The following is a 461,373-nucleotide window of genomic DNA, read 5'->3' on the forward strand; positions in this document are numbered from 1 at the left end:
TTGTAGCATTGTGACCTCCAAATCCAAAGGTATTCGACATCGCAATATCCACATTTTTTTCGCGGGCTTGATTGGGTACATAGTCCAAATCGCAATGAGGATCAACTTCCCCATAGTTTATCGTAGGTGGAATAACCCCATTTTGAATCGTTAACACACAAGCGATTGCTTCGATTGCTCCCGCCGCGCCCATCAAGTGGCCTGTCATTGATTTTGTCGAACTAATCGCCACTTTATCGGCACAATCCCCAAAGACGATTTTAATCGCTGCCGTTTCGGTCGAATCATTTGCACCAGTACCCGTTCCATGGGCATTGATATAATCTATCTCTTCAGGCATAACTCCAGCACTCTCTAAAGCTTTGCCCATCGCACGAGCCGCACCAGCACCCCCTGGAACGGGAGTTGTAATATGATAGGCGTCCGAAGTACTCCCATACCCTATCAATTCAGCATAGATCTTCGCATTGCGTGCTTTGGCATGTTCCAGAGATTCAAGAATTAAGATACCTGCACCTTCACCCATAACGAAGCCGGTCCGACGCGCATCAAAGGGACGAGATGATGCTTTAGGATCTTCCTTTTCCGTCGACATGGCTTTCATCGAACAGAAGCCTGCAAAGGCTAAGGGAGTTAGCGGAGCTTCAGTTCCTCCTGCGACAACGATATCCACTTCGCCTCTTTCAATCAGACGCATCGCTTCGCCGATCGCATTGGTTGCAGAAGCGCACGCGGTAACAACAGTGGAACTCGGTCCCTGTAATCCAAACTCGATCGACACATGTCCTGCTGCCATGTTACTGATCAGCATCGGAACGAAAAAGGGACTGACCCGGCCTGGGCCCTTGGCCATTAGAACTTCCTTCTGTTCCTCAAAAGTTGTCACTCCGCCAATTCCACAGCCGAGTATTGTACCTGCTCGTTCCTTATCGATTTCATCTAAATCAAGTCCTGAATCACGAATGGCCATTTTCGCCGCAGCAACCGCAAATTGGGCGAAACGATCCATGTGACGGCTCTCTTTTTTATCAAGCCAATCCGTAGGTTCAAAATCTTTAACTTCACCTGCTACTTTTGTTGGCATATTGCTGACATCAAAACGGGTCACAAAATCAAGGCCAGACTCACCCTGACTTAAACTTTTCCAAAAATCTTCGATCGTATTTCCAACGGGAGAAATAACTCCCATACCTGTAATCACTGTACGATGTTGCAACGAAACAACCTCCTTACTTCGATTTAATCGATCACTCAGCACGCAGTATTTCAGTCTTAATATCTTCAAAAATTTGGGACACTGATAAAACTTTTTGGGCTTTGGTATATTTGGCCCCCGAAAAAACTAAGCCTTCTTGAACATTTCCTTGCTGAGCCTTATTCAAGCGATCCATAATACAAAAATTTGCTCCACAATCTTTTAAGCAACGGTCACATTTTTTAGGACGAACATCTCCATCATTCTCAAGCTCATCCGTAAAGGGATTACGAATAGCCCGTCCAGGTAAACCCACTGGGCTGTGAATAATCCTCATATCTTCTTCACGAGCGTTGAGTAAATGGGCTTTCCATTCTGGCGCTGCACTACTTTCTTCACTTAGGGCAAAACGTGTTCCCATTTGGACTCCGTCAGCTCCAAGCCGCAATATCTCGACCACATCCTGCCCATTCATCACGCCACCAGCCCCTATAACAGGGATTTTCACGGCTTCTCTGACTTCAGGAAGAATTTCACGCATGGATCGATCCGTACCTAAGTGTCCACCCGCTTCAGTCCCCTCAACAATAACTGCGGCTGCCCCAAGCTTTTCGGAAATTCGGGCAAGCTTAGCGGTCGAAACGATCGGTACAACTGGAATTCCAGCTTCTTTACCCCATCCAAACATATCCCGTGAAAATCCAGCACCCGATACTAAGACGTCAATTCTTTCATCAAATGCGGCTTTCACAAGTTGAGCAAATTCTCGGACCGCAAACATAATGTTTACCCCGATGATGCCCTGCGTTCTTTTCCGAGCTTCTCGGATTTCCTGACGCAATTCTTCGACTGTAAGACCACTCCCGGCAATTAAACCAATTCCCCCTTCTTCTGCGACAGCAGCCGCTAAAGGAGCCATAGAAATTCGTACCGCCATGCCTCCCTGAATAACGGGAACCTTGGCGACTAAGTTTGCAATATGGAGTTCAGGTATTTTCACTGATTTTCCTCCTGTTCAACCTTCAATTTGTAATCATCTTATGCTCAAGTCTTTCCATCTTTATATGAAACCCTTCAGGTCACCTGAAGGGAGAATCTCAGTTAGTTTTAGGTTAAAGAAAGTCCCGCAGTGCTCTACGGGACTTTCTAGGCACTATTGGTTTTCTTTGATGTAGTTTACTGCATCTCCAACAGTACGAATCTTTTCCGCATCCTCGTCCGGAATATCCAGATCGAATTCTTCTTCAAGAGCCATAATAAGTTCAACAATATCCAAAGAATCTGCATTTAACTCTGTGAAGGAAGTTTCTAAGGAAATTTCTTCCTCATCTACCCCAAGTTGATCCACGACGATAGATTTTACTTTATCATAAATTGCCATGTTGCCCAATCACCTCCTCTCACAGATATACATTAACACATTTACATCAACATTCCACCATCTACAGCAAGCACCTGTCCTGTAATGTAGGACGCAGCTGGAGATGCGAGGAATAAAACGGTCTGAGCAACTTCTTCTGGAGATCCAATCCGTCCCAAAGGAATTCCGTGTTGAATCTGTTCTTTAACTTCTTCAGGTAAGCTTTCCGTCATGTCTGTAGAAATATACCCAGGAGCAACCGCATTAACGCGCACTCCGCGCGAAGCAAGCTCCTTAGCCATCGACTTACTAAAACCGATAATTCCTGCTTTCGCTGCGGCATAGTTGGCTTGCCCAGCATTACCTGAAACCCCTACTACAGATGAAATATTGACAATCACCCCTGAACGTTGCTTCATCATGCTTTTGCTTACAGCTTTACTGCTCAGGAACACGCCTTTAAGGTTTGTATTAAGAACCGCATCCCAATCGGCCTCTTTCATCCTTAATAATACATTATCCCGAGTGATACCCGCATTATTCACGAGAATATCTATTTTTCCATAGGTATCTACAGTTTTCTTGACCAGGCGATCGACATCCGAGGCTTGGCTGACGTCCGCTTGCACGGCAATTGCCTGTCCGCCCAAGTCCTCAATCATTGTTACGGTTTTCTCGGCCTGATCGGCATGACCTGCGTAATTCACAACGACTTGAGCTCCAGCTCGAGCCAATTCGAGGGCTATGGCTCGACCAATTCCGCGCCCAGCTCCTGTTACAATGGCCACGCTGTTTTTCAGAAACATTTTATCTACTCTCCTTTAAATATGCAAGTGACTTTTCTAAACTTGCTAAATTATTGACATTGAGGAGGGTGGCCTCAGGTACTATTTTTTTAACGAGGCCCGCCAGAACTCTACCCGATCCTAATTCAAGGAAGGTATCCACACCTTGTTCCTGAAGATACCGAATGGATTGCTCCCAGAGAACTGGGGCACTCACTTGATTGACTAAGCTTTCGATAATCTGATCCGATTCTTGGATCACTTGAGCATTAATATTAGCAATCACGGGATGAGCGGGAGTTTTCCAGTCAACCTGGTCTAAGACCGTCCTTAAATTCTCCCCTACATTTTTCATATAGGGAGAATGAAAAGCACCACTCACGGCGAGAAGAATTCCACGCTTGGCTCCCAAAGCCTTTGCTTTCTCGATAGCCCGTAGAACAGCCGTAGCCTCTCCAGAAATGACAACTTGACCAGGGCAGTTATAGTTAGCCGGCCCCACCCATTCCTCGCCTTCACAGGCTTCACGGCATGCTTCTTTAACTTTAGTTTTATCGAGTCCTAGGATTGCCGCCATACTGCCTTTTCCTGCAGGCATCGCGGCCTGCATCAGTTCTCCACGCTGACGAACCACCTTAAGGGCCTCTTCGAGCGTTAAACTGCTCGCTGCCAGATGTGCTGAATATTCTCCCAAACTATGCCCTGCCACAAAATCAGGCTCAATTCCTGCACTTTGAACTGCTTTCCAAGCTGCAGCACTAACTAAGAGTAAAGCGGGTTGTGTATTTTCCGTCTGCCGCAAAACCTCTTCCGGACCTTCAGACATCACGCGTGCCCATTCTTCGCCTAAAACGCGATGGCACGTCTCAAGAATATCACGTCCTTCAGGAAGATTGAAAAGTTCTTGCCCCATGCCTACAGCCTGTGAACCTTGACCAGGAAATAGGAATGCCAATTTTCCCATCTTTTTTCTCCTTCTTAAAACGTAAAACGTTCCTTCAATTTTTGAATTTCCTGTTCTGCTCCATCAATGACGTCTCGAACAATTGCTGCCGCAGGCTCGATCCGGGTAACCGCCCCAGCAACTTGACCTGACATCACTGAGCCATTTTGAATGTCTCCCTCGACCATAGCGATCCGTAATCTTCCTGCCCCCAATTTTTCAAGTTCAGCTACAGGGGTTCCGACCTTCTCCAATTCGGTCAATTCACGCGTAAAGTGGTTAACCAAACAACGGACAGGATGCCCTGTCGATTGTCCAGTAACAACGGTGCTCCGATCTTTCGCTTTAAGAATAGCTTCTTTGACCTTAAACGGAATTGTACATTCCTCAGCACACATAAAACGGGTTCCCATTTGAACCCCTTCTGCTCCAAGGGCAAGAGCTGCCAACAAGCCTCGACCATCAACAATTCCACCCGCCGCGATGACTGGAATCTGGACCGCATCAACGACCTGCGGGACTAAAGGTAATGTCGTCGTTTCGCCAACATGTCCCCCTGATTCCATCCCCTCAGCGATGAGGGCATCCACTCCAGCTCTCTCCAAGCGTTTTGCTAAAGCTACTGAAGCCACCACGGGAATAATCTTGGTCCCTACTTCTTTTAAGGCTTGAACATATTTTCCAGGATTCCCTGCGCCTGTGGTGATGACAGGTACCCTTTCTTCTAAAACGACTTGCATCACCTCTTCAACAAAAGGAGACATGAGCATCACATTGATTCCATAAGGTTTCGAGGTTCTGGCTTTCACCTTCTTGATTTCTGCTCTTACCCAATCCGCTGGTGCATTACCCGAACCAATTATTCCAAGTCCCCCCGCCTCTGATACAGCGGCTGCCAGTTCACCTGTTGCTACCCAAGCCATTCCCCCTTGAAAAATGGGGTATTCAATATTTAATAAATCACAAATTCGGCTTTTGATCATCCCTAAGCACCCTTTCTCATCCTATCACTCTAGAGCTATATCTTTTGGCTATCCTAATATTCTCTTCGCTGCACTTATCGTTTTGCCCACTTAAGTACTGTACCACCCCAGGTTAATCCTGCGCCAAAGCCAACCATCAAAAGATTGTCACCATATTTTATTCGTCCGCCCCGAGCTGCTTCATCTAAGGCGACCGGGATTGAAGCACCCGACATATTACCATACCGATCCAGATTAACAAAGACCTTCTTAGAATCAATACCGAGTCGTTTAATTGAAGCATCGATGATCCGCAAGTTGGCTTGATGCGGAATAAAGAGGTCGATATCCTCCTTCTGCAGCCCTGCTTTGTCAATCACTTTGTGCGCAGTTTCTCCCATGATTCGTACCGCAAATTTAAACACTTCACTGCCAGCCATACTGAGCGTATGCATTTTGTTCTGTACGGTTTCAACGGTCGCCGGGTTTTTAGAACCCCCTCCCAGCATCGCTAAGAGATGACCGCCAGCCCCATCTGCCCCAAGCTCAAAGCTCTTAAAACCATACCCTTCCTCCACAGGCTGGATCACTGCCGCTCCAGCACCATCTCCAAAGAGTACACAGGTTGAGCGATCTTCCCAGTTGAGTATTTTACTTAAGGTTTCTGCTCCAATAACTAAAACTGTACGATACAGCCCGGTTGCCACAAATTGAGCTCCCGTGGTAATCCCATACAAAAAGCCTGTACAAGCCGCTGATAAATCAAAAGCAGCCGCATTTTTAGCACCCAATCGATCTGCCACAAGACCTGCCGTCGCCGGAAAAGCATAGTCTGGAGTCACTGTGGCAACGATGACAAGGTCAATCTCCTCTGGAGCCACCTTGGCATCTTCTAACGCCCGTAGAGCCGCCTCATAGCAAAGGTCTGATACGGAGGAATCCGGATCAGCGATATGCCGTTCTTTAATCCCTGTCCGGCTCACAATCCACTCATCATTCGTATCTACAATCTTCTCCAAATCACCATTCGTTAAAACCTTTTCAGGGAGATATGATCCAGTACCGACAATTCCTACACTATTTAACATGGTGCTCCTTCTTTCCTCACTTTTTAACCAAGGGTAACTCCTCACGAATCTTTTCGATAAATTGGCTTTCCACACATTCACGTGCCACCCGAACCGCATTAAAGATTGCTTTTTGTTTAGAACTTCCATGACAGATCACGCTAATCCCATTCACTCCCAACAAGGGAGCGCCACCATATTCGGCATAGTCCATCATTTGAGCAATTTCTTTTAAGCCAGGTTTAATCGCGAGTGCTCCTAATTTGCGAACCGGTGTCGCAGTAATTTTCTCTTTTATGAGTTGAAAGATAGCTCCAGATAACCCTTCTGTTGTCTTTAAAACAATGTTTCCTACAAAACCCTCGCAAACGACAACATCAGCTCGGCCATAAGGAAAATCTCGTCCCTCAATATTGCCGATAAAATTAATGGGGGCTTCTTTCAAAAGGGGATAGGTTGTCTGGGCTAATTCATTACCCTTCGTCTCTTCCGTTCCAATGTTTAAAAGCGCCACCCGCGGATGGGTAAACCCTAAAATTTTCTCAGCATAAATGCTTCCCATGATGGCATACTGAACCAGATGTTCCGGTTTAGCATCAGGATTAGCTCCCACATCTAAGAGGAGCTTACCCCCTTCTAAGGTCGGTAGCACAGTCCCAATCGCGGGGCGTTCAATCCCTTTGATACGACCTAAGCCTAACAAACCAGCGGCCATTTGTGCGCCAGTACTACCAGCGCTGACCACCGCATCCGCTTCTCCTTCTTTAACCATTCGGGTAGCCACAACAATTGAAGCATCCTTTTTTTTACGGACCGCATTAGCGGGATGCTCGTCCATGCTAATAACCTCAGTTGCTTCTCTCAGAGATAAATTTCGTGGTCGATCAGAGGTAGGCAGGAACTCATTTATACGCTCAGACTGCCCCACCAAAATAATTTCAGTTTCTGGATAAGCTTGTGCTGCCTGAACGGCTCCTTTGACAATTTCTTCAGGAGCATAATCCCCTCCCATAGCATCGATGGCAATTTTCATCTCAATTACCCTCCAAATCTTTATAGATTAATCTCTGCATCGAAACCAAAAAGTATCCAATGCCCAGTTAAAACATCTTCTTGTTCTACCTGCGCCACGATATCAACCCAATATTTGTTCCCTTTTCGTTTCAGCACTCGCCCTTGTGTAATCACCGTTTGGCCAAGATGGGCTGGACGAAGGAATTTCAGTTCAACGCTACCTGTTACCGCCATTTCCGCGTCTACAAGTGCTATTGCTAAGGAGTTTGCTTGAGCGAATAAATGATGTCCGCGCGCGACTCTCGCTTTATCAAGAACCATGTTCTCCTCAATAAGCATCTCAGAACGGCCAAAATCTCCGACCTTAAGTTCCATGAGCCGGCCAATGACTTCCTGCTCTTCAAGAGACTTTAAGGTGCCATATGCTTCATGCGCGACAGCCCTCGTCCGTTCACGCAGTTCTGGAATCCCTAAATCGGTTCGATCCAGACGAATCGTTGACACGCTTACACTAAAGTGTTTCGCTAGCTCTTCATCCGTTGAAAAGGGATTCTTTTCAATTTCCTCTAGGAGCGCTTGATGCCTCTCCTGTTTATGATGTCGAGTCAATTTTCTCACCGCATTCTCATTTTGTGACCTGGTACTAATTATAGCTCAGTTAAAATCTCTTTTCAACCAAAGATCAATTGAAATAAAGCAGAAATATGTATAAAAAAAGGAGCCCATAATGGACTCCTTTTTACTGAACTTATTCTCCCATGGAGATAACTTCTTTTGCCTTATAATAACCGCAGCTTGGGCAAACGTGATGCGCTAATTTCGGTTTATGGCATTGGGGGCATTCGATGTGGTTTGGTGCAGTTAACTTCCACATAGCCCGACGTTTACGTACTCTCGATTTGGATTGGCGATGTTGACCGACACCCATAATTACACCCCCTTTAAGCTTTCAAAAGCCTTAATCTCTCTTCGACCACTGGGCCAGCGCCGCTAAACGCGGGTCAGTCTGCTCAAGCACACACTCACAAGAGGTATGATTCCGATTAACTCCACAGACTGGGCAAAGCCCTTGGCACTCTGGAGAGCAGATAAATCTCATCGGTAGAGCCAACACGATCTGTTCAAAAATCCGTTCATTGATTTCTATTTCATCTTTCTCAAAGATGAAAGCAGATTCACTCTGTTCTTCTTCAGCCATAGCCATACCGCCATAAACCCATTCATCCTCATACGATAATTCGAGCGGATAAATAATGTCGTCTAAGCAGCAACCGCACTGCGTTTTGAACTTTGTTTGAACCTTGCCTAGAACAAGAAGGGATTTTCCCAGGTTGGTCACCTGAAGTTGAACGCGTACAGGAGCTGCAAAAGACAGCCCATTAAGTTCCGATTCATAAGCAGAAAAATCTTCTTCTAAATCAAAATGAGCTATTCCGTTCTCATTACGGCGAACTTGAGCAACATTAACCTTCACGCTTAACACTCCAATACACAACCATTATTATAGTTGGCACAATTTTCTTTGTCAAGGAAAACTCCTTAACCTTTCACGACCTCATACGTATCCATTGCAATCATCAGTTCTTCATTCGTTGGGATAACAAGGACACGACAACGGGCATCTTCAGTCGAGATATCAATTTCTTGACCTCTGATTTTATTCTTTTCAGGATCGATTTCAACCCCAAGATAAGAGAGGTTTCCAGCTATGCTTTCACGCATTGTTGCGGAATTTTCTCCCAATCCTGCTGTAAAGATGATTGCATCTGCTCCATTGAGCACTGCAGCATATGAACCAATATATTTCTTGACGTCATGAGCAAAGACATTAAGGGCTAATTGAGCACGATAATTACCTTCCTCAGCTGCGCCTTCAATATCACGGAAATCACTGCTCACTCCAGATACTCCGAGAACGCCGCACTTCTTATTTAAGAAATCATTGACTCTCTTCGAGGTAAGATCTTCCTTCTGCATGATATAAGATACGATCGCAGGGTCGAGATCGCCTGAACGAGTTCCCATCATCAATCCTTCCAAAGGAGTAAAGCCCATAGAAGTTTCAACCGATTTTCCACCATCGATTGCGGTAATGGAGGAACCATTTCCTAGATGGCAGCTAATCAGCTTCAGATCTTCGAGAGGGCGACCTAACAGAGCAGCTGCACGTTGACTGACATATTTGTGGGAAGTTCCGTGGAAACCATATTTCCGAATTTTATATTGTTCATAAAGTTCATAAGGAAGACCATAGATAAACGCTTCAGGCGGCATTGTTTGATGAAAAGCGGTATCAAAGACTGCAACTTGAGGAACACCAGGCATTAAGTCTTTGCAGGCTTCAATTCCGGCGATATTCGGCGGATTGTGGAGAGGCGCAAGCTCGACACATTCTTCGATTGCTTTGATGACTTCATCATCAATTAAAACCGATTGAGCAAATTTTTCTCCGCCGTGTACAACGCGGTGACCCACAGCTTCAATTTCTTTAAGATCCTTAACAACCCCATATTCCGGATTAACCAAAGCATCTAAAACCAGTTTGATGGCTATCGTATGGTTGGTGATCTCTGCTGTAATAATTTCTTTTTCGCCACCTGCTTTGCGATGCGTTAACACCGATCCAGGCATACCAATCCTTTCAACTAATCCTTTAGCTGAAGGTTGTTTTGTTTCTGTGTCTAAGAGCTGATACTTTAGAGATGAGCTCCCGCAGTTAATAACAAGAATGTTCACGTTTGTACCTCCTAAATTCCTTTTCCACCCATTTTCTCTCTTTAGTTTGCCCCAAAAAAACTACTTCTTATCAAAGAAGTAGATTTGTCGAGACATCTTTTTCATTTCAAAACACTTTTAGTTTATCACACTCCGTCCCATTTTCAACCCCTCACAAGAAAATCCGACGAATTTCCGAAGATTTCGCCGCAGCGGCTTGATACCCTAAGTCAATAGCTTCATTTGCAATTTCAAATTGCAAGCTGCCAATATGCCCCACTTCTGGTTGGATGAGCAAGTCAGCTCCGCTTGATCCTAACCGAAAAACTTCTTCCTCTAATATTTCCACCGATTGAAGCAAAACATCCATTGCATTATTAATTTTTGTTGAAAGTCCTTTTTTAACATCAACTGCTAAAATCTTGTCCGCTCCCATTTCCCGGCCCACATGGATGGGTAAGCGATTTTTAACCGCGCCATCCACTAACAGATGGCCCTGATATCGAAACGGTTGAAACACGCCAGGTATCGAAATGCTCGCCCTGACTGCCTGGGCGACGCTTCCCTCTTTAAATACCACTAATTCACCTGTTTCAATATCCGTTGCAACAATAGCTAATGGAATTTTGAGTTCCTCGAAACTGAGATTTTTCGTTAAAAGCCGCATCGCTTCGAGCACTTTATCGCCTTTAATGAAACCTCCTCGCGAGACAGAAATATCAAATAATTGGCGACTAAAACCCGGATGACTAAGGAGTCGTTCCAAACGATAGAGATCAATTCCTGCTGCATAGAGCGCTCCAAAGATCGCACCGATGCTGCACCCAACGACTAAATCTATTGTTATTTCTTCTTCTGCCAGTGCCTGAAGGAAGCCAAGATGAGCAAATCCTCGCGCGCCTCCCGCTCCCAAGATCAACCCATTTTTACTCATTTAACTCCTCCTCATCCCCATAATCTTGAAAATCTTACTTCTATGACTTAGTAAGCTTCCATATAAATTATGTATGATGAAAGGCGGGTGAATTATGGCAGCAGCAATCCGCACTCTTCCTTTTTTTCTTTTAGCTCTTGCCATGTTTTTATACCCTCAGGAAGTCGTCTCTTCAGCGGCAACCGGGTTAACCCTTTGGTGGACATTTGTTTTGCCAGCCTTACTCCCTTTTTTTATTCTCTCGGAACTCTTAATGGGAGCAGGCTTCATTCATTTTCTGGGCATACTCCTCGAGCCTTTAATGCGGCCTTTCTTTCACCTTCCCGGAAAGGCTTCTTTTGTCATGGCTATGGGCTATACCTCCGGAATCCCCATTGGCGCCGTTCTCACTTGTAAGTTACGTCAGCAGAACCAATTAACTCAAATCGAAGGAGAACGTCTCTTGGCCTTCACCAGTAACCCCAGCCCTGGATTTATGTTTGGAGCAGTCGCCTCGGGAATGCTGGGCAGACCGGAGCTCGGTCTTGTCTTAGCTGGAGCCGTCTATTTATCAAACCTTATCATTGGTATTCTCTTTCGATTTTATCGGTATCAACCTGTCGAGGGACACATAAGTGCTTCGATTTCTTTAAAAAGAGCCTGGCAGGAGCTACTCACAGCTCAAGATCAGGATGGACGCCCGTTTGGGCAACTTTTAGGTGACGCTGTGAGGCAAAGTGTCCAGACTGTTTTACTCGTTGGAGGGTTTATTACCTTTTTCTCTGTCCTTATTAACTTATTGAACGCTACGCATCTTACAACAGGTTTGGCCCTTATTCTCGAGTCGTTAACGGGTGGTCATTTTACATTACCCAGGGTGACGGCAGGGGTGAATGCACTCTTTGAAACGACCTTAGGTTGTCGTACCAGCCTCCAAGCTTTCTCTGGGCTTAACGTTCAGGTGGCGGTCCTGAGTGCGGTTCTGGCCTGGGGTGGACTTTCGGTATTTGCACAGGTTGCAAGTTTTACGAGTTTAACTGATCTCCGCTTCTCAGCCTTTTTACTTGGGCGCGTTCTGCAAAGTATCTTAGCCCCAATTTTGAGTCAAATTTTACTCCTTTTTATCAAGGTTCCCGCATCTTCTCCCCTATTTCCAATCTCCTCTTTGAAAACGGCGACTGGCTTTTTATTGACTTGGCGGCTCAGCGTTTGGGTCTTCTGCGGTGTTATGATTTTTTTCCTCATTTCGGCCCTTGGGGTTCGTTTTCTGACTCAAAAATAATGAACAAAACGCCATATTGAAAAAGAGGCGACCATTTTGGTTGCCTCTTCGTCCCATAGCTCATTCCCTTTATTCTGCTGATTCAACTTTCTTTTCACGTTGATCCTGTTTAGCTAATGTTCTCAGCTCTTCTCTGTTCTTACGCAGTGCCTGCAAGGTCTCACCGACACTCTTTTCAACCCGTTGTAAAAGCTCATCTGTATATTGGACCGCTCCCAGCTTAACTTCTTTCGCATAGTTTTGGGCTTGGCGAGCAAGGTCTTCTGCATAACTTTGGGCTTGTTTGGAGACTTCATTTTCACCGGCTAATTTTTCAACATAAGATTTACCGCGTTCTAAAATATGGTCAGCCTCAGCTTTTGCTTCATCAAGGATTTTTTGACGTTCATAGAGCACTCTTTGCGCCTCCCGAATTTCATCCGGCAAAGAGGTTCTCATTCGATCAATGAGTTCAAAAATCTGCGAATCATCTACCAATACTTTTCCAGTCATCGGAATTTTTGTCCCGCGGTCAACGATTTCCTCTAATTCCTCTAAAATTTCAAAAACATCGTGTTCCAAAGCCATCCTCCCCTATTCTATACATCTCTGAATGTACCAGATTTTCGTATCTCCATATTCACTGGTTTTACGAATTTCAAACGGTTCACTAAGCTGAAGTTCTTCTTCAGACGCCGTTTCGGCAATAATCACTCCAAATTCAGTGAGGCGGCAAGGTTCACTAAGCGAACTTAGCGCTTTGCTTACCAACTCCTGTCGGTAAGGAGGATCAAGAAAGATTAAATCAAATCTTGCTTCTGGATATTGCTTCAGAAACTCAAAAGCATCCATGCTATAAAGTTTGGCTTGAGCCTCCCCTATAAGCGTTAAATTCTCTTGGATAACTTTTTGAGCTGTATACGCTTTTTCAACAAGGACCACTTCTTGTGCTCCTTGGGAAAGCGCTTCTAGAGCCAAATTTCCTGTTCCTGCAAAAAGATCAAGGACTCGTGCGTCTTGCACTTTCTCCCTTAGGACATTAAAAATTGCACCTTTTACTTTATCCGCCGTAGGACGAGTATCCATTCCCGATACCGTTTTTAGTTTGCGTCCTCGCATCTCCCCGGCAATAATTCGCATAGATGTTCTCCTCGATATTGAGATAGAAATAACCATCACTCTAAAATATAATAATTGCACAATAATTGACGTTAAAAGACAAGTTATTATAAGTATACCACAGCCTGTTATTTTCTTAACAAATTTTTTGTATATTTTCCCTTAATCCACAAATACTATTTTTCGGTAGGATAAATTTCTACCTTTCCCCCACCAGTTCTTCCTTCGTTTCTCCTCTTGATCACTGGTCGTGAGGGCCAGTGATTTTTTTGTACGTATCAGAAAGTATAAGTTTTTATCGGTAGATAGTATAAGTGCAACTAAGGCTTCCGCCTGCGCTAAGGCTTGGCGCAAGCCAAGTTTTCTTTATTTCCTTTACGCAAAAGTTTGAAAATTAACTGTGGGAGGTTAAATTTGTATGAAAAAATCAGATTTCATCCGAGAATTTAATGTCAATATTGATATGGCTGTTGAAGCTCATGAAATTCTTCGTGGAGAAAGCGAGGATGAGATTCCAGGCGTACGAATGAGCAAAGCCGAATTTGATCACGCCGTTATTACCACAATTGATATCGAAACAGAACAAGGGGTTCAAGAAATGGGACGCCCTCAAGGAACCTACATCACCATTGATGCTCCAGACATTCGCCAAAATAATTATTTAGTTCATAATGAAATTAGTGAAATTCTTGCAAAAGAACTCGTTAATTTGATGAACCTCAACGATAACTCAAGTGTTCTAATTGTTGGCTTAGGAAATTGGAATGCAACTCCCGATGCTTTAGGCCCTCAAGTGATTGATAAAACTTTGGTTACTCGCCATCTTTTTCAACTTTCTCCAGACGAACTCAAGGGAAAATTAAGAAATGTAAGTGCCATCGCCCCTGGAGTACTTGGCATCACTGGAATCGAAACGGCAGAGATTATTCGTGGTCTTGTCGAGCATGTTAAACCGGATTGGGTCATTGCCATTGATGCTTTGGCCGCGGGTTCCCTCGAACGGATCGGCACTAGCATTCAAATTTGTGATACAGGGATCTCACCCGGCTCAGGCGTAGGAAATCGACGCGTCGGCATTAACGAAGAAACTTTAGGTTGCAAAGTGGTCGCTATTGGTCTACCCACCGTTGTCAATGCGGCAATTATCGCTCACAGCTGTCTGGACGGGTTACTTGATGAGCTGAAAACCAGTCCCAGTCTTTACAAGCTCTATAAGGGATTTAATTCAGATACATTGGAACATATATTAACTCAAGCTTTATCCCCATACACAAATAATCTAATGGTGACTCCAAAGGAAATTGATACTCTAATTAAAAGTGCGGCTCGAATTATTGCCGGTGCTTTAGGGATGTGTCTGCACCCGGGAATTACGCGTGAAGAATATCAGACGTATCTACAATAAGAGTCATTGATTTTTCTTGCAAGCAAAGTTACGTTACAGACACTCGGACGGACGCTCGCAGACCAAGCTAAGGGCATAACTGCTAGATGCAAGTTACGGGATTTCCTCCCAATTCGCCGTGCAGATCTGCTATGCCGTCCATGGTGCAGTCTGCACTAGGTACGTCCTGTGACCCTCAACATATTTCTATTTACTAGTCATCGAACAGAAAAGAGCGGGAAAATTCCCGCTCTTTCTGTATCCCTATTCTTAAACGTCTTAAGTATTCGGGAACTTCTTATGCTTACGATTCGCAATCCCAATCTCTTGAGCAACCTCATACTTAAATTTCTCAAGCTCTGCTGTTAAAGGAATTCCCGGATTTTTTTGATCAGCCATGCTTAGCCCTCCTCTTATTATGTTCTTTAGGAGCAGACCTACATCGCTGCTACTTCACTTTTTTGCTCTTGATTTTCTACTGTTATTATTTTTCATAAGAATGCAAGTGATACCCGGGAATTATAGAGAAAACAAATTTTAAAAACCAAGAACACAAAAATATACCAATCATAATTTTCAAATTCTTAATGCAATCCCACGTTATCTAAAGAGTAGTACTTATCGACTTCTCGCCATAATTCCTCATAGTCCTGCGGATGAGCCAAGATCTTTTGTGCCACCTGATAGGCTTGTTCAACAATTCGGGCATCTTGGGAAAGATTAGCTAACCTTAGTTCCATTACCCCATGTTGCCGAGTTCCAAGGATCTCGCCAGCTCCCCGCAATTTCAGATCCTCCTCCGCAATTTTGAACCCATCCTGAGTCTCACAAAGGACCTCTAATCTCCGACTATCTTTAACCGAAGACATGAGGATGCAAAACGACTGTTCACTTCCCCTGCCGACCCGACCGCGGAGTTGATGAAGTTGAGCCAAGCCGAAACGTTCAGCATTTTCAATAACCATTACGGACGCGTTAGGGACATTAACACCGACCTCGACCACCGTGGTCGAGACCAAGATATCGGTCTCTCCCGCCTGAAAGTTCTGCATCACCGCTTCCTTTTCAGGACCTTTCATCCGACCATGCAGAAGAGCCACGTTCCGATGGGGGAATCGTTGACAAAGCGATTCATAGCGTTCCGTTGCAGAAATAAAGTCCATATGCTCAGATTCATCAACAAGGGGGCAGACGACGTAAATCTGATGACCTTTTTCCATTTCCTCTTCCAAAAATTTCTCCAGATTAGAACGTCCTCGCTCTGAGAGTTTACGCGTGATAATCGGCTTCCGGCCTTTGGGCATTTCGTCCAAAGCCGATAGTTGTAAATCCCCATAAAGCGTTAAGGCTAAGGTTCTGGGAATTGGCGTAGCTGTCATTACCAGAACATGGGGATTTTGTCCTTTTGATTGGAGCATGGTTCGTTGCTTTACTCCAAAACGATGTTGCTCATCCGTCACAGCCAATCCTAAAGCCTTAAACACCACCGTTTCCTGAATAATCGCATGCGTACCTACCACAATCTGAGCGGTACCCTCGGCTATTTCCTCAAGGACTTTCTCTCGCTCGCTCCGAGTCTGACCGCCGAGCAAGCAAACAACTCGAATCCCCAGTGGCCTAAAAGCCTCTCGCAAGGATTGAACATGCTGAAGCGCTAATATTTCAGTTGGAGCCATCATCGCACCCTGATAACCCGAACCTACTGCTTTGAGAAGAGCCGCCATCGCAACGGCCGTTTTTCCGGAGCCAACATCTCCCTGAACAAGTCGTGTCATTCCCTTTGAACTCTCCATATCTCGAAAAATCTCGTGAATGACACGTTTCTGGGCAGTAGTGAGTTCGAACGGAAGTCCCTTCACGAAATCTTCAACTAAGGTTTGCCCCCCTGTCAGAATAGGACTTTCTTCCCTCTCTACCCCTTGGCGTAACCGAGCGACGGCTAATTGCAGAAAGAGAACTTCTTCAAACACAATCCTTTCACGAGCCTGCCCCAAGCGTTGAAATGAACTTGGAAAATGGATTTCACGATAGGCTTGAGGACGGTCTAACCCTATTTGAAATTCTTGGGGGAAAACTTCCGGAAAATACGTCGGGACTTGGGAAATAACACCTCTAACTAGATTACGAATAACCTTTGAGGAAAGGCGAGCCGTTTCCGAATAGATCGGGATAATCTCTGGCGGTGTACCTGTGCCTGTTTTAATAATATCTGTAGCTTGTAGTTCTGGGACTCTTTTCTGCCACCGCACTTTTCCGGTAACCGTTACTAGTGTCCCCACCGGAAACTGTTTCAATATAAAAGTTTGATTAAACCATACCGCAGTAAATAGATGTCCATCTTGCTCGATCGAGAGTTTCACGATCTTCATACGAGCTTTGGTTATTTGACCAGAAACTACCTTGCCACTGACCGTCGCTAATTCGCCGTCTTTAAGCTCTTCAATCCGCAACAAACGACGATTCTCATAGCGCCTCGGAAAATAAAGCAACAAATCCTTGTCCGTTTGAACCCCCAAGTGTTCTAACTGTTTCGCCCGTTCTGGTCCTACCCCTTTGAGATATTGGAGAGAATGCTCTTTAGGTTCCGATTTTGGTTTTATCGAAATGGGTTTCTCCAAAACATCCTTGACGGGAACACCTTCTACCGGATTCAGTTTTTCTGGAGCTAATTCTTTTTGAGGAGATGCTTCTCGATTAGATTCTTCTGACGTCATGGGATTTCGTTTTAATTCACTCGAATCAGAAGAGCTCAAATTCACATTGTCAATAAAACGCCGCAAATGAGCTAGAGCTTCTCTGCGTTGCAACGGACTCAACGCTGCATAATTTTGAGCAATTGTTGTGAGTATTTGCCGATCATTGTTCGGTGCCAATTGTTCCAAGCGTCGCAAGATACCCGTCAGGAAGAAGTGAAAGCCGCCAACGACTCCCGTATCACTGCATCCCTGCTTTTCTTCTGCCACGATAGCCCTCTTTAGATTTTGAAGAACAAGTTTTTCTTGACTCGATATCATATAAAATCAACCTTGATTCTCTGACCTGTTTTCGTTACGGCTAATCCACCCTGAGCCGTTTCTCGAAGGCTGCAAGGCATCTGTTTACCGATCTCATTCATAGCATCAATCACTTCATCAAGAGGGATCTTACTCTCCACACCCGCTAAAGCCATTTCTGCTGCAGTAAGTGCTATCGTTGCAGCCGTAGCATTTCGTTTAACACAGGGAACTTCAACAAGCCCCGCAACGGGGTCACAGACCAACCCTAACAGGGATTTCATCGCTATCGCGGCTGCATTTCCTGTCTGAGTCGGCGTTCCCCCAGCAAGTTCAACAGCAGCAGCTGCTGCCATCCCCGCCGCTGACCCGATTTCAGCCTGACAACCCCCCTCGGCCCCTGAAACATTAGCTCGATCTGCAACGACCATTCCAACCCCAGCTGCCGTAAAAAGTGCGGTTTCCAAGTCCGCTTCAGAACAACTCAGAGACTCCTCCACCGTTAGAAGCACAGCGGGTAAAACCCCACAGGAACCTGCTGTAGGCGCTGCGACAATTTTCCCCATTGTCGCATTGACTTCAGCTACAGCTAACGCTCTGGCGATGGCTCCGCCTATTCTTTCCCCAGTAAGGCTCTTCCCACTCTTCCAACGATCATAAACTTTAGACGCATCGCCTCCGACAAGTCCTGAAAGTGAGTGACGCTCCTCCAGTAATCCTGTTTGGACAGCTGCTCGCATGACATTCAAGTTTACTCGCATTCGCTCCCGTAATTCGGATTCTGTCTTCTCAGACTCTTCGGCTTGCTCCGCAATGACAATCTCACCAATTTTTAATCCTTTTTCTTCAGCAAGCTGAACATAATCTTGATAAGCACGCATAAACGCTCCTCCTTACTCCAGTGGTTCAATTGCCAGGGCTTGATAAACAGCGGGAAGTTTAATCATTAAAGCTAGAGCAGCCGGCTCGATCGTTTGATCAGCTTCAACAATGGTCAACGCCTGAGCGCCTTTCTTTTCTCGGGAAACATGCATTTGAGCAATATTGATCTGAGCTGTGGCTAAAAGTGAAGTGACTTGTGCCACCACTCCAGGTAAGTCCTGATGTAAAAGAACCAACGTATAATAATCTCCCATAACCTCAACCTGAAATTCATTGATCCTCGTTATAATAATTCGTCCACCACCAATTGACGATCCAATCACTTCGACGACCTTTCCATCCCTTCCCGTCAATCGAAACTTTACCGTGTTCGGATGGACTTCGCCTAAGTTTTGGGTCTTAAAACGAATATTAACCCCTTTTTCCTCCGCTATCTGAATAGCTTTGGGAATCCGTTCATCGTCGGTATGCATACCGAGAATTCCCGCAACCAATGCCAAATTCGTACCATGTCCTTTTCCGGTTTCTGCGAAGGAACCATGCAAGGTAATCTCCGCCTCCGTTGGTTCAACCCCTAAAATTTTTAATGCCATAGCACCAAGACGAACTGCTCCTGCCGTATGGGAACTCGAAGGTCCCACCATCACAGGTCCAATTAAATCAAAGACAGTACTCTTACTCAAACTTTCAACCTCCAAATGAGTATACCGACTTTGGAAAATGCTTAGCTATTGTAAATCCCCCCGGAATCTACCGGAGGGATTGATCTCATCATTTTATTATTCTACCCCTAAAATATAATAATAAAGGGGTTGGTTACCGGGATAAAGTTCGACTTCAATAGAGGGTATTTCACTTTCCAACCACTCTCTGAGCTTCTCTGCCTCTTCTTGCGGAGTTTCTTCTCCATAGAAGATCGTAACTAGGTCATGCTCTCGCCATTCCATTTTTTCAAGGATAGCTTGAGCCACCTGTAACGCTTCCTGACCTGTAATTTGAATGACATCTTCAACCAGTCCAAGAATGTCTCCTTCGTTGATCTCTAAACTTCCAAATTGAGAGTCTCGAACAGCGTATGTGACTTCTCCTGATTGAATCTGAGTTAATCCCATTTCCATGTTCTGCGCGTTTTCCTCCGGATTCCCTTCCGGATCGTAATTGACCAGAGCTGAAATTCCTTGCGGTATGGATTTAGTAGGGATGATAAAAACATTTTTATCCGTAATAATGTCCTTAACTTGATTGGCGGCCATTACAATATTTCCATTATTGGGGAGAATATATACATTTTTAGCGGGTACTTTTTGGACAGCTTCTACTAAATCCTCAGTGCTGGGATTCATCGTTTGGCCTCCAAATATCACTTCATCTACCCCTAAACTCTTCAGGACCTCCGCAATACCTTGTCCCATCGCTACAGCGACAATTCCATGCTCTTTCAGCGTTTGCTCTCCCATTGCTAGAGGAGTCTGTTCAGTGCTTTCCAAAGGGGCTTCTTTTTCTTTATTTTTCAGCGCATGGGCCATCGCTTCATTTTGTGAGAGCATATTATGAATTCCAACTTCATGCAATGAGCCAAACTGAATAGCGTAATCAAGAATGTTTCCTGGATTTTTAACATGAATATGAATCTTGACCACTTCGTCCGTACCAACAACCAACATTGAATCTCCTCGATCGCTTAAATCCTGACGGATCTGATCAACATTCAAGTTTTTTCCCTTGACTAAAAACTCGGTACAGTAAGGAAACTCGAGATTCTCCACGACAAGGAATCCTGCTGGAGCTCCTTGTGATTGAATCTCCTGCTGGATAGGAGAAGCGGAAATCTCCTCTTGATCATGACCCTCGAGAGCTGAAATCCAGCCTCCTATAATATAGAGGAATCCTTGTCCTCCAGCATCGACTACTCCAGCTTGCTTGAGCGTCGGCAACATATCAGGTGTCTTCGCAAGGGTTTGCTGTCCCTTCAGATAAGCTTCTTTAAGCGTTTCTACGGAGTCACCGCCCTGTTTTGCTCGCGCTAATGCACCTTTAGCCATTTCTCGCGAGACCGTAAGGATCGTCCCTTCAACAGGTTTCATAACCGCTTTGTAAGCTGTATCAACTCCAGTTTGTAAGGCTTGCGCAATCTGCAAAGCCGAAACTGTTTTTTGCCCTTCTACGCCCTTAGCAACTCCACGAAGAAGTTGAGAGAGAATCACTCCTGAATTTCCACGTGCTCCCATGAGCGAGCCCATCGATACCGCTGCAGCAACTTCTGCCACAGATCCACCCGAAGTTTTCTCTGCATCCGTCACTGCGGACTGAATGGTTAAATTCATATTCGTGCCCGTATCTCCATCTGGAACGGGGAAAACGTTTAGTGCATCCACTTCGCTTTTTTTAAGTTCTAACGCTTTGGCTCCCGCCCGCATCATCGATTTCCATTGCTGTCCATTGATGCGTTCTCCTGTTTCCGTAGCTGGTTTCAATCTAGATCCTCCTAATCTTTCACCGGATTACTCAAGCACACGAACGCCTTGAACATTCACGTTCACTTCAGCAACATGAAGCCCGGTCAGGTTTTCTGTCGTATATCGTACTCGTTCCATGACATTCGTTGCGACTTCGGAAATATTCACTCCATAGCCAACAACAATGTATAGATCGATAACCACTTGGTTATCATCAATTTTAACCATTACCCCTCGGGCCAAATTTTCACGACCCAGCAATTCGGTAAACCCATCGGTTATCTTACGAGAAGACATTCCCACCAAACCATAACATTCTACAGCAGCCGCTCCGGCAATTGTCGCGATAACTTCTTCCGAAATATCAATTTTCCCTAAATTGTTGTTAATTTCTTTACCCATCTTACGGATCTCTCCTTCCGGCATCGTCCATATCGTCACTATTCTATCAATTATAAACGAAATGTTCAATAATTTATATCTTCTTAGAATAAAACTGGCAAAAACCTTGCCAATCCTTAAAACATTTGATAAACTGTTATAGTGTCATTTCCGGTGTAAAGGAGGTAAGATCAATGGCGAATGTTTGTGCTATTTGCGGAAAAGGGATTTCTACGGGTATTCAGGTCAGTCACTCCCATATCCGGACCAAACGGACTTGGAAACCGAACCTGCAAAAGGTTCATGCCATCGTTGACGGCACTCCGACCCGGATCAGAGTTTGCACTAGATGCCTACGTTCCGGCAAAGTTCAACGCGCTGTTTAATTCTTGTGCGTTTTGTCCAGTAAAGCTCGGCTGATGTCGGGCTTTTTTCATTGAATTGAATTGAATTGATTTAATTTACACTAGATTGCGAAGCGGTCTGGAGCATCTCACGTTATGAGACGCTCTTTTTTTTATCCATCAAAGACTTTACGAGCAATTACTTTGCTTGTTCGTAAAGCTCCATTAACTCTTTTTCATCAAATTGATAATGCTCATTGCAGAAGTGGCATACCAATTCAGCTTGCTTATCTTGGAGAATTTCCTTAAAACCTTCCCGGCCTAAGCTAATTAAAGTTGCTCCAACTCGCTCTTTTGAGCATGAACACTGAAATCCTGCCGGCCGTTTTTCTAAAACCTGATATGATAGCCCCCCTAATAAAGTCTGAACCATCTCTTCCATTGAACGGCTTTCAGAAGCAATTTTACTAATTCCTTCAGGCAACTTATTAATTTGCTCCTCAATTTTTTCTATACATTCTTCTGATGCTCCAGGTAAAAGCTGTATTAACATTCCGCCAGCACCCATAACCTGATAATCGCGTTCAACAAGAACTCCTAATAGAGTTGCTGAAGGAATTTGCTCTGAATTCAAGAGATAGTGGGCAAGATCCTCGGCAATTTCTCCACTGATCAAAGGTACCATACTCGTAAAATTCTCGCCGTTTTCTAAACTTTTACTGACAGCGAATTCCCCTTGCCCGACGGCTTGTGCTACATCAAGTTTTCCATTCTCATTGAGAGGCAAATCTGTAAAGGGTTCATGGACATAGCCACGGACTTCCCCTTGGGCATTGCCAACAGCTACAACTCCACCTAATGGACCATTCCCCAAAAGACGAATCGTTATACTTTCGTTACCTTTAAGTGAACTCGCTAGAAGTAGAGATGCTGTCATCAGTCGGCCTAAAGCAGCTGTTGCCACTGGAGACGTTTGGTGCCGACTACGGGCCTCTTCCACAAGATCAGTAGTCTTAGCCACAACCCAGCGTGCTTGGCCCTCTAGAAGGGTTCCTAGCCATATCTCATCATGTATATCGTTTGACATTAACTTCATCATCCTTTGCTTATGTAAATGGTTTTGCAAGCAGAGTTGCGTTACAGACGCTCGGACGTACACTCGCAGACCAAGTTAGGGGCTTAACTGCTGTATGCAAGCTGTGGAATACCCTCCCAATTCGCCGTCCATGGCTCACGGTCAGCGAGTCACGTCCTGTGACTCGTCCCACTATATGAAGAGCCGTTCTGCCCAAGCTTGGTGCCTGCTCGCCTTGAGTCCTTACTTACTGTAATCGCAACTCGCTTCGAAGAATACTCGGGTACAGCTTCGCAAAATACTAGGGCAGGAAACTCAAAAAGCTTACCTAAAAATTCAAATTTGACCTTGTAAGCGTAGCTTCTCACACAGGAGTGAACGATTTCGCGGAGGGGCGGTAGGGGACACGACGCTTCCGTGGGATAGCGTGCCACTTGGTTCACTTGCAGAAGGCAGAAGGGTTTGGCTAAGCTCCCATGGAAGCGAGTGTGCCAGCCCTGGAGCGCTAAGTGAACGGATGTGTGAGAAGCTACACGACCCAAGATTTCTTAATAAACAATAGCACTGCTGATCAGGGATACCTATGCGAGCACCACCAGCAAAACGATGCCTTCTTCGACCTCAACCACAGCCTCTTCGCCGAGGAAGACATTACTAATCCCACGCGGAGAATCCTGTAATATAACATCCCCTTGCAAAGGGTAATATAGTCCTTCAGTGGTGACACGAGCTTTTTCAGATACTGGAATAAGCGAAAGTTCTTGTCCTGCTCGACCCTTAAGTTCTTCTCTGCCTTGAAGCAGATAAATTTCATGAAGTGGATCTTTAATATGAATACAGTAACCTCTTTTATGAAAATTGAGCAGGAGCGCCAGATTTCCCAAGAGATGATCGACACGTCCCCCTGTTGCACCATAAAGCCACAGTGTTTGCGGGTTCAGCTGACTTACCGCATACTCCAACGCAAGCTCAAGATCGGTCTCATCCTTTTCCCGAGGAAATTGCTCAATATGCACTTTCTTTTGGCGGCATAATTCTAAATTTCCCGGAGTAATTGAATCTAAATCTCCAATCAAAACCTTGGGTACACGTCCAGATTGGAGGGCATAGTTTCCTCCCCCATCTGCACAGATCAACATATCGTATTGAGCCAGTTCTCGGCTTCCCCAGTCCACATCCCATTCTCCATTGGCTACAACTGCAACTCTCACTTTACTTTGCTCCGTCCTTAGGGTTTCCAGCCGCTTTACGAATATCTTGAATGGCTTTACATGGATCAGTCTGACCAAATACTGCTGCACCTGCTACTAAAATTTCAGCACCTGCTTTAACTGCCGCTGGCGCCGTCTCAGCGTTAATTCCTCCATCAACTTCAATTTGGCAGGAAGAATGCCTCTGCTGCAAATACGTCCTTAAGACTTCAATTTTAGGAAGAACTCCCGGAATAAATTTTTGACCTCCAAAGCCAGGATTAACGCTCATAATAAGAACCATATCGAGCTCTGGTAATATGTATTTCAAACCATCCAAGGGGGTCGCTGGATTTACAGCTACACCTGCTGATAAACCTAGCGCTTTAATCTGTTGAACTGCCCTATGAATGTGCGGAGTTGCTTCGAGATGAACAGTAATATGATCCGCTCCAGCATCAGCAAAATCTTGAATATAGCGTTCCGGCTGTTCAATCATCAAATGCACATCAAAAAACATCTTTGATTGAGGGCGCAAGGCTTTGACAACAAGCGAACCAATCGTCAGATTCGGGACAAAATGACCATCCATTACATCGATATGTAGGAATTCAGCCCCTGCTTCTTCAACCGTACGAACCTGCTCGCCCAATCGGGAAAAATCGGCGGAAAGAATTGAAGGTGCAATCTTTAACATTTCTAATATCTCCTCTCGGCAGCAATAACTTCTTCTAAAAACAAGCAATAATGTTCATATCTCGATTTCTCAATTTGCCCCGATTCGACTGCTGCCTTAATGGCGCAATCCGGTTCCTTATGGTGCACACAGCTCGTAAACCGACATTTTCCCGGTACATCTGCAAATTCAGGAAAAAACAAAGTCAGTTCTTCTCGTTTCATCTTGGGCAAATAAAGAGATGAAAATCCTGGAGTATCGGCAAGCAATCCTTCCCCGCATACCATTAACTCAACATGCCGAGTCGTATGGCGACCACGCTTTAATTTACGACTAATTTCTCCTGTCTTTAATTCAAAACCGGGTTCCAAGGCATTAACCAAGCTCGATTTACCCACTCCCGATGGGCCGGCAAGTACAGTAACCTTATCTTTGAGATGTTCCCGAACTTCAGCAATTCCTTGCCCTGTTCGCGTCGAAACTTTAATAAGATCATAATGCAAGTTTTGATAAAAATCTAAGCTTGAAATTGAATTCTCTGCTGTTGCATCTTCACTGTTTACTTCAGCTTGATCCACTTTATTTAGGATAATCACGGGTTTAATGCCAACCTCTGAGACCTGAATCAGTAGACGATCGAGCAAGTTGAGATCAGGACGAGGGGAAACGAGAGCAAAGACGAGAAAGGCCTGATCCACATTGGCTATTGTCGGGCGAACCAGAGAATTCCGCCGTTCTTCGACTTTTTCAATCGTTGCCTTATTCCCATTACTCGGGAGAATTTGGACACGATCCCCGGTTAGAAACTCCTGTCCTTGAATGCGAAAGCGACCGCGTAGGGAACATTCCCATACTCGGCCCTCCGCATAGACATAATAAAATCCGCTATACCCTTTGAGCAAAATACCTGCTATCATTTTTTCCCTTTCATCTTGCGATTAAGCCAATGGCCCGGGGCCATCCGACACCGTGATGGTTATAACCGTACCGGGCGGGATTGGATCCCCTGGTTTGGGATTTGTCGCCATAACCGCCTCTTTCGGATATTCAGTTGAACTCTCTTTGACAATCACAACTTTTAAATTCATTTGATTAACTAAAATATTCTGTGCTTCTGTTACGGATTTACCCACCAAATTGGGCATCACTTGGTTATTATTGAATGTTCCTGCGCTCACTTGCAGATCAATCTTTCCATTCTTAGCCCAAAGAATATCTGCAGGAGGATTTTGTCCTACGACAATCCCTGCTGGTAAATTTGAGGTCGTATCTTGAGTAACGTTAACATCCCCTGTAAAGCGAGCAGTCTTAAGTGCATTTTTGGCGTCTTCCTCAGTCATCTTACCGGTCTTCAGATTAGGCATCTTAAGCATTTCCGGTCCTTTACTCACCCAAATTTTAATGGTTCGTCCATCTTTGACTAGTGTATCGGCAACTGGATCTTGACTACTGATTTTCCCTTTCTCTACCGTATCGCTATACTCTTCCGCCGGCGGATTCGAATCGAGTTTCAAATTTGATTTTTCCGCCATGAACCCTGCCTCGATAACCGTATGACCGACAAAATTCGGAACTTTCGTTGTTCCTCCACCAATATAATTTCTAAACCCAAACCCGATTACGCCGATTAGAAGCAGGATGACGGCTGCCGTAACCCAAATCCATCTTTTACGTTTTTTCTGAGGCTGATTTGGCTTCGGTTCCTCATCTTTTGAATAAGCTGATAAGGCTGCATTCACTCCATTACTTAAGGACTTATGAATACGAGTGCTGTCTAGATCTTCCTCGAGTGGTCTTTCTATCTTACGAATCGGTTCTCCATTTTGGATATGGTTTAAATCCTCAACAAATTCTACAGCGGTTTGATAGCGCCGCTCTGGGGCTTTAGCAATTGCCTTGAGGATTACATTTTCGATTCCTTGGCTAATCCTTGGATTCAGCTGACTCGGAGGAACTGGATTTTCTTGAAGATGTTTAAGCGCAATAGCGACCGGAGTTTCTCCATCATAAGGAACTTTCCCCGTTAATAACTCATAGAGTATAATTCCCAGAGAGTATAGATCCGATTGCTCATTGGTCTGAACTCCTTTAGCCTGTTCAGGTGATAGATAATGAACAGAGCCAATTATATCTCCAGTATGAGTCATCGTCGCTGCAGAAACTGCTCTTGCGATTCCGAAGTCCGTTACTTTTGCTCGTCCATCTGCAGTCACAAGAATATTATGAGGTTTAATATCCCGATGAATAATGTGGTGCTCATGAGCATGACGGATCGCTTCGGCGATTTGTCTCGCCAAATTAATACTCTGTTCAGACGACAAGGGCGCATAATTACGGATGAGTTCCTTAAGATTTTGCCCTTCAACATACTCCATCACAATATATTCTGTATCCCCGTCTTTGCCCACGTCATAAATCGAGACTATATTCGGGTGAGAAAGACTAGCAGCCGACTGAGCCTCTCTCCGAAAACGACGTACAAAATCATCATCTGATGCAAATTGCTCGCGAAGAACTTTAATCGTCACAACACGATTAAGCAGGAGGTCCTTGGCCTTATAGACAATAGCCATTCCCCCGACTCCGATCTTTTCAATAATTTCGTAGCGATCGCTTAATACTTTGCTCATTTGGATTCACCTGCTTTCTGACTTAATGCCATTTCGATCATATCGCGGGCAATTGGTGCTGCTGCGCCCCCGCCTGTTCCCCCGTGCTCCACCATCACAGCAACTGCTATCCGAGGAGATTCGGCTGGTGCAAAAGCAATATACCACGCATGTGTTTTAGCATTCCCACCAGGCTCAGCTGAGCCTGTTTTGGCGGCCACTTGAATTCCTACAATTCCACCTGGTGCCGCAGTCCCATCATTTACAGCGGCGATCATCGCACTTTTAATTTTATCTGCTTCCTCGCTTGATAAAGCGGTTAACCAAGATTTTGGGCTCGTTTTATAGAGAATATTTTGCTGATCATCCAATACCTGATCCACAATATAGGGGGTCATAATAACCCCATGGTTAGCAATTCCTGCGGCGACCAAGGCCATATGGAAAGGACTCACCAACACCTCACCTTGACCAAACGTACTTGCCGCAAGCAGATTGGTATTCAATTGCTTAGGGATAGATGACTGATTCGTAATTTGGCTCGGTGAAATGGGTAATTCAAAGGGAATCGTTTGGCCAAAGCCAAACCCTCTAACCGCGTTAAGAAATTGTTTATCACCACTCCGCACTCCGAAGGTCGCAAAATAGGTGTTGCAGGAATCAGCAAGGGCTGTATCATAGTTCACCCAACCATGGGCTTTATCATTCTGTTCCGGAATAACCTGTCCGTTAATGATCGTCGATCCAGTACAATTATACAGATCCCCCGTATTAACCCCTGAACGCAAGATCGCAGCCGAAGTAATGACCTTCATTGTTGAACCCGGCGGATATAGAGCAAATGCCCTATTCACAAAAGGGCTTCCAGGTCTACTACTCAATTCTGCCCAGTTTTGATCAAGAGAATTGGGATCAAATCCGGGTTGACTGACTAGCGCCAAAACTTCCCCAGATCTAGGATCAAGCGCAACTGCTGTTCCTTGCTTACCTTTGAGTCCCTCATAAGCGACCTTCTGCAACTGATAATCCAAGGTCAAAACAACGTCATTTCCCTTTCGAGGAAGCTGAAAGGTTTGTTTTATTTCCTGTGTAGCCGTAGCGTCTTTTATTCCTAACAGCCAATCTCCGAACGCAGCTTCCATCCCTGCCGAACCATGCTGCAGGGTAGCATATCCTATCAAAGGTTCAAGCGCTTCCCCTTTTGGGTAGATTCGCTTTTTCTGGTTGTCCGTTGTTTGTGTCTGGGCCAAGATTTCGCCATTTCGATCAAAAATTCCTCCTCTAACGACACGCTCTTCCATGAGGATAAGACGGCGGTTTGCTGGATTTTCTAGCAATGCATCAGAGCGTACGACCTGCCAATAAACCAACCCAAAACTCAGAAAGATAAAGCTGATCGAAAAGCCTAAAGCGATGTAGCGTAATCCTTTCTTCATACAGCATACCCCCTCTCCTTGCTCTTTAAAGTAAAGGGGCCATCCGCTGCTACTTGGGAAATATTAGCCAAGATTCCTAAGAGCAGAAAGTGAACCAGCATGGAACTTCCCCCATAGCTCACCCAAGGTAAAGGGATTCCTGTCAAAGGTAATAGTTTTGTCACTCCTGCCAAGATAATCAACGTCTCTGTGCCAATGAGAATTCCAATTCCAGCCGCTAAGATCTGCCCAAAACGATCAATAGCTCTCATACTCACGCGGAAGGCACGTAAGACGACAATCAAGAAAAGCAATAGAACTGCCATGGCACCTGCAAATCCGATTTCTTCAGAAATGACAGCAAAGATGAAGTCTGTACTCGCAGCAGGAACCTGAAACGATCCAATTCCATTTCCTAACCCTGTTCCAAGAATTCCTCCTCCTGCGATCGCAAAGAGGGATTGGGCGATTTGATACCCATCTCCTGCGGAATCAATCCACGGATTGAGCCAAGTTGCAATTCGCACCTGGACATGATGAAACAAGAAATAGCCGATTGTCCCTGTTCCAGCAAGCATAGGTAAGGAGATACCTAAGTAGAGGGGGCGCTCAGTCACTGCATAGAGCAGAAGCACAAAGAGAGAATAGAACACCAAAGCTGTTCCTAAACTTTTTTGCGCCGCCAACAAACCCAGAGAAAACCCACTCATAATCAAAAAGGGTCCTAATGTGCGCCAGTCGGGTAAAGAAAATCTCCAGACTTGAACCGTACCCACTCGGAGGAGCTCTTCATGCTCGCCCAAATAGGAAGCGAGGAAAAGGAGTAAGGCAATTTTGACCAATTCCTCGGGTTCAAAACTAAAACCTCCAATAGTTAGCCAACTGGTTGCCCCACCTGAAGTTACACCAAATACTAAGGTTAATAAAAGCATGGCAACAGCAGCTAAGCCCCAGAGATATTGATAACGACCCAACTTACGATAATCTCTGAGTACAAAAATAACCAAATAAAAGGCCAAAAGGCCAATATTTGCCCACCGAAACTGACGAATAGCCAATTCTGGACGTATCCGAGTCAAAAACACCAAACCAATGACCACAATGGTCTGAACTGTGGCTAAAAGCAACGGATCTCCCTTGTAATCCGTTATCTTTTCCACCAGTAAACCCAGCAAAAGTAGAGCGGAAAACACCCCCGCTTGCCAGAGAATCTGTTGATTTGCCCGCTCCTCTAAAAGCAAGACGATCAGGCCAACCCACAAGACCATTAAATTAAGAAGGCGAAGCATTCCGTATCCCTTCATTTTGTCACTCCATAATACAGCCTAAGGCTGTAAAATTATCCGGAGCTCCTCGGTCAAGAATGAGCTGCCGCATCCGTTCAAAATGCTCTTCCCAAGAGCCTGTCTGAGATAACTCTTGAATCAACTCCTGCTCCGTTATCACATTAGAAAAGCCATCCGTGCAGAGCAAGAAAAAATCTCCCGGTTGGCAATCGAAACATCCTGAATCCACTTTGACCTCTTGAGATGTGCCGACGGCTCGAACGAGAACATGGCGTTGGGGATGTTTTTCAGCCTCTTCGGGGGAAATTTGCCCCATCCGAACTAATTCCTCGACAAGTGAATGATCCACGGTCAAGGGGATCAAGTTTCCTTTACGCCACAAATACCCTCGACTATCGCCAACATGGGCGATTACAACCTGATCTGCCTTAAAAACTAAAACGGTTAAGGTTGTCCCCATACCTTCATTTTCCGGATTTACGGTAGAAGCCTCAAACACTCTGCGGTTGGCTTGAATCAAGGCTTGCTTAACCCAGTCTAATACCGCATCTTCCCCCAATCCTTCAAGTTCTGGAGATGCCTCAGACAACACTTCCAGTGCTGTACGCGATGCAACTTCTCCTGCAAGATGCCCCCCCATGCCATCGGCTACAGCATAGAGACCATACTGGGAAAGAACAAGCAGAGAATCTTCATTATTTTTCCGGACACACCCAGTTTCACTAAAGCTTACTACTTTCATTTTGCCACCTCGAATACTGGAAGGTAATACTTCCAATTTTCACATAATCACCAGCGACTAATTGGACTGAAGAATGAATTCGCTCTCCGTTAACCCAGGTTCCATTCGTGCTTCCGAGGTCTTCGATGGTGGTTACACCTTTTTTATAACGAATCAATGCGTGGTCGATCGACGCAAAATGATCCGCTAAAACCACGTCATTATGCTTTCCGCGTCCCAATTTTAGTCCTTTGCCCTCTATGCGGAAAGCTCTTCCTTTAGGTAAGAGTTCCCCACCAGAGAGCACTTCCAAACGTCCATACTCCTGCTCTCCGTTACGGATCCCCTTAAATTGGAGATCTCCCATAAGAGCAGTAAGAACCCTAAATAAGTATAAATAAATAAGAACGATAAAGAGGAGACGCCCCAAAACCACAATGAATTGCATAGATACCTCCGAGCCTATTCCCGACGAAGAGCCATTACGGTTTGCCCGATTTCAATTCGGTCTCCCGGGACAAGAATTTGCTTTGTAACACGTTGACTATTAAGACAAGTTCCATTCGTACTCCCTAAATCATCGACTTCCCAGCCAGTCCCCATGCGACTTATTCTAAGATGTCTTCGGGATACTTCCACATCCTTAAGAACGATCTCACATTGACCATGCCTCCCGACATAAATAACGTCTTCTTTAAGTGGAAACTTTTTCCCTTGATCTGAACCTTCTAAGACTTCGAGAAAATACTGCGATTTCCTTCCTTGTTCTAAAGGATCAGCAAGACTTAAAGGTCCCGTACTCTGCAAAATATTGGTCTGATCTCGCCAAGATTCCGGTGCAGAACTGTCTTCGCTATACTTTTCCTCGTAATCCTCATCCGCTTCCCAATTGATCTCGATGGAATCATCAAAATCGACTTCAACAAACATTTCACACGGTTTAACCGTATCATCAGAATGAAGTTCGATCGAAGGTTTACTCAAAAAGGTAAAACCACTGCGTTGCCCTTCTGCATAAATGTATTTAGAAAGTTCGAGTAGAAACGCATCACCGAAGCTCGCTAAAGGACTCCAATCGCTGGAATGAAGGAAGACCCGATAAACATTAGGAACATAGACCTGTGAGATGCTCACTTGCTTGTTTTTATGCATGGCTTTAACAAGTTCTTTGGCAATTTCAACAGGCTGAAGGCGGGTCGCGTTTTTCTTAAAAACCCCAGTAAATAGATGTTCAGCTACTTCTTCAAAACGGGCTAGAAGGCTCATTTCTCGTCACTCTCCCACTGGCGTCGCAGTTGTCCACAGGCTGCATCAATATCTGTTCCTTTTTCTTCACGAAGGGAAACCGGGATACCTCGTTGTTCGAGGACTCGCGCAAAGCCCTGAATTTCAGCGCCATCCGGCCGAGCCATTCCCGTCTCCACAACGGGGTTTACAGGGATCAAATTGACATGCGCGAGTTGCCCTTGCAAAAGCTGAGCAACTTCCTCTGCTGCTTTATGCGTCGCCTGACCTGCAATTAAAGCAACTTCAAACGTAATTCTTCGGTTCGTTCTTTCCGTATACTCCTGGCAAGCTTTCATTAGCTCTTCCAGAGGATAACGGCGATTAATCGGGATTAAGTCATTGCGAATCTCATTATTGGCACTATGTAAGGAAACAGCTAACCCAACTTGAGGATTATCCTGCGCCAATTGCCGGATTTTCGGAGCAACACCGCTCGTTGAAATGGTCATCCGCCTCATCCCAATATTTTGACCCGCCTCCTGATTAAGAATTTGAATCCCCTTCAAGACCTCGTCATAATTGAGCAACGGTTCTCCCATACCCATAAAAACGACATTTGTCACTTGAAAATCAGGATCCTCTTGGCGCATCGCATGGGTAATATCGAGAATTTGTCCCACGATTTCCCCTGAGGAAAGATTTCTTTGCCATCCCCCTAAACCTGTGGCACAAAAAGCACACCCGACTGGACAACCTACCTGAGTAGAAACACAGACCGTTCGACGATTTCGACTTTTCACACGGTCATAATCCATTAACACACATTCGATGCTCTGTCCATCGGCCAGTTCGAATAAAAATTTCCGGGTTTCATCCTGAGAAACCTGCTCCTTGAGTTGAAGAAGCGGTACTAGTATCAAACGCTCCTGAATTTTTATGAGATCCGCTTTTCCGATATTTTTGATCTCATCCCAATTTTGAACCGCTTTCTGTTGAATCCAATGAAAGAGCTGACGTCCTCTGAATTTCGGTACACCTATTTCCTGGCAAGCTAAAATAAGTTCAGCCTCAGTCAACCCTCTTATATCACTTCTCACCATAGTATTCACCTAATTCCTTCCAGCTAAACTTCCACCCGCTGAAATTTAGCTAAGAAAAACCCATCCATCCCGTGACGATGAGGCAAAATTTGCAGCATTCCTTTTTCTGCTTGTCGAATATCTTTTTCTTCGTCTAAGGAAAACGGCAGAGTATCTAATAGATTAACCGGTTTAAATTCGGGGTGAACCTTGCGAAACGCTTTGACCACCTCAAAATTTTCTTCGGGTTCAACCGTACACGTCGAATAAACCAGTTCTCCGCCAAGAGCCACACATTGGGCCGCTCTCTCTAAGATTTCGAGTTGCAAAGACGGAAGCTTCCCAATTTCCTCTTCTTCTTTGTTCCATCTGAGGTCAGCCCGCCGACGAATGACTCCTAGCCCTGAACACGGCGCATCCACCAAAACCTTTTGACAAGTGCCATTTTCGATACCTGGCAATTCTCGTGCATCTCCCGCTTGAGCTTGAATATTGGTAATCCCCAAGCGTTCTGCCAGCTGAGCAATCAACTCGACTTTATGAGGATGGATGTCAAAGGCCAGAATTTTCCCTTGATTTTTCATTTTCTGAGCAAGATGAGTTGTTTTTCCTCCAGGTGCCGCACAAGCATCCAAGACAATATCACCGGGTTGAGGATTTAAAATATGAGCCACGAGTTGTGAGCTCTCATCCTGGACTGCAAAAAGGCCCTCTTGAAAGCTTGCGAGTTTATCGAGTGCTCCGGAATTTTCGAGAACTAAACTTTCGGGTACCCGCTCTCCTAAGCTGACCTCAACATTTTCCTTCTGAAGCCTGTCGACTAGCTCTTCACGGGTAATCCTCAGGATGTTTGTCCGAATCCACAACGGTGCAATCTCATTGTTCGTTTGACAGAGCGCTTCGGTCTCTTCAAAACCATAGCGTTTGAGCCAACGTTTGACCATCCATTCCGGATGAGAATAACGAGCCGATAAATAGCGCACTGCCTCTCTTTGCGGATTTGGCCAGCGAATATTCCAACCCTGGTCAAGGACCTTGTGAAGAACGCTGTTAACTAAACCCGCATACTTTACCTGGCGTCGTTTGGTCATCTCCACTCCTTCATTAACCGCCGCAGAAGCAGGGATTTTCGATAAATAGAGGAGTTGAAAAGCGCTAATCCGTAAAATCCAGCGTACTTCATGGGGTAAACCAGAAAGAGGAGTACGCAAATGCCGCCTCAACGCATAATCCAAAGTCAGTCGATTTTTTAAAGTCCCATTAACCAACTGGGTAATGAGCTGTCGGTCTCTTCCATCCTCAACCTCTCTTAATTCTCTTTGCAAAAGGAGGTTTGCGTAAGCTTCCTCTTCATCGACTCGGCGAAGAATACGAACGGCTCGTTCCCGTGGTGTCAACTTAATCATCCCCATCTCTTCCTTGCGCAATCATCACAAAACGCAAAAGTTGTAAGAGAGCTGATAAAGCTGCTGCAACATACGTCAGTGCAGCTGCACTTAGAACTTTGCGGGCTCCCCTTGCCTCATCCTGGGCAAGCATCCCATTGCTTTGGAGTAAAGCCATTGCTCGATTACTCGCATTGTACTCGACAGGTAAAGTGATCAATTGAAAGAGAACAGCGAGCGAAAACGCGAGAATTCCTACCTGTAAAAGCCAATCAAAAGCAGGAATAAACAATCCTGCTATGATCAAAATCGGTCCTAAGCTACTCCCAAAATTGGCAGCAGGTACAAAAGTCGAACGAAGTTGCAACGGAAAATAACCTGTTGCGTGTTGAATCGCATGACCTGACTCATGCGCGGCAACCGCTAAGGAAGCTAAAGAGTTTCCTTGATAAACTCCTTCACTGAGACGAACTGTACGATCCCGTGGATCATAGTGATCCGACAGCCTACCCGCAACCGGCTCAATTCGAACATCATAAAGGCCATTGGCTTGTAGAATTGCCCTAGCTGCTTGCGCTCCGGTATATCCTGCACGAGAATAGACTTTCGAATACTTACCATAGGTTGACGAAATTTTTCCTTGCGCATAAATGGATAAAATAATCGCCGGAATCAGTAATATATCCCAAAAACCAAAAAACATAGTTTATTTCCCCCTTATTGGCCTAATATTTCTCCAACCTGCGCCCGCCGTCCGAGGAAAAAATCTCGAGCAGGCATCGATTTCTTACCTGCAGGTTGAACTTCCTGAACAAGGATTTGCCCTAAACCCGTCTGTAGGACAATCCCCTCTTTGATAACTCGCACTACTTCTCCTGGTACTCCAACTCTTTCTTCAGAATCAACTAACGAAGGGTCTGAAGCACTATTCAAGCCACTTCTCCAGATTTTCAAATTCTCCTGATGAAAGGTTGTAAACGAGCCAGGATGCGGATTTAAAGCTCGAATCTGATTATGAATCTCCCGTGCACTACGCGTCCAGTCGATTTCCTCATGTTCCCGTTTCAGCAAAGAAGCATAACTTGTCTCTCCTACTTGCGGTTCAGGAACCAAAATCCCCCGTTCCAGATGGTCAAGCGTTTTTAGCAAAAGCTCCGCCCCTAAATGCGCAAGTGATGGTTCAATTTCACCTGTAGTCGCCTCTTCAGATATCGGATAAACTGCTTTAAGCAACATATCTCCAGTATCTAATCCTTTATCCATTAGCATCGTTGTTACACCGGTTTCAGTTTCCCCATTCATAATTACCCAATGGATAGGGGCTGCACCGCGATATTTAGGGAGAAGGGATGCATGAACATTGATACACCCTTTGGGCGGAAGTTTAAGAATATCTGAAGACAGAATTTGCCCGTAGGCAACAACGATTATCACTTCAGGAACAAGTTCCCGAAGTTGCTCAATAGCTTCAGGGATCTTAATCCGTTCAGGTTGAAAGACGGGGAGTTCTAGTTGTTCAGCCGCCACTTTCACTGCACTTGGCTTCAGTTTTTTTCCTCGCCCTGCCGGTCGATCCGGCTGAGTGTATACCCCACAGACCTGATGACCCTGAGCGACTAAAGCGCGCAAGGTAGGTACTGCAAACTCTGGCGTCCCCATAAAAACTAAACGCATACTTGTAATCCTTTCTCTTTACCGTGCCCGATGAGTCTTATGTGCTTTATCAACGAAGAGAATCCCTTCCAAGTGGTCAATTTCATGTTGGCAAGCCCGCGCAAAAAATCCCGTAGCTTCCACCCTTTGAAGTTCTCCCTGACGATTCAAGCCTTCTACAGTAACCTTAGCTGCACGCACAACTTCGCCGGTTACGCCTGGAATGCTCAAACATCCTTCACTGTCATCATCTTCGCCTTCTTGAGCAACAATGACCGGATTGATAAATTCAACCGGGCCCTCCCCTACATCGATGACAACCACCCTTTTGGAGATCCCGATTTGCGGAGCGGCTAGACCTACCCCATCCGCTTCATACATCGTATCCAACATATTGTCCAAAAGCTTAACTATATTAGGCGTAACCTCTTTTACATCCTTTGCCTTTTCACGAAGAACATCAGCACCTATTTCAACGATTTGATAAACTGCCATAATTGTCTTCCCCTTTCATCCTTCTATTATAATCTATTTTTTTCTGAATAAAAAATGGAGCTAGCCCATGGAAAGCGGATCCACTTCTATATTGAGTTGAACGCCTTGGCTTGACGAATCCTGCGCGTATTTTTGTACTCCCTGATGCAAAAATGCTCTTAAAGGTTCTAAACGTTTACCTTTAACCAAAACCTGCCATCGAAATTTATTTTTAAGCCGCGCTAAAACTGCTGGTGCGGGTCCAAGGATAACTAAATCATTATACCCACCTTCGTTATTCAATATTCCCAGCCTAAGAAATTCAGTGAGACTATGTGCGGCCTTAATCACTCGATCTTCTTTTTCATGGAGTAAAATAACCCGGATGACATGAGTAAACGGAGGATATCGTCGATCCTTCCGATACTTAATTTCTTCCCAAAAGAAATGCAGATAATCATGTTGCGAAGCCAATACTATCGCCCGATCCTTGGGAGAATACGTTTGAAAAACGACTTCACCAGGTTTATTGCTCCGACCCGTTCTCCCCGCGACTTGGGTTAAGAGTTGGAATGCTCTTTCTTTCGCTCGAAAATCGGGCATATTGAGCAATTGATCAGCGGCAATAACTCCCACTAATGTAACATTAGGAAAGTCTAACCCCTTGGCCAACATCTGGGTACCGACCAAAATATCTGCTTCCTGCTTTCTAAAGGTCGAAAGGATTCGATTATAATTCTCGGGAGCACGCGTTGTATCCCAATCTAAACGAAGAATCCGCGACTTCGGAAATAGCCCCTGTAATTCTTCTTCCACGCGCTGTGTTCCCTGACCAAAAAAGCGAATATAGCGGCTTCCACATTCTGGGCAGACATGAGGTGGAACCTCTTCATGGTTACAATAATGACAGCGCATCACCTGTCCATTGCTATGATAAGTCAACGCAACATCACAGTCAGGACAGCGTACAACATAACCACATTCCCGACAATTCACAAACGTAGAATACCCTCGTCGATTTAAGAAAATCATACTTTGTTCCTGTGTCTCAAGTCGAGAACGTATTTTACTCTGTAAAGCCACAGAAAACATACTCCGGTTGCCCTTCATCAGTTCCTCCCGCATATCCACGATCTCCACAGGAGGAAGAGGACGATCAGCAACTCGATGTTCCATCTTTGTGAATCCTATCTGACCAGTTTGAGCCGCCGCATAAGCTTCAAGCGAGGGCGTCGCACTTCCGAGAACCACAACTCCTTGATGTTGTTCCATTCGTTTTCGTGCAACATCGCGAGCATGATATTTAGGATTTTCATCCTGCTTATAAGCTCCCTCATGTTCTTCATCTAAAATGATCAGCCGCAAATTCGTCAAGGGGGCAAAAACTGCGGAGCGTGCACCTATGACGAGTTTGACCTGACCCTTTAAAATCTCTTGCCAGGCTTTAACCTTTTCCCCGGATTTCAACCCCGAGTGCATAACAATGACCTGGTGCCCAAACTGTTTTTGAAAATAATAAGCGACCTGTGAGGTTAAAGAAATCTCCGGAACAAGAAGAATGGCTGTCCCCCCTTGAGCAATCACTTTGGTGATAACCTCCCGGTAGACTTCCGTTTTTCCACTTCCCGTTACACCGTGTAAAAGTATCGTTTGATAGGCTTTACCATCCAGCGCTTTCTCAATCCCCTGACAAGCTTCTGCTTGTTCAGGTGTTAACTTCCAACCTTCTGTAATGAGTTTAGCTTCAAGCAACTGCGTCTCACCCGGAGGTTGTTTCCGCGCACCCGCTGGAATTCCTGATGTGAACCGAGACTCTATTCTCAGCCAACCTTGATTCAGTAATTCGTCCATTTTTCCTTGACTAAAGCCAGAGCGTTTTAGAAATACACTCAGAGGCAGAGCCTTTTGCTTTGCACGAAAAAGTACTGTAAACCCCTTATAAACTTCAGGGTCTAAGAACTTTAGCGTCTGAACATCCTCATCTTCTTTCGAGGCTAGAGGAACAACCCACTCTTCCACTTTTCCCTTCATCAGCGGCCAAACAGTATGCAGACTTTGAGCGATTGGACAAAGGGTTCTTTCTGCCATCCATAGGGCAAGATTCAGTAAATCCTCAGGAATCGCTAAAGCATCGTCAACCACTGCTAGAACATCTTTTAAAACATGTTCCTTCGCCTCTTCAGGTAAAACGTCAGCCCTTCTTAAGACAATTCCTTGAACCTGCCGATGCCCAAGAGGAACGATAACACGCATCCCCACCTTAAGTGTTAACAATTGAGGTACTCGGTAATGAAATATTTGATCGAGGCGACGATTCGCGACATCGACAAGAATTTCTGCATACTGCAAACGAACGCCTCCTTCAAAATCCTTCACCTATTAAAAATATATTTTATCATAATTAACATAAAAAATAAGGAGTAGGGCAAAATGAAATGGGGAAATTTCTCCCTTAAGCGAAATCGCAGAAAAGCGAAAACAATGCAGGAAAAGCCGGTGACTGACTCAGAAGTTTGAGAACTTCCTGACATTAGTCCCGGCCTTCCTGTAGTTAGGCAATAGTACATGCCAATAGTATGACTATGGATCTAGCCTATCGTTACCGCTGTTCCAGAGACACTGACCATTAACATACTGCCACTTTGCCCAATGACTTCATAATCGATATCAATCCCGACGACTGCATTCGCCCCAAGCTGCATTGCCTTCTGTTCGAGTTCATGCATTGCAACTTGCCGAGCGTCCTGAAGTTTTTCTTCATAAGCCCCAGATCGTCCCCCAATAATATCAGTTATACTTGCAAAAATATCACGAACAACATTTGCTCCCATAATGGCTTCCCCAGCAATTACTCCATGATAGGTTAAAATTTGCTTACCCTCAATACTTGGTGTCGTTGTTAAGAGCATGACTAAATCCTCCTCACATAAACAACCTTGTTCATTATAAAAATTTTACCATAAACTGAAGCATGAGTAAAATCGTAGTTTTATCCCCAAATAAAAAAAGTCTTGCTAAACTCTTTTTATCTATGGTATGCTCTATGCAAGGAAAATAACCGTGACCTTTAAATTAGTCCCGTGAGACTAAGAAGGGAATGGCGGCCATGAATAAAATGGATCATGGGCACCTCTTTCTTGCTTGCGGGCAGGGAAGAGGTTTTTTGTTTAAAGAAGGAGGCAACATAATGCAAAAAGAAGTTCAGATCCACGAAAGACTCACCCTTGCCCAGACGATTCCCCTTGGTTTACAGCATGTATTTGCGATGTTTGGTGCAACCGTCCTCGTACCGTTCCTAACAGGGCTCAGCCCATCCGTAGCGCTCCTTTCCTCAGGGATTGGGACCATCATCTTTTTACTTCTAACCAAAAGTAAAGTTCCTGCTTATCTTGGTTCCTCGTTTGCCTACATTGGTGCCCTAACCTACTTCGTCAAAGATCAGAACAATATGGCATCCGCTATGGGCGGCGTCTTAATCATCGGCCTTATCTACCTTGTTATGTTTTTACTCATGTCTGTCTTTGGTACAGCTTGGATTCATAAAGTCGTTCCACCCGTTGTTGCCGGACCGGTTGTTGCGATTATTGGTTTTAGCCTAACTCCAACCGCTGTGGGCATGGCCGCTTCGAACTGGTATATTGCCGGATTCACCTTAGCCTTAGCTATGATCTTGTCGGTTTATGCCAGAGGATTTTTGAAACTCATCCCCATTTTGATTGCAATCATCATCGGTTATATCGCAGCTGCAATCACAGGAATAGTTGACTTCAGTCCAGTCGCAGCATCCTTTCAACAATTGATCGTTTTCCCCGTTAATTTTACGACCTGGCAGTTCCCCAGCATGGATAAAACCGCAATCCTTATGATGGCTCCGCTCGCCTTTGTTACCATCATTGAAGACCTCGGTCATATGATTGTACTCGGCAATATTACCCACTCTGACCCCATCGAGGATCCTGGATTCCATCGTGTCCTTGCTGGAAATGGTTTAGCTACGATTGCAGCCAGCTTTTTCGGTGGTCCTCCAGTAACCACTTACGGAGAAAATATTGGGGTTCTCGCAGTCACCCGTGTCTATAGTACGTTCAATCTCTGGGTCGCCGCTGTTATCGCAATTATTCTCAGTTGCTTTAATCCCCTTCAAGCTTTAATCATGTCCATCCCGACAGCTGTCATGGGTGGAGTATCCGTCCTCCTCTTTGGAATGATCGGAGTAGCAGGGATTCGAACTTTGATCGAATCGAAAGTGGATCTGTCGGATTCCAAGAACCTCATGATTGCCTCAGTCATCTTCGCTCTGGGAATTGGCGTCACGAATCATGGTGTAGCCTGGGCAACCATCGTTGGTATTATCCTAAACCTTGTTCTCAGTGGGGCAAAAGCAGAAAATGATAAAGCTTCTGCCGACAAAGCTGCCTAAATTATAAAACGCAGGTAAACAGGGGACTGTTACATTGAACAATTCGTTCAAACGTAACAGTCCCCTGTCTTTGTTGACTATTATACTAATTTACTGTGCCTCAATCTCTTGCGAAACCGCCTTAGATATCTTAGACATTTTCTTCATTTCTAAAAAGAGAACGGTTCCAGTCAACGTCACCGATAATAGATCAGCAATCGGCGCGGTTCTCCAAACTCCTTCAATTCCCCAGAAGTGTGGCAGAATGAGTAGGAGAGGAATGAATATAAGCACCTGCCTCGATAAGCTCAAGATCGTGGATTGAACGGGTTTGCCGACGGCTTGGAAATAATTTGAGCCTACAATCTGAAAACCAACGAACGGAATCATGGCAAAAAACGTGACCAGAGCATGTGCCGCCAATTGTGTCAGGACAGCATCTCCATTACTGAAAAGTTCTACAATTTGGGTATCATAGGTTCGAATGAAAATGTAACCCACAATAGCAAGAATCGTACTCCCTATAATTCCTTTTTTCAAAGTTTCTTTCACGCGCTCATACTGCTTAGCTCCATAGTTAAAACCGATCAAAGGTTGAGCACCCTGACTAATCCCGACAATCGGCATAAAAAGCATCATAGCCACACTCATGATAATACCCGCTGCTGAAAGCGCTATATCTCCACCATAGGCCATTAACGTTTTATTTAAAATCGTTTGTTGCACACTGTTAGCAATTTGCATGGCAAAAGGAGCAAAACCTATCGAAACAATACTCATTACGATAGGGATTTGAGGCTTCAGATTTTTAAGTCTAATTTTAATCTTACTTCGGCCTTGAAGAAAATAACTAAGCACCCAAATTGCTGAGATCGTTTGACCTGATATGGACGCTAATGCTGATCCTTTGATACCCAACCCTAGTTTAAAAATAAAGATATAGTTCAAAATCGTGTTCACCACCGTACCGATGATTTGGGTTAACATTGCAACCCGAGGATTTCCTTCCGCACGGATAAAGTTATTCATCCCAAAAGAAATCGCTCCCGGTACTGCTCCTAACATAATAATATGTGTAAAATCACGAGCATAGGGTAAAACCTCTTGACTGGCACCAAACAGCTTTAAGATCGGGTCAGAAAAGAACAAATAGATTCCTGAAATTATTAAAGGTAATAGGACTAACAAAAGGGTAGCATTACCCGCTATTTTTTCTGCCTCTTCTTTTTTCTGTTCCCCAAGACGGATTGAAATCAATGCCGTTGCCCCTACTCCGATGAGCATGGCAACAGCCATTAATATAATCATAATTGGAAAAGCCACAGTGGTTGCAGCGATTCCGATAGAACCTACACCTCGACCCACAAATATTCGGTCAATCACATTATAAAGTGAATTCACCAACATACCGATGATTGCTGGAAGCGAAAATTCCAGGAGTAACTTGCCAATATTCCCATTTCGGATATCTAAATTTTTTGCCATAAAGACACTTTCACTTCTTTCTTTGATTCTAGAACTGCTATATCTTTTTCATAAACTTAACCACGAACTGTAAGCTCTCTAGAAATTGTTGGGTTTCTTTCGAATCAACATCACGCAATAGTTCAGTAACTTTTTGCGAATAAAATTTTATAACTTTATCCGTTACTTCTATTCCACTAGGACTTAAAGAAATTAAAGACTTTCTGCGATCATTGAGATCATTTGAGCGAATCACGAAGTTATTTTCAACTAACCCGTCAACCAGTGTGGTCAAACTGCCCTTTTCAATATTAAGCATTTTCCCAATCTCAGTTAAAGTGATGTGCTCATGCTGGTACAAGATACTCAAGATTTTCATTTGGTTCTTTTTTAAGCAGGGCAAATTACAAGAGTCATGTCGAGAGCGGAGAAAAATTTTTTCGTAAAATAATCCCATAAAATTAAGCAATAGATCATAGATTTCTTTAGCGTTCTCAGAATTCATATTTATCACCCCCAAGAGGTAGAATTACTTCCGTTGTCTTCTTTGTCAGAATATTAGAATTCAGACAATTAGAATTCTAATAGTAAGAATACTTATCTAGTATAAGAGAAACGATCTTATAAATCAATCTTAATATAGCTTATCTTTTGTTAATTTAGCATTTAAAAAAACACGTTGAGCAAAATCACTTTTACACAACGTGTTTTCCTGATCTAATTAACTTTCAATTTTTGAATCGTTTCCTGTCTTCCTTGATGTATTTTGAGGATTTGATCTCCTAGAATTTCAGCTTCATGACTATCATGAGTCACTATGATAAAGGGTATTTGCCACTGTTTTTGAACCTTGAGCAACTCCTGTTGAAGTTGATCCCGCGTATCCTGGTCTAAAGCGGATAAGGGTTCATCCAAAAGCATAAGTTCGGGTTCAGTCATCAAAGCACGTGCCAGGGCAACCCGTTGTTTTTCTCCACCAGAAATCTGCGTAGGATAACGCCCTTTGAGGTGCCCAATCTTTAACGTTTCAAGAACATCTGCAACCGCAAAGTTACGCCCTGTAGAATGTTCTTTTTTCTGCTTACCATATAATATATTTTGTTCAACGGTCATGTGAGGAAACAGAGCATAATCTTGAAAGACATACCCGATACGACGTTGTCTAGGGAAAAGGTTAATCCTTTGTTCAGACGAAAAAACAAGCTTTTCACCGATTACGATTTCTCCCTGCGTCGGATTTTGAAGTCCGGCAACACACTGTAAAAGGGTCGTCTTCCCCGCTCCAGAAGGTCCAACAATAGCCAGTATTTGATTTTCCAGTGTGATATCGATTTTGAGTTCAAATGAGGGGAGTTTTTTCTTAAAATTCATCTTAATCATTTATTACCCCTCTTTTCAATTGGCGCCTAGACCCTTTTCCCCAACGATTCAGTCCATAAATAACAAGGAAACTAAATACCGTCATAATTAAGACAAGAATTGTCGCTTCTTGTGTCATCCCTGATTCACTATAGAAATAAATGGCCAATGGCATCGTTTGTGTTTTCCCCGGAATATTTCCGGCGATCATTAATGTCGCACCAAATTCTCCTAAAGAACGAGCAAAAGCCAATACAAATCCTGCGAGAACTCCATTCCAGGCTAAGGGAAGAGTTATTGTAAAGAATACTCTCACTTCTCCCGCACCCAGAGTACGCGCCGCATTTTCAAGATTGGGGTCGACGCTTTCAATAGCCGCCTTTACGGATTGATACATTAATGGGAATGACACGACCACTGCCGCTATAATAGCTCCCCATAAGCTAAACACAACTTGGATGTGAAAGACAGACTCCAGCAGTTTACCCAGAGGTCCATTCTTCCCGAAAAGATAGAGCAGCATAAAGCCCACGACTGAGGGCGGCAGCACCAACGGCAAAGTGAGAATTGACTCCACTACGTCTTTGCCGAAAAAATCGCGTTTTGCCATATGCCCTGCAATAGGAATTACAAGACAGCTAACGATAAATACTGAGGAAACAGCTACTTTTAAAGATAACAGAATGGGTATAAAGCTAAACTCCATCGAACTCTCCTATAACTCCACTATTTATTTCTTTATTTAAGAATTGAAAATCCATACTTTTCAAAAACGTGTTGTGCTTCAGCGCTTTGCAGGTATTTAAGAAAATCCGCAGCGACTTGCTGATTCTTCGTCGCGGCTACAATCCCTGCCGGATAAACAATGGCCTTATGACTGTCCGCAGGGACTGTCAGCGCAATTTTAGCTTGGGTTGATCCTTGAGCATCGGATTTATAGACAAATCCTGCTTCCACGTTCCCCGTTTCAACATAGCTCAACACTTGAGTAACATCTTTTGCTAATACCAACTTCGGTTGCAATTTATCCCATAAGTTGAGCTTTGTCAAGGATTCCTGAGCATATTTTCCAGCCGGGACAGACTCTGGCGTTCCAATACTTATTTCTTCTACGCTGGACTTCGTAAGATCTTGAAGAGACTTGACATCGGTATTATCTTTACCCACCACAAGGACTAAGTCATTTCCGACCAGATTAATGACGCTATCTTTAATCAAGAGATTTTTCTGATTAAGGGCATCAACTTGGGATGTTCCTGCGGAAATAAAAAGATCAGCCGGGGCCCCCTGTTCAATTTGCTTTTGGAGAGTGCCAGAACCGCCAAAATTGAACGTAAGCTTGACTCCCGGTTCTTTCTGAGTATACATCTTTTCCAACTCTGTGAGGGAATCCTTTAAACTTGCTGCGGCGGAAACCAAAATTTCCTGAGATTGAACCTGTGTATTGCTTTTAGAAAGTTCGTTTGGGGTCCCTATTCCACACCCCAATAAAGTAAAGGATAGACTCAACATCACTAACCCCAAAAAAACGACTGACTTTTTCACTTAAAATCCTCCTTATAATATTATGTAATCAACCCGTTCAGTCAGTTTCAGTTTGTTTTTATTCATTTATGTAGATTTGCATCAATCGTAAGCCAATCACCAGCTAACATAAACTAACATAACTGAATTCGACTTCATTATACAATATGTTATAATAAAAAGGAATAATAATTTGTGAGAAAGTCAGGTGAACTTAGTTTTGCCAAATGATATATCCTATACGCCCGAAGAAGTCGCCAAGATCCTTAAGATTTCGAAATTCACAGTTTATGAGCTCATAAAACGAGGTGAGCTAACCGCTTACCACATTGGTCGCAAGGTACGGGTCGAAGGGGCTGACCTGGAAAACTATATTCAAAAAGCAAAATCCGTGGATACACCCTTCGCTGCAGCACCTACCTCTGCTTCGGGAAATCAAGGTAACCCTCAAGCTGTTGCGGAAGAAGGCTTAGTGATCTGCGGACAAGATATGATCTTAGATATCTTGACACGCCACTTAGAAAAGCAGTTTCCACATATTCGCTTTCTGCGTCAGTATATTGGGAGCATTGATGGACTGACTGCACTCTATCGAGGTCTAGCGAACGTCGTCACTGCTCACTTATGGGATAGTGATACCGATGAATATAACATTCCTTATGTTCGAAGGATGTTACCTGGCCACTCTGCAACGATTATTAACTTAATTTATCGATTCGAGGGGTTCTATGTGGCTAAAGGAAATCCCAAGGGAATCTTCTTCTGGGAAGACCTGGTAAGACCAAATGTCCACTTTATTAATCGTGAGCGCGGATCAGGTGCCCGTGTCTTACTTGATGAAAAATTAAGGGTACTTAATATAAACCATACCTCTATCCAAGGATATACCGAAGAGGAAATGAGCCACGTTGCTGTGGCGAGCAAAGTCGCCAGAGGTGAAGCGGACGTAGGCTTGGGGATTGAGAAAGCGGCTCTCCAAGTGAACAATCTTGACTTTATCCCGTTGCAAAAAGAGCGCTACGATCTGGTTGTACGTCAAGAGGATTTAAAAAAGCCACATTTTCAAGCTTTATTAAGCATCCTTAATTCTACTGCTTTTCGCAATGAAGTTCTCGGAATTGGCGGGTATGATATATCGCAAATGGGACAGGTCATCGCAACGGTTTAAACGAATTGCCTGTGCCATGAAGGCAAAAAACAGGGCAGTTCACTGTGTAACTGAAAGTTAACAGTGAACTGCCCTGTTATAATTAAAGTTTAGAAACCGGCTTGTTGACGAAGAGCATCTGCTTTATCCGTTCTTTCCCATGGAAGATCCAGATCGATACGACCAAAGTGGCCATAGGCAGCGGTTTGACGATAGATTGGACGACGAAGATCCAGGGATTTAATAATCCCAGCCGGACGAAGATCAAAATTCTTTTGAACCAACTCACCAATCTTGTCTTCAGAAATCTTGCCGGTACCAAAAGTCTCCACCAAAACTGAAACAGGATGAGCAACCCCGATCGCATAGGCTAATTGAATTTCACAGCGATCAGCTAAACCTGCTGCAACAACATTTTTAGCCACATAGCGCGCAGCATATGCCCCAGAACGGTCAACTTTTGTGGGATCTTTACCGGAGAAAGCACCGCCACCGTGACGAGCCATACCACCGTAAGTATCAACAATGATTTTCCGACCCGTTAAACCGGCATCCCCTTGTGGACCACCGATGACAAAACGTCCAGTTGGATTGATAAAATAACGTGTTTTTTCGTCGAGAAGTTCATTTGGAACAACCGGGAGTACAACATGTTCTAAAAGATCGCGACGAATCTGCTCCTGCGAAACTTCAGGATGATGTTGAGTAGAGATAACAATCGTATCAATTCGTACTGGGCGATTGTCTTCATACTCAACCGTGACTTGGGTCTTCCCGTCTGGTCGAAGATAGTCTAAAAGATCCGATTTGCGAACTTCACTAAGACGGCGCGATAACTGATGTGCCAAATCGATCGGGAGTGGCATATAGCTTACCGTTTCATTAGTGGCATAACCAAACATCATGCCCTGATCGCCCGCACCGATGGATTCAATTTCATCATCGGTCATTTCCCCAGTTTTAGCTTCTAAAGCCTTGTCCACACCGAGGGCAATATCTGCAGACTGTTCTCCGATTGAAGTAAGCACTGCGCAAGTATCGGCGTCAAAACCATATTTAGCACGCGTATATCCGATTTCACGAATCGTTTGACGAACGACACGTGGAATATCAACGTAGCAATTCGTCGTTATCTCACCACTCACTAAGACTAGACCGGTGGTGACCGAAGTTTCACATGCTACCCGAGCATTTGGATCTTGTGCAAAAATTGCATCAAGAATCGCATCAGAAATCTGATCACAGATTTTATCAGGATGTCCTTCGGTCACAGATTCTGAGGTAAATAATTTTTTGACCACTATACGTCCTCCTTTGTTACACCGAGCAACTCAGCAATCTTATCTCGAAGATGCCGAGCGACCTCCAGCTTATTCATTTGGGGCAAATCTATTCTTCTCCCATCTGGGAAGAGAAAGCTAACAATATTGGTAAGGCTTCCAAAGCCTGAACCCTGGCGAGTTACGTCATTGGCAACAAGCATATCCACATTCTTCCGCCGCATTTTTTCCTGGGCATAATCAATTAAGTTCTCGGTTTCGGCGGCAAAACCCACAAGAATTTGCTTTGATTTAATTTTCCCCAGCTCAGCTAGAATATCTGGATTGGGCACGAGTTCTACCCAGAGGCTAGTTCCCTGCTTTTTGATTTTCTGAGACGCATTCTCTTTAGGACGATAGTCGGCTACCGCTGCCGCCTTAACAATGACATCCATCTTCGGAAATTCCTCCAACACGACATCATGCATTTCTTGGGCAGTCATCACCGAAATCCGCTTAACCCCCTTGGGAATTGGCAAATCAGTAGGTGCACTGACTAGAATGGTTTCTGCTCCAGCCTCCTGGCAGGCTTGTGCTATAGCATAACCCATCCGGCCCGACGAGCGGTTTCCTAGATAGCGTACCGGATCGAGGGGTTCTTGTGTCCCTCCAGCTGTTATTAACACTTTTTTGCCGGAAAGCAAAGTAGATGAAGTGAAAAACTGAATCAATTCTTCAACTATCTCAGCAGGTTCACTCATCCGGCCATCTCCATTCGTTCCACAGGCTTGAAAGCCCTTGGCTGGCCCGATGAATTTGACTGAACGCATGCATAGCGTCTCTAAATTCTGTTGAGTCGCAGGATGATGAAACATGGCATGATTCATAGCAGGAGCCACAAAAATTGGAACCTGAGCAGCCAAAAGAACCGTTGTTAGAAAATCATCGGCAATTCCAACTGCCATTTTAGCCAGTAAATTAGCCGTAGCCGGGGCCACCAGTACGGCATCAACATGCTCTGCTAACGCAATATGCTCGACATTCCAACGCTTAGGTTCATCAAACATTTCGACATAAACAGGATTCGCGGACAAGGTTCGCAAAGTCAAGGGAGCAATAAATTCCGTTGCTCCCTTTGTCATAGCAACATGAACCTCTGCACCTAACTTGCGAAGTCGGCTCACAATTTCAGCGGCTTTATATGCTGCTATCCCGCCTGATACACCCACTAAGATTTTCTTCCCGCGAAGCATTACTTTAGGCCCTCGTGCGTGAGTTCAAATCGAAGTTTACCTTTCGCAATATCTTCCAATGCCTGGCTCACGGGTTTAACCCCATGGGCGTTTGCTTCATACTCCGGATCTTCCATAAGCGCCCGAGCACGCTTTGCTGTAGCAAGAACAAGCGTATATTTACTATCCACCTTGCTCATCAATAAATCAAGTGAAGGTTGTTTCAAAATTACACCCCCTGGAAATCATAAGGTTTTCTTTTTACACGACACTTTTCGGCGACAAGTATGTTTTTGAGCTTATCAACCGCTTTGTCTAGCTCATCATTAACAATCACATAATCATACTCTGTCACATAGCTAAGTTCACGCGTTGCTGTTTCTAAACGTTTGCGAATCACATCTTCTGATTCCGTCCCCCGTTTATGAATTCGCTCCGAAAGCACGCTCAAGGACGGTGGAACCACAAAGACAAAAACGCCATGAGGAAATCGTTTTTTAATCTGTAAAGCCCCTTGAATTTCAATTTCCAAAATAACATCGATACCCGCTTGCAGGGACTGTTCTACGGCAAACTGAGGAGTTCCATAATAGTTCTCGCAAAATTCAGCCCATTCGAGAAGTTCATCGTTTTGAATCATCGATTGAAACTCTTCCCGTGTACGAAAGAAATAATCTACTCCATCTACTTCACTCGGGCGAGGATTTCGAGTCGTTGCCGAAACCGAATATTTAACATCCGGCAATTGCCTTAAAAGCTCGTGACAAATCGTCCCTTTTCCAGCACCCGATGGCCCTGAGAGAACAATCAATAATCCATTACTCTTTTCCACTCTGGTCCCCCTTAATCTGCCGGATCCTCTTGGGAATTCGTATCCTTACTGGACAAACGATGGGCGACAGTCTCGGGTTGTACTGCTGAAAGAATGACATGATGACTATCACAGATAATCACAGCACGCGTGCGGCGACCATAGGTAGCATCAATAAGCATACCTGCATCCCGCGCTTCTTGGATAATCCGCTTAATCGGAGCAGATTCCGGGCTTACAATAGAAATAATTCGATTAGCAGAGACAATATTACCAAACCCTATGTTGATCAGCTTGATATCCAAAATAAACCCTCCGTTACTCAAGATTTTGGACTTGTTCCCTAATTTTCTCCAGCTCGCTTTTCACTTCAACCACATGTTGAGCAATTCTTACATTATTCGCTTTTGAGCCTATTGTATTGATTTCTCGGTTCATCTCTTGTACCAGAAAGTCGAGCTTACGTCCTACCGGTTCTGAACTTCGTAAAGTTTGACGAGCTTGATCTAAATGACTTTGTAAGCGAACCAACTCTTCGGTAATCGAAACCCGATCTGCAAAGATCGCCACTTCATTGGCAAGCCGAGCTTCATCCACAACAGAATTTTCCCCCAACAAGAGTTGAATTCTTTCCCGTAGACGATTTTGGTAATCAGGCACCATACTTTCCGATAAGCTAGAAATCTGATCTTTCTCATTTGAGATGGTATCTAATCGTTTGAGAAGATCTTCTGCAAGCTTTTCTCCCTCAATTTTCCGCATCTCCATAAAACCAAGCAGTGCTTGACTGACTGCACCGTTCAAGGTCTCCCATAGAAGGTCTAAATTCATTTCCTCATCTTCTACAGCAAGAACTTCCGGTAAAGCGGTCAAACGATAGATATCGGTCTCATACGCTGTTTCAAGGGCTAAAGCAAGTTCCTTCAAGGTTTTATCATACGACAGGGCTAAATCTTTGTCAACCTTCACCAATCTCTTTTTTTCTTCCGTTTCCTTAACATTGATAAAGACATCAATCCGGCCCCGTTGGATCTTTTCCTGAAGAAACTTGCGGATTCGTTCTTCAAAACTCACCATATTCCGTGGTAACCGAACTGAAGCCTCAAAAAAACGATGATTGACTGATTTTAACTCTACCGTAAAATGATACCCATAGCCTGAATCTTCTCCCCTACCAAAACCGGTCATACTATTCGCCATTTCTAAAGCCCAGCTTTCTTCCTTCATATATTATGTACTATTATATATACCCGTTTTTAGGAAAAGCAAATAATTTGAGTTGACCCTACAAAGGATGGAATAAAGACTGTCCCTGACAATAGAGACAGTCTCAAAATCTCTATTGAGTTATCTTGTCATCAAGAATTATCCCTCTAAACACATAGGTCGCCGGTCCTGTCATATAGACGCGATTATCTTCACCCCACTCAATGAAAAGATCTCCACCCGGTAAATGAACGGTTACTTTTCGTTCTATCTTACCATTGAGAATGGCCGCAACCGTTGAGGCACAGGCCCCTGTTCCACACGCTAAAGTTGGCCCAGCTCCACGTTCCCAAACCTTCATTGTAATTTCCCCTCGGGAGTCCACCCGGATGAACTCAACATTGGTCTTTCTAGGAAATAGCGGATGCTTTTCAATCGCAGGTCCAAGATGCTCAAAATCCAAATTTTTATAATCATCGACAAAGATGACACAGTGAGGGTTTCCCATCGACACCGCCGTATACTCGAATTCCTGTCCCTCCACCTCAAGTTTAGCACCAACAACTGGCTCACCTTGTGCCAAGACGGGAATCAAACCGGGTTTAAGAATGGGTTCGCCCATATCTACCCGAACCCCTGTTACTTTCTCTCCCTCAAGGGTGAGTTGTAACGTAAGAATTCCAGCTAAGGTTTCGACTTGGATTGTATTCTTCTTAATATATCCCTGATCAAAAATATACCGAGCAAAACAACGAATTCCGTTACCACACATTTCCGGCTCTGAGCCATCTAGATTAAAAATCCGCATTCTGGCATCGGCTACTTGTGAAGGAAGCACAGCAATTAAACCATCACTACCCACTCCAAATTGACGGTGACAAAGTCGACGGGCAAGTTCGGGATAGTCTCCTTCACTCTCCCCTTCTGCGGGTTGCTTATTAAAATGGTCTATAAAAACAAAATCATTACCGAGACCATGCATTTTTACAAATTCCATCCATCTTGACCTCCTTCATGAATTAGAAACATGTCAGCTTAAAGATACTATGGTTAATCACTCAGGTCAACTCAGTAGGGATTTCTTACTATATTAACAGTAATTCTACAAAACCCTCTCAATTCCTTTTCACTTTAGCCCATATATTTCCAACAAATTTAAAAATGGTCGTGTAGTTTCGGGTCTTTTGCAATAGTCCATAATTATTTTGAACACCAAAAAAGAGGCTGTTTTGCGACAGCCCCTAGTACTATTACTGATTCATTGAGTATGAACTTCACTTTCCTCCGACCACTGAGGTGCGTCTATTTCCTGCATTCTTGACCAAACGCCAAAGCCCAATAAGGATCGATGGGCCACCGGCAACCCCTAAAATGATTCCCCACTGCCAGAGTTGCAACGGAGCTGTTTTAAAAATAGCTTGGAGCGGGGGCAGATAGATTACACTCAGTTGCATTAGAGTTGAAGTTGTAACTGCGGCTACTAGGTAGGGATTAGAGAACAACCCCACTTCAAAAATACCACGCGACTCTGACTTACAATCAAAAACATGGAATAATTGGGAGAAGACCAAGGTGCTAAAAGCCATCGTCCTGGCGGTTAACATATTCCCTCCTAAGAACATACCTGTAACAAACACGATTAACGTCCCAAGTCCAATCATTGTACCGCGAATGACGATTTTTCGCGCCAACCCACGGGAGAAGATGCTTTCTCCCGGCGCTCGTGGTGGGCGGCTCATGATATCTTTATCCACCCCATCAACCCCTAAAGCCATTGCCGGTAAACCGTCCGTAACAAGATTAACCCAAAGTATCTGGATTGCTAATAACGGGAGCGGGAGTCCAACCAGCGTTGCTAAGAACATTGTCAAGACTTCTCCCAAGTTACACGAAAGCAAATAACGGATAAACTTACGGATATTGTCATAAATTCCCCGACCTTCTTCAACTGCTGCAACGATCGTCGCAAAGTTATCATCGGCTAGAACCATAGCAGAAGCCTCTTTTGTCACATCTGTTCCCGTTTTTCCCATCGCTATTCCAATATCTGCTTCCTTAACTGCAGGAGCATCATTAACCCCATCACCTGTCATCGCTACCACTTGCTTTTTTTTCTTCAATGCCCGAACGATGCGTAGTTTATCTTTCGGGGTAACCCGGGCATAAACCGAGATATTCATAACTCTCTTCTCTAGTTCCTCATCGGATATTTGTTCCATCTCCGCCCCTGTCATTATTCCATGGGAATTTCCCCTTAAGATTCCAAGCTCCTGTGCCACCGCTTCCGCAGTCAGTCGATGGTCCCCCGTGATCATAACGGGTTTGATCCCCGCACGACGGCAGACTTGAATCGCTTTACCCGCACTTGCTCGAGGAGGGTCAATCATCCCCATCAAACCCACAAAGACTAAGTTTTCTTCAATCCGCTCGTCTTGTTTCTCTCCTTCACGCAGAGAACGTTCGGCGATGGCTAATACCCGTAACGCTTTGCGCGCCATTTCATCATTGGCTCGCATGATTGTACGGCGTCGAATATCCGAGATTTCTACGATTCCCTCAGAAGTAAGCTCATTTTTACAAAGTCTGAGGATGACATCGGGTGCTCCCTTAACATACGCTTTTCGTTCATGTTTTCCTTTATAGACAACACTCATCCGTTTACGATCTGAGTCAAAGGGAATTTCCCCAATTCGTTCTTCTTTCCGTTCTAAGGTCTCCCTCCAAATCCCAGCCTTGGCTGCTGCAACGAGTAAAGCACCCTCTGTCGGGTCTCCCTCAATTCCCCAAGGAGATTCTTTGTTTGAAGAGCGGAAAAGTCCGGCAACCTGTACCCCTTTTTTAGTTAAAGTCGAGTTATTGCATAACGCCGCAACTTTTAAAGCTTCATTCAAAGGATCTTTTGTCTTCATCGGATCTCCGCCATGAAATTCTCCTTTCGGATCATATCCCTGTCCTGTCACTGCAATCATTCGCCGATCTGAATAAATCTGGCGTACGGTCATTTCATTTTGCGTCAGCGTCCCGGTCTTATCCGAGCAAATCACGGTGGCGCAACCTAAGGTTTCCACTGCCGGAAGCTTACGAACGATTGCTTTTCTTTTGACCATCCGTTGAACTCCAATCGCTAAAGCGACGGTTACAATCGCTGGAAGTCCTTCAGGAATCGCAGCAACAGCTAAGGAAACTCCGGCAAGAAACATTTTATAGAAACCTTCTCCCCGCCAAACGCCTGTTGCCACAACCAACCCACACACAATTAAACTAATAAGAACGAGATATTTACCCAGCTGATCAAGACGTTTCTGAAGGGGAGTCTCCTCATCTTCAACACTCTGAATCATCCCCGCGATAATCCCCATTTCCGTATCCATACCGGTTGCAACAATCACTCCTGCTCCACGACCGTTAACTACGACTGTCCCCATATACCCCATATTAGACCGATCCGCCATCGGCGTTAATTCATCGGCTAAGGCTGAGACCATTTTATTGACAGGATGAGATTCGCCCGTGAGTGCTGATTCTTCCACTTCGATATTTACCGCTTGGATCCAGCGTATATCTGCAGGTATTCGATCTCCCGCCTCCAGTAAGACGATGTCGCCTGGCACAAGATCCGCAGCTGGGATTCGACTTTCTATCCCGTCCCGGAGTACTCTAGCTTCTGGAGCAGTTAAAGATTTAAGGGAATCAATCGATTTTTCCGCCCGATATTCCTGAATAAATCCAAGAACGGCATTCACAATCAGAATAGCCATAATCGTGATAGCATCCGCTATTTCACCCAACAGCCCCGATACAATCGTCGCCGCTAATAGGACCAAAACCATAAAATCCTTAAATTGCCCTAAGAATACGAAAACAGGATGGGTTCCCTTTTTCGTCTCAAGCCTGTTTTTCCCGAACTCGATTAAGCGATGATTCACCTCTTTCAAGCCTAATCCCTTACCTGGATGAACTTCAAAGGCCTTTACTACGTCGAGCCAAGGTAAAACATGCCACGCTTGTTGCCGCATTCCTTTCTTCCTCCTTTAAATCCTGTCCACTCTTTTTGTACATGCTTATTCAGGAGGGGAAAGAAAAATGACCAAGAATTGTGGTATACTATATCAACGATTGAAAGCATCATTAGAAGATAATGCAGTTTCGGGTCGTGTAGCTTCTCACCCATCCGTTCACTTAGCGCTTCTGGGCTGGCACACTTGATTCCGTGGGAGCTTCGCCAAACCTCAGGGTAATACCTTATGTGAACCATGGGCTACGCTAACCCACAGAACCAACGTGCGCCTTAGCGCCCTTCCGCGAAAGCGTTCACTCCTGTGCGAGAAGCTACGCTATCGGGTTTCTTTTAACCGTAATTAAATGTTTCAGTATAAAAGATTAAAAAGGAGTCTCCATATGGCCTTAGATGGTGTAACCCTAAATCATCTTGTTAAAGAACTCGCTCCTCAACTCATTGGAGCGCGCATTGATAAAGTCGTTCAACCTGAGAAGGAAGAAATTCATCTTTATCTCCGCAATCAGGGCAAGTCGTTGCGCTTGCTTTTAAACATAAGCGCCACCGCTGCTCGATTGCATCTCACTCAAGAAAACAAAAAGAATCCAACATCCCCGCCCATGTTTTGCATGATTCTGCGCAAACACCTTGAAGGCGGGAAAATACTCAACCTTGAGCAAATTGGACTCGAGCGGATCGTTCTCATCACCGTGCAAAACTACAATGAATATGGAGACCTTGCCACACTCCAGCTTTATCTGGAAATCATGGGCAAACACAGCAATCTAATCCTTGTTGATCCTGTAAAGCAAGTTATACTTGATGGGATAAAACGCTATTCTCATGCCGTTAGCCGCCATCGCGAAGTCCTACCCGGCCGCACCTATATCATCCCCCCTTCGCAAGGAAAATGGGATCCCATTTCCGAATCAGAAGAAGAAACGTTTCGCTCTGTGCTTTTAAAAGATGAAATCTCCGGTAAGTTAATCGACCTGCTTGTCAAACACTTCAATGGTATCAGCCCAGAACTTGCACGGGAAGTCGTGGTCCGCGCAGGACTCAGTCTAACAATCCGGCTTGAACAATGCGGAGATATTGACCTTTCCCGAGTTTTCCAAGGATATCTTACACTAGCTAACCCTGATACCCTGCCTCAAATCGAGCCTTGTCTTTATTATCAAAGTGATGCCCCCTCAAAAAAAGGACTTCCCACAGCCTTTACGTTTGTCCCCTTCCAGCAATATCAGGGCTTAACGGCTGAAACTTTTTTCTCTCTCGATGCAGCCATTGAACGCTTCTATCACTCTAAAGCTTCAAACAATAATCTCGAGGCCAAACGCGGCTCACTCCGTAAAATCGTGCAGGAAAATCTACACCATATGAATAAAAAGCTTAGCATTTATGAAGAAACGATGGAAAACGCTGAGAAATCGTTTAAATATTCCAGATGGGGTGAGTTAATCACCGCGAATCTTTACCGAATAACCCCGGGAATGACTGAAATCACCGTTGAGGATTATAATGAAGAAACACTCCCCCAAATTACGATTCAACTAGATCCTCAACTAAGCGGGATCGATAATTCGCAACGTTACTACCGACTCTATAACAAGGCTAAGGTCACCTTACAAAAGACCGAACCACTTAAAGCAGCGAGTTTAAATGAAGTGAACTACTTGGAGTCTGTTCTTCTCAGTCTCGAACAAGCCTCCACTCCTTCGGAAATTGAGGAAGTCCACAAAGAGTTAATCGATCAAGAATACCTTGCCGGCAAGCATATCAACAAAAGCAACCCTAAAAAGGCGAGCAAATATCCGAACAAAGCAAATGCGAAGAAAAAACAAGGAAATAAGCCGGAAGCCCCTCAACCTAAGACCTATCTTTCGAGCGAAGGTCGGATGATTTTAGTAGGAAAAAACAATCGACAAAACGATTGGCTCACTCTAAAAAAAGGTCGTCCTCAAGACCTTTGGCTCCACGTTAAGAACATTCCCGGTTCTCATGTCCTCATTCCGCTCGAGGATGGAGAGGAATTTCCCGATGACACCACCCTCGAAGAGGCAGCAGCACTGGCTATTCACTTCAGCCAAGCCAAAGGATCAAGCCAAGTGCCTGTGGACTATACGCATGTTAAGAATATTAAAAAGCCGAATGCCGCAAAACCAGGTATGGTCATTTATGAAACGAACTGGAGTTTGTATCTTACACCAAAGCCGGAGGTAATTGAGCGGTTGTTGTCCACGGAAAATGCAGATGAGTAATCTAGCGAACTTTAAAAGAAAAGATTAGGGACAGGCAAATGCCTGTCCCTTTAAGTCTTTCAATCGTAAACTTAAGCTTTCTTAACTTTCTTGTGCCCACACACCAGGCAATTTTGATACAGCTCCTTGGTTTTAGTCTCATCTTTAAAGTTGATGATAATAAAGCTTTTATCGGGTAGTAAGAAACACATACGGACCTTTGTTTGTTTGTTTCCATAAATAGTTAAAAGAGGGACACCTTCAAGATCTTTAACTCCATATTAAAAATATACCTGGCTCGATGTTTTAATTCCCCTTGAGGATGGAGAGGAATTTCCCGATGATGCGACCCTCGAGGAGGCAGCAGCACTGGTCACTCACTTCAGCCAAATATTTTATTCTTAGATTTTGCTTAAGACATTTCTTAAAAGTGTTGATGAAGTATTCTGGGTATAGGGAACATAAATGACAGTGACACCTTTTTTAGCTAATTTCTCTTCTATTGTTATATAATGATTACTGCCTTTCCAATCATCACCGACAATGAGAACGTCAAATCTATATTTTTCATAAGCCATAATCTTGTTTCTACTTGTCACCGGCACAACCTTATCTACATACCGTATGCTCTCAACAATTGCAATACGCTCAGTCGTGGGAATGACTGGCGTTTTTTTCTTATATTCTTGGACAAGCTCATCTGTATTAACACCGACAATAAGAATCTCGCATATCTCTTTTGCACGCCGCAATATATTTAAGTGCCCGACATGGAATAAATCAAAAACGCCTGCTGTATATCCGATTAGATATTTCTTTTTTTGTGAATTCATAAAAGGCGCACCTACTTCCCATTCCTTAGTACTCTTTTTAAAAATCCTTTGATTAGATTTTTAATAACCTAGCTATTCTTATACAATTCGAGATAAAGGATATATATTACTATTATTTGAGTAAAGAAAAGCCCAACCCCAAGGTTGGACATGAATTTTCTATTTTTGAGTTTTGTAGTAGCTAGTCAATTCGAAATATTAAGACTCCCTATCTCTAAATTTTAGACAAAAAAACGATGATATGTATTTCTGATTGTAAAAAACATTTAACACCAAAATGCTGAGAAATATAATAATCTGAAATAATATAACATTTTTCTCTACAAAAGACCTTATAATAGCTTGCACTGTCAAAAGAAAAATGCTAAAAAATAAGTAAAAGTATTTTACATCAATTTGCGAATATTGTTTTGTGTTAAACATTCTTACTATGACAATAATAAAGTAACTCACTATGTTTGAATATACAGCACCATATACGCCGATTTTCGGTATCAAAACAAAACACCCAACTACGTTCACAACAGCCCCGATTACGGTACTGACCATACTCATTAAGTTCTTCTTGACAGCCAGATAAAAAGTTCCGAAATATATAGAGTAGCAACCTAAAACTGCAGATACCAGTAACAATGGCACATAATGCCAGGCCTCATAGAAGTCACCTCTCAACACAATACGAGAGATAAGTGGCGTGAAGAAAATAACCGCAGAACCTGCCAACACAATAAAGGCCGAGTAGAATTCAAACACCATAGTGAAAAATTGTTTACTATCTTGGCTCTTGCTTTCCTTTGATGCTGAAAACTGCCAGGCTTGCTGAAAGATTGTCGCCAACAAGTTTATCATGGATGGTAATTTGCAAGCGGCAGAAAACATTCCGGCAATTCCGATGCCGCAAACAGCGCTGACAATGTATCTGCTGAATACATTATTAAACCACCACGAAACCATATTGGGCACATTGGGCAGTGAAAAAATAAGCATTTCTTTCTGCATCTCTTTACTTGTTCTCTTTATGTTGCAGTATTGTCCGATATGTACACTAAAGAACAAATATACTGCCGCCATGACATTGGATAATATAATGGCAAGCAGATATCCGGAGGTTTCAAGCTTCAGCGCTAACAAAAACAACATATTAAAGCCGAGAAGAGATAATGTATTTATAATGCCACTAATAACAAATTTTTTAATATGTCCCATACCGCGTGCAAAATTTGCAAATAACGAGCGAGTTGCATTTGCCATATACAAGGCCAAAAAGAAACATGTATATTCGTACTTAATAAATATATTTCCAACTAGAATAATTACAGACACAATCGCAAAGCTTATTAGCAATACATTTAAACCAATATTAAATATTTGCTGTTTGTCACTATCTTCATCAATGACAAATCGATAAACCGCATCTGAAATACACAATGTAGCAACCGGTAAAAACAGCTCTATGGAATTATTTAGTAAATCCGCAACGCCATACTGCTCAGTTGTTAATGTAGTAGTATACAAAGGCATTAAAAAGAATAGTATTACTTTCGAAAATACGTTCCCTATTGCAAAAACAAACGTATCTGATAGTAATCGCATAAATTTACCGTTCATCTAGTCTTCTCCAATATTTGAAGTAACTATCAATAATGATACTTAGTGCTGCCAAAAAAATTCATAGGGATAAATATAGTTCCAATCCGGCCGATATAACTGTATAGTCGTGAAATATATTGTGAACGCAACAATAACCACAGCTGTCAACAAAACTGATAAATTTTTATTTTTAAAATTTCTCAGTATATTTGGCAGATATACTATTGAAAATACACTAAAATATTCACTCATACGATCCAGCAGATTGAATTTAAATGAAATAACTGTAACTGATAAACTAAACATCAAAAATATAGTCATGATTTGATTCTCGTTATTTTCTTTTATTGTCGCAATCCCATTCTCATTTACCAATTTTGATTCCCTTTTATATGCTCCAGAACATAATCCAACCAGAAAAATACAAAGTGTTATTCCGAAACTCACCACGCTTGCAGTTCTTATTCCTCCTTCCATATATTTTCCCCCTAGATAATACTGATATATAGGTAAATATGAGAACAGTACATTTAAAGCACGAGTAAAAACAATATAGACTACAATTGTTCCAGCCGTAAACGCTCCAATAGTCTTATAATTAATTCTCATTTTCGAAATGGGATATGCCAGTACAAATACAATCGCTGTTTTGTGAAAGGTTGTCGCCAATATTACACAAATAAGAAACGGCAGTATTTTTTTTCGCTTAATAAAACTATAGGAATAAAGCAAAACAATCATTGCTATGCATTGTCTAAGTATATTCACGGCACTTCCGAAATATCCCATAACCAAAAATAAGTAAACGCTCAGCCATACATTCATCGAATATTTTCGTATAAAACGTGCATATCCAACAATTAGTATTAAACTCGTTATTGCTAATAAGACCTGTGGATTCCCATTGATTATGCTTACTGCCTTGTTATAGTACAGATAGCCCAACTCATAACGGCTATTCGTATTCAAGTCTTGAATGGACATGCGTGATATATTTTCAAAAAGCCAAACATAAGTCTGCGTGTCATTTCCTATAGTATGTGCTCTCAAAGCAGCCAAAACAAACAGTACACTCATCGTACAAAACAAATATATACTATCTTTTTTACCATGCTGTTTTCCATAGTACAGTATCAAAGCCGCTATCAAGAAATATCCCATAAGGCCGTAATACAATGACATTATCTTTCGTCTCCAGACATTTCAACATATATTTTTTCTAATTTTTTGGCTTCTTCGTTGATGTCAAGTCCTGCTAATTTAATTTGCTCTGTTGTGTCATTTCGATTATGAACCATTGCCTTTTTAATTATCAGTTCACTCCAATTTGAAAGCGAAGCAGATAATTTTAGATGATCCACATTGGTAATATCAATTTCTTTTGTGACCTTATCACTCATGACACACGGCAGTCCTGTCGACTGTGCTTCTATGCCGATTACCGGCAATCCTTCATATAGAGATGGAAGTACAAACACATCCATCGCCTGCAACAAATCTGGTATATCACTACGTTGACCCAAAAAGAAAACAAAACCGTTCAATCCTAGATTCTCAACCTTTTGTTTGATCTTCTTTTCTAGCGGTCCTCTGCCAACAAGCATTAATACTGTGTTATTGTTCTTTTTGTGAATTTCATTAAAAATATCAATTAAGAACACATGGTTTTTTTGCTCAGTAAATCTTCCCACGTGACCAACTACCACTTTTCCTGTGAGCCCTAGTCCATTACGTACATCATCACGAACGGTTTCATTATATTGAAACCTCTTGCAATTAATCGCATTATTGATAACCATCACTTTTCCAGCACGTATTCTCTTTTCCCCGTACAAAAATGTACCTGCAGCTTTTGAACAGGTAAAGTAGTGATTAGCTTGACGTTTTAGTGGAAAGCAAAGGATACGATTGCGCAATGCCTTAATTTTATTGTCAGAAAACATAGTAGCATGGCTATGTGTGATAATATGTTTTATACCATTTTTCTTTGCAATTGGAGCAAGGAAAAAGGTGAGATATACCTCATGATTATGTAATGCAACATATTCGTTCGCATGCCTTGAGAAAAAGTGATTATACTGCATACATGTCGCTAGCCTGAAACCAGGCTTGACCAAACAGAATGTATGGCCACCTAAAAACTCTATTTCTTCTTTGTACGTTCCCTCTATTTCTTTAAAATACAGAAAGTCAAATTGAATTTTTTCACTATTTATATTGCGAAAGTAATTCATGATGAATCCCATGACACCGCTGCCTGTGCTTAGGCTAGACACTACATGCAAGATTTTAATCTTTTCCATTCATTAAAACTCCAAACTGTAAGGTCTATGTCCTACCCTTTTCTCTGATGGAGGCAACATCATATAGTCACCGTAGTGATGTTTTAAATACGAATTCACATGTCCTGGGCAATTTACTTCAACACCTTCAAAACTGATTCTATCTACCTTCTCAAGATCTATGCTCGGTATTTGTAAATACGAATATTTAACAAAAGCTTTTACTTTGCTAGGTGTCTGATTGTATTCTTGACACTCTAAATCAAGTTTTCTATATAAGATCTTTTTAGGAACAAGAATCAAAACAATATGAAGTAATTTCCTGACCGCAATTTTTAATCCGCCTATCACCCCATGTTGTGGTTTGCTTGACCCTGTTAAACATTTAGCTATGAAGAAATTGGAAATAATGTTCACTTTTAGATGATGCTTTTTTCTCTGTTTCAGGTTATCAGGAATATTATCAAAAGGAAAAATATCAACAAAAACACCATGATTAATATTTAAGTTTGCACAATATTCTTCAATAAATTTCGTTCCGTTTTTTCTAACTTTTGCACAATAAAAGGGCGAATTGGGCTCTGTTTCTACCGTCTGTAAAAACAAATCTTGTGGCAATTTTTCCTGCGCTATTGATAAAAAATGATCATAATTTTCTCTAGTCATTCCAATGTCAATATCATCGTCCCATGGAATAAACCCGCCATGACGAACGGCCCCCAGTGCCGTTCCATTAATTATGAAATAGATAATATCATTTTCATCACAAATACGAACTATCTCTTTAAATATACTCAATATTATTGATTGAACTTTATTTAGTTCCGTGCCGTATTCCCCTCTATTTCCCATTTTTATTTTTCCTCCGACGTATTGCTCGCAGCTTAATGTAAATTTCTAAACAACTATTGAGTTTTTCCTCCAGCTCGGCATTTTAAATAAGCCTACCAAAGTTCCGACACCATAACTGACATGCAATAAAAGGAACAAGGTCGGTAACGCCGATGACGATACATTAAAATTTTTCTTTTCAACCGATAATACCGCCATCAAAATTGCAACTATCCAGTAAGCTCCCCACATCAGCATGCCCAATTGTGGCAATCCAAAGGTCGCCAATAGACTTGTAATGATGATTCCCAGTACAAACGCAAACGGCACGAAATGGTAGAGTGAAAAGCATTTGGGTGAAATACCTATTGTTAAACCTATCCAATACCCATTAAGGAATTTTTGCTTTATCATCTTCACTAGACTATTTCTTGAGAAATGGTACGATTTGATTTTTGGCGAAAAAAAGAACTTATACCCTGCCTCCCTCATTCGGTAGTGAATCTCGTTATCCTCAGTTCGGACTAATCTTTCATCATATCCCCCAACACGCTCAAAAACCTCTCTGCTATAGGCTGCATGTGCAAGTGTATTTACATATTGCGGAGAATTAGCATTACGGTATTTAGCAATACCACTGCCAAACATTGATTTTTCAGCCATCAACAATGTACACTGCCAATTGCTACTCTCATCAATAATACTTATCCTAGGACCTCCTGCAATTTTCTCGCCACTTTCCATACAAATTACATTCTGACGAATGAAGTCAGCAGGTATTTTAGAGTGTGCATCAACTCTTAAGATTACATCGCCTTGTGCCTCCGATAAGGCAACGTTCCAGCCACAAGGTAATATCTTTTGTGGGTTATCTAGCACACATACTCTTCTGAATAAACCTTTATATGCTTCGCGGAAATTCTCCATTACATTTTTTGTTTTATCGCTTGAGTTGCTGTCGACCAAAATAGTCTCTATTTTCTTATGTTCGTAGTCTTGCTGTAAAAGATTATTCAGAACATTAGCTATTCTATCTTCTGCATTGTATGCAACGATAATAAATGATACAAGCATATGATACCTCCCCGCAAGCCTCATATCCCCTTTTAAAACAACGGGTACAATATTACTCAACTAAAAAAAGTTTAAGCGCCAACGTTTTTTTCCTGAATTTCCTTTACCTCGTGATTTTGTCCGTATGAATTCCCCTTGAAATTCAGTTCTCTGAATAGCCCCTTGCGTAAGAACCGCTCGAGGGTTTCTTTGCATGAGGATATCCTTTCCGTCCTCACCTAACGAATCTCCTAACAAAGCCAACTCCCTCAAAAAGGGTTCATTTTCTAAACTCGGGTGATGGGTATCCGTACCTACCAAAGAAATCATATGATGTTTAAGTAGCCATAACGCAACTTCTTTAGGTCCCGATCCATAACGTCCGCTTAAGCTCCTCAAATTGAGCTGATACAACACTCCCGATCCAGCCCAATGTTCAAGAAGTGCCCGGTCATTCATGATATAGCTGTAGCGTTCGGGATGAGCTAAAACCGGATGATAACCTGCTACTTGAAGTTCAAAGAAGACCTTCTCAACATAATGAGGAAGTGAGAGTACGGGGAGTTCTACCAGCAGGTATTTCCCCTGCCCTCCAAGCGTTAGAATCCTTCCTTCTTTGACATAACGAGGCAGTTGCGGAAAGAGGTAAATTTCTGCACCAGGAAGTACTTCCAACGGAATCTCCTGTTCCCGTAAAATTTTATTTAGTTGTTCTACAGACTTGCGAATTATTTCCGGGGAAAGAAATGACTTCCCCCCAAGGACGTGAGGGGTAGCGATCACCTGAGTATAGCCCACCTGAACTAGCTGTCGTGCAAGAGTGATGGCCTCTTCAAAATCCCTGACCCCGTCATCGAGACTGGGTAGTATATGGAGGTGGGTATCAATCAAAAAGTTCACCCCTCTTTGAACCTGTAAGCTTGAGCATTTTTTCATTTATGCTTTTTGGCTTGATCGCTGATCATAAGAATAGTAATAGTAATATTCTTTAGTCTTCATTTCCATTTTGTTCAGTACGATACCCAAGATTTTAGCTCCGACTTTTTCCAACTGTTCCTTGGCTTGCACAGCATAGTCACGGCTGACTTCCCCAGATGCCAAAACTAAAACAACTCCATCCACGGATTGAGCCAATATGGATGAATCCGTCACGGCAATCGTTGGTGGAGAATCGATAAGCACAATATCATAGGCCTCAGCCGCTTCGCTTAAGAGTTGTTTCATTCGCTTTGAACCAAGTAGCTCGGCAGGATTCGGCGGAATTGGGCCTGATGTCAAGAGCTCTAAACCTTCTTGGTCCGTCTTTTTAATATAATTCAGAATTGGGAGTCCCTCATCCACGAGTAATGTTGTCAATCCTTCACAGTTATCTTGACTCAATATTTTGTGTTGGGTTGGATTGCGAAGATCTGCATCGATAATAAGCACCTTCTTATCCGTTTGTACCATCATCGATGCAAGATTAGCAATTGTTGAAGATTTTCCTTCTCTTGGGCCAGTACTGGTAAATAGAATTCGTTTAACAACCCGATCAACATTGGAAAATTCGATATTCGTTCTCAGCGTGCGAAAAGCCTCAGAAATCGGCGACTTCGGGCTAAGCATGCTGAACAACTTATATTCGCTCAAAATCATCTTTCCCTTCTAGAGATCATCCGTCTCATAATGCGGGATCATTCCCAATACAGGAAGGCCCAGGAGATTCTCTGCATCGTGAGTCGTTTTGATGGTGTTATCCAAATATTCACGAAGAAAAGCCAAACCTATTGAGACCATTAACCCAATAACAAAGGCAATAAAAACATTAAGGATCTTGTTCGGTTTAACCGGTTTTAGCGGCGCGATGGCCTTATCCACAATACTGATACTATCTACTTTTTTAATATCCATAACTGCTTGAGAAAACTGATTAGCCATCTCATTGGCTATTTGTGCTGCCTGCTCTGGGTTTATATCTTCAACAGTTATAGCCAGAATTTCCGTGTCTTTAACTGGAACGACGGAGATTTTACGATCTAAAGTTTCAATAGCAAAAGGAAGATTCAGCTCCTTTATCACGTCATCTTCCACCGTCCGACTTTTAGCAATCGCACTATACGTTTTAACTAATTGCTGATTTGCCATTAGAACGTCATAGTCGAGAATTTGGCCTGCTTGCTGAACTGGCAAATCAGATGTTTTTTTCCCAACGATCAGCGTCGTAGACGCTTGATAAACGGGTTTAATCACAAAAAAACTGACAAGTCCACTCATTAAAGTGGCAATTAAAGGGATGGCTATAATCATACGCCAGTGCTTCTTAAGCATTTGCCAATACTGTTGGAGGTCGAGTTCTTCTTCCATTTAGTCCTCCCCTCTTACTTTTATATCAGTAATAACTGAACTGCAAAAACAATCATTTACTAAACTATATTATTTAACAGGTTGAAAATATTACCATCTTATCCCAGATCCAATTATTTTTTAAATTACCTTTCAAACGCTTCTTGTATGACTTTCTTAACGCCGTCTTTATTCGGTTCATAATAATAAACCACTGCTCCTACTAACGGATCAAGAGCCGAAATTCCTTTTCCTGGTAACTGATAATATTTCATTGCTTCTTTATCTATCCCTTTGAATTCAACCCCCAGTGTTACCATCTCATAAATTGACATATTCGTATCGAGTAAATCCTGACGAATAGTGGTTATCAATTTGGGCAATTCAGGAATATTTGAAGGAGCAAGCATTTGATTTGCTAAAGACTGAACGACATAAAACTGATTCTGCTGGCGGCCAAAATCTCCGTCTGGTAAATCATAACGAGCCTGCACTAAGACAAGAGCCTCTTCCCCAGAAAGGTGATGTTCCCCCGCTGACAAATGAAGGTTTGACCTTCTGTCATTTACTGAACTGGGAAGACTCACGTCAATTCCCCCAATGGCATCGACTACTTTTTCAAAACCTTTGAAATTTATCTTTAAATAATAATTGATGTCGACTTCTAACAAATTACTAACCGCTTTTACTGTTTCCAGCGTTCCCTCGTCGATACCCCCTTTTAACTCACCAACGACATTAGCGTGAGTAATTTTGGTCAGCCCCACCTCAGGAAGACTAACTCGGGTATCCCGTGGAATGGAAATGGCCGAAATCTGATGCGTATCACTATTGGCTGAAACAAGAATTATCGAGTCTGCTCTTCCTGGTTCATCACCTTTGTTATCAATACCAAGGAGAAGAATATTTACCCTTCCTTTTTCCTTTGGCACCGGCGATTCAGATTTACCTTTTTCCTCTTCTTCATTTCCTAGAGCAACCTCTGAGGGCTGATAAACTACCATTGCCTGATCATGCGTTTGCCCTTTCCAGTAGAAAGCTCCGAGAGAAATTCCCAACATTCCAAAACTCAAAAGAATGCCTAGCCCCAATTTATTCAATTTCAATATATGTTCACCCCATCCAATATCAGAAGTCTTTAATTTTGCCAAGCATATACTGAAATTTATGTGATTATGTACCAAACAGAACCTCTCGTTATGGAGCTAATTTAACAAAAAAATAGTCAGCCAATTGATAAAATTTCAACTGGCTGACTATTTATTTAGTCTTTTTTAATTAGTCATTTAAGAAAGATACGATTTCTTCGAACGAGATATTGTTTCTACTCTTTTTCGGATTCTCCTATGTAGCCACTTTCGTTAAATTATTTATATTGCCCTACTTCCAGGCTTAATCGCAGGAATACCTTCTGCACAAAGAGGACAGTTTTCAGGTTCAAAGGTCTCAATCTGAATCTTTAGCAAGGAGACATGAGGAAGACCAAAATCTGCTTTTCCCCCACTGCGATCGACTATAACCCCAACACCAACTGGCTCAGCCCCAAGTTTGCGAACGACTTCTAAAACCTCTTTCACCGATCCACCCGTCGTAATAACGTCCTCTACAACTAAGACTTTTTGTCCAGGAGTAAGTTCAAAACCACGACGCAAGGTCATAACTCCATTTTCACGCTCTGTAAAAAGAACCTTAGTTCCTAACGCTCTTCCTACCTCATGTGCCACAAGAATTCCTCCCATGGCTGGCCCTATAACAACATCAATTCCTTGGTCTTTCCAAGCCTGAGCTAATTCTTCCCCTAAGCGAGCTGCATGATGAGGATACTGCAAAACCTTTGCACATTGCATGTATCGATTGCTATGTTTACCTGAGGTTAAGCGAAAATGGCCTTTGAGAAGTGCCCCGCTTTCCTCAAAAATATTTAAAACTTCTTCTGATGTAATCATACTTATTTGCCCCTTTCTAGCTATGTATCTTTTCTTAAATAATTCTTCGAAGCGAGTTACGATTACAGTAAGTGAGGACTCGACGCGAGCAGACACCAAGCTTAGGCATAACTGCTCCTACTTTAGTGGAACGAGTCACACGACGTGACTCGCCGACTGTGAGCCAAGGATGGCGAATTGGGAGGGAATTCCACTGCTTAAATCAAGCAGTTATTCCGGTAGCTTGGTCTGCGAGCGTACGTCAGAGTGTATGTAACGTAACTCTGCTTGCAAATTTCTAAGATAAAACTTCCTAATCCCAAAGATGCTCCAAAGCCTCTCTAGGATTTGCCGCGCGTGTAATCGGCCGTCCTACAACAATATAAGAACTGCCCGACTCAATCGCCTCTCGCGGAGTCATCGTCCGCGCTTGATCCTGAGTCTCGCTTCCTGCAGGCCGAATGCCTGGTGTAATGAGTAAGAAGTCAGGGCCACTCTGCGCTCGCAGATCCCGTGCTTCTTGCGGAGAAGCTACAACTCCTGCAAGGCCCGCTTTTTTTCCGAGTTCTGCAAGCATAAGGACTTGTTCCTTAAGATTCCGCTCCACCCCAAGTTCTTCATGGAGCCTTTTTTCATCTAAGCTCGTCAAGACCGTAATTCCAACGAGTTTAAGACCATTTTCAGAGGTTGAAGACGCTTTAGCTACTTCAACCGACTCAGCCATCATCTGAAAGCCACCGCTGCAATGAATCGTCAACAAATCCGCCCCACAGTTTGCTAATACTGCAACCGTCCGTTTGACAGTATTCGGAATATCATGAAGCTTCAGATCAAGGAATACCCTAAAGCCCATCGCTTTTAGTTCCCTAATAATTTCTGTCCCACAAATGCTATAAAGCTCTAACCCAACTTTAACCCAACATCCACTTCTTTGTAATTGCTGAGCAATCTCTAGGGCTTTAGCTCGATCTTCAACATCAAGTGCAACCATAACGCGCTCGTTTAATTCCGAACTCATATCTCACACACCTTTCTTTATATATTTCCCTTCCATGCTAATCCCGTGAGTTCGCTAACATTAGAAACCCCATGACGCTGGCAGTATTCTTCGATTCCCTCTAAAACGCTAAGCGGAGCCTGAGGATCCACAAAGTTCCCTGTTCCAATACTAACAGCACTTGCGCCAGCCAGGAGAAACTCCACCGCATCCTGCCAGGTGAGAATTCCACCCATCCCTATGATAGGTATTTCAACGGCCTGTGAAACTTCCCAAACCATCCGCACTGCGACAGGGCGCACGGCTGGACCTGAGAGGCCCCCCATAGTATTTGCTAATACAGGACGTTGTTTTTCGATATCAATACTCATGCCTAGAAGGGTGTTAATTAAGGATATGATGTCCGCCCCGCCTCGAGCTACTGCTTGGGCCATGGCGACAATACTGGTTACATTCGGTGAAAGTTTCGCGATCACGGGTAAATCCGTTTCTGCTTTAACCGCAGCAATCACTTGCTCCGCACTGGCTGGATCCGTGCCAAAATGCATGCCTCCATGTTTAACGTTCGGACAGGATATATTGACTTCAATGGCCGCTAATCCAGATTCCTTTTGTAAGGCCCGAGCCATGTGTGTATAATCTTCGACGGAAAAACCTGAGATATTAGCAATCGCTGCCGTCGGCAATTCTCGAACCTTAGGAAGATAAGAAGCGATAAATTCATCCAACCCGGGATTTTCTAGTCCTACAGAATTGAGAAGTCCTGCTGGCGTTTCTGCAAGTCTTGGAACAGGGTTCCCCATCCGAGGTTCAGGAGTAATTCCTTTGAGTGTTATCCCACCTAATCTTTCAACTGGGCAAAGCGGAGCATATTCTTCCCCAAAGCCATACGTTCCCGAAGCTGTAATAACTGGATTTCTCAAAGCAAGGGGACCTAACTTTACTTCGGTGTTGATCGTTTTCACGGATGCCTTAGACTGTTGCATTCCAAACGACCTCCTTTGCCTTGAAGACCGGTCCGTCTTTGCAGACTTTCCCGCGTCTAAGCTTTCCTTGTTCATCTTGTAGCGTGCAAACACAACCCAGGCAAGCCCCTACACCACAACCCATTCTCTCTTCGAGTGAAGCCTCTACTTCAAAATCCGTTTCTTTAAAAAACTCATTCACACTTGCCATCATCATCATCGGGCCACAAACTGCGACTTGACCGGATTCTGTCAATTCATGGTTACGAAGAAGGTCTAGAACGGTTCCTTGAATACCCATACTTCCATCCATAGTGCTAACTTCGATGGTTATACCCAAATCCTCCCAAAGATGCATGCCAGCGCTTTCCAGAAACCTTTGGTTTTCTCCGCCCCAGAATAAACAAACCTTTACTCCCTGCTCCAAGGCTTTTTGAGCCAGCGGAAGCAGCGGGAAGGCCCCAATTCCACCAGCTACCAGATATAAGGTTCCACTTTGAGGGATTGTAAAACCTTGCCCTAAAGGTCCGAGAAGATTGAGCTCGTCTCCGGGTTTCGCTTGGGCTAATACTTTTGTTCCTTTACCTTTCAGGCGATAAAGCAAGGTGATTTCATTTTTATCTGTATCGACTCCCGCAATACTGATCGGTCGTCTCAGCAGCGGATCTAATCCCGAAGAAACCTTGAGTTGAACAAACTGCCCAGGATGTGCTTCTTTGGCTATTTCTGTCTTGAAAACCAATCGCATCATCCCCAATTGAGGATCCCCCATTATTTCATGTTCCACAATTTTAGCATCTTCTAAACGCACCCTGCTATCTCCCCTCTTTACTGACTAAAGGCATAAGGCTGGGAGCAATCGTTTCCAGTACCTGCAACCATGCCGATGCTGTGTCTAGGCTGGTAAAGCAGGGAATTCCGTGTTCAACGGCTGACCGGCGAATAACGAAACCATCACTGGCCTGTCTTTTATTATGCGTTGTCGTATTGATTACCCCTTTAATCTGTCCGTCACGAATTCCATCCGTAATTTCCGTTGAACCTTGGTGAAGCTTAGAAACCCGCTCAACCTCAATTCCTGCTTCCTTCAGGACTTGAGTTGTTCCTTCTGTGGCCAAAATCCTAAATCCTAGATCCTGAAAGCGCTTAACAAGGGGTAGCCCTTCTGCTTTATCACGATCCGCTAAAGTGACCAACATGGTTCCATGAGCAGCCATACTCAGTCCGGAAGCCAGTAGCGCTTTATACAGTGCTTTCTCATAGGTCTTATCCGCTCCCATAACTTCACCCGTCGACTTCATCTCAGGTCCCAAGGAAGGCTCGACATTGTGTAGTTTGGAGAAAGAAAACACCGGTACCTTAACCGCAAAAAATTCGGGTTTCGGCCATAAGCCGGTCTGACTTCCCAGTTCACTTAACGTGGAACCGAGGATGATCTGTGTTGCCAAGTCCACGATGGGTACTCCGGTTACCTTACTCAAGAAGGGCACCGTCCGGCTGGAGCGTGGATTGACTTCAATCACATAAACTTCGTCCTGATAAATAACGTACTGAATATTGAGTAAGCCACGGATATTTAAAGCTCGAGCAATTCCAGTTGTTAATTTTGCGATCTGTTGCTGAGTTTCTGAAGTCAGCGTAAGAGGTGGACAAACGGCGATGGAATCACCGGAATGCACCCCAGCTCGCTCCAAATGTTCCATAATCCCAGGGATACTGACATTTTCGCCATCGGATACAGCATCCACTTCCAACTCTGTACCCACAAGATATTGATCCATCCAGATTTCCTGTCCAGGGAACTCCGCAAGTGCTCTTTGAATCACCTTTTCTAACTCAGAGGGAGAAAAAACAATCTCCATCGCACGTCCGCCCAAGACATAAGAAGGGCGAATCATGAGAGGTAAGCCAATATTATCCGCAACCTTGAGTGCCTCCTCAAGTGATGCCGCTTGTCCACCGCGAGGCCTTTTCGCTCCAATCTCTTGTAAGACCTCATCAAAAAGTCCACGTTCTTCAGCACGATCAATATCCTCGAGACTTGTACCGAGAATCTTGTAGCCCCGCTGAACCAGAGGTTTAGCTAAACCAATCGCTGTTTGCCCCCCGAATTGTACAACGACACCCTCAGGTTTTTCCCGTTCCAGGACGGCTGTCACATCTTCCAGCGTCAGCGGTTCAAAATAGAGCCGATCCGCAGTATCAAAATCGGTAGAGACCGTTTCTGGGTTATTGTTGATGATGATCGTCTCCACTCCTGCCTTGCGCAAGGCTAGAACCGAATGGACAGAGCAATAATCAAACTCAATCCCTTGTCCAATTCGAATGGGTCCTGAACCTAAAACAACCACTTTGCGGCGTGCTGTAGGCTCACCCTCTTGTTCTTGGTCATAACTAGAGTAGAAGTAAGGGGTTACTGCTTCAAATTCGCCAGCACAGGTATCGACCATTTTGAAAACGGGTTCGATGCCTTGCCTTAGCCGGAATTGATAAACTGCTTCTTCATCACTCTGCCAGCAGTCTGCGATAACCACATCGGAAATTCCTAACCGTTTAGCCTTAAGCAGCGTTGTTTTATCCCACGGAGCTTGACGAAGGGTCGCCGACATTTGGACGACATTTTCGAGAGCCCGTAAAAAGTAGGGATTCCACTGAGTGAGTTCTTGAAGTTTAGCTACCGTCCAGCCCCGTCTTAACCCTTCCGCCATGAAGAAAAGCAATTGATCATTCGGTTTTTGGCATCCGCTGATCAACTCTTCTTCAGTTAGTTTCTCGAATTCAGGTAAAAGCACCCCGAACGTTTTGATTTCCAAAGATCGAACAGCTTTCATCAGAGCCGTTTCTAAATTTCGGCCAAGGCCCATCACTTCACCGGTAGCTTTCATCTGGGTTCCCAAACTCCGATCAGCATCAGAGAATTTATCAAAAGGCCAACGTGGAATTTTCACAACCACATAATCAAGTGCTGGTTCAAAGCAGGCTGAGGTTTTACCCGTCACAGCATTCGGAATCTCAGGTAAAGTTTGTCCAAGGGCAATTTTAGCTGCAACCTTGGCAATCGGATAACCGGTTGCCTTTGAGGCCAATGCGCTCGAGCGGCTGAGTCGAGGGTTAACTTCGATAACCACATATTCTAAACGTTCAGGATGGAGAGCATATTGAACATTACATCCGCCTTCAATCCCCAAAGCATCGACGATCCGGCGAGCCGATGTTCTTAGCGTTTGGACTTCCCGATCCGTTAACGTTTGGCAAGGTGCAACTACAATACTATCACCTGTGTGCACTCCGACGGGATCCATATTTTCCATATTACAAACCGTGATACAGTTTCCCGCGCCATCTCGTAATACTTCGTATTCAATTTCTTTCCAACCGGCTACACTGCGTTCCACGAGGATCTGACCGATCATGCTTGCTTGAAGACCACCTTGAGCAATCTCCTCTAAAGATTCGCGATCTGTAGCGATTCCTCCTCCCGTTCCGCCTAACGTATAAGCGGGGCGTACGATCACAGGATAGCCGATTGAATCCGCAAATTCTAGGGCGGCTTGAACCTCCTCAACGATGACACTAGGCGGTACTGGCTCATCCAGTTCTTGCATCAGAGAGCGAAACCCATCCCGATCCTCCGCCCGCTCAATGCTTTGCAGGGAAGTTCCCATCAATTTAACCCCGCAACGTTCTAGGATCCCTTTTTGAGCCAGCTGAAACGCAAGATTTAAGCCGGTTTGACCTCCCATTGTAGCAAGAAGTCCATCTGGTCTTTCGCGTTCGATAATCCGCTCGACCACATCTACAGTTAACGGTTCAATATACACCTTGTCCGCAACTTCCGGGTCAGTCATAATCGTTGCAGGATTCGAGTTGACGAGAACCACTTCGACACCTTCTTCTTGCAACGCCCGGCAAGCCTGGGTTCCGGCATAGTCGAATTCTGCAGCTTGTCCGATCACAATGGGTCCTGAGCCCAGAACCAATACTTTCTTCCATATTTGTTTCTCCATGTCTTCCCCTGCTTTCCTCATTATACTTAACCGATTAAGCCTATCTTCAAAAAAAAGTCTTCAAATATCGTATGGTTTTCTTCTGGCCCCGGAGCACTTTCTGGATGATATTGAACGGAGAACACCGGATAAGAAGTATGTTCCATTCCTTCAACAGTCCCATCATGAACATTGCGCAAGAAAACCTCAAAACCGGATTGAGCAAGAGAATCTTCCCGAACCGCATATCCATGGTTTTGAGCCGTCATTGTTGCTTTCTTTGTTCGACTATCCTGAACAGGATGGTTTCCCCCTCTATGCCCAAAGGGGAGTTTATATGTTTCTCCACCTGCAGCTAACGCAAGAAGCTGATGTCCTAAACAAATCCCGAGAATCGATAGCTTCGGCAGTAGTTCTCGCACCGTTGCCACAACCTCTGGCAATTCGCTCGGATCTCCCGGTCCATTACTGATCACTAAAGCCTTGGGTCGTGAACGCAAAATTTCATCAGCCGACGTTGTCGCAGGAAAAACACGGATCCGGAACCCATATTCCTGTAAGGATCGCAGAATATTACGTTTTGCCCCGCAATCGAGAACCGCCACATAGGGACCTTTCCCCGGTATTTCATAACTTTCCGCTGTTGTAGTCTGGTAAACCCAATGCTTTTGAGGGTGCCAGTCAGCCTTTCCTTCTTCGACATTGTCCCAATATCGTAGTCCATCTTCTTCATTGACGACGAGAACACCCGGAATCGTCCCTTGTTGGCGAATATGCCGAGTTAAAGCTCTTGTATCGACTCCTTTAAGACCCCAAATCCCCTGTTCTTGACAGAATTCTTCTAGTGATACGTCAGCATGTAAACTTCCTTCGCCTGAGGAAAGTTCGCGAACAACCAAGCCCTTTAATAAGATTTTATCGGCTTCACTTTCCTCATCATGCCAACCGTAATTACCAATCTGAGGATGAGTTAAAACCAAAATCTGACCTGAATAGGACAAATCCGTAATAATCTCCTGATACCCACTCATTGAGGTGTTGAACACAACTTCACCCACTTGTTCCCCACGCTCTGCTGGCCAAGCCCCAAAAGCTTCTCCTTCATATACTGTTCTATCTTGTAATACCAAAAATGGCATCTTTCATTCCTCCTCGCTTTAGCCTTGATGATTTCATTATTCTCGCAAGATACAAAAGTTATTTACCCAAACGAAGCTGGCCGTTCACCCAAACCATGCATGCAAATCCTTGCAGCTCTTGTCCTAAAAACGGTGTATTTTGAGCTTTTGAAGTGAACCATTTGGATTCAATCTTTTCTTTTTGCTCAGGATCAAAAAGAACCAAATCAGCAATCTCCCCCGGCTGCACCTTACCCCCTAGCAGGTTAAAGCGTTGAGCAGGGTTAAGACTCCAGGCTCTAAGTAATACCTCTACCGGTAACTTTCCGGGTTTAACCAGATAAGTCCAAACCGCAGCCAGTGATGTTTCGAAGCCGGCAATCCCAAAAGGAGCCTCTGCGAAAGGTTTCATTTTTTCCTCCCACGTATGTGGAGCATGATCCGTTGCCAACATATCTAACGTTCCATCCAAGATTCCTTCAAGAAGAGCTTCCCTATCCTGAGCTGAACCGAGGGGCGGGTTAACTTTATAGGATGTATTATAATTCGATTCTGCAACTGCTTCATCCGTAAAGATAAGGTGGTGGGGATTAACCTCGGCTGTTACATCCACACCCCGTAGTTTAGCTGCCCGAATCAGTTCGACACTCTCTTTAGCTGAAATATGAGCGAGGTGAAGTTTGCTGCCTGTCTCTTCTGCTAAGAGAATATCCCGAGCAACCATCACCGACTCGGCACTTGAGGGAATTCCTCTGAGTCCCAGTCTGGCACTGACCTCTCCTTTATGCATCGACCCGCCCCGCGCTAAATTATCATCTTCGCAGTGACTGATTAAGGGAAGACCGGTTAACTTCACATATTCCATTGCTAAACGCAAGAGTTCCGCATTTTGAACTTCTCTGCCATCATCGGAAAACGCTTTAGCTCCACCTGCAGCTAAGTCTACCATTTCCGTGAGCTCTTTGCCCTCTTCTCCTTTGGTAATCGCACCGATCGGATACACTTTGGCTCCGGCGGCTCGTTCTCCTTGGTTACTAACGAATTCAACCAAAGCTCGCTGATCGAGAACTGGTTTAGTATTCGGCATCGCGAGGATCGTCGTAAATCCGCCTTTGAGCGCTGCACGAGCCCCAGTCGCAATTTCCTCTTTTTCTTCTTGTCCCGGTTCCCGTAAATGCGTATGCACATCGATAAGCCCTGGGAAGAGGTATTTTCCCGTACCGTCGATGACTTGAATCTCCGACTGTGACTTATTTTGAACCTCTTTCTCCGTCAAAGATTCTGTGATTTCAAGAATCCGTTCCCCTTCAATTAAAACATCCCGAACTTGAGTCGACCCGCTCTCAAGATCGACAATCTTAACGTTTTTAAGCCACCACATTGCTTGTCCCTCCCATCAACAAATACATTATAGCCATGCGGATTGCGACCCCATTTGTGACCTGTTCCTCGATGACCGCATTAGGGGAATTCGCAACTTCACTCGTGATCTCCACCCCGCGATTCATAGGACCAGGATGCATGACTAAAGTATCCTTACCCGTTTGCTCAATCCGTTCCCGATTTAAGCCGTAAAGCAAGCTGTATTCCCTCAGACTCGGTAATAGTCCTGCTTGTTGACGCTCAAGTTGTAAACGTAAGGCCATTACGACATCTGCTCCCGGTAATTCGGTATCCAGTTGATAGCTCATCTTGACACCTAATATTTTCATCTCCGGTGGAAGCAGTGTCGGTGGGCCAACAAGAACCACCTCAGCACCCATTTTCGTCAAAGAATAAACATTACTCCGTGCCACCCGGGAATGAAGCACATCGCCCACAATTAAGACTTTTTTTCCGCTCAGATCAGTGATATGTTCCCGCATTGTGAAAAGATCGAGTAGGGCTTGAGTCGGATGCTCATGCTGTCCATCTCCAGCATTGATGACTCCTGCCTTTAAAGTCTGGGATAAAAACTGGGCAGCTCCAGAGCTTGCATGACGAACGACCACGATATCTGGATTCATCGCTTGCAGGGTACGAGCCGTATCATATAACGTTTCCCCTTTATTGACACTGCTTTGCGCAACCGCCAAGCTAGTGGTATCCGCCCCTAATACTTTGGCTGCTGTTTCAAAGGAACTTTTCGTCCGGGTACTTGACTCATAAAAAAGATTGATCACCGATTTTCCACGAAACGTCGGAAGCTTTTTGATTGGACGAAATAGAATCTCTTTCATGGGTTTAGCCGTTTGTATGATCAACTCAATTTCGTCGCGTGTTAAACTTTCGATGTGCAAAAGATCTTTGCGATTCCACTTCATTAGATTTCCTCCTTTATTCTTACATCTTAATAGTGCAAAAAATCCTCCTACCCAATGGTAAGAGGATATAAGGATACACTCATCCTAATCTCTACCCTTGGGTAACTCACGGGAAAACCTCTTAAAGGGTTACGTTATGCTGCTTAAATAATTCTATTCAATAATTTCTATTCCAAAAAAGCTTATTCTTTTGGTCTTTCTTGAAGTAGAACCTGTTCTTCTTCATCAATTTCCTGTAAACAAACAGAGACGATTTCACGGCTAGATGTTGGCAGATTTTTACCAACATAGTCCGCGCGAATAGGTAGCTCACGGTGTCCGCGATCGACAAGAACAGCCAGTTGAATTTTCTCCGGGCGCCCCAAATCCATCGTTGCATCAAGTGCCGCCCGAGCCGTCCGCCCCGTATAAAGTACATCATCCACTAAAATAACCGTTTTTCCCTGAACACTAAACGGAACTTGTGATTCATGTACTACAGGCTGAACATCGATTGTCGTTAGGTCATCCCGATAAAGCGTAATGTCGAGAATTCCAAGCGGAACTTTGACGTCTTCAAATTCCTCAATGCGCTTTTGAATCCGTTCAGCCAGTGGTACACCTCTTCGGCGAATTCCAATCAAAACAACGTTTTCTGTTCCTTTGTTTTTCTCGACAATCTCATGGGCAATCCGCGTGATTGCGCGCCGAATCCCGTCAGCATCCATGATTTGACTTTTGGTGATACCCTCCATGCTGCTCCACTTCCTTTCCTCAGGCCGAAATCATCGAATGAGTTACTGGTAGTGCAAAAAAACTGCCTGCACTAGCAGACAGTTCACTCTCCAATGTCGTCTGCCTTTGCGTCTCTCAGGACACATTTTAAAGGCTTTGAATTTAATTAAGTCTAACTTAGAAAGAAGTAAAAGTCAATTAAATTTCTTCTATAATTCTTCATTCTTCTTTTCTAATCTGCTCTAAAATCGATATGAAAACTTCGGGTGGCTTTACCGTGAATTCTAACCATTCTCCGCTCCGAGGATGTACAAAACCGAGATGCTCCGCATGCAGCATTTGTCCTTCAAGTCCAAAGGGATTTCTCTTCGGACCATACAACGGATCTCCTAAAACGGGATGCTTTAGATAGGCCATATGGACCCGAATTTGGTGAGTCCTTCCCGTTTCCAACTTTGCTCGAAGATAAGTAAAATCGTGGAATCGCTCGAGAACGTGATAATTCGTCACGGCTTCCTTCGAATTATGGAAGGTAACAGCCATTTTCTTCCGATCTAACGTATCCCGACCAATCGGTGCGTCTACAGTTCCAGTCGATTCTAAAACTACACCATGGACAATCGCAATATACTTACGTGCCATGCTATGTTCTTTGACCTGCGCGGCCAAACCTTGATGAGCTTGATCATTCTTGGCAACGACCAAAAGTCCAGACGTATCCTTATCAATGCGATGAACAATCCCTGGACGCAGTACGCCATTAATACCCGAAAGATTGAGGCAATGATAAAGAAGTGCGTTGACTAAGGTCCCCGTCCAGGATCCTGGAGCAGGATGCACAACCATTCCTTGCGCTTTATTTACAACAAGAACGTCTTCATCTTCATAAACGATATCCAAGGGAATATTCTCAGCCTCAACGGAAAGTTCCTTAGGCGGGGGGATGACTACCTTCACCTTATCCCCCTGCCTAATCTTATAATTAGCCTTCTTAACTTCCCCGTTAACCTCCACCAATCCCTCACTTATTAGGGTTTGGACATAGGACCGGGTTTTACCAATGGCCTCAGTCGCCCCAACATCAAGCCGGACTCCTTCTGACAATTCAAACTCATGAATTTCTTGATTCACAGGATCACTAGAATAGGTCTCCTGAGACTCTAGCCCTTCTAGCTCTTCATCTTCTAGTTCAAAATGGTTTTCCGTCATTCCGTTCTCCTACTCTTACGATCCTTGAGATACATGATGAGCATCAACAGCCCAACTCCGATCACGATCATACTATCTGCAAAATTAAATACAAAAGGCCAGATCTGAAAGTCCAAATAATCCACAACTTTTCCAATAACGACCCGATCATAAAAATTACCTAAAGCGCCGCCACCAATCATCCCTAACGCAAACCGTAGAACTTTCTCCTCCCTGGGAATCTTAAATTGGGCATAAATTATGCCAACTACAACCAATAACGCGGTAATAATAAAAATCCAAGTCTGGCCTGCCATTAATCCAAATGCCGCTCCTGGATTTAAGACATAAGTTATATGAAAGAAATTAGGGATAACTGCTAACGTTTCATTAGGATGTAAATTCCCTTGAATAAAGATTTTCAACACCCGATCGATTATCCAAATTCCAATAATGGTAAGCCAAATGAGCAATCCTTTACCCTCCCCACAGTTCTTTGAATTCATCTTAACACAATGCAACCCTGCGGGGCAATCCTTAAGTAGGTTAGCAGCTTTCATATCGTAGCTTGCATTAAGCAGTTATGTCCTTAGCTTAGTCTGCGAGCGTTCGTCCGAGCGTCTGTAACGTAACTCTGCTAGCAAATCACTCACGTTCTGCCATGCTGTTTATCGTAGTACACCGTATTTCCAAACCCCGGCTCCACCTCAACTTCGAGGCTTTCGATATCATCTACTGCACCGATCACTTCATCAGCATCTTCATACATTTCATTAGGATCACTAATGTCTCGATTCGTGCCTAGATCCTGAGGAGAATCTGCTGTTCCATAACGAGCGACCGCTTGCCAAGAATCTTCGCTATCAAACTCGACGCGATCTGTTGCATCATTAAAGGTCCGCGAAAACGGACGATTGAGGATTTCATCTTCCACAGGTTCCCGATGCAGTGAGTGTTGTTCTTCTTTTTCTTCTAAACGACTGCAATCTTTACAAACTGTGGTATAGGGAAGAGCTTCAAGTCGCTCCAGCGGAATCGTTTTCCCACAGTGTTCACAGATTCCGTAGCTTCCCTCTTCCCACCGTTGCAAGGCTGAATCAATGGCATGAACTTGATGCATATAGCGATCATGAATGGCTACGTCCCGTGAACGTTCGTATACCTCTGTCGCAATATCTGCTGGATGATTATCGATTAAAGAAAGTTCTCCTATCGATTCGCGCATATCTCCAGTGATTAGTTCTGTTGCATTTTTAAGCGTTTCCTTTTTATCCTGTTTTAGTTGTTCAATCAGTTTCGCATATTTTTGATTTTCCATTTGCTCTTCACTCTCCCTAATATCCATTATGGGCATTCACGACTTTTACGAGTTCAGCGATGAACCCCCCAATCACAGGCAGATTTAAAAAGACGAGACGTCGCAAGACAATAAGGGCTATACCTGCGAGAATTGATGCCCCGATGGCTATTCCTAAGCCCCGCACTAAACCAGAAGCGAAGTTAATCAAGAGCATACGTCGAGGATTATTTAAGTAAGAAATGTATTCTGAGAGGTTCATTTTCTCGAGAACCTGGGCTAATTCAGTGACTTGATTTTTAAATAGCGGCCAATCTGCGGGTTTCGTGCTTTCTGTCTTTTTTTCTTGATCCTCAGAATTTGGCAAGCAGGATCACCTCTAATTTACACTTGACTCATTTGATATCATTGTTTCCAAACCGTTTCAAATTTACACCCATAAAAAAGAGTACCTCAACGCAAGTTGAGATACCCATTCAAATTTACTTAAATACTTTAATTCGTCCCTCTAAAGGTAAAGATTGTTTTTCTCCTGCCGGAGCAGTCGGTTTACCAAAAGGCATTTGTCCCAAAAGTTTCCAATCGTTTGGAATATCCCACGTCTTTTGAACTTCAGCATCAATCAGTGGATTATAATGTTGCAAAGAAGCACCCAAACCCTCTTCCTCTAAGGCTGTCCAAACAATATATTGAAGGAGTCCCGCAGATTCAAGAGACCAGATTGGGAAATTATCTGCATAAAGAGCGAACTTTTCTTGGAGTCCTTTAACAACACTTTGATCCTCAAAGAATAAAACAGTTCCATAGCCATCACGGAAGGACTTTATTTTATTTTCTGTGGATTCAAAATTTCCAACGGGAGCGATCTTTCTCAAGGTCTCCATCGTGATATCCCATAGTTTATCATGTTGCTCACCCAGTAATAACACCATTCGTCCACCTTGAGAATTAAAAGCTGTCGGTGCATATTCTGCAGCCTGCTCAATGATCTCTTGGATTCGAGCATCAGAAATAGGCGATTCTTTACTGAGTGCATAATACGTTCTTCTATCTTTCACAGCAGTCATAAATTCTTTAGACATTCTAAACTCCCCTTTTATTTTTATCGAACATAACTCTATATCTTTATTTAATTTAAAATTACCTTTAACTTATAATAATTCTTTTGGTATCATTTTGTCAAGTAGTTACTTAATGTAATCATAAATTTAAGAAAAGCCGCTCGAGAGCTATACAGCCCTAAAGCGGCTAAGCGAACTGATGAGCAACTATCTCCTCTGAATTTAACCTGATACACTCGCTGGATTAGCACCGTCAGCTAACGAAATTTCCTTTGTCTGGATTTCTCGCTTCTCCATTGTCTCTTTTCCCAAATTTTCTTGAGCAACAGACAGCATCAACTTAATCCGATTGAGCTGATTTACCTCGCTCGCTCCGGGATCATAGTCGATCGGAGCAATATTAGAAAGCGGGTAAGAACGCCTTAACTCGCGGATCATCCCTTTCCCCGTGATATGATTGGGCAGACAGGCAAAGGGTTGCAAGCAGACAATATTGTTTACTCCGCTTTGAATGAGTTCAACCATTTCCCCGGTTAGGAACCACCCCTCTCCTGTTTGATTAGCCAGTGAAAGATGCTTTTCCGCCCCATTTGCAATATGGCGAATCGATTGAGGAGCACTGAAGCGTTTACTCGCCTTCAAGGCTTTTTTCATATCCCGACGATAGTACTCTATTACTCCAATAGAGATATTTCCATTGATCATACTCTTAAAACTGCCAGAAAGAAGCTGATACTTTATTTGATTATCAAAGGCACTATAGAGTAAGAAATCCATAAGATCAGGCATAACCGCTTCTGCCCCTTCTGCCTCAAGAAGCTCGACAATATTGTTATTGGCCGTGGGGTGGAATTTAACCAAGATCTCGCCGACAATACCCACTTTCGGTTTGACGAGATATTCATCGATTGGCAAGTTGTCAAAGTCTTTAACTATCCCGTAAATATTTTCGCGGATCTCCTTGCGGTTCCCCTTACGAAGCGACTCTTGACATTTCTCTACCCAGTGTTCATATAAAGCATTCGCTGATCCTGCAACCTTTTCATAAGGTCGAATGCGATAAAGGACACGCATCAAGAGATCGCCATAAATTAATCCTTGCATGAGATCATTAAGCAGGGCTCCCGTAATTTGAAAACCCGGATTTTTCTCTAACCCGGAGGCACTAAGGGATAGCACAGGAATATGATCAAGTTTAGCGTCACGAAGGGCTTTGCGAATGAACGCAATATAATTGGTAGCCCGACAACCGCCACCGGTCTGGCTGATAATCACTGCAGTTCGATTCAAATCATACTTTCCAGAACGCAAGGCTTCCATAAGCTGTCCGACAACAATGATTGCTGGATAGCAGGCATCATTGTGAACCGTACGGAGACCCTCATCCACAGCCGATTTATCCACTGAGGGGAGAATTTCGATTGTATACCCCGCCTTTTCAAACCCTGTCTTTAGAAATTGGAAGTGGATCGGTGACATTTGCGGTGAAAGAATCGTATAATTCTTTTTCATCTCTTCCGTAAAGACAACTCTTTCTTGGAGATCATAAAGTTTCTTTGGAACAAAGTTACGTTTGTCACGCTCGTTAATAGCCGCTATCAAGGAACGAATCCGAATGCGAGCCGCTCCGAGGTTATTGATTTCATCAATTTTTAAAACGGTAGAGATTTTACCATAACGCTCGAGTATCTCTTTAACTTGGTCTGTGGTCACTGCATCAAGACCGCATCCAAACGAGTTTAACTGGACAAGCTCCAGATCCGCCTGCTGAGCGACATAGCTTGCGGCCGAATATAAACGAGAATGATACACCCACTGGTCAACAACACGAATGGGTCTTTCAACCGGCATTAAATGATGGATTGCATCCTCAGTAAGAATGGCAAATCCATAGGAACTCATCATTTCAGGAATTCCATGATTAATTTCCGGATCAATATGATAAGGCCGTCCTGCCAGAACAATCCCTTTGATCTGATGCTGGCGTATATACTCAATCGTTTTTTCGCCCTGTACTTGAACTTCTTTTTTATAAGCAGCCAACTCTTCATAGGCTTTGCGCATGGCCTCAACCAGTTCATGCTTCGGAATTCCCTCTGGAGCTAACTCTTTAATAAGCCGTTTAGCCATCCGCTTTGGCATATCTAAAGGCAAGAAGGGATGATAGAACGTGATATCATCATGACGGATAATATCCATGTTCGCCCAGATAGTTTCCGGATAAGAGGTTACCACGGGACAGTTATAGTGATTATTTGCACCCGAATCTTCCTCAATATTATAAGGAATACTGGGATAAAAGACTTTTTTAATTCCCTTGTTCACTAAATCAATAATATGACCATGTACTAGCTTGGCCGGATAACATGCGGATTCTGAAGGAATCGTATCCATACCTTGCTCATATATTTTTTTCGAGGAACGACCCGATAAAACAACCCGATATCCAAGTTCCGTAAAGAAAGTATACCAAAAGGGATAGTCCTCATACATATTAAGAACTCTCGGCAGGCCAATTTCACCCCGTTTGGCTTCGGTTACTTTTAACGGTTTATAGTTAAAGACCCGTTTATATTTATAGTCATAGAGGTTAGGAATATCGTTCTTACAAATCTCTTTACCTGCTCCTCGTTCACAACGGTTACCCGAGTAAAACTCGCTTCCATTGGAAAAATGCTTCACTGTGACCATACAGTTATTTCCGCAGAGTCCGCAACGCTTCAGGGTTGTCTCGGTTGAAAAACTATCCAGCTCCTCACCCTGAAGGAGGCTGGATTCATAGTCTTCCTCATAACGTTCGCGGGCCACTAAAGCCGACCCGAAAGCCCCCATAATTCCTGCAATATCCGGACGGACTACATCTCGACCCAGGATCTTTTCGATGGAGCGCAGAACAGCATCATTGTAGAAGGTCCCGCCTTGTACAACCACTTTTTCCCCTAACTCCTCAACGCTACGCAAACGAATGACTTTAAAAAGGGCATTTTTAATAACCGAAAGCGAAATCCCTGCGGAAATATCACTCACATCGGCGCCTTCTTTTTGAGCTTGTTTCACTTTAGAGTTCATGAAAACAGTGCAGCGCGTTCCCAAATCAACTGGTTTTTTCGACATTACACCAAGCTTCGCAAATTCCTTCACTTCAACATTTAAGCCATTGGCAAAAGTCTCAATAAACGAACCGCAACCCGATGAACAGGCTTCATTAAGGCTGATTGAATCAATGACCCCCTCTTTGATGACTAAGCTCTTCATATCTTGTCCACCAACATCGAGTACAAAATCCACACCAGGCAAGAAAAAGTCTGCCGCTTTAAAGTGAGCGACCGTCTCAATTTCCCCGATATCCACTTTCAAGGCCGCCTTAATCAGATGTTCCCCATATCCGGTTACAGCCGAATGAACAATCTCTGTCTGGGGATTCAGCTTACCCAAAAGTTCCTTAAGCGCTTTAATCGTTGACTCAAGAGGACTTCCCATGTTGCTTCCATAATACGAATAAAGGAGACTTCCATCCTCTCCAATTAAGGCAATTTTCGTAGTCGTTGACCCTGCATCAATTCCTAAATAAGCCTTTCCCGAGTAGCTTTCAAGGCTTTCACGTTTGACTTTATATTTTTCATGACGGGCCTTAAAGGCTTGATATTCGACTTCATTGGCAAAGAGGGGATCCATGGCGCCACTGTCGTCTTCTCTCATCTTATAAATGGCCGGCGTCCGCTCATATAAACATTCAAAAGAAATGGGTTGTTCGCCTCGAGAAGAGATTGCCGCCCCAATCGCGACAAAGAATTGGGAATCATCTGGGAAAACAACATCTTGATCCGTGAGCTTTAACGTCTCGATAAAACGTTCACGAAGCTCAGACATAAAGTGCAAAGGTCCCCCGAGAAAGGCCACGTTTCCTTGAATAGGCCGACCTTGGGCTAAGCCACTGATAGTTTGATTCACAACCGCTTGTAGTACAGAAGCCGCAATATCCTCTTTAGCTGCTCCCTCATTAAGAAGGGGCTGGATATCGGTTTTTGCAAACACACCGCAACGTGAAGCGATCGGATAGATATTTTGATAATTTTTAGCCAGTTCATTAAGCCCTGTTGCATCAGTTTGCAAAAGAGATGCCATCTGATCAATAAACGCGCCAGTACCTCCGGCACAAGTTCCATTCATCCGTTGCTCCATTGAGTCGCCCAAGAATGTAATCTTCGCATCTTCACCGCCAAGCTCAATCGCTGCATCAGTCCTTGGAATGATCGACTTAATCGCGTTCGTGCAGGCAATAACTTCTTGAATAAAGGGGACATCGAGTTTTTGGGAAATGTTGAATCCCCCTGACCCGGTGATCATCAAAGTCAACCCGTGTCCTTTTATGACATTTTTTGCATCTTCCAGCATACCAATAACCGTATTCTTGATATTCGAAAAGTGTCGGAGATATTTCTTATAAACAATCTGATTCTCATCATTGATTACAACCATTTTCACTGTTGTTGAGCCTACATCTAATCCTACATTTAATACGCTCATTAATTCTCCTCCATAGTAGTTCTCGAGCCACTCGCTATCGGACATTGGCTACGGACAGACAGTTGTTGGGCATAATCGGCAATATAATTGTCGATCTCTGTTCCAGACAGCAATTGCTTATTGACTAAACAGAGCATAAATAGACCAAAATTATAAGCGAGAATATTCACAGCCCATTTTTCCGCATCAGCTATAAAGTATCCTTTCTCCTTCATCTTGGACAAGTAGTCCAGTAACAGCCTTTTTAATTCACTAGGAAATCTTAATAATGGCGCATCAGATATGGACATAAAATCTTGATTGCGAAATTGCATCATGATAATTTTCTGGTTCTTCCATAGATTTTCCTGGTAACAATGACATATTTTAATTAAATCTCTTTCTAAGTTTTCCTCCATTTGTTGTTCAAAGAGGACTTTGAACTGCGGAGTGAAGATATAGGTTTCAAACATGCTTTCGAAAAGATTGCGTTTACAGGCAAAATGCCGAAAAAGCGTCATTTCACTAACCCCGGCTTGGTGGGCAATTTCCTTTGTCGCTACGGCATCATATCCTCTTTGTGAAAATAGGAGTAAAGCTGCTTCTAAAATTTTCTTTTCCGTTGTGGAGATCATCTATTGTAATTCCTCCTGTAAGCAACCTGTTAACGCAAAGATGTTAGCATCTACTAACATCTTTATTTTATCATTTCCTCCTAGGTCTGTAAACAACATCCACCTTAATACCATCATCACTTCGCTTTTCCTTGTTTGTTTTTCTTATTCTTATGCAATACACTCGTAATTTCTTACGAATATATATGTAGAAAGCTTAACTTTATAAAAATATTCAAAAACGCCGCTAACAATACTGTTAGCGGCGTTTTTGAATATTTATCAAAGAGGCTTTATTTTTTAAGCGTCTGCGCTTGCACAGCGGTTATGGCCACGACATTTACGATGTCTTCTGCGCTGCATCCTCTTGAAAGGTCATTGATCGGTTTGGCAAAGCCCTGGCAGATAGGTCCTATGGCCTCCGCTCCAGCCAACCGCTGTACGAGCTTATAGCCAATGTTTCCCGCTTGGAGGTCCGGGAATACGAGGACATTTGCCTCTCCAGCTACCTTCGAGTTTGGAGCCTTCAGCTTGCCTACTTTTTCAACAAGCGCTGCATCAGCCTGAAGTTCTCCATCAATCGCAAGATCTGGTCTAAGTTCGTTAGCCTTTTTAACAGCATTTTGAACTTTAGTCACGTTTTCATGTTTTGCACTGCCCATCGTAGAGAATGAGAGCATCGCTACCTTGGGATCCATCTTGCAGAGATTCTTTGCTGTCTCTGCCGTGGAAATGGCAATTGCCGCGAGTTCATCTTCATTGGGATTTGGGTTAACAGCGCAGTCAGCAAAAAGCATCGTGCCATCCTCGCCATATTCCTTGTTCTGAAGAAGCATGACGAAGAAAGAGGATACGACGCTGATGCCAGGTGCGGTTTTAATGATCTGAAGTCCCGGTTTAAGCAGATCTCCTGTCGTATGTATAGCTCCTGAAACCATGCCTTGAGCATCGTTCATCTTGACCATCAAAGTACCATAGTACAAGGGATCCTGTAAAGTTTTTGCCGCGCTCTCCTCGGTGACTCCCTTTGATTTTCTGAGCTCATAGAACTCTTTAGCGTAGACACTGGTCTTTTCAGATTTTGCGGGATCCTGAATTTCTATCCCTTCGATATTAATTCCAAGTTTTTTTGCATTTCCCTTGATAACTTCCTCGTTACCAACAAGAATCACTTCAGCAACTTTCTCAGCATGGATGGTTGCTGCTGCAGTAAGGTTTCTTTCTTCCTCACCTTCTGGTAAAACTATTCTTTGAATATCGCTTTTAGCGAGATTCTTCATTGTTGACAAAAAACCCATAAAATCGTCTCCCTTCGCTTATCCTTGATTTCTGCTTAACTATAGTCTGCAATACTTCAACATTATACTCCTTTTTTTGAGGAATAGGAGTTTTTTATAACTTTTAGAAAGGTTTACAAATGATTTCGTGGACCTTAGTTTTGAAAAAAGAATTTGAATGATTAGGGGTTAAAACGATAGCGCTGTCTGCGCCACGTCCTGTTCCTCCAATAGCAATTACTTTTTCACCAAATTCAATCAATCCTGCATCAAGTGCCATCACGGAGCACTCTATCCCGACTTTAACTCCTGGCCCAAAAAGTCTTAAGGTTTGTGCTACAATTTCTGCTGGATAAAGCCCTCCATTTTGAAGTCTTAACGCACGATCAATCCCCGCAAAAAGATGAGTCGTTGTCAGCACCTTTACTCCGCGTTCTTCCAAACTATTCCGGCGTTCTTTATCCATTTCATCTACACCTGGTCCGGCAAAACCAACATGATGTGTAACGCAAACAACCTGAACACCTTGATCCAAGAATAATTCAGCTGTAGCACCTGAATTTGACGCCACGACAAACGTCGAAATCTCTAACTCTCGTGCTCGCTTCAGAGTTAGACGTACCACCTCTGAACTATTCTCAGAACCTGGCTTTTCAAAATAATGGACTTCCATAGCTACGATTACCTCCCTTCCATTTGCCAAACCACTTCTCCATTGACAAGGGCAGGGACAATAGGAAGAATATTAGCCGTCGAACAATAGATAACATCCTTTTCAAACCCTAATTCAAGAAGACTGCGCCCATGATCCGATTGCTCAATGATCTCCAGCAGATTATGCTTTGAAAGCTGATAGAGCATCAGAGCCGCTTCTCCCAAATCATTTAATCGGGTATCGGAGCCTAACGCGTCAATAAGCATCCCTGCACAAAGGGTATCCGGTAAATCAAAGCGGTCTTCCGTTCCAGCGCAAAAAATCACTATACCCTCTAGTAACGTTTTTTGTTTCAGACGATAAATCGCTTCGACAATGCTTTCTAGATTTAGAAATGAAGCCATCCAGACAGCCTTAGCCTCAGCAGCCGCTCGGATCGCACGCGTTCCATTGGTTGTTGTCATGATCACTCGTTTTCCGCCCACCTTTTCTGGGGCATAATCAAAGGGCGAGTTACCCAGATCAAAACCCTCGATCCGCATAGCCCGACGTTCTCCACCCAAGAGTGCACCTGGAATTTCCATGCGTTTTTCCAGAGCGTCCTCCGGAGTCAAGACCGGGATGAGAGCTTGACAACCGTTAGCTAGAGCTGTAACCATGGTACTGGTGGCCCTCAAAACATCAATCACGATGACAAGTTTGTCTTCCAAATAAGGAAGGACAGGCGTTCCTGCACTCGGCAGTACTTCAACTCTCATATAGGGCACCTCTTTGGCTTATTATTCTTACATTATGCTCATGATATATCTAGCGTAACCTGTTTTCTAGCTTATTTCAACAAATTTTTCACAAAGCCTTCAATAATGACATCCTCACGGAATCAACAAGCTACGCTACCGGGTCTTTTTAGGTCTTTCAGAATTATCCCCTTTATCATGATGAGCGCACAAAAAAGAAGGGGCTTTTGCACTATTTGTACAAAAGCCCCTCAGTCTAATTACGCTTTACGCCAACGAAGATCAGGGTGTCGAGCTGCTGCGGTTTCATCCAAACGAGTGATCAGCGTATTATAAGGTGCATTCTTCACCCGCTCTGGATCCGTTTTAGCTTCTTCCGCGATTTGAATTAAAGACTGGGCGAATTTCTCCAAGGTTTCCATACTCTCAGTCTCCGTGGGTTCAATCATCATGGCTTCTTCTACAATAAGAGGGAAATAAATCGTCGGCGGGTGATATCCATAATCCAGCAACCGCTTGGCGATATCAAGGGTGTGAATACCATAGGATTTGAGGTGTTTCGGAGTGATGATAAATTCATGCATACATACCCTGTCATAAGCGACATAATAATGTTCCTTAAGGATGCTCATCAGAAAGTTAGCATTTAAGACTGCATTTTCAGAGGCTTCCTTTAATCCTTCTCCCCCTAGGGCTCGGATATAAGCATACGCTCTGACCAAAACACCAAAGTTAGCCTGGAAGGATCTTACTCTCCCGATGGATAGCGGGCGGTTATAATCAAGAGTGTAAGTCCCATCTTCTTTTTTGACAACGATAGGCTTCGGTAAAAAAGGCTTGAGGAATTCTTTAACCCCAACAGGTCCTGCTCCCGGTCCGCCTCCACCATGCGGCGTAGAAAAGGTTTTATGGAGATTAATGTGTACGACATCAAAGCCCATATCTCCAGGGCGTGCCAAACCCATAATCGCATTAGCATTCGCTCCATCATAGTAGAGCAACCCACCTACATCATGAATAATCTGAGCGATTTCTAGAATATTTTCATCAAAGAGTCCTAAAGTGTTCGGGTTCGTGAGCATTAACGCCGCGATTTCATCATTAGCTACAGCGCGCAAGGCTTCAATATCTACCCCACCCCGTTCATTGGAAGGAACCTGCACAATTTCAAACCCTGCCATTGCAGCCGTCGCAGGATTCGTCCCATGGGCAGAATCTGGGACGATTACTTTCGTCCGTTTCGCATCCTGACGATGGGCATGATAAGCCTTAACAATCAGAATCCCTGTCATTTCCCCGTGGGCACCGGCAGCGGGTTGCATTGTAAAAGCATCCATCCCCGTAATCTCACCCAAATCTTGCTGGAGCTCATACATCAGTTGTAAGGAGCCCTGGGTTAACTCTTCAGGCTGATAGGGATGAAGCATCGTAAAACCCGGTAAACGTGCCAGCATTTCATTGACCTTGGGATTATACTTCATCGTACAGGAACCCAAAGGATAGAAGCCGGTATCAACCCCATGATTAAAGGTCGATAAGCGGGTAAAATGGCGAACTACATCTACTTCTGAGACTTCAGGCAATTCAGGCTCTTGCACCCGTATAAAATCGGAAGGGAGAAGATTGTCGATAGCGACCTCCGGGACATCACATAGGGGCAAGCTGACTCCGGTCCGTCCTTCCCGACTTAGTTCAAAGATTAACGGTTCCAACTCTGTCATTTCACTTCCCCCAATCTGGCCACAAGTTGATCAATATCCGCTTTACTCTTCGTCTCTGTCACACAAATGAGAAGATGATGATCCAATTCTGGATAGAACCGAGAGAGATCCAGTCCGCCAATAATCTTTTCTTTAATCAATTCCTGATTAATTTTAGATGGGCTCACTTCTGTCTCGATTACAAACTCATTAAAGAAAGGTTGAGCATAAGCCAACCGCATTCCAGGGAGTTTAGCAATTTCCTGAGCTGCATAGTGCGCTTTTTGAAGATTTAAGTTAGCCATATCTTTAAGTCCTTTTTTGCCAAGACCTGTCAAATGAATTGTAAAAGCTAAGGCGCATAGAGCTTCATTGGAACAAATATTGGAGGTCGCTTTTTCCCGGCGAATATGCTGTTCGCGGGCTTGTAATGTAAGGACATATCCCTTTTTACCTTTTTTATCTGTGGTCGCCCCAACAATTCGTCCAGGCATCCGGCGAACATACTTATCTCGTGTTGCTAAGTAACCAAGATATGGCCCCCCATAATTAAGCGGATTACCAAAAGGTTGCCCTTCTCCAACAACGATATCAGCCCCTAGTTCCCCTGGCGATTTCAACAGTCCTAAGGAAACGGGATTGACGGACATTATAAATAAAGCGCCTTGGTCATGGGCCAGTTTACCGATCTGCTCGGCTTTCTCAATCGCGCCAAAGAAATTTGGGCTTTGGAGAAGAACACCTGCGACATCCTTTTCTAGATACCTTTCTAGAGCGTCCAGATCGACAACCCCATCTTTTGAGGGAACTTCAACCATTTCAACGCCCCGCGGAGGTAAGTAGGTTTGAAGCACTTCCCTATACTCTGGATGAATAGTTGCAGGAACTAGAACTTTCTTGCGGCGAGTCGCATCGCAGCTCATCAGTGATGCCTCAGCCAAAGCAGAAGCCCCATCATACATTGAGGCATTGGCCGCATCCATCCCTGTCAGCTCACAAACCAGGGTCTGATATTCATAAATCGCCATCAATGTTCCTTGGCTAATTTCCGGTTGGTAAGGTGTATATGCTGTATAAAATTCAGAGCGCATAAGAAGTTGATCAACATAGCTCGGGATATAGTGCTCATAAGCGCCGGCTCCCAAATAAGAAGTATACTCCTCTAAATTCCCATTGCGGTTAGCTATTCCCTTAACCAGTTTCACAAGATCTTGCTCAGCCATTCCTCCAAGAACGTTCAAATTCGTTTTCAGCCGAACAGTTCCCGGGATATCTTTAAATAGATCATCGATCGACTGTACTCCGATCCTAGATAAAAGCTGTTCCCGCTGGTCTGCCGTGTTCGGCACATAATTCATTTTAGTTGCCCTCCTCAAGTAAGGCTTCATATTCGGCTGCAGATAACAAGTCATCAAGAGCTTTGAGGTCGTCTACTTCAACTTTGATTAACCACCCTTCACCGTAGGGATCACTATTTAGTGTATCGGGAGCATCAAGAACAGTCTGGTTAAATTCAAGAACTTTTCCGGTCACTGCCGCAACGATATCGGAAACCGCTTTAACTGACTCAACAGTACCATAAGCCTCTCCTGCGCTTACCGTTACTCCTTCTTCAGGAAGCTCAACAAAAACAACATCCCCTAGACTTTCTTGAGCATGATCTGTAATTCCTAAGGTCACAATATTTCCGTCTACTTTCGCCCACTCGTGTGTTTTGCTGTACTTAAGATTTGTTGGATTCATGATAATTCCTCCCTAAATTTAATTTAATAATAATCCGGGTCGTGTAGCTTCCCGCACATCCATTCACTCAGCGCTCCAGGGCTGACAGCGCCTTTTCCCATCCGTGGAGGCGCTTGCACTAGGCACGTCCATGTGCCGTCGGCGCACTCACTTTTGTGGCAGCTTCGCCAAACCTAAGGGTATTACCTGAAGTGAACCAGAATACAATCCAAATTTAGCGCGCTCTTTTATAAAAGGGGGTAGGGATAATTTGTGCTTTAACCGCTTTGCCTCGAATAATGACGTCTAAAGTGGAACCCATTTCTGCTAAATCAGCACGGACTAAGCCTAACGCGATATTTTTGTTCAAAGTTGGAGAGAAAGAACCCGAGGTGATAAAACCGACTTCTTCTCCATCTTTTTGTATAAGGTAATGTGAACGAGCAATCCCGCGTTCAATCATTTCTAAGCCCACGAGTTTTCGGGAAAGTCCTTTTTCTTTCTGCGCTTCAAGAGCTTCCTTACCCACGAATTTCTCTTTGGCAAGCTTCACAAAGAAACCAATTCCTGCTTCAAGCGGAGAAATCTCTTGACCCAGTTCGTTGCCATAAAGGGGAAGCTTTGCTTCGAAACGCAAGGTATCCCTTGCCCCGAGGCCAATGGGCTGAATACCTTCAGATTTACCTGCTTCAAGAATCTTCCGCCAAAGTTCGGGAGCTTTCTCGGGAGCTGAATAGATCTCAAAACCATCTTCGCCAGTATACCCTGTGCGAGAAATAAGGCAGGGTACCCCGTTTACTTCTCCATGTTTAAACCAATAATATTTAATTTCCGAAAGATCTATTGACGTCAGTCCTTGCAAAATTTTCTCGGATAAGGGGCCTTGCAACGCCAATTGGGCCACTTCAGCTGACTTATTGTTCAACTGTACGTCATACCCTTTAGCCTGTTCAAGCATCCAAGCATAGTCTTTATCCGTATTTGAAGCATTAACCACGATATAGAAATGTTCTATACCATAACGATAAACCAAAAGATCATCAACAATTCCACCCTCCGGATAACACATCGGAGAATACAGAATCTGCCCATCCTGAATTAGGGTAACATCATTGGTAATCAAGTTCTGCACAAAGGAAAGTGCTTCTTTCCCTTTAACATCTACTTCACCCATATGTGATACGTCAAAAAGACCGGCTTTCGTACGAACCGTATTATGTTCTTCAATAACTCCAGCATACTGAACTGGCATTTCCCAACCACCAAAATCAATAAGCTTGGCTTTAGCTGCTTGATGTTCCTCATAAAGAGGAGTACGTTTGAGTTCCGCCACTAAAAAACACCTCCTTAAGTTTTGAGTATTACCAAATTCATGGCTTTCATGAGAAAAGTATAGTGTTACAAGATAAAATGAATATAAAAAGGACAGAGGATAGCGCTTCGCGCTTCCTCTGTCCTTTAACCTGAGAGATTCGCCTTTCGGCTTCCCCTTTGGTGTTCTCGTTCGAGAAACTCTCCAGAGCCCCGTCTTTCAGCAGTACATTTGCCTGAGAGTTTCCCTTCCTAAATGAGCGATCTAAGAAGTTTTCTCCTTCGGCGTCCGGTTTTACCGGATCTCTCCCACTGAAATCATTCGGTCATATGTATTTATCTTGTGTCTCCTACATTATACGCAGACAGTACTTATTCGTCTACTCCTAAAAGCAATTCTTCGAAAATTATTCATATTCATTTTAATTATAATTTAAGAGCTAAACTATTTAAATCATCACCGACGCGTTGAACTTTCTCAATCATCTGGGCAATTTCTTGTGTTGCTTTCGCCTGTTCTTCAGTAATCTCCTTATTTTGAACTACTCCTTGAGTGATTCGCTCGATAATCTCTTGAAATTGATTTAAAATCGTGCCAATCTCATTAGCAGAACGATTGCTTTCCTCCGCTAGTTTCCGTACTTCTTCAGCAACTACCGAAAATCCTTTTCCATGCTCACCTGCACGTGCTGCTTCAATAGCTGCATTCAACCCCAACAAATTGGTTTGAGTCGAGACTCGGCGAATGAATTCCAAAATATTCGTCGTTTCTTTCACTTGTTCTTTACCTTCGTAGGCAACTTCAGATACGGTATGACTGATTCCTGCAACTTCTTCTGCCGAAGCTGCCATTTCCTGAATCGCTCCCGCTGCTTGTTCAATTGCTTGGTGTAACTGGTTGACATGCTTTCGAATTATATCTTTTAATTCCTGATCTTTTAATAAGGAAATAACCATGCCTACAGCGATGCGTGCAACAGGCGTAACCACCTCGATCGGTCCAGCGATTCCAAAGCTTCCTAATTTTGTTCCTTCCGACCTGACCGCTATATTAAGACCCTCACGTTGTCCTCCATTAGATCGCTCTTCATCCTCTTTAGTGACCGCAATTTCATTAACCGAAGTCGTCATGATTTTCTTGCTTCCCTGGTGTATTTTACCTACCCGAGTTCCTGCTGAGTCCGCGATTATTTTTCCTGTTGAATCACATACAATGCCATGAAAGCCACTTTCTGTATAAATCAGTTGAACAATTTGGTCTGCAATTTGCTGAGTAAGAATCACTGAATCCACTTCCCTACTGTTATTGTAACTTATAAATATATTATTTTCCGACAAAATCCTTTGTATATTGTAAACTATCCTGAAGTAAATTGTCTATACAAAAATCCTAAGGGTGAGAGTCTCCTTTTCCACCCTTAGGATTGCTAATCAATCTATTCTATTCCTTTAACAACTGAGGCACACCGTGGGCAGAGCGTGGGATGGGCTTCATCCTTGCCCACTTCAGTATGATACATCCAGCAACGTTCACACTTTTCACCAGCTGCTGAGCTGACCTTAATCCTTAAGCCTTCGATATCTTCGGCTACAGTTGCCTCTACAGGCGTTTCTTCTGTGGGTTGATGTAACTCAACATCAGAAACAATGAAGATTTCCGCAAGGTTAGGAACTCCTTGCAGGAATTCATAGAGATCAGCTGGGGTGTAAAGATCAACTTGAGCGGTAAGCGGATGATTGATGAGCTTATCTTGACGGGCTTTCTCCAAAGCCTTCGTGACCTCAGCACGTAAGGATAAGATTTGATCCCATTTAGCTCCAAGTTGTTCATCCATCCATTCCGGCTTCACTGTAGGCATTTTTTCAACTTGAATATTTACCCCTTCAGCTACACCTGAGACATAAGGCCAAATTTCATCCGCTGTGAAGGTAAGTACCGGAGCAATTAAGCGTACCAGAGCATCCAAGGACTGATAAAGAACTGTTTGCGCAGAACGACGCAGTGTGGATTTCTTCCCTTCGACATAGAGGCGATCTTTGGCAATATCGAGATAAATAGCGCTCATCTCAATCGTACAGAAATTATGGACGGTATGATATACCCAGTGGAACTCATATTTTTCATACCCTTCAAGCACACGGTCGATCACTTTTCCAAGTTGAAGAAGCGCCCAGCGATCAATCTCAGGGAGCTCAGCGTAAGGAACTTGATCCTTTGCTGGGTCAAAGTCATTGAGGTTACTGAGCAGAAAACGTAAAGTATTCCGGATCTTTCGGTAAGCTTCCGACATCTGTTTCATAATGCGTTGAGAAGCTGCTACATCGTTTTTATAATCCGCTGAAGCAACCCAGAGTCTTAAGATATCTGCTCCCATTTGGTTCACGACTTGAAGCGGATCAACCCCATTACCCAAAGACTTTGACTGTTTCCGCCCTTGCTCATCCACGAGGAATCCATGAGTAAGTACGGCTTTATAGGGAGCCTTGCCAAAAGCGGCGACAGATGTCGACAAGGAAGAGTTAAACCAACCTCGATGCTGGTCAGAGCCCTCCAAATAGAGGTCAGCAGGCCAGGTAAGTTCCTCTCTCTGCTTGAGAACTCCAGCATAACTTGTCCCCGAATCAAACCAAACATCCATGATATCCGATTCCTTGCGGAACGCATGGCCCCCACAAGGGCAGGTCGTTCCCTCCGGAAGAAGTTCTTCAGCTGGATGTGCAAACCAAGCATCTGAACCTTCTTGACGGAAGATCTCTTGAAGTTTAGCAATCGTTTCATCGTTAACGAGCTCTTTGCCGCAATCCTCACAGTAAAAAATCGGGATCGGAACACCCCAAGTCCGTTGTCGGGAAATGCACCAGTCTCCTCGATCTCGAACCATATTGTAAATTCGATCTCTACCCCAAGCCGGAATCCATTGAACTTGATCAATCTGCTCTAAGGCTTCTTTACGGAAACCATCGATTGATGCAAACCATTGCTCTGTTGCGCGGAAAATAATCGGATTTTTGCAGCGCCAGCAGTGAGGATAACTATGGGTAATCTTTTCTTCAAGTACTAGAGCATTCGCCTTAGTAAGGTCTTCAATCACGATCGGATTAGCTTTACCAACTTTCAGTCCGACATAAGGTCCGCCTTCTTCAGTAAACTTACCTTGATGGTCGACTGGACAAATGACCGGCAAATCATATTTTTTCCCAACGATAAAGTCATCTTCCCCATGACCAGGAGCCGTATGAACGCAACCCGTTCCTGCTTCAAGTGTAACATGCTCACCGAGGATTAATAGCGATTCTCTATCGAGGAGTGGATGTTGACATGTAATCAACTCTAAATCCTTACCGACGAAGGTTTTCTCAACAGGCAATGCCAAATTCCAAAGGGCACGGAGTCTTTCCAGAAGACCTTCAGCGACAATCCAATGTTCATCCCCAACCTTGACTTGAGCATAAGTAAAGTCTGGATGCAAACTGATGGCTACATTGGCCGGAATGGTCCAGGGCGTCGTAGTCCAAATGACAACGTAGGTATTCGCTTCGTTAAGAATACCTTTACCCTCTTTGACAGCAAATTTTACATAAATTGCGGAAGAGGTCTGATCTGCATATTCAATCTCCGCTTCAGCTAGAGCCGTCTCGCAAGAAGGACACCAATACACAGGTTTTAAGCCTTTGTAGATATAGCCCTTTTTCGCCATTTCGCCGAAAACACCGATTTGCTCAGCTTCATATTCTTTATGGAAAGTTAGATAGGGGTGATCCCAATCCCCACGTACGCCTAGACGTTTAAAACCCTCACGTTGAATACCGACATACTTTTTCGCGTACTCTTTGCAATGCGCGCGAAATTCTAGGGTGGAAACGGCATGTCGATTTAGTCCCACCTTCTTAATAACCTGCTGCTCAATCGGTAGACCATGTGTATCCCAACCAGGAACATAGGGAGCATCGTACCCCATCATCGTTTTATACTTAACAATGATATCTTTAAGCACTTTATTTAACGCATGCCCAAGATGAATATCTCCATTTGCATAAGGAGGCCCATCATGGAGTATAAACTTTTTATGTCCTGCTCGAGCTTTTTGAACGTGCTCATAGAGATTGTTTTCTTCCCACTTTTTTAAGATTTCCGGTTCACGTTGGGGTAAATTGCCCCGCATCGGGAAATCCGTTTCTGGTAAGTTTAAGGTATCCCGGTAATCCATAAATTGATTCCTCCTAAGTATTCTATACATAGTAATGATAAAAACTAAAAAAATCCCTGTCCACATAAAAGGGACGGGATATTCTCGCGGTGCCACCCTTGTTGCTCAATTGAGCCACTCGGAACCCTATAACGGAGGTGATCCGGAGAAGCTTACTCTAACCGTTCAGCTTCTCACTCTAAGGTGATTTCCTTGTCTTACCTCGCGGGCTTGCACCATTTCCCGCTCGCTTGAGAGGATATCTCAAGGACTGTCCTTATCCACGTTTTCCCGAAAATAATTAAGCAAACAATTAAGCTAAAACTTTACGGATTAAACCAACTAATTTGGCTGTTCCTTCAGAATCAACCGGCTCAACTAGAAATAAACAAAGATAGGGAATTTTTCGTTCCTTCCAGTTAATTACCATCTCATAAAGTCCATCTTTAACCAAAGTGACTTGATGTGCATCACGTTCATTAGATAAACCAACAACGACTCCACGTTGCTCCATGACATCAAGTGCTTGAAACGCACGATCAAGCAATTCATCGCTTCCTGCCATGAGGACATCCCCCGCGCGGAAAGGTCCAGGTTCAGCCTTTCCAAGATAAAGGACTTGAATCTCCTCTGGAAACGAAATTAACTCACTGAGGGTTGACACAAGTTCCATATCACTACGACCCACTTTGCCAACAGGGAGACTATTGTCCTGAATATGTAGTCCTAACCCCTCAACCAAGAAATCGGAAGCCAGTTCCGTGTACAATATGCTTTTCATAACCAGCCATCCTTCTAAATAAACTATTGTCTAAGCGATATCGTACATTCTACCATGATTCTAACCTATTCCGCAAGATTCAAACCATTATCTTGACTCTTGATTAGCTTAAGAGAATCAATTGAAAGTTCGGATTCCTTATTAAAAGATTCTGCAAGATTAAGCTGTGCGTGTAGGAATGACTTTAATTGTGTCCGAATCAGCTCTCTTCTTCTGAAAAGATCTTCAATTTCCTCGTTAACCTCAGTTATCTTTTTCTGCGCTTCTATAAAGCGTTGCGCCTTTTCTTGTTCAGCAGTTTTGATCATCAGTTCAGCTTCATGGCGTGCAGATAGCTTCACTTCCTCGGCTGTCTGCTGAGCGAGTACCATTGTCTGCTGCAACGTCCCTTCAAGCTGTTTATATTGTTTAAGTTCTTGCTCAAAGCGTTGCACCTTTTCGCGAAGTTCGAAATTCTCACTATAAACGACTTCAAATTCTTTACTGACCATATCGAGGAACTTCTCCACTTCTTCCGTTTGGTAGCCACGAACCCCTTTACGAAACTCTTTATTCCTGATGTCAATCGGAGTCATCGGCATAGTTCTGTCCCCTTTCTAATGCTTTTGTGTCTGAAAAACAATAATACTCCAGCCAATCCGCCCTTTGCGAGTCTCACTTGCATCACGAAGGCGTAATCGTCCATATCCTCGGCAAGAAATAACATCCCCTGACTTCACTTCCAAATCGGGTTTGCTAATCATTAGATCATTGCGTTTAATCTTTCCTTGTCTAATCCATTCTTGAACAACGCCTCGGGCAACATTAAAACCTGAAGCAACTATGGCGTCAATCCGTGAAGAAGCAACAGTAATTCGGCGCTCTTCTCCAGGATCTTCACGGAGATTGAGTTCTCCTTGAACTCGCTCGACACGAATATTGGCCCGTCCCGCCATTCTCCACTCTTGAAGCAAATAATCTGCAATTTCATCGACAACAGCGACGATCATCCCACGAATTCCAGAATGGATATCCCCAATCAGTTCTCTCTTTAGGCCAAGACCCATCAGAGACCCTAAAATTTGTCGATGTTCTAAAGCGACATGGGGATCTGTTGAAAGCACCTCTAATAGAGTGATCCCATTTTGTACCTGGTCTAGGTCTTGTCCATTTTGACCGAGGAAATAGCATACCCTCTCTGAATCTGAAAATCCACCCTGTGCCTTATAACTTAACGATTCCTTTTGGATAACTCCCTCAAACCATTGCGCTAAACTCAATCCCAAAAAAGGTGTCCTTACGGAAAGCGAATTATCTATTGCTTCATCCGCAAGATCTAAGAGATGCGCCGCTTCAAGACGCATCTCTTTTTCTTGCCAAAAGCCTAATACATTTCGGTCAATCCAATGGTTCATAGACCTAGCTCTTGTAAAAGGCCAAAAATTAGAGGTAAAACAATGACTCGGATGAGATAAATCGAAAAATAAGCGATAATTGGAGAAAGATCAATTCCAAAGCCCGCTCCCCCGATTTGAAACCTTCTAAACGGTCTTAGCAACGGTTCGGTAATATCATAAAGAATACTTCCGAATTTTGAATTAGATAACTGTGGAACCCATGACATAAGAGCTTCAAGGACAATCGCATACCCAAGAAGCATCAAAACTTTATCTATGACAGAATAAACAAACACGAGGATAGAAATAGAGACCACACTCCTTATTTACTGCTCAATGACCATGAGAATCCTTTTTCTTTAATTGTCTCATGCGACTCTCCTGAAATATCTACATTATTAGGAACGAAAAGAAAGATTCCTTGACCCACTTTTTGCATATTACCCCCAAGGGCATAAGTAGCGCCGCTTACAAAATCAACAATTCGTTTCGCAAGATTGTGGTCTGCATTCTCTAAGTTAACAATAACGGGTCGGCGGTTTTTAAGCTGATCCGCGATATTCTGAGATTCATCGAAAGAGGTGGGTTCTATCACAACAACTTTAACTTGTTTCTGAGTATGTATACTCACAACTTGAGCGCTTTTTCGGCTTGAAGATCGAGGCTCATCTTGAGCGTCCTTCTCACTTACTTCCTCTTCTAAAAGTTCTTCATCATCCTCTTCATCAGCAAATCCCATAATTCCAATCACTTTGTCCAATATTTTAGCCATACACGTATCCTCCCTTAAATTTGATTTATCATTAACTTAAATGTTAGCAGGTTTATTCATGGCTTGACGATCTCCAAAAATTTGTCGTCCTACCCGAACTATCGTCGCTCCCTCTGCAATGGCTAATTCAAAATCCCGGCTCATTCCCATCGAAAGCTCATCAAGATTGACATGAGGAATTTTTTTCTTTTGCAACACATCTCTGATTTGGTGCAATTCCCTAAAAAACCCTTGTGTCTCTTCTGGTGTAGCCTCCAACGCCCCAATCGTCATCAAGCCGAAGGCCTGAACGTGTGAACAGTCTGCAATCGCATTCAAAAAATCCTCTAGCTCTTCCCTCATTAGCCCCGCTTTATCCGGATCTCGAGCCGTATTGACCTCAACAAGTACCGGCCAAATAATATCTCGCCTCGTTCCCTGTTCTTCTAGCGTTTTAAGTAAATTCAAGCGATCGAGAGAATGGATTAAGGTAATATTATCATTCAAATATTTAACTTTATTGGTTTGCAGCCGTCCAATCAAATGCCATTCACAATCTTTCGGTAAAGCAGGAGCCTTTTCTAACCATTCTTGGACTCGATTTTCAGCAAAAACACGTTGCCCAGCTTGGTAAGCCTCCCTAACTGCTTCTACCTTCATCGTCTTACTCACGGCCAGAAGTTTAATTTCTTGCAGTCCCCGGCTAGCACCTTCTGCAGCTTTACCCATTCTTTGGTAAATCTGTTTCAAATTATTTTCTATACTCACGGATTACACCACCATGCTGAAAGATTCTACACTTTTTCCATATTTCCTGCCAATTCCAGCTCTATGATGGGATTTTTACATTGGCAGTCAAACCTTCAATCCCTGAACGCGGATTTTGAACGACAGGGATACCCTGAGGAAGGTTTTCCACACAGACAGAAGCATCATTTTCCCCCAGAACTTTTACTTTGTGAAACTGAAATATTCCTTCCTGTACAACATAGACTCCCATTTCCTCTCCCTTCGTGAAAAGGGCATTTTTCGAAATGATAACCCCGTTCTCGGAAGGACGTGCTATCCAATTCACCTCTTGCATTCTCTCGTTTACTGTCCCCTCAAGGTATTGATTAAAACGAACAACGATTCCCTGAGGTGTATTTGACTTACGCATAATCTTTCCACTTAAAATCTGCCCTTCAACGTTAAATTTAATCGTTTTCCCCACACTCAAATCCTCTGTCGTTTGTACTTCGACAAAGGCTTCTGTTGGAATCAAGTTATTGACCACTTTTCCCAGGGGAGCCCCCGCTTGAATTAGATCGGCTTTCGTTTGGGGATTTTCTTGCTGTTCAAGAATTTTCGCTAAGTCCATTTCCATTAAACTTTGAGGAGTAAGCACACTTTCTAAGCCATCCACTTTTTGAAAGAATAATCCACCCTTTGGGATGCTCACTTTAACGGATTGCTGATTAGAATTCGTCCCCGGAGCTGCTCCCTCCGGATAAATTTGAGCAACAATTTCCCCACGCCGGAATCTCTGTCCTTCTTTTCCAAGAAATTCTACTTTTCCTGAGGCGGGAGATGGGATGACATGCTCTTCATTCGCGAAGATCGCTTTAACGCTAACATAATGGTCAATACTCCCCATTTGTGCGGGTTCAATTTCAAGTGAACCTGTCATCCAGTTTGCTCGATACACCCAGCCCAAGGAACAAACGATAAGGGTCATGAGCAGCCCCCCCCAGAGCAACCTTTTAGCCATTGTATGTTTACTTTTCTTTTTCATACAACTCCCCCTGTTCAGCGACTGGCAATTCACAGGTAAACACTGATCCCAAACCCAACCGAGAAGTAATCCCAATTTTTCCGTTCGAACCCTCAACAATATGTTTAACAATGCTTAATCCTAAACCTGTACCCCCTTGTTCTCGAGAACGAGCTTTATCTACCCGATAAAATCGTTCAAAAATCCGAGGGAGATCCTGTTCTGGAATTCCACATCCCGTATCCTTAAACTCTAAATAAACAACAGAGTCTTTTTGAGATGCTGACAACTCAATTTTACCTGTAGTTGTATATTTCACTGCATTCTCTAACAAATTCAGAAGAACCTGGCTAAGTAAATCTGGACCCATAGCAACAGCAGGCAAATCGGAAGGTAACTCCACCACGAGTTCCAGTTCTTTCGCCTTTGCATAAGATGAGATCACGGGTTTTATCTTCTCATAGGCTACCTGAACTCGGCTTGAACTCACAACTAAATCAGTCCGTCGATTTTCAATACGGGAAAGGGTTAAGAGATCATCGATTAAACGTTGCAAGCGTAAGGTTTCTCTTTGGATGATCGTCAAAAAGCGTTCACGAAGTGCTGGATCATCAGCTGCACCATCAAGTAACGTTTCAACAAATCCTTTGATCGAGGTTAAAGGGGTTCGCAGTTCATGAGAAACATTACCCACAAAATCAGTCCGTACTTGCTCCAACCTGCGAAGTTCTGTCACATCATAACCAACAATTACAGCTCCCCGAGGACGTATTTGATCCTGTTCCCCAAGAAAAGGATTAACCTGAACCCGAACAATTCTTTCACCTAAAGTGATTTCTGAAACTCCAGATTTTCCTTCCTCTAAGGCACTTTGAACAAGTTCTTCCAATTCGGAATAACCCTGAACATCGATAAAATATTTGCCCTTCAAATCATCTTGAGTATAATCGAAAATATTTTCCGCTGTTGCATTAACGAGGACCACTCGGCCCACTTGATCAAGCGCAATTACTCCCTCTTGCATTCCAGCTAGGATTGTTTGAACTTTCTCTGCTTCTTGCGTATTTTTTTGTAAGCTGATTTTAAATTCCTGTGCTAGCGTGATCATTTCTTTCCCAATCTTACCAATTTCATCAGCAGAATCGAGAAAATACACTTCACTAAAATCCCCTTTGGAAATTGACCGGGCTGTGGTATAAAGTTTATCCAACCGAAGACATAAGCGATTCGTCAGGTAATAAACGATTCCGCCCGGCAAAATCAGGGCCAGAATAAAAGTCGGCCAGTCAAAAACAATAGCTTCTCTGTTTACAGCCCTCTCTCCTAGCCAGAACAAAAACAAGGTCAGCGACGTTGCTAGCAGATAGGTGCTTAAAATTCTCCACTTTATTTTCATTTTATTTATCCTTTTAAACGGTAGCCTATGCCCCGAAGTGTCTCAATATATTCAGGGTTTGAGGAATCTCTTTCCACCTTTTGCCGCAAATGTCGAACATGGACATCTACCGTTCGGGTATCCCCTGAATATTCATAACCCCATACCTGTTCCAAGAGTTCATCTCTTGAATAGACTTTGCCTGGATGTGTGGCTAGAACCCGCAGAAGTTCAAATTCCTTAGGAGTCAATTCGACCTCCACTCCACGTACAAGCACCTGAAAGCGATTCAAATCCATTTTCAAGTCCCCACGAACCAATTCGTTTTCTTGAATTTGGGGTTTAATCCGGCGAAGTCGAGCACGGATACGGGCTAAAAGCTCCCGCGGACTAAAGGGTTTCGTCAAATAGTCATCTGCTCCCAACTCTAGGCCTAAAACCTTATCGATTTCCTCGACTTTAGCCGTTAACATAATCACAGGAATATCACGTGATTTTGGATTTTGTCGAAGCTGATTACATACTTCCATACCATCCATTCCAGGAAGCATAACATCAAGGATCACTAGGTCAGGACATTTCTCTTCGACAGTCTTCAATGCGGAGGGGCCATCATAGGCCACAAGTACCGTATAGCCTTCCTTTTCAAGATTAAATTTCAAAAGCTCCTGAATGGGCTCTTCATCATCCACGATTAGAATGACAGCCATACATTTCCCTCCTCATCAATCCTTGCGCCGTATCCATCCCGCCATCCGCCCCGTCATCGGTCCTTCCTGGCGATGAGAGAAAAATCGATCTGTATGACAAGCTGTACAAATACCATCACTCCAAATATTTTTTGGCAGAACTCCAGCTTCGAGTAACAATTGACGATTTGCTTCCCAAAGATCAAGCTGAGCATGACCAAGACGAGAGGGCTTTATAAAAGGAGTCTCCTTAAACGTCTCTTGAAAAAGCTTCATGACGCGCTCATCCACTTCATAACAGCAGGGGCCAATACTTGGTCCCAGAGCCACCCAACATTCGCGAATATCCCCTCCCAGGTTTTTAAATTCCCTGAGAACGTTATTCACGATTTTACCCACTGTCCCTTTCCAGCCTGCATGAGCAATACTTATTGCCTCAAGGGTTGGATGATAAAAAAATACAGGCACGCAGTCTGCGAAGAAAGCCATTAACCCCAGAGAGCTTGTTGTTATTAACCCATCTACTCCAGGCAAAACCGTTTTAACATCCTTACTTCCTCGACCCGCATCAGTTGATTCAACGTGTTGAACCTCTACACCATGAACTTGTTCCCCTATTACGAAATCGTTCCACTCCGCATCCCATTCCTGTAGCCAGAGCTCTCGATTTCTCAAGACGATTTCCGGATCGTCCCCCACATGTAACCCTAAATTCAAGGATTCATAGGGAGATTCTCCCACTCCGCCCCAGCGCGTTGAAAAACCAACTTGAATTCCACGTTCTTCCCACTCTGGAAGGGTGAGATAAGTTAGCTTTTCACCTTGATGATAACACCAGTTCATATTCGACTCCTCGTGTTTCGAGATATATAGCACAATTTTATATCTTACTTTTAACTATACCATAATTTTTCCAGTCACAAAACCTACCAAAGTCCTATCTTTTACTAGGAAATCTGACAGTATCTCAGATATATCCCGTTCCATAGCCTAACTTTATCAGAAAAAGACGAAGTCTGGGTTATGTAGAATACGTAAAAAGCTCCCCGAAGGGAGCAAAATAAACAAGCAATATTGATAAACAGTATTTCACGGAGGCTAATTAATGGTGCTCCGGATCCGAATTTAAGTCAGGCAAGCCTTGAGCATCCACTAAGATAACATCCACGCCGATCTTCTTTACTCGATCCCAGGGAATGGTAATATCTTCAGTTCGGTTTCCACCAAAAAAAACCCAACTGCGGGACGCTCCAGGAACAACAATTCCCTTCACAACGCCACGTTCCAAATCCAAATCCAAATCTTTAATTGGTCCTAATCTTCGGCCGTCCTTAATATTGACGATATCCAACATACGAAGTTCAGAGATCCGCATCGATATACCCCCCTCTCTAATCCATATGAGAGGAACTAGGGTTTAAGACTCAGGATTCTCACATTTTTATCTGTTGTTATACGTACTTACGCATGTGACCGAGTGCAGCTTTTTCCAAGCGTGAAACTTGGGCTTGGGATATCCCAATCTCATCCGCAACTTCCATTTGCGTTTTGCCATGAAAAAAGCGCAAAGATAAAATGAGCTTTTCTCGCTCACTTAGTCGCCGAAGAGCCTCACGTACCGCAATACCTTCTAACCAACTTGCATCAGAATGCTTCTCATCACCAATTTGATCCATCACAAAAATGGGATCTCCCCCATCATGGTAAATAGGCTCAAAAAGCGAAATAGGTTCTTGAATTGCATCTAGTGCAAAGATGACTTCTTCTCGAGGTACGGTTAATTTGGATGCGATTTCTGAGACGGTCGGTTCACGTGAACATTCACTCACTAACTGATCCCGAACCTGAAGCGCCTTATAGGCAATATCACGCAAAGAACGACTGACCCGGATCGGATTGTTATCCCGCAGGTACCGCCGGATTTCCCCAATAATCATCGGCACAGCGTACGTTGAGAATTTAACATTTTGCCCTAAATCAAAATTATCAATTGCTTTCATTAGCCCGATGCATCCCACCTGGAAGAGATCATCGACATATTCTCCTCGATTCGTGAATCTCTGAATCACGCTGAGGACCAGTCGCAAATTACCATAGACTAATTTTTCCCTGGCTTCACGCTCCCCACTTTGATAAGCAACAAACAACTCTGTCATTTTCTTACTCTTTAGGACAGGTAACTTTGAGGTGTTCACTCCACAAATTTCAACCTTGTTTAAAGCCATTTGAGCACTCACCTTCCCAGCCGATTTCCTCTTGGTGAGTATGCCCTAACTGACTTTATGTTATTCCAATCGACAAAACTCTTTCCTCAATCTCCTAATTATGCGTTTTTCCAACCTTGAAATATAGGATTGAGAAATTCCTAACCGATCGGCGACCTCTTTCTGCGTTTTTTCCTCTCCGTTGTCTAACCCGAAACGGAGCTCCATGATCAGCTTTTCCCGATCAGAAAGACGTCCCATGGCGAGATGGAGAAGCTGGCGATCCACTTCTTCTTCGATCGGCCGTGAAATAATATCATTTTCTGTCCCAAGAACATCAGATAATAAGAGTTCGTTGCCGTCCCAATCGATATTTAAAGGCTCATCAAAAGAAACTTCTGATCGGGTCTTATTATTTCTCCGCAAATACATAAGGATCTCATTTTCGATACATCTAGAAGCGTATGTAGCTAGTTTAATCTTCTTTTGAGGATCAAATGTATTGACGGCCTTAATTAGTCCTATTGTTCCTATTGAAACCAGATCTTCAATTCCAATACCCGTATTTTCAAATTTGCGTGCAATATACACAACTAACCTAAGATTGCGCGCGATCAAAATATCACGAACCGTTGGATCTCCCATTTCGAGCCGTTCCAGCAGATCAACTTCTTCATCTAAACTTAAGGGAGGAGGTAAAGCCTCGCTGCTGCCAACATAATAAATTCCCTTGCGGCCGCTGAGTCTTTGAAGAAGCATGCCCCATAAAATGTAAAATCTATTCCAAATTTTCTTATACCAGCTCATAGGTCAACCTCCGCTTCCTTGAACTTGTTCCGGATGTAACAAGGCCTGGTATTCACCATCCGGGCTTAAGGATTGTTGTACTAAAGCTAATGTTGCTTTGATTTCCTGGCCTTCAGGGTCTGAATAGAAAAAAACGCGGTGCGGCCGAATTCCCAATAGCCAGCTTTGGTGTCCGACGGATTGATAGGGAATAAACACGAAAGTTCTCATCCAAATAGGATCGGCCTTCCAGAGCCAGGGCCAGGGATCCTCTAGCTCACGCCAAGGAGCTTGAAGTATGGAACGTAAGTTTTCGGGCAAGGCTGTTGCGGCTATATCCTCTTCGACAAGGAGAACGGGAGTCCCCGTAAGAGGATCTCTCAGTTGATTGCCCGTGTCCAACATTGCTCTCACTTTAATTGGCTCGCTATCTTCTTCAAAATCAATTCCAAGATCATAAACTACAGTCTTTAATTGCATCGCTTTTGCTAACCATCTCATCCAAAGCTTCTGCCCGCCCCACCAGAGGAGAACACCTAAGGGTAATACCCAGAAGTTTCGTATACCTAAGTTAAATACAGAGGATCCTAATCCATCAAATTCTACCCAACCCCACAGAGCAAAGACGATGCCTCCCAAACCCGCAGATAAGATCCAGAACAAGGTCAAACGTTTAAGAAAAACTCGCCGACCACCCGGTGCAAAACTGACCCAAACCATTGCTAGAGGGGTAAGGACCTTGCTCAGAAGCAAGAATGTCGAAGCTGGCCAATACGCCGAGAGAATAACTGAAAACTCACCCAGGAACACTCCTCCCAACATGCGATATCCATGCGTTGAGATATTGAGGAGTCGGGCCGTTAAATAAAGAAGAAAGAGATCCATTATTCCATTGATCATCAGATCAAGATCAAGATACCTCACGACCATCTTTAAGGCAGCCCCTTTTGTCCCTGTACGTTTCTGTTCAAATTATACCTTAGATGGTGAATAAAACCTGTCGTATTACGTGGGAATTTTTAGGAAAACGCAGGCGAGTCTTGACGAGATATATAGAAAAGGAGCTAGCCCTTAGGCTAACTCCTTTATAATCGAAACTTAATATTAACTGATTACCGACGACGGCGTAAAAATTCAGGAATATCGAGTTCATCTGATGAAGCCGCTGCTACAGGTCGAATCACCTGTTCTGCTGTCGTTCCAGTTTTACCGAAAGAACTCTGTGTCTGATCAAAACCCGTGGCAATAACTGTAACTCTAACTTCTTCCTTCAACGTTTCATCAATAACTGCTCCAAAAATAATATTTGCCTCTGGATCAGCAGCTTCAGCAATAATTTCAGAAGCTTCATTGACTTCAAACAAGGTCAGATTTTGCCCGCCTGTAATATTGAGAAGCACACCTTTGGCTCCTTCAATCGAGGTTTCCAAGAGTGGGCTAGATATTGCTTTACGTGCCGCATCTGAAGCCCGATTTTCACCACTGGCTTGTCCAATGCCCATTAAGGCTGAGCCAGTATTTCTCATAATCGTTTTCACGTCAGCAAAGTCTAGATTAATCAGACCTGGAACAGCAATTAAATCGGAGATTCCTTGAACACCTTGACGCAGAACATCATCCGCAATCCTGAACGCCTCATGAATCGTCGTATTCTTATCAACCACTTGCAACAAGCGATCATTCGGTATCGTAATTAAGGTATCCACTTTGCTTTTTAATTCAGCAATTCCTTTTTCAGCTTGCATCGCTCGTTTGCGTCCCTCAAAAGTAAAAGGACGGGTGACTACCCCTACAGTGAGTGCCCCTAGCTCTTTTGCCACTTCAGCAACAATTGGAGCAGCTCCGGTTCCAGTACCGCCTCCCATGCCTGCTGTGACAAAAACCATATCAACACCCTTTAAGGTTTCAAGAAGTTCTTCCCGACTTTCCTCAGCCGCTTTTGCTCCAACCTCTGGGTTTGCGCCAGCTCCTAAGCCCTTCGTCAGTTTCAAGCCAATCTGAACTTTTTGTCCTGCCCGCGAAAGGTTTAATGCCTGTGCATCTGTATTTACAGATACAAAATCAACACCCTTAAGCCCTGCTGTAATCATGCGGTTTACCGCATTATTTCCTCCGCCACCAACACCGACGACCTTTATCCCTGCAAACTGATCAAAGTCCATGTCAAATTCAAGCATCTAGCGTTTCTCCCCCTCGTAAATTCAACTATTTATCCATCATCTTCATAATCGAACCTTTTCAGACTTGCATAGAAGTTCTATGTACAAGCCCAATATTCCTTTTTTCACGAACATTTTTTTCTGCTAAAAGGACTAAAAATATAGGATGGATCTTATTTTTTTATTAAATTTCTTCTAATAATTGCCAAGTTGTTAAATAAACGCACCCCAAAGGCGACGACTGCAGCTAGATATAGATCCACGCCAATCCGATCGCCGATATAGGCCAACAAGCCTGCGAGCAGGATATTAGTAAAGAAACCGGTCAGGAAAATTGTTGAGTCAAAATGCTCTTCTTGAGCTGACCTCAATCCTCCTAAAACAGAATCCAAAGCCGCTAAAATCGCAACAGATAAATACTTGGAGTACTCTACCGGAACGGTAAAGGGACTAAACCACCCAATCGATAAACCCAGCAACAAACCTAAAAATGGTAACCACATTATCAATAATCCTCCTCATCATCGGCCAATAACAGGCTTGGCAGCCGTAAAATCAATATACCTCACTCCGTTTTCAACGGTTTTATAGCCCGGGTCATTAAGGAGTTGGTAAAGCCCTGCTAATTTATCTTTCCAGTCTTGAGCTTGTCCTAACCGTACTTCAACTCCACTGGTCAAATAAAGTGTAATTTGCTCAATGGGGTTTACATAAACTTCCCCAATCAAAGGTAAAATTTCTGAAGGGGATTCTTGTAAAAGAAGTAGAGCTGCCTCCAAACCGGGAAGTTTAAGTTCTTGGCCTGGACCCGCCGTATCGGGTATCGTAACACCATTAATTACAGGATAGCTATGATCTGGCCAACCTTCGCTTCTCTGGAGGAAGATCCCTTGATCATCAACTTTAACTACACCGTTAGGAACAACAACCAATGCGACAGGGGTTCGCTCCGTAACCTGAGCGACCAGAGTTTGAGGAAATTGCCGTTTAAATTGAATGCTTTTAACTAGAGGATGTAGAGTCACTTTTTTTCTTAAGCTCTCCTGATCCACAAGAATAATATTCTGTCCTTTAGCACTACTCATCAAGCGATCAATTTCAAGCTGAGGGATCTGATCTAAACCCTCGACTTTGATATTTTGAATTGTGAAGTAACTCGATCGAAGAAAAAGTGTCGAGCCCGCTACCAGTAGGATAACCAATATTGCAACATAAAAAAAGGCTGCATTCGTTTTCATGGGTGCCATGTCTGTTCCCCCTTGACCCAAGTATAACGAATACAGCCTCAACTGTCATGCCTTTTTTGTACTAAGACTTAACCCGAGTTAGCTTGGCTCCAATTTGACGGTATTTCTCCTCGAGATTTTCATAGCCACGATCAATATGACCGACCTTTTCTAGCACCGTCGCATCTTCCGCTGCCAGAGCAGCAAGAAAAAGTGCAGCACCTGCTCTTAAATCAGTCGCTTCAACAAACGCACCCTCTAAGTTTTCAACCCCGCGAATGATTGCTGTCCGACCTTCAATCGTGATTTGTGCTCCCATACGGCGCAATTCATCGACATGCTGAAACCGGTTTTCAAAAATCGTCTCTGTGATTACGCTTGTTTCCTCTGCCATAGCCAGCAACGCCATAAACTGAGGTTGCATATCCGTTGGAAATCCGGGATAAGGCATCGTTTTGCAATCTACGCCTTTGATTCTACCTGTTCTGCGGACACGAACTGCATCATCCCCAATTTGGACCTTAGCCCCGATTTGGCGAAGCTTTGCAATTACAGGTTCTAGATGCTCAGGAATTACATTTTCGACTTCAATATCGCCCTGAGTCATAACAGCAGCAATCATGTGCGTCCCAGCCTCAATTCTATCAGGTATCACCGTATGCTCAGTGGGCTTGAGTTGAGTCACTCCGTCAATCCGGAGAATATCCATACCCGCCCCCCGAACTTTTGCCCCCATCTTATTCAGGAAGTTCTGCAAATCCACGATTTCCGGTTCACGTGCCGCATTATGGATCAGCGTTGTTCCCTTAGCTAATACAGCGGCCATCATGACATTCTCGGTTGCTCCGACACTCGGTACATCGAAATAGACATCTGCACCTCTAAGCTCATCTGCCCAGGCCTCAATGTAGCCATGTCTCTCCTTGACCTTAACGCCTAACTCCTGAAGGCCTTTGATGTGCTGATCCATAGGCCGGGAGCCAATCGCACAACCTCCTGGTCGCGAAATTCTAACCCGACCATTCCGTGCCAGCATCGGTCCTAAAATCAAATTTGAGGCTCGCATTTGGCGCATCAAATTTTCATCGACCTCCCAGCACTTCAGATTTGAGGAGTCGACAATCAGACCTTCCTTGTTAAATGCGACTTCTGCTCCTAAGTATTGCAACACTTCGATCATATGTTCAATATCTGCTAGATGCGGAATTTCTAGCAGGTTCGATCGCCCGGAAGCAAGAAGAGTCGCCGCCAATAAAGGTAATGAGGCATTTTTGGCTCCACTGGTCCGTATCTTTCCTTCCAGCCTTTGTTTTCCTGTGATGACGTAGCGGTCCATCGTCATAGAAATACCTCCTCTATGCGGTTATGCAAATTATGAGGTCATATAATGGACTTCGGTTCGGAGCTCAACTCCGTATTTTTCAAAAACGTCCCTCTGAATGGCTTGGATTAAAGCTAATACATCGGCAGCTGTGGCATTCCCAACATTTACGATGAAGTTACCATGTTTAGATGCGACTTGGGCCCCGCCTATACCTTTGCCTTTCCAACCCGCTTGTTCAATAAGCTTACCAGCAGAATCACCCGGAGGATTACGGAATACACTGCCTGCATTGGGTAGCTCTAAAGGTTGCGCTGCTTTACGTTTCGCCAGATTCTCAGCCATCTGCGCCTTAATCGTTTCTATTTTTCCCGGCTTAAATTTGAGTTCTGCTGCTAATATCCAACCTTTACCTCGCAGTGAACATTCGCGATATCCAAAGGTTAGCTCCTCTTTACTCAAAGTCTCGATCTGACCCTCCTCAGTTAAGACCATAACTTTATAAAGCACATTCTGGATTTCCCCGCCATGCGCACCCGCGTTCATGACGATTGCTCCGCCAAGAGTCCCTGGAATACCCCGAGCAAACTCTAACCCGCTGAAGCCCTTCTCGCCTGCCTCCTGAGCTAAACGAGCTACGGAACATCCCATCTCAGCCTGCAAACTGCATTCTCCCCATACCTCACTAGTTAAGGACGTGGTGACAACCGTAATTCCTTTCAATCCTTCGTCTGGGAAAAGCAGATTTGACCCGCGCCCAATCAGGCGGATTGGGATATTCTCCTGTTGGGAAAAACGCCAAAGCTTCTCCATTTCAGCAACTGATTTTGGCCATACCACCCATTCAGCTGTACCACCGATCCTCCACGTACTCAGGTTCTTCAACGAAACATTCTTCTCTATTCGTCCCTCGATCCCGTTCAATAGCATTCCCATTCCACCTTATGTTCTTCTTCACTTCCCACCAGGATACTCCCATCTGTAAACCCAGCAGGATTGAACGATAAATACTTTCCTCAGCTTCAGGCTCCGGATAACGTTGAAGCCTTCCGAAGTAGCGGAAATTTTCTCGTTCAGCATAGAAATCCACGAAGGCCTCACTGATCACCCAGTCGCCTTCAGGAAACCAGCGTTTGAATTGCCTTCCTATAGGCATATCTTTAACGAGTGCTTTTAACCAATTCTCGGAAACCACCCAATGCAGGCCCCGTCCTTGTTCAGCAACCCAATGACGATCCGCTCCATACCAGAGAAGAGAAGGCTCATAACCTGCTTCCGATAACAGCTCCCAAAGTAAAGGTCGCCCCTCTTGTAGCAGACTTTCAAAAACGGGAAGGATTACCTCTTGCTCCCATAGTCTATGTAAGAAATCCTCAACTGACTCTTGGAGCAAGCCCTGACTTTCTCCCCACTGGCGATAATCATTTTCAAATTCAAACTCCGGCCAATAAACGATCTCTGTTGGGCCAAGATCCGGGAAATCTTCGTCCTTAGCCCCCATCAGGCTCGTTAAATCTAACGGCTCATCAGCCGAAACTTGCCTGAGAATCGTCTGAATCTGTAAGGCCTCGAGCAAAGCTTGAAAGCCTAGCCCTTCTTCTGAACCATGCGGCGTAAGTATGAGAATCTTCCGCGTTGGCCACATGACAATCCACTCCCTTCCTTCTGACTGTCATATGTTATGCCAACCGTCAAGAAGGTGTGAATTGAGAGCCGATTTCTTCTATTTCCACCCTGTTTCAAAGCAAATGTTCACGATCTTGCCTAAGGCATCTGGCTCTCCTAATTCCTTCGCTTTAGCAGCCATTTCTTGGAGCTGGACCGCTTGCCCCATCAAGTCACGAACCGCTTGCCAAAGGGTTTCCCCGTTTAAGTCTTTATCCAAAATAACACGTGCAGCTCCAGTTTGCTCTAACGCCCGCGCATTGTATTCTTGATGATTTTCAGCCGCATAGGGATATGGAATAAGAATTGCAGGCTTTCCTGCCACCATCAATTCCGCGAGAGAAGCTGCTCCAGCTCGCCCAATCCAAAGATCAGTACAGGCTAAAGCTGCGGGCATATCAGCCAGGTACTCGAGCACCTTCCAGTTCTCTCTCTTCCATTGAATTCCTGCCTCTTGTAATGACTTTAGGCTTTCCTGATGAGTCGCTTTTCCCGTAGCCCAAACAACTTGGACCTCTGGGTGCGAAGATAACTCTTTAAGCACCTTAATCATGGCTTGGTTAATACTCCGCGCCCCTCGACTCCCGCCCGTGATGAGCAAAGTCAAGCGTTTAGGGTCTAATCTAAGCCTGCTCGCCCCTTCCTGTCGGCTCATCTGACCTATTTCTGGCCGGACTGGCAAACCTGTCAAGACAAGTTTTTTCTGAATTCCAAAATGAGCAATACTATCCGGGAAGGTAACCATAACCTTACGCACAAACCGAGCTAGTATTTTATTTGTCACACCCGGTAGGGCATTTTGCTCATGAAGCAAGGTCGGAATTCCAAAAAGTGCTGCTGTTAAAACAACCGGCCCAGATACATAGCCTCCTGTCCCCACCACTAAATCAGGCTTAAATTTCTTCAGGATTTGTTTTGTATCCCAAAGTGCTTTTACACTTTTAACTCCAACCTTAAGGGTCTCCACACTAAGCTTGCGTGGTAATCCCTGTCCTGGCACACTGGCAAACTTTAAACCCGCCTCGGGAACAAGCTTTGCTTCCATTCCTGTATCGGTTCCCACGTAAAGGATTTCTGTTTGCGGGTCAGCGGACTGCATTCCCTTAGCGATCGCTAAGGCAGGATAGATATGTCCTCCAGTTCCTCCTCCGGTCACAATCACTCGCACGGAATCTGCCCCTTTCATACGCTTAATTATTCTAAGATCTAGGTTTTTGCCTATCATCTATTTTTCTGAGCAATTTAACTTTTTACAATCCATATTCCTAGTATCTTCAGGATTTTGCTTTACCCCAGTCGCTCTATAAGCTGTGCGGACCAGACTAATGCTCAAGTCCTTCGCTCCGTCGGGTCCCTGTCCAAATCGTCTCCTGACTCACTGTCCAGTTGGAAACGTCCTGTTTCCAACCCGTCTTCGCTGCGGACTCTTCGCGAAGTTGGGTTGCCGCTCGCTTTGAAGTCGCTCCCTTGTGTAAATCAAAATCCTTTGGCTATATCTTAGGTTACTGCTTAAGTAATTCTAAAAAAGATACCCAAGCAATTCTTCGAAGAAGTTATGCTTACGGTTCTTTTCCTTCGCTGACCCCAGGCGCCGCTTTGGCCTAAGGGAGCGTATTAAAGCAAGCAGTTTACCGAACTTAGCGAAGAAGTCGGGCGGAGGTGGAACCGCGCACACGATGTGCGCGGCCGACCGTGAGCCAAGGACGGCGAATTGGGAGGGTATTCCACCGGAGCCCGACTTCCGAGCTCTAGTTCGGTCTGCGAGCGCCACAAGCGACCGTGGCCAAAGCGACGCCGATGTCCTGCACAAGAATAACTATCGTAAGAATAACTTTATCGTGACTCCCGCGAAATATTGAGCAGTACTCCGACCCCAATCATTGTAAAGACGAGCGAGGTTCCTCCATAGCTTAGGAAGGGTAAAGTGATGCCAGTAACCGGCAAAATCCCGCTTACAACCCCCATATTGATCATCGCTTGGATGCTTACCATCGCTGTAAGGCCAACGGCTAAGAGCCCTGCGAAAGCATCAGGAGCCCCCATAGCAACGCGAAAACCACGCCATGCAAACATGAAAAAAAGAATGACCACGAGTGATGCACCCACAAATCCCAATTCTTCCCCGATCATCGCAAAGATAAAGTCGGTATGATTCTCAGGAAGATAGAGGAATTTTTGTTTACTTTGCCCTAGTCCTAACCCAAAAAGTCCTCCGGGGCCTAAGGCCAACAACGCTTGAATCGTTTGGTATCCTTTACCCGACGGATCAGCCCAAGGATCCAAGAAAGCCGTAATCCGGCGCATTCGATAGGGTGCAGCAGCAATTGCGGCAACAACTAAACCTATACCTGTTCCGCCTAAAGCGAGCAAATGGCTAACCCTTGCACCCGCAGCGATCAACATGAAGAACGTTGTTCCAGCAATTGCTAACGTCGTTCCTAAATCGGGTTGAAGCATTATTAACCCTGCGACCAAACCCAGTAATCCTAAAATCGGCAAAAGGCCCTTGCGAAATGATTGAATTTTATACGGATTAAGGGATAAGAGATGCGCCATTACCAAAACCATGGATAATTTAATCACTTCTGAAGGTTGAATCGATAACGGTCCCAGACCAATCCACCGGTCAGCACCATTAACTCGGCGTCCCACGCCTGGTATCTTGACCATAATGAGAAGAACAACCGCCAGAATCAATGCGGGTTTAGCGAAACGCCTTAAAAGCTGCAAATCCAATCGCATGGTTACAGCCATCGCTACCAAACCGAGACCAACCCATATCACCTCCATTTTTAGAAAATGATACGGATCATCATATTGGATATACCCTTTAACAGCGCTTGAACTATACACCATCACCAATCCGATAGTGAGAAGTGCAAGTATCGCACCTAGTAAAATCCAATCTGGTCGGCGGCGTTTTGGCATTTTCAAGTCCCCCCTTAAGAGTTATCAAATGGGTTCCCTATAATGCCTACGCACTAACTCCTTAAAGAATTCCCCTCTTTCTTCATAACTTTTAAACATATCCCAACTCGTACAAGCTGGGGAAAGAAGGACAACATCTCCTGCAACAGCCTCAGCAATTGCAAGGTCGACCCCCTCCGCAAAACCGCCTGCTCGAACAATTCGGGGGACCCCCACATCCTTAGCCGCTTGCTCCATTTCATCGGCTGCCATACCCAAAATAACTACACTTTTCACCCGTTCTTTCACGATTTTCATAAAGTCGTGAAAATCGAGACCTTTATTTTTACCTCCAGCAATCAAAACGATCGGCTGTTCTTCAAAAGCATACAATGCCTTTTCTGCAGCATCAGGATTTGTCCCTTTGGAATCGTTAACAAATAAAATTTCATCGAACGTCCCTACAATCTCTTGACGATGCTCCACTCCTGTAAATTGCCGAAGCCCCTCCGCAATCTCGGGAAAATTTAAACCTAGCTCATGAGCTGCTCCGATAGAAGCCATCACATTTTCTAGATTATGACTACCGCGGATTTGTAATTCTTTCCGACTAAGAATCCGTGTGACCTTTCCATTTTCAGAGTACACGATATCCTCGCCCTGGAGGCTAATCCCCTCCTCTAGATAAGTCGTCGGGCTAATATAGAGAATCTTTGCCTTAAGCCCTGGAGCAAGAGCACGAACTGATGAATCATCCCAGTTCAAAATTGCCAAATCTTCCGCACTCTGATTCTCAAAAATGCGGGCCTTTGCAGCTAAATAATTCTCGACAGTACCATGACGATCTAAATGATCCGGAGTGATATTTAACAAAATCGCAATATTTAATCGTAGCTCATCAATCAGTTCAAGCTGGAAGCTCGAAAGCTCGGCAACAATAATTCCTTCTTCAGATAACTCATCAACATTTCCGCATAAGGCCACACCGATATTCCCAGCAACAAGAGTAGAGCGCCCCGTCTTCTTTGCTAACTCCCCAATCAAGGTCGTCGTCGTTGTCTTCCCGTTCGTTCCAGTAATACCCACTTTTTTTGCGGGGTTATCGCGCAATGCAAGCTCGACTTCACTCCATACGGGTATACCTTGAGTTGTTCCTTCTAAGATGAACGGCAACTTTGGAGAAACTCCTGGAGAGAGTACAACCAGATCTGCTTGAACCTCATTCCATTCGGGAACCCTGCCCAAAATAAGCTGGCTCGACTTAAGCCCCAGCTCAGCAATTCCCTCCAATTTCTCAGGATCTTTGTTATCCGTCAAAATTACATTTGAACCCAAATCCAACAACTTTTTCACAGCACCCAAGCCGCTTCGACCTGCACCTACAACTAAAACCTTTTTATCTTTTAAATTCACACTGATCACCTTCAATAATTTTTAGTATTTATTTATCTACCCCAGCGAAGGCAAATAAGCAATTATTCCTAGCATTCCAAAAACAAACGCTGCTGCCCAAAACGTTAATACAACTTTCCATTCATTCCAACCCGAGAGTTCAAAATGATGGTGGATCGGGCTCATCTTGAAAACCCGTTTTCCCGTCGTCTTAAAGGAGATGACTTGAATAATAACCGAAAAGGCCTCGATGACATAAACTCCTCCCAACAGGAGCAGAATCACCTCTGTTTTTGTTAGCACAGCCAACCCAACTAAGGCTCCCCCCAAAGCGAGTGAACCGGTATCTCCCATGAATACCCGAGCTGGATACTTGTTAAACCTCAAAAAGCCCAGACACCCCCCTGCTAAGGCGACGGCAAACACCGCTAAGTCTGACTCATGTGCTAGAACCGCGACCCCTCCACCTTGGTTTGCCCCGAGCAGAGCAATCAACATATAGCAGAGGGCACTGATCAATGTTGTTCCTGCTGCTAAACCATCTAACCCATCTGTAAGATTCACTGCATTTGTAATTCCCACAATGATGAAAGCTACAAATGGATAGTAAAACCAGCCTAATTCAAAATGAATAGCCGTAAACGGAATAATAAGATCCGTTCCCCGTCCAAGCAACTGCACCGCCACCCAGGTCAAACCAAAGGCTAGTGCAATCTGCCCAATCAGTTTTTGGTAAGCTCTTAACCCTAGTGAGCGATGCATAACGACTTTAATAAAATCATCAATAAATCCAATAAGTCCAAAACCAAGCATCGATCCTACAACCGCAATCATTTCTACTGAAGTTGGCTGTTCAGCGCTCAACAACGAAGCTGCCACAATTCCCACGAGAAAAATAACCCCACCCATAGTTGGGGTTCCCGCTTTTTTCAAGTGTCTCTTTGGTCCATCCTCGCGGATGTTCTGGCCAAACTTGAGGGTATGCAATAGAGGAATAAGAAAAGGGCCCAGAATCAAACTAATGATCAGCGCTAATCCTCCAGCCATGAGTAAACGTTCTAGCATGAATCGATTCCTTCCTTTTTAGGATATTTGTAATGCTTCCGTTACTTTTTCCATTTTCATTCCACGTGAAGCTTTGATTAAAACCCAAGTTTCATTTCCCAGCGAGCTAAGAATCAATTTTGCCTGAGAAATCGCGCTTTCTCGATCTGAGCAAATATGCACTCGATCTGGTGCCATTCCAGACTCCAAAGCCCCTTGAGCAATCTCCTCTGCTAAGGTCCCCACGGTTATAATTTCCGTGATCCCAAGTTGGGCAACCGCTTGACCCACCACATTATGCCCGCTTGCACTCGCTTCCCCAAGTTCGTACATCTCACCTAAAATAGCCAGGGTAGCCTGACTAGATCTTTGACTTAAAACTTTAAGCGAAGCCTGCATCGAGGTTGGATTCGCATTATAAACATCGCTGAGAAGCATACTTCCATGGATTCCTGGATGTAATTCCAGACGCATTTTGGAAAGTTCCAACTCAGCTAAGCCCTGACACCCTTCCTGCAAAGAGATTCCATAAACTTTTCCTACAGCCAGTGCAGATAATGCGTCTAATACATTGTGTTCACCTGGCAGAGGCAGATAAGCCTTGGCATGCTCCGCTTGAGCCGCAATTTCGAACTGAGTTCCCAAAGTCCCAGTCTGTTCAAGATTCGTCCCTTGGATATTCAGCGGATGATACCTGCCCTCTATCCCATAAAAGAACTGTTGATGGGGATCCTTCTCCGCTTTCTTAACACTCCACAAATCCTCACCATTGAGTATTGCCATTCCCCTTATGGGAAGGGCTTCAATCAGTTCCCATTTGGCCTTTGCGATGTTTTCCTGAGAACCCAGGAGTTCCATATGGGTTGTCCCAATATTCGTAATCACACCCGTATCAGGGTGAACAAAATCGCAAAGTGCTTTAATTTGTCCTAGCCCGCGCATGCCCATTTCGATTACCAAAACTTCCGTCTTCTCTGGCGCGTTAAGAAGAGTCATCGGCACCCCAAGTTCATTATTTTGGTTTTCCTTATTCTTATGCACGCGGTATTTCTGGGCAAGAACGGTTGCAATCATGTCTTTGGTTGTTGTTTTCCCATTACTCCCGGTAATCGCTACAACCTTAACCCCTAATTCCATGCGCCAAGCCTTTGCTAATTCCTGCATCGCACTTAATCCGGATTCCACGAGAATGAGTGCCTTTCCTTCAGGCACATTTAATTTCGTCCGATCCTTCATCTTCGTTTTTTCGGCAATCGCTAGATTAGCTCCATTTTTCCAGGCCACTTCAATATAATCATGGCCATCTACTTTTTCACCTACAAGCGCAAAGAAGATTTCTCCCCCTCGCGCTTGCCGGCTGTCAATAACACATCCAAAGACTGGCACATTCGGATCTCCCAAACATTCCGCCCCTAAAATTTCAGCAATACGTTGACTATTCCACATAGCCCCGCCCCCTTAAGGCATCTTTAGCTACCTCCCGATCATCAAAAGGAAACGTCTCCTTACCAATAATCTGATAGTCTTCATGGCCTTTTCCCGCAATCAAAACGGTATCTCCAGGTTTAGCCCTTCGACAAGCCATTTCAATCGCTTCCCGGCGGTTAACCATCGTGGTATATTCCACACCAGATACTCCAACCAGAATATCTTTGATGATCTGTTCTGGTTCTTCTGTCCGCGGGTTATCTGATGTTACGATGACAAAGTCACTCAACCGCGCCGAAATTTCACCCATTTGCGGTCTTTTCCCTTTATCACGATCACCCCCACAGCCAAAGACCGTAATTAACCGACCTTGGGTAAATTCGCGAGCCGTCTTTAATACATTTTCAAGTCCATCCGGAGTATGCGCATAATCAACGATAACCGGGAACGGCTGTCCTCTGCGAACATTTTCAAACCGACCGGGTACTCCGTGAATTTCCGCCAAAGCATCAGCTGCAAGCTGAGGATCGCGACCGCTTTCTACGGCCCAGGCAAAGGCTGCAAGCGCATTATAAACACTAAACATGCCAGGGGTTGAATAATGGATTTCTTGGAATTTGCCATGAAAACTTACAATCATCTGAATTCCATGAGCGGATAATTGAATGTTTTCAGCCCGGTAATCCAAATTTTCAGCATGAACCCCATAGGTTACTGTCGGAGCAACTGACACTTCACATAGGGTTTTCGCGGCTGGATCATCCCCATTAATGACCCCAATTTTCGGTTGTTTTGTGCCTTGCAATTCCTTAAAGAGACGAGCCTTAGCCTGAAGATATCTCTCCATAGTCTTATGATAATCTAAGTGATCCTGTGTAAGATTAGTAAAAATTGCAGCATCATATTCGATTCCCTGAACACGTCCTAAATCCAGAGCATGAGAAGATACTTCCATTACGGCAAGATCAACCTTCTCGTCAACCATGGTCGCTAATAGCTTTTGTAACTCGATTGCTTCCGGCGTAGTCCGGCTACCCGGGATTTCTCTCCCATCAATCCGTGACCCCAACGTCCCCACCAAACCTACTTTTTTCCCTTGTTTTTTCATAATCTGTTCCACAAGATGGGTAATTGTCGTTTTTCCATTTGTCCCCGTTACCCCAACCATTTCCAATTGGCTGCTCGGATGGCTATAGAGATTTGCGGCTATTTTCCCAAGAACATCGCGAACATGTTCAACTTGAATCTGAGGGACATCGATGGGTAATAATCGCTCGACGAGAAGTGCTACAGCTCCTTTTTCAACAACCTGAGTAGCAAAATCATGCCCATCCACGTTCGCTCCAGGAACGCAGGCATAAAGCTCTCCCGTCTCAACGTGACGAGAATCCATCGTCATTCCCTTAATTCCTACTTCCATATCTCCAGAGGAAGCCAGTACTTTAATTCCATCAAGAATGTCCGCAAGTTTCTTATTCACTATTGGCACCCTCATCACACCTTTCAATTGTAGTATAGACGTTTCAAATTCTGGTCAGACCTCTGATCTTTATTTTAACAGTAGCGTAAGCGAACTTCACTTGCATCTACGGCTCTACCAGAGGCGTTCGGCCCTGCAACATTTTGATTGCTTCAACATCCTCATCCTCATCTTCCCACCATTGAGCCATCGTTGGAGCTCCAGCCTCGTTCCCCAAATAGAGAAGCACTGTTGAACCCGCTTCCACCTGTACGTCGGCGGTTGGAATTTGATCGAGAATGTTCTGTCCAGCTCCCTCCGTCATTACATTAAATCCGGCTTGGGTCAGAACTTTTTGTGCATCTGCGAGAGGCAATCCTAAAACGGAAGGAACCGTAGCCGCTTTTTTAATCGGGGCGAACTCAAGACCAGGCATCGGCTTGCTTGGTGTCAGAGGAGCATTCAGGTCTTGTTTGATTCCTAAATACTTCAAAGAATCCAGCATTACCGCTTGTACCGGCGGGCCAGCCACAGCACCTCCATAAAAGGGAACCCCATCGATCACCGTAAGGATGGCCAACTTAGGGTCATTTGCCGGAGCAAAGCTGACAAAGGAGGCCACATATTCTCCTTGTATATACGCACCATTCGCCACTTTTTGAGCGGTCCCTGTCTTTCCAGCAACCCGATAACCCGGCAAAAATGCCCGCCGTCCTGTTCCATTCGTTACGACTGCTTCAAGAATTTCACGTTCCAGTTTGGACGTATCCTCACCAATCACACGTCGAACAGGCTGTTCTTCAAACGGTTCCACGACTTTACCACTGGGGCCGACAATTTCCTTAACCAGTTGCGGCTTCATCAACGTTCCCCCATTGGCAACAGTTGAAACTGCAGTCAAGAGTTGAATTGCTGTAACATTATTCGTTTGCCCAATAGACATTGTGGCTAAATCAAGTGCCGTTGCTTTCTTCTTATTCGCCAAAATTCCAAACGCTTCCCCAGACATCTCAATTCCTGTCTTTTGACCAAAACCAAAAGCCGTTAAATACTGATAGAACTTATCCATACCTAAACGCTGTCCCATTTCAATAAAACCAGGATTACACGAGTTTTCCGCGACTTGCATAAAGGTCTGAGAGCCGTGCCCTCCCGCTTTCCAGCAGCGCACATTCTTACCGAGGACTGTATAAAAACCAGGATCAAAGAAACCTTCTGTCGGGCTTATTTTTTTCTCTTCTAAGGCCGCAGCAAGAGTAATGACTTTAAAGGTTGAACCGGGTTCATAGCCGTTTTGAATCGCAATATTACGCCTTGCACTCGCATCAAATTCCTGATATTTATTTGGGTCAAAAGTCGGAGCAGTGGCCAAGGCCAACATTTCTCCCGTGCTCGGCTTCATTACAAGAATTGAAGCGCTCTTAGGAACCTGACCGTTCATATTTGTACCTTGACCAGACATGAGCTTTTGAAGTTCTCGTTCGGCAAAGGCTTGAATATTTTTATCGATTGTTAATCGAATCGTGTTCCCTTGTTTAGGTTCTAAATACATCTGCTGAGCTTCAGGTAAGGGGATTCCGTTGGCCGCAAATTCAGACAAAACAGCCCCCTGAATTCCTTTCATTTGGGCATCTCTTGTCAACTCTATTCCTTCTAACCCCTGATTGTCAATCCCCGCAAAACCAATAATATGAGCAGCTAGCGGACCATTCGGATAATAGCGCTGACTATCTTCAGTTACCCCAATCCCAGGTAACTCTAAGCTTCTAATTTGAGTGGCCACTTCCGGGGTCACCTTTTTCTTGACATATTCTAAAGCGGACCGTTTAGTGATCTTGGTCTGAACCTCTGTAGCTGGCATTTGGAGAAGCTCGGAAAGCTTTTGAGTTATCTCTGTCACCTTTCCTGAAGCTCTAACTTCGGCAGGCAACGCATAAACGGTCTCTGTACTCACACTCATCGCAAGTATATTCCCGTTACGATCTTCAATATTGCCCCGTTTCGGTGCTACTGGGACACCCCGAAAATGCGTGTCATCCGCTTTTTGTGAAAGTTGCATTCCTTGAGCCAACTGCACATAACCCAAACGGATGATCAGAACGATTAGAAAAACACTAACACACAAAAAAAGAAAGGCGATTCGTTTACGCATGACTACAAAAGGACTCACCGTCCTCACCCCCATTTCTGTCGGGGCGTCACCGTACTCCAAACCGCCTTTATTAGCGTTGAGTAGAAGCAAAAAAACTCGTAAATTTTTGGGAAATTTGCTTCAAGATCGAAGGCTGTTCCGTTGCTGGCTGCGAAGCTGTTTGAGTCGGCACGGTACCCGTTTGGCTCTTGGCGACAGGCAAAGTTCCAGCCACATATACTGTACCCGCAGGTTTTTCCATCCCCATCGCGATGGCCTCACTCTCAATTCGACTTACCGAGCGCAACTTATCGACTTGTACCTGCAATAAATTATTGTCAGCCTCGAGTGAAGTAATCTCTTTCTCCATAGCTCGAATTTGTGCGCCTTTAACGACTGTCAGGTTAATCGTTTCCACGGCAAGTGAAGCTGCCAGAGAAAAAGTCAGGCCCAAGATTAAAACGCTTTTCCAATGAGAGTGTGCCTTTTTTCTTCGGACAGGTTGTTTTTTCGGGCGGGGTAATTCATCTAAGGGCTGCTGCCATTCCAATTTTTCCTGCGCTACTACCAATGGTATTCTTCCTCCTTTCGCTTTAGACCGTTAAAGTTTTTCGGCAATCCTGAGTTTGGCACTTCTCGAACGAGGATTCTCCTCGATTTCTTCAGCTGATGGCAAAATGGGTTTACGTGTGATGACTTTGGCTAAGGGCGTAGCCCCACACAGACAAACCGGGAAACTAGGCGGACAAGTACAACGTCCCCGCCAAGAATTCATCTTTTCTTTAACAATACGGTCTTCCAGGGAGTGAAACGTAATCACCCCGACACGCCCACCTGGACCTAAACAAGCGATAACTTGATCGAGTGCTCGCTCCAATACTCCTAGCTCATCATTCACCGCAATCCGTAAGGCCTGAAAGGTGCGTTTCGCGGGATGAGGTCCTTCTCGCCGAGCCGCGGCTGGAATAGCGCTTTTAATCACCTCGACCAGTTCTCCAGTCGTTAGTATTTCCTTCTGATCTCTGGCCTTGACGATAAACTCAGCGATCCGCTTTGACCACTTTTCTTCTCCATATTTCCAAAGGATCTCCGCAAGCTGTTCCGCACTCCATTCATTCACAAGGCGTCGAGCTGTCCAGGGATTTTCTGGATTCATCCTCATATCAAGCTCGGCATCCTGCATATAGCTAAAACCCCGTTCAGCTTCATCGAGTTGGGGTGATGAAACACCTAAATCGAAATAGATTCCTTGGACCGGCATAAGTTTAAGCGTTTCTAAACTCTCCTCAAGATGTTCGAAATTCTTATTCACTAAAATTAAACGTTCATCCTCGTGAAAGTTTTCTTGCGCATTAGCAATCGCCATAGGATCCTGATCAAAACCAATCAGCTTTCCCTCAGTTGACAGCTTCGATAATAATAAACGCGTATGACCGGCTCCTCCCAAAGTACAATCAACATATACTCCGGAGGGATCTTTAAAAATACCCTCAACCGTTTCTTTAAGTAAAACCGTAATATGATGAAATTCCAAGGCCTTCGTCCCCTTCTTTAAATTCCTAGGTTAACCAAGGACTCTGCCGCAGCAGTATAGGCATCCTCGGCCTGCATGCTATAGTCTGTCCAAAGCGCTTGACTCCAAATCTCAACTCGGGACGAGACTCCAACGAGAACGACATCTTTCTCTAATTGGGCATATTCGCGCAGATTTGCGGGGAGAAGTATTCTTCCCTGCTTGTCCACTTCACATTCAGTGGCCCCAGAAAAAAAGAATCGGACGAAAGCCCTGACATCAGGCTGGGTAAAGGGTAAGGCACGGAGCTTCTGCTCAAGGGCTTGCCACTCGTCTGCGGGATAAATAAACAAACAATGATCTAAGCCTTTGGTGGCGATAAATTTCTCCCCCAAGGCTTCCCGGAACTTAGCCGGAACAATGAGCCGACCTTTTCCATCAATTGTATGGAGGTATTCCCCCATGAACATTGCCGTCACCCCACAACGTTAACTCTTCGCCCCACTTTGCCCCACTTTACCCCACTTATTCTCCATTTCAAAGAGAATTCCTGCTAACTTGTTCTATTTTTTAAAATAAAAATCAAAAATAGGAAGAAGGTCCTATTGGCAAAATGTACAAAAAAAGACATCCTCAACGGATGTCTTTTCCATATTCTTCGATTTTGCGGTAAAGATTTCTAACACTTATTCCGAGTAACCTTGCAGCACGAGTCCTGTTTCCCTTTTCCTTTCGCAGGATTTTCAAAATATACTCGCGCTCAATATCAGCAAGGGTTAGAACCAGCTCCTCTGACCTACCTTCTTGCGCTTGAGAAGCTGTTTCTTGTTTTGCCAATGGTTCACCTTCTCGATGGGGAGCTTGATCCGGCCAAAAATCCTGCAAATGAATCTCATTACCCTCCGCTAAAATCAAGGCCCGTTCCATTAAATGAGCCAGTTCTCGGACATTCCCGGGAAAATCATAATTAAGCAAAGCGCGTTTTCCTTCATCAGAAAGCCAATATCCTTCTTCGCTTAACCCCTTTTTATGGTAAGAGTCCAGGAAGTGCTGTGCTAATGGGATTATGTCCCCTTTGCGCTCTCGTAAGGGAGGCAGACTAAGCGTTAGTCCATTTAATCGATAAAAGAGATCTTGCCGAAATCGGCCCTCCTCTATCTCTTGCTTGAGATCACGATTCGTTGCCGTGACAATTCTCACATCCACCCGACGCAAGCGATTATCGCCAACTCTTCGAAATTCTCCCGTTTCCAAAAAACGAAGGAGCTTGATCTGGAGCGAAAAAGGCATTTCTCCGATCTCATCCAGGAAGAGCGTTCCCCGATCAGCCATCTCGACCAACCCTAATTTCGTCCCACTCGCTCCAGTAAAGGCTCCCTTTTCATACCCAAAAAGTTCACTTTCCATCAAAGCTTCCGGAATTGCTCCTGAGTTCAAAGGAATATAAGCTTGCCCGCTTCGCGGGCTCCAAACGTGCAACGCACGAGCAAAGAGCTCTTTACCCGTTCCGCTCTCTCCCTGGATCAGGACGGGTGCATCAGCCTGGGCTATCTTGCGAGTTATGTTCTTTAACGAATTGAGTGCTTCACTTTCTCCAATAATCTGAAGCTCAGGGTTTTGCCGATTAACTACTTGACGCAGGCCTGTGTTTTCAAGCATCAACTTGCGCTGTTCTAAAGCCTTCTGGAGAGTAATCTCAAGCTCAGACAGATTACAGGGCTTCATAAGGTAGTCAAAAGCCCCTGTTTTCATCGCTTCTATAGCGGATTCTACCGTTCCATGCCCAGTGAGCATCACCACTTGTAAGTCAGGTTGACGCTGTTTCATTTGAGGGAGAAGCATCAGCCCATCACCATCCGGTAACCTTAAATCTAGCAAAACGGCATCAAAGAAACTGTCTTGGAGTAAAGACATCCCTTCCTTCGCTGTTCCTGCTTCCAAAACCTCATAGCCTCTGCGATTCAATCGCTGAGCAATAATCGCGCGCAGCTCTTCTTCATCATCAAGAATCAGGATCTTATGATAATACTTCATCGCTCAACCCCTCCCTTATGCGGTAGCATAATGAAGACCGTAGTCCCTTTACCTTCCTCACTTTCGATGCTCATATGCCCCTGCATTCGCTGAACCATTCCATAACTCACGAAAAGACCTAAACCCGTACCTTGGCCCGCACCTTTTGTCGTAAAAAACGGATTAAATACCCGCGATAAGTTTTCCTTGGAAATTCCCTCGCCATAATCCCGAACCACGACTTTAACCTGATGTCCTTCCCTAAAAGCATGGATTTCGATCGTTTTTCCTTCCCCCGAGGCATCCATGGCATTGGTTAAAATATTAAGGAGGACCTGCTGCCATTCATTTTCATTTCCCACAACCCATAAACCTGGATCAATCTGGTTTTTAAAGGTTAGCTTCTTCTGCTTTGCACGATAAGCTAATAAATCCACCGTCTGCAGAATCGCGATTCCCGCATTCATCACATCATTTCCCCCTTGTCCTTGACGAGCAAAATGGAGGAGTCGTCCCGTGATTTTTTTACAGCGTTCGATTTGCTCTGAAATAATTTTAAGGATTCTCTGGATCTCCTGTTCTCCCGGAGGATCGTCATACTCTTGCATCCGATCGAGTAAATCCTCGCTGTGTGCAGAAACAATGGCTAACGGGTTATTGATCTCATGGGCAACCCCAGATGCGAGAAAACCTACTGCAACCATCTTTTCCGTCTCAATAACCCTTGCTTCCATCTCGACTTGTTGAGTAACATCCTCGAGTATCAAAAGATAAGCTGCCTTCTCAGAATTTCCAGGATTAAGTCCATAATACATATGACGAATATACCGACGTTCTCCTCCGACATCAAGCGGGATTACTTTGCCATTTTCTAGAAATAAACAGTTCTTCCCTTCACCCTGCATAATCGTGTCGCAGGATACGCCATTTAAATCTTCCGTACTGAACCAATCCGCAAAAATTGAATTCCACCATTGAATCTGCTTATCTTCATTGAGCAATACCATTCCTGCCCCAATTCCGTTTACCACAGTCTTAAAGAGTTCCTGATCTTCGAGGAGGGTTTGATTCTTTTCATAAAGTTGGCGTAACATTCGATTGAAAGCCGTGACTAAATTGCCGATTTCATCATTACTTTCCCGTGGGATCTCTGTTAAGAGGTTCTCGGTCGACCCAACTCGGCTTACGCCTTCTTCAAGATGCTCAATCGGCCGAGTCAATTTCAAGCCAAAATAAATACTAATCAAAGTGACGATGAGAATTCCCAATAATATAATACCAAACACCTGAACAGCAAACTGCCGAACTGGAATATAGGCTTCACTCACCGGTTGCTCGATGAAAACACCCCAATCTAAGGTTTCCACTCGATCATAAGTCCCAATGACTTGGACTCCTTCGGGATTTTGATATTCACTCTCTTGGTGATTCGAAGGATTTCCTGTCAAGAAACGTTGTACTGCCAGATTATCTTTTACATTTTCCTGAACTAAGACTCGACTAAAATCCGTATGTCCAATCAGATTCCCTTTTTCATCGGTCAAGTATACATAACCCGCTTTGCCAATCTGTAAATTAGTAAACTGGGTAACAAGACTTTTAAGATCTGTTTTGGCTTGCAGATAGCCTATGTTCTGACGTGTCTGGGGATCTTGAATGCTCACGGTAAGATAAACTTGGGGACGATTATCGGATGAAAAAAATACGCCGCTCAAAGAAAAAGTTTGCTCCGAATTAATTTGAAGATTATTGAGTTTCTTTCCCGCTTCTTCAGGAAAATCAACTTCTCGCCGAGAAATCTGACCAAGGACCCGATAGTCCGAATCGGCGACTTCTATGCTTTCAAAATAAGGTACTTCCCTCAATAAAGTCCCTAAAGTGACATCTCGCGTACTTGATTCTGAACTAACTAAGGCGTACGCATTCGTTGAGGCAACATGAATCAAGCTATCGGCCATTGTGGTCATAAAATCTTCGATGCGACCCGACAAAACCTGGGCCCGTTCATAATTTTGCTCCTGAATGTTGTTTTGCAGATAGAATCTTGCCGCGTTAAAACTAGCCAAGCCAAAAATAGTCAAGGGTAAAATTGACATTAAGATCCCAAAAATAAGGACTCGAGCTTTAATTCTCTTCCACCAAGAAGATCTTTCTTGCTTCATGGTTGAATCACCTGATCCGCAAAACTCAAAACTCGAGAAGAAGGCTGCAGTCCGAGTTCTTGAGCTTTTTTTAAATTTACAGAGAAAACAACACGATCGGGTGTTTCGACTGGAATATCTTCTGGTGAGTATCCGCGCAAAATCTTGCTGACCATATGAGCGGATTGAACCCCTTGGTCCCAATTCGAGGTGCCATAGGATGCTAGACACCCTTCTTCTGTATCGAGAGGATATACCCCGAAAACTGGAAGCTTTTTAAGCGAAGCTTGATTCACGATTTCCTGAGTGCTCGTCTCCAAGAAAAAACCAGGAAGTAAAATAATCGCTTCTGCCCCCTCCTGATCGATGCTTGCGAAAGCTTGCTGAATTTCACTCGAATTCTCGACAGTATAAATGTTCACTGATAGCCCAAAAGTTTGGGCAACCTTATTCAATTCGTTTTGAATTTGCTCGAATATAGGAACTCGTGTATCACCAAGGACCGCTACCCGTTTGACTTTTGGCAACAAACGATGCAACAGTTCCAAACGCTTTGGTGTCAATTCATAGTGTCCGTTATTCAACCCTGTTAAGTTGCCTCCTGGCTGGGATAAGTCTTGAACTAAACCAATATCCACAGGAGATAGTATACCCATGAAAACAACGGGCGTCTGAACCGTACTCTCTGCCGTAAGCTCCTTAAGAACTTGAGCTTCCACCGCCCCAGCTGCCACAAGCACATCTGGTTTTTCTTGCAAGAGCTGATTCCCTAAATCACGCATCTGATTGAGATCATTTTCAGCAATTTCTACGTGATACGTAAGATCCACTCCCTCAGTATATCCTAACTTTTGAAGCTCAGATTTTAACCCTTCAACTTTCGAAAGGCGAAGATCATTCGCCGCCAAAATTCCGATTTTCTGAACAGATTTCTTGTTAGAGGGGATATTTACCGAAAAGACAACAATGACCATAACGAGAATACTGATTAAGACCATAAACCGGGTTCTTTTCATGAATACACCTCCTCCATTTTTCTCTTTTTTCTTCCAGTGTAGCATTAATCTAAACGACGACAAAAGGGGTTGTTCAAAATGAACTCTGTGTTCACCTTGTGCAACCCCTGGTAAGTTATGAGAATATACTGCAACGTATTAGCTCCTGAAGCATAGCGGAGCCCATGGTTCAAGGTGTTGAATTCTTAGGCAACCCATATATCGGCAACAAGCGAAAAGCAAGGTAGAGAATGAATATCTCTGCAAGGGCAAAGATTCCAATCATCAATAAATGCTGTGGCGCCACCGTATAGGGATTCAGCGTATCCGTACTGAGCGGTATTTGTTGACCGCCGATAACAAAGTTAACCCGCATTGCAATGACTCCGAGCAAGGTAAAAATAGACCCCAAGGAAATCCAGCCCAGTGATTTTTTCGTTTTAGATATAACCGTGATCATAAACGGTAACAATAAACCCAAGCCAATTTCGACCCCTAAGAACATCGTTTTGTGACTTCCATATAAGAAGACCTTGGCTGCTGCATATCCTGCTGCATTTGTATAATAAAGAGCGATAAAGTCGATAACCATAAGTGTGGCATCAACCACAATAAACCACTTCATCAGCTGAGCAATGTCCAAAATCAATGCTTTTCGCTCCGGTGTCAATATTTTTTCTGGAGAGAAAAAACGTTGGGTAATGATGAGCACTAAAATTAAGAGACCCGTTCCAGACACCATAGCCGACATCAAGAAAATGAGAGGCATGAGACCAGTATGCCAGAGAGCACGAGCTTGGATATTCGCAAGGATAAAGCCCGTATACCCATGAACGAGAAGCGCTAACGGCACCCCGATCGTTCCCAATCTCTTAATCCATTGATCATCGTTAGCTAAGGCTTGCTCAGAAAGATCCGTTTTCCCAAACGTTAAAAACTGATAAAATCTTTGCCGGAAGCCGGTTAAGGATTCAGCCCCTTTTGCAAAATCCCGTCGCATCATAAACCAAAGATAAACTACCGAATTCAAAGGATATAAGGTGAGCAAGAATGTACCGTAAGAAATCGCCGAATGAGGATTAAGGCGAAAAAACAAAGTATAGAAGCGTTGTGGTTGCTCCAGGTCTCCAATTAAATGGAGTGGGGCAATTGCCAATAAAGCAACGGCCATAACAACGCCGACCTTACCAATTGATTTATATTTTTTAATCCCGAATACGGTTCCCAAACTAGAGAGGACAAAAGCTCCAGCACTTAGACCTGTATAGAAAAAATAGATGGCAATCATTGCTCCCAGTTGGACAGGATGTTCGATGTTGGCAATATACGTCACATTATCCACTCTAATTCTCTCCTTTCTCCAGGTTCGTATAACGGGCACCCATGATATCCCGCTCAGCTCCAATATAGTAAACCATAGGTTCTGTATTCATTTCTGGTTTTAATACTTGAACCGGATTATTGGCTACAAGTTTTGCCACAAGACTCTCTGCGTCATTTAAATCTCCAAACACACGAGCACCGCCTACGCAGGTCGTCACACATGCCGGAAGAAGACCCGCTTGAACCCGATGATAGCAAAATGTACATTTTTCAGCTGTTTTTCGGACAGGATTAACGAAACGAGCATCGTAAGGGCATGCTGCCATACAATACTTACAGCCAATACAATGATCATAATCGATCAGGATCGTCCCATCGTCAGCCCGATAGGTTGCTTTTACCGGACAAGCCGCTAAACAAGGAGCATTATCACAATGGTTGCATAAGCGAGGTAAGCGGTAGCGCGTAACCTCGGGATACGTTCCTTTCTCAATTTCCTTAACCCAAGTCCGATAATTACCCTCCGGAACTTGATTTTCAATCTTGCAGGAAACGGTACATGCATTACAACCTACGCACTTTCGTAAATCAACAACCATTGCATAGCGTATCTTTTTCTCAGCCTCAGCCACTAATGCCACTCCTTTCAAAACGTTTCATTCAAAGATTTGCTCTCTTCCTGGCACAATTCTAAGGCCAGTATAGCGAAGTAAGAATAGAATCCAGAGGTCTCTAATTTCACGAGTTCTCCCGTAAACTGAGGGAGCCAGCCGAGTAAATGGTCGTTAAGCATTCTATTTTGCAATTGGCGAAGGCCCGTAATCTCTTGCCCTGATTTAGCCGCTTTGTCTTCTAACCGACAGAGATAGGCTATAAATAGAAGTTCTAATCCCAGATGATCAGGTATCTTCGTCTCTTTAAGCGGTTCAAAGATCTCAAGGGTCCCCGGATCAAATCCCACTTTCTCATAAAGAGCTGCGAGTTGATGAGCCTGCATTCCCCAATGTGCTCCATATTTTATCCTCTTACCCTTTTCACGCTTCGCTCCACGAATTGTTGATTCGAAGGGGGGAATAAAACGGCCCGATACAGGAACAAAAAAGAGATCATAGTATTCTTGCGTTAAATTCATAAGCTCTGAATCCTCGTTTTGGATCTTCTCGAGAATAGCCTTGAGTTCAAGAAGTTTCTCAGTTGATCCGGAGTCTGTCCAGGCTTTAAGTCCTTCCATCCCTTCAGTTGAGGGCTCTTTCAAAAAGATTTCTGCCAGAACCTCATAACCTCTCGCTCTATCGATCACATTTTCATCCATTTCGAACATTTATTTATCCCCCTCACACTTTTAAAGCTTAACAAGCCGAGCCTTAATCGTATTTCGATCCGCTGAGCCCCCCACAAGATCAACAAGGGGGTGCATATTATTCATACTGGTATCTCGAAGTGCCAAAAGATTCAGCAGAATACCTTTTCCATCCTTCGGATTCACAGGTATCTCTTTCCCATCCACAGTATACGATTTCGCCCCTGCGCCCCAATGTCCATAGCCATATTCCACAGCAATCGAACCTTGACGTACACCGCGACGGACCTTAGCTGTGCCTTCTGCCTCACCTGACGGGGTAACGAGCTTGACTTTGTCTCCACTCTCAATTCCTAACGTTGTGGCATCCTCTAAGTTTAGCTCGATATAGTTCGTGTCTTGCATATCTTTGAGAACAGGGACATTTGACAAATAGCCGCCTGTACGATAACGAGGTTTGTAAGAAATGACTTGGAACGGCCAATCTTGGTCTGGATAGACTTGATCGATCGTTCGTCCATCAGCAAAGGCTGGGGGTTGCCAGGTTGCCGTACCTGGTAGCAGCTCACCCGATATGCTACTCCGGGTTGACGCTAATTTTTCATTATAAATATTGACCACTTTGGCAAATTGATTATGAAGGAAATCCCCATCATAATTCTTATCATAATCCTCAAAGCGCCCGCCCCGAGCGAGTAGGTAATACACCTTTTTCCACTCTACCGGTGTGAGTGAAGACTGATAAGGTTTTAAATCTTCTTCAAGACCCGATAATGCCAATTCCTCTGGATCAATATCTGGCACAGGCGTTTCATCAAATGCAATGTTGGCCATCGCCTTCAAAAAGAAATCCGCAGCAGAATTCATCGGAGTAGCTGCACCTTGAGCATCGGCAATTCCGTTTTCCCCTACTCCAGGCAAGTTGAGTAATTTGCCTACCTCAATGAGATAAGTTTCAAGCGAATAAGGCTGCCCACTTTTCGTCTTAGGAACAAGGGGATCAATGACCGGGCGACGGGCACCACTGACTTTGGTAAGAATCAAGTTCCAAACGGTAGGTACGCCCCAACTTTCATAAAACGTCGTATCCGGAATGATGTAGTCAGAGTATTGAGTCGAATCCCCCATCAAGACATCCACGCCGATAATCAGTGGAATATTTTTAGGGTCCTTGATATAGTCTTCAACATCCTTACGGAAGAGACCAGGAGTCGCATAAAGCGGGTTCGTCATCCAAAGCATCAGGATTTTCGCAGAATAAGGATAACCTGCCATCATTGATGGAATAACATGGCCTTCTAAAGAATCGGCAAGTGGAGTCCAAGGTAAAGTGGCTGGATACGGATTTTCGCCTTTGGCTTTACGTGCTTTGAATTCAGGGGTATCCTCGTAGTTTGACCCTTCTCTGCTTATTTTGAAGCCCTTAGTCTTTCCACCCGGGACAGTCGCAAGATCATACTGTTTCCCTTTATCAACTGCAACATATCCTCCTCCGCTCTTGGTCGAACCGCCTTTACGGTTAATATTTCCGACAAGCGCATTAAGCATAATCACAGCTAGGGAGCTATAAAAACCATTCGTATGCATGGAAACACCACCATGATGATCTGTAGCGGCCTTCGTCCCATGTCTAAAGAATTCTTTAGAAAGTTTGAAAATACGTTCCTTCGTTACCCCACAGGCTTCAGCATATTGATCAAAGGTAAAACGATTGGCTTCATCCAAAAGAATCTGCAGGGAACTCTTCACGAGAACCTCTTGATCGCCAACCCTTAACTTTCCACTATAGAGAATGACGCCTTCATTGCTCTCTGTAGCGTTCATCGGATTCCCCATTGCTTTATCCATCACAACATAATTGATCGCTGCCGGTTGAGGATTGGCCGCTACTTGAGCATTAGCTGCAGCAGGTTGTGTCTTTTCCGGTATCTTTAACCCAATCTGTTCAGCACGGAGAAACATCCCATAATCCGGATGATCCGGCTCTTGGATGACAAGGTAGGTTGCATTCGTCCAAGAGGGATTTCCTTTCTTCGCTGCTGCTGCTTTGGTAGGAGCAGACAGATAGGTCTCATTGATTTTCTTTTGCTCGAATGCCCATCGAACCATGGCCATAGCAATTGCCCCGTCACCACCTGGACGAACAGGTACCCAGGAAGACTCTTCTGCATCAGGTGAATTATACATCCCGTTTTGGAGTACAGGATCGATGATGACGGCTTTCATATTTCCTTCTGCCTGACCGAGCGCTGATTTGCGAGCCATGGGCTGGAAGGGGGCCCCCGCTTGACCGGGTGCGTTGCCAAAGAACATTACAAATTCGGAGCTCATGTAATCCGCTTTCATATGAGGCTTCTTATCCCAAGTATCTAAGAAGGCTAAAAAAGCAATCCGTCGGCTGTTTCCGCAAATCCCACCATGTCCGTAAAAGTTAGGTGTTTTATAACATTGGGTAATGAAACGCTTGGGAAATTCCATTCGTCCATCGTCTCGTCCACCAATAAAGACCAGTTGATTCGCCTTTGGGCCCCAGCCAGCTTGCTCAGGGTTAAGCGGGGTATTTTGATCATGAACTTGCCGAAGGCCTTCAATTATTCCGCTTTCCCCAATTTCATTAAAGAGTTCGCCGCCTTCAACAGTTTCTTGGATGGCCTGTTCCCAAGTAATCGGTTTCCACTTTCCTTCTCCCCGTTTACCTGTACGTTTTAAAGGGGTAAGAATCCGATTCGGATCATAGACCATCTGAAAAGCTGCATTTCCTCTTTGACAAACCGTTGCTTTCTGGGTATGACCTAACTCTTGATATTGACCTAAACTCAGATAGGAATCCTTAAGTGGAGTCTTATAGGGCAGATGCGGCTCTGCATTACTCGGATGGTAAGGGTTACCTAAAACACGTAAAATTTTACCTGTCTTCTTATCAATTTTGACCCGATTACCACAGTTGCTCCAGCAACCTAAGCAGACGCTATTTTTTAAGGCAATATCAGGATTAAGGGTTACGCTTCCCGTCTTTGGGTCAATCTTCATTTCTACCGGCAAAGCCTCATGGTCATAAGGCGTAGGATTGGTAATCATCTCATCCGCAAGCACAGCAGGGATCATTTTTTCCATCCCTAAGCCAGTAGCCGTCAATGAACCCACAACAGCTACAGATTTTAGGAATTCGCGCCTATTCATATCGTAATCTCCTTTCTATTGGGGCATGTTCGAACTTATTCGACTTAGAAGTGATTAATCTTACAAGCTCTTATATTGCAAAATCCATGCCATCTGTGGAGTCCCCTAAAATACGTCTCAACTCATTGAAAATTCTTATTAAATTCGATTTTCCAGCGTGACAATATGTCATGCATACGGACAATAAGACATACCTCTTCTATGACAAAAAGGCACACTAACAAAATGTTAGTGTGCCTCATCGCTTATGATTCAGAACGTACTTATTGTAATCTTCTACTTCTTATCCTGCAGCTAAAGCAATATAACGATAAATAACGAGTGCGGTCAAAATCCACATCATCCAGTGAATTTCTTTGAATTTACCCGTAACGACTTTTAAGAAGGTGTAGAAGACGATACCTGCAGAAACACCGTTAGCAATACTATACGTGAAAGGCATCATGATGATGGTCAAAAAGGCAGGTAGAGCTTCAGTAAAGTCATCAAAATCAATTTCTTTAATTCCGCTCATCATCAACAAGCCAACTGTGATCAAAGCCGGCGCAGTCGCTGCATCAGGAATGATAATAAAGATTGGTGCTAAGACAAGTGCAAGTAAGAAGAGTACACCGGTCGTTACAGAGGTTAATCCCGTCCGTCCTCCTTCACCAACCCCAGCAGCACTTTCAACATAGGACGTTATTGTCGAAGTTCCCATAAGAGCCCCGAAACTAATCCCTAAAGCGTCGACCAGCATTGCTTTTCCAATCGCTGGAGAATTCCCATGTTCATCAATGAGTCCGGCTTTCTTTCCGGTTCCAATTAATGTCCCAAAGGTATCAAATAACTCAACAAAGGTAAATGTTAAAATCAAAGTACCAATTCCTGTGGTCATGGCTCCTTGTAAATCAAGAGCACCTACCGCTAAATGGCTGAAATCAGGTAAAGCCCAATGGAAATTGGCAACATTAGTGGCCTTAAGAGGGATTCCAATTAATGTCGTGAGAATAATTCCGTATAGGATCGATCCTTTTACTTTTTTCGCCATTAAGAAGGAAATAATGGCTAACCCAATTAAAGCAGTCAGCGTATCTGGCGCTAAAATGCTGCCAAATTTTAAATCCCAATCCCAAAAATGCAAACTGCTCACAAAACCATTCTGTGCTGTAAGCGTCTTTATCACATCGGGGCTAGTATGTACTTCCGCAACCAAGATATGGGATAATTTTAAACCAATAATCGTGATGAATAAGCCAATTCCTACAGAAATACCGGACTTAATGCCAGTCGGAACTGCTTCAACTAAAATTTGACGAATCTTAGTTACTGTTAAAATAACAAAAATAATACCGGAGATGAAAACTGCGGCTAAAGCAACCTGCCAAGAGAATTGCCCGCCGTTCGCCGAAGCGACAACTGCAAAATAGGCATTTAACCCCATGCCTGGCGCTAACGCAATCGGGAAATTAACAAACAGTCCCATAGCTATCGTGACAAGACCCGCTGAGACTGCAGTTGCAAAAAATACGGCATTGGGGTCCATCCCCGTTTGGGATAAAATACTTGGATTGACAGCCAAAATGTAGGCCATCGTCATGAAGGTCGTTAAGCCCGCCATGATTTCCGTGCGGACATCTGTACGACGTTCAGAGAGATGAAATAACCGTTCTAACACTCAATGTTCCTCCTTAAATTTTTTTCGAATCCCTTATTTCTCTAGCACGAAGATTCAACGTTAATATATTACACCAAATCCGAATATTTATCTAGATATTTCGTTTAATGTTCGTGCGTTTATTAAAAAATCTCTACCTAGCATACCCAGGTAGGGATTTTTTAATAAACTGAGGTGCAACGTTTTTTAGGCGAGGTGCATAGGTTTACCTAAAATTCCATGAGCAGCCTCCATTACCGCCTCTGGCAAAGTAGGATGAGCATGAATAGTGTGAACTAAATCCTCAGAATTGAGTCTTTTATCTACGGCTAAAACAAGTTCTTCAATCATACTGCTGGCCTGGGGACCCATAATGCTCGCCCCCAACACCGTCCCTTGTTCATCAGCTAAAATTTTGACTAAGCCGACCATCTCTCCTAGAGCGATTGCCTTCCCATTCGCACTAAACGGGAACTTGCTTACTTTATATTTACTTCCTGAAGCCTTCAGCGCTTGCTCAGTTTGACCCACCGTCGCAATTTCCGGATAAGTAAAAATCGCACTGGGGACAGCGGTATAGTTTGCCTCAGAAGGTTGCCCTGCAATATTCTCTGCAGCAACCATTCCCTGCATAGAAGCGACATGGGCCAGCATGATTCCGCCCGTTACATCACCGATTGCATAAACATGAGGAAGAGAGGTTTGCATTTTTTGATTAACGGCAATTGTTCCTCGCTCCGTCTGAAGCCCTAAACGTTCAAGATCGATTCCACGGCAATTCGCCTTACGGCCAGTCGCTATCAGGACCTTATCGGTCAATATTTCCTTTTGACCTTTGGCATCTTCTACAATAACCTGCAGTTGGGACCCATCTTGACGAATTTCTTTAAGCGCTGTTTTCGTCATAATTTCTAAACCTGACTTTTTCAGCAGGGGAGTCATCCTTTTGGGAATTTCCTCATCGATATTCGCCAGTAACGAAGGCAACATTTCAACAACCGTGACTTTAACCCCGAATTCCCGATAAATTGAGGCGAATTCCAGGCCAATAACTCCACCACCAATAATCACCAAACGCTCAGGCAATTCTGTCATCTCGAGGATTTCATCACTCGAAATTACACCTGGCAAATCCACACCTGAGATCGGGAGTCGAGCAGGAACCGATCCAGTCGCTAAGACGAGATTCTCCACATCGTAGATTTCCAGCCCAGATTCTGTTTCGACTTCAATTTTTCCCGGTTCCCGAACTTGCCCCCACCCTTGAACATAGGTTATCTTTGATGCTTTAATCAGACGCTCGACCCCACCAACTAACGTTTCAACAACCTGATCTTTGCGCGCCATTACTTTTGAAAAATCAAAATGAGCACTGTCAACTTTAATTCCAAACGTATCAGCATGTTGAATTTCTCGCCAAAGCTCAGCACTTTTCACGAGCGCTTTCGTAGGGATGCATCCTTTATTAAGGCAGGTTCCGCCAATTCGTTCCCCTTCAACAAGAACCACCGATAAACCCAATTGTGCTGCGCGGAGTGCACAAACATATCCTCCCGGGCCTCCACCTAAAATTCCAATTTGGTATGCCACGAGTTAATTCCTCCCGTTTGGGCTTATTTTTGATCGATCGCTTTATTCAATTGTTCCACCAATTCATCTGGTTTTTTCCCATGAGTTAAAGCAGCCCCTTCAATACTCTCCATTGTGGAAGAAGGGCAACCTAAGCAGTGCATTCCCAATTCCAGAAAAATTTGTACCGTTTGCGGATGGGTTCTGAGAACTTGTCCAACGGTCATTTCTTTGGTAATCAAGCGAATTACCTCCTTCTTTTATCCTTCAAAATCAATTCTAACTAAAACGGTCGGTTTTATTTAATTATAAGGGATAAGCTGTGAATACACAAGCTCAGCATATCTTCATAGCTAGTCCATTAAGCAAGGCATATATTCTTTCTGCTAAAGGAAGTTCAAGGGTACCCGTTCCACAGCTTGGTGTAAGCATACTTTGAGCACGTAACCGCGACTCATTCACTCCTCGTTTGAGAAGTGCATTAATGTTTCCCTCAAGACGTTCCTGTAAACTCGCCACAGTTTCTTCAAAAGCCTTAGCTGAGGTCGGCACAATTCCCCATGAAAGAATCCCACCCCGCTCCAAGAATTCATTTAATGGACCAGCCAAAACAATCATACTCGTCATATACTCATAAGCATCAAAATTGATCACCTGTATCTTTGAATCAAAGAGCAGCGTCCAATCTGTCCCTGCACAAACATGAGCCGCTGGAATGCCTCCTTGTCGAAGGATCCCCTCAGATACTTCATTGAGATGAGCAATGAGGCTCTCGCGTCTTAGCGTCACATGCGTCGAAGATCCATAAGCGTAAAGAGATGGATCATCGATCGACATTAACACCGGATAGCCCAAACGGCGTAAACGCCTAGTTTGCCACTCAGCATGCATCGCCAACGCTTTAACAAGAAGATCTCGCTGAATTTCATCATAATAACTAGCCCGGCGATTTTCATCGGTAATCTGCATACCTACCGTCAACGGGCCACTTAATTGTCCTTTAACGAATAAAACGCCTTGGGTATCTCGATGTTCCAGATCTGCACAGAAGCTTTCAAACCCAACTCCCCCCTCAGCTGTAAAACCGAAAGATTCGAATGCCTCTTCTTCGCCGCTTTCCGCCCGCAAATAGAGCTCATAAAAACGAGCCATTCTCTCCGACCAATCCGGAACTTCCACTTGAAAGCGTGGCGTTACAAATCCCTCAATCACACCTGTCTCAATCAGAGGCCGTAAATATTGACCCACAAAAGAACTTTCCGCTCCTAAGTTTGGAAGCTGAGGCCAGTGAGGAGCAGTGGGTACCGATTTCCAGATCAAATCCAACGCCGCTTTCGATTCTGTGTGAGGTAAGCTCCCGATCCCTGTTGCTAAAAAGTGGGGTTCCCACGTCTGCGTCTTTAGATTTGAATTTGGGCTTTTATTCTCTTCTAAACTCACTTTATCCCATCCTTTACACTCGAATATATGAAAGAGGCCTTTTCTTATCCATTCAGGCAAGTCGTTCGTCGACCAAACTAGGTCTAAATCTCGACTTTGAGGGAGGGCGTCTCGTGTTTTTGCCATCCGTGGCACACTCGACGCTTGACACGTCCTGTGTCATCGCCGCCAAAACGCGAATGGTCATGGACGACCAAGTGTCGCCGTAGCCACGGATGGCGAGAGGCGACCCTCCTTGGCTCTATTGGCGGTGGCGTACGTCCTATGCGCCACCCCGCTAAATCCTGTTCCGAGTTTAAGTCAAGTTTGGTGAGCGACTCTCTTTAATACCTTCATTCCTAACAAAAGGCTCTTTTGCGTCTTGAAGAGTACTACGGAAGGCCTGATGTCGCGAGTACATGGACGCACAGAAGCGACGCGCTTGCAGAATACAGAAGGGTTTGGCAGAGCTCCCATGGAATCATGTGTGCCCGCCCCGGAATAAGGCTACGTAACGGCATAGAATCTATCCTCTTAAAGCCGCAACAAGATGCCAAAGGTAATACCCATCCGTCCATCTCCACGCAACCAATGCTAAGAAAGTTACGAAGAAGATGCCAGACACGACCATTATGGGACGATAATGGCCTTTGACCTTATGCACATCCCGAATTCTGATGGGGAGATACAGCAGAGTTAATCCAATATAGACTGCTAAGGGAAGGTAACTCGGAACTCCCCAGGGTTGAGCTACCCACAGTATGACAGGTATCCAGATCCAGCGATAGCGGCGTTCTAACCACAAAGCTAAACCGAATGGTGCAGGGCCTTCTGGTAAACGCGGTGCCGCAACGCCAACTTGTAATAAGCGTATGAGTACAAACGTAAGCGCCAAAATGAGCCAAATAAGCAATGGCGATTGCTGTTTTAAGGCATCCCTCAAGGGCCATTGTACCGGTATCCAACTTTCCCATGGAACTTCCGTATGAAAGATCAATGACGTCACTAAGCCAGCCAGCGTTCCTTCACGGGTTAAAAGGGCTACCCCCTGCCAATGCCACGCTCGCCGCAGTGCACGTTTAGGTTTCCGTTCCATGATTTCTTTATACCGCCAATTGACGGTCCCAATATTCGCGATAATAACAATAATTACCCAAGCTGCCCATATTCCCACGATCCAATTTTCCTGAGGCCAGGAGAGAGAATCCTTGGTTTGAGCTTCTGTGTTGTACTCAACATTACCCCATGAACCCTCAAAGCCTGCTTGAGTAAGCTGAATATTGTTCATCGAAGCAGGAGCTGAGGCTCCTGCAACGCTCGCTACAAACGTCGGCAACGGCTGAGTTAATAATTGAACATTCTTAATATAGCTTGACGTTGAGAATCGGGGGTCAGTCTCAAGACCAGTCCCAACTGTCCACGCCCACAGAGAAGGATGGAGCATTCCTCTTCGGACAAAATTATCCCAAACTGAAGGATTAGGGAGTCGATTCGCAGGTATCATCTTTGCAGGGAGCTCTGCCCATATTCCCATTCCCTTCTGGTCAGCCGCCTCCAACCATGCTTCATCAGGAAAAGATCCAATAAAATAGATAAGATTATACCCTTCATTTTTTTTATTGATTAACCATTCTTGAACTTGCCCTGTATGGCGTACTTGAGCCTCTTGCTCCGGAGAAAGAGTGAGTCCTTTTATCGTTAAAGATTGTCCATTTTGAAGAAACGTTTTCTCTTGTAACGATACCGAGGATAATCCGAGAGGAATAGATAGGTCATCCTTGTCTCCTTTGGGATTCAACGCCGTCAAATAAAGTTGATAGCTAAATGGATCCTTCGTCGTCCATTTACGAGCCTTAGGAATGTTAAATGTCAGAGTCACATCTTGAACGGGTGATTCCTCAAGTTTGACTTGAGTTGCAGTTGTTGCCACAGCAGCAGAACCGTCAGAAAGAATACCTTGTATGTCCCATGGTCCGTATTCCGAAACCGAATGATGATTAAGCCGCGTTTGCACTGAGACAACAGCATCTTCATTATTCCACTGCACACTGACTTGATGAACAGACAAACTCGTTTCCATAGTTGCAACTAATTGCATGGAGCCCGTGATTTGTCCTTTTGCAGGCCAATCAAAACCAAAGAGCGTATTTCCTTGCGCGGGAGGTGCTGAGGTCTCAATTAAAAGTATATTATCTTCACCATAACGTAACGCATTAGCTGGTAGATAAAGCTCCTCAGCCCCTCCATCATTTGCGAATTTCCCAATCTGATGAGCACTATCCATTCCATTAAGATAGATCGCTCCTTCACCATTGACTCCATTGAGTTGGAGAAGAACATTCCGCGCACTCCATTCAGGTAGAATTTGAAAATGTTTGACCGCAACATGGAACCTTTGAGCTGAAGGAAGATTTAGCGCTTTCCCAGATATTAGTGGGAAATTCTTCTTGTTCTCCTGATTTACGTGTTGCGTTTCCGTAACATAAGCTTGTCTCAAAGTAGGGTAACTATTCCAGCTTCCCTGCAAATCTAACGTTAAACGTTGGGCGCTGACAGAGCCCGTCCCAGCCTCTAAAGATAACCCTGGTGCTTCACTCCAGTACCAAACCAGAAATCCTAATGCGAAAATAAATACACTTATCAATAAAATAATGCGACGTTTAAACATATTTTAGTAATGCCCCTTCTATTCTCTATGGAGTTTAATACATATCTTCGCGAAAATAAAATAAAATCCTTGCTTCTTAGGGCAAAAAAATAAGTCGTTAGTTAAAAAACTAACGACAAATACTCTTTTTTAATGAAGTAACGCTTCTTGGCACTCTGGACAAACGCCGTAAAACTCGATCCGGTGTCCCATCACTTTAAAACCTGTTTTTTCGGAAACCTCATCTTCCATCGTTAATAACGGACGATGATAATCCACGACTTTTCCACAATCCGTACACACAACATGATAATGGTTCTCTGGATTGCCATCAAATCGGCTTGACATATCCCCATAGGATAATTCGAGAATATGGCCATGTTCTTTGAGCATATTCAGCGTATTATAAATTGTCCCCAGACTTACCCCCGGAAATTTTGCTTTCACATGATTATAAATATCTTCAGCAGTCGGATGAGTATCCGTACCTAAAAGATATTCTAGAATGGCTTGGCGCTGTGGTGTAAACCGTACCCCTTTTTCTTTAAGTTGTTTTAAAATATCGATCGCTTGCATCATTCCCACCTCCTTAACTTTTCCCCCCAGGAAGATCGAATTATCGTAACCTTATTTATAATTATTTTAAATTCATTATAAAGGCTCTATATCTCATTGTCAAGAATCACTCTTGATTAAGAGTTATAGATATTAAAAATTAAAAAGGAGAGCACTTCTGCTCTCCCTTTTAATACTTAGAAGTGAATTAGTCTTGAGCTGGAGCGCCAACAGGACAAACTCCTGCACAAGAACCACATTCTGTGCAAGCATCAGCATTGATGACGTATTGATCGTCTCCTGCACTGATTGCACCTACAGGGCACTCAGCTTCACATGCACCACAGCTAATGCAGTCTGAGGAAATTTTGTAAGCCATTTAAAACAACCTCCTTCTCCCCTTATTCAACGTCACTATACCAAAGGGAAAGAAAAAAGGCAAGCCGTAATTTACTATTATACCCAAACATCAAAATATCATTCATTTCAGAAAAATAACAAATATTCATGGTAGTGTGCCCTGATTGTCTAAATCTCTCGATCGGGCCGATAGGGAACCTGATAAAGTCTCCTCATACAATGTGAACAATAGGGTAGCGTACGATTACTGACATGATTTCTCCGAAATAGAACATGTGTTAGATCTTCGTGTTCAAAACCACAAGACCGACATTTTTCCAACACCGGTATTACCTCCTAGATTGTGAGCTTATGTACTATTAACTAACACTTCTAGTATGCTCAATAAAACGCTTTCTTAACCCTAATTGTTTTTCATCATAATGTTTAAATTTATTTAAGGTTATGCCTTGAATCGAGAGCTCAGGATATTTTGCAAATGCCCTAGAGTATAACACTCGACCATCTGGCAGTAGGGTTGAAAATATGCGACTGTCTTAGTTTCTCCCCACCGTTTTTCAGGAAGCGTATTCAACCAAAGAATCTCGCGAACCCTTCCCCGAAAATTCTTCAAAAGGCGGGATGCCCTCTCCCCTTCGAGGGTCTGAGTATCACTAAGGATAATCAAAACTGTACGGGGTGAAAAAGATTTCGCATGCTTCTTCGCGAGTTCCTCTAAAGCCATCGCTAGATTCGTTCCTCCGCCCCATTCTTTACTCGCTTCAGGCAAAGCAGATTGCAGCATTTCCTGAAGCGTTCGACCTGACCGTACTTTTCCAGTCAGCTCAACCAAACGATCGGCAAAAGCATATGTTTCGATCCCGCTTACAACAGAAGATAAACCGTAAATAAACTGCAAAATGAATTCCGTATACTTCGTCATTGAACCGGATAAATCACAGAGCAAAACGAACTTTGGGCGACTTCTTCGCCGAACACGAAAACGTCGTTTCAGCAACACCCCTCCATAACGAAGGTTTTCCCGCAAGGTATGACGCATATCAATCCCGCCTCTTTTACCCCGCGCTTGATACCTACGCGTTGCTTGGGCTGCAAGTCGTTGCGAGAGTTGTTGAATCAGTTTCATGACCTGTGGCCATTCTTCAGGCGAAATATTCTTTAAATCACGCGTAAAAAAATGAATTTGTTGCTCACGCCAAGCGCGTTCGACTTCAGAGATAATTCCCCCTTCCCCAGGTGAGGATAACGAGAAATCAAGCTCTTCTCCGAGTTTATGCTGCCAATACTGGAGCGATCCCCTCATCACCTGTTCAATCATCGGCTGAAAAGAATGATCTACGGGGAGACCATTATGGATTCCTTGCTCAGAACGAGCTAAGAAGTCTTTAAGCCGCTCTCGTTCCTTTTCAGGCAGCTGTATATAGACCCTCAATTGTTCCTCGGTTAAATTCAGCTCTCTCCCCTTAAAACTTAGCTCCTTACGGCTTTGGTTGAGGCCTTTATGAATATGGTCTGCTTTTTCCCGCGCTTCATTTTGCCAGTTCATTTGCTGCTCTGGTGGGGCAAAAAAAGCACGAAAAGCTTCTTGGAACCAGGGAACATTTTGTGGAGATTTGACCAAAGTAGCTTGCAGGATTCCTTCTGTTCGCTCTTTATCTTCTAAGCCAACCCATATCAAAGATTGCAATGCATCTTGGACTTCGCTCATACTGACAGGAATCCCACCTTGTCGGAGCAAGCGAGCAAATTCGAGAAGGTGACGATCCAGTTCACTTCGTTCTTTTAGCTCATGTTTTTCCATCATGATCACCTATCACACTTTAGCTTCCCAAAGTAAGCGTTCAGCACCCATCTCCTCATAGAAAAGTTCTAAATCCTCCTGGCTTTTAAGGAGTAGATTGAGTGTCGCCTCAATCCAAGCGGGGTCTAACTCCGTTTTACCCATCACTAATAGCGCCTTCGCCCAATCTAACGTTTCTGAGACGGAAGGTACCTTTTGGAGCATCAATTTTTCCCGGAGAACACCTACCGCTTTTGCCACCTGATAAGCCAGTTTATCCTGAAGCCCGGGTAGTTTAGTGCGCAAAATCTTGACTTCTTTTTCAACAGAAGGAGAGTCGACATGCAGGAAAACGCAACGTCTTTTTAGCCCATCAGAAAGCTCCCGTTCCCCGTTCGAGGTTAAAACGACCAAGGGCCGTTCCTGAGCTTTGATCGTCCCCATCTCGGGAATCGTCACTTGAAATTCGCCTAAGAGCTCCAATAGAAAGGCCTCAAACTCACTATCGGTCTTATCAATTTCATCAATAAGCAAAACCGAGGCTTCTCGATTCATCAGTCCCTGGAGTAAAGGGCGTGGAAGCAAATATTCTGCGGAAAACAAATCTTCCTCGTGAAGATTCTCCTTTTGCATCTGAATTTTTAAGAGCTGTCTCTGATAATTCCATTCATAAAGCGCCTTATTTTCATCCAAGCCCTCATAACACTGTAAGCGAATAAGAGGAGCAGCCAGAACTTGACTTAAAGCCTTAGCCACCTCAGTCTTTCCCACTCCTGGAGGCCCTACAACTAAAATCGGTTTCTCTAATTGAATGGCAAGATAAGCTGTAAGGGCAATCCGATCTTTTTTCTCTGTGATATACCCTATTAGTGCTAACTCTTCCTCAAAGTCATCCAATGTCATCTCGATTTTGATAGATACCCCTCCTCACACCTCTTGAGTTTACTTTATAGAGGTATCATATCACAAAATAATTCTTATGAAAATTCTGAATTATTGATACATTGTTCCAGCACTTCAAAGGAGACCAATCGACTAAATGATAGCAAATCATTCCATTGTGAGCGGTCCAATTTCCACGGACAGTGGGCTGAAATTCGACTGGCAAAGCCAATAGGTTGGCCTCCTAGCGATCGTTCTGCACGACGTTGTGCTAAACTCACTACCCCTTCGGCTCGAGCATTGCAAAAGATGGGTTCCAAGCAAAGCGCAGGTTTTTGTTTATAAGTCACCTGCAGACTGAATTGATGTAAGAGTTCGACCCCCACTTGTTCACGCTGGATCTCTTCGTCAAGTCGCGTAGGATCTGGGTAAAAATTTGCCCCCATCTGCTTCCAAAACGTCTTTTCCTTCGCGTTAAGGATCGGTACTCGCAACGCAACAGCACCCATCTGCCGCGCAAACCGAGTCACGAAATGGGCCAATTCCTTTTCTATTGAATTTTCATAGGATAAACCCAGAAGAATGACGAGTCGTTCTGCTGAACTAATGACCAACTCACCCAACTCCTCATTTTCTCCCAGGGCAACCATATAATAACCTGGCAAAGCATTCATTTGCGGCTTTATCTTCTTCTCTCCCTTTTCCAGGAGGAATGAGGCCAAAGCCACTGTCCAATCTTCCAAGCTCTCCTCATTCCAATTATCTTGGGGGGCTAAAATCAGTTCCATCCAAGGCATAGGGCTTCCTTCTTTCCAAGCAAAGATTAACACAAAACCTTTCCTAGTGTACCAAGATATTGATTCACCTATGCTTAGAAAAAGATGAGGAAAGTCAAAATTTCTTTAATTCTTCTGTTAACCAATCATCCAAATTGGGAAAGGACTGCGTCTGAGGCAAAAACTCAAGAATTCGTTCTCCCCAGTAAGGATCAAATTCGTACCCCAGCAGCCCTCGAATTTCCTTCATGGCACTCTCCGGTTCCTGTGCCTGCAACCGATAACGCTTCACTTCAATCATTGTCGTGTACCGATCAAAGATACGTAGTCCACGTGCTAACAATGGAATGTCCGTCCCCTTCAACTTATAAGGATAGCCCCCACCCGAATAATTTTCATGGTGGCCAGCTACGCCTTTAGCAATTCTTTCCCAGAATCGGTTCCCCGTTTTTTGGTAAAAATCAAGAATGAATTTTTCAGACTCGAGGGGATGCTCAATTTCGCAGCGCCAGAACTCCAATAAATTATCACTTTCCATGGCACTTAATTGTTCCGTAGAAAAGAGGATTTCTCGCGGCCAACGCATTTTTCCGATGTCATGAAGTAAACCTGCCGCAACCCATTCATTCCGGGTAACCCATGCCTGTTTGATCAGAAGTTTACCCTCAAGGGTATCTGCAAAAACCGACATGAGATAGGCAACCCTTAAACTATGATAATAGGTAACGTCATCAACCCAGGCTAAATCATTTAAAAATTGCTGAATCTCCTTACCATACATCTATGTCTAACCCCTCTCTTGACTCAAGATATAGAAAGCTTGCAATCAAGATAGTGAAAATGCAAGTCTTTTTCTCTGTTCAAAATGGATCAATCGTTTGACCCCACAAGCTTGGAGTATTTGAACTCCTTCTTTAAGGTCACGCCCAACAAACCGAGCCTCATGAGCATCAGAGCCTACCGTAAACTCAATACCTCGATTCACCATTTCCCGAATCAACTTTTCCTCAGGATAAAATTCTGCAACCGGTTTATATCGTCCTGCCGTGTTCAGCTCTGCCACCAAACCATTCTCAGCAATAGCCCGCAACGCATTTTCCGCTAAGTCACGGACATCTGTACGCGGTCTTACCCCAAAAAGTTTGATCAAATCAAAATGGCCAATCGTGGTAAAGAGCTGACTTTGAGCGGCTTTTTCAACTAAATCAAAATAAGTAAGATAGAGACGATCAGGATCCTCTTCACGATGTTTCTGCGCCTGATCAGGATAATCAAATAACCAACTCCCGATTTCATGGACAGAACCAATCACATAATCAAAGGGGAACGTCTGCAAAAGCGCCTGGATTTTCGCTTCATCCTCAACGCGGTAATCAACTTCCAAGCCCACGCGGACTTTTAAGTCGGGGTATCCTTTAGCAACCTCGCGGATTAACGGCAAATCCAAGTCCTCAAAGTACATATCATGATCAGAAAAGCCGATCCCCTGCAATCCCGCTCGCCGAGCAGCCTCCAAATACTCCTGAATGTTTTCGCGATTAGCGGGTCTGTCCTGATGTCCAATTAAATGGGTATGTAAGTCGAACATTATCTATCTCTCCTCAAAAATCTTAGCGATTCTATCTTCAATGTTCAGATGAAGTTGCTTTCCACGAGAAGTGAAAGAGGCCTTTGTTATCCATTCAGGCTAGGCGTTCGTCGACCAAACTAGGACTTAAGCTCGGGATTTATAGAAGGGGATTCCCGCCTAAATCGCCATCCTTGGCTCTGTTGCCGGCGGCGCACGTCCTATGCGCCGTCCCGCTGAAGTTCCTGTCCCGAGCTTAAGTCAAGTTTGGTGAGCGTCTCACTTAAAAGCCTTCGTTTCTAACAAATGGCTCTTTTACGCCTTTAAGTGTTCGTCCCAGCTTATTAGTTACAGCGTTTGCAAGCCCGTTTTTACGAGAATATAAGGTTTCGTGAAGAGCTCAGACTTTGCGAACCGGGTATAAGGGGATTTTAAATCTTTAAAAAAGTTCCCCGACAGTTTCACATCGGTCTTGCCGACAATTTTTCCGTTTTCAATTCTTAAACTTTGCGGAGCACTTAAGGAATATTCCCCGGCAACACTATTTTGTGTATGCATACCAAGCACCGAGAGAATCAAAATTCCATCTTCAATTCCTGCGAGAACCTCCGACCAAGATTCTTCTTGGTTATGTTTGAGATAAAGCCCTGAAGTTCCTTGGGGAAGTGCAGTTGGCTTTACACCCCAACGACGAGCATCCTTAACCCTTAAAAACGGGGTTTTCAAAACACCGTCCTGAACAAGGACAGTGCGTTCGGCAGCTATCCCCTCGGAAGTCACCAGATAAGAGCCTAGTTCAAAAGGACGAAGAGGGTCAACCATAAGAGTTAAACCTTCATTGAAAACCTGCTCTTGTTTTTCAAAATGTTCGACTCGAAAGGCACTTTGTCCTTCTAAAATACTCTGCCCTACGAAATTAGGAACAATAAATTGCTCTAAAAAAGAGTCGAGGACTCCCGGGGAAAAGACCACAGTAGTTTGAGTCCCTACTGGGTCAGCTTCCTGTTGCATTGCTTGATAGTACTCCAGCGTCTGCTGCCACGTTCTTACCCACTCTTCTTCACTGATCAAGCGACGTTTGGCAAACCATCCCCCGACTAAACTATCAAAGGAATACGATAGAGCATATTGAGATTCCTGATAAGTAACCGCTAATCCCTTCGAATTACGGATATGGCGATAACCCCAAGCCGCTTGAATCCCAGCTTGCATTTCGGCCTGTTCCGGTCGATCCTTCAGCAACCGACTCACTTGTTCAAACAGAATCTCATCCTCACCTGCAAGAATTCTCTGAACCGCTCGATCCTCCACTGCAACCAAGGGGATCGCTTCTGGAGCCGGAATTTCTCTTCCATCCGGGTCTTCATAGGCCGCCTGATACCATTCTTGCAGCTGCTCTTCACCGACTTGAGCATTTTTCCCTGAAACAGCCTGAACTCGGGCTTGGCTTAAACGGCCATCCTCCCAAACGATGACGACCTCACCGCTTTCTCCTTGACGATAACTCGGAGGGGTGTAAACACTCCCCGGTTCATTATCCTTAATTCCTAAAGAGATGAGTTGCGCTTCGTGCACTACAATTCGCCAATCACGAATCTTCAGCTTCTGATCGGCTGGGGAAGTTTGTGCTTTATATAAAAGATCCTCCAGATGTGCTATAAGTTTCATCCTTGTTCTCCCCCTAAACTAACCTGCTCATCCTGTTCAAGCAAAAGATAACGGTGGCTTCCCCCACTGGAAGGAACCGATTGTCCTGATTTTCCGCAAGTGCCAATAGCATCATAACACCCTTGCCCCAAACCGCCACGAATCGCTTGCAAAGCGGAGATAATCTTCCCGCTGAAAATACTCGGTTGATAGACCGGTAAGCTCGGATCGGCCAGATCAATCATGCCATCACATTGAAAAACAAAATCTCCCGTTTTAGGATTAACCTGTCCTCCACGATAGCCGAGGAGAAGAAGATGTTTACCCTCTTCACACAGTTCTCCTTTTTCTTTAAGAACCTCACGAACTTTCTTAATTTCTTCTTTCAAACTTGACGTTTGAGGAAGCAGGATCTCTTGATCAACGAGAAGCCGGATATTCGTCATCCGTGGAATAGGAATATAGCCGTAGCTTTCAGCCCGACCCGCTCCCGTCACTTCCATTCCAGCCTCTTCAGCTGAAAAAATATCACCTAGTCCGGCTAAAAGAATGCCATCTTTAACAATTTCGACGGTTTCCCGTTTTAGTCCATTGGCAGAATACGGCTGATACGCCCAGTCACCCACGAGTGGACCATCCATAATATGTACACCAGCGCGAGCCACCTGGAGCCCTTTTCTCAATTTTCCTTTTTCCCCCAGCACTGACTCTTTCATATGATCCGATTCAACCGCATGCCCAAACGCTTCATGGGCTAACCCCTTAGCTAAACCATAATCAATGACTAACGGATAATGCCCTGAAGAAAGCTGAGGAGCCCGACAAACCTCTTTAGAAAATTCAGCGCGCTCAAGGGCTTTATTTTCTAAAGAAGCCTCTTCTTTTTCAAGAAGTAAAATTTCGACATCCACACCACTTCGGCTAATCAGCGTACTTTGGGCACGCCCGTTTTCACGGACAGTTCCCTGGTGCATAAGTACTGCGCGTGGAATCACAAAAGATACTCGAGTGCCATCTGATCGTCCTATATACCATAGATCTTCAACTTGACGATAACTTGTCTGCCAAGCAATTTCAGGATTGCGTTCCCGCAACCGTTGATGCAGACTGAGAACGATTTCTTGGAGTTCAGCCAATGAAAAGTGCTCAAAGGGATATACCCGTGGTTCCTCAGCATCTTCCACGAGACGAGGAGCCTCAAAAATCTTCCGGTTGGCTTCCGCCCCGATCTTGGCGTTGCGTTCTGCCAATGCGGCCGCTCTTTGCATAACCTGTTGCCCCGCCTCAAGGCTTAAAACATCAGAGGAAGCAAAACCTGTTACACCCTCTTTTGTAAAGGCCTGAACGCCAATTCCACTATCCCAACCGCTTGAAACCCGCTCAAACCGCCCATTACTTAAGCGCATACCCCATTCTCGTTTGGATTCTAATCGCACGATACTATATCCGCTTTGGCTTTCCTTAAAAAGCTGATCCATCAGCTCTCGAAGTTCATTTCGATTCACGGTCTTCCCCCATTTTCCGACGTAATTCTGTATTGTATTATACCACGCTTCGCTCCGTAAAATTATTCCTTGGAAAATGAATGTATATTTTAATCCCCGTACGGACACAATTTGAATAGTCTCACGTTTTCCAATTTTTTATCCCCACTCCTCTCTTTTACTTCACTTGCGACGAGAGTATTTACATACCCTGTCGCAAGTCTTTTTTTGTTTATTTTTAAAAGAAGTCAAAGACTCATTCAAATGGTCTTTGACTTCTTAATTTAATCCGAAAATGAAAGGCTTCCTAATTATCAGAATCATTCGCTATTGTGTGGGGTACGACCCCTCACTCCAAAACTTTGACCATTAACTTACGTTCCTCCGCAAAGCCAAGTGTTTCATACAGATGTAGAGCATGAAGATTATGGCTACTCACGGCCAATCCCAAATAATGAATCCCTTTTTCCCGTGTATATTGTTCTGCCGATTCCATGAGCGTTCGTCCAACACCTTGATGTCGATATTTCGGCAAAACTGCTAAATCCATAACCCAAGCTTGCAAAACTCCCGTTAATTCTTCCTGCGAGGAAGGGTAAAGGACCAGAAACCCCATGGCTTCTTCTTTTTCAGTTTCCGCAATAAATACCATCGAGTCTGTCTGCTGAATCCACGTCCAAAACCCTTTTAAGATCTTCTCCCGATATTTGAGCGTATCCTCCATAGGCTGTTTGCGCCATGGTGAGATGCTGGCGGGTATCACATCTTTTCCTAAAGCAAACATAAAGGGCCAGTCTCGAACGTTTCCTTGGCGAACCCTCATAAAATCACCCCTTGGGATAATCTACGCACGAGTTAACCCGATTGCGCCTGTTCTGTAGAGCAAAAATAATCCATATATTGATAACGATTCATTTTAGGTTTAAAGGAGGACTAAAATTATGTCCCTCCTCCTCTCGATGCTTCTCGGGCTCTTTTGCCTACTTTATGGCATGTCAATTCTCCGTCTCGGGCTTGAGCGTTTTGCCGCAGATCGTTTTAAACGCGTGCTTCATCAAATGACCATTACCCCCTGGCGCGGCCTCTGGAGCGGTACAGCAGCAACCGCTTTGCTTCAGTCAAGCACTGCCCTTAGTGTGATGACGATTTCCTTTGTGGATGCTGGATTGATTCCCTTTGAAAACGCACTCGGGCTAATCCTTGGAAGCAATATCGGAACCACGATGACCACTCAACTCCTTGCTTTTTCTCTCGACTCTTTTATTCCCTATATTCTCCTTCTCGGATCTCTAGGCTTCCTCTTCATCCCAAATCGTTATCGTTACCTAGCCCTTTCCATCTTGGGGCTTGGGTTATTGTTTCTTGCTCTACACTTATTAGAAACAGGAATGGCTCCAGTAGCCAAAATTCCAGTTGTTCAACAGTTTTTACAGCAGCTCGGGGATCATCACCTTCAAGGGGTACTTGCCGGAACCCTACTTTCGGCACTATTACACTCCTCTGCAGCAACCACAGGCCTTGTTATGCTTCTTGCTGAAGGAGGATATCTGACCCTGCCGACAGCCCTCGCCTTTATTTTTGGAGCCAATATCGGAACCTGTTTTACGGCAATTCTCGCTTCCCTCGTCACAAACCGAGCTGCCCAGCGCGTAGCCCTCTTCCACGTCTTGCTGAACGTCTTTGGAGTTCTCCTCTTTCTACCCTTCCTTAACCCACTTGCTCATCTTTTAGAAGGATTAGGAGGCAGTCTCAGCCGTCAGGTAGCCAATGCCCATACGATTTTCAACCTGATTTCCTCCTTGATTGCTTTCCCCTTTCTTCCCTTGGCAACGCGATTTTTAACGCGGGTATTAAAGTAATGTGCTAAACATGAAGCGATGAGAGTCGATACACATAATGTAGTATCAATCCTCATCGCTTCGCTAATCGTTTTATGATAACTGGTATTTCTCCGCCAAAAAATCGCAGATCCCGACTGCATCATCGAGGTCAAAGCAAGGTACGCCTACCTCGAACTGAACATCGCTTACGATCGCAATCAGCTCTTCCGGCTTAGAAAAAAGCTCTTGATGCACGGCTGAACGAAAAACCTCAATTTTAGGTTTATTTCCGTGTTTATACCCTTCCGTAAAAATCAAGTCAACATCGTCGGGCAATCGTTCAAGGACTTCATCAAGCGTCCGTTCTAATTCCCTTGTTTCCAAAATGGCCGTCTTATAAGGTGAGGAAATCGCGACTACATCCGCCCCCGCTTGGGTGAAGCGCCAAGAATCCTTCCCCGGCTTATCCATGTCAAACTCATGGGCATCATGTTTTACAACGGCAACCCGCCAACCCCGTTTCTTAATTTCACGCAAGAGTTTTTCGAGTAAGGTTGTTTTTCCCGAATTTGAATGCCGGGCGACAATCGAAACGACCGGAATTTGTGATGAATTCATTGAGTTCATTACTACTCTCCTTCTGATGGGATCCAGCGCGCAAAGAGCATTTCCCCTTCTTTAACCGGTCCATGTCCTCCTGGAACATCGACCAAGAGATTACTTCCGGCCATCGAGCGTAAAATACCTGACCCCTGAGCATAATTCGGATCAGCCCAAATCTCACCCTCGCGTAAAACCGCCCGTGCTCGTAAAAAACGCCTCTGCTTTCCCGATTTCCCAAAACTTCCGGCCATCTTAACCGGAAAAACCTCTTCTTGATCGAGACATCCCGCCATTTTTTTCAGTGCGGGTCGAACAAGCAATTCATAGGTAATCATTGCGGCTGCCGGATTTCCGGAAAGGGAGAAGTAGAGTTGATTTTGTTTAATTCCCACTGCTGCTGGAGTTCCAGGTTTTAAATTCAATTTCCAAAAAAGGAGTTCACAACCCATTCCCACGAACGCCTCACGAACCAGATCATAATCACCTACAGATGCGCCGCCCGTCGTTACCACCGCATCCATATCCTTAAATGATTCTAAAGTTTCAATCGTTTCTGGAAGACGATCCGGAACGAAAGAAGCCACTTTTACTTCGCAACCCGCTTCCATCAGAAGTCCTCGTAGAGTATAGGTGTTACTATTATAGATTTTTCCTGGCAAAAGCGGTTGACCAACTTCCATTAGTTCAGAACCGGTCGAAAGCAGCCCAATGCGTGGCCGACGATAAACTGTCACCTCTTCCACGCCCAAAGCAGCTAATAGACCTATCGATGCTGGATCAAGCACGCTTCCAGGGGTTAAGATAATTTCTCCTTTCTGGATCTCCTCACCTTGATGAACAATATTAGCACCCGGTAACACCGGCTGTCGAATCAGAACCTGATCATCCTGAGACTCGGTATCCTCCATCCGCACCACACAGTTTGCTCCCTGCGGAATAGGTGCTCCTGTAAAAATCTTCGCACATTCACCCTGAACTAAGTCCCGATCAGGGTACACCCCAGCAGGAATTTCACTCACTTGACGAAGCGTAATAGCCATAAGATCAGAAGGACTCGCCACATAAGTATACCCATCTAGCGGAGAACGATCAAAGGGAGGCATATCTATAGAAGAAGTAACGGATTCCGCCAAAATACGATGATATGCCTCGTGCAGATTAACTTTTTCTGTTTTGATCGGCTGTATTTTTTGTGAAACAATTTCCCAAGCCCGTTCTAACGAGATCATAGTCTCCATATATTTATCCCTTTCATCCTTAAATTACTTATTTTTTGACTTAATCTAATTTTAGTTTAATAGTTCTTATGAATAAAGTAAATAAAACAGGAAAAAGTCTAAACGACCTAACCGTTTAAACTTTTTTCATTAACATGCTATGAATTTGTTACCTAGCCATCGCCTTTAGTCGTTCAACCTGAACTTTTCCTCGCTCCCGGTAGACTTCCAGTTGGCGATAACCTTCTTCAATATGAATAATTTCTTTATCCACAACGATCATCACATTGGGATGGCAATACTCAACTTTTAACCGTTTCGTGCCCGGCAATTGAACCGTCGTGATGCTTACCCCTGACCCCCCTAATTCACGGATTTCAACATTTCCACTCGAAATAACCTTGCCTCCACGGCAAACGCCTTCGATTTTAACGTCTCCGCCCGTTTGGATCGTGGAATTATAAGTCCCTTTAAAACAGGTGAAGGATCCCCCACATTCAACCGTCGCCCCTTGAATATAATCAACCTCGCACTCCAACTTTTCGGGGACTTCGAGAGAAATGTTCAAAACTAACTGTTCTAAAGCCTGGTTCACCCGTTGTAAAAGGGGCAAAGCCTGAGGGTCAAGAGGGCCTAAGCCGACCAGAAAACGTTTCGCAGTTCGAATCAAGAGGACAATCTCCTGAGTCAGGAGATCATCTTTCGTCCCTAAAACAAACTTCTCGAGATCCGTCGCTATCTTAGGAAGATCAGGAAACCTGCGTTCCATTATAAGTTTTAAACACTGACCTGGTTTTAACCGCTCTGCCTCGGGAGAACTGAATAGCTCCGTCGTTTGCATCAAACAAGGGGTTAGATCTTCGTGGAACTCCCGCATACGCCGTAACAATTCTGAACGAACAACATAGCGTGCTCCTACGACCAAATGCCCACCTAATACATTATGAAAGACTTTAAGACCCTTTTCAGCACGAATTTCCGCTTTAGAGACCGAACCCTGAATCTCTACCTTTCCCCCTGAATAAACGTGAAGCCCATCCTGGACATTTCCATAGACAAAAACCTCACTTGGAAACTCAATGCTCCCCGTCGCCAAATCCACATCTTGATTGAGCAAATAAATATTCTCGACCAAATAGGTAATCTCATCCACACGAACAGGGATTCCAGCAGAGGTCGCAACAACTTCTAACCCATCTTCCGAAAGTTTAACATTCTTTTTTAATTTGAATTGAATATCCTTTAAGGGCAGCGGAGGAATCGGCCGATCTAAGACATCCTTGCCCTCTACTCCTTCTTTTCCGGGTATTTTCCGTGCTAAAATTGTGCCTTCATTGATAAAGTTCTTCTTCGAAGCAAAAAAATCAATGCGGTCTTCGTTTTCTTCATAGCCCTTCGAACATTCTCCCACAAAATCTTCGAAACGAGCAGGTATAGGAGCCAAAGGCAATGTTGCTTTGGCAACAACAACTTCTCCATTACCTTCAACGCACATTATTTCGGCCCAGGCTTCAGAACGAATTCCATGGACAATTTTCAACCGTTGGATATCCTCCTGTAAGTGTTTTTGATCCCAATACTCGCCCTCTGGAAGAGTCTCTTTCCAAACAACAATATCTTCCCATCTTAACCGAACATCAGCTGTGATCAACTCGGGCAACTCATAGCGTCCTGGTTTTTCCTGGTCTACTTTAGCCACTGCTGTCAACCCATTTTCGCGAATGACGAGCTCCCAAGTCCTTTGACCTAGACTTTCATTCGGAATAAACTCAATCTCATCCTCCTCTGTCACACGGAAGGACTCGAGCTGTACTTCCCCGTTCCAGAGGAGGGCTCCTGCTTCAGGATAAGGTATGATTTGCCGAACCGAAGAGGTCAAGTGGATTGTGTATTTCTTTTCAGCTGCGTTCCAAGCAGTCTGAATTTGAAGATTAGGTCCATCCACTTCGACCACATCACAGACCATACCCGGCGTAGACATCAAGTCTGATTGTTCTGCTTTCAGGCAGACCCGGACTTTCCATTGCCTCGAAAGGAATCCTGGTTTATCCAGAACCTCAATATCTAAATCTTCCGGTTGACAATCCCACTTTTGGGCATATTCACTCCGAATATCATCGATCGATTTCCCCCGCGTTGTCTCTTCTTTCATCTTTCACACCTCGTCAAAAATGATCCAGTTAATTCTGCGACTTGCTACTACAATTTATATTCTATTTAATGACTATTTTAGCAACTTTGGGATGATATTTCCAGATAATTCGATAAATTATATGTTTATCCAACTTTTTCCTTTCTTCTAGGCTCCTCCATCTGGACCTAAAGGCCAATTTATCTCCGCTTCCACTGCTTCGTCTGCTTTTTCAACTTCCTGATATCCTGTCGATTCTTGGCCGTTCGGATCTTGATGATTGCCTGGAACTTTAGGAAGGGGTTTAGATGGCGTTGTAACAATTGGTTTTAGTAAATCAACTTCTTGATCCTCAATAATCTTTGTCGTGGTTATCCCTTGTAATACATCGCTCATCACTTTTTGGGCATCCTTGGGATCAACCTCCCAATAACTTACACCATCTAGGTCCATAAACTTCCCAGGAAGTGTTTGCGAGACTATATCTACATTGTCAAAACCAACAGCTACTTTGGACAATTTAAGCATATCGCCTAGGCTTAAGTTGGTATGAACTGCCTTGTCAAGTTGAGGAATTAACCAAGGAAGTTTCGGAAGAGTCGAGACCTGAAGCATTTCCTTAGCGACTGCTTTCAAGACAACCTGTTGACGCGCTGTCCGTGAAATATCCGCTAGTGCATCATACCTAAAGCGGGCGTACTGAAGCGCTTGTGAGCCATCTAAGCGTTGAACCCCTTTTTTGAGGTTAATATATCCGTCTGTTTCATCTCCGGTTTCATAGTACATGTTTTTTTCAACATCAACCGTGATTCCCCCAAGGGTATCAATGATCTGTTTAAAACCGCTAAAGTTCGTCTGAATATATCCTGCAACCGTTACCCCTGTTAAATCAGCAACTTCTTTTTCAAGGGTTTGCATATCGTCAAGGGAGGCTACAGAGTTGATTTTAATATTGGGATGTCCTGGAATCGAAACCCGCGTATCGCGTGGAATTGAGAGCAAGCTAATTCTCTGGCTTGTAGGATCAATACTGGCCAGGATTAATGAATCCGTATTAAACTCTTCTATCCCCGGTCGTTGGTCGGCTCCCACTAATAAAACACTAACCCGATTCTTCATATCCGCCTCAGAGGCTTCTGTCGGGGGGGTACTATTAGGAGAAAGTGGAGATAATCCCCAATACCAAAAATACCCGCATACTAAAGCCGTAGCAAGTGATATACCTAATATTATAAATGCAAAAGCCTTTTTTCTTCTCACATCATCAACTCCATGCCAATGCTACGAAAACTTTCTATTCCCGTTTTCCATACTTTTCTGAGATGCTCCTTTTCATTGTACCTATTTTCCCTATACAATTCCAGTTTAGCCAAAAAAATTTATTTTTAGAAATAAAGAAGGCTTTGTAGAACATAATCGTTCTGCAAAGCCTTATCCACCTTTTCTCACTTTAATTGTCTTCTTAATTCATAGCGACCTTGATTAACCCCGGTTCACCCAACCCAACTTGCCCGATAACAGCTGATACAAGAGTCTTATGTTTTCTCAGAGATTCCAGTAAAACCTCTAACCGTTCCGCCGGCACAGAGATCAACAACCCGCCCGAGGTTTGGGCATCACATAATACAAGCTGTAGTTCCTCAGATATCTCTTTGTCAAATACCACTTTATCCGCAAGGAACTCTCGATTCGCAAGAGACCCTCCAGGAATCGCTTTTTTCTTCAGGCAATCCCAAGTCGCTTCAAGGATAGGTATTTTCTGCGCTTGAAGCTGAGCTTCGACGCCACTCCCCTTCATCATTTCATGAAGGTGTCCTAACAACCCAAAACCTGTGATATCGGTTACCGAACTCACGTTAGCCTCGATCGCCGCTTCAGAAGCGGATTTATTTAGCTCAGCCATCACGCGAATAACTTCTTGCTCACCTTCAACAGAGACTAAACCCCGTTTGATACCCGTCGTAATAATTCCGATCCCCAAAGGCTTAGTAAGCACAATATAATCACCCACTTGGGCTTTGGCATTGGATAGCACCTGTTGCGGATGGACGATTCCTGTAACTGAAAGCCCGTATTTAGGCTCTTGATCATCGATCGAATGTCCCCCCAGCAGAATGGCACCTGCTTCGCGGATTTTATCGTAACCTCCCTGCAAAATCTGTGCAAGAATCGATTTATCTAATTCCTTGATCGGAAAAGCAACGAGATTCATTGCCGTTAAGGGTTTTGCTCCCATCGCGTAGATATCGCTCAAAGCATTAGCCGCTGCAATCATTCCAAACGAGTATGGGTCATCGACGACTGGAGTAAAGAAATCTGCAGTTTGAACAATCGCCTGTTCCTCATTTAACTTATAAACCCCTGCATCATCATTGGTATCAATTCCAACAATTAGATTAGCATCTTTAACGTTTTTCGGTATATGACGCAAAACTTGCGCCAGGTCCGCAGGACCAATTTTACAGCCTCAACCCGCTTTAGTGGAATATTGGGTCAGGCGAATTTTATCTTGAGCATTTCCCAGCATCATTGTGAATCCCTCCTCCGATAAGCAATACATATATAAACTTATAACTTAATAATTATATATCGTTTCTCCTCTTCTTTCAAGTTTCCATATACACTCCGGTCCACTGGCTGAGAATACTCAGTATTTCCTCCCGATCTCCTTCTAGCAACGTTCTCGGATCAAAGAGGACCCAGTCCTTTTTGATTCGAGCTAAAATCGATACTCCAAACGTGCGCAAATAGGCTTCGAACTCCTGGACACTCCCTTGTCGTGGTCGCACAGCACAAACCCACGTCGATAATTCTTCAGTAGGCCAAGCGCCTCCGCCAACCTGGGAAAAATCAGCTTGCACTTCCACGTGAAAATAGGCAAGTTCTTCAATGCCATTTTTTAAAAGCTCTGCCTCAGCGCGTAGCTCTGTTTCAGGTTTTGAGAGCATTCTCCAGACCGGTATTTTATCTTCTTCGTCTCGTTCGTAAAGATGCAAGGTCCCTTCTAACGCAGCCAGTGTCAATTTATCGATGCGCAAAGCTCGAGTTAATTGATTCTTTTTTAATTTTTCAATAAGCTCACGCTTGCCGATAATGATACCCGCTTGTGGTCCTCCGAGCAATTTATCGCCACTAAACGTGACCAGACTGAGTCCTGATTGTACGGCTTGGGCAATCGTAGGTTCCGGTTGCAACCCCAAAAACAAACCATCTCTGAAGCTTCCACTTCCTAAATCCTCAACCACGGGTAACTTGTATTTTAGCCCCAATTCAACGAGCTCCTGGCTTGAAACAGCATGGGTAAATCCTTCGATACGATAATTGCTGGTATGAGCCTTAAATAGGAGGCCTGTTTCTGGCTGAATCGCCTCTTCATAATCGCATATCCACGTGCGATTCGTCGCGCCAACCTCAACAAGCTCTGCTCCACCGACTTTTAACACCTCGGGAATCCGAAACGAGCCTCCAATCTCCACAAGCTCACCCCGGGAAACAATCACTTTCCGATTTTGAGCAAAAGTATTCACGACCAAAAGAACCGCAGCCGCATTATTGTTCACGACCATTGCTGCTTCTGCTCCCGAAAGCTGGCAAAGCAGTTTTTCTACATGAACATAGCGCGAACCTCGCTCTCCGGTCTCAACATCAAGTTCTAGATTACTATAACGTTGCGCCTGCTCCGCGACAAATTCAGCGACCTCAGGAGCAAGTAAAGCCCTGCCGCAATTGGTATGGAGAATGACTCCTGTTGCATTAATGACCCGCCTTAAACTTGTCGGCTTATTTCGAAGCGCATCTCGCACATCATCTATAAGATAAGGCCAGATTTCACTTTCCTTAAGGCTTTCATCCTGTCCCCTTAGAATTTTATTCCGGATTTTTTGCAAACTCTCCCGAATCACTTGTGTTAAACGGTGTTTATCTCCTTTATTCGTCAAAAATGCAGTGAATTCTTCCATCGCTTCCAAGCGCGCTTGAACCTCATGCACTGCGGGTAAGGCTCTTAGTAAGGAATTTATTTTCTCCACTGCTAAACACTCCTCAACATTTATTTCTTGACTCGACTTATTTTCCCACAACTCGCCCGCACTCTTTTTAAGATTTCGACATCGGGTTTGTCTTATTATAAAGAAAACAATTCTATATCCCAACCCAAGCTAGACAGGAGGCATCACCCCATGTATTCACTTTTCCCAAGCCCTAATCAAAGCAAGCGAAAATCCGGAGTCGTTCTTCCCTTTAAACCTAAATTGGCTAAGAAACAACCCAAACCGTGTATTTTTTGCGGAGACACACTTCATCTCCAAACGTTTAAGGGGCAAATCGTTTGCTCAGCTTGCCTACAAGATATTCCTACCCTTTTCGTCTGCGGTTAAAATTATTATAACGAAGTTCTGTGGGAAAAGAAACTTTTGGAAAAACGAATAAACCGCTTGGTCTAAAATATAAAACGCAAATAAAACAAGGATGCCTAAGCTGAAACAAAATTCTCCAGCTACTAAGGCATCCCCTTTTTTTGATCCCTATTCAGTTAAAACGTCTTTTTCATGATTTGAACGGCGCGTTCGGGCATGATAGCTTTACCATGTTCCTCCAAGAATACCTTTGAGATATCGACAATCTCGCCATATTCATCAAGGAGGGCTTCAGCATATTGTTTTTTCTTGCCTGACCCGAGATGGCTCACAACTAAATAGTATTCCCCTTCATATACATAAAGGCTCGACCACACGCGAGGAAAATCGGGGAACCGTTTGACAGCCGCTAAAACATCCTCAAAATCATCAAACACATAAATCCATTCAAGAACTTTTGAACGCGGGCTACGCTTCTTCTCTTTTTCCTTAACTGGAGTTTCAAGAGTATCTTCTTGCCTCATGACGGTGATTACAAATTCATCGTTTGAAGCTGCGCTTGCCTGAATCCAAAAGGGTTGGTCAAGGTTAAACTCCACTTCTTCCCTTGCCTGCGTAATCAACTCCCAAAATAACTGCTCAGATTTCGCCGAGCGTTGAAATAAATCGGTCATTGAGATATCGCGATCAGCAAGTTCTGTAAAGGAGATGAAGATGCGGATTGTACTCTCATTAACCTTCTGTATACGCATAACCCCCACCTCTCCTTCCCTAATCTATAATTAGTTTATTCCTATGATATCATATTACGACTTGTCTTTGGGGTTAAAAAAATGTTTTTTTATTTTTCTTCTTTGGGGTCCAAAGATATAAGTTTGTAGTCCCTAGTTCCTAACCCGATTTCTTCGCCATAAGCCAATTGAACAGACCAGTCCACCGCGGGATGAAGCGTTCGGAACTTATCCCCTTCACCATGATGCTTCCCTAAGAGCGAATGAGGATTGCCATGGGCCTGATTTACAAGATCTACAGCTGCCTGATCAATGGCAACAGGGTCGGTTGAGGCTAAGATCCCAATATCGTGCACGATCGGAATATCGTTCCAACCGCAGCAGTCACAAAGGGGCGAGACATTATTAACAAAGGTAATAAATCCAACTTTGCCTTCTTTTCCTTTCAGAACCCCAGCTGTATATTCAACAATTTTCTCCTGAATCACATCCGGCTCCGTCTTCCAGTTTACAGTGATGGCTTTGTGAGGACAGGTTACAGCACATTCCCCACAACCGATACACAACTCGTGATTAATATGAGCTTTGCCTTCAATTGTAATCGCCTGGGCAGGGCACCATAGCTTGCATTTTCCACAAGCAATACAAACATCTTCCTTAACCGTTGGCAAAATATCCGAGTGCTGTTGTTGTTTACCAGCACGGCTACCCAGTCCCATCCCTAAATTTTTCAGGGTACCTCCGAAACCGGTTGCTTCGTGCCCTTTAAAGTGAGTTATAGCAATTAAAGCATCCGCGTGCACTGCCGCACTGCCGATTTTCACCTCTTGGAAATGTTTCAGACCTACCGGCACAGATACATAGTCTTTCCCATTTAAGCCATCGGCAATCATCAGAGGTGCTCCAACGACGGAATAATCAAAACCATTCTCGATAGCCGTTTCCAAATGATCCACTGCATTCGAACGGGAGCCTACATAAAGGGTATTGGCATCCGTCAGAAAAGGGCGACCTCCCTTCATCTTGACTTGATCCACAACCCGGCGTACATACTGAGGCCGAATGTAGGCTAAATTTCCTCGCTCCCCAAAATGCAATTTTAAAGCGACGAGATCCTTTGGTGCAATTCCCTCTAAAATCTTCGAACGATTCACAAGCTTCTCGAGCTTAGTCAACAGACTTTGCCCATTCTTAATCTGGAAGTTTGTAAAATAAACCTCAGCGCTCATATATATAGCCTCACTCCTTAACATTTTAACTTAAGGCAAAACTTCACATTGGTACACTTCCAAGCAATTCGGCAGTACCTTTATTTTAACTTGGTCCCCTAGATTAACAGTTTTATAAGTCCGATAATCCACCCAAAGACTTAAAGTCTGTGTTCCCTCTTGCACTTGAAGACTATACGGATTATCTTGGCTATTGCTCAACGATTTCCCTTGAAGCTCACCTTGAATTTCCTTGGGATGTTCAAACCAGTCTGGATTATCCAGACTAAACATTAAAAGATAGGCCCCTAAAATGACTGACCAAAATCCCACTCTGAGAATAATGAACAGACGTCCCCATTTTTTATATTGTTTTAGATCGTGTCTAACCTTTTCGATCAGACGAACGAGTAGAAACACGCTAATGATGCTCGTCATGATAACTTCAGGCCAGCTTATCTTCCACAAGTAGCGATAATAATTAAGCATGTTTCACCCCAGGATACCCTCATCTCTTAGAGACATTATAGGATGTTCTCCTCAAAGGGTCAACGTGGATAATAAGGGCACTCTGTTTTGAGACATTGCTTATTACGCCAAAAATCCTTACAGACAGGGAGTTTATGCGCCTCTTCTGAGAAGTGAACATTGCTATCCCGTTCAAGAATTTTTATTGCCGCAAGTATAGACGAATAAGTACTCCGCTTGCAGCATCTCGGCCCTCCGTAAGCCCCAACACTTTGTAAAACTTCACCTGTATCCCGATTCGTTTGCCCCCAGATTTCCTGGCTAAGCGGAGTCAGCCCACGAATAACACTAAGCGCAATACCTGTCCCAATGGCCGCTCCACACGCTCCCCAACTTCCACAGCTTCCACCCGGGAGTTGTTTGGCACGTAACCACGCATTTTTAATTTGTGAATCGGTAATATTCATCCCCATGTTCTTAAGAGCAGTCAACAACACCATAGGGACCATTAAATGATGCTCTGGGCCATGCATCTGGAAAACAGGCGCAGCCATAATTTCACGGGCTAGTTCAATCGGGTTCGTACTTAAACTCGTTTCGAGAATAATCTTAATGATTTGATTTGAATCCGCGCGGTGGCATTCATCGCAGATATAATGTCCGTGCTTACAGGAAATCGTACTTGTAAACTCTTTCTTGCAAAGGGAACAGTGATACGTTTTAACATTTTCAGAATAGCTTAGCTCCTCCCCACAAATCATACATCCTTCAGTATGCTTATTTTTCACTTCAATCTGCATCGAACAAAAGTCCTCCCTAACCGATAAAATGTATTCATTATCTATTGCCTAATTTTATACCCCATGGGGGTAACGACTTTTCTTCCTTAGTATATCACGATCTAGACGTATTGCCTACTCATAAAAGAAAAACCGCTATTCAATAATGAATAACGATCTATGTCCCTAGTCCCACGCACAAATTTTATTTTTACCATTCCGCTTTGCCTTATATAATCTTCTGTCTGCAATCATAAATATCTCTTTAAAATTTAAGCAAGTGCGATTTAAATTATCGGTAACCCCAATACTGATTGTAACTTGACACTGTTTTCCATTTTGCACAATCACTAAACTTCTTACCTTCTCTAAAATTTGCTTCGCTCTTATTTTCCCCTTTTCCAGCGAGACTCCTCTCAAAATAATTACAAACTCATCACCGCCATAGCGACCCAGTATGTCCGTTTCACGGATCATCGACGAGCATGCCTTACTGATGTGTTTAAGAATTTCATCACCATAAAGGTGACCATATTTATCGTTAATCGATTTGAAGCCATCGATATCAAATACCATGCAACATAGACTTTCCTTGTTTTCAGACGCCTGTTCTAACCAACACGTTGTCGTTGTTTCGATATAATTGCGATTATATAAACCGGTTAAATAATCCGTATTTGCTTTCTTAATTATAGACGCGATATTATGTTTTAGTTGAATCCTGAGCGCCGTCAATGCTAACTCCCTGCGACTAATTTCTTTAAGCAGAGCAATATATTCTTTTTGGACTGAATAACCCAAATTATAATCAGCCAGCTGATCACATAACTTGCATCGCTGTTCTTGAATGCTTTTCAATAAATAAACATCATTATAGCTTTCAACAAGTGTTTTGGCTTGGGTGAATGCTTCAAACGCATCTCTATATATTTTCATATTGCTGTACAAATGACCGAGTAAGTCATAGCACTCCGCTTTTTCTCGGATAAAGGAATCTAATAAAGGATTCTCGATCATTTCATCAATCAGAGATTTTGAATGACCAAAGTCATTCAAACCAATAAGTGCTTTCACCATATTAAGTTTAATTCTAAGCTCGAGTATAGGCTTAGCGGGCTGATGTAGCTTGGCCATAGCAAGCCCTATTTGTGCCATTTCTAAGGCTTTACAATAATCTTCATCAATCATATCAAGATGGCTATAATTAGCGTACGCATTGGCAACAACATTATACTTTTTTAACCTTTTCGCTAATTTAATACTTTCTTCAAGCATTTTCTTCGCTTCTTCATAATCTTTACTGCATTCATAAAGTACGAACCATAAATTATATGAATTGAGTAAGTCTGCTTCATCTCCATGCTGCTGACAAATTTCGTTATATGTGTCAAGACTGCTGAAAGCTAACTCAATTTCGCCGATGCTATAGTACGAAGCCGACTGATTATAATATGCAATCAACATTGACTTATAATCCTTGAAGGGCATTGCCCTTTCAAGAAGTTGATATGATTCCTCAATACATTCTTTATATTTGCCTTCTGCTCTTAATGTAGGAACATTTTGTTGAAGTAGGATTATATCTTCATTTGCCATATCGTTTTCTTCCTTAATCAATGTCGATATATTTCTTCAATGTATTAAAACAATAGTCTTATTATAGGACATTCATTAAATCGAAGTAACGTAAATTTTGTCGTTTTAAGGGAAGTCCAGCACAAAATTATAAGATATATAAGGGGCTATTTCACAATTTGTGGTCGTGTAGCTGCATATCCGCTCACTCAGGCGCTCCGTGGCTGGTTCACTTCTATGCGATAAGCTACGCTATCGAGTCTTTTTAGGACTTTTAGAATCGTAACTTCGTCATAGTGGGCGTAAAAACAAGGGCTGCGCACATATCATTGTGCAACAGCCCCTTAAGCTTCTATGTCGAATTTCCCGATACCATTCATGATCTTTTGTACATAGTTTTGTGTTTCCTGATAAGGCGGAATCCCTTGATATTTATCCACGGCTCCCGGCCCCGCATTATAGGCGGCTACGGCTAATGGAACATTTCCTTTAAAACGGTCGAGCAAATCCCGTAGAAAATGCGTCCCTCCATCCAGGTTTTGTGCTGGATCCATCGGGTTCGTCACCCCATAGGATTGTGCTGTTCCAGGCATCAACTGCATCAGGCCCATCGCACCAGCCTGTGAAACTGCACCCGGATCAAAGCCAGACTCTGCGAGTACAACTTGACGAATCAAGTTCGAATCCACGCCATATTTCTGTCCCACTTGCGCGATTAAGCTTTCAATATCTGAATTTCCCGAACCACCCACAGCGTAAGCTTGTTGGATCGTGTTAAACCCAGGACTGTTTTGTAGGCTAAAGGTTTGATAACTTTGATAACGTGAAGCGGAACCAAGCCCTGAACTGAGAGCACCCAGAATAGCACTAGAATTTGCATTTTGATCCTGTCCGGCAAGAGCTGACTCTAGCAACGTAGCAAAGAGAAGCGCCTGTGACGAATCTGCAGCCGGTGTTGAGGGGGTTCCGGAACTATTTTGCCAAGCTTGATTCATGTTTTGAAGTTGGAAAAGAAGAAGCATATCAGCTACATTCATCATAACTCCCCCTTCCCTTCTATGCTAATTGATGGAGTCCCTGAAGTTCTTCTTTTTCAAGAATCCTTTCCGGAATAAGGCACATAATGATCCGATCGGGTAAATTCACAATCCCCCCGATAAAGGGTGCTGTTACTAACTGGGGTGGCGCAGCAATTTGATCAAGAACGCTAACTTCCCGAACCTGATCCACGGAAAATGCTACAGTGTCTCCGTCAACTTCGGTGATCAAGGCTAATTTATGGTCTACGCCCACTTCTCCTTCAGCAGAAACCAAAACCTTTTCCTTTGCAATTCCAAATCGGGAATGCAGGTCGATAAGAGGAATAGCTGAGCCTCGAATATTAATAAGACCCATGACATAAGCCGGAGCTTGGGGGATCGGACGGACATTATCGAGCCGCGTAATTTCACGAACAACTTCAATCGGCATAGCATATTCTTCTTGCCCTAGTGAAAAAACAACCACTTGCTTCCCCATCGAATCACTTCCTATCTTTGAATTCATAACATCTCAATGTTCTTAACTCAGCTTAAACTTTACCTACTTCATTAACGGCTTTTTCTAGCGTCGAATCGGTAGTCTGAATGACCTTCTGATTTGCTTGATAGGCATTCATCACCGTAATCATCTTCGTCATCTGACCGGAAATATCGACATTGGATCCTTCAATAGCACCCTGCCGAATTTGCACAGTACCCATTTCCGCATTTTGAATTTGTGCGGGTTGAGATGAAGAATACAAGGATTGCCCTTCCCGTATCAACGTTTCTTCGGGAATTCGAACCATTCTTAAACGGTCAATTACTTGTCCTTGATCAGATACTGTCCCATTTGTGCTCACGGTAAATGCGCTGCTAAGTGGACCAATCGGACCCTTTTCACCAAGAACAGGAAATCCATCCGCGTTTTGCAAGGTACCTTCAGCATTGATCTGAAAACGCCCATTTCGAGTATATCGTTCCCCTTCAGGAGTCTGAACTGTGAAAAAACCAGGAGAGGCGAACGCCAAATCAGTAGGCAAATCCGTCGTCTGGAGCGCACCCTGAACATTCATGCGGGCAACGCTATCAACAACAACCCCTGTACCCATACTCCCAATCAAGGTATTTTCCGACATTCCGTTGGTAAGAGCTGTTCGCTCGATGAGCATATCGGGGAAAGCCTTTAAGATACCGTCTTCTTGCTTGTAACCAGGGGTTCTAACGTTTGCGACGTTATCTCCGATAATCTCACTTTGTGTTTGTGTCGCTAACATACCCGCTGTCGCCGTATACAACCCTCGAATCATGCTCTCACGCCTTCCCTATATAGAACTGACCCCCGATTTATTTTCCATCAATTGCCATTCGTAATAAGCCCAATTGATTCGACACGGTTTGAGTCACAGAATTATAGTATAAACTGTTTTCCGCAACATTGGCCATTTCTCGGTCAATATCCACGTTATTTCCATCATTCCTGAACGTTGTCGTCTCATCTTTTACTACACCCGATTGGCCTTTTCCCGAAACGCCTTGAATATGCTGAGGTGAAGTGATTTTTAAAGGGAGATTGGGGCCAGGTTCCCCCAAAGCTTCACCAAGGATTTGCTGAAAATCGACATCAGAGCGTTTGAAGTTAGGTGTATCCACGTTGGCTATATTGTCGGACAGTACTTTCTGCCTCAAGCTTGATGCATCTAACCCTTTTTCCAACACCGTCATGATCGGATTACTTAACCAACCTGACATATTACTACCTCCTTATGGAGTTCGCTACACCCCACATCTGATCTCCATAGGATACCATTCGAGAATTCATCTGATAGGCCCTTTGAACCTGAATCAAATCCGTCATCGAGTTTGCCAGATCGACATTGGACTGTTCAAGAGCTTGGCTACGAATTGTACCCAATCCAACTATAGGCATCCCCTCAGTTCCAGCCCCAGAACGACGAAACAAATTTCCGCCCAGTCTTTCCAATCCTCCCTGATTGGGAAAAGACACAATGGAAACAACACCTAAAGTTTGCATCACATCATTCACTTTCCCCCGGATAATTCCGTTTGAGCTGACACTTAAATCGGATGCCCCAGCAGGCAGGATAATCCCTGTTTGGGCCAGATTACCCTGTACATCGATAAGGCGTCCTTCTTGATCTACTGAATACGGTGCATTAACCTTGTTTAGGACTTGACCTAAGACAACATTTTCACCGTTGAGCACACCCGTAACCTGCCCTGAGGGATCTACTTTACCATTCGGTACCTCAGATGGGATTCTTAATGCTAATACCTGTCCCTCAGAGTTAACTAACATTCCATTAGCATCTGCACTAAAATCCCCGACCCGGGTAAAGGCAGTATCTCCATTGGGGAGTTGAACCGGGAAAAAGCCATCGCCAGCGATAGCAAGATTTAGAGGATTATCTGAAGGAACAACCGTTCCCTGTTTAAAATCCGTACCAATAGCATTATAGAGCACCCCTGCCCCAACATTTACTTTATCGCCCACTGGTGCCCCATTCATAGTCGTACCCTCGGGACGCAGTTCACTCGAGAGTGTTTCCGCAAAACTCGGTTGACTGGCTTTGAAGCCCGGTGTATTCACATTAGCTATATTATCGCCGACGACATCCATAGCGACTTGTTGAGCTCGGATCCCGCCCGCAGCTGTTCCCAGTAAACGCATAAACTTGCCTCCAATTGGGCCATTAAATTAGTTAATTTCGTTTAAGATCGATGAGTTCCTGTAAAAGCGTATCCGAAACGGTGATAACACGAGAGTTCGCTTGGAAACCCCGTTGAGCTACGATCATATCCGTAAATTCTTGAGAAAGGTCAACATTGGACATTTCAATGGCACTAGGAACGATAGAGCCTCGTCCCGCTTGTCCTGCAGAGTAAACATCGGCTTGACCGGAATTATTGGTATCTTTATAAAAGCTCGAGCCAATATTCTCCAAGCCCGAATCATTGGCAAATTGAGCAATGGCAATTTGCGCAATTTTTTTCGTTTCTGAAGTGGTTCCATTATTATAAACCCCTGTTACCACTCCATTTTGGTCAATACTATAAGAAGTTAGGGCCATGTTCCCAGCAGTTGCTAATTTGCCCGTAGCTAACGGATCCGTATCAGACGGTTCCTGCCCTCCCAATAGAAACTGAACATTTCCCATACTACCCGCAGCATTAAAAGCTGCCTTATCCGCAGGGTCTGTTTGAGTTGCCTTATATAAATACCCTTGTACTAAGGCCCCTGTACCTGGATCTACCAAGTTTCCTGCACTATCTAACGTGAACGAACCGTTACGCGTATAAACCGTATTGCCTTGATTCTTTAAAACAAAAAAACCGGAACCCTGAATTAACATATCTGTTGGCTTGCCCGTAGACTGTGTACTCCCCTGAGTCATAATCTGATCGATAGAAGCCAAATTGGAGCCTAGTCCAACCTGCATTGGGTTAGTTCCCCCAAAGGTCACAGGGGCCGTTGTATCTGGACTTGAAGCGCCTTTTAGATTTTGGCTCAACATCGTGGAAAAAGTGACACGACTCCGTTTAAAGCCAGTTGTATTCACATTAGCGATATTGTTGCCGATAACATCCATTTTGGTTTGATGATTTTTCAGCCCAGAAATGGCTGCATAAAGCGAACGCATCATAATGGGTTACCCTCCAATTTTATTTTTTAACTTCTGTGATTTGATTCATCTCTAATGTCTTAAAAGAACCGTCAGCTTGTAACAAATTCAGTTGAGGATTGCCATCAAGCCATTTTACAGAGTCCACAATCCCGCTGATAACAGTTACTCCGTCAGTGTCCATACCGCTGACTTGTTTCCCAATCAATGCAGCTCCCTGAGTAAGAAGACCTTGTTGAAAATAACCTGTCATACTCGCTTTTAAATTTTCCATCGACTGAGCAACATTGTTCATTTGCTCCAATGAACTAAACTGAGCCATCTGAGCAATAAAATCTTTATTATCCATAGGTTGTAAAGGATCTTGGTTTCGAAGTTCAGTCGTCAAAAGTTTAAGAAATTCATCTTTTCCCAACGTCTGATTGACTGCATTAGAAATAGTTTGACTACCTTGGGTTGTATTCTGGGTTCCTGATGAAGGGGTTGAGTTTGTTGCATTTATGGTACTCATATATCCTCCTAAGCCGTGACATTGATCCGATGACTTTGACCTATTTCCTGATTCGAACCATTTAGCGCAGAAACAGTTTCTCGTGCTTCATCCGGATATAAATCATCCGATTCATGTTGATCTTGATTGTTAGGTCTAGAGGTGAATGTTTGATTCCGCCCTTGATTAAAATTAGGATTAGAATCTGCAAACCCCATTTGCATCAGACCGCATTGAACCCCTGACTGTGAAAGAGAGTCACGCAGCACTGGAAAATTATTTTGCAAGATTTGTCCCGTAACTGCTTCAGAAGCATGCATCAGGAGATGAACCTGACCGTTATCTAAGGATACAGAAATCGAAATTTGACCGAGTTCTGCCGGATGAAGTTGAATATTCAATTCGCGAACGACCGGAAGTTGATTGAGGACTTTAGCTTGCAACTCTTGAGCTACCTGCTGCCATATCGGTACGTTCACCGGTGTATCTGCTTTAACTGCTGAATTTGCCACAGAACTCAGATTTAAATTATTAATCATATTTCCTTGATTTAACGAAACAAGGTCACTTTCCGCACTCTTCTGACCTGCTTCAGTCTGAAGTTTGAGGTGTGGACTATTTTCTTTTAGCTGTTGTCCATCCACTAGAAACTCTTTCTGCGTTTGAGCTAACGAAAGGTTTTGGATTTGAACACGCTTTGAATTCAGATTTCCATTCTCATTATTTTGGATTGTCTGACCATCAACGTTCGTTCCAGTTTCTATGAGCTTACTCTTCAAGCGGTTTGGCATTCCCGTCTGTAGATCACTCAAATTCATACTCTGAACTGCATTTATTTCTGCATCAGGACTTATCATCTGATTACGCAGGACCAACTGCAACGCTTTCAAAGCCTGTGCAAAATCATTCTGTTTTACTTGTGTTAGACCAAAATCTGGATTTTCAAGAGAAACACCCAATACCCCATTCGAATTCGGCATCTCAGCCTTCATTCCCTGACTTAATTGGGTAAGCAGTCCTTGGATCTCAGCAGGTTTAACAGACACCTTACTGATTTCCCCTGACATGTCCTGTAATAGCTGTGTAATCAATACTCTATATTGATCCAACTCCGATAACGGTAATTCTCCCGTTTGAAGTTGCCCTGACCCTATCCCTGAATCAGCAACATCTCCGAATAGGTTTCCTTGGGAAAGAAGTGTGCTTTGTTGTTCTTGCCCACGGGTTGATCCCCAGTTAAGTCCCGCAACTGTTCGTAATGAACCAAGCATACCCTCTAATCCCTGAATACCTGTTTGTCCGGAATTGGCCTCCTTGCCTGCCGGATTACTACTCTGTTGTCCAGAGTCTTGTCCTTGTCCCATTACTTGAGCCATCCAACCACCAAAGATCGCTGCAAATTCCATTGCCACAGGATCTGTGCCTGAACTCTCTTCCTTCGGAAGGGTCGCCCCTTTAATTTTAGGCGTCGAATTTCCACTGACAAGGACGTTAATTTCTGACATGGCATCACCTCCAAAATTAGACTCTATTTTCTATATCGTAAAAACCTGTCGGAAACTTAAGGTTTTGATAATCATTTTAAAAGAGATTCTTTTTCTGCCGACTTAAGCGTCCTCGTAAACGTAGGATCGCTTGAGAATGGAGCTGAGAAATGCGAGACTCAGAAAGACTCATCACAGCTGCGATTTCCTTAAGTGTTAAATCTTCCTGGTAGTATAAAGCCACAACTAACTTTTCCTTCTCGGGAAGCTTTTCGATGGCATTCGCCAGAATTTTATGTTGTTCCTCAATTTCAACTTCCTGAAAAGCCTCTTGAGCCTCAGGATCTTTTAACATGCTTAATGGAGACAGATTTTCTCCCTCGTCTCCTGTAGATAACTCATCAAGTGAAGTTAAATTTAACATCTGTCCTTGTTGAATAGCCCCTTCGAGTTCTCGTACATCCATCTGTAAGTATGTTGCGACCTCATCAACTTCGGCTGGTCGCCCCAGTGTTGCTTCAACTTTAGCAAAAGCTTCCTGAATATGTTTTACTTTTTGACGAGCGGAATGGGGCACCCAATCCATTGTCCGCAAACCATCGATCATTGATCCCCGTATTCTTAAATTGGCATAAGTCTCAAACTTAACCCCGCGGGCTAAATCAAAACGCTCCAGCGCGTCGAGCAAACCAAAGACACCATACCCGATCAAATCATCTTCATCCACATGTTGAGGAAGGGCAATCGCAAGTCGGCCCGCAATCCGTTTAACCAAAGGCAAATATTTCTCAATCTGCTCAATTTTCCAATGACCCTGGGAAGTAGCTCCTTCATAAGGATTGGTTATCACGCGAATCGACCTCCTTTGCTCATTACTTATTCACCCCAGCCCATGCGCCGAACCATGTCCGCTTGTTTCGCTTCATCAGGCAACCCTTCGGATAAATCAGCATCCACTTGACCCGCTAGGGGAGGGTCTATTTCATCCTGTCCCACTGCTACATCAAGAAAAGCGCCACGGCCTTCATCCGCTTCACTCTCACTAACGATATTTTCTGGCAAGTCTTCATTGGGGGAAGCTGCTTTTTCAAACCCGTATAAACTTCCATAACTCAGTCCATATATCAATAAAAAAGATAAAATCATTCGAATCATAATCCGTAAGAAACTTGCATTCGTTTGCCAGCTGAGAATTCCCACCAGGATTGCTGTTCCAAGCGCTAATCGCCAAGCCCAAATTCTTAAAGTTTCATGGTTCAATCAAATCACCTTTTCGCCATGGTTAATCGTCCGAACCTTTAATTCTCCAGTACCGACATCGAAATGAATGGTCCGCCCAAAACTTCCGCCTACATCAGCAACAAGCAAAGGAATACCTAAACGTTTCAATTCCGCCTCTACTGCCTCAGCATTGCGATCCCCGATTTTTAGGACAGTCGTTTTTCCCGGAAAGGAAAACATCTGTGCACCACCCGCAATTTTAGCTCTGAGTCGCATTTTCTTAGCTCCAAGACGGAGGATATCTTGAATCATAAGTTCAACCGCCGTATCGGCATATTTCGCCAGATTTACTCCTGCATGTCCGCTCGATGTAGGTAGCATGATATGGGCCATCCCGCCCACTTTTTCCACGGGATCATGAACACAGATCCCAATACACGAACCTAAACCGGCCGTCATTAAAATATCCGGAGTTTTCGAGGTCTTATAATCTGCCATCCCTACTGTGATCACATTGCTCATACTCCTAAAGCTCCCAACAGTTTCTTCATCGAACCATCGTTCGGAAGAAAAATAAATTGTCCCTCAATTTGGGGTATTCCTGTCATCTGAGTGTCAATAAATAAAACACTGTCATCTAGGGTACCGTCTTCTAGCATAATGGCGTCAAAAATTGCACCCACCATATCCACGGCAAGAGCTGGAACAGAGGGCTGCAAAGGAATTCCTGAAAAACTGGTCAGTGCGATTAAAAAAGAGCTGACCATGATATTACCCACTTCCTTAAGTGCGGATTGTGCCATTTCATCCACAAAAAGGTCCAATGGCTGATCTGTGCCAATTAAGGCTTGAACTACAACTTCCGCGCTCTCTAAAGGAAAGAAAAAAACAGCCTTACCTTCAGCCTCTCCTTCAACTTTTACATAGACCACGGCTTGGGGCGAATCCAATTGACCAATAATCGTTTCAATATTTTCATAAGGCACCACCCAGACTTCTGGAACTGACATATCAATGCGCCGTTGCAGAAGAGTCGATAAAGCCGTTGCAGCATGACCAGAGCCTATATTTCCAATCTCTCGTAAGGCATCTAATTGAAGTTGTGTGATTTCCATAGCTAGACCAGTCCTTTCTTGCGCATATCCCTCTGTAAATCAAAAACACAGCGGATGATGCGATCGCGATCACGTTCTGGAATCTGGTAAAAATCAACCGAGATACTGTATTTTTTACTTTCTACCTCTTTTTCCATGCGACAAACTCGAGCTGAAATTTGTATCGGTCCAGTGGGCAAATCAAGAGTCGCGATCAGGATAGCCCCTTTTTCAACGGGTTCATTCGTTTGGAACCGCATTCCGCCTCCGCTCAAATCCAGCATGGTTCCTTTCTGGGTATCACTTAGCCCTTGCCTTGTGACTGCACGAAAGGTTACTAGATAAGTAGCGGGAATCCTAACATAATTGCGACGTTGGACACGACGAATATCATTAGAATATTCCAATATAAAAATAGCAACAGGGACAGCAATCCTCTGCATAATGGTCGTATTTATTTCATACGCTGCCACTTCATCCCAAAAGATAACTTTGAGTGGGGTTCCTTCCCGAAGAGGAACAAGCTGGCCTTGCACCATGGGTGCAAAAACAGAGATAATCTTTTCTCCCACTTCATCAAGATGCGTTTTATACTGTCCGGCTAACTCTCCTTCGGAAATCATAAGATCAACAGCCAGACCGGGTACAAGTTTTTTGCGGTAATCCATACCACCACCTCCTAATTAGAGAATTGATCATCTATACTAACGACGCAAAAGCTGTGTCAAGAATCCCCGTATTCCTGCCGCCTTGCGCGGAGGAGCGAGATAAAGTCCGGAGACTGAACCGGCAATCCATTGGATACAGCGGTAGGCTGAGCTTGTAGGATAAGCTATAGCCAAGGGCTCTTGATTCATGATGGCCTTGCCCACTGAAGGATCTTCATACACCCACCCCAGTAAACTCACTGACCCATGTAAGAATTTATGTACAGCATTTTCTAAGCGTTCAAAGGTTAATCGGGCATCAGTTTCCTGCGCAACACGGTTGACGACCACATTGACTTTTATCTTTTTATCTTCCGGATCTTCCGGATCTTCCGGATCATCCGAGCTCAGCGCTTTCAGCATCCCATAGGCATCAGTAAGCGCCGTTGGCTCTGGTGTCGTGAGCAGGATTATATCATCTGCCGCTTTCAAGAAATTCGTCACTGTATGTCCGAGTCCTGCACCCGTATCGATGATCAGGATATCGGTCAGCCCTTCCAAACGCCCTAAATTGCGAATTACATTTTCAAGATTAGCCCGTTCAATATTGGCCAAATCTTGTACGCCCGAACCACCCGGCAAGATACCTAGTCCTTTGGGCCCATAGACTAATATTTCTTCAATTGTTTTCTCACCACTTAAAAGGTGTTCGAGTGTAAAATGAGGCGTTACGCCGCAAGCAATATCAACATTGGCTAGGCCCAAATCACCATCGAGAATGATGACACGGTAACCCATATCAATCAACGCTAATGCTATATTCACGGTGAAATTCGTTTTACCAACTCCACCCTTACCACTTGTCACAGCAATCACACGGAGCGAGCCCTTATGTGCTGGATTCTTTTGGATAGCCATTTTTCTTAAGGCGGTTGCTTGATCATGCATGTCGATTCTCCTCCCCAAGAATATAACGGGCAAGCCGTTCTGGGGTTGCCGCCTCAATATCGTCGGGGACGTTTTGACCGTTAGTGAGATAGGCAACCGGTAAATTCGTCTGCTCAATAAGATTGAGGATTGAACCCCCATTCACTGTTTCATCCAGTTTTGTGAAAAGAAGGTGCGTACACAAGGGCTCAAAGCGTCGAAAAACTTTGAACTGATCAGCCGAATGCATTGTTGCACTGAGAACCAAGATGGTTAACTCCGGTTGGGCTTTATCCAGAAAAGACTTAAGCTCTGACATGTGAAGTTCATGATGCGGGCTACGACCTGCTGTATCCACAAAGATAAGTTCCTTATCGCTATGACTCGTAATTGCATCTTTTAATCCTGAGGGACTCATCACAACATCCACTGGAACCCCGATAATTTCACCAAAGGTTTTTAACTGCTCAACCGCAGCAACCCGGTAGGTATCTGCCGTAATCAAGGCGACACTCCGTTTATCCACAATGCTAAAACCAGCTGCCAATTTACCGATCGTCGTCGTTTTACCTATGCCTGTAGGCCCAACTAAAGCAATGACCCGCGGCTTTTTAACCCCAGGTTGAATCGTTGCCGTGTTATGGCAAATCGTTTGAATTTCCTCTTTCAGTTTCGCTCTAACTCGAGAATCTGTTGTCCAATCTTCTTCTCTTAAGTTTTGCTGTAAATAGCGCATCAGTCGTTTGACTAATTTAGGCTGTACTCCTCGATCTTGGAGCAAATCCGCCCATTTCTGTAAGGGCACTGGCCAAATGACCTGTTCTCCGCCAAACCCCTCCATTTGCTTGTTCATTCGATCGAGAAGTTTACGCATGGAATATAACTCTTGCTCCAGAGATACCGTTTTTGAAGTTTGTGAATTTTCCCGCGCTAAAGAATTCCCGGAAGAATCTAAATGAGGGACTTGTGCTTCGGTCCGTGTTTGAATTTGAGGCTGAAGTCGGTAAACAGGTTCATTCGTAACACGCGTTTGTACGGTACTTCCTGAACTTATCGGCTTCTTACTCACAGGCTGTTCTTCGATAGCCGCCGTGATTTCCACCTTAGGCTTACCAAAAAAGCCAAATAAGCCGCCTTCGCGGAACTGACGTGTCTGCAGAATGACGGCGTCTGATCCCAAATCCCGCTTCACTTTACCCATAGTTTCTGCAACATTATCTCCTACAAAACGTTTAACTCGCATTTCCAGCCACCACCATTCCTACAGCCTGTACTTGAACTCCATGAACAAGTTCGTTATATGATAAAATGATCAATTGCGGAAGTTGTCTCTCCGTCACACGCTTCAAATTGATTCGCACCACGGGAGCACAAACCAGTACTGGATTATATCCTTTGAGCATCATTTTTTCAATTTCCTTACTCAAAGATTGCATCAAACCCTGGAGGATGCGTGGATCAAGCGTCAGATAACTTCCAAAATCTGAAGGTTGAATACTATCGAGTATTTGTTGCTCGAGTTTCGGTTCGAGCGTAAGCACAGGAAGATTTTTATCAGGCCCTAGCAATTGTTGCAAAATCTGTCGGGATAACCCTTGCCGCACATATTCGCTTAAACGGTCGATATCTTTTGTTCCTGACGCGTAATCCGCCAAGGTTTCGAGAATCGTGACCATATCCCGAATCGTTACTCTCTCTCGTAAGAGATTGCTGAGAATTTTTTGAATCTGACCCAAGTTAAGATGCTCAAGTGCATCATCTACTGCAGCTGGGGCTTGTTCCTTCGCATGATCGAGTAGGATTTTAACATCCTGACGGCTTAAGATCTCCCAAGCATTGCTCTTGATGACTTCAGTCAAATGCGTTGCCAAAACGGTAGGCGCATCAACCACAGTATACCCAGAGAGCTCTGCCTGCTCACGATAAATAGCACTAATCCATTTTGCATCAAGCCCAAAGGAAGGCTCCTTCGTCGGGATACCTGGAATACTTTCATCCTCGATCCCACTGCTCATGCCCAGATAATGGTCAGCTAATAACTCCCCGCTTGCCACCTCAGCCCCTCTAATTTTAATTATATATTGATTAGGCTGAAGGTTCATGTTATCACGGACCCGAATGACCGGTACAATGAACCCTAGCTCACTCGCCACCTGACGGCGGATCAGCACAATTCGATCAAGGAGATCTCCGCCTTGCTGCGCATCGACTAAGGCAATCAAAGCATACCCCAGCTCGAGCTCCATATTATCGACTTGAAGCAGATTAAGCACATTTTCAGGCTTTTTACTTTCTTCAATTTCAGTCTCTCGTGCTGCCGCGCTTTCATCAACCACGATTTGTTTCGTGTTTTTTTGCAAGTATACTCCTGCAGCAACCATGATTGCTGCAACAAGGAATAAGGGAAGCATCGGCAATCCAAAGAATGCCAAGAAAACGAGTACACCTGCTGTAATAAATAAGGCCTTTGGACTTCTCATGAGCTGTTTTGATAAGTCGTGTCCAAGGTTTGTATCCGAAGTAGCACGCGTTACGATCAAACCCGTCGAAGTCGAAATTAAAAGGGCGGGAATCTGAGTGACCAAGCCATCCCCAATAGTCAAGAGCGTATACGTTTGAAGGGCTTGCATCATCGATTCTCCCCGTAAAAAAACCCCCGTGATAAAGCCACCAATAATATTGATAAAAAGGATAATAATACCGGCGATGGCGTCCCCTTTAACGAACTTACTGGCCCCATCCATAGCTCCGTAAAAATCAGCTTCTTGTTGAATCTTTTTTCGGCGATCTCTCGCTTGAAGCTCATTAATAAGACCTGAATTTAAATCAGCATCGATGGCCATTTGTTTACCTGGCATTGCATCCAAGGTAAAACGAGCAGCGACTTCAGATACTCGCTCTGAACCTTTGGTTATAACCAGGAAATTGACGATAACAAGGATAATGAAAACGACTAAACCAACGACAACACTACCCCCGACCACAAACTGTCCAAATTGCAGTACGACCTCTCCTGCATAACCATTTAAAAGAACGAGCCGGGTTGTGGAAACGTTCAAGGAAAGCCTGAACAAGGTCATAATCAGTAACAATGAGGGAAGTGCGGAAAAGTCTAAAGGATCAACAGTAAACATGGAGAGCATTAAGATCAGAACAGACCCCGAAATACTTAGGGTCAGTAAGATGTCAAGGAGAAAGGATGGGAGCGGAATAACCATCATGACGACAACGGATACGATTCCGACCGCGGCGAGGACGTCTGTGTTAGCTGCTAGGCGTTTGCCTCTGCTAATGTTGGTTGTTGCCAAGAATCTGCTCCTCCTTTCTGCAAAGTCGTAGTTGGTAATGAAGGGTGATCTGAGGTCTATTGTCTGGGATGGCGGCGAAGCGCTTTGCTCGCTCATCAAGGCGCCCGGGGCTACTCACTTGGAGACTCCGCTACCTCGCTAAACCTCAGGGTAATACCTGATGTGAACCACAGCTCGGCTTCACGCTCCGCTGCCTTCGTTCACTTACGCCCCTCTGCTTAATTCTTCGCTCCGCAAATCGCTTCGCCTGTCTTCGCATTATCTATAGCTCGGCTCGGCTTTGCTTTAATGCATGTCCACTTATTCTCCTTTGGAGAATATCGTCGTTTAGAAAAGTTACGCTGTTGGGCGCTTTTTCTTTAGGCGGTAGACGAAAGCGAGGACTTCTGCGACGGCTTTATAGAGATCCGCAGGTACGGCTTGTCCGATTTCAACTTGGGCATAGAGCGCACGGGCCAGCGGTTTATTTTCTAAGATAATGATACCATATTCTTTGGCATTTGCCCGGATTCTGAGGGCGACTTGGTCAGCTCCTTTGGCGACGACATAAGGAGCAGGATTTTTTTTAGCATCATAACGAAGGGCGACTGCAAAGTGAGTTGGGTTTGTAACGACAACGTCTGCAGATTTTAGGTCCTGCATCATCCGACTCATTGCCATTTCTCGTTGTTTTCTTCGAATTTCTGATTTGATTTGTGGATTTCCTTCGGATTGTTTAAATTCTTGCTTCATTTCTTCATGGGACATGCGTAAATTTTTCTCATAATCCCACCATTGATAGAGAAAGTCGATGACTGCGATTAAAACAAAGGATATGGAAATCTTCCAGGCAAGGCTCATAAGCGCGTTCCCGATATACATGGCGGCTTGAGCGATACTCAGTTGTTGTAAGGCGGGATAAACTTGGAGATTATCCCGTATGGTGGCATAAAGAAAATATCCAATAAGGATCACTTTAAGTAAGGATTTAAAGAGTTCCACCCAGGCTTTTACCCCAAACATTCTTTTGGCTCCACTGATTAGACTAATTCGAGAAAGTTGAGGTTTAAGGGGTTCAAGGGTAAATAGGGATTTCACCTGCAGATAGTTGCTGGCTGTCGCAATCAGGGCCCCAACAATAAAAATGGGACCGACGACTTGGATCCCTACCCAAAGCAAATTGATCATGAGGGTTGATATAGACTGCACATTCCAGTCAAAAGGAAGGCCATAGACGTATTGGAAGAGTCCACTCATTTTGGTAATCATCGTGGGAAGCCAATATTTCAAAAGAGCCACAAACCCCAGGAGCATAAAAGCGGACACCATTTCCTGGCTCTTAAGGACTTGTCCTTTTTTACGCGCGTCCTGCCGTCGTTTCGGAGTGGCCTGTAACGTCTTTTCACTCATTGTTGCCACCCCTTATACAGATCGAGGATCCACGTCATACTTGTATTAAACAAATGACTCACCGATTGTCCAAAGAAAGGAAGTGCGAAGATCAAGATAACAAACCCAAAAATAATTTTAACAGGAAAAACGACTGTAAAAATATTGAGTTGCGGTACGGCTCGAGATAAAAGCCCAACCCCTATATCAGCAATCAGCAGGGCCCCGAGTATGGGAAGCGCCAGCTGGATAGATAAGGTAAATACGGAGGTGATTAAATGAACCCCATAATCGAGACCCATCGGAAGACCTGCTGGGTTCACTGGTATATAAGCATAACTTTTCACCATTGCGGCAATGAGGTAATGATGAGAATTCGTAGCAAGCAAGAGCATCGTTGCCATAATAATTTGGAAGTTTCCCATCATTGCGCTTTGCACACCATAAACCGGATCGATCGCGCCACCCATCGTAAATCCCATCTGAAGGTCAATCAATTGCCCAGCTCCTTGGACAATTGCGGAAATGCAATAGGTTAAGAAACCAATAACAAGCCCAACTAGGACTTCTTTGACCACTAACGCGGCGTACATCCAAACATCGTCAGGAATCTGTGGGGCAGAGGCTTGAATCAGAGGATACATAATAACCGAAAGTCCACCCGCCAATCCTATCTTCACTATGCTCGGAACTCCTCGAGCTCCAAAAACCGGAGCGAGCATAATCATTCCAGCCCACCGAGATAGGATAAGTAAAAAGAGAGAAACATTCCATTGCAAAAATTGAGCGAGCCCCATGTCATCATCTCCGACTAGTAGTTGCCGAACGTTGCGAGTTGGCTAAACAAATTTGAGGTATAGGTTGTTAAAACAGTCAACATCCACGGTCCGAGAAGGAGCATCAAGGCGATAATCGCCAAGATTTTGGGAATAAACGATAACGTTTGTTCTTGGATGGAAGTCATCGCTTGAAAGATGCTGACCACGAGACCCACTAGCAAGCTCACCCCTAAGATCGGCCCACCCACGAGCATCGCAGTGCCGAGAGCCTCTTTCGCAAGATATAAAACTTCATTCTGGCTCATCAGCATCCCCCCTCTTAAATAAAAGCCTAAAATTTGTCGCAAACTTCAAAAGACCTATTACCGTAGCTTATCGCACAGAAGTGAACGATTTATGTGGAGGAGCGATAAGGCAAACGTCGCTTTCGAGTGGTAGCGACGCCAGTGGTTCACTTCAGGTATTACCCTGAGGTTTGGCAGAGCTCACTTGAAAGCTAGATTGCCAGCTCTGGAGCACTAAGTGAACGGATGTGCGATAAGCTACCTTTAATGAAAACTCGTAACCAGCGACTGAACGACCAAATTCCAACCATCCACCAAGACAAAAAGCAAAAGCTTAAAAGGCAAGGAGATCATCATCGGAGGAAGCATCATCATCCCCATGGACATCAGTGTACTGGACACAATCATATCGATAACCATAAAAGGAATAAAAATAGCAAAACCCATTTGAAAAGCAGTTTTTAATTCACTAATAATAAACGAAGGAATAAGGACGTAGGTCGGGATATCGTTATAGGTTTTAGGGCGCTCTATTTTGGCCATTCCTACAAATAATTCGAGATCCTTTTCACGGGTCTGTTTAAACATAAAGGTCCTTATCGGCGCTTCTGCCTTACTCAAGGCTTCCGTCTGGGTAATCTGACTATTCAAATAGGGTTGTAAGGCCTGAGTATTTACTTCATTCCACGTCGGTTGCATTACAAAAAAAGTAAGAAATAAGGCTAGTCCAACCAAAACCTGGTTTGGAGGCAATTGTTGAGTCCCTAAGGCATTACGAACAAAGGACAAAACGATGATAATCCGAGTAAACGAAGTCATCAGCACAAGAATTGCAGGAGCGATGGAGAGCACGGTTAGAAGCAATAGGATTTGCAGTGATGTACTCGTTTGCTCTGCGGTCGTTGCACCTAAATCTAACGATAATCCTGCAGCAAGCACTGGGCTCGCCTGCTGTAAGATTCCAAACCCCAAAACGCCCCAGCCTAACGCAAATTTCATTAAGCGACTCTTAAGGAGGTTCATTTTTCAACCTCCTTCATAAGGCGTTCGAGTTCCTTGGAGAAGGAATCTTTCTCTGTGCGTTTCTTACCACTGAAAAGCTTCTGCATGAGTTTACTGATTTCACCTTCTGCTCTTTCCACAGGTCGATTTGCAAGCTCATCGAGAATTTCTGTCGCCAACTCTGGATCATCAATTTCCGTAAGTTTCTCAATGTGATGGTCTGTCCCACCCAGGACTTGTAACTTACCGGCAATCTCGACCAGATAGAGCGATTGTTGTCCAAAAAGAATTTGTCGATCTAAGACTCTAGCCCACGGCGCGTTCATCCCCCGCATCGCCGAATTATTCAGACGGCGAATCATTCTTAAGGCGACAAACAAGATAATTAAAAAGATAAGTACCGTTATCACAATGCCCCACCAAGAAGAGCTGGTAGCCTGAGGGGTTACCGTCTCACTAGGAACCCATGGTTGACTTTCAAAATCTGACATACTTTATTTCAGTGCCTTAGCTACTGCCTCAAGTACGCGATCCGCTTGGAACGGCTTCACAATAAAGTCTTTTGCACCCGACTGAATGGCATCAATGACCATCGCTTGCTGACCCATCGCACTACACATAATAATACGAGCTTCAGGGGCGCGTTTACGGATTTCCCTAACAGCCTGTAAGCCATCCATTTCTGGCATGGTGATATCCATAATCACGAGATCTGGAGTTAACTCCGTATACTTATCCACGGCGATTGCACCATTCTCCGCTTCACCTACAACGTTATATCCATTTTTAGACAGAATATCCTTTACCATCATCCTCATAAACGCTGCATCATCAACAATTAACACATTTGCACTCACAAGTGTTCCTCCTCATCGCCTTCGGCGTAATTTTCAAACGTTGTTCTGCTTCTTTATTGAATACTTGTCATCCGTTCACTGGGTTGAACAATATCTGTAATCCGGATGCCGAACGTTTCATTAATGACAACCACTTCGCACTTAGCCACTAATTTACCATTAACAATCATATCAACAGGTTCTCCTGCTAAACGATCGAGTTCAATCACTGAACCTGGACCGAGTTCCAAAATCTCTTTAATTGTCTTTTTGGCCTTCCCAAGCTCGACGCTGACTTGAAGGGGAACATCGAGAATCAACCCGAGATTGTCTTGACTAACGGTAAGATTTGTCGGTCTCAATGGCGCAAATTGGGCCGGTTGAACCGAAGTGGGCGGATAATTCGGTTGGGGCGGAGGACTAGAAGGCATCATCGTTTGAGTCCTCGGTTGAACGGGTTGAGTCTGAACCGGCTGCGGTTGAACAGGTTGTGGCTGCACCTTCGGTTGTGATTGTGCTTTTGCTGGTGCCACAGATGCAGGAGCCTCTATCGTCCCCATCAGCTTAGATACCATCCCTTTAGCCACCGAAACCGGGATCACTTGGATTAAGATACTATCGATAACATCCTCGACAACCATCCGAAAAGAAATTCGAATCAAGGGTTCATTTGGCGGAAAAAATTCATGGTTTTCTTCCCCTAAATCATTAAGAACCAATTGCGGAGGCGTAATATCAACCATGGAATTAAACATTGTGGACATCGATGTAGCCGCGGAGCCCATCATTTGATTCATGGCTTCCGAAATTCCACTAATCTGTAATTCTGAAAGCTCAGGTGAAGGATTTTTACCATCCCCGCCCATCATCATATCAACGATAACCGATCCATCCCGTTGGGACAAGATAAGAAAATTAGAGCCTTCAATTCCTGCCTTATATTTGACATCCACGATGACCGATGGAATTGGGTAATCTTTGCGAACTTGTTCAGCATTTGTGACATCAACCTTAGGTGTCGTAATATCGACTTTCTTACCTAAAAGCTGGGATAAAGTCGTTGCTGCAGTTCCCATGGAGATATTGGCAATCTCGCCAATAGCATCCTTCTCCATTTCCGTAAATTCCACGACCGGTTCCTCTGCAGAAGGCTCTGGCGTCATCGTTCCTCGGAGCAAAGCATCAATTTCTTCTTGGGAAAGCATCCCGTTACCCATCTATATCCCCTCCTTCTTCTTCGACAGTTTCTGTTAATTGAACAGCAAGATGTTCCCCACTTAAGCCAGGAACTCCCCGAAACTTTTTATAGTTCCCGACATAGATCGAGAGGGCATTTTCTACCCCTTGCTGGAGAGGAATCACATCTCCTGGTGCAAGTTCTAAGAGATCTCTGACCGAAATTTCAGTCTGTCCAAGCAGTACAGTCGTATCAATCTTGGCCCATTGAATTTTCTTGCGGATCATTTTGACCTGTTCTGGACTTCTCACCTTGGCCTGTGTCGCGAACAGGAAAAAGGTACTTAGTTTTTCCAGGATGGGTTCAACCACCAAATAGGGTAAACAAAAGTTGATCATCCCGATCGCTTCGCCCACTTTTACTTCAAGCGTGATCAACACAACCATCTCATTGGGTGCCACGATTTGTGTAAATGAAGGGTTCGTCTCTAATGTCCTGAATTTCGGGGTGAGCTCTGCCACATCAGCCCAAGATTCTTCGAGTAGTTCGATCATTTGACTCAATCGATGTTCCATAATCGTACTTTCGATCTCGGTTAGATCCCGATTCTTTTCAGAGGTATTTCCTATCCCCCCTAGTAACAAATCAATAATCACAAAGGCTAACCCTGGACTCATCTCCATGAGCAACGTGCCTTCGAGGGGCTCAAAATTGAAAATCCCGAGAATCGTTGGATTAGGCAGAGACCGGATAAATTCGTCATACGTAATCTGTTCAATAGAAAGCACTTTGGTCTCAATTACTGAATGCAAATGTCCAGATAAATACGTGGTCAGCGATCGGCAATAGTTCTCATGAATATTCTGGAGAGAGTGAATCTGATCTTTGGAGAACTTATTCGGTCGTTTAAAATCATAAACTCGGATTTTCTTTTGCACCTTGGTCGTTTTTATTTCTTCCGCATCCACTTCCCCTTCGGAAAGTGCGCTTAGCAGTGCATCAATTTCCGCCTGGGATAGAACGTCTCCCATAAGATCCCCCCTCTCAACCGTTTACTTTATATTGGCTATACCTACTGATAAATGAAGGTAAGGAAAAGGATGTCCTGAATTTTATTTCCTGTCACTTCATTCAATTGATCAATGAGTTCTTTTTTCAATTGATCCCGATTCTGTGGCTGCATGTCTTTTAGCGATTTACTAGACAACACCGTATTGATGCGATCTTTAATAAAACTGGTTTTCGCTTTAATATCAACATCTGATTTCTTACCGGATCCCACAACAGAAATCTGCGTTTTTAAGAAAGATCCTCCTTGTAAATTGACCGTAAACTCTCCAATTTCAACAACGGGCCCATCTTGAACGACTGCTTGCGTTTGTGTCGTTGTTGCTGTTTTCGGAAAAAAGAGGGTTTGAACCCCAATTGTCCCTCCAACTCCGATGGCAAGCCCTAAGACAGGGGGAAGTATCTTCGCCATTAGACTCTTTAGATTCATTCCTTCGACTCCTCTACTTCTGAATACAAGGGATGGCATTGCTGATGAAACTTCGCAATTCTTGCGATCAGCTCATCCAAACGTTCTGAGACGATATATTTATTTCCACCCGTCAAGGTAATCACCGTGTCCGGGGTTTCTTCCATAGTTTCAATCAGGTCACAGTTCAGAACAAATGTCTTTCCATTGAGACGCGTCACATAAATCATAAATAAGTTCCATCCTCTGTTTCAGACTTCTGTTGTTCCTGTTGTCGGATAAAAATGACCTGACCTGTTTCATCAAGGGCCTTCTGTTCGCGACGTTGTTCCTTCAGCCAAAACGCCGCTTCTTGCTTTTCTTTGAGCTTTTTGAGTTTTTCCTGTTCCTGATGAGCGTTTCTTACCCGTAAACGTTGCACATCCACAACTTTTTCTTGAAGTTCTAATTCCTGCTGTAACTTGCGAAGCTGTTGAAGGAGGCTAACTGCATACTCTTGCCAACTTCCTAAATGCTCGGGTTCTTTGAGTCCTGCTTCTCTCTGACCTTCTAATGCCTTTTGCCATTGTTTTTCCTTATCGATACAGAACGTTTTTTTTTGGTGAAGCTTCTCCAGTTCTTTTGCTAAGCACCGACGTTCATTTTCCAACTCACGTTCGGCCAAACGTAAAGGGGCGTCCAACCGAAACTTAAATTGCGGCATGGCTTAAGCATCCTTTCATCTGCTCTAACATCTCTACAAAGCTCACTTTTTCATTCACACCTTGACAAAGGAAACCTTCAATGCCGTCATTATGAGCGATAGCATCATCAATTCGCGGACTACTTCCCGAAACATAGGCTCCGATGTCAATCAAATCTTTAGCATCCTGGTAAACTGCGAGATATTCTCGAAAGCTCCCCGCCATGTTCTGATGTTCAGGGTTTACAATATCCGACATCACCCGACTGACAGATTGCATAATATCAATTGCCGGATAATGGTTTTGAGCCGCCAAATCCCGCGTGAGCACGATATGTCCATCCAATATCCCCCTTACTGCGTCGGCGATGGGTTCGTTATGATCATCCCCGTCAACTAAAACGGTGTAAATCCCCGTAATACTTCCTTCCTGGGACATTCCCGACCTTTCAAGAAGTTTAGGAAGGAGCGAGAAAACGGAAGGAGGGTAACCCCGAGTTGCTGGCGGTTCCCCCGCCGTTAATCCTACTTCCCGCTGAGCCATCGCAAAACGGGTCACGGAGTCCATCATCAGGAGAACATTTTTTCCGAGATCTCGGAAGTATTCAGCAATCGCAGTCGCCGTGTAGGCCGCTTTTAACCGTACTAAAGCCGGTTGATCGGAAGTCGCTATAACCAGGACAGAACGCTTCATCCCCTCAGGTCCGAGATCCTTTTCAATAAAGTCTCGCAGTTCACGGCCACGTTCTCCCACGAGGGCAATAACGTTAATATCAGCGGTACAATTTCGGGCCATCATTCCCAAAAGTGTACTTTTTCCCACGCCTGAACCCGCGAAGATCCCGATTCTCTGTCCTTTTCCAATCGTTAGCAGGCCATCCACCGCTCGAACCCCAACACTCAAGGGATCACGAATACGCGGACGTAAAAAAGCGTTGGGAGGTGAATTTTGAAGCGGATATTCGCCTCCTTCACAATCCAGAGGACGCCCATCCAAGGGATGTCCTAACCCATCTAAGATGCGGCCCAATAAGCTCGGACCTACCCCCACTGTGAGCTTATGTTGCTGGGGAACAACCCGATCTCCCGGAGCGATCCCCTCTAACTCAGCTAAAGGCATAAGTAACGTCGTCGAATTGCGAAAACCAACCACCTCAGCGGGGATCTCTGCCCCCTCACGGGTGATAATTTTGCAGTACGCACCAACACTTACCCGAGGTCCATCCGATTCAACCATCAAGCCGATGATCTTAGCCACACGACCTTGTGGGATAATGGGTTCCATATTCTGTACTTTATCGGCCAGTCTGTTCCAATCCCTCATGATTTAATTCCTCTCCCAGGAGTTGTTCTAGATGAGACAATTGAAGGTCTAAACGCGAATCGAAAATCCCTTCAGAACATTCTAAAAAGCTATCCCCCGGATGGAGGGTATCATCGGCAACATAGGTAAGATTCAGCTTCGTCTCAGTATTGGTTTTCTGGAGCCAAACAAAATCTTCGGGTGAAACATGTAATCTCCAGCCCTCCCGCTCCTGTGGAAACAACGTAAGCGCTTTGATCTGATTTTTAAGTAATTCAGGATTAATATTCAGGCTTGCGCGGGCGACCCGTTCGGCGATCATCAAACTCAGATGAAGAAGATCGTTATCGACTTTTTTAAATTCCTCTTGTGCCGCGTTTTGGACACGGTGAAGAAGCATCTGGGCCTGTTCCACTTTCTCTGCGACTTCGTGTTCTCCCTGAGTTTTGCCGGCGGCGTATCCTTCAGCCTGCCCCTGAGCAAACCCTTTTTCATACCCTTCAGCTTGAGCTTTAGCCGTTACTTCCTCACTTATCCGCTGCTTTAGTTCATCAGCCTCAACCTGAGCCTGTGCCCGGATGTGTTCAGCCTCAGCTTCCGCCTTTTCTAGAAGGCTCTGGGCTTCAGCTTTTGTCTGGTTCATCAATTCAGAACGATCCGCTTCTTGAATGCTAGCTTGCTTTTGCTCACCCAAGGGTTCAATTGAACTGCCAAAACTGACAACTCCAGTCTCAGATTCCATAACATCTCTCACAACTGCCAGATGCCCACCTAAGAGCTGAAAGCCCTCGAAATTATTCTCAACTAAACGCGGGATCGAAACTTCAACTGCTTGGCTTTTTACTACACGTGATTTAATAAATGAGTTCATCGCCGCCACCTCTCGAAATCACAATAGCACCACTTTCTTCAAGTCGCCGAATAACCTTAACAATTCGCTGTTGGGCGTCTTCAACATCGCGCAAACGGACAGGACCCATGAATTCTATATCTTCTTTCAGCATCTGAGAAGCGCGAGCCGACATGTTCTGCATGATCTTCTCCCCAACTTCCGGATTCGAGCCTTTGATAGCCAAGGCCAAGTCTTTCGAATCCACTTCCCGAAGGACCAGCTGAATTCCCCGGTCATCCAGCATCACGATATCTTCAAAGACAAACATTTGTCGTTTCACTTGTTCTGCAAGTTCTGGATCATCCATTTCTAAGGCATCCATGACCACTTTAAGAGTCCCGGGATCGCTCCGGTTAAGGATATCTACGACGCTTTGGATCCCTCCTGAGGTTGTATAGTCGGTTGGAGCAAGACTCGAAATCTTGCGTTCGAGAATCTTTTCAATTTCCTTGAGTACATCTGGGCTAGTCCTTCCCATCAAGGCGATTCGGCGGGTGATATCCGCTTGCTTTTCATGAGCAAGACTAGAAAGAATTGTGGCCGCCTTATCTGATGGCAGATGCGTCATAATTAAGGCAATGGTTTGCGGATGCTCCCCTTGTATAAAGGATAAGAGTTGCTTAGGATCCGTACGTCGCACAAGATCAAATGGACGCATCTTAAGCGAGGAAGAAAGTCGGGAAATAATATCAAACGCCTTCTGCTCACCTAAGGCTCGTTCCAAAACATCACGAGCATAATCAATCCCGCCTTGAGCGATATAATCATTCGCAATACACATTTGATGGAATTCATCTACAACATTATCTCGCTGCTCAGCCGAGATTTTATGAACATTCGCCATCTCTAACGTTAATTGATCAATTTCCGTCTCAGTGAGATGCTGTACAATCTTTGCAGATTTATCTGGGCCTAGGGCAATCATCAGGATTGCTGCTTTCTGAATTCCATTTATACTCTGGGTCATTCCTATTTTTCCTCCGCTAACCATGTCTTAACGAGTTTCGCCACATCATCCGGATTATTTTCTGCGTAAAGCTCAACCGCTTCCTTAACTTTTTGCTTCTCGATTTCTTCCGCTGATTTCTTCTTTTTCTGAGCAAGTTTCAGATCTGCTTCTCTCTCAGCTTGCTGTTGGGCCTGTTGTTGGGCGAGTAAAAGTTCTTCGGCTGCAGCGAGCGGAACCGGTTGAAGTTCACCACTCAAGTCAAAACCTCCAGCCTCTGCTTTTCGCTTAGAACGCATACGCAAAACTAAGAAGATAAATACCAAGGCGAGAAGAGCTCCTATTCCCAACTCTACATATCTTAAAAGCTGTTGATTACGTGCAGCCGCATCTCTTTGTTGTTGCTCTTGATCTATTCCCGTCTTATCGAAGGGCAAAGCGGCAACTTCGATCTGATCTCCTCGAGTGAGATCAATCCCGCTGGCTGAAGCGACAACCGTTTGAATCTGAGCAAGTTGAGCATTTGTTACTACATCAGAATCGGCCATAATGGAAACCGACAAACGTTTAACTGATCCAGGCGCTACGACACGCTGTTCCTGGGTCGAATCCACTTGGTAATTCCGGGTGGAATCCGTTTTCGCAGAAGTCGAGGTCGACCCATTTGCGGTTGTACCCACATAACCCGGAGCAACATTCGGCGTTACGCCCGGGGTCGCTCCACCTTGTGCATTATTAGCCGTGTTTTCCGTACTGTTCTTTTCACTGACCACAGCACCGGGTCCGTTTTTTGTAGAATTGATCGACACTTGATCAAAATTGAGCACTGCATTAGCTCTGACGACTGTTTTCCCCGTTCCAAAAACACGATCTAACATACTTTGAAGAGACTTCTGAAGGTCGGTTTCCACTTTTTGTTGAAGCTGGAGCTGGGTTACGGTTAATTTTTTAGGATCACTTTCGCTGCTTAGAACATCGGAAAGCGTATTACCCTTTGTATCTACAATCGTCACATTCTCCGGTTGCAGTCCTTCTACAGATCCGCGTAATAGATTAGCAATCGCCTTGACTTGTTCATCTGCGATCTCCGTTCCGGTTGCTACTTTAAGAGTCACTGCAGCCGTCGCCGGTTTTTCCTTGTCTGCAAAAAGAGAAGGATCTGGCATAACAATATGAACTCTTGCATCTTCAACTCCGGCCAAGGTCTTCAAGGTCGTTTCCAATTCAGTCTGCAATCCGAGAACATAACGAATTTTTCGATCAGCATCAGTTTCCCCTAAACGAACTGAGTTCAAATAATCGAAACTAAATTTACTTCCTTGAGGAAGACCAGCATTGGCTAATTCCAAACGCACTTCAGAGGCTTGACTTTGCGGGACCATGATCGTTGTTCCGTTATTTGCCAATTGATAATTCACTTTGAGATCTTTAAGCTTTGTTGTAATTGCCCCAGCATCAGTATCCGCTAAATTCGAAAACAGCGCGACATACTGAGGACGCCCTGCCCATAAGATCAGAGAAACTAAGGCTACCGTTACGATAAGAGGAGCGATAACGGTAATTATTTTTTGTGGACGGGATAATTTACCCCAGAATTCACGTATTGACTGCTGTATTCCTGCCCACGAAAAATTCATCAATTGCTCCTCCTTTTCTAAGATTTGTCCCCTTCAATTCTGCTTTACCTCGCGTATTAATGTTTAAATATAAACGAACTTAGATCTGCATACGCATGATTTCCTGGTAACTCTCGATGACCTTATTTCGAACTTGAACGGTCATATTCAAAGCAAGACTTGCTTTTTGCTCAGCAATCATGACCGTATGAACATCTTGGATTTGACCGGTCGCCAAGCCTAAACTTGCCGCGCCTGCATTTTTTTGCAGAGCATCAACTTGATTTAGGGCATCTGTTAAAAATTGTCCGAAATCCGAACCAGCTTTAGCCGTACCGTTTCCTGCACTACTTACAGGATTAACTTGTGAATTCTGCACCGCATTTACGGGATTGAGCAGATTCATGGGTGGAATTGGAGCGATCGCCATCTATATTACCCCCTTCCAATTTCCAAGGCTTTCGACATCATCGATTTTGACGCATTAAGAGCTGTAACATTGGCTTCATAAGCCCGCGACGCGGAAATCATATCAGCCATCTCGGTTACGATATTGACATTAGGCGTCCGCACATAACCCACGGGTAATCCTGGTTCAGCCACTTTTGCGGCATCCGGTGAATCCGGATTATATTCCACACCAAAAGGTGCCGAATCTTGCGATATCGCTGCGACCTCAACCCCATTTCCCGCCGGATTGATCGCTTGATTGAGCACAGTTGAAAAGGACGTTTCAGCCGAACGGGGAACGAATACCGCGACTTGACGCTGATAAGGAATGGGGTTTCCTGCAGCTGTCGTCTGTGCCGTTCGCGTCGTATTGATATTAGCCACATTATTGGCAATAAGATCCAAACGCAAGCGTTGTGCCGTTAAACCTGAGGCACTCGTATCAATCGCATTAAAAAATCCCATATCTCTTCTCCTTTTCTAGACACATTCCACAATAACATGCCCGATTTCATTAAGGGGTACGACCCGGTCCGCAAGGCCTGCATCGACAATGGCGCGCGGCATTCCATAAACAACACACGTTTCTTCAGCTTCAGCAATGGCGAAACCCTCAAGAGCCTTAATTTCGCGCATCCCCTTAAGCCCATCGTTACCCATGCCGGTCATGACCACACCTAAGGCCCCTTTGCCTACCTCCTTCGCTAAGGAAAGGAACATCACATCTACTGAGGGATGATAGAGTGTCGGAATCGGACTTTCGTCCCCAATATGGAGTAAGAGCTGACCATTTCGTCGCATCACTTGGATCTGTTTACCCGCTGGTGCAACATAAACCGTGCCTGCTTTCAAAGGTTCACCATGAATCCCTTCTCGAACATTCAAGGCACATAATCCATTCAAGCGTTGCGCTAACGGTCCTGTAAACCCTGGAGGCATATGTTGGGCAACAATCACGGGAACAGGAAAATTTGCGGGTAGCTGGGGAAGGACGGATTGCAAGGCCGAGGGACCTCCGGTCGATGTCCCTATGGCAACGATTTCAACGGGATGTTTAGGATGACTCGCTGAGCTTCTACTTCCTCGGTTTTCCCCAGACTGCGCTGACATTCGGTTCGATATAGGTGAAGGATTTACGCCTTTACTTTGCGGTGTTGACATAGTGCTATTCACAGCTGTTCGGCCTATTGCTCCTTTTTTAGAGAGTCGGGCTGGATCAACCTGCGCCGCTCCTTTGACTTTCGCGATTAAATCTCGGGTCAAGACCTGAAGGTCACCCCCTGGGTTACCAGAGGGTTTTGCGACAACATCAAAGGCTCCATAATCCAGAGCTTTGATGGTCGCTTGGGTACCTTCCGTTGTCACCGCGCTTAAGATAATAACAGGAGTCGGCTTCCAACGCATGATTTCATCCAAAGCCTGTAACCCATTCATTACTGGCATCTCGACATCCATCGTGATGACCTGAGGATGTAACGCTTGGAGTTTTTCGATTCCCTCACGGCCATCTCGAGCCGTATCCAGCACCTTAATCTGTGGGTCCTGACTTAAAATCTTTTGTAGCATTCCTGTAACAAGAAAAAATGAGCTTTGAAAAAAAGATGACCTCACGTTAAGCTTTGAGAGGACACACTGTTGGCCAACAGAATCCAATCAAAAAATACCGGAGGTCATCCAGATGAATTTTACACAAAACGAGAAACTAAATCAACTTTCAGAAAGTAGTATTGTCATTGGAGTGGACATCGCAAGCGAACTTCATTATGCCAGAGCTTTCGACTGGCGAGGAGTAGAGCTAGGGAAAGTATTCAAGTTTGCAAACACTGCAGAAGGATTCAAAGACTGCTACGCATGGATTGAACGGCTAAAAAGGCAGACACATAAGGACTCCATAATAGTAGGCGCAGAGCCAACCGGCCATTACTGGTTCAATCTAGCATCATATTTTAAAGAGCAAAGCATTAAGCTAGTCCTGGTCAATCCATTTCACGTAAAACGTAGTAAAGAACTGGATGACAATCATCCGAGCAAAACGGATGCCAAGGATCCTAAAACAATCGCTAAGCTGGTGATCGAGGGCAGATTCAATGAGCCTTACATTCCGGAAGGGATCTATGCGGAATTGCGAATAGCTACGGCTTGCAGAATGCGCATACAAAAGGATATGAATAGCATAAAAAATCGCATCCAGCGGTGGCTAAAAATATACTTTCCCGAGCATGAAACGGTGTTTGCTAAATTTGATGCCACAAGTAGCATGCTGGTGCTGCAAGAAGCCCCTCTACCCAGCGATATTGAAAAACTTGGAGCAGAAGGAATAAACCAAATTTGGAGGGACAACAAACTGAGGGCAGTGGGTATGAAAAGGGCTAAGAGCCTGTATGAAGCTGCTCAAAAGAGCATTGGTTGCACCGAAGGAGAGTTTTGTTCCCGAATGGAAATCAAGCTATTACTCCAAGACTATCATAATAAAACAGCACAATATCAAGCGATCACAGAGGTCATTGATGGTTTGTGCAGTCAAATACCAGAAGTAGCAAAGCTACTTGAAATTAAAGGTGTGGGACTGGTTTCAGTAGCTGGTTTTATCTCTGAGGTTGGAGACATTAGACGCTTTAATTCTCCGAAGCAGATTCAAAAACTTGCCGGATTGGCCTTGCGAGAAAGCAGCTCAGGCAAGCACAAAGGACAGACCACGATCAGCAAACGGGGGCGAGCGCGACTGAGGGCAATTCTATTTCAAGCGGTGATGCCACTAGTCTCTAACAACACAGAGTTTGCAGAGATACATAAGTATTACACGACAAGAAACAAGAATCCTCTCAAAAAGAAACAATCGCTAATCGCCTTAAGCTGTAAACTGATTCGGGTATTCTATGCAATATTAACGAAAGGCATAGACTACGACCCGCAAAAGCTAATTAAAGACATCCATCGTCCCGTTGAGTATTTAGCAGCGTAACAGAAAGTGCAAATAAGCAGTTCTGTTGGTAGGCGTCACCACAGAATGTACCCAAATCATAGTAATCTAACAAGATAAAAGAGCTGGTAGTCAGTCAACATATTATCCATTAGAGCAAAGACTCGGTTTTGTAGCATTACTGACACCCAATCATGGATAGGTGGAACGAAGGAATTTAGGGCAGATGTGTTAATCTTGACCCTGTTAGACATGGGAGGTTTACCACCGTGAGTATAGTGGGTTTACAACGGCCAACATATTAAAAATAGCAGACGTTGGCTTTGCCATACTCAGTTTCTCTGAATTATGCATTCTATGCGAATTTTATCCGTGATGAGCTTTTTAGGTAAGTTAGGAATTCTATGAAAACAAGAGAAAATCAAAGTAAATCCCAAGATATTATAGGGAGGGTTAAACGCATAAAGGGAGAATCATCGACAATAAGAACCGTGATTGGCGCATTAGTTGCCGGACTCATGGCTCATCTCTCCACCCATAATATGTTCGAGGTCAAGCAGAATCAAAAGCCGATCTCCAATCTTTCCTACACCCCGAATATAGTGGGAATCCACGCCCATGGCAACTGACGGTGGCGGTTCAATCGCATCCTCTTCAAGTCGAAGAACTTCGGTCACAGCATCGACCCGGATACCAAAAACCTTATTATTCACTTCTAAGACGATAATACGGCTGAGATCGGTTTCTTCAGCATGTTCCATACCAAAGCGATTTCTTAGAGAAACGACAGTGATAACATTTCCCCGGAGGTTAATAACACCCTCGACAAAACTAGGTGCCTTGGGGACCCGAGTAATGGGAGGAATACGGATAATCTCTTGAACTAGCATAATATCGACCCCAAATTCTTCGGATCCGAGGCCAAAGGTAACGAGTTGCTCTTCTGGCATGGGTAAGCCCTCCTCTTTGCATTCTGAGTTAATATAATCAACTTGGGTCATGTAGCTTCTCGCGCATCCGCTCACTCAGCGCTCCAGGGCTGGCACACATGCTTCCGTGGGAGCTTCGCCAAACCTCAGGGTAGTACCTGAGTGAACCAAGTGGCTCCGCTACCCCGCGAAAGCTTTGTGCGCTTCAGCGCCCCTCCGCGAAATCGTTCGCTACTGCGCGAGAAGCTACGCTTGCGGGTCATATTTAGTCTTTCATTTAGTCATTCATAAAGCTATTGAGCTCATTTTAGCTTTTAGCTTCGCCAAAACTTCTGCTTAGGAGTGGATCAGCTTTTCCGCTTGACGAGGATGTCTTGCAGGAGACTTCCTACATCTAGGATCAAGGTGACTTTTCCATCACCAAGGATGGTTGCTCCGGCGATACCGGGAAGGTTATTGAGCACATCGCCTAAAGATTTGATGACAATTTCTTGCTGGCCGCGGAGACCGTCGACAATCAGGCCTAAGGTTTTATCGCCTAAGCCAACGACAACAACAAAGACTTCAGCACTTGGTGTTTCAGGTGTCGGCAGTTCAAATTTTTCCTGCAACGAAATAAGAGGTAAAGTGTTACCCCGGAGTTGTACCATCGGTAAACCACCAACGGTCTTAATCTCTTTGCGCTCAACGAGCAGAGTTTCTAAGACAGAGGAGAGCGGGACAGCATAAATTTCCGTTCCGACTTCCACCAAGAGGGCTTGAATAATGGCTAACGTTAAGGGCAAGCGAATCGTGAATGTTGTTCCATAACCTTTTCGGGTATCGATATCGACAACACCCCCAAGGTTGTTCAGGGCCTTTTTCACAACATCCATACCGACCCCACGACCGGATATGTCCGTAACTTTATCGGCTGTACTAAAGCCAGGGAGGAAAATCAGATTTGCAATCTCACGGTCGGTTAGTTCTTCTTGAGCACTAATCAGCCCCTTCTCAACCGCTTTTTGACGAATTTTAGGAAGGTCTAAGCCACCGCCATCATCTGCAACGAGAATTGCAATATGGTTTCCATCATGGTAGGCATCCAAGGTGATTTGCCCAACTTCCGGTTTTCCCGCAGCAAGACGTTCTTCCGGATGCTCAATCCCATGATCCACAGAATTTCGGATCAAGTGCATCAAAGGATCGCCAATAACTTCAACTACCGTTTTATCGAGCTCAGTATCTTCCCCTTTGAGAACAAGTTCAATTTCCTTACTGGTTTTACGCGATAAGTCTCTGACAAGACGGGGAAAACGACTGAAAACAGTACCGATAGGTACCATCCTCAGACGCATAGCACTTTCTTGCAAGTCATTCATTAAACGACCCAGATAGACCGTCGTTTCATTCAAATTATTAACTAAGGCATCCATCTTGTGTTGTTCTTTAAGATCGAGCCCAATTTGAACCAGTCGGGTTCGAGTAATCACCATTTCACCCACAAGGTTAATGAGATTATCCATTCGAACGGTATCGACGCGGATCGTGTGGACTTGCTGGTTCCCCTCCCCAGATGTTGCTGGAGCTGAAGGAGCTGCTTTAACTACAGGATGATTTTGGGTTGGAACCGTTTCAGCAGTTTCACCTTGGGTAGCAACCGCATTTGAAGTTGCAGCAGCTTCGTCTTTTGCCTGTTGAACTTGTGCAGATGTTTGCACCAGTTCAAGTTGAGATTCTTCATTTTCTAATCCTGGGTATACATTTACAGAAACATCGTCAATTTCGGATACCTCTAAAATTTCCGAGCGGATTTCTTCTTGAGGCTCATCCGATAAGACGAGAATCGAAAAACTCTCATAGGATCCGTTTTCTAATTCCTCAACACTAGGTAATGCCTTCAACACAGTTCCCAAATTTTCCATCCGCTGAACGGCCATAACCGCACGGACCGCTTTCATCAGGGTGTTAGGTGAAAATTGTACGTCAACCTGATAAATACCATGTCCTAAACTTCGAGCATCCACAATTTTCATTTTTTCTTGTTCTGATAACGAAAAATCAAGAGGGGCAAAATCATTGTTCGTTTTTTCACTAACCTCTTCAATGACTTGTTTAGGTACAGCGCTACCCCCACCATTCAATAGGGCTTTCATTTCATCCACTACATCCTGATACTCAACACTAATCTCTTCATGTTGTTCAACTTGCGCAAGCATCGCCTTAACTCGGTCTGTCATTGAGAGCAACACATCGATTAAATCCATGGAAACTTCGATTTTTCCTTGACGCAATCGGTCCAGTAGATCCTCTGCTGAGTGCGTTAAAGCCACAATGGAAGTATAGCCCATCGTCCCCGAAGCCCCTTTTAAACTATGGGCCGATCGGAACAAGTCATTAATGAGGGCAGAATTATTACCCTCTTTTTCCAACTGCAAAAGCCCTGCGCCTAACTTTTCAATCTGCTCCTGAGAATCCAAAAGATAAAATTCTAGAAATTCTCCTAAATCAACTCCACCATTTTGTTTGTCGTCGTCACTCATATGTTCGTCCCACCCCTATCTTCTCACTTACTAAAAACGTAAATATATCAAATAAAAACTAACTTTAAAAACTAAAATCAAGAGTCACTAATATGTAAAACATCATCGAATTAAGGAGAATGATAGAATCTATAATGTTCTGTAATTCGCCATCTCTTTTTGAATTCCTCTAAATAAGGATAATCTTTGTGCATATTCAATCTTATATTAGCATCCCTATATACCATTCTTTATACTATCATTTCTTTAGAATAGGTGTAAATAGCTATTTTCGACATTCTCTATGACTTTAGTCTGTTAGGGAGTAGGACTTTTGGGCAAAAAATAAGAGTGCCTTATGTGTGGCGCTCTTCATTATCATTATTGATTAAATTCGTTTGTCGACTTGAATCCCCACCGCTTGAGTAATTCCGCTAAGAATATCCAAAAGACGTTTCGATGGAATCTCATCCAGCACTTCATTGGTATTATTGTCCACAATTTTAATCATGAGTCGATGGGATTCCTCATGAATTTGGAATACCCTATGAGTGTCCAATATGTTCATCATCCGATTTAACTTATCAGTCGCTTTCTCGACCTCTTCGCGGGGCACCTCCTCCCGGGCAGAAGAAACACCCTGCCTGCGGTCTACCACCAACATGGGTACATCATTCGCTTTCTCTTGCCTTTGGCCAGGAAAAACATCCGCAGGCAGAGACTGGTTTTGATTACTGTTTAGTTGTATAGGATTCAGCGGATTAATCGCATTTACCATAATACTTTACTCCTTCCTTCTACATTACCCTTTCCAGGTCATCCTACTTGTTTGGTCAGTCCCTAAACCATTGTAGACTTCTGTGACTTGATGAATATGCTTACCCTGATTGATTTGTAATTGCAGATGTTTAGCAATGTATTGATTATCTTGCTGTATTTGGGAGAGTAATGCGTTTCCCTCTGACGTGGCTTTATAATCCTTATCTTGTGTTTCATCAATCAGGGTTTGCATTCGCTCACGTTGATTCATCAATTCATAGAAAAGATTCATGTCAGGTTTATTTAGAAATTTAATCATCTCTTTGGTTAGAAATTGATAATCTTGCCATAAATCTTGTGACGTTTTATTCGTCATCACCTAGCTCCTGCCCGTGCTACGTGGGTTTGTTGCATAGCCCCTGTCCAACCCTCACGCAGATCCTCTAACACATCTTTAGCATGTTTCAATTGTTCTACATCTTTTTTGATATTTCCTTGGATAAGACAATATTCTGTGTATTCATAAAGCCTTGCCAAGTCTTTAGAAATTTCGAATTTCATATCCAATGTGTGCATAAATTCTCGAACGATAGCCTGAGCTCGCATATTGGCGTTATGAGATTTCTGAAAGTCTCCCTGCTCCATGGCCAAAATGCTTTCATTCAAAAATCGCAAGGCTCCATTATAAAGGAGTAGTGTCAATTGTTCTGGGGAAGCAGTCATCACCTGCTGATTTTTATAAGCATTCGCTATCTGCGAATTTACCATAATAAAGCCTCCTAATTGCATCCAGACATTATACACTTATTTATAATAAGGATTATCCACCAATACTACTCAATTGCGAGGATAGCCAACTACTCTGAGAGTTCATCTGCTGTAATGCAACTTCCATTGCATTAAACTTCTTATAGTAGGCACTCTCCATCGTACTAAACCTGTCTGCTTGATTGCTAATTTGCTTTGTATAGTCGGAAATCTTTTTGGCATAGTTACTTTTTGTATCGATTTGAGCTGATGCCCCAGCTATTTCTACTAATTGATCCAGCGAGGTCTTGATTCCATCGTACAACCGCCCAGCGATCCCCTGCTTTTGAGTATCTGTTGTTGTTACACCGCCCGTTGTCGTTTGCCCACTAGCACCAAATAACTGATTTAGCACATTGGGATTAGCTTGCAGAGCCGTTCGTAATTTGTTCGTATCTAAGTATAGTTTGCCGCCCTCAGTATAGTCACCAGTAGTAATTCCAATTGAAGCTGCGCTATTATAAGTTATGAAACTGCCATTAACATTTGTGGCTGGAATGCCCGAAACTGGCCCGCTAAAGGCATTCCGCATGGAGTTCACAAGACTGGTCAAAGTAGTATCATTATGGAGCATCCCACTTTGTGCCTTGGCATTCCATGCCGTGATATCCGAATCCTTCATTGCCGCCTTCTGATCATCTGTAAGAGGTAAGTAATCCTTATACCGAGTTTCATTCAATTTACCATTGACTTCTGCTAAAATTTTGTTATAGGAGTCAACTAAGGATTGGATACTAGCCACTGCTTTATCAACATCACTTGTAACGCTAATGTTGGTCACTTCCCCAACAGTAGTATCCATAACACTGGTTGACAACATCGCTGCGTTAGTTGAAACACCTGTTAAGTTATACGTAACACCAGAGATATTGAATGAATTACTGGCTTCGGTTAGAGACACTCCATCTAATTTGAAAACGGCATCATGACCAGATTGTTGAAGTTTTAATGTATTGACTAAAAAACTAGTTCCCGCTGCATCGCTTCCGGTAAAATTCAGGCTCTTACCGTTTGTAGAACTCAGCATCACCTTTCCCGTAGTCGAATCGTAGGTAGCACTCACATTTGTTACTGAACTTATTTTAGTCAGCATTGAATTTAACGAATCAACAGTTGGATCAATCGTTACCGATGTAGGTGTATCGGTACCGGTAGCAATTTTCAGAGTAAAAGTTTGTCCAGATGTGAATGTTGAAAATTCCCCAAATTGAGTATTTAGTGCCGAACCAGCATTAAAAGCAACAGGAGTATAAACGCCTGTTATGCTCGTTGTAACTTTTCCTGAGTTAAAATTAGCTGGAAGATGCAATTGCGCAAATAAGTCCTTAGCACTTTGATCACTTCCATCAATAGAAAGTGTCCCGCCATTAGTCGGAGTAATAGAAAATTTCCCGGTTGTGGAATCAAAACTTGCAGTTGCATTAGTGCCTGCATTTATAGCTCCCATTAAATCATTTAAACTATTACCCGTTCCAATACTAATGATCTGCGTTGTTCCATTAGAATTAGTAAGTTTTAGCGTAGAATTGGTCAGATTAGTAAATTGACTACCTAATGAAAGTGCAGGATTGATATAGGCTAAAGTCGTTTGAACCTGACTGCTGCTTGATATATTAGATCCAGATAATAAAGGGAGTTTTAATTTATCAAGAAAAGTCATTCCGCTAGCGTTACTACCGGCAAAGCTGATAGCCGCGTTTGAGCCAGAGTTGTTTGTAGTAAGAAAAAAGCGATCTAACGTACTGTCATAATTAGCCGTCACGTTGATACCTGCGTTATTAATTTGACTCACAAAATCATTGAGTGTACCGTTGGGATTAACTGCAATGGTGGTACTTGATGAACCGTTCGTTATGGTAACCGAAATATCATTTATAGCCACTCCAGCGTATAATTGAGTAGCAATTGAAGTTCTATCTATAGTAGTCCCTGCAGGAGACAGGCTCGCTGTACTAGTTAGCTTTATGCCATCAGCTAACTGAGCAACCACTAAGGAATGATTCACATCCGCTGCATCCGCACTAGCCGATACTGTTGCTACCGATGTGTTAGATGGGTTACTTGAAGAAACCTTATTTGGGCTTAAAGTCCCCTGAAGTTTATAATCAAACAAGGTAGTGCGAAAATTATTGATATCAACATACATAGAATTGTATGCAGCCTTCTGCCATTGCGCTATCGTTTTCTTTTGTAGCAAAGCATCAGCTTTTGCTTGCTGCCCCGTCATTAACTTCTTGACGATTGCATCAATATCCATTCCCGAACCAGAAAGTCCATAAGTTCCTCCGATTGATCCAATTGTCATATGCTAACCCTCCTATTTCACTTTGATATTTATTTTTTCAGTAGTGTCAACCGTCACCGCTTTAGAATATAAAAATTTCCAATCAAACACCTCAGTGTGATTGGTGGATTTACTATTTATATCGTAAGAAGCGCCACGAAATATTAGGGGTAAATAGAAATTTTATTACGGTCAGCTTGTTTGGCCCTCTATTAAATCAAGTCTATGTTTGTTGCAAAATAAGCATCTTTTCATTTTACAATTTCTGTGTAAGGACATACTCCGCTATAGAAAAATCAAGTGCGGTATCTATATCAATTGAATTTTCTCTCGGCATTATATAAGCAAAAGAGTTGCCATCATAAATGTTTTGAGATTACTGAAAATAATCTGTTTTGATAGCATATATCGCTCCATTAATCCTATAGTAAGTTGGCAGCTCCTGTCTAGGTTTAGTTAAAATTTCCTTACGCAAAAATCCATTTAACGATTTATTTTCTGGTAAGGTATTATACCACAATGGAGAGTGTTCAGACTCACACACGGACACTACTGAATCGGCACTATTCATTATCATCAATTCAATTGCATTTATAATGTCTTCCGCTTTTCGTAAGGGTGATGTCGGTTGTAAGATAACGAAGATATCATAATCTTTGCCAATGGCATGATATTGTTCGAGAGCTTCCACTACACAATCCCATGTCGAAGCAGTATCTGTAGCCAGCTTTTCCGATCTTAAAAATGGAACGTTTGCTCCATACTCAATTGCTATATTCGCATATTTCTGTGAATCTGTTGAAAGAAATATTTCATCGAATATCCCGGTTTCCTTCGCACCGTCGATACTAAAGGCAATTAAAGGCTTACCATTTAGATTACGAATATTTTTATTGGGCAAACCCTTAGATCCACTTCGTGCAGGAATAATAGCAATTATTCTTTTAGATTTATACATCGATTTATCCTCTCACATCATAAAAGCGTTTCTTAAGATTTATCTTATCATTACCTAAGAAATCCTTTATAACGGCTATAATTTTCTCAGAAGTAATTCCATCACCATAGGGAGTCTCTTGATTTTCTATTTCAAGTAGAAACTGCTGTGACCTTGCCTTCTTAATAGTATCTAATATGGCTTGTCTTTCCGGCTCGCAACTAATAACAGATTTTGCACAGATTCTTCCTTTTTGTCTGTCCCCAATATTAATCGTAGGTTTTCTAAAACTTGGCGTTTCCATGATTCCACTCGAGGAATTGCCAATTACCATTTCGCAATATTTCATCGCTGAAAGATAACGTAAAACTCCCAGTGATGTTAAGGCTGTGGTATTTTCCCTATCCTTACAGTATTCATCTATTCTTTTGTTAATAGCCCGACCATTGGCATCCGCATTCGCTTTTGTAAAGATGAAATTCAAACCATTAATTTCATCTAGTGCCGCTAAAAGCTCTTCCAGTTGTTTAGTCGCTGCATCCATTTCTAGCGTTACTGGGTGAAATGTTACAAGTGCATACGGAACTTCTAAATCAAAGTTAATGCTTTGAGCCAACTTGATTTTAGGCAGTAAAGGCATGCTTAGAATATTCTCCACACCCATAGCACCAACATTAAATACTCGATCTGGTGATTCGCCCATATTTATAACACGCTGCCTATACTTCTCTGTGGATGTAAAATGCAAATAGCTCATTTTCGTAATAGAGTGGCGAAAGAACTCATCAATCGCCCCTTCCGTTGTTTCTCCACCATACAGATGAGCAATAGGTATACAAGCTACTGCAGCAGCTGTTGCTGCCGCAAAAATTTCAAAACGATCACCTAAAACGATAACTAAGTCAGGCCTTCTCTTATCAAAATACTCTGCAAAAGCAATGATACCCGTCCCGATAGCTTTTGACATAGCCTTTTGAGAATCATCATTTTGCAATACATTAAGTTTAGCATCGATTAAAACGTCATCTGCTTCTAACTCCTTATAGGTAAGACCAAAATCCTTAGACAGATGCATGCCCGTTGCCACAACTCTTATATTAAACTCATTATTAGCTTTAATTTTTTTTATAATCGTCCTGAGTAGACCGTATTCAGCTCGTGTACCCGTTACAATGCAGATTGTTTTTTTCATAGCTCTATCAACTCATCCTCACAGAAATCACGATTTGCGGTTGTCCCAAGTACTTCAAACCATTTCATCGGTGAAATACCGTTTCCAGGGCGCTTAACTGTTAGATTATCTTCAGTAAGTAATTCACCTCTGGTTATATTCCGCTTCGCAACGATACTTTTCCGAGCCACTTCTCTATTGGGTAACTCAGAATCCGAGGGTTCTTTTAACCCTGTTCCTAAAGCGACTTCAACATTTCTAATCGCCGTTACCATCGCTTTGAGTTCCTGCGGATCAAGACTTGCCTTGTGATCGGGTCCCTCCATATTTTTGTCCAATGTAAAATGCTTTTCAATTACCGTAGCTCCTAACGCTACTGCTGCAATAGGGGCTTCGATCCCTAAGGTATGATCTGAGTAGCCAACTGTAACTCCAAACCTTTCCTTTAATGCTAGCATTGCCTTAAGGTTAGCATCCTCGAAAAGCGTTGGATACTGAGTATTACAGTGTAATAAGGTTACTGTCCCTGCCCCATTATCCCGGAGTACATTTAATGCCAACCCAACCTCATCCAAATTGCTCATCCCAGTTGACATTATCACAGGCTTATCCAAACAAGCAATTTTCATTAAATAGGGTAGATTTGTTATCTCTCCTGAGGGGACTTTATAAATAGGCAAATCTAGGCTTGCTAGAAAATCTATACTATCAAGATCAAATGGAGTTGATAAAAAAATAATGTCTTTTTGATCACAATAATTCTGTATCAACCTAAAGTTTTCAAATGAGAGTTCCAATTTTTTTACCATTTCTAACTGTGTTTCATCTGTGCCTGTCGTTTTTTCTTGATATGCAGCCTTTGGTGCAAACTTAGATACCACATTATTTGACTTAAATGTCTGAAACTTAATAGCATCCACACCGGCTTCTGCCGCCACATCCACTAATTTCAGAGCAGTATCTAATTGTCCATTATGATTAACACCGGCTTCTGCAATAATTAAAGTCTTATTTTCACCTTTTCCCATAAATTTGTGATTTTTTATAACTTTAGCAGGATTACCTACGGCGGTACAATTACTTAATATATCGCGAACAACGACCGCGCCGGCACCAATAAAGGTATTTCCCCCGATATTTAATCCTTGGATTATTTGAGTTCCTGTTCCGATTTCTGTTGCGGACTTTATATTAACGTTTCCAGAGACATTTACACTTGGATATAACGTAACATAGTCCTCTAAAACTGCATCATGGCCTATTGTGCAATCTAAATTAATAGTAACAAAATCCCCCAGCCTAATATCCACAGTCAGAACACTGTTCGTACAGATTATGCAACCTTTACCCATTTCCACGCTGTTTGATAAAGTTGCACCACGCGATATAATGTTAGGAAATTTAATATTCTCTTTGTCTTTAAACTTCTGTACAATTCTTTTCCGAAGTGATGCGTTCCCTATCCCAATTACCACATATATTTCGTCCTCATAATCTGCCAACCACTCATCATCACCGATAACGGAATATCCAAGAATCGGTTTAGTATTATAAGTATACGATTGGTCTATTAACCCCAGTATATTCCATTCATTCGATATTTTATTATTTTCTTCAAGTAACCATAGTATTTCTTTTGCAAACCCGCTTGTACCAATAACTACAATATCTTTCTTAGCCATCTTATACTCCTTATCAAACAATCGTGGTTATATTAAACCCCAAGTTCTTTCCTCATATTCTCCAATTCTTCAAGCTGCCCCATATCGAGCCAGCTTTTTTCGCTAACCGGAAAAACGCCAATCTTGCCTCCACGTTCTTTTTGCTGCTCAATGATATCAGGGAACCCTATTGCTATGTTCTCCTCTATCCCATTGATTACTTCCGGCTCGACCACATAAAAGCCTGTATTGGTTAGGAAGGAGTATTCAGGTTTTTCGATCATCTCGGCAATCTCACCCTTCCCATCCATATTGATAACTCCATATGGAATGGTCAAATGTTTAAAGGCCGCAACGATCGTTATCATATTATTGTTCTGTTTATGGAAATCGTAGATTTCTCTGTAATTAGCCCTGATTAAAACATCACAATTCGTAAAGAAAAACGTATCATTGACCTTTCCCTTAAGAAGGCTAAGTCCACCCCCAGTTCCTAAGGGTGTATCCTCATCATAAAATTCGATCTTATATTTCCTTTCCACTTCATTAAAATATGCCTTGATCATATTCTTTTTATGGTTAACAATCAGATGAAATTTATCACAATCAAAGTTTAAAAATTGATTGATAATATGCTCTGTAATCGGTATTTCCCCAATAGGAATAAGCGGCTTGGGTAATATTTTGGTATAGGGATAAAGTCGTGTCCCTAGTCCACCGGCCATAATGACGACAGGTACATTTAAAGAATGATTCCGTCCAATTTCATTATCATTCAAAAATAGAACAGACTGTATCTCAAGGTTCTCATTCACAACAGGTAGAGAAAGGATTGACCATTTTTTCATTAATTTTTGCGCTTTAGCCTTATCTTTTTCGTATATATAACGAGGATGATAATTGGCTATTTTACTGACCTTCTCCTCCAGCTTTCCGCCACGCAGCAAATGTCTGCGAATATCTCCATCAGTGATAATTCCTTTTAATTTGCTATCCTCAACTACAAGGAGAGTTTGTCTAGCGGTCGCATCAATCCGTTTCATCGCCTCTAGCACATTTTGCGTTTCATCAATAAACAGTGCCTCTACGCTCACCGCTCATCCCCCTCTTCATTATATGAACTTGATGGCCTCAATAACTTTAAATACATCATCTGTGGATAGGTTACTACTGCAGGGAATATTCACAATTCGATTATAATAGTGAAAAGCCTTCTCGATCTTGTACGATTGCGCCTGTAAATACGGTTTTTGTTCGTGAATCAACCCCCAGAGCGGACGAGTTTGAATGTTTTCGTTCTTCAATCGTTCAATGATTTGATCACGCGAATATTTATCAGTATCCTCTATATATAAAGAATAAAACCAGTAGTTCGGTCTGACATTCTCTCTAAAGTCTAATAGTCTTAAGCCTTGAAATCCATAGTTTATTTCGTTTCTATAGTGAAAATAGTTTTCCTTTTTAATCGTTATGAAATGTTCAAGCTGCTCTAATTGAGCAACGCCTAAAGCGGCTTGTAGATTGGTCATCCGATAATTATAACCCACATCGCCATGAGTAAAGTTAGCCGGATCATCTTTAGCCTGAGTTGATAGATATTTTGCTTGCTTCAATATGTTTAAATCTGAAGAAACAAGCATACCACCTCCACCAGAGGTAATTATTTTATTTCCATTAAAGGAATATGCCCCAATATCCGCAATGGTTCCTGCATATTTACCTTGATACGGGCCATCCGTGTAATATGATCCCAACGCTTCAGTCGCATCCTCAATAACCTTGAGATTATATTGTTCCGCAACATCCATAACTGCAGGCATATCTGCCATGTTTCCGAAAACATGCACCACTACGATTGCCTTAATATGTCTTCCGGTCGATTTATTAATGAGTTTGTGATCTTTAAAATCGCACTCCTTCTGACAAAACTCACTTAACTTATCCATATCCATGCACAGTGAATCATCACAATCCATAAAAATGGGATGAGCCTGTAAATACGTCACAGGATTGACTGCAGCTATAAAGGTTAACGTTGGTACGATTACTTCATCATCGGCTTTTACCCCTGCTAAAATGAGAGCTAAGTGCAAACCAGCGGTCCCGCTCTGACAAGCTACTGCTGTCTCTATGTTTAAATAATGAGCAATTTCTCTTTCATATCTGTCGATATATGCACCTCCAGTGGACACCCATTCTGCTTTAACCGCATCTGCTACATAATTTAGCTCGTTACCCTTAAAGTTTGGCACAGAAAGCGGAATAAATTTATCCATAAAAGCACTTCCTATATTCACTAATTACAGATTATAAATATCTGTTTTATACTTATCTAAATTCTCTTTAAAAAACATGATAGTCTCAGCGAGACCCTTCTGTAAAGTATACTTTGGCTCCCAGTCTGTAAGTTCTTTTATTTTTTGATTAGAACCTAGGAGTCTGTTAACCTCACTTTTTTCTGGTCGTAGTCTTTGCTCATCACAAATTATCTGAGCTTTAGGGTTAATCTGATTGATTAGCTCTTGTGCAAGCTGTCCGATCGAAATCTCATGCTGCGTCGCTATGTTTATCTCCTGTCCTATCGTTGTATTCGACTTTGCTATCTCGATAAAACCTTGAGCCGTATCTTTGACATAATTAAAATCACGGGTTGGCGTAAGAGAGCCTAGCTTTATATCGGTCATTCCCGATAAAAGTTGGGTGATAATTGTTGGAATCACTGCCCTTGCCGATTGACGCGGCCCATAAGTATTAAAGGGACGTACTATGGTAATAGGCATGTTAAAGCTTCGCCAAAAACTCTCCGCTAGTCTGTCAGCTCCTATTTTCGTTGCTGAATAGGGGGATTGCCCTTGGAAGGGATGTTTTTCATCAATGGGGACATATTGTGCAGTGCCATAGACCTCTGACGTAGAGGTCACCAAAACTCTTTTCGTTCCCATATCGCGAGCTGCCTGCAGCACATTGAGGGTGCCTTTAATATTTGTGTCTACGTAGGAATCAGGTGAATGATAGCTAAAGGGGATTGCTATTAAAGCTGCAAGATGGAAAACCTCATCTACATCTTTCATTGCCGTCCTAACCCCGTTAGGATCACGAATATCACCAGTAAATACTTCAATTTCGTTCAACAGTTCTATTGGAAATGAATCGAGCCATCCCCAGCTATTGAACGAATTATAATATACAAAAGCCTTAACTTTTTGACCTGATTTTATAAGTTGTTCTACAAGATGGCTCCCTATGAAGCCATCTGCACCGGTGACTAGAACCTTATTAGGCATTATACATTCCTTCTTTGTTCAAAAAATAGTTAACGAAATCAACCCTTATCCCAAAAGTATTTACTATACTGCCCTCAATGTTATATTACACCCTTTCCAACTTAAGGGGACGGTTTTGAACATATTTCAATTCGCTATTAGATTATAAATAAAGCTTAAATACTCTTTTAATGAAACGGTTTGGCCTAGTAAAGCTTTTATATTCTTTTCCACTATAATTTTCGGATCCTTCCCATTATAGGAATAGTTCATGTATATAGCTTTAAATTTACTAAATAACATAGGTTTTACGGCTACTCTATAAAAATCGATATTTTCCAAATCATTTTCTATGGTTTGAATATAGTTAAGTTCCATCTCTAATTTACTTATTCCTAACCCTTTGTTATAATATCTGCTTAACTTTTTTAATCTTTTGAGTCTATCGTCATTTATCTTAATTAAATCTTTTAAGTTATTAGTCAAAGTTGTATTTAGAGCTTCTATTTTTTCGTTATGATTGCTCTTACTATCTTCACTAAATACTTCATTTAATATAAGTTCAATATCAAAATCATTAATTAAATCTTCTTTAATAACTTCAGTAAAATTCTTATTGATAGTTCCCTCTATATACAAGCCTCTCTCTGTAGCGTTAATATATGTATTTCCACTGTTCATTTTAATTTTTTGTTCTAACAAATCTCTCATACCTAAAAAGGGTTTATCGGTATAAACTGTTTCACCTCTAACGTTAGTTGTCTTCGAATATTTGCTTTCATCAATATTCACTTCATTGTCTTCTCTCCAAGTACCTTTAGCATGAACATTACCCTCTGTATAACATAGGTCTTGCCCCATAAAGATAACTTTTTTGAATCCAAGCTTTAACACAACATCTAGTGCAACATTAACTACTGAAAAACCAGATTGAAAAATATAATTATTGCCATAAACCTCGGATTGAATATACTGACTTATATAGTCGGTGTCTAAAACCATTCTCAGCTTATTGCCCTTATACTCATTTACGATGTTATAGTTTAACATATCTGAAAAAATTAACGCGGACGCCTCTGTGTCAATATTCTTAAATACATTTCTTTCAGCCTCACTACCATCAAATGCTAATCGAAAATGTGGGATTATCCCATTATGATCAAGTATTCTAATGGCAGAACCTAGAGCGATTATTATAGCCTTATCCTTTACTTGCTCTAAATATTGCATGTTATAATTTAAAGATGGACCTGCAGAAACTAATACAACTGGAACATTGTTAAATTTGCCTACAAGTTTACTCAGTAAATAAGCATCTTGTTTATTGTTATTTAGTATATTTTCAGCCCATTTAAACAGGAAAAGATCTTCCGTTGAAATATTTATTTGATAATTTTTAACATTGTTTGCAATCGTTTTATTTATATATTCATAATCATCTAAATATAAGCTTCGATATGCTATATTATAAATTAGATCCACTTTTTCCGTAAGTGAATCTTTCAAACAATCCCATAATATTTCTGTAGCTTCTTCTTTAGATTTATTTACGATAAAGGTAATATTCCCAATTTTATTCATCAGTTTGACCATATCTACATAATTGAGCATAATCTTAAAAATATTTAAATCAGGTTCTATGATCGTAATATTTCTCAAATTTTTGTAATTATTATTAATATAATCAATACATTTGCCAACACCAAAGCCAAAAATAACGAGTTTTTCTACATCTTCATTTATAGAGGAAAACATCCTACTATTTTCTCTATTGATGTCATAGGTGCTATGAATAAAACACTTTTTCCCTTCATTCTCTACACATAAATTCAATGGGTCGCTTATAACATTTATTTTCGAATTATATCTGGACTGTTCAAATATTAAACAGTTATATACAAATTCTAGGTTATCTCTAAAAAATTCAAGGTTCTTTTCATAGATGTTCATACATTACCCTCCGTCTCTAAAAAGGGTTTTAATTCATATTGTAAAATATCATTATATAATAGATAATCCTTACTGCCTAAAGCAATATTGATTAAATTAAGAATACCCATCAATTTATTTAAGCTTGATACATTTAATTTAGTAGAAAGTAAAATTAACTCTTCAATCAGTTTAGACGCCATGTCCATGGCAGGTTTTATATTAAAATCAAATACATAATTTTGAATTTCATCAACCATATTTATAACATTATTCACTTCAACCAACCTTTCGGATACCCTAGTTAAACTTATGCCACCCGAAACCATGCTTTTGACTGGTACAAAAATAGGATCAGAGTTCTAACCTCTGATCCTATTTTTGTTATTATCTGCTCTAAATTATCTCAGCAATTGGAGAACTTGTTGAGGTTGTTGGTTAGCTTGAGCAAGCATCGCTTGAGCAGCTTGGCTAAGAATATTATTTTTAGAGAAAGTAGACATTTCTTTTGCCATATCAACATCTCTAATTCTTGATTCTGCTGAAGTTAAGTTTTCACTAGATGTCCCTAAGTTAGCAATTGTGTGCTCTAATCTATTCTGATAAGCACCAAGTTTAGATCTTTCAGAAGAAACTTTACCGATAGCAGTATCAATTGTAGTAATCGCAGCGGTTGCTTTAGTTGCAGTCGAAATGTCCAATGCATATTCATTAGCAGCGCGACTCTTATCAGTTAATTGATTCGTAGTACCAGTTGTAAAGTTTGTGCCAGCAGTTACAGAAGCTAAACCTAAAGCCTGAGCTCTCATATCTGCAACGTCAACAGTAAACGTTTGACTTTGGTTTGCTCCAATTTGTAAAGTTGCTGAACCATCTCTAACATCTTTAGCAGCTATCCCTGCAGTTACAGTTGTAGCAACAAGTCCACTTGTTACAGCCAATTGAGTATCACTAGCAATTTTTTGAGCAATTTTCACTATTGCGCCAGAAGTAGTCGCTGTATATTTTGCTGCAAGCGTTGTATTTGCATTAATAGCTGTGGCCAAGTTCGACGCTCCGCCATTTACTGTAGTAGCTGAAACTGTAGTAACATTAACTCCATCTATACCTTGGATTAGAACCCCCGTTGTAGCTGCGGCTAATGTATAGTGACCAATTACAGCCGTAACAGCTGTAGCAATAGCTGCACCCGTTTTGTTACCATTTAGTAATTTTTGAGTATTGAATTCGGTCGTGTTTCCGATTCTGTTAATTTCAGAAGTTAATTGGTTCATTTCTTTTTGAATTTCTGTTCTATCTGTGGATGTGTTTGTATCATTACCCGCTTGAACTGCAAGTTCTCTCATTCTTTGAAGAATTGAGTGAGTTTCATTTAACGCACCTTCAGCAGTTTGAATCATGGAAATACCATCCTGAGAATTAGCTGAAGCTTGGTCAAGTCCTCTAATCTGTCCTCTCATCTTTTCGGAAATAGCAAGTCCTGCTGCATCATCGCCAGCTCTGTTGATTCTAAGGCCTGAAGAAAGTTTCTCCATTGATTTGCCAGCATTTGCTTGGTTAATACCCATGTTGCGGTTAGCATTCAAAGCACCTAGGTTGTGGTTAATAATCATAATATATTCCTCCTTGATTTTTATGCCAGGCATCCTTGCCCGTGCATCTTCATTGGCTAAAAGTAGAACTCTTCAGCCTCCGGCCGGTCGGACTAAAGGTTTTCTACTATATCTGCCTATTTATTGTATCGTAGGTTCACAGTCTTTACCTTAGGGCTATTTATGGCCAAATTAACTTGTCTGTATTTAATATATCGCTTAATCTCCTATTTTCTCTTTTTTTCATACCATGTTTCTCAAATCAGATATAGGAGCAATAGTAGAGAAGCCAAAGGGAAAAATCTTCTCTTCGGTTTCTCTGCAAAATAGAAAGTAAGATGTAGCTTTACATCTTACTTTCTATTTTGCAACCCTTTAAGTAAATCTAGCTCTGAAAAATCCAAGGGAACAGTGGCTTGTTGATTCTCCTCTGCAATAGCATCGAAAATCTCGCCACGGTAAATTTTGATTTCCTTGGGGGCCTCAATAGACACGCGGATGCTATCCCCTTTAATGTTGACCACCGTCACCACAATGTTGTCACCGATAACAATCCGCTCGCCAACTTTACGGGTTAATGCCAGCATATTACCTTCCCCCTTCAGTCGCTTCTTTACGCAGACCATTAGGAAACAGTTTGTGGCGAATAGAATACTCTGATTTGTCCAGAATAACCTGCCTACCTGTTTGATTAACCCTATTCATTATTACAGGGGCCATCAGGTTCACTGTCATATCCGCCAATTTTTCTTTTGCCGAAGCAATTAAAAACACTTGAGGTGGATTTTCCGAGGAAAGGCCTAATTCATCTGCAATATCATCCTCTAAGACAAATTCATAGTCATTAAAAAATGCAAAAGGATTGACTAATAAAAACGTTAAATTTACTTCAGTTGTAGACTGGAGAAAAGAAAAAGGACTTTCATCGTCCTGTAAAATATAGGCAAAAGTCTTCTCGTCAGGAAAACCAGGAATTCCATGGGGAAAATTAATGATTTGTTCTTCGGCTACTTCCAGTTCACCAAATCTCGTTGATTCTATTTTCATGTGTTGCCTCCTATCGGGATCTCATTACGCATAGTGCATGGCAGCCTTTAGACCTGAACATCCACTGTTGAAATCGTAATACTGGGATATTGTATAACCCGAATATCGAGACTTCCGGGCTGATATTCTCCTTGGACTGTGCCAGGTTGAAAATTATAGTTTATTTTTCCAGGAATGAGGTTGAATTGAACCGGATTGGCTTGGTAACTAATATGTGGAGCTTCTATAGGGGCCAATGTAATGGCAGGGACTTCCGAAAAGGTTGAATTAGCAGCTATCTTTGCAATTGCATTAGTTTTATTCTCAATCGCAGCCAGTATATGTCCCTCTTGAGCAATTCGAGCGATAGTGTTCATAACAGTTTGCTTTGCAAATTCTGCGTTATCCCGAGAAAAATCAGTATTATTCTTTAGTCCGATGGAGTAACGACTAGGAGTTGAATCAATTATCAGTTCGCCAGGAGGTTGATAAATTTCTAACAGTGGAGGAGTAGTCTGCATTTGTAACGAAGGTTGAGTGATGCGCAAGTTCAACTGGGCGTTTTTAATTGTATACTCCAGTTGAAGAGGCCGAGTTGAGATGTTGAGTTGGAGCATAAAAAATCACTCCTTACTTCAGAAAATCAACTAAGGAAGGCTGGATGATTTGTGCTCCTACTGACAAAGCTGCCTTATAAACATTCTGCTGATTTTGAAAATCGGTAATTGTTTTAGCCATATCCGCATCCTGAATATCCGAAAGATTTTGTACAAGATTTGTTGATGTAGAATCAAGTTGTTCGCTGATTGCAGTCATACGATTCGTACGAGCTCCTAATCCAGCACGCAATGCTAGAACATTATCGATATTTCCATCTATATTCGGAAGCGTATTGCTAATATCTTCCCCAGTTTTCGTTGGATCCTTGAGAAGGTTGCTTAGATTATCCAAAGTAGTAAATAGCCCTGTAGATTTACCATCCATTGGGTTAAATAAAAGCGTATTGCCGTTCACAGAAATCGGCATATTTAGATTTGTACCAACCGGATAGGCAATATCCTGTACATTTCCTTGCCAATTCGTTGTCCCTGTAATTGGATCTATAGTGATAGGAGGTTGATCCGTTTGAGTACCCCCAAAAATATATTTAGTTCCGATCTGAGTTTTCGCTAGCATTTGAAGCTGATTCTTTATCTGATCAACCTCTTGTCCTATAGCTTGACGAGACTCAACCGTATTTGTACCATTGGCAGCTTGTACTGTTAATTCTCGAACCCGCTGCAGCATCGAATTCATATCACCTAAGGTGCTATCCGTTGTGTTCATGATCGATAAGGCTTGACTGGCATTATTCTTCCATTGATCCACACTTGAAATCGTCGTTTTAAGCCGCAAGGCATTTTCAATTCCTACGGGGTCATCTGAAGGTTTGGTAATTCTCTGACCTGATCCGAGCTGGTTTTGTAAATTATCCATGCGCCCCTGAGCTGCTTCAAGATTGCGAAGTAAGTTCTGACTCAACATATTATTTGTAATTCTCACTACTATCACCCTACCTTATCGTGTTATACCCATGCCGTTAACGATCGTATTGAGCATATCATCCATCATGGTCACCATACGCGCAGCAGCTGCATAACTTTTTTGGAATTTAACCAGGTTTGTCATCTCCTCATCAAGAGAAACTCCTGAACTCGATTCACGTTGATTCGTGATTTGCGTGACCAGTACATCCTCTCCTGACTTCATCCGGTTAGCCTGTTGAACATCTACACCGAGCTGAGCAATACTAGCCCCATAAAAGTCTCCGATGGAAGTAGCAGAACTTAAGGAAGCTATCTTGGATGTAATCGTCGACCAGCCATTTGCGAGTGCCGATATTCTTTGTGCTATCGTTCCATCACCTACCGCTACCGGATCAGTAATGACTCCCGTTGCAATTTGAGATAAATTTCCTGAATTTGTAGTTGCATCATAAATTATAGGATTGATGCTTATGTTTGAAGCTTTAACATCGGATATTACGGAAGTAGGTACATCAAAAAAATTAATTCCAGTAGCTGGCGGAGTTATCGCCTTCAAGCCCTGACCCTGACTATGAATCTGATTCACCGCATCGACAACGCCTTGCGCTAGCGTGTCAAACTGAGCTCCCAAGTTTACCAGATAATTATCTCGCAATTCTAGATTTGCTGCCAATTCACCCATCTGATTTCCTAACTTGACATCTGTACCCGGTGCACCCTCCCATTCGATCAGTGACATGCCTGTTGTTAGAGATTGGTTTGGAGGATCAATCAGATGGCGCACTGCACTATCATCGACAAGAGTATTCACTGCGGACGTTTCATCGCCAATCATAAGTTTGTAATTGTTGACTACACGATCCGTAAACTTGGGATCTTTCGTTTCAACTACCCGAACGGTAACAATCTGAGATAATTCATCCACAAGCTGATCTCTTTTATCGCGCAAGTCATTCGGACTATCTCCGTTGACCTCTGCCCTTTTAATTTGTTCATTAAGACTTTTAATCTGATCACCATAATTATTGATCTGATGAACTTGAACCTTTACTTCAGCCTCAATATCGCCCTTTTTGTCTGTTATTTGTTGGGCAATGTGATGGAAGCTATCCGTTAAGGTTAAGGCCCGTTCACGCACGACAGCTCTTGCCCCCATGTTTTCCGGATCTTTAGCAAGATCACTCCATGCAGTCCAAAATTGATTCATATCTGAACTCAAGCTGTTATCAGATGGTTCGTTAAACATGCCTTCCACTTTTTGCAATATATCTTGTTGGGTTGTCCAATACCCTTGCTTTGACGATTCCCAGCGATACTGCCGGTCGACAAAGGCATCTCGAGCACGTCCAATAGTATCAACCTTTACCCCTGTACCCACACTCACATTATGCCCCATCGTATTTAGCGTTTCCGGTGTCGTTGCCGTCAAATTCGCAATCTGTCGGGTATACCCTGCTGTGTTTGCGTTAGAAATATTATGTCCGGTTGTATTTAAAGCGGTTTGTTGCGCTTCAAGTGCGCGCCGCGAGAGTTCAAGTCCAAAAAAAGTGGAGCTCATAATATCCTCCCCTATATACCTTTTATAAGGTAATCAATCCTACTAAACTCAATTTTAGATTTTCTGATCTAGGATTCGCAATGTGCTTGATCCTTGATTATCCGTCATACCCGTCCTCTGATAAGTATTTTTCTCTTGATGCGTAAGCATCCCCACAGTAAAGTTCACGATATTCATGGCTTGTTTGAGTAATTGAGTATTAAGCTCGTTAACATCCATAAGGCCAGTAACGACAGTCTCTAACTCTTCTTTTACGTCTTTAAGTTGCGGGTATTTGACGGCAAGCTCGGCCAAAGTGAGTTCTTCTGCCGATTTTCCAGTCATTTGCGACATTTGATCGGCCCACAGCAAACGCTCTTTTTCTAAGTGAGAGGCTTCCATTAAAAGTTGCTCTTCGCGCACTGTCACTGCTTCAAGCTCTTGAAGATTATTGGCCACGAGTGCTTTTTGCTTATGGTCTGCTAAATCTTTGAGCTCGCGATACACCTCAGCCTGCTTTGTTAAATTGTCATGTAACTGTTGAATAACAGGCACAACTCTAGCCTCCCTTGAGATTTTCATTAAACGCTTATCTTTACTCTTTTCCGAAAAGCAAACTGCGCGCAATGGCGTTCGCATCCACCGTGAATTCTCCATTTTTAATCTGCTGAGAGACTTCTTGGACACGGTCTTCGCGAATCTCGGGAACGTCTTTTACTTTTTGTAAGAGCAGTTGATAGAACTGGGCTTTATCTGAAACTTTGACTCCGTCCGTTCCCTGTTCAGTTGTTTTCTTGTCGAGGGAAGCCACTCGGTTTGTGGTTTGAATGCTACCCACCGGAGACATTGATGTTCCGTCGATTTTCATCTGATTCACTCCCGTAATCTTTATCTTTACTTTTAGTATCGACAGTTCTTATAAAAAACTTAAGAAGTTCCATACAAAAATTCTCCATGCTTCAAGTTCAATTGCATAACTTTCCTCAAGTGCTAGAAGCTTCCGCTAATTTCAGGTATAATAACCCTGAAAGAAAGCTCAAGTTTTCCTGTCATTTGTCGATAATATAAATATGATATAAAAAGGAGGTACGCCTATGCGACTTCCCCTTTGGGAGTGTGCACTGGCTAATCATTTATGGATTTATCAACAGTACTCGGTTTAGTCATCGGCCTCGGTTTTTTAGTTGCTGGGTATCTTGTAGAGGGAGGAGCTATAGGAGCCTTATTTCAGGTCTCGGCTGCGCTCATCGTTTTTGGTGGGACTATAGGTGCTGTTACAACGAGCTTTCCGATACAAGACTTAAAACGAGTTCCTGAATGGTTTAAGATCGCCTTTTCTTCTAAGTCCTTCGGTATTGATGAGGCTTACGAAACCCTGATTCGCTTTGCTGAAAAGGCACGTCGTGAAGGATTGTTAAGTCTTGAACAGGAACTCGAATCCGTCGATGACCGTTTTACGAAACAAGGAATGCAACTCGTTATCGATGGAACAGATCCTGAAATCACGCGTGAGATTTTGGAATCCAACATTAGCGTGATGGAAAAGCGCCATAAGATAGGAATCTCTGTTTTTGAAGCCGCAGGAGGATATGCCCCGACCATGGGGATTATCGGGACCGTCATGGGGCTTGTCCATGTTTTAGGAAATCTCTCTGATCCAACCTCTCTTTCGAGTTCAATTGCCTCTGCCTTTTTAGCAACTCTCTATGGTATTGGCTCTGCTAACCTTGTATGGCTGCCTATTGCGACTAAACTCAAGCAAAAAGATAAAGCAGAAGTCGGCGCCATGGAAATGGTCTTAGATGGAATTCTCTCCATCCAAGCCGGAGAAAACCCCTCAATTCTTAAGGAAAAATTAAAGACCCACATGGGTAACATGCCCAAAGCCAAGGACAAAACTACGGATGATTCCGTAAGCAATATAGATGCTGAAGGCGCATCTATTTAGTGTTTACAAATAATGCGAAGGTGATTGAATGCCAAGAAAACGTCAAGAAGAGCCAGAAAAAGACAATGGAGAACGCTGGCTTCTCACCTATTCCGACTTAATTACACTCCTGATGGTTTTTTTTGTTGTCCTCTACTCGATGAGTCAAATTGATGCCAACAAATTCAAGGCGGTTGCAGAATCTTTAAATGCGGCTTTAGGGGGCGGAGGTCCAACAGCGCAAATCGATGTCGGGCAAAGTCCCAGCGGTCCTTCAATCTTTGAGACAGGGAACCCCCAGAGCAATACTCAAAACCCGGGGACAAATAAAGAGATCGACAAATCAGTAAACGCCCAAAATGCAGGCCAAGGAACACAGCCCGGCCAGGGAAATTCAGATGCCGAGAACATGACCATTGAAGGAATCAAGTCAAAGCTTGACAAATTTGCGGCTGACAATGGAATTCAAACTCAGCTTGTCTCTTCAGTCGAAGAGCGCGGCTTAGTCATTAGTATTCAAGAAACGTTGCTCTTTGAGAGTGGCTCTGCGGATGTGACACCCCGAGCTCGTGAAATTTTAGATAAAATAAATACCGTATTAGCCTCTGCTCCTAATTATATTAAAGTCGAAGGCCATACCGATAACTTACCGATTAGCACCACCCGTTTCCCAAGCAACTGGGAACTTTCTGTACTTCGAGCCACCAATGTCTTGCACATCATGGCCGCTCCTGGAACGATCTCTCCTGATCGTCTCTCCGCTGCAGGGTATGGAGAATTCCGTCCCTTAACTTCCAACGATACCGATGCAGGACGTGCCCGCAATCGTCGCGTGGATTTAGTCATTCTTCGTTCGAAGTATGATTCTACTGAACCCGGCAGCCCAGCGGCAAGTTCTTCTAATTCAGCTCAAAGCAGTACTACTAAATAGAATCGATAAGCTTCCTGCACATAAAAATTAAAGGGTCTCTTGCACAACGAACTCTAAGTTCAAAGTGCAACGAGTCCCTTGTTTTTCAAGCTCATCATAACGCTAAAATGCTAACCTTTGTACCGCCCGATAAACAATATCACTAGCCAACTGAAGTTGCTCAGGTTTAATCTGGCCTGGTGTATCTTCAGGAGTATGGTTTTGATTCAGCCAATCTCTGGCCATCAAGGTTGCCGCTGGAATTCCAACCTGAGCAAAACTCACCTGGTCACTGTTATGTCCCCCGAAAGGGGTATGTAAAGCGCTTGCTCCAGCTTGTGCCGCTGCCGCATTCAACGTCTGATAGGCTAAATTATTTTCACTCTCCGACCAGAGCGCAAAATTTCCAACCATGCCATTACCCACAGTATCGATGTTCAGCATCGCCTGAATCTGCCCGAGTGGGAACGTCGGTGACTGAACAAAAGATTGTGAGCCGACAAAGCCCATTTCTTCTGCACTCCAGAACGCAAATACCAAGGTCTTCTGAGGTACCTTTCCATCACGGAGGAGATGCCTGATCACTTCCAGCACACAGCTGACCCCTGAAGCATTATCATTGGCTCCTGGATAAACCTTTCCTTCATTTACTCCCAGATGATCGTAATGAGCTGAAACAAGAATCACTTGATCTTGTGCTTTACCCATTAATGCTCCCAGCAGATTTGCGCTCGGGGTACGCAGGCTCCCCAGATTACCTGCCGTAAAGGTAAGCCGGCCATTGATTACCTTTTTCGTAACGGGGGGAATTGTGAAAACATGGGTAAAACTTTCTCCCTGATCCCCCATCGGTTTTAACCCAAGTGTGCTCATCTGTTTGGCTAAATAGCTTGACGCGTTGTTCTCTCCTACCGTACCGGCTTGTCGCCCTTGCATGTCCGGTGCAGTCAGAGCTATGATATCCTCCATTGCGCTGCGGTATAGAACTTCTTCATTGATCAATCCCTGCGGAAGCTCCGGCAAAGGGGTGATCAAGCTCACTGGAGGACGCTTAACCGCACTATGAAACGCTTCATTAATTTTGCCCGGCCAGAACGTCCACGGCAGATACAAAGCCGATAATCCTAAGAGCATTTTTAAAAAATTGCGTCGTGAATTCATAACATTATCCTTTCAAAGGAGGATTAATATGCCCTTACGTATTGATGGCACTGCACAATCAGAAAGCCTAACCCGCTCCCCTTCCACTTCAACACGAGGGGAATTAGATTTTACTCAAGCCTTAGGCCAAGTCCAACACTTGCAACGGAAAGAACTTCAGGATTTTCTCAAGAAGTTCGATATCAAGGGGAAAGCGCTGGCTCAAAGCTTCTCCTTAGGCGATCTGGCCGATTTCAAAACGATGGTGAAGTCTTTTCTGCGCTCAACCTTTGGCCAAAGCCGCCAACTCACGGAAGAAACCTTCTGGGATTTCCGCGGAAGGCCCAAGGTTCTCGCCCGAATTCAGCAGATTGACCAATCTTTAGAAGATCTCGGTAATCAGGTCATCGAAGCCCATAGCAAGCCACTCGAACTTTTAGATAAGATCGATGAAATTCGGGGGCTTATCATTGACCTTTTAGGCTGACCCTATCATTTTATCATTAAACTTTATATAAAAGAGGTGCTCAAACATGTTAAACCCTGAAAATACCTATGAGTGGTTTATTAAAGCTTTCCATCCTAAAAGTGGACTTGATTTAAACTTTTATAAGCAAAACCAGATGCAACGACGGATCTTAAGCTTTATGAATTCTCATAAGTACCCAACCTTCCCGGATTTCATGAAAGCGTTAAACGAGGATTCAGTCCTTTTTGATAGCTTTTTCAAACATTTAACAATCAATGTTTCGCAATTTTTCCGGGATACGACCCAGTGGACAACCTTACGCGAAACCATCTTACCCAAGCTTCTACAGGGAAAAACGAGTCTGAAGCTCTGGAGCGCTGGATGTTCAAGCGGTCAAGAGCCTTATTCCTTAGCAATCACTTTGATGGAGTATTTCTCGCATACTCACTTTAGCATACTTGCAACTGATATTGATGTAAATGTCTTAAAGCAGGCTAAAGACGGGGTTTATAAACAGAATGATTTTGCCTCTACTCCACCCGAACTCCTGCAAAAGTATTTTACCTTAACTGACAAAGGGTATCAAATTAAAGATTCGGTTAAACGCCAAGTTTCTTTTAAACAGCAGAACTTACTGACCGATCGTTTTGAAAGTGGTTTTGATTTCTTGGCCTGCCGGAATGTGGTGATCTATTTTACCGAAGAAGCCAAAGAAATGCTTTATCAGAAGTTTACCCAATCCTTAAATAAGGACGGCATCCTCTTTACAGGAAGTACCGAGCACCTTTTTGGAATGAATAACTTAGGGCTAAAGCCAGTCTCATCGTTCTTTTACCAGAAACAAGAATAGAAACACAACTAGAATTAATCCCACGTTCATATTATAGATTAGAGATAGAAAAACGATAAAGAGAAAGGTGGGATTCTCTTGTTTTTCCACGAACGTCTAATCATAAGTTATGTCCAATATCTTGAAAATGATCGTTATGTCTTCCAACTCACAGAAGGTGCGGAGTTTCCTGTCAGCCGTGAGGAATTTATGACCCACTATCAAGAGTACCGCAAATTTGAAGACGAAAGAGCAAGAGCCTCTCAACAACATGCTGAGCGCTATCGGCCGTTACCTGTCACCTTAGTCGTTCGTCGTTGTGTTAAGGTCTTCCCCGCAAACCCTAGTTTGAGGCGCAAACGCAGGTCAGCGTAAATGAAAACAGACTCCTGCGTGAGCGCCCTTTTCATGAGCGAACCTAATATAAATGCCCCTGGTATGGATTCCGATCCACCAGGGGCACTTTCATTTGAATTTATAAATTTTATGCAAACCTATAACAGGCTTTGTTATCTTATTTATGAAAGTTTAAGCGAGTTTTGAAATCTTTTCATACTCCTCTACAAATTGTTGAACAGGAAAGGTCAATCCTTTTCCTTTGTACTCAAGAGAAACTTGCTGAGCTGTCGGGTTATACCCTATAAACTTCATTCCCAACTGTTTCGCCATTTTCGCCAGTTCAATTCGCGCGCCTCGTCCCACATCTTGAAAATTCATCGTTCGCACACGCCCCTTTTACCGTTATCTCTCATAGGTATTCTAAGGTTTTAAGGGTTACTGGGAGTACATATTCAGTTTTTAATCCTATTTTGTTTACGAATGTTATTTCTCGTCGTTTCTGTTCTTCAGTCTTTTAAGGTGACAAACCTAGGTTGAGCGAATCTTTGCATCGCAATCTAACCTTATCTAGATAATATCTTATTCTGTAGCGAGTTGCAACTTGCATCTTCTGTCTAAGTCGTCAGAAATTTGTAATCTTTACACTCTCTTGAAAAATCAAAAACACGGTTCTAAAAATTTTTAGCGTGCCCAAAAAGTCCAAGGATTGAAATCCCGGTAAGAATCAATATGCACCCTAAAAGCTTAGGTAGATTAATCCCTTCATCTAAAAATGCTGCGCCATAAAAAATAGCGATAACATACCCCAAAGCGACCATGGGATAAGCATAACTCAGTTCCCACTTGGAAATCACGACCAACCATAAGATCGAGCTCATTCCAAAACACATAAATCCAACGAAGATGGCGGGCGTAAAGATAATACTGAAGAGCTGACGCCAAATGTTCTGAGCAGTGACCCGACCATATTGAAGCATACCGACACGAAAAAGGAACTGGCCGGTTGCTCCCAAAAAAATTGAAAAAAGGGCAATCCCCAAAGAACGAAAATCCAAGCTCAAGCGCTGCACTTCCTTAACATATCTTTCCTTCATAAAGAAGTAGCTTCCCCAGTGCTTTTATCAAATATACCTCAAGTTCCATAATTAAGCGCTATATCGGATTGAGGGATAGGTTGATGATACTCAAAATCGCGTCCTTGCACAGTGACCTTGCTGCCGTCAACTGTAACCATGAGCCCTTCACTGGCTTCGGCAGTAGCTTGGCGTACGCGCGTCACTGAAGAATCTCCAAAGAGCGTAAACGCATCATGAACGGCAGTTCCGGGTGCTCCAATTTTCAAATGCAAATGGCCCGAGAAAAGAACAACCTGAGGATAAGCTTCCAGGATTTTTGCCAATTCTTCCTGCTGCTGGACGTATTGCGTATGGATCGGGGAATCGCCCTTGTCTGTAAATAGCGGTTGATGGAGGAAAACGAAAATCGGCTTTTGCGGATCTGCATTCTCCGCTAGCTTTTGTTTTAGCCACGTAAGCTGTTCTTCAGAAAGGTACACCCCATCGCCGATCTTGGGGTCAGACATCGCCGATTTCTCCGATCCCAGAAAAATAAAGTGATAGCCTTTCATCACGCGATCTGTATACACTTGATCTCGCCCAGAAAAATCTAAGAAACGTTGCACAGCCTGCTCATCCGTTTCTCCGTTTGGAAAGGTCTCTTTGTTCCAAGCTTCAGTCTTGGGATCGTGATATGCTTTATAAAATTCATGGTTGCCCATCGTAAAAAGAAGGGGCGTTTTCTGAGTCGACCTTGAGCGAACCTTTTGAATCAATTGGTTCAAAACCCTATAGTCAGCTGGCAGCCCATCTCCAAGATCTCCATTGACCACGATTAAATCAAGAGGAGAGCGTTGCGGGTCCAGTAAATCGCTAAGCGCATTCTCAACCTTAGCTTGAGCATTTTCGTCCGTCGACCGAACATGGAGATCGCTTATGACGGCAAAGTGCAATTCTGAACTCGACTCTGTATTCTGAGTAGTCACAGGAACCCCAGGCTCAAGTTGAGTTTGAGCCTGGAGTTCCTGCACGCCGTCAAGTCTTGCCCCAGAAAGCAGATTTCCAAGGAAGCCCGAATTATCCACAAAGAGGATCAGAAGAGTGACTAGGCCTACCGTCATGGCTATAGAGATTTTAAAAAAGAACGTATACCTTCTTTTCATATTTCTCCTTAACTACGTTTAATATCTCCATTTTACGAGAAAACCAATTCAATGCACAAGAGCCAATTTATCGCGCTTTAAGATTATAGAACTTTAAGTGGTTTTACCGTTGGGCCCTCAAGAATTTCACCATCTGCTGTATACCGTGAGCCGTGGCAAGGGCAATCCCAGGAATGTTCTGCATTATTCCAGTGCAATTCACACCCCAAATGAGCACACGTTGTGTCTACGGTATGAACCTTGCCTGCCTCGTCTTCGAAAACGCCCACCCGCTGACCATCCTCTAACTCTACATTCCCCTCACCGGCCATGACCTCAACCTCTTCCGGGGCAACTTCGAGTTTACCTGAGATCAGATTGGCAGCCACATCGGCATTTTGAACCACAAATTGACCGACTGAGGCCAGTGTAGTCGTCCGGGAAGGAGCATAGACTTCCTCCCAGGGCGATTCGCCCTTTACGATTAAGTCGCGAAGGAGTAGTCCAGAAACGGTACTATGCGTCATTCCCCATTTTCGAAATCCGGTCGCTACATAGAGATTAGGACTTTGCGAAGACATTCTTCCAATATAGGGAATATCATCGAGGCTTGTGCAATCCTGCGCTGACCAGCGGTAAGGGAAATCTTCAACCGTAAAAAGTTGTTCCCCAAAATCCATCAGGTTTTCATAGTGCTGCCTTAAATTTTCACCCTGACCTACCTTATGCTTCTCTCCCACAATCAAAATCCGCTCGCCTTCCGTGGTCGGCAAAGAGCGCAGAGAACGTCCCGGATCCTCTGCACTGAGATACATTCCACCCGGAAATTTTTCCTGGGCTTTAGCCACTACGGCATAGGCCCGTTCTGTATATAGCCGCGTAAAATAGAGCCCTGGGAAAAAGTTAAAAGGATAGTGTGCCGCCATAATCATATGCGTTGCTGTCACTTTATTACCTGCAGCGGTCGTCACCGTATAGGGACCTTCCCCTTCAAGATCGACCACTCGGGTCTGTTCAAAGATTAACCCCCCTTGATCTGGGATTTTTGAAGCCAAGGCCAGTAGATATTTGCGTGAATGGAACTGAGCTTGATGCTCGAATCGTACCGCTCCCCGAATTTTAAGGGGTAGCTCTAACTTCGTCTCAAAACTGGCCTTAATTCCCAATTCTGAGGCAGCCTTAACTTCATCTTCAATCTTTTGTAGGTAGTCCTCTGAGGCCGTATAGATATAGGCCGGTTGATAACTAAAATCGCAGTCGATTTGCTGCTCTTCAATACATTTTGCGACAAAATGGAGTGCTGCTTCATTCGCCTCGGCATATTGCTTGGTTTTCTCCTGACCCAGATTTCTTTGCAGTTGAGCATAAATCAAATCATGCTGTGAAGTGAGTTTCGCCGTGGTATGCGCAGTTGTTCCGAGAAGAATCCGGTCCGCCTCCAAAACAGCCACCTTGAGTCCCTCCTGGCTAAGGAGATATGCCGAGGTGATCCCAACCATACCTCCTCCCACAATCGCAACATCCACTTTTAAATCCTCTCTCAAGGCTGGATAATCCGTCTCCGGTGTCGAAGCGATCCAGTAAGAACTCGGGGGATTCTTAAACCGTTTATCTATCGTACTCTGTTTATTATCCATTTTACACTACCCCTTACAAAAAAATGTTTTACTTATCATTCCCCGTTTTATTTGATCCATTCTGAATCGAGACAGCCTGGATGGTGGTAAAATGAATTCAAACGTCAATTTTTGCGGAGGTGATCTTATGGAACCGTATCGAAAGCTCTATTTTATCTGGTATTTTGATGATGATAAAGGCTACGGAATAGAAGTTTTTGGAGAAAGACTGAACACAAGCACTCGATCAGAAACTAATGATCACTCCAAATTTAAGACTCTTGTCAATTGGAGCTTTGGGCACGGGACTTGGGCCCGAAATTTACGGAGAAGTTGGGGTGATTTCGCTGCCAATAGAGTAGCCCAAAATCAAGGAAGCCTGCCCCTTGAAATTGAGAATATCGTTTTAAGGTTTAATGTAGAGGAACAGGTTCTTGAGGGCGATATCAAGAAAATTGAGAATATGTTAAAGTCAGAAGATAATCGAGTTTAATAAATGAAGTAGTAGCTAACACAAAAATAGACGCCTCTCTAAGAAATCGCAATTTCTATGGAGAGGCGCCTTGGAGCTAAAGCTATGCAAGTGATAATTGTCAGAATTGTTCTCCGTTGTGTGGGGGTACTACCCTATTTATAGAGACTGCGGTAGCAATCAAAATGATAATTGCCCCTACAAGCATAACCGTATGATAGGATGTCATGAAGGCACTCACTGTCTGACTCGCGGAAGGATGTTGAATATTAGCTAAAAGGGAGGCTTCCCGATTTTCAAAGAGGGTAACCGAAAGAGTTGTACCGACGACCATGCCGACATTGCGAACCAAGGCATTAAGGCCCCCTGCAATCCCCAATTTATTTTTGGGAACAGCATTCATAACACTGCTTGTGTTCGGCGGGTTAAACATCCCTGCCCCAATACCCATTAAAAGAGGACCCGGAAAGATCATCCAAAAAGCAGAATGGGCTGTGGTGGTTGTTAAATAAAGAAGTCCCGAGGCTATCGTTATTAAACCGCCCGTTGTTAAAATCATGGGTCCGATCTCATCCGAGAGGTAGCCGCTCAAGGGAGCAATAATCGCCATGGCTAACGGAAAAGCCGTCATCAAAAGTCCGACTTGGGTCGTCGAATATTTGAGAATTTGTTGTAGGTAAAACGGCATTAAGATGGTATTGGCAAATTGACCTGTAAAAGACAGGAAAGACGAGAGATTTCCGATGAGAAACGGCTTATTTTTGTAGAGGTCAAAATCAATAATCGGATCTGTAATCCGGCGCTCAAACCGCATAAAAATACTCAGCAATAGGATACCTATGACTATACCACCAATAATTAAAGGTGAGCCCCAACCTTGAGCTTGCCCGTTATTGATAGCATACAGAACACAAATCATCCCAACCGCAAACAAGAGAGCACCCGTAGAGTCGAATTTAATTTTCTCATGTTTTGGAAGATCGTGTGGCAAGATGACTTGAGCGACCAAAAAGGCGATAATTCCAATGGGTAAATTAACATAAAAAACGGAACGCCAGCCCATCAATCCCACTAAAACACCCCCGAGAGCTGGTCCTGATAAAGCTCCGAGTGCAACCATTGTTCCATTCAGACCTAAAGCACGTCCACGCTCATGAAGAGGAAATGCCGATACGAGCAAAGCCTGATTATTGGCCATTAACATGGATGCGCCTATGGCTTGAACGACACGCATACTCACTAACATCCATAAGTTAGCGGACATTCCGCAAAGGGCTGAACCCAAAGTAAAGAAGATAAAACCCGTTGAATAGACCCGCTTTCGCCCCAAGATGTCCGCCAACTTGCCAAAGACAGGGAGCAGACTGGAAATCGTCAATAAATACGCCGTTACAACCCATTGTAATGTACCTAAATTCGTCTTAAATTCATCGGACATCGTTGGCAAGGCCACGCTGACAATGCTGCTGTCAAGAGTAGCCATAAACGTCCCTAAAGCCACATTGGCAAGAATAAACCAACGAATATTTGGTGATTCCTTAATTTTTTTAACTACATCCATGCGTACTCTCCTCCAATGCAACTTTCAGCTCTTGCAAACCATCAATCAGACCCTCATGAATATCAATAAGATATCGAACGCCTTAAATAAGTAAAACCCTTGATATATCAAGGGTTGGTGTGACAAGTTTCCCATAAGTATGGCGAAGTCAACCTATAAGCCGGGTTTTGTCTCCTTCCTTACGGAAGGCGATGATCATCTATCTTGGGCCGCTGTTACCAACGACCTCATGCGACCTTACCCGGGGACGAGAACGGGCCGTTCCATAGTCCCCCTATTCGGTCTTGCTCCAGGTGGGGTTTGCAGGGCCAACCTGTCACCAGGTTGCCGGTGAGCTCTTACCTCGCCTTTCCACCCTTACCGGAGTGTCCTTACGAACACCCAGGCGGTATATCTCTGTTGCACTTTCCTTGGGGTCTCCCCCACTGGACGTTATCCAGCACCGTGCCCTATGGAGCCCGGACTTTCCTCAGAGGCAGCCTTTCGGCTCTTACCCCCGCGACCATCCGGTTGACTTCGCTTATTTATCTTACTTGATATTTAGGTTTTGGTCAAATTATTCTTGATGGTTAGCTTACCAAGCAAATCCTGTCTTGAAATAATTATGCATATCTTTTGGATAATTTTAATTGTTTTTTGCATTCTCATCACGACGAAGTTTTTCCATTTCATCGTCTATATCTATTAAAGCAGTAAGAAGCTTGGCTTTATTCTCATGTTCACCTGATAATTGCTTCAAAATTTTTTCCCGACCTTCACGAAGAATTTCACTACGACTCATTTCGTTCCCCCCTTGAAATTATATTAACATCCTAAAACATATTTTAATTATACAGGCCATTTCTCAATCCCCTTGTGATTCAGGTCACACTATCCATTGCTGTTTTAGAGAAGTAGTTTTTAAAATTATAATGTTTCAGAATTGTATATCGACATAATTTTACATCATTCGACACGGCTTAGTCAAATACACGACTGAGCTACTTAGCCTCATCAAACTTATTCCAAGGAGAATGCATTGAAGAACTCATCATAATCTCAAGCGAGACTAAACTTTTCTCTTCGCTTAAGTATTTCTGTAGAGTCATTATCATTGGAGCTTCACTCGCAAAATGTCCAATATCGAGGATTGCCATGCCCGCCTCGCGAGCATCCAATACGCCATGATGATCTACATCGCCAGTAATAAGTAAATCTGCTCCTTTAAAAAGAGCTTTGGGAATGAAGCTTCCCCCACTCCCATTGACGATCGCAATTTTGCGTATCTTTTGTAGGGGGTTTCCCGCGAAACGATACCCGTTTGAGGGAGCATCTGCATGAACTAGGGTCTGAGTATTCAGGAAGGCTTTTACCCGTTCTACAGCACGTTCTAAAGGCTCAGGCGTTGATAAATAACCAACAACTCCATACCCTCGATCTTCTAAAGCCTGAGGAGCAAGAAACTCCATTTTGTCTATGCCTAGCGCTTTTCCCATTGTCCAACTAGAGGAATAAAGGGACTGATCCAAATTCGTATGCGCTGCGTAATAGGCGATTCCTTCTTTTAAAAGCTGAATCGGAATTTGAGCCGCTTGATTATCTGAGCGAAGATTTTTAAGCGGTCTAAAGATAATCGGATGATGAGCCAAAATGAGTTGGGCCTTCCGTTCCTTCGCTTCCTCAAGGACTTCCGAGGTAGCATCGAGTGTGAGCAGGACTCGCTCAATCTTCGTTGAAGCATCTCCCACTAAGAGACCCACATTGTCCCACTCTTCTGCCCAAGATTTTGGAGCAATCTTTTCAATGGTTTGGGCAATCAGACCGATGGAAACAGACATTTCTTCATCTCCTCTAATAAAGAACAGGTAAATTCCTGTTGCTGAATTCTTTGACTAATTTCTTCTTTTTGAGATTTTTTCATCTCGCGAATTGCGCGTTGCAGGGGTTCAATATGTTCTTGGATTAATCGCTCCAGTTCAGGAATGGGCTGTTCTAAAATAAGTGGACCCATCTCCCAAAACACCCGATCGAAGGCTTCCAGTAGTTCATGAAATTCCATGTCATGGGTCATTTTTAGATGTCGCAGCCATTTATCTTTGAGCAACTCAAGTCTTTCCAACGAGTTCCCATTCTGACGAGCATAAACCATAACCCCATATATACGGCCTTCCTCAGCAATCAATCGTTCTTCTTGAAGAAACCACCCTGAGTTTAGTAGAGTTTTTCTGACCTTACCTTCCGCTCCCTGGGGTTGCAAAATCAGAGTATTAACTTGTGATAACACTTCTGGACTCGCCTCAAATATCTCCAGCATGGTATTTCCACCCATACCGGCTAGAGTTAAAGTATCGACCTCACCTGGTTTAATCGGTTGAAGTCCATCGCCGAAGCGTACATCAATCCGTTTCTCCAACCCACGCGCGTAAATAGCGGCTCGCGCTGACTGATACGGGCCTTCATGAACATCCACGGCAATAGCGTGAATAATTTGTTGGTGTTCCCATAAAAAAATCGGCAAATAAGCATGATCAGTCCCAATATCCCCAAGCTTAGCTTGCTCTGGTACCAAGGATGCAACTAGTCCCAATCGCGGCCCTAGGCAAACTCCCCCTTGCCCTTGCATTTGCATTCTATTCCACCTCTTCATTTACACTATTAACCATAATATGTTCTATTAGCCATTGGGTAAAGAAAAACTGTAGTAATCAACTACAGCTTAATTCTCTGCATCAAATTTAAAATAAAAATTATGAAAGGCACTTTCGTCAAATATTATAACACATTCTACCGTAAACTAACAATTCTAACATGGTTTAAATAGGACTACAATATGATATGATAGAATCCGAAATAATTCTTATTCTATTGGAGGAGAGTATGAAAAAGTCAATTGCAATGACCACTCTACTCATGGGATTGCTACTCTTACTTATACTTACGGAAAATCAAAATAAGATGATCAAAGGTAAAATTAACAATAATTCCTCCAATTTGGCCACCCAGAATAGCCGTTCAGATGAATTAAGCAATACAATTCGAAAATCAAACTTCTTGCTTGGTGGCGGGGAAACCGGAAGAATAGAGAAACAAGCACAAGAGAGAAAGGATAACTCAGTCAATAATTCCCTTACCGGCTTGCTTCCAAATGCCAAACAGCAATTATTCACTGCTACCTATGATGGTTCAGCACAGGCTACACATCCAAGCGTCATTGATTTCAAACTTGAATACCATATTGAAAAGTGGAACGGATACAGATATTGGATGGTCTTCACGCCATATCCCAATTCGGATGACAAATATGAAAATCCTTCTATTCTAAGTAGCAATGATGGGCTAACTTGGGTTGTACCCCCAGGATTTGAAAAGCCTCTAGATATTAAGGAAGATAGAAAAAACTTTAATTCTGATCCATCCCTTCTTTATGATAAGGAAACAAATACTTTAAACGTATTCTGGCGTGAAGTATTTATGGGTAAATACGACAAGATTTTGAGAATAAAAATTTCCGAGAAAGGGAATATCGCGCCTAAAGTTTTGATGGTCGAAGTACCCTGGACAGATAAAGAGGGTTTAGCCCTCTCCCCGACAGTCTGGAAAAAGAGTTCAAATGAATGGTATATGTGGACAGCAAATGGTTCCTCAACCGTTCACATCTATACTTCAAGCGATGGAGTGACATGGTCCAAGCGGGAACGTTGCTCCTATCCTTGGCTGGCTTGGAATGGCGGTTATGTTCCGTGGCACTTAGAGGTAAAGCCTAATTACGGGGATCAAAAAATTGAGTTTTTCATCGCAGGCTTTCCAATAGGCAAGGGGCTTAAGGATATGAGCGTATTTTATGCAGAAGCACCTATGTCTGACCCTAAAAAAATAACCATGCCACTGAAACGTCCTCTTTTAACCAAAGGGAATTCGGCTAACTGGGATGGGAGCTACGTTTATCGAGCATCATTTACAATTGATCCTGAAACAAATCCCTCTAAATATCATGTTTGGTACGCAGCGATGTCCCAACTTGCTCAATGGCGAATAGGCTATACCGAAGGAGAGATTGCTCCAAGTGAGTAGAAGCAAAAAAGCAAGGGATTCAGTACACTCGATGAGTACTGAATCCCTTGCTATATAAGTCTTCGCATGGTGGGCGATACCGGGATCGAACCGATGACCTCATCCGTGTGAAGGATGCGCTCTCCCGACTGAGCCAATCGCCCATAGTCAATTTCTATAAAACATCTCAGAAAAATCATAATTGGTGACCCGTACGGGATTCGAACCCGTGTAGCCGCCGTGAAAGGGCGGTGTCTTGAGCCGCTTGACCAACGGGCCATAAATGACGTATGTTCACCAAACTTCGAATTGGTGGGCCCACTAGGGTTCGAACCTAGGACCAACCGGTTATGAGCCGGCAGCTCTACCGCTGAGCTATGGGCCCTTCTGCGGGAAATAAAAAAATGGCTCCCCGAGTAGGACTCGAACCTACAACCTACCGGTTAACAGCCGGTTGCTCCACCATTGAGCTATCGAGGAATGCCCTTTGCATTGATTATTATACGCATTTTTATCTATAGAGTCAAGCTTTATCATTCAGAAAATGAAATATTCAAGACGCCTATTTTCTATTCAAGATAATCCTTCAGTTTCTTGCTCCGACTTGGGTGACGGAGTTTACGGAGAGCTTTAGCTTCAATCTGACGAATCCGTTCCCGGGTAACACCAAACTCTTGGCCGACTTCTTCCAATGTACGGGTTCTCCCATCATCGAGTCCAAATCGTAAACGCAGAACCTTCTCTTCACGAGGCGTCAACGTTTCAAGGACCTCTTCCAATTGCTCCTTGAGGAGGATAAAGGAAGCCGCATCAGCGGGTGCAGGAGCATCTTCATCAGGGATAAAATCTCCCAGATGAGAATCTTCCTCTTCCCCAATTGGCGTTTCCAAAGAGACCGGTTCTTGGGCAATCTTCATGATTTCCCGTACCCGTTCGACCGGGATATCCATCTGTTCTGCAATTTCTTCAGGAATAGGCTCGCGTCCTAATTCTTGTAAGAGTTGCCTTGAAATCCGAATTAATTTATTAATGGTTTCAACCATATGCACTGGGATTCGAATGGTGCGCGCTTGATCCGCAATTGCACGCGTAATCGCTTGACGAATCCACCATGTTGCATACGTCGAGAACTTAAATCCTTTTTGATAGTCGAATTTTTCGACCGCTTTAATTAGTCCTAAATTTCCTTCTTGAATAAGATCAAGGAAAAGCATGCCACGTCCGACATAGCGTTTGGCAATACTTACGACAAGTCGAAGATTGGCTTCGGCTAGCCGACGTTTTGCACTTTCATCTCCCTGCTCCATTCTTTTGGCAAGTTCAATTTCTTCTTCAGCAGACAACAAAGGAACCCGCCCAATTTCCTTCAAATACATCCGAACCGGATCATCAATGCCTACTCCTTCAGGAACCGAAAGATCAACTTCAGTCTCTTCCTCTTCCTGCGGATCTTCAACATCATCAGAGGTCTTTTCTAGAACTTCACTCTCTTCACCTGGTTCAGGTATAACTTCAATACCCATATGCCCTAGTTGCTCATATACCTCATCGATTTGGTCGGCTGTGAGCTCAATTCCTTGGAGGGTATCCATAATTTCGTGATATGTGAGGGAACCCTTTTTCTTTCCATCTTGAATGAGACTTTTAACGGCATCAATCCGCTTTTGCTCATCATCCTTGGATTCCTTTCCTTCCTTGGGATTGTGTTTTTGCGTGCTCAAAACCTTACTTTTCGCCACTTTTCAACCGCTCTCCTATCTCTTTTAACAGGGCCATCGCCCCTGCCATATCACCGGATTTTTCTAAAGATACCATACGGGTCTGCAATTCTTCTACCGTTTCTTCCGACTGGATCGACCGAATTTGACGTAAACAATCCTGAAAAAGCTTTTCCGGCTGAGAAACATCTGCCTCTTCAACCATGATATTCGCGATTTGGCTTTGTAATTCTTCCGACACATTGATCGGAATTCCTGTTCTGTTTTGAAGTTGAACTTCCTCAATCGCGTTAAAAAGTTGTTGATGGATTGGGACTTTCCAAAAATCCTTATCGAGTTCCGCTTCGACTTGAGCGAAAGACACTAACTGTTCCAGCAAAAGGCGTAGAAGAATTCGTTCTGCCCGAATGACTCCGCTGGGTACCGGTATGGCAGAAGGAACAGGATTTACATACCTATTGATATTATCTCTGTTTTTCACAGAAATATCCTGATTTGCTGTGGAATATTCATTTTCTCGCAGATTTTTCGGCTTATTCCTGTCTTTACTTGCAATCTCTAACTGAACTGCCTCTAATGTAAGACCTAATTCCAAACTTAAAAAGCGTTCATACCCTTCTCTTTCGACTGGGCTCGTCACTTTAAGTATATCTCCAGCTAAGGCACTCACGAGTTCTCTTTTCTCTGGAGCACTATGCACTGAATGATCTTGGATATAAACCTGATATTTAAATTCAATATAAGGTTTAGCCTGATCCAAGTCTTCCTTGAACTTTTCAGAGCCTTGGGATTGTAGATATTCATCAGGATCTTTGGCCCCTACTAAGCTTAAAACATCAACTCGAAAGCCCTCTTCCTTCAATATCTCGCCCGCCCGAAGCGTCGCTTGAATCCCCGGCTTGTCTGAATCATAAACGACTACAATGCGTCGCGAGTAGCGTCTTAAAAGCTTGGCTTGATCTCTAGTGAGCGCTGTTCCCAAAGAAGCAACCGCATGTGTAAAACCCGCTTTTTGCAACGCGATGACATCCATGTACCCTTCACAAAGCAAAGCAAATCCGTATTCACGTATGCCTTGATAAGCTCGGTTCATTCCATATAAATGATGTCCTTTGCTAAAAAACGCAGTTTCTGGAGAGTTTAAATATTTGGGTAAAGCGTCATCTAATACACGTCCACCAAACGCAATCGGTTTCTGCCGTGAATCTAAAATGGCAAAAATAACACGATTACGAAAGCGGTCGTAATATCCCCGACTGACTTTGCCTTCATGAGCCTCTCGTTCAATGGCTAGACCGACTTCTGCTAATTCCTCAGGACGGACTCCCCGAGGCGCAAGTGCCTCAAGCAATCCCTCCCAACGTTCAGGTGCATACCCCAGCCGAAACGTATTCATCGTTTGGAGATCGACTCCCCGTTTCGAAAAATACTGCCGACCGGGTTCGCCCTCAGGTCGATTCATCAGAATATCATGAAAATAATCGGTGGCCAGTTCATGGAGCTCTTCCCAACGATGTCTACGGGCTTGTTGCTCCTTTTCTCGAGGCGAAAGTTCCTTTTCAGGAAGCATAATCCCATATTTATGAGCTAAATGCTCGAGCGTTTCAGGAAAACTCCAATTTTCTTTCTTCATCAGAAAGGAAAATGCATTCCCCCCCGCATGACAGCCAAAACAATAATACATCTGTTTATCTGGAGTCACGGTGAAACTTGGGGTTTTTTCGGAATGGAACGGACATAGTCCTAAAAAGTTTTTCCCTTTGCGCTGTAAAGAAACGTACTCAGAGATAATTTCTACAATATCTGCATGTATTCTAATGTCTTCAACGATATCTTCGGGAATTCTATAATCCACAGACTGTTTTTCGCCACCCATGCCACAATTTGTTTGTAATGTCAACCCTTGATATTGAATTCTTCGCCAAAAAGTCATGGATTCCTCTTTTTACCCGCGGTAAAAATCCGAATTGCGAATCATTCTTTCTTAAGTTTAGGAATTTCTATCTATACTTAGACTATTCTCTTTCGCTTCTGTTTTCTCCTCCCTCATTCGACTTTATTTTTAAGTTAACTTCATCTTTAAAACATGTTAGAATAAACTTAATCGAATCAATCAAAAATCTTCTTCATTACATATGAAAGGTGGAAATTTCATGTTTCTTAGAAAAACTCGGCCTCTCGCCTTAATTCTGATAGTTGTACTCGTTATGATGCTTGGAGTAACCGGTTGTGGGACAAGCAATCTACAAACTCAAGCCACCGCAACTCCAACCCCGAATGAAACGAACGCTGTTGCAAATTCTTCTTCCGCCAACAACACCCCAACTCCTAACTCCACTACCGCTCAAGCAACTCCTGTCACACTCTATTTTCCGACACCAGATGCCAGTGGTCTTGTAGCTGTTGAGAAAACCGTGAATGTCAGCAACGGGGAAGTCATTAAAGCCATGTTCAACGAATTCAACAATCCTCCTACGGGGCTTGAAAGGGTTCTTCCGAAAGGAACTGAGCTTCTGGACGCCTCAATTAAGGACGGAGTAGCGACGCTCAATTTATCCAAAGAATTCAAGTCCAATTTTGAAGGTGGCGGTACAGGCGAACAGATGATTCTCTATAGCATTGTCAACTCGTTAACCACACTTCCTAATGTTCAGAGTGTTCAATTTCTCTTAAACGGAGAAAAAACGATTGCCATACTTGGAGAGATGGATACTTCAGGTCCACTTAAACGAGATGAAAGTTTAATTACTAAGCAATAATCAATTCTAATTATTCAAAAGGCTAGGAACTTTTAAGATAAAGTTTCTAGCCTTTTGATTTTATTATTTGTTTTATTCGTTTATGACCTTTTTTGTTTCTATATTATCTATTTTAGCAAAAAAATTATATTTAATGCCTTGGAACAAAATAGTTTTGAAACTGATCAATTGCATAGTTATCCGTTAGTCCAGAGATATAATCCACAACCACTCGCGTCTTATCCCCCTCAGCTTCGTTAAAATTATCGGTAGATAAGAGTTCTATATGATCTAAATAGTGATGAAATAAGGCCTGAACGACGTACTCACCTTTACGACGTTCTTCTTTTAAGGTTTCACTATTATAAACACGGCTAAACATAAACCTGCGAAATTCCTGCATAGCCTCATAAACGCGCTTCGATTGATGAATCTGTTCTTGATCTTCAGAGCTCTCGATCATGTCGATAACCATGGTTGAGATCATCTGACTTGGAGTCTGGCCCAACACAAGTCGGACCTCTCCAGGAAGGTTGCTCGGGGTGAGCAAGCCTGCGCGCAAAGCATCATCATAATCATGACAAAGGTAGGCGATTCTATCGCCTGTCTTCACGATTTGGCCTTCTAAAGTAAAAGGTATCCCAGCTCCTGTATGATTCAGTACGCCATCTAAAACTTCTTGAGTAAGATTAAGCCCTTTACCTCCTCGAGTCAGTCGCGTTAGAATGCGGATAGACTGTTCGTTGTGTTCAAAATGCCCAATAATCTTTCGCAAGGCTTCTTCCCCAACGTGACCAAACGGCGTATGTCCGACATCATGCCCCAGTGCTATGGCCTCAATCAAATCTTCATTGAGTTTGAGCCCGCGCCCAATCGTCCGACAAATTTGAGACACTTCTAAGCTATGCGTCATTCGCGTTCGATAATGATCCCCCATCGGGGCAATATAAACCTGGGTCTTATGTTTAAGTCGGCGAAAGGGCTTGCTGTGCAAAATTCGATCGCGATCCCGTTGAAATTTACTTCGAATCGTGCATTCAACCTCTTCGTGTTCACGTGTAGCCTCAGCACTTTTAGCCGCGTATTGAGAGAGATGCTCACGCTCTTCGCGCTCGGTCCGTTCACGAATATTTTCTAACACCCTGAAACCCCCCTATCGAGTCCATTGATATTCTAAACCCTCTAACCTCATTATATTACAGCACTTGGACATATTGTTGCAAAAAGCAGCCCTGTAACACGATTAAGTGGTACAGGGCTGAATGTAATTAAGTTGAGCGTAGCATTTTGGATTTCAGGCCTTAATATCAATATTACGGCCTAAGGTTCCCGAAGTTGCAACACTTGGTGCCACCTTTGACTCTGTTTGTTCCCCATTATTGTTCAGTTCTGCTACCCGTTGAACTGCAGTTTCAGAAATTTCCTGTCCTTGGTTCACTTTACCAAGGGCTGCATTAGAATTTGTCAAAGAGATATATTCTGGCATCATGTGACTTCCGCTAATTGCTGGAATCATCGTATGCACTTCCTTTCAAGATATGATTCTATTCTTAGAATAGCACACAATTGTTAAGCTTGGCATAAAAATTATTATTTTGAGTTTAATGCAATTCACCATTATCAAACTTTAAACTTCGCCACAAGTTCACTCAGTTGAGTTGCCAGTTCCGCTTGACCTTGTGCTGATTGTGTAACCTGTTCAAAGGCTGTCGTCGTTTGAGTAATGCTGGAAGTGATTTCTTCGGAACTCGCCGCAGTTTCTTGTGCTGTTGCGGAAACATTTTGAATAGCCGAACCGATTTGACTGATAATTTCTTGCATGGATAGCGTTGCATCCGCTAATTCCTTCGATATTCCGGTCACAAAATTAGCATCTTCTTCATATTGGTTTCCCGTCTCAACAAACGCTCCGTAATCAGGGGCCACCTTGGTTTTAATAAAGGTCAGTAAATCTTGCGTATTCACCATCAGATTATTGAACGCATTTTGAACATCATTGATGACCTTGTGAATGTTACTGACGGCTGCTTGTGATTGTTCCGCCAATTTGCGGACTTCATCGGCAACAACTGCAAACCCGCGTCCAGCCTCTCCTGCTCGGGCTGCCTCAATACTAGCATTGAGAGACAATAAGTTCGTCTGCTCGGCAATCCCTCCAATGGTTTCCGCCATGACCTTGATTTCTTCCACCACTTTCGACTGTTCCAGAGCTTCATGAACCTTTACTTCTTTTTCCTGAAAGATTGCTGTTGCTTCATTCACAGCCTGAGTTCCTTTGATTTTGACTGCACTTGCCCGTTCCTTAATTGCCAAGGCGTTTTGTTGTCCTTCATTCGCTTTCTTATTCAGTTGTTGGGTGAATGTTTCCATTTCTAAGGATGAAGCCCCAACTTCTTCCGAACTTGCACTCAGTTCTTCAGTACCCTGGGCAATCTGTTCAGTGGATTGCTGAATCATCTGCATTGTTGCCGACATTTCTTCCATGGTGGCTGAAGTTTCCTCAGAGTGTGCACTGACCGTCTGAGAACTGTCCCGAATGGCAACTAATAGTTCCCGCACCTTTTCCACCGCTTGACTAAGAGCAGTCCCCAGTTGCCCCACTTCATCCCGCCCTTGCAAAGTTAATTCCTGAGTTAGGTTTCCCTGTCCAAAAGCTTCTGAAAACTGAACGATTTGTGAGAGGCGACGAGAGAGGCTAAAGGCAAGAAATAATCCAATCGCTAAGGCTAAAAGCACACTGAATCCAATAATTCCAAGCATCGTATTTCTTGAACTTGAATAGACCTTTTGATTATTATCACTTCTATTTTGAGCTTCATTTTCTGCCTTATTAGCCAAGATGCTTAAGTTTTCAAGAGCCTTGTCATCCGCTTTTATGACCGAATCGTGCAAGACCTGTTCTGCCTCTGCGTATTTCCCGGCGTCCATCAATTGAATCACTTGGTCTTGGTGACTCCAATAGTCTGTTATATCCTTTTTATACGCTGTATAATTAGCTTTTTCTTCATCCGCAAGTAAAGGTATATCTGTCTTCTCAAAATCCTGTTCATATTTAAGGTTCTGAGCTTTTAATGTTTCTATCTGTTGCCGAGCACTTTGTTGCTCTGTTCTATCCTGTGTAGTAGCAAGATATTGCGTAACAGAAGTGATATCACGAATAGTCGTGCTAATCTGGTTCAAAGTAACTATGGGCTTCAGGTTATCGGTGTATATCAAACTCCCATCGGTATTAATTGTTTGCATATCGTTAATCCCAAAATAGCCAACCAAACCTACAAGAAAAGAAACGATAATGTATCCTGTAATTAGTTTAAGTTTCCAGGTTATGTTATTTAAGAATTTCATTTACTAATCCTCCTATTTAATTTAATGGTTAAACGAGTAACCGTTTTCGTATGCTGTCATAGGCAGTTCATCACGATCACGCACTTAAATTACCTCCTTCCAAAAAAATAAGCCGTCATATTCAAACATCATGACGGCAATACCCCTTTACGCATTTGGTAACCTGGCAATCGTCAGCCAAACTGGACGACCCATAGCTTTGCGTCCCTGACTTTCGCCAGGTTTGCTCTTGTCATTGCTTCATATTCTTTTATCATTCTTACAAAACGACACTACACTCAATTCCACAATAATACTAAATTTCTACAACGTTTTCTATAATACGCTGTTATTCTACATAATCAAGGAAATATTATCGTGTTATTTCGACTTTTTTTACTATATGTGGATGATATGGGCATTCAAGTTTTCTATAAATAACAAGACTAGAACGCCGAGTGCAATAAAAACAAGGGTATGGGTACATAAAATCAAATAAAATGAAGTTAAGTTCCCTACCCTTATTTAACTTTAGCTTGATTTAATCCTCTCTTCCCCACAATTCAGGAGGATTCATTTCATAGATCCCATTGTCCCGATACATATAATGGTTGATAATGAACTCGCGCCGAATGGTGGCGTAATCAGGATGAAAAGTTTTAATATACTCGTTAATCTCTTTTTCCGAATACTTTCGTCCAACCACGAATCCCTCTAAAAGCTTTTCCAAAACAAATCTTTTTTTCTTTCGTTGAACAGGTATCTGTTTCAATATACCATCTGGTGTAAAAAAATTCCTGAGGACGGCCTCTCGTTCTTTTTCTTGCTTAGTATCCAAAATATCTGCTCCCCCTTCTTCTCCGCTGAGTGTATTTTTGGCCGATTGAAGAATGACATTTACCGTGGCCTGAGCATCGCGTTGTAATGTCAACTCTTCTATATAAAAATAAATCGTGTTCTTCTCCCGCCTCGTTTTCACAAGGCCTGCATCACGAAGTCTTGCCATATGATAAGTTATCGTTGGGGGCGTTAATCCAAGGTGTTCTGCAAGGTCCTGACCATGCTGAGGCCCTTTCGCCAAAATTGCCAGAATACGGATACGTGTAGGATCAGCTAATGCCTTATGAAAACTAACAATTCGATTCAATTGCAATGAGTTCCCCTCCATCTTAAATAAGCCAATCTATTTTCATAGATATCTAATTAGAGTATAGTCTAATTAGATTCGCTGTCAAGTCTCTGTAGCTCACGCTGATACGCTATCTGTTTGCTGTTAAGATATGACAAAAGTGCCTCAGAAGGATTTTTTCTTCTGAGGCACCTTATTCTAAATTTTGCTCGACAGTACCCATTCTTCTTTTATAAGAAAACCTTCCAGCCCTTTGCGGGAAGTGCTTTCAGGCTTTTGTCGCCTTGTTCGAATAGGATTATTCTCTTCCCTCTGACATCTTCATCAAGCGGCTTTTCGCCCGGACAACTTGATTCTCGTCGATCAGGACATAGATAAAGTCACCCGCTAAAACTTTAGTCTTTCCTTTTGGGATTATCTCCTTCTCTCCGCGTTTTATACTGACGATGAGACAATTTTCTGGCCAAAGGATATCTTTGATGCTTTTTCCTTCCAGCTCCGAACCCAAAGCCACAGAGACTTCAGTAATGACTTTCGGGCTTTCCTCAGAAACCTCTTTATGTGTTAATTGCTTATTTAACAACCGATCTAAAAGACTATCATAAATCGGTGCCGATTTAAGCAAATCACTCACGATATAAGCAGTCATTGACACCGTTATAAGAGCGAGTAAATGTTCAAATGAACCCGTCATTTCCGTAATAAGAATACTGCCTGTGACAGGCGCTTTGACGATTGCGGTGAAATATGCTGCCATAGCAAAAATGGTAAAGTTCTGTAAATACTGGGGATTAAAATGGTATAAATAAGTGAGGACTTGACCGTAGATATCTCCAGTTAAAGCTCCAATGACTAATAACGGCAAGAATATCCCACCCGGCACCCCAGAGCCAAAACTCAGCATGGTAAATAGAAATTTTCCCAGCCAAAGAATAAGAAGCAACTCAATTCCATAGTTTTCATGGGTCAAAGAATCAACTAAGGCATTGCCCCCACCGAGTATCTGTGGAAGAATAAAGCCCAAAATCCCAGCCATAAAAAGAGGTATGGTCAGTTTCAATACTTGAGGAAGCTTTACCCTATCATAGAGATTCAACGATTTAAACAAAGCCCCATTAAATAATGCCCCTAAAATACCCGTGGCAATTCCTAAGCCAATAAGATAACCATATTGGTTTAAGGGAAGCACCATTAGATGAGAAACATTGAATATAGGCTTTTGTCCAAAAACCTGTTGGGATATAAAATCAGCGGTTAAAGAAGCCGACATTGCCGATATAAGAACAGCTGGTGAAAAATTTTTGGTGAGCTCTTCCAAAGCGAAAATCACGCCAGCTAAAGGTGCATTAAATGCTGCAGCTAATCCCGCACTCGCTCCACTTGTGATCAGATATTTTTCTTCGATCCTTAATCTCTTAAGAAAACGGCTTAAGCCTTTAGCTGTCACCGCTCCTAACTGCACTGACGGGCCCTCTCGCCCTAAAGATAATCCTGCTCCAATCGCTAAAGTTCCGCCAATAAACTTAACCGCAAGGACCTTTAGCCAATTCATATTAATATACCCTATGAGTTCCCCTTTTACTTGAGGAATACCACTTCCCCCTGCCATTTGTTCTTTCTTTCCCATGAAATTTAGAATAAAGGCTAAAGAGATTAACACCCCAAACCAGAGAAGAATCGCAAACGATCCTTGAGTTTTCAAAAAGGGAAGAAGCTTTGTCCTCCATGTTTCTGCCTTCTCTAGTACAAAGCGAAACGCTACGACAACAGAGCCTGAAAGGATGCCGACTATAATCCCTTCAATAAAAATCTTTAATTTAAAATCACGCCAATGAATCACTGGGTGATACAATTCTTGGTTATAGTTTCTCATAAAGTACGCACCTGGCTTCTTCCTTTTCTCACCGATTAAGATTATTACAAATCGATAAGATTTGCAATTGAAATAAAGGTATGGGTACTTTAACTCTGCAACAAAGGTTATACTTTCCGTTAGCACAAAAAAGCCAGCTAACGTAAAAAACTTTACTTAGCTGGCTTTCTATTCTATAATAAAAAAAATAAACATAATTATTACATTTTATTCAATTTACATTATAATTCTAGCATACTTCAACCAAAGAGTCAAGGCTAAAAACAACTTTTTTGGAGGTCAAGAGATATGAAAGAAAATCAAGCAGAATTCCAAGAAGAAGTCACATACCTCAACGAGACCGTGAATTTTATCCAAAACGAACTACACTCAAAGGAAGCTGCCCTCTCCCAAAAAAAGAACGATCTCATTGCCTCACGAAAAGACATGTGGGATGACACTGTTCATATGCCACAAGATATTGAAGACCTAATCGATATTTATAAGTATATTTCGGAAATAAATTCAGTAACCACCGACTATGCCAATGTTCACAAGAGCTTGAACCAATATAAAAAGGCGCTCGAAGCGCCTTATTTCGCCAGAATCGATATTCTTGAAGAAGGTTTTCCGGAGGTAGACAAAATTTATATCGGGCTAATGAATATCATGGACAAAGAAACCTTAGGCGTTTATGTGTATGATTGGCGCGCACCACTATCCGGTCTATTTTATCGATATGAATTAGGCCCCGGTTCCTACTCAGCCCCATTGGGAACGATTCAATGCGAGATCTCCCGGAAAAGACAGTTCAAAATTCTCAATTCCCAATTAAAATACTTCTTCGACTGCAGCCTTGCGATTAGCGATGCAGTATTGCAAGAAGTATTAAGCCGAAACTCTTCTCCCCAGATGAGAAGTATCGTTGAAACCATTCAACGAGAACAGGACCTGATCATTCGTGATGTTGAGACCGAACTGCTCATTGTTCAAGGTTCAGCGGGGAGCGGTAAGACATCAATTGCCTTACACCGAATTGCTTTCCTTCTTTATCATGGACTAAGCTCAGGCTTAAACTCCTCAAACTTTTTGATCCTTTCCCCCAATGATATTTTGAATCAATATATTTCAACGGTTTTACCGGAACTAGGGGAAGAAAACGTCCAACAGACCACCTTCGATTCCATTGCTTTTAAACTTTTTCCGGGAGAACTTAAACCCGAAGGACGCAGCGATCAGCTCGAGAAACTAATTTCTTTGCCAGAGGGTCCAGAAAAATCCCTAAAAAGGGAGAGCATTGAGTTCAAAGGCTCCCATACGTTCGTGCAAATTCTTGATCGGTATATCGATTATTATGCTAAGCGAATCGTCCCCTTTCAAGATGTATACTTTAACGGGGTATTTCTAGCCACTCGGCAACAGCTCAAAAATCGCTTTCTGAAAAACGAGATCGATATACCAATGGCCAAGCAACTAAAAAAAATTGAAAAGGTAATTTTAGATAAAGTTCACCCCTTACAAAAGGAAAGACTAAAGAAAATTGAACAAATCGTCCAACAATGCGAGGGCCACGAGTTAGAAGTCAAACCTTTTAGCCGTTTACTTTCGCTGAAAGAAGGGAAGAAATTTCTAGACTCGATACAGACTTTTACTCAAGTCGACTGTTTTAAGATGTACCAAACCCTTTTTACTGATAAGAATCTCTTTCTTAAACTATCTCAAGGTTTAGAACTGCCTCAAAACATCGAGGAGATCTTATCAACAACGGACCATACTTTAAAGCAAGGACAGATCGGTTATGAAGACTGTGCACCCCTACTCTATTTAACCCTTAAGGTAGAGGGTAGTCATCCCTTATCAGAAATCAAACACGTTATTATCGATGAAGCCCAGGATTATTACCCCATCCATTATGAAGTATTTAAACACTTGTTTAACAAAGCCAGTTTCACCTTGTTAGGTGACATTAATCAGACGATTGAAAAGAACACCGGAATTTCTCTGTATGATGATGTTATTAACATTCTAAATAAGAAGAAGTCTTTAAAGCTCTTTCTAACGAAAAGTTATCGTTCTTCCTATGAAGTCAACGAATTCACTCAAAAGATCTTAGGTCCAGTTAAAAATTCTTCATCCTTCGAACGACATGAAGCAGAGCCACAAATCGTCTGGGCAGACAACTTCGCTTCACTCACTCAACAAATGGCCCAGGCCATCGACGCATACTTGGACCAGGGCTATGAATCCATAGGAATTGTATGTAAATCTCAGCAAGATGCCACAACAATCTATTATCAGTTATTGAAACACACAAAGGTTAATCTTAATCTAGTTACCACCTGCGACACAACCTTAAACAAGGGGGTAAGCATTCTATCGGCTTATATGGCTAAGGGGTTGGAATTTGATGCCGTGCTTGTCTATCAGGCTTCGGCCGAGAAGTATTCCAGCGAGTTCGACCGTAAATTGCTGTATGTCGCCTGCACTCGTGCCTTACATCGGCTTTCTCTTTATTATACGGGGGAATTAAGTGGCTTTTTAAAATTCAGCAATACGAAAAAAAGTGGAAATTGAACTCCTTAAATTAGAGTTCACACGCAAGGCTTTAAAAGCTGTTTAATCTTTTTTTGCTTTTGCTTTAATTATTGGTCTTAATTGTTAACTTTGGCATGGGCTACATCTATCATAAAGGAGCAATCTCAATTTTTAACATTATGGAACATTTCTTGTGACCAATAATCTTTAAAACTTCTGTAAGAGATTTAATTTTATCTATAAAAAAGAAATAAAGATAAGCGTTAAACTTATCCATATTTCATCTTTAGGTTAAATCGAAACCTGATTATCAAGCCAGAGGTCTTGTCCTACATCTTCATTGTAACCCCTTAATGCCCAAATTTTCGTCCCATCTGTAAGCATAGTAAACTCAAGAACCGAAGCTACTTTACCGTCATTAGTGAAATATCCTTCTAATGTAACTATATATCCTGATGAATTTGCGGATTCTCCTGGGAACGGCTTAACCTTAACTATTTTAGGATTGGATTCACCATATATATTTGCTACCTTTTGGCTGATAATATCAACTTGCTTATACATCACAGATATTTTTCCCTGAAATGGAATTTCATATTTTGTCCCATTCTCATCTTGATAAACAACTTTTATTATACCTTGCTCGTTAAGGTCAACATTCGCATGAGTGCCTAATTTAAATACGCCAGGGCTATTCGGCTTGCCCATCGAATCCCAATGTTCAGGGCTATTTGGGTTGTCTATTGTCTCCCAATGTTTATCGCTATACAATTTATCAAGAGAAGGGTATTCTCCATTTAAAAAGTCGTAAAATTTGCCACTAGTCCCTACTATTCCTAGAACCTTCCCTTTAGGAAGAAAAGCTTTATCCTTTCCTTCGTCATTCTCTATGATAAAGGAAACCGAGTAACTTCTAAAAGTATCCGTTTCTCCGAACGGAGAATGCCACCCATATCCATTAGTAGAACCCAAACTAGACACCTTATCAATATTTAAACTCCAACCCTCATTACTTATCAATTTGTTAGATTCAATTTTTGCGGTTTGGGAATTACTTTCGAGAATATTACTCGTCACTGAAGCCTTAGTTCCATCAATAGATGAAGTATTCGCTTTCGCGTTCGACAAAGTCACAAATGCCAGAACGATTACTACGCCTATTACTAAAAGTGACCATTTTATTGGGGTTTTATGAATACTTTTTATCATTGCGATTCTCCTCCTTATTTGGGATTGTGTCCCCGACAGACTTGCAAGACTAGTAATCCTGGAACTATTTGAGTTCTTTTCTAACAATGTAATCAGCGTGTAAGCATAGTTCTTTGCATTATTTCTTCCAAGGCGTTCTAAGGTAAGTGCGTCGCAAGCCATTTCTTGATCTTCCCTTAATCTTAAAAAAGCATACCAGACTAGAGGGTTGAACCAATGTAGAAATAATAACCCTTGTGTAATCCAGTTAATCCAAAGGTCATTTCGTTTAAAATGTAACAACTCGTGCAAAAAAACATGTGAAAGCTGTTCGAAATTAAATTCCTCCAAAACGCCAACAGGTATTAAGAGCTGAGGATGGAATATCCCATATAAGGATGGGCTTGTTACATGCTCTGTTTGTATTAAAGGAATCTCTTTTTTGATATTGAGGTTCTCTTTTGCTTCTTCAAAGGCAGTTATCAATTTCATATCGACCACAGTTTGACCCTGTATTTTCAGAGCAAACCTTCTATTAACTCCTATAGTAATCGCCATGAAACTGACAATACCCACCATCCATATAAAGAATAATATTCTATGTATTAAGGGAGAGATGGCATTTGATTCTTTTGCACTTGGAAGTAAGCTCTGGCTTTGGGCAGAACTAATTGGCTCTGGGGAATTAGCCACTACTTCACTCGAAATTCCATTAACCATGTTATTAGATATTAGAGAGTTTCCCACATCTTTAACGATAATCGATGTATGTTGTTTACCTGGGTTTATGAGATTGTATAGGCTTAAAGAGCTTTGGGGAGTCCACGGTAATATCAGACTGATTATCACAACTGACCACAATAAATAATGTAAACGTGCTCCGATTTTGCTTTTAAAAACAAACTTAATTACTAAGAGAAGAACGGTTAAGACACTTGCTTTAGCTGACGTGCTCCAGACCCAATTAAATAGATTAAGATAATTTAAATGCGGAAATTGCACTGTCATTCATTCCTTTCATCAAGAATTCGTTTAAGTTCCTCGATTTCTTCCCGAGAAAGCTTTTCCTCCTGAAGAAAGGTCACGAGCATGGGTTTTAATGCTCCACCAAATACGCGTGTAAGAAAGGATTTGCTTTCAGCTTTTATACATTCTTCTTCGGCTATAAGAGGATAGTATAAGTAATTTCGACCATCCTCCTTATGACCAAGCGCGCCTTTTTTTACGAGTCTCCCTATTAACGTTTTAATCGTATTGGGCTTCCATTCGTTATGTTCTCCCAAAGACTTTACAATTTCATTGGCGGTAAAAGGAGCGTTTATAGACCAACAAATTTTCATAACTTCCCATTCCGCATCAGATATATTAGGTTTTTCCAACACAATACACCCCCTTACTTTTCGTTTACACTTGTAGTTATTTTTAGTTAATTATTACACTTGTAATCAATCTTGTCAACTTTAGCTGACTTTATTTTAATAAAATCGACCATGGATTTATGTACTATTTGCAAATTTTATTCACTTTCTCATTATTAATTTTGTCTAGACATTTGATAGATTGATTTAAAAGCAGAAAGGTTCCCTTATATTTTCAAAATCAATTAATTTTAATTCGGCAATATATTCCTTCCTAGAATAAAAATAATAGGTTGTCTAAACAAATAAGCTTGGACTATTAAGACCAAGCTCTTTAAATGACTTTAGATTTTACTTCTTCAAAAGATTGGAAACCCCTTCAATTGATCCTGCAAGTTCGCATTAAAAATATTCACAAAAGCAAATCTTAATAAGAATAAGGGTATTGGAACCTAAAATCAATTAAGTTCCAATACCCGTTTTATCCCAATTACAGGTTACGCATTGGTATTTGTTACGTTTATGATTGGCCCTAGTTGTTAACCTTAGCCTGTGCTGCTGCTAAACGAGCAAGGGGCACACGGAACGGGGAGCAAGAGACATAATTGAGTCCTAACAGATGGCAGAACTCAATGGAAGACGGTTCGCCGCCATGTTCACCACAGATTCCAAGCTCAATGTCTGGATTAGCTTCGCGTCCAAGTTGGACGGCCATTTTCATCAATTTTCCTACGCCGTCACGATCGAGCACGGCAAAGGGGTTCTGAGCCAAGATCTTTTGATCGAGGTAAGCAGGAAGGAACTTCCCTTCAGCATCATCACGAGAGAAGCCTAAGGTTGTTTGCGTAAGGTCATTCGTTCCGAAGGAGAAGAAGTCTGCAACCTTACCGATTTCATCTGCAGTCAAAGCAGCACGTGGAACTTCGATCATCGTCCCGACCTTATAGGCAAAATTAACACCTTGCTCTTGCATAACGTCTGCTGCCGTATCTTCGGTAAGTTTACGCAGGGATTCTAATTCTTTAACATGAATAACAAGCGGAATCATAACTTCCGGATGGATTTCAAATCCTTCTTTAACTAAACGAGCTGATGCTTGGAAGATAGCCCGAGCTTGCATCGCATAGATTTCAGGGAAGGTGACGCCTAGACGACAACCCCGGTGTCCGAGCATCGGATTCAACTCATCAAGTGCGCGAACTTTTCTTAAGAGTGCTTCTTTCTCTTGGAGTTCGGCTGGATTTGCACCCGTTAATTTGAGTTTGGTGACCTCTACAACAAGGTCTTCAACATCAGGGAGGAATTCATGAAGCGGTGGGTCAAGTAAACGAATAATAACGGGCAGGCCTGCCATCGCTTTGAGGATTCCATAGAAGTCTTCTTCCTGCATGGGTAAAAGTTTAGCGAGTGCAATTTCACGTTCCTCAAGGTTTTGAGAGAGAATCATTTCTTGAACAATCGGAATCCGAGCGGGATCCATAAACATATGTTCTGTCCGGCAAAGCCCAATCCCTTGAGCGCCAAAGTCACGTGCCTTTTGTGCATCCTTCGGGTTGTCCGCATTGGCTAGCACACGTAAACTCCGAACTTCATCCGCCCAAACGAGTAACTGCTTAAATTCCTCACTCAGTTCCGGATCAATCATCGGGACAGCACCTTTAATTACACGTCCTGTAGCCCCATCGATCGAGAGCACTGTTCCTTCAGTATAAACTACGCCATCAATCGTAACCGTATGCTCCGCATAATCGATCTTTAAAGCTTCACAACCACAAACCGCAGGTTTCCCCATATGGCGGGCAACAACAGCAGCATGACTTGTCATTCCACCCCGGCTGGTTAAAATTCCTTGGGCAGCAAGAATACCATGAATATCATCGGGAGTTGTTTCCGTCCGCAACAAAATAACCTTTTCGCCATTTTTGCCAAGACGTTCAGCTTCATCCGCATCAAAGACAATTTTACCCGAGGCAGCTCCTGGCGAGGCAGGTAAGCCTTTGGCGAGAACTTCAAGTTTTGCTTGGGTGTCCATCCGACGGTGTAAAAGTTGATCCAGTTGTCCGGGTTCAATTCGCGTAATGGCTTCTTCTTTGGAGATTACCCCTTCACGGCAGAGTTCTACTGCCACACGAATCGCAGCTGCAGCTGTCCGTTTCCCGTTCCGAGTTTGTAGGAAATAGAGACGCCCCTTCTCAATCGTAAATTCGATATCTTGCATATCCCGATAATGAGCTTCGAGACGTGATGAAATCTCGACAAATTGATCGTAGATCGCTTTATTCTCTTGTTCAAGGGACTTAATCGGCTGTGGAGTACGAATTCCAGCAACGACATCTTCCCCTTGAGCGTTCATCAGATATTCACCGTAAAGTGCTTTTTCTCCTGTGGAAGGACTCCGTGTAAAGGCCACCCCTGTGCCGGAATCATTGCCCATATTTCCGAAAACCATGGACTGAACATTGACAGCTGTTCCGATATCATCTGGAATGCTGTTGATTTTCCGATACACAATAGCTCGATCATTATTCCACGAGCGAAAAACGGCAAGGACCGCTTGTTCCAACTGTTTCATCGGCTCTTGAGGGAAAGGATTACCCGTTTCCTTCTGAATTAATTTTTTATACTCTTCTACAACTGACTTTAAGCTAGCGGTGGAAAGCTCTGAATCATAGGTTACACCTTGTTTTGATTTTGCATCATCCAAAATTCTCTCAAAGAGATGATGTTCAATTTCGAGAACCACATTTCCAAACATTTGGATAAAACGACGATAGCTATCATAAGCAAAGCGTTCATTTTGGGTGGAATCCGCCAGTCCTTGAACGGTTTGATCATTCAAACCCAGATTAAGAATCGTATCCATCATCCCTGGCATGGAGAATTTAGCTCCCGAACGAACGGAAACGAGAAGCGGATTTTTTTGATCCCCAAACAACTTTCCTGTAGATGCTTCAATATCTTTTAACGAGGGGGTAATTTGTTCCCAAAGTCCTGCTGGGAATTGAGCGCCTACGGTGTAGTATTCGTTACAAGCTTCCGTAGTAATCGTAAACCCTGGAGGAACTGGCAACCCAATATTGGTCATTTCAGCCAAGTTTGCTCCTTTTCCCCCCAACAAATCGCGCATAGAGGCTTTTCCTTCACGAAATAAGTACACATACTTCTTAAACATTTCGCTCCCCCTTATATAATATTTCTAAAATTAAGGCTGCTGTTTCTTCAACAGCTTTTCCTGTGGCATCAAGAATTGGGCATCCTACCTTACGCATAATTCCACGAGCATATTCTAATTCTTCCATGATACGTTCTAGACTGGCATAATCCGCAGAAGCACCCAGCCCCAAGGTTCTTAAACGGGCCGTTCTAATCTCATTTAAATGGTCTGGCCTTAACGTCAGCCCAACGACTTTTCGTGGAGAAACCTCGAATAACTCCTGTGGCGGTGCAACTTCAGGGACGAGAGGAATATTAGCGGCCTTAATTCCCTTATGTGCTAAGTACATACTCAGCGGAGTTTTTGAGGTTCGAGAGACTCCAATGAGCACCACATCAGCAAAGAGTACGCCGCGTGGATCTTTCCCATCGTCATATTTAACCGCGAACTCAATCGCTTCAACTTTACGGAAATACGTTTCGTCTAAACGATGCGTAATGTTCGGAATATTGCTAGGTTCTAAGCCCGTTTCTTCAGATAATAGCTTCATAAGTGGGCCGAGAATATCCACTGTTCTTAATCCTTTTTCAGTGGCCTTCACTTCAAGATAATGTCGCAAATTGTTCAAAACCAAAGTATAGGCTAAAATCGCGTTATCTTGGACCGCTTCATCTAAAATTTCATCGATATGAGCTTCATCCCGTACATGGGGCACCATCCGAATCCTCGTTCGGACTCCGCTAAACTGTGCTGCAGAGGCTCGGCTCACAAACTCTGCCGTTTCTCCTAAAGCATCCGAGATTACATAAATCACGGGTATTTCTCTTGTCACTCGAGCACCTCCACACTATTGGCCCAGCGTTCCAATTTGAACTAAGATCTTCGTAACATTCGTTTTTGTAAAACGTCCCACAACTTCGTAACGTTCATCTCCATGCTCATCAATGAACGTTTCCACCACGGGTAACGTATCGATTTGGTGCTGCATTAATTTTTTAGCAGCTTCCAAAACAGGTTCATCAGACATTGTCATGATGATATTGGGCATGCGAGTCATGATCACACCCACTGGCACTTGTTGCAGGTCCGTCTTTCCTAAGGCGGCTTTCAGTAAATCTTTTCGTGAAATCATACCCAAAAGTTCATGTTCTTCGGAGACGACAATCAGACTACCGACATTTTGGGTAAACATCGTGACAATCGCATCATAGTTACTTATATTCGGTCTTATCGCGGCCGGTATAGACTTAAAGTCCCCAACTCGGAGCTGACGTAACCGTACCAATAAAGCAGAAGGTTCATGATTCTCTTTGTAAAAATAACCGACTCTCGGACGAGCTTCTAAAACCCCTGCCATCGTCAGTATCGTTAAATCGGGACGCAAGGTGGCTCGGGTCAAGTCCAACTTTGTTGCAATCTGTTCCCCTGTAATCGGACTCGAATTTTTCACAATTTCTACAATACGCGTTTGACGTTCCGTCAATTCCAACCCGCTTCACCCCAATCCAAAATTGCCTTTAACTATCGTCTCAATTTAACGTGTAATTTAGATATATGTTGGGCTTAATGCAAATGTGACATACTAATTTAAATGTAACACTTAATTATTCCACACAATTTCGTGATTTCCTGCAATATATTATTCAATATAAAAATATTTTTATGCATACTTCAGAGTATAATTTTTGCTTTAATCTAATTAAAGGTTACTCATCCGGTATAACCACAAATGCAGTCGCTATATAGCGTTCACCGAAAGGATCCGAAAGTTTATTAATAACTTTTCCATTATATATTAGTTCTGAGGAAGAACCTCCATCTAGATTGGCTGCATTAACTGCCCCATATTTTAAGAAAATATTATAAAGATCGCTCATACGTGCACCCAAACTCCGTGTGGGTTGTCGACCATCAATTACGATAAAAATTACAGTGCCATCGGCTTTCTGTCCGATAGCTGTTCTTGGTGCGAGTCCCCATTGATTGTCGTTAAAATCGCCTCGCTTTCCATCCTTTACCAAAACCGGCCAAAATGAAACCGCTTCCTGGATGTTTTTCTTTTTGACGTCATCCGCTGTGATTTGACCAACGAATAATTTTCCTTTATTATCAAGCGCTACTATATCTGTACTATTGTTGCCTATATTGTTATGTACAATCTCTCCATTATGCACTGTAAGTCCATCGGGATATGCACCATTGCCTCTACCGTCCAGATCGTAAAATCCACCAGCAGTTACTCCCGCAATAGCTCCTGTGTCTCTAACAAAGTCACTTATCCGTTCTCCTGTGTCGCCTATGTTCTTGGTAACAGCTACTTGAATCCATTTTGGGTCCTTTATCAGCATTACCTTCCCTTTAAAACCATTACCCTCAATATCTTCAATGGTAATACCGTCAACATCTGCATCTACACTCTGAACTGTTACATTAGAACCCGATCCAACACTATTATTTTTGTTTATTATTTCATTGATTTTTTCATCGGAGAGAAAGGCCTTAACAACCTGTGGATGCCTTGATGTGAGAACGGAACCTACAGCCACACTTTTTAAAGTTTCAAATGGACCATAGAAGATTATAAAGGGAGAAAGAACTACAGTAAAAACTAAATTAAAGGCTATAAATATTATAATCATTTTAAGACGGACTTTACGTTTGAACATCGGAATACCTCCTCTGGATAGATAACTCGTAGCATCAGAAGTTCGGTTCAAAAATCCCTTTGCTTGATATCCAGTATTATATTCCACAAAATCTCCCGATTTCCCTCCTAAAATATCATAATTTTACTTAATTTGGATTTATAGCCGCAGATTGCCCTTCCAACTCTAAAAAACGGTGGACAAATTCTTACGAATCTGTCCACCGTTTCTATCACTAACTTATTCATTTTGGCCTATTTTTCAAAGTGATTTAGGCCAAAACACTCAAATCTCCTAAGCAACCGAGTATTTCTACACACTCGCTCAAGAGCGCCAGTCGCGCTTGTTTGAGTTTTTCATCTTCAACCATAATCATGACAGCTTCGAAGAGTTTCTCAATGAACGGAACGAGTTCCGAAGCGACATGATACGCCTGATCATATTCTCCCATCATCACGAGATTATCAAAGCGCTCTTTGCGTAAGGTAATCGCTTCCGAGAGCGTAATTTCAGTCGGATCCACTAAATCTTTGCTATTTAAAGCCTGAGTTTCAACCTTTTTGCTCAAGTTCAAGCAACGAATAAAGGCTTGCGTATACGGAATGAATTCCGGAGTTTCGCGTTTTTCAGTGAGCACTGAAGCTTTTTTAGCTGTACGCGTCATGCTGTCGCCAGCGTTAGCCAACACCGCATCAATCGTGTCATAACGGAGTCCTTGCTCTTGAAGAACGTAACGCAGGCGCTGCAGGAAGAAATCATGGAGTGCGGGCAAGATTTCAGCCAGAGGTTCAAGTTTAACTCCTTGTTGATTAAAGCTTTCATAGGAGGTCGCGAAGAGCTTCTCCAAGGAAATATCCCAGCCTGCATCAAGGAGAATTCCCACAACCCCTTGGGCTTGTCGACGTAAAGCATAGGGATCCTGAGAGCCCGTCGGCTGAAGGCCAATTCCGAACGACCCGACAATAGCATCGAGTTTGTCTGCAATACTTACCACTTGACCGGTAATCGACTGAGGAAGCACATCTCCCGCAAAACGCGGTTGATAATGCTCTAAAATCCCAGTCGCAACCTCTTGAGGTTCTCCGTTTAAGGCTGCATATTCTGCACCCATAATTCCTTGGAGTTCTGGAAAATCGTAGACCATCATCGTGACAAGGTCCGCTTTGGCTAGGAGTGCTGTGCGATCGATCCACAATTTTTTCTCTTCGCCAAGACCCAGTTGTTCTGTGATGGCGTGTGCCAGTTGGCGTATCCGCTCAACACGCTGACGTACCGTTCCGAGCTTATCATGGTAAACAATCTTTTCGAGTTTACCGACCAAATCAGCCAAAGGTTGTTTCTGATCCTCGCGATAATAGAAAGCAGCATCTTCTAAACGGGCCTTCAAAACCTTTTCATTTCCGGCTTGCACTTTATCTAAAGCATGGGTACCGCCGTTGCGAACCGTAATAAAGTAGGGTAACAGTTTGCCATCTTTTCCACGGACCGGGAAATACCGTTGATGATCTTTCATTGGAGTCGTAATCACAGCCTCGGGCAGATGCATATATTTATCAGCCACTTCCCCCATCAACGCTGTGGGGTATTCCACGATATGCATCACTTCCTCGAGCAACCCGGCATCCTCATCAACCGTTCCAGCAACTCCTTGGGCTAATTTTTGAATCTGTTCCCAGATCACTTTTTTCCGTTCTTCTGGATCAACCATAACATAAATTTGGCGCAAATCCTCGACATAGTGTGCAGGCTCCTTAAGCTCAAGATCATGGCCCAGGGTCCGTTGACCCCGAGTCACTCGACCCGATGTCAAACCGACAAATTCAAAAGGAATCACTTCTGCTCCATAGAGTGCAACAATCCAGCGAATCGGACGTGCAAAACGGAAATCAAGATCTGCCCAGCGCATCGGTTTCGGGAAATGCAGGCCGTTAATGAGATCTAAACAAAACTGAGCTAGAAGTTCAGCGGCAGGTTTTCCCGCTTCAAATTTACGCGCATAAACATAAGGAACTCCATTTAAGTCTTGGACAAAGAGATCCTTCGTCTCCACACCCTGTCCGCGGGCAAACCCTTGAGCTGCTTTGGTCGGATTTCCTTCCGCATCATGGGCAGCTTTGAGCGCAGGACCTTTTACTTCAGCGGATAAATCCGTTTGTTTTTCTGCAAGATCGGTAACCTGTACCGCCATCCGACGAGGGGTCGTATAAATCTTCAACTCCGAAAAATCTAAACGTAACTCTAGGAGTTGCTTGCGAGCTTTATCTTCAAGCTGCTGTAACACGCCAGGCGCAAATTTAGCAGGGAGTTCTTCTGTTCCAATCTCTAATAAGAAATCTTTTGCCATCTTATTTAACCTCCTTGTCGGCTTGATCTTTAAGGAGCGGGAAGCCGAGTTTTTCCCGTTGTTCCACATAGGCTTGGGCACAGAGCTTCGCTAAATTACGGACTCGGGCAATATACGTTGTACGCTCCGTAACACTAATAGCACCTCGAGCTTCCAGGAGGTTAAACGTATGGGAGCATTTAAGCACATAGTCATAAGCTGGCAAAACTAAACCTTTTTCTACGACGCGAGTGGCTTCCTTTTCATACATATTAAACCAGGTTTGAAGGGATTCGATATCAGCCACTTCAAAATTGTAATGAGAATAGTCGATCTCGTTTTGTAAATAAATATCCCCATAGGTTACATCGCCGACATACTCGATATCGAAGACGCTTTCTTTATTTTGAATATAGGTGGCTAGTCTTTCCAATCCATACGTGATTTCCGAAGAAACCGGCTTACATTCAATTCCCCCGCATTGCTGGAAGTAGGTGAACTGAGTCACTTCCATCCCATCAAGCCAGACTTCCCAACCGAGTCCCCACGCACCAAGGGTCGGGGATTCCCAGTTATCCTCAACGAACCGAATATCATGTTCTTTTACATCAATACCAAGCCGCTCCAAACTCTGCAGGTAAAGCTCTTGAATATTATCTGGTGAGGGTTTTATGATCACTTGATACTGAAAATAATGCTGTAAGCGGTTTGGATTCTCGCCATAGCGGCCATCCGTTGGACGCCGTGAAGGTTCAACATAAGCAACCTTCCAGGGTTCCGGACCAAGGGCCCGCAAAAATGTGTTCGGGTTAAAGGTTCCCGCTCCTTTTTCCATATCATAAGGCTGAGCTAAAATACAGCCTTGTTCACCCCAAAACTGATTCAGGGTCAAGATCATATCTTGAAATTTCATAAGTTAACCTCCCTATTATTATAAAAATAACTCTCACCCCCGTAGCCTAAGCTACAGGGACGAGAGTTTTTCCCGCGGTTCCACCCTGTTTGATCCTCAAACGTAAGGATCCTCTTCGTTAAAAGTGCTCCGAGCTGCCCCAATTCGCCAAAACCCACCTAGTTTCCACCACCACCAGGCTCTCTAAAGGGATCGTTGAATCTTCTACTCATCCTTGCACTGAAAAATCAGTTTGAATTTATTATATGCCATTTATTCGCTAATTTCAACTTTCTCGTTTTCTGAGAATTCATCATCAGGGACGATCACGGTTTTAATATCGTAAGGATACTCATCGTATTCTTCTACTTCTTCCGTTTGTTCCTCCATAGAATCTACTTCGAGTTCATAATGATTAACGGCTGCTGTTGCTGCACCTATAAGCCCAAGCATTCTTAAAGTTGGGCGCTTCCAAATCGTGTATGCCAAAGCGATTCCTAAGGGAGCCGACATGCTCAGGAGTGTTTTATCCTCATGTTTAAGATTAAGCTGAGTTTTGTTCAAACGTTTCATCTGCTTCTTAACGCCATCGATGAACCATCGGCTAGCCCCGTCTTCTTCTTTATGTTCTTTTTCAAGTTCAGCTAAGGCCTTAACGAGATCTCCTTGATTCGCTTCTAAGGCAAAACGTGCGCGCTCATAACTTACGCCCATACGCTCACGCAAAACATCAACTTTCTCCAGTTCTGTCCACAATATTTCGCTCATCAACCTTACCGCCCTTCCCACTCAGATTTTGTCCCACATTTGCCAAACGGTTCCCCATACTCCATGACTTGAGTCTTTTATTAAAGGTCTGTTCACAGAGAAATTGAAGACTGGTTACAATCTCTTTTTTCATTCCGTCATTCCAGCGCAAGCGATCCAATTTTGTGACATCGCTTGTTAAGAGCTGCCTCATAAAAGCAACACTCCCTGCTTGGAGCCACCGCCCGAGTCTTGCGTTATCCCCTAAACAGTCACTACAGACGACTCCACCCTCTTCTGGACTAAAGTAGATACGTATTCCATGAATGGTTTTCCCACAGACTGCACAATCCAACAACTCGGGACGATATCCCAAATACGTCAGCAAACGTAAAGCATAAGCACTTTGCAAAAGGGCAGGGTCAATATGCTCCAAAAGAAAAAAGCTAGATAAAGTTAGGGTAAATAACTCAGGATAAGGCTGACCCTGAACCGTTCCAATATCCAGCAACTCTGCTATAGCCGAAGCTGCCAAGCTCTTATCTAAATCACCCCATATATGAGAAAAGCTTTCTTTAGGACTAGCCTGATTGACGGTATCCAGCGTTCTCCCACGATAGATCAAAAAATCGGCATACGTAAAGAGTTGTGCTCCAGCCCTCTGTTTGCTTTTAGGTTTTCGAACTCCCTTAGCCACGGCGTGAAGTTTACCCTGTTCGCGTGAAAAAAGCGTTAGTAAGCGGTCTGATTCACCATATTCCCGACTTCGGATCACCAACGCATCTGCTTGGTAAACACTCAACGCTTACACCTCATTATTGTTCGTCATTCGCTGACTAAGTATACTTGTTAGCTTATTCTTGCTACTCTTTGATGAGCTCAATCCCAGCGCTAGCTCCTATTCGCTCCGCGCCAGCTTCGACGAGTTGTAAGGCCAATTCGCGCGTCCGAATTCCACCTGAGGCTTTGACTTTGACTCCCTCGCCTACCCAAGCCTTCAGATTGCGGACATCCTCAACCGTGGCCCCGCCACCCGCAAAGCCCGTCGATGTTTTGATGAATTCCGCACCAGAGTGTTTCACGATTTCAGCCGCTTGATGTTTTTCTTCTTCAGTGAGAAGACTCGTTTCAATAATTACCTTAACGACAACCCCACAACAATGTGCAGCTTCCACGACGCGAACGATATCTTTTTCAACGGCTTCCCAGTCTCCTGACTTTGCCCAGCCGATATTCATAACCATATCAATTTCGCGTGCTCCATGGGCTTTCGCCGCAAAAACCTCAGCCACTTTTATCTCCGTTAGGGTCGCGCCTAAAGGAAATCCAACCACAACCGCTACCCCAATACCTGTCCCATGAAGAATTTTCGAGGCTGTACGCGCATAGGATCCATTCACACAAACGGTCGCAAATTGGTATTGCTTCGCTTCGTGGCAAAGTTTTACAATATCCTTCTCTGTCGCGTCAGGCTTCAGTAACGTATGGTCAATCATTCCTGCTAGATTCATTCCGACAACCCTTCTTTCTTCGATTTAACTTCTTACACTTCATGATTATTTACGATCGGAATAACCAAACTCTCGCAAATTCTCAGCCTTGTTCCGCCAGTCTTTTTTTACCTTTACAAAAAGCTCGAGGAAAACTTTACTCCCAAGCAAGGTCTCAATATCGTGCCGCGCGAGACTCCCGATCTCTTTTAAAAGTTTCCCGCCTTCACCAATGATAATTCCTTTTTGCGAATCTCGTTCCACAATAATGAGAGCCCGAACTTTGACGAGCGTCCTCTTTTCTTCAACGGATTCGACAACAACAGCAATGGAATGAGGAACTTCATCACGAGTCAATTGCAGAACTTTTTCTCGTACTAATTCCGCCATAATAAAACGTTCAGGCTGGTCGGTAACCTCATCCTCAGGATAATACATCGGACCTGCAGGGATTTGATTAAAGATAACCTTCAATAATTCCTCTTTGTTCTCTCCCGTTTTAGCTGAAAGTGGCACGATGGCTAAAAAGTCAGCAAGTTTAGAATAGTCTTCGATCAACTTTAGAACGTGTTCCTTTTTGAGGAGATCAATTTTGTTTAAGACGAGAATACAGGGAGTTTTAACCTGCTTTAAAGCGTTGATAATATACTCTTCACCACCGCCAAATTCAGCAGAAGCATCAACCATATATAACACAAGGTCGACTTCACGTAAGGAATTCATGGCGCTATCCACCATAAATTCTCCCAATTTATGTTTTGGTTTATGGATTCCGGGGGTATCGAGAAAAATGACCTGTCCCCGCTCCTCCGTAAGGATACATTGTATTTTATTACGCGTCGTCTGAGGTTTATCGGACATGATCAGAACCTTCTGCCCTAAAAGTTGATTGAGAAGGGTCGATTTTCCTGCATTGGGGCGTCCTATGACCGAGACAAAGCCAGAATGAAATCCGGCAGATTGGTTCGTAAACTTCAAAATATTACACTTCCTTGTTTCATTATAATTTTTAATTTTTATCTAAAATCGTTCTTTTTATTCATCTATAAAAACTCTGGTCCAAAAGAATCGGGAAGGAGCGTTTTAAGATGAGTCAGCTGTGTTTCTCCTTGCCCATTAACTAAGATAACCAGACAGTCCTCAGCAAATTCTCGAAAAACCTGACGGCAGGCTCCACAAGGGGAGGGAAACGTTTCCGTCGGAACGGCTATTGCAACAGCCTTTAGCTTTCTTTCGCCTTGCGCTACAGCCTGAAAAATGGAGTTTCGTTCTGCACACACTGTTAATCCAAAACTCGCATTCTCAACGTTGCATCCCGCGAAAATTTCCCCCGATGACCACAACGTGGCCGCTCCGACCGGATAATGCGAATATGGAACATACGCCTCAGCGTAAGCGGACTGAGCCAGGCGAATGAGTTCTTTTTGATCTTCAGGTGTGATTTCCAAATCATGCTCCATTTTAACACCTCCGAATAGATATAGCTCGGGCTCAAGTATCTAGACTTGTCCCCAAAAAACACCGAAGAATTTTGATTTGCATAAGGGAACGGATTCTAAGCGAGTGGATACCAGACTTCGCGAAAAGTCCGTCGCGGAAACGGGTTGGAAACAGGACGTTTCCAAACTGGCATGGAGCCAATGACGGCGACTTTGCCAGTGTCCCGATGGAGCAAAGGACTTGAGCATTAGTCTGGTCCACGAACTTACAGAGTGACCGTTGCATAGCAAAATTCTGGAGAATCTTAAATTCTACTCTAAGCTATACCTTATCCATTCCCATAACCGCGGACCGAAAAGAATGACTCCAATGACCACCGACTGAAGGGCAGTCACCAAAACTGCGCCTGCAGCAACATCTTTTGCCATTCCCGCAATCGGATGAAAATTTGGCTCCGCTAAATCCACAACAAGTTCGATAGCCGTGTTCATCACTTCAGCCGTAATTACACTTCCAATGGTGAGGACAAGTAAAACCACTTCTATCCGAGTAAGGTGACACCACCAGGCTGTAGCCAAAACAAGACTACCCGCAAAGATATGAAATTGGAGATGTTTTTGTGTTTTCGAGGAATAGAGAATTCCCCGGCTAGCCTGGCCGAGACTCCGCCAGAAGGAACGGGTTTTCTGATATTTCCCCATGAATCCCCCACCCTTACTCTCTCAAGAGGCCAATTTGGTTCATGACCGTTTCTTCCTGGCGGCGCATCTCGGCTTTATCCTCTTCAGCTTCATGATCATACCCGAGTAGATGTAAGGTTCCGTGTACGGCTAGGTACACCAGTTCCCGCTCAAAGGAATGCCCATATTCTTCAGCCTGTAATCTCGCTCTCTCCACAGAGATAATGATATCTCCCAAAATCTCATCCTCAAAATCGAGGATTTCAGGTTCTTCCTCTACCTCATCCTGGAGCGCAAACGAAAGCACATCGGTTGGGCGATCGACTCCTCGGAACTCTCTGTTCAGCTCATGGATGCGTCGGTCATCAACGAGTGTAAGACTCACTTCAGCTTCTTCTGGGCCCTCAGCAACCCGAATGGCTTCCGAAATGCCCCGCTCAAAATAGCCTTGAATCCGTTCCCGCTCAACTTCGGGAATCGTCTGTTCTTCCCAATTGATATCTAATAACAAATTCTAGGAGTTACCCCTAAGGCAACTCCTCCCTCCCTTCGTTTTTAGGTTCATTATCCCTCTGGTTTGTTTCCTCTGAAGGATCCTCTAAAGTATATCCCTGGACAACTTCTTTAGAATCCTCTTCTTCCTTAATCGGCTCACTTTCCGTCGCACCCGCAAGTACGGGCAGTGATTCCTCCGTTTTCTGAGGGAGGTCCGGATATTCAACGCGGGAATGGAATATTCCCGTCAGGACTCGCACAAAAGCGGTTGCAATCTTATCCAGGTCGCGGAAGGTCAGATTGCTTTGATTGAGTTGATCATTATTAAGCTTGTCCTTAATAATTTTCCGAACCAATCCTTCAATTCGTCCTGGAGTGGCTTGCTTCATCGAACGGACGGCTGCCTCAATGCTATCCGCAAGCATGACCAGAGCCGCTTCTTTGGTTTGAGGTCGCGGTCCTTCATAATGAAATGTTTCTTCCTGAATTTCAGGGTTATCTTCAACTGCTTTATGATAAAAGAAGCTGACTATGCTGTCTCCATGGTGTTGCGAAATAATATCTTGAATCGATTGAGGTAATTTTTCCTCTTTCGCCATTTCCAACCCATCTTTAATATGGGAGGTAATGATCAGTGCACTTAACGTAGGAGCAATTTTATCATGAGGGTTATCCTGAGCAAATTGATTTTCAATAAAGAAATAGGGGCGTTTGAGCTTCCCGATATCATGATACATCGCTCCGACACGTACCAAAATCGCATCGGCTTCAACTTCTTCAGCAGCTGCTTCCGCCAGATTGCCAACAAGGATACTGTGATGATAGGTCCCCGGAGCCTCCACCAGTAAACGTTTAAGGAGGGGACGATTAGGATTGGAAAGTTCCAACAAACGGATACCAGACGTAATATGGAAAGCCGCTTCAAACCAATGCAGTGTTCCAACCGTGAGAACAGATGAACCCAGTCCATTCACTACGCCAAGTATAACGCCCACAAGCCATACTGTAGGACTCATCCCTGAAGTCAGAGCGATTGCACTGACCGATATGATATTTACTGCAGAGATAAATAAGCCGGCACGCGCTAAATCTGACCGCTGACTTAAACGTGAAACACTATATACGCCAATAACTCCACTAAATAAAGCCACAATAGCCACTTGTAAACCATAAGAAGTGGTCACAATGGGATCCGCCAAAATTCCAACGAAGACCGCTAAAATAATGGAACTTAAAACCGCCGTCTCTGGATCCACTAAAATTGCAATCGTCATCGTTGCCCAAGCTGTAGGTATGAGGATCCCCACTAGCGCATTAAATTGGGAACCTCCAAGATTTAAAGCCACAATTCCTTTCCCAATAAGCAAGACCAGGACTATACTCAACCCGACTAAAATCATTTTAGGAAACAGTTGTGAAATATGTCGTCGGTACTGACGCGCATAAAGTATCATCGATAACATACTGATTAAAACGATCAGGAGAATTCCGGCAACAGAACGCCAAGGTGAAAGGGTTTCCACCAATCCATAAGACGCTAAAACTCGCATCACATTCTCGTCCACAATCTCACCGGGCCCGACAATTTTCTGGCCCACTTTATAACTATGCACTTCAAGTTTTACTGAAGCGCGAGCAGCTTGTCGTAAATTTCCGGTCGCCGTTTCATCTACCAGTAACGTTTGCTGCGTGATCTTAGATTCCACAAAGGTTCTCAAGAAGGTCTTAAAGTCATCCGTCAAAGGCGCTTTATTAATATCCTGCTTCATTCGATCACGAAGGGTCGCAACTTCATTGGCGTCATGCGCTCCAGTATCACTTCCCCTAGCATTCCCCATAATAATTTGGGTGGCAATTTGCTCCTTTTCATCAAGAAGTTGAGGAGAGGATTGAACTAAACTTGTCAAAACCCCATCCGTTAAAGCCGCAAAGGGGATCGTTTGACGAAGCTTGCTAATCTTGGCCGGATTCTCTTCTTGACTATTAACCGATTCCCCAAGCGCGATAAACGCTTTACTTAAATCCTTAGCCACACTGGAAAGATAATCTTCATCCGGTATATAAACGGGTTTGACTGCTTGAGCTGCTGCATCCTGATCGCGCCGATATTTATCATAGTCCTCAATATCTTTTGCCCAAGGTGCCTTAATCAGTTGTGGACTGGGATCTCCCAAATCGATATTCAATCTCGAAGTAAAAAGTCCAGAAGATAACAAAAAGGTAAATAGCAGAAAATACACCACAGCGGCAATCAGGGGCTGCCAAGTGGTGTTTTTCTTGAAATCAGCTAAATCTTTTAATGGCCTTAGTTCTCTAATCTTCAAATACATCCTTCTTTCACGAACGGGATTCTAGGAACGATCCCGCCGGCCTTCTCTTGCTTCCATTTGTTCATAGGCCTGGATAATTTTTTGCACCAGAGGATTACGAACAACATCGGCCGCTGTAAAGTAATGGAAAGAAATATCAGGAATATTCTTTAAAATGTTTTGCACTTCAACCAGTCCTGAATAATGGCCCCGCGGTAAATCGACTTGGGTGATATCCCCAGTCACAACCGCCTGAGAAGCGAAACCTAACCGAGTTAAAAACATCTTCATTTGTTCAGGTGTCGTATTTTGAGCTTCATCCAGAATAATAAACGAATCATCCAACGTTCGACCTCGCATATAAGCAAGCGGCGCGATTTCAATTGTTCCTTTTTCAATATACCGTTGAACCGTCTCGGGACCTAAAAGATCGTACAAGGCATCATAAAGAGGCCGAAGATAGGGATCGATTTTTTCCTGAAGATCACCCGGCAAAAAGCCCAATTTCTCCCCTGCTTCAACAGCTGGACGCGTAAGCACGATTCGATTGACCTCCTTGGCCCGTAGAGCGCGCACCGCCATGACGACGGCCAAATACGTTTTGCCCGTTCCTGCTGGACCTATGCCAAAAACAATGGTGTTTTTATCAATCGATTCAAGATAATCCGCCTGTCCTAAGGTTTTTGCCTTGATCGGCCGCCCCCGGTGAGTCGTCGCAAAAACTTTAGCAAGCGTATCCGCCATTCCTGAATCTTGTCCCTCTTCAACCTGGGAAATGATATATGAAACATCAGTTGGGTTTAAATTATGGCCTTGTCGGATCATTGAAAGAAGCTCCTTGACCGCTTTCTCCGTCTTGTCCACTTCTTTCATCTCACCGCTGATGACCATTTCTCCCCCGCGAACAATACAACGCCCTCCTAGACGTTCTTCTAAAAGACGTAAATGGGCATCTTCTAATCCCAGTAAATTCATTTCTTCAGCAGTATTGTTCAAAATAAGCTTTGATTCTTTCGTCAATCTTTCGCCTCCATTTACGGATTCGGATACACCGCTAAATCTTCATAGGTTTCTGTTTCTACGCGAACTCGCTCCATTCCATCACTGGTAGCTAAGACCCGCACCCGCTCTTCAATGATACTAGCCCCTGGGGAAATCTTTGATAATATTTCATCTTTGGCCTGTTTCTCGGCAATCTGTTGAGCTTCTTCTTTAATTCGTTCAAAATGCACGGTCTCTAATTCTTTATAGGTAATGGATAGTATTTCGACAGGGAAATGCCAATTCCTCCCGAACGTATAAGCGTGAATCTTAACTTCTTTCGTCACTTGATCAAACGGCGATTCGGGTGTTGTTACCATTATGACACGGTTACCGAATTTTATACCCCAGCCTTTAGCACTCCGTCCACTCTCTTCGATCTTATCTTCACTCAAAGGGACTGTTGCTTCAGATGTATACCAAACACGAGCCCGAGCAAACCCTTTCGCGGCAGGAATCGCTTGAGGCAGGGTTGGATTAGGCTTCGAAGCAATACCCGGTTTAGGCTGAGCCGTCGGATTATCTAGACTCACTGGAGCCTCAATTAAAACCTGACCTGCTTTCACCGTTTCCCCTTCGTGAACTAAGGGAGTTCCCTGAATAACCATCAATTCGTGAATGATTCCTGTCTTGTTCGCGACAAGATTTCCGCGTTCGGTCTGTACGACGGGTCGTATTTTTTCTTTAACATTAATATTTATTCGCGTTCCTTGATGCTCAATTCCGATCCAGGCGGCATCCGGAAATTCTTCCACTAAAGCTTTAACAATTTCACGAGTATTCACATCTTTTTGCCAAACCCAGGTTTTAAGTCCGTGCATTTCAGCGCTTTGCAGAAGCTGTTCCTCTGGAATCATCTTAACTCCCGTCACTTGAATCGATAATACCATTTGGGATAGAGCAATAAGGCTCATTCCAATAATGAAAATCCCTGCCATCAACGTTTTTCTACGCCACCACCGAAGGGCAATGAAAGGCCAACCATACTTTGCGAGAATATGGATTCGAGTATGGGTATGACGAGCGGCATGACGCAATTTCTTAAAATCCTCAATACTCACCTGAGCTTTAAGCCCTCGTTCCGATTTCTGAGTTTTATAGAAAACAACACCATCCCGAATCCCTTCATTAACAAAGCGAGCGAGTTGATCTCCGCGCGCAGCAAAGATGACCCGTCCATGATAAAAGGGGCCAAACTTCACAAGCATTAGCCTTCACTCCCTCCCTGAAACGTGAGAGAATCGAGCTCACCCTCGATACGCAGTTCTGTCGCCAGAACCGTCTTTAAGATAAAGCCGCGACCCGTTAAACAGAGTTCCCCTTCAAGCGTACTTAAACGGATTTCCTCAGTCGTAAACTCCACGATGTCCTGATAATTTTCGACCAGAACCTCCTGGCGTCCAGTTATCGTTATCTTTGGGCCGTTGCCTGCGACATCCGGCGGAAAATCTAAAGCTTCTCCTACATTCTTTGAAAGTTTATCAAACATAGAAAGACTCCTCCCTTCTAAACCATGTTTATGAAGAGAAGAGTCAAATTAGTCCAAGCCTGTGGGACAAAATCGTTCTTGTTATGAATCACTCCCTATAGTAATCTTCTTTTTCTTTTGAAGAAGCATCTTGATAATGCGTAATTGTGACCCCTTCTAAACTTCCAATTTCAAGGATCACTTGCTTCATATCCGTTTTATCTGAAGCGCTTAACTTAAATGCAACTGGAATATCTTTTGAATTTTTAATGGGGAGGATTGAAACATGTTTTATAACTATTCCATTATTTTCGATGATCGTTCCAATTTCCTTAAGTTTAAATTCATTCGATATTTTTAGCCTTAATACTCGATGATGTCTATAGATGATCTTTTCCCAGAAACCATCAAGTATTAAAAATACAAGAAATGTAGTAACTAAGGCTGAAATATACATACCACTTCCTGCAGCCATACCAATCGCTGCTACTACCCAAATACTCGCTGCCGTTGTTAATCCTTTTACGGTTGGTCCTTCATGTATGATTGTCCCTGCTCCCAAGAAGCCTATCCCTGTTACAATATTTGACATAATCCGTCCAGGGTCTTGATTTACTGTATCAAAGGATTTAAAAGCGTATACAGAAATAACGGTTACCAATGCTGAACCGAGTGCAACCAACATATGCGTTCTTATCCCAGCGGGTTTATTTATTTTTTCTCGTTGCCAGCCAACAATTCCACCCAGGATACACGCTAATATCAATTTTAGAGCAATTTCATAGTCGTAAGTCATCAATCAAAACACCTACTTCAATCTATATTAATATTATAGCAAATAAAATATACTCCGTCATATTATATAAATCCTAACATCATTTCAGCAAATCAGGAAATACTGTTTAGCGTAGATAAATATGATCACTATAAGGAGGCGTTCTTTTTGAGCAAAGATGAAGCAAGAAGAGAAGAGTTAACCCATAAATTTCCTGATGTGGACCAGCATTTTCAAGAAATCAAGAAAGAGATCTATGAGCCTCAAATCGATCGATTAGGGGAAACTAAGAAGGAACAAAAAGGACGAGATAAAAATCAATAAAGCCGAAGTTAATTGTTCCAATAAAAAAGGAGAGCTATATGCTCTCCTTTGAATTACCCCTGACTCCTCACTGACTTAGCGGGCTTAAAATAAGCGACTAACGCTGGGATTAAATAAATCAAATACGTTGTAACCAATACGATATTCGGATTGTCTCTGTAGCCAAAGATTGCCTTGAGTAAACTACCGGCCGTAGAGTCTTGGCTCAGGAGGGCTTGAGTATTCCAGACCTTGAACCCTTCGCCAATCCAACCCACTTCTTGGAAAGCATGTATCCCATTAGAAGCAAGACCGGCGGCCATGAAGATTAACAACAAACTCATCACATTAAAGAACGCCTTGAGAGGTAAACGATGAGTTCCTCGATAGATTACATAGCCAACAATCGCAGACAACCCAAATCCAAGGATCGTTCCTTCCCAAATTTGACCTCCAGTTGAGGTTTGAGCTGCTCCAGAAATAAAGAGAACCGTTTCAATACCTTCTCGTATAACCGTTACAAAGGCTAAGGTAGCCAGTGTCCAACCCGAACCGTGTTTTAACGCGTCCTGTACCTTTAACTTAAGTGAACCGCTTAAATCTGCACTTTGGCGTTTCATCCAGAGAGTCATCCACGTCAAAATAACGACCGCTACAAGCATAAAGGTTCCTTCTAATATCTCCTGAAAATCTCCCATTTCCGTCTTTCCTAGGACAAAAAAAATGACTACACCTGTAAGAAGACTCACTAGTGCGGCCGCTGCTGTACCCAGCCACACCTTACCTGAAGCACGAGATGCACCAAGTTGTTTAAGATACGCTAATATAATCGCCAAAATGATTGAGATTTCTACCCCTTCACGCAGAGTAATAATAAACGTACTGAACATGTATCTCACTTCTCCTCTAGCTTCTTTTAAATTTCATCTCGATTTTCGATGAACACTTGATCATATTACGGATCCTGCCGCGGTTCAGAATCCTTCTTATGTTTCTCGGGATTATTGATAATGATTATCACTATCATTCATTATACTGAGAATGCACTGTATGTCAAGTATTCCTTATCATTTTACTCGGAATTATTTAACTAAAAAAAGCGGGGACACCCCCGCTCTCAAGACACAATTTATGATCTATTTCTTAAGGCTCTTTACTGTCAGGAGAACCCGCAAAATCTCTTCTGGAGATGGCGGACAACCCGGGATCTCAACTTGGACAGGTAAGACCTCCCCAATTCCCCCGTTTGTTGCATAAGCTTCCTTGAACACGCCACCATTAATCGCACAATCTCCGACGGCGATCACCTGCTTCGGATGAGGTGTTGCTTCATAGGTTGCTGCCGCGGCCTGGAGGAGCTGAGTCGTCATGGGTCCAGTACACATCAAAAGATCAGCATGCCTTGGAGACGCGACAAAATCAAAGCCATACTGTTGGAGATCATAGATTGAATTTAATAAGGCCCCCATCTCCCAGTCACATCCGTTACAGGATCCGCAATCTAAATGCCGAATATGCAAAGACTGATTCGTCCTGCCTGCTTCACTTTGTCTTTCCGTCAGTCGGCCTGTTTTTAGACTCCGCTTTAATAACTTCCACATCTCTTTTTCTCCTATACACGTTGTTCATTCTAACGGTCACAGCAACTATAACACAGTTCAAAGCTCTTATTGATTAAAGGAAAATCGGGAACAATGTTACCGAGGACAGCTAAGGGTACTGCCGGCCAATTCGCATAAGCTGCTGAACGAATCCGACAACGATAAATCTTCCGGTTCTCATCAACCATTAGCCAGACAGCATCTGTCCCCCGTGGTGATTCAGCACAACCCCAAGCAAATGAGTGCGGTTTCGTATTTGTTTCCCAAGCTTTCCGAAATTCGCTTTTCCCTTGTTCATGGGTCTGCTCATTCGCTCTTTCTTTCCAGTCCCTCAAGTACTTCATCTTTTCCAAGAGAACTTCTAAAAGTTCAAAGCTTTGCTTCACTTCACGAGAGCGTACTATAAGGCGTGACATGACATCACAATCTGCTTCAACTTGAGGCTCAACATTTAGCTCAGGATACAATAGATAAGCATGGCACTGCCGCCAATCTATTGCTACTCCAGAGGCTCGCGCCGCAGGACCAGTTACTCCTAAATCGATAGCACTTTCATGTTTTAAGACACCGGTTGTCACTGCCCGCTGACGGAAGCCGTCATGCTCCAGAATCAGAGAAATCCAATCCTCAGAGTCCTCCCTAATCTCGCGTAGACGTTCCGCTAAGATGCTTGTTTGTTCTTCATCGGGAATCCTATCTACTCCACCCGGTACTACCGCACCTCTCAAAAAACGATGTCCGAATATCTCTCGATTCAGTCTTTGGACGTGTTCTTTAGCCTGAAGGCCATTGGCATTGCCGAGCGCAAAACCCACACCGGCACACATATTGCCAATATCTCCAAGGTGATTATATAGCCGCTCCAATTCTGCTAAAACAGTACGCCAGCCTAAAACCGTATGAGAGGGTTGAAATCCTGCCAGCTTCTCGACCGCTTCACAATAGGCCAAAGCATGACTGACCGTGCACACCCCGCAGAGATGCTCAATTATCGCTAAGCCCTCAAAGAGGTCCTTCCCTTCAAGAAGTTTCTCGACTCCTTTGTGGGTATAAAACAATTGTGCTTCGATGTGCAAAATTGTCTCGCCAATCGTTTGGAAACGAAAATGTCCGGGTTCAATAATTCCTGCGTGGATCGGACCTACTGAAATTTCAAAGGTTCCTTCTCCCTGGGCAGGAGAAATCGGTAATTCTCCTGGCACGAAACCCTTATTTTCTAAGTAATTTGCCTCTCGCTTGCGCAACGGAAAGAATCCCTCTGGCCAACCGGGATGGAAAACTAAGGGACGCGGGTCAGGGTGACCGACTGCTTTCAGTCCGAATAAATCCTGAACTTCTCGTTCAGACCAATTTAACGCAGGCCAAACCGCCGTCAAAGATGGGAAACTGTCTTCAATCCCTCGAGAGGCCAATGTCAACGAGAAATCCCCGCTCCAATGGAGCACGAGGTAGATAACAAAACCCTGTCCAAGCTGTCGCTCATCATTCACCGTGTGAATAAGGAGAATCGGATTTTCGCCCTGAGAGCTTACGCGGAGATCATTGAGCACGCTTGGAAAACGTTCAGACTTAATCCAGACAAACCCTTCCTGCTTCGTCCACGAAACAATCTCAGAATCCTCGCACGCTTGAAAGTACGCTCGTAACTTGTCCATGATCTCCACCTCCTTGAATAATCTGCACAACCTGCCAAAGCGCCTGATTGATACTTTCCGGAATAAACAGACCTAGAACAAGAACCCCTAAAACTGGAACTCCAAGAAGGAGAGGCTTCCAACTTTCCCCTGGAGTTTCGTGTTGATGTTCATAGGGCTTCCCGAAAAGCATGCCCACAAAGTGATAGAGGAAGCCAGCAAAAATAAGGGTCAGAAAGAGTGAAGCGAGAAAACCAAGCACCGGGTGACCAGTACTAAATAATCCGGCTAAGATACTGATCTCCGAACGAAATGTTCCAAATGGTGGTGTTCCTGTAATGGCGAGAAAGCCCAACAGAAGGAGAAATCCCGTATAAGGCCACAGCGAAATCAGTCCACGGATTTTTAGAATTTGACGTGTCCCCGTCTTGTGCACAATTCTCCCTACGACCACGAAGAGATTAGCTTTCGTAAGGGCATGCAGCAATAAATGCAAACAGGCGCCCCAAATTGCCAGAGGTGTTCCCAATCCGAACCCAAGCGCTAAAATCCCCATATGTTCCACACTGGAATACGCAAGCAAGCGTTTAATATCTTTTTGTAAAAGAATGAATGCAACCATAACACCAAGCGAAATAAGTCCGAACACCATCAAGAGATTCCCGGAAAAGTTCGGTCCGAGTGAGGTTTGCCGGACAATGATATGCCAACGCAGAATAGCATATAACGCACAGTTTAAGAGAACCCCGGACAAGAGAGCACTTACGGGTGACGGAGCCTGACTGTGCGCATCAGGAAGCCAAGGATGCATTGGCGCAAAGCCAACTTTAGCCCCGTACCCGATAAAGGCAAAAAGGAAACCGAGTTTAACCAAGGCCGGATCCAATTGCAAAACCCACCCTTGGAGTAAACGCCAATCAAGCGACGCGAGGCCGTATCCATTGACTTGACCCGCTGCCGCGTACAGAAGAAGCGTTCCAAGCAAAGCAAAACTAATTCCCACTGAACATAAGATGATATATTTCCACGCCGCTTCAATGGCCGCTTTTTCACGGTAGAACCCGACCAAAAGTGCGGTTGCCAAGGTTGTCCCTTCAATTCCGACCCAGATGAGTCCTAAATTGGGAGTACTGACCACCCAAAGCATCGTCCCAATAAACATCCAAATCCAAAAATAATACCAACGCAAACGATTACGGGGAACTTTTCCTTCCTCCACCTCAAGTTCCATATAGTGCAGGGAAAATAAGACCACATAATCAGCAATAATGACGATAACGCTTAAAAGCAAAGCGCTGAGAGCATCCCAATAGAAAAAGCCATTCCAAATACTTTGGGGACCCTCACGAAAAACCTTGAAGACAATATTTCCTGCTAACCCTGTTAGACTCAAAAGAGCTAGCCCATTTAAGCCCCTCAGATACGGCCGTTTAGCCGAAAACATCATAGCGAGAGCTGCCAGGAAGGCAATAACTACAAACATTAGCTTTTCCTACCCTTTCAATGAATTAAGATGCTCGACATTTAAGGAATCAAATTTCTGAATCATCCGCTGTGCTAACACTCCGAAAATCAAGACCCCAATCAAGATATCAAAAATAACCCCAATTTCCACGAGTAAAGGCATCCCTTTCGTCAAAAGGAATCCCGCTAAGAAAATTCCGTTATCCATCATTAATATCCCTAAAACCTGAACCAAGGCCACTTTGCGGATAACCATCAACAAGAGTCCATAAAAAAGAAGTGAAAAAGCGATCGCCAGTCCATTGCGAAGCGCTGGCTCAACCAAATTCAGCAAGGGTTGAGTGATCACATAGGCCAGCACCGTTAAGGATGCGGCAACGACCAGAGAGGAGGTGCGTTTGAGGAAAACCTCTCCTACCCATTGAGTATGGGATTGATTCGCGGTACGCCGCAAAAGCCAAGGAATAATCCCTCCTTTGACAGCCAAAGTCAGGAGCGCCACTCCAATCATTTCCAACTCGGACGATCTAAACCCCTCGATTAAAACCAATAAGGCGATACTTATAGCTTGATAAGCCCACCAATTTAGCGCTTTACTCAGCTTTGTACTTCCCACAAGGGCTAAACCTGTTGCCAAAATGATAAAAAGCAAAAGTGGCTCAAGATTTGCTGGTATAGTCACTCCCATCTCAAATTCCTCCTTCCATCAGCAAAAATGTCACTAACGCAAGCATTGCACTAGCTGTAGCTGCCGCCAAATAGTTAGGAATTCGAAAGAGGCGCATCTTTACATTCAAGCTTTCAATCGTCGCAAAGAGGGCTCCCAATAAAGCGACACATAAAATTTGAGCTACAAGGCTCTGTGCTCCGATGATCAAGGCGAGCAGTTCAAGTAAAATGAGTTGTTTTAATTGTTCTGCCCAATTTAAAAAGGCCAGTGAACGTCCCGAATAGTCAAGCAGCATGCCTTCATGAATCATCGTCAGCTCCAGATGCGTATCTGGATTATCCACGGGAATTCGCCCCATTTCTGCAATCACAATGAACCCTAAAGCAAGTACCGCAAGCAAACGTGGAGTCTCTAGCAAGGATATTCCCTGCAGGTATTGAATAAGTCCCGTTAAAGATGTTGTTCCAGTCATCAACGCTAGGACGCTCAGGCTTAATAAAAATCCAGGTTCCACCAAGGCCGCAACGAATAATTCGCGGCTGCTTCCCATGCCTCCGAAGGCTCCAGCCACATCAAGTCCAGCTAATGTTAAGAAAAAGCGAGCCACACCAAAGCTGGCCACCAACCAAAATATAGTCCCGTATTGACTCATCGGTGCCCACCCCCAAGGGTTTGGAAGAACGAGAGTCGCGAGAAGCGAACTTCCCAGGACAAGGGATGGAGTGATCAGGAAAATCCAAGATGCATGTTCTGAAACCACTTCTTCCTTAAACCAATACTTACGAAGATCACGGTAAGGTTGCCAAAGCGAGGGGCCTTTTCTCATCTGCCAGAATGCTTTGGCCTTTTTGATCCACCCCTGCAAAAGTGGGGCTAAAGCGAAGAGGATCAGAACGTGCCCTATCGAAAAGAAGATGGTTCCTAAGTCTTTTTCAAAATCGAGTAACATTTTATAATCTCCTCTCCTCTTATAATGACCAAATCAGCACAATGACGAGTGTTATGAGCATATATCCCAGATAGAAATGAATACTGCCCCCTTGTAACGTCCGAATCCGCTCCGCACACCAGAGCAAAAGATGCGTGAAAGGCCGATAGATGATTTCCTCATACCGCTCTCGGGTTTTCCCTGTATAACTCAGATTTCGGACAACATAACGCGTTTCCGAATACTCTTTCTCAATCTTCGACTTCGATCCCAGGAGTTGCTTAAATAAAATGCGCAGTGGCATCGTAATCCCTAAGCTCGAATACTGCATGCGTGGGGTTAGCGGTGTCCCGCAGTTCCATGTCGCACCCACGCGTCGCCGCTGTCCTCGGGTGAGCAGATAGAGCAACCCTGTTATAAGCAGTAATAAAAGGCCATAAATTTTCACCGAAGCGAAAAAGCCTGACATAACAAGTGAATTAGAGGTTTCCACTGATACGGAACTGAAGCGCTCAGGCGATGAAGCAAATAAGCTTTGGACTGGAAGAGAAATCAGTTGAAATACCCCTTTAGGCCATAAAATCGCCCCAAAAGTGAGGCTAATCGCAATCCCTAGAGACCCGGTTTGCGACTTAGGAAGCTCTTCTGCCGTCTTCGCCTCAGGACTGCGAGCTTGCCCCAAAAAGGCACTGGCAAACCATTTTACCATCGTCGCTAAGGCTAATGCAGAAACTAAGCCAAGCGCCGCAATCACGAGTAGGAGTGTAAATTTAACCCCTCCTTCTCTCGCTTGGTGCGCGGTCTGATATAACGACTGAAATAACAGCCATTCTCCCCAAAATCCACCGAGGGGAGGCAATGAAGCTAGTCCTAACGCTCCAAACATAGCCCAAAATCCTGTCCAAGGAAGACGTCTCAGTAACCCTCCCATTTTCTCTAAGCTTCGCGTATGAGTCGCTTGGATGAGATTTCCGGCAACCATAAATAAGCTCGATTTAAACAACAGATGGTGAAGGACATGCCAAAAAAATGCAAACAAAGCGAGCTGCGCAATTTGGGGATAACCGAGCGCTTGCGATAACATTGCAGTCCCAAGGGCTATCGCTAAAATTCCTACATTTTCTACCGTAGAATAGGCAAGCACCCGTTTGACATCTTGCTGAACCGAGGCGTAGAGAATCCCCACGAAAGCGGAGATAATACCTGTTAATAACAGAAGGCCTCCCCACCACAGTTCGACCGGACCGAGCGTAAGATAAATGAGCCGCAACATCAAATAGAGAGCAATCTTGACCATCACTCCCGACATCAAGGCTGAAACAGGGGTAGGCGCAACCGGGTGAGCATAGGGTAACCAGATATGAAAGGGAACAAGTCCTGCTTTAGTGCCCAGCCCAATGAATAACCCTAGAAAGAGGAGATTTTTTTCTATGATACTTAGATTGGGAGAATAAGCAGCCCACGACGCAAACGCAAAACTTCCGGTTTTTGCATAAAAATACAAAACAACAGACGTTAGAAAGACGGTACCCAGGTGAGTCATGACCAGATAAATATAAGCTGCCCGCCGATTTTGGCTTTCTTCATGCTCATACATGACAAGAAAGAAAGAAAAGAGAGACATAACCTCCCAAAAGAGTAAGAACGTAAAGCCATCTTTCACCATCAGAACGCCGAACATGCTTCCTATAAAGGCTAGCCAAGAAACAGCAAACAAAAGAAGGGATTTCTTACCCTCATATTCCTTCATGTAGCTCCAAGCGTAAAGTGAAGATATTCCCTGTCCTAGGAAGAGAATGACAAGAAAAAAGGCGGTCAGTCCATCCGGTTTCCACCTTAGAACCTCTCCGCCTCCCCAAAAATTGTACCCTAATAAACCTAGACCTGCGAGTGCAGTTATCAAGGTTAAACCGAAGGTGCTTCGTCGTATAGCACGTTCAGTTTTTACATTGAGATTATACATACTCTGTTTCCTCCACTTAGCTTCTTTGTCCATTCCAAATCATGTACTATAACACTGACAACTTCAGTCCACGTATACCTTATTTATTGATACTTGTACTATAACACGCACATCCTTAATCTTATTCCTCTTAGCTCCTCTCTTTCAAGTTGCATAATCCTCCATATTTCTGGATATTCTCTCAAAATCTCGAAAAGATTTGCTTTTACCGAAGCTATGCTAAGTTTCTAGCCTATCGATAAGATTTCATGAGTTATAAAGAAAACCCAGAACTTATGCTGAATAATTATTTAAATTTCTACAAATACTGTATTTGAGTTTAAGGAGGTGTTACATATGCCCGGAAACGCAAAGCAATATGTTGATCAAAGTATGTCAGCAGTACAAACTACTGTTAGCACATTACAACAAGCACTTAGTTCTGCAGAAAAGCCAGAAAACAAAAACAAAATTCAACAAGCAATCAATTCACTAACCTCAGTACAGCAACAATTATCAGGGTATCAAGATTAATTAATATCTAAATTATTGTTGACTGAAACCTATTAAAAACACTTTATTCTGATCTACTCAGAATAAAGTGTTTTTCCATTTAAATTAAATTAGTTTCTTGTAAAAAGGTCAGCCATAAGTCTATGCCCCCCAACATTAGGATGCAGATGATCTGGGCCCAGTAGCAACTGTTCTCTCTCTCTAAGCGCTTTTGCTACGGGCACAACAACAAAATGAAATTCTCTTGCTTGATTCAGAATGCTGTGATTTGCGGCCTTAACTAAACCTTTTGCGAAAGCATCCGTCTCTTTGTCCATCGGGGGCAGAGGGTTATAAATCGTTGCTACCTTGACTAAAACGGATGGATTAATCGCCCGAATCTGTCCCCCGATTAACCTGAGATTATGGTTGAAGTTTCCTAAGATGAGGTCAATATTGGACCCCGAACCTGAGATAAGACCTTTACCGACGGCGAGCAGGTCATTGGAACCAATCGTTAGGCTAATAAATTTAGCCTGTGCAATCAAGGTGTGGAACCTTTTTTGTCCCACCATTGCTGCTAACTCTTCACTCGTCAATCCATTCACCCCAAGGTTAATATACCGAAGACTCGGATCAAAAGAGAGAAGGTTTTTATAATATAGATTAGCAAATGATTGATTCGACCCAACTCCATAACCTGTTGTAATTGAGTCCCCCAGAGCCAAGTAGATTGTGCTCACGATTAAAGGATCACTCCTCTACTCCTTTTTTGCAATTCTAAATCTCAATTTCACTATATATTATTTAACGTTGTTTCTCGTTGATCCATTTTCTCTTAAATAGTGCGCAAAAGGAGCTGTCGCAAAACCTATGGTCGTGTAGTTTCGGGTCTTTTGTAATAGTCCATAATTATTGTGCGCACGAAAAAGGAGCTGTTTTGCGACAGCCCCTACATCCTCAGTTATTGGGCTACATCGACCCAATCGGTCGCGACAAGTGCTTCTAACTCCTCAACTTTCAACCCCACGGCAGCATTCGGTGCCCCTGCAGCAGGATATACCTTTGCATAGGCTCTCAAAGATTGATCAAGGTAAACCGGAATCTTCTCTTTTAAGCCAAAGGGACATACTCCACCAACAGGATGCCCTGTAATTTCCAGTACCTGTTCCACTTCAGGCATCTTTGGCTTCGCCTTAAACATATCTTTAAACTTGCGATTATCGAGTCGTTTATCTCCTGCCATCAAAACCATGATAAAATCATCTTTAACTTGCAAAAGCAGGGACTTTGCAATCTCCCCAGGCGTCACCCCTATGCTTTCCGCTGCTTTGGCAACTGTACTCGTGTCTTCAAAAGTAAGAATCTGGATCTCCTTATCTTTGGTGTCAAAAAAATCGCGAACCGCTTGAACAGTCATAACCTTCCTCCACCCTAACTTTCTATGTATGGTTAAAAGCCTGACTACTTTAAGCAGCCAGGCTTTTAATTGCGTTTTCAGTTTAGAGCCTTCAAAAGACTTAAGCTCCTAAGAGTTCACGCACGATTTGATTAACTCGACTTCCATCGGCGCGTCCTTTGGTCTTTTGAGTAATCTTCCCCATCACCTTACCAAGGTCTTTAGGCCCTTGAGCCCCTACCTCAGTAATCGCTTCTTGGGCAAGCTGACGAATTTCCCCTTCAGAAAGCTGTTGAGGAAGGTACTCCATGAGAATAGAGATTTCCTCTTCCAAAGCCTTCACAGTATCTGGGCGATTCGCCTTAGCAAACTCTACAATAGAATCTCGGCGCATTTTTACTTCGTGCGCGAGAATTTCAATCACTTGTTGATCGCTGAATTCCGTTTTCTTGTCTATTTCACCATACTTAATGGCGGCCCGAGCCATACGGATGACGGAAAGTCTTACCTTCCCCTCCTCTTTGGCCTTCATGGCAACCTTCATATCCTCAACGAGGCGATCCTTCAGGGACAATTTGAGCATCTCCTTACTTGAACTTGCGTTTACGAGCAGCTTCGGATTTTTTCTTCCTCTTCACGCTAGGTTTTTCGTAATGCTCATGTTTACGGGCTTCCGAAATAACGCCTGCCTTTTGACACGTACGCTTGAACCGGCGGAGTGCGCTATCCAGGGATTCGTTTTTTCCAACTTTAATTTCACTCATTATCTTATCCCTCCCTCCACTGGATCATCACAGATATACTATTAGATTATAATAGATGAAACCGGGAACGTCAAGTTTGAGAACTCAACTCAAATGCATATATTCTAGGTTTAGGCGATATTGACACCTAAAGGTTTCCCCCCTAGAACATGAAAATGCAAATGCTGGACGGCTTGCCCACCCTCTTCACCAATGTTAGTGACAACACGGTAGCCCAATTCTGCGACTCCAAATTCTCGTGCTAATTTTTGAGCTAGCATGAGGATATGCCCCATCAACCCTTCATCCACAGGTAAGACTTCCTCCAGACTGGCAATATGTTTTTTCGTGATTAACAGCAAATGTACGGGCGCTAAAGGATTTATGTCTTTGATAACAAGCACTTGATCATCTTCGAAGACAACTTCACTCGGTATTTCTTTATCAATAATTTTACAGAAGATGCAATCTGCCATGAACTCGAAGCCTCCCTTATGTATATGCTTAATTTTCCTCATAGGTTCAGCATTTCTCATAGGTAAATTTTTCTATATTAGATATAATTATAGCATATTATTTCAAAAGATGATCTTTCTCAAAGACAAATTCAACGAGTTCTCCACTTTCCCACGCCTTTCCATCACTTCGCGGCGGGAGTTTAACTTGGATATAATTTCGCGTGTGTCCAGTGGCGGTTCCATCCTCACCAACACGCTCAATCAAAACCTCAAGCGTTTGACCTACACATTTTTCAACATAATCTTCATGACTTTGTTGGGCGACCTCCATCAAGGCTTTAACCCGCTGCTCTTTAACCTTTTTAGTGAGGTGATCCGAATACTTGGCAGCAGGCGTACCTTTCCGTTTCGAATACGGAAAAACATGAACTCCAGCAAAATGACAGGAGCGAACGAATTCGAGAGAATCCTGGAAGTCTTGCTCCGTCTCTCCGGGGAACCCGACGATAACATCCGTGGTAATTGCGATTCCCGGAAGTTTTTGATTGAATTCATCGATGAGATTCTTAAATTCCTGTGTGGTGTAAGGCCTTTTCATGCGCGATAAAATGGTATCACTCCCGCATTGAAGTGGAATATGAAGATGGGAACAGACACCAGAAGATGAAAGAATAACCTCAATCAATTCTGGGGTGAATTCCATGGGTTCAGTAGAACTTAGTCTTAAGCGACTCAAGCCAGGGATGTTGGTTAGTTCCTTAACTAAGCGCGCGAGATTCCAATCTTCGCCACTGTCTTCACCGTAAGAGCCCGTATGGATCCCGGTCAAAACAATCTCCTTATATCCGGCGGAGACGAGCTTCTTCGCCTCGGCAATAACATTCTCATGTTTCCTGCTCCGAACCGGTCCACGGGCGTAGGGAATAATACAATAGGTGCAAAACTTATTACAGCCGTCTTGAATTTTTAAAGTTGCTCGAGTTCGACTTTCTCCCTCCATCAAGGGAAGTTCCTCAAATTCTTGAGCATCCCAAATCGTATGCACCTGGCTCTGAGGCTTTTGTTCTTGGCGAACTTGCTCAATAAGTTCGAGTATTTTACCCCGATCCTGAGTTCCCAGAACGAGATCGACTCCTTCGATCTCTAAGACCTCGCCTGGAGCAGTTTGAGCGTAGCAGCCCATAACAACAACAAAAGCGTCTGGATGGGATTTAATCATCCGTCGAATCACCTGACGAGATTTAGCATCTCCCGTATTCGTCACCGTGCACGTATTGACAACAACGACATCCGCCTCGTCTAAGGGAGTTACTACCTCATACCCGTTATTATGGAATAACTGGGCGAGGGCTTCACTCTCCGTCTGATTCACTTTACAGCCCAGAGTTAAGAAACACACACTCTGAGGTATTGCTTTTAATGATTCTATAGTGTCATCTGAAGGCATATCCGTCACCCCCTTTAGCTTATTGTTAAATACAAGTGCGATACTCATCCTAAATCCCCGTAATGCGCTAGAACCATAGTCATTGTCGCAATCGCGGCGGTCTCTGCTCGCAGAATCCGTGGACCTAAGGAAACACTTATAGCCCCCAAATGTTCCTGTGCCCAGGACACTTCAGAGGCATCAAACCCTCCTTCAGGGCCAATGATCAGGGCAATCGGTTGCAGAGGATCAAAGCGATCGAGCACCGAGTGCAGACGTTCTGTCTTCTCTTCTTCATAGGAAATCAGCCATTGCGTATTCGCAGGTAAAAGGTTTTGAAGTTCAGACCAATTCGCAACCTCAAAAATCTGAGGTTCTTGAACGCGGTGAGATTGTTTAGCTGCTTCGCCTGCTATTTTTTGCCAACGCTGCACCCGCTCAACGGCTTTAGTTCCTTCCAAACGCATAACCGCACGTTTTGCTCGTAAAGGGACTAAACCGGAAATCCCCAGCTCGGTCCCTTTTTGGATCACCCATTCCATCTTCTCCCCTTTAGAGAGACCGGCGATGAGATAGACCTTGGTTTTAGCCTCAACCTCTGGATGAGACGTCTCTAAGATCCGGCACGTTACGCTTTTGTCTTCGATCTTAAGAATCGTCGCGTAATACTCTGCTCCCGTATTATCAAATCCGATAATATCATCACCAGGGGCTAAACGAAGAACCCTAGCCAAATGCTCCCGTTCATCCCCCCGAAGCCAAAACGCGTTTTTACCGAGTTCTGTGATTTTAAAGCGATGCAATCTATTTCCACCTCGCGCGTAAAAGTACCCACCCAGAATCTTCTTTCTTCTCAATCACTTCGAGTCCAGCCTCGCGCATACCGACTTCAACATCCTCAACTCGATTATCGATAATCCCTGAAGCCAGGAATTCTCCCTCAGGTTTCATAATCCGTTTAAGGTCGGACAAAAGCATTAAAATAACATCAGCAATAATATTGGCCACAACTAAATCCGCTTTTCCTTTCAGTACCGTACCCAAATCGCCATGTTTAACACTGACCTGGGCTAAAACTTGATTCAAATCCACATTTTCCTGTGCCACCTTGACCGCAACAGGGTCCAAATCAACCGCTTCGACTTGCGCCCCGAGCTTAGCAGCTGCAATCGCTAATATGCCAGAACCTGTTCCCAAGTCAAAAACTTTCATCCCTGGCTTAACAATTTCCTCAAGTTCCTCTAAGCAAAGTGTGGTCGTCGCATGAGTCCCCGTGCCAAAGGCCATGCCTGGATCAAGTTCCAGCACCAAATCCTCAACAGTGGGATTAATGTCTTCCCAGGAGGGTTTAATTACGAACCGCTTTCCAACTCGGGTGGGCTTAAAATATGCCTTCCACGCTGTAGCCCAGTCTTCTTCCTGAACGGTTATGCCCTTCACTTGGATGACCCATTCCGGAAAGCGCTCGACTAATTCGCGAAGCTTTTCATCCAGCCGTTCCATGCGCTGTGTGAGATGCTCATCTTCGCATAGATATCCCTTGATGATCGAAGTTCCCGTCAACGCGACTTCTCCGAAACTATGATAATCCCAAATTCCAGATTCAATATAGTTCCGTAAAAGTTCAGGGTCTTCGACACTAACTCCTGGACAGCCGATTTGATAAAAAAGATCGGCAACAGCCTCCTCTCCCTCTGATGAAACCGTTACCGCAACTTCACGCCAATTCATTAATCACATGGCCCCTCTACTCATTATTGCCTTTACCCGATCGCATCGCGTAAATTTTCCTTGACCTTATCGAAAAAAGACTTTTTACCCATTTGTTGTTGCTGAGTTGTTGTATCCGCAAATTCCTGTAAAAGTTCTTTTTGTTTATCGGTAAGTTTGGTTGGCGTTGCCACAACGACACGAACATGTTGGTCACCGCGACCACTTCCTCGGCGATAGGGAACCCCATGCCCACGTAACCGGAAAACAGTCCCTGTCTGAGTGCCTTCTGGCACTTTCATTTTTACACTGCCATCAAGAGTGGGTACTTCCATTTCCGTACCCAGGGCTGCCTGCACAAACGTAATGGGAATCTCGCAGTAAATATCATTGCCATCCCGTTCAAAGAATTTGTGGGATTTGACATGCAACACAACATAGAGATCGCCTGCTGGCCCCCCCTTTTTACCCCCTTCACCACTGCCGCTAAAGCGTAGATTCAGACCTTCCTCAGAGCCAGCCGGAACACTCACTTTAAGTGATTTTACGTTGCGAACCTGACCTTGACCGTTACACGCCTTACAAGGGGAACTGATCATCTGCCCCTCGCCATGACAGGTCGGGCACGTACGAGCTGTCTGAACCATGCCAAATGGAGTCCGCTGATTTACTTTAACCTGACCTGACCCATGACACTCTGTACATTGCGTAGGGTGTGTTCCCGGTGCAGCCCCTGAACCTTGACATTCACTACATGTTTCATGTCGTGGGATCTGAATTTCCTTTTCTACACCAAAAGCCGCTTCTTCAAAGGCAATTGTCAAATCATAACGCAGATCAGATCCGCGAGTGGGTCCATTACGGCGCTGTCCGCCGCCTCCACCACCGCCAAAAAACATATCAAAGATGTCACCGAAACCACCAAAGTCTCCGCCGCCAAAGGCACCACCGAATCCACCTGAATTGGGGTCTGTCCCTGCATGTCCGAATTGGTCATAACGTGCACGTTTATCCGAATCACCTAAGACATCATAAGCTTCGGTCGCCTCTTTGAATCGCTCTTCCGCTCCTTTATCCCCCGGGTTAACATCCGGATGGTTCTGGCGGGCTAACTTCCGGTATGCTTGTTTAATTTCTTGTTCGCTCGCAGTCTTTTCAACCCCAAGCACCTCATAATAATCGTGTTTCATCTTTTCCCTCCATCACTCCTGCTTAACCATCCGAAACTCTATTCACAATAACATGAATTTGGGGCACAGGGGAGACTTATCTCCCCTGCACCCTTTAAAATCAATCTTTACTCTGAAAAATTTTATTTATTTTTATCAGGATCTACTTCAGTATATTCGGCATCAACCACATTGTCATCTTGTTTTGCTTCTCCGCTTGCTCCAGCACCCGCTGCACCTGCGTCAGCGCCTGGTGCACCCGCATTTTGTTGGTACATTTTTTCAACAAACGGATAGAGAACTTTGTTGACCGCCTCAGTTTTAGCCTTAATTTCTTCGAGATTTTCACTATTAGCTACGGCTTTGAGCTCTTCAACTGCCTTCTTAATCGGCTCGATTTCATTTTCGGGAGCTTTTCCTTCGAAATCCTTCAGCGATTTCTCGGTTTGATAAACAATGGAATCGGCTTGGTTCTTCGCATCAACTAACTCTTTACGCTTTTTATCTTCATCAGCATGGAGTTCAGCATCTTTTTGCATCTTTTCAATTTCATCTTTGCTTAAACCTGTCGAGGAGGTAATCGTTACTTTTTGTTCATTACCCGTAGCCATATCCTTAGCTGAAACGTGAACGATACCATTGGCATCGATATCAAATTTCACTTCGATTTGTGGAATTCCGCGAGGAGCCGGGGCAATCCCTGAGAGTTGGAAACGACCCAAGGTTTTATTGCCTGCTGCCATCTCACGCTCTCCTTGTAGGACATGAATATCAACCGAGGTTTGACCATCCGCAGCCGTCGAGAAGACTTGGCTTTTCGTCGAGGGTACAGTCGTGTTCCGGTCAATAATCCGGGTAAAGACTCCACCCATGGTTTCGATTCCAAGAGATAGCGGGGTAACATCAACAAGGATGATGTCCTTCACATCTCCGGCAAGAACCCCTCCTTGAATTGCTGCACCGAGGGCAACCACTTCGTCAGGGTTAACGCTCTTGTTTGGCTCTTTACCACTCATTTTTCGGATTTCATCTTGAACCGCAGGAATACGGCTCGATCCACCGACAAGGATAACTTGGTGAATATCATTCCAGGTCAATTTCGAATCACTTAGCGCTTGACGTGTCGGTCCAAGTGTAGCTTCGACAAGATCAGCTGTTAATTCATCGAACTTCGAGCGAGAAATGTTCATATCCATATGAACAGGTCCTTCAGCGGTCATCGTGATAAAGGGCAGGTTGACGTTGGAAGTCGTCACGCCTGACAATTCGATTTTCGCTTTCTCAGCAGCTTCCTTCAACCGTTGGAGAGCCACTTTATCTTTACTAAGGTCTACACCGTTCGTCTTTTTAAATTCAACAACCATATAATCAATTAAGCGTTGGTCAAAATCGTCTCCACCTAATTTATTATTACCACTGGTCGCTTTAACTTCAACCATACCTTGACTCAGTTCAAGAACAGATACGTCGAAGGTCCCACCACCCAAGTCAAAAACGAGAACGGTTTGATCGTTTTGTTTATCCACGCCATAAGCCAATGCAGCAGCGGTTGGTTCGTTAATGATCCGTTTCACTTCAAGTCCAGCAATAGTTCCAGCATCTTTAGTCGCTTGACGTTGTGCGTCGGAAAAGTAAGCGGGTACTGTAATTACAGCTTCAGTTACCGGCTGGCCAAGATAAGCTTCAGCATCAGCCTTTAATTTTTGCAGAACCATCGCTGAGATTTCTTGTGGGGAATAGCTTTTATCATCAATATTTACTTTGTAGTCAGAACCCATATGACGTTTAATGGAAATCACGGTTTTATCCGGGTTGGAAACGGCTTGACGTTTCGCAACTTGTCCAACTAAACGTTCACCTGTTTTTGAGAAGCCTACAACTGAAGGAGTGGTACGGTTTCCTTCCGCATTTGGGATAACAACAGCTTCTCCGCCTTCCATAACTGCTACACAAGAATTTGTCGTTCCTAAGTCAATTCCAATAATTTTACCCATAATAAATTCTTCCTCCTTATCAATGCTAGCGTGAGACTTTTACCATGCTAGGGCGCAATACTTTGTCCTTAAGATAATATCCTCTTTGAAGCTCTTCGACCACAGTATTTTCCTTATATTCCTCCGAATCCACTTGCAGAACAGCGTCGTGTAACTTCGGATCGAAAGTCTGGCCTACCGCTTCAATAGGAGCAAGACCTTCTTTTTCTAAACCTGTTTTCATTTGTTTCAAAATCATTTCCACGCCCTGTAAAAAGGACTTGAAATCTTGATTGGATTGTGAAGATGCCACTGCACGCTCAAAATTATCGAGTATAGGAAGCATCGCTACGATGACTTGTTCAGAAGCATACTTTAAAGTGTCTTCTCTTTCCTTTTGACTCCGTTTCCGGAAGTTATCAAATTCCGCTTGGAGACGTTGCAAGCGAGCATAATAATCATCCGCTTGTTCTTTGCTTTGTTTAAGCTCCGCCTCTAGGGTTAGGATTTTCTCTTCCATAGATACTTCTGGAACATCTTCCAGGACTTCTTCCCCGCCGTCGTGAACTTCACCCTCGGCAAGATTTCCTTCTGTCAAATCTTTATCTCGGAGATCAACTTCTTCTTCATTCTCCTGATGCAAATTTGGGGTTTTTTCTCCCCACTTGGCCATTGTCTAATCGCCCCTTCCTTATAGTCTTCGTCGCTTCGCCAAAAGTTCAGTCAACGTTTTCGTCATAAAATCTACCATAGCCATCGCCTTAGCGTAGTCCATGCGTGTTGGTCCAATTACTCCAATCGAGCCGACAGGTTTTCCATCGATTTGATACGTTGCTGAGATAACACTGCAATCCTGCAGTTCCTTAACGCTATTTTCTCCGCCAATCGTTACACTTAGTCCATCAGCGACTGGAATAAGTAGTTTTCTCACCTGTTCATCCTCTTCAAAAACATGAAGCAGACTTCTTACTTTATCTACATCCCGAAATTCGGGCTGATTAAGCATGTTCAAAGTTCCACCGAGATAGACCTTATTTTTATCATCCGCAGGTTCATTGAATACAGTCGTGAGCAGATCTAAAGCATGATCGATAAGCGATCGTTGACGTGTGAGTTCACTATAAATCTCATGAAGCAATCCACGGCGGACATCAATCATTGAATGGCCTTTCATCTTATCATTAAAGACGTTAGCAATTCTTTGAAGTTCTTCCGCTGTTACATTTTCTCCAATTTCAACGATCTGATTCTCAACCACACCGTTCTCTTTAACAACGACCATGATGGCTTGCCCCGGTTGGTACGGAAGAAAATGCATTTGGTTAAAAGAGCTTTTCCCTCGTTGAGGACTAATGACGATGCTCGTCAAACTGGTGAGCTGGGAGAGAAGTTTACTTGTATTGGAAATAACTTCTTGAATCTCAGCAATTCGTTTCGTCGTTTCTAGCTCAATCACATTTTTATCTTCTGAGCTGAGCTTAGGACGATCCATCAGACAATTGACATAATAGCGATATCCTGCATCCATGGGAATCCGGCCTGAAGAAGTGTGAGGTTGCTCGAGAAGTCCCATTTCCTCCATATCGGCCATTTCATTACGGATGGTCGCTGATGAGATACCCAAATCGAACTTTTTAGCAATCGTACGCGAACCCACCGGCTCAGCCGTGGTTATATAATCTTGGACAATCGCGCGCAAGATTCTATTTTTTCGTTCATCCATTTGCATATACTCAACCGCCTTCCCACCGTGTTGTTAGCACTCATCCTCAATGAGTGCTAACGGATTATGACATAAACTTACCACTCTTAACTTTTGTTGTCAAGAGGATTTCTAGATAAAAGTCAAAGAAGGTCAAATATTTTTTAAGGACTAATTTTCAAGTCAAATAGCGAATTTTAAACGAATTCTTGCAGAACACCATTGGCAACAAACCAAAAATCGGGGTTCAGTTTCAACGTCTTTTCATCTAAAATTAAAACCTTAGTCGTAAGATAGCGTTCCAAAACCGATCGATAAATATCCCGAATATCCAGCCCAAATTCTTGTTTAAAGGACGCGAGGTTCACTCCTTGTGAAAGACGAAGCCCAAGGATCATCCGTTCGGCCATCCGCTCCTGTTCAGAGAGATCTTCCACATCAGTAGGTTCAAGCGGCAACCCATTTTGTTCTAGATTCATTAGATATCGGTCTATATCTTCAAGATTCTTGGAACGAACGTTTTGAACACAACCGACAGCGCCTGGTCCAAGACCTAGATAATCTTCTCCCTGCCAATAGCCTAAATTGTGCTGACACTCAAACCCAGGTCGCGCAAAATTCGAGGTTTCATAATGAAGATAGCCTGATTCTCGCAGATATTCTCTCGTCCAATCATACATTTCCGCCTGATCATCATCATCGGGAAGAAGCGTCAAAAGCTTTGAACTCTGAGCCAGCGGCGTATCTTCTTCAACCATCAGTCCATAAATAGATAAGTGTTCCGGTCCAAGTTGAACAGCCTTCTTTAAGGTATCCTGCCAAGCCCCAAGAGTTTGACCTGGCAGTCCAAACATTAAGTCGAGGTTGAGATTTCTAAACCCAGCTTCTCGAATCAGATGCACTCCCTCTCGAACGTCCTGAACCGTATGTATCCTACCGATCTGCCTTAAAAGAGAATCATCAAATGACTGCACCCCTAGAGAAATCCGATTTATTCCCGCGCGTCTGAGAATTTGTAACTTCTCTCGAGTCAACGTTCCCGGATTTCCTTCGATCGTTTGCTCCACTGCTTCAGGAATATCAAATCCCTGTTTTAAAAGGGCAAAGAGCGCTTCTAACTCCTCTTCCGCAAGAGCTGTTGGAGTTCCGCCCCCAACAAAAAGAGAGGATACCCCTTCAGAGGCATCCTTTTTCCGCAGGTCGATTTCTTTCTTTAACCCCTTCAAGTAATCCTGAACCTTTGAATTTTTCAGCGGTACGGAATAAAAAGCACAATAAGCGCATTTCCGTACGCAAAAGGGAACGTGAACATAGAGTGATGGCATCAATTTCAGTCCTCTCTTAATTAAGGGACGATTTCATACACGGGGACGGTTCTTATGTCTGTCTTAAAAGAGTTGAGAAGGTCTCTGGGGTGTGGATTTTGTTTACACCGTTCACTCCAGGCGCTTCGCAGACCGAAGCTAAGGCACTGTCTCCTTCTCTGGGTCGCGGGACGCCGCCAAAATCGTCTCCTGACTCTGTTGGCGGTTGCTCACGTCCTGTTCGCAACCCTTTGCTTTCAAGCAGGAGCCACTGCCTAAGCTTCGATAACTGCTTGCTTAAGTCGTTCTCTCCCGTAAATCAAAATCCACGTCCAGGTCTTTCTCGCTTCTTTGTGCATGCATCCGCGGCCTTGGGTGCAGAATGCGCCCGCCGCCTCCCGAGTCATGCAAGCCGTACATGCAATAGACCCAAGAAGCTGCCCGGAGAGTTGCGAGTACAGATGCGGAGGCCTTTAGCGAGTAGCTAGCAAACTCGGCGAAAACTGACTTGCATTAGCGGGGCGGGCACATGGACGTGCCACGCCGACAACAGAGCCAGGGATGGCGATTTTGTCGGGCACCCCGCCTGCTTTCATCTACCAGTCTGAGCCGCAAGTTTGCTTTGCGAGCGCCCGGCCGGAGCAGCTGTAATCGCAATTCGCCCCAGGCTCTTGCTCAATAAAGATCTCCAGCGCCCCACCGAAACAGGGTATCAATCCCCTGATTAATCGTCAATCTGTAGAACCGCCATAAACGCATCCTGCGGAATCTCTACGCTTCCAACCTGCTTCATGCGTTTCTTTCCTTCTTTTTGCTTTTCGAGGAGTTTGCGTTTCCGAGAAATATCGCCACCGTAACACTTCGCAAGGACATCCTTCCGCATCGCACGCACGGTTTCCCGAGCAACAACCTTCGAGCCAATTACAGCTTGAATCGGTATCTCAAACATTTGCCGCGGGATAATTCCTCTTAATTTTTCCACCAATTTACGTCCTCGGCTATCCGCTTTATCTCTGTGGACGATAAAGGAAAGGGCATCGACTAAATCTCCATTTAAGAGAACATCAAGTTTCACCAATCTCGCCGCTTTATATCCGGACAACTCATAATCTAACGAAGCATACCCTTTCGTCCGCGACTTCAGTTGGTCAAAGTAATCATAAACAATTTCGCTTAAAGGAAGCTCATAGATGAGACTGACTCGGTTAACAGACAAATAATCCATATTCAGATAGGTGCCACGTTTCTCCTGATTAAGCTCCATGATCGCTCCTACATAGTCGGAAGGGACCATTATCGTCGCCTTAACGACAGGTTCTTCAATGCTAGCGATTTCATCTATCGGAGGGAGATTCGTCGGATTATCCACCTTAACGACTTCTCCATTGGTCTTATTCACGTGGTACACCACACTAGGGGCCGTCGTAATCAGATTAAGATCATACTCCCGTTCCAGCCGTTCTTGGATGACTTCCATATGCAAAAGTCCAAGAAAGCCGCAACGATAGCCAAACCCAAGCGCCACTGAAGTTTCTGCTTCAAACACGAGACTCGCATCATTAAGATGAAGTTTTTCCAAAGCATCCTTCAGTCGTTCGTAATCACTTGATTCGACGGGATACAACCCGCAGAACACCATTGGAGTTGCACTGCGATAACCAGGGAGTGGGAAAAGTGCAGGATGATCTGCATCTGTAATTGTATCCCCAACGCGCGTATCTTGGACATTTTTAATGCTTGCTGAAATAAAACCTACCTGACCCGCCTTTAGTTCATCAACAAGACGCATCGCTGGTGAATACGTTCCAACTTCTGTAACTTCGAATACACGATTGTTAGACATCATCTTCATTCGAGTTCCTTTAGCCACACGGCCTTCCATAATACGGACGTGCGAAATAGCTCCCTTATAAGCATCAAAATTCGAATCGAAAATCAACGCCTTGAGAGGAGCGCTATCTTCTCCTTGTGGGGGTGGAACCCGTTTAACAACGGCTTCCAAAACATCTTCGATACCCATGCCCGATTTGGCTGAAGCGAGGATCGCCTCGCTGGCATCCAGCCCAATTACATCTTCAATTTCTTGTTTAACCCGTTCTGGATCGGCACTGGGTAAATCGATTTTATTGATAACCGGAATAATCTCCAAGTTATTTTCCAGAGCTAAATAAACGTTGGCTAAAGTCTGCGCTTCAATACCTTGAGCAGCATCTACAACTAAAAGTGCTCCTTCACAGGCAGCTAAACTCCGCGAAACTTCATAGGTAAAGTCCACATGTCCTGGGGTATCAATAAGGTTCAGCTCATAAACCTGACCATCTTTTGCTTTATAATTTAAACGAACCGTTTGGAGTTTAATCGTAATCCCACGCTCTCGCTCCAAATCCATCGAGTCTAAAACCTGGTCCTCCATCTCCCGTTTAGAAAGTGCCCCTGTATATTCAATCAGGCGGTCCGCTAACGTCGATTTGCCATGATCAATATGCGCAATAATTGAGAAGTTCCGTATTCGTTGTGACGCTTGTGCCACAGATTTCCCCTCATTTCTAGCCATTCTCGTTTTAATATAATATCTAAAGAATTATTATACCAGAATGTGGGGGAAATCAGCAAGAAAACGAAAAAATGAACGAGCAAGCCATCTCAGGGAGAATCGTTAATCTTGACCTCTGATCGAAGCAATCGGCTTTCTGCCCCGAGATTTCGTTCTGGCAACACAATAAAAGCTGAAGGAACCTCACGGGGACCATAGGTGCTACTGGGTTTGTTCTTCACCTTTCCCTCAAGGACAAGTGTGGAAGAAGACCCTCCATCAAGATTAGCCGCGTTCTCTGCACCATGTTCAAGCATTATTGTTTGAACGTCTTTTAATGTGGCTCCCATACTTCCCCACTGCCTTCCATCTATGACTAACAAAAGTACCGTCCCGTCTTTCGTCTGTCCGATTGCGGTTCGTGGGGCCACTCCCCAGCCCCCATCTCCTTGTCGGATCATGGGTTCGCCGTTCACGATCAGAAACGGGCCAAAACTTACGGCATCTCGGATACCCAGTTGCTCGATTTGTTCTAAAGAATATTGACCCAAGACCATAACATCGTTTTGATCAAAGCCAATCAAGTTATATGATACGAGCGGATCCTTATGCAAAATCTTACCATCCGTGATAAGAATTCCAGTCGGATTCCCGCCCCGTCCCTCTCCTCCCGGATCAGAAAATCCGCCTGCATTAATAGCCGCTACTGCGTGATTTTGATTTGCAAAGTCTTCCACCTTGAATCCCTTATTTCCGAGCTGGTCCGTGGCGACAAGCTGAATTCGTTGCGGATTAGCCACTTTTAAAAGATATCCCCGATATCGGTTCTCATTGATTTCAATGAACTCCAATGGGGGGTTCTGTTGAATCAGCAGTTGTTCTACCTTTATCGCTTTTTCATCCGTATTTTCCATCGGCTCAAGTACTTTATGTTTATCCATAATCTGTTGAATTTCTTCATCATTAACAAACCAATGTGCTAAATATTGATGAGTATAAGTTGTCATCGCTGTCGTGACATAAAGCTCCTTCAAGGCCGTAAGCGGCCCGTGAAAGATAAGAATATATCCCGTTATTACCGCAATAAAAATGAAATATGAAATAAACATTAAAGACTTAAAAACTAACGTTTTCCAACTCCGTGGTTTCTTCTTTACCCTTACCTCTGCCGAATGCTCGAACTCAACACCCACATTGGTCTCCTCCGTATAGCTAATTGGAATAAATTGTAAATCACTTTTTATTTCTCTATACGTTAGGTGTTTCCCTTTAAAACTGAAGCAAAAAATAAATAAGGTTGCCTTTTAAGGCAACCCTAAATGAATAACACCATAGTTTGACTTAGCGATGTAACTTTTTCTGTACCATCCCTAAGGTCTGATTAAATTCTTCCATCCGCATCAACTTTGCTGCTCCAGCAAAACTGAGAGCACCTAGAGCCGTTCCTGTAATCAGGATAATGATTGACCCTACAGTGCTTGAACCGAGAAAAGAAGTCAGCCCTTTAGCCCAAAGCGAAACAACAACACCCATTAACAAGGACGCGCCTAAAGTTTGCAGAGATGTTCGAAGAATTCGCCGACCGTCGATTTGTTTCAGACGTTTGCGCAAAACATAGAAGAGCATAACCATGTTAACAACTGCCGCTAAAGATGTAGCAAAGGCTAACCCTCCGGCTTGCAGTGGTTTTACAAGAAGCAGCATAAAAATAATATTGGCAATCATTGAAATTATCCCCAGGGTGACTGGGGTCCACGTGTCCTGCAAAGCATAAAACATGCGAGGAAGAATTTGAATAATGGATTGTGCCGAAATTCCAACGGCAAAAAAGAAGAGTGGAATAGCCGTAGCCGCAGTGTCCTCTGCTGTAAAAGCCCCGTGCTGAAAGAGCACACGGATTAAGGGAAAACGGAGAACAATCATCCCCATTGAAATCGGCACCGTAATAAAAATGACCATTCGTACAGCGCTGGAAGAAGTATGGATAAAATCTTTCCAATGCTTGAGTGTCGCATGTTCATTAAGTGTGGGAAAAACGGCCACGGCAATAGCTAATGCAAAAATCCCAACAGGGAGCTGAAACAACCGATAAGAATACCAAACTGAGGTGATACTTCCTGCAACAAGATGTGAGCCAAGATTCGAATTGACGGCGACCTGAAACTGGTTCAAGGCATAACTCAAAATAATAGGAACCGCTAACATCCCAATCCGCTTCACGCCTGGGTGATGCCAGTCGATGACGGGGTAATAATGAAGGCCTACCCGGCGCAAAGCTGGAATTTGAACAAGAAAGTTCATCAGTGCACCCACCACGACACCGACCGCAAAACCGGAGATCGTCTGCGGATGATCCGGGCGAGCTAGTATAATTCCGAAGAGAATAACACTGGCATTATAGAGCACAGTTCCTAAGGCCGAGGGCCAAAATATTTTATACGAATTGAGGATCCCCATCGTTATCCCGCTTAAAGCTAAAAGCAAAGGCTGGATCAAAATAATTCGGGTCAGATTAGTGGTTAATGACTTATTTTCCGGTGTAAATCCAGGGACTTGTAATTGAATAAACTGAGGCGTGAAAATAAGAGCGATGATGACCAAGATACCCAGCCCGATAAAAATGATATTGACGATGGAGCTTACAACACGCCAACCTTCCTCCTCGTTTCCTTTATGGATATACTCGGAAAACACAGGAATAAAGGCAGAGCTTAAAACTCCGCCAACAAGTAGCCAATAAATTAAATCAGGAAGAATAAATGCAGTATTATAGGCATCTGTCGCACTCGTTTTGCCAAAATAACCCGCCATGATCGATTCCCGAAAGAACCCCAAAATTCTCGAAGCCAATTGAGCCAACATCAACAGCCCAGCTGCTTTCGCTACGGTTTTTGTCCCTGACATACCTTCTGTTCCCTTCAATCATCATTCAGAAAAGCACCCTATTTAACTTTAGAATTATAACATCTTTCTAAGCGAGGGGAAAGAATCAGGTTTAATAATGAAAAGTATAATTAATGAGCTTTTATCCAATCCGTAAGAACATCGGCCAGAGCCTCTGCTGCTCCATCTGCCTCTTCAAGCGTATTTAACTGACTTCCAATTTCAAATAGGAGTGCTCCATCAGCGAGATGTTCATTATAACGTGCATCAGAAGCATAGCGAATTTGTGTGTCGAATAAGCCCGGGTATTTATCCTCTGCCAAAGAAATCAGCTCTTCGGAAATCTCCAAATTCTTTTTCCAATGGGGGTTTTTCTGACCAATAACAATCATAATCTTCCCCACTTCTTTACCCTTGATCGTCGTTGTTGCTTTACTCACATTGGGCGGGAGTCCATCACGATGTAAATCAATCAATAACTTCAGAGATGGATTATCTTGCAAAAGCTGAGTTGCTGTAACGACAGACTTACTATACGCATGGTTAAAGTCTACAGCATCATGAATTTCTAAAGAATGCAGCGTTGGTATGCCCTTTTTGTCGAGAGCATTTTTTAATGTTGCACCAACGGTTACGACATCGCCATTTTCCCCTTCCTGTCGTTCAGGACCGCCGTCCCCTGTATAACTCTCGGCATTATGGGTGTGATAGATTCCGACGAGAGCCTCTGCCTTACCCAAGTTGGGTTGAGGAGTCGGTGTCTGATTCTGCGGAGCTGGATTATTCGCTTGATCCTGAGGAATCGGTTCAAGACTCGGGCCTGAATTAAAGCCCTCGAATTCTGGGTCATTCGGATTATAGGCCCAGCCAATCCATGCAGGGCCTCCAGGGGGTGGCGTAAAATAACTCAAAAAGAAGGTTCGTGCATCAGACATATTAACTCCTGTCAACAGAAACGTCCCTAATGATACCCCTTGATTCCGGACCTGTTCTAAACGGGGACGTTCAGAAGCCGAGTATCCAGGGATCCCTTCCATCACTACAGCTTCAAACGGAAATTCCTGCTGAACTAATAATCGAACAAGTTGACGAGAACTCCCCTGTTCCAGTGCGTAAGCAAATAACCCTAAGAAGAGAAGCGCAAGTAAGGCAAAAACTATTCCACGAGCCCAACGAGAGGTGGGCCAAAAACTCCATTTCGAGTAGGTCTTTAGGTGCAACAAAAAACTTGTCCCCCTTTCCTTTTTATTAAAGGAATATGAAGGACAAGTCTTCGTTAGAACTTACAATTAACGCAATTCTGTGGGGACAAAGCTGTCTATAATCCCAATAACCAAAGAAGCGATCAAAGCACCAATTATCGAGACCCGAATGGATCCGGGAACGATAAATTGGGTCAGATAAATAACGACCGCAGATGTAATGAAGCCTATCGTCCCCCTGTGAAAACGAGTGATCTTGTCTTTGCCAAAAGCGAGTTCAACGACATAGCCCAAAACAGCAATAACAACAGCGGCGATCAGTGCACCTGTAAATCCGGCTACTTTAAGACCGGGAACAAGGTAACTCACCATGAGCAAGACAATCGCAGAAACAATAAACCGAACAATCATACCTAACATTAAAAACCCTCCAATCTTAATTGACCTTAAGTCTTTTTGACTTAGACTTCAGAATATAGTTTAAACAATTTTTGTCTATTTTATCCGGTATGATTTTTTATAGAATTTAGGATCTCTAAATCGCAGATTTTTGCTCGAAGTTGGCTTGAGTTTTAAATGATTTTTCGAGATCATAAGATTATTGCTTGAATTTTTCTAGGTTGAATGGTAGAATGTAGGTTGTGAAAACTGTTGGAAAGTTTGAATCCAAAGGGGGTGACCACCAGTGCCAAATATTAAGTCCGCTATCAAAAGAGTTGAATTGACCAAAGCTCGCGCGCTTAAAAATGCTGCAGCTAAATCTACTTTACGGACAACACTTCGTCGTTTTGAAGAATCCTTAAGCACAGACGCCGATACCGCTAAAGTTGCTTTGAGCAAGGCAACCCGCGCTTTGGATAAAGCTTCTTCCAAAGGGTTAGTGCATAAAAACATGGCTGCCCGCAAAAAGTCTCGTTTAACAAGACGTTTTGCGAAACAATTTGCCCAAGTCGGCTAAGTCATTGTTTTGCGTTTTAATTTAAAATTAAACGACATAAAAAAGAGTAGCGAATTCGCTGCTCTTTTTTTATTTTTCCCTAACCCAATTCACACCTTTATCTATACCAATTATATACATATCTTTAACTTCTTCTGCCTGTACAATGAAGTTATTATGTTTTTTATATGCGTAGGACAAACCCACTCACAGTGAACAGAATTTTGTCACCATTAACTCCAATAAAAATTTAGCTTCCCCTTGGCCTGTCTTGATCCCGACCTCTGTAGATAAGCATTCCCCGAGAGCGGTCTCCAACTGATTCCAACTGAGTTTTTCCGACTGCCGCCATACTTTTTGTGCCTCGAAAGGCTTCATTCCCAATAATCGAGGCGCATCATTTACATTTCCACCCTTTTGGCGTAAGGCTTGAGTGCCTAAGAGCATTCGAACTTGTCGAACTAAGAGTGTGAGAACTTTAAGCGCATGCTCTTGACGTAGAACCTGATAAAGCTTTTGCAAAGCAACTGCACTTGAACGTGCTGCTACAGCATCTAAGAGTTCAAAAACCGTAGCTTCAGACGCTTGTGGAACAATTTCGTTAATATCTTCTGCTCGAATCGTTTCCCGTTCCCCAACATATAACACAAGTTTATCGAGTTCTTGACTCAGCACGCCCGATTGATGCCCTGCCCATTCTAAAAAAAGGGTTTTAACATCCGGCCGCATCTTTTTCCCTCGGGCACTCAGCTCAAAATCAAGCCAAGCTTGCCAGTCTTGAGGTCGTTTCGGCGCTGTGAATTCTACAATCACACCCGCTTGCTCAATCGCTTTATAAAACTTACGCCCTTTATGTACACTTTCAGCCAAAAACAAAAGACAGGTGCCTGGATTCGGGTTCTTGAGATACTCAAAAAAAGGATCTAAGGCATTCCCTTGTCCCTCTTGAAAATACGGAATATCCTCAACAATCACTAACCGTCCTTGAAAAAAGGAAACAGTATTCGCGCGTTCAACAATCTCAGCAGGGGTCACATTTTTAGCGGATATAACTTCAATGCCGCTTCCAGATGAATCCATTTCCAGATAAGATTTCTTCAGCAGTTGCACAGCCTCCTGAAGAAGATAATGTTCTTCCCCATACCACAGGTAGACCAAAGGAAGGCCTGTCTGAATTGCTTTCTTAATTTGTTCAATCTCTCGCATTCGTTACCCTCCCCTATTCTCTTATTCTAAACAAGAATCTTCGAGAAAGCTACCCATAAATGACCCAAAAGCGTAGCTTCCCGCACAGATGTGATTTCGCAGAGAGGTACATAATAAAAGAACCCCTCCAACATGTGAAGGGGCAAAAGAAAGAGGAGGAGAAAAGAGATGTTCCCTACTATTCTTACCGGCATTCGGTTTTTTATACCATAAAAGGTAAAAACTTTTTATGCTTCAATTATGGGATTACCTCAATCCCCTTCTCATCAAGTCTTACTCTAATTGTCCCCGCTTCATCGGTTCGATAAAGCGGGATCTGCCGTTCTTCCCAGTACTGAATTACCCCAGAGTTTGGATGTCCAAATGAATTCTTGCCAACGGAGATAATAACTCCTTGGGGATCCACCCGATCAAGCCAACCTGTAACTAAGGAAAACCGACTTCCATGATGAGGCACTTTAAAAAGATTGGCTGAGAAATCTACCCCCATCTTCGAAATCTCTTCCATTTCCTCTGCTTCCATATCCGCTGTGAGGAGCACATTTTGTCCCATTCGAGTTTCCAAGCGAAGGACGATGGAATTACTATTATCATCTGAATGAGTCCCCGTTAAGATTTCGCCAGGAGCTAAAACGTTGAGCTGAACATCAGAGTCGAGAACTAATCGATCTCCAGCTGTCAATGTCCTGACATCTTCTTGAGCTAATTGGGTTACAAGTTCTGGGTCAATTCCATTTGTCTCTCCCCATCCATTCCCGGAAGAATTCTTATCATTTTGTTCGTCTATGCTCAGCCAATCCCGTCCATCCTCGGGTATACCCACCCAATCCACAGGCAGCGTCTCCAAAAGCGCATCCGCTCCCCCAACATGATCCGCATGGGGATGGGTAAGGATAAGAGCATCCAAGTGGTTGATCCCCTTTTGCAGAAGATAGGGTAAAACAATCCGTTCCCCAGCATCAAAACGTTCACTCTTCGGTCCCGTGTCCACTAAGATTTTCGCTCCTGTTGACGTTTCAATCAGAATACTGTCCCCTTGCCCTACGTCTATAAACGTAATTTCGAGCCCGCGCGGAGTATTCCAAGGACTCCAAAGTATAAGTATAGCTAAAAAAACGAAAAACACACGTTCCCCGTTAAATCTTACTCTCTTTTTGATTCCTGCCTTTTTCTTAAATTCTAATTTTTTAAACGCTCGTCCTAATTGATCAGGAAAAACAGGTTCGATCCATCGTCTCAAGATAGAGACCCATACCTGGAGTGTAAAGCGCACCCTTTCCTTCCCAACCCAAAACACGAGAATTCCACCATACCAACAGACCCAGAAAAGAACACCCGGATTGATAACCCAAACATCCGCTAAAGGGATTCGAGCCAATTGGAAAAGGAGCTCACGCGTAACCATGAGTAGCCATAAGCTCACTTGAAAAATCGGTACGGCTAATTGCGGCAAAAAAGAAAAAATGACACCGAGTATTCCTAATTCGAAAATACTCCCCAGGATAAAAAGAACGCCGAGATTCGCTACCACTCCAATCAAGGATAAGCGATGAAACGTTGAAATTAAAAGGGGTAAGGTCGCAATTTGAGCTACACAGGTTGTGACCAACGCAATTTTTAAAGCCTTGGGCCAGTTCTTCATTCCCTGAATCAGGAGGAGCCTCGGACTTAAGACGATTATTCCCCAAGTCGCCATAAATGATAACTGAAACCCCATATCCTTTAGAATCAAGGGTTGCCCAATAAAGAGGATAAAAGCAGCAAGCATTAGCCCTCGCAAAGAATTGCTTCGTCCTGATCCTAATCTCCCGAGTAAAACAAAAATACCCATCACGGTCGCTCTAAGAATAGGAGGATTTCCTCCACACAGAACAGCATAAAAGATTAAGACAGTGATGGTGATACCTGCCCGAAACGGGGCCGGCAGAAACTTTAGGACTCCCCAACAGAGAAGCAAAAGGAAGGCGACATTCGATCCTGAAGCCGAGAATACGTGATAAACTCCTGTAATCCGATATTGTTCCAGATCTTGCTCAGGGATCTTGCTCGTATCCCCAAAAAGAATTCCTTCAAGAACTCCTGCTTGGGAAGAGGGAATTCTCTCAAGCAATTTATGGACACGGGAGCGAACGACCCAGCTGAACGGTGCTTTTCCTGACGAAGTAATTTCGACGTCGCCTTGGGCAGTAATTCCTCCGGAAAGCCCACGTACAGCGTTGTAGAGAGGTAAATCAAATTGTCCAGTGGTTCCAGGCGGTTTGGGATGTTCCAATTTCCCCGTAAAATGGAGGACATCACCTGGCTGAACTCTTTGCCATCCCTCCGGCAATTCTCCTTTAGCGTTGGGATAAACCTTAAGACGGTACTTTTTCTCCTCAAGATCCGTTTGGTCTAAAATTTTAAAAATTCCCGTAGCCTCATTCTCATTCACGTTCCAGTCCGTTAATTCACCTGTAATTTGAACCCGATTGAGAACTAAAGGGCGCTCTAAAGTCATACTCCCTGTGTAACCATAGAGAAGGCCGATTATCATTCCCGTGGCAAGGATCCAAATTTCCGGACGAAAAGAAAGACCCCAAAAATCCCGAGGTCTCCACAATCCGATCTGTATAACGAACATCAGAAAAAAGCCTAGAACAACAAAGCGAGCGGAATCTAGAGTATAGACACCGATAAGCCCCCCGAGTAGCAGAGAGACGATTCGTCTTGTCCAAAGATCCCTCATGGCCCGACAGTCAGCATGGAGGCCATTTTTTCATAGGTCTTCGCGCCTATTCCTGAGACCTCCTGTAAATCTTCTGGCTTGCTAAAAGCGCCATGATCATTTCGATATTGAATGATTCGTTCCGCTAATGCAGGTCCAATCCCAGGGAGCTTATCTAGCTCGGAGACTCCTGCTGTATTGATATTGATTTGTCCTGAGTTTGAATTCACTGGACTCGCCGAATTTGGTAGAGGTACCGTTGATGAAGCACTTCCGTTACCCCCAAGAGCAGCATTCACACTAGGATTCGTGGAATTTTGTTCTCCGGGAACCTGCGCAACGGATTTATAGGGGACTGTAATTTTCTGGCCATCTTTGAGCTTCTCTGCTGGATTCATTTGATCAATATTAGCCTCGGGCAAGGGAGTGACTTGTTTTAAGGCATCGTTAAGCCGGGCATCAATCGGCAGGTGAACAAGTCCTGGCTCTTTAACTGCACCAGCAACATAGACCACGATTTCACGATTTGAACTTGTCTTTTCGATCGAAACAGCAGCATTGTGCGGCAAGAAAAACTTCCAAATCGCCGCGACGAAAAGGATTCCTAAAACTCCCCACCAGATATAACGTATTTTTCGTTCCAAGCCTTAGTCCCCCCATATTTAGACATAACGCTCCTACAATACACTAATCTTCTCTCTTATTTCTTCAAGTTCCTCTCTCGAAATCAGGAAAATTCTGTCGATTCTTACTGCTAGGCTAGTATTTACAAGAAAAGACCTCAGTTTAAATCCAAAATAAAAAAGGGCTGATTCCCCATACTTGTTCATGGAAAATCAGCCCATTTTAACTTTTTGGTTATTCCCTACCCCCATAAAGAGTCTTTAATTCTTCCTCTTTCATCGTGAAACTATGCTGGTCATCCGGGAAAATTTCGTTTCTCACTTCAGCAGCATATGCCTTCAAAGCATTAATCATTGGCTCATTTACATTGGCATAGGGTTTAACAAATTTCGAAACACGTTCTACTCCGTAAGTAAGAATATCATGATAAACAAGCACTTGGCCGTCAGTTTGAACCCCTGCTCCAATACCTATCGTCGGAATCTCAACGGATGATGTAATTTCTTGGGCAAGCTGTTTAGGAATACATTCCAGTGTAATAGCATATGCTCCAGCTTCCTGACAGCATTTTGCATCCTCGACTATTTTCTTTGCAGCTTCAGCATCTTTTCCTTGAACTTTATATCCGCCAAGGACTGCCGCTGATTGCGGTGTCAGACCGAGATGAGACATAACAGGGATACCTGCCTTGACAAGGGCTTCGATATGGGGGAGCACTTCGTCAGCCCCTTCTATTTTTACAGCCTGAGCACCCGTTTCCTGAAGAATCCTTGCCCCATTGATTAAGGTATCTCGGATTGAAAGATGACAGCTCATAAAGGGCATATCAACGACAACAAAGGTGTTACCTGCCCCGCGTTTAACTGCCTTTGCGTGATGAATCATATCCTCCATCGTTACATAAATCGTTGAATCATAGCCTAAGACAACATTACCCAACGAATCACCGACAAGAATCATATCCACCTCAGCTTGCTCAGCTTGCTTGGCAGAAGGGTAATCATAGGCAGTGACCATGACGATCTTTTTTCCTTCATTTTTCATCTTCACGAAGTCTTTTGTTGATTTCATCTTTTTTCCTCCTTTTTTCAGGAGAGGTGACAAAACAAGGTTCTTATTAAAAAAAGTTCCTTCGCCAGAAGGAACTTTTTAAACATATCACCGTTTTATCCCTCTGTCCTGGTCCATAATGGATACAGGCAGTAAAATTCAATTATTGGATTCCATAAAGGTGCAGTTCCAATGATACTGCCCAAACTGAGTATACCAGATATTTTCTAACTCGACTACCATCGTTTCTGCCTAATCCTATTTCACAACGACGTTTACAAGTTTACCTGGTACCGTAATCACTTTAACGATGGTCTTGCCTTGAGTCCACTCTTGAAGCTTGGGCAAATTGCGGATGTGTTGCTCCAACTCTTGTGCTGAGATCTCCGCTGAAACCTGGATCCGATCCCGAAGTTTCCCGTTCACTTGCAGGACGACTGTGACTTCATCTTGAACCAAAGCAGCTTCATCCACTTGAGGCCAAGGTTGTTGATGAATACTTTCCTTGTGACCTAGTCCCGTCCAAAGCTCTTCGGTGATATGGGGAGCAAAAGGGGCCAACAAGATAAGAATACTTTCAAGGGCTTCGCGCTCCACTTCGCTCTTAGCCGTAGCCTGCTCTTTATAAAGATAAAGTGCGTTGACCAATTCCATAATCGAGCTCACTGCTGTATTGAAGTTAAAACGAATTCCGATATCTGCCGTAACCTTCTGGATGGTAAGATGAGTTTGTCGACGCATCTCTTTTGCCGCTGAATCCAATTCGGCAAAGACCTGATCGTGGTTACCCGTCAGTTGTTGAGCTGACTCTGCAAATTGTCCAACCAAACGCCAGACACGGTTTAAGAAGCGGTAGCACCCTTCAACCCCTTGGTCACTCCATTCAAGATCTCGTTCCGGCGGCGCTGCAAATAGAATAAACAGACGTGCAGTATCTGCCCCATATTTTCCGATAATCTCTTCCGGGCTGACGACATTTCCTTTTGACTTCGACATTTTTGAACCATCCAAACAAACCATGCCTTGCGTAAGCAGATTTTCAAAAGGCTCATCTACTTTTAGATACCCGAAATCACGCAGTGCTTTAGTAACGAAGCGAGAGTACAAAAGATGCAAGATGGCATGTTCAACCCCGCCGACATATTGATCAACATTCATCCATTGATCTACAGCCTCTTTCGAGAAAGGAAGCGTATTATTCCGAGGGTCGGTATAACGAAGATAGTACCAAGAAGAACACATAAACGTATCCATGGTATCTGTCTCCCGTTGAGCCTTACCGCCACATGTCGGGCAAGTTGTTTCCTTAAAACGCTCAGAGGTAGCGAGTGGATTTTCTCCTGCTTTAAACACGACATCATCAGGAAGCATCACAGGGAGCTGATCTTGAGGAACGGGCACAATCCCACAATGTTCGCAATAGACCATCGGGATAGGTGCACCCCAGTAACGTTGACGTGAAATCAGCCAATCCCGCAAGCGGAAGTTTACTTTGTGCTCGCCAAAACCGTCTCGCTCTGCTTTATCACGCATTTTTCCCAAAGCATCCCGGTTTGTAAGTCCATCATATTCTCCGGAGTTAACCATTACTCCATCATCATGATTAGCCTCTTTGACAGGTTCATCTTTGGCTTCAAGAGACATTCCTTCAGGTATAATTACGGTGCGAATGGGGAGCTGATATTTCGTTGCAAACTCAAAGTCCCGTTCATCATGCGCCGGAACACCCATGACAGCACCCGTCCCATATTCAAACAATACATAGTTAGCAATCCAAATGGGGACTTTCTTTCCGCTATAGGGATTGATGCAATAAGCACCGGTAAATAGCCCCTCTTTTTCCGTTTCATTCGAAGTCCGAGCAATTTCGTTTAAGCCTTTCATTTTATCAATGAAAGCATTAACCTCTTTTTCGTATTCTGTGCCCGCCACAAGTTCCTTAACAAGGGGGTGTTCTGGAGCAAGGACAACATAGCTTACCCCAAAAATCGTATCCACACGCGTCGTGTAAACACGGATCTTGTCAGTGCGGTTTTCAACTGTGAAGTCGACTTCCGTTCCTTCAGAACGTCCGATCCAGTTCCGTTGCATCGTTTTGACCTTCTCCGGCCAGCCGGGAAGTTTATCCAAGTCATCGAGCAGCACTTGCGCATAATCCGTAATTTTAAAGAACCATTGCTCCAGGTCCTTCTTCGTCACTGGCGTATCGCAACGCTCACAAGCCCCATCCACGACCTGCTCGTTGGCTAGAACGGTCGCACAAGAAGGGCACCAGTTAACAGCTGCTTTTTTCTTATAAACCAGACCCTGTTTATAGAACTCCAAGAACATCCACTGGGTAAATTTATAATAATCAGGATGGCACGTTGCAACCTCACGATCCCAATCGTAGGAAATCCCCATTTCTTGAAGTTGACGTTTCATATTCGCAATATTTTTCCAGGTCCACTCAGCAGGAGGGGTCTGATGCTTAATAGCCGCATTTTCTGCAGGCAATCCAAACGAATCCCAGCCAATCGGATGAAGCACATTAAAGCCTTGCATCCGTTTAAAACGAGCAATCACATCGACAATAGAATAATTGCGAACATGCCCCATGTGCAGATTGCCGGAGGGATATGGGAACATAGCTAAAGCATAGAATTTAGGCTTACCCGAGTGATCTTCTGCCTTATATGCTTTTTCTTCAACCCATTTTTTCTGCCATTTAGACTCGATCTCAGCAAATGAATACTTTTCTTGCATGAAAAAGTTTCCCCCTTAGAAAATGATATAAATACGATAATAAAAAATAATAAGCCCCCATCCCTAAAGGGACGAGAGCCTGCTCCCGTGGTACCACCCAATTTCAATACGCACTTCGTCGCTTTTAACGGCTCGCACCGGCGTCCATTGTGACCTGGACACTGCTCCAGGGTGAGTTCACCAAGTTCTCAGTGCAGCTCGCACCACCCGCTGCCTCTCTTCACCCGAGTTCTTAGTTACTATTCCCTTTCTACGCTTTAGGATTATTCACTCATAATTAAGAAAAAAATATTTTGTCTCTATAATAGTATAATTTCCCGCAAGGTGTCAATCTTAAACTCCCTACTTGACACTAAAGGAAACCTCTTTTGCGTCTCCCCATAAGCGCTCGAGATGATAAAATTCTCGTTGTTCCGGGGTCATGACATGAATAACAAGATCTCCCGCGTCAATTAAAACCCATTTTGCTTCAGGAAGGCCTTCGACATGCAAAACAGAAACACCGACCTTAGGAAGTTTCTCATCGAGATTGTCTGTTATGGCTTTGACCTGAGTCGTCGTGTTTCCTGTAACAATCAAGAAATAATCGGTAACCGTCGATATCCCTTGCAAGTTCAAAAGAATAGGATCATGTCCCTTCTTCTCTTCAACGATGCTTAATGCATCTTGTAATTGCTTATCTGTAAGCAAATTAAATCCTCCTTTTTAAATCCTCATAGGTTATTAGGGTAAGCGGATGTATGATTTGCTTTGTTTGCTTAAGGTAATTCAGGGTATGTTCCATACAAGCCAGTGTTCCCTTTTCTAAATCATCATACAAGGCTTCGCGTAATTTGTCCACTTCTGGAAAATCACGGTTAGGTTCAACCAGGTCTGCACTATAAATCAGCATTTCCAGTCTCGACATTCCCGGCACGCCTAACGTATGATGAGCTATGGCTGCACCTATTTCCGGGCTTAGCCCTTTTTCCTTTTCCAGCCAATAGGCTGCAAGCGGACCATGCAGAACATAAGGAGCGGTTTCGTCTTCTGGGTATTTTAAGAGTCCCCACTCTCGGGCAAGCTCAACTTGCCGTTCAAGCGGAACTTCTTTGGCCAAATCATGCAAATAAGCGGCAAGCAAGGTTTTTTCTAACTCTATAGCATTAAGCCCCGCAAGCTTTCGTGCCATTTCCACAACACCTAAAGTATGTTGAAAACGATTTTTCGACATCGATTTTTGAGCGAGCTCTCGCGCTTCCTTGACATTCACTTTTCCCAATATCCCCTTTGAATCCTCAAAATAAGAGTGAATTTATAATAGCGAGAAGACCCTTCTCACTATTACGTCTTGAGAGGGTCTTCTCCTAGAAACCTTGGTTTAATACTGTTGCTTTGGCTTTGCCTCATTCACAGTAAGTGGACGTCCCCCAAAATCTTTACCATTGAGATCTTGGGCCATACGTTCTGCATCGTCATCTTCGACTTCGACAAACCCAAATCCTCTCGAACGTCCCGTTTCGCGATCCGTAATGATCCGACTGCTGACAACCTCTCCGTACTGCCCGAAAAATGAAGTAAGATCTTCTGTGGTTGTGTTCCAGGGTAGATTTCCAACATATAGAGTTTTGGACATATGTGCTGTCACCTCTTATTTCTGAATTCGTTTTTAGTATAGTCAAAACTGGATTAACTATACAAACCTTTTGATTTTATAAATCATAACTCATTCATGATATAAACCCTTTTCCTTGATGAACAAACGAACAGGCTCTGGGAGAAGATACCGAATCGATTGCTCTTTTCTCACTCGTAAACGAATATCCGTCGAAGAGATAGCCAGTGCAGGTACTTCCAAGAAGTGCATCCTTTCATAAAATTCCGGATGTTCCTGCTGAAGTTGATTTAAAAAAACGAAGGCATCAAACCCCGGTCGAGAGGCCCCTATAAATTGCGTAATCTCTAAGACCTCATTGGGGTTCCGCCAGGTAAAAATCTCCCGGAAAGCATCCGCACCTGTAATAAAATAAAGCTCATAATCTGCATATTGTTCCTGCATCATGTGCAACGTATCTACCGTATATGTAGGCCCTATCCGATCAATCTCAATGCGTGAGAGATCAAAGAGCTCATTATCTGCAATCGCTAAAGAAACCATATCATAGCGGAATTCCGAAGAAGCAATCTTACGACCTGTCTTATGAGGGGGAGCCCCTGTTGGAATAAAAATCACCCGTTCAAGCTCAAATTCATTGCGAGCCATTTCAGCTGCCACAAGATGACCGTAATGAATTGGATCAAATGTTCCTCCCATAATTCCCAGTCGTTTATGATTGCGCGGTTTCTGATGGGTTTGCCTCATCTTATTCCTCTTTACCTATGTTCTTGTTCTATAATCCTATTGCAAATTCCGATTTAACTTAAACTTAATTTTAGCATATCTAATCTAAATATTCTATATATCCCCTTTATTCCAGCTTTCATGATAACTTCAGCCTATCATTTATATACAGAATTGACACTTGAAATGAAAATGAATTTCTTGTTTCTATTTAGGAAGATTTAGTTGCCACGAAACTCCAAAGCGGTCATTTAGCCAACCGAATTTTTTGCTAAAACCATAATCATCTAGAGGCATAAGTGCTTGTCCACCTTCATTAAGTCTCTCATAGAGATTCCGAATTTCATCTTCAGTATTGCAAGTAACATAGATTGAGAACGATGGTGTAAAGGAGAACTCATGTTTTATATTACTGTCAATACACATAAATTCTTGTCCTTTTAAAGTAAAAGTGGCTTGCATAATAGTCCCTTCGTCTCCACCTTCATTAGCACCGTACCGAACTATGTTAGTAATTTCAGAGTCCTCACTCAGTGAGATATAAAAATTCATGGCTTCTTCTGCCTTACCATCTTGAAACATTAAGAATGGTATTACTTTTTCCACTTTGAATTTACTCCTTTCTATCTCTTATGCTCATAATATGCTGTTAAAATAGTCCTTTACAAACTGTTTCACAACAGAAACAGTTTGTTCATCACCATATTCAATATTGATACACCTTTTTCCAAAGTTACATTTTGGCAAGACATTTTTTAGATTTGAAAGATAGTCTTCACTGTGTAAATGTATAGAATAATGTTTTTTTGCAGCTGAAATTCCTACATAACCATCGTACATTTTCACACCCACCCACCACATTGGCATCGCAAAGCAGATTTTAGGTGTGATTTTCGGAAATTCAGTTTTCATAAATGCAACAAATTCATAAATGCAGCTTTTTCTATTCTCATCCAAACTATTGATATAGTCATCAATTGATGCAAAAGCCATGAACAATTCCTCCATAATAACGCAGATCTCGTTTAGGGGTCTGTTTTTTCTTATCTTCAATCAACTTTTGTGGTATTAAAAGAACTAGTTACCCAAAAACAACTCCAGAAATGGTAACGGCTTGATTAAATTGGTTCAACCACAATACGAACTGAGGTGGTGCATAATGTCCGATTGCAGTCAACTGTCCAACTTCCTTGTCCTCTGCCTTTGAAATAAAATTAGGTAACGCTAAAAATATTCCAATAAAAATGGGATAGATGCTCAAAAACACCACTAATGATATAGGTTTAAATGTTCTACCTACTAATACGCGTAAGTATTGGTTGATCTGAAAACCAAAGTACAAGAGCGCTCCTCTCCTATGGTAACCTTTTCATCCTAAAAACTATATACATCAAAATAATTAAAATAATAGGAATTATGATAATAATGCTAGCGGTAGAGCTTTTATCTAAACTATTACCTGTATTGGGGTCTAACGTATACGTTTTTTGTTTCTCGTTTATTACAACCAGTCTGTCTCCGTCGATTTCCATATCTTTAATAAATACCCATTGGGTATCAGCTTCGACATTAGGTTTCACTCTAACTTTATAAACTTGTTTACTCCATATTAGTTTATTCGTATTTATATCAAAAGCTTGTATTATTCCCATGTTTTCTGGTGAATTATTTTCGGCTACTATTTTAATGTCCTTATAAATTATCGGTGTAATCTTTACAGGTGCAAAAGCCCTGCTTGCTAATACCTGTGCGGGGTTAATTAAATAATATATTAACAAAAATGCAACAACCGATAACAAATTGCGATTGATTTTTGTATCAATAAATAACCACCTCATTTTTAGTTATCTATATATTAGTAAAGAGAGCTGCCATTTTGAACTGCTCTCTTTACTATTTTTTATAACGAGACGTATCCACATCTTTATTGCGGAACCGATAAGTTCTTCCTAATTATATCGTCCAGATATACGAAGTCGTTGTCTATCTTCCACTCCCCATTTACTTTCAATAAAGATATTTGCCCATATTGGGTAATAGTTGAAGTAGTTCCATCGGCGTACGACAACTTGATCGCTAAATCATAATCATAAAGCAACTTGTCCTTATCTTCTGAGTATTTTTTGAGTTTGATATCGTTTAGCTCTAAATTAAACTTTCCGTTCTTAGCTGCTGTCATCGGAAGCAGCAGGATTCTCTTTGACTTGAATTGAGTATATCCATGCTCAGTAAAATAATTTCTATATTCCTCAATTCGTTTTATCGCGTTCTCCGAATCAAGATAGGTGGTTTCATAGTCGACATGATACAGCTTAGTTTCATATTCCCTTACTAAATTTTGGGCCTCCTTATCTTTCACTGAACTACAGCCCACCAAGGTAAACAGAACCAGGATAGCAGCTATAAAAATGCTATATTTTTTCACTTTTTCCCCTCCAGTCAACCCAAAAAAATTCCGTCTTTTTGATGATATGTCGCATAACATTAGGCTATTCCCATAGCCCCTTCTCGCATCCATTAAAGCTAAAAAACTATTGTCAGTTTAATAAATTCACCTTATCAATACTCCACTCAACATATCCGCATTTCATAAGATTTCCTCCCTTAATTCCTTATGATTTACGTAGCATTTTGTAAATATTTAAGAAAACATAGCAAGTTTCTCAGCTGTGAATTTACTCAGCAAAAAGCCGATAGGTAATATTATCAATGCATAAAGCCATTCCTGTGTTTGAAAGGCCACGATAAAAGCCAAGATGGCCTCTCCTGGCAATGCCATAATAAACAAGGAACGGCTTGCTGCACCTAGCTTTGTTTCAGCCCGTATAGAAAGCAATGAAACATAGGGAGAATTAACCGATTCCAACCAGTACAATTTAACTAATGAAGTCAAAAGAATAATAGATACGCCCCACAAGACCCATTTCCAAACCGGAGGAAAAATCGAAAGAAATAAGGCATACGCGCCAATTACTTGAAGATAAAACATGATATTAGCACGATGTCGCAAGGTGGATTTGAGGCACAATTCCACTAATCCGTTTTCAGGAGTACGCTGTTTAAAAATTAAATTTGAGTTTCGGAATAACCATGGGCGAGTTCTGAAGGTTATCGACTTTTTTGTATAAGTTCCGGCATACCTTAATAGTACGTTAGCAAATTTCATTTTAGCGGCCTGTCCCATGGATATATCTCTTAGCAATGTCCCTTTAAGGGATACACGTTGATCGATAAGTAAAATCAAAACCATAAGAAGTAAAAAAAATAATAAGAAAAAGAGTGTTAGCTGATTTATCAGGGAAATCACAGTTATCTGTAAATAAGCACCTGAAATAACCAATAAAATTACTTTAACAAGGCCCCGCTTCCATCCTTGAAAACGGAATTCAATGAGTTGCTTTAGTATACCAATAGAAGCTTGAATGAGAAAGGTACTCATGATAAGCCAAAGAAATGAATGGATGGTAAATCCATAGTGCAACAATACAAATGGCGCTAACACAATGCAAAATAGTAATGTGACCAGAAAACAAGAACCAATATAATAAGCGATACTATACTTAATTAGCCTCTTAATCCAAGCAGTACGTTGGAAAAGAAAAATTTGGTCAGCATCCTCCACAAATATCCTAAGGGTTCCCGACCAGGCGAATAAAAGCACAATAACTAAAAGGGCATTGAGAGGAATATAGTTAAGCCCCGTAGGAATGTGCCTCCACCAGCTAATATAGGTGTCTATGAAAAGAGCCGAAAACGGAATGACAATATATAACGCTACAATCCAATCGACTACGGTTTTCCAGACCGAATACTGGTATGCCCATCCAGAAACAAGGCGGTGTAGAAAGAGTTTTTTCGCTGTGGTCATATCCTTTTCTCCAATAGTTTATTGAAACAGTCAAACAGAGAGCCATTTGGTAATTGGCATTGTTCTCTGATTTCCAAAAGATTACCTTTAGCAACGACTGTTCCATCATTTATTAAAACAAAGGAAGAGCAAATTTTCTCCGCTGTATCTAACGAGTGTGTAGACATCAATACGCCAGCACCTTCATCTCTTGCCCCCTGGATTAGAGATAAAAAGTCTTTAATACCAATAGGGTCTAATCCAATAAATGGCTCATCAACTATATAAAGTGATGGTTTGAGAAGAAAGCCTAAAATAAGCATGACTTTTTGCTGCATGCCCTTAGAAAATGTTGTCGGCAGATTATGCCTTACATGAGCCAGTCTAAACAGCTTGAGTAATTCTTCAGCACGATTTAAAAATTCTCCCTGGTCTATTTCATAGACGGCGGCCGCAAACTCTAAATGTTCCCATAAAGTCAGTTCTTCATAAAGCACTGGCTGTTCAGGTATATAAGCATAATTTTTATGCACCCCTCCAAACTCAACCTTGCCGTCGAGCACAGGCAACAAACCCATTATTGCTTTTAGTGTGGTGCTTTTCCCAGCACCATTCGGACCAATTAAACCCATTAACTCCCCAGGACCAACAGATAAAGCTACATTCTTAATGACAGTCTTATTTCCAGAATATCCGGCTGTATTAATGTTAATCTTGACTAAATCCAATTGATCATCGCTTTCTTATCAGTAATATCCTCTAACGTTGACATTACTTATTACTCCATTCGTTCTACACTCTTTTGCACTATTACCACCATATCATCTTCTGCGCCGAGACTGAAGTTAAAAAGGATACCTTGTCCTCCACCAGCACCGATTGCTGAAATAAAAATCTCACTGCCATGGCCTACTATTGTAAGGTTTAAACTTGCTCTGTTCCCGTTTCTCATAAAATATTTATCATAAACTCGAACTGCTATATTTGTATCTCCGGAAGCATAGTTACTTTCATCAACTAAATTCATAGTTATTCCACTATTGCCAATATCGTTTTGCAAACGATTGACCACTTCCCCAAATTGACCAATAATACTCTTTTCATATTTTGCCACAATTCATCCTCCCTCATATAAGTTCGCTATTTCATAACAAATTTGCCAGCACATCAGAATAATGTGCAATAATGCATTTTATAGATTTATTGCTTTTTGCTAGCTTTATAATCATTTTTAATTTTTTTGAAGTCAAAAATAAATAAAGTTACTTGACAAATCAATGCTATTATGAAAGCTGTAGAAAGCTTATTATCTGCAAAATAATATAGAACTAAAGTCAATAGAATAATATATCCCCCAGCTTTAAGAATTTCTTTCAAAAGAAATGGCATAAGCATTCTCCTTCCATAATTAGAGTTTTACTCATTTTTCTATGTGTTTTATAGAATATTACAGCTGAGTCAAACTTTACTCCACACCCCAAAAACGCAATCTTTATTGGCAAATACCACATGGAGAAAGTACCCGCATTATATTCACGAGAATATCGCAGGTAAACATATACTGGTAAAGTATATGTTACTTGTTTATGAATTGAGAGAGAAAAAATAATATCCCGATAATTATAACTGTAGTTATAATCTGATTCAGGCAACCCCCTTGTGTTAGCCCCCTTAAGTCGCCAAACTGTGAACGGTTCATTGAGTCTGCAAAATTGGTCATTGGATTTTTTTTATATTCTTCTATTTTGTGTTTCTCTTGTTTATCCTGTTCATCATTGATGTCCATGATTTCACCTTCCCCAATATCTAGTGAGTCATTTCACATTTCCTACAATTATAGTAACGTTCGTACCCCCAGTCATGAATGAACCATGGACTAAGCAACTAATGTATATCTTTGGTATTTCTATAACGCTTAAGAAACTGATTTGCCTGTTCGATCCTCTGTTCATCGAAGAAACTTTACATAACTTAAAACCGAACTTAAAAATCTCTCCATAGTAATTCCTGCCCCTTCAAATATTTATAAGGCTTTGGTCACTATATCAATTCAATGTGCTATAGTAATTTCTCATATAATTTAAACCAATCTAATCCGTAGTTTCCTAATCCCAAGTCAATTGTATCAATATATTTAAAACCATGCTTTTCATACAACCTTATGGCAGGCATATTTCCTACGTATACATCCAAACGGATTGATCTAACTTGTGAATTAATACCATGTTCAATTGAAAAATTTATTATTGCATTGCCTACACCACATTTCCAATAATTCGGGTGTACAACGAATGTATGTATAACAAAAACATCTGAATAATCAGACTCATATTTCCATTGAGCTTTGTAATATGCAGTTTCAGGTATATGATTTAAAATAACCGAGCCAACAATTTTACCATTATTTTTTGCTACATAGAGATTGCCATGTTCTATCCCATCAATTGCATTTTGTCTAATAGGATAAATACCTTTTTTCCATCCAGGAAAGTTTATTCCTTTTGCCAGGTGGTCATTCAAATCATTATAAAGCTGTTCTAATTCATCAATATCATTTTTTTGTCCCAATTCAATATTAATATCCATAAGAAACCTACCTACTTTAATAATTCAATTCATATTTTCCTATGCGTCACATCATAAGAATTATGCGCATTTGCTAATAACTTCTATATTTAATTCTTCTTTGTGACCTTATTTTATTATATTTCATATAAAGCATTAGCAATATTGCAAACCCAATAGAGCTTATAAAAAATGGGGCTTGTATACTTATTTCTTGGAAAGCAAGACCACCAATTATAGGACCAATAACAGTACCAATATTAGCTCCCATTGTTAATTTGCCTATAGCAGTTCCTCTGATTTCTTCTGCTATGTCTTCAACATAAACGCCATTTAATGTTATGCCAATCAAAGTTACAGCAATGCAGTAAACTGTCCATACTACTCCATATAAATAAACATTATCCGTATACGGTAATATTAACAAAATGAATATTAACGTACTTAAGGAGGTAACTAAAATCTTTTTACTTCCAATATTATCACTGATTCTTCCAAGTTTAGGAGAAGCAAACGCGATTATTACTGTAGGAAGTAAAAATGCAACACCAATCTGCAGTAAATTTGAATTAAATCTGCTTTGTAAATACAAAACAAAGATTGCAGAAACAATACTTGTAAAAATACTAATAATTAAATTGAATATTATTATATTATTCTTTTTAGTAGGTAAAGAAATGTTCAAAAAATCTTTATTAAGTATTGGTTTTGTCTCATTTAAAATAATTATAGAATAAATGACAGCTATTATTGAAGCTATTGCACATATCATAAACAAAACCGACCAGCCATCAACTAACTTTGGAGTATTAAGAACAAAAAAGCAAAGTATTATTCCTAATAAACCTCCTTTTTCAGAATAGCTATCTACTTTACCAAAATTATGTGCATTATTTTTCATATTCAGGTCTGCAATCATACTATATGAGGAAATGCTAATAAAAGCAGAGGCAATAGCTTGCAGGCCTCTTCCGATATAAATCAATGATATCATTTTAGCATTAGAGTAAATGAAATATGATAATGTATAAAATATTAAACCAAGGACAAAAACAGGTTTTCTCCCTGCTTTATCAGCTATATACCCTATTAAAAGGCGCATTATGACAAGTCCAAGTGAAAAAACAGAAAAAAGTCCAGTTACCTGCAATGGAGTTAGCCCCAAGGCAGATGTATACATTGGCAATAAAACAGTCATTACAGTTAAAGGCAAAGATATTAACAATAACGGCAATGATAGTTTATTTAAAGTTTTTTCATTATTTATCATAATTTTAATCCAATCTATAAAATCGAAATTTATTGCACTCTCAACTGTTATCCATTTTCTTTTTAAAAAGTCGATAAATATTCCTATAAATGAAATCACTAAGCCTATGGCGAAAATCAAACTCAATACAGACGGAATAGTCTTATTAAACAGCTCAAGAAAGAATCATAGTTATAAGTGCGATAATCTCAATTATGATTCCAACCTTTGCTTGTTAACCTTTGTTAACCTTCATGTTTCTCCCTCTCTTTTCTATTGATGAGTCGTCAAATTTATTTATATGATTGTCTACAAATAATTCATGTGTCACATTTTGCTACGATTGCGCACAACTTAAGATTTACTTATATTCCATATTATAACATCAATCTAAGTAAGCGTCTTAAATTTAAACGCTTTAAAAATAAGAAAAGACAGCTTGTGCAATTTTCTTGCATTTAGCTGTCTCTTTTGATGTGAAGTATGACGTTTTTAGTTACGGTAAAATAATGACCGGCTTATCTTTGGACTCCTTGTAAAGTAAGAAATTACGTCCAATGACTTGTACGAGTTCCGCTCCCATACGGTTAGCTAAATCTTCCGCAGCTGCTTTCGGATCTTCAGCGCTGTTTTGTAAAACGCGACCTTTAATGAGTTCTCGAGACTCAATAACCTCATTTGCTGAAGTTACGACGGCCTCTGTAACTCCTTCTTTGCCGACTTGAAGAACCGGATCCATTTCATTACCCATGGCCCGTAGAAAACGTTTTTGTTTACCTGTTAACACTCAAATCCCCCTATCATTACTTCGCCAATTCAGGCTATTCGTTGTACACCTAATTATCCTTGCTCATTATATATCATACACGTCAAATTTCAATTTCTCATTCGTACCGCAGTGCAGCCATAGGTTCTAGCTTTGCCGCTTTCCGAGCAGGATAATACCCGAAAAAGACACCCACGGCGATCGAGAACGTCACCGCTGTAAGGATGGCCCAACTTGATAAAAGCGGTGGCCACTTAAGGAAGTTTGCAATCAAGACTGCGCTTACTGAACCCAGCGCGATCCCGATGAGGCCTCCAATCAAAGAAACGACAGTAGCTTCCAATAGAAATTGCATTAAAATATCTCGTTCCTTCGCCCCAACTGCCTTACGTAAGCCGATTTCTCGAGTACGCTCGGTCACGGACACAAGCATAATATTCATAATTCCGATTCCCCCAACAAAAAGGGAAATTGCAGCCACCAAACTGATAATGCTCGTCAAAATCTTGGTAATTTTATCGGCCGCTTCGACAAGTTGCTGAACGTTAAAAATCTCATAACCATCCGTCGTCCCGTGGCGCTGATTTAGAATTCGTTTCGCTGTCGTGGTCGCAGCTTCTAAATCCCCTTTATCAAAGGTTGTCCCCTCAAGTTGATCTACCCGCCTTGTTCCAAAAATATCAGACCACGTTCCCCAGGGCATATAACTAAAAGAACTTTGCTGGGCCATGGGGTCAAACTGAGCAAAAGTTGATTCGTCTTTCGCCAGGACTCCGATAACGCGGCAGGGAACATGATGAATCATGACCTGTTGTCCCAGTGGATTTCCGGCCCCAAAAAGGATATCTGCCATTTTTTCATCAATCACAACAACGCGTCGGTTGGAAGCCATCTCATCCTCTGAAAAAAATCGTCCTATCGCAACCTCTCGGCGTCGAGCCTCTGCAAATTCAGGGGTTGTCCCTACAACGATTGCTGAAGTACTTTTCTGATTCACTTCCAGCGTTCCATAATCAGAACTTGCAGGTATCAGGCTCTTCACCTGCGGTAAGGCGCGTTTCAAACTATCCGTATCTTGCCAAGTCAATTTTGTTCCCTCAGATGTATTGCTTTGTCCGTTCGACTTGGGATGAATAATGAACAAATTAACCCCGGTCTTCTCTAATTCTTGCATAACCGCAGCCTTGCCCCCCAGCCCAATCGTAACCACGGTAATCACTGCAGCAATCCCGATGATAATCCCGAGCATTGTTAACCCTGCCCGAAGTTTGTTCGCCTTTAAACTGGTTAAGGCCCCACGCAAGCTCTCGAGTAAGCTCATGGTGTTCCACTTCCCATATCCAGGGTCACAGGTAACCCATTCGCTAGCTCGGCAGTCGGGTTAATTACCACCAGATCACCGGCCTTAAGACCTGAAGTAATTTCTTGCAAGGTGTCATTGGCTATTCCCAGACTGACTTCCGTTTTCTTAAGAATCTTGTTGACAACTTGAAAAACAAAACTTTTTCCACCCTCTTGAAAAAGGGCTTCTTGGGGAATGGCCAAGATATTATCTTTAGATGCTGTCGCGATATTTAAATCCACGGTAAATCCCGGTTTTAATTCTGGAGGAACATTATCAAGATCGATTTTGACTCCAACTGAAGGAGGCGTATTCCCTTGGACACTAACCTTACTCACCGCTTGAGGTGCAACCTCCGAGATAGCACCCGCAATAGGTGTCGTTCCGAGAACTTTGCTTGTTACTCTTACCTTTTGTCCAAGCTGTACCTTGCCCGCATCTACTTCGTTCAATTGGGTTGACACTTGAAGCTTGCTTAAATCACCCACTACAACCAAAGGAGTCTGCAGCGGAGCCATGCTTTCATCCTGAGCATTTAATTCAAGCACCGTACCCGCAATACTTGCCACATAAACATTTTGGGCACGTTGAGCTTGAGCAACCTTCAGTCCTTCCTGAGCTTGTTGCAGCATCGCTTGAGCTTGGGAAACCGCTGCCTCTGCTTGTTGCAGCGCAGAATCCGAGCCTTGCTGAATGGGATTGTCTGAAGCACTCACAGTTGAGTTCATCGGAACCTCAACTGTAGGAATCGAAGAAGAATTTTGGAGCACTGGAGGTGTTCCGGAAGAGGCAATTTGGGACATTACTGATGCAACCTGGACACCTTTTATGGAGTCCAAGTTCTTCTGCGCAACTGAAAGATTGGTTTGCGCTGTATTCACTCCGGCTTTGGCTTGAGCCACTTGAGCATCGGCAAGAGTGGTATCCATTTGCACTAGGGTTTGTCCGCTCTTCACCGTATCCCCTGTGTGAACGTAAACCTTAGCCACCTTGCTCGGAGCCATCAGTGCCACCTGCTGTTGCTGAACAGGGGCAACCGTTCCTGAAGCATACACTTCCTGTTGAATTGAGGTATTTTCGACTGCTGCTACTTTAACCTTTACTCCTGCAGGTGTCCGCACAAACCACCAAGCACTAAAGATGACTCCCAGCAAAATAGCCACGCTAACGATACTCCAGGCCCACTTTTTGCGACTCAATTCAGTGCCCTCCTTAGCCCTGCTAACCTAAATTGACCTCTTCGCTCCTCTAGTCCTCCCAGTCAAACTCCACTTCAGCGATCTTGACTTTGTCCCCGGCCTGAATTCCTTCTGATCGGAGAGCATCGTCCACACCCATGGTTTTTAAGATAGTTTGGAAACGATAAACCCCTTCTTCGCTCTCGAAAAGGGTCATCTTAACATGCTTTTCAATCTCTTTACCCGTAATGATAAAGACACCGTCTTCTTTCGTGATCATGAAGCGTTCTTTCTGTTCCACATGAGTGACTTTATGCGATTCATCCTTGTGGACAAAAATCTCTGGTGCCGGAATTTCCGGTAACAGCTGAGCAATCCGGTAAATCAACGGTTTAAGCCCTTCACCCGTCGCCGCCGAAACCGAAAAAATCTCAGTTTCACTTCCTAATTCATCTTGCAAACGCTTTAAATTTTCCTCCGCGCCGGGAATATCCATTTTATTAGCCACAACAATCATCGGACGTTTGGCCAATTCCGGACTGTATTGGAGCAGTTCCTCTTGAATGATTCGGTAGTCCTCAAGCGGATCGCGTTCTTCCGAACCGGAAATATCCAAAACGTGCAGAATTAAGCGGGTTCTCTCCGTATGCCTTAAAAATTCATGACCCAAGCCTGCCCCTGTATGCGCTCCTTCAATTAGGCCTGGAATATCTGCCATGACAAAACTATACCCGTCCTCCAAATCCACCACACCCAGATTCGGAACAAGCGTTGTAAAATGATAATCAGCAATCTTGGGTTTAGCCGCCGAAACCTGAGAAATAATCGTCGATTTTCCGACGTTGGGGAACCCTACAAGACCCACATCCGCTAAAAGCTTCAGTTCCAGGGTCAGATAATGGTCTTCCCCAGGTTCACCATTTTCTGCTAAAGTCGGCGCTTTGTTGGTGTTACTCATAAAACGAGCATTTCCCCGTCCGCCGCGTCCTCCTTTGGCAACAACAACCTTCTGTCCATGCTCGGTTAAATCGGCAATAACCTCTCCCGTATCCTGATCTTTGATCAGTGTTCCCGTCGGAATGCGCACAACCAGGTCCTCAGCACCGTGGCCATGCATATTCTTCCCCTGGCCATGCTCGCCGCGGTCCGCTTTATAATGGCGCTTATAACGAAAGTCAGCAAGTGTCCGTAGTCCTTCATCCGCTACAAAAACAACGTTTCCGCCTCGACCTCCGTCTCCGCCTGCTGGGCCCCCTTCAGGAACATATTTTTCTCGACGAAAGGCTACTGCTCCAGCGCCGCCGTCTCCACCTTTGACATAAATTTTCGCTTGGTCATAAAACATACCACGAATCCCCTTTTATTCCGTCTTCCAGAGCGCCAACCGGTTTTCCCAAACCGTCTGTTCTTTGCGCATTACTTTCAAATGACAAAACAACCCTTTATCTCCATCTATGTAAAGAAAGACATCTGGGTGTTCTACTTCGGTCTCACGATATTTATCGTACAGATTCCTGATACATTCTCTAGTGTACCCGTATAAGGCTTGTCCGTATTCTTCCCGCCAAAATTCTTTCCAGAATTGAGTAGTTTTCATTTGCTCATCCAAATAAATTTCAACCGGGAATTGCTCTTTACGCAAAGCGAGGATAAAACCCAGAATGAGCGCACCCACTGTTTCCTGGGGAATTTGTCCCGCGGTCTGCTCCGCTTCAAAGTCATCGATCATCTCGCGCATATACTCAAGTGCTTTATCTGCTTTTCCTAACTGTAAATAACCCCTAATCACCTGAACGTGATTAAGAAAATCATGACGTTGCAGACGGTAGTATTCCAGTTGCTCCTTCAATAGGATGTGATCTAGACTCTCCCCATCGTGCATTTTCAAATCCTCCATTAAATAACGGCCTAAAGATCAGTTCACCAAATCATCCAAAAAACCCCTGGGGAATCCCCAGGGGCTTTTTCTTCATGTTGTCAATTAAGCTTGAGCAACCTGGCGCTCAGGATAAATGCTAACTTGTTTACGGTTGCGATCCTTGCGCTCGAATTTCACATAGCCATCGATCGTAGCAAAGAGGGTATCATCCTTGCCCAGACCGCAGTTTTTACCAGCATGGAATTTCGTTCCGCGTTGACGAACGATGATGTTGCCTGCGAGTACGAATTGACCGTCTCCGCGTTTCACACCTAAACGTTGTGCATTACTGTCACGACCATTTCGGGAACTACCTACCCCTTTTTTATGAGCGAACAGTTGCAGGTTCATTTTTAACATGGAGTCCACCTCCTTTGAGTAATATTCACATATTCCTGACCATAGCTTTGCTGGATTTCTTCAATCCCCAAAACCATTGTTTTTAGTATCCATTGAGCTTGTTCCAGGGTCTGAGGATCTAACTCAGGAAGGGAACAGGTCAAATACCCATCCGAATCCCTAACTTGAACCTCGGGTTGCTGGGGCAAAAAGTGCTCCAATCCATTGACCGCTGAAATACTGAGTGCCGAAATCGCTGCACAGACAATATCTTGTCCATACTCTGCATATCCTGCATGCCCAGTGAGTTCAAATTTCCGAATCCTCTGATCTTCGTCAAGCCAGAGAATCAAGTGAATTCCTTGCCTCATCTTAAGCTTGGATAGCTTCGACGAGAACTTTTGTATACGGTTGGCGATGTCCTTGTTTGCGACGGTAGTTCTTTTTGGATTTGAATTTGAAGACAATAATCTTCTCTCCCTTGCCATGCTCAACAACTTTAAGCACAACCTTTGCACCGTCAACAACTGGAGTTCCCACTTTAACTACGCCGTCTTTTTCTACTAAAAGAACTTGGTCGATCGTTACTGTGTCTCCAACATTCGCATTTAGCTTTTCCACGTAAAGAGTATTACCCTCTTCAGCACGGAATTGCTTGCCACCTGTTTCAATCACTGCGTACATATTAATTACACCTCCCATTGCCTAGACTCGCCTGTGCAGGCCAGTTTTTTCAAACTTGTTCAATGCCTGATTCGCGCGGTTGCGGTGAGAAGTCACCACATTTAGTTATTTTAGCATTAACTAACGTAATCTGTCAATAAAGCGTCAAAACAATAGTTTATTTATCAACAATGGTATTGGTCACGTTTACACAGGAGATCAATCTATCATTTTCATCGTACATCTCGATCTGCCATACATGCGATGTTCTTCCCTTGTGCATGAGTATTCCTTTGGCCAGGATATAGCCTTCGATCTTTTTCGGTCTAAAATGATATGTGACAACGTTAGAGCCCACAGCCACATGATCCTTGTCAAGGATTGCATTCGAACCCTGACCGGCAACCGTTTCGCCAAAGGCAATCGTTGCTCCGCCATGCAACAGACCAAAGGGTTGACTGTGAAACGAGGTTAAATTCATTTTGGCTTCAAATCGATCTGCCTTTTGATCGGGTTCCATATGAAAATATTCGATATTCAGGCCCTCAATTAAGTTCATTTTAGTCTCCTCACAACATATCTCGGTCGAGAATGGCATGATTAATAGTCAGAGATTTTAAAATATCTTCATCTATTTCGACTCCTAAACCCGGTCCTTTAGGGACTTGGATGAGACCCTGCGAGGCTATAATTTCAGGCTGAATAACATCTTCTGAAAAATAGCGCCGTGATGAAGATAAGTCTCCAGGGATATAATTGTCTTTTAAACTGGCTAAATGGACATGCAAGATTTTAGAAATTCCGCTTTCCATCATGCTGCCTATCCAAAAATGGATATGATGCTGGCGACAGAGTTCAATCATTTGTTGGGCATAATACATGCCACCGACACGACCCACTTTAATATTAACCACTTGGCATGCCTTAAATTGAATGGCCTTCTTTAAATCTTCCACGGTTTGAATACTTTCATCCATGCAGATCGGCGTCGTCAGTTGCTCTTGGAGTTTTTGATACGCTAAAAAATTCTCCTCCGCTAAAGGCTCTTCCAGACAGAGCAACCCTAACTCATCGATTTTTTTCAGCTCCGGTATCTGTTCCACTCTAAAACTTCGATTGGCATCCGCTAATAACATAAGGTCAGGGTATTTTTCGCGAATACACTTTAACTTGAAAAAACCGTCTTCAGGCTTGATTTTGATTTTGAAACGAGCATATCCCTCTTGTAAATAGTCATCTATTTGATTCAACAAATGCGTGATCTCTAAATCTCCCAAAACCATACCTGCGTAGATAGCATCCTGGGTTTCTTCATGAAATACGGTATCCATAATGGACTGGTGTTGACGCCTTGCGAACAAATCCAAAAGGGCATTTTCCACTCCGGCCGTTGCCATGGGATATGTCACATTATCCATCCATGGATGAATTTCAAAGGGATGTTTGATTTCTCTTGCCAAGAGCTGTGGAAGAAAGCGATTAAGCAGTACACGTTTAGAATCAGGAAGCGTTTCCTGGGTATAAAAGGGTTCATTAAACGCAACGACTTCTCCGTAACCTACAGTTCCGAGTTCATCAATCACCTTGATCACAAGCGTTTCCCGATGATTTAGAAGGGCTTGAGCGGATTTAAAGGTAAATTTCATGGGCATGCTGAGATGAAAGACTTCAATTTTATTAATCCACATTGTACTTTTCAACCAAATTCTTTTTCAGTATTTTACCGGTTGCATTTTTGGGAAGTTCATCTAAGTGAAATATTCTTTTCGGAAGCTTATATTTAGCGATTTTTTGGGTCAGATAGTTGAGGATGCTCTCATCATCCAAAGATGAAACAACAAATAGGACAGGGACTTGACCCCATTTTTCGTCTTTCATCCCCACGATGGCACACTCTGATACAGCAGGGTTTGCATAGAGAACATTCTCAATTTCCTGAGGATAAATATTTTCGCCCCCGGAGATAATGATATTTTTTCGACGATCCAGGATATAAAGATAACCCTCTTGATCGAGATATCCAATATCTTGAGTATTGATAACACCCGAAAGCGGTTCTTTCCCAAGATAGCCATCCATGAGCATCGGACTTTGGATTAAAACTTCACCAATTCCCTCTTCATCTGGATTATCGATGCGAATCGTAACTCCCGGCAAGGGTAATCCTACAGATTCCAGCTTATCCGGATGCTCTAAGACGCAAAACGTGGTTGACTGACTGGTGGTCTCGGTCATCCCATAGCTTTTGTAGATTGGGATATTTTGAGCTAAGCACGTTTCCACCAACGGTTTGGGAATAAACTCACCACTCACCAGGACCATCCGCAAATGATGCTGATGGATTCGGTCGACAATTCTCATGAACAGGGTGGGGACGAGCGATAACATATTAATCGTCCCACTTGCAATTAATTTTAAAGTTTTTTCCTCATCAAATTTTTCCATTAACGTAATGCGAGTCCCATTATACAAACTGCGCATAAGAATCGTTAATCCGCTAACATGGTACATTGGAAGGACTAACAACCAGTTATCCTCTTCAGTGACCCCAAGTCTTTGTTGAGAGGCTTGAACATGTGAATAAAACTGCTTCCAACGCAGAGGTACCGACTTATATTCACCGCTGGTTGCACTGGTATCCATAATAACCGCAATTTGTTCTGGATTATATTCATCAGCACACTTAACATTTTCAGCAATCTCACTTTGGAGAACTTCAGCAAAGGTAAAGAAAACCCGGCTTTCGCCGAGTCTTTGCGATAAAATAAACGGATCATCTTGAGAAAAAACACGTTTGATCTTCAATTTCTTTAATTTTTGGGAGATTTCCTCCTGAGTTAAGTGGGTATTCAGCATCAGCACTTCGATTTGCAACGCTTGCAAGGCTAGGTAAAAGACAGCCATTCCCTCAGAGTTATTCGCATAAAGAGCGACCCTCTGTTCATCTTTTACAAATCGATATAAGCGGCCTGCCAGGTCGGTTACGCGTTGATCCACTTCTTTAAAGGTCAGCTCATTCAGAAACTTCTTATTTGGGTTTTGAAGGGCTTGCTGATTAAGCCAGTTCACGTATCTTCACCTGCTTTGTTTTCTTTCCTATCACTGTGCCGGGGCTATTTTGAAAGAGGCTTTTTGGGTCTTTAGGAGACGAACCAGAGTTTGCGAAGGGGAGGCGTTGCTTGCGTTCACTGCTCCCCTATGCTTTAAGTCTTCGCTCACCAAATCGTTTCGCCTGTCTATGTAGCTTTCATAACGTTATATCTCAAGAAGCCCCGAAAGCGTAGCTTCTCGCATAGAAGCGAACGATTCGCGTAGGGACGTGCAGGTGAACGAAGCTTTCTTAGCGTAGCGAAGCCCTTGGTTCACATCAGGTATTACCCTGAGGTTTGGCGAAGCTGCTATGAAAGCAAAGTGAACCAGTCCCGAAGCGCCTGAGTGAGTGGATATGCGATATAGAAGACTTGGCTTAGAGTTGAGGTACGAAACTCAAGGCTTAGTCGACTTATCCTCGAAGGGGAAAAGCTACACGACCCAGACTCTTTATCATCTAACGATACTGTACACTGACATGCAAAGCTGCAGAATAGGAATCGATCACGGGAACTTCGGAAACTGTTCGAAATCAGGCTTGCGTTTCTCTAAATAGGCGTCTCGTCCCTCTTTCGCTTCTTCGCTTGTATAATAGAGCAGTGTCGCATCTCCGGCGAATTGTTGCAGGCCGGCTAAGCCATCCGTATCTGCATTAAACGAGGCTTTCAGGAAACGTAAGGCTGTCGGGGAATGTTGTAGAATTTCTTTTGCCCATTTGACCGTTTCTTCTTCCAATTGCTCAAAGGGAACTACGGTATTAACTAATCCCATCTCTAACGCTTCTTGCGCCGTATATTGACGGCATAAATACCAAATCTCCCGCGCTTTTTTATGTCCAACGATGCGAGCTAAATACCCAGCGCCATAACCCGCGTCAAAAGAGCCCACTTTAGGTCCTGTTTGGCCGAATTTAGCATTTTCCGAAGCAATGGATAAATCACAAACAATATGTAAGACATGCCCTCCGCCTATAGCAAAGCCATTAACCATAGCAATGACTGGTTTAGGAATAATGCGGATTAAATGTTGTAAGTCTAAAACATTGAGCCGAGGAATCTGATCGTCTCCGACATACCCGCCATTTCCGCGAACTCTTTGATCTCCTCCAGAACAGAACGCTTCCTTATCTTGTCCTTGACCATGATTTGCTCCCGTTAAAATAATGACACCAATTTGACGATCTTCACGGGCTACCGTAAAGGCATCCATCAATTCCATGATCGTTTTCGGTCGGAAAGCATTACGAACTTCTGGTCGGTTAATTGTGATTTTTGCAATCCCATCATAAATCTCATAACGAATATCCTCATAATTACGGTTTAATTGTTTCCATGGAAAATTCACAACACATTCCTCCAATTTGATTTAGATTTATTTATAACTTTAATTTTTACTTAAGTGATTAAGTAGCAGGTCCTCTCTCTAGAAACGATTTTACGATATCCGTAAAACCTTGAGGATTTTCAATATGCGTATTATGTCCAACACCCAACATAATTTCTCTCTTAATTCTAGGGGATAATCGGGTGAACTCCTGACCTATTTTTCGGTATTTCTCATCATATTCACCATTGATATAGAGAACAGGCATGGATAAATCTGAAACTTGAGGTTTCAAGCAAGGAAATATTCCTTGTCCCGTTCCCAATAAGATATTGGCTAATGCATAGGGTTCATTTTGCAGACGTCTTTCGCTTATCTTTTGACGAATATCCGGAGACACATGGATTTGCGAAGCAAAAAGACTGAGACTCGACCAATAGGTATTAAACCACTCAATCCCGTTTTCCTGGATTGAATCAGCAAGCCAAGCATCATGTTTGCGACGATCAGCTCTTTCTTGATCATCACAAAGGCCATACGATGAACTCTCAAGAATCAGTCGGCTAACTTCCTGAGGATAGGCTAAGGCATAACCTAAGGCAATGCGCCCCCCCATTGAATAGCCGAGTAAGGAATATCGTTCAAAACCTAAGTGGTGTATAAGTTCATGGAGATGATGAAGGATAACGGATAAATGATAAGGCTCAAGGGAATACGGTTTTTCGCTATTCCCATGTCCGATCAAATCCACGAGAACCATTTGGCAGTTATCCAGTTGAATCAATTCCCAGGTATTTGAGTTTTCAGCAAAGCCGTGAATACAAATGACAGGTTGACCCGTACCTCTAACGCCCACAGAATAGTGAACGTTCTCAACGTCAATTAACATTTCATCTTTCTCCCAGACAATTATCGATATAGGTATCTAGAATCGATAAATACTACAGATTTGTATATAAGTCATGCAAACTTTTACTTAGTTCAGCATCAATACGAACATTCAATACCTTAATTCCATCTAAAGTTAAAGCCTCCTGAAAATCATGCTCAAAGGCCTCATAATCTGCAGGTTCATAGTACGTTAAATTATACAAAGCTTTCAACCCGGAGAAATCCATTCCGTGCGGAGTCATAAATAAGTACTCGAAATGCTTATTCTTGCTCTGCGGTAAATATTTGAAAATCGCTCCCCCATCATTATTCACCACAACTATAGTTAAATTCAGTGAGTTGTTTTTCCCAATGAGCAGACCATTTAAATCATGGAAAAAGGCCAAATCACCGGTCAACAATACTGTGGGATGCTGACTCGTCGAAATCCCCAAAGCGGTTGAAACCGTTCCATCTATACCATTAGCACCACGATTGCATAACATCTTAAGAGAATGCTGGCGTGATTCCCAAAAGTAATCGACATCACGGATCGCCATACTATTGGCAACCGCAAAACGACTTTCTTCAGGGAGCATATCTTGTATCTTTTGAACAAGCTTTCCTTCAAATAGCCCCACTTCTTCACGCGCCTGATTTAATCGTTGGCGCATTTCTTTCTGATAATGTTGCCACTGACGCAAGTATTCCTCGTGGGTATTTTGGACATCAATAGATTGGGCAAAAGCCTGGGGTTGTGAAATGATATAGCGATTAATAGATAAAGACGGAGCACGGTATTGAAAAGACTCCCCAACTTGAAAATACAAGACATCTTGGTGCATCGCTAAAAACTGTTGCAAACGTTTTGATACCGGTGTTTGTCCAAAGTGAATGATGAATTCAGGTTTAAGCTCTTTTTTAAGATCATCATTTTTAAGGAAGGCGTCATAGCTGTCAATAATCAGCTCATGATCGTAATTACGAAAGTTAGAAATGGGGTCTGCTAATACGGGCGTTTTTAAGCGTTCTGCCAATTCCAATACTTCATGATGATAATTCGCATAGGCATCGCCACCACAAATAATGATCCCTTTTTTATTCTGGAAAGCCGTACCATCCATCGTCAACTGACTTTCATTTTTTATCCATTCAAAGGGGTATTTTAAACGTCCTGAGCTAAAATTTAGCTTATCTAAATCCGGACTCAAGGGTTCACGTAAAGGTACATTGATATGCGCTACGCCATATTCTTCTGACATTGAACTCATATAAGCCTTTCGCATCACTGTACGAACATATCGATACATGCTCTCTGTCTCTTCAGGTAGAGCTAATTCTTCAAAATATTTAACGTAATCATGGTAAATTTTAATTTGATCAATGGTTTGAGGAGCCCCCACTTGGCGTAATTCAGGGGGACGATCCGCGGTTAAGATGATTAAGGGCACTTTTGAATGCTTTGCTTCAACAATTGCCGGGAAATAATGGGTCACGGCAGAACCTGAAGAACAAATTAAAACAACAGGTCGTTCTTTCTCCTTGGCTATTCCTAACGCAAAAAATCCTGCCGATCGTTCATCAATACTAATAAAGGTCTCGAAGTCGTGTTCGTAAAATAATACAGATAATGGAGTTGAGCGTGATCCAGGGCTAATCACAACTTCACGTACGCCCAACTGATATAGTTCATCGACTAACGCAGCAATATAATTTGTCATCTCATTCACCTTCAGATTATAAACTCTCCACAATCGTTTTCACTTTATTACTCGTCTCCAAATATTCTTCTTCACACTCGGAGTCTTTCACAATACCACAGCCTGCATAGGCATAAACCCGGTTTCCATCAATGAGTGCCGATCGTATTCCTGCCACAAATATGCCGTCTCCTTGCTCATTCATCATCCCGATCGGTGCGGCGTATAATCCTCTCTCATGCTTTTCACAGCGTTCAATGATGTCTAACGCGCCCTGTACAGGATATCCTCCTAAGGCTGGTGTCGGGTGCAATCGAAATACCCAATCCGTTAATGAGCTGTTTTCCTTAGGTTTTGCTTTAATAATGGTTTGTAAATGATGTATATTTTTAAGGGTTAAAATTGTCGTCGCGCCGACACTTACGTCGTCACAAAACGAAGTCATCACCTTGGCGATGTAATCCTTGACAATTTGGTGCTCATGGCAGTTTTTGGGGTCATTAAGGAGCGCAGTTTTTTGCTCTTCATCATGTTCCTTATCACCGCGTGAAATTGTTCCAGCCAAAGCATAGCTCATAATCTCTTCTTGTTTCTTTTGTACGAGAATCTCCGGAGTCGCTCCTAGAAATGTTTTACCGTCTTTGAAATAAGCGAAAGCAAAAGAGCTTGGATTTTTCTCCAGAAGATTTTTTACCATGCTTTCAATTGAGACGGTTGTCTCACACTCAATAGTTATTTCTCGTGAAATTACAACCTTTTTGACCTTTCCCGATGCAATTTCTTGCTTTACGTTGTAAAATAATTCTTGCCAGTCTTCGTAATCATCGGCGAGCATTTTGTAAACGTGAGTCTGTGGTGTGAACTCTCTTTCCTGAATATCGAAGTCATCTTGTGCGTAATATAGAATTTGTTTCCCGTTCTTTTCCACAAAATAGAACTCAAAGGCAATTGTTTCATTGCCCAACCCGCTCCATTTTTGATCCTTAAGAGTTGGAAAGAAGGTCCTCGTGGAGAATACATAAGGAAAGTGAATATAGCTTTCCCCTGTCTTAAAGGTTTTTAAGCGTTTTGCTCCGATGATAAGCTCATTTTCAAGAGGATTATAGAACAAAACACGTTCTTCATGCTCAAAGTTCTGCCAAAATGAGAGCGGACTCTTTAAATGAGTTTCTTTCTGTTGATAAATCAAACATATCGCCCTATTCCTATTGATTTTTAATATGATTAGATATATTCAAATAATGAACTATAGTTCATATCATGAGTAGAGTATATCATACAGTTATTAATTCCTGCAATTTAAATTAATAATCCTAGCACAGAATATAATACAAAAAGAGGAAAATCATAAAAACATTGATTTCCCTCTTTTTGGTTATGGTACACGTACCATAACTGAAATTATTTTTTCAATCCAGCCACAAAGTCACCAATAGCTTTATTTTGGTCATCATTTATTTTAGCAGAGAAACTAGGCATACTGCCTTTTCCCTTTTTAATCACATCTTGAACTCGGGCAGAGTTGTTTATAAACTCATCAGTGTTAATGGCTGGCCCGCTCGATCCGCCAGCACCTGTGGTACCGTGACACCCGGCACAATTTGCAGTATATAGTGCAGCTCCGCTAACTTGTGTTGTAGCTGATTGATTCGTCGTGGGTGGTGTTTGTGTCGTTTGTGGTGGTTGTTGAGGAGCGGGCTGAGTTGGTTGGCTAGGCTGAGATTTGTTACAACCAACGACGAATAGGATACTTGCAAGGCCTATGGCAGTAATGATTTGTTTACTTTTCATAACATATTCCCCCTATAGATCTTTTCTAGTTGTAAGGTTTTGCCAAGGCAAAGGGTTTTATACGCGCTTTTATTTAATTAAGAAAGCACAAGGAAACAACCCGCATATTCGGATTGTTTCCTTGTGCTTTAATAGTACCAACGGACAATTTTGGATTGTCTAATCACGGTTGCTTTCTATCACTTTAGAGTCCACCCTAGACCGTCACAGTTTGAACAGGGTTTGCTATAACGCACGGCAAGAGTCTGTCCCACTTTTTTGCGGGTCATCTCCACTAGACCGAGTTGCGTCAAGCCCATGATTTGACACTTAATCTTATCTTGAGAACACGCTTTTTCAAGAGTCGCAAGGACCTCTTTCTGATCTTCTTCTAAAATCATATCAATAAAATCGATAATGATAATTCCGCCATAATTGCGCAAGCGCAGTTGCCGACCAATTTCTTCAGCCGCTTCGCAATTCGTATGCAAAACGGTATGTTCGAGGGAACTTTTTCCCACGTATTTACCCGTATTAACATCAATTACCGTTAAAGCTTCCGTCTGTTGGATGACTAAATAGCCCCCACTTTTCAGCCAGACCTTAGGGCGCAGAGCTTTGCGGATCTCCTCATCTACACCATAATCATCAAAAAGATTATCCTTGTAAACCAAATGCACGTGATTTGCTGCAGGATGTCCAAGCTTACTAAGCGTCTTTCGCAAGCCTTCAGCAACTCCAGCCTGATTAACCGTAAGCGCTTCTACTTTTCCATCCACCCATTCGCGAAGCATGCGGGATAATAAATCCACATCTTCGTGAACAAGCCCCGGAACCGAAACATGGGGCATTTTCTCAGTAATTTGATGCCAGAGGTCGATCAGTTCTTTCAGATCTTCTTCAAGTTCTTTGCCTTCAACTTTTTCGGCGAGCGTCCGAATGATCACACCCATCCCTTGAGGGCAGATGCTTTTTGCTGTTTCTCTTAGGCGAGTCCGCTCTTCCTCATCGCTAATTCGTCGCGACACTCCAATATAGTCTGTATTAGGCATCAAAACAGTAGAGCGTCCAGGAATCGTAATATTTGTCGTGATGCGAGCCCCTTTGGTGCCCACCGGTTCTTTGGTGATCTGAACCAAAAGCTCCTGACGCGGTTTCAAAACCTGCTCTACCCTTGGCAAAGGATTTATCTTCGATTTGGCTTCTTCATCTAGGCTCGGAGGCACTGCATCTGCAACATAGAGGAACGCATTTTTCTCTAAGCCAATGTCGACAAAAGCCGCTTGCATACCGGGAAGAACATTTTCCACTCGGCCACGATAGATATTCCCGACCAGATGAGAAAAGGCTCCTTCTTCTTCATGCACTTCGACAAGCTCACCATCTTCTAATACAGCAGCTCGCATTTGCTGAGCCTGTCCTTGCAGAATAATCTCTTTCAAGGGACATTCCTCACTTCCCAAAGGCCTCATGTTCCATCGGGGAAAACTTCTGCCCCTCATAACTCACATAGATTCCCGTCCGTTTAGTTCTTAGAATATCCAAATCGAGAGGAAGCTTTTCTAAATCACAAAGGCTCCCAATCACTTCTTCAGGACGCACACTCCCTTGATTTCCCACTTCAACTTCCAGTTCGAAAATAGCCTCATCGCCCTCGATATGACCCTCTAATTGTTTAACCCAGGGACGAATATCTTTTTCAACCTGTCCCTTTTTACTAAATCGTAAATATTGGATTTCATTTCGCGCTAACCAGGAATCAATGGCTTCTTGCAACCGTTCCTCGGTCACAGGCAAGCCCATAGCTACCGTGATTCGATAACTCGCAGCATTCAAAACAGCCATTAAGGCTTTCGTTCCTAAAGAAATGATCTGACCTTCTAAAAGACGAATTCCCGTAGGCAGTTGTTCCTGAAGGCGTCCCAAAATTTCCTTAAGTCTTAAATCCTGAGCCACTTCGATATCAAGATACTCCCGTTCCCCTTCGACGCCAACGGCCAAGGCCGAGCCAAAGGAGATCTTCGGATGAGGATTAAATCCCTCAGAATAGGCCATCCGAATTCCAGCCCTACGCAACGAGCGTTCAAACACTCGTGCTAAATCTAAATGGGCAATATATTTAGCTTCTTCTACTTTAGTAAAGGCGATTCTTACCCGCAAGGCACTCACCCTTTCAAATCAATCTGTACCCCTCTGCCCGGGCAAATTCCGCACCCGGTGCAATCGTCATGTCTACAATCTAAGGTTCTGGCTTCCTGCAAAGCCCTTCGATGTTCTTCCATTAAGAACCGCTTGGTTACCCCACTTTCCAGATGGTCCCATGGAAGTACATCATCATAATCGGTGACTCGGTTAGCATAAAAGTGAGGATCTAAACCGAAGACTTTAAAGCTCTCTATCCAAGTTTCATATTTAAAATGCTCAGCCCAACCATCGAACTTGCACCCATTTTTAAACGCCCACTCCAGGGAATCAGCGAGACGGCGGTCTCCTTTAGCAAAAACGGCTTCCAAAAAACTCGTGTCGACATCATGGTAATTATATTTTATGCGCCGATCCTTAAGCTTCTCCCGGAGATATCTTTGTTTTTGCTGAAGGGAAGCCATTCCTTCTTGAGGTTCCCATTGGAACGGAGTATGGCCTTTAGGTACAAAGGAACTGGTTGAAACCGTCACCTTAACATTTCGTCTCCCCAGTTTGGTCCCCAGATCAGCAACCTTCTTAGCAAGCGTAGCAATTCCATCGATGTCTTCCTGATTCTCCGTCGGTAATCCGATCATAAAGTAGAGCTTAATCGTAGACCAGCCCCCTCTAAACGCGGATTCTGCAGCTTTCATCAAGTCCTCCTCAGTAACCCCTTTGTTGATCACATCGCGAAGGCGTTGGGTCCCAGCTTCTGGAGCAAACGTTAACCCCGACTTGCGGACTTTTTGTACTTCTTGAGCGAGTCCCACATCGAAGGAATCGAGTCTTAGTGAAGGTAAAGAAACGCTTACTTTTTCGTCATTAAATTTTTCAAGAATCCCATGAATCAAAGGCTGAACGCAAGAATAATCTCCTGTTGAAAGAGAAGTCAGTGCAATCTCCTCATACCCTGTCGATTTCACCAGTTCTTCCGTTTGCCGTAAAAGAGTTTCCTGAGAACGTTCCCGCACCGGTCGATAAACCATCCCGGCTTGACAGAAACGGCAACCTCTTGAACAACCTCTCATGACTTCCAGCATCATTCGGTCATGAACAATTCCCATATAAGGTACGATCGGATTCGTTGGGAAAAAGGCTTGATCAAGATTCTGAACAATCGCCTTTTCGACCACTTTGGGGGCTCTTGGATCGGCGATAATCTTTTCAATTCGTCCATCTGATTTATACTGAACTTCATAAAATTCCGGGACATAAACCCCTTGGATTTTAGCGGCCTTAAAAAGGAACTCTTCACGGGAAACTGGATTTTCCTTTTGCTCCTTGAGGAGTTGAAGAAGCTCAGGTACCGTCTCCTCCCCGTCGCCCAGCATAAAAAAGTCGATAAAGGGAGCTAACGGTTCTGGAGTGTAAGCACAAGGCCCGCCCGCAATAATCCATGGATGTTCTGGGCCGCGATCCTTCGCTCGGAGCGGAATTCCTGCAAGATCAAGCATGTTCAATAGGTTCGAATAACTCATCTCATATTGCAACGTGAATCCGATAATATCGAAATCTCCGAGTGGCCGGAAGGACTCTAACGTATAGAGCGGAATTTTCTTCTCCCGCAGTTTCTCCTCCATGTCTATCCAGGGAGCGAAAACCCGTTCACAGAGCGCATTTTCGTTTGAATTAATAAGTGCGTAAAGAATACGAGTGCCTAAATGAGACATTCCAACTTCATAAACATCAGGGAAGGCAAAAGCCATATGCACCGCAGTTTCTTCCCAGTCTTTGTGAATTGAATTCCACTCAGAACCTAAATATCGGCTCGGCTTTTGAACTTTGGGCAGGAAACGTTCAACCTGCTTACGTATTTCTGCCGCTGTCATGTCACCCATGCTGAAGATGTTCCTCCTTGTTTCGTTGTAATTAAATATTATAACACAGGTTGTCTGTTAATTCCAATTATAGCTTACCCACTGGATAATAAATCCCATGCGCTAGCATACCCTCAACAACCTCTGTCTCAGTCAGCATCTTCTCCATCTGAAACTCCTTCCCCGGTAGATGAATCAAAGCATACCGATCCGGCGTTAATTCCTCCACAATCCGAACGAGCGGAGTTTCCGCATAAGCTGTCAGGACTTTACTCTTCATCAACCCTTTCCTGAGGAGCTCCTCCTTTTTGCGGGTGAGGTGACGGAGAAAGGTAATTCGGGCTGACGCTATTTCCTTGTTTCCTGAGAGCCAAAAAAAGGCGGCCAAGATAAGGAACGTCATTAGATTCTCAATAAAATGTTCCTTTCCCAACAGAGTTAGACCGAGAATGGCCAGAAAAGCGCCAAAAGCTTGACCAAGACGAGCAAGTGCTTTCGTCGTCCGAACAAAACCGAACATATCTGAAAAAAGAGCCCGAGCGACCCGACCTCCATCTAAGGGAAGTATCGGAAGCAAATTAAATGCAGCCAGCCAAAAGTTGATGCGTACAAACTCTTCTCCACTCGGCCCTGTCCAATAACCCAACCACCGTAGAGCCTGTGCTGCAAACAATAGAAGAAGATTAAACCCAGGTCCGGCTAGAGCCATAATACTTTCTTCGATTTTTCGTCCTTCAAAAAGATCATCACAGTAGGCAGCCCCGCCAAAGGGAAAGATCTCTAGACCCACTACATTAAACCCATACGCTTTGGCCGTAAACAAGTGTGCTAATTCATGCCCAATGACAAGAGCGAAGATGAAAAGAGCCTGGGTTATTAGCCCCAGGACTCCATAAGCAACTAATACAAGTAAAAATGTAGGATGAACTCTGATGCTCAAACCCCGTAATCTTAAAACCTCCACACCGAAACCTCCTCCGTCAGACACTTCTCCAAAAGAATGACTAAAGGTGACCCGAAAGCGTAGCTTACGATTATTTTGCTGCTGGAACGAGGTAAGGCATTGGATTTATAGGTTGGCCATCTTTGCGTAATTCAAAATGGAGCCAGGGCTTTTTCAGTGGAGCTGAAAGTCCAACAGTACCGATAACTTCACCCGTCTGAACGGCTTGCCCCTTTTGGACTTTAACTTCCCCAAGATTAGCAAGAACAGCTGTCCATCCATTCGAAAAATCCAATTTCACAAGCCGACCGAGTTGAGGATCCTCGCCCACCTGGGTCACAACGCCTATGTAAGGCGCAACCACCGGGATGCCTAAAGCACTTCCAACATCGATTCCATTATGAATACTTCCCTTCCCTTCACTATCCATTGTCCCAAAGGCAGCCATAACTGGACCAGATAAAGGGGGCACAAACTTTTCTTTCATGGTTGCATCAACTGGAGTTGATTTTACGCCGATAGGACCCATGCCCAAGGCTTCCTTGGCCATATCATTCATTGCGGCATATAAATCGCCATTTTGGACCGTTCCCTTATACATCGAGTGGATCGTTTGGGACAGACCATCTTCGCCTTTCGATGCGAAAAAGATTAAAAGAAAAAATGTGACGGCAAGGACCGCTTTTTTTTGGATTCCTGTCCAGGTATAAAGAATTTCTCGTTTACGGCGTTTCTGAGAAGTCCGTTTAACTGGCCAATCCTCATACTTCATTCCTCGCTCGCGTCCTACCTCTTGGGCGGCTCTTTCCCATTCCCAATCATCCCAGCGTTCAAATGGATTCATCTTTTCCACCCCTTAGCTCGTACACTTACTTATACTTATGCTAAGAGAAAGTAAAAAGAACTGCCTTGCATTTGCAAAGACAGTTCTTCATTTAAAAGCCCATAAAACGCAACTTCTCGCCCAGGAGTGAACGATTTCGCAGAAGGGCGGTAAGGCGCACGACGCTTCTGTAGCTTAGCGTAGCCACCTGGTTCACTTCAGGTATTACCCTGAGGTTTGGCGGAGCTGCTATAGAGGCAAGTGTGGCAGCCCTGGAGCGCTGAGTGAACGGATGAGTGAGAAGTTACGTCAAAACATCAATCGCTGTCGTCTGATATTAATGCTTAATAAAAGGCCTATACTTATCATATTGGTCAACATCGCACTTCCGCCATAACTGATCAAAGGAAGAGGAATTCCCGTAACAGGCATAATTCCAGAAGTCATTCCAACATTTACAAGAATATGAAAAACGAACATACTTATGACTCCACTACTCACGAGCATTCCATATATATCCTGCGATTTTGTGGCTATACTAATCGCGCGAAGTAAAAACATTGCAAATAAAAACAGTAACGTAATCGTTCCAATAAATCCGAACTCTTCTCCCACCACTGAAAAAATAAAGTCCGTATGATGCTCAGGCAAGAAGTTGAGCTGAGCCTGAGTCCCTCCGCGATAGCCCTTACCCCACAAACCTCCCGAGCCAATAGCCCAGATCGATTGTATGATATGATACCCATCTCCTGAGGTATCAGACATCGGATCCATAAAGATCGTCAAACGCTTCAACTGGTAATCCTGTAAAGGCAGAGGGAGACCTTGTGCAAATTTCAGAAAGCCGGGTAAATCGGTTGAAAAGTGTAACCATAAGATAAGGGCAACAAGTAAAATACCGCCGACCAAAAGTCCTCCAAATTTCCAAGGATTAGCCCCCGCCACAAACATCATCCCCACAAAAATCGCGGCAAAAACTAAAGTCGTACCTAAGTCAGGTTGTTTAAAAATAAGAGCCATCGGCACAACAACATACAAAAAGGGCGGAATAAAATCACGAAAACGGTTCAACTTACCTTGCCGTCTGGCTAAAAAATCAGCAAAAGTTAAGATGATAAAAATCTTGGCAAACTCGGAAGGTTGAATTTTAAAACCTGAGGTCACCGGAATCCAGCGTTGCGCCCCTTTGGCAGAGGACCCTATGAAAAAAACAGCAAGCAACAAGGCAAGATTCAAACCATAAATCCACCAACTATACTTTCTAAACTTTTGATAATCAATCGAAGCAACTCCAACGGCAATAACAAGCCCAACACCAATCCACATTGCCTGGTTCTTTACATAAAAATACGGTTGAGAAGCGATAACATTCAAGGATGCTGTACTCAAGATCAATAAGCTAGCACCCAAAAGTAGTAAAAGAATAAATACAAAAAGAAAATCTAGATTCTTAAAGAAGCGTCGCTCAAACATAAATAGTACCCCTTTGTCGATTCTTGTTTCTCATTATAACATAAGGAACTTAAATTGAGAAAAGGGTTGGTTCAGTTCTATTGTAAACTGAACCAACCCTTCATCGTTTAAAATGGAGGAATCTTATTGAAGTCTATAGCTGAACCTTTTCCTTAGACGCATAATCTCTTTTCATCCGAACGACAGGGATATTTGCAACCAAAGCGACCTCTCGTTCTTCCTGGCTGAGATTAACCTCCAACGCTGATTCATCAATCTCCATATAGTTAGAAATCACTTTAATTAAATCCTCTTTCAGACTGTTTAACATCTGGGGTGAAATATCGGCTCGGTCATGTACGAGGACAAGCCGCAAGCGTTCTTTGGCAATATTCTTCGAAGAACTTTCACGACCAAGCATCTTATTAATAAACTCTAACAAGCTTTTTTCCTCCTCTCTGCGTCCAAGCACTTAACGCATCCCGAAAAATTTCTTAATCTTATCCATAAAACCTTCTGGAGCATCAAGGTTCATTAGCGGTACTTCTTCCCCCTGGATTCTTCGAGTAATGCGGCGATAAGCTTCTCCTGCATGAGAGGAATGGTCTGTCACCGCAGGTTCTCCGCGGTTTGTCGAGATGACGATGCTTTCATCATCAGGGACAACTCCAATGAGATCAATTGCTAGAATATCCATGATATCCGAAATATCCATCATATCCCCACGCTTCACCATCGCCGGACGAATCCGGTTAATAATAAGGCGTGGGCTCTTGAGATCAGCGGCTTCCAATAGTCCAATAATCCGATCCGCATCACGGACAGCACTCACTTCTGGTGTTGTAACGACGATAGCACGGTCAGCGCCGGCAATCGCATTGCGGAAACCTTGTTCAATTCCTGCAGGACAGTCAATGATTGCATAATCATACTCATTCTTCAGTTCTTGTGCTAAAGCTCTCATCTGATCAGGATTAACTGCTGTTTTATCCTTCGTTTGAGCAGCCGGTAGTAAATAAAGATTCTCAAAGCGTTTATCCTTAATCAAGGCTTGTTTTAAACGACAGTTTCCGCTAGTCACATCGACGATATCATAAACGATCCGGTTTTCCAGACCCATTACCACGTCTAAGTTGCGCAAGCCGATATCCGTATCCACCAAAACCACTTTATGTCCTGCTGCTGCAAGACCAGTACCAATGTTGGCCGAGGTGGTCGTTTTACCAACTCCTCCCTTTCCCGATGTCACGACAATAACGTCTCCCATATTTAAACCTACCTTTCCAAAATGTTTTCATGTACTTTGCTTAAAATATGTCGTTCTATCTCCCTTTTCCTCTCAGCCCGGTCATTTGTATTGCATCAACCATAAGCTGATTCTCTTTAATCTTAGCAATTTCAGGGCCTCGCCAATCCTCCGTTCCCTCCGGTGAGCGAGCAACAAGGTCCGCGATCCGTAATTGCGTCGGAGCAAGATGGTATGCACTAACCGTTGCTTTTCGTTCTCCTGTCGCACCAGCATGAGCAACCCCACGGAGTGAACCCATGACCGCTATATTTCCCGTCGCAATGATTTCAGCTCCAGGATTGACATCCCCTAGGACAACAACATGTCCTTCAAATTGGATACTCGCTCCAGATCGTAAGGTCCGTTCTACAAAAAGGCAAGGACCCTCATCCATCCCTTCATCCCACACTCGAACTTTCTCCGATTCCTCGTTTGCGAAATCGGTCTTACTGCCCGGAGTATAGACTTGCTCATCCGTTAACCACCCAGCAAAAGTAAGTCCATATTGGGCTAAAGCTTGGCTCAATTCTTCTTTTTGCTCAACCGTGAAAACCTTATTTCCTCCATAGCAACGTACAGCCGCTCCCTGAAGGAATTGTTCTGAATCTCTTAAAAGCTTTTGAAGTTCATCCATTAAAACTAAGAAATCCGACTCAGGATCAAGATATAAAACCAATCCATCCCGAGTTCCCTTTAAGGCTATGTGTTCTATCAATGATAATCCCCCGCCCAATAAGATGCTTGTCCAAACGGCTCGAAGGAAGTTATTGATCTTTCTGCAGTTTCAGACGTTCATATAAGTTCTACAAAACAGGTCAAATACCCTTTATCCGTGCAAAAAAAAACGAGGATGATTTTCCTCGTTTTTTAACCACCATAAGTCGATTTCCAGCTAAAATATTGCATAAAAGCAGCTTTAGCGACAAGTCCTGCAGTCTCACCACCATGACCCCCATATTCGACAACCCCAGCAAAAGCAACTTGTGGATCATCATAAGGGGCAAAAGCCACAAACATTCCGTTATAGAGATCTCCAGAAATTGTATTCTTTGAACCAATCTGTGCCGTACCAGTTTTACCTCCCCCCGAAAATTGGGGGACATCAGCGAAAAGCCAAGCCGCTGTCCCTTCACCACTCGTAACCGCAGCCATTCCTTTTTTAACAATTTCCAAATTTTCCGGGGAAACAGAGACGTTATTTAAGACCTGAGGCTGATTTTGGTAAACAACTTGACCCGTGGCAGGGTCGAGAATTTTATCGACAACATAGGGTTGCATTCGTTTTCCCCCATTAACTAGAGTTGCCACATAATTCGCGAGTTGAAGAGGCGTGTACGAATTATAGCCTTGACCAATAGAATTGTTAAAGCTGTCATAGATCTTCCAATCGATGTTCTGACTTTCCATTTGCTGATACCAAACATCCACTTGTTTAATCTCTGCATTTTTTTTGGATAACAAACTCTGTTTTGATTTATCATCAGCAGCCTGAGAAATCTTCGTCGCATAATTGTCTTCAATCGTTTTTAACTTTTCATCACGCATCTTATCATAATAAGGCCCATAATACCCTTTTTTCCACTCTTCAGAAGGAGCGACTCCGATCGCTTCGCCTGGTAAGTCAACCCCACTTTTTACACCTAAGCCAAACTCATTAGACAGTTGTTTCATCAGTTCCGGATTCGCGTCAAAGATCCTGCGTCCAAGAATTTCAAAATAAATATCAGATGAGAGTGCGATCCCCCGCGTCATATTGACCATTCCAAAATTATTTCCGCCCCACTCCGGAAACCCTTGTATCTGCACATTGGCAGGACCGAGGGAAGACATGACATCGGAGAAAGATTCCGAGGGATTGGTTACTTTTGACTCTAAAGCAGCCATTGCCGTTAACATTTTATACGTCGACCCTGGTGCATAAGCACCTGAAAGAGCCCGATTAAACGATGCCGCATCCTTACTGCTGAAATACGCTTCGGCAACCGCATCAGAGATCGTCCCTGTCAAATCATTCGGATTCATATAAGGACGCGAGACCATAGCTAAAATCTTGCCCGTTTTAACATCAATCATTACAGCCGCTCCAACTTGAGCATCAGAGTGAGACTTCTGAACATTAGCAATAACCTGATCTAAACTGGTCTGCATTACCTGTTGTAAATTGGCATCGATCGTGAGTTGTACTGTCTTGCCGGGTTGAGCCGCCTGGATGACCTCTTTATTAATCGGCCGCGCACTATTATCCACGATGACTTGCTGAGTCCCTTCTTTACCCCGCAACCAATAATCGTAGCTTTTCTCGACCCCCATCTTTCCCACAAGATCTCCTTGGGAATATTTAAAGCCATCTTTTTGAGCCAACGGTTGTTCATTAAATTGGTCGATCTCATTATCACTGATTTCTCGGACATAACCTAAGGCTTGACCCATCAAGAAATTCTGAGGATAAGAACGTACAGGTAAGGCATCAATACTTATTCCTGGAAGTTCATCTTGATGTTCACCAATTACGGCTTGAAGTGTTTCCGGCACATTCGATAGCACCGTGACTGGACGATATCTCTCCCATTGCTGATTTTGAATCATGACAAAGATGTCCTCAGTAATGGCATCCACAGACTCTGCTTGATTCGACCAATACGGTTGGATAAACTCAGCTAGACGATGAACAACCTCTTTCCAATTCGCAGTTGTCGCTTTTTGTAAATCCAACCAATCGATGGTTAAAGCAAATTCTGGAACACTCGTTGCAAGTAACATCCCATTACGATCCTTTATATCTCCACGCGTCGGCGGAATCGTAACCAGTTGCATAACATTCCCTGCAGCCTTTGTCGCATAATAGGAAGATTGGGCAATCTGCAACCGCCAAAGATTAAATCCGAGAATTGCGAAAACCAGTAACACAACGATGCTTAGCCCCCACAGCCGATGCAAATAGGGTTTGCGCTCTTTCTCATCCATAAAGATCCTCCTGGTTAACTACAATAAAGATAAGTGCGACTTCTTTACCGTTCGTACTTGGGACGGTATTTAAGCCAGCCCTTCAAAAAGGAGCGGTGAATCCACGGATAGGTGACTGGCACTAAAATCGCATTATAAAGTGAAACTCCGCTTATGAGTCGTAAATCATCTAAAAATGTCCACTGGGCCCCCACTCCGAGACTCAAAAAGGAAATCATGGATTGACCTGCAAACGTCACTAAAAAAACAAGTAAAGTGATTAAAGGGAAATTTTCCCGATTCCAACGCTGAGCAAGCCAGCTACTTAAAATAGCCACTCCTGTCAACGTCAAAGAGTACATGCCAAAGTGCCGACCGAGGTAAAGATCGACCACAATGCCAGCACCTAAGCCCCAGAGCAATCCATGCGAGGGGCGGTGATGTAAGGCCATATAGATTATGAAAAGCATAATCAAATCCGGTTTTATCCCCGACCATGACCAAAAGTAGAAAACCGTTCCCGGTAAGATCAAGCCCAGAAGAAGCATAACAAGCATTAAAAAATAACGCATCTTATTGCCCCTCCGGTTTCTTCACGATATACACTTCTTCAAGCGAGTCAAAGTCCTCCAGTGGCTTGATATAGGCCGTTTTCAAGAGTCCAGAGCTATCGAGTTGAATTTGTTCAATCTTGCCGATAGGGAGATCCTTAGGATAGACTCCGCCGAGTCCTGATGTAAGCACAAGATCACCAATATTAACATTATCCTCACGGCGAAAAAGCATTTGCAAATTTCCCTTTGCATCAAGCCGCGAAGTCCTTTTATAGGTCCCTTCGACAATGCCAAAGGTTGCAACGCCCGTACTACCTCGTACCAAGGCGCTAACTTTCCCCTCCCCGTCAGTGATCATCAGAACCTCGCTCGTACTAGACGTAACGGCTACGATCTTACCCACTAATCCATACTGAGCAATTACAGGATTATTAACGGATACCCCATCGTCACTCCCTCGGTTTAAGGTAATGGTTTGATACCATGCCGTTGGGTTACGATTAGTGATACTCGCACCCTTCTTCTCATATTTGCTCAAGGTAGGGCTATTAAAAACGCCCTCATCCAGCGCGTTAAACCTCATTCCGGCTAACACCTGTTCTTTTAGTTCTAAATTATCTCCTGTGAGTTGTTCCACCCTCTGCCGAAGTTGCTCGTTTTCCGCTTCTACACTTCGAAAATTCCAAATTGCACGCGTATTATTCCGAATTCCATTCCCCACTTGTAACAAAGTGCCTTCAACAGGACTTAACACGCGATGCAAAGCTCCGCCAATGGGATTAGGAAAGTTATTTCCAATTCCTGTAAAGCGAATACTGACCAGTACTCCTAAAATCAGAAAGAAGATGAGAACCATAATTCCCGTTGCTGTAATTTTTCTTTTCCCCACCGAGGCTCCCTCCCCGCTCTAACTTATGCTTTTTGCAAAGCTGCGATCCTGCGGAGAATTTCAGCATTTTCTAAAACCATTCCTGTGCCAAGAGCAACACAAGAGAGTGGATCTTCGGCCAAATGGACAGGCATTCCCGTCTCATCAGCAATCAAAAGATCCAGATTTCGGAGCAGCGATCCTCCGCCTGCCATCATAATTCCACGATCCATAATATCAGCCGCCAATTCTGGAGGCGTTTTTTCTAAACAAGATTTAACTGCCTCGACAATCGCCATCACCGGCTCTTGGAGTGCTTCTTGGATCTCCACCGCAGTAACTTCAATCGTCTTGGGTAATCCCGTAAGAAGGTCTCGGCCGCGAACAGTATACTGAACTCCATCTTCCGCCTTGTAGGCCGCCCCAATTTCCATCTTAATATCCTCAGCCGTTCGATAGCCAACCATCAAATTGTATCGACGTTTAATATGAGCAACAATTGCATCGTCCATTTCATCCCCTGCAACCCGAATGGAACGGCTCGTAACAATTCCTCCAAGAGAAATAACTGCGACTTCTGTTGTCCCTCCGCCGATATCCACGATCATATTTCCTGTAGGTTCGCTCACCGGAAGCCCTGCTCCAATCGCTGCAGCCATAGGTTCTTCCATTATGATCGGTTCTTTCGCGCCAGCTGCTAAAGCCGCTTCTTTAACTGCTCGTTCTTCTACAGGAGTCACCCCTGAAGGAACACAGATCACAACTCGAGGACGACCAAAAGGCGATTCCGTCCCCAAAGCGCGCGAAATAAAATATTTCAGCATTTTTTGAGTGACATTAAAATCAGAGATGACTCCATCTTTTAAAGGGCGGATCGCCATGATATTACTCGGTGTCCTACCAATCATCTCTTTCGCCTTATCCCCAACGGCCAGTGGACTTTTCTTTTCGACATCCATCGCGACAACGGAAGGTTCACGGACGATAACACCCTTTCCGCGCATATATACCAACGTATTCGCCGTTCCTAAATCAATTCCCAGGTCTTTTCCAAACATCATAGTGTAAGAAGCTCCTTCCGTCTCTTTTGTATAAAATGGGACCTTATTTTTTACGTATCACCTTTATTAATTCAGTGGGTCTTTATAATATGCCTCGTTCTTTAAGGCTTATGTACCGATTATCGCCAATTATCACGTGATCGAGAACTTCAATTCCCAAGATTTGGCCCCCATCGGCTAACCGTCGCGTCACATCAATATCTTCGCGGCTCGGTGTGGGGTCTCCACTCGGATGATTATGCAAGAGGATAATGGCGTTGGAATTTCGACGAATCGCCTCTTTAAAGCATTCTCTTGGATGCACTAGGGATGAGTTGAGTGACCCAACCGAAATTGAGCTAATCCCCAACACATGATTTTTTGTCGATAAACTCACAATTCGAAAATGCTCTCGGTCAAGATAACGCATCTCTTCCATGACCAGATGGGCGATATCCTGCGGAGAATTAATAACCGGACGAGTCGCCGGATCGGAAGACACGGAACGACGTCCCAGTTCTAGAGCTGCTTTTAATTCAGAGGCTTTAGCCTGACCCAGTCCGTGAAGTTGCGTTAAATCATGAACGCTCATCCGTGCTAACCCTGCCAAGCCTCCTGCTTCAGTAAGAAGCCGATTTGCGAACTCAAGAACATTTTCCCCTTTTAAGCCTGTGCGGAGAAGAATAGCCAAGATCTCTTTATTTGAGAGTATCTCGGGACCAAACTGGAATAAGCGTTCACGGGGAAGTACATCCTCGGGTAGGTCCTTTAAGCGGCGATAATCCATCATTCACCTCGCGAAGGGCGATGTCTTCCTGCTCAATCCCCCACGCTCTCAGTCTCTCACTCACATATTCCATGGGCAATCCAATAACGTTACTCAAAGATCCTTCGTACTGTTTCACGAATTTCCTCGCCCCACCTTGGATAGCATAAGCCCCTGCCTTATCCATAGGTTCCCCTGTTGCAATATAGGTTTGGATTTCTTCCAAAGTAAGTGGACGGAAATAAACTTGGGTCCGAAGCGCCTCATTTTCCTGACACCCCGTTCCATTCACAAGCGCCACTCCTGTATAGACGTCATGGTGTCGACCGCTCAGTTGCTGGAGCATGACTTGAGCTTCTCTGGGATCAACTGGTTTTCCGAGAATCTGAGAATCTAAGGCAACAATTGTATCTGCCCCCAGAATAATATCTTCTGCAGAACCGCCTGCCTCTATCCAAGCCTTTTGACCCGCCACGGCCTTGCGTAACGCCAGCGCTTTAACTCCATCCTCAGGCTTAATTTCAGAGGGAAGTTCTTCTGACACATCTGCTTTAAGAGTGACGAAGGTAAACCCCCCTTCTTCGAGTAGCATCGCACGTCGCGGTGACGTCGAGGCTAAGACCAACATTCTACCACTTCCTTGAGAGATAATACCCGCTAAGTGCCCCCAAGATGGTGGCAAAGTTAATATTTAATCTAAAACCAAATGAAAGGGAGAGAAAGAAAAAATCTAAATAGGTGTGCGAAGGAAAGTCAATGACTGCTGGTCGAAGAAACGGGGTGAAAATCCCATACTTTTCGAGTCCAAAGCCAATCAACGTTCCAAGAGCAGCTCCACTCAAGATAAGAATAACGGTTCGGCCTGCTCCCGAATTATTGCGACTTGCCGGCATATTGCAACCCTCTTTCAAATAGCAATGAAGCCAGGATACTAAGCTCCTGGCTGTTTGTCAAATCAATATAAAGTTTAGCACCTTCTTGAGTGAAGTGCAAGAATAGTGACGGGAAAAATCAGGAAATGTCGCTTCTATGGCACTTTGACAAAATTCGAGGCTATACAATTGTTTTTAGAAAGATTATCCTTGGAAAGCAATTAAATACTACTATGATTTTTTTACTAAAACCCGTTTATGGGGTTTTTCTTATTTTAAAAGGGGTAACATAATTTTACGTGATTCCATTGGAAGAGGTGTGAGTGTTGTTAAGGTATTTTAAACGCTTTCTTATTGGTAAACCCATGAATACTGCCCAATTGATGCATCAACGGTTAACGAAGAAAAAAGCTTTAGCGGTATTTTCTTCGGATGCTTTATCTTCGGTTGCTTATGCTACAGAAGAAATCCTCTTAGTTCTCACATTAGCAGGTACAGTGGCTCTGCCCTATTCACTACCGATTGCGGCCGCAATTATCGCCTTACTCGCAATCCTCGTTCTTTCTTATCGGCAAACAATTTTTGCTTATCCTTCAGGGGGCGGAGCTTATATTGTCGCGAAGGACAATTTAGGAACAACACCTGGTCTGGTCGCTGGGGCATCTTTATTTATTGATTATATTTTGACGGTTGCGGTGAGTACCGCTGCTGGAGTTGCCGCAATTACATCAGCCTTTCCATCACTTCACAATCATAAAATTCTGATTGCACTCATCTTTATTTGGCTCTTAACCCTCTTAAATCTGAGAGGGATCACTGAATCTGCAACAATTTTCTCTTTACCCACTTATATTTTCATTGGAAGTATCCTGCTCTTACTAGTAACCGGCATTGTAAAATTTTCTATGTATGGTCGACCCCCAATGCCCGTAATGCCAGCCACCGCCCTACCGTCAGGAATCTCTCTATTTCTAATTTTGAGAGCCTTTTCGGCGGGCTGCACAGCCTTAACCGGGGTCGAGGCCATCAGTAATGGCGTACCTGCCTTTAAACACCCGGAATCAAAAAATGCAGCCATTACCCTGGTCACCATGGCCGGTATAATTGTGGTATTATTTGGTGGAATTACGTTTTTAGCAAACGTCAATCATATCATCCCCAGTCCCACCGAAACAGTCGTTTCCCAGATTGCAGCTACCGTTTTTGGCCGCAACTTCTTCTATTATCTTATTCAAGTAAGTACAGCAATTATTTTATTTCTTGCTGCGAATACAAGCTTCGCAGGGTTTCCCCTACTCACCTCAATCCTCGCGCAAGATGGATTTCTTCCCCGGCGATTATCGATGCGAGGTGACCGGTTAGTTTATTCGAATGGGATTATCACCTTGGCTGCGCTTGCCTCCCTTTTAGTCATTATTTTCAAAGGAGAAGTTCATGCCTTGATTCCTCTCTATGCTGTTGGTGTGTTCTTATCGTTTACCTTATCCCAAGGTGGAATGGTTAAACGATGGATTCGTCAAAAGCATTCAGGCTGGCGTTTACATGCATTCATCAATGGTACGGGTACGGTGGTTACAGGTATTGTTCTCATTGTTATTGCAATCACTAAATTTACAAGCGGTGCTTGGACTGTTATTGTCCTCATTCCTTGCCTTGTTCTGTTATTCCGAAAAATTCGTGTTCATTATCAGATCATGACCCAAGAATTGGCTTACCACGGCGAACCCTTGGAAAAAACAACCCGTCAAAAAATCATTATCCCGATAGCCAGCTTAACTCGAGTTGTAGCACACACCATTGACTACGCTCGGACTTTTTCTCCAGATATTGTAGCTGTTCACGTCGCTGTAGATGAAGAAAAGGCCGAAAAGCTCAAGATGAAGTGGGCAGAATTGGAGCCGGATATTCCCTTGGTTGTTCTCCCTTCACCCTACCGCGCTCTCTTAACCCCAATGCTCAACTTTATTAATGAGTACGAAGCACAAACGGGTCCCGGAGAATTAATTACGGTTTTAGTTCCCGAGTTCGTTACGCGTAAATGGTGGCAATATTTTTTGCATAATCAAACCGGGCTTCATCTTAAAGCGGTTTTATTACTAAGAAAAGATATCGTCGTCGCCAGTGTGCCTATCCATATACCGCACTGATAGCCACTCTCTATTCTGAAAAAGACAGAAACCCGACCACTTTCAAAGTGATCGGGTTTCTGTCTTTTTCAGATTCTTTTACTTTTCTACCATCCGGATAACATTCTCCGCTATATACTCGGCATCACTTAAAGAAAGGATGGAATAGAGGGGTAAGGTAATCTCATTTTCGTACTGGGCAAAAGTATTGGGATAGTCCTTAATGGAATACCCAATTTGCTTATAGTAGGTGAACATCGGGATGGGCGTATAATGAACGTTCGTGGCAATCCCCATCTCCGCTAAATCTTCGATTAGTTTATCCCGTTTTTCTTCTGTGAAACCTTTAATCCGTAAAGGATAAAGGTGGTAGGAACTCTCTGTATTTCCGTCTTCTAAAAACGGTAATAGAGCCCATTCTTTATTAGCAAACATTTGATGATAAAGATTCGAGATTTTCTTTCGATGCTGAAGGATTTGTTCATAACGCTCAAGTTGGACTAAGCCAATCGCAGCTGCGATATCAGTCATATTACATTTTAGTCCATCGGTTAAAACGTCATATTTCCAAGCTCCAGCTTTCATTTTAGATAAGGCATCCTTCGATTGACCATTTAGAGAAGTATACTTAAAGATCTTTTTCAAATTTTCTTTGCCATGATCTCCATCGAAAGTAATAGCTCCCCCTTCAGCTGTGGTTAAGTTCTTAACCGCGTGGAAGGAGAAAATGTGGAAATCAAACTGATTCCCAACTCGCTTTCCTTTATACTTCGCTCCAAAGGAATGAGCTGAATCCGAAACCAATAAGATATCCTCACGATTTTTAGCTTTTAAAACCGCTTTAATCGCATCATAATCAACGGGCACGCCCCCGATATCCACAGTGATAATCGCCTTCGTTTTTGGGTTAATCGCATCAAACAGTTTTTCTTCATCCATAAAGAAACTGTCTTTCTTCAAATCGACGAAGGTGGGCTTAATTCCTCGATGGAGTGCTGTATTCGAAGTTGCTACATAAGTATAAGGGGTCGTTATGACCTCACTGTCAGGTGAAACCTCAAAGACCTTAAAAATCAAGTCCATACCTTGAGAGTTACTTGCTACTGCCATCGCATTCTCGACGGCGCAGTACTCTTTTATTTTTTCCTCGAATAATGCAGCCTTAGGGCCACTTGTGATCCAACCGGATTTTAATACATCAACGACAGCATTAATCTCTTGCTCTGTAATATCTGGTGGCGAGAAAGGGATCACATGATTTTCCATTTGCTATCAACCTCCCAGCATACTATACCACATCTTAACTCCAGTGCATAACTCGAATGATGAAAAAAGCAAAATAGGTTGAAGAAATCCAAAAGAGTAAGGCTTTCGCCTTACTCCCTACTTAACCTATGTATTCAATCACTCAATCTTAAAATCTTTGCGCTCCCACATTAAAGGTAAGCACCTCTAGATTAACAGCCAAGTCTACATTTCGAAGTTCAACTTCAGGGGGAACATTCAGAACGCCTGGAGCAAAGTTGAGAATCGCCTTAACTCCGGAATTCACAAGTTTATCAGCAATTTCCTGAGCCACCGATGAAGGTACCGAAATAATTCCGATTTGTGTCTTATTTGCAGTGACAACTTCCTCAAGCTTTTCAATCGGCATAACTTCAACGCCATTAACCGTTGTCCCAATCTTTTGGGGATCATTATCGAAAACACTCGTAATAATGAATCCACGTTCTCTAAAGCCCTTGTAGGAAGTGAGTGCCAAGCCTAAGTTTCCTAAGCCAACTAGCGTTACACTCCAATCTTGAGCAAGTCCTAAAATTTTTAAGATGTGGTGGTGAAGATCTTTTACATTGTACCCCACACCCCGTGTTCCAAATTCACCGAAATAGGCCAAGTCTTTCCGAACCTGAGCTGGGCTTACGCCCACACCCTCCGCTACATCACCAGAAGAAATTGTAATAATCCCTTTCCGATCAACTTCCGTCAAGTATCTTGAATATACCGAGAGACGAATAATGGTTGCTTCGGGAATTTTTAATGTCTTCAACTGTATCCCTCGTTTCTAACCTTCAATTTAACAAAGTAAGTTAATTATATCACTAAGCAGGAAAAAGGCAAACAACTTATGTGTCAATTTTTAAATTGTTCTACATTTTTCGCTACTTTTTAAGTTCATTCAGTGTATTCTGATATTTATCAAGAAGTCTTAAGGTTGCCAGACGTTTAGAATTTGTATCTAGTGTCTGCTCCGCCTTGAGGACATAGGCCGTTGCTTGTTGTAAATCTTCTAGTTTCTTCGGCCATGAGGTCGTCATTGCATTTTCTAACAGGGACAAAGTATCCCCCCGCTGATCCGGTGTCGTCTCAAGGAAACTATGCACTGTAAGAAGAATTTGAGCTGTTTGCTCAGCTCCACTTCCAGTAATCTTATAGGATTGTCCCGGTACGACGAAGTGCTTCGCTACATTTACCACTCCACCTTCCTTGAGCCCTTCCCGTAGTTCATTCAGTTCTTCTTGTTCATGGGCAAAGCCAATGGTTACGGTCCAAGGACTTTGACTCACGATCTGCGTCTCCCAACCCAGCTGTTCCAAATGACTCTTTTCTAATATCGCATTTTCTTCCGCTTTAAAAACGCCCACTTGACATGTCCAATAATTAAGTTCAGCCAGCGTGACCTGGGCCTCCGGTGCTGAAGTCGATTCAGTTGCCGACTGTGAAACGTTCGTTTTTGCTTCTGTGATCATTCTAATATAAGTATTGCCAAGATAACCTGTCATCCATACAAGTATACCCATTCCAATTAGAACGAGTCCCCAAGCCTTCCAGCGAACTCTCGCCCTCATGCCCCTTCCTCCTATCCAAACCCAACTCAACTCAACGCTAATCGTATGTTGGACAACTTCTTCTTAATCAATCTATGCTCTGGAAAAAGGGATCAGACCTGAATAAAGAAAAACTCCGCACCACTTTTAATCGTAGTGCGGAAGGAATTAGCATCCTATATATTTGTCATCATATCACGAGAGAAATTAATTTAAATACCATTGCTGCCAGCAAAGCGGAACTGGGAATCGTGACAACCCAGGCGGTAAGCATTTGCTGCGCAACCCCCCACCGAACAGCCGAAACCCGTTTGGCACTTCCAACTCCCATGATAGCACCAGAAACAACATGAGTTGTCGAAACCGGAAGGTGTAAACCTGGAAAAGCTGTCGCTACCCAAATAACAACGGAAGCACTTAACTCCGCAGCAAAACCATTGATCGGCTCAAGTTTAAAAATTTTGCCACCCATTGTCTTAATGATTCGCCATCCTCCGGTTGAAGTTCCCGCTGCCATAGCTAAAGCGCAGCCAATCTTAACCCAAAGCGGTGGATTCAAGTTTGTTGAAGCTTGCATTCCAGCAGCAATAAGGGCCAAGGTGATAATTCCCATCGATTTCTGAGCATCATTCGAACCATGGTTAAACGAAAGAATGGCAGCTGAGAGAATTTGCAATTTATGAAAACCATGATTAACTTTCGAAGGAGATGCATTACGGAACGTAAAAAAGAGAATTTTCATCACGATAAAACCGATAATAATACCTAAAACTGGAGAGATAAGAAGAGCCGCCACAATTTTTGTTAGACCGTTCCAATGTAAAATACTGAATCCTGCATGGGCAATCGCAGCTCCCATCATCCCACCGATGATGGCATGAGATGAACTACTTGGGATTCCGAAGTACCACGTCACCAAATTCCATGCAATCGCTCCTATCAATGCGGCAATGACAACCTCTGAAGTTGCAAATTCAGGAGAAACAATATCTTTAGCGATGGTTTGTGCTACCCCCGTACTCACAAGTGCCCCTAAAAGATTAAGACCTGCAGACATGATAATCGCTCGTTTCGGGCTTAAGGCCCGAGTCGAGATAACCGTAGCAACTGCATTAGCTGTATCATGAAACCCATTAATAAAATCAAAGGCCAGAGCACAAAAGACGACGAGAACGAGCAAAGCACCGGTACTAATCATATTTCAGAACAACTCCTTTAAGGAGATCGGCAATCGTTTCGCAATGGTCGAGCGTGTTTTCCACATGCTCAAGAATTTCTTTCCACTTAATAATTTCAATAGGATCTTTTTCACATTCGAATAAACGAGCCACTTCATGTCGATAAAGTTTATCGCCCGCGCTTTCCAATTGGTAGATTTTTTCTGTAGCGGCCAAGATTTCGGATTTTTTAAAATGAATGTTATTCAGACAAAGAAAAGCTTTCTTGATTTCCTTAGAAGCTAATACAATGTTGTGTACAATTTCCTGAGTGGCAATGGAAGGTTTTTGTGTTTTGTAGAGCGTCATCCGTTCTACCGCACCCTGAGAATGATCGACCACATCGTCTAACACCTGTGCTAGGGTGTAGATATCTTCACGATCGAGTGGCGTAATGAAGGTCGAATTAAGCCGATCAACAATCTCAGTGGTAATATCATCGGCTTTGTGTTCCAATTCATGAACCGCTTCGGCATCTTCTTCTGAAACAGAGTCTTGAGTAAATAAGGTTTCGAGTTTTTCTGTGGCCTCACATACAACATCAGTGCATTGACGAAATAGAGCAAAAAACTTATCTTCTTTCGTTGGAATACCTAACATGATTTAACCTCCACCTTTTTTTCGACACATTTGCCTATTGTATTCTACCAAAAAAAAAAAGCACTATTGTTAAGTCTTTGTTAATTTTTAATAATACGCCCTCATCGCTCATAAAAAATATTATTTTTCGATCATATCCAGCAAAGCGACTCTAGCCTCAGCAATCATATACAGTGAACCCGTCACACAAAGCATATCATCTGGGTTTAATCGATTATAGCCTTCTATTACTGCAGCACTTGGAGACTCAATTGTCGTCACAGGCAGTCCCCTTTTCGCCACTAACTCAGCTAAATACTGCCAATTACCTGCTCGAGGAGAATTAGGTTTAGTGATAATGACTTCATCAGCCAACGGAAGTAAGACCTCTGCCACTTTTTCTCGTTCTTTATCCCCCAGCATCCCAAAACAAAGGATTAAACGTTGGCGCTTAAAAAGTTGCAGTGCATCCGCTAAGGAATTCGCGCCGTCTACATTATGCGCACCATCAATTAAAACCTTTGGCTTCAGCGATAATACTTCAAGTCGCCCCGGCCAGCGTGTTTTTTCCAACCCCGAATAAATCGCTTCATGGGTAATTTTGACGCCATACTCAGATTGTAAAACTTCACAGACCGTGACTGCGGTCGCCGCATTTTTGATTTGGTGAGCCCCCACTAAACGCAAATGGATTTGAGGATAATTGCTATGTAAGCCGATCAAATCAAATTCCTGTTCTAACTCGCCACTCCAGCGAAAATCCCAGCGAACATCCTCGCCCACAACCCAAAGTGGAATATTAAGTGTTCTTGCCCGTTCCTGAATTACCTCAAGCACCTCAGGTCTCTCGGTAGCCGTAATAGCCACTGAGTTCGGTTTAAGAATTCCTGCCTTAACCAAGGCAATCTCTTCGACCGTTTTTCCCAAATAATCCATATGATCCATGCCTACATTTGTAATTACAGAAATCAGAGGCTGTACGACATTTGTGGAATCAATAGCTCCGCCTAAGCCGACTTCAATTACAGCAAAATCCACCTTTTGTTGAGCAAAATACATGAAGGCTAGAGTCGTACTCACTTCAAACTCAGTTGGATGTTCCACTCCGTCTTGGACCAATTTTTCAAGATGAGGCCGAAGGGTGTCTACTAAGCGCGTAAGCTCTTGTTTAGGAATCATTTTCCCGTTGATTGTCATCCGCTCACGATAATCATTCAGATGCGGAGATGTGAATATCCCAACACGAAAACCCGCCTTTTCAAGAATTTCGGCGACCATTATACTGGTTGAACCTTTCCCATTCGTCCCCCCAATATGAATGACGCGCAATTTCTTTTCTGGATTTCCTACGCTTTGGAGAAGAGCTTGGATTCGGCCTAATCCTAAATTTATCCCAAACTTCGTCAGATTAACCAAGTACTCCAAGGCAGCCTGATACGCTTGCTCCTCTTGGGAACCTTTCTTCATATTCCCATCCTCTATATCCAAAACCTTTACCCTCTTTCCACATGACTCTTCATCAATTATATGTTCCCCTATTTTCTATAATTTTCGCACTTTGATTGGACTTTCCTGCAAAAAAAAGTGGGAAGAGAAAATTCTCTTCCCACTCACCTTTGGATTTCTCAAACTTCTAGGCTTCCTGCAGTTCCTGCAAACGGATTTGCAAGGCACTGATCCGAGATTTTGTCGCCTCAAGTTTTTCCCGTTCTTTGGCAACCACTTGTTCTGGAGCCTTGGCTATGAAGCCTGAGTTCCCCAGCTTTCCTTCGAAGCGCGCTAATTCTTGCTGAGCTTGAGCAATCTCTTTTTCTACCCGAGCAATCTCTTTGTCAAGATCGAGAAGGCCCCGAAGCGGCAGATAAACTTCCACACCCGCTAGCACCGCGCTTGCTGCCTGTGATGGCTTTGCTTCTAATTCCGCAACAATATCAACTTTCGAACCGCCTGCTAAATGAAGGATATTTCCTTGACCCAGTGCTAATACGTTCCGATTCTCGGATTCTGGAGCGACAAGAATAATCTCTGCTTTTTTACCCGGTTGAACATTCATTTCCGCGCGAATGTTCCGTATTGCTTTGATCACATCCATGATCAGCACCATTTGTTGTTCCACATTTTCTACACGATAACCGCTCGTTTCTGGCCATGACTGAATCATGATGCTCTCGCCTTGAACAGGGAGATTATGCCAGATTTCTTCTGTAAGGAAGGGCATGAACGGATGCAAGAGGCGCATCGTTCCTTCGATCACTTCGAAAAGAATCGATTGCACCGTGTGACGAGCTTCGGGATGTTCCTTGTCATAGAGGCGAGCTTTAGCCAGCTCGATATACCAATCACAGAATTCATTCCAGATAAATTCGTAGAGAACCCGTCCTGCATCTCCAAGGTCGAAGCGGTCAAGTGCATCTGTTACATCATTTACCGTCGCTTCATAGCGCGAAAGAATCCAGCGGTCAGAAAGCTGCAGTTCTCCACGCGGCCCGTCCTGATAATCCTCAAGATTAAGCAAAACAAAGCGGGAAGCATTCCAAATCTTATTAGCGAAGTTCCGAGTTGCCTCGAGGCGTTCTGGATGGAAACGCAAGTCATTCCCCGGTGTATTCCCGGTAATCAGCATGAAACGCAGCGTATCCGCCCCATACTGTTCAATAACTTCAATCGGGTCAACTCCGTTGCCTAGGGACTTACTCATTTTCCGTCCTTGAGCATCGAGAACTAATCCATGAATCATAACTTTCGGAAAAGGAACTTCTTTCATGAACTCAAGCGCTGTAAAGATCATCCGCGCAACCCAGAAGAAAATAATATCCCTTCCTGTGACAAGGACAGAAGTCGGATAAAATTGCTTGAGCTCTGGTGTCGGCTCTGGCCAACCCATCGTGGAAAATGGCCATAGACCCGACGAAAACCAGGTGTCAAGCACATCGGGATCCTGATGGAGATGCGTCGAACCGCACTTGGGACAGACCGTTGGGTCGTCTTTCTCACAAATCTCTGCACCGCAATCCTCACAATACCAAACCGGAATCCGGTGTCCCCACCAAAGCTGACGCGAAATACACCAATCTCGAATGTTTTCCAACCAACCTAAATAAATTTTTGAGAAACGATCAGGAACAAACTCGAGACGACTATCCTGTACCACTTCCATCGCAGGCTTGGTTAATGGCTCCATTTTAACAAACCATTGTTGACTAACCATCGGCTCTATGACCGTTGAACAACGATAACATTCCCCAACAGCATGCTGAAGGGTTTCCACTTTGACAAGAACCCCTAATTCATCCAATTCCTTGACAATGGCTTTGCGTGCTTCATCCCGATCCATGCCCTGGTATTTCCCGGCATTTTCATTCATCCGAGCCTCTTTATCCATAACACGGATTTCTTCGAGATGATGACGGTGTCCCATCTCAAAGTCATTCGGGTCATGAGCCGGAGTGACCTTCACCGCACCTGTCCCAAACTCTCGATCCACATAGTCATCGGCAAAGATCGGAATTTCCCGATTCACAATCGGTAAGACAATCGTTTTTCCCACCAAATGGGCATAACGCTCATCATCTGGATGTACGGCTACCCCTGTATCACCCAGCATTGTCTCTGGCCGAGTCGTCGCAACCACCAAGAATTCGTCACTATCTTTAACCGGATATTTAAGATGCCATAGATGCCCTTCTCGATCTGTATGCTCGACTTCAATATCTGAGATCGTAGTATGGCAATGGGGGCACCAGTTTACGATATAATTCCCCCGATAAATGAGTCCCTTCTTATATAAATCGACAAACACTTCGCGAACAGCCTTCGAACAGCCCTCATCCATCGTAAACCGCTCCCGGGACCAGTCACAGGAGGCACCAAGATGGCGGAGTTGCTTCGTAATCCGACCACCATACTGCTCTTTCCAATCCCAAACGCGCTCCAAGAACTTTTCCCGTCCGAGTTCATCTTTATTGGTTCCTTCTTTGCGAAGCTGCTCCTCCACTTTAGCCTGGGTCGCAATCCCCGCATGATCTGTCCCCGGAAGCCATAACGTATTAAACCCTTGCATCCGTTTATACCGTGTTAAGACATCTTGTATCGTGGCATCAATCGCATGACCCAGATGCAAAGCCCCTGTTACATTTGGCGGTGGCATAACAATACTAAACGCAGGTTTGGATTCATCCACTTCAGCATGAAAAAACCCCTTCTCTTCCCAATAGGAATACCATTTTCCTTCCACATCTTTCGGATCATAAACTTTGGCCATTTCAAATTCTTCGCTCATAAATCCACCTTCCATAAACAAACTCTACAACAAAAGCTCCCCATCCCTAAAGGACGAAGAGCTCGTGGTACCACCTTTTTTCCCAAGACTTACACATTGCAGGAAGTCTTGGCTCTATCGCGTTAACGGGCTAGCCCGTCAAGGAGTACTCTTGTTCCCCCTTGCCCCTCTTGTGCGACCCATGCATCAACTGGAGAAGCCTCTCAGCGTGGCAACTTCTCTCTCTTCACAGTCTTTATCCGCAATTCCTCACATTCATCGAGTTTAAGTTATAATGTTTTTACAATATATTATATCTATTCCCCGTGATTGTGTAAAGAAAACCTGAAAAACAAATATATTCTAATAAATTATTCTAAAAATTAATAAAAAGAGAGGGAAAGTATTTCTCCGGCTTATAAACTATGTTAAAATAACAATGTTAAAATTTTCTATAAACTTTTTTTATATTCTATTATTTTATCTTATTCTCCTGATTAATAAAATTATTTTCATCAAGCAATACAGACAAGGAGGCTAATATGGGAGATTTTTTGGATCGAATGAGTCTTTTCTTCTCAAAGCATTCAGGTATCGTCCGATGGTGGTTTAATTTGGGAGTGGCCACTAAACTCATAATGGCCTTTGCGATTAACGCCTTAATTACTCTTGGATCAGGAGGAACGGTATACTTCCTCGTTGAAAAAGGGGCTATTGCACAACACATTGGCTTAATTCTAACGCTAACTGTAATTGTAAGTATCATAATCCTCCTCTATGGATGCTACATCGCCTTTCTTATTGTTTCACCTTTACGTCGTAGTGTTGAATTTGCTGAACAAGTAGCCCAAGGAGATTTAACGGCAACCTTATACTGTATGGATCAAGATGATGAAGTAGGTAAACTTTGCCAATCTCTCACTACTATGTTAGATAATTTCCGCACTTTAGTTAGCGAAATCTCCCATGGTTCTGATATCTTTGCTGATTCTTCACGAACGCTTGCTCAGCGAGCAGAACTTACTGTTTTATCCGCTAAACAAGTCGCCAGTGCAATCAACCAAGTTGCGGATGGCTCTCAATCCCAAGCCAATAGTGTACAGGCCATTATGGTCGCTGTGCAGGACATGACTCTGGGCATATCCCAAATCGAAACGGATGTTAAACTTGCTGATCGCGCTTCCACTCAAGCTTTACAAGTGGCCAACGAAGGCGATTTGGCGATGACTAAAGCTAATACCCAAATGGATCATATTCATCAAACCGTGGATGAAACCGGAAAAATCATCTCTACTTTAGGGGAAAAATCAACGGTGATCGGCACAATTGTGGAAACAATTAAAGCCATCTCAGATCAAACGAATCTTCTCGCTCTTAATGCGGCGATTGAAGCCGCTCGTGCTGGAGAACATGGCCGTGGATTCAGTGTTGTTGCAGAGGAAGTCCGAAAGCTAGCTGAACAATCAACCGTTTCAAGCGCTCAAATTGAACAAATCATTGAAGATATCAAGACAAACCTTGATAAAGCGATTTCGAGTATGGATGCCGAAAAAGCTGTTGTTCAAAATGGGGCTCTAGCTATCGGAGAAGCACAACAAGCCTTTAACCGGATTATGGAAGGTACACAAACGGTTAATGAACAAATTCAAGAAGTGGCTCGCTTATCCTCTGGAATCGCCCAAAGCTCTAAACAAATCTCGGCTGAAATTTCTCAAGTTGCTGCCATTACCCAAGAAACGACCGCTCAAACTGAAGAAGTCGCAAGCAGCAGTTCTGAACAAATGCATTCTATGGAAGACATCAATCAATCCAGCGAAGAACTCTCGAGTACAGCACTTGAACTTCAAAGCGCAGCCCGGAGATTTAAATTAGCTTAAAAATCTTCTACCGAACTTAACTCTATCTGATGTTAAAAAAATATAAGCGACCATAAGGTCGCTTATATTTTTTTAACCCCCGTTAATTCAGCCGTCCAGTCATCTAAGGCGACTAAATCATTGGGTCCTAGTTCCAACAGAGATTTCTTGCCGAGAGCTCGAATCCCTTCCTGCATTTCCTCAGTAAAGGACTGAAGTAAATTCGCCACACTTTGAGCGGCTTTATCTATATCTAAGCGGTCTTTATATTTAGAATCATACCACACAAGTTGAGTCAGAGGTTCCCAAGGCAGAACCTTCCCGATTTGTCCGTGAACCAAAGCAAAGAGCGGAGCAGTTCCAAGATAAACAGCATCTGCCCCTAAAGCCAGAGCCTTCAAACATTCTCCTGGAGTAGCGTATCCCCCTGAGGCAATCAGGCTAATCTCTTTGCGTACTCCTTGTTCCACTAAATAACGATGCGCTCGGATTAGAGCCACAATACTGGGCAACCCAAAATCATCCGATAGCGTGGGAGAGGATCCGGCGCTCCCCCCCTGCGCTCCACCGAGGGCGATCACATCAAATCCAGCTTCAATGGCCACCGCTAAATCAGTCTCTAATCTGCCCCCTGACATTATTTTTAACCCAATCGGTTTTCCCCCGGCTTGCTTACGCAAATCTGCAACATATCTTGGCCAATCCCAAGGGTTTTTAATGCCGGGAATACCCGCGCTCAAAACAGTGGGCTGATCTGGAGAAATTCCCATAAGTTTGAGTGCTTTTCCTTGAACTGATTTCGGATCGATAACTTGACCCCCTACCCGAGATCCCTGACCCATTTGGACCTCAATCATATCCGCCTGAGCTATCGCCTGTGGGTTTCTTCCATAAGGGCTCCGGCTCACTTGCCATATGTACTTCCCTGCCTCCTGCCTCTCCTCCGCTAAAAAAGGGCCTTCGCCTGAATTGAGTGCCGTTCCGACTTGTTTTGCACCACGCGCTAAGGCGATTCTCGCCTCTTCACTAAGCGCTTCTCCATAGGCCATACCCGAAATGATCAAGGGCATCTCTAATATTAAAGGCTTATTCGCTTTAGGCCCAAGAGTGACCTTCATCGGAATATTCTCCGTGATCTCTATTGGCAGACGCGCCATTTGGGCAGGAACAAACAGTAAGTTATCATAATGCGGAAATTTTCTGGGCGAACCAAGGGGTCGCTTAATGATTTTACCAAACTGAGCCCGCTGACTGATCTCAAGAATATTGATAATTGAAGTACGCTGAGTTGCACTCCACAATTCCATTAGATTTTCGGAATAGTCATCTTCGAAAAGTCGTCCCAGGACTAGGCTAAATAACCGTTGGACAATCGTCCGAAAATAGCGCTTCCCCAGCCAGAAAATGATCAGACCCAGAAAAGCGAATCCAAATATACTCATAAAAACACTGAACAATACAAGAACAAGGGTATTCTCCACTGAGCTTTCCCTCTCTTCGCCCAAAGTTGTCTATTATCTCTTAGTCTGTTACCCTTGCCCGATAATATTCAGTAAACATCCTCTTCCCACCACACATTTTTTTCAGCTCTCATCCGCAGATTTTCATTTTTTCCGGTCTCTTGATACGGCTTATAGGATCTACCTTCATCTATCGCTGCTGATCTTAAATCCTCACTCATCCATTCCTCCCATTCCCCTTCTTGATTTATACCCGAATCATGGACTTCCTCACGATCTGAAGGGGTATCCCCATTATTCCATCTATCCCATGGATTGCTCTCCTCTCCCCAATGGGATGCTCGCGAAGGAAACGATCGGTCCCTTCCCGCTCTTAGTGACCCCTTCCCCGAAGCTTTTCCTGATCCAAAGGCTCCCGCGAGAATACCGATAAGACCCCCTTCAGCTAAGATCTGAATCGTACCCCATGCGCTAATGGGTAAAAAAAGGGCCGCTAATATAATACTCAAACTTACATAGCCAAGAGCAGCTACTCCTCCCCATAACCATATTCCACTCTCTTTCCCACTTCGATAACCTGCCGTAACACAACTCGCAACAAGCCCAATATCCACTAGGCTTGAGGGATCAAGTCCACCATATCCCATTGAACTCCAAAAAATTCCGGCAAGAAGGGTTATAACCGTGACCAGTAATGCTGAACTAACCCCCCGTAGAATAGTATTTCCCATAGAACGCGCTCCTTTCTTATATAATTTCTAATTCACCATTTCTAGGTTTCTATCTCATCTTTACGTACAACCTGTCCCTTTCATGCTAAAAGCCAATCCTTTTTTAAAGAAAATTGGGTTAGCACCAAGCATTAACGCGGGCGGTCGACTCACCTTTAAGCACTTTAGGAATATAGTAAAGAGAAACTGAGAAAGGAGGGTATTCGCTATGGATTATGCGCGTTACGTTGTCCAACCAGGAGATACAATTTATAAAATTGCCAAAGCGTATAATGTCGAGATGTCTGAAATTATCCAACTCAATCATCTCAAACATCCAGATCGCATCTACCCCGGGCAAGTTCTTTTGATACCCACTGTAGATACAACCCAACCTGTCCCCGGAGAAATTCCTGAACCCAATTTCACCTACGCAATGTGGCTCTATGAGGTTTATGCTGGAAAAGATTCTGAGCTTTCCGCCGTAACTACCTACTTATATCAAGCAGTCGTTCTCGATCGTCCAGAATTTGATGAACTTCTTCGCCCCATTGCCTATGATGAATTACGTCATCTTGAACAGTTCGGCTGGGCATTACGTTTCCTCGGAGTAGATCCCCGTTATGGCTCCTTTAATAAAGGACACTGGGTTGATTGGCGTGCACGTTCCTTAAACTATACGACCGAACTTTGTGCTATCCTCGACTACAACATGGAAGATGAAGCAAAAGCTGTTCAGCACTATTGTGAACTCGCGCAAAAAATCCCGATTCCAGAAATTCAAGCTATTCTTACTCAGATTGCCGCAGACGAAGAACGTCATTATCATTGCTTCGCGCAAGCTAAACATCAGTTCTGTGGTGCCGAAATCGCGCCTTTGCCTACTCAAGGGCTGATGATGGGCTCACCCCCGATGTCGGATATGGGAAGTGCTCCAATGATGCCTGAGATGCCTATTTCCCCAGAGACAAGGCCTGAGGGCGGAAAAGGGTGATCCAAACAAAACTAAGTAAAATTGGGTCTTTTTTCTATTCTGCGTTTAAGCTATACTAGAAAAAGCGGTGTTCTCGTCCAGCCAATCCTTTAAGGAATGAGTTTAAAGCAAATCTACCAATAAAGCCGTTACCTATACGTAACGGCTTTACTTTCGCTATTTTTATTAAGTTTATCTGACCAAAAGGAGAAGTGTATCGAATTGATTCAACGTCGTTGGGCTAATTTATCCCTGCTTGCCGTTACTGCCGTCTGGGGAGCTACCTTTATTGTCGTCAAACGCGCGACCGAAGATCTCGCGCCTTTTCCCTTTCTGGCCATTCGCTTCGCGATCGCCTTTATAACCTTACTTCCTTTTGTCTGGGTCGGACGTCATCATTTAACCAAAACAGGAATCTGGAAAGGGCTCGCTTTAGGATGTTTCCTTTTTGGCGGCTATGCCACTCAAACGATTGGGATGCAATATACCACCGCTTCTAACGCGGGTTTCATCACGGGTTTAAGCGTCGTTCTCGTTCCAGCCCTTGTTACCTCAACCACTCACAAGCTCCCCCATCCCACACTTGTCCTCGGAATCATCAGCGCGACACTGGGTTTAGCCTTACTCTCCTTGGGTGATAATCTGCGCTTCAATCAAGGAGATCTGCTCGTTTTAATCTGCGCTTTCTTTTTTGCCCTTCATATTTTCTTTGTAGGCCGTTATGCGCCTACCGAGAATGCGACAGTGCTTGCTGCTGGACAAATTCTTGCTGTTAGCATTTTGAGTACCCTCTTTTCGCTCATTTTTCCACAAGGGTCCCTTCAATTTACCTCGTATGCTTGGTTTGGTATCCTTTTGACAGCCATACCCGCGACTTCACTGGCCTTTTATATTCAAACCAAGATGCAACAATTTACAACGCCAACACAAACAGCACTCATCTGTTCAGCTGAACCGGTTTTTTCCGCTCTTTTTGCCTTCCTCCTCGCCGGAGAGATTTTGCCTCTCCGCGGCTTAACCGGTGCAGCTCTTGTTCTCGCCGGGATGCTTACTGCCGAATTGAGTGGATCTCAAGAAGATTTAGAATCTAAAGAAGGGTTAAGACCGTAAAAATGAACAAGAGATAGAATCCTCCACCGACCATAAGCGTACTCGGATAAACTACTCCTCGACGTTTGAGATTCATCAATAACATCAAGCCTGACGCAATTGCCAAAATTCCGCTCCACAAGGCAAGAGGCTCTAATTTCCAAGGAGTTAAGGCAAGCCCAATTGCTGGTATGACGGAGCTCTGAAAAACCATAGCTCCTGTAATATTTCCTAAAGCTAACGTATCTTTCCCTCGGCTCAACCAAATCACACTATTAAACTTTTCAGGGAGCTCTGTAGCAATCGGAGTAATAATCAGAGATAGAACGAGTGCTGGAATTCCCGTCGTCAGAGCCACCGATTGAACTGCATCGACAAAACCATGTGCCCCAGCGACAATTCCCAAAAGGGCCAGTGTTATTTGTCCAAGAATCGATATTAGCTCAGGTTCCTGGACTTGTCGTGTAATATAAAGGGGAGGCAACTGCCCCTGTTCTTCAGCCCCCTTACTCTTTTTCACGGTGATAATGACATAGACAACATAGATTAAGGGGAGGATCCCTGCCACACCTAATTTCAGGGAAGGTGAAGGCAAGAAGGAAGAGAAAATGGCTAACGTATACGTGGTAAGAAAGAACGTAATATCCCTCTGAATTACTCCCCCCTGAATGCGTAAAGGCTGATTAGCCCTTCGAAAAATCAAGGCAGCCAATCCAGAAATCAAAAAAGCCAACGTTGCTAACATAAATGGAGCACCTAGAATAGCCCCGATTCCCACCTCGGTGATGCTTTCCTCTCCTTGAGTCCCGAGAAAAGCAATGAGCGGAACCATTGTTTCGGGTAAAGCCGTCCCGACTGCAGCTAAAATGCTTCCAACTGCTCCCGCGCCCAATTTCAATCGTCTACCTAGCCATTCAACCCCATTCGTAAACGCTTCTGCGGAGGCTAGGATAAGTCCCAAACTCAAGAGCATAATTACAACATCTTTCAACGCCCCTGCCCCTCCAATCTTTAATCTAACCTTCCGTAATTTATATTCTGAATGTCCTCTTAACAGAATACAGAGCTCAAGATGTACTTATACTTTTAACAAATCAAAATGGCAACCCCACTCTTAAAAATAACGGGTTCCGTTCAGGGGTGCAAAATAAAAAATCACATGGATTTCCACAAGGACTTTCGCATAAATTTTCGTAACTAAAATATGAAAAATCACATGGTTTTCAGTTAAAAAAAGGTGACCATAGCTTTGGGCTTGGTCACCGATTATATTTTATTCCCCTTTATGAAATGTCTACTTTCGTTAAATCTACTTTCGTTAAATAAGAAAATGCGTATAACGTTTTCGCATTCCCGTAGCGCCATACCGCTTTCATATTGGCAAAGTTACGGGAATGCTGTGTTATACCGATGGACTGTGGGCCCCAGATAAATTCTAAAATCTTAAGAAGTATCTTAAGGTGCTAAATTAGCTATTGGTTAAACCAACACAATAAATATAATGATATAGATTTTTGTAGGTTGTTGGTTTGACACCTTTTTCTTCATGGTCCCAAACAGATATGGAGGATTCACATATGCCATCAACTACCTTGAAACCATAATAATCTCCTGCCCCATTATTGGAAACAGCAAGAAAATTATAAGAAGTGACGACTCCAGCTTCTTTATTCTTTGAAACTATGAACCATTCACTTTCTTTTATTCCAGAAAAGATTACTGTAAAAGCGAAGTAGCCTCCACCATACTCTTTTATGAATTCTTTATATTCCTTAGGAAGCCGTAACATTAAATTAGTTTCAATAAACGTTATATCTTCATCACTGCTCTTTAGATCGGATTCCAGTCCAAACCATACCGGATGGCAGATTCTTGTTTCGTTGACAACTTTAGAAAACATCGTGAAATCCATTGTTATTCCCCTCAACCTCACATTTCACATTCTTAACATAAGGCTTTACGTCTATAATAGACCGTATTTCTCATCCTTTTCCAAATTTATCATGACAATTAATCCCCAAGAAACCATAAAATCCACAGTCTATCGTATAACGTTGGATTAACAAAGTGCGCAATAATTCCGATATAGGTATTATTTACGAAATAGGTTCGCAAATATAATTCTATACCGGAACCTCTTGACTTACTGCACGAATGCGTCATTGCCTAAAATTCTAGCAAAAGTAAATGATGTCTTTTATCGTAAATTGCTTATCTGTGATTCCAAGGCGTTGGGCAGGCGTTTGTAGTTGTCCATTTACCTTTGTTACCCAACAGAAGTTGTAAAATGTTCTTAATATGGTTGTAATATACTGGGCGTACTTCGGGTTATAGTTTGCGTAAATATAGCTTTTACCTTCGCCCCTGGCAGTAACCAATGGTCTTTCAAGTATTGAAACACGTCGTCTTATAACTTGAAAGAAGTTATTGATGGTTCGACTATTTACCTGAAAAATTAGATCAGCTAAATCATCTGTTCTAAGATGTCTCAAATCAGTGATGCAATCCACCCGTCTATGTCCTTCATCTTTATCGGGCAAAGTGTGCATTATTGGATTGTGTCCACGGATTGGATACTCACGATCTCTTTGGCTCACCATCTTATAAAAATCATGACCGATTAAATCTTCTTTGAGTTTTTTCAACCCTAGAGACTCGTATGATTCTTCTTCTGAATAGCCATTTGCTTTACCCCATTTTCTTAAAGCTATTCTACCTTTGTAAAACACTTTTCCGGCCTCTTCCAAATCTAGCGACTTATCAGTTTGACAGACAAAATAATTGGCATATCCATCTAAGAAGTTCTTTGAGAAGACACGAAAAATCGCATTTTGAAGGTTTGAATCATCATCAGATACAAAAAACCATTCTTTAACGTTTAACATCCTACGAATCAACCAGTAGTGCGCAAGAGCGGTATAGATTGTCTTGGTATGAGAACCTTCTACATATTGTTTTCTAAGTTCAAACTCTTGGAGTTCAAAATAGTATTCGGCTTCTGTTTGTTCATCCTTCTTAGTTGGGGGCTGGGGGCAGTAAGGGTATTTTAGCCTTTCATTCTTTCTTAAAAAGCTATAAGTGTGGTCACAGTGGTATTGAATGGTGTCTGATTCGACTTCATCCAGTGTTCTTGTAAAGTCATAAGCAATATCAGCTCGGAAAATATAACCCGTTTTCAAATCACCACTTGAAATCAGGGAGGTTTGCAGTTTCCTATCTAAACCCTCATCGCCCAAACGCTTTCCTTTTCCTCTTTGCCGAATGTTATTAAGGTTATAAATTAGGAAATCCGTATTCAGCCATAACTGATCAAAGTCCAACTTCTTAAGCGCCTGTGTTTCGTGTCGATCCAAAAACTCAAGGCATTTCTTATAAAGCCATTCAAGTTTTTCATAATATGTTTGTGATCCAATCTCAAGCTGCTCACAGACTCTTTTAACAGGAGTTCTTGAAGTGATTGCTTTTGCAAATCTTAGTAAAATATCGTTTCGTTTTTGGTTGTAGCTAAAGTTTTCGTTTTGTTTAGGCAATACGTTCGTTATCTTCTTACATACTTTGCATTGATATTTTGTTGCGTTGCCTGTGCTTTTCCCCCTGTTATAGAACCCTGTCCTATGGGTAAAAGGAGTCTGCCCTTCGGCGGCGCAATCTGGCCTATGAAAGTTGTACTCCTTTTCAAAAGGTACAACGGTATTTATCGTAATAAGTCGCTTAATTTCTTCTGCCACAGACCAATTAGAAACCGTTTCCGTCCTATTACCCAATACAACTCCATAAGACATATCTTCAGGTATCTCATTACATTTAATTCTTGTGCCCCCATCATCAAGCTTATAGCGTGAGGGTTTGTATTTAAAAAACGAATAACGAATCTGAGGCTGACCGTACCACTTGCAAAATGGATTATTACAAAAATTAAACTGTAATTCAGATTCATCATCCTCGATATATAAATGAGAGGGAGTATAGAGTAAGGGCCGCTGCTTCTTCATGAATTCAACATTAGATAGCTCTTTGTATTCTATATCGCGCGGTTCATCGGAATCTGAAAATGCACCGGCTGTAGAAATATGTAGATCATTCGAATGGGCAATCTTTTGCAGCTTCCTCATCAGAAATTACCTCTCCCAAGCTCTCAATTTCTTCTTTAGGTAGTCCCTTTAAATCCTTTAAGATTAGTTCGTTAATCTTTTGTTGATACCGTCTTGATTTTAGCCAAGCTACGAATTCTTCATCATCTAAGATTTGGGATAAGATCATATCAACAAGTTCGCTTTCATCATACTTGGTGTACTTAGAATATTGGGCAATAATTTCACGACCTCGTTTTGAAATTTTCCATTCAACTTTAACAGAACCTTCGTATTTAGGTTTAACCGGTCTCAAATCAAAACCTCCTGGAGTCAAACTAACTCTAATATTTTGCCCAGATTATACTAAGTATAGCCAAAAATCACAATGGTTTTCACATCAAAAATCACACCCAAATTCACATCGAATATTATTTTATATTTAGTGCGATAAACCATGTGATTTTGAGTGTGAATTATGGGCAAATTGGCAGGGTGTATGGCCCTTAAACCCGGTAATAAAAGGATAGAGGCTAATGTGATTTTATCACTATTAGCCCCTAAATAACTCGTGATTTTCTATGAGAATTAAAGTTTTGCACCCCTCAACGGAACCCGTTATCTTAAAAAGTGACGGTTGCCATTTTGACTCGTTATGTTTCGCAATATCCAAATTTCGAATATGCAACAACTTTATTTTTCTTTTCCTTTGCGGTATACAGTGCTTCATCGGCTTGCGTTAACAGTTCGTCCAAAGTTAAATCATCGCAGGTAGAAACAATCCCTAAACTTATTGTAACTTGTAACCCAAAATCGTACTTCTCAACCGTTTTTCTTAATCTTTCCGCAAATGTTCTAGCTCCGTTTAGATCAGTTTCAGGTAAAATTATTGCAAATTCTTCGCCACCCCAACGAGCGACAATGTCAATACTTCGCATACTTTGCTTTAAAATACAACTCAGTTTTTTAAGTATTTCATCACCCATTAAATGACCATTCGTATCGTTAACTTTTTTGAAATTATCGATATCAATAAGGATCAAAGAAAATACGGATTGCGTTCTCTTAATACGTGATATTTCGTCGTCGAGCTTATAATTAAAATATCGTCTATTGTATAACCCTGTTAGTGCATCATTATGAGCTCCAAAATATAATTTTTTGATTAAAATCCCACAAGTCATACTGATTAGTACTAGAATTACTCCAAAGGGTAACCATAAAATAAACTTGTTAGATATCTCCGCAAATTCGTCTAGTAAGTAGGCGATAGCACATAAAATAGCGCTTAGAATAGGTAAAAGGATAGGAATAAACTTTATTATCCATTTTTCGAAACGAGTAGGTTTCATAGCGATTACTGAGTGAAGATTGTAAATCAATCGGTCCACAACGAATCCATCACCTTTTTAGCTTAATTCCTTCATTTTTAAGTAGATTTATACTTACAATTATATACTATTTTTAGGACTTTAGTCCTAACTTTTTACTAGGACCTATGATTTTTTATTTTCCTAAATTAAATGACAAAACTCAGGTAAATTCTTTTGAGAATCTATCTGAGTTTTGTCATTTAAACTACTTAATAAGGTTTAGTCTGGACTCAGCCCTCCGTGTTATCTGACTCTCCCTGGAGAGTATCTTCTTCTGAAGGATCTTCAGCTAAAATTTCCTCAACGGCTTGATGGAGTTCCTCCACTCCGGTTCCAGTCTCTGCCGAATAGGGCAGGATAAAGTGCCAATCAGGAAGTTCAAGGGCCTCAGCAATAACTTTCAAATATTTAGCCCATTGCCCCCGCGCAATCTTATCCGCCTTTGTCGCGACAACAAGAACCGGAATCCCCCGAATCCGTAAAAAACCGTGCATTTCCTGATCTTCCAAACTCGGTTTATGGCGGATATCAACGATTTGAATAACTGCCCGTAGATTCTCCCGTGTAGAAAAATAATCCTCCATCATTTTTCCCCACTGGGAATGCACATCTTTCGAAACTTTAGCGTAGCCATACCCCGGAAGATCCACAAAATAAAACGCATCATTGATATGATAAAAATTTAGCATACGTGTTTTTCCAGGTGTGTTTCCCGTACGGGCGAGATTTTTGCGATTAATAAATTTGTTAATCAGGGAGGACTTACCTACATTGGAACGCCCGGCCAGTGCGATTTCCGGCTCGCTATGCTCCGGATATTGATTGCGGTTGACCGCTGAAGTGGTATATTCGGCTTTATGAATAATCATCTTAATCTCCTCTGGAAGCATGTATAGCTTCCATTACTTATACTGAAAAATTATACTTATTCTGAAAAATTAAGGTCATGTAGCTTTTCCCGCATCCATTCACTCAGCGCTCCAGGGCTAGCATACTTGCTTCTGTAGCAACTTCGCCAAACCTCTGAGTACTACCTGAAGTAAACCAAGTGGCTACGCTACGCTACAGAAGCATCGTACGCTACAGCGCCCCTCCGCGAAATCGTTCATTCCTGCGGGAAAAGCTACGCTGTCCGGTCTTCATGGATCCTTAATAATTCTTTGATGGATAACACCTATTAACATGAATTCAGGGAACACAGGCAGGCACCTACGTCCTCACTCTTGAGGAGGCGAGGCAGACGCACGCTGAGTGCGATTGCCAATGCCTGACCCAAAAGCAACCCCAACGACACTGCTGTCAAAATGCTTGCAAGTACTATTTTAAAATGCTCTGAATGCTCCTTCGCGTTTTCCTGACAACTGCATCAGGCGCCGCTTTGGCCAAAGGGAGTGTCTTAAAGCGAGCAGCTAACTGAACTTTAGTTCAGTCTGCCAGCGCCACAAGCGACCGTGGCCAAAGCGACGCCGTTGCCCTGCTCAAGCAAGAACCCTAGACATACCTATAACGCAAAACTCACGCCCTCGTTTCAGGAGACTGGCCGTTCCTCAGCTTGAGGAACCGCAATCTCTCCTTGTCCCAAGATGGAAGGGAACATCGTAGTGTCTAAATACTTTTCCGACTCAGCCACAGGTAATAAAGCAAGGTTGATCACTTCTTCAATTCGACTCACAAAGTGAAACTCCAAGTCTTTCTGTACGGTTTCCGGAATTTCTTCTAGATCTTTGCGATTTTCCTCCGGTAGAAGGATGACTTTGATTCCTGCCCGATGAGCTGCCAGGACTTTTTCCTTCACCCCGCCAATCGGTAAAACATTCCCGCGCAACGTTATTTCTCCCGTCATCGCCAGATCAGAGCGAACGGCACGTTTCGATAGCGCAGAAGCCATTGCCGTAACCATCGTAACCCCAGCTGAAGGCCCATCTTTTGGGATCGCGCCTTCTGGAACGTGAATATGTAAATCCACTTTTTCATAGAAATCCTCAGGAATTCCCAGTTGCTTCACATGAGCTCTGACAAAGGTTAAGCCTGCATACGCGGATTCCTTCATCACATCTCCGAGTTTCCCTGTTAACGTCAAATGACCTTTACCTGGAACCGGAGTCACTTCAATGGTTAAGATGTCTCCACCCACTGTCGTATAAGCAAGTCCAGTTACAGCCCCGATCTCTGGCGCTGGCGCAGCAATCTGAAAATGGAAACGAGGGGCACCGAGCAGATCTTCCAAATCCATCTCAATCAGCGGATGGGGTTCCCATTCCTTTTTCACCCAACGCATAGCTACTTTCCGACACAGGTTAGCGATTTCCCGTTCTAAATTTCGAACACCGGATTCTCGTGTATATCCTTGGACCAGTTTAAGGAGGACCTCATCTGGAACGGTTAAGATTTTCTCCTTTAGTCCATGAATTTTCAGTTCCTTCGGCAATAAATACTTCCGCGCAATATTCACTTTCTCGTCTTCGGTATACCCGCTCAGCGAAATCACTTCCATCCGATCCAAAAGCGGACGGGGAATTGTACTAAGCGTATTGGCTGTCAGAATAAACAAGGTTTGGGAAAGATCAAAAGGTACCTCTAAGTAATGATCCGCAAAACTATTATTTTGTTCTGGATCCAAAACCTCAAGTAAAGCTGAAGCGGGGTCTCCCCGATAATCGGAAGCCATCTTATCAATCTCATCTAAAAGAAAAATGGGATTGCGTGTGCCTGCCGTGCGCATTCCCTGGAGAATTCGTCCCGGCAAGGCTCCGATATATGTTCGCCGGTGACCCCGAATCTCTGCTTCATCCCGAACTCCCCCTAGGGACATCCGGACAAATTTACGATCCAGCGCCCGAGACACGGATTTGGCCAGAGAGGTTTTTCCTACACCTGGCGGCCCCACGAAGCAGAGAATAGGGCTCTTCATTTTGGGAGTAAGTTTCCGAATAGCCAAAAATTCAAGAATCCGCTCTTTGACTTTTTCTAGGCCGTAATGATCCTCATTTAAAATTTTCTCAGCACGGTTGATATCCGTCTTATCCCGACTTACTTTACTCCACGGCAAAGCCAAAATCCAGTCCAAATAGGTTCGGACGACGGTGCCCTCCGCTGAGGATTGAGCCATTTTTTCTAAGCGTTCCGTTTCCTTTAACGCTTTGTCTTCAACCTCTGCGGGCAACTTCGCTTGGGAAATCTTTTCGCGATACTCATCCGCCTCCACTTGTCGCTCATCCTTATCACCCAACTCTTTCTGAATGGCCTTCATCTGCTCGCGCAAATAATATTCCTTTTGGGCTTTTTCCATTTGCTTGCGAACACGTAAACCAATCCGACGTTCCAGTTCGAGAATTTCGATTTCCCGCATGATAATTTCCGTCAAGCGTTCTAACCGTTCCGCAACCCCAAGAGATTCTAAGATGGACTGTTTATCACCAATCTTAAGATTCAGATGCGAAGCAATAATATCCGCGAGTCTTCCGGGTTCCTCTATTCCAAGGATAGTCCCTAACGTGTCCTGAGGTACCTTTTTACTCAGCTTGGCATACTCCTCAAACTGATGAATCACACCATGAGTTAGAGCTTCAATCTCTGAAGTCACCGAGATTATGTCATCTTCAACATCCTCAACTCGAACTTTAAAGTAAGGCTCTTCAGCGATAAACTCAGTAATCCGCCCCCGATTAAGTCCTTCAACCAAGACACGCATCGTACCACCGGGAAGTTTGAGAAGTTGCTTAATTTCGGCCACCGTACCTACGGTAAAAATATCCTCAGCCATAGGAGAATCGATTTCAGTTTCCTTTTGAGCGGAAAGGAGAATCCTCCGATCCTCAAGCATCGCCTGTTCAACCGCGGCCATCGAACGCTCACGACCGACATCCAAATGAATAACCATATATGGAAAAACTAAAATTCCGCGTAACGGAAGTAACGGTAATTCTCTCTCTTTACTCATCTAATACCTCCCCTGGATTTAGCCTTAAACTTGGATATAGAGAAAGCACACTAAACTTAAATTAGTGTGCCATTCTCTTTATTGAACTATTCTAACATGATTGCCCCCGCTCAGGCAAATTGACAGGCGGAATAGGATTGATCTCTAAACGAGCCAAAACTTCCTCCAATGGGGGCTGGATCTCGAGATTGCTTTTACCCGGTTCCGATAAAAAGGCCGCTTTTAATACTTCAGCTAAACTTTCCACAGGAATAACCTGAAAACCATCGGCCAACGCTCGAAAACGTTCTTGCCAATTCTCTTTGGGAATAAATGCTCTTCGGCACCCTGCTTGATGGGCTGCTTCAAGCTTAGCCACAATTCCACCGACGGGTTTCACAGCTCCTCGAATAGAGAGCTCCCCCGTCATCGCTAGATAATTATCGACCCGTTGCTTACGAACCGCCGAAACAACAGCCGTCGCAATCGCCACTCCAGCTGAAGGACCATCTAAGGGGACTCCACCTGGAAAGTTAACATGGATATCATAGTTACGAAAATCAATGCTCAACTGCCGACGGAGCACGGTCAGAACATTTTCCACAGAACTCCGGGCCATACTCTTACGCCTAATCTTTTTCGTTGAACTTCCTTGTTCCTCTTCTTCAACGATTCCCGTTACCAGTAAAGCTCCGGTTCCAGCTGACACCGGTTGAGCCGTAACTTCCAATTCTAAGAGCATCCCCATATTCGGTCCATAAACTGCTAAACCATTCACGACTCCGATTTCAGCTTCAGTCGGGACCTTCCGTTCCGGACGAGGGGCATATTGTCCGGAATTAACCACCCACTCGATCGTTGCTGCAGTAATCTCGAAGAGCTTATCCGCTTGGGCCACCCCTGCCGCAAGCTGGACAATATTCACAGCTTCTCGGCCATTGGTCGCATAATGCTTCGCCACCTCGACTGCACCCTCAGTCATCGGGATCTCCATTTTGGCTGCGGCTCCCCGAGCAATTGCCCCAATTTCATCGGGGAGCAAAACTCGAAAATAAATCTCCATACACCGGGAACGAATTGCGGGTGGAATTTCTTCTGGACTCCGCGTCGTGGCTCCCACTAAACGAAAATCTGCGGGTAAACCGTTCTGGAAGATGTCGTGGATATGGGCTGGAATATTCGTATCTTCAGAGCTATAATACGCACTCTCCAAAATCACCTTTCGGTCCTCCAACACCTTTAGCAGCTTATTGATCTGAATGGGGTGAAGTTCTCCAATCTCATCGATAAAAAGAACTCCGCCATGGGCTTTCGTCACTGCTCCTGCTTTAGGCTGAGGAATTCCTGCCATACCCATGGCCCCTGCTCCCTGGTAAATCGGATCATGAACCGAGCCTATTAAAGGATCAGCAATCCCTCGTTCATCAAAGCGAGCCGTCGCACCATCAATTTCGATGAACTTGGAAAACTCTTTAAACGGGGAAAGCGGGTTTTTCTTCGCCTCTTCTAAAACCAGCCTTGCCGCCGCCGTTTTACCGATTCCAGGTGGGCCATAAATCAGGACATGCTGAGGATTGGGACCGCACAAGGCCGCTTGCAGAGCCTTAATCCCCTCTTTTTGCCCCACAATATCTATGAAATGTTGGGGGCGAGTTTTCTCCGCGAGGGGGGTGCTCAACTGAATCTTACGCATCTTTTCGAGCTTCTCTAACTCCTTGCGTGATTCTTTTTCCACCGAAACCTTATTACCCTGTTGTGCTTTAAGCATTCCCCAAAAATACATGCCGATAACAACCGCAAAAATGAGTTGTACGATCATCACAACTCCACTTAATCCACTCATCTATCCAATCTTCCCTCCTGCAGGCAACTTCTGCTTAATTTCGCTTTTTCTAGTATTGCCCAAGAAAGGAATCCGGAAACAACTAAAATCACATAAAATAACTTGCGGAGGCAATATTTTTTAAAAAAGCTTTGACATAGATTACCAATCCGCATATAATGTGTTTAATATAAATCGCGAAAGCCAATGATGAGAAAGAGTACACCTTAAAGCAATGTCCTAGAGAGTCAGTGTTGGTGGGAACTGATACAGAACTTGAGGTGGAATGGGTCTCTGAGGCGCGATCCGAAAGGCGTCAAGCTAAGTAGATGAGCCGGGGGTTTCCCGTTACAGAAACACGGATATCGAGAGCACATTTTTAATTCTCTCCGCATCCGATTGAAGTAAAATTAAGGTGGCACCACGGAAGTTAAACTTTCTGTCCTTTGCGGGATGGAAGGTTTTTTTATTTCAAGCCTTTCACCGTGAAAGCGCCTTACTTCAGAGAGAGAAGAAAATCAGGGTTCTCCGTATCTGGTAGAGGTACTTAGATTAAGTCTAGGGTCAATCTATTGAACGTTTAAAACGACTTAGACTGAGATCAAAGTATGAATAAGGTGGCACCACAGAAGCTTTCTGTCCTTTTTAGGATAGAGAGCTTTTTTTATTTTCCAATTTGCGGATGGAGGTGGCTTAATTCAATGAATATCTTAGAAAAAATTCTCGTTGAGAAAAGCAAACGGCTCGATCAGCTCCAGGAGGCCGTACCGTTTTCTCGACTAGTGACGCAGTATGAAGATGCACAAACAAAGTCCAAGAAAGAAAATGACTCTAGTAAAACGGGCTTCGACAAACCGATTTTCACGCAGAATACTTTTCAAGTCATCGCTGAGATTAAACGGGCTTCCCCTAGCAAAGGGAAGATTCCCTGGGCTCTCTCCCTAGAAGACCTGCTCAAGCAATATGAAAGCGGCGGGGCATCCTTGATTTCTGTGCTAACAGAAGAAGATTTTTTTCTCGGCAGCAACACCCTCTTTCAAACAGTCCGTCAACTCACGTTACTCCCCCTCCTTCGCAAAGACTTTATCTTCACAAAATACCAGGTTTATGAAAGTGCTCTACTGGGTGCCAATGTCATCCTTCTCATCACTTCTATCCTCGATCAACAAAAGCTCCATGCTTTAATCATTTTAGCCGAGCAACTGGGGCTCATCCCTCTAGTGGAATGCAGAGATGAAGAAGAAATTGCTAAGGCCCTTGCTGCCGGAGCAACTCTACTTGGCATCAATAACCGAGACTTGAGAACGTTCGAGATTAACTTAAATCGCACAGCGGAACTCAGCCAACTTATTCCTAAGGACTGTTTTCTCGTGAGCGAAAGCGGGATTCTTGAGCCTAAGGATGCTGCCCTCGTCTCCCATTTCGGAGCAGATGCCATCTTAGTTGGCGAGTCCTGCGTCCGTTCCAACCACCCTGGTGAGCATATCCGTGCTTTGCTCGAAGCGGGTCAGGAACAAAAGCTGTTGTCGTCAGCGAAAACTAAAAGGAGGGATATTTTATGACCCAAGTAAAAATCTGCGGAATTCGCTCCTTAGAAGAAGCCCGCTGGGCTGTTGAGGCCGGAGCCGATGCGCTGGGTTTCATCCTGATCCCCAAGAGCAAACGCTATATTGAACCGAAAGAACTCCAATACATCATCGCCCATCTCCCCCCCTCTATTCGCAAGGTCGGGGTCTTTGCTGATGAACCTCCAGACCACGTCGCTTCAATTACCCTGCAGTGCGCTTTAGATATCATCCAGCTTCATGGACAAGAGGATGCCAAACTTTATCACAAGGTTCCTGCCGTAAAAATTAAAGCCTATTCCTTTAGAGAAAATAATTTGCAAACGCTACATTCCGAAATTGAGCAAGGATTGATTCAAGGCATCCTCCTCGATTCCAAAATCGAAGGGCAATTTGGAGGAACTGGAGTCTCTCTTCCCTGGAGAGATTTGGATTTTCAAGCTATCCTCACGCGCATTAAGAAAACGAAGCTTCCTGTAATTCTTGCAGGAGGACTCAATCCCCAAAATATTGAGGAAGCGATTCAATTGACCCACCCCTTTGCTGTTGACGTGAGTTCGGGAGTTGAGCAAGAGGGCCGTAAAGACCGAGAGCTTATTTTTCAGTTCATTCAAAAGGTTAAAAATTTAAAAACCAATAACCATAATAGCCCAAAACCATAAAACGCCCAATAAGGAAAGGAGTAAACAAATGAGTCACATTCTTCAAGCGTTAGACCTCTTAACCCAAAATCAGGATTTACCTGGCGAATTAGCCTCTGCCGTCATCCAAGACCTGCTTGCGGGCGAATTAACCCCAACCCAGATCGGGGGCCTACTTTTTGGTTTACGCGTCAAAGGTGAAAGTGCTGAAGAGCTTGCCTCTTTTGCCCGTACCCTGCGTGAAGCGGGTCAGCATATAGAAGCCCCTGAAGGGGCTGTCGATACCTGTGGAACGGGTGGCGATCGAGCTGGAACCTTTAACATTTCCACAACAGCAGCCTTTATCGTTGCAGGAGCAGGTGTCCCCGTCGCCAAACATGGAGGCCGCTTTGCTTCTGGACACTGCGGAAGTGCTGATGTTCTGGAATATCTGGGTATTCCGCTCTCCGCAAAACCCGAACAAAGTGAGCAAGCGTTAAAAAAGGTGGGCATTACCTTTCTCTTCGCCCAACTCTATCATCCCGCCATGGCCAAGGTTGCAAGTCAACGTCGTGAACTCGGCATCCGCACCATTTTCAATCTACTCGGGCCTTTGCTCAATCCAGCAAACGCACCTTATCAACTTCTTGGGGTCTCAGCACTCTCCGTTTTACCCACAATGGCTAAAGCGTTACAACTTCTTGGAATTCAAAGAGCGATCGTGATGGTTGGAGAAGACGGGCTAGATGAGGTGAGTCTTTCCGGACCTACCCAAGCCATTTTGGTTAACGGAGACGAACTAATCGATTTTGTCATTACTCCGGAGGAATTTGGATTCAAACGCTGTTCCATCAACGAAATCAAAGGCGGTTCACCTGAAGAAAATGCTCATATTACGCTCAGCATACTTCAGGGTGAAAAAGGTCCCAAGCGGGATATCGTTCTTCTTAATGCCGGAACAGCACTTTTTGCAACGCATAAAGCAAAGAGCATTGCTGAAGGAATCGCTCTCGCTACTGAAAGTCTCGATTCCGGGCGTGCTCTGGAAAAGCTTGAACAACTCCGTCAATCTCTACAGCCGGAACTCACCGCCTGCAACTAATCATCTTCAAAAGAAAGGAGCTACCCAATGTATGTTGCTCAAAAAGAATGGCAACTTGATCCCTATCCCAGCGATCCCTCTAACTGGATTAGCGATTTAGTTCGATTAGGAGAGAACTTGGGCGAAAAATGCTTTGCCTTGCTTGAAGGTAAAGAAGGGGATCATCAACGGACCTATCTAGGCTTTGGCCAAGGCATAACCCTTTCCCGCCAGACCTTTTCTAAAACCGGACTTACAGAAACCCCAGATCCGCTCACCCATTTAAGATGGTTTCACCAAACTCATTGTCTGGACTCGGAAAAAGAGTTAGAAAGCGGTCTCCTCGGCTACTTGGACTATGAATGGGGTTTAGCTTGGCATAAGCCCTCGTCTAGCACTGCAACTCCTGATTATTTTTTCAGGTTCTGCCCTATTAACCTTATTCTCTTACCCCTCGCACAAAAACTGACACTTGAGGTTTTTGCGGATGATAAAAAAACTTTGGAATTTCTCTTACAGACGTGGTGTACCAAACTCAATTCCTACCTTACTCCTTTTTCCTCTTGTTCAGACTTTAGATTTTCAAACCCCTCCGCTAGTTCCGAGGTATCTTCCACTGTCTCTCCCGTCACTTCACTTTGTCCTATTTCTCCTACATCAGTAACTTTGCCTGTTTCTGCCCCTTCTGCTTCCACAGCACTTTCTCCATTCCTGACCGTGAGTCCCGAAGCCCCTTCCTCTCAAACCATCCCACAGAAAGAGCTTGCTGCTTGGCACTCCAATCTAAGTCGCGATGAATTTGTAAAACGTGTTGAGCGAATCAAAGCTTATGTCCAGGATGGAGATATTTTTCAAGCCGTTCCCTCACAACGATTTATTAAAAATGTAAAAATTGATCCCTGGGCCGTTTATCAGCAACTCCGGGTTCTTAACCCCTCCCCTTACCTCTTCTGCTTTTTCGCCGAAAAGGAAACGTTGGTAGGAAGTTCACCTGAACTTCTGCTTTCCTCAAGGGGTCCCTTAATCCAGACCCGGCCGATTGCTGGAACCCGACCCCGTGGGAAAACTCCAAGCGAAGATTTTTCACGCGAACAAGAACTCCTGGATGATGCTAAAGAGCGGGCAGAACATGCTATGCTGGTTGACCTTGGGCGTAACGATTTAGGCCGGGTCTCCCAGTACGGCTCGGTAAAAGTGAGCCAATATGCGAAGATTGAGCGATTCTCTCATGTTATGCATCTCGTTTCGACCGTAGAAGGTGAGATTGATCCCGCCTATGATTCACTTGATGCACTTAAAGCCGTTTTTCCAGCAGGCACGTTAAGCGGCGCGCCCAAGGTGAGAGCCTTAGAAATTCTGCAGGAACTCGAGCCAGAACCTCGCGGAGCCTATGGCGGTGCGCTCGGTATTGTTCGCTGGAATGGAGATCTAGATTTTTGCATCACCATCCGAACCTTAGTCATAACCGACAAGCAGGTCCAGGTTCAAGCCGGAGCCGGAATTGTCTTTGATTCGGTGCCCGAACAGGAATTTGAAGAGACTGTACACAAAGCACAGGCCCTTCTAAAGGTGGTGGACGACTGTGTTAGCTGTTCTTGATAACTATGATTCCTTTACCTATAACCTCGTTCAAGCATTTGGTGATTTAGGAGAACCCCTCCAAGTCTATCGTAACGACGAATGCAGAGCCTCCGATTTTCTTGCCTCCAACCCTGATGGTGTCATTATTTCTCCCGGGCCTTGCACCCCAAACGAAGCCGGAATCTCTCTTGATGTTATCCGCCAACTCAAAGCACAAGCGGAAAGGGGAACGATGATCCCGATCCTGGGGGTCTGTCTAGGACACCAAGCCCTGGCTCAGATCTTTGGTTCAGCCATCACGCAAGCGCCTGAAATTGTTCATGGTAAACAATCCTTAATTTTCCATAATGGAGGAGGTCTATTTTCAGGCTTAGAACAAGGTTTTCCTGCGGGAAGATATCATTCCTTGATTGTTGATTCACAGCATTTAAGCGCCGATTGCAAAATAACCGCTTGGACAAAAACTGGACTCATTATGGGCATCCAGCATAAGGCTTATCCCTTCTACGGAGTTCAGTTTCACCCTGAAAGCATCTTAACTCCAGAGGGCGCAAAAATTCTTCAAGCGTTTCTCCATATCGTAAGAACCACTCCTAAATGAACTGACACTGTGCCCTAAGGGGGGCTGCAAAGCAAAAAAGCTGTTATCCAATTTGGATAACAGCTTTTAACTTTTCGACTTACGCCGTTTCTTCTTTTTTACTCTTTTTCGCTTTATCCGTGGTGACTAAGAACGGTTCCTCTTTCTTCAGAACCACGTCCTGAGTGATCACACACTTGGTCACATCGGTACGGGAAGGAATATCGTACATCACGTTAAGCATAATCTCTTCCACGATAGCACGCAGACCGCGGGCTCCTGTATTTCTGCGAATCGCTTCTTCAGCGATCGATGTAAGGGCCTCATTCTTGAACTCTAAGGCAACTCCATCAAGTTCAAGCAGCTTCTCATATTGCTTAACTAGAGCATTTTTAGGCTCCGTCAAAATTCGAACAAGTGCTTCTTCATCAAGGGCATCCAGAGTCACAATGATCGGTAACCGTCCTACGAATTCAGGAATCAAGCCAAATTTCAAAAGATCAGAGGGCAAGATCTCTTTTAAGGTCTCTCCAATTTTTAATTCACTTTTCTTTTGAATTTCGGCACCAAAGCCCATTGTTTTCTTACCAATCCGGCTTTGGATGAGTTTCTCAATCCCGTCGAAAGCCCCACCCACAATGAACAAGATATTCGTGGTATCAAGCTGGATAAATTCTTGATGGGGATGTTTGCGACCCCCTTGCGGTGGAACACTTGCCACAGTCCCTTCAAGGATTTTCAAGAGAGCTTGTTGCACTCCCTCTCCAGAGACGTCACGGGTAATCGAAGGATTTTCTGACTTACGGGCAATTTTATCGATTTCATCGATATAGACAATTCCTTTTTCCGCTTTTTCGACATCATAATCGGCAGCTTGAATCAGTTTTAAAAGGATATTTTCAACGTCCTCACCCACATATCCAGCTTCCGTTAAGGATGTCGCATCCGCAATTGCAAAGGGAACATTCAGAACTTTGGCTAGAGTGGAGGCAAGCAAGGTTTTACCCGAGCCCGTCGGTCCCATCAAAATTATATTGGACTTTTGGAGTTCAACATCATCAATTTTCATCCCTAAGTTGATCCGCTTATAGTGGTTATAAACAGCAACTGCAAGGGCCTTTTTAGCTTCATCCTGCCCAATGACATATTGATCGAGTATTGCTCGGATTTCCTTTGGTTTTGGAATATCTCCGATTTCAACTCCCAAATCTTCATTAAGTTCTTCCTCAATAATTTCATTGCAGAGCTCAATACACTCGTCACAAATATATACACCAGGACCAGCAACTAGCTTTTTAACTTGATCTTGAGTTTTTCCACAGAACGAGCACTTGAGTTGATTTTTCTCGTCGTTGTACTTTGCCATCCTCTCACCTCTCTACCGCAGAATTCCCCTTACACGTCGGTTAAGCGTTTTGCTCAACCAAGAAGTCAATTGTTTTCTCAGAGATTAAACTTTGAGCGTACAGATTGTATTCTCCACGAGCAACGAGAGCCTGCTTTAAGTTTTCAGCTTGGGTTTGATAACGCTCAGCGAGTTTCGCCAACTCTGCATTTACTTCGTCTTCTGTAACCTGAATTCCTTCTGCCTTACTAATCGCTTCCAAAACAAGTTCAGTTTTGACATTTTCCATCGCTTGAGGACGGAATCTCTCTCTCATTTCTTGCTCTGAAGTGCCAAGGAAATGGAAATATGTCTCCAAATCCAACCCTTGATTAGAAAGATTTTGTTGAAGGTCTTGAACCATAGCGTCAATCCGAGTATTAAGCATCGCATCTGGGATTTCAACGCTCGCATTTTCAACAGCCTTAGCAATGATCGAATTGCGATACTCGTTTTCAGCAGTTTGCTCTGCTGCTTTCATCAGTTTGTCTCTAACATCGGCTTTCAATTCATCCAACGTCTCAAAATCGCTAACATCTTTTACAAACTCATCATCGATAGCCGCAAGCTCTTTCCTTTTTATTTTATGCACAGTTACTTTAAATAAAGCATCTTTTTCTTTAAGATCTGCTACATGATATTCTTCAGGGAAAGTTACGTTAACATCAATTTCTTGACCCAATTGGGCTCCAACGAGTTGTTCTTCAAAACCAGGAATAAACGTTCCTGAACCCACCGTTAACTCGTAACCTTCAGCAGTGCCCCCGTCAAAAGGAACTCCGTCCACAGACCCTGCAAAGTCCATCGTGACTGAATCTTTATTCTCAACAGTACCCTCTTCTTCAAGGGTCACAACTTTTGCATATTGTTCCTGTTTACGCTTAAGATCCGCTTCTACATCCTCATCACTTACAGTAGCCGCATTTTTCTCAATTTTTAAGCCTTTATATTCCCCAAGTTCAACTTCCGGTTTAACGGTTACTTTCGCTTTGAAAACAAGGTCTTTCCCCTCTTCCATTTGGACGAGGTCCACCTCTGGACGGTCAACAGGCTCGATCCCTGTCTCGGTAACTGCTTTAGTATAAGCTGGTCCGATGACATCATCTACAGCTTCACTATAGAGCGTCTGGGTTCCTACATAATGCTCAATGATTGACCGAGGTGCCTTCCCTTTACGAAACCCTGGGACATTAACTTTCTTAGCTAGCACTTTCGCTTGCTTAGTCACAGCAGCGCTGAATTCTTTAGAATCTACGGTGATTTCAAGTTCAACCGTATTTTTCTCTATTTTCTCCATCTTGACTGACATGCATGCTCCCCCTTAAAACTTCCTTTAAAAATATATGTAAGCCGCCTTTGTCCGGTGTCCGGCGAAGAGCAGTTACATCAATCATAATTAAAACAGATTCCTTGGATCCTAGCAACTCTCCATAGTCTTTCCGGAATTACCCAAGAACAAACTCGACATTTTTCGTCAAAATCGCTCTCAATCCTTCCGTGAAAAGCAGATTTTTAGTGACAATTTTACCTGACTATTCTACCAAACAACCTCAGGAAAATCAAGGGATTACGCTCGATAGGGAGGTCTTGTGCGGGATCTTGAGCCTATTTATCGTTAATAAGTTCAAAAATATAGTGTGTTGCTCGTTCAGCCGCTTTGCCTGGCAAAGCTTTCGCTGTCGCTTGACGCATGAGTTCTATCTCCTGAGGATTATGGAGAAGTCGATGCACTGTTTCTCCCAATTCCTCCTCAGTCTGCACCACTAACCCTGCTCCAATCCGTTGGATAAAGTGTGCATTTTCTTCTTCTTGCCCCGGAATTGGCTTATAGATTAACAAGGGAAGATGTCGAGTCAAGGCTTCCGATACCGTCAATCCTCCGGCCTTAGTAATAATGATATCGGATACCGCCATTAACTCCTCAACATTACGAACAAATCCGAATCGGTGCATTGGATTTTTAGCCTCAGCCACAATTCCATCCATGGACCTATATAGTTTTTCATCCCGTCCGCAAACGATCAAGGATTGAACAGGAACCTCGGAATCCGCCAAAAGCTGGCATACTTTTTTAATTCCGCCCAGCACTCCATAGGCCCCACCCATAATCAAGAAAACAGGCCGATCGGGATAAATATGAAGTTGCTGACTAATTTCTTGTCGATCTAATGCGTGTTCAAAACGAGGATTCACAGGAATACCTGTAATTTGAATGGTCCGCGGGGCAATTCCTCGACTCACTAAACCCTCAAAGACATCATTATTCCCCACAATATAGAGATCTACTCCTTGATGAATCCATTGACTATGTACGGCATAATCCGTAACGACTGTGACAACAGGAACCTTCAGTACACCCCGCAAACGAAGTTGCGCTAGAACGCCAGCAATCACAGGATAGGTACAAATAATCACATCGGGTTGAAGCTTCTCAATATAGCTCAGGAACTCGCGTCGCCCTAAAATATTCAAAAGCTTTTGTAAAACGGAATGCGGCGGGATTTTAGAGGTTCGATAGTAGAACTTTCCCCATAAACGAGGGCTGTGCTTGATCAGTTCGATATATGTACTCTTGATGACTTTATTTAAGGGCTTACTTAAAAAAGCCATTGAATCCACGTGGGTAATTTCAGCTGAAGGAGCTTTCGTCCGTATCTCGTCGATGAGCGCCTCGGCAGCGCGCACGTGACCTGCTCCATAAGATGCCGAAAAGACGATAATGCGTAAATCGCCCACTTAGAAATCCTCCTTTGATTCTTTACCTAAAAAACAAAAACGCCTTCTCTCATTTTACCCTTAAATAAGGAAATAGCAAACTGATCTAGGTTAAACTATACGATATTATACAGATTCAGGAGCAAAGAAAAAGGAGCTGTTGCAATAACAGCTCCTTTTTCTCATTAGGATAAAGAATTTGTATCCACCCAATCCTTAGCTTCAATAACCGATTCTTCTGTTGGAATAGGGACATTGGATTCAGGTTTAGTGCTTTCAATATGCCCCCGCCAAGCTGCCGTATCATGCCGTTCAATCGGATTAGCTAAGAACTTTTCTTTCGACTTATTTTCATCCATAACTTATTCCTCCTATCAATGCTTCATTAATACTGCATGTCTGCGAAACGTTTTAACGTCTGATATTTTTCTTGGGCATATTTTTCAGCCGTAGTAAACAGTTCCTCTGCCCGTTCAGGGAACACCGTTATAAGGGATGAGTAGCGAATTTCGCCCTTCAAGAAGTCTTTGAAGGGAGCTGTCGGCTCTTTAGAGTCGAGGATGAAGGGATTCTTCCCTTGTTCTTTCAAACGGGGGTCATGGCGCCACAGATGCCAGTATCCCGAATCAACCGCTTTCTTCATCTCTAGCATACTTGTTCCCATACCGGATTTGATCCCATGGTTAATACATGACGCATAGGCAATGATGATGGACGGCCCTTTATAGCTTTCTGCTTCTGCAATCGCTTTAATCGTTTGATTCATATTCGCCCCCATCGCGATTTGGGCGACATAAACATAACCATAAGTTGAGGCGATTAACCCGAGATCCTTTTTACGTATCCTTTTTCCACCCGCCGCGAACTTCGCAATCGCTGCCGTTTGTGTCGCTTTCGAAGATTGTCCACCCGTGTTCGAGTAAACTTCTGTGTCAACAATAAAGATGTTGATATCTTCCCCACTCGCGATAACATGATCCAGCCCATTATAGCCGATATCATAAGCAAAGCCATCACCTCCGAAAATCCAGACGGAAGGCTTAACGAGGTAATCTTTTTTCGCCAGAATCTCCGAAAGAATAGGGTTGCCCGAACCATTTTCTGTTTTCATAACTTCAAGCACCCGTGCTGAGGCCTTCTTCGACCCTTCTCCATCATCCATGTTATCGAGCCATTCCTGGAAGGCTTGTTTTAGATTCTCTGAGATGGAGCTAGCTAACCCTTGGCGCATAAGATCGGCTATTTTCTCACGGATTTGTTTCGAACCGATATACATCCCAAATCCAAACTCAGAATTATCTTCAAAGAGGGGATTCATCCAAGCTGGCCCTTTACCCTCCGCATTCGTGGTATAAGGGATCGAAGGAGAACTGCCGCCCCAGATTGACGAACACCCTGTCGCATTCGCGATCAGCATACGGTCACCAAACAATTGCGTAAGCAGCTTCGCATAAGGAGTCTCGCCACAGCCAGGGCATGCACCATTGAATTCGAGAAGGGGCGTTGCAAACTGGCTCCCGACAAGCGTTTTTACATCCAATAAATTGCGTTTTTCGGAAACCGTCAACGCGAACTCCCAGTTTTCTGATTCCATCTCGATTTCATGATCTGCAGGCTTCATCACGAGCGCTTTGCCTGGAGCCGGGCAAATATCAGCACAATTGCCACATCCCGTGCAATCGAGCGGAGAAATTTGAATTCGGTAATGATAACTCTCTAGCTTCTTATTTATTGGCTTCTTCGTCTTAAAGGTATCCGGTGCTTTCGTGAGTTCATTCTCATCCAAGAGGTAAGGACGAATCGTGGCATGCGGACAGACATATGAGCATTGGTTACATTGGATGCATTTATCAATTTGCCATTCCGGGAGATAAACCGCAATCCCTCGTTTTTCATAGGCGGACGTACCCAGCGGATGCGTTCCATCCTCTATCCCCACAAAAGCGCTGGTCGGAAGATCATCTCCATCGTGACGTGCCATGGGGCGCTGAATGTTTTTAATAAAGTCAGGCTCCTCCTTAATGGGCATCATCTCATCAGGGATATCAGCCCAGGACGCTGGAACTTCAACTTTATGTAAAGCTTCAATCCCTTTATCCACAGCCTTTTGGTTCATTTCGACAATATTGGCACCCTTTTTACCGTATACCTTCTGAATTGAATCCTTCAGATAGCGAATTGCGTCATCAACCGGAATAACGTTAGCTAATTTGAAGAAAGCCGCTTGCATGACCATGTTAATCCGGCCACCCAAGCCAATTTCTCCCGCAATGGAGATCGCATCAATAATATAGAAATTGATATCGTTTTTCGCAATATAACGTTTGAATAAAGCAGGTAAGTGGTCTTCTACTTCCTCAGGCTTCCAAGAGCAGTTCAGGACAAACGTACCCTTCTTTTTTAGCCCCTTTAACAGGTCGTAATTATAGAGGAACGACTTGTTGTGGCAAGCAATATAATCTGCATCAAAGACAAAGTAAGAAGATTTGATGGGTTTTTTACCGAAGCGCAGATGAGAAATCGTGGTTCCCCCGGACTTCTTACTGTCATATTCAAAATATCCTTGCACATGAAGATCCGTATTGTCCCCAATGATTTTGATCGCACTCTTATTCGCGCCAACTGTTCCATCTGATCCAAGTCCCCAGAATTTACAACTGATTGTACCCTCGGGCATGGTATCAACGATTTCTTTCAGCGGTAAAGACGTATGGCTAACATCGTCGACGATGCCAATCGTGAACCGATCCTTCGGCTGATCTTGCTTGAGATTTTCATACACAGCAAGGATTTGCGAAGGCGTGGTATCTTTAGAGCCCAATCCATAGCGTCCTCCGATGATAAAGGGCTTTTGAGTCTCATGATTAAACATTTGTACAACATCGAGGTAAAGTGGCTCGCCCGTTGAGCCCGGTTCCTTCGTACGATCCAAGACCGCAATTTTCTGTACGGATTGAGGAAGAGCATCAAAGAAATACTTTTTCGAAAATGGACGATAAAGATGGACTTTAAGCAGTCCCACTTTTTCGCCTTTGCCTCGAAGATAATCAATTGTCTCTTCTGTCGTGTTGCAGACCGAGCCCATAGCTATAATAATATTTTCGGCCTCCGGGTCTCCATAATATTCGAAGGGATGATATTCACGCCCACTGATTTTCTTGAATTCCTTAAAATAATTCTCAACAATATCCGGGACAGCTTCAACAAAAGGATTAGATACCTCGCGTCCTTGGAAATAAATATCTGGATTCTCCGCACTTCCTCTCAAAACAGGGTGTTCAGGATTCAGCGCACGATCTCTAAATTCCTGAATCGCTTGATAATCGACAAGCTTAGAGATCTCTTCATAAGGGGTAACCTCAATCTTCTGAATCTCATGGGACGTTCTAAACCCATCAAAGAAGTGCAAAAACGGAATCCTGGATTTTATCGCTGATAAATGAGATATAAAACCGAGATCCATGGCTTCTTGAACATCATTCGAGCAGAGCATTGCAAAACCCGTCTGGCGACACGCATTAATGTCCTGGTGATCGCCAAAAATGGACAGCGATTGCGTGGCTAAAGCACGCGCACTGACATGAAATACAGCTGGCACCAGATTGCCCGCCATCTTATACATTTCTGGAATCATCAGAAGTAACCCTTGAGAAGCCGTATATGTCGTCGTGAGAGCTCCCGCCTGGAGTGAACCGTGAACCGCTCCAGCAGCTCCCCCTTCCGATTGCATCTCCACGACTCTTACGGGTTGGTCAAACACGTTTTTCTTCCCATGAGCCGCCCATTCATCAACACTTTCAGCCATTGGTGATGAAGGTGTAATTGGGAAGATAGCGGCAACCTCAGTCAAGGCATATGATGCCTCAGCTGCAGCCTGGTTAGCATCCATAGTTTTCATCTTTTTCGCCACGTTAAGGAACCCCCTTCGAATACAAGGATAATTTTCCTGTTTAGTATTCGAAATTCTCAGAGTCTCATACCTAGAAAATATATTTTCTTCAGATATTCCTAAAATCTATTAAATTTTGATTTATTTTGGCATCATACTCGTGAATTCTTGTACGAGAATTAGCAAAGTGATAAGATATTAATGACAGTAAGATGACAGGATGTGTTGATAAAATGAAAAAAAGACTTTATCAAACATTGCTTTTGGTCATTATTGGCTTAGCGACTTTTAGTTTATCAAAATATAATTATTTGCTTTATCATATCATTATTGAACTCGGTATTTCTGTTATCGGTATTTTGATTTTTAGTAGTTCTTTTATTGCTCGAACACTTGTGAAAAAGAATCCATTCACCTTAGTGGGGCCCGCATTCTTGACGACTTCACTCATGGGGATCCTACATACGCTTACTTTTAAAGGGATGAATCTTATCCCCGGATATAGTGCAAATTTACCTACCCAGCTTTGGCTTGCATTAAGCTATATATTGGTTTTTGCTTTTTTATTTTCGATATTGTTTTTTGATAAAAGCATCAATTATTCTGCTGTTTTAGTTTCAACTCTCGTTATTTCACTAGGCTTATCTGTATTGTGTTTCACTCATTTTTTCCCTAACTGCTATATCGAGGGTCAAGGGCTTACCCTTTTTAAAAAAGTCAGTGAATATGTTATTATCTTTCTCTATCTTTTATGCTTATTGGCCTTATCAAGAACAAAAAAATTGGAGGTTCCCTTCTATAGGCGAATGATTGCAGTCATCTGTTTATTCATCTTATCCGATTACTGTTTTACGCTCTATAATGATGTATATGGTATCTATAATTTCTTCGGCCATTATATTAGAGCTATCGCTTTTATTATTATCTACATTTCTTTACTCAATGATTTAATTCTGCTTCCGTATAAGGAAATATTATATGATAGTACTCATGATAAACTGACTGGACTATATAATCGCAATTTCTTTTTTCAAGCGATGAAAGAACAAAAATGGACCTCTCCCGGAATGATGGTCTTTGATATTAATGGACTAAAGTTGATTAATGATACCTTTGGTTATATCGAGGGAGATAAACTGATCTTAAAATCTGCTGAGATCATTAGCACTTGCATCTCTAAAGAAAGCCTTGTTGCCTATACGAGTGGAGGAGAATTCTCCGTCATTGTCAATAACGCAGATGCTAAACGTCTCGATCGAGTCTTAAAACAGTTCAACGAATGTAAGAACTCTTATAATAGGGAAAATCCAGATTTACCGCTTAGCTTTTCGCATGGATTTTACATTAACCCTAATTCAGAAACTGAAACAGATATGCTTAATATTTATCATAAAGCCTTCGATAATATGCACCTTCAAAAATTACTCAACAGCAATAGTAAGTGCAGTACAATCGTAAAAACACTTCTGAAGACTTTGGAAACAAAAGATATAACGACCAAGAAACATGTGGAAAGAACGGCTAACCTTGCTGCTGTTTTAGCGATAAAAAGCGGTATACCCGAAAATAGATTAAACCAAATTGTTTTGCTTGCTGAGTTTCATGATATAGGCAAGATTGGAATTTCTGATAAAATTCTTTTAAAGCAAGGGCCCTTAACTCATGAAGAAAGACTTGCGATTCAACAACACTCCAAACTAGGATATGAGATTGCCATTGCTTCTATAGAGCTTGCACCAATTTCTGATTTCATCTTAAAGCATCATGAACAATGGGATGGCAGTGGTTACCCCTTCGGTTTAAAAGGTGACCAGATACCCCTTGAATGCCGTATTATAGCTATAATTGACGCTTATGATGCGATGATCAACGATCGGCCTTATCGGAAGGCTTTAAGTAAAGATAAGGTCATTGCTGAAATTACTCGATGTTCTGGAAGCCAATTTGATCCTACGCTTGCAAAACTATTTCTAGAAATAGTTTAGTTGCTGCCAAAGGGAACGATAAAAAAATCCTCCTTTTCCGTTCATCATTCAAACGGTTAAAGGAGGATTTTATCATATACGATACAAGTGGTGCGGGAGACAGGACTTACATATTGATGTAGAATGTTACGCCTACATTTCTATCATATTTAATTCTTACGATTTTACCATCTAGAGTATAATCCTTATTTACATTACTCGTATCTTCCCAAGCAAGAGGAAGAATTAGTGAAGCCAAATAATCAGATTGTCCCGGAAGGAAGAATTCCCAAAGATGTTTCGCTGTGTTTTGCATAGACTCATTTTCTAAATCTTTAACAAGCATTGTTCCTTTGTCTGAATCTCCTGTAGGTGAGCTAACATAGATAGCATCCATGGATTCACCAAATTTTGTTGTTCCGTAAAAGATATATTCACCGTTAGTTTGTTTAATCATACCTAATTGAGTTGCTAATTTATCTAAAGGCTTATCTGAACTGATAACAGTTTGTCCTTGTAAATATTTTGCTGTATCACTAACAGCTAAATCGGAAACCACAGCGGGTCCACCAAAGGATACAATATCAGGAGTGACATTTGCCGTATGCAGTTGTTTAAAATAATCGGCAATTGCAGGAGGGAGTGAAGAAGAAGTACTGTTCACTAAAACAATCGGGTCTCCTGTAAGGGAGGCTAAAGCACTTCCTGCAAGAGCATCAGGGAAATTATTGCCCGAGGCAAGGTATAAATTTTCGGGATTTAAGGAAAAGGTTTTAAGAATTTGTCCTGCAGTCTCGTAACGGTCAGCACCCGAGAGACGAGTAATTGAGGTACTAGGAACAAGAGACTGAACTTGAGCCTTGATACTCTCAGGAACAGCTCCAATCCCTCCTATAATGTAAACCTGGGAAGGTTGGTCACTGGTCAAGAAATCTTTTACTCCTTGAGGCATTCCTTCTGACCCAACTAAAAGAATGGGGTATCCTTTACTACTGGCAATACTCGAAATGCTCAAAGCATCTGGAAAATTTTCTCCAGAAGCAATGACGACGGGTGTATTTTTAGGGGCATTGATTTTTTGAGTAATTAAGTTGTTTGTATCGAATCGGTCTTGACCGCCAATTCGTTCAATATTCGAGAACCCTGCTTGATTGAGTTGGTCGATAAAGTCTCGTCCGAGAACCCCCGCTCCCCCGATAATGTGAACTGTTCCCGACTTGTTAAGATGTTGTTTGATATAGTCCATAGCTTCGGTTGAACTCTGAGCCGTACTATCGGCAAGAAGAATGGGAGCATTCAGTTTCTTGGCTAATACACTAGCGGATAGAGCATCGGGAAAGTTATTCCCTGAAGTCAAAATGACATCATTAGCTGTGCCGTTATTCAGTTGTTCTGAAATCGCTTTAGCGGTCTGGAATCGGGATGTACCAAACAGGCGTTGAACAGCAGCCCCTTGTACTCTAACGGCTTGGGCTGTCTCAGCCTGGACAGGAATGCTTCCAAGGGTCATGGAAGTAAGGAAAATCGGAAGTGCAAGCCCCAATATTATTTTCTTTTTCATCAATTACTCCTCCGCTTCTTTAAAATCATTTATTTCTTTTTTCCATCATGACGGCAATCTTTCTCATTACACAATTAGCGACCTGGCAATCGTCAGCCACACTGGACGACCCATAGCTTTGCGTCCCTGACTTTCGCCAGGTTTGCCTTTGTCATTGTTTTTATATGATTTTCTCATTCTTCAAACTCCACCCGTTCTATAAAGCGCGTCGAATCTTGCATTAAGTTTACATAAGTATCCTGATGGAGACATCTTCCTTCCCTATCAAACAGCAAGTGAATAAGAGGTCGGATTGGCTTTTGGATAGGTACAGCTATTACCACCCCAACTTCACCTGTGTTTAGGGAAATTCTTGTGTTTTCGGGATAGAGGGTTAACGATTCTTTTAAAGCTTGAACCACTTTCGGATTAAAGTCTTTCCCTGATTCAGCAATAATCATTTCCAATGCATGATAAGGAGGCAACCCTTTTCGGTACGGTCTGTCCGCGGTCAAGGCTTCAAAAACATCAGCGACTGCTACAATTTGGGCATTCCTGTGAATATCATTTCCTTTCAATCCATAAGGATATCCCAATCCATTCCATCGTTCATGATGTTCTTTAATTATTGCCACAACACCCGGTAATAATGGGGTGTTTATTAACAATCCTTCGCCTATTAACGGATGTCGTTTCATGATTGCAAATTCTTCTTCTGTTAAACCTGCAGGTTTGTTAAGAATCGCCCTGGGTATTCTTAGTTTCCCTAAATCATGAAGGAATGCTCCCAAGGTTAAATCTCTAAGTTCTTTCTCTTCATACCCTAAACGCGTTCCTATGAGTGCAGAAAGCAATGCGACGTTAATGACATGTTTAAAAAGCTCATAATCATTTTTCTTAAATAAACTATAATTTAGTCTACCCGAATAAAAATCCATATGAATATCTTGTACCGAGAATTTATTGAGAATTTCTTCTACAAATTCTACTGTCTTTTCAATCTGTTCAGCTTCAATCATCCTTGCTTCATGATAAATACTCCATAAAGAACCAACGAGATTGACGTAGCCATCTTTCGGAATCTTTTTGATATTCTTTGTTCGGTGTATCAAAGAATTGTGGTTTTGTAGCACATAAACTTCATGATTTTTGATGCGTTTACGTATGCTTTCATTAATGAAAAGACCTTTTTTTAGTAACAAATTCCCTTTTGGATCAAATAAGTCTGCACATGCTGTCTCATTCAAAAATGAACTTGGACTTAACCTTTTCTTCACCAAATCCATTAAAAATATCCCTTCCTTGTTCAATCTCAAACATTTTACTTTAAAATAATCTTAAAGTAGTAGGATTTACATCGATTTCTACTATATCACAATATTCCCCATATTTTTTACTTTTTTTTCGAATTATTCCGACATATTTCTTACTATAAACAGCTTACGCATTGCTAATAAATTCCCCTCTGGGGAAATATTCAATATCTCATCCCACTGAAACTCTTTGTTGATTTTCCTTATTCTTTTCGACATAAAAAATCCTCCTTTTCCGTTCATCATTCAAACGGTTAAAGGAGGATTTTATTATATACGTATATAAGTGGTGCGGGAGACAGGACTTGAACCTGCACGGTTACCCGCTGGTACCTAAAACCAGTGCGTCTGCCAGTTCCGCCACTCCCGCATCTTTGTCCAAGCCCGTAGAAGAGCCGAACAAATAATATTGTAACGTATTTCTCTCAGATTGACAAGACTTTAATATTGTTATTTTTTGTTAATCTTTGTTTTGATTATTTTTGTTTTTATTATCTTGATCCCCGTGTTCCTTCTCAGTAGAAATCTTTTCAGATTGATTTAATTGAGTTTGTTGTGTTGGCTGTGCTTGTAGAGTTTGTTGTTGCTCCATATTTAAATCTTCTTGATCTTCTTTATCTTGCTCCTCTTTATTAGATTCGTTACCATTTGTAATATGCTCAGCTTTCTTTAACCCAAGATCCACTTGGAATTGCTCGAGAGCTTGCTTTTCTTGTTTTTTCAATTGCGCTTGATTCTGAGTTTCGGTCATATTTGTTGTGTTATCTACGTTAGAAGTTTGTACAGTGGTTGTAGTTGTAGAATCGGCTGTATTGTCACGATCATCAGTACGGCCGTCCATTTTTTCAGCTTTGGTCACGGCCTTTTCAACTGAGCGAACAATATTCAGTGCAAGTTTTTGAGCCGCTTGAGGTGGGAGCTTTTCTAACAGGTTTCCTAGAACCACCATGTTATTGCTGTTGACTTGGGTCAAAGCAGCTTGAACCTTTTGGGCCGTTTCAGAATTAGGATCCTTAACTTGATCTAAGAACATTTGAGCCTGCTCAATCTTTTCGTTGTATACAGTGAGTGTCTTCTCGGCTTTATCCATATCGCCCTTCTCAATCATGACTTTCGCTTCTGCTAAATTTTCTACAGCCTGTTGTTCGACAACTTCAGCTTTTTTCACGGGATCAAAGGTTAGCGCAACTTGAAGTTTGCCGATCAACGTTTCGAACCAATACAAAGGAGAATCCGGTAAAGTTCCAGGGTCAACTGTTTCACCATTCTGATCCTGCACCGTTGTCGCAGCAGGGTCTTCTGTCGTTACTGTAGCATCAGTTTGAGTTGAAGAGGTTACCGTAGAAGGATCGCTAGATTGAGTGGTTGTCAAGGTAACAGTTGATGTCCCTGTCGGCAATGTCTCAGCCATTACCAGGCCAGGAGCAACTGGGAATGATAAAAGAGCAGCTGTTAAAGCAAGAGCAATGTGTTTCTTCAAAATAATTCCTCCTTATACTTAGGTAAATTTACTTCTTGGGGCATCGCATTTCTCCCATACATTTACCAATACGACAAGCCTCTCACGATTTGAGGGGGTAAACTAAAGGATAAGAAACAAAGGGCATAAATGGAAATTAAAGATCTGCATAAAAAGAACGAGAGATTACTTGCAAGTAACCTCTCGTCCTTAACTATCGCGTATAACTTAGAGCTTCACCGTTTCCACAGGAACAGGCCCACAAATACCAATGAATACGAAGCGATCCTTACCTGTGTTACGCATTCCGTGGGTCTGACCCGCTTTCGCCAGGATAGCCATTCCTTTTTTAATCTGAACTTCTTGCCCATCCCCTGCAAAATAGAGTCCTGACTCCCCTTCCAGGCAGACCCACACATCATCAGCATTCGGGTGAGCATGCAAGAATACTTCTTGACCCGGCTCGAGGCACCACATAGCCCCTAACGTTTTGTCGGACTGATAAACCGCTATTTTTTGAGGCGCATTTTCATCAAAGTGGGCAAGTCCTTCTGTTAAATTAAATACTCTGTCTTCCATTCTTCTTACACTCCTATTTTGTTATGTTTTGTACTTAAAGCTATCGCAATTACGGATTAGCCGCTACCGGTATTTGCGGAACAATTCCTGGAACGATATATGCTTGTAACAAAACGAGTACAATAACGATTCCTAGTAAGATAACGGAATATTTCGCAGTTTTACGGAAAATTTGATTTTCTTTACCGACCAGACCAGTTGCAGCACAAGCAATTGCAATCGATTGAGGGGAAATAAGTTTACCCACTGATCCCCCGACAAGGTTTGCTGAAACTGTTAATATGGGGTTCAATCCAAGTTGTCCGGCTGTAACTTGTTGTAATTTCCCAAACAAAGCTGCTGATGAAGTCACAGACCCCGTCAAGAATACCCCTAACCAACCCAAAACAGGTGAGAAGATGGGGAAAAGCACGCCTGTCGAAGCAAATGCTAAGCCCAAGGAGAAGGACATTCCTGAGTAATTGGCTAAATAAGCAAGTCCCAAAACCGACATAATCGTGACCAGCGAAAAACTCAATTGTTTTAGGGTATCACCCAAAACGCGAACGGCTGTCTTGGGCTTAATACCCAAGATGAAGATAACGATAATGGATGCGATCAGCACCGCAGTTCCAGCATATCCAAAGAAATCCCACTTGAAGTTAGCTGCATAAACGGTTGGTTTGGAAACGATGGGTGCTGCCTGCATGACTAAACCATCAAGACCTGGCCAGTGCTTAATATTGACAAACCATTGAAGATCATTAGCGACCCACTTTTTGAAAGCAGGGCTTCCCCAAACGCCCATGAAAACCATCAGAATCAAGAAGGGAGACCAAGCTTTAAAGATTTGCCCACCTGAATATTTTATATCGTTTACTTTCACCCCTTCTTCGTCAGGAAAACGCCAAATGGTCTTAGGCTTCCATACCATTAAGAAGAGGGCCGTACAAATCAAGGATGTAATAGAGCCGACAACAGCAGGAAGCGTAACTCCTAAGGTGCTTGCCATAAAATAAGAAGGGATAGCATAACTTAATCCTGTCACTAAAGCAGCCGGTAACACTTCTTTAGTTTTTTGCCAGCCGCAAAGGACGATCAACATAGCAATCGGAATAATAATCGCCATGATGGCTTCATTAAGGCCTACACTTAACGAGAGAATCGAATCACTTATTCCTGTTACTTTGCCCATCGTAATCGTCGGGGTTCCCACCGGGCCAAACGGAACGGGAGGAACGTTAGCCACTAAGCAAATGATTGCAGCAGGCAGTGGAGGAAATCCTAGCCCGATCAGCATTGCTGCAGCGATAGCGACCGGAGCTCCCTGACCCGCCGCACCTTCCATAAAGGCTGAAAAGGCAAAGGCGATAAGCAAGGCTTGTAATCTTCGATCACTAGAGAGCGTAGCAATTGAATTTTTCATAATTTCAAATTGTCCTGCTTCAACAGTAAGATTATAGAAAAAGACAGCGGTAATAATAATCCAACCAATTGGGAAAAGACCGTTAAGAACCCCTAAAGCTGTAGCGGAAAGGGCTATACTCACTGGCATATTATAAACAAGGACGACATCAATAAAGGCTATTAACAGAGTAAGTACACCTGCCACATGGCCCTTCATTTTTTTAATCGCCAGGGCCCAGAAAAGGAAGAAGATAGGTATGGCTACGACTAAAGCTGTTAAACCGATACTATCACCGATCGTAGAATAGTTTTGATACCATTGCATATACTTTTCCACCCTTCCATTTTAAATTTCAAAACACTGTTTTATAATTTAACAATGTTTTAACCTAGTGATAACTTTCACACCCCTTTCGTCACAATTGGTTAGATTAAAGATCTTTCGCATCCTCCCCATATTCTCTATGTAGGATGGTCAGACCTTATTACTACCATTATTATCCGTTATCGCCCTATTGTCAATATTCGTACAAAGAAAGCCGCCAACAAATATGGTCAGCGGCCTCTTAAATGTACGGTTCAATTTACATATTAACAATCTTACCCGGATTAACGCGATTTTGTGGGTCAAACGTCTTTTTGATCCTTCTGAAAGCTTCCATCGCAGCGGGTGTGAACTCCGAATCAAGATACTTTTTCTTAACGAGCCCGATTCCGTGCTCACCACTTATGGTACCGCCGAGACCAAGAGCCATCTTACAGAGTGCCTGTTCTGCGGCATGAACGGTTTCAACTTCCTCTTTATTCCGTTGATCGAAAAGAATTAACGGATGAAGATTCCCGTCACCAGCATGGGCTACGACTCCGATCGTCACGCCAAAATCTTTGGCGACTTTAAGGATTCCCTCAATCGCTTGCGGGAAATTACTCCTCGGAACTGTAATATCATTAACACCATATGACGGTCTAACACGAGAAACTGATCCGAAAGCACAACGCCGGGAAGTCCAAATTTGATTGACTTCAGCTGCCGTTTGCGCAACTCTGAATTCTCTCGCATTCGCTTTCTTGGTGATTTCACCGATCATTTCGACTTGCTCGTCCATATCTTCCGGATAACCGTCAATCTCGATAATAAGAACAGCTCCAGCGTCACGGTCAAGCCCGGCATGACTGAAGTCCTCAGTCGTATTGATAAGGAGGTGGTCCATGAATTCGAGAGTGGTTGGGATAATACCGGCTGCAACGATATCGGCAACCGTTTGCGAAGCATCTTCAACTTTTTCATAGGTAGCTAGCATTGTTCTCGTGGTTATAGGTTTCGGAATGACACGGACGATAATTTTCGTGACGAATCCCAAGATTCCCTCCGAGCCACAGAAGATCCGAGTTAAGTCATAACCAGGCTCACTTTTAAAGTTACGCCCCCCTGTGTTAATGACTTTACCATTCGGGAGAACAACTTCTATACCCAAAATATAATCGCGAGTGACCCCATATTTAAAGCACTTAGGTCCACCTGAGCACTCAGCGAGATTTCCACCCAATGTTGAGGCTTTATAAGAAGATGGATCCGGGGGATAATAGAAGCCTTTCTTTTCAAGTTCGAGTTGGAGATCGAAATTGATAACTCCAGGTTGAACGACTGCAACAAAATTTTCCGTGTCTATTTCAATGATTTTATTCATACGGGCAAAGTTAACAACCACAGAATTTTCAACAGGAATGGATCCACCACTCTCATTCGTTCCAGCACCTCTGGGAATAAGTTTAATATTTTGCTCGTTCAAGTATTTAACGAGTTCAACCACTTGTTCCGTGGTTTGCGGTGAAACAACGCCTAACGGTTCACCCGATAATAACGTACCATCATAACTATAGGAGAACAAACCTGTTTTGTCTGTTACCACGTTTTTCTCCCCAACTATCTCTTTTAAGCGATTTATAACGGTTTGGGATAACATGTTCAGCCCTCCTTATCTTTTATGCCTGCAGGTTTACTCCAGGATTCATAATCCCTTTAGGGTCAAATTGTCTGCGAAGTCCATTGATGATTTCTGTGGTAGCAGACCACATTTCCGCGTCATTATATTCTTCGCACATCAGTTTGTGTCCAAAAAGTCCAGTCACATTGCCACCCAAGGACATCGCCATTTTATTGACTTTTTTGGCCAAAGCCATCATATCCGCATTCTCCGGCAGAAGGATTTGAGCGCATCCTAATAGTCCTTCAACGACAACTCCAGGATAAGCTCCCAGTTCTCCAACAATTCCTTCTAATTGAGCAAGCGCTTTTGGCATTTTCATCGGTCCTACAGCAAACTCGATAACTTGCTCAGGCTTATTATTCATAGCCTGACGAACCTTGAGCCATGCGTTAATGACGTTCTCATAGGTTGCTGCATCTTCGATAATTTGGACATCCGTTCCCCCACCCAAGGTAAAAACGGCCGCAATTTCATTGGCCACGTTTTGAGAAGACTGAACGTATCCTTCCAAATCGATCAAAGCAAGGTGCCCTTGACCGGGAAGAACGTCTTTCACCAAGTTTTCGCTGATCAGATTGATCCGATCCGGTTGAATGTTTCGTTTAATAAACGTATTGAAAGTTGCATTGGCTTTATGCAAGGATGCAAAACGTGCGACAACGGCCTTCTTTACTCCAGGCAAGGGTAAGAGTTTCACTAAAAGTTTGGTAAATATCCCAAACGTTCCTTGACTCCCCACTGCAAGGTGGATGAAGTCTAATCCGGAAACGTTCTTAATACATTTGTTTCCGATCTCCATAATCTCACCCGTAGGCTGAACCATGTCAAAGCCTAAGAGGAACGTCCGTGTCGGGCCATACTTAAAGGTCTTCGAATCCGAATCACCGATTGCAAAGCAGCCGCCGATGGAGCTAGTATCCACGGCATAGGGTTCTGGAGGGAAATACAGCCCTGCTTCCTCCACTTGCTTAACAAACTCTTGATGAGTCATTCCTGGCTCGACTACAGCAACAAGGTTCTGATGATCAATTTCGATGATTTTATTCATACGAGCCATGATCATGACGATACCCTCACCTAAATCTTGAGTATCAGCCACTTGTCCACCGACCGAGATTTTAATATTTTGCTCATTTGCCAATGTAACAACACTGGATACTTCGGAAGCATTTCCAGGAAGGACTACCACTGCTGGTTTTCCAGTTCCTTTCAGATAGTTAGCCATTTCCGATGGGTTGTCAATAACGTATTGGTCGCCAACAATCCCTTTTAAATTACTTACGATTGCGTTGCTCATGACTACCCGCCCTTCATTATTTAATCGAACTCGCGGCGCGAGAATTTTACTTTTTGCAATTTTACAATTTTAATCTTGATAAGCTTGTGCCATTAGATCAGCTACATGCATTACTTTTTGATCCTGACCTGCCAAACTGATTCCGCTCTGTAGCCGCAGCATACATGCTGGACAAGTTGTGGCCACAACATCTGCCTCGGTATCTTTGATATTACTCGTTTTCTCACGAGTAATCTTAGTCGATATCTCGTGGTAGAAGGCTTGAACAAGACCAGAAGCACCACAGCAACGGTTTGCTTCATTCATTTCAACAAATTCAACCCTTGGAAGAATTTTCAGCATTTGACGAGGTTGTTCTGTGATATGAAGGCCACGAACCATATGGCAAGGGTCATGATAAGTCACTTTTGTTGGAATACTGTTATGGAGTTGTGATTTATCAACACCGATTTGTGCCATATATTGCGAGAATTCAACGACTTTGTCACTAAATTCTTTTACTTTAGGGAGGAAGGCGGGCTCATCGGCAAAGAGTTTTAGATATTCTTCTTTGAGCATCGAAGCACAGGAACCACATGCCGTCAAAACCACTTCTGCATCGCGATTATTATCCAAGAATGTTTTAATCGTCTTGCGCGCATTCACTTTAGCCGTTTCATAATCACCATAAGCATATTGAGGCAAGCCGCAACAAACTTGATCCTTAGGGATTATTACATCACTATCATTTTTGGTTAAAACCTTAACAACAGAATGAGCCGTTCCATCTAAGGATTGATTCAAGAAACAACCCACATAGAAAGCGACTTTATGTTTCGGATGGGCAACTGTAATCCGCTCCGGAACTTGCTCCAGGAAAGCCTTCTTAGCAACAGGCATATTTTTGATATCAATACCACGGAAGAACTCCATGCCATCGATCTTTTCAAGTGTACTTTTTCCCATTCCTCTGAAAAGTTTAAAACCACGATCGAGTTTTTGGGGATCTGCTAAAGTCTTCAAGGCAAACGATTTAGCAAAAGGATGAATTCCTTTTCTTAATTTTAGATCGCGTCTTGCCACCATAACCAGTTCATTTGCATGAACCCCACTCGGACATGCAAGAGCACATTCTCCACATACGAGACAGCTCATGATCGCATCTTCATACACTGGATCGTTTGGATCTAGATTCCCATCAGCAACTGCCTTGATCAATTGCACTCTACCCCGTGCAACTCGAGTCTCTGCTCCATCCACCTTGTATGTTTTACAAGCTGTATGGCATGACCCACATTTGTTGCACGTGTTGAGCATTTCATAAACATCTGCCAAAAGCCCCACTGAAATCTCCTCCTTTTCCCCATGTCAGATGGTTAGACCACCTAGGCTTATAATTAAAGATTAAAATTGAATTAACTAATGAATATTATAACTCAAATTTTTCTGAATTCAAGAACAATATGTGAAAAATGAATAAAATTGTTTTAACATTTAAAACTTAGTTTCAATATATTTCTTTATTTCTGCCTAAATAAAACAAGGCACCTCTATCAGGAGGTGCCTAAAATGCTTATGAATCACGAGTCGTAACGATGTTTCATCATTGAAGAAAAACCGAGATTTCTCGAAATTTCTTCTCCCACCTGTTTTAAGGCTTCTCCAATTTTTTGAACCCCTTTTTCTTCCATGCGGCTTGCCGGACCAGAAACGCTTACCGCACCAATCGCGCGCCCCGAATAATCAAAAACAGGAGTCCCCAGACAAATAATGCCGATCTCATTTTCTTCTTGCTCTACGGCTATTTTGTTTCCCCTAATTTCGCGAAGATTTTCCAACAGTTTTTCCGGCTCTGTGATGGTATTAAGGGTTTGTCGTGGCATTCCCTTGACATCAAGAATCCGAAGCACCTCATCTTCTGGAAGAGTTGAAAGAATAGCCTTTCCAACCGCAGTACAATGCATGGGCGCTCTTCGTCCCACCTTCGATTGCATACTCACAACATGAGAACTCTCCGTTTTATCAATATAAACAATTTCTCCATCGTCGTGTAAAACAAGATTAACAACCTCATCCAGTGATTTTGCAAGCTCTGATAAATAAGGTGATGCAACTTTCCGTATTTCCAAGTCATTAAAGAAGCGGATTCCCAATTCTACAATTTTGATTCCTAGATGATAGCGTTCACTTTCCTTTTCCTTGTCCACATAACCTCGGTAACATAACGTTTGTAAAATACGATGAACCGTACTCTTATGAAGGCTAATACGATTCCCAATTTCAGTTACGCCTAAAGGTTCTTCGGCCTGAGCCAAGACCTCAAGGATGTCTAAGGAACGCTCAAGGGTTTGTACATATTTCTCTGCCACAAAAAAGCCTCCATTTCTTAGTATAATAGTTCCAATATCTAAAACTCTGTTTCAATATTATCACACAAATAGTATGACTTTTTTAAATTATTTAGTCAAGATAAATTTAAGTTCAATTTTAAATTAAGAAAGTCTGCTTAATATAAAAAAACATCGAAAACTCAGTTTCGATGCCATTTTTAGAGGTATGGGGTGGATGATGGGTATCGAACCCACGAATGCCGGAGCCACAACCCGGTGCGTTAACCACTTCGCCACATCCACCATGATGAGATGATTTGATTTTATTAGATTAAATGGTGCGCCTGGAGAGATTCGAACTCACGACAACCTGCTTAGAAGGCAGATGCTCTATCCAACTGAGCTACAGGCGCAGAGGTATCTCCTGAACCCAAACGAACCTTAAAAAAACATGGTCGGGGCAGAGGGATTTGAACCCCCGGCCTCCTGCTCCCAAGGCAGGCGCGCTAGCCAAACTGCGCTATGCCCCGTTCAGTGACAATGATTATTTTATCTAATTGTTGTCCTATAGTCAAGTCAAAAAGTAAAAAAAACTAAAATATTTATTACGGGTGAACTAAATCCTTTAAAATAGGAATCGCTTTTTGCATTGCTTGAGCACGATGACTCACTTTATTTTTTTGAATCATCGTTAACTCCGCCATTGTACGTCCAAAATCCGGGATGAAGAAGAGCGGATCATAGCCAAACCCTTCCTGTCCACGCCGAACGCGCAGAATGCGTCCTTCCACTGTTCCTTCAGTCAAAAACTCTTGCCCTTCTGGCGTCGCAATCACCAAAGCACAACGAAACCGTCCTGTTCTTTCTTCATCTGGAATCTCCTGCAATCTTTCGAGTAGTTTATCATTATTCCGCTCATCATCTTTAGGTTCCCCGGCATAACGTGCGGAAAAAACTCCAGGCGCACCCCCAAGTGCATCCACTTCTAAGCCTGAATCATCCGCTAAAACAATATATCCCGTCCGCTCTGCTGCAGCATGCGCTTTAATCGCTGCGTTTTCAGCAAACGTCGAACCCGTTTCCTCAACTTCTTCCCAATCCGGTATGTCTCTCAAGGACAGCACCTCAATTGAAGCATCAGACAGCATCTCTTGGAGTTCCTTCACCTTACCCTGATTCTGAGTAGCAAGCAAAATCTTCATCGCTGGATAACCTGCTTTCTTAAACTAACTTTAAAGCGGCTTTTTGCTCGCTCATCAATTCACGGATCCCTTTTTCAGCAAGCGCTAAAAATTGGTCAAGTTCACTCCGATCAAACGGAACTTCTTCAGCTGTCCCTTGAATTTCTACAAACTTACCTGCACCCGTCATGACAACATTCATATCCACTTCAGCACGAGAGTCTTCAGGATAAGCCAGATCTAAAATAGGAACACCTTCCACTTTTCCTACAGACACTGCTGCTAAAGTATCTTGAAGCGGACTTTCTTTTAAGCTTCCCTTCTGAATCAGGTATTGAATCGCGTCGACCAGGGCTACATATGCCCCCGTGATTGAAGCTGTACGCGTGCCTCCATCCGCTTGTAATACATCGCAGTCAATCCAAATTGTGCGTTCACCCAGTTTTTTGAAATCCACGACTGAGCGCAGGGCCCGCCCGATTAAACGCTGAATTTCCATGGTTCTCCCCGTTAGTTTTCCTCTCGATGCTTCTCGTGGCGTCCGTGTTTGCGTCGCTCTAGGCAACATGGAGTATTCAGCAGTGACCCAACCCAGACCCGACCCTTTTTGAAAAGAAGGAACCTTCTCCTCCACCGAGGCTGTACAAAGCACTCGTGTCATCCCCACTTCAATGAGTACAGATCCTTCTGGATTCTGTGTAAACCCTCTCGTAATTTTAACCGAACGTAATTGATCTGCTTCTCGTCCATCATATCGTTTCATATTTTAATGTCCTTCTTTCTAGCGAACTTCTTATCGCTTAGCGTCAATCCTAATTATACTTCATTACACTTCCACATCGCGTTTTCCCACCAAAGCCACTGACCGTGACGGAACTTCATCCCCCACGACTCCAGCAATGGTGTAAAGCTTTTGAATGGGATCAAAGCGAAATTCTTTGAGGAGTCGAAAATTCCTAATCTCTGAGGTTCTCTTCATATGTATGCGGGGACCGGTACACGGATAAAGGCTTTCACCCAATCGAATGTGATCCTCATCGCAAAAGCCGATCGGCAAATCAGCCTGAATAATTTGTCTAACCCGTTCCTCTACGAGATCAAGATCAATATCCGGTTTTCCTGGAAGCTCTAAGACAAAACCGTGTTTAATATCACTATGGACCTCAGGCTTCTCAAGTCCCATCTCTTCGAGAATCATGGACGTAATATCTTCAGCCGAATGAGCCATCCTCCGATATTTAATGGACTCAAAAACAATGTCCCCAATGGCTTGCGGTTCTGGGCCGAAAACCGTTGGACGGGTTACAATGACTTCTTCACCTACACCAATCAGGACCTCTGCATTGAGTCCTAAAAGCGGATAGATAAGATCGAAATGTTCGATGACCACGCGCCGTTCTTTACTCAAGGCTTTTTTAATGGCCTCTGCTATCCTCCAAGGCTGGGTAAACGCCGTTTCAAAGCGCACATCAAGGTGATAGGTGTGACAACGGAAATGATCGCGTTCCGCATCTTCGATTAACGGAAGGGGACGAACATTGATCCCATTATCATCATTGGTTAGTTCTAGCCCCGGAAACATACCCCGAATTAAAAGAGATTTTCCGGCACCTGCATCTCCTATAAAACCAATTAACTTATCCTCAGGGTTTAAATAGCGCTGTTGCAGATTGCTCCCTAAAAAAAGCAAACGTTTCTTCCCCCGGGGCGCAAAATAGACGGCTTGCATGAGATGATCGTGCACAAAGAATGTAGAAATCATCGCCATCCCCTCTCTACTATGCTTATTGTAGACAAAAGCTATACTTAAAGCAATTCAATCCTAATCTAGCGCTTCCGAATGCTGACCGATACCCCATCGCCTAACGGAAGCACACTCGTCTGAAAATCAGGATTTCGGGTTAGATTAGTTAAAAACTCGCGTAGATGACTAATCAACCGGTTATATTTTGGAGCAAATTCTGACCCCGGAACCACCCAGCCTCGAAATAATACATTATCAACGACCAACATTCCTCCAGGGGCAATCCGTGGCAAAACCAAGTTTAAATAGTCCAAATACTCACCCTTAGCGGCATCGACAAACACAAAGTCAAAATCGCCCTCTAACGTCGGTATGATTTTGCGGGCATCTCCAAAAAGAACCTCAACATGTTCCTCAATCCCGGCCCGTTTAAAATATTCAATTGCCCGCCTGGCTCGATCCACATTGAGATCGATCGTCGTAATCTGTCCCTTGCGCCCCTCGAACCCTTGAGCTAGCCATAAGGTTGAATAGCCAATTGCCGTTCCAATCTCTAAAATTCGTGACGCTTGACTTGTCTTCACTAAAAAGGCGAGAAAATTACCCACAGGCGGAGTTACGACTGGGATCGTCTCTTGCAAAGCCTGGGACTCCATTTCCTTAAGAAGTTCCTCTCGTTCAGGCAACAGTTCTCCTAGATATTGTTCCAACTCAAAAGAATAAAACACAGTCTCTCCCTTTCTTTTTTCAATTTGATATAATATCAGAAGCATCAGTACAAGGAGGATTTACATTGCTCTCATCAAAACTTCCGCAGCTCTTTAATGAGCGCATGGCTCAAGACCTCAAGGATGAATTTTCGGCGTTTATCGCCTCATATGATTCTCCACGCCTTAATGGCTTAAGAGTAAATACCCTGAAGTTAAGTGCCGAAGCTTTTCTTAAGCGCTGGCCCTTTGAACTCGAACCCATTTCCTGGGCCAAGGATGGCTTTTACTATCATTATACCACTCAACCAGGGCAACATCCCTATCATGCTGCTGGAGTGTATTATTTGCAGGAACCTTCAGCCATGGCCGTTCTTCATTATTTAGATCCTCAGCCCGGTGAACGGGTTCTCGATCTGGCTGCAGCCCCTGGCGGCAAATCCACAGGAATTGCTGCTCGTTTAAACCGAAAAGGACTTCTCTGGTCCAATGAAATTCATCCCACTCGTGCCAGAATTCTCGCTCAAAATATGGATCGTTGGGGAGCACCTAATGTCATTGTATCGAACGAAAACCCTGATCACCTTGCGAATCATTTCCGTGGTTTCTTTGATAAAGTGCTGCTTGACGCACCGTGTTCTGGAGAAGGTATGTTTCGCAAAGACCCGGAAGTTATGGAAGAATGGTCCTTAGAACATGTTCAATCTTGTGCCCATCGTCAAGCATTAATTATAGAATCAGCTGCAGCACTTGTTCGCCCCGGAGGACGTCTCGTATATTCTACCTGCACGTTTGCACCCCAAGAGAATGAAGAGGTCATTCTGCGTTTTCTCGAGTCTCATCCCGAGTTTAGCCCGCTTTCCCTTCCTGACCCTGCCCCAGATTTTGTCCATCCCTCGACACTTCCTGAAGGTGTTCGACTTTATCCCCATCGCATTCGCGGCGAAGGGCATTTTATCGTAGCACTCCTTAAAGCAGAGAAAATGTCTGATTCGAGTAGCCCCTCTGTGAGCACCGCCAAAAAAGCAAAAAAGCAAAAACGTCTAGCTGCCTCAGCAAATGCATCTTACCGCTCTCCGCAAAACTCTCTCAATCCTGAACTTGATGGATTTATTAAAGAAACCTTATCCTCATCCTCATTAAACCCTGATCTCCTCGGAGCTCAACGGTTCTCATCGGAGAATATTCTCGCCTTTGGAGATCATCTTTATTCCGTTCCCGAACCTCATCTTGATTTTCAGGGATTATCGATTCTTCGGCCAGGTCTCTATTTGGGCGAGAAAAAACCCGGTCGTTTCCAACCGGGTCAATCCCTAGCCCTAGCCTTAACTCCAGACTCTGTTTCTTCCTACCTGGCCTTGTCACGTGAAGATCCTCTACTCGAGCGTTATCTCCACGGTGAAGCGATCCCCAATGAAGGTCCTAATGGCTGGGTCCTCGTCGGCGTCGAAGAATTTCCACTCGGCTGGGGAAAACGCGTCCAAGGGTTGCTCAAAAATCACTACCCTAAGGAGCTCCGAAATCGCTAGGGTTATATCCTCCAAAAATACTTAAATAACGTAGAAGCGTAGCTTCTCGCCCAGAAGTGAACGATTTCGCGGAAGGGCGGTCAGGCAAACAAAGCTTCTGTAGCTTAGCGTAGCCACCCGGACTTGTCCATGGATGGACTGATGTCGCGGGTGCATGGACGCACAGGAGCGACGCACTTCAGGTATTACCCTGAGGTTTGGCGAAGCTGCTACCGAAGCGAGTGTGCCAGCCCCGGAGCGCTGAGTGAACGGATGGGCGAAAAGCTACACGACCCAGACTATTTTACCTATTAAGACTAGCCCAGCGCTTTCCAAGCGACTTTCATCAACTCTGGATCTACCTGTATACCCGACCCTTTTTCAAGAATATCTAAAGCGACTCCCTCACTTAGGGCCTTTCGATAAGGACGTTCCTCCGTAAGCGCGGCAAATATATCGGCAATCGTCATCAAACGAGATCCCGTATCTAGTTCACTTGAAGTCAGTGCAAAAGGATAACCGGTGCCATCAAGCCGCTCATGATGGTAAGCTGCCCAACGCACAACCTGCATAGGGAAACCTGCTTCATCCAGTAAACGGTATGTAAAGTACGTATGGGTCCGAATCACCTCAATCTCATCTGGATCTAAGTGTCCGGGCTTATCGAGAATCCTTCGAGGAATGGAGAGCTTACCTAGATCATGTAAAAGTCCCGCTACCCGTATTTCTTCTACCGCTTTCTCATTCCATCCTACCGCTTTCGCCAATCTCTCTACCGTTTCCGATACGGAGTGAGAATGCCGAGCTGTAAATGAACTTTTTTGGTCAATTAAATCAGCAAAGGTTATCGCTAGCATAGACGTAAATTGGGATCCTAAATTGCCATGGGCTAACATATCACAACTCATTCCTAGCATTTGAAAAGCAATCTGCATTAAGTTGGGTTGCTCTAAATCAAGCCAAAACGCTTCTTGCTGTGCAAGTCCTAGAAAGGCAGGCACAATCTCAGGAAAGAAGAAAATGCCCTCATGTTCTATTACCCAACGAATCAGCTTATCCTTCTCCGACTTTGTCAGCACTTTCCTGCTGCTCAGAGCAACATCAATTCTGTCTGCAAGTCCTAATATTTTCGCAAGCAAAGGAACCTTTTCAGGATCCTCTTTTAGGGCACTATAGTTAACATCCGGAGCTTCATGATGAAACCGGATCGCCGGAGCAAGAATATCCCCCTCGGGAAAAAGAATGACTATTTCCGAACCTAAAATGCAATGTTCCCTGATTAGACGGCTATCCCCATGAAACTTTCGAAACCCGCCAACTGCCCCGATATCATGGAGTAACCCCGCCACCATAACATTGATTAAATCTTCTTCAGGTCGTTTTAGCTTTTGAGCAAGACTTAACGCAATATATGCAACTCGTTCCCCATGACGTTGACCAATATGAGTATGAAATCCCTTTTCGATCTCTTCATCCACCAAAGCAAGGTCAAGCGCTTTAGAGAAACTCCACATCCTCCGAATAAGGGATGCATATTCTGGCCTCATGATTTACTTTCCTCCCCTATTCTCGAAGACCCATCTGAGCCAAAGATGTTGCTGAGTTCGCTACATCTTCAGAAGCCGCTCCGATTTGCCCTGCCGTTTGTGTAAGGGCATCAATCTGACTAGCAATTTCTTGAACTTGCTGAATGCTTGCGTTAATCGCTGACATGATATCTGCAAACCGATTCACCACTTCACGCGCTTCCGTAGCTGCCCCTTGCATCTCCCGCGTTGTCTCTACAATCGCTTTATTAACAGCTGCCGTGTTTTGTTTCGTTAGAGTGATCATTGCACTGATCTCTTTTACGGATTGTTCGGAATTGCTAGCGAGCTTTTTAACTTCCTCAGCCACAACCCCGAAGCCCCGACCACTCTCCCCAGCACGAGCTGCTTCAATTGCAGCATTTAAGGCTAAAAGGTTCGTTTGCGAAGCAATTTCTTTAATCACATCTGTAATACTGGCGATTCGAGCTGAGCTTTCATCAAGTTCAATCATTCTGTCCTGCATTTTAGCAGTCATATCGGCTAATCCCAGAATACGCTCAGAAATCTTTTGGATCTTTTGTGACCCTTCTTGGGCTAAGCTATCAACCTTCCGTGAAAATTGTGCCGCTTCACCCGCATTTTGAGAGATCATTTCTGTGGCTTCATGCATTTGTGACGCGGAAGCTGCCGTTTCTTCCGAAGTCGCCGCCAAAGCTTGACTCGCCTCACTGACACGGCGTTGCAGACTATCAATCTCTACATATGCATGTTCAAGCTCTTCTTTTTTATCGATAGCTTGCATATAGGACTGGATATAACTAGCCATAACCACCTGTTGGTCGAAACTTAAAATTCTAAGCAGGGCAAGACTCAAACGAAAAGCCTGCTCCGGCTTTTTTCGATACTGTTGCTGTATACGCGGCAAAATATCATCATAGAGCACCTGATAAGAGCTTAAATAGTAAAAGGGCGGTAAATTGATCCGCTTATGTACATTTCCAATAGTGACTCGCCAAGTCATATACTCCTCATCGACCTTATCCGTGAAAATCGAAAGGATATACTTTTTCATTGTGACATAAAGTCGATCAGTGGAAGAATGTTGATCAATAATCGCTTTGAGTGCAGGTACGGTTAAAACATGACTATAGAAGTTACGAACAATATCATCGATATCATGTTCAATCAATGGACGTAATTCCTTCAGCAACGTTAACTGCTGTCCATCTATCCGAAGTAATTGTAACGATTCCTTGAGATCAAATTGATGAAGTTGAATCATAACATGTTCTCCTTTCAATAATATGACTTTACTTCGCCATAAAAAGATTACAAACAGGGGTTCAATGAACCACTGATACCCTCATCCCCCACAATCTAAATTAAAATAAATTCAATTACTAGTTTAATAGTTCTTTATTTTGACAGAAAAATCCTGCCATCTTTCTTTAACGGCAGGATTTTTTTACATGTTTTCTTCAATTATTTCAGCTGACGTTTCGAGTAGGATAGCGGGAACTCATTTTCGTGCTCATAGCAGCTCCTCTTCCCATCCCTCTACTTCTTAAACGCACCGCACTCCCATCCGAGGCAATTTGATAAATCGCGATTTCTCCTTTATCCACAGTCCACTCATTACAGCAGTCTCCACAAAAATAGCGTTCTCGGCTAATCTTACCAATTTCCCTCGAACCGCAAATTGGACAAGTCCACACAATCTTCATCTCCTTATCTTTTCAAGACATCAGTTATTCATCTTTCTTCAGTTCTTATTTTTAATTTCATTTAAGCTCAACCTGAATTGCTTTTTTATACTCTATCTTCTCATTCTTAAGATGTAAGTTAGTATATCAGAAAAATATGAAAGGAAACTTAAAAATTTGTGAACTTATTGTGAAGAATTCTAAGCAAAAGCTTTGATAAGTTAATTTTGAACTAAAATCAAAACAGCAGATTGCTAGATATCTGCTGTTTTTGTACTGGAAAACTATGCGATTTTATTTCATAAGTTGATTCTTCAAACTATCTCCAATAACTCCTGAACCTCCAAAAATAATCTGATTTGTATACTGACTTCTATCAGCAAAGCGTTTGGCCTCTAACCAATTATCCTGACTAATCAGCACGATTGGAGCATCGAGCTTCGCAGCTAATACGCTCCCTGCCAAAGCATCCGGAAAGTTCTCCCCATAAGCAAAGGTCACGGTATCTCCACTGAATTCAAAAGCCTGAGCAATACTGAGAGAAGTGGCATAGCGACTGTTACCCCAGATACGAGGAACATTATCACTACTTAGTCCAGTCAGACTCTGTAATTGTGCTCGAACTGATTCAGTAACAGCCCCTGTTCCTCCCACGACGAAAACCTTCGACGGCTGAATATCTTCCAAGGTCATTATCGTTTCTTCGGGGAGTTCATTTTGCATCGTTAAAAGAATGGGATACCCCTTGGCTGCAGCAATACTGGAAATACTCAGCGCATCAGCAAAGCCTTCCCCTGAGGCTATAACGACAGGCGTTCCTTTAGCGGCTGAGATCTCGCCGTTGATAGCCTGATTTGTACCATATCTCGTATCTCCAGATAAACGTTTTATTTGATTTTCTGAGTAACCCATTTCTTTAAAAGAATCTCGAAAGGAATCTGCTACGGCACCGACGCCACCCAGCAGATAGATCGTACCGCTTGGGCTCAAGTGGTTTTTTACATATTCTAAAGTGTCCTGGCTTTCAGCCGGAGTCGGGCCCGCTAAAAGAATAGGTGCCTTCTTTTGATAAGCAAGCACACTTCCACTTAACGCATCCGGAAAATTAAGAGCTGAAGCGATAAGCACTTGATCAACAGTTCCATTATTTATTTCTTGGGCAATACTTGTCGCCGTAGAATACCTAGACAGTCCGCTTAATCGTTTACTGGTATAATCTTTGCCGCTGGCTTTAAGAATTATCTTTTCCTCCTCAGAAAGCGGTGCATTAATATACTGACCCTGAGGCTCTTGTGAATTTCCTTGCCATTCACTAAAGGTAATGTTATCCGTTACTTGAAAAACAACGCGATCATTACTTTTGCGATAGGTATTAGCGTCAAAGGAATTCACAGTTGAACCATTATCTGAAATTGCCACACTAAATTTCGCATCATAAGATCCAAAAATATTGTTTCTAAACGTGTTCCCATTAGCATTGTATAGTAGATAGACATCCGAATCATAATTACCAAAGAACGTGTTGTTTTCTACATCGTTTCCTGTTGCATGGGACCCCATAACCAGACCCCACTGCAGATTATCATAAAGATAATTGTTGGTTACTGTACAATTACTCGCACCATTGGGTTCTCCGATCATTTGAATAGCAGCACCTGAATTATTGTGAATGATATTACCGTCAAAAGTCCAGTGATGGGCACCATACCCGACATATATACCATGATCCGTCTGTTTTTTCTGGGCAAGTCCAACATTATAGATTTCTGAATTTCTTACCGTAATATAACTTGCCTTTTCACCCATGATCCCTTCTGTACCAGCATTTGTACCCACCGGGCCATTCAAATCATGAATGAGGAGGTTATTTAAATCGAAATGATTACACTGATCCTTGATATAGAGCGCCGCTCCCGTGTACCCCGTGAATTCAATCCCCTCGATTCGCCAATAAGAACTCGTGTTAAAAATAATTCCTTCTTCCAGTTTATTTTGACCATCCAGAACAACTTTCTCCCCAGGATAAGCCTTTACCGTAAACCAAGCATCGGGTGAACCCTTTTTACTATACAAGTCAATCAGTTCGTTATAAGTCCCACCCCGGATTATTAACGTGTCTCCTGGTTTCATATAATCCATTGCACGTCCAATTGAAGGGTAGGGATCCTCAATCGTTCCGCTTCCATAGGGAAACTGATTTGGATCATTCCCCCTCTGAGCTACATAATAGGTGTTCCCGCCAGCAGCTTGAGCAAACCTTGGCATACCTGTTAAGCCTACTCCGAACGCAAGCATGAAAACTAAAATACACGATAAACTTCTTAAGATTAGGGAATTTTCTCTTAACCGCCTCAACTACCTCTTCCTCCTTCAAACATTGGCGTATATTTTCACTTACGCCTCTCTTCTTTTATTTCTCTCTTTTTGAAAGATTTCCCTGCCCTTTTTCCTTATTTTTTAGGCATGACCGGGAAATTCCCACAAAAAAATCCGATTCTCTTAAAGAGCCGGATTTTTTGTGTATTAGATCATGCGATACTGAGCCTTCCCCGTTTCATAGAGATTATTCCCCTCTTGGTCAATAATCACCATCACCGGAAAATCCTTGACTTCAAGCCGTCGCACGGCTTCTGGACCGAGTTCAGGATAGGCGATCACTTCAGCGACCACAATTCGTTTCGCCAAAAGTGCGCCCGAACCCCCAATGGCCCCAAAATAAACAGCCCCATACTTTTTCATCGCAGCAATGACTTCCTCTGAACGCAACCCTTTACCAATCATTCCCGTTAAGCCCCGCTCGATCAGTGTTGGAGAATACGCGTCCATCCGATAGCTTGTCGTCGGTCCTGAGGAACCAATCACCTGTCCTGGTTTTGGCGGAGTGGGTCCTACGAAAAAAATGACCTGGTCTTTCACATCAAAGGGAAGCTCCTCCCCACGATCCAAAGCTTCAACCATTTTTTTATGGGCAGCATCCCGACCAGTATAGATCACACCGCTAATCAGGACATTATCCCCGGTTTTTAATTGAGCTAATTTTTCATGAGTGAGTGGTGTTTCAATTCGAATCGCCTCAGCCATTATTCACCCCTCCCCTTAAGCGTAATCTCTTTATGACGCGCTGCATGACAGTTAATATTAACGGCCACAGGAAGCATCGCAATATGAGTCGGATAAACTTCTAAGTTAACCGCTAAAGCCGTGTTTTCTCCACCAAAACCTTGCGGTCCAATCCCCAGCTTATTGATCCGCTCCAGCAATTCCTCTTCGATCTTCGCGAGACGTTCTTCTTTATTATGTACACCCACATCACGCGTAAGCGATTTCTTCGCCAAATAAGTGGCTTTCTCCATATTGCCGCCTACTCCTACGCCAACAATAATCGGCGGGCATGGGTTTCCTCCCGCCTTATCGACAGTATCCACCACAAACTGCATAACCCCTTCCAAACCATCAGAAGGTTTACACATTTTTATAGCTCCCATGTTTTCACTGCCCGCACCTTTCGGAGCAACCGTGATATGAAGCTCATCCCCAGGAACAAGATCATAATGGATAATGGCCGGCGTATTATCTTTCGTGTTCTCCCGATCAAACGGATCTTTCACTACAGATTTACGAAGATATCCTTTTTCATACCCTCGACGCACCCCTTCATTCAGGGCCTCCGTTAACAATCCGCCCTCAATATAAAGCTCCTGCCCCAGCTCCACAAAAATTACCGTCATCCCTGTGTCCTGACACATCGGCACCCGCTCTTCATGAGCAATCGTGGCATTTTCAATGAGACGTTCAAACACTTCCCGACCCAAAGGAGATTTTTCAGTGGTTAATGCTGTTTTAAAGCTTAGCATCACATCTTCCCCTAAGTCATAGTTCGCTTCAATACATAATTTTTCTACCGCATCAATGATCGAGTTAATATGAATGCTTTTCATTCTCGTCCTCTCTCCCTCTATTCTTGCATTTAATATCTACCTTTTCAATTTCTAATTAGGACGTGAGGCGAAGTACTGCACCACAGGTGCAAGTACAAATACCATCCCATGCAAGACCCCAAAACATTATCTATCCACTCCAAAACACTACCCTGGCAAAAGCCCCAGGTACGGCTTGGGCAAAAGAGAGCGGCTTAAAGCGAGTAGCTCACCGAACTTAGCGAAGAAGTCGGGCGAAGGCGGGACCGCGCACACGACGTGCGTGGCCGACCGTGAGCCATGGACGGCGAATTGGGAGGGTATCCCTCCGTAGCCCAACTTTTGAGCTCTAGTTCGGTCTACAAGCGCCACAAGCAAACGTTGCCCAAGCCGTACCCTAACCGTTCCAGAACGCCTCCGTCGCATGCGTCTTCGCCTTCTCTTTATACCGTAAAATCTCAAGCGTCCGATTCATTTCATTATGAACGATCATATATCCTTCATCGACACCCATCCCTGGCTTAGCCAACATTTGAATTGGCCGCGTCGCCAAAGCTACATGCACAGCAGTCCGTCCACCACAATCCGTCTCGTTACAGGAGCCACCGACATAAGCCCCTACTCCATACTTCTTCGCATAAAGCACCGCTTCAATCGTATTCTGAATTCCACCTAAATCCGGAGTCTTAATCTGCACCATATCTGCCGCCTGAGTATCCACAAATTCAACAATATCCTCATACGTATTACACCACTCATCGGCAACGACTTCTACCTTAACTCCCCGTGCTTTCAGCGCATCGCGCAGAGCTTTAATTTGTTCAATCTGCCCTTGCTTGTTCCCCGCATCCATCGGCCCTTCAATCCGCAGATGAAGCGGACTTGCTGCCTTTTCCAACGCTGCAAAATAATCCACCATGCGCTCGATATTATCCTCAAACGCCAATCCGATCGTTCCATACACATCAATATGCAAAGTCGGCCGATAATTTCGATCACCCAACTCTAAAACCCGATTTTCCAACCACTTAACATAGTCTAAAAGGAGTTCCCCGTTGGAGCCCAACTTCGTCTCCACATTATTGATCAGCGCATGCGGTAAAACGCCCGCCCGTTTGAGAATCGCTTTATCTGCGTTATCATAGCGATCATCCCCTGTCTGCGCAAAGATTGGGACTGGCTCAAGCACAAGCGGCAAACTATACTCCTCTAGAATCACTTCCGTCATCGTAACCTTCTTCGCCTTCGCTACCGCATCAAGAATCGCCTGACTCACCCCATAACGAATCGCCGTATGATAGCGCTCACCATTCGGGCGAACCGAATGCTCCACCCCATCCGCAAGCCGCCGGAAGGAATCCAATTCCTGACCCACTAGCTTGGGCCGAATCTCCTCAAGAATAATCGAAATGAAATCTTGAGCCAAAAAGAGCGGATCTCTACCCCCAGCCCCAGAATACTGGACCGCGGCACAGTCCCCATAAGCCACTTGCCCATCCTCAAGCATAAAGATGACTGAAATCGACTCTCCACGCTGACGAACAGCCGTAAACCCCGAAGTTTGCGGCTCACCTGAATAAGCGAAACCCTCATGAGCAGCCCCGGCCTTAATCGCGGCCTGGTCGTCAAAATAAAACCCCGTTAACCCCGGAGATGCCAGAACCTCTACAATTTTCATCATAAACCCTCCTTTAGGCGTATTCAATCCACTTCTACCATCTATAATTTCAAAGGCCACCGCCTCGTAAAGAGGCGGGGCTATGCATGCACCCACCTACTAAGAAGGCTCGGCAAGCGGACACTAAAGTGCGATTGCCAATGCCCGACCCGAGCAGCGACTAAAGACACGCTAAATGCATGCAGTGCTACTTTCAAGTGCTCCTTGCCGTTTCCTAGAAATGACCCCAGGCGCCGCTTTGGCCTAAGGGAGCGGCATAAAGCGAACAGCTCACCGAACTTAGCGAAGAAAGCAGTCGTAGGCAGGGCTGCGCACACGACGTGCGCAGCTGGCAACTGAGCCATGGAAGGCGATTTTGCCAGGGACCCTGCCGGAGACTGCTTCTGAGCTCTAGTTCGGTCTGCGAGCGCCACAAGCAACCGTGGCCAAAGCGGCGCCAGTGCCCTACCTAAGCAAGACCTAAAACTCACTTCTATGGATGCTGCTATTATACCAGGGCTACTTGATTTCACACTGGCTAATCCCACTCATCGCGCCCCGCTCTTCGAAGGCGCTCCAACGCAGCCCCGCCTCTTTCGACCGAGGCCGCCCCACCAGCATCCCCTTACCGATCGCATAAATATCATCAATCACCATCTGAAACGAGGGATCCCTGCCCTCATCACGCCCTCGCAGAGCAATCCGTTCCTGATGAAACGCCTTAATCTCTGTGTCAAACGGTAGATTCCCAAAATCCAGCATTCTCACTGCCCCTTGCGAATCCCGAGCGGGAAGTATCTTTCCTGCATTAAAACGACTGGGCGCAAACGGCACATCAATCACTCCCGCTTGAAAAGCTCGAACTGCTCCGACGGCGATATCTCCTTCACCCAGTTCCAACACTTTATCCAGAATCGCTCGTGTCTCCCTGAGAATCATCTGCTCCTCAAGTGCTAGTTCCTTCGTCATGGGCAGAGTTTGATCCTTAAGCATATTAAGAATCTGCTTGGTCGTCCGAATCCCTGCCGCATTGGCTTCCTTCGTCGGAATCCCTAAAGCTTCATGCGGAGTCTTCACAATCACCTTTGTTGCTTTTCCCAGTGCGGCTACCGTTGCCCCCCAAGAAATAACCCCGTAAGCTTTCGCTTCATCTTGTGGAAAACCACCCATCCATTGATGAAATACAGTGGTTAGGTCAAAATTCGAATACCCCAGTTTTTTCAAATATTCTTCTGCAACGACAGGCAGCGTATGCAATGCAGCCACATCTTGAAGTAAGTTTCCACACTGACCATACCCTAATGTCAAACTTCGAACACCTTGCGCAACCGCTAACACACCTTCGATTACGGCTACAGCATGAGATATAGCTGGTGGAACTAATGTCCCCGTTAAAGGGCCAAACGGCTCCCGGTTAATACTTACGCCTCTTTCTTCATAGAGACCCACCAAACGATCCACATACTGCCAGTATTTAATTGTACTTTCTATAGATACATCTTTAGCATACGGAATATTATAAGAAATCCCCCCGCCCTCATAGGCTGTAAAACCACCTGCAAGAGTTATTTCTGCCAGCAAACGAGCATCTGGAGTCCCATGACGAACTTGGACTGGCACTTGCATTTTTTCCACAACCTGGCGACAAGCGGCGACCCCATGATTAACCGCAGGAAAACCATTCAGCATGGATCGCCCTACCGCCCGACTTTCTTCGATCCCCGCCTGAGCCTCTGTATAACGATTTTGTCGAGTGTAGGAATCGATTGTGGTCGGCAAAAAGTCAGCGCCACCTTCATCTTGCAGATACTGCAAGAGCTCTAAATGTTCATGAAGCAGAGCCACTCCTGCACGCGGTTGAGCAAACGTAATCCCTTGACGTTTCCCCTCTTCGAGTTTATGTGCGAAGACCTTACTGAGCGGTATATTTTTATGGTATACAACAGCTTCCTCAAAATCGACATCTTTTCCCGTGATCCATTGAGCCAAAACCTCTTGGCGTTGACGCGTGAATTCTTCAGGATCCATCTGCTTAACCGTCAATTCCATGAACTCAACCTCCTGATTCCTATAGCTTGAGCAAATATTTTTTCATCATACGCAAGGCCTTCAAGGGCTCAATTTCCCGTAGCAGCCCCATTGCTGCCAAAATGTATTTCTGATCCAAATAGAACGTTGGATTCTGAGGCTTCAGTACAGTCGCTTCTGATGAATCAAACAACACTCCCTGTAAAATCTCGATCGGCCGAGAATGATGAAGCAAAACCCCTCCCGTGCCAATCACCACCGGAAGTTGAGTGAGATCTTTCCCTTGCTGAACATACGAGACCCCAAAGGGTGTATACACAACCTCCAACATTCCAGCATGACGCTTCACCGCAAGCTCAACGGCCACCCGACCTAAAGCTGTATCAAACTGATACTCCCGTTCATTTTTCGGGATCCACCAAGGTTCTAGCTTACACATGTTGAGTTGCGCCTTCACTTCTTCTGCACTCCAGCCTAAATACTGAATTAACCGTCGGTCGGAGGATACCACTAAAGATTCAGCGCTATAACGCATCCCCAAATCTCCTTCAACCGTCCGTTTAGCATAAGGCTCCGGCAAGCCTCTAAGCATTACTCCGGGCTTGCTGGGATCCCCCGACGCAAGGGAATGCACATCCGTTGTCGCTCCACCGACATCGATAATCAAAAGTTCTCCTAAACCTGCTTCCTCTTCATACCCTTTCGCTAAAAGTTCGGCCGCTGAAAGAACGGCGGCAGGCGTAGGCATTAACACCCTTTCAAGAAAAGCTTCCGCTTTATCTAAGCCTTTGGCCTGAATAATTTGAGATAAAAATAAATCCCGAATCGCCTTACGAGCCGAATCAACGTCCAAAACATTAAGTTCGGGCATCACGTTATCAGCTAAGACGACGGGAAAATGACGCCTTTTTAAAAGCTCGACAGCTTGCGTTGAGACGACTTTATTTCCAGCGACCACGACAGGTACGCTCATCGGTAACTCACACAAGCGCTCAGCGTTTTTCAGAAGGATCTCTTTATTGCCCCCATCCGTCCCTCCCGCGAGTAGCAGAATATCCGGTTGGGCTGATACGATTTTCTCGAGATCCTGTGCAGTTAATTCATAGCTAAACACTTCTAAAACACGAGCCCCAGCCCCTAAAGCTGCCCGCCGAGCTGCTTCAGCAGTCAACTCCTTGACTAGGCCGATAGCAATCATTTTAAGCCCACCTGCCGCACTCGAGCAGGCCAGCTTGCGCACAAAGTTCCACCCCCCCTTCGGCTCCGGAATTTGCGCTAAAGCCTGATTCATCCCCTCCATAATGTTGGTATCAATCGTCGTTCCTGCCGCGGCCGTCCCTATAATCTCTTCCTGCTTAAGCTCGACAACCGTTACTTTTGTATAAGTACTCCCAAAATCGATCAGAAGGACGTGTTGCATACTACCCCTTCCTCTCCAATAGAACTTCAGATTAGAACTTCAGATCCTTATGCAAATCCGCAACCGCGACCTCAGGCATGGTTCCTGGCGGGTAAACCCGATCAAAACCCATATCCTTAAAACGTTTTTCCACCTCAGAAAAATCTTGCTTGCCAATGACAAGATTTCCTCCAATATAAAGGAGGATATCACCAATTCCCGCTTCCTGGCACTTCTCACGAAGTCCACGGCAATCGATTTCTCCATGTCCATAAAGCGAAGAGACTAAAATAACCTCAGCAGCTGTCTCAATTGCCGCACGAATAAACTCCTCTTGAGATGCAAGCACCCCAATATTAATGACTTTAAATCCGGCCTGGGAAAACGCATAGTCCAAGATTCGATTTCCCACAGCATGGACATCTGCGCCAATCACACCCAGAACCAATGTTTTCTGTTCCACTGTCATCCCTCCAGTCTAACCTGCTTCGCTTTCAATCTCCCCAGATGACTTGCCGAACCTCCTGAATAAGTCCAGGAAGCAACGTATTTCCGACACTTTGAAATAGTTCGGGATCGCCACTGACATAAAATCGAAGTTTCCACGTTTCCTTGACTGTGCTCTTTGCCTTCATTTCTTGAACTTCATCTAGTTTGTCCAAAACAGACTTAAGCTCATCCACCATCGCCTGCGCTGGATCAATCAAGGCCGTTTGTTCTCCCAAAATATCTCGAATGACCGGCGCAAGGAAGGGGTAATGAGTACATCCAAGAATCAGTGCATCCACTCCAGCAGTATCAAAGCCAGAGAGATAAGTGCGTGCAATACCTCGAGCTTCAGGCGTTTTAGAAAGTCCAGCTTCAACCAAAGGAACAAACAGAGGACAAGCCTGAGATTTCACTAACGCTATCGATTGCTCTCCCTGCTGCCAACTTTCCCTTAACCCTTGATCCTCAGGGAGCACTCCTTTCGACAAGACCCGACTAATGGCTGAACTATACGCTTTACTTCGGACCGTTGCCTCTGTGGCAATGAGACCAATTTTCCCGCCTGAGGTTTTACTTACAGCCAGACGGGCTCCTGGCTCAATCGTGCCAATAAGAGGAATATCAAAACTTTTTTTAAGATCAGGCAACGCATTAGCAGAACTCGTATTACATGCGACAACAACAGCTTCTGCGCCTTGACTGATTAAAAAGGTAATAATTTCTTCGCCAAAATCAATCAGTTCTTCCTTACTTCGGTTTCCATAAGGAACTCGTGCTGTATCTCCCAAATAAATGATTCGAAGCTCCGGAATCTGCTCAAGGATCTCTTTCATCACCGTGAGCCCACCGACTCCTGAATCAAACATACCAATAACGTGTTGACGTTTCACAAGGCACCTCCATTATTTATTAGACCACTTCGATATTAATATTAATTAAACCCTATCTTACTTCTTCTTGAAGTAATGTATGCATGAGTTTAATATATTGGCTTAATTATTCAGTCGTATCGTATTGTCCAATTAAGATTAACTGCTATTTCGACAAAGCAAATCTTATTCCTGCTTTGAGATATTTCCCGCAAAAAGAGAACCCCTTTAAAAAACCAAGAAGAGACCCGGCTTAAAATTTAAAGCAAGTCTCTTCTTGGGATTTTCTACTTTATAAAGTTATTCATTTACGTCCATAATCCTTACCTCGCTAAAAGCTGATTCAGTTTTGCTTCTACTGAATAGCTAATAGCTGAACCATTCCCCACGACCGTACTCGAAGGAATATAGACCTTATTATAAAGAAGGAAAGTACTAATGGATGAAGGAACATTATCGGGAGGAAGGGCAATGACAAACCCCTGATTTTTAGCAGCCAGTGCTGCTGTAAATAAAGCATCACCATAAGGCGTGCCACCGCCTACATCACTCGACAAAACTGAAGAAGATGTAAAATAGACAGGAAAACTATTGGCCGCTTTTTGATCGGCAAAGTAATTCTGAAAAATAGCTTGCTGGGTCGCATAACGGTCTACTCCGCCCCAACGTTCAACCATATAACTTTGGTTCAAGGACTGTTCCAAGTCTGCACTGATTACACCCGTACCTCCGAGCAATTTAACGTTCTGGGGAGCTAAAGAGGCTAACGCTTTCGCAGTACTCTCCGGTAAAGCACCCGAATCCGTCAGCAAGATCGGTATTCCCTGCTCCGCGGCGAGGGCACTTGCTGCTAAAGCATCAGGTTCTCCGTAGCCATAGGCTAAATAAACCGTTCTTGAAGAACCAACCCAATACGCAATTTGGGCAGCTGTTTCATAGCGGTCAGTTCCAGCAATCCGACTCGTATGGATTCCATTACTGATGAGTTGATTCTGTACCGAACTCGAAACTGCACCTTCCCCGCCAATGATAAGAACAGTCTCAACGCCTAACTGCTTAAGCTCTGTTAAAACACTGCTATTTAACTGGTTCGTCGATGTCATGAATATTGGGGCATCATATTTCTTCGCTAAAGGGACCGCAACCATCGCATCAGCAACACCGTCATCGCGGGTAAGGACTGCATACTTTGAACTCGTCCAGCCCGCTTGAGCGACAAGCACGGAACGTGTCGCATTATCTGAAGCATTGGCCCCGATGCGGTCCATCTCTGTATAGGCTGGAGTCACATTGATACTTCCAATAATATGCCCACCCACGGTTATATTGACCGTGCCCATTTTGGTAGGGGTCATCGTAAAACTAAATGTACCATCATAGAGCGTTGTATAGCTTGAGACATTACCCCCGATAGCTGTAGCGTCAACATTGACGGTTTTGCGGGGGAGGATATTGCCCGCTCCATCCATCAGTTTAACGGATACCGTGCTGCTATAATTTTGAGATAGTTTTCCCGTTATCGCTGTTTTGGCATCGGTTACGGTGATTGTGCCACTCGCAGTATTATTCGATGAATCGGATACGTAAAGATAATAGGTTCCCGCCTTGTCCAGGGTCACATTACTGATAGAAGACCCACTCGTAGGATAGTAGGTTACTTTACCATCTGGATCGGTAATGTAAGCTGTATATGACCCAGATTTAAGCAGAGTGTTTGGAGTACTTACACTTTGTGGAGTTGCTGAAGGATCCGTAGTCGTAATCGTCCCATAGAGTGTAAAATTGATGGTACTTGTAACCCCAGTAATCAGGTTATTATCAGCATCCGAGCCGAAAACCAGATAATCTAAGGTCGTTGTTGTTGTCATTGCCGCATCTGCTACCCTCGGATATATCCCTATAACTAACATCATCGCAATAATCAAAAATGCTAAATATTTATCTCTCGGCCTATTCTTGTTTTTCATCTTCTATTCCTCACTCCCTTACTCATACCTCAACGCATCAATTGGATCCATATTCGCTGCCTTTTTCGCGGGAAAAACCCCAAACACAATTCCAATACCGGCAGAGAATCCAAAAGCGAGGAGTACCGAGGTCATACTCACACTTGTAGCCATACTCATGAGTTTTCCCACTAAAATCGAGCCACCCCAGCCCAGCAGAATTCCAATTCCTCCTCCTACGATGCTCAAAACAACCGCTTCAATGAGGAACTGAACGAGGATATCTCTTCCCTTTGCGCCAATCGCCTTACGGATTCCGATTTCCCGGGTTCTTTCGGTCACAGAAACCAGCATGATGTTCATGATTCCTATCCCGCCGACTAAGAGGGAGATAGCGGCTATTCCCCCAAGAAGCATGGTTAACGTCTTGGTTACCCCTTCCATCGTCTGCAACACATCAGCCTGATTCGTAATTGTAAAATCATCTGCTTGACTGTCTTGGAGTTTGTGCGCACTCCTTAAAACATAGGTGACTTGATTCTGCGCTGTTGCCATCATTTGTGGACTTGAAGCTTCAATAAAGATTTGCCTTAAATACTTATTCCCGATAAGACGATCCTGAGCAGTTGTAATCGGGATATAAACCACATCATCATTGTTAGTAAATCCAGAGGACCCTTGACTCGCAGTTACCCCCACAACCAAAAAGGGAATGTTCTTAAGTTTAATGGTTTTACCTATTATCTGGGCATTCTCATCCCCCATTAAATTTTTCACAACCGTTGGACCCACAACCGCCACACGAGTAAAAGCTGTCACATCCTCTTGCGTAAGAAAACGTCCCTGAGCGATTTGTAAATTTCTAACTTCAGCATAAGCTGCTGTTGTCCCGGCAACGCTTGTCGAGGCATTTCCGCTTCCGTATACCGCCTGAACATTTGAACTCACAAAAGGAGCAACCCCTTTGACTGCAGAACCTGCTGCTTCAATCTTAGCAATATCCGTCATCACTAACGTGTTGGAACTCCCGGCTGCACCTTTTACTCCGCCGCTGCTGCTTTGACCCGGTGAAACGATCAACAAATTGGATCCCAATCCCTGAATTTGCGAAGTAATAGAAGCTGTCGCTCCATTTCCAATTCCAACCATAGCGATAACTGCAGCCACCCCGATAATGATGCCTAACATCGTCAGCATCGAGCGTAGCTTATTTGCTCGCAAAGCCCTCAAGGATACCCGGAGTAATTCGAGAAATTTCATTAGATGTACCTCCCTTCTTCTCGTTTTCTCTAACTTAATTCCTTTTTTCTCAAATAAAACTCAATGATACAAGAAACTTTGGGGCTTGCTTATTTTTGCCCTGCATCTTGTTCTTGGAGTTCAAGCGCGGCAACCTTAAAATCTTTGACCTGCTCATCCCCCTCAATATGTCCATCGCGAAAACGGACAACTCGACGGGTATATTCCGCAATCTCTGGTTCATGCGTCACAATGAGAATTGTATTGCCTGCTTCATGAACCTTCTGAAAGATGGCCATTACCTCAATACTTGCGCGAGTATCCAGATTACCTGTGGGCTCATCCGCCAAAATAATAGCCGGTTGCGTCACTAAAGCTCGGGCAATCGCTACACGTTGTTGCTGACCCCCAGAGAGTTCCTTCGGGCGGTGATGAATACGCTCGCCAAGTCCCACAGATTCTAAAGCAGCAATCGCTCTTTCTTTTCTTTCCTTAGGAGAAACTCCCGCATAAAGCATCGGCAGTTCCACATTTTCCAAGGCGGTCGTGCGGGGTAGAAGATTGAAGCCCTGAAAGACAAATCCAATTTTGCGATTGCGGATTTCCGCAAGTTCATTCCCGGATGCCCTTGCAACATCTGTCCCATCCAAAAAATATTCGCCTGTACTTGGTGTATCCAAGCAACCCAAGATATTCATCATCGTCGATTTGCCCGAACCGGAAGGTCCCATAATCGCGACAAATTCCCCCGCTTCGACCTCTAAATCAACCCCCCGTAATGCAGCAACCTCAATATCCCCTGTGGTATAAATCTTTTTAATTTCCTTTAAGGTAATCAATTTTAAACCTCCCTCGCAGGTTAATTACCAGAAGCGGGCGCACCTGCAGGGGCTCTATTGCCACCTCCTGTACTTGTTGCCCGATTTAGATTACCCATGCTCGAACCCCCTTGACCTCCGCCGAAGGGATTCGTACTACTTGACTTTTGTGATGAAGATGAAGACGAAGTAGAATTAGCAACGATCGAAACGACAATCTCTTGTCCTTCTGTTAAGCCGCTCTTAATCTCAACACGGGTACCGTCATTAAGTCCAATCTCGACGGGAACCATTTGTGTATTAGCCGCTATACCTGATGCGTTCCTCGCGCTGCTATTATTTGCACCTGCAGACTGATTATTCCTTTTCCCCCCTGCTGCATCACTAGAATTAGAACTTCCAGAAGAGTTCGGAATTAAAACGAAGTTTTTGCCATTGATTGTTTTTAAAGCCTGACTAGGAATCGTCAGAACATCTTTGACTTCGTCGAGAATGATATTGACATTCGCATTCATCCCCGCTTTTAAAATCGTCGTAGGTTCATCAATCATCACTCTCACTTCAAACGTCGTGACATTTGATGTTGATGTCCCTTGAACGGCGATCACACTGACCGTTCCGGGAATTTTGGTATTCGGTTCAGTATCTAAGGTGATTTCTGCCTTTTGACCCACTTTAATTTTGTTGATATCTGCCTGCCCTATCGATGTGACTACTTGAAGGGCATCAGGATTAGCCGCTAAAGTAACCCCCGGCTTTGTACTTGAGCTCGATCCATTTGAACCTGAAGACGAATCCATGACTTGACCGACTTGTCCTGATACAGCCGTAATCACGCCATCATATGGGGCAACCATGGTCGCCTTACCCAAATTCGTCTGCGCGGTTTGGAGTTGAGCCTCAGCTTGCTGTACAGCCGTTTGTGCGGTTAAAATATCCGCCGAATTCTGCCCTTGGTTTAACTGATCCACTTTTTTCTGGGCCAAGGCTAGATTCTGTTGAGCAACCTCATAATCCGACTGTGCAGCAGTCAAAGTTGCAGCCGCGCCCCCATTTTGATTGTTTTGGGCCGTCGTTAATGCCTGTTGAGCTTGATTCAACGCAGTCTGTTTGGATTGAATCGTGCTATCTCCACTCGCCATCGCTTGTGCCAAACTATTACTGGCCTGGGTCACATTTTGTTCAGCAAGATAGACTTGATTCGTTAAATAGGCTGAATCCGCATTATTTTGAGCTGTCGTTAAGGCCGTTTGCTTTGTGTTGATATTTTGCTGAGCTTGAGCTAAGGCGCTTAAGGCGGTAGGTAGAGCATTCTCCTGTGCCTGTAATAGTTTAGCCTGAGCCGACGCTAGATTTGCTTGCTGTTGATTAACCGTTTGCTGTAAATTGCTAGGATCGATTTGCATCAAGACTTGACCCGCTTTGACGTTGTCACCTACAGCTACATTCAAAGCGACAAGCTTTTCTGTCTGTTCAAACGTGAGGTTAACCGTTTTAGGATAACTGACGGATCCCGTCGCTGAAATTACGTTACGCACATCTCCGCGCTGGACTTGGCCGGTAATCGTAGTTGAAGTCGCCGGTTTTACCGCAAAGCTTTTATAGGCCCAAACCCCTCCTCCAATTAAGATAATTCCAAGCACGCCTATCGTTATCCATTTCTTTTTGGGCAGCTTAATTTTCATACCTACATCTCCTCGTCTCCATGATTTTATTCAGAAATGTCCCTTCGTTCTGCTTGGAGGTCTACTGGCAAAAACACGCTAAAGCACGTTCCACGGGCCAATTCGCTTGTAACCTCAATATCCCCTCCATGGGCCTGCACAAACTCCTTAGCAATCGCCAGACCTAAGCCCGTTCCGCCCGTTTCCCGATCTCGGGACTGATCCACCCGGTAAAAACGATCAAAGACATGGTCCAATTCTTCTGGAGGAATACCTTCCCCCGTATCGTTAACTGTGACTTGAAGCCAATCCAGACTCTTTCCTTTATTTGGCCTCAGCTCATTGTCCTCCAAGGACTCATAATCCTCTTCTCCCTTTGCTAAGCGAGATTTACGTCCTCCGATTTTTTTCTCTACTGCGGTTGAGACATTAGGCTCCCAGAGAGCCACCCTCACGCTGATTTTTCCACCCGCTGAGGTGTGCAAGAGTGCATTCCCGATCAAGTTGACAAAAACTTGGGTCAACCGATCTGAATCCCCCTGGAGGATTCGACTCTCACCACGCAACTCCCCTTGAATTCCCCGTTCCTCGAATTCAAAGGCAAATTGTTCAAAAATCCGTTCCAAAAGACGATAAATATCGATCGTTCTCCGATGCAAAGGAAGTTTACCGGCCTCAGCCAAACTTAACTGTTGCAAATCCTGAACCAATCGGTTCAAGCGAATCGTTTCGTCCTGAATCGGCAACAAGGTTTCTGCAGCCAAAGGTAAAACGCCTTCTTGAATCGACTCAAGTTTGCCTGAGATGATCGCCAACGGTGTTCGAAGTTCGTGCGCAATATCGGCAACCATATTCCGACGTACTTCTTCATTGCGAGTAAGCTGCTCTGTCATCTGGTTAAATGCTTGCCCCAGCATCGCAATGTCATCGTGGCCTTTAACCTCAAGATGGGTGCTTAGCTCTCCTTTACCCACCCGACGCACAGCAGAGGTGAGTTCCTTAAGCGGTCCCGTTAAACGGCCCGTCAATATACTTCCTAAGAGGACCGCTAAGAGAGTCGTCAAGATCAGCCCGATCAACATGGACCGGATAATTGATTCTCCAATGGATTGCGCGAGCCGGTTTTGCCTTAGCAAAGCTTTATCATCCAGCCAGAAATATCCGACTGGCTTTCCGTTGACAACAATCTCAGTCCAATTTTTCGTCAGTTGATTATCATCAGGAATTTCCTTTAAACTCTTCCCCACATCCTGAGGCCCAGAACTGGCAACAATCACCTGATTGATATCAAAAACATAAAATCTTTCGTTAGGCCGGGGGGCTGCTATCGGAATCTCCGTCCCTTGTCGAGGCGGATTCTCCAAAATTTTACTCACCTGTTCCTGAACGCCTTCCCAGGACTGATGTTCCATATAATAGGAAGTCAGTGTCCTGTTCCATTGCTGTTTAAAGCCCTCTTCAACATAGTTCACCGCATGCCCAAGCAAAAACTGAACTGAGGTTAGTGCAATGCCCGAAAAAACAATCGCCATAAAACAAACTAACCCTACTAAAGCCATTAAAAACTTTCGTCTTAAAGTCCATTTCATGAGGGTTCACCAAAGCGATAACCGACTCCGAAAACCGTTTGAATATAGATCGGTTCTGCAGGGTTATCCTCCACTTTCTTGCGGAGGTTGGAAACGTGGGTATCAATCGAGCGTTCATAATAGAGATACTCTTCCCCCATCGCTTGGCGCAAAAGCTGCAATCGACTATAGGCAATACCAGGGCGAGCAGCCAAAAGTTGGAGGATTTTGAACTCCGTTGGGGTCAGTTGGATTTCAACCTCTCTTTTCCATACCCGATGGCTGGGCCCATCTATCGTCAGCTCTCCGCGATGGAGTACACCCGCGTTGGGATCTTGAACACCGGATAAAGTTCGCCTTAAAACCGTCCGAATCCGAGCTAAAAGCTCACGTAGACTAAAAGGTTTTACGATATAATCATCCGCACCAAACTCCAAACCTAAAACTCGATCCACCTCTTCTGATTTGGCCGTCAACATGATAATCGGGATCGAGCTCGTTTGGCGAAGATGCTTACAGATCTCAAGCCCACTCATCCCCGGTAGCATCCAATCGAGAAGGACAAGATCAGGTTTTTCAAGTTCTATTCGTTTTAAACCATCTATACCATTTATTTCTGTAAGAACATTGAACCCTTCACGCACCAGATAGTCGTGTACCAGATTGAGGAGCTCCGGTTCATCATCCACTAAGATAATCTTCGGTTCCATAATCCACCCTCTCCACAGGTATTTATTTACCCTAGCTAATTATAGCGAGTATATTTTAACAGTTCCTCAGGAAGTTTATAAGAATTTGTTAAGCTATTCCCAAAAATAAAAGACGGGATTACCCCGCCTTAGTTTTTAACCTAATGAAATTTTAATCCGCAGATAGAGATTTATTCTCGCTTATATCCATCCTCTCTGCGAATCCTTCTAACGTTTCCAGCAATGCGATATATTCGTTTGAAGGAGATTCTTCTAAGACCGCCTCTAAAAAATGCTGTCGCTCCTGAATATAATCTTGCACAATCTTTTTCCCCTTAGGCAAAAGGTGCATCCGCACAACGCGATGATCTTTATCATCCTTAATTCTTTCGACCAGTTCATCTCGCTCGAGGCGATTGGCCAAATCTGTAGCTGTGCTACAGGCTGTAAATATCTGTTTACACAATTCTCCCATCGTCAGCGGTCCGAGTTCCTCTAAAGCCAAGAGAACACTAAACTGGGAATCAGAAATTCCCGTTTTGGAAAAGAGGGAACGTCCTCTCCGATACATATTGGTATGCGCACGACGAATTGCTTTTTCCAAACCCTCGCTCAGTTCTTGCAATTTTTCCACGGGATACCCTCCCTTTTGATCGGCTATGAATGATTCACTTTTCCAAATTCTACTTATTATAAACATATTTTAGCACATCGCCTTCTAAAAACAATAGCGCTGAGCCTATAATTAGGAATACGATGTCATCACATATATAGATTGTTTTATATTTCTGCAATAGACAGCAACTGTATTTTTCTTTTCCTTTGCAGCATAAAGGGCCTCATCAGCTTGTTTTAATATTTCATCCAAAGTCACCTCATCTGAAGTAGAAACAATCCCCAAACTTATGGTAACTTGAAACCCAAAATCATAGTTCTCAACTATTTCCCTTAATCTTTCGGCGACGAGTTTGGCAGAATCAAAATCTGTTTCAGGGAGTACAATTGCGAATTCTTCGCCACCCCAACGAGCAGCAATATCAATGCACCGCGTATTTTCCTTAAATATATCTCCCAGTTTTTGCAGAACCTTATCCCCTGTTAAGTGACCCTGGCTATCATTCACTTTTTTGAAATTATCAATGTCTATAAGGATTAACGATAGTGAGGAATGAGTTCGCTTCAAACGGGATATTGTTTCGTTAAGTCTATCATTAAGATATCGTCTATTGTATAAACCGGTTAGCTCATCATTATGAGCTCCATAATGTAATTTCTTGATTGAAATCCCGCAAATTATACTGATTGATAATTCGATTATGACAAAGGGTGACCAAAAGATTAATTCGTTAGATATCATTGTAAATTCATCGAGTATGATAACAATGGCGCATAAAATAACACTTATAATTGGTAAAAGCACAGGCATAAACTTTATGAGTTGGTTTTTAAGTGTATTTGTTTTCACAACCGCTTGATGACACAATGAATCCATCACCCCTCTTTAACTTGATTATCAATGAGTATCCTGTTTGTGCTTATCCTAAGTATATACCCATACAGGACTTTTGTCCTATATTTTCTCGTTAATATCCGAATTTTCTTTGTATTTAATTTTCCAAATTGTAGTCATAAAAACGCTCCCTTCTGGTATTAAGGGAGCGTCTCTTCATCCTACTAGTTTTCCTCTTTATTTTTTTATTCCTATCTTTGCTAGCCGCGATTGATTAAGTCGTAATCGGAGAATCGGAGAATAAATTAAGTGTACTCGGAGAATCAGACTTCGCTTTTACATCCTCACTCGGCACTCCTGATTTATTTGATGATGTACCTGAAGACCCTGCAGAACCTGCAGGAACTGAAGGAGTCGCAGTATCTTTGACAAACCCTTCTTTATAGGAGAGCTTACTCAAATCCAAATTACCCAGCTTTGCTAAAGGTTTCCCTTCAACCCTGATTTTAACCTGATGAACCGTCGGGAACTGGGTCAGGGTATTAACCAAGCCATAGACAGTCATTTCCTGAGACACTTTGCTCACCGGTTCAGTAAACTCCTTGCTTAAATCGACAGTAGCCACGCCATCTTTAACGGCAATATCTAAAAGGGTCGTTGCCGGTAACACCGCAGCCTGACCTTTTCCTTGAGCAGGTCCCTTAAGCCATTCATTAATGGTTTCTCGAGCCACGCTTAAGGTCTTGGGCAAGCTTCTTTCTTCTTTAACCAAGGCCTTTCCTGTACTATCTGGGAAATAGAGGCTAACCGCTTTTCCATCTCCAAGATTAGTTGTCGCCGGAACCGTTTGTTCATTACTTCCGATCCACTGGGATAACGGAGTCGTTGCTCCATCTTTCTGAACCAATGTTTCCAAAGTTCCACATCCACTCAGGACAATACTCATAACAATCACCCCGATAGTTACGTAGAACCTCCTCCAGTGGGGTCGTTTGGCAACATCCTGTGTTTTTTCCATCCTTCTTCCCCCTAACCTTAATCGATCAAAAGCTATGTGTTAAATGCTATGCTTTGTCCTGAAAAATAGTACAGGTTCTTTATAGAAATTTCTCAGGTTGAAGGAGGGATTCTTCCTCTCATTGTCAAAATAGTATGAAAATATATTATATAATACAGTGGAAAAGAGGGGGAAATTTTGAAACTTCGCGCCTTAATCGTCGATGATGAATCCCCGGCACGTAAAGAGTTACGTTATCTGCTCAAACCGTTTTCAGAAATTCAGATTGTCGGTGAAGCAGACAATGCTTTAGAGGCCTTAGAACTCATTAGTAATCTCGAGTACTCTGTCGTATTTCTTGACATCGATATGCCAGGTCTCCAAGGAATTGAATTAGCGAAGCAACTCCAAGAGCGTGGAAATTCCCCAGCCATTATTTTTATAACAGCCCATGAAGAATTTGCAGTTGAGGCTTTCTCCGTAAATGCTTTCGATTATTTATTAAAACCCATCAATCCAAAACGACTTGAGCAATCCCTGCTAAAAATCATCGCTTTTTACGCCAGCTTAACATCACACGAGTCTCCTCCAGTCGAATTAAGTCCAAACGTCCTTCCCACAGCCACTTCAGTTCGCCCCCTCGAAGTCATCCCTGTCGAGCATCGAGGCAAAACAATTCTCCTGCGGCCCGAAGAAATTATTTATTTTTATACCGATAAGGATAACGTCTTCGCTAAAATCCAAAAAGAATCCTATCTCGCCCGCTTTACGCTCCGAGAATTAGAGTCCCGCTTAAACTCTAACCTCTTCTTCCGCACCCATCGCTGTTACCTTGTGAACATCCAGCGAATGCGCGAGCTTATCCCCTATTTCAATGGGACCTACACCGTCGTTGTAGATGACCATGGAAAAAGTGAGATACCCGTGAGCCGTACGCAAGCCCGAAAGTTAAAAGAAATTTTAGGATTATAGCGAGGATACCATTCCTAATTTTTTAAGCTTCTCCCATACCCAAAACTTCACTTCGGGTTTGGCCTTCTTTTGAATAGGGATCCCTGGCTTTCCGTCCACCTGAACAGCTGTCGAATGTTCAATATCTACGAAACAAAGCGGTGGGAACAGCACACACCACCAGTTAGAACCTTCAGCTTTACCAATCAGAACTCTTACTGCCTCATACTCACCCGCAGGTAAAACAAGTGAACCATAGGATTTTGTCGGGAAAGTAAAGTACCCATAATCCGTTTTTACCTCATACGTTTTTCCCCATGATTGAACGACTTCTTGCCCGATTCGCTCGAGTTCCGGCCGCATTCCTGTAAGAATCTGACGAGATTCTTCTAGCGATTGGGACTTAGCCAGCCTAGGCGAAACTTCTTCTAAGATCGCATCTCGAACGGCCCGTTTGAGAGCTTGATCCTCTTCACTCTCCGAATTCGCAATAACATGAAAACGAATCAAATCTTCCGGCTGCACGGCTAAAGACTCTTCTGCTTCTATTGAAACTGCTTCTCCTGCACTTGCAGGTTTTGATCCTTGTCCCATATTCCCTAAAGATATAATCATAACCATAAAAATAACGATCCAACGGTTAATTTTCATTCTTAATTCTAAACCCCTCTTCTTTGGACTTTTCTTTACTGAATCTCTCTTACTTTCAGTATGTCCAGATGAATTGGGGTTTTAGACTTCCGTTTGTGAAAAATTAAACTTTACCTCTTATCTTTCGTCTAAAGAAGATATTTAAGCATACATCCATAATAGGGTTTTCTTTAGATAAGGGGGAATTCCGTTGACACCTATACTTGAAATTCTGTGGATTAGCACAATTGCTGGTTTTGCAACAACCTTAGGCAGCATCCTCGTTCTCCTTTTCGGACGACCTCAAGAACGAGTACTGGCAACATTGCTTGCAGGTGCCGGCGGGGTGATGCTGGCCGTTGTCAGTTTAGATCTATTGCCAACAGCGTGGAAAATCGGACCGCCTCTTCAAGTCTTGCTTGGGCTAATCTTCGGCTTGCTCTTTATGGCAGTGGCTGATCATCAACTTAATTCCACTTCCCCTACACTTCCCTTAACTCGACGTCAACGCTTGAAACGCGTCGGCCTGCTCGTCGCCTCAGGTATTGCTTTACATGACATCCCTGAAGGCATGGCGATTGCAGTCGGTCAAGAAGCAACCGAAGGACTGGGATTTATCATTGCGCTAGCCATTACGCTTCATAATCTACCCGAAGGCATGGCGACCACAGCTCCCCTAAAAATGGCTAATATCCGCCGGTGGAAAATCCTTCTTCTTAATATTGGGATCGCTTTTTTCACCCCGCTCGGAGCATTACTCGGAGTAATCGCAGTTGAAGCCGTAAAAGGTTCCCTCGCCTTTTTCCTTGCCCTCGCTGGAGGAGCCATGGCCTTCTTGGTTTTTGCCGAGCTTTGGCCGCTCTCCCGGGAACGCCATCCGCACTATGCTTTGCTCGGAGGAGTCATCGGCTACGTCTTCTTCGCGATCATTAGTTTGCTTCATTAACTATACAAGGGGGCTGTTCTTCAGTCTGCTCTGAAGGTTGAGGATGTCTCTGGGGTGTGGATTTTGTTTACTTCGTTCACTCCGGGCGCTTCGCAGACCGAAGCTAAGGCACTGTCTCCTTCTCTGGGTCGCGGGACGCCGCCAAAATCGTCTCCTGACTCTGTTGGCGGTTGCGCACGTCGTGTGCGCAACCCTTTTCTTTCAAGCAGGAGCCACTGCCTAAGCTTCGGTAACAGCTTGCTTAAGTCGTTCTCTCCCGTAAATCAAAATCCACGTGCAGGTCTTTCTTGCTTCTTATGCATGCATCTGTAGCCGGTGGTACATTATGTACCACGCTACCTCTTGGGTCGTGAAATTCCCACATACAAGAGACCCATGAAGCAGCCCGGAGAGTTGCGAGTACAGATGCGGAGGCCTTAAGAGAGCAGCTAGCAAACTTGGCGAAAACTGGCTTGCATTAGCGGGGCGGGCACATGGACGTGCCCGGGCGCCAACAGAGGCAGGAGCCGATTCTGGCGCCAAACCCCGCCTGCTATTATCGAACAGTTTGAGCCGCTAGTTTGCTCTGCGAGCGCCTGGCCGGAGCAGTTGTAATCGCAACTCACCCCAGACACCTTCATTCAAAGACCTCGCGAAAGCCCGACCTACACGTGCATTTTCAATTATTGGGCTATTACTTTAGCACGCGAGCTGCATATTCCCCCATCGCCTCATACCCCTTTGCCGTAGGGTATTTATTATCGTCCGAAAACCCGCCTCGATATTTGTTATCCGCATCCATTACAGCTGAAGCAAAATCCAGAACGACGATGCTTTCTGTTTCAGCATATTGCAGCATCCAAGTCCGCATTTCTTTGATCGTTTGCTGGACGCCAGGATAGGGCATCGGCAAAGCCAATATTGGAGTAATGTTATTAGAACGCGACTTATCAACAAGGGCTTTAATATTCGTCTGGAACTCCTCTAGCGGGACTGATCTTAAGGCATCCCCATTTCCACTGAATATAATGATACGACCCGGTTTCTCCGCGACAACATCCGCCTCAAAACGAGAAAGCAAATCCATTGTTCTTTGATAGCCCTTTCCTTTATTCACAACGGAAACCTTTAGGCTCTTCTCGAGAACGGCTACCCAGGATTGCTCTGTCTTGCCGGGGTAGCCATACGTAAAGGAATCTCCTAAGGCCACAATTTTTGTATTTTCTAACGTTTTAGTTTGCGTCTGTGCCGTTTCACTCCTATCAGGCGCCCCATTTTCCTGACCCTTTGATCCTCCCCAAGCCCCTAAAAATCCAACGATCACGACCAAAACACTCAACGCAACCGATAGTTGAATCAGCCGGATCTCCAAACGATAAGTCCGCATTTTCATCCCCCCATATATAAAAACTGCTAAAAAACACTTATATTTACTAAACTGAATTCTACATTTCTCTGTCCATTCCTGCTCTCTCACGTCCTGAAGTCTACCCGCATACTGTAATATCAGGAATCAAAGGAGGTGCCCCTTAAAATGAGCTACATTGACAAGGCCAGGGAACTTGGGGAAGCTTTGGCCCAGACCCCCGAGGTGCAAGCTTTAGTTGCCGCTGAAGCCGCAATTCGAGCAGACCAGGAAGCCAATGAATCGTTTTTACAATACCAAGAAAAAGAACGGCAAATCGTAACAACTCAAATGATTAGCAAAGTCGTTCCAGAAAAAGAATCTCTCGCCCTAATCGACTTGAAGATTCGCATCATGAACAAGCATCCCCTCATTAAGACCTACTTTCTGCAGCAGCAAAAATTCGAACGCGTTATGGCAATGGTCAATCTTACCATTACAACAACTATTCATGGTATGCCTAGTGCTGACCAACTCCCTTTACCTGATGAACTTAAAAACATGGCTCAAAAAATCTTTGATTCAATCGGTGGAGGAACCCCCACAAAAACAATGGAGATTCCGAAAGACTTTAAACTCCCTGCAGGAATGAAACTTCCCTCAAACTTTAAACTTCCTGGAACACCAGAGTAAGAGGTTCTTATTATGTCCCAAACGCCTTATGGTCGACCCGTTCTTAAAAATGATATTACCCACCCCATTACACTCATCGCTTTTCTGATCGTTCTCGCTTTAGGAACATGGCTAATTATTCATACTTGGTTTTAAGCAAAAGAATCTTTCGTTAGAAGATAAGGCAAAAAGGAGGTGTGCGACATGGCTACAGTATCCTCTTGTAATCCATCCATGCCTGTCGCCCCCTTCTCTTTTTCTCTATTAGTCAGTAGCCCCATCCGCTGTAATCTACCTTTTAGCCCTGTCAGCGCCATGATTTTCCCTTTTGCAACGGTAGAGCTACCCTTTGCCTCTTTAATCGTCGCTGGAATCAATATTTTTATAAACTTACTGGTGAAACGCTCGCTTGTCCAAGCCCCCACTCTGCATCCCGTTCAACCCTCTTTATCCCCCCCCATAACTCTAACTCTCCCCCAATTGATGAACCTTTTACAGCATGCTTCTGAAGGAACTCTTACCCTCCCTAACGGTTCGCCTAGTGGGCAAGGTTTGGGTCCTGTTGGCGAGGATGAACCCCTTTTTCCGGATAATCTTAGCTTTTCCTTAAGTGTAAGTGCTCCTATTGCCAGCTTTGATGGAAGCCCAGATACCAACTTTAACGTTCCCCTCTTTGAAATACCGGGCGTTCCTGGGAATCTCATCCTCGCTTTGGCAATGATTCTTTCTCAATACTTGATTGAACGAACCGGCATTGGAACACCAGGTTGCACTCCCACCCCAGCTTCTCAATAAGGGGGTAGATCTTATGAATTCTTATGGGCCTGGGCCTTTTCCTGTTGGAAATCCTCAAGGCCGTACGTTTCCTAATCAAATGCCTCCTGCTAGAATTCCTCCAGGAGGAATTTTCTCTCCCACGGGACCAGATTATAGCGAATCAGGCTTTCGCAAAACGATCACCTTTCTTCAATCTCCCGCAATCGGAGCAGATTTTATTGCTATCACTATTTTCTTCTTAATCGTTTTCTCAACAAATATCCTCTTTACCTCTGCAAATCTCGCTACGATTGGAATTATCGTGGCTTTAAGTACTTTGGCTTTTATCGCTTTAATCCTCTTAATCCTGTTTTCGCTTTAGGCACTTCCTCTTATCGAGGGAGGGTGCTTTATTTATGCCTAATTTCTAATATGTCCACAACATAATGGGGCTGTTCACAACGTAACAGCCCCTTTTTCGATGCTCAAAATAATCATGGACTATTGTTGAATTGGCGGAGTGGTCGGATCCACAGCTTGAACCATTTCTGGCACCGGCGGGGCAACTGGAGTCGCTCCCCTTCCTCGGACAAATCCAGAAATCTTTTGCCAGACTGATCCTCCTGCTTTTTTAACAGGGTTCAAAAAGCGAGAAGCCCCCATGGGTTGTTTAACTTGCAATATGATGGGTCCATTGGGTACATGCCCTAGGTTCTGAGGATTTTCAACCGTAATCAAAACCCGACTATAATGCAGAAGAGGGACTTGACTTCGAAACTGAGTTTGGTAAACTCCGCTTCCTACTGGCCTAAGCACACCTGCTAAAAACCCTGTACTTCCCTTTTCATCGACTAAATAAGCGGCATACGTTCCATTACCCTGTCCCATGAGGGTATTAGGCGACGGCAAATTAGCAATACACGTAAAGAGATTATCTGGGGAGATTGTGGCAATCCCATTAGCCGATATCCCAGCCTGAGTCGGCTCTAGAATCAATTGACGGGGCTGGTTCAGCGCCTGCCCACCGCCTCCCTGTCCAAGGAATGAAAACGGACCACTTCCCATTCCTCCTCCACCCCCTTGCTTGGGTCCAATAAATCCACCGCGACTATTGTTTATTTTTCCATCCTTTTGAAAGACGCCCCGACTTTTTAACCCAGCCCCTAAGGTATTACGTATTGAACCCCCAGGCGTCATTCCAGTCCCACCCGGTAGCATCCCACCCTCTGGAGGAATCCCACCAGGAGCTTGACTCATCCCCCCCGGGTACATGCCCCCTGGATACCTTCCTCCACCCACGGGCATTCCCCCATTCGTGGGCATACTCGATCCCGGTCCCTGAACCATGCCAGTCCCCGGGCCTGCTCCATATCCAGCCCCCGGATAACCCATTCCTCCACCCTGTGGAGCTCCAGGTTGGCGAACGGGTAACCCCTGCGGAGTAGCCTGTCCAAACCCCTGCAGCCTTCCCATATCCCCGCCAAATCTCACGTATACCCCTCCATTTCGGTCACTCTTTCAAAACATAATATGTCAAATTCAGAAATTTGGTTCTCCCTAGTTTGGCACTCTCCGTTCTGGTATGTTAACATCATATTTAAAGATAGATTTACACCTATTTCGAGTGAGGAGTTTTGTTAATGGAAAGATCCCCAGAAAAATCTCCAAAAACGATAACCCGTCGTAGTTTCTTACAAGGGCTAGGAGGCATATTCGCTAGTCATTGGGCTCTCTCCAGTACTGTAGCTGGAGGAGCGGGAATTTTAGCCCGGGCAGAACATGATACACGCACTCTAAAAAAAGAATTTTGGGATTTATCCTATCCTACTCTCCCCGCTGCACTCGACGGGAAACGTATTGTTCAACTTTCCGACCTTCACCTTGAACAACTTTCCCTAAGCTCAACCTTCCTACAAACTGAGGTAAATGCTCAAAATCCGGATCTTCTTGTACTGACCGGGGATCTCATTTCCGACCGGTCTGACTTAGACAAAGTCTCCGCATACCTGCAACCCCTCAAAGCACGGTTCGGTAAGTATATGGTCATGGGGAATAATGACTATTCTCATTTCTCACGAACCCTTTTTAATCGCTACATCGAACTTCTTCAAGGAATCGGTTGGATTCCACTGATCAATGATGCTGAACAGCTCAAAAATTTAGACCTCTGGGTAATTGGGGTCGATGACCCTGCAACCGCTCATGATGATGTTACCCAGTCGTATGATAAATTAGCTAAAAGGGCTTCCTCAGAAGCTCCCTTTCGTCTCGTCCTCTCCCACTCTACCGATTCCCTTGATGACATCGCTAAGTATGGCGCTGATCTTCTTTTGACCGGACATACTCATGGAGGGCAAATCCGGATTCCCGGAATGAAACCCCTCATAACAAATACTTATCTTGGGGATAAAGGCATCTACGAAGGATACCACGTAATCCAAGGAGTCCCCCTCTACATCAACCGAGGAATTGGAGAAAGCGGAATTCCTCTCCGTTTTAACGTCCCGCCAGAAATCGCGATCTTCACCTTATATAAAGGTCAGGCTGAACCCGTTCACGTGACAAGATCGTAAAAAAAGCTTCCAGTGCAAAGTCTCATTTTGTAATGAAACTTTACCTGGAAGCTTCTTTCATTTAACGATTACTTACTCTAGCGCGTATGACGCATTTTCCTTAGTGCTTATTACTACGACGCCAAATTCCGATTTTTTCAGCCTCTTGGATCAATTCTTCCCGGAAGTCAGGATGAGCGATCGAAATCAGAGCTTCAGCACGTTGCCATGTTGACAATCCCTTCAAATTCACAATCCCATACTCAGTCACCATGTATTGAACAAGGGCACGATGCGTAGTGACTACTCCTCCTGGAGTAATAATCGGGTTAATTCTTGAGTGAAGTTCTCCATTCTTTTTAAAGGTCGATTCCATAGCCATGAAGGATTGGCCGCCCTTTGAATGATAGGAACCAAAGGCAAAATCGAACTGTCCGCCTGTTCCACTAATATGACGCGTTCCTGAGGATTCTGAAGCAACTTGACCTGTCAAATCGATTTCAATACAGTTGTTAATTGAAACCACTTTATCATTTTGAGCAATGATAAACGGATCATTGACATAATCAACAGGATAGGTCGCACACTGGGGATTATTGTTCAAGAAGTCATACGTCTTCTGGGTACCAAAACCAAACGTATATGTTACTTTATACCTATCAATGTTCTTTCTAGCCCCTGTTACACGTCCTGACTCCACCATGTCAACCATGGATTCCGTGAACATCTCGCTATGAAGACCTAGATCTTTTAAATCCGATTGAGCAATCATCCCACCCACTGCATTAGGCATACCACCAATGCCGAGCTGGATGCAACTGCCGTCTTCGAGTAACGGCATGATATACGAAGCAATTTTCTTTTCAATTTCTTTCGGTTCACCGCTCGGGACCTGGAACATTGGCCAGTTTGCTTCGACAACATAATCTACTTCTGAAATATGAATGCTTTCTTCTTTTCCTCCAAGACACTTTGGCATATTCGGGTTGACTTCTAAAATGACGATTTTAGCTTTTTCACAAACGGCATGGGTATGAGAGACTTGCATACCGAAATTAAAATATCCATGCTCATCCATCGGCGTAACGGGAATCATCGCAACATCAACATCCAGGAAGCGACGATAAATACCTGGAACCTCGTGATAAAGCATTGGAATATACCAAGCAGAGCCTTGATCATGAAGTTTACGGTCGATACCGCTAAAATGCCAGTTATTAAAGATAAAGTGTTCAGCCTCTGGATCAACTTTTACAACTTCAGGCACACGCAAGGAAGTAAAAGTACGGATATTTACATCATTCAGTTCTTCTTTACGCGCTGCTAATGCTTTGTCAAGTTCTACGACTTGACCCGCAAATGAACCATAATCCACCCAATCCCCGGATTTAACAACACGAACGGCTTGCTCAGGAGTGACCAATTTCTTTTGATATTCCTCATTTAAACTCATCTAACCCATCCTCCCATTTGCTGTTTTTAATCTTTCTATAGAAGCTCGACAATTGTAGCAACTGCCGGACCGCCCCCCGCACATAATGAAGCACAACCATAACGAACCTTGCGGCGTCTCATTTCATTCAAAAGTGTGACAATAAGACGCACCCCTGTAGCTCCAACGGGATGTCCCAGGGAAATTCCAGATCCATTGGCATTAACCTTATCCATGCTGAGTTTAAGTTCACGGTTAACTGCTAGGAACTGGGATGCAAATGCTTCATTCAATTCCCAGTATTCAATATCGTCAAGCTCTAAGTTCGCGAACTTCAAAGCTCGCTTAACCGCAGGCACCACGCCGATTCCCATAATTTTGGGATCTACCGCTGCTGAAGCCGTGGATAGAATCTTGGCCAAAGGTTTAAGTCCTAACTCCTCTGCCTTCGCAGCACTCATGAGGATCAGAGCAGCTCCCCCATCATTTAACCCTGACGCGTTGCCAGCCGTAACCGTCCCATCTTTTTTAAAAGCAGGCTTGAGCTTGGCTAAGCTTTCAGGACGTGTTGACGTGTTGGGATGCTCATCGGTTTTTATTTCTTCAAGTCCCTTTTTAGTCCTAATTTCAATTGGGACGATTTCGTCTGTAAATTTTCCTTCTTCTATTGCTTTCAACGCACGCTGATGACTTAAATAAGCCAGTTCATCCTGTTCTTCTCGCGTAATGTTATACATTTCTGCTAAGTTTTCAGCCGTCATTCCCATATGATAGTCGTAAAACGCATCGTTCAACGCATCATGGAGCATCGCGTCAACCACTTCGCCATTTCCCATACGATAACCACTCCGTGCCTTGGGTAAAAGAAATGGAATATTAGACATACTCTCCATACCTACGGCAGCCCCGATTTCAACCTTGCCCAGAGCAATCTCCTGGGCTAGGATTTCCATTCCCCGCATGGATGAAGGGCATAATTGGTTAACCGTTACACCGACCGTTTCCAAAGGGCAACCCACTTTTAAGGCAACCTGACGAGCTGGATTTCCCTTTAACCCCGCTTGAAAAACGTTTCCAGCAACAACCTCTTCGATCTGTGAAGCATCCATTGATACTTTCACTAAAGCAGCTCTCAAGGCTGCTACGCCCAGTTCAATTGCAGAAACACTCTTAAGTGCACCAAGATAATCACCAATCGGCGTACGTGCAGTGCTAACAATGACAACATCCTGCATTCGAATCCCCCTCCTCAGCCTGCACTTTTTGTAATTTTAAAACGATATTTTACTTTATGTATTGCAAGACATATGCCAATTTTCCGAAAATTCTGGTGTAGTTTTTCACATGCTCCCAAACCCCTATAAATATACAGTTCTCTGTTCCTAAATAAAAATGATTAGAATATGCTGAGAATTTGTAAAAAAATGCACTATTACGCGAGACTGTCTCCAAATTTCTACAGTAATATTTCAAAATAATAGGGAAGGGCTTGCAAATAGCTAACCTATCCCCTCCTTATCAATTCTGAAGAGAATGTCTATATTTATAGACATAAATTCTCAATTTATAGACATCTTGAGAAGAAAAGCTCTACATCATAATGACCCTTAGATCATGACGCAGAGCTTAGCTTATTCATTATCTTTTTAAATACTAAACGTATGGTTCCCTATCTGTTTAATCACTGCGCGACTCTTAATCCAGCGATCTGTCGCCGTCCTAGGATTAAAGTAATAAAGCGCGCCTCCGGTCGGATCCTCACCCGCTAAAGCAGCCTCTGCCGCCCGGTAAGCTTCTTCATCGGGAGTGAGATGAATTTGCTTATCAATAACAGCCGTAAATGCCCCCGGCTGATAAACTACGCCATGAAGCGTCTTGGGGAAACCTGAACCCTCGAGTCGGTTGAGCACAACAGCTCCCACGGCCACTTGTCCTTCAAAATTCTCACCGCGCGCCTCCGCATAAATTACGCGAGCTAACAAATCGATATCAGCTTGTGAAACTTTAACCTTTGGCGTCTTCTCCTCCGGCTTTTCTTCCTTCACAACGTATTCCTGCGCAACGTGTTTCTTCGCATCTTGTTCCAGAAAATTTTGTTTCTTCGCATCGTGATCCTTTAGACTTTCTTCCAAAGTGCGTTCCGGAGTCTGTTGTCCTCGGGAAAGGTGAAGAGAATTCTCACTCACGTTTGCGGATCCCTGACTAATACTATCTTCCATCATAATCTCGACCGTTATGACTCCCTCGACGGTTTGAGCTTGACTAGAACTGAGCGACAGTCCCTGACTTAGCACCGAAAACAGACTGTTCACTTGTGCCTGATCTGGCACTTGGGATTGTATTTTAAGTTTTTGGGGTTTCTCTACCTTGGTAGCTAACTGTTCCATCCGTTCACTACCCATTTGTCCACTTACAGGATAAATCGTGCTTTGCCAGAAAAATAACACAAGCACCCCGCATAAGAACATTGCCGAGGATTTCCGGCATCGTCGGTGTGGCAAAAAAAATCACCTCTTCAGTAAGAATTATTTCTATTCTTTCCCAAAGACAGTGATTTTTATAACTCTTGAATTTTTTCCTTAATCGCAATACCCTTTTTTTCGTAATTTTTGAACATGCTCTTCAAGAATTTCTTCAAGATCAATCCCATATTGTTCCTCTAAAACGAACATCATCGTCACCGCAGTTTGAGCCACATCGACGAGCTCTTGAGCCACCATATGCATAGCTTCAGCATCTTCCACCCGTAATCGCTCGCCACTCAACCCTCGAAATTTCCCTATGGCTTGAGCCAGTTCCCCTGACTCTTCCATAATCTTTAAAGCTGTACTCTCTAGTGATGGACTGAGCCGATTTAACCGCGGTAATGTCACCGTTTTTGAACGCCGAAGTTCTTCCATAGTTTACCCTCCTTGGCCTGGCCGTTTCTTCAATTTTTGATGGGGATATCCATAAGGGCTTGCCCGTAATCAGGCAATGGATACAGCTCGCTCTGAGGCTTCTGAGGCTTCTGAGATTGACTCGCTTGAACTTTGAGCGATGAACTCTCTGCAGCCACAGTTTGAACCACAGCTATGGCCCCTTCCTGTAAGTCGACCCCTTGCTCACCCTGAATCGTGCGATGCGTTACTAACCAGTAGGTTTTTCCGGATTGCAGAAGATCGCTTGGGATAACCTGAAGCTCATGATCACTGAGCGGAACAAATTCGAGCGGTACACGTTGCCCACTCTCTTTCTCGATGAGTTCCAAGCTATCCGCCGTCACAGTTTGCCAGTTGATTGGGCTTGTAAATTTAACGGTGAACTTCTTATCCAGCGGGACTTCTTGTAACCCGTTTAGTTCTCGATAATTCGGATAGAAAAGAGGCCACCCCTTCTCTTTTTCAACCTCACTCACATTGATCCGCTCTTGCCCCATCCCGATTTGGACGTTCGCAGTGTTGATCGTCGCCATTAAGTCAGCATAGGCTCGCCAAAAATCAGGAGTTCTAGCCTGTTCTAAAGAAATATCCCAGTACTTCCCGTCGGCAAAAATCCGAACGTATTTATTCTGCCGTGTATTTTCTTCAGAACCTCCCGTACTCACCAGAAGAAGCTCCGCTGCTTTTTCCGAATCTGAATTCACAATTTTGATATCCGGGCTAACCCCTACTCCGTTAATTTCATGTCCATAAGGAGAAAAGAACTTAGCAATCGTCATCTTGAGCACGCTTCCATCGGATAAAGGAAACATCGTCTGAACTGAACCTTTGCCATAGGTCCGGTTCCCTAGGATCGTCGCTTTGTTGTAATCCTTAACGACGCTCGTCAGAATCTCCGAAGCGCTCGCACTATTCTCATTGGTCAAAAACATCGTCGGTTCACTCAAGGTAACCTCTTGTTTGACCCCAGGATAAGTCACGTATTCTCCGCTTCTATCCTTTGTTTGTAAGGCTGTCTGCTCTCCAATAAAATATCCTGACAAACTTAAGGCTGTGCTCAAATACCCTCCGGGATTATCTCGCAAGTCGATGATCCACGCTTTCGCTCCTTTTCCCTTAAGCTCCTTGACAACCTGATCAAATCCTGCCGGCGTCGTAGCCCCAAACGTATGAATGGCGATATATCCAATTTTATCTTGAACAAGGTTTCCTTCAACGGTCGGAATTTCTATGGCACGACGCATAACCGTTAAATTCAAAGTCGTCCCACCCCGTTGCACCGATATCTGAACTGAACTTCCATCTAGTCCCCGCAAAAGACCCACAGCTGTTTCCTGGGGGAGCCCCGCTAAAGCTTGTCCATCAGCCTCGGTAATAAGATCACCCGCCTGGAGTCCAACCTCTGCAGCCGGAGAACCTGCCATCACAGAAGTAATCCGAATCCCTTCCGGAACGAGTTCAATATAAACTCCAATCCCGGAAAACGTCATATCCATTGAGTTGATAAACTTTTGATACTGATCTGCAGTGAAATAGATTGTATGCGGATCCCCAAGTTTCTGTAACGTTTCTTCAATACTTGGCGCTGTTAAGACCTCACTCGATACCGGGTCAACATATTGATTCTGGAGAAGCGTCCTCACTTCAGGGAGTGTATTTTCTACTGCCAGAACTGGAGTTGTGAGAAGTAAACTCATCGATAACACTAAAGCTACTGCTGTCTTTATTTTAAAATTCCATCTAAACATCATCTTTTCCCCGTCCTCTCTTCCTTCCTTGATTCGACATCAATCGCCTGATTCCTGTCATAAACTAATCCATCAAGGAAATAGAGACCCGAGAAAACCCCTACTTAGACTAACCCCAAAGCCCCTCGAATATTGAGAAGAAGTGTGTTCGAAGCGATCGGCTTTGTTAAAAAGGAATAAGCACCCGCTTTCCGGGCTTGTTCTTCCCATTGCTGCTCCCCGCCAACCATTATCACGGGAATAGCTTTTGACCGCTCATTCAACTTCAAGAGCGTAAGAATCTCAAGACCCGTCAAAACAGGCATTTGCCATTCTAGAATAATAAGAGAGGGTTTATCGTCAGAAAATGATAACCTCAAGCCCTCATCTCCTGAAGATGCCGCTTTTGTTACAAACCCACTATTCTGCAAGATTTCCTGGAGACGCATTCGCGTAGAATTCTCTTGTTCGACAACGAGTAAATACCCGGACATTAATGTTTACCTCACTTCATTCAACTCTTAATCTTCTGCGCAGTTTGAATATCGTTTCATTATTCGGAACATCGTTTTGCGAATAGTTCAAAAAAAATAAAAGATTCTAACGCACTTTTTCTATTTTAATCCATATCGCCTTGTTTTTCAAACAATAATTAACATTTATGGTGAATATATTTCATCATTTATAATTCTTGGATTAGCACTTTTTGAAAAGCTACAGGAAACGCAATTTTCTCGAGCTCTTCCCGGCTAACCCAACGCATACCCTCTTGGGGTTGTAGCTCTTCAGAGCAGTCTAAAACGATCCAATACATTTCCCAGCGTCGATGACTAAAAACATGATAAAGAGGACCCTTGACTTTTAAGTGTTGTTCCAGCTGGTACCAGACATTCTGATCCTGTACGCGGTCCCAGATCACACGCTGATAGAGCTCATACCAAACCTTCGTATCCAAGACTACAGAATGAGCATTCTCAAAGAACTCCGCAACCGCTGCAGGCCAAGTTTGCTCCGCCCATGCTTTCCTATCCTGCTGAAAAATTTCTTCCCCAGGAAACTCCCAAAGATTCGCTAAGAGCCCCTCCGCAGGTCGCTTGTTGATAAGGAATCGATCTCCCTTTCGAAGGACCAGCGTTAAACGTAAAGATTCGGTCACCCGTTGTTGCCCTTGTTTCACTGGAAAAGCAAGCTCTTGCGCCAGCTCATGAGCAGCGCACGCTCTGTTTAACGGGCAGTCTTCGCATTTGACGATTTTCGGAGCACACAAAGTCGCTCCTAATTCCATTAACGCCTGATTAAAATCACCCGGATAATCGCTGGGCTGACAATCCTCTAGAACCTCACGAAAAAAACGACGGCTCTTCACTCTCCCCGTCGGTTCCTCCCAAGCCAGGATCCGCGCCAGAACCCGGTTAACATTTCCGTCAATGGCCGGTACTCTTTCCCCAAACGCAATACTAGCAATCGCCCCAGCCGTATACTCACCCACCCCTGGAATTTTCAGCAATCCCTCATAATGTTCCGGAAACTTCCCGTCGCTATTGTCTAAGATAAAGCGGGCGCCCTCCCAAAGATGACGAGCACGTGAGTAGTAACCGAGTCCTCTCCACATTTCCAGAACTTCTTCAAGTTCAGCCTGTGCTAAACTCTGAACTGTAGGGAACCTCTCCAGGAAGGCAAGATAATAAGGGATAACCGTTTTGACTTGAGTCTGCTGCAACATCACTTCAGATATCCAAATAGCATACGGATTCTTCGTCTTTCGCCAAGGCAAGTCTCGTTTAACCTTCCAAAACCATTGTAAAAGAGACTCCGACCAAACATCCATTAACGACTACTCCTTTATTCAAATTAAAAAATAGGAGAAAGTCTCCTTACGCGAATGAAACTTTCTCCCTCTTCAAATATTGCTCAATTTCTACCGGTGGACGAGGTTTACTATAGAAGTAGCCTTGAATCTCATCACAGTTTTTATATTTCAGAAAATCCAATTGTCCTTCTGTTTCCACCCCTTCAGCAATAACCGTCAAATGGAGGTTATGGGCCAACTGAATAATGGCAATAACAATAGCCTCCCCATTTTCATCCCTTCCGATATCTTGAACAAAAGATTGATCAATCTTTAACGTATCAATAGGAAGTTTCCGTAAGTAATTCAAGGACGAATAGCCTGTCCCAAAATCATCAATCGCAATAGTCACACCGAGTTCCTTCAAGCGCTTCAATTGTTTAATCGAACTTTCGACGTTTTCCATTGCAATGCTCTCTGTAATCTCAATCTCGAGCCACTGCGGATCCAAGCCGGTTTCCTTTAAAACCTCAGCAATGCTCTCAATGAACATCGGCTCACGGAATTGGCGGGCCGAAATATTCACCGAAATGGACTGAGGGGGATACCCCATCTCCTGCCACTTCAAATTTTGATCACAAGCACAGCGCAACACCCACGCCCCAATTGGGACAATCAATCCGGTTTCTTCAGCAATGGGAATAAACACTGCCGGCGACACACTCCCTTGGATCGAAGAATTCCAACGAAGAAGAACCTCCAACCCCTTAATCCGGCCTGTCCGAATATCAACTTGAGGTTGATAATGCAGGGAAAGCTCTTCTCGTTCCAGCGCCCTGCGCAAATGATTACCTAAGGCTAGCTTTTCTTGGATCTTATCATCAAGCTTACGTGTAAAGAATTGATAATTATTACGCCCCAGCTCCTTAGCATAATACATCGCTGTATCCGCTTGTTTGAGCAACGTTTCTTGATCTTCACCATCATCAGGGAAAATACTGATTCCTAGGGTTGGTGTAATAAACACCTCATTCTCTTCAATATAAAAGGGCATCGCAAAGGCGTGGATAATTTTCTCGGCGATCAAGCTTGCCTCTTCAGGTTGCTTCAACTCGGATAAAAGAATAACAAACTCATCGCCTCCTAGACGTCCAAGCGTCCCTTCCATACATAAACTTGCGATTCGATTCGCGACGAGTTTCAACAACTGATCTCCTACATTATGCCCTAAGCTATCATTGATCAACTTAAACTGATCAAGATCTAGGAAGAGGACAGCGCATTTATGCTGTTCAATCTGGGCCTGCTTAAGCGAACTGTCTAAAAGGCTTTTAAAATAACACCGGTTTGGCAACTCGGTCAACGCATCATAGTGGGCCTGATTCCAGATCGCCTCTTCAGCCTGTTTCCTTTCAGAAATATCTCGAACCACACCAAGCGTCACGGATTGGCCGTTGAGATTGGCACTGGCTAAACTTATTTCGACCGGAAAGTTTTCCTTATCTTTAGTAAAATGAATCGCTTCAAATCGAACTTCCTCTTTTCCTTCTCGAAGAAAGCGTTCAAAATGCGACTCCTTCTTCAGCGCACCAAGGTCTCGAATGTTTAAACTTAAAAGTTCCTCACGCTTAAAGCCATACATCGTCTCAGCCGATTCATTCGCATCAATAATTTGACCCTCTGTGTCAATGAAAAATATAGAATCATTTACCTGTTCCGCCAAAATACGAAAACGTTCTAAATGCTCCCGTTCTTCGGCATAAGCAAATGCAAGTGCTAACTGATGTGAAAAATGCGAATAAAGCGTCCTGCGTCTGGAATCAAAATAGTCCGGAATATCTGAATAAAGAACAAAAACTCCCAAAATCGTTTCCTCATGAAGCAGTGGGAATGCAGCAACTGAACAAATGCTACTCCCCTCAAAATCCTTCCAAACCTGATAAGCTGGATTCCCTTCCACGGATAACGTTTGAGGTGTACCTAATCGTATTGCTCTGCCGGCAGCGCCCTCACTATATTCCGAATCATCCCAGCGCACCACTAAATGGTCCAAGGCCTCAATTCCAGCATGGGCTATGAAGTCAACTCGCCCATCCTCCTCTTTAGAACCCACCCAAACGTAACTAAAGTCCAGTTTTTCGACCAATTCCAGACAGAGTGATTTAGTAATCGTCTCAAGAGGAATCTTTGAAAGGACCATTTGGTCAATGTCATTAAGAATTGCCGTTTTAATCTCTGATCTTTTTTCCTCAGTATGATCAACTAGTGTGAGGACCATCTCCTCTTCCCCTGTCTCCAAATTCTCAAGGGGATCATAATTAACCAACAGCCAGAGTTTATGTCCACTCTTCTGGATGACTTCAACTAGGCAATTTCGCTCAGAATCCAAGGTATGTAGGCATTTCTGAACCAATTCATCCCAAGATAATTCTATTCCGTCGACACGGAATTTCGGGCCTGACTCGAGCTCTAATAAACGTCTGGCCGAGTTATTAGCATGAACTAATTGGCCTTCCTGATTAAGCACCAAAATTCCGCTTGAGACCCCTTCATAGACTCCTCGATAATAGGTTTCCCGCTCCTGAAGTTCGTCAAATTGCTGTCTTAATTCTTCCTCAGTTGCCACAAGTTCCTCATGTGTCGCTCCGAGTTCCTCATGAACCGTTTCTAATTGGGAATAACTTTCATATAGTCTTTTTTCTGAGTCCATCAAGGATTGAACAGAACGATTGATCATTCCATATAAAAGTAAAGAAGTCACTACGACGTACGCCCATCCTTTTTCCGTTTGCACCCATGTTAACATCTCTTGATCAAACCCCAGCATTTTAAGGAATTGGTCGGAAAAAAGGATCCAAGCGCCTCCTATGACAGCGTAAATTATCGTAATTTCTAGGGGAGTTTTATCCTTGAACTTTTTCTCTTCCATAGATAATCCTCCTTAAAAAATAGAACAATTCTAATTATACATATAAAACCCCCATAATTCCATAAAATCTTCCTAATTCCCTCAAAACATTTGATATTTTCCTAAATAAAGTAAGAAATCCAAGGCATTTCAAAAGTTCACTTGAAATTGCCTTGGATTTAGGGGGGATTTAGGGGAATAATTCATTCCCGTTTAATCAAGATAGTGTATAGATTCAACAATTGGTCAAGCTCCTGACTCATTTGAACCACTTCTGGATCAACAAGTCTCCGGCCATTGGCTAGGTTATAAAGCCGATTTCTCTGCTCATCAATTTGGCTCAATAGCTTGTCCGCTCGCATCAGTCTATCGCTTCCTTCTTCAAACGTCTCAGTCATGATATGCTTTCCCGCCCTTTCTGATAAGAGATGGGCTCAATTCCCTAGCCATATCCTAACCTAACCTAACCTAAATTTAATTAAATTATCTTAACCCGAGCCATTCAATTCTTACTCATTAAATAAACTCAATCTCCATATTTCTAACACAGTCTCTAAATACTTCCCTTTAATCCATATTGTACCATTATTTTTCCTCTTTTCCTAGTCACCTAAAGCAATTAAAAAGCCGATGCTCCTTCAAAAATCCGGAACATCGGCTCAAACTAACTCGCTATATTAATTCGACAAACTCGTGATTGGAGCAGGAATCCTGCCTCCCCGCCGTACAAATTTGCGCGCTGAAAACGGATTTACTTTGATAACAGGAGCCCCACCAAGCAAACCTCCAAACTCAACACGATCTCCTGCCTTCTTTCCTATTGCCGGGATCACACGAACCGCCGTCGTCTTCTTATTGATCATACCGATAGCAGCCTCATCCGCAATAATTCCAGCAATCGTTTCCGGTTCCACATCCCCTGGAATTGCAATCATATCCAGTCCCACGGAACAGACACAGGTCATCGCCTCTAACTTTTCGATAGTAAGCGCTCCCGTTTCTACAGCATAAACCATCCCCGCATCTTCCGAAACAGGAATGAACGCTCCACTTAATCCCCCAACATGGGAAGAAGCCATTGCTCCTCCTTTTTTCACGGCATCATTCAGCATGGCTAAGGCTGCCGTTGTCCCATGCGCTCCGCAACGTTCAAGACCCATGTTTTCCAAGATCTCCGCTACACTATCGCCAATCGCAGGCGTCGGGGCCAAGGACAAATCGATAATTCCAAACGGAGCGTTCAAGGCCTTCGAAGCTTCGCGTCCAATGAGTTCTCCAGCCCGTGTGATCTTAAACGTCGTTCGTTTAATTAGATTAGCCAGTTCGCTCAAATCCGCATCTGGATTTTTTTCGACCATTTTCGCCACAACACCAGGTCCACTCACGCCGACATTGATGACCACTTCCGGTTCACCCACTCCATGGAACGCTCCCGCCATAAACGGATTATCTTCCGGAGCATTACAGAATACAACGAGCTTAGCCGCACCAATTCCATCTTGATCCGCTGTAAGCCGTGCGCTTTCCAACACAACATGGCCCATTTTCAAAACAGCATCCATATTAATTCCAGCTTTAGTTGACCCAATATTAACTGAGGAACACACATACTCTGTCTCGGCTAGCGCTTGAGGAATCGCCGCGATAAGAGCCTCATCTCCCTTGGTGAAGCCTTTTTGGACAAGTGCTGAAAATCCGCCCAAGAAGTTAATCCCTACTGTTTTCGCCGCTCGATCTAGGGCTTTAGCAAGGCGTACCATTTCCTCTGGCTTAAAATTCGACCCTAATAGGGCCACCGGAGTCACCGAAACCCGCTTATTAACAATCGGAATTCCATACCGCGCCGCCAGTTCTTCCCCAACTTGAACGAGATTCTCCGCCCGGTGGGTAATTTTATCATAGACTTTCTGCTCCACGACTTTGATGTCATCTCCTGCACAATCGAGAAGTGAGATTCCCATCGTAATCGTACGAATATCTAAATTCTCCTGTTCAACCATCTCTAGTGTTTGCATAATCTCTTGGGGTGTTATATTTAGAGTCATTCCGTTCTCTCCTAACTTGTTAAGTTATTTGTAGTTTGTCTGGGTCGTGTAGCTTCCCGCACATCCGTTCACTTCGCGCTCCAGGGCTAGCACACGCGCTTCCGTAGCAGCTTCGCCAAACCCTTCTGCTTTCTGCATGTGAACCAGGTGGCTTCGCTATGCTACGGAAGCATCGTGCGCCGTCCCGCCCCTCCGCGAAATCGTTCACTCCTGTGCGGGAAGCTACTCTTGCAGGTCAATCTTCAAGCAATTCTTCGAAGCAAGTTACAATTACAGTTAGCGAGGACTCTGAGTGAGCATTGATCAAGCTTGGTCAAAATTGCTCTTACCTTTGCTTAACGAGTCACAAGGCCGAAACACTTCACTGGAGTGTTTCGCTCGCCGACACTGAGCCAAGGCGACGGCACAGGACGTGCCTAGTGCAGACTGCGCCATGGATGGCATAGCAGATCTGCGCGGCGAATTTGGAGGGCATTACGCAACTTGCATCCAGCAGTTATGCCCTTAGCTTGGTCTGCGAGCATACCTTCCGAGCGTCTGTAACGTAACTCTGCTTGCAAGAGCTTTAGATTCGATGCATAAAAGTAAAGACATCCTCATGCTGAGCTGTCACTTTGAGCCCGCGGCCTTCCCCTTCTTCGTTGAGCTTCTTCGAAAGTTCCCCGAGGGAAATCGAGGACTGACTCATATCAACCACCATCATCATGGTAAAAAAGTCGTGTAAAATCGTCTGGCTGATATCGAGAATATTTACCGAGTATTCCGCTAAACGCCCGGTCACCCAGGCAATAATTCCGATTTGATCCTTTCCGATCACTGTGACGATTACACGATTAGACTTTTCCTGAGTAAGACTGTTGCTCATTTTCTAGAACTCCCTTCAATTTTCCATACTTTTCATAGTTTTAGCATTTTGACTCTCTTCTCATCCTACTTTAAACGAATAACTCAATGAAAAAAGCCTCATCCTTAAGGATAAGACTCTGGAGAATTTCAGGCTAATACCCTCTGTCCTTTTGCCTGAGAGATTATGCAGCTTACGCTGTTTGCCCCTTCGGCGTCCTTATCGGAACTCTCCAGAGATCTGTCCACTTACAGTGAAGCGACTGCTCTCCTGCAAAGCATCATCCAGTTGTTTCATTATGAAATTAAGGTTTATTATATCGCAGAAGCATACCACATTTCAACAAAAAAGTGAATTCAGATCTATTGAAAAGAAATAAGATGAGGGGCGTTGCACGACCATAAGTTGTGTAACGCCCCTTTTGCTTTACTGCCGAGTAATTCCCTCTAATACAATAGAAGAATCGACCGTCAGATTTGCATCCTTATTCGCAATCATTTTAATAGCCGATCCCTCATTAAAGGTTACATTTGAGGGTGTAACTACCACGATCTGATCATAATTTCCCTTAAGCTCAACTTTCTGCTCAGGGTTCAGTGAAACAACATATAAGACAGGAATTCGATTCGGGCTTGTGTTGGTGACAACCCCTTCCACTACAGCCACCCCTTGATCATCGAAGGTCCCCTGAAGCTCAATATTCGGCTCCGTTTGTGCAAGCTTGCTAATAACAACTTTCCCAAAACTTCCACCAGATGCATCAAGTGTTGCCTGGGCACTGGCTACCGTGTTTTCGATAGTCGTTCCCGTAGTAACCGTTACGCCGACCTGACTTGTGCTTTCCACAATCAGCGTCGCGATCTCACTATTAGCAATCTGGATTCCATCGGGTCCGCCCGATAGAACTAAGATACTCTTCGCTTTAACGTTATCCATTCTAATTTCGCCTTGAGCACCAGGGTTGATTATGATCCCGCCCTGAACCGTAACATTTTTAAGGGTCACATTATTTCCCTCAATATACAGATTGTAAGGAGTACTTAGTCCATTTACCGTAACATTATTGCCTGTTACAACTCCATTATCGTTCAAAATCTCTGGCAGATTCGCTTGAGCAGAACCAACCATCGCTCCATCTTGTGCATAAAGGGCCATTGAGGACATATCCTCAAGCACTTGATCAGGAACAACGGGTTTACCCCCAAGCGCCACTAAATCAGCGGGCACAATCGGAAAGAAGTTCGTCTTAATGAAATCCCGAGTTCCTGCTGGTAAAGTTTGATTATCAATTAAAAAGATCGCTGAAGAAGTTTGAGATGCCAAAGATGATCCTGCTAAAGCATCGACAAGATTATTATCATTACCACTGGCTAAATAGAGTTTTTTCCCTTGAATTACCCCGGCAAAAGCTTCGATAATTTTTACATTGGTCCCAAAACGGTCGCTTCCTCCTAACCGTTTTGGATTCGTGAGCGCCTGTTCCACGACAGAACTCAACGCTCCCTCTCCTCCTAATACATAAGACTGTTTAATTTGCTTCGTCTTTAGATATTCTTTTACGCTTTGTGGGAGTTGATCGGCCTCCGAAAGAAAAATCGGTATTCCTTGACTTGCCGCAATTGCTGCCACCGATAACGCATCCGCATTATTATAGGCCGTACTCACGATCACTTGATCAAAACTACCCAACTCTTTCGCAATATTTAACGACGTTTCAAAGCGGTCTTGCCCCCCTAAAGGAACAACTTTAAGTCCGAGACCATTTTCGAGTGTATCAAGAACAGAGGATTTAATAACCCCACTACCACTTGTGACATAAACCGTCTTTACGCCCAGCCTTTTCAATTCTTTTTCGGTATAAGAATTAAGAGTATCTCCCTCTGTTAAAAGAATCGGAGCTTTTCGCAGATGGGCTAGCGGCGCGGCCGTCAAAGCATCGACTAAGTTTTCATCCATTCCAGCAGAAAGAACAGCATAATCGCTTGAATTATCCGCCCAACCCGCCTCAGCAATTTGTGCAGCCGTTTCATAACGGTCAACTCCTCCCAGCCTCTCGGCCGGGTCTTTAGGTAACTCACTCATTTTAAGTTGAGAAAGTGAAGTCAAGGTATTGGCAATACTATTCTCCTCAGCTAAAGCAGGACTTACCCAAATTGAACCTAATAACAACGTAACCGCAAGGATCGGCGCAACCTTCTTTGTAAACGTGGGCTTCATTCACATTCTCCCTTCAAATCTATAAATACACTTACCTGACAAGATTAAAAGAAAATGTGAAGCTTGTCATTATGAACTTAATGGTAAAACATTAAAAAAGCAGAAATTGCCTTCAAATAAATTTGAGACAATTTCTGCTTTTTAACCCTAAACGAAGGACATGTCCTCTTGTTTTACTGTTTATTTATTCTTTTGGAAAAGAACTTGGATTCCAACCGCTCCGTTTATTATCCCGTCTCCCACGGTCTTTACCAAAACCCCCACGATCGTTTCCAGAGCCTCGGTTATTACTACCACGACCCCGATCATTTCCTCGATACCCTCTTTGATCAAAAGGCCCTCGATGAGCCCCCTTTGAACGAAGCGGAGCAACATCCGTTAGGTGGACTTCTACTGCATCCGGTTCCTTCGTTAACATCTTAAGCGCTGCAGCTAACAAAGTCACCGAGTCCGTTTCTTCCAGCAGATCTGTTGCTAATCCTTTATAAGGGCTAAGGTCTTCTTCGTCAATAACACGCATTAACTTCTCCATCGTAATCCGTTGCTGTCCTTCGATCGCTTCAACCAAGGTCGGAATGGGTTTACGGATCATCTTCCGTTTCGTGAGCTGTTCAATCATGCGTAATTGTCCAATCTCACGAGGAGTCACGAAGGTTACCGCTAATCCGGTTTTACCTGCACGACCTGTTCGTCCGATTCGGTGAACATAGCTCTCTGGATCTTGGGGAATATCGAAATTATAAACATGGGTTACCCCACTAATATCCAAACCCCGTGCTGCCACATCCGTAGCCACTAAGATCTCAATCGTTCCTTCTTTGAACTGACGTAATACGCTATCCCGTTTACTCTGCGTCAAATCGCCATGAATGCCTTCCGCCGAATAGCCTCGTTTATTTAACCCTTCCGCAAGTTCATCAACCCGTCGCTTCGTCCGACCAAACACAATCGCGAGCTCTGGAGACTGCATATCTAAAAGCCGACAAAGGACATCGAATTTTTGTTTTTCTTGCACTTCAAGATAGTGTTGCTCAATATTAGCCACCGTCACTTCTTTTGCTTTAACACTAATAAGCTCCGGTTCTTTCATAAAGCGTTGGGCGAGATTCTGAATGCTTCTCGGCATCGTCGCCGAAAAAAGCAATGTCTGACGGTTTTCCGGGACTTCTTGTAAGATCGTATGAATATCTTCAACAAAGCCCATATTCAGCATTTCATCCGCCTCATCTAAGACGACAATCTTGATTTCGCTCAAGCGAATTGTTTTTCGTCTCATATGATCCATCAAACGGCCCGGTGTAGCCACAATAATTTGCGGTCTTTTCTTTAACGCCCGAATCTGACGGTCGATCTCTTGCCCTCCATAGATAGGCAAGGTTTGAATTCCTTTAAATTGTCCAATCTTATTGAGTTCCTCCGCAACCTGCACAGCCAGTTCACGAGTTGGAGACAGAACAATACCTTGAAGCTGTTCTGCACCAGCCTCTATTTTCTCCACCAAAGGTATGCCAAAGGCTGCTGTCTTGCCTGTCCCGGTCTGTGCTTGCCCGATCAGATCTTTTCCCTCAAGAGCTTTGGGAATTGTTTGTTCTTGAATCGGAGTTGCCTCTTCAAATCCCATATTTTCCACGGAGTGAAGCACTTGTTCACTCATACCTAATTCACGAAATAAAGCCATTTATTTTTCTCCCAACAAATTATATATTTACACGCTTTAGTTTAACCCAGCATCTCAAATCTAAAACGAGCATCGATAAAGAAACTTTTTATTCCAGAATAAGAAAACTGCGGGTTGCATTAGAGTTTATCAGCAGAAAACTTAAATTTTCTGTTAGAACAAAAAGAACATCACGAAAGATTGTTATCACTCTATTATCCTTTATTTTTACTTGAAACACAAGAATTAGTTATATTTAGGTTCATATAATTTATTGTTTTAGGACAACATATTTACGGTTTGGAAAAGTAAACTTCAGGAGGGTGATTATGAATACTAAGAAAGAGATGACGACATTAGAAAATCTTGCGGAAGTTAAAGCAGATATGGAGGTCGCTGAAGAATTAAGTGCTCTTAAACAACAATATGTTCAAATGCAACAAGCCATCTCTAGCTTACAATCAAATTTAGGATCGCAAAATGGTGGAATGGGGCAAGCTCAAGGTCAACAACAACTTACCCAATTATTTGGTCAAATGGATCAATTTAAAAATCAATCAAAACAAGAGCAATTACAAAGTTTTGATCAGTTACAACAAGCTATTCAAACAGCGACTCAATCTTTAAATCAAGCGAGTCAATCCATCCAGTCATCAAAAGCATTAACACAAATGAATGATTTTATAGAACAAGCTCAATCCCAGCTTCAGAATATGTCACAAAATCCGCAACAAATGGCTCAGGGCTCACAACAACAAATGAGTCAAGACTCGCAGCAAAAGGGTCAAGGCTCACAAATGGGTCAGAATCTCCAATAAAAAAATAACGTAAAGCGGAGCTGTCTCAAATAATGTCTAAGGACATTAAAGAGACAGCTCCTAATCTCTCCTACCTTATTGGGTTATGCTACGAAAAATTGTTTACTTTTAGTTTAAAAAGGGTTCAGGGAATCTCTTCCCAGAGAAACCCGCAAATGAGAATTAAACTTAAGAAGTTAGATTAAGAGAATTATTTGCTAAGAAGGAAGAATCCCGAACCCATTTTATCCTATTCTGAATAGCCTAACTTAATTAACGGTATTTCTTACCAGAGACAATGCAACCAAAATCCTGTTCGTCATGGCTAACGTTAAGTGCATCACTTCTTCCTACCACATTGTGTAGATTAATAAACAAAGCATAAGCTATATTGCTATCTTAATCCTTATCGGCTAGGTGTAATTTTCTAATACGAGAAAGGTATAATGAGGGCAAGAGTGATGCTAATCACACATTATTCCTAAAATATTAGCTAAAATAGATTTAACCGAATAGTAATGCATTGGAGGAAGAAAATGAATAACTTAATGAAAAACATTCAATTCTCGGAACCCCTAAATTTAACGGAATTAATAAGCTACCAAGAAGGTCAGGTCGTCAGCATGACTATCGCACAGATACCCGCAGTGAGTATTACTCTATTTTCCTTAGATAAAGGAGAAGGAATTAGTACACACATAACTGCAGGTGATGCCATGGTTCAAGTCATTGACGGAGAAGCAGAAATTACAATTGGGGAACACGTTCTTACTGTAAAAGCCGGTGAAACAGTAATAATGCCATCTAATATCCCTCATGGGCTAGAAGCTAAACAAAGATTTAAAATGCTGCTCACCGTCATCAAAGGTTAACAATTTCCGTTCCCGCTCGATCATGAATTCGCTTTGAATCAAAAAGGGGAACCCCTAAGAATGTTACGACACAAGTAATCCATTCTAAATAGATCACGTGCGGGAACACCCGAATCGCCGGTACAAACTGCCACAGCACTAACACCAGGATTCCTACCAGCGTGGTATAGAAAGCCGAGTTTTTACGAGCCATGCTCGGGAAAAACGTGGTGAATAAGAAGACTACGGTAAAGGCAGTGGTTAAACTTAGCCCAATCAAGAGCGTTTTGACAATGCCACTGACCGTCAAAGCTAAACCAAAAGTGAGCGCACCTAAAATAATAACCGCAATTTTGGTCACCTTTGTCAGCTTCTTATCCTCACACCCGGGGTTCAAAAACCGTTTATAAATATCCTGTGAAAAGAGCGTAGCCGAACCAAGCAATAAACTTCCTGCAGTCGAAACATCCGCTGCCCACAGTGCTGCTAACGTCACTCCTGCAATATAAGGATTTAAAGACATAATCATCTGCGGTAAAGCGAGTGTCGCACTCATTGAAGGAAACATGGCTTTTCCTGCAATGCCCATCAAAGCAGCAAGAAAACCAATTGGTAGCATGATTAAACCCCCGATGATAAAACCATTGCGAGCCGTCTTTGAATCTTTGGCGCCACATGCGATTTGTACCACACCCTGTGCAGAAAAACATTGCGTAACCATGACGGCAAACCAACTCGCAATCGCCATCCAGCCTAGACCGTCCACTAAATGAAAATAAGGCACTTCTTGAGGAACTTGCGCAGCTATAGCGCCAATTCCGCCCTGATTAGTGACCGTTATCACGGTGGCAATCCCAATCCCTACATAAATGAGAGCAACATTTAAGATATTAGAAAGCCCAGACGACCACATTCCTCCCACAAAGGTGATTCCGATGAAAACGAGGGCACTCGTGATCATGCCTGTGCGCAGGGTAAAAATCGAAGGGAGCATGGAAGCGAGGATAGCTCCACCCGCGAGATATTGCATCGAAGTTGTAACTAAAAGAATCGTGATTTGGCTCGCAACCGCAATGGCGCGTCCCTTGACATCATAAAACTTCTCAAACATCTCAGGTACAGTCGTCACATGAAGCTCACGGTATTTTCCCGCTGCGAGCAGACCCATAGCAATCGCACCTGCGCCCCAAGCCACATTATACCAACCTGCAGCTAACCCTACGTTATAGGCCTGCTCAGCAACTCCAATCGTGGAGGCCCCACCAATGGCTAACCCCGTAATCGAGACGGCGACCAAAGGAGTCGTCAACTGACGACCGGCGAGCAAATACCCCTCACTCCCCTTCGCCAGCTTTTTAGCATAAGCACTAATCGCAAAAAGAACAATAATATACAGCAAAACGATAATCAATGGAATATTAATCACTTATTACTACTCCCCTTCCAAAGCGGTATCGTTGCACCACCATAAGGCATCAAGATGATATCCTGCTGCTCTTGATCGACACCTGCACTCTTCAGCGCTTCCTCTAAGGAGTTAACCCCCACGATGCCCATCGGTTTGACCAGTTCAGGCGCAATCGTGGAACAAAGAACGACTTTAGCCTTACGAGCAGACTCCACAGCTGCATAAAAAATGTAGCCTGGAATCGTAAAAT

General features: G+C 43.5%; 437 protein-coding genes, 8 tRNA genes, 1 other RNA gene, 3 pseudogenes, 4 riboswitches and 4 other annotated features (2 of these 457 cut by a window edge). Of the genes and pseudogenes, 44 read left to right on the forward strand and 405 right to left on the reverse strand.

The genetic code is table 11. From position 1 onward, the window contains the following. The 13 genes from fabF to DESME_RS11315 all read right to left on the reverse strand — a co-directional run. A protein-coding gene (gene fabF / locus DESME_RS11260) for a beta-ketoacyl-ACP synthase II (protein WP_006716530.1) crosses the window boundary here: on the reverse strand, positions 1-1,216 show its 5' portion. The gene continues 29 nt to the left of window position 1, outside the view; the window shows 1,216 of its 1,245 coding nt (coding positions 1-1,216); it begins with the start codon at positions 1,214-1,216; the stop codon falls past the left edge of the window. 31 nt (positions 1,217-1,247) lie between these two features. Next, positions 1,248-2,195, reverse strand: coding sequence for an NAD(P)H-dependent flavin oxidoreductase (locus tag DESME_RS11265; protein ID WP_006716531.1), 948 nt, complete (start codon positions 2,193-2,195; stop codon positions 1,248-1,250). Positions 2,196-2,348: 153 nt separating this feature from the next. Continuing rightward, positions 2,349-2,576, reverse strand: coding sequence for an acyl carrier protein (acpP, locus tag DESME_RS11270; RefSeq protein ID WP_006716532.1), 228 nt, complete (start codon positions 2,574-2,576; stop codon positions 2,349-2,351). A 41-nt stretch (positions 2,577-2,617) separates the two neighbouring features. Next, the gene (fabG, locus tag DESME_RS11275) at positions 2,618-3,361 is read right to left on the reverse strand and encodes a 3-oxoacyl-[acyl-carrier-protein] reductase (protein WP_006716533.1); all 744 of its coding nucleotides are present in this window, start codon (positions 3,359-3,361) and stop codon (positions 2,618-2,620) included. A gap of 1 nt (position 3,362) precedes the next feature. After that, positions 3,363-4,304, reverse strand: a complete 942-nt coding sequence (gene fabD / locus DESME_RS11280; RefSeq protein WP_006716534.1) for an ACP S-malonyltransferase — start codon at positions 4,302-4,304, stop codon at positions 3,363-3,365. 14 nt (positions 4,305-4,318) lie between these two features. Next, entirely contained in the window at positions 4,319-5,266 is a 948-nt protein-coding gene (fabK, locus tag DESME_RS11285) for an enoyl-[acyl-carrier-protein] reductase FabK (RefSeq protein WP_006716535.1), read from the reverse strand. Positions 5,267-5,340: 74 nt separating this feature from the next. Beyond that, positions 5,341-6,333 (reverse strand): beta-ketoacyl-ACP synthase III, encoded by a 993-nt coding sequence (locus DESME_RS11290; RefSeq protein WP_006716536.1) that lies wholly within the window; start codon positions 6,331-6,333, stop codon positions 5,341-5,343. Positions 6,334-6,349: 16 nt separating this feature from the next. Continuing rightward, the gene (plsX, locus tag DESME_RS11295) at positions 6,350-7,345 is read right to left on the reverse strand and encodes a phosphate acyltransferase PlsX (protein ID WP_006716537.1); all 996 of its coding nucleotides are present in this window, start codon (positions 7,343-7,345) and stop codon (positions 6,350-6,352) included. 20 nt (positions 7,346-7,365) lie between these two features. Then, complete coding sequence (gene fapR, locus DESME_RS11300; protein ID WP_025248784.1) at positions 7,366-7,935, reverse strand: transcription factor FapR; 570 nt, start codon at positions 7,933-7,935, stop codon at positions 7,366-7,368. Between the two features lie 139 nt (positions 7,936-8,074). Further along, the gene (rpmF, locus tag DESME_RS15730) at positions 8,075-8,254 is read right to left on the reverse strand and encodes a 50S ribosomal protein L32 (RefSeq protein ID WP_006716539.1); all 180 of its coding nucleotides are present in this window, start codon (positions 8,252-8,254) and stop codon (positions 8,075-8,077) included. A 30-nt stretch (positions 8,255-8,284) separates the two neighbouring features. Beyond that, entirely contained in the window at positions 8,285-8,800 is a 516-nt protein-coding gene (locus DESME_RS11305; protein ID WP_006716540.1) for a YceD family protein, read from the reverse strand. A gap of 65 nt (positions 8,801-8,865) precedes the next feature. Then, complete coding sequence (locus DESME_RS11310) at positions 8,866-10,062, reverse strand: acetate/propionate family kinase (RefSeq protein ID WP_006716541.1); 1,197 nt, start codon at positions 10,060-10,062, stop codon at positions 8,866-8,868. Positions 10,063-10,213: 151 nt separating this feature from the next. Beyond that, positions 10,214-10,975, reverse strand: a complete 762-nt coding sequence (locus DESME_RS11315) for a patatin-like phospholipase family protein (protein ID WP_006716542.1) — start codon at positions 10,973-10,975, stop codon at positions 10,214-10,216. 94 nt (positions 10,976-11,069) lie between these two features. Between DESME_RS11315 and DESME_RS11320 the strand changes: the two genes are divergently transcribed. Continuing rightward, complete coding sequence (locus tag DESME_RS11320) at positions 11,070-12,236, forward strand: nucleoside recognition domain-containing protein (protein ID WP_006716543.1); 1,167 nt, start codon at positions 11,070-11,072, stop codon at positions 12,234-12,236. A 69-nt stretch (positions 12,237-12,305) separates the two neighbouring features. Here the strand turns inward: DESME_RS11320 and DESME_RS11325 are convergent, their stop codons facing one another. Further along, positions 12,306-12,797 carry an ATP synthase subunit B family protein gene (locus DESME_RS11325; RefSeq protein WP_006716544.1) on the reverse strand — a complete coding sequence of 164 codons (492 nt, stop codon included), beginning with the start codon at positions 12,795-12,797 and terminating at the stop codon, positions 12,306-12,308. A 12-nt stretch (positions 12,798-12,809) separates the two neighbouring features. Further along, positions 12,810-13,355, reverse strand: coding sequence for a 16S rRNA (guanine(966)-N(2))-methyltransferase RsmD (rsmD, locus tag DESME_RS11330; RefSeq protein WP_006716545.1), 546 nt, complete (start codon positions 13,353-13,355; stop codon positions 12,810-12,812). 397 nt (positions 13,356-13,752) lie between these two features. On the opposite strand from rsmD, the gene gpr reads away from it, so the two are divergent. Then, positions 13,753-14,739 (forward strand): GPR endopeptidase, encoded by a 987-nt coding sequence (gene gpr / locus DESME_RS11335; protein WP_006716546.1) that lies wholly within the window; start codon positions 13,753-13,755, stop codon positions 14,737-14,739. Positions 14,740-14,997: 258 nt separating this feature from the next. Here gpr and DESME_RS11340 read toward each other — a convergent pair whose 3' ends face one another. The 6 genes from DESME_RS11340 to DESME_RS11365 all read right to left on the reverse strand — a co-directional run bounded on the left by DESME_RS11340 (position 14,998) and on the right by DESME_RS11365 (position 21,451). After that, positions 14,998-15,117, reverse strand: coding sequence for a small, acid-soluble spore protein, alpha/beta type (locus DESME_RS11340; RefSeq protein WP_006716547.1), 120 nt, complete (start codon positions 15,115-15,117; stop codon positions 14,998-15,000). A gap of 185 nt (positions 15,118-15,302) precedes the next feature. Continuing rightward, positions 15,303-17,732 carry an ATP-dependent DNA helicase RecG gene (recG, locus tag DESME_RS11345; RefSeq protein ID WP_006716548.1) on the reverse strand — a complete coding sequence of 810 codons (2,430 nt, stop codon included), beginning with the start codon at positions 17,730-17,732 and terminating at the stop codon, positions 15,303-15,305. Beyond that, positions 17,729-18,592: an L-serine ammonia-lyase, iron-sulfur-dependent, subunit alpha gene (sdaAA, locus tag DESME_RS11350; RefSeq protein ID WP_006716549.1), complete on the reverse strand. Its 864-nt coding sequence runs from the start codon at positions 18,590-18,592 to the stop codon at positions 17,729-17,731. The genes recG and sdaAA overlap by 4 nt, the downstream gene beginning before the upstream one ends. A gap of 12 nt (positions 18,593-18,604) precedes the next feature. Continuing rightward, positions 18,605-19,276 carry an L-serine ammonia-lyase, iron-sulfur-dependent subunit beta gene (gene sdaAB, locus DESME_RS11355; protein WP_006716550.1) on the reverse strand — a complete coding sequence of 224 codons (672 nt, stop codon included), beginning with the start codon at positions 19,274-19,276 and terminating at the stop codon, positions 18,605-18,607. Between the two features lie 96 nt (positions 19,277-19,372). Continuing rightward, the gene (locus tag DESME_RS11360; RefSeq protein WP_051414028.1) at positions 19,373-21,013 is read right to left on the reverse strand and encodes a DAK2 domain-containing protein; all 1,641 of its coding nucleotides are present in this window, start codon (positions 21,011-21,013) and stop codon (positions 19,373-19,375) included. An 81-nt stretch (positions 21,014-21,094) separates the two neighbouring features. Beyond that, positions 21,095-21,451, reverse strand: coding sequence for an Asp23/Gls24 family envelope stress response protein (locus DESME_RS11365; RefSeq protein ID WP_006716552.1), 357 nt, complete (start codon positions 21,449-21,451; stop codon positions 21,095-21,097). Positions 21,452-21,624: 173 nt separating this feature from the next. Between DESME_RS11365 and rpmB the strand changes: the two genes are divergently transcribed. Further along, positions 21,625-21,816 (forward strand): 50S ribosomal protein L28, encoded by a 192-nt coding sequence (rpmB, locus tag DESME_RS11370; RefSeq protein ID WP_006716553.1) that lies wholly within the window; start codon positions 21,625-21,627, stop codon positions 21,814-21,816. Between the two features lie 157 nt (positions 21,817-21,973). On the opposite strand, the gene hslO is transcribed toward rpmB, so the two are convergent. The 17 genes from hslO to DESME_RS11455 form a co-directional block, all read right to left on the reverse strand. Continuing rightward, complete coding sequence (gene hslO / locus DESME_RS11375) at positions 21,974-22,861, reverse strand: Hsp33 family molecular chaperone HslO (RefSeq protein WP_006716554.1); 888 nt, start codon at positions 22,859-22,861, stop codon at positions 21,974-21,976. A 569-nt stretch (positions 22,862-23,430) separates the two neighbouring features. Further along, a complete protein-coding gene (locus DESME_RS11380; RefSeq protein WP_006716555.1) occupies positions 23,431-24,060 on the reverse strand; it encodes a thiamine diphosphokinase in 630 nt (209 codons plus the stop codon). A 1-nt stretch (position 24,061) separates the two neighbouring features. Then, positions 24,062-24,736, reverse strand: coding sequence for a ribulose-phosphate 3-epimerase (gene rpe / locus DESME_RS11385; protein WP_006716556.1), 675 nt, complete (start codon positions 24,734-24,736; stop codon positions 24,062-24,064). Positions 24,737-24,738: 2 nt separating this feature from the next. Beyond that, complete coding sequence (gene rsgA / locus DESME_RS11390) at positions 24,739-25,632, reverse strand: ribosome small subunit-dependent GTPase A (RefSeq protein WP_006716557.1); 894 nt, start codon at positions 25,630-25,632, stop codon at positions 24,739-24,741. 21 nt (positions 25,633-25,653) lie between these two features. Continuing rightward, the gene (pknB, locus tag DESME_RS11395; protein WP_006716558.1) at positions 25,654-27,345 is read right to left on the reverse strand and encodes a Stk1 family PASTA domain-containing Ser/Thr kinase; all 1,692 of its coding nucleotides are present in this window, start codon (positions 27,343-27,345) and stop codon (positions 25,654-25,656) included. Beyond that, complete coding sequence (locus DESME_RS11400) at positions 27,342-28,760, reverse strand: peptidoglycan D,D-transpeptidase FtsI family protein (protein WP_006716559.1); 1,419 nt, start codon at positions 28,758-28,760, stop codon at positions 27,342-27,344. Before DESME_RS11400 ends, pknB begins: the two co-directional genes overlap by 4 nt. Beyond that, complete coding sequence (locus DESME_RS11405) at positions 28,757-30,043, reverse strand: FtsW/RodA/SpoVE family cell cycle protein (protein ID WP_006716560.1); 1,287 nt, start codon at positions 30,041-30,043, stop codon at positions 28,757-28,759. Before DESME_RS11405 ends, DESME_RS11400 begins: the two co-directional genes overlap by 4 nt. Positions 30,044-30,047: 4 nt before the next feature. Further along, positions 30,048-30,767, reverse strand: a complete 720-nt coding sequence (locus DESME_RS11410; RefSeq protein ID WP_006716561.1) for a Stp1/IreP family PP2C-type Ser/Thr phosphatase — start codon at positions 30,765-30,767, stop codon at positions 30,048-30,050. Next, entirely contained in the window at positions 30,748-31,194 is a 447-nt protein-coding gene (locus DESME_RS11415) for an FHA domain-containing protein (RefSeq protein WP_006716562.1), read from the reverse strand. The genes DESME_RS11410 and DESME_RS11415 overlap by 20 nt, the downstream gene beginning before the upstream one ends. Before the next feature lie 14 nt (positions 31,195-31,208). After that, positions 31,209-32,012 (reverse strand): FhaA domain-containing protein, encoded by an 804-nt coding sequence (locus DESME_RS11420; protein WP_006716563.1) that lies wholly within the window; start codon positions 32,010-32,012, stop codon positions 31,209-31,211. Further along, positions 32,009-33,082 (reverse strand): dual-specificity RNA methyltransferase RlmN, encoded by a 1,074-nt coding sequence (gene rlmN / locus DESME_RS11425; protein ID WP_006716564.1) that lies wholly within the window; start codon positions 33,080-33,082, stop codon positions 32,009-32,011. The genes DESME_RS11420 and rlmN overlap by 4 nt, the downstream gene beginning before the upstream one ends. Positions 33,083-33,096: 14 nt before the next feature. Next, the gene (gene rsmB / locus DESME_RS11430; RefSeq protein ID WP_006716565.1) at positions 33,097-34,458 is read right to left on the reverse strand and encodes a 16S rRNA (cytosine(967)-C(5))-methyltransferase RsmB; all 1,362 of its coding nucleotides are present in this window, start codon (positions 34,456-34,458) and stop codon (positions 33,097-33,099) included. After that, complete coding sequence (locus DESME_RS11435) at positions 34,451-35,140, reverse strand: zinc metallopeptidase (protein WP_006716566.1); 690 nt, start codon at positions 35,138-35,140, stop codon at positions 34,451-34,453. The genes rsmB and DESME_RS11435 overlap by 8 nt, the downstream gene beginning before the upstream one ends. A 14-nt stretch (positions 35,141-35,154) precedes the next feature. Continuing rightward, on the reverse strand, positions 35,155-36,111 hold the full coding sequence (gene fmt, locus DESME_RS11440) for a methionyl-tRNA formyltransferase (RefSeq protein ID WP_006716567.1): 957 nt from the start codon (positions 36,109-36,111) through the stop codon (positions 35,155-35,157). 18 nt (positions 36,112-36,129) lie between these two features. After that, the gene (gene def, locus DESME_RS11445) at positions 36,130-36,585 is read right to left on the reverse strand and encodes a peptide deformylase (protein ID WP_006716568.1); all 456 of its coding nucleotides are present in this window, start codon (positions 36,583-36,585) and stop codon (positions 36,130-36,132) included. A 60-nt stretch (positions 36,586-36,645) separates the two neighbouring features. After that, a complete protein-coding gene (gene priA, locus DESME_RS11450) occupies positions 36,646-38,913 on the reverse strand; it encodes a replication restart helicase PriA (RefSeq protein ID WP_006716569.1) in 2,268 nt (755 codons plus the stop codon). A 239-nt stretch (positions 38,914-39,152) separates the two neighbouring features. Beyond that, positions 39,153-39,473 (reverse strand): heavy metal-binding domain-containing protein, encoded by a 321-nt coding sequence (locus DESME_RS11455; RefSeq protein WP_006716570.1) that lies wholly within the window; start codon positions 39,471-39,473, stop codon positions 39,153-39,155. Between the two features lie 278 nt (positions 39,474-39,751). Here DESME_RS11455 and DESME_RS11460 point away from each other — a divergent pair, with 278 nt between their 5' ends. Continuing rightward, entirely contained in the window at positions 39,752-40,984 is a 1,233-nt protein-coding gene (locus tag DESME_RS11460; protein ID WP_006716571.1) for a solute carrier family 23 protein, read from the forward strand. A 90-nt stretch (positions 40,985-41,074) separates the two neighbouring features. Here DESME_RS11460 and DESME_RS11465 read toward each other — a convergent pair whose 3' ends face one another. From DESME_RS11465 to modA, 5 genes are all read right to left on the reverse strand, one after another. Beyond that, entirely contained in the window at positions 41,075-42,448 is a 1,374-nt protein-coding gene (locus tag DESME_RS11465) for an MATE family efflux transporter (RefSeq protein WP_006716572.1), read from the reverse strand. Positions 42,449-42,485: 37 nt separating this feature from the next. Continuing rightward, positions 42,486-42,932, reverse strand: coding sequence for a MarR family winged helix-turn-helix transcriptional regulator (locus DESME_RS11470; RefSeq protein ID WP_006716573.1), 447 nt, complete (start codon positions 42,930-42,932; stop codon positions 42,486-42,488). Between the two features lie 212 nt (positions 42,933-43,144). Beyond that, entirely contained in the window at positions 43,145-43,807 is a 663-nt protein-coding gene (locus tag DESME_RS11475) for an ATP-binding cassette domain-containing protein (protein WP_006716574.1), read from the reverse strand. Beyond that, positions 43,800-44,492: a molybdate ABC transporter permease subunit gene (modB, locus tag DESME_RS11480; protein ID WP_006716575.1), complete on the reverse strand. Its 693-nt coding sequence runs from the start codon at positions 44,490-44,492 to the stop codon at positions 43,800-43,802. Before modB ends, DESME_RS11475 begins: the two co-directional genes overlap by 8 nt. Before the next feature lie 32 nt (positions 44,493-44,524). Then, positions 44,525-45,331 (reverse strand): molybdate ABC transporter substrate-binding protein, encoded by an 807-nt coding sequence (gene modA / locus DESME_RS11485; protein ID WP_006716576.1) that lies wholly within the window; start codon positions 45,329-45,331, stop codon positions 44,525-44,527. Between the two features lie 199 nt (positions 45,332-45,530). Between modA and DESME_RS11490 the strand changes: the two genes are divergently transcribed. Beyond that, a complete protein-coding gene (locus DESME_RS11490; RefSeq protein ID WP_025248785.1) occupies positions 45,531-46,478 on the forward strand; it encodes a substrate-binding domain-containing protein in 948 nt (315 codons plus the stop codon). Positions 46,479-46,567: 89 nt separating this feature from the next. On the opposite strand, the gene metK is transcribed toward DESME_RS11490, so the two are convergent. From metK to DESME_RS11530, 8 genes are all read right to left on the reverse strand, one after another. After that, positions 46,568-47,758 (reverse strand): methionine adenosyltransferase, encoded by a 1,191-nt coding sequence (gene metK / locus DESME_RS11495; protein ID WP_006716578.1) that lies wholly within the window; start codon positions 47,756-47,758, stop codon positions 46,568-46,570. After that, complete coding sequence (gene coaBC / locus DESME_RS11500) at positions 47,758-48,969, reverse strand: bifunctional phosphopantothenoylcysteine decarboxylase/phosphopantothenate--cysteine ligase CoaBC (RefSeq protein ID WP_006716579.1); 1,212 nt, start codon at positions 48,967-48,969, stop codon at positions 47,758-47,760. The genes metK and coaBC overlap by 1 nt, the downstream gene beginning before the upstream one ends. Beyond that, entirely contained in the window at positions 48,969-49,175 is a 207-nt protein-coding gene (rpoZ, locus tag DESME_RS11505; protein ID WP_006716580.1) for a DNA-directed RNA polymerase subunit omega, read from the reverse strand. The genes coaBC and rpoZ overlap by 1 nt, the downstream gene beginning before the upstream one ends. A gap of 2 nt (positions 49,176-49,177) precedes the next feature. Next, the gene (gene gmk, locus DESME_RS11510; protein ID WP_006716581.1) at positions 49,178-49,780 is read right to left on the reverse strand and encodes a guanylate kinase; all 603 of its coding nucleotides are present in this window, start codon (positions 49,778-49,780) and stop codon (positions 49,178-49,180) included. 11 nt (positions 49,781-49,791) lie between these two features. After that, positions 49,792-50,064, reverse strand: a complete 273-nt coding sequence (gene remA, locus DESME_RS11515) for an extracellular matrix/biofilm regulator RemA (RefSeq protein WP_006716582.1) — start codon at positions 50,062-50,064, stop codon at positions 49,792-49,794. Positions 50,065-50,077: 13 nt separating this feature from the next. Next, the gene (locus DESME_RS11520) at positions 50,078-50,959 is read right to left on the reverse strand and encodes a YicC/YloC family endoribonuclease (RefSeq protein ID WP_025248786.1); all 882 of its coding nucleotides are present in this window, start codon (positions 50,957-50,959) and stop codon (positions 50,078-50,080) included. Between the two features lie 139 nt (positions 50,960-51,098). Beyond that, positions 51,099-51,962 carry a diaminopimelate epimerase gene (gene dapF, locus DESME_RS11525; protein WP_006716584.1) on the reverse strand — a complete coding sequence of 288 codons (864 nt, stop codon included), beginning with the start codon at positions 51,960-51,962 and terminating at the stop codon, positions 51,099-51,101. A gap of 277 nt (positions 51,963-52,239) precedes the next feature. After that, positions 52,240-54,981 carry a calcium-transporting P-type ATPase, PMR1-type gene (locus DESME_RS11530; RefSeq protein WP_006716585.1) on the reverse strand — a complete coding sequence of 914 codons (2,742 nt, stop codon included), beginning with the start codon at positions 54,979-54,981 and terminating at the stop codon, positions 52,240-52,242. Between the two features lie 67 nt (positions 54,982-55,048). On the opposite strand from DESME_RS11530, the gene DESME_RS16400 reads away from it, so the two are divergent. Beyond that, complete coding sequence (locus tag DESME_RS16400; protein WP_282432810.1) at positions 55,049-55,171, forward strand: hypothetical protein; 123 nt, start codon at positions 55,049-55,051, stop codon at positions 55,169-55,171. A gap of 192 nt (positions 55,172-55,363) precedes the next feature. Continuing rightward, complete coding sequence (locus tag DESME_RS11535) at positions 55,364-57,223, forward strand: Rqc2 family fibronectin-binding protein (protein ID WP_006716586.1); 1,860 nt, start codon at positions 55,364-55,366, stop codon at positions 57,221-57,223. 380 nt (positions 57,224-57,603) lie between these two features. Here DESME_RS11535 and DESME_RS11540 read toward each other — a convergent pair whose 3' ends face one another. The 11 genes from DESME_RS11540 to pyrE all read right to left on the reverse strand — a co-directional run bounded on the left by DESME_RS11540 (position 57,604) and on the right by pyrE (position 68,059). Then, positions 57,604-58,035, reverse strand: a complete 432-nt coding sequence (locus tag DESME_RS11540; RefSeq protein WP_006716587.1) for an FAD synthase family protein — start codon at positions 58,033-58,035, stop codon at positions 57,604-57,606. A gap of 198 nt (positions 58,036-58,233) precedes the next feature. Next, positions 58,234-59,643 carry a lipopolysaccharide biosynthesis protein gene (locus tag DESME_RS11545; protein ID WP_006716588.1) on the reverse strand — a complete coding sequence of 470 codons (1,410 nt, stop codon included), beginning with the start codon at positions 59,641-59,643 and terminating at the stop codon, positions 58,234-58,236. 42 nt (positions 59,644-59,685) lie between these two features. Then, positions 59,686-60,807, reverse strand: a complete 1,122-nt coding sequence (locus tag DESME_RS11550; protein ID WP_006716589.1) for an EpsG family protein — start codon at positions 60,805-60,807, stop codon at positions 59,686-59,688. Beyond that, positions 60,807-61,928 carry a glycosyltransferase family 1 protein gene (locus DESME_RS11555; protein WP_006716590.1) on the reverse strand — a complete coding sequence of 374 codons (1,122 nt, stop codon included), beginning with the start codon at positions 61,926-61,928 and terminating at the stop codon, positions 60,807-60,809. Before DESME_RS11555 ends, DESME_RS11550 begins: the two co-directional genes overlap by 1 nt. A 3-nt stretch (positions 61,929-61,931) precedes the next feature. Further along, positions 61,932-62,759 (reverse strand): LicD family protein, encoded by an 828-nt coding sequence (locus tag DESME_RS11560; protein ID WP_006716591.1) that lies wholly within the window; start codon positions 62,757-62,759, stop codon positions 61,932-61,934. Between the two features lie 45 nt (positions 62,760-62,804). Next, a complete protein-coding gene (locus tag DESME_RS11565; RefSeq protein ID WP_006716592.1) occupies positions 62,805-63,812 on the reverse strand; it encodes a glycosyltransferase family 2 protein in 1,008 nt (335 codons plus the stop codon). 60 nt (positions 63,813-63,872) lie between these two features. Then, entirely contained in the window at positions 63,873-64,682 is an 810-nt protein-coding gene (locus tag DESME_RS11570; RefSeq protein ID WP_006716593.1) for a tyrosine-protein phosphatase, read from the reverse strand. A gap of 45 nt (positions 64,683-64,727) precedes the next feature. Beyond that, a complete protein-coding gene (locus tag DESME_RS11575) occupies positions 64,728-65,426 on the reverse strand; it encodes a CpsD/CapB family tyrosine-protein kinase (protein ID WP_006716594.1) in 699 nt (232 codons plus the stop codon). Between the two features lie 9 nt (positions 65,427-65,435). After that, the gene (locus DESME_RS11580) at positions 65,436-66,134 is read right to left on the reverse strand and encodes a YveK family protein (protein ID WP_006716595.1); all 699 of its coding nucleotides are present in this window, start codon (positions 66,132-66,134) and stop codon (positions 65,436-65,438) included. 125 nt (positions 66,135-66,259) lie between these two features. Then, positions 66,260-67,219: an LCP family protein gene (locus DESME_RS11585; RefSeq protein ID WP_156922772.1), complete on the reverse strand. Its 960-nt coding sequence runs from the start codon at positions 67,217-67,219 to the stop codon at positions 66,260-66,262. 264 nt (positions 67,220-67,483) lie between these two features. Further along, positions 67,484-68,059 (reverse strand): orotate phosphoribosyltransferase, encoded by a 576-nt coding sequence (gene pyrE / locus DESME_RS11590; RefSeq protein WP_006716597.1) that lies wholly within the window; start codon positions 68,057-68,059, stop codon positions 67,484-67,486. Positions 68,060-68,130: 71 nt separating this feature from the next. Here pyrE and DESME_RS16085 point away from each other — a divergent pair, with 71 nt between their 5' ends. Continuing rightward, complete coding sequence (locus tag DESME_RS16085; protein WP_167998839.1) at positions 68,131-68,340, forward strand: hypothetical protein; 210 nt, start codon at positions 68,131-68,133, stop codon at positions 68,338-68,340. 11 nt (positions 68,341-68,351) lie between these two features. Here DESME_RS16085 and pyrF read toward each other — a convergent pair whose 3' ends face one another. From pyrF to murG, 45 genes are all read right to left on the reverse strand, one after another. Then, complete coding sequence (gene pyrF, locus DESME_RS11595; protein WP_006716598.1) at positions 68,352-69,056, reverse strand: orotidine-5'-phosphate decarboxylase; 705 nt, start codon at positions 69,054-69,056, stop codon at positions 68,352-68,354. A gap of 17 nt (positions 69,057-69,073) precedes the next feature. Then, on the reverse strand, positions 69,074-70,021 hold the full coding sequence (locus DESME_RS11600; protein WP_006716599.1) for a dihydroorotate dehydrogenase: 948 nt from the start codon (positions 70,019-70,021) through the stop codon (positions 69,074-69,076). Beyond that, entirely contained in the window at positions 70,008-70,772 is a 765-nt protein-coding gene (locus tag DESME_RS11605; protein ID WP_051414030.1) for a dihydroorotate dehydrogenase electron transfer subunit, read from the reverse strand. The genes DESME_RS11600 and DESME_RS11605 overlap by 14 nt, the downstream gene beginning before the upstream one ends. 43 nt (positions 70,773-70,815) lie before the next feature. Continuing rightward, on the reverse strand, positions 70,816-74,007 hold the full coding sequence (gene carB / locus DESME_RS11610) for a carbamoyl-phosphate synthase large subunit (protein ID WP_006716601.1): 3,192 nt from the start codon (positions 74,005-74,007) through the stop codon (positions 70,816-70,818). Positions 74,008-74,033: 26 nt separating this feature from the next. Further along, complete coding sequence (gene carA, locus DESME_RS11615; protein ID WP_006716602.1) at positions 74,034-75,125, reverse strand: glutamine-hydrolyzing carbamoyl-phosphate synthase small subunit; 1,092 nt, start codon at positions 75,123-75,125, stop codon at positions 74,034-74,036. A 58-nt stretch (positions 75,126-75,183) separates the two neighbouring features. Next, positions 75,184-76,485, reverse strand: a complete 1,302-nt coding sequence (locus DESME_RS11620; RefSeq protein WP_006716603.1) for a dihydroorotase — start codon at positions 76,483-76,485, stop codon at positions 75,184-75,186. Further along, positions 76,472-77,407 (reverse strand): aspartate carbamoyltransferase catalytic subunit, encoded by a 936-nt coding sequence (locus DESME_RS11625; RefSeq protein ID WP_006716604.1) that lies wholly within the window; start codon positions 77,405-77,407, stop codon positions 76,472-76,474. The genes DESME_RS11620 and DESME_RS11625 overlap by 14 nt, the downstream gene beginning before the upstream one ends. A gap of 182 nt (positions 77,408-77,589) precedes the next feature. Beyond that, positions 77,590-78,141, reverse strand: a complete 552-nt coding sequence (gene pyrR, locus DESME_RS11630) for a bifunctional pyr operon transcriptional regulator/uracil phosphoribosyltransferase PyrR (protein WP_006716605.1) — start codon at positions 78,139-78,141, stop codon at positions 77,590-77,592. 199 nt (positions 78,142-78,340) lie between these two features. Beyond that, positions 78,341-79,330 carry an RluA family pseudouridine synthase gene (locus DESME_RS11635; protein WP_006716606.1) on the reverse strand — a complete coding sequence of 330 codons (990 nt, stop codon included), beginning with the start codon at positions 79,328-79,330 and terminating at the stop codon, positions 78,341-78,343. Next, positions 79,327-79,782 (reverse strand): signal peptidase II, encoded by a 456-nt coding sequence (gene lspA / locus DESME_RS11640; RefSeq protein ID WP_006716607.1) that lies wholly within the window; start codon positions 79,780-79,782, stop codon positions 79,327-79,329. Before lspA ends, DESME_RS11635 begins: the two co-directional genes overlap by 4 nt. A 176-nt stretch (positions 79,783-79,958) precedes the next feature. Further along, entirely contained in the window at positions 79,959-80,627 is a 669-nt protein-coding gene (locus DESME_RS11645; RefSeq protein ID WP_006716608.1) for a TraR/DksA C4-type zinc finger protein, read from the reverse strand. Between the two features lie 16 nt (positions 80,628-80,643). Next, positions 80,644-80,973 carry a DUF5665 domain-containing protein gene (locus DESME_RS11650; protein ID WP_006716609.1) on the reverse strand — a complete coding sequence of 110 codons (330 nt, stop codon included), beginning with the start codon at positions 80,971-80,973 and terminating at the stop codon, positions 80,644-80,646. 115 nt (positions 80,974-81,088) lie between these two features. Beyond that, complete coding sequence (locus DESME_RS11655) at positions 81,089-81,688, reverse strand: nitroreductase family protein (protein ID WP_006716610.1); 600 nt, start codon at positions 81,686-81,688, stop codon at positions 81,089-81,091. 201 nt (positions 81,689-81,889) lie between these two features. Beyond that, positions 81,890-86,194: a 2-hydroxyacyl-CoA dehydratase gene (locus tag DESME_RS11660; RefSeq protein ID WP_006716611.1), complete on the reverse strand. Its 4,305-nt coding sequence runs from the start codon at positions 86,192-86,194 to the stop codon at positions 81,890-81,892. Continuing rightward, positions 86,194-86,808, reverse strand: coding sequence for a TetR/AcrR family transcriptional regulator (locus DESME_RS11665; protein ID WP_006716612.1), 615 nt, complete (start codon positions 86,806-86,808; stop codon positions 86,194-86,196). The genes DESME_RS11660 and DESME_RS11665 overlap by 1 nt, the downstream gene beginning before the upstream one ends. A 272-nt stretch (positions 86,809-87,080) precedes the next feature. Next, entirely contained in the window at positions 87,081-88,085 is a 1,005-nt protein-coding gene (gene pta, locus DESME_RS11670) for a phosphate acetyltransferase (RefSeq protein ID WP_006716614.1), read from the reverse strand. Positions 88,086-88,188: 103 nt separating this feature from the next. Next, the gene (locus DESME_RS11675; protein ID WP_006716615.1) at positions 88,189-88,737 is read right to left on the reverse strand and encodes a pyruvate kinase alpha/beta domain-containing protein; all 549 of its coding nucleotides are present in this window, start codon (positions 88,735-88,737) and stop codon (positions 88,189-88,191) included. Positions 88,738-88,745: 8 nt separating this feature from the next. Beyond that, a complete protein-coding gene (locus tag DESME_RS11680) occupies positions 88,746-89,477 on the reverse strand; it encodes a 2-phosphosulfolactate phosphatase (RefSeq protein WP_006716616.1) in 732 nt (243 codons plus the stop codon). Positions 89,478-89,716: 239 nt separating this feature from the next. Next, a complete protein-coding gene (gene gcvPB / locus DESME_RS11685; protein ID WP_006716617.1) occupies positions 89,717-91,177 on the reverse strand; it encodes an aminomethyl-transferring glycine dehydrogenase subunit GcvPB in 1,461 nt (486 codons plus the stop codon). Then, the gene (gcvPA, locus tag DESME_RS11690; protein ID WP_006716618.1) at positions 91,174-92,514 is read right to left on the reverse strand and encodes an aminomethyl-transferring glycine dehydrogenase subunit GcvPA; all 1,341 of its coding nucleotides are present in this window, start codon (positions 92,512-92,514) and stop codon (positions 91,174-91,176) included. The genes gcvPB and gcvPA overlap by 4 nt, the downstream gene beginning before the upstream one ends. Position 92,515: 1 nt before the next feature. Then, positions 92,516-92,899 (reverse strand): glycine cleavage system protein GcvH, encoded by a 384-nt coding sequence (gcvH, locus tag DESME_RS11695; RefSeq protein WP_006716619.1) that lies wholly within the window; start codon positions 92,897-92,899, stop codon positions 92,516-92,518. A 214-nt stretch (positions 92,900-93,113) separates the two neighbouring features. Further along, a complete protein-coding gene (gcvT, locus tag DESME_RS11700; RefSeq protein WP_006716620.1) occupies positions 93,114-94,211 on the reverse strand; it encodes a glycine cleavage system aminomethyltransferase GcvT in 1,098 nt (365 codons plus the stop codon). 192 nt (positions 94,212-94,403) lie between these two features. Continuing rightward, positions 94,404-94,511, reverse strand: a riboswitch (glycine riboswitch). Positions 94,512-94,615: 104 nt separating this feature from the next. Next, a complete protein-coding gene (locus tag DESME_RS11705) occupies positions 94,616-95,473 on the reverse strand; it encodes a methyl-accepting chemotaxis protein (RefSeq protein WP_006716621.1) in 858 nt (285 codons plus the stop codon). Between the two features lie 152 nt (positions 95,474-95,625). After that, the gene (gene ileS / locus DESME_RS11710) at positions 95,626-98,397 is read right to left on the reverse strand and encodes an isoleucine--tRNA ligase (RefSeq protein WP_006716622.1); all 2,772 of its coding nucleotides are present in this window, start codon (positions 98,395-98,397) and stop codon (positions 95,626-95,628) included. A gap of 66 nt (positions 98,398-98,463) precedes the next feature. Next, positions 98,464-98,669 (reverse strand) — a binding site (T-box leader). A gap of 20 nt (positions 98,670-98,689) precedes the next feature. After that, the gene (locus DESME_RS11715; protein ID WP_006716623.1) at positions 98,690-99,157 is read right to left on the reverse strand and encodes a hypothetical protein; all 468 of its coding nucleotides are present in this window, start codon (positions 99,155-99,157) and stop codon (positions 98,690-98,692) included. A 65-nt stretch (positions 99,158-99,222) separates the two neighbouring features. Further along, positions 99,223-99,738 carry a DivIVA domain-containing protein gene (locus tag DESME_RS11720; RefSeq protein ID WP_006716624.1) on the reverse strand — a complete coding sequence of 172 codons (516 nt, stop codon included), beginning with the start codon at positions 99,736-99,738 and terminating at the stop codon, positions 99,223-99,225. A 15-nt stretch (positions 99,739-99,753) separates the two neighbouring features. Beyond that, positions 99,754-100,551, reverse strand: a complete 798-nt coding sequence (locus DESME_RS11725; protein ID WP_006716625.1) for a YlmH family RNA-binding protein — start codon at positions 100,549-100,551, stop codon at positions 99,754-99,756. Then, entirely contained in the window at positions 100,548-100,829 is a 282-nt protein-coding gene (locus DESME_RS11730; protein ID WP_242837403.1) for a YggT family protein, read from the reverse strand. The genes DESME_RS11725 and DESME_RS11730 overlap by 4 nt, the downstream gene beginning before the upstream one ends. Positions 100,830-100,855: 26 nt before the next feature. Next, on the reverse strand, positions 100,856-101,305 hold the full coding sequence (locus DESME_RS11735) for a cell division protein SepF (protein ID WP_006716627.1): 450 nt from the start codon (positions 101,303-101,305) through the stop codon (positions 100,856-100,858). Between the two features lie 36 nt (positions 101,306-101,341). Continuing rightward, the gene (locus tag DESME_RS11740) at positions 101,342-102,052 is read right to left on the reverse strand and encodes a YggS family pyridoxal phosphate-dependent enzyme (RefSeq protein ID WP_006716628.1); all 711 of its coding nucleotides are present in this window, start codon (positions 102,050-102,052) and stop codon (positions 101,342-101,344) included. Between the two features lie 61 nt (positions 102,053-102,113). Next, positions 102,114-103,058 (reverse strand): biotin/lipoyl attachment domain-containing protein, encoded by a 945-nt coding sequence (locus DESME_RS11745; RefSeq protein WP_006716629.1) that lies wholly within the window; start codon positions 103,056-103,058, stop codon positions 102,114-102,116. Next, the gene (pnpS, locus tag DESME_RS11750) at positions 103,042-104,433 is read right to left on the reverse strand and encodes a two-component system histidine kinase PnpS (protein WP_006716630.1); all 1,392 of its coding nucleotides are present in this window, start codon (positions 104,431-104,433) and stop codon (positions 103,042-103,044) included. Before pnpS ends, DESME_RS11745 begins: the two co-directional genes overlap by 17 nt. A gap of 5 nt (positions 104,434-104,438) precedes the next feature. Continuing rightward, positions 104,439-105,122, reverse strand: a complete 684-nt coding sequence (locus DESME_RS11755) for a response regulator transcription factor (protein ID WP_006716631.1) — start codon at positions 105,120-105,122, stop codon at positions 104,439-104,441. 15 nt (positions 105,123-105,137) lie between these two features. Beyond that, complete coding sequence (gene pgeF / locus DESME_RS11760) at positions 105,138-105,944, reverse strand: peptidoglycan editing factor PgeF (RefSeq protein ID WP_006716632.1); 807 nt, start codon at positions 105,942-105,944, stop codon at positions 105,138-105,140. A gap of 259 nt (positions 105,945-106,203) precedes the next feature. Further along, complete coding sequence (locus tag DESME_RS11765; protein ID WP_006716633.1) at positions 106,204-106,476, reverse strand: YlmC/YmxH family sporulation protein; 273 nt, start codon at positions 106,474-106,476, stop codon at positions 106,204-106,206. Positions 106,477-106,552: 76 nt separating this feature from the next. Next, positions 106,553-107,326 carry an RNA polymerase sporulation sigma factor SigG gene (sigG, locus tag DESME_RS11770; RefSeq protein ID WP_006716634.1) on the reverse strand — a complete coding sequence of 258 codons (774 nt, stop codon included), beginning with the start codon at positions 107,324-107,326 and terminating at the stop codon, positions 106,553-106,555. A gap of 60 nt (positions 107,327-107,386) precedes the next feature. Then, complete coding sequence (gene sigE, locus DESME_RS11775; protein ID WP_006716635.1) at positions 107,387-108,112, reverse strand: RNA polymerase sporulation sigma factor SigE; 726 nt, start codon at positions 108,110-108,112, stop codon at positions 107,387-107,389. Between the two features lie 3 nt (positions 108,113-108,115). After that, positions 108,116-109,021 carry a sigma-E processing peptidase SpoIIGA gene (locus DESME_RS11780; RefSeq protein WP_006716636.1) on the reverse strand — a complete coding sequence of 302 codons (906 nt, stop codon included), beginning with the start codon at positions 109,019-109,021 and terminating at the stop codon, positions 108,116-108,118. A 182-nt stretch (positions 109,022-109,203) separates the two neighbouring features. Next, complete coding sequence (ftsZ, locus tag DESME_RS11785) at positions 109,204-110,268, reverse strand: cell division protein FtsZ (RefSeq protein ID WP_006716637.1); 1,065 nt, start codon at positions 110,266-110,268, stop codon at positions 109,204-109,206. A 155-nt stretch (positions 110,269-110,423) separates the two neighbouring features. Beyond that, a complete protein-coding gene (locus DESME_RS11790) occupies positions 110,424-110,753 on the reverse strand; it encodes a small basic family protein (RefSeq protein ID WP_006716638.1) in 330 nt (109 codons plus the stop codon). Positions 110,754-110,771: 18 nt separating this feature from the next. Further along, the gene (locus DESME_RS11795) at positions 110,772-111,497 is read right to left on the reverse strand and encodes a cell division protein FtsQ/DivIB (RefSeq protein WP_006716639.1); all 726 of its coding nucleotides are present in this window, start codon (positions 111,495-111,497) and stop codon (positions 110,772-110,774) included. A 61-nt stretch (positions 111,498-111,558) separates the two neighbouring features. After that, positions 111,559-112,818, reverse strand: a complete 1,260-nt coding sequence (murA, locus tag DESME_RS11800; protein ID WP_006716640.1) for a UDP-N-acetylglucosamine 1-carboxyvinyltransferase — start codon at positions 112,816-112,818, stop codon at positions 111,559-111,561. Positions 112,819-112,848: 30 nt separating this feature from the next. Beyond that, complete coding sequence (gene murB / locus DESME_RS11805) at positions 112,849-113,727, reverse strand: UDP-N-acetylmuramate dehydrogenase (protein WP_174377960.1); 879 nt, start codon at positions 113,725-113,727, stop codon at positions 112,849-112,851. Continuing rightward, positions 113,642-114,442: a hypothetical protein gene (locus DESME_RS11810; RefSeq protein WP_006716642.1), complete on the reverse strand. Its 801-nt coding sequence runs from the start codon at positions 114,440-114,442 to the stop codon at positions 113,642-113,644. Before DESME_RS11810 ends, murB begins: the two co-directional genes overlap by 86 nt. 78 nt (positions 114,443-114,520) lie before the next feature. Beyond that, positions 114,521-115,630, reverse strand: a complete 1,110-nt coding sequence (gene murG / locus DESME_RS11815) for an undecaprenyldiphospho-muramoylpentapeptide beta-N-acetylglucosaminyltransferase (RefSeq protein ID WP_006716643.1) — start codon at positions 115,628-115,630, stop codon at positions 114,521-114,523. A gap of 218 nt (positions 115,631-115,848) precedes the next feature. Between murG and DESME_RS16090 the strand changes: the two genes are divergently transcribed. Continuing rightward, positions 115,849-116,067: a hypothetical protein gene (locus tag DESME_RS16090; RefSeq protein ID WP_167998840.1), complete on the forward strand. Its 219-nt coding sequence runs from the start codon at positions 115,849-115,851 to the stop codon at positions 116,065-116,067. A 228-nt stretch (positions 116,068-116,295) separates the two neighbouring features. Here DESME_RS16090 and spoVE read toward each other — a convergent pair whose 3' ends face one another. The 32 genes from spoVE to DESME_RS11970 all read right to left on the reverse strand — a co-directional run bounded on the left by spoVE (position 116,296) and on the right by DESME_RS11970 (position 154,433). Then, positions 116,296-117,390 (reverse strand): stage V sporulation protein E, encoded by a 1,095-nt coding sequence (gene spoVE, locus DESME_RS11820; protein ID WP_006716644.1) that lies wholly within the window; start codon positions 117,388-117,390, stop codon positions 116,296-116,298. Between the two features lie 24 nt (positions 117,391-117,414). Then, positions 117,415-118,782: a UDP-N-acetylmuramoyl-L-alanine--D-glutamate ligase gene (murD, locus tag DESME_RS11825; RefSeq protein ID WP_006716645.1), complete on the reverse strand. Its 1,368-nt coding sequence runs from the start codon at positions 118,780-118,782 to the stop codon at positions 117,415-117,417. Between the two features lie 36 nt (positions 118,783-118,818). Beyond that, positions 118,819-119,826 (reverse strand): phospho-N-acetylmuramoyl-pentapeptide-transferase, encoded by a 1,008-nt coding sequence (gene mraY, locus DESME_RS11830; protein ID WP_006716646.1) that lies wholly within the window; start codon positions 119,824-119,826, stop codon positions 118,819-118,821. An 18-nt stretch (positions 119,827-119,844) separates the two neighbouring features. Then, the gene (locus DESME_RS11835; protein WP_006716647.1) at positions 119,845-121,251 is read right to left on the reverse strand and encodes a UDP-N-acetylmuramoyl-tripeptide--D-alanyl-D-alanine ligase; all 1,407 of its coding nucleotides are present in this window, start codon (positions 121,249-121,251) and stop codon (positions 119,845-119,847) included. Next, positions 121,241-122,728 (reverse strand): UDP-N-acetylmuramoyl-L-alanyl-D-glutamate--2,6-diaminopimelate ligase, encoded by a 1,488-nt coding sequence (locus DESME_RS11840; RefSeq protein WP_041483985.1) that lies wholly within the window; start codon positions 122,726-122,728, stop codon positions 121,241-121,243. Before DESME_RS11840 ends, DESME_RS11835 begins: the two co-directional genes overlap by 11 nt. A 91-nt stretch (positions 122,729-122,819) precedes the next feature. Then, positions 122,820-124,862: a penicillin-binding transpeptidase domain-containing protein gene (locus DESME_RS11845; RefSeq protein ID WP_025248792.1), complete on the reverse strand. Its 2,043-nt coding sequence runs from the start codon at positions 124,860-124,862 to the stop codon at positions 122,820-122,822. Positions 124,863-124,914: 52 nt separating this feature from the next. Next, positions 124,915-125,394 carry a hypothetical protein gene (locus DESME_RS11850; protein ID WP_006716650.1) on the reverse strand — a complete coding sequence of 160 codons (480 nt, stop codon included), beginning with the start codon at positions 125,392-125,394 and terminating at the stop codon, positions 124,915-124,917. Between the two features lie 30 nt (positions 125,395-125,424). Beyond that, complete coding sequence (gene rsmH / locus DESME_RS11855) at positions 125,425-126,357, reverse strand: 16S rRNA (cytosine(1402)-N(4))-methyltransferase RsmH (RefSeq protein WP_006716651.1); 933 nt, start codon at positions 126,355-126,357, stop codon at positions 125,425-125,427. 17 nt (positions 126,358-126,374) lie between these two features. Then, entirely contained in the window at positions 126,375-126,806 is a 432-nt protein-coding gene (gene mraZ / locus DESME_RS11860) for a division/cell wall cluster transcriptional repressor MraZ (RefSeq protein ID WP_025248793.1), read from the reverse strand. Between the two features lie 163 nt (positions 126,807-126,969). After that, positions 126,970-128,370 (reverse strand): sigma-54-dependent transcriptional regulator, encoded by a 1,401-nt coding sequence (locus tag DESME_RS11865; RefSeq protein ID WP_006716653.1) that lies wholly within the window; start codon positions 128,368-128,370, stop codon positions 126,970-126,972. Further along, positions 128,367-130,511, reverse strand: a complete 2,145-nt coding sequence (locus DESME_RS11870; protein ID WP_006716654.1) for a PAS domain-containing sensor histidine kinase — start codon at positions 130,509-130,511, stop codon at positions 128,367-128,369. Before DESME_RS11870 ends, DESME_RS11865 begins: the two co-directional genes overlap by 4 nt. Then, entirely contained in the window at positions 130,508-131,506 is a 999-nt protein-coding gene (locus tag DESME_RS11875) for an ABC transporter substrate-binding protein (RefSeq protein ID WP_006716655.1), read from the reverse strand. Before DESME_RS11875 ends, DESME_RS11870 begins: the two co-directional genes overlap by 4 nt. Positions 131,507-131,675: 169 nt before the next feature. Beyond that, a complete protein-coding gene (nrfD, locus tag DESME_RS11880) occupies positions 131,676-132,827 on the reverse strand; it encodes an NrfD/PsrC family molybdoenzyme membrane anchor subunit (protein ID WP_006716656.1) in 1,152 nt (383 codons plus the stop codon). A 1-nt stretch (position 132,828) separates the two neighbouring features. Further along, on the reverse strand, positions 132,829-133,440 hold the full coding sequence (gene dsrO / locus DESME_RS11885) for a sulfate reduction electron transfer complex DsrMKJOP subunit DsrO (RefSeq protein ID WP_006716657.1): 612 nt from the start codon (positions 133,438-133,440) through the stop codon (positions 132,829-132,831). Between the two features lie 14 nt (positions 133,441-133,454). Then, entirely contained in the window at positions 133,455-134,129 is a 675-nt protein-coding gene (locus tag DESME_RS11890; protein ID WP_006716658.1) for a TorD/DmsD family molecular chaperone, read from the reverse strand. A gap of 21 nt (positions 134,130-134,150) precedes the next feature. Continuing rightward, complete coding sequence (locus DESME_RS11895; RefSeq protein WP_006716659.1) at positions 134,151-137,288, reverse strand: molybdopterin dinucleotide binding domain-containing protein; 3,138 nt, start codon at positions 137,286-137,288, stop codon at positions 134,151-134,153. A gap of 283 nt (positions 137,289-137,571) precedes the next feature. Next, the gene (locus tag DESME_RS11900; protein ID WP_006716660.1) at positions 137,572-138,945 is read right to left on the reverse strand and encodes an NCS2 family permease; all 1,374 of its coding nucleotides are present in this window, start codon (positions 138,943-138,945) and stop codon (positions 137,572-137,574) included. Positions 138,946-139,131: 186 nt separating this feature from the next. Then, a complete protein-coding gene (gene lpdA / locus DESME_RS11905) occupies positions 139,132-140,514 on the reverse strand; it encodes a dihydrolipoyl dehydrogenase (RefSeq protein ID WP_006716661.1) in 1,383 nt (460 codons plus the stop codon). 23 nt (positions 140,515-140,537) lie between these two features. Continuing rightward, positions 140,538-140,735, reverse strand: a complete 198-nt coding sequence (locus tag DESME_RS11910) for a DUF1858 domain-containing protein (protein WP_006716662.1) — start codon at positions 140,733-140,735, stop codon at positions 140,538-140,540. Between the two features lie 94 nt (positions 140,736-140,829). Beyond that, positions 140,830-142,059 carry a methionine synthase gene (locus tag DESME_RS11915; protein WP_006716663.1) on the reverse strand — a complete coding sequence of 410 codons (1,230 nt, stop codon included), beginning with the start codon at positions 142,057-142,059 and terminating at the stop codon, positions 140,830-140,832. A 379-nt stretch (positions 142,060-142,438) separates the two neighbouring features. After that, positions 142,439-144,580: a glycoside hydrolase family 2 protein gene (locus tag DESME_RS11920; RefSeq protein ID WP_006716664.1), complete on the reverse strand. Its 2,142-nt coding sequence runs from the start codon at positions 144,578-144,580 to the stop codon at positions 142,439-142,441. 129 nt (positions 144,581-144,709) lie between these two features. Further along, positions 144,710-145,135, reverse strand: a complete 426-nt coding sequence (locus DESME_RS11925) for a Fur family transcriptional regulator (protein ID WP_025248795.1) — start codon at positions 145,133-145,135, stop codon at positions 144,710-144,712. 187 nt (positions 145,136-145,322) lie between these two features. Further along, on the reverse strand, positions 145,323-145,493 hold the full coding sequence (locus tag DESME_RS11930; protein WP_006716666.1) for a 4Fe-4S binding protein: 171 nt from the start codon (positions 145,491-145,493) through the stop codon (positions 145,323-145,325). A gap of 149 nt (positions 145,494-145,642) precedes the next feature. Next, positions 145,643-145,798 carry a hypothetical protein gene (locus tag DESME_RS16095; RefSeq protein WP_167998841.1) on the reverse strand — a complete coding sequence of 52 codons (156 nt, stop codon included), beginning with the start codon at positions 145,796-145,798 and terminating at the stop codon, positions 145,643-145,645. A 118-nt stretch (positions 145,799-145,916) separates the two neighbouring features. Next, on the reverse strand, positions 145,917-147,278 hold the full coding sequence (locus tag DESME_RS11935; protein ID WP_006716667.1) for a vWA domain-containing protein: 1,362 nt from the start codon (positions 147,276-147,278) through the stop codon (positions 145,917-145,919). A 9-nt stretch (positions 147,279-147,287) separates the two neighbouring features. Then, positions 147,288-148,157 (reverse strand): AAA family ATPase, encoded by an 870-nt coding sequence (locus DESME_RS11940; protein ID WP_427846175.1) that lies wholly within the window; start codon positions 148,155-148,157, stop codon positions 147,288-147,290. 74 nt (positions 148,158-148,231) lie between these two features. Further along, positions 148,232-148,933, reverse strand: a complete 702-nt coding sequence (locus tag DESME_RS11945) for a hypothetical protein (protein ID WP_006716669.1) — start codon at positions 148,931-148,933, stop codon at positions 148,232-148,234. Between the two features lie 94 nt (positions 148,934-149,027). After that, positions 149,028-149,693 (reverse strand): HD-GYP domain-containing protein, encoded by a 666-nt coding sequence (locus tag DESME_RS11950; protein ID WP_006716670.1) that lies wholly within the window; start codon positions 149,691-149,693, stop codon positions 149,028-149,030. 45 nt (positions 149,694-149,738) lie between these two features. Next, complete coding sequence (locus DESME_RS11955) at positions 149,739-150,500, reverse strand: histidinol-phosphatase HisJ family protein (protein WP_006716671.1); 762 nt, start codon at positions 150,498-150,500, stop codon at positions 149,739-149,741. 327 nt (positions 150,501-150,827) lie between these two features. Beyond that, a complete protein-coding gene (locus DESME_RS11960; RefSeq protein ID WP_006716672.1) occupies positions 150,828-152,147 on the reverse strand; it encodes a metallopeptidase TldD-related protein in 1,320 nt (439 codons plus the stop codon). Continuing rightward, positions 152,144-153,631, reverse strand: coding sequence for a TldD/PmbA family protein (locus DESME_RS11965; protein WP_025248797.1), 1,488 nt, complete (start codon positions 153,629-153,631; stop codon positions 152,144-152,146). The genes DESME_RS11960 and DESME_RS11965 overlap by 4 nt, the downstream gene beginning before the upstream one ends. A 328-nt stretch (positions 153,632-153,959) precedes the next feature. Then, the gene (locus DESME_RS11970; protein ID WP_006716674.1) at positions 153,960-154,433 is read right to left on the reverse strand and encodes a GNAT family N-acetyltransferase; all 474 of its coding nucleotides are present in this window, start codon (positions 154,431-154,433) and stop codon (positions 153,960-153,962) included. A gap of 118 nt (positions 154,434-154,551) precedes the next feature. Between DESME_RS11970 and DESME_RS11975 the strand changes: the two genes are divergently transcribed. Next, entirely contained in the window at positions 154,552-155,469 is a 918-nt protein-coding gene (locus DESME_RS11975; RefSeq protein ID WP_006716675.1) for a Na/Pi cotransporter family protein, read from the forward strand. Positions 155,470-155,541: 72 nt separating this feature from the next. Here DESME_RS11975 and mobB read toward each other — a convergent pair whose 3' ends face one another. The 6 genes from mobB to selA form a co-directional block, all read right to left on the reverse strand. Beyond that, complete coding sequence (mobB, locus tag DESME_RS11980) at positions 155,542-156,057, reverse strand: molybdopterin-guanine dinucleotide biosynthesis protein B (RefSeq protein ID WP_006716676.1); 516 nt, start codon at positions 156,055-156,057, stop codon at positions 155,542-155,544. Between the two features lie 2 nt (positions 156,058-156,059). Further along, complete coding sequence (locus tag DESME_RS11985) at positions 156,060-157,271, reverse strand: molybdopterin molybdotransferase MoeA (protein WP_006716677.1); 1,212 nt, start codon at positions 157,269-157,271, stop codon at positions 156,060-156,062. Between the two features lie 148 nt (positions 157,272-157,419). Then, a complete protein-coding gene (locus tag DESME_RS11990; RefSeq protein WP_006716678.1) occupies positions 157,420-159,402 on the reverse strand; it encodes a FapA family protein in 1,983 nt (660 codons plus the stop codon). Between the two features lie 147 nt (positions 159,403-159,549). Further along, a complete protein-coding gene (locus tag DESME_RS11995) occupies positions 159,550-160,641 on the reverse strand; it encodes an LCP family protein (protein WP_006716679.1) in 1,092 nt (363 codons plus the stop codon). A 202-nt stretch (positions 160,642-160,843) separates the two neighbouring features. Continuing rightward, positions 160,844-161,911, reverse strand: a complete 1,068-nt coding sequence (gene selD, locus DESME_RS12000) for a selenide, water dikinase SelD (protein WP_084553192.1) — start codon at positions 161,909-161,911, stop codon at positions 160,844-160,846. A gap of 76 nt (positions 161,912-161,987) precedes the next feature. After that, positions 161,988-163,409 carry an L-seryl-tRNA(Sec) selenium transferase gene (gene selA / locus DESME_RS12005; protein WP_006716681.1) on the reverse strand — a complete coding sequence of 474 codons (1,422 nt, stop codon included), beginning with the start codon at positions 163,407-163,409 and terminating at the stop codon, positions 161,988-161,990. A 150-nt stretch (positions 163,410-163,559) separates the two neighbouring features. Here selA and DESME_RS12010 point away from each other — a divergent pair, with 150 nt between their 5' ends. Continuing rightward, a complete protein-coding gene (locus DESME_RS12010) occupies positions 163,560-163,757 on the forward strand; it encodes a hypothetical protein (protein ID WP_006716682.1) in 198 nt (65 codons plus the stop codon). Positions 163,758-163,912: 155 nt separating this feature from the next. On the opposite strand, the gene DESME_RS12015 is transcribed toward DESME_RS12010, so the two are convergent. The 39 genes from DESME_RS12015 to DESME_RS12205 all read right to left on the reverse strand — a co-directional run bounded on the left by DESME_RS12015 (position 163,913) and on the right by DESME_RS12205 (position 196,709). Next, positions 163,913-164,488, reverse strand: a complete 576-nt coding sequence (locus DESME_RS12015; protein ID WP_006716683.1) for an adaptor protein MecA — start codon at positions 164,486-164,488, stop codon at positions 163,913-163,915. An 89-nt stretch (positions 164,489-164,577) separates the two neighbouring features. Then, positions 164,578-165,696, reverse strand: coding sequence for a DUF362 domain-containing protein (locus DESME_RS12020; RefSeq protein ID WP_006716684.1), 1,119 nt, complete (start codon positions 165,694-165,696; stop codon positions 164,578-164,580). 30 nt (positions 165,697-165,726) lie between these two features. After that, positions 165,727-166,164, reverse strand: coding sequence for a hypothetical protein (locus tag DESME_RS12025; protein WP_025248800.1), 438 nt, complete (start codon positions 166,162-166,164; stop codon positions 165,727-165,729). A 59-nt stretch (positions 166,165-166,223) separates the two neighbouring features. Then, on the reverse strand, positions 166,224-166,943 hold the full coding sequence (locus DESME_RS12030) for a DUF5714 domain-containing protein (RefSeq protein ID WP_006716686.1): 720 nt from the start codon (positions 166,941-166,943) through the stop codon (positions 166,224-166,226). A 165-nt stretch (positions 166,944-167,108) separates the two neighbouring features. After that, complete coding sequence (locus DESME_RS12035; RefSeq protein ID WP_242837404.1) at positions 167,109-168,539, reverse strand: tetratricopeptide repeat-containing diguanylate cyclase; 1,431 nt, start codon at positions 168,537-168,539, stop codon at positions 167,109-167,111. A 302-nt stretch (positions 168,540-168,841) separates the two neighbouring features. Continuing rightward, entirely contained in the window at positions 168,842-169,534 is a 693-nt protein-coding gene (locus DESME_RS12040) for a lytic transglycosylase domain-containing protein (protein ID WP_006716688.1), read from the reverse strand. 19 nt (positions 169,535-169,553) lie between these two features. After that, on the reverse strand, positions 169,554-170,015 hold the full coding sequence (locus tag DESME_RS12045) for a chemotaxis protein CheW (RefSeq protein WP_006716689.1): 462 nt from the start codon (positions 170,013-170,015) through the stop codon (positions 169,554-169,556). Positions 170,016-170,067: 52 nt separating this feature from the next. Beyond that, complete coding sequence (locus DESME_RS12050; protein WP_006716690.1) at positions 170,068-170,826, reverse strand: flagellar hook-basal body protein; 759 nt, start codon at positions 170,824-170,826, stop codon at positions 170,068-170,070. 37 nt (positions 170,827-170,863) lie between these two features. After that, positions 170,864-171,268, reverse strand: a complete 405-nt coding sequence (gene flgB, locus DESME_RS12055) for a flagellar basal body rod protein FlgB (protein WP_006716691.1) — start codon at positions 171,266-171,268, stop codon at positions 170,864-170,866. A 4-nt stretch (positions 171,269-171,272) separates the two neighbouring features. Further along, positions 171,273-172,208: a flagellar hook-basal body protein gene (locus DESME_RS12060; protein WP_006716692.1), complete on the reverse strand. Its 936-nt coding sequence runs from the start codon at positions 172,206-172,208 to the stop codon at positions 171,273-171,275. A gap of 31 nt (positions 172,209-172,239) precedes the next feature. Further along, the gene (locus DESME_RS12065; RefSeq protein ID WP_006716693.1) at positions 172,240-173,181 is read right to left on the reverse strand and encodes a flagellar hook-basal body complex protein; all 942 of its coding nucleotides are present in this window, start codon (positions 173,179-173,181) and stop codon (positions 172,240-172,242) included. A gap of 19 nt (positions 173,182-173,200) precedes the next feature. Continuing rightward, positions 173,201-173,671 (reverse strand): flagellar hook capping FlgD N-terminal domain-containing protein, encoded by a 471-nt coding sequence (locus tag DESME_RS12070; protein WP_006716694.1) that lies wholly within the window; start codon positions 173,669-173,671, stop codon positions 173,201-173,203. 8 nt (positions 173,672-173,679) lie between these two features. Then, positions 173,680-175,155, reverse strand: a complete 1,476-nt coding sequence (locus tag DESME_RS12075; RefSeq protein ID WP_006716695.1) for a flagellar hook-length control protein FliK — start codon at positions 175,153-175,155, stop codon at positions 173,680-173,682. A 76-nt stretch (positions 175,156-175,231) separates the two neighbouring features. Continuing rightward, complete coding sequence (locus tag DESME_RS12080) at positions 175,232-175,981, reverse strand: FliA/WhiG family RNA polymerase sigma factor (RefSeq protein ID WP_025248802.1); 750 nt, start codon at positions 175,979-175,981, stop codon at positions 175,232-175,234. Between the two features lie 29 nt (positions 175,982-176,010). Beyond that, positions 176,011-176,394 (reverse strand): hypothetical protein, encoded by a 384-nt coding sequence (locus DESME_RS12085; protein WP_006716697.1) that lies wholly within the window; start codon positions 176,392-176,394, stop codon positions 176,011-176,013. After that, positions 176,395-176,877 carry a chemotaxis protein CheD gene (locus DESME_RS12090; protein ID WP_006716698.1) on the reverse strand — a complete coding sequence of 161 codons (483 nt, stop codon included), beginning with the start codon at positions 176,875-176,877 and terminating at the stop codon, positions 176,395-176,397. Next, positions 176,874-177,470: a chemotaxis protein CheC gene (locus DESME_RS12095; RefSeq protein ID WP_006716699.1), complete on the reverse strand. Its 597-nt coding sequence runs from the start codon at positions 177,468-177,470 to the stop codon at positions 176,874-176,876. Before DESME_RS12095 ends, DESME_RS12090 begins: the two co-directional genes overlap by 4 nt. Positions 177,471-177,472: 2 nt before the next feature. After that, positions 177,473-178,117, reverse strand: a complete 645-nt coding sequence (locus tag DESME_RS12100) for a flagellar brake protein (protein WP_006716700.1) — start codon at positions 178,115-178,117, stop codon at positions 177,473-177,475. A gap of 36 nt (positions 178,118-178,153) precedes the next feature. After that, positions 178,154-179,044 carry a MinD/ParA family protein gene (locus tag DESME_RS12105; RefSeq protein ID WP_006716701.1) on the reverse strand — a complete coding sequence of 297 codons (891 nt, stop codon included), beginning with the start codon at positions 179,042-179,044 and terminating at the stop codon, positions 178,154-178,156. Beyond that, positions 179,037-180,266 (reverse strand): flagellar biosynthesis GTPase FlhF, encoded by a 1,230-nt coding sequence (gene flhF / locus DESME_RS12110; protein WP_006716702.1) that lies wholly within the window; start codon positions 180,264-180,266, stop codon positions 179,037-179,039. Before flhF ends, DESME_RS12105 begins: the two co-directional genes overlap by 8 nt. Next, positions 180,256-182,331, reverse strand: a complete 2,076-nt coding sequence (gene flhA, locus DESME_RS12115; RefSeq protein ID WP_006716703.1) for a flagellar biosynthesis protein FlhA — start codon at positions 182,329-182,331, stop codon at positions 180,256-180,258. Before flhA ends, flhF begins: the two co-directional genes overlap by 11 nt. A gap of 336 nt (positions 182,332-182,667) precedes the next feature. Next, positions 182,668-183,720, reverse strand: a complete 1,053-nt coding sequence (gene flhB / locus DESME_RS12120; RefSeq protein ID WP_006716704.1) for a flagellar biosynthesis protein FlhB — start codon at positions 183,718-183,720, stop codon at positions 182,668-182,670. Next, positions 183,717-184,496 (reverse strand): flagellar biosynthetic protein FliR, encoded by a 780-nt coding sequence (fliR, locus tag DESME_RS12125; protein WP_006716705.1) that lies wholly within the window; start codon positions 184,494-184,496, stop codon positions 183,717-183,719. Before fliR ends, flhB begins: the two co-directional genes overlap by 4 nt. A gap of 14 nt (positions 184,497-184,510) precedes the next feature. Next, positions 184,511-184,783 (reverse strand): flagellar biosynthesis protein FliQ, encoded by a 273-nt coding sequence (gene fliQ / locus DESME_RS12130; protein WP_006716706.1) that lies wholly within the window; start codon positions 184,781-184,783, stop codon positions 184,511-184,513. A gap of 243 nt (positions 184,784-185,026) precedes the next feature. Beyond that, entirely contained in the window at positions 185,027-185,785 is a 759-nt protein-coding gene (gene fliP / locus DESME_RS12135; RefSeq protein ID WP_006716707.1) for a flagellar type III secretion system pore protein FliP, read from the reverse strand. After that, a complete protein-coding gene (locus tag DESME_RS12140) occupies positions 185,782-186,255 on the reverse strand; it encodes a FliO/MopB family protein (RefSeq protein WP_006716708.1) in 474 nt (157 codons plus the stop codon). Before DESME_RS12140 ends, fliP begins: the two co-directional genes overlap by 4 nt. A gap of 3 nt (positions 186,256-186,258) precedes the next feature. Next, positions 186,259-186,621: a response regulator gene (locus DESME_RS12145; RefSeq protein ID WP_006716709.1), complete on the reverse strand. Its 363-nt coding sequence runs from the start codon at positions 186,619-186,621 to the stop codon at positions 186,259-186,261. Positions 186,622-186,674: 53 nt separating this feature from the next. Then, positions 186,675-187,817: a flagellar motor switch phosphatase FliY gene (fliY, locus tag DESME_RS12150; RefSeq protein ID WP_006716710.1), complete on the reverse strand. Its 1,143-nt coding sequence runs from the start codon at positions 187,815-187,817 to the stop codon at positions 186,675-186,677. Then, positions 187,810-188,808 (reverse strand): flagellar motor switch protein FliM, encoded by a 999-nt coding sequence (fliM, locus tag DESME_RS12155; RefSeq protein WP_006716711.1) that lies wholly within the window; start codon positions 188,806-188,808, stop codon positions 187,810-187,812. The genes fliY and fliM overlap by 8 nt, the downstream gene beginning before the upstream one ends. Positions 188,809-188,849: 41 nt before the next feature. Then, complete coding sequence (locus tag DESME_RS12160; protein ID WP_006716712.1) at positions 188,850-189,275, reverse strand: flagellar basal body-associated FliL family protein; 426 nt, start codon at positions 189,273-189,275, stop codon at positions 188,850-188,852. Then, entirely contained in the window at positions 189,272-189,484 is a 213-nt protein-coding gene (locus DESME_RS12165; RefSeq protein ID WP_006716713.1) for a flagellar FlbD family protein, read from the reverse strand. The genes DESME_RS12160 and DESME_RS12165 overlap by 4 nt, the downstream gene beginning before the upstream one ends. After that, positions 189,481-189,957, reverse strand: a complete 477-nt coding sequence (locus tag DESME_RS12170; RefSeq protein ID WP_006716714.1) for a flagellar FliJ family protein — start codon at positions 189,955-189,957, stop codon at positions 189,481-189,483. The genes DESME_RS12165 and DESME_RS12170 overlap by 4 nt, the downstream gene beginning before the upstream one ends. Then, a complete protein-coding gene (gene fliI, locus DESME_RS12175) occupies positions 189,944-191,260 on the reverse strand; it encodes a flagellar protein export ATPase FliI (protein ID WP_006716715.1) in 1,317 nt (438 codons plus the stop codon). The genes DESME_RS12170 and fliI overlap by 14 nt, the downstream gene beginning before the upstream one ends. Beyond that, complete coding sequence (locus tag DESME_RS12180; RefSeq protein WP_006716716.1) at positions 191,232-192,110, reverse strand: FliH/SctL family protein; 879 nt, start codon at positions 192,108-192,110, stop codon at positions 191,232-191,234. Before DESME_RS12180 ends, fliI begins: the two co-directional genes overlap by 29 nt. Continuing rightward, positions 192,094-193,098, reverse strand: coding sequence for a flagellar motor switch protein FliG (gene fliG, locus DESME_RS12185; protein WP_006716717.1), 1,005 nt, complete (start codon positions 193,096-193,098; stop codon positions 192,094-192,096). The genes DESME_RS12180 and fliG overlap by 17 nt, the downstream gene beginning before the upstream one ends. A 2-nt stretch (positions 193,099-193,100) precedes the next feature. Then, positions 193,101-194,714 (reverse strand): flagellar basal-body MS-ring/collar protein FliF, encoded by a 1,614-nt coding sequence (gene fliF, locus DESME_RS12190; RefSeq protein WP_006716718.1) that lies wholly within the window; start codon positions 194,712-194,714, stop codon positions 193,101-193,103. A 79-nt stretch (positions 194,715-194,793) separates the two neighbouring features. Further along, positions 194,794-195,123 carry a flagellar hook-basal body complex protein FliE gene (gene fliE, locus DESME_RS12195; RefSeq protein ID WP_006716719.1) on the reverse strand — a complete coding sequence of 110 codons (330 nt, stop codon included), beginning with the start codon at positions 195,121-195,123 and terminating at the stop codon, positions 194,794-194,796. A gap of 5 nt (positions 195,124-195,128) precedes the next feature. After that, the gene (gene flgC, locus DESME_RS12200) at positions 195,129-195,608 is read right to left on the reverse strand and encodes a flagellar basal body rod protein FlgC (protein ID WP_006716720.1); all 480 of its coding nucleotides are present in this window, start codon (positions 195,606-195,608) and stop codon (positions 195,129-195,131) included. A 15-nt stretch (positions 195,609-195,623) separates the two neighbouring features. After that, positions 195,624-196,709: a protein-glutamate methylesterase/protein-glutamine glutaminase gene (locus DESME_RS12205; RefSeq protein WP_084553230.1), complete on the reverse strand. Its 1,086-nt coding sequence runs from the start codon at positions 196,707-196,709 to the stop codon at positions 195,624-195,626. A 112-nt stretch (positions 196,710-196,821) separates the two neighbouring features. Between DESME_RS12205 and DESME_RS12210 the strand changes: the two genes are divergently transcribed. Beyond that, positions 196,822-198,105, forward strand: coding sequence for an IS110 family RNA-guided transposase (locus tag DESME_RS12210; RefSeq protein ID WP_006715219.1), 1,284 nt, complete (start codon positions 196,822-196,824; stop codon positions 198,103-198,105). Positions 198,106-198,566: 461 nt separating this feature from the next. On the opposite strand, the gene DESME_RS12215 is transcribed toward DESME_RS12210, so the two are convergent. The 23 genes and pseudogenes from DESME_RS12215 to flgM form a co-directional block, all read right to left on the reverse strand. Continuing rightward, entirely contained in the window at positions 198,567-199,013 is a 447-nt protein-coding gene (locus DESME_RS12215; protein WP_006715965.1) for a chemotaxis protein CheW, read from the reverse strand. Positions 199,014-199,339: 326 nt separating this feature from the next. Continuing rightward, positions 199,340-201,514 (reverse strand): chemotaxis protein CheA, encoded by a 2,175-nt coding sequence (locus DESME_RS12220; RefSeq protein WP_006715964.1) that lies wholly within the window; start codon positions 201,512-201,514, stop codon positions 199,340-199,342. A 367-nt stretch (positions 201,515-201,881) separates the two neighbouring features. After that, the gene (locus DESME_RS12225) at positions 201,882-202,271 is read right to left on the reverse strand and encodes a flagellar protein FlaG (RefSeq protein WP_006715963.1); all 390 of its coding nucleotides are present in this window, start codon (positions 202,269-202,271) and stop codon (positions 201,882-201,884) included. Between the two features lie 24 nt (positions 202,272-202,295). Continuing rightward, on the reverse strand, positions 202,296-202,628 hold the full coding sequence (locus tag DESME_RS12230; protein WP_006715962.1) for a hypothetical protein: 333 nt from the start codon (positions 202,626-202,628) through the stop codon (positions 202,296-202,298). Next, positions 202,628-203,020, reverse strand: a complete 393-nt coding sequence (fliS, locus tag DESME_RS12235) for a flagellar export chaperone FliS (protein ID WP_006715961.1) — start codon at positions 203,018-203,020, stop codon at positions 202,628-202,630. Before fliS ends, DESME_RS12230 begins: the two co-directional genes overlap by 1 nt. 52 nt (positions 203,021-203,072) lie before the next feature. Then, entirely contained in the window at positions 203,073-205,364 is a 2,292-nt protein-coding gene (fliD, locus tag DESME_RS12240; RefSeq protein ID WP_006715960.1) for a flagellar filament capping protein FliD, read from the reverse strand. Between the two features lie 355 nt (positions 205,365-205,719). Beyond that, on the reverse strand, positions 205,720-206,301 hold the full coding sequence (locus DESME_RS12245) for an acylneuraminate cytidylyltransferase family protein (protein WP_006715959.1): 582 nt from the start codon (positions 206,299-206,301) through the stop codon (positions 205,720-205,722). A 4-nt stretch (positions 206,302-206,305) separates the two neighbouring features. After that, positions 206,306-207,472 carry a UDP-N-acetylglucosamine 2-epimerase gene (gene neuC / locus DESME_RS12250; protein ID WP_006715958.1) on the reverse strand — a complete coding sequence of 389 codons (1,167 nt, stop codon included), beginning with the start codon at positions 207,470-207,472 and terminating at the stop codon, positions 206,306-206,308. Next, positions 207,469-208,479 (reverse strand): N-acetylneuraminate synthase, encoded by a 1,011-nt coding sequence (gene neuB, locus DESME_RS16310; protein WP_041484249.1) that lies wholly within the window; start codon positions 208,477-208,479, stop codon positions 207,469-207,471. Before neuB ends, neuC begins: the two co-directional genes overlap by 4 nt. 33 nt (positions 208,480-208,512) lie before the next feature. Beyond that, a pseudogene (locus tag DESME_RS16315) lies at positions 208,513-209,133 on the reverse strand (acetyltransferase); the annotation flags it as partial. Positions 209,134-209,165: 32 nt separating this feature from the next. Then, positions 209,166-210,206: a sugar phosphate nucleotidyltransferase gene (locus DESME_RS12260; RefSeq protein WP_006715956.1), complete on the reverse strand. Its 1,041-nt coding sequence runs from the start codon at positions 210,204-210,206 to the stop codon at positions 209,166-209,168. A gap of 18 nt (positions 210,207-210,224) precedes the next feature. Further along, entirely contained in the window at positions 210,225-211,388 is a 1,164-nt protein-coding gene (locus DESME_RS12265; RefSeq protein ID WP_006715955.1) for a LegC family aminotransferase, read from the reverse strand. A 24-nt stretch (positions 211,389-211,412) separates the two neighbouring features. After that, positions 211,413-212,396 (reverse strand): NAD-dependent 4,6-dehydratase LegB, encoded by a 984-nt coding sequence (locus tag DESME_RS12270; RefSeq protein WP_006715954.1) that lies wholly within the window; start codon positions 212,394-212,396, stop codon positions 211,413-211,415. A gap of 126 nt (positions 212,397-212,522) precedes the next feature. Next, positions 212,523-214,325, reverse strand: a complete 1,803-nt coding sequence (locus DESME_RS12275; protein ID WP_006715953.1) for a motility associated factor glycosyltransferase family protein — start codon at positions 214,323-214,325, stop codon at positions 212,523-212,525. Next, positions 214,322-214,564, reverse strand: a complete 243-nt coding sequence (locus DESME_RS12280; RefSeq protein WP_167998842.1) for a hypothetical protein — start codon at positions 214,562-214,564, stop codon at positions 214,322-214,324. The genes DESME_RS12275 and DESME_RS12280 overlap by 4 nt, the downstream gene beginning before the upstream one ends. 141 nt (positions 214,565-214,705) lie before the next feature. After that, complete coding sequence (locus DESME_RS12285; protein WP_006715951.1) at positions 214,706-215,917, reverse strand: flagellin N-terminal helical domain-containing protein; 1,212 nt, start codon at positions 215,915-215,917, stop codon at positions 214,706-214,708. A gap of 332 nt (positions 215,918-216,249) precedes the next feature. Continuing rightward, entirely contained in the window at positions 216,250-216,483 is a 234-nt protein-coding gene (csrA, locus tag DESME_RS12290) for a carbon storage regulator CsrA (protein ID WP_006715950.1), read from the reverse strand. 1 nt (position 216,484) lies between these two features. Further along, positions 216,485-216,943: a flagellar assembly protein FliW gene (gene fliW / locus DESME_RS12295; protein ID WP_006715949.1), complete on the reverse strand. Its 459-nt coding sequence runs from the start codon at positions 216,941-216,943 to the stop codon at positions 216,485-216,487. Positions 216,944-216,990: 47 nt separating this feature from the next. Then, complete coding sequence (locus tag DESME_RS12300) at positions 216,991-217,539, reverse strand: DUF6470 family protein (RefSeq protein WP_006715948.1); 549 nt, start codon at positions 217,537-217,539, stop codon at positions 216,991-216,993. Between the two features lie 13 nt (positions 217,540-217,552). Continuing rightward, positions 217,553-218,464 carry a flagellar hook-associated protein FlgL gene (gene flgL, locus DESME_RS12305; protein ID WP_006715947.1) on the reverse strand — a complete coding sequence of 304 codons (912 nt, stop codon included), beginning with the start codon at positions 218,462-218,464 and terminating at the stop codon, positions 217,553-217,555. 15 nt (positions 218,465-218,479) lie between these two features. Beyond that, entirely contained in the window at positions 218,480-220,006 is a 1,527-nt protein-coding gene (flgK, locus tag DESME_RS12310) for a flagellar hook-associated protein FlgK (protein ID WP_006715946.1), read from the reverse strand. Between the two features lie 54 nt (positions 220,007-220,060). Next, a complete protein-coding gene (locus tag DESME_RS12315) occupies positions 220,061-220,540 on the reverse strand; it encodes a flagellar protein FlgN (RefSeq protein ID WP_006715945.1) in 480 nt (159 codons plus the stop codon). Between the two features lie 40 nt (positions 220,541-220,580). After that, entirely contained in the window at positions 220,581-220,853 is a 273-nt protein-coding gene (gene flgM, locus DESME_RS12320) for a flagellar biosynthesis anti-sigma factor FlgM (protein ID WP_006715944.1), read from the reverse strand. A gap of 267 nt (positions 220,854-221,120) precedes the next feature. Here flgM and DESME_RS12325 point away from each other — a divergent pair, with 267 nt between their 5' ends. Further along, complete coding sequence (locus tag DESME_RS12325) at positions 221,121-221,933, forward strand: flagellar motor protein (RefSeq protein ID WP_006715942.1); 813 nt, start codon at positions 221,121-221,123, stop codon at positions 221,931-221,933. Positions 221,934-221,961: 28 nt separating this feature from the next. Next, positions 221,962-222,843: an OmpA/MotB family protein gene (locus DESME_RS12330; RefSeq protein ID WP_006715941.1), complete on the forward strand. Its 882-nt coding sequence runs from the start codon at positions 221,962-221,964 to the stop codon at positions 222,841-222,843. A gap of 102 nt (positions 222,844-222,945) precedes the next feature. Here the strand turns inward: DESME_RS12330 and DESME_RS12335 are convergent, their stop codons facing one another. After that, positions 222,946-223,983, reverse strand: a complete 1,038-nt coding sequence (locus tag DESME_RS12335) for a M28 family metallopeptidase (protein WP_006715940.1) — start codon at positions 223,981-223,983, stop codon at positions 222,946-222,948. A gap of 28 nt (positions 223,984-224,011) precedes the next feature. Here DESME_RS12335 and DESME_RS12340 point away from each other — a divergent pair, with 28 nt between their 5' ends. The 3 genes from DESME_RS12340 (at position 224,012) to DESME_RS12350 (ending at position 225,635) form a co-directional block, all read left to right on the forward strand. Next, positions 224,012-224,449 carry a YaaR family protein gene (locus tag DESME_RS12340; protein WP_006715939.1) on the forward strand — a complete coding sequence of 146 codons (438 nt, stop codon included), beginning with the start codon at positions 224,012-224,014 and terminating at the stop codon, positions 224,447-224,449. A gap of 46 nt (positions 224,450-224,495) precedes the next feature. Further along, a complete protein-coding gene (locus tag DESME_RS12345; RefSeq protein WP_006715938.1) occupies positions 224,496-225,281 on the forward strand; it encodes a CheR family methyltransferase in 786 nt (261 codons plus the stop codon). Between the two features lie 78 nt (positions 225,282-225,359). Next, positions 225,360-225,635 carry a hypothetical protein gene (locus DESME_RS12350; RefSeq protein ID WP_006715937.1) on the forward strand — a complete coding sequence of 92 codons (276 nt, stop codon included), beginning with the start codon at positions 225,360-225,362 and terminating at the stop codon, positions 225,633-225,635. A gap of 153 nt (positions 225,636-225,788) precedes the next feature. Here DESME_RS12350 and DESME_RS12355 read toward each other — a convergent pair whose 3' ends face one another. From DESME_RS12355 to DESME_RS12370, 4 genes and pseudogenes are all read right to left on the reverse strand, one after another. Then, on the reverse strand, positions 225,789-225,977 hold the full coding sequence (locus DESME_RS12355; RefSeq protein WP_025248804.1) for a hypothetical protein: 189 nt from the start codon (positions 225,975-225,977) through the stop codon (positions 225,789-225,791). 293 nt (positions 225,978-226,270) lie between these two features. Beyond that, positions 226,271-226,699, reverse strand: a pseudogene (locus DESME_RS12360) (DMT family transporter); the annotation flags it as partial. Between the two features lie 32 nt (positions 226,700-226,731). Next, a complete protein-coding gene (locus DESME_RS12365; protein ID WP_006715934.1) occupies positions 226,732-227,817 on the reverse strand; it encodes a metallophosphoesterase family protein in 1,086 nt (361 codons plus the stop codon). Positions 227,818-227,900: 83 nt separating this feature from the next. Then, positions 227,901-229,433 (reverse strand): FAD-dependent oxidoreductase, encoded by a 1,533-nt coding sequence (locus DESME_RS12370; protein ID WP_006715933.1) that lies wholly within the window; start codon positions 229,431-229,433, stop codon positions 227,901-227,903. A 127-nt stretch (positions 229,434-229,560) separates the two neighbouring features. Here DESME_RS12370 and DESME_RS12375 point away from each other — a divergent pair, with 127 nt between their 5' ends. Then, the gene (locus tag DESME_RS12375) at positions 229,561-229,905 is read left to right on the forward strand and encodes a hypothetical protein (protein ID WP_006715932.1); all 345 of its coding nucleotides are present in this window, start codon (positions 229,561-229,563) and stop codon (positions 229,903-229,905) included. Positions 229,906-230,005: 100 nt separating this feature from the next. Here DESME_RS12375 and DESME_RS12380 read toward each other — a convergent pair whose 3' ends face one another. The 5 genes from DESME_RS12380 to DESME_RS12390 all read right to left on the reverse strand — a co-directional run bounded on the left by DESME_RS12380 (position 230,006) and on the right by DESME_RS12390 (position 234,053). Beyond that, complete coding sequence (locus DESME_RS12380) at positions 230,006-231,445, reverse strand: MFS transporter (RefSeq protein ID WP_006715931.1); 1,440 nt, start codon at positions 231,443-231,445, stop codon at positions 230,006-230,008. A gap of 140 nt (positions 231,446-231,585) precedes the next feature. Further along, positions 231,586-231,963: RNase P RNA component class A (gene rnpB / locus DESME_RS15510), an RNA gene on the reverse strand. A gap of 107 nt (positions 231,964-232,070) precedes the next feature. Then, positions 232,071-232,226 (reverse strand): hypothetical protein, encoded by a 156-nt coding sequence (locus tag DESME_RS16110; RefSeq protein WP_006715930.1) that lies wholly within the window; start codon positions 232,224-232,226, stop codon positions 232,071-232,073. A gap of 199 nt (positions 232,227-232,425) precedes the next feature. Next, positions 232,426-233,262 carry a Nif3-like dinuclear metal center hexameric protein gene (locus tag DESME_RS12385; protein WP_006715929.1) on the reverse strand — a complete coding sequence of 279 codons (837 nt, stop codon included), beginning with the start codon at positions 233,260-233,262 and terminating at the stop codon, positions 232,426-232,428. Further along, positions 233,241-234,053 carry a tRNA (adenine(22)-N(1))-methyltransferase gene (locus DESME_RS12390; protein WP_006715928.1) on the reverse strand — a complete coding sequence of 271 codons (813 nt, stop codon included), beginning with the start codon at positions 234,051-234,053 and terminating at the stop codon, positions 233,241-233,243. Before DESME_RS12390 ends, DESME_RS12385 begins: the two co-directional genes overlap by 22 nt. A gap of 248 nt (positions 234,054-234,301) precedes the next feature. On the opposite strand from DESME_RS12390, the gene DESME_RS12395 reads away from it, so the two are divergent. Continuing rightward, on the forward strand, positions 234,302-235,495 hold the full coding sequence (locus tag DESME_RS12395) for a hypothetical protein (RefSeq protein ID WP_006715927.1): 1,194 nt from the start codon (positions 234,302-234,304) through the stop codon (positions 235,493-235,495). Between the two features lie 67 nt (positions 235,496-235,562). On the opposite strand, the gene DESME_RS12400 is transcribed toward DESME_RS12395, so the two are convergent. The 6 genes from DESME_RS12400 to dnaG form a co-directional block, all read right to left on the reverse strand. Continuing rightward, positions 235,563-235,638: transfer RNA gene (locus DESME_RS12400), tRNA-Val, on the reverse strand. A 39-nt stretch (positions 235,639-235,677) separates the two neighbouring features. After that, positions 235,678-235,753, reverse strand: a tRNA-Glu gene (locus DESME_RS12405). Positions 235,754-235,784: 31 nt separating this feature from the next. Beyond that, positions 235,785-235,859 (reverse strand) — tRNA-Ile (locus DESME_RS12410). Positions 235,860-235,879: 20 nt separating this feature from the next. Beyond that, positions 235,880-235,954, reverse strand: a tRNA-Asn gene (locus DESME_RS12415). 89 nt (positions 235,955-236,043) lie between these two features. Next, positions 236,044-237,213 carry an RNA polymerase sigma factor RpoD gene (gene rpoD, locus DESME_RS12420; RefSeq protein ID WP_006715926.1) on the reverse strand — a complete coding sequence of 390 codons (1,170 nt, stop codon included), beginning with the start codon at positions 237,211-237,213 and terminating at the stop codon, positions 236,044-236,046. Further along, on the reverse strand, positions 237,200-239,068 hold the full coding sequence (gene dnaG / locus DESME_RS12425; protein ID WP_242837460.1) for a DNA primase: 1,869 nt from the start codon (positions 239,066-239,068) through the stop codon (positions 237,200-237,202). Before dnaG ends, rpoD begins: the two co-directional genes overlap by 14 nt. Before the next feature lie 277 nt (positions 239,069-239,345). On the opposite strand from dnaG, the gene DESME_RS12430 reads away from it, so the two are divergent. Further along, a complete protein-coding gene (locus DESME_RS12430) occupies positions 239,346-239,951 on the forward strand; it encodes a GerMN domain-containing protein (RefSeq protein ID WP_006715924.1) in 606 nt (201 codons plus the stop codon). A 130-nt stretch (positions 239,952-240,081) separates the two neighbouring features. Here the strand turns inward: DESME_RS12430 and DESME_RS12435 are convergent, their stop codons facing one another. The 5 genes from DESME_RS12435 to DESME_RS12455 form a co-directional block, all read right to left on the reverse strand. After that, positions 240,082-241,071: a deoxyguanosinetriphosphate triphosphohydrolase gene (locus DESME_RS12435; RefSeq protein ID WP_006715923.1), complete on the reverse strand. Its 990-nt coding sequence runs from the start codon at positions 241,069-241,071 to the stop codon at positions 240,082-240,084. 153 nt (positions 241,072-241,224) lie between these two features. Then, a complete protein-coding gene (locus DESME_RS12440; RefSeq protein ID WP_006715922.1) occupies positions 241,225-241,446 on the reverse strand; it encodes a hypothetical protein in 222 nt (73 codons plus the stop codon). 104 nt (positions 241,447-241,550) lie between these two features. Next, a complete protein-coding gene (locus DESME_RS12445; RefSeq protein WP_006715921.1) occupies positions 241,551-243,275 on the reverse strand; it encodes a methyl-accepting chemotaxis protein in 1,725 nt (574 codons plus the stop codon). A 154-nt stretch (positions 243,276-243,429) separates the two neighbouring features. Beyond that, positions 243,430-243,513, reverse strand: a riboswitch (cyclic di-GMP riboswitch). A gap of 282 nt (positions 243,514-243,795) precedes the next feature. Continuing rightward, entirely contained in the window at positions 243,796-244,407 is a 612-nt protein-coding gene (locus tag DESME_RS12450) for a DUF2087 domain-containing protein (RefSeq protein WP_006715920.1), read from the reverse strand. Positions 244,408-244,681: 274 nt separating this feature from the next. Continuing rightward, entirely contained in the window at positions 244,682-246,256 is a 1,575-nt protein-coding gene (locus DESME_RS12455) for a ClC family H(+)/Cl(-) exchange transporter (RefSeq protein WP_006715919.1), read from the reverse strand. 288 nt (positions 246,257-246,544) lie between these two features. On the opposite strand from DESME_RS12455, the gene DESME_RS12460 reads away from it, so the two are divergent. Continuing rightward, complete coding sequence (locus DESME_RS12460; RefSeq protein ID WP_006715918.1) at positions 246,545-248,809, forward strand: HelD family protein; 2,265 nt, start codon at positions 246,545-246,547, stop codon at positions 248,807-248,809. 252 nt (positions 248,810-249,061) lie between these two features. Here the strand turns inward: DESME_RS12460 and DESME_RS15425 are convergent, their stop codons facing one another. The 20 genes from DESME_RS15425 to DESME_RS12560 form a co-directional block, all read right to left on the reverse strand. Beyond that, a complete protein-coding gene (locus tag DESME_RS15425; protein ID WP_006715917.1) occupies positions 249,062-250,966 on the reverse strand; it encodes a M56 family metallopeptidase in 1,905 nt (634 codons plus the stop codon). Beyond that, the gene (locus DESME_RS12470) at positions 250,963-251,340 is read right to left on the reverse strand and encodes a BlaI/MecI/CopY family transcriptional regulator (RefSeq protein WP_006715916.1); all 378 of its coding nucleotides are present in this window, start codon (positions 251,338-251,340) and stop codon (positions 250,963-250,965) included. The genes DESME_RS15425 and DESME_RS12470 overlap by 4 nt, the downstream gene beginning before the upstream one ends. A gap of 508 nt (positions 251,341-251,848) precedes the next feature. Next, positions 251,849-254,488 (reverse strand): pyruvate, phosphate dikinase, encoded by a 2,640-nt coding sequence (gene ppdK, locus DESME_RS12475; RefSeq protein WP_006715915.1) that lies wholly within the window; start codon positions 254,486-254,488, stop codon positions 251,849-251,851. Then, complete coding sequence (locus tag DESME_RS12480; protein ID WP_006715914.1) at positions 254,481-255,302, reverse strand: pyruvate, water dikinase regulatory protein; 822 nt, start codon at positions 255,300-255,302, stop codon at positions 254,481-254,483. Before DESME_RS12480 ends, ppdK begins: the two co-directional genes overlap by 8 nt. Before the next feature lie 15 nt (positions 255,303-255,317). Further along, on the reverse strand, positions 255,318-255,959 hold the full coding sequence (gene ccpN / locus DESME_RS12485) for a transcriptional regulator CcpN (protein WP_006715913.1): 642 nt from the start codon (positions 255,957-255,959) through the stop codon (positions 255,318-255,320). Between the two features lie 217 nt (positions 255,960-256,176). Continuing rightward, on the reverse strand, positions 256,177-257,136 hold the full coding sequence (locus DESME_RS12490) for a phosphodiester glycosidase family protein (RefSeq protein ID WP_025248806.1): 960 nt from the start codon (positions 257,134-257,136) through the stop codon (positions 256,177-256,179). A gap of 250 nt (positions 257,137-257,386) precedes the next feature. After that, positions 257,387-259,459, reverse strand: a complete 2,073-nt coding sequence (gene glyS, locus DESME_RS12495; protein WP_006715911.1) for a glycine--tRNA ligase subunit beta — start codon at positions 259,457-259,459, stop codon at positions 257,387-257,389. Between the two features lies 1 nt (position 259,460). Further along, positions 259,461-260,351: a glycine--tRNA ligase subunit alpha gene (gene glyQ / locus DESME_RS12500; protein ID WP_006715910.1), complete on the reverse strand. Its 891-nt coding sequence runs from the start codon at positions 260,349-260,351 to the stop codon at positions 259,461-259,463. Between the two features lie 252 nt (positions 260,352-260,603). Continuing rightward, entirely contained in the window at positions 260,604-261,098 is a 495-nt protein-coding gene (locus DESME_RS12505; RefSeq protein ID WP_006715909.1) for a DUF4342 domain-containing protein, read from the reverse strand. Further along, the gene (recO, locus tag DESME_RS12510; RefSeq protein WP_006715908.1) at positions 261,061-261,879 is read right to left on the reverse strand and encodes a DNA repair protein RecO; all 819 of its coding nucleotides are present in this window, start codon (positions 261,877-261,879) and stop codon (positions 261,061-261,063) included. Before recO ends, DESME_RS12505 begins: the two co-directional genes overlap by 38 nt. Positions 261,880-261,940: 61 nt before the next feature. Beyond that, positions 261,941-262,588: a deoxyribose-phosphate aldolase gene (deoC, locus tag DESME_RS12515; protein WP_006715907.1), complete on the reverse strand. Its 648-nt coding sequence runs from the start codon at positions 262,586-262,588 to the stop codon at positions 261,941-261,943. A 45-nt stretch (positions 262,589-262,633) separates the two neighbouring features. After that, positions 262,634-263,545 carry a GTPase Era gene (gene era, locus DESME_RS12520; protein WP_006715906.1) on the reverse strand — a complete coding sequence of 304 codons (912 nt, stop codon included), beginning with the start codon at positions 263,543-263,545 and terminating at the stop codon, positions 262,634-262,636. A 65-nt stretch (positions 263,546-263,610) separates the two neighbouring features. After that, positions 263,611-264,027, reverse strand: coding sequence for a cytidine deaminase (locus DESME_RS12525; protein WP_006715905.1), 417 nt, complete (start codon positions 264,025-264,027; stop codon positions 263,611-263,613). Positions 264,028-264,318: 291 nt separating this feature from the next. Then, positions 264,319-264,708, reverse strand: coding sequence for a diacylglycerol kinase family protein (locus tag DESME_RS12530; protein WP_006715904.1), 390 nt, complete (start codon positions 264,706-264,708; stop codon positions 264,319-264,321). Between the two features lie 13 nt (positions 264,709-264,721). Continuing rightward, complete coding sequence (ybeY, locus tag DESME_RS12535; RefSeq protein WP_006715903.1) at positions 264,722-265,198, reverse strand: rRNA maturation RNase YbeY; 477 nt, start codon at positions 265,196-265,198, stop codon at positions 264,722-264,724. Between the two features lie 16 nt (positions 265,199-265,214). Continuing rightward, positions 265,215-267,506 (reverse strand): HD family phosphohydrolase, encoded by a 2,292-nt coding sequence (locus DESME_RS12540; protein WP_006715902.1) that lies wholly within the window; start codon positions 267,504-267,506, stop codon positions 265,215-265,217. Positions 267,507-267,533: 27 nt separating this feature from the next. Further along, positions 267,534-268,511 carry a PhoH family protein gene (locus DESME_RS12545; RefSeq protein ID WP_006715901.1) on the reverse strand — a complete coding sequence of 326 codons (978 nt, stop codon included), beginning with the start codon at positions 268,509-268,511 and terminating at the stop codon, positions 267,534-267,536. Between the two features lie 14 nt (positions 268,512-268,525). Then, on the reverse strand, positions 268,526-269,740 hold the full coding sequence (gene yqfD / locus DESME_RS12550; RefSeq protein WP_006715900.1) for a sporulation protein YqfD: 1,215 nt from the start codon (positions 269,738-269,740) through the stop codon (positions 268,526-268,528). Beyond that, positions 269,740-270,021, reverse strand: coding sequence for a YabP/YqfC family sporulation protein (locus DESME_RS12555; RefSeq protein ID WP_006715899.1), 282 nt, complete (start codon positions 270,019-270,021; stop codon positions 269,740-269,742). The genes yqfD and DESME_RS12555 overlap by 1 nt, the downstream gene beginning before the upstream one ends. 88 nt (positions 270,022-270,109) lie before the next feature. Continuing rightward, entirely contained in the window at positions 270,110-270,796 is a 687-nt protein-coding gene (locus DESME_RS12560) for an MgtC/SapB family protein (RefSeq protein ID WP_006715898.1), read from the reverse strand. A 147-nt stretch (positions 270,797-270,943) separates the two neighbouring features. On the opposite strand from DESME_RS12560, the gene DESME_RS16115 reads away from it, so the two are divergent. Beyond that, positions 270,944-271,099 (forward strand): hypothetical protein, encoded by a 156-nt coding sequence (locus DESME_RS16115; RefSeq protein WP_006715897.1) that lies wholly within the window; start codon positions 270,944-270,946, stop codon positions 271,097-271,099. 53 nt (positions 271,100-271,152) lie between these two features. Here the strand turns inward: DESME_RS16115 and DESME_RS12565 are convergent, their stop codons facing one another. The 7 genes from DESME_RS12565 to DESME_RS12595 all read right to left on the reverse strand — a co-directional run bounded on the left by DESME_RS12565 (position 271,153) and on the right by DESME_RS12595 (position 279,338). Beyond that, positions 271,153-271,968, reverse strand: a complete 816-nt coding sequence (locus DESME_RS12565; protein WP_006715896.1) for an FTR1 family iron permease — start codon at positions 271,966-271,968, stop codon at positions 271,153-271,155. Positions 271,969-272,214: 246 nt separating this feature from the next. Then, positions 272,215-272,679: an NADH-quinone oxidoreductase subunit B family protein gene (locus DESME_RS12570; RefSeq protein ID WP_006715895.1), complete on the reverse strand. Its 465-nt coding sequence runs from the start codon at positions 272,677-272,679 to the stop codon at positions 272,215-272,217. Positions 272,680-272,708: 29 nt separating this feature from the next. After that, a complete protein-coding gene (locus DESME_RS12575) occupies positions 272,709-274,334 on the reverse strand; it encodes an NADH-quinone oxidoreductase subunit D-related protein (RefSeq protein WP_006715894.1) in 1,626 nt (541 codons plus the stop codon). Further along, entirely contained in the window at positions 274,291-275,796 is a 1,506-nt protein-coding gene (locus DESME_RS12580; RefSeq protein WP_006715893.1) for a hydrogenase 4 subunit F, read from the reverse strand. The genes DESME_RS12575 and DESME_RS12580 overlap by 44 nt, the downstream gene beginning before the upstream one ends. Before the next feature lie 9 nt (positions 275,797-275,805). Further along, on the reverse strand, positions 275,806-276,465 hold the full coding sequence (locus DESME_RS12585) for a hypothetical protein (protein ID WP_006715892.1): 660 nt from the start codon (positions 276,463-276,465) through the stop codon (positions 275,806-275,808). Position 276,466: 1 nt separating this feature from the next. After that, positions 276,467-277,396, reverse strand: a complete 930-nt coding sequence (locus DESME_RS12590; protein WP_006715891.1) for a respiratory chain complex I subunit 1 family protein — start codon at positions 277,394-277,396, stop codon at positions 276,467-276,469. A gap of 19 nt (positions 277,397-277,415) precedes the next feature. Then, positions 277,416-279,338, reverse strand: coding sequence for a proton-conducting transporter transmembrane domain-containing protein (locus DESME_RS12595; protein WP_006715890.1), 1,923 nt, complete (start codon positions 279,336-279,338; stop codon positions 277,416-277,418). 336 nt (positions 279,339-279,674) lie between these two features. On the opposite strand from DESME_RS12595, the gene DESME_RS16120 reads away from it, so the two are divergent. After that, a complete protein-coding gene (locus DESME_RS16120; RefSeq protein ID WP_006715889.1) occupies positions 279,675-279,851 on the forward strand; it encodes a hypothetical protein in 177 nt (58 codons plus the stop codon). Between the two features lie 89 nt (positions 279,852-279,940). Here the strand turns inward: DESME_RS16120 and DESME_RS12600 are convergent, their stop codons facing one another. The 18 genes from DESME_RS12600 to DESME_RS12685 all read right to left on the reverse strand — a co-directional run bounded on the left by DESME_RS12600 (position 279,941) and on the right by DESME_RS12685 (position 298,731). Further along, positions 279,941-280,552, reverse strand: a complete 612-nt coding sequence (locus DESME_RS12600) for an SGNH/GDSL hydrolase family protein (RefSeq protein WP_006715888.1) — start codon at positions 280,550-280,552, stop codon at positions 279,941-279,943. Positions 280,553-280,773: 221 nt separating this feature from the next. Further along, entirely contained in the window at positions 280,774-281,229 is a 456-nt protein-coding gene (locus DESME_RS12605) for a YbaK/EbsC family protein (RefSeq protein WP_006715887.1), read from the reverse strand. Positions 281,230-281,329: 100 nt separating this feature from the next. Next, on the reverse strand, positions 281,330-281,782 hold the full coding sequence (locus tag DESME_RS12610) for a GatB/YqeY domain-containing protein (RefSeq protein WP_006715886.1): 453 nt from the start codon (positions 281,780-281,782) through the stop codon (positions 281,330-281,332). A 13-nt stretch (positions 281,783-281,795) separates the two neighbouring features. Next, positions 281,796-281,972: a 30S ribosomal protein S21 gene (gene rpsU, locus DESME_RS12615; RefSeq protein WP_006715885.1), complete on the reverse strand. Its 177-nt coding sequence runs from the start codon at positions 281,970-281,972 to the stop codon at positions 281,796-281,798. 110 nt (positions 281,973-282,082) lie between these two features. Further along, complete coding sequence (locus tag DESME_RS12620; protein ID WP_006715884.1) at positions 282,083-282,427, reverse strand: histidine triad nucleotide-binding protein; 345 nt, start codon at positions 282,425-282,427, stop codon at positions 282,083-282,085. A gap of 97 nt (positions 282,428-282,524) precedes the next feature. Then, positions 282,525-283,856, reverse strand: a complete 1,332-nt coding sequence (gene mtaB / locus DESME_RS12625; protein ID WP_156922773.1) for a tRNA (N(6)-L-threonylcarbamoyladenosine(37)-C(2))-methylthiotransferase MtaB — start codon at positions 283,854-283,856, stop codon at positions 282,525-282,527. A 44-nt stretch (positions 283,857-283,900) separates the two neighbouring features. Further along, positions 283,901-284,638, reverse strand: coding sequence for a 16S rRNA (uracil(1498)-N(3))-methyltransferase (locus DESME_RS12630; RefSeq protein WP_006715882.1), 738 nt, complete (start codon positions 284,636-284,638; stop codon positions 283,901-283,903). A gap of 1 nt (position 284,639) precedes the next feature. After that, positions 284,640-285,566 (reverse strand): 50S ribosomal protein L11 methyltransferase, encoded by a 927-nt coding sequence (gene prmA, locus DESME_RS12635; RefSeq protein WP_006715881.1) that lies wholly within the window; start codon positions 285,564-285,566, stop codon positions 284,640-284,642. 32 nt (positions 285,567-285,598) lie between these two features. Continuing rightward, entirely contained in the window at positions 285,599-286,735 is a 1,137-nt protein-coding gene (gene dnaJ / locus DESME_RS12640) for a molecular chaperone DnaJ (protein ID WP_006715880.1), read from the reverse strand. A gap of 122 nt (positions 286,736-286,857) precedes the next feature. After that, the gene (gene dnaK / locus DESME_RS12645; protein ID WP_006715879.1) at positions 286,858-288,708 is read right to left on the reverse strand and encodes a molecular chaperone DnaK; all 1,851 of its coding nucleotides are present in this window, start codon (positions 288,706-288,708) and stop codon (positions 286,858-286,860) included. A gap of 25 nt (positions 288,709-288,733) precedes the next feature. Then, entirely contained in the window at positions 288,734-289,360 is a 627-nt protein-coding gene (gene grpE / locus DESME_RS12650) for a nucleotide exchange factor GrpE (protein WP_006715878.1), read from the reverse strand. An 18-nt stretch (positions 289,361-289,378) separates the two neighbouring features. Next, entirely contained in the window at positions 289,379-290,416 is a 1,038-nt protein-coding gene (hrcA, locus tag DESME_RS12655; protein ID WP_006715877.1) for a heat-inducible transcriptional repressor HrcA, read from the reverse strand. Positions 290,417-290,586: 170 nt separating this feature from the next. Continuing rightward, positions 290,587-291,714, reverse strand: coding sequence for a radical SAM family heme chaperone HemW (gene hemW / locus DESME_RS12660; RefSeq protein ID WP_006715876.1), 1,128 nt, complete (start codon positions 291,712-291,714; stop codon positions 290,587-290,589). A 703-nt stretch (positions 291,715-292,417) separates the two neighbouring features. Continuing rightward, positions 292,418-294,223, reverse strand: a complete 1,806-nt coding sequence (gene lepA, locus DESME_RS12665; protein WP_006715875.1) for a translation elongation factor 4 — start codon at positions 294,221-294,223, stop codon at positions 292,418-292,420. A 113-nt stretch (positions 294,224-294,336) separates the two neighbouring features. Continuing rightward, positions 294,337-295,419, reverse strand: a complete 1,083-nt coding sequence (locus tag DESME_RS12670) for a phosphodiester glycosidase family protein (RefSeq protein ID WP_006715874.1) — start codon at positions 295,417-295,419, stop codon at positions 294,337-294,339. A 148-nt stretch (positions 295,420-295,567) separates the two neighbouring features. Beyond that, the gene (gene murJ / locus DESME_RS12675) at positions 295,568-297,130 is read right to left on the reverse strand and encodes a murein biosynthesis integral membrane protein MurJ (protein WP_006715873.1); all 1,563 of its coding nucleotides are present in this window, start codon (positions 297,128-297,130) and stop codon (positions 295,568-295,570) included. 110 nt (positions 297,131-297,240) lie between these two features. After that, positions 297,241-298,332 carry a stage II sporulation protein P gene (gene spoIIP / locus DESME_RS12680; protein ID WP_006715872.1) on the reverse strand — a complete coding sequence of 364 codons (1,092 nt, stop codon included), beginning with the start codon at positions 298,330-298,332 and terminating at the stop codon, positions 297,241-297,243. A gap of 66 nt (positions 298,333-298,398) precedes the next feature. Next, positions 298,399-298,731: a phage holin family protein gene (locus tag DESME_RS12685; protein WP_006715871.1), complete on the reverse strand. Its 333-nt coding sequence runs from the start codon at positions 298,729-298,731 to the stop codon at positions 298,399-298,401. Positions 298,732-298,996: 265 nt separating this feature from the next. On the opposite strand from DESME_RS12685, the gene rpsT reads away from it, so the two are divergent. Next, positions 298,997-299,269 (forward strand): 30S ribosomal protein S20, encoded by a 273-nt coding sequence (gene rpsT, locus DESME_RS12690; protein WP_006715870.1) that lies wholly within the window; start codon positions 298,997-298,999, stop codon positions 299,267-299,269. A 186-nt stretch (positions 299,270-299,455) separates the two neighbouring features. Here the strand turns inward: rpsT and holA are convergent, their stop codons facing one another. From holA to DESME_RS12960, 53 genes are all read right to left on the reverse strand, one after another. Beyond that, the gene (gene holA, locus DESME_RS12695) at positions 299,456-300,454 is read right to left on the reverse strand and encodes a DNA polymerase III subunit delta (protein ID WP_006715869.1); all 999 of its coding nucleotides are present in this window, start codon (positions 300,452-300,454) and stop codon (positions 299,456-299,458) included. A gap of 238 nt (positions 300,455-300,692) precedes the next feature. Further along, positions 300,693-303,179, reverse strand: coding sequence for a DNA internalization-related competence protein ComEC/Rec2 (locus DESME_RS12700; protein ID WP_006715868.1), 2,487 nt, complete (start codon positions 303,177-303,179; stop codon positions 300,693-300,695). After that, positions 303,176-303,802 (reverse strand): ComEA family DNA-binding protein, encoded by a 627-nt coding sequence (locus DESME_RS12705; RefSeq protein ID WP_006715867.1) that lies wholly within the window; start codon positions 303,800-303,802, stop codon positions 303,176-303,178. The genes DESME_RS12700 and DESME_RS12705 overlap by 4 nt, the downstream gene beginning before the upstream one ends. A 214-nt stretch (positions 303,803-304,016) precedes the next feature. Then, on the reverse strand, positions 304,017-304,853 hold the full coding sequence (gene panB, locus DESME_RS12710; protein ID WP_006715866.1) for a 3-methyl-2-oxobutanoate hydroxymethyltransferase: 837 nt from the start codon (positions 304,851-304,853) through the stop codon (positions 304,017-304,019). Positions 304,854-305,090: 237 nt separating this feature from the next. Continuing rightward, complete coding sequence (gene leuS, locus DESME_RS12715) at positions 305,091-307,577, reverse strand: leucine--tRNA ligase (RefSeq protein ID WP_006715865.1); 2,487 nt, start codon at positions 307,575-307,577, stop codon at positions 305,091-305,093. A 64-nt stretch (positions 307,578-307,641) separates the two neighbouring features. Further along, positions 307,642-307,839, reverse strand: a binding site (T-box leader). Positions 307,840-307,919: 80 nt separating this feature from the next. Beyond that, positions 307,920-308,267: a ribosome silencing factor gene (rsfS, locus tag DESME_RS12720; RefSeq protein ID WP_006715864.1), complete on the reverse strand. Its 348-nt coding sequence runs from the start codon at positions 308,265-308,267 to the stop codon at positions 307,920-307,922. 1 nt (position 308,268) lies between these two features. Continuing rightward, on the reverse strand, positions 308,269-308,829 hold the full coding sequence (gene yqeK, locus DESME_RS12725; protein ID WP_006715863.1) for a bis(5'-nucleosyl)-tetraphosphatase (symmetrical) YqeK: 561 nt from the start codon (positions 308,827-308,829) through the stop codon (positions 308,269-308,271). Between the two features lie 108 nt (positions 308,830-308,937). Beyond that, positions 308,938-309,192, reverse strand: coding sequence for an RNA-binding regulator (locus tag DESME_RS12730; RefSeq protein ID WP_006715862.1), 255 nt, complete (start codon positions 309,190-309,192; stop codon positions 308,938-308,940). 90 nt (positions 309,193-309,282) lie between these two features. Continuing rightward, complete coding sequence (gene nadD, locus DESME_RS12735) at positions 309,283-309,918, reverse strand: nicotinate-nucleotide adenylyltransferase (protein ID WP_006715861.1); 636 nt, start codon at positions 309,916-309,918, stop codon at positions 309,283-309,285. 186 nt (positions 309,919-310,104) lie between these two features. Next, positions 310,105-310,503 (reverse strand): VOC family protein, encoded by a 399-nt coding sequence (locus tag DESME_RS12740; RefSeq protein ID WP_006715860.1) that lies wholly within the window; start codon positions 310,501-310,503, stop codon positions 310,105-310,107. Positions 310,504-310,533: 30 nt separating this feature from the next. Then, on the reverse strand, positions 310,534-310,890 hold the full coding sequence (locus DESME_RS12745; RefSeq protein ID WP_006715859.1) for a DUF1801 domain-containing protein: 357 nt from the start codon (positions 310,888-310,890) through the stop codon (positions 310,534-310,536). 88 nt (positions 310,891-310,978) lie between these two features. Further along, entirely contained in the window at positions 310,979-311,164 is a 186-nt protein-coding gene (locus DESME_RS12750; protein ID WP_167998844.1) for a hypothetical protein, read from the reverse strand. 88 nt (positions 311,165-311,252) lie between these two features. Continuing rightward, positions 311,253-311,735 (reverse strand): hypothetical protein, encoded by a 483-nt coding sequence (locus DESME_RS12755; RefSeq protein WP_006715857.1) that lies wholly within the window; start codon positions 311,733-311,735, stop codon positions 311,253-311,255. Between the two features lie 86 nt (positions 311,736-311,821). After that, positions 311,822-312,322 (reverse strand): hypothetical protein, encoded by a 501-nt coding sequence (locus DESME_RS12760; protein ID WP_006715856.1) that lies wholly within the window; start codon positions 312,320-312,322, stop codon positions 311,822-311,824. 216 nt (positions 312,323-312,538) lie between these two features. Continuing rightward, positions 312,539-313,765 (reverse strand): ABC transporter permease, encoded by a 1,227-nt coding sequence (locus tag DESME_RS12765; protein WP_006715855.1) that lies wholly within the window; start codon positions 313,763-313,765, stop codon positions 312,539-312,541. Next, a complete protein-coding gene (locus DESME_RS12770; RefSeq protein ID WP_006715854.1) occupies positions 313,762-314,472 on the reverse strand; it encodes an ABC transporter ATP-binding protein in 711 nt (236 codons plus the stop codon). The genes DESME_RS12765 and DESME_RS12770 overlap by 4 nt, the downstream gene beginning before the upstream one ends. A gap of 50 nt (positions 314,473-314,522) precedes the next feature. Beyond that, positions 314,523-314,858: a DUF6054 family protein gene (locus tag DESME_RS12775; RefSeq protein ID WP_006715853.1), complete on the reverse strand. Its 336-nt coding sequence runs from the start codon at positions 314,856-314,858 to the stop codon at positions 314,523-314,525. Positions 314,859-314,944: 86 nt separating this feature from the next. Then, complete coding sequence (locus DESME_RS12780; RefSeq protein WP_006715852.1) at positions 314,945-315,133, reverse strand: hypothetical protein; 189 nt, start codon at positions 315,131-315,133, stop codon at positions 314,945-314,947. 187 nt (positions 315,134-315,320) lie between these two features. Then, positions 315,321-315,530, reverse strand: a complete 210-nt coding sequence (locus DESME_RS12785; RefSeq protein WP_006715851.1) for a DUF6366 family protein — start codon at positions 315,528-315,530, stop codon at positions 315,321-315,323. A gap of 272 nt (positions 315,531-315,802) precedes the next feature. Beyond that, a complete protein-coding gene (locus DESME_RS12790) occupies positions 315,803-316,330 on the reverse strand; it encodes a GNAT family N-acetyltransferase (RefSeq protein ID WP_006715850.1) in 528 nt (175 codons plus the stop codon). A gap of 73 nt (positions 316,331-316,403) precedes the next feature. After that, positions 316,404-317,705: an MFS transporter gene (locus DESME_RS12795; RefSeq protein WP_167998845.1), complete on the reverse strand. Its 1,302-nt coding sequence runs from the start codon at positions 317,703-317,705 to the stop codon at positions 316,404-316,406. Positions 317,706-318,054: 349 nt separating this feature from the next. Beyond that, entirely contained in the window at positions 318,055-318,345 is a 291-nt protein-coding gene (gene yhbY, locus DESME_RS12805) for a ribosome assembly RNA-binding protein YhbY (protein ID WP_006715848.1), read from the reverse strand. Positions 318,346-318,442: 97 nt separating this feature from the next. Continuing rightward, complete coding sequence (locus DESME_RS12810) at positions 318,443-319,645, reverse strand: ABC transporter permease (RefSeq protein WP_006715847.1); 1,203 nt, start codon at positions 319,643-319,645, stop codon at positions 318,443-318,445. After that, positions 319,642-320,865, reverse strand: a complete 1,224-nt coding sequence (locus DESME_RS12815) for an efflux RND transporter periplasmic adaptor subunit (RefSeq protein ID WP_006715846.1) — start codon at positions 320,863-320,865, stop codon at positions 319,642-319,644. Before DESME_RS12815 ends, DESME_RS12810 begins: the two co-directional genes overlap by 4 nt. Positions 320,866-320,914: 49 nt before the next feature. Beyond that, a complete protein-coding gene (obgE, locus tag DESME_RS12820) occupies positions 320,915-322,189 on the reverse strand; it encodes a GTPase ObgE (RefSeq protein WP_006715845.1) in 1,275 nt (424 codons plus the stop codon). Between the two features lie 15 nt (positions 322,190-322,204). Further along, positions 322,205-322,726: a Spo0B domain-containing protein gene (locus tag DESME_RS12825; RefSeq protein ID WP_006715844.1), complete on the reverse strand. Its 522-nt coding sequence runs from the start codon at positions 322,724-322,726 to the stop codon at positions 322,205-322,207. Positions 322,727-322,825: 99 nt separating this feature from the next. Beyond that, positions 322,826-323,122, reverse strand: coding sequence for a 50S ribosomal protein L27 (gene rpmA, locus DESME_RS12830; RefSeq protein ID WP_006715843.1), 297 nt, complete (start codon positions 323,120-323,122; stop codon positions 322,826-322,828). Then, positions 323,116-323,472: a ribosomal-processing cysteine protease Prp gene (locus tag DESME_RS12835; protein WP_174377962.1), complete on the reverse strand. Its 357-nt coding sequence runs from the start codon at positions 323,470-323,472 to the stop codon at positions 323,116-323,118. Before DESME_RS12835 ends, rpmA begins: the two co-directional genes overlap by 7 nt. Position 323,473: 1 nt before the next feature. Continuing rightward, positions 323,474-323,785 (reverse strand): 50S ribosomal protein L21, encoded by a 312-nt coding sequence (gene rplU / locus DESME_RS12840; protein WP_006715841.1) that lies wholly within the window; start codon positions 323,783-323,785, stop codon positions 323,474-323,476. Positions 323,786-323,798: 13 nt separating this feature from the next. After that, positions 323,799-323,876 (reverse strand) — a sequence feature (ribosomal protein L21 leader region). A gap of 66 nt (positions 323,877-323,942) precedes the next feature. Continuing rightward, on the reverse strand, positions 323,943-324,323 hold the full coding sequence (locus tag DESME_RS12845) for a PaaI family thioesterase (protein WP_006715840.1): 381 nt from the start codon (positions 324,321-324,323) through the stop codon (positions 323,943-323,945). Positions 324,324-324,333: 10 nt separating this feature from the next. Further along, the gene (gene menC / locus DESME_RS12850; protein ID WP_006715839.1) at positions 324,334-325,452 is read right to left on the reverse strand and encodes an o-succinylbenzoate synthase; all 1,119 of its coding nucleotides are present in this window, start codon (positions 325,450-325,452) and stop codon (positions 324,334-324,336) included. After that, on the reverse strand, positions 325,442-326,833 hold the full coding sequence (gene menE, locus DESME_RS12855) for an o-succinylbenzoate--CoA ligase (protein ID WP_006715838.1): 1,392 nt from the start codon (positions 326,831-326,833) through the stop codon (positions 325,442-325,444). The genes menC and menE overlap by 11 nt, the downstream gene beginning before the upstream one ends. Before the next feature lie 525 nt (positions 326,834-327,358). Continuing rightward, the gene (gene menB, locus DESME_RS12860) at positions 327,359-328,198 is read right to left on the reverse strand and encodes a 1,4-dihydroxy-2-naphthoyl-CoA synthase (RefSeq protein WP_006715837.1); all 840 of its coding nucleotides are present in this window, start codon (positions 328,196-328,198) and stop codon (positions 327,359-327,361) included. Positions 328,199-328,256: 58 nt separating this feature from the next. Continuing rightward, positions 328,257-329,066, reverse strand: a complete 810-nt coding sequence (gene menH / locus DESME_RS12865; protein ID WP_006715836.1) for a 2-succinyl-6-hydroxy-2,4-cyclohexadiene-1-carboxylate synthase — start codon at positions 329,064-329,066, stop codon at positions 328,257-328,259. A 52-nt stretch (positions 329,067-329,118) separates the two neighbouring features. Continuing rightward, positions 329,119-330,768 (reverse strand): 2-succinyl-5-enolpyruvyl-6-hydroxy-3-cyclohexene-1-carboxylic-acid synthase, encoded by a 1,650-nt coding sequence (menD, locus tag DESME_RS12870; RefSeq protein WP_006715835.1) that lies wholly within the window; start codon positions 330,766-330,768, stop codon positions 329,119-329,121. Between the two features lie 16 nt (positions 330,769-330,784). Next, entirely contained in the window at positions 330,785-331,936 is a 1,152-nt protein-coding gene (locus DESME_RS12875; RefSeq protein ID WP_006715834.1) for an isochorismate synthase, read from the reverse strand. Between the two features lie 212 nt (positions 331,937-332,148). After that, positions 332,149-332,538, reverse strand: a complete 390-nt coding sequence (locus tag DESME_RS12880; protein WP_006715833.1) for a c-type cytochrome — start codon at positions 332,536-332,538, stop codon at positions 332,149-332,151. A 179-nt stretch (positions 332,539-332,717) separates the two neighbouring features. Continuing rightward, positions 332,718-333,959, reverse strand: a complete 1,242-nt coding sequence (locus DESME_RS12885; protein ID WP_006715832.1) for an Rne/Rng family ribonuclease — start codon at positions 333,957-333,959, stop codon at positions 332,718-332,720. 10 nt (positions 333,960-333,969) lie between these two features. Next, entirely contained in the window at positions 333,970-334,686 is a 717-nt protein-coding gene (locus DESME_RS12890; RefSeq protein WP_006715831.1) for a TIGR03936 family radical SAM-associated protein, read from the reverse strand. Continuing rightward, positions 334,683-336,539: a TIGR03960 family B12-binding radical SAM protein gene (locus tag DESME_RS12895; RefSeq protein ID WP_006715830.1), complete on the reverse strand. Its 1,857-nt coding sequence runs from the start codon at positions 336,537-336,539 to the stop codon at positions 334,683-334,685. The genes DESME_RS12890 and DESME_RS12895 overlap by 4 nt, the downstream gene beginning before the upstream one ends. A 67-nt stretch (positions 336,540-336,606) precedes the next feature. Continuing rightward, entirely contained in the window at positions 336,607-337,482 is an 876-nt protein-coding gene (locus tag DESME_RS12900) for a M50 family metallopeptidase (protein ID WP_006715829.1), read from the reverse strand. Positions 337,483-337,552: 70 nt separating this feature from the next. After that, entirely contained in the window at positions 337,553-338,305 is a 753-nt protein-coding gene (locus DESME_RS12905) for a murein hydrolase activator EnvC family protein (RefSeq protein ID WP_006715828.1), read from the reverse strand. A gap of 288 nt (positions 338,306-338,593) precedes the next feature. Further along, positions 338,594-339,757, reverse strand: a complete 1,164-nt coding sequence (gene rodA, locus DESME_RS12910; protein WP_006715827.1) for a rod shape-determining protein RodA — start codon at positions 339,755-339,757, stop codon at positions 338,594-338,596. A gap of 133 nt (positions 339,758-339,890) precedes the next feature. Beyond that, complete coding sequence (gene minE / locus DESME_RS12915; protein WP_006715826.1) at positions 339,891-340,178, reverse strand: cell division topological specificity factor MinE; 288 nt, start codon at positions 340,176-340,178, stop codon at positions 339,891-339,893. 30 nt (positions 340,179-340,208) lie between these two features. Further along, the gene (minD, locus tag DESME_RS12920) at positions 340,209-341,003 is read right to left on the reverse strand and encodes a septum site-determining protein MinD (RefSeq protein ID WP_006715825.1); all 795 of its coding nucleotides are present in this window, start codon (positions 341,001-341,003) and stop codon (positions 340,209-340,211) included. Positions 341,004-341,058: 55 nt separating this feature from the next. After that, on the reverse strand, positions 341,059-341,739 hold the full coding sequence (gene minC, locus DESME_RS12925) for a septum site-determining protein MinC (protein WP_006715824.1): 681 nt from the start codon (positions 341,737-341,739) through the stop codon (positions 341,059-341,061). Between the two features lie 152 nt (positions 341,740-341,891). After that, the gene (gene mrdA / locus DESME_RS12930) at positions 341,892-343,988 is read right to left on the reverse strand and encodes a penicillin-binding protein 2 (RefSeq protein WP_006715823.1); all 2,097 of its coding nucleotides are present in this window, start codon (positions 343,986-343,988) and stop codon (positions 341,892-341,894) included. 44 nt (positions 343,989-344,032) lie between these two features. Beyond that, positions 344,033-344,539, reverse strand: a complete 507-nt coding sequence (gene mreD / locus DESME_RS12935; protein WP_006715822.1) for a rod shape-determining protein MreD — start codon at positions 344,537-344,539, stop codon at positions 344,033-344,035. A 1-nt stretch (position 344,540) separates the two neighbouring features. After that, positions 344,541-345,377: a rod shape-determining protein MreC gene (gene mreC, locus DESME_RS12940; RefSeq protein ID WP_041484260.1), complete on the reverse strand. Its 837-nt coding sequence runs from the start codon at positions 345,375-345,377 to the stop codon at positions 344,541-344,543. A 56-nt stretch (positions 345,378-345,433) separates the two neighbouring features. After that, on the reverse strand, positions 345,434-346,450 hold the full coding sequence (locus DESME_RS12945; RefSeq protein ID WP_006715820.1) for a rod shape-determining protein: 1,017 nt from the start codon (positions 346,448-346,450) through the stop codon (positions 345,434-345,436). Between the two features lie 82 nt (positions 346,451-346,532). Further along, on the reverse strand, positions 346,533-347,216 hold the full coding sequence (gene radC, locus DESME_RS12950) for a RadC family protein (protein ID WP_006715819.1): 684 nt from the start codon (positions 347,214-347,216) through the stop codon (positions 346,533-346,535). Continuing rightward, a complete protein-coding gene (locus tag DESME_RS12955) occupies positions 347,167-347,823 on the reverse strand; it encodes a Maf family protein (protein ID WP_006715818.1) in 657 nt (218 codons plus the stop codon). Before DESME_RS12955 ends, radC begins: the two co-directional genes overlap by 50 nt. Position 347,824: 1 nt before the next feature. Next, the gene (locus DESME_RS12960; RefSeq protein ID WP_006715817.1) at positions 347,825-348,088 is read right to left on the reverse strand and encodes a DUF4321 domain-containing protein; all 264 of its coding nucleotides are present in this window, start codon (positions 348,086-348,088) and stop codon (positions 347,825-347,827) included. Positions 348,089-348,393: 305 nt separating this feature from the next. Here DESME_RS12960 and DESME_RS12965 point away from each other — a divergent pair, with 305 nt between their 5' ends. Next, positions 348,394-350,214 (forward strand): APC family permease, encoded by a 1,821-nt coding sequence (locus DESME_RS12965; protein ID WP_025248810.1) that lies wholly within the window; start codon positions 348,394-348,396, stop codon positions 350,212-350,214. 78 nt (positions 350,215-350,292) lie between these two features. Here the strand turns inward: DESME_RS12965 and DESME_RS12970 are convergent, their stop codons facing one another. The 7 genes from DESME_RS12970 to DESME_RS13000 all read right to left on the reverse strand — a co-directional run bounded on the left by DESME_RS12970 (position 350,293) and on the right by DESME_RS13000 (position 359,093). Further along, positions 350,293-351,459 (reverse strand): DegT/DnrJ/EryC1/StrS family aminotransferase, encoded by a 1,167-nt coding sequence (locus DESME_RS12970; RefSeq protein WP_006715815.1) that lies wholly within the window; start codon positions 351,457-351,459, stop codon positions 350,293-350,295. A 148-nt stretch (positions 351,460-351,607) separates the two neighbouring features. Continuing rightward, positions 351,608-352,240, reverse strand: coding sequence for a redox-sensing transcriptional repressor Rex (locus tag DESME_RS12975; protein ID WP_006715814.1), 633 nt, complete (start codon positions 352,238-352,240; stop codon positions 351,608-351,610). Between the two features lie 112 nt (positions 352,241-352,352). Further along, positions 352,353-353,039, reverse strand: coding sequence for an SPOR domain-containing protein (locus DESME_RS12980; protein WP_006715813.1), 687 nt, complete (start codon positions 353,037-353,039; stop codon positions 352,353-352,355). Between the two features lie 169 nt (positions 353,040-353,208). Next, complete coding sequence (locus DESME_RS12985) at positions 353,209-354,216, reverse strand: inorganic phosphate transporter (protein WP_006715812.1); 1,008 nt, start codon at positions 354,214-354,216, stop codon at positions 353,209-353,211. Next, positions 354,209-354,835, reverse strand: coding sequence for a DUF47 domain-containing protein (locus tag DESME_RS12990; protein ID WP_006715811.1), 627 nt, complete (start codon positions 354,833-354,835; stop codon positions 354,209-354,211). Before DESME_RS12990 ends, DESME_RS12985 begins: the two co-directional genes overlap by 8 nt. Positions 354,836-354,955: 120 nt before the next feature. Continuing rightward, complete coding sequence (locus tag DESME_RS12995; RefSeq protein ID WP_025248811.1) at positions 354,956-356,281, reverse strand: bifunctional folylpolyglutamate synthase/dihydrofolate synthase; 1,326 nt, start codon at positions 356,279-356,281, stop codon at positions 354,956-354,958. Positions 356,282-356,447: 166 nt separating this feature from the next. Further along, on the reverse strand, positions 356,448-359,093 hold the full coding sequence (locus DESME_RS13000) for a valine--tRNA ligase (RefSeq protein ID WP_006715809.1): 2,646 nt from the start codon (positions 359,091-359,093) through the stop codon (positions 356,448-356,450). 521 nt (positions 359,094-359,614) lie between these two features. On the opposite strand from DESME_RS13000, the gene DESME_RS13005 reads away from it, so the two are divergent. Continuing rightward, complete coding sequence (locus DESME_RS13005; RefSeq protein WP_006715808.1) at positions 359,615-360,949, forward strand: methyl-accepting chemotaxis protein; 1,335 nt, start codon at positions 359,615-359,617, stop codon at positions 360,947-360,949. 62 nt (positions 360,950-361,011) lie between these two features. Here the strand turns inward: DESME_RS13005 and DESME_RS13010 are convergent, their stop codons facing one another. Continuing rightward, positions 361,012-362,409: an FMN-binding glutamate synthase family protein gene (locus DESME_RS13010; protein WP_006715807.1), complete on the reverse strand. Its 1,398-nt coding sequence runs from the start codon at positions 362,407-362,409 to the stop codon at positions 361,012-361,014. A 68-nt stretch (positions 362,410-362,477) separates the two neighbouring features. Next, on the reverse strand, positions 362,478-363,119 hold the full coding sequence (locus DESME_RS15430; RefSeq protein ID WP_006715806.1) for a TIGR04086 family membrane protein: 642 nt from the start codon (positions 363,117-363,119) through the stop codon (positions 362,478-362,480). Between the two features lie 208 nt (positions 363,120-363,327). On the opposite strand from DESME_RS15430, the gene DESME_RS13020 reads away from it, so the two are divergent. Together DESME_RS13020 and DESME_RS13025 are read left to right on the forward strand one after the other, a co-directional pair. Beyond that, positions 363,328-364,092, forward strand: a complete 765-nt coding sequence (locus DESME_RS13020; RefSeq protein WP_006715805.1) for a LysM peptidoglycan-binding domain-containing protein — start codon at positions 363,328-363,330, stop codon at positions 364,090-364,092. 201 nt (positions 364,093-364,293) lie between these two features. Then, positions 364,294-365,181: an EamA family transporter gene (locus tag DESME_RS13025; protein ID WP_006715804.1), complete on the forward strand. Its 888-nt coding sequence runs from the start codon at positions 364,294-364,296 to the stop codon at positions 365,179-365,181. Here the strand turns inward: DESME_RS13025 and DESME_RS13030 are convergent. The 8 genes from DESME_RS13030 to lonB form a co-directional block, all read right to left on the reverse strand. Beyond that, the gene (locus DESME_RS13030; protein ID WP_006715803.1) at positions 365,159-366,151 is read right to left on the reverse strand and encodes a sodium:calcium antiporter; all 993 of its coding nucleotides are present in this window, start codon (positions 366,149-366,151) and stop codon (positions 365,159-365,161) included. The two genes, DESME_RS13025 and DESME_RS13030, sit on opposite strands and share 23 nt — an antisense overlap. A 477-nt stretch (positions 366,152-366,628) precedes the next feature. Next, positions 366,629-367,072: an SMI1/KNR4 family protein gene (locus DESME_RS13035; protein WP_006715802.1), complete on the reverse strand. Its 444-nt coding sequence runs from the start codon at positions 367,070-367,072 to the stop codon at positions 366,629-366,631. A gap of 262 nt (positions 367,073-367,334) precedes the next feature. Then, positions 367,335-369,272 (reverse strand): hypothetical protein, encoded by a 1,938-nt coding sequence (locus tag DESME_RS13040; protein ID WP_006715801.1) that lies wholly within the window; start codon positions 369,270-369,272, stop codon positions 367,335-367,337. After that, positions 369,238-369,546 (reverse strand): hypothetical protein, encoded by a 309-nt coding sequence (locus DESME_RS13045; protein WP_006715800.1) that lies wholly within the window; start codon positions 369,544-369,546, stop codon positions 369,238-369,240. The genes DESME_RS13040 and DESME_RS13045 overlap by 35 nt, the downstream gene beginning before the upstream one ends. A gap of 337 nt (positions 369,547-369,883) precedes the next feature. Further along, positions 369,884-370,582, reverse strand: a complete 699-nt coding sequence (locus DESME_RS13050) for a GGDEF domain-containing protein (RefSeq protein ID WP_156922814.1) — start codon at positions 370,580-370,582, stop codon at positions 369,884-369,886. 251 nt (positions 370,583-370,833) lie between these two features. Continuing rightward, complete coding sequence (gene yihA, locus DESME_RS13055) at positions 370,834-371,472, reverse strand: ribosome biogenesis GTP-binding protein YihA/YsxC (RefSeq protein WP_006715798.1); 639 nt, start codon at positions 371,470-371,472, stop codon at positions 370,834-370,836. A gap of 659 nt (positions 371,473-372,131) precedes the next feature. Beyond that, positions 372,132-374,543 (reverse strand): endopeptidase La, encoded by a 2,412-nt coding sequence (gene lon, locus DESME_RS13060; protein ID WP_006715797.1) that lies wholly within the window; start codon positions 374,541-374,543, stop codon positions 372,132-372,134. A gap of 91 nt (positions 374,544-374,634) precedes the next feature. Next, the gene (gene lonB, locus DESME_RS13065) at positions 374,635-376,365 is read right to left on the reverse strand and encodes an ATP-dependent protease LonB (protein WP_006715796.1); all 1,731 of its coding nucleotides are present in this window, start codon (positions 376,363-376,365) and stop codon (positions 374,635-374,637) included. Positions 376,366-376,542: 177 nt separating this feature from the next. Further along, positions 376,543-376,794, forward strand: a binding site (T-box leader). Positions 376,795-377,045: 251 nt separating this feature from the next. Between lonB and trpC the strand changes: the two genes are divergently transcribed. The 5 genes from trpC to DESME_RS13090 are packed head-to-tail and all read left to right on the forward strand — an operon-like array spanning position 377,046 to position 381,792. Continuing rightward, complete coding sequence (gene trpC / locus DESME_RS13070) at positions 377,046-377,906, forward strand: indole-3-glycerol phosphate synthase TrpC (RefSeq protein ID WP_006715795.1); 861 nt, start codon at positions 377,046-377,048, stop codon at positions 377,904-377,906. Further along, positions 377,903-378,571: a phosphoribosylanthranilate isomerase gene (locus DESME_RS13075; protein WP_006715794.1), complete on the forward strand. Its 669-nt coding sequence runs from the start codon at positions 377,903-377,905 to the stop codon at positions 378,569-378,571. Before trpC ends, DESME_RS13075 begins: the two co-directional genes overlap by 4 nt. 28 nt (positions 378,572-378,599) lie before the next feature. Continuing rightward, positions 378,600-379,631: an anthranilate phosphoribosyltransferase gene (trpD, locus tag DESME_RS13080; protein WP_006715793.1), complete on the forward strand. Its 1,032-nt coding sequence runs from the start codon at positions 378,600-378,602 to the stop codon at positions 379,629-379,631. 27 nt (positions 379,632-379,658) lie between these two features. Next, entirely contained in the window at positions 379,659-381,209 is a 1,551-nt protein-coding gene (locus DESME_RS13085) for an anthranilate synthase component I family protein (RefSeq protein ID WP_006715792.1), read from the forward strand. Further along, the gene (locus tag DESME_RS13090) at positions 381,193-381,792 is read left to right on the forward strand and encodes an anthranilate synthase component II (RefSeq protein ID WP_006715791.1); all 600 of its coding nucleotides are present in this window, start codon (positions 381,193-381,195) and stop codon (positions 381,790-381,792) included. Before DESME_RS13085 ends, DESME_RS13090 begins: the two co-directional genes overlap by 17 nt. A 79-nt stretch (positions 381,793-381,871) precedes the next feature. Here the strand turns inward: DESME_RS13090 and clpX are convergent, their stop codons facing one another. The 6 genes from clpX to nifJ form a co-directional block, all read right to left on the reverse strand. Next, positions 381,872-383,137 carry an ATP-dependent Clp protease ATP-binding subunit ClpX gene (gene clpX / locus DESME_RS13095; RefSeq protein ID WP_006715790.1) on the reverse strand — a complete coding sequence of 422 codons (1,266 nt, stop codon included), beginning with the start codon at positions 383,135-383,137 and terminating at the stop codon, positions 381,872-381,874. Positions 383,138-383,177: 40 nt separating this feature from the next. Beyond that, positions 383,178-384,464: a trigger factor gene (tig, locus tag DESME_RS13100; RefSeq protein WP_006715789.1), complete on the reverse strand. Its 1,287-nt coding sequence runs from the start codon at positions 384,462-384,464 to the stop codon at positions 383,178-383,180. After that, on the reverse strand, positions 384,424-384,579 hold the full coding sequence (locus tag DESME_RS16125) for a hypothetical protein (RefSeq protein ID WP_167998846.1): 156 nt from the start codon (positions 384,577-384,579) through the stop codon (positions 384,424-384,426). Before DESME_RS16125 ends, tig begins: the two co-directional genes overlap by 41 nt. Positions 384,580-384,760: 181 nt before the next feature. Further along, positions 384,761-385,891, reverse strand: a complete 1,131-nt coding sequence (locus tag DESME_RS13105) for an MGDG synthase family glycosyltransferase (protein WP_006715788.1) — start codon at positions 385,889-385,891, stop codon at positions 384,761-384,763. A 164-nt stretch (positions 385,892-386,055) separates the two neighbouring features. Then, positions 386,056-386,229: a CDIF630_02480 family spore surface protein gene (locus DESME_RS15745; RefSeq protein ID WP_006715787.1), complete on the reverse strand. Its 174-nt coding sequence runs from the start codon at positions 386,227-386,229 to the stop codon at positions 386,056-386,058. A 26-nt stretch (positions 386,230-386,255) separates the two neighbouring features. Next, positions 386,256-389,780, reverse strand: coding sequence for a pyruvate:ferredoxin (flavodoxin) oxidoreductase (nifJ, locus tag DESME_RS13110; protein WP_006715786.1), 3,525 nt, complete (start codon positions 389,778-389,780; stop codon positions 386,256-386,258). 212 nt (positions 389,781-389,992) lie between these two features. On the opposite strand from nifJ, the gene DESME_RS15435 reads away from it, so the two are divergent. Next, a complete protein-coding gene (locus DESME_RS15435; protein ID WP_006715785.1) occupies positions 389,993-391,744 on the forward strand; it encodes an MASE3 domain-containing protein in 1,752 nt (583 codons plus the stop codon). Positions 391,745-391,850: 106 nt separating this feature from the next. On the opposite strand, the gene DESME_RS13120 is transcribed toward DESME_RS15435, so the two are convergent. The 18 genes from DESME_RS13120 to DESME_RS13200 form a co-directional block, all read right to left on the reverse strand. Beyond that, a complete protein-coding gene (locus DESME_RS13120; RefSeq protein WP_006715784.1) occupies positions 391,851-393,284 on the reverse strand; it encodes a cell wall-binding repeat-containing protein in 1,434 nt (477 codons plus the stop codon). Positions 393,285-393,357: 73 nt separating this feature from the next. Beyond that, positions 393,358-393,441: riboswitch (cyclic di-GMP riboswitch) on the reverse strand. A 16-nt stretch (positions 393,442-393,457) separates the two neighbouring features. Beyond that, positions 393,458-394,549 carry an HD-GYP domain-containing protein gene (locus DESME_RS13125; protein WP_006715782.1) on the reverse strand — a complete coding sequence of 364 codons (1,092 nt, stop codon included), beginning with the start codon at positions 394,547-394,549 and terminating at the stop codon, positions 393,458-393,460. Between the two features lie 123 nt (positions 394,550-394,672). Continuing rightward, positions 394,673-394,795, reverse strand: coding sequence for a hypothetical protein (locus DESME_RS16405; RefSeq protein WP_282432811.1), 123 nt, complete (start codon positions 394,793-394,795; stop codon positions 394,673-394,675). A gap of 68 nt (positions 394,796-394,863) precedes the next feature. After that, a tRNA-Leu gene (locus DESME_RS13130) sits at positions 394,864-394,946 on the reverse strand. A 90-nt stretch (positions 394,947-395,036) separates the two neighbouring features. Continuing rightward, complete coding sequence (locus tag DESME_RS13135; RefSeq protein ID WP_006715781.1) at positions 395,037-396,056, reverse strand: DUF5667 domain-containing protein; 1,020 nt, start codon at positions 396,054-396,056, stop codon at positions 395,037-395,039. A 207-nt stretch (positions 396,057-396,263) separates the two neighbouring features. Beyond that, positions 396,264-396,614: a cupin domain-containing protein gene (locus tag DESME_RS13140; RefSeq protein ID WP_006715780.1), complete on the reverse strand. Its 351-nt coding sequence runs from the start codon at positions 396,612-396,614 to the stop codon at positions 396,264-396,266. Positions 396,615-396,663: 49 nt separating this feature from the next. After that, positions 396,664-398,325 carry an L-lactate permease gene (locus DESME_RS13145; protein WP_006715779.1) on the reverse strand — a complete coding sequence of 554 codons (1,662 nt, stop codon included), beginning with the start codon at positions 398,323-398,325 and terminating at the stop codon, positions 396,664-396,666. A gap of 259 nt (positions 398,326-398,584) precedes the next feature. Then, positions 398,585-399,964: an FAD-binding oxidoreductase gene (locus tag DESME_RS13150; protein ID WP_006715778.1), complete on the reverse strand. Its 1,380-nt coding sequence runs from the start codon at positions 399,962-399,964 to the stop codon at positions 398,585-398,587. Positions 399,965-399,983: 19 nt separating this feature from the next. Further along, positions 399,984-401,285 carry an FAD-binding oxidoreductase gene (locus tag DESME_RS13155; RefSeq protein WP_006715777.1) on the reverse strand — a complete coding sequence of 434 codons (1,302 nt, stop codon included), beginning with the start codon at positions 401,283-401,285 and terminating at the stop codon, positions 399,984-399,986. 69 nt (positions 401,286-401,354) lie between these two features. Beyond that, positions 401,355-402,608 (reverse strand): (Fe-S)-binding protein, encoded by a 1,254-nt coding sequence (locus DESME_RS13160; protein ID WP_006715776.1) that lies wholly within the window; start codon positions 402,606-402,608, stop codon positions 401,355-401,357. A gap of 236 nt (positions 402,609-402,844) precedes the next feature. After that, positions 402,845-403,633, reverse strand: a complete 789-nt coding sequence (locus tag DESME_RS13165) for an IclR family transcriptional regulator (RefSeq protein ID WP_006715775.1) — start codon at positions 403,631-403,633, stop codon at positions 402,845-402,847. A 188-nt stretch (positions 403,634-403,821) separates the two neighbouring features. After that, positions 403,822-403,897 (reverse strand) — tRNA-His (locus DESME_RS13170). Between the two features lie 33 nt (positions 403,898-403,930). Next, positions 403,931-404,007, reverse strand: a tRNA-Arg gene (locus DESME_RS13175). Positions 404,008-404,046: 39 nt separating this feature from the next. Then, positions 404,047-404,124, reverse strand: a tRNA-Pro gene (locus tag DESME_RS13180). Positions 404,125-404,199: 75 nt separating this feature from the next. Beyond that, entirely contained in the window at positions 404,200-404,796 is a 597-nt protein-coding gene (locus DESME_RS13185; protein WP_006715774.1) for an XTP/dITP diphosphatase, read from the reverse strand. A gap of 19 nt (positions 404,797-404,815) precedes the next feature. Beyond that, positions 404,816-405,538 carry a ribonuclease PH gene (gene rph / locus DESME_RS13190; RefSeq protein WP_006715773.1) on the reverse strand — a complete coding sequence of 241 codons (723 nt, stop codon included), beginning with the start codon at positions 405,536-405,538 and terminating at the stop codon, positions 404,816-404,818. 63 nt (positions 405,539-405,601) lie between these two features. Then, on the reverse strand, positions 405,602-406,543 hold the full coding sequence (locus DESME_RS13195; protein ID WP_025248813.1) for an alanine-tRNA synthetase second additional domain-containing protein: 942 nt from the start codon (positions 406,541-406,543) through the stop codon (positions 405,602-405,604). 59 nt (positions 406,544-406,602) lie between these two features. Beyond that, positions 406,603-407,247 carry an O-methyltransferase gene (locus tag DESME_RS13200; protein WP_006715771.1) on the reverse strand — a complete coding sequence of 215 codons (645 nt, stop codon included), beginning with the start codon at positions 407,245-407,247 and terminating at the stop codon, positions 406,603-406,605. Between the two features lie 65 nt (positions 407,248-407,312). Between DESME_RS13200 and DESME_RS13205 the strand changes: the two genes are divergently transcribed. Beyond that, positions 407,313-408,755, forward strand: coding sequence for an RsmB/NOP family class I SAM-dependent RNA methyltransferase (locus tag DESME_RS13205; RefSeq protein WP_006715770.1), 1,443 nt, complete (start codon positions 407,313-407,315; stop codon positions 408,753-408,755). Between the two features lie 296 nt (positions 408,756-409,051). Here the strand turns inward: DESME_RS13205 and DESME_RS13210 are convergent, their stop codons facing one another. The 20 genes and pseudogenes from DESME_RS13210 to DESME_RS13310 form a co-directional block, all read right to left on the reverse strand. Continuing rightward, on the reverse strand, positions 409,052-410,281 hold the full coding sequence (locus DESME_RS13210) for an HD domain-containing phosphohydrolase (protein WP_006715769.1): 1,230 nt from the start codon (positions 410,279-410,281) through the stop codon (positions 409,052-409,054). A gap of 16 nt (positions 410,282-410,297) precedes the next feature. Continuing rightward, a complete protein-coding gene (locus tag DESME_RS13215; RefSeq protein WP_006715768.1) occupies positions 410,298-411,545 on the reverse strand; it encodes a globin-coupled sensor protein in 1,248 nt (415 codons plus the stop codon). Between the two features lie 205 nt (positions 411,546-411,750). Beyond that, on the reverse strand, positions 411,751-411,987 hold the full coding sequence (locus DESME_RS13220; protein ID WP_041483994.1) for a hypothetical protein: 237 nt from the start codon (positions 411,985-411,987) through the stop codon (positions 411,751-411,753). Between the two features lie 273 nt (positions 411,988-412,260). After that, a complete protein-coding gene (locus DESME_RS15440) occupies positions 412,261-414,321 on the reverse strand; it encodes a cell wall-binding repeat-containing protein (protein ID WP_006715766.1) in 2,061 nt (686 codons plus the stop codon). A 168-nt stretch (positions 414,322-414,489) separates the two neighbouring features. Then, positions 414,490-415,047: a Fe-S-containing hydro-lyase gene (locus DESME_RS13230; RefSeq protein WP_006715765.1), complete on the reverse strand. Its 558-nt coding sequence runs from the start codon at positions 415,045-415,047 to the stop codon at positions 414,490-414,492. Continuing rightward, positions 415,047-415,904 carry a fumarate hydratase gene (locus DESME_RS13235; RefSeq protein WP_006715764.1) on the reverse strand — a complete coding sequence of 286 codons (858 nt, stop codon included), beginning with the start codon at positions 415,902-415,904 and terminating at the stop codon, positions 415,047-415,049. The genes DESME_RS13230 and DESME_RS13235 overlap by 1 nt, the downstream gene beginning before the upstream one ends. A 376-nt stretch (positions 415,905-416,280) precedes the next feature. Then, the gene (locus tag DESME_RS13240) at positions 416,281-417,561 is read right to left on the reverse strand and encodes a methylaspartate ammonia-lyase (protein WP_006715762.1); all 1,281 of its coding nucleotides are present in this window, start codon (positions 417,559-417,561) and stop codon (positions 416,281-416,283) included. Positions 417,562-418,140: 579 nt separating this feature from the next. After that, positions 418,141-419,589, reverse strand: a pseudogene (locus DESME_RS13250) (methylaspartate mutase subunit E); the annotation flags it as partial. A 19-nt stretch (positions 419,590-419,608) separates the two neighbouring features. Continuing rightward, positions 419,609-420,988 carry a methylaspartate mutase accessory protein GlmL gene (gene glmL / locus DESME_RS13255; RefSeq protein WP_006715760.1) on the reverse strand — a complete coding sequence of 460 codons (1,380 nt, stop codon included), beginning with the start codon at positions 420,986-420,988 and terminating at the stop codon, positions 419,609-419,611. 31 nt (positions 420,989-421,019) lie between these two features. Continuing rightward, positions 421,020-421,430, reverse strand: coding sequence for a methylaspartate mutase subunit S (gene glmS / locus DESME_RS13260; RefSeq protein WP_006715759.1), 411 nt, complete (start codon positions 421,428-421,430; stop codon positions 421,020-421,022). 31 nt (positions 421,431-421,461) lie between these two features. Beyond that, a complete protein-coding gene (gene murI / locus DESME_RS13265) occupies positions 421,462-422,346 on the reverse strand; it encodes a glutamate racemase (protein WP_006715758.1) in 885 nt (294 codons plus the stop codon). 302 nt (positions 422,347-422,648) lie between these two features. Continuing rightward, positions 422,649-424,292 carry a cell wall-binding repeat-containing protein gene (locus DESME_RS13270; protein WP_006715757.1) on the reverse strand — a complete coding sequence of 548 codons (1,644 nt, stop codon included), beginning with the start codon at positions 424,290-424,292 and terminating at the stop codon, positions 422,649-422,651. 18 nt (positions 424,293-424,310) lie between these two features. Beyond that, positions 424,311-425,531 carry an ABC transporter permease gene (locus tag DESME_RS13275; RefSeq protein WP_006715756.1) on the reverse strand — a complete coding sequence of 407 codons (1,221 nt, stop codon included), beginning with the start codon at positions 425,529-425,531 and terminating at the stop codon, positions 424,311-424,313. A gap of 89 nt (positions 425,532-425,620) precedes the next feature. After that, entirely contained in the window at positions 425,621-426,349 is a 729-nt protein-coding gene (locus tag DESME_RS13280) for an ABC transporter ATP-binding protein (RefSeq protein WP_006715755.1), read from the reverse strand. A gap of 20 nt (positions 426,350-426,369) precedes the next feature. Further along, positions 426,370-428,013 (reverse strand): efflux RND transporter periplasmic adaptor subunit, encoded by a 1,644-nt coding sequence (locus tag DESME_RS13285; protein ID WP_006715754.1) that lies wholly within the window; start codon positions 428,011-428,013, stop codon positions 426,370-426,372. 26 nt (positions 428,014-428,039) lie between these two features. Further along, on the reverse strand, positions 428,040-429,524 hold the full coding sequence (locus DESME_RS13290; protein WP_156922815.1) for a sensor histidine kinase: 1,485 nt from the start codon (positions 429,522-429,524) through the stop codon (positions 428,040-428,042). 53 nt (positions 429,525-429,577) lie between these two features. Then, on the reverse strand, positions 429,578-430,270 hold the full coding sequence (locus tag DESME_RS13295) for a response regulator transcription factor (RefSeq protein WP_006715752.1): 693 nt from the start codon (positions 430,268-430,270) through the stop codon (positions 429,578-429,580). Positions 430,271-430,421: 151 nt separating this feature from the next. Continuing rightward, positions 430,422-430,883: a MarR family winged helix-turn-helix transcriptional regulator gene (locus tag DESME_RS13300; protein WP_006715751.1), complete on the reverse strand. Its 462-nt coding sequence runs from the start codon at positions 430,881-430,883 to the stop codon at positions 430,422-430,424. 111 nt (positions 430,884-430,994) lie between these two features. Continuing rightward, positions 430,995-431,714 carry a GGDEF domain-containing protein gene (locus tag DESME_RS13305; RefSeq protein ID WP_242837405.1) on the reverse strand — a complete coding sequence of 240 codons (720 nt, stop codon included), beginning with the start codon at positions 431,712-431,714 and terminating at the stop codon, positions 430,995-430,997. A 259-nt stretch (positions 431,715-431,973) separates the two neighbouring features. Next, on the reverse strand, positions 431,974-432,717 hold the full coding sequence (locus DESME_RS13310; RefSeq protein WP_006715749.1) for a GerMN domain-containing protein: 744 nt from the start codon (positions 432,715-432,717) through the stop codon (positions 431,974-431,976). 177 nt (positions 432,718-432,894) lie between these two features. Here DESME_RS13310 and DESME_RS13315 point away from each other — a divergent pair, with 177 nt between their 5' ends. Beyond that, entirely contained in the window at positions 432,895-433,668 is a 774-nt protein-coding gene (locus DESME_RS13315) for a LytR/AlgR family response regulator transcription factor (protein ID WP_006715748.1), read from the forward strand. Here the strand turns inward: DESME_RS13315 and spoIIR are convergent. Beyond that, entirely contained in the window at positions 433,663-434,298 is a 636-nt protein-coding gene (spoIIR, locus tag DESME_RS13320) for a stage II sporulation protein R (RefSeq protein WP_006715747.1), read from the reverse strand. The two genes, DESME_RS13315 and spoIIR, sit on opposite strands and share 6 nt — an antisense overlap. 190 nt (positions 434,299-434,488) lie before the next feature. On the opposite strand from spoIIR, the gene DESME_RS13325 reads away from it, so the two are divergent. Continuing rightward, a complete protein-coding gene (locus tag DESME_RS13325) occupies positions 434,489-435,223 on the forward strand; it encodes a ZIP family metal transporter (protein WP_006715746.1) in 735 nt (244 codons plus the stop codon). A gap of 673 nt (positions 435,224-435,896) precedes the next feature. Here the strand turns inward: DESME_RS13325 and DESME_RS13330 are convergent. Beyond that, positions 435,897-436,589 carry a GDSL-type esterase/lipase family protein gene (locus tag DESME_RS13330; protein WP_006715745.1) on the reverse strand — a complete coding sequence of 231 codons (693 nt, stop codon included), beginning with the start codon at positions 436,587-436,589 and terminating at the stop codon, positions 435,897-435,899. Positions 436,590-436,736: 147 nt separating this feature from the next. Between DESME_RS13330 and DESME_RS13335 the strand changes: the two genes are divergently transcribed. From DESME_RS13335 to DESME_RS16320, 4 genes are read left to right on the forward strand one after another with little or no spacing between them, the layout of a single operon-like run. Next, positions 436,737-437,240, forward strand: coding sequence for a YlbF/YmcA family competence regulator (locus DESME_RS13335; RefSeq protein WP_006715744.1), 504 nt, complete (start codon positions 436,737-436,739; stop codon positions 437,238-437,240). Between the two features lie 12 nt (positions 437,241-437,252). After that, positions 437,253-437,375, forward strand: coding sequence for a hypothetical protein (locus DESME_RS16410; RefSeq protein WP_006715743.1), 123 nt, complete (start codon positions 437,253-437,255; stop codon positions 437,373-437,375). A gap of 48 nt (positions 437,376-437,423) precedes the next feature. Next, positions 437,424-438,014, forward strand: a complete 591-nt coding sequence (locus tag DESME_RS13340) for a hypothetical protein (RefSeq protein WP_006715742.1) — start codon at positions 437,424-437,426, stop codon at positions 438,012-438,014. 13 nt (positions 438,015-438,027) lie between these two features. Continuing rightward, positions 438,028-438,357 (forward strand): hypothetical protein, encoded by a 330-nt coding sequence (locus tag DESME_RS16320; protein WP_006715741.1) that lies wholly within the window; start codon positions 438,028-438,030, stop codon positions 438,355-438,357. Between the two features lie 119 nt (positions 438,358-438,476). On the opposite strand, the gene DESME_RS15930 is transcribed toward DESME_RS16320, so the two are convergent. Continuing rightward, positions 438,477-439,466 (reverse strand): hypothetical protein, encoded by a 990-nt coding sequence (locus DESME_RS15930; protein ID WP_006715740.1) that lies wholly within the window; start codon positions 439,464-439,466, stop codon positions 438,477-438,479. Positions 439,467-439,615: 149 nt separating this feature from the next. Here DESME_RS15930 and DESME_RS13355 point away from each other — a divergent pair, with 149 nt between their 5' ends. Further along, positions 439,616-440,548 carry a metallophosphoesterase gene (locus tag DESME_RS13355; protein ID WP_006715739.1) on the forward strand — a complete coding sequence of 311 codons (933 nt, stop codon included), beginning with the start codon at positions 439,616-439,618 and terminating at the stop codon, positions 440,546-440,548. 100 nt (positions 440,549-440,648) lie between these two features. On the opposite strand, the gene DESME_RS13360 is transcribed toward DESME_RS13355, so the two are convergent. From DESME_RS13360 to cshA, 13 genes are all read right to left on the reverse strand, one after another. Next, a complete protein-coding gene (locus DESME_RS13360) occupies positions 440,649-441,980 on the reverse strand; it encodes an acetyl-CoA hydrolase/transferase family protein (RefSeq protein ID WP_006715738.1) in 1,332 nt (443 codons plus the stop codon). Positions 441,981-442,015: 35 nt separating this feature from the next. Next, a complete protein-coding gene (locus DESME_RS13365; RefSeq protein WP_006715737.1) occupies positions 442,016-443,194 on the reverse strand; it encodes a thiolase family protein in 1,179 nt (392 codons plus the stop codon). Positions 443,195-443,605: 411 nt separating this feature from the next. After that, the gene (locus DESME_RS15755) at positions 443,606-444,460 is read right to left on the reverse strand and encodes a cell wall hydrolase (protein ID WP_006715736.1); all 855 of its coding nucleotides are present in this window, start codon (positions 444,458-444,460) and stop codon (positions 443,606-443,608) included. A gap of 78 nt (positions 444,461-444,538) precedes the next feature. Beyond that, positions 444,539-444,859: a MazG-like family protein gene (locus DESME_RS13375; protein ID WP_006715735.1), complete on the reverse strand. Its 321-nt coding sequence runs from the start codon at positions 444,857-444,859 to the stop codon at positions 444,539-444,541. Positions 444,860-444,888: 29 nt separating this feature from the next. Further along, positions 444,889-446,631 (reverse strand): S41 family peptidase, encoded by a 1,743-nt coding sequence (locus tag DESME_RS13380; RefSeq protein ID WP_006715734.1) that lies wholly within the window; start codon positions 446,629-446,631, stop codon positions 444,889-444,891. A gap of 101 nt (positions 446,632-446,732) precedes the next feature. Further along, complete coding sequence (locus DESME_RS13385; RefSeq protein ID WP_006715733.1) at positions 446,733-447,101, reverse strand: response regulator; 369 nt, start codon at positions 447,099-447,101, stop codon at positions 446,733-446,735. 188 nt (positions 447,102-447,289) lie between these two features. Next, positions 447,290-448,435: an A/G-specific adenine glycosylase gene (gene mutY / locus DESME_RS13390; RefSeq protein WP_006715732.1), complete on the reverse strand. Its 1,146-nt coding sequence runs from the start codon at positions 448,433-448,435 to the stop codon at positions 447,290-447,292. 46 nt (positions 448,436-448,481) lie between these two features. After that, a complete protein-coding gene (locus DESME_RS15450) occupies positions 448,482-451,325 on the reverse strand; it encodes an EAL domain-containing protein (protein ID WP_006715731.1) in 2,844 nt (947 codons plus the stop codon). 182 nt (positions 451,326-451,507) lie between these two features. After that, on the reverse strand, positions 451,508-451,702 hold the full coding sequence (locus tag DESME_RS13400; protein WP_006715730.1) for an aspartyl-phosphate phosphatase Spo0E family protein: 195 nt from the start codon (positions 451,700-451,702) through the stop codon (positions 451,508-451,510). Between the two features lie 279 nt (positions 451,703-451,981). Next, positions 451,982-453,349, reverse strand: a complete 1,368-nt coding sequence (locus DESME_RS13405; protein ID WP_006715729.1) for a PFL family protein — start codon at positions 453,347-453,349, stop codon at positions 451,982-451,984. Between the two features lie 565 nt (positions 453,350-453,914). Then, the gene (locus DESME_RS13410; protein ID WP_006715728.1) at positions 453,915-454,214 is read right to left on the reverse strand and encodes an ACT domain-containing protein; all 300 of its coding nucleotides are present in this window, start codon (positions 454,212-454,214) and stop codon (positions 453,915-453,917) included. A 133-nt stretch (positions 454,215-454,347) separates the two neighbouring features. Beyond that, positions 454,348-454,439, reverse strand: a riboswitch (glycine riboswitch). Between the two features lie 180 nt (positions 454,440-454,619). After that, a complete protein-coding gene (locus tag DESME_RS13415; protein WP_006715727.1) occupies positions 454,620-456,410 on the reverse strand; it encodes a cell wall-binding repeat-containing protein in 1,791 nt (596 codons plus the stop codon). Positions 456,411-456,594: 184 nt separating this feature from the next. Then, positions 456,595-458,088: a degradosome RNA helicase CshA gene (gene cshA / locus DESME_RS13420; RefSeq protein ID WP_006715726.1), complete on the reverse strand. Its 1,494-nt coding sequence runs from the start codon at positions 458,086-458,088 to the stop codon at positions 456,595-456,597. Positions 458,089-458,396: 308 nt separating this feature from the next. Here cshA and DESME_RS13425 point away from each other — a divergent pair, with 308 nt between their 5' ends. Both DESME_RS13425 and DESME_RS13430 read left to right on the forward strand, forming a co-directional pair. Further along, positions 458,397-458,885 (forward strand): hypothetical protein, encoded by a 489-nt coding sequence (locus tag DESME_RS13425; RefSeq protein WP_006715725.1) that lies wholly within the window; start codon positions 458,397-458,399, stop codon positions 458,883-458,885. Positions 458,886-459,400: 515 nt separating this feature from the next. Beyond that, on the forward strand, positions 459,401-459,736 hold the full coding sequence (locus tag DESME_RS13430; RefSeq protein ID WP_006715723.1) for a cupin domain-containing protein: 336 nt from the start codon (positions 459,401-459,403) through the stop codon (positions 459,734-459,736). Here the strand turns inward: DESME_RS13430 and DESME_RS13435 are convergent. Both DESME_RS13435 and larAH10 read right to left on the reverse strand, forming a co-directional pair. Next, on the reverse strand, positions 459,726-461,141 hold the full coding sequence (locus tag DESME_RS13435) for a sodium:solute symporter family protein (RefSeq protein WP_006715722.1): 1,416 nt from the start codon (positions 461,139-461,141) through the stop codon (positions 459,726-459,728). The genes DESME_RS13430 and DESME_RS13435 overlap by 11 nt on opposite strands. Further along, a protein-coding gene (larAH10, locus tag DESME_RS13440) for an NPN-dependent 2-hydroxyacid racemase, LarAH10 family (protein WP_006715721.1) crosses the window boundary here: on the reverse strand, positions 461,138-461,373 show its 3' end. 1,051 nt of this gene lie beyond the right edge of the window; the window shows 236 of its 1,287 coding nt (coding positions 1,052-1,287); its start codon lies beyond the right edge, outside the window; its stop codon occupies positions 461,138-461,140. Before larAH10 ends, DESME_RS13435 begins: the two co-directional genes overlap by 4 nt.

Origin of the sequence: Desulfitobacterium metallireducens DSM 15288 (genome assembly GCF_000231405.2) — a bacterium.
Lineage (GTDB): Bacteria > Bacillota > Desulfitobacteriia > Desulfitobacteriales > Desulfitobacteriaceae > Desulfitobacterium_A > Desulfitobacterium_A metallireducens.

Bases quoted from the DNA above. Each gene is read 5' to 3' on its own strand.
- acpP (WP_006716532.1), bottom strand. From the start codon at position 2,576: ATGGCAATTTATGATAAAGTAAAATCTATCGTCGTGGATCAACTTGGG.
- fabG (WP_006716533.1), bottom strand. From the start codon at position 3,361: ATGTTTCTGAAAAACAGCGTGGCCATTGTAACAGGAGCTGGGCGCGGA.
- fabD (WP_006716534.1), bottom strand. From the start codon at position 4,304: ATGGGAAAATTGGCATTCCTATTTCCTGGTCAAGGTTCACAGGCTGTA.
- fabK (WP_006716535.1), bottom strand. From the start codon at position 5,266: ATGATCAAAAGCCGAATTTGTGATTTATTAAATATTGAATACCCCATT.
- DESME_RS11290 (WP_006716536.1), bottom strand. From the start codon at position 6,333: ATGTTAAATAGTGTAGGAATTGTCGGTACTGGATCATATCTCCCTGAA.
- plsX (WP_006716537.1), bottom strand. From the start codon at position 7,345: ATGAAAATTGCCATCGATGCTATGGGAGGGGATTATGCTCCTGAAGAA.
- rpmF (WP_006716539.1), bottom strand. From the start codon at position 8,254: ATGGGTGTCGGTCAACATCGCCAATCCAAATCGAGAGTACGTAAACGT.
- DESME_RS11315 (WP_006716542.1), bottom strand. From the start codon at position 10,975: ATGAGTAAAAATGGGTTGATCTTGGGAGCGGGAGGCGCGCGAGGATTT.
- DESME_RS11320 (WP_006716543.1), top strand. From the start codon at position 11,070: ATGGCAGCAGCAATCCGCACTCTTCCTTTTTTTCTTTTAGCTCTTGCC.
- rsmD (WP_006716545.1), bottom strand. From the start codon at position 13,355: ATGCGAATTATTGCCGGGGAGATGCGAGGACGCAAACTAAAAACGGTA.
- gpr (WP_006716546.1), top strand. From the start codon at position 13,753: ATGAAAAAATCAGATTTCATCCGAGAATTTAATGTCAATATTGATATG.
- DESME_RS11340 (WP_006716547.1), bottom strand. From the start codon at position 15,117: ATGGCTGATCAAAAAAATCCGGGAATTCCTTTAACAGCAGAGCTTGAG.
- recG (WP_006716548.1), bottom strand. From the start codon at position 17,732: ATGATATCGAGTCAAGAAAAACTTGTTCTTCAAAATCTAAAGAGGGCT.
- sdaAA (WP_006716549.1), bottom strand. From the start codon at position 18,592: ATGCGTGCTTATCAAGATTATGTTCAGCTTGCTGAAGAAAAAGGATTA.
- DESME_RS11360 (WP_051414028.1), bottom strand. From the start codon at position 21,013: ATGATGCGGGCGGGAGCCAAAGCGTTAGAACTTAAAAAAAGCGAAGTG.
- DESME_RS11365 (WP_006716552.1), bottom strand. From the start codon at position 21,451: ATGGGTAAAGAAATTAACAACAATTTAGGGAAAATTGATATTTCGGAA.
- rpmB (WP_006716553.1), top strand. From the start codon at position 21,625: ATGGCGAATGTTTGTGCTATTTGCGGAAAAGGGATTTCTACGGGTATT.
- hslO (WP_006716554.1), bottom strand. From the start codon at position 22,861: ATGTCAAACGATATACATGATGAGATATGGCTAGGAACCCTTCTAGAG.
- rpe (WP_006716556.1), bottom strand. From the start codon at position 24,736: ATGTTAAAGATTGCACCTTCAATTCTTTCCGCCGATTTTTCCCGATTG.
- rsgA (WP_006716557.1), bottom strand. From the start codon at position 25,632: ATGATAGCAGGTATTTTGCTCAAAGGGTATAGCGGATTTTATTATGTC.
- pknB (WP_006716558.1), bottom strand. From the start codon at position 27,345: ATGAGCAAAGTATTAAGCGATCGCTACGAAATTATTGAAAAGATCGGA.
- DESME_RS11400 (WP_006716559.1), bottom strand. From the start codon at position 28,760: ATGAAGAAAGGATTACGCTACATCGCTTTAGGCTTTTCGATCAGCTTT.
- DESME_RS11405 (WP_006716560.1), bottom strand. From the start codon at position 30,043: ATGAAGGGATACGGAATGCTTCGCCTTCTTAATTTAATGGTCTTGTGG.
- DESME_RS11410 (WP_006716561.1), bottom strand. From the start codon at position 30,767: ATGAAAGTAGTAAGCTTTAGTGAAACTGGGTGTGTCCGGAAAAATAAT.
- DESME_RS11415 (WP_006716562.1), bottom strand. From the start codon at position 31,194: ATGCAATTCATTGTGGTTTTGGGGCGTCTCCTCTTTATCGTTCTTATT.
- DESME_RS11420 (WP_006716563.1), bottom strand. From the start codon at position 32,012: ATGAGCCTTCTAGCCCGTTTTGAAGAAGTAGCTGAACATCTATTTACT.
- rsmB (WP_006716565.1), bottom strand. From the start codon at position 34,458: ATGATTAAGTTGACACCACGGGAACGAGCCGTTCGTATTCTTCGCCGA.
- DESME_RS11435 (WP_006716566.1), bottom strand. From the start codon at position 35,140: ATGTTTTTTGGTTTTTGGGATATATTACTGATTCCGGCGATTATTTTA.
- fmt (WP_006716567.1), bottom strand. From the start codon at position 36,111: ATGCGTTTAGTTTTTATGGGGACGCCAGAGTTTGCAGTACCTACCTTG.
- def (WP_006716568.1), bottom strand. From the start codon at position 36,585: ATGGCAGTTTATCAAATCGTTGAAATAGGTGCTGATGTTCTTCGTGAA.
- DESME_RS11455 (WP_006716570.1), bottom strand. From the start codon at position 39,473: ATGCTCTTAACAACGACACCAAGTATTGAGGGTAAGCAAATTTTAACC.
- DESME_RS11460 (WP_006716571.1), top strand. From the start codon at position 39,752: ATGCAAAAAGAAGTTCAGATCCACGAAAGACTCACCCTTGCCCAGACG.
- DESME_RS11465 (WP_006716572.1), bottom strand. From the start codon at position 42,448: ATGGCAAAAAATTTAGATATCCGAAATGGGAATATTGGCAAGTTACTC.
- DESME_RS11470 (WP_006716573.1), bottom strand. From the start codon at position 42,932: ATGAATTCTGAGAACGCTAAAGAAATCTATGATCTATTGCTTAATTTT.
- DESME_RS11475 (WP_006716574.1), bottom strand. From the start codon at position 43,807: ATGATTAAGATGAATTTTAAGAAAAAACTCCCCTCATTTGAACTCAAA.
- modB (WP_006716575.1), bottom strand. From the start codon at position 44,492: ATGGAGTTTAGCTTTATACCCATTCTGTTATCTTTAAAAGTAGCTGTT.
- coaBC (WP_006716579.1), bottom strand. From the start codon at position 48,969: ATGCTTCGCGGGAAGAAAATCTTAGTGGGTGTATCAGGCGGGATAGCA.
- DESME_RS11520 (WP_025248786.1), bottom strand. From the start codon at position 50,959: ATGGCGAATAGTATGACCGGTTTTGGTAGGGGAGAAGATTCAGGCTAT.
- dapF (WP_006716584.1), bottom strand. From the start codon at position 51,962: ATGGAATTTGTAAAAATGCATGGTCTCGGTAATGATTTTGTTTTTATA.
- DESME_RS11530 (WP_006716585.1), bottom strand. From the start codon at position 54,981: ATGCGGCAACAAGCGTGGCATGTTTTACCTTGGCTCGACGTAGTAAAG.
- DESME_RS16400 (WP_282432810.1), top strand. From the start codon at position 55,049: ATGACCAAGAATTGTGGTATACTATATCAACGATTGAAAGCATCATTA.
- DESME_RS11535 (WP_006716586.1), top strand. From the start codon at position 55,364: ATGGCCTTAGATGGTGTAACCCTAAATCATCTTGTTAAAGAACTCGCT.
- DESME_RS11540 (WP_006716587.1), bottom strand. From the start codon at position 58,035: ATGAATTCACAAAAAAAGAAATATCTAATCGGATATACAGCAGGCGTT.
- DESME_RS11545 (WP_006716588.1), bottom strand. From the start codon at position 59,643: ATGAACGGTAAATTTATGCGATTACTATCAGATACGTTTGTTTTTGCA.
- DESME_RS11550 (WP_006716589.1), bottom strand. From the start codon at position 60,807: ATGTCATTGTATTACGGCCTTATGGGATATTTCTTGATAGCGGCTTTG.
- DESME_RS11555 (WP_006716590.1), bottom strand. From the start codon at position 61,928: ATGGAAAAGATTAAAATCTTGCATGTAGTGTCTAGCCTAAGCACAGGC.
- DESME_RS11560 (WP_006716591.1), bottom strand. From the start codon at position 62,759: ATGGGAAATAGAGGGGAATACGGCACGGAACTAAATAAAGTTCAATCA.
- DESME_RS11565 (WP_006716592.1), bottom strand. From the start codon at position 63,812: ATGCTTGTATCATTTATTATCGTTGCATACAATGCAGAAGATAGAATA.
- DESME_RS11575 (WP_006716594.1), bottom strand. From the start codon at position 65,426: ATGATTTTGAGCGAATATAAGTTGTTCAGCATGCTTAGCCCGAAGTCG.
- DESME_RS11580 (WP_006716595.1), bottom strand. From the start codon at position 66,134: ATGGAAGAAGAACTCGACCTCCAACAGTATTGGCAAATGCTTAAGAAG.
- pyrE (WP_006716597.1), bottom strand. From the start codon at position 68,059: ATGATTACATCAGAAGAAGTTTTAAATATTTTTGAGGAAAGCGGGGCA.
- pyrF (WP_006716598.1), bottom strand. From the start codon at position 69,056: ATGAGTTCGGAATTAAACGAGCGCGTTATGGTTGCACTTGATGTTGAA.
- DESME_RS11600 (WP_006716599.1), bottom strand. From the start codon at position 70,021: ATGCAACAGTCTAAGGCATCCGTGAAAACGATCAACACCGAAGTAAAG.
- DESME_RS11605 (WP_051414030.1), bottom strand. From the start codon at position 70,772: ATGGGGGATCCTCAATTGGGGATGATGCGATTGGTTTTCAAGACAGAA.
- carB (WP_006716601.1), bottom strand. From the start codon at position 74,007: ATGGAGAAACAAATATGGAAGAAAGTATTGGTTCTGGGCTCAGGACCC.
- carA (WP_006716602.1), bottom strand. From the start codon at position 75,125: ATGCCATTTTTGGTATTACAAGATAGAACAGTATATGAAGGAGAAGCT.
- DESME_RS11620 (WP_006716603.1), bottom strand. From the start codon at position 76,485: ATGTGGTGGCTTAAAAACGTTAAGATTGTCGATCTTGAGAGCGGGTCG.
- DESME_RS11625 (WP_006716604.1), bottom strand. From the start codon at position 77,407: ATGAAGTGGAATCGCAAAGATCTTTTGCACATCGAAAGTTTAACACGC.
- pyrR (WP_006716605.1), bottom strand. From the start codon at position 78,141: ATGGAGGGTATCACCAAAAGTCAAATCATGGATGCTGACGGGATTCGG.
- DESME_RS11635 (WP_006716606.1), bottom strand. From the start codon at position 79,330: ATGACGGAAAACCATTTTGAACTAGAAGATGAAGAGCTAGAAGGGCTA.
- DESME_RS11645 (WP_006716608.1), bottom strand. From the start codon at position 80,627: ATGGAAAATCAAAAATATGCGAAACTGATTGAACAACTAAAACAGGAT.
- DESME_RS11655 (WP_006716610.1), bottom strand. From the start codon at position 81,688: ATGTCTAAAGAATTTATGACTGCTGTGAAAGATAGAAGAACGTATTAT.
- DESME_RS11660 (WP_006716611.1), bottom strand. From the start codon at position 86,194: ATGAGCGTATTAAATGTAGGATTAGATGTAGGCTCAACAACAGTGAAA.
- DESME_RS11665 (WP_006716612.1), bottom strand. From the start codon at position 86,808: ATGATCTCCACAACGGAAAAGAAAATTTTAGAAGCAGCTTTACTCCTA.
- pta (WP_006716614.1), bottom strand. From the start codon at position 88,085: ATGGGTTTTTTGTCAACAATGAAGAATCTCGCTAAAAGCGATATTCAA.
- DESME_RS11675 (WP_006716615.1), bottom strand. From the start codon at position 88,737: ATGGAAGTCCATTATTTTGAAAAGCCAGGTTCTGAGAATAGTTCAGAG.
- DESME_RS11680 (WP_006716616.1), bottom strand. From the start codon at position 89,477: ATGAGAGTTGAAGTACTGCCGAGTGCAGGAACGCCTGTCCTTCCTTAT.
- gcvPB (WP_006716617.1), bottom strand. From the start codon at position 91,177: ATGACAGAGTTGGAACCGTTAATCTTTGAACTAAGTCGGGAAGGACGG.
- gcvPA (WP_006716618.1), bottom strand. From the start codon at position 92,514: ATGAATTATGTGCCGAACACGGCAGACCAGCGGGAACAGCTTTTATCT.
- gcvH (WP_006716619.1), bottom strand. From the start codon at position 92,899: ATGAATCCAACAAATCTTAAGTACAGCAAAACACACGAGTGGGCGAAA.
- ileS (WP_006716622.1), bottom strand. From the start codon at position 98,397: ATGGATTACCGGGATACCTTAAACTTACCAGAAACGGATTTCCCGATG.
- DESME_RS11715 (WP_006716623.1), bottom strand. From the start codon at position 99,157: ATGAAAAGCATATTGTACACGGAACTGGCTTCCGATTTCTTGGTTGAG.
- DESME_RS11720 (WP_006716624.1), bottom strand. From the start codon at position 99,738: ATGCCGATGACTCCGATTGACATCAGGAATAAAGAGTTTCGTAAAGGG.
- DESME_RS11725 (WP_006716625.1), bottom strand. From the start codon at position 100,551: ATGAACCATTGGATTGACCGAAATGTATTAGGCTTTTGGCAAGAAAAA.
- DESME_RS11735 (WP_006716627.1), bottom strand. From the start codon at position 101,305: ATGGCTAAAATATTGGACAAAGTGATTGGAATTATGGGATTTGCTGAT.
- DESME_RS11745 (WP_006716629.1), bottom strand. From the start codon at position 103,058: ATGAAAAAGAAAAGTAAACATACAATGGCTAAAAGGTTGCTCTGGGGG.
- pnpS (WP_006716630.1), bottom strand. From the start codon at position 104,433: ATGAAAATAAAGTGGAGAATTTTAAGCACCTATCTGCTAGCAACGTCG.
- DESME_RS11755 (WP_006716631.1), bottom strand. From the start codon at position 105,122: ATGGCTGTCATTCTAATCGTGGATGATGAAGAGCCCATTCAGGAGCTT.
- pgeF (WP_006716632.1), bottom strand. From the start codon at position 105,944: ATGAACTGGTGTTATCATCAAGGTGAAAAGCTAACTTATCTCACCCTT.
- DESME_RS11765 (WP_006716633.1), bottom strand. From the start codon at position 106,476: ATGCGGATCTCTGAACTTCGTATGTTGGATATCGTCAATATTAAGGAC.
- sigG (WP_006716634.1), bottom strand. From the start codon at position 107,326: ATGGCTTTAAACAAGGTTGAAATTTGTGGAGTGAACACCTCAAAGTTA.
- sigE (WP_006716635.1), bottom strand. From the start codon at position 108,112: ATGAGCTGGTATAAGAAAATTTGGAATAGATTTTACATTTTATGGGGC.
- DESME_RS11780 (WP_006716636.1), bottom strand. From the start codon at position 109,021: ATGGTCGTGAGGTATCTTGATCTTGATCTGATGATCAATGGAATAATG.
- ftsZ (WP_006716637.1), bottom strand. From the start codon at position 110,268: ATGCTTGAATTTGACATGGACTTTGATCAGTTTGCAGGGATAAAGGTC.
- DESME_RS11790 (WP_006716638.1), bottom strand. From the start codon at position 110,753: ATGTGGTTACCATTTTTAGGTTTGTTGCTGGGTTTATCGATTGGGTGG.
- DESME_RS11795 (WP_006716639.1), bottom strand. From the start codon at position 111,497: ATGGCACCCATGAAAACGAATGCAGCCTTTTTTTATGTTGCAATATTG.
- murA (WP_006716640.1), bottom strand. From the start codon at position 112,818: ATGACGATGGACCGCTACGTCATCACAGGAAAACAAAGGCTGGAAGGA.
- murB (WP_174377960.1), bottom strand. From the start codon at position 113,727: ATGCTATTGAACGGGATCGAGGGACGAATAGAGAAGAATGTTTCGTTG.
- DESME_RS11810 (WP_006716642.1), bottom strand. From the start codon at position 114,442: ATGTGGCCAACGCGGAAGATTCTCATACTTACGCCGCATGGTTCAGAA.
- spoVE (WP_006716644.1), bottom strand. From the start codon at position 117,390: ATGCCAAAACGCCGCCGACCAGATTGGATTTTACTAGGTGCGATACTT.
- mraY (WP_006716646.1), bottom strand. From the start codon at position 119,826: ATGCTAGAACGTTTACTCATGGCTGGAGGATTAGCGCTGATCATTAGT.
- DESME_RS11835 (WP_006716647.1), bottom strand. From the start codon at position 121,251: ATGTGGAATAGTCAACGTATTGCTGAAATTTTAGGGGCGGAATGTTTG.
- DESME_RS11840 (WP_041483985.1), bottom strand. From the start codon at position 122,728: ATGAGGGTGCCAATAGTGAATAAGAAACTTGCGGACATTCTTGATGGA.
- mraZ (WP_025248793.1), bottom strand. From the start codon at position 126,806: ATGTTCATGGGGGAATACCTCCATACAATTGATGGAAAAGGTCGGCTC.
- DESME_RS11865 (WP_006716653.1), bottom strand. From the start codon at position 128,370: ATGAAGTATTATCATAAGATCCTGATTCTTGATGATGAAGAAGAGCTG.
- DESME_RS11870 (WP_006716654.1), bottom strand. From the start codon at position 130,511: ATGAAGCAAGAAAGATCTTCTTGGTGGAAGAGAATTAAAGCTCGAGTC.
- DESME_RS11875 (WP_006716655.1), bottom strand. From the start codon at position 131,506: ATGAAAAGAACCCGGTTTATGGTCTTAATCAGTATTCTCGTTATGGTC.
- DESME_RS11890 (WP_006716658.1), bottom strand. From the start codon at position 134,129: ATGTTCGAAATGGATGAAAATGTGATCGATAGAGCGAGAGGTTATGAG.
- DESME_RS11895 (WP_006716659.1), bottom strand. From the start codon at position 137,288: ATGAATAGGCGCGAATTCCTAAAATCTGTAGCTGTTGTGGGTTCATTG.
- DESME_RS11915 (WP_006716663.1), bottom strand. From the start codon at position 142,059: ATGGCAAAAACACGAGACGCCCTCCCTCAAAGTCGAGATTTAGACCTA.
- DESME_RS11920 (WP_006716664.1), bottom strand. From the start codon at position 144,580: ATGTTTAAACGTCGCATTATTTTATTGATAAGTGTATTTATTTTCGCA.
- DESME_RS11925 (WP_025248795.1), bottom strand. From the start codon at position 145,135: ATGCAAGCGATCGATATTTTAAAACAACTTAAAGAAAAAGGGGTACGG.
- DESME_RS11930 (WP_006716666.1), bottom strand. From the start codon at position 145,493: ATGGCTTACAAAATTTCCTCAGACTGCATTAGCTGTGGTGCATGTGAA.
- DESME_RS11935 (WP_006716667.1), bottom strand. From the start codon at position 147,278: ATGATGGAAAAACATGAGCTAAAAGAACGAAGTGAACTGGATCGTCAC.
- DESME_RS11940 (WP_427846175.1), bottom strand. From the start codon at position 148,157: ATGACATTGGATGACTTTGAGGAAGAGTTAGCACTAATAGGGTATATC.
- DESME_RS11945 (WP_006716669.1), bottom strand. From the start codon at position 148,933: ATGCCTTGGATGGAACTGATTTTAGCCCCCCAAGATAATTGGAATGAG.
- DESME_RS11950 (WP_006716670.1), bottom strand. From the start codon at position 149,693: ATGTATGGTAAGGAGATTCAGCAATTTTTAAATGATTTAGCCTGGGTT.
- DESME_RS11955 (WP_006716671.1), bottom strand. From the start codon at position 150,500: ATGTTCGACTTACATACCCATTTAATTGGACATCAGGACAGACCCGCT.
- DESME_RS11960 (WP_006716672.1), bottom strand. From the start codon at position 152,147: ATGAAACTTATAGCACATCTGGAGGATCTTTTATATAAAGCACAAACT.
- DESME_RS11970 (WP_006716674.1), bottom strand. From the start codon at position 154,433: ATGAGGGTTCGCCAAGGAAACGTTCGAGACTGGCCCTTTATGTTTGCT.
- DESME_RS11975 (WP_006716675.1), top strand. From the start codon at position 154,552: ATGTCCCTCCTCCTCTCGATGCTTCTCGGGCTCTTTTGCCTACTTTAT.
- mobB (WP_006716676.1), bottom strand. From the start codon at position 156,057: ATGAACTCAATGAATTCATCACAAATTCCGGTCGTTTCGATTGTCGCC.
- DESME_RS11985 (WP_006716677.1), bottom strand. From the start codon at position 157,271: ATGGAGACTATGATCTCGTTAGAACGGGCTTGGGAAATTGTTTCACAA.
- DESME_RS11990 (WP_006716678.1), bottom strand. From the start codon at position 159,402: ATGAAAGAAGAGACAACGCGGGGGAAATCGATCGATGATATTCGGAGT.
- DESME_RS12010 (WP_006716682.1), top strand. From the start codon at position 163,560: ATGTATTCACTTTTCCCAAGCCCTAATCAAAGCAAGCGAAAATCCGGA.
- DESME_RS12015 (WP_006716683.1), bottom strand. From the start codon at position 164,488: ATGCGTATACAGAAGGTTAATGAGAGTACAATCCGCATCTTCATCTCC.
- DESME_RS12020 (WP_006716684.1), bottom strand. From the start codon at position 165,696: ATGAGCGCTGAGGTTTATTTTACAAACTTCCAGATTAAGAATGGGCAA.
- DESME_RS12025 (WP_025248800.1), bottom strand. From the start codon at position 166,164: ATGCTTAATTATTATCGCTACTTGTGGAAGATAAGCTGGCCTGAAGTT.
- DESME_RS12030 (WP_006716686.1), bottom strand. From the start codon at position 166,943: ATGCAGATTGAAGTGAAAAATAAGCATACTGAAGGATGTATGATTTGT.
- DESME_RS12040 (WP_006716688.1), bottom strand. From the start codon at position 169,534: ATGAATGTAGCTGATATGCTTCTTCTTTTCCAACTTCAAAACATGAAT.
- DESME_RS12045 (WP_006716689.1), bottom strand. From the start codon at position 170,015: ATGGGGAAGCAAGTGGTTGTTTTTTCACTAGGGCAAGAAGAATATGCT.
- DESME_RS12050 (WP_006716690.1), bottom strand. From the start codon at position 170,826: ATGATTCGAGGGTTGTATACGGCGACAGCGGGTATGTTAGCGACACAA.
- flgB (WP_006716691.1), bottom strand. From the start codon at position 171,268: ATGTCAGGTTGGTTAAGTAATCCGATCATGACGGTGTTGGAAAAAGGG.
- DESME_RS12060 (WP_006716692.1), bottom strand. From the start codon at position 172,208: ATGCGTTTACTGGGAACAGCTGCGGGCGGGATCCGAGCTCAACAAGTC.
- DESME_RS12065 (WP_006716693.1), bottom strand. From the start codon at position 173,181: ATGATGCGTTCGCTTTATGCAGCCATTTCTGGGCTGAAAAATCATCAA.
- DESME_RS12070 (WP_006716694.1), bottom strand. From the start codon at position 173,671: ATGAGTACCATAAATGCAACAAACTCAACCCCTTCATCAGGAACCCAG.
- DESME_RS12075 (WP_006716695.1), bottom strand. From the start codon at position 175,155: ATGTCAGAAATTAACGTCCTTGTCAGTGGAAATTCGACGCCTAAAATT.
- DESME_RS12090 (WP_006716698.1), bottom strand. From the start codon at position 176,877: ATGAGCAATGTGATCACAGTAGGGATGGCAGATTATAAGACCTCGAAA.
- DESME_RS12095 (WP_006716699.1), bottom strand. From the start codon at position 177,470: ATGGAAATCACACAACTTCAATTAGATGCCTTACGAGAGATTGGAAAT.
- DESME_RS12100 (WP_006716700.1), bottom strand. From the start codon at position 178,117: ATGGATTACCGCAAAAAACTTGTACCCGGTCTGGCTGTTGATCTTATG.
- DESME_RS12105 (WP_006716701.1), bottom strand. From the start codon at position 179,044: ATGCATGATCAAGCAACCGCCTTAAGAAAAATGGCTATCCAAAAGAAT.
- flhF (WP_006716702.1), bottom strand. From the start codon at position 180,266: ATGCGAGTTAAACGTTTTGTAGGAGATAATGTTGCAGAAACTATGGGT.
- flhB (WP_006716704.1), bottom strand. From the start codon at position 183,720: ATGAGTGAAAAGACGTTACAGGCCACTCCGAAACGACGGCAGGACGCG.
- fliR (WP_006716705.1), bottom strand. From the start codon at position 184,496: ATGGGGCTCGCTCAATTTTTGCAATGGAATGTTTCTCTCTTTTTACTT.
- fliQ (WP_006716706.1), bottom strand. From the start codon at position 184,783: ATGAGCCAGAATGAAGTTTTATATCTTGCGAAAGAGGCTCTCGGCACT.
- fliP (WP_006716707.1), bottom strand. From the start codon at position 185,785: ATGAACCTCCTTAAGAGTCGCTTAATGAAATTTGCGTTAGGCTGGGGC.
- DESME_RS12140 (WP_006716708.1), bottom strand. From the start codon at position 186,255: ATGTCAGATTTTGAAAGTCAACCATGGGTTCCTAGTGAGACGGTAACC.
- fliY (WP_006716710.1), bottom strand. From the start codon at position 187,817: ATGGGTAACGGGATGCTTTCCCAAGAAGAAATTGATGCTTTGCTCCGA.
- fliM (WP_006716711.1), bottom strand. From the start codon at position 188,808: ATGGGAGACGTTCTATCCCAGGCGGAAATTGATGCACTGCTAAGCGCA.
- DESME_RS12160 (WP_006716712.1), bottom strand. From the start codon at position 189,275: ATGAATCTAAAGAGTCTAATGGCGAAGATACTTCCCCCTGTCTTAGGG.
- DESME_RS12165 (WP_006716713.1), bottom strand. From the start codon at position 189,484: ATGATTTATGTGACGCGTCTCAATGGAAAGACATTTGTTCTGAACTGT.
- DESME_RS12170 (WP_006716714.1), bottom strand. From the start codon at position 189,957: ATGCCGCAATTTAAGTTTCGGTTGGACGCCCCTTTACGTTTGGCCGAA.
- fliI (WP_006716715.1), bottom strand. From the start codon at position 191,260: ATGAGGGATTGGAACAGACTGGCCGATAAAGTACAGAATATGGAACCC.
- DESME_RS12180 (WP_006716716.1), bottom strand. From the start codon at position 192,110: ATGAACTCATTTATTAAATCACGTGTAGTAAAAAGCCAAGCAGTTGAA.
- fliG (WP_006716717.1), bottom strand. From the start codon at position 193,098: ATGACCCAGAGTATAAATGGAATTCAGAAAGCAGCAATCCTGATGATT.
- fliF (WP_006716718.1), bottom strand. From the start codon at position 194,714: ATGAATTTTTCGTGGGCAGGAATACAGCAGTCAATACGTGAATTCTGG.
- fliE (WP_006716719.1), bottom strand. From the start codon at position 195,123: ATGGCGATCGCTCCAATTCCACCCATGAATCTGCTCAATCCCGTAAAT.
- flgC (WP_006716720.1), bottom strand. From the start codon at position 195,608: ATGGGATTTTTTAATGCGATTGATACGAGTGCCTCAGGTTTAACGGCA.
- DESME_RS12205 (WP_084553230.1), bottom strand. From the start codon at position 196,709: ATGCTACAAAAGATTTTAAGTCAGGACCCACAGATTAAGGTGCTGGAT.
- DESME_RS12210 (WP_006715219.1), top strand. From the start codon at position 196,822: ATGAATTTTACACAAAACGAGAAACTAAATCAACTTTCAGAAAGTAGT.
- DESME_RS12215 (WP_006715965.1), bottom strand. From the start codon at position 199,013: ATGCCAGAAGAGCAACTCGTTACCTTTGGCCTCGGATCCGAAGAATTT.
- DESME_RS12220 (WP_006715964.1), bottom strand. From the start codon at position 201,514: ATGAGTGACGACGACAAACAAAATGGTGGAGTTGATTTAGGAGAATTT.
- DESME_RS12225 (WP_006715963.1), bottom strand. From the start codon at position 202,271: ATGGTAAATGCGATTAATCCGCTGAATCCTATACAACTAAACAGTAAT.
- DESME_RS12230 (WP_006715962.1), bottom strand. From the start codon at position 202,628: ATGACGAATAAAACGTCACAAGATTTATGGCAAGATTATCAATTTCTA.
- fliS (WP_006715961.1), bottom strand. From the start codon at position 203,020: ATGGTAAATTCGCAGATAGCGAATGCTTATAAAAATCAGCAGGTGATG.
- fliD (WP_006715960.1), bottom strand. From the start codon at position 205,364: ATGACAATTGGATCAATCGGAGGAACTTATGGACTTTCTGGTTCGGGA.
- DESME_RS12245 (WP_006715959.1), bottom strand. From the start codon at position 206,301: ATGTATAAATCTAAAAGAATAATTGCTATTATTCCTGCACGAAGTGGA.
- neuC (WP_006715958.1), bottom strand. From the start codon at position 207,472: ATGAAAAAAACAATCTGCATTGTAACGGGTACACGAGCTGAATACGGT.
- neuB (WP_041484249.1), bottom strand. From the start codon at position 208,479: ATGGGAAAAGGTGAAAATAAGACTTTAATTATTGCAGAAGCCGGTGTT.
- DESME_RS12265 (WP_006715955.1), bottom strand. From the start codon at position 211,388: ATGGATAAATTTATTCCGCTTTCTGTGCCAAACTTTAAGGGTAACGAG.
- DESME_RS12270 (WP_006715954.1), bottom strand. From the start codon at position 212,396: ATGCCTAATAAGGTTCTAGTCACCGGTGCAGATGGCTTCATAGGGAGC.
- DESME_RS12275 (WP_006715953.1), bottom strand. From the start codon at position 214,325: ATGAACATCTATGAAAAGAACCTTGAATTTTTTAGAGATAACCTAGAA.
- DESME_RS12280 (WP_167998842.1), bottom strand. From the start codon at position 214,564: ATGGTTGATGAAATTCAAAATTATGTATTTGATTTTAATATAAAACCT.
- DESME_RS12285 (WP_006715951.1), bottom strand. From the start codon at position 215,917: ATGATTATTAACCACAACCTAGGTGCTTTGAATGCTAACCGCAACATG.
- csrA (WP_006715950.1), bottom strand. From the start codon at position 216,483: ATGCTGGCATTAACCCGTAAAGTTGGCGAGCGGATTGTTATCGGTGAC.
- fliW (WP_006715949.1), bottom strand. From the start codon at position 216,943: ATGAAAATAGAATCAACGAGATTTGGTGAACTGGAAGTAGCCGAAGAA.
- DESME_RS12300 (WP_006715948.1), bottom strand. From the start codon at position 217,539: ATGCTCCAACTCAACATCTCAACTCGGCCTCTTCAACTGGAGTATACA.
- flgK (WP_006715946.1), bottom strand. From the start codon at position 220,006: ATGAGCTCCACTTTTTTTGGACTTGAACTCTCGCGGCGCGCACTTGAA.
- flgM (WP_006715944.1), bottom strand. From the start codon at position 220,853: ATGAAAATCGACGGAACATCAATGTCTCCGGTGGGTAGCATTCAAACC.
- DESME_RS12325 (WP_006715942.1), top strand. From the start codon at position 221,121: ATGGATTTATCAACAGTACTCGGTTTAGTCATCGGCCTCGGTTTTTTA.
- DESME_RS12330 (WP_006715941.1), top strand. From the start codon at position 221,962: ATGCCAAGAAAACGTCAAGAAGAGCCAGAAAAAGACAATGGAGAACGC.
- DESME_RS12335 (WP_006715940.1), bottom strand. From the start codon at position 223,983: ATGAATTCACGACGCAATTTTTTAAAAATGCTCTTAGGATTATCGGCT.
- DESME_RS12340 (WP_006715939.1), top strand. From the start codon at position 224,012: ATGCCCTTACGTATTGATGGCACTGCACAATCAGAAAGCCTAACCCGC.
- DESME_RS12345 (WP_006715938.1), top strand. From the start codon at position 224,496: ATGTTAAACCCTGAAAATACCTATGAGTGGTTTATTAAAGCTTTCCAT.
- DESME_RS12355 (WP_025248804.1), bottom strand. From the start codon at position 225,977: ATGAATTTTCAAGATGTGGGACGAGGCGCGCGAATTGAACTGGCGAAA.
- DESME_RS12365 (WP_006715934.1), bottom strand. From the start codon at position 227,817: ATGAAAAGAAGGTATACGTTCTTTTTTAAAATCTCTATAGCCATGACG.
- DESME_RS12370 (WP_006715933.1), bottom strand. From the start codon at position 229,433: ATGGATAATAAACAGAGTACGATAGATAAACGGTTTAAGAATCCCCCG.
- DESME_RS12375 (WP_006715932.1), top strand. From the start codon at position 229,561: ATGGAACCGTATCGAAAGCTCTATTTTATCTGGTATTTTGATGATGAT.
- DESME_RS12380 (WP_006715931.1), bottom strand. From the start codon at position 231,445: ATGGATGTAGTTAAAAAAATTAAGGAATCACCAAATATTCGTTGGTTT.
- DESME_RS16110 (WP_006715930.1), bottom strand. From the start codon at position 232,226: ATGAGTCGTAGTGAAATTCTTCGTGAAGGTCGGGAAAAAATTTTGAAG.
- DESME_RS12385 (WP_006715929.1), bottom strand. From the start codon at position 233,262: ATGTCTGTTTCCATCGGTCTGATTGCCCAAACCATTGAAAAGATTGCT.
- DESME_RS12390 (WP_006715928.1), bottom strand. From the start codon at position 234,053: ATGCAAATGCAAGGGCAAGGGGGAGTTTGCCTAGGGCCGCGATTGGGA.
- DESME_RS12395 (WP_006715927.1), top strand. From the start codon at position 234,302: ATGAAAAAGTCAATTGCAATGACCACTCTACTCATGGGATTGCTACTC.
- dnaG (WP_242837460.1), bottom strand. From the start codon at position 239,068: ATGGGTGGCGAAAAACAGTCTGTGGATTATAGAATTCCCGAAGATATC.
- DESME_RS12430 (WP_006715924.1), top strand. From the start codon at position 239,346: ATGTTTCTTAGAAAAACTCGGCCTCTCGCCTTAATTCTGATAGTTGTA.
- DESME_RS12440 (WP_006715922.1), bottom strand. From the start codon at position 241,446: ATGATTCCAGCAATTAGCGGAAGTCACATGATGCCAGAATATATCTCT.
- DESME_RS12445 (WP_006715921.1), bottom strand. From the start codon at position 243,275: ATGAAATTCTTAAATAACATAACCTGGAAACTTAAACTAATTACAGGA.
- DESME_RS12455 (WP_006715919.1), bottom strand. From the start codon at position 246,256: ATGAGAAACTATAACCAAGAATTGTATCACCCAGTGATTCATTGGCGT.
- DESME_RS12460 (WP_006715918.1), top strand. From the start codon at position 246,545: ATGAAAGAAAATCAAGCAGAATTCCAAGAAGAAGTCACATACCTCAAC.
- DESME_RS15425 (WP_006715917.1), bottom strand. From the start codon at position 250,966: ATGACAGTGCAATTTCCGCATTTAAATTATCTTAATCTATTTAATTGG.
- ppdK (WP_006715915.1), bottom strand. From the start codon at position 254,488: ATGTTTAAGAAGTATGTGTACTTATTTCGTGAAGGAAAAGCCTCTATG.
- DESME_RS12490 (WP_025248806.1), bottom strand. From the start codon at position 257,136: ATGTTCAAACGTAAAGTCCGTCTTAAAATGATTATAATATTTATAGCC.
- glyS (WP_006715911.1), bottom strand. From the start codon at position 259,459: ATGGCAAAAGATTTCTTATTAGAGATTGGAACAGAAGAACTCCCTGCT.
- glyQ (WP_006715910.1), bottom strand. From the start codon at position 260,351: ATGAAATTTCAAGATATGATCTTGACCCTGAATCAGTTTTGGGGTGAA.
- DESME_RS12505 (WP_006715909.1), bottom strand. From the start codon at position 261,098: ATGAGCGAAATATTGTGGACAGAACTGGAGAAAGTTGATGTTTTGCGT.
- deoC (WP_006715907.1), bottom strand. From the start codon at position 262,588: ATGAATCTAGCAGGAATGATTGACCATACGTTACTGAAGCCTGACGCG.
- DESME_RS12525 (WP_006715905.1), bottom strand. From the start codon at position 264,027: ATGGAGCATGATTTGGAAATCACACCTGAAGATCAAAAAGAACTCATT.
- DESME_RS12530 (WP_006715904.1), bottom strand. From the start codon at position 264,708: ATGGGGAAATATCAGAAAACCCGTTCCTTCTGGCGGAGTCTCGGCCAG.
- yqfD (WP_006715900.1), bottom strand. From the start codon at position 269,740: ATGCTTGTGAAGTTTGGCCCCTTTTATCATGGACGGGTCATCTTTGCT.
- DESME_RS12555 (WP_006715899.1), bottom strand. From the start codon at position 270,021: ATGTTTGATAAACTTTCAAAGAATGTAGGAGAAGCTTTAGATTTTCCG.
- DESME_RS12560 (WP_006715898.1), bottom strand. From the start codon at position 270,796: ATGACTTACGACTATGAAATTGCTCTAAAATTGATATTAGCGTGTATC.
- DESME_RS12565 (WP_006715896.1), bottom strand. From the start codon at position 271,968: ATGTTCAGTACGTTTATTATTACTCTGCGTGAAGGGGTAGAAATCTCA.
- DESME_RS12570 (WP_006715895.1), bottom strand. From the start codon at position 272,679: ATGTGGAAGTTATTAAAGCGGAGTCTAAAAACAGGCCGACTGACGGAA.
- DESME_RS12575 (WP_006715894.1), bottom strand. From the start codon at position 274,334: ATGGACAAGTTACGAGCGTACTTTCAAGCGTGCGAGGATTCTGAGATT.
- DESME_RS12580 (WP_006715893.1), bottom strand. From the start codon at position 275,796: ATGTTTGTAGTTATTGCCTTCCTGGCAGCTCTCGCTATGATGTTTTCG.
- DESME_RS12585 (WP_006715892.1), bottom strand. From the start codon at position 276,465: ATGGGAGTGACTATACCAGCAAATCTTGAGCCACTTTTGCTTTTTATC.
- DESME_RS12590 (WP_006715891.1), bottom strand. From the start codon at position 277,396: ATGTTACTCGATTTTGAAAAAGACTTAGGAACCATCTTCTTTTCGATA.
- DESME_RS12595 (WP_006715890.1), bottom strand. From the start codon at position 279,338: ATGTATAATCTCAATGTAAAAACTGAACGTGCTATACGACGAAGCACC.
- DESME_RS16120 (WP_006715889.1), top strand. From the start codon at position 279,675: ATGCCCGGAAACGCAAAGCAATATGTTGATCAAAGTATGTCAGCAGTA.
- DESME_RS12605 (WP_006715887.1), bottom strand. From the start codon at position 281,229: ATGACTGTTCAAGCGGTTCGCGATTTTTTTGACACCAAAGATAAGGAG.
- rpsU (WP_006715885.1), bottom strand. From the start codon at position 281,972: ATGAGTGAAATTAAAGTTGGAAAAAACGAATCCCTGGATAGCGCACTC.
- DESME_RS12620 (WP_006715884.1), bottom strand. From the start codon at position 282,427: ATGGCAGATTGCATCTTCTGTAAAATTATTGATAAAGAAATACCGAGT.
- mtaB (WP_156922773.1), bottom strand. From the start codon at position 283,856: ATGCCTTCAGATGACACTATAGAATCATTAAAAGCAATACCTCAGAGT.
- prmA (WP_006715881.1), bottom strand. From the start codon at position 285,566: ATGAATTGGCGTGAAGTTGCGGTAACGGTTTCATCAGAGGGAGAGGAG.
- dnaJ (WP_006715880.1), bottom strand. From the start codon at position 286,735: ATGAAACACGATTATTATGAGGTGCTTGGGGTTGAAAAGACTGCGAGC.
- dnaK (WP_006715879.1), bottom strand. From the start codon at position 288,708: ATGGGTAAAATTATTGGAATTGACTTAGGAACGACAAATTCTTGTGTA.
- grpE (WP_006715878.1), bottom strand. From the start codon at position 289,360: ATGGCCAAGTGGGGAGAAAAAACCCCAAATTTGCATCAGGAGAATGAA.
- hrcA (WP_006715877.1), bottom strand. From the start codon at position 290,416: ATGCAAATGGATGAACGAAAAAATAGAATCTTGCGCGCGATTGTCCAA.
- hemW (WP_006715876.1), bottom strand. From the start codon at position 291,714: ATGCCATCACTCTATGTTCACGTTCCCTTTTGCGTACGGAAATGCGCT.
- murJ (WP_006715873.1), bottom strand. From the start codon at position 297,130: ATGTCAGGGACAAAAACCGTAGCGAAAGCAGCTGGGCTGTTGATGTTG.
- DESME_RS12685 (WP_006715871.1), bottom strand. From the start codon at position 298,731: ATGTTAGGTATGATTGTTCGGTTTATTGTTTCTGCGATTGTCTTGCTC.
- holA (WP_006715869.1), bottom strand. From the start codon at position 300,454: ATGCGAGAGATTGAACAAATTAAGAAAGCAATTCAGACAGGCCTTCCT.
- DESME_RS12700 (WP_006715868.1), bottom strand. From the start codon at position 303,179: ATGAGGGATCTTTGGACAAGACGAATCGTCTCTCTGCTACTCGGGGGG.
- panB (WP_006715866.1), bottom strand. From the start codon at position 304,853: ATGAAATCAACAAAAGACTTCGTGAAGATGAAAAATGAAGGAAAAAAG.
- leuS (WP_006715865.1), bottom strand. From the start codon at position 307,577: ATGCAAGAAAAGTATTCATTTGCTGAGATCGAGTCTAAATGGCAGAAA.
- DESME_RS12730 (WP_006715862.1), bottom strand. From the start codon at position 309,192: ATGTCCAAAACTCTATATGTTGGAAATCTACCCTGGAACACAACCACA.
- nadD (WP_006715861.1), bottom strand. From the start codon at position 309,918: ATGAGGCAAACCCATCAGAAACCGCGCAATCATAAACGACTGGGAATT.
- DESME_RS12745 (WP_006715859.1), bottom strand. From the start codon at position 310,890: ATGGCTTTTGCATCAATTGATGACTATATCAATAGTTTGGATGAGAAT.
- DESME_RS12755 (WP_006715857.1), bottom strand. From the start codon at position 311,735: ATGAGGTGGTTATTTATTGATACAAAAATCAATCGCAATTTGTTATCG.
- DESME_RS12765 (WP_006715855.1), bottom strand. From the start codon at position 313,765: ATGACCACAGCGAAAAAACTCTTTCTACACCGCCTTGTTTCTGGATGG.
- DESME_RS12780 (WP_006715852.1), bottom strand. From the start codon at position 315,133: ATGCCATTTCTTTTGAAAGAAATTCTTAAAGCTGGGGGATATATTATT.
- DESME_RS12785 (WP_006715851.1), bottom strand. From the start codon at position 315,530: ATGGACATCAATGATGAACAGGATAAACAAGAGAAACACAAAATAGAA.
- DESME_RS12790 (WP_006715850.1), bottom strand. From the start codon at position 316,330: ATGGATATTAATATTGAATTGGGACAAAAAAATGATATTGATGAATTA.
- DESME_RS12810 (WP_006715847.1), bottom strand. From the start codon at position 319,645: ATGAGCTTACTCGAGAGCTTGCGTGGGGCCTTAACCAGTTTAAAGGCG.
- obgE (WP_006715845.1), bottom strand. From the start codon at position 322,189: ATGTTTTATGACCAAGCGAAAATTTATGTCAAAGGTGGAGACGGCGGC.
- DESME_RS12825 (WP_006715844.1), bottom strand. From the start codon at position 322,726: ATGCACGATGGGGAGAGTCTAGATCACATCCTATTGAAGGAGCAACTG.
- rpmA (WP_006715843.1), bottom strand. From the start codon at position 323,122: ATGTTAAAAATGAACCTGCAACTGTTCGCTCATAAAAAAGGGGTAGGT.
- DESME_RS12835 (WP_174377962.1), bottom strand. From the start codon at position 323,472: ATGAGGCAAGGAATTCACTTGATTCTCTGGCTTGACGAAGATCAGAGG.
- rplU (WP_006715841.1), bottom strand. From the start codon at position 323,785: ATGTACGCAGTGATTGAAACAGGTGGCAAGCAATTCCGTGCTGAAGAG.
- DESME_RS12845 (WP_006715840.1), bottom strand. From the start codon at position 324,323: ATGAACTTAATTGAGGGCCTGAATATCGAATATTTTCATATGGAACCC.
- menC (WP_006715839.1), bottom strand. From the start codon at position 325,452: ATGTGGATTAATAAAATTGAAGTCTTTCATCTCAGCATGCCCATGAAA.
- menH (WP_006715836.1), bottom strand. From the start codon at position 329,066: ATGTTAATTGACGTTGAGAACGTTCACTATTCTGTGGGCGTTAGAGGT.
- menD (WP_006715835.1), bottom strand. From the start codon at position 330,768: ATGACAAATTATATTGCTGCGTTAGTCGATGAACTATATCAGTTGGGC.
- DESME_RS12880 (WP_006715833.1), bottom strand. From the start codon at position 332,538: ATGAAAAGTAAACAAATCATTACTGCCATAGGCCTTGCAAGTATCCTA.
- DESME_RS12895 (WP_006715830.1), bottom strand. From the start codon at position 336,539: ATGGGTGACATGACAGCGGCAGAAATACGTAAGCAGGTTGAACGTTTC.
- DESME_RS12905 (WP_006715828.1), bottom strand. From the start codon at position 338,305: ATGAATCCATTTGAACGCTGGGATGATTGGGAATGGGAAAGAGCCGCC.
- rodA (WP_006715827.1), bottom strand. From the start codon at position 339,757: ATGTTTGAGCGACGCTTCTTTAAGAATCTAGATTTTCTTTTTGTATTT.
- minD (WP_006715825.1), bottom strand. From the start codon at position 341,003: ATGGGAGACGTTATTGTCGTGACATCGGGAAAGGGAGGAGTTGGTAAA.
- mrdA (WP_006715823.1), bottom strand. From the start codon at position 343,988: ATGGATGAGAAAGAGCGCAAACCCTATTTGCATCGGCTGTGGGGGCTA.
- mreD (WP_006715822.1), bottom strand. From the start codon at position 344,539: ATGCGTTATTTTTTAATGCTTGTTATGCTTCTTCTGGGCTTGATCTTA.
- mreC (WP_041484260.1), bottom strand. From the start codon at position 345,377: ATGGTTCTCATCTTCTTTCTGATTTTAGGAGTACTGGTCAGTATTCGC.
- DESME_RS12945 (WP_006715820.1), bottom strand. From the start codon at position 346,450: ATGATGTTTGGAAAAGACCTGGGAATTGATTTAGGAACGGCGAATACG.
- radC (WP_006715819.1), bottom strand. From the start codon at position 347,216: ATGGATTATCGCCGCTTAAAGGACCTACCCGAGGATGTACTTCCCCGT.
- DESME_RS12955 (WP_006715818.1), bottom strand. From the start codon at position 347,823: ATGTTGGTCTTAGCCTCGACGTCACCGCGACGTGCGATGCTACTCGAA.
- DESME_RS12960 (WP_006715817.1), bottom strand. From the start codon at position 348,088: ATGCCGGCAAGTCGCAATAATTCGGGAGCAGGCCGAACCGTTATTCTT.
- DESME_RS12970 (WP_006715815.1), bottom strand. From the start codon at position 351,459: ATGGAAAATCATGTGATCCCTTTCTCGCCACCAGATATTACAGAGCAA.
- DESME_RS12980 (WP_006715813.1), bottom strand. From the start codon at position 353,039: ATGAGGGCGAGAGTTCGCTGGAAGGCTTGGGGACTCGTTCTAATTGGA.
- DESME_RS12985 (WP_006715812.1), bottom strand. From the start codon at position 354,216: ATGATTAGTACCGGTGCTTTGCTCGTTCTCGTCGTCTTTTGTGCTCTG.
- DESME_RS12990 (WP_006715811.1), bottom strand. From the start codon at position 354,835: ATGTTAGGTATTCCAACGAAAGAAGATAAGTTTTTTGCTCTATTTCGT.
- DESME_RS12995 (WP_025248811.1), bottom strand. From the start codon at position 356,281: ATGAAGAAAGGTTCCCAAGAGGAGCAAGCGTATCAGGCTGCCTTGGAG.
- DESME_RS13000 (WP_006715809.1), bottom strand. From the start codon at position 359,093: ATGAGCGAAGAATTTGAAATGGCCAAAGTTTATGATCCGAAAGATGTG.
- DESME_RS13005 (WP_006715808.1), top strand. From the start codon at position 359,615: ATGGGAGATTTTTTGGATCGAATGAGTCTTTTCTTCTCAAAGCATTCA.
- DESME_RS15430 (WP_006715806.1), bottom strand. From the start codon at position 363,119: ATGGGAAATACTATTCTACGGGGGGTTAGTTCAGCATTACTGGTCACG.
- DESME_RS13020 (WP_006715805.1), top strand. From the start codon at position 363,328: ATGGATTATGCGCGTTACGTTGTCCAACCAGGAGATACAATTTATAAA.
- DESME_RS13035 (WP_006715802.1), bottom strand. From the start codon at position 367,072: ATGGATTTCACGATGTTTTCTAAAGTTGTCAACGAAACAAGAATCTGC.
- DESME_RS13040 (WP_006715801.1), bottom strand. From the start codon at position 369,272: ATGAGGAAGCTGCAAAAGATTGCCCATTCGAATGATCTACATATTTCT.
- DESME_RS13050 (WP_156922814.1), bottom strand. From the start codon at position 370,582: ATGAAACCTACTCGTTTCGAAAAATGGATAATAAAGTTTATTCCTATC.
- yihA (WP_006715798.1), bottom strand. From the start codon at position 371,472: ATGATTATTCATAAAGCCGAATATACCACTTCAGCGGTCAACCGCAAT.
- lon (WP_006715797.1), bottom strand. From the start codon at position 374,543: ATGAGTAAAGAGAGAGAATTACCGTTACTTCCGTTACGCGGAATTTTA.
- lonB (WP_006715796.1), bottom strand. From the start codon at position 376,365: ATGAGTGGATTAAGTGGAGTTGTGATGATCGTACAACTCATTTTTGCG.
- trpC (WP_006715795.1), top strand. From the start codon at position 377,046: ATGAATATCTTAGAAAAAATTCTCGTTGAGAAAAGCAAACGGCTCGAT.
- DESME_RS13075 (WP_006715794.1), top strand. From the start codon at position 377,903: ATGACCCAAGTAAAAATCTGCGGAATTCGCTCCTTAGAAGAAGCCCGC.
- trpD (WP_006715793.1), top strand. From the start codon at position 378,600: ATGAGTCACATTCTTCAAGCGTTAGACCTCTTAACCCAAAATCAGGAT.
- DESME_RS13085 (WP_006715792.1), top strand. From the start codon at position 379,659: ATGTATGTTGCTCAAAAAGAATGGCAACTTGATCCCTATCCCAGCGAT.
- clpX (WP_006715790.1), bottom strand. From the start codon at position 383,137: ATGGCAAAGTACAACGACGAGAAAAATCAACTCAAGTGCTCGTTCTGT.
- tig (WP_006715789.1), bottom strand. From the start codon at position 384,464: ATGTCAGTCAAGATGGAGAAAATAGAGAAAAATACGGTTGAACTTGAA.
- DESME_RS15745 (WP_006715787.1), bottom strand. From the start codon at position 386,229: ATGGATGAAAATAAGTCGAAAGAAAAGTTCTTAGCTAATCCGATTGAA.
- DESME_RS15435 (WP_006715785.1), top strand. From the start codon at position 389,993: ATGAAAAAAAGACTTTATCAAACATTGCTTTTGGTCATTATTGGCTTA.
- DESME_RS13120 (WP_006715784.1), bottom strand. From the start codon at position 393,284: ATGAAAAAGAAAATAATATTGGGGCTTGCACTTCCGATTTTCCTTACT.
- DESME_RS13125 (WP_006715782.1), bottom strand. From the start codon at position 394,549: ATGGATTTGGTGAAGAAAAGGTTAAGTCCAAGTTCATTTTTGAATGAG.
- DESME_RS16405 (WP_282432811.1), bottom strand. From the start codon at position 394,795: ATGTCGAAAAGAATAAGGAAAATCAACAAAGAGTTTCAGTGGGATGAG.
- DESME_RS13140 (WP_006715780.1), bottom strand. From the start codon at position 396,614: ATGGAAGACAGAGTATTTAATTTAACAGAAGGACTTGCCCACTTTGAT.
- DESME_RS13145 (WP_006715779.1), bottom strand. From the start codon at position 398,325: ATGCAATGGTATCAAAACTATTCTACGATCGGTGATAGTATCGGTTTA.
- DESME_RS13150 (WP_006715778.1), bottom strand. From the start codon at position 399,964: ATGTTATCCCAAACCGTTATAAATCGCTTAAAAGAGATAGTTGGGGAG.
- DESME_RS13155 (WP_006715777.1), bottom strand. From the start codon at position 401,285: ATGAGCAACGCAATCGTAAGTAATTTAAAAGGGATTGTTGGCGACCAA.
- DESME_RS13185 (WP_006715774.1), bottom strand. From the start codon at position 404,796: ATGAAGATTTTGCTTGCTACTCAGAATCAGGGTAAGGTGAAGGAACTC.
- rph (WP_006715773.1), bottom strand. From the start codon at position 405,538: ATGAAACGATATGATGGACGAGAAGCAGATCAATTACGTTCGGTTAAA.
- DESME_RS13195 (WP_025248813.1), bottom strand. From the start codon at position 406,543: ATGGCGATGATTTCTACATTCTTTGTGCACGATCATCTCATGCAAGCC.
- DESME_RS13210 (WP_006715769.1), bottom strand. From the start codon at position 410,281: ATGAGGCCAGAATATGCATCCCTTATTCGGAGGATGTGGAGTTTCTCT.
- DESME_RS13215 (WP_006715768.1), bottom strand. From the start codon at position 411,545: ATGATTCAACTTCATCAATTTGATCTCAAGGAATCGTTACAATTACTT.
- DESME_RS13220 (WP_041483994.1), bottom strand. From the start codon at position 411,987: ATGAAGATTGTGTGGACTTGTCCAATTTGCGGTTCGAGGGAAATTGGT.
- DESME_RS13230 (WP_006715765.1), bottom strand. From the start codon at position 415,047: ATGGCTGAGGCGATTCGAATTGAAACACCACTCACTCATGAAAAATTA.
- DESME_RS13235 (WP_006715764.1), bottom strand. From the start codon at position 415,904: ATGAAAAGCATTCATATTAACTCGATCATTGATGCGGTAGAAAAATTA.
- DESME_RS13240 (WP_006715762.1), bottom strand. From the start codon at position 417,561: ATGAAAATTGTAGAGGTTCTGGCATCTCCGGGGTTAACGGGGTTTTAT.
- glmL (WP_006715760.1), bottom strand. From the start codon at position 420,988: ATGCAACACGTCCTTCTGATCGATTTTGGGAGTACTTATACAAAAGTA.
- DESME_RS13270 (WP_006715757.1), bottom strand. From the start codon at position 424,292: ATGAAAAACAAGAATAGGCCGAGAGATAAATATTTAGCATTTTTGATT.
- DESME_RS13275 (WP_006715756.1), bottom strand. From the start codon at position 425,531: ATGAAATTTCTCGAATTACTCCGGGTATCCTTGAGGGCTTTGCGAGCA.
- DESME_RS13285 (WP_006715754.1), bottom strand. From the start codon at position 428,013: ATGAAAATTAAGCTGCCCAAAAAGAAATGGATAACGATAGGCGTGCTT.
- DESME_RS13290 (WP_156922815.1), bottom strand. From the start codon at position 429,524: ATGGCGATTGTTTTTTCGGGCATTGCACTAACCTCAGTTCAGTTTTTG.
- DESME_RS13295 (WP_006715752.1), bottom strand. From the start codon at position 430,270: ATGGAACCGAAGATTATCTTAGTGGATGATGAACCGGAGCTCCTCAAT.
- DESME_RS13310 (WP_006715749.1), bottom strand. From the start codon at position 432,717: ATGGAAAAAACACAGGATGTTGCCAAACGACCCCACTGGAGGAGGTTC.
- spoIIR (WP_006715747.1), bottom strand. From the start codon at position 434,298: ATGAAAATTAACCGTTGGATCGTTATTTTTATGGTTATGATTATATCT.
- DESME_RS13330 (WP_006715745.1), bottom strand. From the start codon at position 436,589: ATGCGGACTTATCGTTTGGAGATCCGGCTGATTCAACTATCGGTTGCG.
- DESME_RS13335 (WP_006715744.1), top strand. From the start codon at position 436,737: ATGAGCTACATTGACAAGGCCAGGGAACTTGGGGAAGCTTTGGCCCAG.
- DESME_RS16410 (WP_006715743.1), top strand. From the start codon at position 437,253: ATGTCCCAAACGCCTTATGGTCGACCCGTTCTTAAAAATGATATTACC.
- DESME_RS13340 (WP_006715742.1), top strand. From the start codon at position 437,424: ATGGCTACAGTATCCTCTTGTAATCCATCCATGCCTGTCGCCCCCTTC.
- DESME_RS16320 (WP_006715741.1), top strand. From the start codon at position 438,028: ATGAATTCTTATGGGCCTGGGCCTTTTCCTGTTGGAAATCCTCAAGGC.
- DESME_RS13355 (WP_006715739.1), top strand. From the start codon at position 439,616: ATGGAAAGATCCCCAGAAAAATCTCCAAAAACGATAACCCGTCGTAGT.
- DESME_RS13360 (WP_006715738.1), bottom strand. From the start codon at position 441,980: ATGAGTTTAAATGAGGAATATCAAAAGAAATTGGTCACTCCTGAGCAA.
- DESME_RS13365 (WP_006715737.1), bottom strand. From the start codon at position 443,194: ATGCAGGATGTTGTCATTGTTAGCACTGCACGTACGCCGATTGGTGAT.
- DESME_RS13375 (WP_006715735.1), bottom strand. From the start codon at position 444,859: ATGGAAGAACTTCGGCGTTCAAAAACGGTGACATTACCGCGGTTAAAT.
- DESME_RS13380 (WP_006715734.1), bottom strand. From the start codon at position 446,631: ATGATGTTTAGATGGAATTTTAAAATAAAGACAGCAGTAGCTTTAGTG.
- DESME_RS13385 (WP_006715733.1), bottom strand. From the start codon at position 447,101: ATGTCCGGGTATTTACTCGTTGTCGAACAAGAGAATTCTACGCGAATG.
- mutY (WP_006715732.1), bottom strand. From the start codon at position 448,435: ATGGATGTTTGGTCGGAGTCTCTTTTACAATGGTTTTGGAAGGTTAAA.
- DESME_RS15450 (WP_006715731.1), bottom strand. From the start codon at position 451,325: ATGGAAGAGAAAAAGTTCAAGGATAAAACTCCCCTAGAAATTACGATA.
- DESME_RS13400 (WP_006715730.1), bottom strand. From the start codon at position 451,702: ATGACTGAGACGTTTGAAGAAGGAAGCGATAGACTGATGCGAGCGGAC.
- DESME_RS13405 (WP_006715729.1), bottom strand. From the start codon at position 453,349: ATGACTCTAAATATAACACCCCAAGAGATTATGCAAACACTAGAGATG.
- DESME_RS13410 (WP_006715728.1), bottom strand. From the start codon at position 454,214: ATGAGCAACAGTCTTACTCAGGAAAAGTCTAATCGTGTAATCGTCACA.
- DESME_RS13415 (WP_006715727.1), bottom strand. From the start codon at position 456,410: ATGAAGCCCACGTTTACAAAGAAGGTTGCGCCGATCCTTGCGGTTACG.
- cshA (WP_006715726.1), bottom strand. From the start codon at position 458,088: ATGGCTTTATTTCGTGAATTAGGTATGAGTGAACAAGTGCTTCACTCC.
- DESME_RS13425 (WP_006715725.1), top strand. From the start codon at position 458,397: ATGAATACTAAGAAAGAGATGACGACATTAGAAAATCTTGCGGAAGTT.
- DESME_RS13430 (WP_006715723.1), top strand. From the start codon at position 459,401: ATGAATAACTTAATGAAAAACATTCAATTCTCGGAACCCCTAAATTTA.